This window comes from Janthinobacterium sp. LM6 (assembly GCF_002002885.1).
Classification (GTDB): domain Bacteria; phylum Pseudomonadota; class Gammaproteobacteria; order Burkholderiales; family Burkholderiaceae_D; genus Janthinobacterium; species Janthinobacterium kumbetense.
This window is the reverse complement of record NZ_CP019510.1, coordinates 2631579-3092951: the sequence shown is the minus strand read 5'-3', so window position 1 is coordinate 3092951 and position 461373 is coordinate 2631579. Positions and strand designations below refer to the sequence as shown.

Here is a 461373-nt window from a genome sequence, read left to right as displayed (position 1 = left end):
GCTGCATCGCCATGGTGGTGGAAAACAGCACGGCGACGATGATGGCCACGAGCACCACGCAAAACAGTTGGGCCAGCTTGAAGCGCGTGACGATTTTCACGGTGGCCCTCTCAATGAATGACCGTCACGGCCGATGGCGCCACGGCTTCCAGGCCGTCCAGGTAGACGGCGTCGAGGAAGTTCGGCATCTCGCCGCGCTCGCCCAGGCGGTTCTTGATGGCCCAGCGCGCCTCGTCTTCCAGCGCCAGCAGCAAGCCCTGGTCGAGCACGATGCCAAACTGATAACCGTGCCAGGCCGCCTGCAGGCGCGCCGCCTCGCCGGCCGACGCCCTGGCAAACAGGGCGCGCGCGGCGTCGGGCTCGTCCTGGCAAAAGCGCGCGCCGGCGATCAGCGCGCGCAGCACCTTGCGCATCGTCGCCGGGTGCGCGCGCACGTAATCGCCCGCGCCGGCCACGTTGAACAGGCCCGCATACACGTCCTCGCCGTAGAAGATGGCCGCCTTGCCCGCGATGGCATGCGTCATCGCCGTCAGGAACGGTTCCCAGCCGGCCGCCGCGTCGACCTCGCCCCGCGCCAGCGCCCCGGCCAGCTGGTCCGGCGCGTAGTTCTGCAAGGTAACTTCCCTGGGCAGCAGCTTCTGGCGGTTCAGAAAAGCATCGAGCGTAAACTGGCCTGACGTGCCCAGGGTCACGCCGATGCGCTTGCCCTTCAGGCTGGCGGGCGTGGACACGCCGCGGTCCAGGCGCCCCACGATGCCGTGGTCGCGCTCGGCCTCGAAAATGCTGGCGATGATGACGACGGACTGGTTTTGCAGGCTGGCCAGCACCACGGGAATATCGGACACGGTGCCCAGGTCGGCCTGGCCCTGCAACACGGCTTCCAGCGAAGCCTTGCCCGACGAATAGGGTTGCAGCCGCGCGCGAATGCCTTCGCGCGCGAAATAGCCCTGCCCGTGCGCGGCCAGCACGGGGCAGCTGCCCACGTATTCCGCATTCACGGCCAGGCGCAGCTCTTCCACGGGGCCGGGCGGCGCGGGACGGGCGTCGAGGCGCCACAGGGCGATGGCGGCCAGCGCCGCCAGCAGCAGTGCGGCCGCCAGCCAGACCGCCCGCCGCGCCGGCGCCTGGCCGCTCATGCGCTGCACTGCGCCGTGGCCGACTCCAGCGCGCTGTTGATCGCCTCGGAAAACGCCACCACGTCGACCGGCTTGGTGAGATAGCGGTAAAAGCCGGCCGCCAGCCCCTGGCGGATATCGCCGGGCCCCGCCACGGCCGTCAGGGCGATGACGGGAATATGCGCGGTGCGGGCATCGGCGCGCAGCAGCTGCATGACTTGCGTGCCGCTGATGTCGGGCAGGTCGATATCCATCAATATCAGCTGCGGCAGGCGGCGGCGCGCCATCTCCAGGCCCGTCTGCCCGTCGCCGGCCGACAGCAGGTCGAGATCGGGGCGAAAATGGATCAGGCCCGCCACCAGGGTCACGTTCAGGGGATTGTCTTCCACATACAACAGCGTCTTGCGCTCCGGCAACGCTATCGGCTCGGCGGGCCGGGCAATGGCGGGCAGGCGCGGGCTTTCCTGCAGCGCCTGGCGCGCCGGGCAACTGGCGATGTCGAGCCAGAAGGTGCTGCCGCGCCCGGGCGTGCTGGCCACGCCCAGCCTGGCCTGCATGGCTTCGGCCAGGCGCTTGCTGACCACCAGCCCCAGGCCCGTGCCCTCCTCGTCGCGCGCATCGCGTCCCAGGCGGTTGAAGGGCTGGAACAGCGCCTCCAGCTGCGCGGCGCTCAACCCGGCGCCCGTGTCGCGCACGGACAGGCGCAGCCGGCGCGCATCGACGGGTTGGCAATCGACATGGATCTCGCCCTGTTCGCGGTTGTACTTGACGGCGTTCGACAGCAGATTGATCAACACCTGCTTGAGGCGCGTGCGGTCGGCCAGCACATGCAGGCCGACCGCTTCCACGAACGTCAGGGTGATGCCGCGCTTGTGCGCCAGCGGTTCCATCATTTGCCAGCATTCGTGGTAGATGCCGGCCAGGTCCACGGGTTCCATCGACAGCGACAAATTGCCCGACTCGATTTTGGCGATGTCGAGGATATCGTTGATCAAGGTCAACAAATGCCGGCCGGCGCCAAAGATATGCGAGGCAAAGGTTTTCTTTTCCTGCGCCGTCGAGGGGATGGAATCGGACGTCAGCATCTGCGAAAAGCCCAGGATGGCGTTGAGCGGCGTGCGCAGCTCGTGGCTCATGCTGGCCAGGAAATTGGTCTTTTCCTGGTTTGCCCGCTCGGCCACCTCGCGCGCCAGCCGCAGATCCTGGTTCATGGCGTCGAGTTCGGCCGTGTGCTGGCGCAGCAGCAGTTCCAGGCGCGCATTGGCGATGCGCAGCTGGCGCGTCTCCAGCGCCCGCGCCAGTATCAGCAGGACGCCCGACACCTTGAACGGCTTGACGACGTAATCGAGCGCACCCGCCTGCATGGCCTGCACGGCCGAGGCGATCGTGCCTTCGCCCGTCATGATGATGCAGGCCAGGTCCGGGTCGATCTTGCGCGCCGCTTCCACCACGGCGATGCCGTTCATGCCCGGCATCATCAGGTCGACCAGCAGCAGGTCGAACGATTCGACGGCCAGCAGGGACAGCGCCGCCTCGCCCGAAGCGAGCCCCGTCGTGTCGTAGGCCTGGCCGCGCAGGGTGTCGCACAGCGCGCGCACGTGCGCCAGCTCGTCATCGACGATCAGTATCCGCGGCGGCATTGACGAGCTGTTCATGCATTCTCCTGGCGGCATGACCTTGCGGGCCGGGAACTTGCCCCGCAACATGCGTTCCGAGCATAGCACCTGGAAATTACCAAAAATACACGCTTTGTCACGCGCCCGCCGGCGCCGGGGTGCTAAGCCATCACGGGCAGCCCCCGCAGCAGCTTGTCCAGGGTCACGGGATAGTCGCGCACCCTCACCCCGGTGGCGTTGTAGACGGCATTGGCGACGGCGGCCGCCACGCCGCAGATGCCCAGCTCGCCCACGCCCTTGGCTTTCATGGGCGAGGACATGGGGTCGGTTTCGTCGAGGAAGATGACGTCCTGGTGCGGGATGTCGGCGTGCACGGGCACTTCGTAGCCGGCCAGGTCGTGGTTGACGAAGAAGCCGCGGCGCCGGTCGACCGCCAGTTCTTCCATCAGGGCCGCGCCCACGCCCATGGTCATGGCGCCGATCACCTGGCTGCGCGCCGCTTTCGGGTTCAAAATGCGGCCCGCCGCGCACACGGCCAGCATGCGCCGCACGCGCACTTCGCCCGTGTCGCCGTCCACGCCCACTTCCACGAAATGCGCGCCGAACGTCGATTGCTGGAATTTCTTGTCGAGGTCGCCGTACTCCATGCGGTCTTCCGCGACGACGTCGCCATGGTAGGCGGCGGCAGCGAGCGGCACGCTGCGATCGCCCTCGCTCACTTGCCCATCGGAAAAGCGCGCTTGATTTTCGTCAAAGCCCAGCTTGGCCGCGATGGCCTGGCGCAGGCGCACGCAAGCCGCATACACACCGGCCGTGGCACTGTTGCCGCCCCACTGCCCGCCCGAACCGGCCGAGACGGGAAAATCCGAGTCGCCCAGGCGCACGACGACACGGTTCAAGGTCACGCCCAGCATTTCCGCCGCCGTCTGCGCGATGATGGTGTAGCTGCCCGTGCCGATGTCCGTCATGTCGGTCTCGACGGTCACGACGCCGTTGCCATCGAGGCGCACGCGGGCGGCCGACTGCATGACGAGGTTGTTGCGGAAAGCGGCCGCCACGCCCATGCCCACCAGCCAGCGGCCGTCGCGCCGCATGCCCGGCTGCGCTGCTCTCTCCTTCCAGCCGAATTCCACGGCGCCCGTGCGCAGGCAGTCGATCAGGCGGCGCTGGGAAAACGGCCGGCCCGGCTTTTCCGGGTCCACTTTCGTGTCGTTCAGGATGCGCAAGACGATGGGATCCATTTTCAATTTCTCCGCCAGCTCGTCCATGGCGATTTCCAGCGCCATCAGCCCCGGCGCCTCGCCCGGCGCGCGCATGGCGTTGCCTTCCGGCAAGTCGAGCACGGCCAGGCGCATGGCCGTCATGCGGTTGGCGCCCGCGTACAGCAGGCGCGTCTGCATCACGGCCGTTTCCGGCTGGCCGCCCTTCAGGTCGCCCGACCACGATTCGTGGCCGATGGCCGTGATCTTGCCGTCGCGCGTGGCGCCGAGGCGCAGGCGCTGGATGGTGGCGGGCCGGTGCGTCGTGTTGTTGAACATCAGGGGCCGGGTCAGGGCCACCTTCACGGGGCGCTGCGCCGCGCGCGCGCCCAGCGCCGCCAGCAAGGCTTCGGCGCGCACGAACAGCTTGCCGCCGAAGCCGCCGCCGATGTAGGGCGAGACGATGCGCACCTTGTCCTTTGGCAGCCCCAGGGTGCGGGCCAGGTCGCCCCGGCCCCAGTCCACCATCTGGTTCGCCGTCCAGACCGTCAATTTATCGCCCTCCCAGGCGGCAATCGAGGCGTGCGGCTCCATCATGGCGTGCGACTGGTCTGGCGTCGTGTAGGTCGCGTCCAGGCGCACGGGGGCAGCGGCAAAGGCGCCGACGAAATTGCCCGTCTTGCTGTCGGGCTTGCCGTCCTTCGGTTTGGCAGCGCTGCCTTTGGCCTTGGCCAGGTCGAAAGCGCCCGGCTGCTCGATATACTTGACGTCAAGCAACTGCGCGGCCGAGCGCGCCTGCTCGAACGTTTCCGCCACCACCAGCGCGATGGCCTGGTGATAATGCTCGATATCCGGCCCGCCGAGCAGCTTCGCCGTGTTCATCTTGCCTTTTGTTAATTTCCCGGCCGAATCCGCCGTCACCACGGCCAGCACGCCGGGCGCCCGGCGCGCCGCGCTGGTATCGATGGCAGCGATGCGCCCCCTGGCGATGGCCGCGCCGACGACGTAACCGTAGGCGGCATGCGGCGCGGCCTTGTTCTGTTCATACGCGTACGGCGCCGTGCCTGTGGTTTTCAGGGGGCCGTCGATGCGGTCCGTGGGCCGGCCCACGACTTTCAGCTGGTCGATGGGATTGGTGGTCGCGGGTGTCGTGAATTTCATGGCCCTAGCCTTTCTTCGCTGGTGCTTGCGCCAGTACGGACGCCACGGTGCGCTGCGCCAGCATCAGCTTGAAGCCGTTGTCGGCAGTGGGATGGGCGCCGGCCAGCAGGCGCTCGCTGACGGCGGCCGCGCCATTCGGCATCGCCTGCTCGGCGCCAGAAATTCTCCACGGTTGCGGCGCGACGCCGCCCAGGGCCAGCCTGCCCGTGCCATCGGGCAAGATGATGGCCGCCACGGACACCAGCGCGAACGCGTACGAGGCGCGGTCGCGCACCTTGCGGTAGACCTGCGTGCCGCCCACGGGCGGGGGCAAGGTCACGCTGGTGATCAGCTCGCCAGCCTGCAGCGCCGTTTCCAGTTGCGGCGTGCTGCCCGGCAAGCGGTAAAAGTCGGCGATGGGGATGCTGCGCGTGCTGCCGTCGGCCCGCACCGTGTCGATGCCGGCGTCGAGCACGCGCATGGCCACGGCCATGTCGCTCGGGTGCGTGGTGATGCACGCCTCGCTGCCGCCCAAAATCGCCAGCGGCCGGCTGTAGCCGCCGATGGCCGAGCAGCCGCTGCCCGGCACGCGCTTGTTGCAGGCCTGGTTCGTGTCATAAAAATACGGGCAGCGCGTGCGCTGCAGCAAGTTGCCGGCCGTCGTCGCCTTGTTGCGCAGTTGCGCGGAAGCCCCCGCCAGCAAGGCGCGCGACAGCACGGCATAGTCGCGGCGTACCGTGGCGTGGGCTGCCAGGGCCGTATTGCGCACGAGGGCGCCGATGCGCAAGCCGCCGTCCTTCGTCGCCTCCACCTTGTCCAGCGCGAGGCCATTGACGTCGATCAAATGCGTGGGCGTTTCGATTTCCAGTTTCATCAGATCGAGCAGATTCGTGCCGCCGGCGATGAAACGGGCGCCCGGCGTGCTCAAGGCGGCCTGCGCCGCTTCGGCCGGCGTGGCGGGCTTCTGGTAGCTGAAGACTCTCATGCGGGCCTCCCCGCCACCTCGGTGATGGCTTCGATGATGTTGGAATACGCGCCGCAGCGGCACAGGTTGCCGCTCATGCGTTCGCGCAATTCTTCCGGCGTCACCGAGGGGAGCGCGTTCAAGTCAAGGCTGACGTGGCTGGGGATGCCCTGGCGGATCTCGGCCAGCGCGGCGACGGCCGAACAGATCTGCCCCGGCGTACAATAGCCGCATTGATAGCCGTCATGCGCGATGAAGGCGGCCTGCATCGGGTGCAGTTTCTCCGGCGTGCCCAGCCCCTCGATGGTGGTGACCCTGGCGCCGTCATGCATCACGGCAAGAGTGAGGCAGGCATTGATGCGCTGGCCGTCGAGCATGACGGTGCAGCCGCCGCACTGGCCGTGGTCGCAGCCTTTCTTGGTCCCCGTCAATTGCAAATGTTCGCGCAAGGCGTCGAGCAAGGTGGTGCGCGTGTCGAGTTCCAGGCTGCGGCGCCGGCCGTTGATGTCCAGGTTGACTTTCATCAACACCGGCGGCGGCGAAACACTGGCCGTGTTGACCGCTTGCGCCGCTCCCGCCACGCCGGGCACCGCCGCGGCCGTGGCCGACAGCGCGCCGGCGATCAGCACGCCGCGCCTGCCGGCATTGATAGGATTAATCTCTGTCATGTCGCGCTTCCTCCTGGCTGTGGACTGGCTGGGTGGGCGCATGCGAGCCCGAAGTGCCAGTCTGGCGGCAGGAGAATTACGCGTCTGTACGCGAACGAACGCAGAACCCCGCTTGGCGCCTATCCTTTGCGCAAGCGCAAACCGCGCCGGGTCGTGCCGACGCCCCCCTGCGCCGCGTAACCCGTGTGGCGCGCGCAATGGTCGAGCGCCTGGCGCAGGGCCGTATCGACGTTGCGCAGCGACATGTCGTGCCGTTCGGCCACTTCCTGGCGGGTCAGCTCGTCCACGCGCAGCGCTTCGAGCACTTGCCGGTGGCGCCGCGGCAACAGCTCGACGGCCTGCGCCAGCCGGCGCACGTCCGCCTGCAGCTCGGCCAGGCGTTCCGGCCCGGCCGCCGTATCGGCGAGGAAATCGACGAGGCCGGCGGCGCCATCGTCACCGCCCTCGTCCGCATACAGCCAGGCACGGTTGCGGCGCAGGCTGTCCATGGCCGCATTGCACGCCACGCGAAACACATAGGCGACGGGGCTGTGCGCCAGCGCCGCGCCATCCCCGGCCGTCAGCCCGCCCAGCCGCAGCCAGGCGTCGTGCAGGCTGTCGCTGGCCAGCTCGGCGCAACCGAGGTGGCGCGCCAGGCGCCGGTGCAGGCCCGCGTAATTGCTTTCCAGCACAGCCTGCAGCCGGGCGCCCTGCCCTGGCGCCGCCGCCATGTCGTTGGCCGCCGGCAAACGGGGCCGGATGGCGGGCCGGAACCTCGCCATGCCTGCAGGCCCCATGGCACCCGCCATGCGCAGGGGCAAGGATTCGCCCAAGCGGGCCATCATGGCGACAGCCTGCTGCGCTCTTGCGCCGTCAGCTGGCGCGTGGCCGATTCCGGCAGCGCGCCCAGGCCCAGCACGCGCACGGCGCTGCGCGGGTTGTAATCGGCCGCCTCGCTGCGCGCGCCATCCTGCGGCGCCGCTTGCGCGCTGTCGGGCGGCGCGTCGCTGCCAAAGCCCAGCACGCGCACCGTGAACACGGATGGCTGCGCGGAACGGGTGGCGGCGCGCTCGCGCTGCACCACGTCCTGCGCCGCCGCCGTCGCCTGGGAAGCGGCCGCGCTGGCGTTGGTCATGGCCGCCACGTTGACGGACGCCGCCGTCGGCATGCCCTTCGCTTCGCCCTTGACCTGGATGTTCGCCGCGTTCATCACCTTCAGCGCGGCCAGGTTGACGTTGCCCGAAACGCGGATGCCCGCCTCGCCCGCGTCGATGGTGCCCAGCGGGGCCAGCAAGTCCACGTCGCCGGCCGGCACTTCCGCGATCGGCGCCAGCGTGGCGATGCCGGCGCCCGTGCTCGGCACGTCGGACGACAGGGTCACATTGCCCCAGTTGTCATACACGCGCTTGGGCGGCGTGTAGACGATGGTCGACTTCGAGCCGCGCCCCGCATTGATGTCGCCCTGCGACGACCAGCCCAGGATATCGCCGCCGAACGTCGTCATGATGCGGCTCTGGCCCAGCAGGATGCTGGCGTGCGAGAACAGGTCGATATTGCCGCCGCCCTTGGTGATGACGCCCGAAGTCGACGGCGGCGCCTCGCCTTCGATGCCGAACACCTGCTTGCCGCCCGGCGTCAGCAGCTCGATGTCGCCGCCGAAGTTGGTGTGCACGTAGCCGCTGCGGGCAACCATGCGGTCGTTTTTTCCCGAGTCCGAGTTGAAGAGACCAACCGTGCCGCGGTACATGGTGATGTCGCCCGCATACGAAATTGCCTTGCCGCTGGCGTCCGTGGCCGGCGCCAGGGCCGCGATGGCGTTGCGGCTGCGCAGGAAACTGCCGTAGCGGGCGCTGTCGGCATCGTTGAACTCGCGCCCGCCCGCCTTCAGTTCCGCGAAATACACCTGGCGGGCGAACACGCGCTGCTGCGGCTCGGCCAAGGCGAGATAAAAGGCCTGCGCCTCGGCGGCCGTGCCCTTGAAGCCGTAGCGTTCATTCAGCCAGGTCGTCAATTCGGTCGCGTACGATTTCACCACCTTGCCGGCCTGGTCGGCCAGCGGCACGCCCGTCTGCGCCACGTTCGCCGGGTCAAGATACGGCTTGACGAAGCGCAGATAGTCGAGACCGGCCGCGCCCACGCCCGCCTGCATGGCGATGCCGGCGCCCGGACGCTTGTCGCCAGGAACGATGGGGCCGAGGCTGACGACGCTGCCCTTGTCCTGCATCAATATGTTGCGGCCGGCGCTGATATCGAGGGTGCCAGGACCGGCCACGTTGAAGGAGCTGCCCAGGATGTCGCGCCCGGCCGACACCAGCGACACGTCATACGCATTGTTATGCACGAATAAATTGCTGAGATTCCTGAAGCGCATATCGTTGCCGCCGGCGGTGCCGTCGATGGATTCCAGCAGCGCCGTGCCGCTGCTGACGATATCGCGGCCCGCCTTCATCCAGACCGGTTGCGCCCCCTCGTACCAGGTGATGCCCGCGTGCGCGGCATCGGTGAACTCGACGATACGACCGCTATTGACGCCGATCAAATCGCCGTGGACGGCATAGATGCGCGCCACTTGCGTGCCGCTGTTGGCCGGACCGCTGGCGGAATCGGGGCCGAAGGCGAAGAGCGGATAGCTCGTCCGCGTCGCCGGCGCCCCCGTGCTCGAGACATTGCCGGCCTTTGGCGTGAAATCGGCCTGATTGGCGTTCCAGACCACGAAGGCCGGCTTGAACGGCGTCGCCATGCTGTCCGCACCGGCGCCGGACTGGCTGATGGCATAGCCGCCCGCATAGATGGAATCGCCGGCCAGCCATTCCAGCTGGGCATTCGGCGATGGCGCCAGCACCAGCGGATCGGCATAGCTGGTGGCGCCATTCCAGCTGGCGGTTGCCTTGCCGTAGTACAAGCTGCCGTTCGGCGCCGCGACCCGCACGATGGACGGGTAGACGACGGCCAGGTCGGTGGCCGTGCCGACCGGCGCGGTCAGCGGCGTCATGTTGCCGCCGGCGGAGAACAGGTCGAGCGCCGTGCGCGGCGTCCACAGGCTGAACCAGCTGTAGCCGACGCCCGCCTCGCCCTTGGCGCTGGTGAACGCCGATGCGCTGAACAGGGGCACGCGACCGGGGTCGGCCACATCCTGCAGCACCTGGTCGCCCAGCGTCGCCACGGTGAAGGTGGCGTCGCCCGGCACCAGGGTCATGCCGCCCTGCGGCGTGGCGCGCGTGGCCGTGAAGGCATCGTAGGCCCGCGTTTCCAGCGGCACGTGCTGGGTCGGCTGCGAACCGTATTGCAGCGCCAGGCTGCCCAGTTGCGTGGCCGACGTTTCCGCGTGGCCGCGCAAATCGATCAGCGCGCCATTTAAGTGGCTGAGCCCTGCCGAGCCGGCCGGATTGAGGGCACCCCCCACGCGCAGGTCGAGATCGCCGCCGCCCGTCAGCAGCAGGCTGCCGTCGGCCTGCACGCGGCCCGTGCCGCCGACAGCCAGCAGCAAGCCCTGCGAACGGGGATTGATGCTGCCGTTATAGGAGCTGCCAGTGAGCAAGGTCTGTACGCCCGCGTCGCCCGCCACCTCGGCGCGCAGATTGCCGCCGCCCAAGGTGCCGAAGCCCGTAAAGCCCAGCACGGTGTCGGCCAGGGTATCGCGGCGCGCATAGCTGCCGAAATTGATCCACCACGCCGTCGGCTGGGCCGGGCCGCCCGTGGCCACGCTGCCGCTGCCCTGGCGCCACAGCCAGTTGCCCACTGCCGCCGAATCGGCCATGGCATCCTTGCTGACGGGACGCTCGTTGCTGGCGGCAGGCGCGTCGACCAGCGAACCGCTCAGGTTACCGGCCACCTTCAGCAGCAGATTGCCGCCCTGGTCCGGATACCATGCCCGGTAAATGCTGTCGGCGCCGCCGTCGACCAGGCGCTCATGCGCGCCATCGGGGTTGGCCAGCACCGTGCCGTCCGCATTGCGCGAACGTGGCAGGTTGAACGGGTCACTTGCGGAGGTCGGCGCAGACGACATGCCGGCCGTGTACACGCCGTACAGGCTGTCCACGCGCAGGTCGCCGCCGCTGACCAGGTCCAGGTCGCCCGTGCCCGTGCGCAGCACGCTGTGGCGCAGGCTGGACGGCTTGTAGTTGTAGCTGGGACTGGAGGTGCCGCACCAGGTGGGGTTTTCCTCGCACATGGTTGGCCAGCCCAGGCCGTCCAGGTCGACCACGTCGCCCGCCTTCACGCTGGGGTCCGCGAACTCTTCCGCGCCTGCCTTGGTCCACACGTAGGCCACCTTCAGCACGCACAGGGACGGATCGCCGGCGCAGAATTCCGCCACAGTCTGGCCGAACTGGCTGATGAATTCCTCGGTGATCGGTTCGCCCGCCACGATGCCGGGGATGCCCTCGCGCTCGCCCAGTTCCTGCGCTTCCTTGGTCCAGTACTGTACGCCCTTCGGCGGAACCAGCACGCCATACATGCCGTAATGGCTGTCGGCCAGGCGCAGGGTGGCATGCGCGGGATGCGCCTGCACGCTGCGCGTGTCGGCCGCCTCAAGGTCGGCGCCGGCCACCAGGCGCAGGCCCCACGCTTGCGAACCTTCGGCCAGCATGGGCGCGATGGCCCACAGCTTGCCCTGGCTGCCCGCCACTTCCGGGCGCAACTGGATAGACTCCACATTGGGCATCAGCTTGACGTCCGTGCCGGACGGAATCAATGCACCCACGGCCAGCGCCAGATTGCCATCAAGTACGAAGACGCCGCGTTCGCCGGCCACGCCAGGCAGCGGCACGCCCTTGGGCCAGGTCATGGCGCGCACCTTGACCGCATGCGCCAGCACGCTGCCCGCGTCGAGGCGCATGCCAGGCGTAAACACTTGTTCCGTCGCCAGCAGGCTGCCGGCCGCGTGGACGATATTGCCGGCGCTGTCGCGCACGGCGGCGGCCAGCACGGTGCCGGCCCGCACCGTCATGGGCTGGTCGAGGGTGACGGCCACGGGCAGGCGCGTATTGGCGAGCAGATTGAAGCCCTTGACGGGTAAGTCGTAATTGAGCGCGATACCGCCCGGGAACAAGGTGCCATCGGCCACGGTCACGCCCTGGCCCGGCACGATGACGTCGCTGCCGTTGATGTCGCGCCCCGGCAGCAAGATCCAGCCCTTGTCATCCTGGGTGGCGGGCGGCGGCGCGAAGCCGTCGTTGATGCTGCCGTAGATGCTCAAATCGCCGCCGGCGCGCAGCAGCAGGCTGCCGACCTCGCCCGAACCGCGCACAGCCGTGTGCAGGAAGCGCGGGTTCAGGCTGGCGTAGCGCATGCCCGACAAATCCAGGTCGCCCCGCACCACCAGGTCGCCGTCTGGCGTCTTGCTGACGATATCGACACCGGGACGCAAGTGCAGCGCCTCGGCATACGCGGCCGTGTTCAAGCCCGCCAGCTTGATATTGCGCAAGTTCGTGTTCGCCAGGGCCGCATCGATGAAGGCCGTGCTGTCCGCATGCTTGCTGTCAAGATATGCCTGGTCGATCACCTGGTACGGCCGGCCGCTGGCCGACAGGTCCGTGGCGTAGGCCGCGTCGTCGTAGCGCTGCATGGCGTTGACGGCGATCGATTTCGCGCCGCGCACGGTGAAACCGCCGCCAGCACGGACGTCGACGTCGCCAAACGTGGCCGCATCAATATCCGTGCGGGAACCGCCGCTGCCCAGGCGCGGCGCGCTCAGTTCCAGCGTGCCGCGCGCGGCGCCGTCGTGTTCGCCCTTGCCCTTGCCGGCCACGGCCGCCGTGCCGTGGCGCACGTCGATCTGCGCGCCGCCCGCCAGGCTCAAGGCGCCCTCGCCCCCGTTCAATTCCACCGTGGCCCGGTTCGGGCTGTCGATGATCTTGCCATAACTGTCGACGCGCAAGAGCGTGCCATGCGCATCGAGCACGGCGTTATCGGCCAAGGTAACGCCATGCTTGCCGGCCAGGCGGATGCTGCCCACGCGCTCGCCGCTGGCGTCGATCACGCCGGCCACCGTCAGGCGGCCATTGTCGACGGACACCTGCACCTCGCCCGCCTTGAGTTCATTGCCGATGGTCAAGTCGCCCTGTTTCAGCTGGAAGCTGCGTCCGCCCGTCACGCCGCCTTCCGTCAGCCGCGTGTTCAACGAAGCGAACTGGCTGTCCAAGCTACCGCCCGCGCCCAGCGTCTGCGCGCGCACGTCCACGCTGCCCTTCTTGTACGGCACGACGGTGCCGCCCGCGTCGTAGCTGCCGCTGGCGCCGCCGAGTATCTTGCCCTGCAAATCGACCATGCCGGCCGCGCCGTCGAGCGCCACGGCCTTCAGGCTGCCGGCGCGGTTGTTCACGGCAGACAGGTCGATCACGCTGCCCGCGCCCTGGCGGATGTCGCCGGCGCGGCTGTCCAGCGTCACGTCGCCGCCCCAGCTGTATTTATCCACTTCAAAGAAGGTGCTCTTGCGGCCCGCCATGTCGATGCGCGCGCCGTCGGCCACGGTGATGTCGTGCTGCGCGCTGATCGTCAACTTGCCGCTTGGCAACACCACGGCCGTCGCCACGCTCACGCTGTCGCCGTGCAAGGCCAGCTGGGCGCCCAGTCCATCGGTATTCTTGACGGGCGCGGCCGGCGCCGCACCGGCCGGCGCCGCCACCGTCAGCGCGCCGCCCGCCGTGTAGCTGTGCGCGGAACCGGCGTCGCCCGTCAGCAGCGGCGTGGTGATATGGAGGTTGCCGCCGCTGTACTGGTAGCCCTTGCCCGTTTCATAGGCGCCCTGCGCCTGGTAGACGGACAGGCTGCCCTTGTGATTGGCCGTGACCTGGCCCGACGCTTTCAGGTTGACGTAGCCAAAACCCAGCGCCAGGCGGTCGAACGAATCGACGCCGGCCGGCTGCGTGAACGGGCCGAAGCCGAAATCGATGCGCTCCGCTTCCAGATTCAGGGTGCCGCTGCCCGTGCCGGCGCCGCGCGTAATCACATTGCCGGCCGGCGACAGGGCGCCGCCCCAGATCAGGTTAGCCGTGCGGATGGTCGCCACGGCATCGGCGCCGCCCTGGCCGTACATGGCCGGCGTGGTCAGCACCAGGCGTTCCAGCGTCGATTTGCCGCTCGTCTTGTCGTAGGTGTCGAGCAGCACGTCGCCATAGAAATTGACGCTGTCGGCCGCGCTCAGCATCAGCGCCTGCAGGGCCGGCGCGCCCGTGCTGGTGTCGCCGCGCAGCAGGCGGTCCAGCACGCCCTGGTTCATGGCCAGGCCGCTCGAACGCGTGCCGTTGGCCTGGGCCGCCGCCAGCGCCTCGCTGCTGCCCATGTTGATGGCGCCCACGGCCAGGCTCAGGTTGCGCGTGCCGTAGCGGGCCGAGTTATCGAGTTCAAAACTGCCGTTCGTCGACATCAGCAAGGTGCCTTCCGAATACAGGCTGGCTGTTCCTTTGTCCGCGCAGGCGTCGCCGCACACGCCGACGCTGATGCCGCCGCGCGCCGAACCTCCGACCGGCGCCACATTCATCAAGCCGTTCGAGGCGGCCAGCATGTGGATACCCGCATTGCTCTGGTAAACAAAGCCGTCGTTGGCGTCATAGGCCACCTTGCCGCGTCCCAAGGTGTTGATGCCCGCGCCGGGCGCGATATCGATCAGGCCGGCCGTCCATTCGATATTCCACGGGTCGCGCGCCAGCAGCAGCACTTCCGGCGCCGACAGGACGGCGCCGCTGCGCAGATAGATGTTATGCGCCTGCGCCGTGCCAAAGCTGATGTAGTTGCCGCCCTGACCATAGATGACGATGGGGCTGGAACCGACGACGATGCGCGCCGCACCGATCGCGTTCAGGCTGGCGGCGTGCAGCGTCACGCCGCCGAAGTCCGGCGTGGCCGATGCGCCGTCGGCGACGATTTCAATGTCTTCGGGGCCGCCCGGGATCACCGACACGGTGCCGCCAAAGCCGCCCGTGGCGGCAGCGAACTTGCCCGTGCCGTCGAACTGGAAGGCGTCGATGCCGGCGCCTGGCGCCAGCTGCAGCTTGAGCGTCTTCGCATCGGCCGGCAGCAGCGGACGGGGTATGCCGCGCGTTTGCGCATCGGCCAGGGCAAACGCGGCATAGCCGGTCTCGTTGTACTGGGAATACGTGCGCAAGACCTTGGCCGGCGTGAGTATCAGCTGGCTGGCCAGCGGCGCGCGGATATCCGTGCCAGCGATCGACAGGGTGCCGGGCGCGGCCCAGGAACCGTTGCGCAGCGGCTGCGCCAGGGTGGTGCTTGCCCCCTGGCCCGCCAGGCCGTTCAACTCCACGCGGAAGGCGCCCGGCAGCAAGGCATAGGTCGAGGGCATCAGGGTATAGGTGCCGGCAGGCAAGCCTGGCACGCCCTTGCCTATCGTTACCTGCCGGCCGATGGCCGGATCGGCAGCGCCCTTTTCGCCGCCGGCGGGCGCCTGCGGCGCTTGCGCGCCGGGCACGATGGCGTACACGGGGTTGGTCGCCAGGCCCGGCAAGACGAAGCCGCCATTCGCGCCCACCTGCAGCAGCGGATGATAGCGCGCATCGGTGGAGCCGCCGCGCCCGGAAATGAAGCCGGCGCCCGTCAGTTCGCCGCCGCCGGACAGGTCGAGCAGCGCGCCCGGCTTGACGGCCACCTCCACGCTGGCGATATCGATGCCGACGCGCATGACGCCGTTGACGGCGGCGCCGCCGACGCCGATAAACTCCGTCTTCTTGCCATCGACATTCCAGCTCTGCCCATCGGCGGTGCCGCCATACGGCATGACCATGCCGGCGGCGCTGACGGAAGTAATACTTCCAGGCAACAAATTGATGCTCAGGCTATTCTCGCTCGCAAAAGTACCGACGCCCAGATTGATGAGGCCCAGCGGCGCGCGCACGATGCCGCCCTGCTCGATGTGCGCGGCGCCGAACTGCAGCATGCCAAAGGCCGAATACGGCACGGCGGGGATGGTGTCCGTGCTGCGCGCGATGGTCAGCGTGCGCTTCGGATCGTAGCTGATATTGCCCAGCGTTGTGCCCACGCCCGCGCGCACGGCGGCGCCGGCGCCCGCTTCCGGATACAGCTGGGCCGCGCTGAGGGTCATGTCGCCCTGCGTGGACAGCACCGTCGTCGGCTGGTTGCCATCCCAGCCCAGCGGGGACAGCAGGAAACGCAGGTCGCCGCGGCTGGTCAGGCGCACGTCGTCGGCGACGATATTGACCAGGCCGCGCACATCGATCAGGTCGCCTTCAAAGCCGATCTGCCTGGCGACCGGCGTTTGCCCCGCCGTGCCTGGTCTGACATAGAAATCGCGTCCGACCGGCTTGATGCTGGCCAGGCGCACATACGGCGCCGCCACCTTGACGCGCGCGTCGGACGAACTGCCGGGGGCCAGCGCCGGCGCGCCATACAGCTGGAAGCTCTGCTGCATTTTCAGCGCCACGTCGCCGCCAAAGGTGACGGCGCCGAGCAGGGCCAGGTTGCCGAAGCCGCCCGCGTCCACCTGCTCCACCGACAAGCGGCCATGGCCGTACTGGAGTGCCTGCTCGCCATCCTGCGCACTGATACCTTCGGCCAGGTCGCTGGCAAGCTGGCGCTGCGTGAGGATCAGCTGGCGTCCCTGCAATACCCTGGCCTGCGCCAGCTCCTTGCGGTATTCGGGCGAACCCGTGGCCACGGACAGGGTGCCGCCCGCCGCGCCCGCGCCGCCCGCCCTGGCCAGCAGCTGGCCATCGAGGTACAAGCCGTTGTTCGACGCCAGCGCGATGCTGCCGCCCGCGCTGGCCACGTCGACGGCCGCGCCGTTCACGTCCAGCACGGCGTGCGCGCCGGACGCATCGAGCACGGCGCCGTCGCGCACGACGACGAACAGGCTGGCCGCCGACGTGCTGCCCTGTGCATGGTCGATCTCGCCGCCGATGACGATGCTGCCGCCATCGATCACCTTGCCGTAGCGCCGGCCCTGCACGTCCGTTGCCGTGACGGCGCGCGCGGCCACGTCGAGCACGGCGTTCTCGCCTATCCACAGGGAACGGCCATGGCCTGCCGCCTCCACCGCTTCGGAGACGTTCACGTCGACGCCCACGCCGCCCAGGCTGATCTTGCCGCCCCAGGCGTTCAGCCGGCCTTCCACCGTCAGCTGGCCCACGCTGGCCAGTTTTATAGCCTGGCCAGCATCGACGCTCACGACGGCGCCCTTGCCTATCAGCAACTCGGCGCTGGCCATGTCGGCCGCGCCGGACTGGATATCGCCCACCTGCAGGGCCAGGCTGGCACCCTTGCGCTGCGTCAAGGTGCCCTTCAGCGGATTTTCCGTGACCTGCTCCGGCATCCACAAGGCCAGTTTCTCGTTGTCCACCACGCGCAGCACGGGCATGCGCACGTCGACCCGCGTGCCGTCCGCGACCGTCAAGCCCTGCTTGCCGACCAGGCTGTAGCTGGAAAAGCCCTTGTCGAAGAAGTCGCCGCCCAGTTGCAGGGTGCCGGCCCCGGGTTTTTCAATGTCGCCAATGACGATCTTGTTCGCCTGCAATTCGAGCTTGCCGCCGCCCGCCACGCCATGGCCGCGCACTTGCGCGCCCTCGCCCAGCAGCAAATCGGCCTTGGCCCCATAGCTGGCCAGGGTCACGTTGCCGCCCTTGCCGCCCTGCTGTTTCGCCTGAGAAAGAATTGCCGCGCCCGCGCTGACGTCGACCAGGCTGCCGCTGCCGATGCGCACGTCGCCGTTCGCCCGCAGCGTGACATTGCCGCCATTGATATATGGCAAACCGGCGGCGGCCAGCGGGTCGCGCAGCACGTTATTCAACAGGCCGCTGGTGTCGAGCGTGACGCCGCCGGCCAGCAGCAGCTTGCCCCCTGGCCCGCCCGGGTTGACGACCGTATCGACCATGCCCAGCGCGCCGACCTGGTTCAGCACATTGCCGGCCAGGATGCTGCCGCCATGGCTGCGCAGGCTGGCATTGATGGCCACATCCTTGCCGTACAGGGTGATATTGCCGCCATCGGCCACCTGCAGCGCGCTGTCGACCGTGATGGCGCCTTTCGCGGCGAGGCGGATGGCGCCCAGTTGCTGCTCATTCAGCAAGGCGGTATCGAGCAGCAGCTTGCCCTGGCGCTCTGAAGCCAGCACGCCTGTCACGTCGAGGCCGGCCGCGATGCCGTCCTGCACGCGCGTCAGGCGCACCTCGTCCATGACGGCCGACAGCACATGCTGCAGCACGCCCGTGCGCTTGTCGAACATCGGCTGATACTGGCCGACGATCAATTGCCCCCGCTGCGCGGCGGCCAGCTGCGACTGCTGATAGCCATCGAGCAGCGCCTGCGGCGCCTGTGCCTGGCGCTCGCCCTGGAAGACGTCGCCCGCGATGCCCCCTTCCAGCACGGCCGACCCCGTCGCCACCACCAGCTTGCCCGCGTCGCGGCCCACCGTGTAGCCGTTTTCCAGGCGCTTTTGCGCGGCGATCAATGGATTGGCGTAAAAGGCGCTGGCATCCTTGCCCCAGCGCGCATGCTCTTCCTCGTAACCCTTGTACACGCCCGCATACGGCAAGTCGGCGGGCGCGCTGCCTGCCTCATACAGCTTGCCGTCCGCGCCTTTCAGCCAGGTCTGGCGCAGCGCCCCCGTCTGCACGTCCAGCGTGCCGCCCGACAGGTTGATGGCGGAGCCGGCCTGCGTGACGATGTCCTTGCCGCCGAAGGTGACCGTGCCGCCCTGCGCCATCCATTCGCTGACGGAATGACCCTGCGTGCCCAGGTAGCCGGCCACTTCCAGCAAGCCGCCGGCCGTGTACCAGCGGTCGCTGTCGTAGCCGTTCGTGCCTTTCGGCACGAACACCAGCTTGCGGCGGTCGACCCAGATATTGTTATTGATCAAGGCCTTGCCGTCGCGGTTGACGGGCGCGTCGCGCTGCTCGTTGCCCTGCACGTTGATCTCGACATTGTTCGCTTCCATCGCAACCTTCACGCCCACGGCGCCGGAAACGTCGAGCTGGGCGCCGTCGCGCAGCAGGCTGCGGCTGGCCGCGTTGACGGCGATCTGGCCGCCCGTGGCCAGGGTCAGCGAGTCGCCAAGGAATTCCACCGTGCCGGCGCTGCCGATCTCGATGCGCGACTGGTCGCGGCGGTCGTTGACGACCGAGATATTCTGGTCTGTCGCCACGGCCGGGCCGCGCATGGCGTCGCGCTGGCTGTCGAGCGCCGTCGTCTTGCCGTCATCCTCGACGAGGATGGCCGTGGTGGCGCCGCGCCCCACGCTGACAGCGGCGTCGCTGCCCAGGGCATTGAGGTGGATGGTGCCGCGCGTGGCCGTGGTGGTGGACGCCAGCAGCACGCCGTCCTGCTGCACCGTGCGCCCGGCCAGGGTGACGTCGCCTTCGCGCGCCTGGATCAGGCCCGTGTTGACGACCTTGCCCGCCGTGCTGCCGGCCGCGAACTGCGGCGTGACTTCGCTGCCGCGCGTGGTCGACAGCGGATTGCCATCCGTGCCCACGCCTTTTTTAATGGTAAAGCTGTCGCCGGCGGCCAGCAGGGCCTGACCTTTCGGCGTGCTGATTTCGCCCCCGTTGTGCACTTCCTTGCCCAGCAGCATCACATAACCGCCGCCTTCCGTGCTGCCCTTGGGCGCATTGCTGGCGATGCGCGCTCCCGCCTGCACCTGCACCTTGCCGGCCGCATCGGTCAACGTCGTGGCGCCGGCCGTGCCGGGGCTGTAGATGCCGTTTTTCTGGAATTGCGCGTCGCTGATGCGGGCCGCGGCCGCCACCAGGCTGCGCGTGTCGACCTGGCTCGCGCCGTTGAAGACGATGCCGTTGCGGTTGACCAGCAGCAGCGTGCCGTCGGCCTTGATCTGGCCCTGGATCTGGCTGGGACGGGCTTGCGGATCGTTGACCCGGTTCAGCACGGCCCAATCCTTTTGTTGCTGGAACGTCAATGTCGTATCCTTGCCGACGTTAAACGTTTCCCAGTTCAGGATGGCCTTGTCCGCCGTCTGCTGCACCACCACGGCCGTCTTGCCGTTCGCGACCGTCTGCACGGGCGCCTGGGCGTTGAGCCAGCCGGCCGTCAGGCTGTTGGTGTCGACCTGCAAGCCGCCTTTCACGAGGCCATCGGGTGCGCCGGGCACGCCGGCCGCCGCCTGGCGCGCCTGCGCCTGGGCCGCTTGCTGCGCGGCGATGGCGCGCGCGGCCAGGTTCAGGTTGTTGAGCGAGCGCTGCAACTGCTGATTTGCCTGCTGTTGCTGTCCCTCGGGTCGGCTGCCCAGCGGCAGCGGCTGGCCATTCGGCAGGCGGCCCGAAGTGGCCGCCGTATTTTGCGCCGCGCCCTTGGCCGCGAACCAGCCGCCGCTGAACGCCTGCTGCGCGCGGGCCGGCGTGACAAAGGCGCCCGCCATCAGCATGGTGGTCAGTGCGTAGGCGAGGGGCGTGAGCCGCAAGCGGCTGCCCAGCGTGGAGGACCGCTGCGCGCCCGTGTCGACGTTCGGGACTGGGCGCTGGGCAGTGTGAAGCTTGGTCATGGCAATGGTTTCCTGGCTAGAGAGTAGGGAACGGAGCCTGGCGGTAGCGCAAGCGTCCATGCCTCCATGACGTAGCCGGATGGCGGAAGGGATAATGTTTTTTGAAAAATATTTTCAAATATTTTCAAATAGGCCTGCCAAAGGGAAACCTGGAATCAGCGGAAATCAGCTGAGCAGCACGATGCCGCCCGGCAAACTGGTCATTTGCGCGCCGTACAGGTCGCGTATCATCGCCAGCGCGCCATCGGTTTGCCCGATGGAAAAACGCATGCGCACGAGGCGGCGGCCCAGCTCGGCATTGCGCAGCACCACCCGGCCCGGCCGGTAGCGGTTGATTTCATCGACGACTTCGGCCAGCGGCTTGCCGACAAACGACAGCGCGCCCGTGCGCCACGCGCTGGCCTCGCCCTTTGGTGCGGCCGTGGCGGCCTGCACGCCGCGGTCGTCGTAGACCAGTTGCTGCCCAGCATCGAGGGTCTGGCGGCGCTGCTGCCAGACGACTTCCACTGCGCCCGCCAGGCAGGTGACGCAGATGGCGTCGTCCGTGTGGCGCACATTGAAGCGGGCCGACTGCGCCAATAAACGCCCCGCGCCCGCCAGCACCGACACGGGCTGGCGCGCGCCGCTGGCGAGGATTTCCGCCTCGCCGCCCAGCAGTTCGATGGCTTCCGGCGCCCGCACATCGATGCGCGTCTGCGTATTCATCTGCACCGTCATCTGCTGCGACAGGGCCAGTTGCCGCTGTTCGCCCGTGCCCGTGCGGTAGTCGGCATTCAATTCCTGCAGCGACGGCCAGGCGCCCAGCGGCGGGCGCAAGGCCAGCACGGCCACGCCGGCCGCCAGCGCGCCGCCGAGGAAGGCCCGGCGCCCGGGGCGCGCCGGGAACGCCAGCACGTTCGCCCGCTGCGGCGCGGCGGCGGCGCGGGTCAAGGCGGGATCGAGCGCCTGCCATACTTGCCTGAGTTCACGCCAGGCGCGCGCATGCGCGGGGCTGCGCGCGCACCAGGCGCGCAAGGCGTCGGCATCGGCCTGCGTGAAATCGTCGCCGCGCAGCCGCGCCCACCAGGCGGCGGCTTGCCGGCCGATGGCAGCATCGCCGTCGGCGGTATTGGAAGGGTCGCGTGGATCGCGGTCAGGAGCAGTCATGAGATTCATCAATATTTACGGCGGCCCGACACATCGCTGCGCTGGGCGGCATCGGCGTCGGCCATGCACGTTTTACAGTGTTGCATGGCGGCCTGCAATTCTTTCTTCACCATCGCCACGGAAATGCCGAAGCGCTCGGCGATTTCCGCATTCAGCATGCCGTCGATGCGCGCCGCCGTCAGGATGGCGCGGCGGCGCGGCGACAGGCCCGCCAGCGCCGCGTCGAGCGCCTGCACATCGAGCCGCGCCGAGACGATGCGCGCCGGGTCGCTGATGTCGTCGCCCACCTCGTCGGCCAGGTGCATCAGCTCTTCGCGTTCGCGCTCGGTGACGATGATGCGGTCGCGGCGGTAAGCATCGGTGGCGATATTGGCCGCCATGCGCAGCAGATAGGCGTCGGGGTTGTGGACGGGCGCGGCGGCGGGACCGGGCGCCACCATCGCTTCGAGGCGCAGCCAGGTTTCCTGCAGCGCATCGGCCGCATGGTGCTTGCAGCCGACGACCCTTTCCAGGCGCCAGCGCAGCACGGCGTAGCGCGAACTGAGGTGGCGTTTCAGCCTGGTGCGCAGGTCGGGCATGCTCATGGCGCGTTTCTGCCCGGCGCGGCGGCGCAATCGACTTCGCTGCCCGGGCCTTGCGGCAGCAGCAGGATGGAGACGGGCTGCGGCATCGACGGCAGCGGCGCCATGCCCACGCGCATGCCTAGCACCACGCGCGCAATCGCCGTGTCGCGCGCGCGCAAGCCCGTGCTGTCGAGCAGGTGCACGCGCTCCACCACGCCGGCGCGGTTCAGATACAGCTGCAGCGCCAGCCGGTAGCCGCCGGGACGCGTCTGCGTCGCGCGGCACAGCAGCCCCAGCAACACGTGCTGCAGGCGGCTGACATATGCCAGATGGTCGCCGCCGCCCTGCACGGCGCCCGGGATGTCGGCGGCGGCCACGACGGCGGCCTGCGGCAGCTCCGCCGTGGCGGCAGCGCCAGCGCCGGCCGGGGCGTACACGATGACGGCTTGCGCGTCGGACAGGCGCGATTGCAAACCCGTTCCTTCCAGCAAGGCTTGCAGGGCCGCGCCGGCCGCATGGGCGCCGCGCACGGCGCCCGACTGGCGCTGCGCATAGCGCTGGTCCATCAGCACGGCGATGCCCGTGCGGCGGCTGTACAGGTCCAGCGCGTCGCCCAGGTTTTGCGCAGCGATATCGAACTGCAGCACGGGGCCGTCGACCGGCTGCGCCCGCACCGGCCCCGCCGCGGCCAGGAAACCCAGCAAAACCAGGTATCCCGCCAGCGCAAGCACATGGACGGATGCCGGGCTGCCTGTCATATCGCTATCGAGTCGCTATCGTGTGAGGGGGAAACTGCGTGGAAACAAGGCATTGCCAAGTAACAACTCTTGCATCAACTGCAATAGCCTACACACAAAAAATGACGGCTTCGTGACATCGTCAGCATGCATAAATTTCGCCATGCGGGACGCCCGGCGCGCCGACTATTTCGGCTACACTGGCTGTCACTTTCCCATTCAGACGCCTGATGATCGAAAAGAATCTGCCCGAGCTGGTCATGCTGAAGCGCCTCATCGACGAGGGCGGCAGCCACCTGGAAGTGGCAGCGCCCTGCAGCATCGCCATGGATGGGCGCGAGTTTCCCGTGTACTCCATCGCGCTGGGCAATCCGAGCCCCGACGTGCCCGTGCTGGGCTTTTTCGGCGGCATCCACGGCCTCGAGCGCATCGGCACGCAAGTCATCCTGTCTTTCCTGGAAAGCCTGGTCGCGCGCCTGCGCTGGGATGCCACCCTGCACCAGCAGCTGGAAAGCATGCGCCTCGTGTTCATGCCGCTGGTTAATCCGGGCGGCATGTGGCAAGCCACGCGCTGCAATCCGCGCGGCGTGGACCTGATGCGCAACGCGCCGCTGAGCGCGCGCGAAAAAGTGCCGTTCATGCTCGGCGGCCAGCGCTACAGCCCCCGCCTGCCCTGGTACCGGGGCGCGGCGGATGGCCCGATGGAGCTGGAAAGCCGGGCCGTGTGCGACCTCGTCGAGCGCGAACTGCTGTCGCGCCAGTTCAGCATCGCCCTCGATTGCCATTCCGGCTTCGGCCTGCGCGACCGCATCTGGTTTCCCCATGCGCATACCAAGGTGCCGATCGAACACCTGGCCGAAATCGGCGCGCTGGAAGAGCTGTTCAGCCAGAGCTACCCCAACCACAACTATGTGTTCGAGCCGCAAAGCCGGCAATACCGCACGCATGGCGACCTGTGGGACTATCTGTACCTGAACGGCACCAGCTACAGCGGGCGCGTATTCCTGCCGCTGACCTTGGAAATGGGCTCGTGGCTATGGGTCAAGAAAAACCCGCGCCAACTGTTCAACCGGGTCAGCATTTTTAATCCCACGGCTGCGCACCGGCTGCAGCGCGTGCTGCGGCGCCACCTGGTGTGGTTCGATTTCCTCATGCGCGCCGCCAGCAGCCACGGCCGCTGGATGCCGGAAGGCTTGCTGCGCAAGGCACAGCGCCGGCGCGCCCTGGCGCAATGGTATGAATCATGACGCAGATCAACACGCACGATAACTGGGTCCTGCTGCGCGGCCTGATGCGCGAACAGCGCCACTGGGGCAGCTTCCCCGCCACCCTCGCGCGCGCCCTGCCCGGCGCCCGCATCGTCACGCCCGACTTGCCCGGCAACGGCACGCGCCACCTGCAAACGAGCGCCACGCGCGTGGCCGACATGGTGGAAGACTGCCGCCGGGAGCTGCAGGCGCGGGGCATTCCGGCGCCCTACCACTTGCTGGCCCTGTCCCTGGGCGGCATGGTGGCCGTCGAATGGGGTCACCGCTACCCGCAGGAAATCGCGCGCTGCGTGCTCATCAATACCAGCATGCGGCCGTTCAATCCGTTTTACCGGCGCCTGCGCTGGCAAAACTACGGCGCCCTGCTGCGCCAGCTGCTGGCCGGCGACCAACGCAGTCAGGAAGCGCTGATATTGCGCCTGACGAGCCGTCGCAATGCGGACGGCAACCCCGCGCTGCTGGCCGACTGGCTCCGTTACCAGCAGGAATACCCGGTCAGCCGCCGCAACGCCTTGCGCCAGCTGCTGTCGGCCGCCCGCTACCGCGCCCCGGCAATACGCCCACCCATGCCCGTGCTGGTGATGGCCGGCGCGCAAGATCAATTGGTCGACCACCGCTGTTCGCAGCGCCTGGCGCGCGCCTGGCAAGCCGATTGCCTGATCCACCGCGACGCAGGGCACGACTTGCCGCTCGACGAGGGGGAATGGCTGGCGCGGTCGGTGGCGCGCTGGCTGGGGGAAGAATTGACGGACCATGGCAGGGCGGCACAATTATCATGCAGTTAATAAACAGCCATACAGAGCAACTTGCAGCGCTGGCGGAGGCCGGCGTGCAGGAGCGGATTTTCCCGGGCGCGGCCTGGGCCGTGGGCACCGTCGACCACGGCGCGGCGGGCGCGGCCGGGCGGCTCACGCCGGATCCCGCCAGCGCCGCGATGCAGGTCGACACCCTGTTCGACATCGCGTCGCTGACCAAGATCGTCAGCGTCTGGTCGCTGATCGGCAGGCTGATTGGCCAGCAACGCCTGCGCCTGGACGACCGGCTAGACGACCGGCTGCCCGGCACCCACGGTTATGCACTGGCGCCCGTCACGATTTTCCAGCTGCTCACGCATACGGCCGGCTTGCCGCTGCGCGCCCGCCTGCGCGCCAGCTATGGCGAGGTGTACGACGACATCGTGCGCGGCGTGCTGCGCGAACCGCTGGAAGGCACGCCGGGCCAGGCTGTCGCATACACGGACCGCGCGGCCCTGATCCTCGGCCTGGTCATCGAACGGCTGCTGGGCCTGCCGCTGGACCGGGCCCTGGCACAACATGTGCTGCACCCGCTGGGCATGGCCGCCACGGGCTACGGCCCTTTGGCGCCACGCCACGGCCAACTGGTCGCGCCGACCGAGTACTGCGAACAGGCGGGCGCCCACCTGACCGGCGTGGTGCATGATTTTTCGACCCGGCTGCTGGGCGGCGTGTGCGGCATTTCCGGGCTGTTTTCCAATGTGCCCGACTTGCAGCGTTTCCTGCAGGCAATGTTGGCGCCGGGCCTGCATGGCGCAGGCCAGGTGTTTGACGCCGGCTGGGTGCGCGCTTCGCTGACGGTGCAGACGGGTTCGTTAAATCCCTCGCGCGGCCTGTTCTGGCACCCGGCGGCGGGCACCGGGCCCCAGGACGACGTCTGGTGCCACCAGGGTTTCACCGGTACCGCTATGTGGCTCAGCCCACGGCGCGGCCGCTACGCGGTGCTGCTGACGAACAAGCTGTACTACACGCGCGACTTCGCCCGGATCAACGCGCTGCGACACGACTTCATGCGCTGCGCCTTCGGGCTCTGAACCCGCGGCTGGCGCACGCGCAAGTGCCCGGCCGGATCGTCGCCCGCAATCGGCAGCCGCGCCTGAGCCAGCGCGACAGCACACCCCTCCCCTGAGATCGCCCTCATCCAGCGGCTTACTACCCTATCCGGCGCTCCAGCAGGTCCTTGTTGTATTAAGAATTTAGCGATGTGCTTTAAGACCAGTCCTATTTTTCCGCCCTTTTCCGCTCGGTATATTTGAAGTCGCCCATTGAGAAAAATACAATATTTCGATGAGCGCTAGCCGCTGATGCATCAGGCCACACCAGTGCCATACCAGGCACCGGAATGGCCAGGCGGCAAGTCGCGTTATTGGCTACCACAACAATTACCTATAACCAAAGAGGGTGCAATGTTACTCAACGAAAAAAAACTCGTCGTACTGGTCCGGCTCGCAATGGCGACAGCCGCCGGTTTCAGCATCGCGGGGCAGGTACAGGCGCAGCAAGCAGGTGCGGACGTTCCCGCCATCCAGGCGGACGCGGCGGACAAAGCCCCCACGCAAAAAGTCTACGTCACAGGCTCGAACGTACGGCGCATCGAACTCGAATCGGCCTCGCCCGTGCAGATCATCACGCGCGAAGAACTGACGCGCGGCGGCGCCACTTCCCTCAATGAAGTACTGCGCACGATTTCCGCCAATATTGGGGGCATCAATGAAAACAATACCAACGGCTTCACGGCCGGTGCCGCCGGCATGAACCTGCGCGGCATCGGCAGCCAGGCGACCTTGATGCTGATCAACGGACGCCGGCTGGCGGCGTATGCGCAACCGGAATTCCAGACCACCTTCGTCGACTTGAATTCCATTCCCGTCGGCGCCGTGGAACGGATTGAAATCCTGAAGGATGGCGCCTCGGCGATCTATGGTTCCGAAGCGATGGCCGGTGTGATCAACATTATCCTGCGCAGCAGTTACGAAGGCCTGGAACTGAGCGCTTCGCTGGGCCAGTCCAGCCGCGGCGATGGCGAACAACAGCGCGCCACCATCAGCGTCGGCAAAGGCAGCCTGGTCAAGGACCACTTCAACGCCTATGCCACGCTTGACGTGCGTTCGCGCAAGGAAATGTATCTGCACAAGCGCGATGCCTATCTGGGCACGGATGATTTGCGCGCCTGGGGCTACAAGGACAAGCGCACGCTGTACACCTACCCCGGCAACCTTTTCTGGATCGACAAGGCGACTGGCCGCTATGTGATGCGCACCCTGGACAATCAATGTCCGGCGGACCGCCTGGTGCCGGCGTCGTCAATACTGCACATTAATTCCATGGGACAAGCCTGCGTCTTCGACAATGCAAAGGATAGCACCGTCAACGCCGGCGGCAAGACGGACCGCATCGGCCTGACCAGCCGGGTTACCTGGCAGGCAAACGCCAGCACCACCGTATTCGGCGAACTCATGTTTAACCGGAACACCGGGACGATCACTGGCATCCCGCACTGGTTCGCCGGGCAAATTGGCCAGCAGACCCTTAGCCTGCCCATTACCCACCCACAATACCCGAAAGAACTGATCGGCCCTGACGGCAAGACCCTGGCCGGCGAAAATGGCACGGTGCGCGTACGTGCCTCGCTGCGCGATTTCCCTTCCCAGGGCAGGAAGAATACGACCGATTTCAGCCGCTACCTGGCAGGCGTCAAAGGCGACTACAAGAACTGGGATTGGGAGACAGCCGTCCTTTTCACCGGCAGCAAAGTCCAATCACACAATAGCAGCGCCATTCTGACCGCCCCCCTCGCCAAGGCCTACCACGAGGGCCGCTTTATCTTTGGCGGCGGCAGTGCCAACGAGGCGCTGTACCGCACAATCATAAGCAGCGCCGACAGTACATTCAAGTCGTCCCTGGCACAAATCGACGCCAAGATTTCCGGTGAATTGTTCACGCTGCCCGCGGGCGCCGTGGGTGTGGCGCTGGGAACGGAATTCCGGCGCGAATCGCTGACCACCTCGCCCGACGCCCGCGCCATTGCCAATGAGCTCTATCATCAGGCGCAATCGGCTCCTGGCATCTCGAACAGCCGCCATATCGCCTCCGTGTTTGCCGAAGCCACCATTCCTCTGGTGAAGAATCTGGAAGCGAGCCTGGCGGCAAGACACGACCGCTATTCCGACTATGGCAGCTCGACGACGCCAAAGCTGGGCTTGAAATGGTCGGTCACGCCCGCATTCATGCTGCGCGGAACGTATGCGGAAGGCTTCCGCGCGCCCACGCTGGTGGAAAATTCGACCGATATCCGCAATGCCTATCTCACGCACAAGGATACGGCCCGCTGCAATAGCAATTTCAAGCTGGGCTGCGACAGTATCTTTGCGTATCGCAGCGGGGCCAACAAGGATCTCAAGCCGGAAACGGCGAAAAGCGTCACCCTCGGCATGGCCTGGGAGCCCAGCAGCGCATTCCTGAGCACACTCGATGTGTGGCAGATCAAACGCGATAGCGAAATTTCCACCTTGGATCTGACGAAAGTCTTGAACAACCCGTCACAATACGCCAACAATCCTGCCGTGGCCGTCGTGCGCGCACCGCTCTCGTCAGCCGATCAATTGGCAGGCGCGACTGCGGGCGAAATCACCGCCGTTACCATGCTGCTGACCAATTTGGCAGTGACACAGGTCCGCGGCCTGGACTTGAAGATGGTGGGCAGGTTCAACCTCGGCGAATACGGCACCCTGCATCCGCAGCTGAACCTGAGCCATACCCATTCCTACCAATATGCCGCATCGGTGGACGACAAGCCGAGCCCGCAGGCTGGTCTCGCAGGGTTTCCCACCGTGCAGGGCAATCTGGGCGTGGCCTGGAAAAAAGCCGCCTACCAGCTGTCGGCAGATGTGGATTTTACCGGCAAGATGTCGTCTTTTACAGACCGGAGCCAAGCATGCAAACTGGCAACAGAAGGTTATCCCGCCTTATGCAAAGGCATTGCCTCGTTCACCGTCTTCAATCTGGGCGGCAGCTACTCCGGTTTCAAGAACACCAAGCTGAGTCTTGCGGTGCGCAACGCCTTTGACCGGAAATCGCCACTCTATCCAAATGGTGAATCTAACTACATTTCCGGCTTGCATAGTGCAATGGGACGCTACGTCCAATTGACGGCCGACTACACCTTCAAGTAACGCAAGGGATCGAGGCGCGCCAGTTCTGCGCGGCCTTGTCTGCTGCAGGCGGCCTGGCTGGCCAGGCCGCCATACCCGATGTCACCGCACATTCTGACTGGAGAAATAAGTGAAATACACTCCCACTCTCACGCTACTCGCCTTGCTGCTTGCCTGTGGCGGCATGCATGCGCACTTCGCGCACGCCGACGAGACGATTCCCATTGCGGATTTTTTCAAGAAAAGCGAATTTAGCGGCAGCCCCACGCTGTCGCCGGACGGACAGAACCTTGCCGTGCTCACGCCCCGCAACGGACGTTTCGTGCTGGCCATTATCAACCTCGAGACGCGCGCTTCCACCGTCGTGGCCTCCGATCCGGACTGGGATGTCACCAGTCCGCTGTGGGTGAACAACCAGCGCCTTGTGTTCAGCATCAGCAAGGGCAGCAGCGAAGTGATGGAAAAACAGACGGGCGGCGGCTTGTTTGCCGTCAACCGCGACGGCAGCGCTTTCCGCATCCTGGTAGCCAGCGTCAAGGACGCCATGAGCACCGGCAAGCCCTACAAACCGGTACAGGTATTGAAGCGGGTTGGCGACGGCAGCAACGATTTGATTGTCTCCAATAACGAGCGCGGCAGCGGGGCCGACCTGGGCGCCAGCGACGTTTTTCGCATGGACACGACCACTGGCCGCAAGACCTTGTTGACATTTGATAATCCCGGCGCCGTCAGCGACTGGCTGCTCGATCATGACAATGTGATCCGGGTGGCCTCGGCCATGAGCGTGGAAGATGGCAGCAAGCGCATCAAGCAGACCGTGTATTACCGCGAAGAAGACAAGGCGCCGTGGAAACCCATCTACCAAGCCTATGCCACTGAAGGCAAAACCATGAATCCGCTGGGCTTCGATTTCGACAACAAGACCTTGTTTGTCGCCGGCCGCTTCAACGGCCGCGACAAGGCGGGCGTCCACATCTGGGATTTCTCCGGCAATAAGGCCGGGGATTTAATTGCCGAGGATACACTAGTCGATGTCAATAACGGCTTGCTGTTCGACTATGCGCGCAAGAAAATCATCGGCGTGCAGGTGGATGGCATGAAGCCGACAAAGCACTACTTCGATCCGGAATATGCACGCCTGCAGGCGTCGCTGAACGCCAGCTTGCCCAACGAAGAGGTCAATTTCCAATGGCGTGGCGACCACGCGGTTGTCAGTGCCACAGGTGTGAATAATGTGGGCAAGCTGTATTTGTTCAACACGCGCAAAAAAACCTTGGAGCCTTTGTACAGTGTGATGCCCATTCTGGATGGCAAGAAACTTTCCGAACAGAAAGTAATCTCTTACCAGGCACGCGACGGACTGAATATTCCGGCCTATCTCACCTTGCCGCAAGGCCGCGCGCCCAAGGCCCTGCCGCTGGTCGCCTACATCCATGGCGGACCGCACTCGCGCGACCATTTTCAGTACGATCCCTTGAGCCAGATGCTGGCCTCGCGCGGCTATGCCGTGCTGCAGCCGCAATTTCGCATGTCGACCGGTTTTGGCTGGAAACACCACACGGCGGGCTGGAAGCAATGGGGCCTGAGCATGCAGGACGACATCACGGACGGCATCGAGGAGCTGGTCAGGCAGGGCATCGTCGACCGCAAGCGCGTGTGCATCATCGGCGCCAGTTACGGCGGCTACGCCACCATGTACGGCCTGGTGAAAAACCCCGACCTGTACCAATGCGGCATCAACTGGGTCGGCGTCACCGACGTCAAGATGCTGTTTACCGTCAATTGGTCCGATATGTCCGGCCCGGTCATGGATGACATGGGTGCCAAGATGCACGGCGATCCGAAGACCGACGACGCGTATTTCCAAAAAGTTTCGGCCATCGGCAATGCCGCCAGGATCAAAGCGCCCGTGCTGATGGCCTACGGCAGCGAGGACATGCGCGTGCCCCTGATTCACGGCGAGAAAATGCGCGACCAGTTGCGCAAGCAAGGTAATACCGTCGAGTGGATGGTGATGACGGGCGAGGGCCATGGCTGGGCCAAGGAAAGCAACCGGATTCTGTGGGGCGAGACCGTATTCCGCTTCATCGACCGTTATATCGGCCCGGGAACGGCACGCTAGCCGGGCAAACTGGCCGGTCCGTCATGACGTCCAGCCTGGGCGGGGCGGCGCTTTTCAGAACAGTCCGATTCCCCGCTGAAATCGCCGTCCCTATACTTATTCCATCTTAATCCGCCGGGAAAAATGCCATGAGCGCCACCGTGTATGCCATTCCTTCCATCACGGTGTGCCAGCGCCTGCCCTTGCGCCTCACCGTGCCCGGCGCCGTGCCGCAGGAACGCAAACAGCATCCGCAAGCGCTCAAGCGATATGCCCCGGCACGGCCCAGCGATGCCGACGTCGTCCATGCGATATGCACAGGCGAGGGCCTGCGCGTGCTCTACCAGCCACAGTATGACCTGCACAGCAGGCGCATCGTCAGCGCGGAAGCACTGCTGCGCTGGCGGCACCCACGGTACGGCGACGTGTCGCCGGCGGTGCTGATTCCCATGGTCAACCGGCTCGGCCTGCATATGCAGCTATTCGACCGGGTCGTCAAGGAGGTCATCGATGTGCTGCGGCACCTGCGCCGTCAAGGTGCGGACGTGCCGGTTGCCGTCAACGCCTCGATCGATACCGTGTGCGCGCCCGGCATGGCAGATATGCTTGCCACAAGAATGTGGGATGCCTGCCTGCCGCCGCGGCTGCTGAAAGTCGAAGTCACCGAAGACTTGCCTGTCCTCGATGAACTGTGCCTGTCGGGCTGCCTCAACACCCTGCGGGCGAAGGGATTTCCCCTGTCGCTCGACGACTTCGGCGCCGGTTCCGCCACCTTCAACGTCCTGTTCAAGATGCCTTTCGATGAAGTCAAGATCGACGGCGCCTTTATTCGCGACATGGAAACCAATAGCCATTCGCATGCCATCGTCGCCACCCTCGTTGCCCTGGCACACAGGCTCAATCTGAAACTGGTGGCCGAAGGCATCGAAAACGAATCCGTGCTGGCGGCATTGCTGGGCATCGGCTGCCGCATCGGCCAGGGCTATGCGCTGGCACGCCCGATGGAGCGCGAGCAATTCCTCCAGGGTCAACTGGCCAAGCCTGGAAGCATGGCGGTAAAGGCGCAATGACATGACCATCATGCAGCAACTGATACCGCATTCCCAGGCCGCCAACCCCATGGAAGCCGAAACACCGGCCCAGGGGCATGGTGCCGCGGCGCTGGTCGAACGCCTGCTCGCCTACATGGGGCTGCCCAATGACGCCTGCCTGGCGCGCGAACTGGGCGTGCCGCCCTTCGCGGTCAGCAGACTGAGAAAAGGGAACTCCGCCGTCGATACCGACATGCTGATACGCATGCACGAGGCATCGGGCCTGCCCATCGGCGAACTCAAGGCACTCATGGCCCCCTCCCGGCATCGCTTGATTTCCTGAAGCTCTGGCGGCCCGCCGGCCACACGCAACGACGCGCCCTCACGGGCGCGTTTTTTTTTTGGTTCATCGCGCTTTGCCGGAGAAGGCATCCTTGATTTTCAGGAAGAAATAGGCTGAATCGCGAAATCCGTAGGCCATGCGCTTGATGATCAGACGCCCCTTGGGATCAGCACGCAATATTGGCTTGATCGACCCGTACGCGGTCGACGACCTTACGGCGGAAGCGGGCCACCACGTGGAACAAGTCGCAGACGACTCCGGCGCTGGGGCAATACTGACGCACGTCGATACCCATCGCCGTGTTCATTTCTACCAGGAGCTGGAAAAAGGAGCGGATCGCCGCCCGGCCATTGCCTTGGCCGACCCACAGCACGCGCATGCGCTGGACATCGAAAACGACGGTGGCGTAGCGGTGCTCCTTGTGCAGGGAGAATTCATCCATGGCAAGGCGCCGCACGCCCGCGACCTCGTACGCAGACCGGTGAGTCTGGCGACATGCACGATTGGCAGCAGTTGCACCAGCACATCAACCCAGACCCGGACCCGGCGCCATCGCCGTTCGTGCACCAGGGCGCATGGTTGGCGACAGCCGCCGCACAGCGCATCGGTTTCGGAAGCGGCATCGACGGCGATTGACAGCGAAGCGTCGTCCAACCCGCTGACGGAATCGACGATATACCTGTCCTGAAATGCAAGAGGCGACCTGCATTGAGCGTGGCGGTGGCGTGGCAAGGTGAATCGGTTTATTTGGCGACAACTGGTTTAGCAACTGAAACTATCCATCGCCACCCTCCTGACAAAACGCCAGGCCCCATTCCCCCTGAACCGCGATGAAACTTCTTTTGGCCTATGTCATCATGAAATTTGAGCAACGTCCAGATTTGAAACAGCCACAGCCTGACCGTCTTGCCAGCCCGCACCCACGCCGTTGCTCACCTTTCAACCTGGCAAGCAAGCGCTACTGATAATTCAGCGTATACGTCGCCACGGCATTGGCCCAGCCGGGCTTCACCTTGGCCGCCGTTTGTATATAGCGCGCGCCCAACTTGATGCTCACCGAAGTGGTATTGGCATTGAGCTTGGGCACGCTGACGTTCTTCGACAGGGCAAAAGGAGAGCCTGAAGCGTCGAGCAATTGCACTCCGACGCCGGTGGCTGCCCCTTTTTCCGTCGTCAGACCCAGCACGCCTTTGCCGGCATCGAGCACCGTTGCGCCCGCAATCTGGAGATTGACATTCGGTGGTAAATAAACAGGAGCCCGAATAGCGCCATCCTGTGAAGATATTGGAGACTTGGAACTAGAATCATCAATTCTTCCGGGAAAACCAGGGCAGTCGGTTAAACGGATCTCAAAACTGACCGTCGGGGTAAAGGTGTTGATCCCCTTCAGCGACGACACTTTGTGACGCGCAAGCGGCACCTTGACATCGGGCGTCGTGCAGGTTTTGCCGACAACCTGAATGCTGCCTTTCAAGCCAATTGAGGCAACGCCAATTTTGTCACTAAGCTCAAATATTTCTACCCTATATTGCGCAGAGTAGTTCACCCTTCCCAAATCGCTTGCCCGTATGACCCCCGTCCCGACCGGCCCCGTCTTTACCAACCTGACTGAAGGAGAATTTGCCAGCCTGGCTTGACAAGTTGCAAAAGAGATGGGGCTGCAAACGGTGGCAATCCGCGTTGTCTCGTTATTGGAATCCATATACCCCCCGTCTCCGGCAGACCATACCACTCCAATGCCGGGTACCCCGGTTGCATAGACTTTCCCAGCAAAGAACGTAGTATTGACACCACCGAGAACGCCGGAGAGAGTCGCGAACTGTGTCCCAAATGCAAAGGACCTAGGACACTCGATCTTCACACCCTCTCCCGCCTGACTAAAAGCCTGCGCATAGAGGGTGGTACCATTGGGCAAATTACGCGGCACGGTAAGACTGCTGATCTGCAGCGCCATCGCTCCCCAGAAATAGCCACTCACGTTATTACAGTTAAGCCGAGTCGCCGCCTGAACCAGCTGCGGCACGGCACACACGAACAGTCCGGCCAGCAGACCTAACACTCTATGCAATTTCATGGCTTTCTCTTTTGGGTGAGTTTCATCGCGGTTTCGTCGTATTTTCTGGCTGCGGCCAGTTGCATGGCCTGGCGTGAAATTTGAACAACGTCCAGATTTGAAACAGCCACAGCCTGACCGTCTTGCCAGCCCGCACTCACGCCGTTGCTCACCTTTCAACCCGGCAAGCAAGCGCTACTGATAATTCAGCGTATACGTCGCCACGGCATTGGCCCCGCCGGGCACCACCTTGGCCGCCGTTTGTATATAGCGCGCGCCCAACTTGATGCTCACCGAAGTGGTATTGGCATCGAGATTGGGCACGCTGACGTTCTTCGACAGGGCAAAAGGAGAGCCTGAAGCGTCGAGCAATTGCACTCCCACGCCGGTGGCCGCCCCTTTTTCCGTCGTCAGACCCAGCACGCCATTGCCGGCATTGAGCACCGTTGCGCCCGCAATCTGGAGATTGACATTCGGTGGTAAATAAACAGGAGCCCGAATAGCGCCATCCTGTGAAGATATTGGAGACTTGGAACTAGAATCATCAATTCTTCCGGGAAAACCAGGGCAGTCGGTTAAACGGATCTCAAAACTGACCGTCGGGGTAAAGGTGTTTATCCCCTTCAGAGACGACACTTTGTGACGCGCAAGCGGCACCTTGACATCGGGCGTCGTGCAGGTTTTGCCGACAACCTGAATGCTGCCTTTCAAGCCAATTGAGGCAACGCCAATTTTGTCACTAAGCTCAAATATTTCTACCCTATATTGCGCAGAGTAGTTCACCCTTCCCAAATCGCTTGCCCGTATGACCCCCGTCCCGACCGGCCCCGTCTTTACCAACCTGACTGAAGGAGAATTTGCCAGCCTGGCTTGACAAGTTGCAAAAGAGCTGAAGCGGCAAGTGGTGGCAATCCGCGTTGTCTCGTTATTGGAATCCATATACCCCCCGTCTCCGGCAGACCATACCACTCCAATGCCGGGTACCCCGGTTGCATAGACTTTCCCAGCAAAGAACGTAGTATTGACACCACCGAGAACGCCGGAGAGAGTCGCGAACTGTGTCCCAAATGCAAAGGACCTAGGACACTCGATCTTCACACCCTCTCCCGCCTGACTAAAAGCCTGCGCATAGAGGGTGGTACCATTGGGCAAATTACGCGGCACGGTAAGACTGCTGATCTGCAGCGCCATCGCTCCCCAGAAATAGCCACTCACGTTATTACAGTTAAGCCGAGTCGCCGCCTGAACCAGCTGCGGCACGGCACACACGAACAGTCCGGCCAGCAGACCTAACACTCTATGCAATTTCATGGCTTTCTCTTTTGGGTGAGTTTCATCGCGGTTTCGTCGTATTTTCTGGCTGCGGCCAGTTGCATGGCCTGGCGTGAAATTTGAACAACGTCCAGATTTGAAACAGCCACAGCCTGACCGTCTTGCCAGCCCGCACCCACGCCGTTGCTCACCTTTCAACCTGGCAAGCAAGCGCTACTGATAATTCAGCGTATACGTCGCCACGGCATTGGCCCCGCCGGGCACCACCTTGGCCGCCGTTTGTATATAGCGCGCGCCCAACTTGATGCTCACCGAAGTGGTATTGGCATCGAGATTGGGCACGCTGACGTTCTTCGACAGGGCAAAAGGAGAGCCTGAAGCGTCGAGCAATTGCACTCCCACGCCGGTGGCCGCCCCTTTTTCCGTCGTCAGACCCAGCACGCCATTGCCGGCATTGAGCACCGTTGCGCCCGCAATCTGGAGATTGACATTCGGTGGTAAATAAACAGGAGCCCGAATAGCGCCATCCTGTGAAGATATTGGAGACTTGGAACTAGAATCATCAATTCTTCCGGGAAAACCAGGGCAGTCGGTTAAACGGATCTCAAAACTGACCGTCGGGGCAAAGGTGTTGATCCCCTTCAGCGACGACACTTTGTGACGCGCAAGCGGCACCTTGACATCGGGCGTCGTGCAGGTTTTGCCGACAACCTGAATGCTGCCTTTCAAGCCAATTGAGCCAACGGGAATTTTGTCACTAGGATCATAGTAATCAGCCCGATATTGCGCAGAGTAGTTCACCCTTCCCAAATCGCTTGCCCGTATGACCCCCGTCCCGACCGGCCCCGTCTTTACCAACCTGACTGAATGAGAATTTGCCAGCACCAAACTGGCTCGACAAGTTGAACCAGTGTTGAAGGTGCAAGTGGTGCCAGTCGACTTTGTCTCGTTATTGGAATCCATATAACCCCCGCCTTCGGCAGACCATACCACTCCAATGCCGGGTACCCCGGTTGCATAGACTTTCCCAGCAAAGAACGTAGTATTGACACCACCGAGAACGTCGGTGAGAGTCGAGAACTGTGTCCCAAATGCATAGGACCCAAGAGCACACTCGATCGTCACACCTCCCGCCTGACTAAAAGCCTGCGCATAGAGGGTGGTACCATTGGGCAAATCACGCGGCACGGTAAGACTGCTGATCTGCAGCGCCATCGTTCCCCAGAAATAGCTACCGCCACTACAGTAAAGCTTACTCGCCGCATGAACCAGCTGCGGCACGGCACACACGAACAGTCCGGCCAGCAGACCTAACACTCTATGCAATTTCATGGCTTTCTCTTTTGGGTGAGTTTCATCGCGGTTTCGTCGTATTTTCTGGCTGCGGCCAGTTGCATGGCCTGGCGTGGCGCCGGCGCCACCAGCGATGCCGCCGGCACCTGCAGATCGAGGCGCTGCACGGCGGCCTCATGGCGCCAGCTGGCGCCGGGGATCGCTGCCAGCACCTGCTGGCACGGCAGCAGCAACTGCTCTTTGGACAAGCGCACGCCGTACTCCTGCAAATCCACCGTACTCATACACGGCGACGGGCGTGGTTCTCCGGCCGCCGGCATGAAGGCCACATCGCGTCGCTCCATGCGCTGGCCATTGACGAAAATATCGACCGAATAGGTACCGTCAAGCAGTTCGGCACTGCGCTCGTCGTCCGGCGCCGCCTTGACATTGATCAAGTCCGGCACGCATACGGCGTCGGCCTGCTGCAATGTTCCGCCATCGCCCTGCAGCAGCGACGCGGCGATGGGCACGGTACAGCGCTCCTGCGCCTTGCCGCCCCAGGAAATCGACAGCTGCCGGCTATTTTCCTGCAGGCGCGCGTACAACTGGCCATCCTGGCCGACCATGCCCACGGCCTGGCCCAGCTCATCCTTGACGGTGGCGCCAAACGGCAGCGCGCCGCCGCCCGTCAGCCGCACGTGGAACAGGACCGCGCGGCCGGTGCTGGTGGCATATTTGAGGAACACCACGGCGCCGTCGCGCGGTGCCACCTGCTGGCTTGTTTCGCGCATCTCCACGGCCATCGACGAACCCGCGGGATCGATCGCCACTTCGTTCAATTCATACGGACGCAGGTACGGCACGACCGCATTGCCGCTGGCATCGAGCCTGAGTCCGGGATAACCGGCCACCTTGGCGCCGGCGGCGCCAGGCGCATGCACCACGGCCATGGTGTCGCTGCGGTGCGGCGACAGGGTCACGCCGCCCGGATGGGCCACCACGCTGCCGCTCATGTTGAACGACGCGCTGCTATAGTCCTGGCCGCGCCCCAGCGTACCGCCGACAAACGCCCGCGCTCCCGTGTACTGGCCGTTCAAGGTGCCGCTGCTGCCGCCGCTGGCGCCATCGCGGCTGACCGACGCGCCATAGCCATACTGGCGTTCTTCGCCGGCCGTGCCGCTGATGGTGGCCAGTTGGCTGTAGCGGCCATCGGCGTTGCGCGACAGCTGGGCCGACACTTGCGGTACGTCAATACTACCGTTGCCGCCCAGCGGCAGGTTCACGGACAGCAGCAAGCGGTTTTCCATGCCGCCGTAAGACGTCCTGCCGCGATTGGCGCTGATGCCATAGCTGACTCTTCCCAGCCGCTGGTTATAGCTGAACTGGTACTGCAAGTCCTGCCCTTCCCGGTTCCAATAGTTTTGTGTATAGCCGCTGATGCTCAGGTTACCCCACTCGCCCAGGCTCTGGTCGGCCGTCAGCGAAAGGCGGTTGCGGGGACGGTCCAGCACGCTGGAGGCATACCCCTTTTTCTCGGCATCGATCACCTGCATGGCATTGGCGAAATCCAGGTAGCCGCTGGTGGAAAAGCGGTAAGCGGCCATCGAAAAATTACTGCCGGTGCTCAGGATATTCTTGTTGTACGACAGGCGCATACTCTGGCCCTTGGTCTTGCTGGCGGCCAGCTCCGCCTGCGCATGGCTCAGATCGACGGACATGGCGCCGATCGGCGTGGCAAACGCCATACCGCCCAGCAGCGACAGGTAATCCGTGCTGGCTTGCACGCCGCCGTAGCCCGTCATGCTGTTGCTCAAACCATATTGCACGCTGCCTTGCAGAAAATTTGCCTGCTCGCTCAGGTAATTGTTGCGCGTCACGCCAGCCGTCGCGCCGAAACGCACCGTTCCCGGGCGCAGCAGCTGCGTCACGGCCGCATACGGCACCACGAAGCGCTGTTCGCTGCCATCGGCTTCGGACACGGTCACGTTCAGGTCGCCGCCGTAGCCGGTGGCGTACAGGTCATCGATGACGAAGGCGCCCGGCGCCACCGTCGTTTCCAGCAAAATATTGCCCGCCTGGCGTATCGTCACGCGGGCGCTGGTGCGGGCGATGCCGCGCACCACGGGCGCATAGCCGCGCAGCGAGTTCGGCAGCATGCGGTCGTCGCTGGCCAATTGCACGCCGCGGAAAGACTGGGTATCGAAAAGTTCGCCGCTGGTATTCGCGTCGCCCAGGGTCAGCTGGCTTTTCAGGGCGGTAATGTCGCGCCGGAGATAGGTATCGAGCACCTGATAGTGACTGCCGCCGGCTTGCCGCCAGCTCAATGCGCCCGTGTGGCGCAGGCGCCAGGCACCCAGATTGAAGCCGCCATCGAGACCGAGGTAGGCGGAACTGGAGGCGCTGTCGCGACTCTTGCTGTGATTGCTGCTGAAGTTATAACCAAGCATGCCGGACGTGACGCCGCTATCCCACAATTCCGGACTGACATAACCGCGCGCATCGCGCCGCAACGAAATCTGGGGAATGCTGATGTCGACTTGCTGGCTTTCCGGCACGAACCTGGCCGTCGCATTCTCGATCAGCTTGCTCAGCTCGGCACAGTTGCCCGCTGCCAGCAACGCCGTCGCCTCCGGCGCCAGGTGCGCCAGGTCGACGCCCAGCAGTTCCAGCAGCTTGCGCGACACGCACACCACGGGATGGCTGCCGTCGTCATTGGCGCGAACCTGGATATCCTGGCGTCTTTTCAGCTGACCATTGAGGACGACATCGGCACGGTAGGTGCCCGGCAAGACAGGATTGCCCTTCTGATACACGGCCAGGTCCAGGCCGCGCGAGCCTTCCGGCAGGAAGGCGCTATTGAACTCGACTTCGTCAGCGTATGCCAGCGGCAAGACCAGGACACAAGAACTCAACACCACTGCGTGGAGCATCGCGTGCGCGACGGAGACTGCCAGGCGATGACGTGGCGGCAGATGGTAGCGGTGGTAAAAGTGACTAGGCATGATGGGGCGGCTCAAGGCGCAAGCCTGGCGTGGGCGGCAGACAGGGCACGGCGGGTCGGTACCTGGGCACCGTAATCATTGATCGCGCTAAACTCCACTTGCGCGCCGGCGGCCGGCAAGGCTTTCAAGGTCGGCAGAGCGAATTGTTTCGTTTCGCCAGGCGCGACCATGCCGTCTTCACTGTTATTGCGCTCGGCGCCTGACACCAGGGTCAGCGCTACCAGGGAGACGTGAAAGGCGGATGGATTATGGGCTTCCAGGGCGTAACCCTGCCCCGTACTGGCGGAAACGATCCGCCATTGCACTTGTCCGATGGCTTCATCAGGAGAGCCGGGCAAGCCTTCATGGCGATAAAAAACCTTGATGCGCGAACGGAACGCCATTTGCAGGGTATTATCATCGCTCTCCTGCGCTTTGGGAGGAATTTCCAGCACATTCAGCCAGAACACGGATTCCTTATCCGATGGCAAGGCGGCACCGGAAAACATCATGCGCAGGCTCTGCCCCTTGCCCGGATCGATGCGCGCCAGCGGCGGTGTCAGCACGAATGGCGCCTTGGCCGTGGACGGTGTCGAGGCGCCGTCGCCGCTATCGACCCAGGCTTGCACCAATGCCGGCTGGCCACCGTCGTTATTGAGCTTGACGGTGATTTCTTTCTGCTTGGCTGGATATATCTGACGCGTGCCGGTAATCACCACACTGGCCATGGAGGAAGTACAAATCAGCAAGGCCAGGCTGAATAACAACGGACGTTGCAGTGAAGAGTGACGAAACATGCGCGGATTCCCCGATAGTTGCCGCAAGAGCATCCCAACCTTCCAGGTCAGGATGCTCTTGCTAGACGATTTAGTTACTGATAGTTAATCGAATACGTCACGGTACCGGCCACGGTGCCGCCAGTGGCTTCACCAGTCGCTACGTATTGCACGGCATACGGCAGAATGGTCTCGCCGTTGGCGACTTTGGTAACGCGGCTGGTGGTGTCGCTCTGGGTCACGTCGCCAGCTCTGATCGCCTTGCCATTTTGGGCGTCGATCAATTGCAGCTGAACAAACTTGGCGGTGCCGGTGCTTTTTAAGTTGAAGGTCAGCGGATCAACGCCAGGGCCCGTTTCAAAATACGCGGCGGCCGTGGTCGTGGCACCCGTGCAAGCAGTCAGATGAATATTGAAACCGGTCTGCCCGGCAACGTTCTTGGCCGTTTTCAGCATGGCGGCTGACAACTTCGGCAAGACGACAACCGAAGTGGCACCATTGACTGCGACGACGCAAGTCGAATCCACCAACTCACCATTGAAGGTGATGGTGCCATCGCCAGCGAAAGCGGATTGGGTTGCGGCGGCGGCCAGCAGAACGGCGAGAATACGGGCGTGGAAATTCATTGAGACTACTCCTGAAGGATAAATATAAATGCGCACCAGTTAATGTAGGTACGCGGCTGTTGAAGCAGATTCGTACTGTACAGAGCCGCGATACTTGTCGATATGAGAATGGTCTTAAAAATCCGCCCCGCCGGACAGGCGGCACTTGTATGCGCCTCGGCGACGACATGCGCAGGAGGCAAGCTGCCTGGCGATCTGGCGTTGCCGCGTGACTGGAGCGAATGGGGAGACAGTGCGGGGATGAAAGCGGTAGGGAACGCCTGCAGGGCGGCGCTTGCAGGTGGTACGAATGGCTGCTGGCCGATCAGCCCGGAAGCACAGCCTTGTCGGCCGGCGTCAGTATTCTCTGCGCCAGCCAGACGAGAACGGTCGCCAGCACCAGGGGGAAGACAAGTTGCACCAAAACCAACGCCGTCCACCCAAGCATCTCTCTCAGGTAGGCAAAAAGGACACCCGTGACAGGAATGCCCAGGTTGAACGCGCAGTAGAATAAACCCGCAGCCCGCATGTTCTGCATGGGCGCCACCGATTGAATCAGGGCCGCCAGCATATTGACATAGAACACCGCAGTCAGGCCCAGTCCCATCAGAAACACCTGGAAAATGAGGACACTCAAGGGCATACGCCATCCCAAAAATATCAGGCCGCCGACAGCCGCCGTGACGGGCAGCGTCAGCAACAGCGTTTTCATGGCGCCATAACGGTCCCCCAGCCACCCGGCCAGCGGCGACAGCAAGGTTGAAATCCCGGCAATGCCCATCGCCATCTGCGCCGTCTTGATGGGCAATTCCAGTATCTCGCGCAGGTAGGTGCTGTAAAGGTAGCCAAAGTTGGCAGTACTTAATGGCATGCAGAAGGCGGTCAAAAACAGCAGCAGCGGGCCGCGTGACCAGACCGACCCCACCGGACTTCTGGCTTCAGGACGGATGAACCGCCGCTCGCCGGCGGCGCTGATTTGCTGAAAAAAATGCCAGATCAGGATATACAGAAGAATCAGGATGAGCATGCCGGCCATGGCCGGTAACAGGGGCAATTTCCCCTGTTCATTGAAGGCATGCTGAATGGCACTGAGTTTGGCGGCGACGATGCTACTGGCCACGGCAAGGCAATTCATGAGCCCCACCACCAGCGCGCAATGGCGCGGAAAATATGTGACCCCGATACTGATCCAGGCACAGATATTCATCGTACATCCGATGCCGCCCAGCAAGCTCCAGCAGCACAGCTCAAATGGCGAACGGGAAAACAGGCCCATGAACGCCGCCAGCGCCAGCAGCAGGAATCCGGACAGCAAGGTTTTCTTGCGCGACAGGGTTGCCGGCAGAAGTGCCAGCACCAGCCCCGTCAACCCCATGCTGATGTAAAGGATCGCGGCGGCTATCGGCAAATTGCCGAGCGTCGCAGGCAAGCCGAATGGCAAGGGCCGGGATGCCGACGGCAATGTCGTCGGATCCATGCCGGACAGCATCAGGAACAGCAAGGTGGTCGGCAACATCAACGCCAGCATCCCCATTGCCTCTTTCTTATTCTTGCTGATACCTCGCGACATGATGCTCCTTTCGATTGAAATCAATGCTGGTCACGGGTACGCCAGGCTGCCACGACTTCCTGCAGGGGCTGACTGCAACACGCATCGGTCGGCTCCGCCACGCTGCGCAACAGGCTTTCCAGCTTCCCCGCCGGCTGCGCCATCTCTGCCCATTGCATGGCCAGGGCCGCGCCATGCAGGCGGTGCGCGGCGCGCAAGGCGGTATCATGTTCATGCATGGCCATGGCCTGCAGCAACTCATCCATATCGTCGGCGAACGCGGCGCGCACTTGCGGCATATCAAATACCGCCAGGGACTCCATCGGCGGCGCTTGCAGCACCAGCGTCACGTCGCACCACAGTTCGACGATATCCTGCAGTTTCGCCAATCGGATCGGCTTGCTCAATATGCCATCCATGCCAGCCTCGAAGCAGCGTTCGGCATGATCCGTTCCCGTCGAGGCGGAAATCGCGATCACCGGGCAGCGCGCCTGTTCCAGGTCCGCTTCACGCCTGCGCCACTCAACCGTCAGGCTGTAGCCGTCGATGTCAGGCAAGTCGCAATCCATCAGTACCAGGTCATATTCGCGCAGGCTGAAGCAAGCCAATGCGCTGGCGCCATTCTCGGCAATATCCGCATCGCAGCCGAGGCTGGCAAGCTGGGCCCGCAACACGGCCTGGTTGGCCGGCACATCCTCGACCACCAGAATGGAGAGGCGCTGCGCCGCCATGCCGCCCGCCGGACCGGGCCGGGCAACAGCTACATCCACCGCCGGAGGCGACCCGGTCGCCAACGCCACAGGCAAGGAAATCACCATGCGCGTGCCCCTGCCCATCTCGCTGTCGATGGTGATCGTGCCATGCATCAGATTCACCAGTTCGCGGCAAATGACCAGGCCCAAGCCGGTACCGCCCGAGCGCTTGTAGGTGCCCTCCACCTGCACATACGGCCGGAACAGTGTTGCCTGCATGGCGGTGCCGATGCCGATGCCCGTATCGGCAACGGCAATTTCCAGCCGCGCCTGCTCCGTTCCCTCATCCAGCATGGCGATCTGTATCTCGACGCCGCCTGCCGCCGTAAATTTGATGGCGTTCGACACCAGATTGTGCAGCACCTGCAGCAGCCTGGCCTCGTCCAGCATCAGCCGCGGCACGGTCTGGTGCGCCGTCACATCGAGCGTAATGCCCTTCTCGCGCGCCCGCAGCTGCTGCAAGGCCGCCACATCGCTGGCCAAAGCTGCGACATCTACCGGATCAAGGCTGAGCGTGAGCTGTCCCGCCTCCAGCTTGGAGACGTCGAGCACGTCGTCAAGCAAACGCAGCAGGATATTCCCGCCGTTGCTGGCCAGGTCGACAAAGTGACGCTGCTCCGCATTCATGGGCGTGGAGCGCAGCAACTCCACCGCGGCCAGCACGGCATTCATGGGCGAGCGGATTTCATGGCTCATCACGGCCAGGAACATGGCCGCCCGGCGTTCGTTGCGCAAGGCCCGCCGGTGCGCGCTGTAGGCCTGATACGCCAGGCCCGCCAGGATCAGCAGCAAAGCGGCAGCCAGGCCCACATGCTCGCCAAAGTGGTCCACCGCGAACAGCATGTTCGAGTGACTACCGGCCTCTCCCCCCAGCCAATCCTGACGTACCAGCCTGATTTGGGCCGGGGTCATCGCGGCCAGCGACTTGTTCACGATCGATACCAGCATGGGGTCGCTGTCGCGCAGCGCCATGCGCACTTCGGACGTCATGGCCACGGGCAGTTCCGTAAAATGCAGGTCAACGCCCTCCTCGCGCATCAAATCCGGTAACAGCTGCGCCTTGCTGCCGATGGCGACATCGGCGCCGCCCTTCGACAGCAGCGCCAGCGCCTGCCGCATGGTGGGGCTGACGACGATGCGCATGCCGTCGTAGCGCTGGCGCAGAAAGGGACCGAACAGGCCAGCTTCTGCGGCCGGCAGCACCACTGTCTTGCCATCGAATACGATGCCATCGGCAACGGTGCCAACCTGTCCACGCGTGACGGCGATAGCCTTGGTCGAGAGGTAAGGCAAGCTGTAGCTGACACCGGACACCTTGGGCGGTGTGCCGATACTGCGCACCGTGGGAAGACAATCGACCCTACTTTCTCGCAACAGGACAAAGCCGCTGTCCGTGTCGGCCAAGGTCACTATGTCAAAGGTCAGGCCGCTATGCCGCTCAATGACTTTCATGTAATCCGGGCCGATGCCAACCCCGATCGCCCCGCGCTGGATGGTTTCGAATGGTGGACGGTTCTGCATCATGCCCAGCTTCAGCACAGGATGCGCGCGCACCCAGGCTTGTTCCGCGGCGCTGAGCGGATAGGTCCCATCCTGTCCCTGCGCCGCCATGCAGCAGGCGGCCAGCAGGAACGCGGCGTAGCCAGCTCGCCAGCGCCTCATGCGTCCCCTATGCTATGCCGGATCTTGAACAGTTCATTGTTCGACGTCACGCCCAGCTTGCGGAAGGCGGTGGTCTTTTGCGAGCTGATGGTCTTGATGCTGCGCTTGAATTTTTCCGCAATTTCCGTCACCGTCATGCCCGCCAGATAGCAGCGGATCACCTCGCGCTCGCGCGCCGACAATGCCGCGCCCAGCAGCAGCGCGTCCGCGCCGTCATCGCCTTCCCGCGCATCGAAGGTGGTGCTGGCTTCCGCCACCCGGTAAGACATCTCGGCGCTCAGATACACGGCGCCGGACACCACCTTGCGCAATGCCTTGACCAGCTCCGCCATGTCCTCGCCCTTGCCGACGAAACCGCGGGCGCCGACGCGCAAGGCCAGCGCCACCGTGGCCGGCTCATGGTGCGTGGACAATACGAGTATCGGGCAATCGGGGAATTTGGCGCGTAGTGCGCGGATCAGCGAGACGCCATCGAGTTCGTCCGGACCCAGCGCATAGTCGAGCAACAGGACGTCTGCCGGGGCCCGGATCAGCCCGGCCATCAGTTGGCGGCTGGTACTGTAAGCACCCACGACGTCAATATCGGGTTCAGCCGTAAGGCGGGCGACGAGGCCATGCCGCACCACCGCGTGATCATCGAGCAAGGCAATACGTAAGTGTTTCATAGGCAGGGGCTAGGAGCAGGCACTGCATGGGAAGGATTTCCTTTGATGAGATTACTCCTATTTGCGCCATTAGCGCCATCCAAGATGTTATTTATCAACATAAGTGCCCTTGTGCAACAAAAATGCTCCGATTCGCCATGCAACAGATAAATGATCAAGAAAATTACCTTTATATTAACTTTGCAGCCATTTCACTCCTTGTTGCTGACGCTGTCAAAAAAGTCGCGCAGTTCCATGGGACGCGCCAATGCATAGCCTTGCCCCGTAGGGCAGCCAAGGCAGGCCAGTGCCTCGATACATGACGCCTCTTCGATCCCTTCCGCCACAACCTTCAGATTCATCAGCCGCGCCAGGCTCACCGTCGCGGCAATCACGGCCTGGGCGGAAGCGCTGGTTTTCATGTCGCGCACAAACGCCCCATCGATCTTGACCTCATCGAAAGACATTTTTGCCAGGAGATTCAGGGTCGATGTGCCTTGTCCAAAATCATCGAGCGAAACGGGGAAGCCTTTTGCCCGCAGTGTATTGAGCGATGCAGACAGGAGCAGTTCATCGGCGACCGGCAGATCGCCGGTCAGTTCAATTTTCAGCAAGTGCGGCGACAGGCCCGCCCGCTGCATTTTCTCGGCCAGCCGCTGCGCCAGACCGGGCGTGCACACGGTTTCGGCCGAGGCATTCAAGGCGATGGGCAGCGCCACCTGGCGGCTCTTGAGCACAAGCAACACGTCGATGACGCGCGTTTCGATATAGCTGAACAGCAGCAGATGCAGGCCAAGGCGGTCGACCATCGGAATCAGCACGGATGGCGGCACTTCGCCCACGCCGGGATGACGCCAGCGCAGCAGCGCCTCGGCACCGATGATGCGCCGCGTGCGCAAATCAAATTGCGGCTGCAGCATCACGCGCAGGTTCTTTCCTGTCGTCAACGCCTCGATCACATCGACCTCGGTGGGAGCATCGGCGGGGGCGGAGCACGATGCATGCCGGTTGTTCGACGGCGCCAGCAGCAAATCGCGCAAGGCCTCGGTGAATGCGGCCTTGCCGCCACCATACACCATCCCGACATTGATGCCGGCCCGGTGCGCCAGGCGTGCATGCGCCAGCAAGGCCGTCACCGGCAGGCCGCCGACGCGGCGGACTGCCGGCTGCTCCGCCAGGGCCGGCCATGGCGCAGGCAGCAGATTGACGGGCGGTGGCTGCCCCACCCATAAAATACGCGGGAAACGCGGCATCGGAGTCGCCGCATCGAGCGTCTTCAGCAAACTGGGGAGCATCAGTCCACCGTGCGCGACATCCGCGACGATCACGTCGATATCCCCTTCGCGCAGGAGCGCGGGCACCATGCTCAAGGCCCGGACATTTTTTACATTGGCAATATCGATGGCATTCAGCATTGAGCCCAGCCAGCGTGCGCCCTCCTCCGAGTCAGGCGTCAAGGTCAGCACGCGCAGGGAATGAAATTCGCTACGCATGAGAGAACTGATGGTTTTCACGGCATTTTTCCTAGGGTTAGATCATATGGAGAGACAAGGCTTGGGTCTGCTACCAGAGGAGCCGCCGCGCGCCAGTAGGATGGCGGGCGGCAAGCCTCCTATTTTCTTTCGCCCTCGTCGAACATGCCGAAATTGGCGCGATGATCGCCCATGCATGCCCGCAGTTCATGAATACTCAGCCCGCTCACTTCGTGCATGCGTATGAGTATGGCGGCGCTGACGGGCAATGCCCCATGCCGGATTTTGGAAAGGATGGGAGCCGACACCCGCAGCTCGCGCCCCAGGGCCGCATCATTCTTCAATCCCAGGAAATCGATGAGCACGTCGAGCAGGTCGGCGCTGCGAAAGCTGTTCGCCCCACTCCGGGGGAGGCGATTGCGCAAGCCCGTCATGCGTGCCGCATACTGCTGCGGATGCTGTTGTATTTGCTTTGTCATTACCGCTACTTTCAAATAAGGGAGATCAGGGACCGGGCTTGCCACGCGCAAATTGGCTGGCGGGGTCCGGTGACTTATTGAAGTCTAGCAACGGAGTTTCTTGAGCGAAATCAGAACAGTCCTAAAATGAGTCGCGGATCAGGCCGGGGGGGGGCGCTGCTGATATGCGTCAGCGAGCGGATTGAAAAGGATTGGCTATGTCACCGTCAAATGTGGGAATGCTCCGAGTGTTGCCTTCAATAATGTTTCCGGCGAACGGATACGCCCGGCGTCGAGTACCCAGCGCCAGCCCAGGTAACTCGGCAGGTAGCGCGTCGCCACGCCGTGAAAGGGGCGTAGCCATTCCCGCAGACGGCTGTGATAGGCATTGACGTGCTGCACATTTCCCCTACTTAGCGGGGACAGAGCCAAAGGATTTACAGGCGCAAGCTCACGGCAATGGCCAGCAGCAGCGCGCCGGCGGCCGCCAATAATGCGCCGTTGAAACTGTGCGACTGCGCATACAGGCTGCCGGCCAGCACCGGGCCGATAATCTGTCCGATGCCATACACCACCGTCATGATGGCCATCATGTTGCTACCTGCCTTGACTGCGGCCCGCTGCGCGGCCGGCATGGCGATGGTCACCGTGCCGACGAACGTGCCGCCGACGAGGATGGCGCTGAGCAGATAGCCGGCGGCCGAGGGCGCCAGCACGGGCAAGGCCACGCCCAGCGCCTGCAGCAGCAAGTTCAGCCGCAGCGCCTGGCGCGTGCCCAGGCGCTCGTGCAGCCGGTGCCACAGGAAACACGAAGGCGCCGCGCCGAGGCCGAACACGGCCCACACGTGGGCGGAATTGAGATTGGGCAAGGCCACGCCCACCAGCACGGGCAAATACGTGGCCGTGACGATGTAGCCGAGCCCTGCCAATCCATAGATCAGCACCAGCGGCCACGGCGCCACGGGCGCCAGCGCCGGCGCGGCGGCTGGCGGCGCATCCGGGGTCGCCTGGCCGCTGGCGGCAATCGCTGGCGCGGCCGCCAGCCCCGCCAGCACGGTGACGCTGGCCAGCAGCAGCCACATGCCGGCGCTGCGCCAGCCCAGGTGCGATGCCAGCACCAGCAATTCGGCCGAGACGGCAATGCCGGCGCCCACGCCCGCGTACAGCAGCGGCGCGCCGCGCGCCTGCCCGCGCTGCACCAGCAACCACAGCGAGGCGGCCACCATGGCCAGCGCGCTGAAGACGCCCGCCACGCCGCGCACCGTCACGATGAGCCAGACGGGCATCGGCAAGGCCAGCACGCCCAGGCACAGGGCCGTGCCGGCCACCGACCACAAACACAGCCGGTGCGCGCCGTGCGCCCGCGCGCGCATGGCCAGGATGGCTCCCAGCAAGTAGCCGGCATAGTTGGCCGAGGCGGCCAGGCTGCCGTCGCGCAAGGTCAAGACGCCTTCCGCGAGCATGTGCGGGTAGATGGCCGTGAAGGCGAAGCGGCCGAAGCCCATGCCGATGGCGAGGATGGCCGCCGCGGCGATGGCCGCGCCCAACCTGGCCGGCGCACTCACGCCGCCTCGCCCAGCTGCGCCAGCAAGTGCTGGAACGCGGGCACATCGAAGCCTGCGCGCCACACGAGCAAGGTGTCAATTTGCCCAGCGGAAATAGTCGCCAGGGTGGCCGGCGCGCCGGACAGCGCCAGCACGCTGGCAGGCAGCAGGGTCACGCAGGCGCCGGCCGCCACGCACGCGATCATGCAGTGATACGAACTCAGCTCCTGCACCCGCCATTGCGTGCTGCCGGCCACGCCGAGCACGTCTTCCGCGATGCCGCGATAAGTACAGCCCTGCGGAAACGCCGCCAGCGAGCGCGTGCGCACATCGACGGCGCGGCGCGCCTGCGCTTCGCTGGCCGGCAGCAGCAGACACAGTTCCTCGCGCCACACGGCGGTCGATGCCAGCCCCAGCTCCTCCAGGGCGGCCGCGCCGCCGAACGCAGGCGGCAAGGCCACGAAAGCGCAGTCGAGTAAACCCGTGCGCACCTGCTCGATCAGGGGCCGCGACGGCCCCGTGCTCAGCGCCAGGCGCGTCGCCGGATAGCGAGCGTGATACGCGGCCAGCAAGGCCGGCAAGCGGCTGGCCGCCGTGCTTTCCATGCTGCCGACGCGCAAGGTGCCGCCCTCGCGCCCGCCCGTGACGACGTGGCGGGCTTCGTCCGCCAGCGCCAGCAAACGCTGCGCATACTCGAGAAAGCGCTCGCCCGCCGCCGTCAGGGCCATGCGTTTATTGGTGCGCACGAACAGTTCCGCGCCGATATCGGCTTCCAGCTGCTGGATGCGCGTGGTGACGCTGGACGGCGCCCGGCCCAGCCGCGCGGCGGCCTGGGTGACGCTCAGCTCACTGGCGACCGAGCAAAAAATCCGCAATGATTCCGAATCCATCGTATTCTCTTTTTGAAAATGATTATGCTATTATATTCTTAAAATACGAATAAAATGCAGCATCCTCAACTTCATGAAGGAATCATCATGACTTCGTCCCGGCACTTCCTCGACCGTCTCGGCTTGCAATTGCCCATCATCCAGGCGCCGATGGCGGGCGTTTCCACGCCGCGCCTGGCCGCCGCCGTCTCGAACGCGGGCGGCCTCGGTTCGCTGGGCATCGGCGCCGGCACGGTGGCGCAGGCGCGCCAGATGATCGCCGACACGCGCGCGCTGACGGACAAGCCCTTCAATATCAATGTGTTCTGCCATGCGCCGGCCGTCAGGGATGCGCGGCGCGAAGCGGCCTGGCTGGCCCATCTGGCGCCCCTGTTTGCAGAACTGGGCGCCCCCGTGCCAGCGGAGCTCGATGAGATATATCAAAGTTTTCTCGGCGATGAGGCGGCGTTTGCCCTGTTGCTGGAACAGCGTCCCGCCGTCGTCAGCTTCCATTTCGGCTTGCCGACGCAACAGCAGATCGCCGCCCTGCGCCAGGCCGGCATCTACACGATGGCCACGGCCACCAATGTGCGCGAGGCAGCGCTGATCGAACAGGCGGGCGTCGACGCCATCGTGGCGCAAGGCGTGGAAGCGGGCGGACACCGGGGCGTCTTCGACCCGCAAGCGCCGGACGAGCGCCACAGCACCAGCGTGCTGCTGCGCCTGCTGGCGAGCCGCACCGCCCTCCCCCTGATCGCCGCCGGCGGCATCATGGATGGAGCAGGCATCCGCGCCGCGCTGGACCTGGGCGCCGCAGCCGCGCAGCTGGGCACGGCCTTCGTGCTGTGCCCGGAATCGTCGGCCAACGCGGGCTACCGCGCCAACCTGAAAAGCGCGCGGGCGGCATCCACCCGGCTGACCAGCGTGCTGTCGGGCCGCCTGGCGCGCGGCATGGCAAACCGCTTCATCGAATACGCCGAAGCGGCGGGCAGCCCGCCGCCGGCCGATTATCCCGTCGCCTACGATGCTGCCAAGCAATTGAACGCGCTGGCAAGCCGGCACGGCGACAGCGAATTCGCCGCCCAGTGGGCCGGCCAGGGCGCGCCGCTGGCGCGGGAGATGGGGGCGGCGCAGCTGGTGGCCGCCCTGGCACGGGAAATGGCGCGCTGACTTCGGGAGAGTGTTGACATGAAACGCCGCCGGGACAGCGCGCGGACCTGCGCATGGCGCAGACAGCCGAGATGGGATGACCCGGCGCGGCAGGCATTGCCGTGAGCGAAATTGGCGATAACAGAATGCAGTGCTGGCACAGGAAAATTTGCACGGTGATTTGGACGCTTGTCACCCGAAAAAGCCACAGGGGACCTGCGGCAGCGTGCCTGCCCGTGATGCGCTTTACAGATAACGCCCACGTCAGCTTTTACGCCCCCCTTCCCGGGTGACATCATTTTTCCAGTTTACAACCGACAAGCATCGACGCGTTTATTGGAACGGGTCCAAAAAATGCCGGCGCACTGGCAAAGCCACCTATGCGCCGTATCCAGGCGGTGTCCTTTTTTTCGTTAATGACCAAAGAAAAGAAAAATCCATCCGGAACGTATGGCGCACTTTTAAGCAAGCGCACGGAAGACAATTTCTCTTGGGGCTTAGGCAGAAGAGATGTATCTGAAATTTCAGGAACCTCTTTTTTCATCCCTGAAAACGACAAGCCATATTCAGACTCGACAGTCTTGGCAATATTACATTGCGCCTGCGCCCAGCCGGTAGATGTCGCCAATAACGCAAAAATGGAAAATGAAAGAAATTTAATCATGTTTTAGCTCTTCAGCATAAAAAATAACGGCGCTATTTACCCCGTTATTTTAATATGAATTTATCTGCAATCTGAAATTACGGATCGAACTGAAGATTATGCTGCGAATCAAGCGGGTAGCCACCTGAGTCGTAGCAGCTACCGCTGGTGCAATCAATCACATTATCGGAAAGCCGGCCTCTTGACAAGTCCAAACCACCCGACACGTTTTCAATCTCAAGCTCATTCAAAATTTCCATTACTCATCCTATAATGATTAATTAATTTCAGAAATACTTGCCACCATAGCGAATAAGCGCATTGCAAATTTCCATTTCAACTCCGGAATTCACAAAACCCGATTAGGCATGAAGAGTATGCTTACGATTTTCCAAGCTGTCAACTCAATACCCACATTTAAAATGTACTTCCTTATACACAACTCCTAACACGCCTGGCATTCCCAATAACGACAACTATTGGAATTGACCGAATGATGGCCGATGAATGCATCATCTCGATCATCAATACGGACCAGCTTCGGCGATTATTGCTGCGCACCTTACTTTTTATACCGCGTCGCAAGAAAATAAACGCCAACCGCCAGGCTGACCATTCCGACCAGACTCAATCCGGCCTGCGACAAACCTGACCAGAACAATGAACTTACTAAGGCTGCCGTCATCACCGGCTGCAGTTTAAAAGCACACATGCCTATACCAAAAAAAATCAGGCCGCGGACTGTGCGAGGAGACCAGTTATTCATTTTTTTCATTCCTGTAAACGCACACCAGTGCTAACCGGCAAATATTACACGAGACGCGATATCAGAAAGTGGCGAATACCCTTCGGCTTATCCACGCTTAAGCCGGCGGCTGCATGGCGCAGTGCTTGACCTGGTTGCCGCGCAGGCGCGCGGCCACGTCGCAGTCTTCCTCATTCAGCGGCACATCGTGCAGAACCTGCGCTTCCGCCCCGCAGTCGGACGCTAAGGCGTTGTCGATGGTGACAACGGGCGCGTCGTTTACGGCAACCGGTGCCGGAACGTCGGTTCGATATGGCGCGCATGCAGCCAGCGCACGATGTCTTCCAGCGTGGCATCCTGCAACAGCAAGCCCGGCGCGGTGGCGGACGTTACCGACGGCAACGCAACTGCCACGGGAACAGGCGCAGGCACGGCGTCAAGCAGCCCCGCATGCCCCTGCAGCTTCGCCAGCGCCTGCGCGAACTGGGCCGGGTTGATGCTGCGCAAGCTTTCCAGGAAGCCCAGCTGGGCGGCGGGCGGCGGCGGCATGTCCAGGCCCGGTTCATCGACGAAGGCGGCGCCCATGCTGGGGTGGATGAAGGCGGCCCACTTGCCGGACGGCTGCAGGCTTGGCGGCAGCGCCGCCTGTTCCACGTAGTCTGGCGGCGCGGCGGCGAGGATGTCGGTCGAGGCAGGCAAAAAGGTCGAGCGCAGCAGTTGCACGAACTGGCGCGCCTGGGCGACGGGCACGGGCGTGGCCAGCGACAGCCATAACTGGAACGCCGTGCCCGAGATGCTGACGGCGGGCGCCGGCAAGTCCAGCTCGTGCTGCACGGCATTGGCGATCGCGCACAGCGCGCTCCAGTGCGCCTCGCCGCCGCCCTTGCCGCCAAACTCCAGCACCAGCGCGCGCGTCAGGCCGCTTCCGGTCACGAGTTGCACCGCTACCGTCTGCTCGCCCGACAGATGTCGCGCCAGCACGGCCGGCGTCAAAGGCTGGGCGCCGCCCTGCACATCGACATAGTGCTGCTGTTCCTCGAACAGATACAGGCGGGTGAGTTCGGAAATCAGTTTATGCATGGACGGCCTCGTAATGACGTTGAGCAACACTTGTCAACGTGCCCAGATTATAGCCTCCCAAGCCTTGGCGCACCCGCACGTCCGACGCCAAACACGAGCCAGCTGGCCACGGCGAACAGGCAGGCGGCCACGCCGCCGTACAGCATCACGGCGCCAAAGCCTTGTGCCAGCGCAAGCTTCGCCACGCCGGCCGGCAGCGCGCCGCCCTTGCCTGCAGACACTTCCTCCGCCAACGCCCGCAATGCCGCCCCGTCAATCCCGGCAGGTACGTGCTCGCGCAAGGCGGACTGGATGGCAGCGACGAGAATAAAACCCATCAGCGCGATATTGATGGACAGGCTGACCATGCGCGCGCTGATGTCGATGCCGGACGCCATGCCGGCCCGCTCGCCCGGCACGGCGCCCGTCGTCGTATTGGTGACGGGCGTGTTGGTCAAGCCCAGGCCCGTGCCCGCCAGCAGGCAGCCGGGCAGGATCGTCAGCCAGCTGGCGGCGTCCGCGCGGCTGCCCCAGCACATCAGCAACAAGCCCGTGCCGATGGCCAGCAAGCCGGCGGGAATCACGGCATCGGCCCGGTAGCGCAGCGCCAGCCGCTCGGCCAGCGGCGGCACTAGCAAGGTGGGCAAGGTATAGGCCAGCAAGGTCAGGCCCGTGTCCAGGCTGCTGTAGCCGAGACCGTGCTGCACGTACAGGGGCAGATAGATCATGAACGGCCAGAAACTGCAGTTCATGCCCGCCGAACCGAGCAGCGCGCCCGAAAAGCGGCGGATGCGAAAGACGGAAAAGTCGATCATCGGCTCAGGCTGGCGCCGTTCGATGACGGCAACCGCGGCAAAACCGGCCAGCGCCACGGCCAGGCTGGCCACGCTGCGCGGGTCGGAAAATCCCAGCGCCGGCCCCTGCGTAAGGCACCAGGCCAGGCTGAACACGGCCAGCGACAGGGTGGCGATGCCCGCCACATCCAGCTTGCGCCGCTGCGGGTCGCGCGATTCCGTCACGCCCAGGCCCGCCAGCAGCAGCGCGACGACGGCCAGCGGCCCGTGCACGAGGAATACCCACTGCCAGTTTGACAGCGCGACGATGGCCGCGCCGATGATGGGACCGAAGCCCAGGCCCAGGCCAAAGACGATGCCCCAGGCGCCGAACGCCCGGCCCCGCGCGGCGCCGGCCGGGAACTGCTGCGACAGCACTGCCACCTGGCAAATCAGCATGGCGCCGCCGGCCATGCCTTGCAGCGCGCGCGCGGCGATCAGCACACCCGTGCTGCCGGCCCAGCCGCATGCCAGCGAACTGAGGCCGAACAGCGCCAGGCTGGCCAGCAGCAGGCGCTTGCGGCCATAGCGGTCGGCCAGGGTACCGGTTGCCATCAGCACGGTGGTGCACGCCAGCGTGTAGGCATTCATAATCCACTGCAAGTCCTTGAAGTCGCCATGCAGCACGGTTTCCAGGGTGGGCAGGATGACGGGCACGCTGGAAATTTCCAGGCCGAACATGAGCGAGGCCAGGCAGACGGCGGCCAGGGTCAGTGCATTTTGTTGCGAAGTAGTCGGTAGCATCGAAGCCTTGATGTCGGTAGTCATGGAGGGGCGCGTAGAGACGGCGCACCGCGAGCCGCCATTCTAGAAAGCCTCGACTCATGAGGGAAATGATAAAATTTTGTACAATTCATTCATTTTCATCATGAATCACGGGAGCATCACGCCATGGACTTCGATACCGCCCTGCTGCGCGCCTTTGTGGCCGTGCAGGACACGGGCGGCTTTACGCGCGCCGCCGAACGGCTGCACCTGAGCCAGTCCGCCATCAGCCACCAGATCCGCCGCCTGGAAGAGCAGGCGGGCACGGCGCTGCTGGTGCGCACGACGCGCAGCCTGCGCCTGACGGAAGACGGCGAGGATTTCCTGCGCCACGCGCAGCAGGTGCTGGCGGCTCAGGAGGCGCTGTCGCGGCGCTTCCAGCGTTCCTCGATCGCCGGCGCCGTGCGCTTCGGCGTGCCGGAAAATTTCATGGGCGCGCGCCTGCCCGCGCTGCTGGCCCAGTTCGCGCACCTGTTTCCCGCCGTGCGCCTGGACGTGACGGTGGGCACCTATCTTGATTTGCAAAAACTGGTCGCCGCCGATGCGCTGGACCTGGCCGTCGTCATGACCCTGGCGGACGGGCAAGATGAAGCGGCCGTGCTGCGCCGCACGCGCTTCGTCTGGGCGGCCGCGCAGGATTTCCGGCACGACGGCGCGCTGCCGCTGCCGCTGGCGTTTTCACCGGCGCCGTGCATGCACCGGCAAGTGGGCGTCGATGCCCTCGAGGGCGCCGGCATCGACTGGCGCGTGGCGTTCACCTCGCCCAGCCAGCAGGGCTTGCGCGCCGCCGTGCTGGCGGGCCTGGCGATTACGGCCCTGCCGCAAGGCGACCTGGAGCCCGGCATGGTGGTCATCGATGGCCAGCATGGCTTGCCCGCCCTGCCCGCCGCTGCGTTCCAGCTGCTCTGGCGCGCCGCCGGCAGCACGGCGGCGGCCGAAGCGTTCGGACAGTTGCTGCGCGAATGGTCAGCCGCTGCGGCGGCTTGACAGCACCAGCAGCAAGGCCAGCGCCAGCATGGCGGCCGCGCTGCCCAGGGCCAGCGTCACGCGGTGCGCCAGCAGCGCCGCGCCAACGAGCTGGTGCGCGCCAAAGGCCGAGATCGCCACCAGCGCCGCCAGCCCCAGCGAACTGCCCAGCTGGTGCGCCACGTTGACGAGGCCAGATGCCGCGCCCGCATCCTGCGCCGGCACGCCGGCCACACCGGCCGCCGTCAGGGGACTCAAGGCCATGCCCTGCCCCGCGCCGATCAGCAGCATGGGCAGGGCCACGCCCAGCCAGTACGCCGTGTCCGCATCGATATGGCTCAGCCAAGCCATGCCCAGCAGGGTCAAGCCCAGTCCCATGGCCAGCAGGCGCGCATTGCCGAAGCGGCGCGTCAAACGCGGCACGCACAGGGCCACGCCGAAGTTGACCAGGGTCATGGGCAGGAAAGCGAGGCCCGTCAACGATGGCGGATAGCCGAGCACCACCTGCAGGAATTGCGTGGTGAAAAAGAAGAAACCGATCATGGCGCCCATGAACAATACCCGCGCCCCGTACGCGGCATTGCGCTGCGCATCGGCAAACAGGCGCAGCGGCAGGATGGCTTGCGCGGCGCGCCGTTCGATGGCAATGAAAGCGGCCAGCAGCAGCACGCCCGCCGCCAGCGCACTTTGCGTCAAGGAATCATCCCAGCCGGCGCCGGCCGAGCGGATCAAGCCATACACGAGGGCCGACATGCCAAGGGTGGAGCTGGCCGCGCCGGCCACGTCAAAGCGGCCCCGAGTGGTTTCATTCTCGGCGATATAGCGGCGCGCGGCCACCAGCATGGCCACGCCGATGGGCAGGTTGAGGAAGAAGCCCACGCGCCACGACAGCCATTCGGCCAGCACGCCGCCCAGCACCAGGCCCACGCTGGCGGCAATGCCGGCCACGGCGCTGTACAGGGCGATGGCCCGCGTGCGTTCGCGTCCCTCCGCAAACGTGGTTTGCAGCAAGGCCAGGGTCGATGGCGCGAGGATGGCTGCGCCCACGCCCTGGATGGCGCGCGCGGCGATCAGCATGGCCGGCGACTGCGCCAGGCCGATGGCCAGCGATGCCAGCGTGAACAGCGCCAGGCCCACCTGCAGCAGGCGGCGCCGGCCAAGCACGTCGCCGGCGCGCGCAGCCAGCAGCAGCAAGCCGCCAAACGTCAGCGTATACGCGCTTTGCACCCAGGCCAGGCCCGTATCCGTAAAGCCCAGGTCATGGTGAATTTTTGGCAAGCCCGTCAGCACGATGGACGTGTCGAGCACGATCATCACATAGCTGACGAGGATGATGGCGAGGATGGCCGCCGGGTGCGGCGCGGCGGAGCTGGCGGGAAGATTTTTCATGCCACCACTGTAAGGCTGGCGTATTACCATGAATAGATGCTAAAGTCCGCATGAACTTATTAGCAGGACTAATGAATTGCAATCAGGACCGATGACCCAGCCGAGCCGCCAGCATTGCCGCCCCGGTGGCAAAGCATAGCCAGCACGCCAGGAACATGTCGGCCGCATACGGCGTACGGTCCCAATAGCTGTCGCCGGGCGGCAATTGCAACACCAGACCGCCCCACAGCAACAGGGCGCCCCACGCCATGGCGCTGGCAAGGACAAAACCCAGCAATGAGTACAGGAATGTTTTCATCAGGCGATCGTCCGGCCACATGGCAGAAATATGCTTGCAGAATAACAGCAAACTGACAGCAAAACGCAGCGCAATGCATGACTGAAAGGCAAGCACATGGCACAAACCAACTTCAACGATATCCTCGCCTTCGTGGCCGTGGCCCGCGCAGGCAGTTTTACCCGGGCGGCGGCCAAGCTGGGCGTGTCGCAGTCGGCGCTGAGCCAGACCGTGCGCGCGCTGGAAGAACGGCTCGGCTTGCGCCTGCTGGTGCGCACCACGCGCAGCGTCTCGCCCACGGAAGCGGGCGAACAGCTGCTGCGCACGGTAGCGCCCCGCTTCGACGAGATCGAGGCGGAACTGGCCCTGCTCAGCGAGCGGCGCGACAAGCCGGCCGGCAACATCCGCATCAGCGCGGGCGAGCACGCGGCGCTCACCGTCCTGCAGCCGGCCATCGCCCGTTTGCTGCCCCACTACCCGGACATCAACATCGAAGTCATCGTCGACAACGGCATGACCGACATCGTGGCCGCGCGCTGCGACGCGGGCGTGCGCCTGGGCGAGCAAGTGGCCAAGGACATGATCGCCATGCCCATCGGTCCCGATTTCCGCATGGCCATCGTTGCCTCGCCAGCCTATTTCAGCCGGAATCCGCCGCCCGTCACGCCGCAGGACTTGATGGCGCACAATTGCATCAACATGCGCCTGCCCACCTTGGGCGGCCTGTTTGCCTGGGAATTTTCCAAGGATGGGCAGGAACTGAAGGTGCGCGTGGAAGGACAGATGATCTACAACAACATGGCCATGCGCTTGCATTCGGCGCTCGATGGCCTGGGCGTGGCCTGCATGGCGGAAGATATCGTCCTGCCCTATCTGGCCGATGGCCGCCTGGTCCGCGTGCTGGACGACTGGTGCCCCGCGTACGCGGGCTACAAGCTGTATTACCCGAGCCGGCGCCATCCGTCGCCCGCGTTTACCTTGCTGCTCGACACCTTGCGCTATCCCCGCGTTTGAGCCAGCGCAATCCTTTACCAGCAGTGAACAGTGAATTGCACGAACACGCGTTTACCGTGCGGCGGCGCAGGACTATAGTGGCTGCTTTCCCACCTGTTCAAGGATCGCCATGAAACTCTTTTATTCGCCGGGCGCCTGCTCGCAGGCGCCGCACATCATCCTGCGCGAAACGGGGACGGCCTTCACCCTCGTGAAGGTCGACCTGGGCCAGCACAAGACGCAGGAAGGCGGCAATTACTACGAACTCAACCCGAAAGGCCAGGTGCCGCTGCTGGCGCTCGACGATGGCACGACCTTGAGCGAAGGCCCCGTCATCGCCCAGTACATCGCCGAACAGGCCGGCAGGCAGGATTTATTGCCGCCCGTGGGCAACTTTGCCCGCTACAAGGTGCTGGAATGGCAGAACTACATCACGTCCGAACTGCACAAATCGTTCAGTCCCCTGTTCGATCCCCGCTTCGACGCCGCCACCAAAACATTATTCATCGAGCAACTTGGCAAAAAATTCAAGTGGGTGGACAGCCGCCTGGAAGGCCGTGCCTATCTGACGGGCGACACCTTTACCGTGGCCGACGCCTATCTGTTCGTCATCGCGGGCTGGGCGCCGAACGTGGGCGTGGATTTGTCTGCGCTGGCGCATCTGCAAGCCTTCCTGGCCAGAGTGGGCCAGCGCGACAGCGTCAAGGCGGCTCGGGAAGCGGAAGGCTTGCAGAAAAGCGCTTAAAAGCAGTGTTGCGGCGCCGGGAAAGCCCGTGCCTTGACGGCCGCCACATAGGCACTGAACGCGCCGCCGATGCTGGCCTGCCCCGTCATGAAGTCGCGCACGAAGCGCGCCTTCTTGCCGGGAAACACGTTGAGCATATCGTGCATGACGAGGATCTGACCCGAGCAATCGGGCCCGGCGCCGATGCCGATGGTGGGAATGGCCAGCAGTGCCGACACTTCCTTGCCCAGCGCGGCCGGAATGGCTTCGAACAGCAATAGCGAGGCGCCAGCCGCCTGCAGGGCCAGCGCGTCGGCTTGCAAGACAGCCGCGCTTTCCGCCGTCTTGCCCTGTACCTTGAAGCCGCCCAGCTGATGCACGGACTGCGGCGTCAAGCCCAGGTGGGCGAACACGGGTATGCCCCGCTCGGTCAGGAAACGCACCGTGTCGCACAGCCAGCTGCCGCCCTCCAGCTTGACCATGTGCGCACCCGCCCGCATCAACTGGACGGCGTTGGCGTACGCCGCTTGCGGTGTGGCATAGCTGCCGAACGGCATGTCGGCCGCCAGCACGGCCGTGCGGTTGCCGCGCGCCACGCTGGCCGTGTGGTAAGCAATGTCGGCCACGCTGACGGGCAAGGTCGTGCCCTGCCCCTGCACCACATTGCCCAGCGAATCGCCGACCAGCAGCAGTTCCACGCCGCAAGCGTTCATCAGGCTTGCGAAACTGGCGTCATAACTAGTCAGCGCGGCAATCTTTTGCCCCGCATCGCGCATGGCCAGCAAGGCTTGCGCCGTCAACGGCTTACTGTTCATTGTGGTCTGTGGGGCGGGCATGCTTTCTCATTTCATCAAGTTAAGTTTTTTCGGACTTGCCGTGCATCACCATGATGGTTTGCTGCATCAGCGCGCACAGGGTTTCCTTGCCATCGCGCACGGCGAACACTTCGGCTTGCGTAACGATCAGCGTGCGGCCGGGCCGCACCACCTTGCCGCGTGCAATCAATTTCTCGCCATCGGCGGGCGCCAGCAGGTTCATCTTGTATTCCACCGTCAGCACGGACGCGCCGTCGGCCACCATGGTCATGGCCGCGTAGCCGGCGGCCGAGTCGGCGATCATGCCCACCACGCCGCCGTGCACGAAGCCGTGCTGCTGCTCGATGCCGCTCCAGTGCGGCACGTGGATTTCCGTGCTGCCATGCGCCACCACGGGCAGGCTGGCCTTGATCAGGGTCATGGCGTTCTGCAAATCAAAACTGGCGCGGACTTTGTCGGCGAATTGCGGGTCGGGAAGTCGGGTCATGGTGAAATACTTTCTCAAGTGAACAGAACAAAGAACTTATGGCACCACTCTACCCTGCTTCTTGCGCGCCGCGAACAATACGGTCAGGGTGCCGCAGGCACTGACCAGCACGATGCCGGCCAGCAGCACGCCGGACAGCGGCGTCAGGATTCCTTGTTGCAGAGTCATCATTATCAATGGTGCGGCTTTTCTTGATATAGTGAGAATCCGACACTCCCTCCTTCAATACAGCCAACCACAACGCCCGTGCCCACCACAAGACATCTGCTGCTGGCGCCCTACAGCGGCGCCCTGCCAGCCCCCATCTGCTTTCGCAGCGCCGCCATGCCGGCCGCAGGGATTTATCCCAGCCACAGCCACTCCTGGGGCGAGTTCGTGTATGCGCTGGGTGGCGTAGTGGAAGTGCTGGTGGCAGGAAAACACTACCTGGTGCCGCCCCAGTACGGCATCTGGCTGCCGCCGCGCGTGATGCACACGGGGCAAAACCGCCATCCCGCCTTCCACAGCTCGCTGTATGTGAGCGAAGCACTGTGCCGGGAACTGCCCGCCGCGCCGTGCGCGCTGGCCGTCACGCCTTTCGTGCGCGCCATGCACGAGCACTTGCGCGCGCACCCGCCCGGCTTGCCGCAGACCATCCATGAAGAGCGCCTCCTGCAGGTCTTGCTGGACCAGCTGGCACGCGCCACGCCCGTGGGCAGCTACCTGCCCAGCTCGGATGACCCCATGCTGGGCAAGGTACTGGCGATGCTCGACAGCAACCCTGGCGACCACCGCCCGCTGGCCGCACTGGCGCAAGCCGTCAACACCACTGAGCGCACCCTGATGCGCCGCTGCCAGCGCGACCTGGGCATGAGCTTTGCCCAATGGCGCGCGCGGTTGCGCGTGATCAAGGCCATGGCCATGCTGGAGGCAAACCAGACGGTCGAAAGCATCGCCTTCGACCTGGCGTATGCCAGCTCCTCGGCCTTCATTGCCATGTTCCGCAAGGTAACGGGTGAGACGCCGGACGAGTACCGGCGGCGCAGCGCCTAGCCGCAAGCGTGCCCGCTGTGCGAAAATGCCCGCCTTCGCCATTGCCGGACTTTATTCATGCCGCACGCCGCCCTCGCTACCCTTGCCACCCTTTCCGGGCGCGACGCGCGCCGCATCGCGCGCCATGCGCCGGCCGCCGACGCCGCCCGCTTTTTGCATCCGGCCCAGCAAGCCTTGCTGCACCGGCGCGGCTGGCTGACGATGCTGGCGCCGCGCGGCGCCGGCGGGGCCGAGCTGCCCTTGCCGCAGGTGGTGCGCCTGGAAGAAGCCGTGGCTGCCGTCGACGGCAGCGTGGGCTGGGTGCTGACCCTGTGCGCAGGCGCGGGATGGTTCGCGGGCTTCCTGGCACCAAGCATGGCGCGGGAAATCATCGGCACGCCCCGGGTCTGCCTGGGCGGCAGCGGCGCGGCCACCGGTGATGCGGAAGAGGAAGGCGGCGGCTACCGCATCACGGGCAGCTGGGACTACGCCAGCGGCGCGCCGATGGCGACCCACTTCACGCTGAACGCCCGGCTGCGGCGCGATGGCCAGCCCCTGCTCGATGCGGACGGCAAGCCGCGCATCCGCGCCTTCCTCGTGCCCGCCGCGCTGGTGCAGCTGGTGCCCTCGTGGAACAGCATCGGCATGCGCGCCAGCGCCTCGCACAGCTACCGCATCGACGGTCAATGGCTTGCCAAGGAGCACGGTTTCACCATCGATGCGGCCGCCGCGACGGCCGACGGCCCCCTGTACCGCTACCCGTTCTATTCGCTGGCGTATGTCACCCTGGCAGCCAACGTGGCCGGCATGGCCGGGCATTTCATGGAATTGGCCGAGGAATGCATGCGCCACCGCCGCCATGCGCGCGCCGGCTTGCCGCTGCTGGACGTGCCGGAAGTGGCCGCCATGCTGCAAGCCAGGAAAGACGCGTTCATGGCCGCACGCACCCGCTTCTATGCCGTGCTGGATGACAGCTGGGCAACGGTGGCAGACGGCGCGGCGCTGGGCGCGGACGCCATGCAAGCCGTTCAAGACCGTTCGCTGGACCTGGTCGCCGCCTGCCGCGCGGCCGTCGGTGATGTATATCCGTATTGCGGCCTGTACGCGGCCCGCGAAGACAGCACCATCAACCGCGTGTGGCGCGACTTCCACACGGCCAGCCAGCATGCGCTGCTGCTGCCGTAAGCTGCCGGAACGCCCGGCGCGGCATCGTCATTGAGCGCCTTGGCGCGGATAGCTGTCGTCCGTCACCTGCTCCAGCCAGCTGACCACCGATCCATCTTGCGCCTCGGCAATGGCGACATGCTGCATGGCGGACGTGGCCGTGGCGCCATGCCAGTGCTTGACGCCGGGCGGTATCCACGCCACGTCGCCCGCGGCCAGCGCCTGCAGCGGGCCCTGCCAGTGCTGCACCCAGCCCTGGCCTTGCGTGACGATCAGGGTCTGGCCCAGCGGATGCGTATGCCACGCCGTGCGGGCGCCGGGCGCGAAGGTGACGATGGCGCCGCCCACGCGGGCCGGAGCCAGGCGCTGGAACCTGGCGTCGACTGCAACCTTGCCCGTGAAATAGGCGGCGTCGCCCATGCTGCTGGGCATGGCGGCGGCCCGCGTCACTGTCACGGCCGCCGGCGCGGCAGCGGCGCCGGCCTCGGCAGCGGTGGCCCCCGCGGGCAGGCAAAGCGGCAAGAGTGCCGCGGCGTATCGATGCATGTCTGTTTTCCTTTCATGCCGGTAAGATAAGCACACGTGCCGCCGGGCAGCCGGCGGCGCCTGTCCTGGCAAGTCCAGCTTAACAGCGCTGGCCCGCGCTGATTAGCGGCGCAAATCCGCTAGGGCCTATAAGCTGGGCTGATGAATGCGCCGATGCGGGGCCGAGGCGCGGCCTGTTGCACAGGAAAGGCTGGCGGACGCCATGCGGTCTGGATTGCCTGATAATATGGGGGCATTGCCATTTCTCGCTCCCCTATCCATGCACGTCAACACGCTCAGCAGCCTGGCGCAACTTCTGGCCAGCGCCGAAACGGAAACCCTGGCCTTTCCTACCAGCATCAATACGGCCCTGCTCCTGCAAAAGGAACTGGCCAATCCGGATTGCCATTCGGCCGACATCAGCCGACTGCTGCTGTGCGAACCGACCTTGTCGGCGCGCGCCGTGGCGCTGGCCAATTCAGCCCTGTTCGCGCCCGGCCAGGCGCCCGCCATCACCAGCGTGCGCGCCGCCGTCGAGCGTCTCGGCCACCGCAACCTGTATGCGCTGGCGACGGCGGCCGTCATCCGCCAGCTGAACGCGGGCATCCGCGACGAAGCCCTGCGCGCCCATGCCACCCAGCTGTGGGCGCACACCGTGCACGTGGCGGTGCTGGCGCATGCGCTGGCGGGCGCCGTCACGCACACGGATGCCGACACGGTGCTGTTCGCCGGCATCGTGCATGAAGTGGCCGGCTTTTATTTGCTGGCCCAGGCCGACAAGACTCCGGGCCTGTACGCCGAGCTGGAAACGCAGATGGCGTCCGCGCTGGAAGTGATCGGCCGGGGACTGATGCGCCAGCTGGGCGTACCGCTGCCGGTGGCAGATGCCGTCAATGCCTTGCCCGGCTCCACCATCATGCTGCCGCCCGAAGGCTTGCGCGACACCCTGCTGCTGGCCAAGGCGCTGGCGCCCGTCCCTTCGCCGCTGCCGCAGGCCGGCGTCACCGTCAGCGAGGCGCTGCAAGCCTATCTGGAGCACGATCCCGTGCTGCAGGCGCTGCGCACGCAGCCGTCGGCCGAAGCGAAGGGCCTGATCGAGGTACTGCTCAGCTGATGGCCGATCTGCTATGATGGCGCGAGCCGGGATGGACCCGGTCCGCTTTCATTGATGCTCACTGGAAAACTGCCTTGACTACCTCCTTACGCATGCTCGGCCTGGCCGCAGCTCTGACCATGGCGTGCAACGCCAACGCCGACAGCTTCGTTTCCTCGGCCTCCAGCGCCGGTTCCCAGTCGAGCGGCAGCATTTCCGATTCGCTCAACGGTTCGAGCAACAGCTCTTCGCGCGACAACAAGGTGGCCAATGGTCCCTACCGCATCATCGACGTGGCCGCCGTGCCGGGCCGCGCCGGCATGACGCGTTTGACCATGCAGGCCGACGCCGCGGCCACGCCGCTGGTGCTGGACTTGCCGCAAGCGGCGCTCGACAAGCAGCAGCTGGCGCAGGGCGACGTGGTGCATGCGCAAAACCGCGCCTACGGCATCGAATTCTCGCGCAACGACACGCGCGCCGCCTTCTTCCTCGTGCTGGCCGGCGACTGGTACGGCGAAATGGCCACGCGTCCCGTCAGCCTTTGATTTTGCGCAAACTGGCGCCGCTGCTGGCCGGCTGCGCCGCGCTCGTCCTGGCTGGCGCCGCCCAGGCAGGCACCTCAATGTCCTCCTCGCGCTTTTGCGACCGCGCCCAGGAACTCACGGCCACGGAACAGGACCGGCTCTTGCGCTTTGCCGCCGTCGTGCGCGAAGAACTGGCCGCCAGCGAAGGCAGCGTGGCCCTGATCAGCCGCTCGGGCCTGGACCTGGCCCGCTTCGGCATCCGCTATTCGCACGCCGCGCTGGCCTGGCGCCACGACAATGACAGCGGCTGGTCCGCGCGCCAGCTGTACTACGCCTGCGACGAAGGCCGCCCGCGCATCTTCGACCAGGGCACGGCCGGTTTCGCCATGGGCACGGAAAACCCAGCGCTCGGCTACATCTCCCTCGTGAAACTGCCTGCAGAAACCGTGCCGCCCCTGCGCCGCGCCCTGCTCGACCCCGTGCGCGTGCAGCAGTTGCTGGCGGGCCGCTACAGCGCCAACGCGTACGCCTTCAATTTGACATACCAGAATTGCAACCAGTGGGTGGTGGAAATGCTGGCCTCGGCCTGGGGCGAACTGGCGGCAGGCGGCGACTTGCGCGCCCGCGCCCAGGACTGGCTGCGCGCCGCGCCCTACAACCCCGCCGCCGTCGACGTGGGTGCGCGCTGGCTGATGCTGGGATCGATCTTCGTGCCCCTGGTGCACATGGACGACCACCCGCCGGAAGCCATCGGCACGATGCAGCTGGCGGTGAGCCTGCCGGCCAGCCTGGAAGCATTCGCGCGCCAGCGCCTGCCCGCCAGCGAACGCGTGGAAATCTGCCACGACGGCAAGCAGGTGGTGGTGCACCGGGGCTGGGAACCGATCGCCGACGGCTGCGTGCCCGGCGCAAACGACCGGGTCATCGCCCTCGACGATACCTAGCTTCCCTAGGCAGACTAAGCGGCCAGGGCCGCTTCGACGTGATCCAGCAGGCGCGCTGATTCGAGCCCCTGCCCCATCCGGCGGGCCACCTCGCCGCACGCCAGCCTGACTTCGGGCGCGGCCAGCAGGCGCGCCAGTTGCCGCTGCATGCGCCCGGCGGACAAGCGCCTGGCCAGCAAGACCTCCCCCACGCCGAGCCGATTGGCGCGCCAGCCATTGTCGAACTGGTCGTACGCGAACGGCACGATCAGTTGCGGGATGCCCGCGCGGAAGGCGTCCGCGCTGGTGCCGATGCCGCCGTGGTGCACCACGGCCGCCGCGCGCGGCAACAGCGCCGCGAACGGCACATGCGCCTGCCACAGCACGCCAGCCGGCAAGTGCTGCGGCACTTGCGCCGCATGGGGCGTGAGGAACAGGCCGCGCCGCCCCAGCCGCCGCAAGACCTCCAGCGCGATGCTGAAATAGCGTTGCGCGTGCTGGTGGCCGGTACCGGGCGTAAACACGATGGGCGGCTCGCCCTCGCCCAGAAAACGTTCCAGTTCCGGCGGCAGCGCGGCGGCGCCAGGCATGCCGGCGGCGGTGAAACCGGCTTGCGCGAAGTGCGGCGGCCAATCCGCCTGCGGCGCGGCGAACCAGGCGGGAAACAGCCCCAGCGAAGCATCGGGCGCGGACAGCATGTGCGCGAAAAAATGCGCCTCCGGCGGCAAGCCGTGCTGCGCGCGCGCGCCGTTCAGGCCAGGCAGCAGCAGCGGGTCGATCATCGTGCGGTGGATCATCCGCCACAGGGCCTGGCGCCAGGCCAGCGGCACCCACGCGGGAATGCGCAGCGAACCGGCCGTCAGGAAATCATGGCTGCTGCACAGGTTCGATGGCGCGAGATACGCCGCGACGATGCGCAAGTCCGGGCGCGCGGACCGCGCCAGGGCCGCCATCGGCACGAGGATGGGATGGCACAGCACCACGCAAGCCTCGTCAGCCGGCAAGCCCTGCACCACGTCGCGCACGGCGCCCAGGTGCGGCACGAGGCCATTCCACACCACGCCCCAGCCCTTGCGCTCATCCCACAGGGCGGGGTCGCCCAGCATGGCCTGCCCCTCTTCCGCGCTGCCGAAGGTGCGATACGGCAACTTTGACGCCTGCGCGGCCGCTTCCTGCCAGCCCGGCGCCAGCAGCAGCACGCGCCGGCCCCGTTGCTGCAAGCCCTGCGCCAGCGCGATAAACGGCTGCATGTCGCCGCCGGTGCCGCTGCTGGCGATGATGACGAGCGGGGATGGGTCAGGCATGCAGCCATCCTTGCCTGGCGGCAATCTTCAGCGGGAAATCAAGCAAGAACAAGGGGTGCATCGGCATCTTTCCTAGTTGAAACACCCAGCGATAGCAATCGATTAACGTTATTATTTCAATCAATTATTGAGCACGGCACGGCGCCATGCCTGCCGCTGCTACACCGGCAGTTGCAGTACCATGTCCCATTGATCGATGCCCGGCCCGAAGCCGTCCGGCGTCACGTTGACCGTCACGAAACCGTAGCCCGCATAAAAGCCTTGCGTGTGCTGGCTGGTATTCATGCGCACGCTGGCGATTCCCTGCACGGCGCGGATGGCGTCCAGGCGCGCCTGCGTCAGCGCCCGGCCCAGTCCCTGGCCATGCAGATCCTGCGCCACCATGCCCCAGCACAGGCTGGCGACGCTGCCGCCCGCCTCGATGGCATGGCCGCCGGAGGCGACAATGCGGCCGTCGCGCAGAATGACCAGATACGGATGCGTCGAAGTATCGAGCCAGGCGGCAAAGTCCGCGCGCTCCGAGAGGTCGAAAAAGCGCGGCGTGTTGCCGTCGAAAAGGGCCAGACAGGCATCGCGGTCGCTGGCCCGGTAAGGACGTATTGTTTGCATTTTCCGTACTCAAAAGAACATGAATGCCGATTATAGGCGATGCGCATTCATGCCAGTTGCTCCGAACTGACAACATGCACGCCCGGCGCGGCGGCCAGCGCCGCTTCCAGCAAGGCGCTGGCGATGCGCGGCGCGGGATTGATGCGCCAGCGGCGCGGCAGCACGGGACCGAGCACGCGCAGGACGCGCAAGGCGGCGCCCTCGCCCGCCCGCGCCTGCTCGCGCTCGCCGCCGATCAGCCCGGGCCGCACGTAGGTGAGCGATCTAAAACCCAGCTGCTCCAGGTCGCGTTCCAGCTCGCCCTTGACGCGGTTATAGAAGATGCGCGAAGCGGCGTCGGCGCCGGCCGCGGAATTGAGCACGTACGTGCGCGTGCCGGCCGCCAGCGCCAGCCGCGCCACGGCCAGCGGATAGTCGTGGTCCACGCGCGAAAATATTTGCCGGGTGCCGGCCACCTTCATCGTCGTGCCCAGGGTGCAGATGACGGCGTCCGCCTGCCACCAGGATGCGTCAGGCGGTAATTGATCGAAATCAACGAGCGGCGCGGCCAGCTTGGGATGGGGCGGCAGCGGCCGCCGCACGGGCGCCACGATGGCCGTGATCCGCGCATCCATCAGCGCCAGGCGCAGCACTTCGCTGCCGACGAGGCCGGTAGCGCCTACGAGCAGTAATTTCATTGCATCCCAGTATAAAGTTGCTCACAGCCACCACCATACACGGAACTCAGGACAGGCGCAGCGCCAGCGCGGCCAGGGTCACCAGCAGCACGGGCACGGTCAGCACGATGCCGACGCGGAAATAGTATCCCCAGGAAATGTGGATGTTCTTGCTGTCGAGCACGTGCAACCACAGCAAGGTGGCCAGGCTGCCGATCGGCGTGATCTTCGGCCCCAGGTCGCTGCCGATGACGTTCGCATAAATCATCGCTTCGCGCACGGCCCCCTGCGCCGTCGTCGGGTCGATGGCCAGCGCGCCGACGAGCACCGTCGGCAAATTGTTCATCACGGACGACAATAACGCCGTCAGCACGCCCGTGCCCATGGCCGCGCCCCACACGCCGTACTGCGCAAAGTGGTTCAGCATGCCCGTCAGGTAGGCCGTCAAGCCCGCATTGCGCAAGCCGTACACGACCAGGTACATGCCCAGCGAAAAGACAACGATGTGCCATGGCGCATGGCGCAGCACGTAGCGCGTGGAAATCACGTGGCCCTTGCCTGCCACGCCCAGCAGCAGCGCGGCGCCCACGGCGGCGATCAGGCTGATGGGCACGCCCAGGCTTTCTTGCGAAAAAAAGCCCACCAGCAGCAGCGCCAGCACCAGCCAGCCGGCGCGGAAGGTGGCCAGGTCGCGGATGGCGGCGTCCGGGCGTTTCAGCTGCGCCACTTCGTAGTCGCGCGGAATATCCTGGCGGAAAAAGAGCAGCAAGGCCGCCAGGGTGGCCAGCACGGCGACGACGTTGACGGGCACCATCACGGACGCGTACGCGGCAAAGCCGATCTTGAAGAAATCGGCCGAGACGATATTCACCAGGTTCGACACCACCAGCGGCAGGCTGGCCGTGTCGGCGATGAAGCCGGCCGCCATCACGTAGGCCAGGGTGGCTTTGGCGGAAAACTTCAGCGCTCGCAGCATGGCGATGACGATGGGCGTGAGAATCAGCGCGGCGCCGTCGTTGGCGAACACGGCGGAAACCAGGGCGCCCAGCAAAACCAGCAGCACGAACAGTTTTCTGCCGCTGCCGCCGCCCCAGCGCGCCACGTGCAAGGCGGACCATTCGAAGAAGCCGGCCGCGTCCAGCAGCAGGCTGATGATGATCACGGCAACAAAGGTGCCGGTGGCGTTCCACACGATATGCCAGACGACGGGGATGTCGCCCCAGTGGATGACGCCGGCCAGCAAGGCGACGCATGCGCCGATGACGGCGCTCCAGCCGATACCCAGGCCGCGCGGCTGCCAGATGACGAGGATGAGGGTGGCGAGGAAGATCAGGAAAGCGGTCAGCATGCGGTAATGGTCTCGTGCAATGCGGCGTCGCGGGCACCATGCGCCGCAGCCTGTGAAATAGAATAATACTTCTATATTACTGGAATTATTGAATCAATGCAAAACCACAGTGCTTGCGCCTCACTGCAGCGCCATGCCAGCCAGGAGGCCGGCGGCGCAAAAAAAATACATGCACCTCCACTTATGATTGTCTTTAAGCAACTTAATCGGTGTATAGTCACAGCACCGTTGACACCAGGAACGAACAAGGAAGCATACATGGCGCGCATTTACCAGACCAACAATATGGGCGAAGCGGACGTGCGCGTGGCCATCGTGCAGCGCGGCAACGCCGACTTGCTGGTGCAACGCGTGAGCAGCTGGGGCCTGGCGCATGGCGACGCCCATTGGTTCCTCAGCCGTGAGCGGCAGGACGCCACGGCCAGCGTGTATTTCACTTCGCAAAGCTTCGCGCAACTGACCATCTGCTTTGTCGACCACGCGGGCGAGGCAGGCTGGGTCCGGCCACACCGATTTAAAGGTTGCCTGTCGCACGGCGGCACCTGACCGTCAAGCAGAGGAGTTCGTCATGGATTTGATCTTGCTGGAACCCGGTAACGGGGAACTCATATTCGGCAAGGCGCCGGACGGTGGCGGCAATATCGACGCCATCTGGCGCGACGCCGCCGCACTGCGGGGCATGGGCCAGTGCATCGAACTGGTGTCATTACATCAAGGCATGAAGCAGCAAGTGACGACCGACGTCAGCAACGCGGCGCGCACCTCCGGCCGGCCCCTCATCACCGAATTTACCTGCGTCAAATATGTCGATGCGACCTCGGTGAAATTATACGAGCTGTGCCTGCTGGCGAAGCCGCTGGGCACGGGCGCGGCCCAGCCGACCAGGCTGTACATCGCCCGCTATTCGAGCAGCAAGACGGCCAACGTCATCACCATTGCCCTGCGCGACGCCCTGATCACCGAAATCCAGCTGCAAACCCATCCCGACGACATGCCCACCGAGCAGTTCAAGCTGAACTTTACGGAAATCCTCTGGAGCCACAGCGTGCAGCATGCGGACGGCCAGCCCGACGCCCAGCAGACGACGGGCTGGAGCCTGGCGCGCAACCGCCCGATCGGGGCATTTACGGGATAAGCCCACAAGGCCCCTACTCCTCCAGCCCGCCTCCCAGCGCCTTGTACAGCGCCACGGCCGACTTGAACTGGTCGCGCCGCGCGTCGAGCAAGGCTTGCTGCGCCGCATACGACTGGCGCTGCGCGTCGAGCAATTCCAGCCGGCTGTCCTGGCCCGCGTCGTAGCGCAGCTGCGACAGGCGCTGGCGCTGGTGCGCCGCCGTCACCACGCGCTCTTGCGCGGCGATCTGCTGCGCATACGTGGCGCTGCCCGCCAGGCCGTCGCGCACGTCGCGAAACGCCGTCTGGATCGCTTGCTCGTATTGCAGCACGGCCACGTCCTTGCGCAGGCGCGACAGCTGCAATTCCGCGCGCAGCTGGCCGCCCTGGAACAGCGGCTGCGTCACTTGCGGCGCAAACGACCAGCTGCGCGCGCCGCCGCGGAACAGGTCGCCCAGTTCCGGGCTGGCCAGGCCCAGCTGCGCCGTCAGCGACAGGCGCGGGAAGAAGGCGGCGCGCGCGGCGCCGATTTCCGCATTCGCCGCCACCAGCGCGTATTCCGCCTGTAGGATGTCGGGACGGCGCGCCAGCAAGTCCGACGGCAGGCCGGGCGGCAGCTGCGTCAGCACGGGCTGGCCGTCGAGCGGCCGGCCGGCGGGCAAGTCGATGGGCAATGGCGCACCGAGCAGCAATTCCAGGTTGTTGCGCGCAAGAAAGCTGGCACGTTCCCGGGCCTGCACGTCCGCTTCCGCCGTGGCCGCCTGCCCTTCGGCTTGCGCTACATCAAGACCGCTGCCCTGCTGCGCGCCGTGCAGGCGCTGCGTCAGGAGCAGCGCCTGGCGCCAATCAAGCAGGGTTTGCCGGGCCAGCGCCAGCTGCTCCTCGGCCAGCCGCTGTTCCAGGTAGGCGTCGGCCACGGCGCCGATCAAGGCCATGTGCGCGGCCCGCTGGCCCTGCTGCGTGGCCAGGTAGCGCGCAAAGGCGGCCTCCGACAAGGAACGCAGGCGACCGAACAGGTCGACCTCGAACGCGCTCATGGCGATGCCGGCGGTGAACTGGTTTTGCACCGTGGGATTTTTTCCCGTGGCATCGACAGCGCGCTGGCGCGTGCCGCCGCCGTTGAGACCAATCGCCGGATAGCGGCCCGCATCCTGTATCTGGTACTGGGCCCGCACGGCTTCCACGTTGAGGGACGCCACGCGCAAGTCGCGGTTGTTTTCCAGCGCGATGTCGACCAGGCGCTGCAGGCGCGCATCGAGCAGCATCTGGCGCCAGCCCAGGTTGGCCGCGGTGTCGGCCGCGGTGTTGGACGCGCCTGGCGCGGATACCTCGGCATACGCAGCCGGAATGGGCGGCGCCGGCTTGACCAGCGGCGGCGTCAATGAACAGGCCGACAAGGCCAGCGCGGCCAGCGGCGTGATAAATATCAAACGCATTACGATTCTCCTTCCACCGCCTTGACGGCGGTGCGATTGCGTTTATTTTCTTTTAGAAAATAACTTGCCATCTTGTCGACGGCGCCCAGCACCACGACAAAGAACACGGGCACGAAAAACACGGCCAGCACGGTGGCGGTGATCATGCCGCCGAACACGCCCGTGCCGATCGCGTGCTGCGTCTCGGCGCTGGCGCCCGTGGCCAGCATCAGCGGCACCACGCCCAGCGCGAACGCCAATGACGTCATCAGGATCGGGCGCAAGCGCAGCCTGGCCGCTTCCACCGTCGCCTCGACCAGCCCACGCCCTTGCGCCTGCAGCTGGCGCGCATATTCGACGATCAAGATGGCGTTCTTCGCCGACAGGCCGATGATCGTGATCATGCCCACCTTGAAGAACACGTCGTTCGGCATGCCGCGCAGCATCACGGCCAGCACGGCGCCCAGCAAGCCCAGCGGCACCACCAGCATCACGGAAACGGGAATCGACCAGCTTTCATACAGGGCCGCCAGCACGAGGAAGACCACCAGCATCGACAGCGCCATCAGCATGGGCGCTTGCGAGGCCGATTCCTTCTCCTGCAGCGACTGGCCCGTCCACGCCAGCGCGAAGCCCGGCGGCAATTGCTTCACGAGGCGCTCCATTTCCAGCATGGCGTCGCCGCTCGACACGCCCGGTGCCGCGCTGCCGGAAATGCGCGCGGCAGGATAGCCCTGGTAGCGCACCAGTTGCAGCGGCGACTCGCTCCACACCGGGCGCACCAGCTCGCCCAAGGCCACCATGCCGCCCGCGTTATTGCGAATGCGCAAGGCCAGCACGTCGTTGAGCTGCATGCGCGATGGGGCATCGGCCTGGATGATCACCTGCTGCATGCGGCCCGCATTCGGAAAATCGTTGACATAGGTCGAACCCATGGCCGCCGTCAGCATATCGGCGATAGCCGTAAACGGCACGCCCAGCGCCTCGGCCTTGGTGCGGTCGATATCGAGGCGCACGCTGGCGCCGGGCGGCAAGCCGTCCGGATACACGCCCGCCACCTTGGCGCTTTGCGCGGCCAGGCCCAGCAGCTGATTCTGCGCCGCCTGCAGGGCCGCGATGCCTTGGCTGGCGCGGTCTTGCAGGCGCAGGGAAAAGCCGGACGAGTTGCCCAGTTCATCGATGGCGGGCGGCATCAGGCTCATGATCACGCCCTCCTTCGCCTGCGACATGGCTTCCTGCGCCAGCGCCACCTCTTCCTGCGCCGTGGCGCCGTTACGTTCTTTCCAGTCCTTCAGCATGGTGAACGCCAGGCCCGCGTTCGGTCCCGCGCCGGAAAAGCTGAAGCCGAGGATCGATTGATTTACCTCAATGCCGGGCCGCGTGGCCACGTGCTGCTCGTACAACTTGACGACATCGAGCGTGCGCTCCATGGTGGCGTCGGACGGCAGCTGGATCGAGGTGATGAAATAGCCCTGGTCTTCTTCCGGCAAGAAGGCCGACGGCAGCTGCATGAAGGCCACGCCCAGCGCCGCGACGATGGCGACATACAGCACCATCGAGCGTCCCGCGCGTTTGAGCATCGCCACCACGCCCTTTTCATAGCGCGCCGTCATGCGGTCAAACTGGCGGTCGAACCACAGGAAAAATCCCTTTTTATCGTGGTCATGCGGGCCGATGGGTTTGAGCATGGTGGCGCACAGGGCCGGCGTCAGGCTCAAGGCCAGAAACGCCGAGAACAGGATCGACACGGCCATCGCCAAGGTGAACTGGCGGTAGATGGCGCCCACGGAACCGCTGGCCAGCGCCATCGGGATGAACACGGCCGTCAGCACCAGCGTGATGCCGACCACCGCCCCCGTGATCTCGCGCATGGCCTTGGAAGTCGCTTCCTTCGGCGACAAGCCTTCGGTCGCCATCAGCCGCTCGACGGCTTCCACCACGACGATGGCGTCGTCGACGATGATGCCGATGGCCAGCACCATGCCGAACATGGTCAGCACGTTGACGGAATAGCCGGCCAGCAGCATCACGGTAAAAGTGCCCATCAGGGCGATCGGCGCGACGATGGCGGGAATCAGGGTGTAGCGTATCTTTTGCAGGAACAGATACATGACGAGGAACACCAGCACCATCGCCTCGAGCAAGGTGACGATCACCTTTTCGATCGAGATCTTCACGAACGGCGCCGTATCGAACGGCACCGAGTACTTGATCCCGGCCGGCATGGTGTGCGCCAGTTCGGCCATGCGCGCGCGCACGGCGGACGCCGTCTGCACGGCGTTGGCGCCCGGCGACAGCATGATGGCGGCGCCCGACGCGGCTTGCCCGTTTTCGCGGATGCTGAAATTGAAGCTTTGCGCGCCCAGCGAGACCTTCGCCACGTCGCCGATGGTCACTTTCGAGCCGTCGGGATTCGCGCGCAGCACGATGGCGGCAAATTCGGCCGGCGTGTGCAACTGGCCCTGCACCGTCAGCGGAATCGTCACGCGCTGGCCGTGCACGGCGGGCGAGTCGCCCAGGCGGCCCGGGGCGATCTGCGCATTCTGCTGCGCGATGGCGGCCGTCAGCTCGCCCATGGCGATGTTGTACGACACCAGCTTGGCCGGATCGACCCAGATGCGCATGGCCCGCTCGGAGCCGAACAGCTGCACCTTGCCCACGCCGGGGATGCGGCGCAGTTCTTCCGTCACGTTGCGCGCCAGGTAGTCGCCCAGCGCCACTTCGTCATGCTGGCCATTGTCGGAAATCAAACTGACGATCATCAGAAAGCCCGACGACGCCGATTCCACCGTCAAGCCGTTTTGCCGCACCGCTTGCGGCAAGCGCGGTTCGATGGCTTTCAGGCGGTTCTGCACGTCCACCTGCGCCATTTCCGGGTCGGTGCCAGGCTGGAAGGTGACGCTGATCGAGGCCGAACCCGAGGTGTCGGTGGACGACTCGAAATACAGCAGGTGCTTGACGCCCGACAGTTCGCGTTCGATCAGGCTCACCACGGAGTCGTTCATGGTTTGCGGCGTGGCGCCGGGGTAGTTGGCGCTGATGCTGACGCTGGGCGGCGCCACGGAAGGAAAACGCGCAATCGGCAATTGCGGTATGGCGATCAGTCCGAACAGGACGATGAAGACCGCCACCACCCACGCAAAGACGGGGCGGTTGATGAAAAACTGAGGCATGTAATTAAACTTTCAATAAGTACACTTTAAATATGTACGGATCAGCGCACGGCGCTGACGACGGGCGCGGTGGCTACGGCGGCGGCGCGCTTCCATGGCTGGGGTGCGGCGGTGGCGCCCGGCTGCAGGCGTTCCTGGCCTTCGATGACGACCGTGTCGCCCGCCTTCAAGCCGCCGCTGACCACGTACTGGTGCTCGACCACGTCGCCCACGGCAATCGGTTTCAGGCTGGCTTTGTTCGTGCCGTCCAGCACCCAGGCCTGCGCCTGGCCGCCGCTGCTGCGCAAGACGGCTTGCTGCGGCAACAGCACGCCATTCGCCTGCACGGCGCGGGCGATGCGGGCGCGCACGAACATGCCTGGCAGCAACTGGCGCTGCGGATTGTCGACCAGCACGCGGATGACGGCGTCGCCCGTGCCCGCATCGACGCTGATGCCCGAGAACAGGATGCGCCCCGTGACGGGATGCGGCTGGCCATCGGCGCCCAGGATGGTCACGGGCAGCTTGTCCGCGCCGCCCGTTCCCGAGGCTTGCAATGCCGCCAGCGCGGCGGCCGGCTGGCGCACGTCGACATACACCTTGTCGATCTGCTGGATGCGCGCCATCGGCGCCGCATCGGCCAGGCCCACGAGCGCGCCTTCCGTCACCAGTTCCGGGCCGATGCGCCCGGCAATGGGCGCTTCGATGCTGGCGAAGGCCAGGTCCAGGCGGCGCCGGGCCAGGGCGGCGCGCGCCTGCGCCACGGTGGCCACGGCTTGCTCGCGCTGGGCCACGGCGTCGTCATACGCCTGGCGGCTGATGGCGTCCGCTTCCACCAGCGGCTTCAACCTGTCCGCCTGGCTGCTGGCGCGGTTCGCCGTGGCCACCGCATGCTGCAGGGCGGCGGCGGCCGAATCGACGTCCGCCTGGAACGGCGCCGGGTTGAGCTGGAACAGCTTCTGTCCCGCCTGCACTTCGGCGCCCTGCTCGAACTGGCGGCGCAGCACGATGCCGCCCACCTGCGGGCGGATGTCGGCCGTGCGGAACGCGGCCACCCTGCCCGGCAATTCGTCGCTGAGGACGACGGGCGCCGCTTGCAGCTTGAGCACGGTCACGGCGGCGGGCGGCGCGGCGCCTTCTTCCGGCGCGGGTTTGGAACAGGCGGCAAGGCTGAGCAGTGCCGCGGCGATCAACATGTTTTTCTTGGTGAAGTGGCTCGGATGCATGGTCTTTCTCTATGGCAGATCCCAACCGGCGGTCCGGTCGACAGATAAGCGCAGCATAAAAGGCCAAGGTGGATATTTCGTCAAAGAAATGTGGAGATTCGATGGAGAGAAAGAAGAATGCTAGACTATTTCAATGAACTATCATCACAGCGCCAGCCAGCCCTCGTTTCTTGCCACCACGCCGCCTTCCGCCCTCGTCCTGATCGCCGAAGATGAACCGCAAATCGCCCGCATCCTCGCCGGTTACCTGGAGCGCGACGGCTACCGCACGGCCTTCGCCCTCGATGGCCAGGAAGCGCTGCAGCAGCACCTGGCGCTGGCGCCGGACCTGCTGCTGCTCGACGTGCAAATGCCCCGCGTCGACGGCTGGGGCGTGCTGGCGGAAGTGCGGCGGCGCGGCGAAACGCCCGTCATCATGCTGACGGCGCGCGACCAGGATGCCGACAAACTGGCCGCCTTGCGCGTGGGCGCCGACGACTACATCATCAAGCCCTTCAATCCGGCCGAAGTGGTGGCGCGCGTGGCCGCCGTGCTGCGCCGCTCGCGCGTGCGCCACCACCCGGTCGGCGGCCAGCGCCTGCGCTGCGGCCCCATCGACATCGACCAGGAAACGTACGTGGCCAGCGTGCTGCAGGATGGCATGGCCCAGCCTCTCATGCTCAGCCTGACGTTGACGGAATTCCGCCTGCTGGCCCACCTGGCGCGCACGCCGCGCCGCGTCTGCAGCCGCCTGGAATTGCTGGAGTCATGCATGCCCGAAAGCAATTCGATGGAACGCACGGTGGACAGCCACGTCAGCAAGCTGCGCAAGAAGCTGGAAGAAGCGGGCGTGATGAACATGCCGGCCAGCCTGCGCGGCGTGGGCTACCGGCTGGAAAGCGACTGATGCGCTTCACGGGCCTGAACCGGCAAATCATCCTGTCGATGTCCGTGCTGATGGTCTGCAGCATCCTGATCATCTGGATCGGTTCCTGGACTTTCTTCGCCATCGCCTTCAAGATCGATCCCGACATGCTGTCCGAGCCGGACGACTGGTCGCCCAGCACCGTCGAATGGCTGTGGATCTTCGCCATCACCATCTTCGGCCTGGGCCTGGCGGCGTTTTTCGCCCTCAAGCTGGCCGCGCGCATCTTGAAACCGATCAATTCCGTGATGGACAGCGTGCGCCGCGTGGCGCATGGCGACCTGTCCGCGCGCGCCTTTGCGGGCGACCGCAGCCTGGGCGAGACGGCCATGCTGGTCGATGACTTCAACAGCATGGCCGAGCGCCTGCAGCGCGGGGCCAAGGAGAGCGAAACGTGGAATGCGGCCATCGCGCACGAACTGCGCACGCCCGTGACCATCCTGCGCGGCACCTTGCAAGGCGTCGTCGACGGCGTCTTCAAGCCCGAGGAAGTGCCGTTTTCCAGCCTGCTGGCGCAAGTCGAGGACCTGGGCCGCCTGATCGAGGACTTGCGCACCCTGAGTCTGGCCGACAGCGGCCACATGCAGCTGCGCATGGCGTGGACGGACCTGACCCTGGAAATCGGCGAAGTGCGCCGCCTGCTGGCGCAGGAAATGGAAGCGGCCGGCTTTACCTTGCAATTGCACCTGTCCGACCATCCCGTCTGCTGCGACGCGGCCCGCATCCGGCAAATCGTGCTGGCCCTGCTCGACAACGCGCGCCGCTACGCGCATCCGGGCCTGCTGCGCGTGCGCACCCGCGTGCAGGCCGGCCAGTACTACCTGAGCGTCGAAGATGCGGGTCCCGGCATTGCCGAGGACCTGGCGCCGCACGTGTTCGAAGCGTTCCGCCGCGGCGACAGCGCCAGGGTCGACCTGAACGCGGGCAGCGGCCTGGGCCTGGCCGTGGTGGAAGCCATCGCGCGCGCACACGGCGGCAGCGCGGCCTGCACGCGCGGCAAGGCGGGCGGCAGCGTGTTCACCGTCAAGTGGCCGGTCGAGCATGGCGCCCTGCCGCCCGCCGGCTGACTACGCGGGCGGCGCGCGCAGCATGTCGACGAAGGCGCGCAGCACGGGCGGCATCTGCCGCCGGCCCGGGTAGTACAGGAAGTAACGGGACGGCGGCGGCAGGCAGCGCTGCAGCACGCACGCCAGGCGCCCGGCCGCGATATCGGCGCGCGCATCGGCCTCGTACACATACGCCAGTCCCGCGCCATCGCGGGCCGCGCGCAGCATCAATTCATCATCGTCGAACACCAGCGGGCCGCCGACGGCGATGCTGACGCCCTCCCCGTCCTGCTCGAACTCCCACGCATACTGGCGCCCGCTGGGAAAACGCCGGCCGATGCAGGCATGCGCCAGCAAGTCGCGCGGCGTGCCTGGCGCGCCATGCGCCGCCAGGTAGGCGGGCGATGCCACCACCACGAACGCTTGCGGCGCGCCCACGGGCACGGCGACCATGTCGGCCGCCACCTGTTCGCCGAAGCGGATGCCCGCGTCAAAACCGTCGCGCACGATATCGATCATGCCGTCATCGGTCACCACTTCCACTTGCACGCGCGGATAGCGGGCGACAAAACCGGCCAGCATGGGCCCCAGCAGCAACCGGGCCGCCGGACGGGGCACGTTCAGGCGCAACTTGCCTGCGGGCACATCCTGCAGGGCGCTCAAGTCCTGCAAGGCATCATCGATTTCGCGCATGGCCGGCGCCAGCCGCGCCAGCAGCAGCTGCCCCGCCTCGGTCGGCGTGACGCTGCGCGTGGTGCGGTTCAGCAAGCGCACGCCCAGGCGCTCTTCCAGCGCCCGCAGCGCATGGCTGAGGGCGGACGCGGACACGCCCCGCTCCAATGCCGCCTTGCGAAAGCTGCGCAGGCGGGCGACGGCCGCAAAGGCCGTCAATTCGTTGAGGTCAGCCATTGTTGAGGAAGAAATTCATGAGAAAAATTCAGCAATACATGCAGGATTAGCCATCTTATCGCATGCTGTTGCTTCATCCATACTCCTTGCATCTTTTTTTGAAAGGAAATGACAATGGAATACAGAACACTGGGCCACTCCGGCTTGCGCGTCGCCCCCATCGGCCTGGGCTGCATGGGCATGAGCTTTGCCTACGGCGGCGCGGACGAAGCCGCCTCGCTGCGCGTGCTGCACCGGGCCGTGGACCTGGGCGTGACCCTGATCGACACGGCGGAAGTCTACGGCCCCTACGCCAACGAGGAATTGGTGGGGCGCGCCCTGAAACAGCTGCGCGGCAAGGTCAGCATCGCCACCAAGTTCGGCTTCAGGATCTTGCCTGAAGGAAAAGGCGTGGCACGCATGGCGGGTGTCGACAGCCGCCCCGAGCACATCGTGCAAGCCGTGGAAGGATCGCTGTCCCGGCTGGGCATCGAATGCATCGACTTGCTGTACCAGCACCGCGTGGACCCGGCCGTGCCCATCGAAGACGTCGTCGGCGCCATGGCCGGCCTGGTGCGCGCGGGCAAGGTGCGCCACCTGGGGCTGTCGGAAGTGTCGGCCGCCACCCTGCGCCGCGCCCACGCCGTGCACCCGATTGCGGCCGTGCAGTCCGAATACTCGCTGTGGAGCCGCGACGTGGAAGCGGACGTGCTGCCCGCCTGCCGCGCGCTCGGCATCGGTTTCGTCCCCTACAGCCCGCTGGGCCGGGGCTTCCTGACGGGCCAGCTCACGTCCAGCGCGATGCTGGCGCCGGACGATTACCGCCACAGCCTGCCCCGCTTCCAGCCGCCCGCGATGGCGGCCAACGCGCATATGGTTGCCGAATTGCAACGCCTGGCGGCGGCGCGCGGCGTCACGGCGGCCCAGCTGGCCCTGGCCTGGCTGCTGGCGCAAGGCGACGACCTCGTGCCGATACCCGGCGCCCGCAGCCTGGCGCACCTGGAAGAGAACGTAGCCGCCGCGCAACTCACCGTGAGCGACGCCGAGCTGGCCGCCATCGGCGCCGCCATCGCGCCCGCCAGCGTGCAAGGCGCGCGCTACCCGGACGTGGAACTTGCCATGCTTGGCCTGTAGACAACCGTGCTGGAGTCCGCTAAGTTGAGCACGCTAAGCAATTCTTTGCCCCTCAGCACTTGAAATGCCTGAATCCGCTATCATTTTCAATCTGAACTATTCATTATGAAAGGGATTTACATGTCCGCACTGCTCGAAACACTGCAATGGCGCTACGCCACCAAGAAAATGGACCCGACGAAAACGGTGCCGCAAGACAAGGTCGAGCGCATCCTGGAAGCCGTGCGCCTGACGGCCAGCTCCAGCGGACTGCATCCTTACGAAGTCTTCGTCGTGACGAATCCGGCCCTGCGCGAGCAGATCAAGCCGCATGCGTGGAACCAGGGCCAGGTGACAGACGCCTCGCACCTGCTGGTGTTTGCCGCCTGGGACAATTACACGGTGGAACGCATCAACGCGCGTTTCGACCTGGTCAACGAGGTGCGCGGCTTCAAGAATGAAGGCTGGGAAGCGTACCGCCAGCAAATCCTGGCCACGTATCCGCAGCGCGATGCGGAAACCAACTACCAGCACGCGGCGCGCCAGGCTTACATCGGCGTGGGCACGGCCCTGATCGCCGCGGCACAGGAACAAGTCGATTCGACGCCGATGGAAGGTTTTGATCCGGCCAAGGTCGATGAAATCCTGAACTTGCGCGAAAAAGGCCTGCGTTCCGTCGTCATGTTGCCGCTGGGCTACCGCGCCGACGAAGGCGACTGGCTGGTGGACTTGAAAAAAGTGCGCCCTGCGCGCGAGCAATTCATCACCGAGCTGGCGTAAGCGCCTCGCCCGTGATGGAAAAGCGGATGCCCTCGCCGGCATCCGCTTTTTTCATGGCGACTCACCCATACCCTTGATTAACTTGGCCACGCAGCACGGACAAGTCGCTGTAAGAACACTCTAACGGAACCGAATCTCATTGAAGTGAGATTTGGTGAGTAATTGTCTCCCTCCATGTGTTAATGTCATTCGATGAATATCTCTATAGCAAATTAATTTGCAAAAATAGACACAAAATTCATTGAATTCATTAACGGGGAAGTAATTGGAACAAGTAGAAGACCTGGCGGAACAGCCCGTCAAAGCGGCACCTGAGTACGCAATTCGCATCTCAAATGCCAGCAAGCTGAACCTAGCAGACTTCCAGAACTCCATTCCTCTGCTACGTGAACTGGCCATTATCAATGACGGTAATGGAGAGATCACCGACTTGCGGTTGCGCCTAGAATCATTTCCTCCGTTTTTGAAATCGAAGACCTGGTTGATAGATGCCTGTCAGGCGAAGTCCAACTACGACATCAGGGACTGCGATGTTCAGCTGGATGGCATCGTACTGGGCAAATTGACCGAGGCTGAGACCTCGACAATTACATTGACACTGGTTGGCAAGGCCGGCTCGTCCCCGGAGCGTGTACTAGCGACAGAAGAGCGCAAGGTTGAGCTGTTGCCGCGTAACCAGTGGGGAGGACTATCCCACCTCCCCGACCTCGTAGCGGCATTCATCCAACCAAATGAGCCGGCAATTGACCGGTTGCTCAAGCAAGTCGCCGAGGTATTGCGACAGGCGGGAAAAAGCCCGGCGCTGGATGGCTATCAGGGGGGGGCAAAACGAGCATGGGAACTGACCTCGGCTCTGTGGACAGCCGTGGCAGGGCTGGGATTGGACTACGCACTGCCGCCAGCCAGTTTCGAGCACCGAGGCCAGAAGGTACGCAGTGCGGCGCAGGTGATGGACGCCCGCATTGCCACCTGCCTCGACCTGACGCTGATGTTTTGCTCTGCGCTGGAGCAGGCGGGCTTGAATCCTATTGTGGTATTCACGAAGGGTCACGCGTTCGCTGGCGTATGGCTACGCCAGGAAGAATTTTCCACAGTAGTTGTCGATGACGTGACGGCCATCCGCAAACGCATCCGGTTGAAAGAACTGATCCTGTTCGAAACAACACTGATTACCTCGCGGCCGGCGCCATCCTTTACGTATGCAACCGATCTAGCAGCCAATCAGATCGCCGAACAGGTCGAAGAACAATTCGAGCTGGTGGTTGATATACGGCGTGCCCGCATGCAACGGATCAAACCGCTTGCCAGCGGTGCAAGCCAGGTCATCCTTCCACCCACCGATAGTGCGATGAAAGCAACCGCCACCACGTTTGACGATGGTGCACCTGATTTGCCGGACTACGGGGTGACGACCGAGCCTCCAGGATTCGATCCGAACGACAGGCTGGCCCGATGGCAACGTAAATTGCTTGACCTATCGCTGCGGAACAATCTTCTCAATTTCAAAAGCGGCAAAAAATCCCTCAGGATCGACGCACCGGAACCAGGCTTGCTGGAGGATGTGCTGTCCAACGGTGCGCCGATACGCTTGCTACCAAGACCGGATCTTATGGATGGGCAAGATCCACGTAACCAGGCAGTACACGAACAGCGCGCACGTGAAGATGTACGTCGCGAGCACGCCCTCGATGCGCTGAAACGGCGCGAGGTATTCGTCAACGTGAACGAACTGGAGCTGGAGACCCGACTCGTCGATCTCTATCGTAGTGCCCGCACGGTATTGCAAGAGGGGGGAGCCAACACGCTGTTCCTGGCACTGGGCTTTTTGAACTGGACGCGCGATGACAAAGCGGGACAGAAGTGCAAGGCGCCGTTGATTCTTATTCCAGTGTCGCTGCAGCGCAAGAGCGCGCGCTCCGGCTTTACCTTGTGCCTGCATGAAGACGAACCGCGCTTTAATCCGACGCTGATCGAGATGCTGCGGCAAGACTTCCATCTCAACCTGGGTGTCATGGATGGCAAGTTGCCGCAGGATGCCGCTGGACTTGATGTCGCGCTGATCTGGCGTACCGTTTCTCATGCCGTGCGAGACATCAAGGGCTGGGAAGTGTCAGACGAAGTGGTACTAGCGTCGTTCTCGTTCGCCAAATATCTGATGTGGGTTGACCTAACCCAGCGAACGGATCAATTGCGCCAGAACCCCGTCGTACGCCACTTGATCGACAGTCCGCGCGAACCCTATCCGTCCACGGTAGCGTTTCCGCCGCCGAAAGAACTCGATGCGCAATTTTCTCCTGACAAGACATTCTGTCCGCTTCCTGCCGACTCGTCACAACTCTCTGCAGTCATGGCTGGGGCCAAGGGCAAAAATTTTGTACTGATCGGGCCACCTGGTACGGGCAAGAGCCAGACCATTGCCAACCTGATCGCCCAGTGTCTGGCCGAGGGAAAGCGAGTGTTGTTTGTATCGGAGAAGGTCGCAGCGCTTGACGTCGTGTACCGGCGCTTGCGCGAAGTGGGTTTGGGTGAGTTTTGTCTAGAACTGCACTCGAACAAGGCACGCAAGCTCGATGTGATCACCCAGCTGCAGAAAGCTTGGGAGGCTCAAGGCGAAGTCAATCCCGAAGAATGGAACGCTCAGGCGGTCAAGTTGAAGCGACTGCGCGATGAATTGAACCAATATGTCGCTCGACTGCACCATCGACATCCCAATGGCCTAACAATTTACAAGGCGATCGGCATAGTGGTCGATGGCGAAGATGTACCTAAACTCGATCTTTCCTGGGCCGATGCCAATGCGCATGACCATACCCAGCTTGAGGCGATGCGCGATTTGAGTGTCCGTCTGCAGGTCAATGCCGAGGCGGTTGGCGCCAGCGAATTGCTCAAGGGACCGCTGATGGCAGTCAGGCAAGCGGAGTGGACACCTTCCTGGCAACAGGCATTCATCAGCGCAACCAGAGCGGTGGTGCCAGCAGCTGAAGAACTACAATTGGCCATCACGAATTTTGAAAATGCAACTAGTCTTGCGGGCTTGCCGACTGGCCGTCGCGCGCGCCTGGCAGTAGCAGATCTGTCGCAGGCGCTGCCTGATGCCTTTGGCCGTCAATGGGGCTTCGTGTTTCGGCCTGAGGCGCGCGAGCTTCTGGCTGATCTACGAGAAGGGCACCAACTGTTGCTCCAGCATCGTGAACTGAATGCGCGCATCCGTCCTGCATGGAACGAGTCCGTCGTCGCCCGATGCAAAAAAGCGCTGGCGCTGCTCGACGAGCGTGACCGCGTGATGTCACTACTGGGCCAACCTTGGTCTGACGATATACTGACCGAGTTAGAGAAAGGATTGAAACTGCTCGACGATCTGGCCGCGAGTACAAGCAGCCTTTCAGTGCAGTATGGCGAACAGGTTGACGCACTAAATGTGCACCAGCTTCAACGTGGCTGGGTCGAAGCAGAACGCAGTACATGGCCCTTGTCGTGGATGCGCAAGCGCCAGATCTCCAAAGTACTGACCGACTGCGTGACCGGCGACGGCAATACCGATGTCACACGCGACCTGCCTTTGCTGGTACGTATCCGCGAATTGCGGTCCGCAATCGACAAGGTAGAAATGGGTCCGGTAAGCGAAGGCGTCTGGGCGGGCTTGAAGACGCGCCCTGAATTTGTTCAGGCAGCGCTGCGCTTGCAGCATGTGCTGGGGCAGGCGCGCCGACAGGAAGCCTGGGATGACCAGGGATTTGACATCATCGAGAACGGGCGATGTGGCAAGTTGCTAGCTCTGGAGTTAGAGCCCTTGCGGCAACTGCGCGCGCTCAATACCGAGATCGCCGACATGCAGCCGCTGAACGCAGAGACAGGTGGACTGTGGAATGGCCAGGTGACACGTCCACATCTGTTGGCAGCAGCCATGCGCTTCGCGCTTGCCTTGCGCACTGTGCAGGACGCTGGCGCACTGCAAGGCGAGCACGCGGAGGTCGCGACGTCAGACTGTGGCCCGGCGCTGGCGACTGATTACCAACATGTGCGCCAGCGCGCCATCCTTGAAGAAAAGCTGCGCGCCTTTGATTATCTGCGCGCCTCAACTGGCGGCACTTGGGCTGGCCTGCAAACACGCGCAGACGACATCGACAGCGTAGCAACCTTTTATTCGGTACTTACAGTGGCAATTGCCAACCTGGCCGAGACAATCGAAGACGCTGGCGTGCTACGTCAGGCATTTGAACAATTGATGATTGAAGGCAACGCACTACTTGCACCGTCCGGTGTACTAGCCAGTGCTGGCGCTCAGTATCGCACCGCGCATGACGCCCTGCAGCCCGTACTCGCCAATCTTGCCACCGTCGGCACATTCAGCGAAGGTGTAGCCATGCAGTTCAACGAGCTGCCATTAAACGAGCTGATCACCTGCTGCAAACAGATCGTTGCCGGAGAACCACGCCTGAAAGCATGGTGCGCGTGGCGCAAGGTGCGCACAGAAGCGCTGTCATTGTCGCTGGCGTCGCTGGTCGACGCAATGGAGACCGGCACGGTGCAACCGGCGGAAGCACTGCGCGCATTTGAAACCAATTACAGCCGCTGGTGGCTCAATCAGGCTGTCGACAACGAAACCGTCATCCGCAACTTCGTTTCTGTCGAACATGAAAAACGGATCGGGGACTTCCGCGCACTTGACCGACAATTTACGGACGTCACGCGCGCATGGGTGCGCGCCTCGCTGTGCGCCGGCATGCCGCGCTCCGAGGAAGTTACGCGCCAATCGGAATGGGGCGATTTGCGTCATGAAATCAACAAAAAGAAGCAGCACATGCCGTTGCGCGAGCTGATACAAAAGATTCCCTCGGTACTGGGCAAGCTGGCGCCATGTCTGTTAATGAGTCCGTTATCGATTGCCCAGTATCTGGCAACCGATGCCAGTGCATTTGATCTAGTGGTGTTCGACGAAGCATCGCAAATTCCAGTATGGGATGCGATAGGCGCCATGGCGCGCGGCAAGCAGGTAGTGATGGTAGGTGATCCCAAACAGTTGCCACCCACCGCGTTTTTTGATCGCGCCGAATCGTCGGACCATGACGCGGATGTCGAAGGCGATCTGGAAAGTATTCTCGACGAATGCATGGGGGCGAACCTGCCGACAATGAATCTGGCCTGGCACTATCGCAGCCGCCACGAATCCCTGATCGCATTTTCCAACCATCGTTACTATGGCGGTGGCCTGGTAACATTCCCATCGCCGGTCGCCGACGACCGTGCCGTCAGCTTCCATCACGTAGATGGCGTGTACGAGAAAGGTGGCGCGCGCATCAACAAACGCGAAGCGAAGGAACTGGTGGCCGATATCGTTGCAAAGCTGCGCGCGCCAAACTTCCAGGAATCGAAACTGACAATCGGCGTTGTCACCTTCAATACCGAACAGATGAACCTGATCGAAGACTTGCTTGACGAAGAACGCCGGAAGGACCCATCTCTGGAACCATATTTTTCGGAGACAGAACTCGAACCGCTGTTTATCAAAAACCTGGAATCGGTGCAGGGTGACGAGCGCGATATCATTTATTTCTCGATTACCTATGGTCCAGACCTGGCGGGCGCTGTCTCGATGAACTTTGGTCCGATGAACCGCGATGGCGGCGAGCGTCGGCTGAATGTCGCGATCACGCGTGCGCGCCAGGAGTTGAGAGTATTTTCTAGTCTGAAGCCGGAGCAGTTCGACCTGTCTCGCACGCAGGCCGCTGGAGTGCGAGACCTCAAACACTTTTTGGAGTTTGCCGAACGTGGCCCCCACGCACTGGCCGAGGTGACCAAAGGTAGCCTGGGTGGCTTCGACAGTCCATTTGAAGAATCAGTCGCCGCAGCACTTGCCTCTCGCGGCTGGCAGGTGCATACCCAAATCGGTGCGTCGTCTTTCCGGGTGGACTTAGGCGTGGTGCATCCCGATGCGCCTGGCATCTACCTGTGCGGAGTCGAGTGCGACGGCGCCACCTACCACCGCTCGGCAACGGCGCGCGACCGGGACATGTTACGTGAGCACGTATTGCGCGGTTTAGGGTGGGAAATCGTGCGTATCTGGTCTACTGACTGGTGGATAGACCGGGCAGGTACACTTGAAAAGACGCATGCTGCATTAGAGCGCTTGCTGGAGTTCAGCAGGCAAAGGCGCAGCAAGGTGGCGGAGCGCGAGGCGACCGAGGCTGAGGCAAAGGAAATCCTAACCAAGACACAAGCAGAAACGATGCTACCTACAAAAATGATCGAATTAACAAGGCCCGCTCTTGATATCCAATACGCCTCACGCTTTGTCGTCGGTCAGGGTATTGACTCACCGATCACCCGGCAATTTGAAATGACTGACCCTGCAGTGGTAGGCGACGTGAACGCCGACGCTTTTTTTGAAGCATCCTACGATGGCCATCTTCGAGAGATGATTGAGCAGATCGTTGATCTCGATGGGCCATCACGCGACACCGTACTGGCACGCAGGATCGCACGGGCGCACGGTTGGCAGCGTACCGGGGCGCGCATTCAGGAGCGCGTCTCCTCGATAGCGCTTTCGTGTCTGAAATTCACAGAGGAAGACGTCGGCATGTTCTTCTGGGCACGGGACCGAGAACCTGAGCGTCCTATTATATTCAGCCACAACGGGAACGGCGGACGCAGCGTGGACGAAATTTGCATGGCGGAACTGATCTCCCTCGCCCAACTGATTACCGGCGAAGGTTGCTCTGGCGACAATGCTGTGATGGCGATGGCCAAACGACTTGGTATGCATCACGTTCGAGCCAGTAGCCGCAAAAGGCTAGAGACCGCACTGGACAATGCTATGGGCTAGAGCAGGTACTTCATTTTTAGCGTGTTGAGCACTGATGTCATACCGATCGACATCTATTTTTTGACCGTTCAGGCCGCCTGCGGAAAACGTACCGTCACCTGCAAGCCCCGCCCCGCCTCGCCGTCGGCCAGCGCGATGTCGGCCTGGTGGTGCTCGGCGATGTGGCGCACGATGGACAGGCCCAGGCCGCAGCCCCAGGCGTCGTTGCCGTCGGGACGGAAGAAGCGGTCGAACAGGCGCGCATGGTGCTGGCGCGGCACGCCGGGGCCGTTGTCGGACACGCGCAGCAAGGGCCTGCCCTCTTCCACCGCCGCCTGCAAGTCGACCCTGCCGCCCTGCTGCGTGTAACGCAAGGCATTGTCGATCAAGTTGTTCAGCAACACTTGCAAGCCGTCGGGATCGGCCTGCACCAGCACCCTGGCCGACGGCGCTTCCACCACGCCCAGGTCGATGGCGCGGCTGTCGGCCAGCGCGCTGTGGTCGCCCACGGCCGCTTCCAGCAATTGTCCCAGGTCGACCGTGTGCAGCTGGCTGGCCGTGAGCGCCGCTTCATGGCGCGCCAGGCTCAGCAACTGGCGCACGAGATGCGTGCTGCGGTCCAGCCGTTCGTGCAGCCGCGCCAGCGCCACGCGGCGTTCTTCCTCGCTGCCGGCCCGCTCGGCCACCTGCAGCTGCAGTTTCAATGCCGTCAGCGGCGAGCGCAATTCATGCGCGGCATCGGCGACAAAGGTGCGCTGCGCCGTCAGCGCCGCCTCGAACTGCCCCATCAGGCTATTCAACGCCAGCGCCACGGGCCGCAGTTCGGGCGGCATGTCGTCGGCCGCCAGCGGCGTCAGGGCGTCAGGCGAACGGCCCGCCACGGATTCGGCCAGCCGGTGCAGGGGCGCCAGCGCGCGCCCTACCACGGCGACGATCAGCAGCGCCAGGATCAGCGCGAACACCAGCAGGGGCGCGCCGGCCCGCATGGTCATCCGCCAGGCCAGCTGGTCGCGCACGGCCTGCGCCTGCGCCACCTGCACGTAGCGGCCGCGCCGCGTTTCGCCGTACAGGCGCCAGTTCTCGCCGTGCAGCTCGACATCGGCGAAGCCGGCCAGCGCATAGCGCGGCAGTGCCGGCTGGTCCTGCAGGACGGGCAAGGGCTGGCCCTCCTCGTCCCACGCCTGCAGCACGAACGCTTCTTCCGGCTCTTGCGCGGCGGCCAGGCCCGCCTGCGGCTCGAACTCGTCGGGCAAGGCCACGGCCAGCTGGCGCAGCTGCAAGTCGGCCAGCTCATTGGTTTCTTCCAGCAGCGAACGGAACAACGAAATGCCGGCGCCCAGCACGCACAGCAGGGTGGCGGCCAGCAGACCGAGCAATAACTGGCGGCGGATGGTCAGCAAGATGCCACCCGCATCTTGTAACCCACGCCGCGCACGGTCTGGATGGCGTCCGCGCCGAGCTTCTTGCGCAGCTGGTACACGTACACGTCGACGGTATTGCTTTCCACTTCGCTATCCCAGCCGTACAGCTTTTCGCTCAGCTGGCGCTTCGACACCACCTTGCCCGGATGGTCGAGCAAGGCGCGCAGCACGGAAAACTCGCGCGGCGGCAGCTTGATCAGCTCGCCCTCGAACGTGACGTCGTGGCTGGCCAGGTCGAGGATCAGCGCGCCATGCTCGATGACGGAGCGCGAACGGCTGACGCGGCGGCGCAGCAGCGCGCGGATGCGCGCCAGCAGCTCGTCGAGGTCGAACGGTTTGACCAGGTAATCGTCGGCGCCGCTGTCGAGCCCTTCCACGCGGGCCGGCGTGCCGTCGCGCGCCGTGATGATCAGCACGGGCAACTCGGCGCCCCGCGCGCGCATGGCGCGCAGCACGTCCATGCCCTGCTTGCCGGGCAAGCCCAGGTCCAGCAGCATCAAATCGTAGGCGAAGCCGGCCAGCGCCAGCTCCGCATCGTGGCCATCGCGCACCCAGTCCACGGCATAGCACTCGCCGCGCAAGCCCTCGACCAGGCTTTCCCCGATCATCGGATCGTCTTCCACCAGCAACACGCGCACGCGGGCCTCTCAAAGTCTTGAAAAAGCCACTATCTTACCTTGACCGGCGCCGCGCCGCATGGGCCGCCGCGGCGGCCTTACTTGGACCCGGACCCGCGGAACGGTGGGATATTGCCTTCTTGCGGATACAGCGCCACGCCTTTCGCAAGCGGTGCCGCCGCAGCGAGCGCCTCGCCAGGCTGGGCCGCTTGCGATACGGGCAGAAAGGCCAGCAGGGATACCGCGCCAACACAGAAAACAGCCTTGATTTTCATATCATTCCTCAAAGGTTGCATAGAAAAATATCGGATCAATACATTATTTTATATATTGATAAACGGGCAATGCCAATCCAAGATAGCTACATGCCGGCAACAAGTCAATCTCCGCAGCAACTGAATTGCCCGCGTGTCCGCCCATGCCATGCAGGGCGTGAATTCGCGATACCGTGACTATGTGCGCATTTGGCGCGTTTTTTATACGGTATATTTTCCTTCCCTCCACGCCACCTGGAAAGGCATGCCATGTCCAGTTCCACCCAAGATACCGTCATCGTCAAGGCGGCGATTTATCCGCCCATCGGCATTGCCCGCGTGGGCAACAGCCCCAGCGAATACTTCCTGGGACCGGAGGTGCCGGAACCGGCGCCGCGGCCGGCCGGCTATTACCGCGATGCGTCCGGGGCCATCAAGCGCCAGGCGGCGGGCTTTCGCATCTACGGCCTGAACGCCGCCGGCGTGGCCGTGGCCGAGTTGAACGCCAGCAATGCCGACATCGAATGGTCCGTCACCCTGGCCAACACCAAGGCGGCGTGGTACCAGTTCCAGATCGCGCTCGACATTCCCGAGGCGAATGTCACCCAGCCCTCGTTCCTGCGCAACATGGCCGTCACCGACCGCGCGCAACTGTCCATCACGCCGGGCGAGCGCAAGATCGGCGGCAGCGAACAGCCGGCCGTCGCCTTCGACAGCGGCCGCTTCATGGGCACGCCCGTCTACCTGGGCGAATTGCGCACGGACGCCATGGGACGGCTGATCGTGCTGGGCGGCCATGGCAAGTCGGCCTCGTGGAATGGCGCGCGCGCCATCACCTTCGCCAACAACGAAGGCTGGCATGACGACACGGCCGACGGCCCCGTCTGCGCCACGGTGCACTACCAGGGCCATGCCTTGCCCGTCGACATGGCCTGGGTGGTTGTCGCCCCGCCCGACTACGCGCCGCAGCAAAAGTCGGTGCGCACCATGTGGGACTTGATGCGCGACCTGTTTGTTTCCGAAGGCAAAATTACCGCGCCTGCCGTTCCCTCGTTCCAGGACGACATCCGTCCCATTTTCGAGCGCCTGTCCAACCTGCAATGGGTCAATGCCGGCTTCGCGGCCGCCTTCGGCTGGGATGGCAGCACGCCGTTCAGCCGCGACGAATGGATGGCGCGCCTGGCCAGCCCGTCCGAAAACCGCCAGGAGTGGCGCAACGTCATCTATAACCAGTTCCGCCAGTTCGAGCGCGACGCCTGGGCGCCTTCGCCGTGGCCATGGCTGTATGGCGATGCGATGGCCATCCCGCCGGCAGACACGCCGCGCCAGAACTGCGCGCTGAGCAATTTGCAGTTGCGCTTCCTCAAGCAATGGGCCGACGGCAAGTTCACGGACGACTATGCGCCCGGCAAGACGCCGCCGCAAAGCCTGGCCGACGTGGAACTGGCGCAGCAACCGGACACCCTGCTGCGCGCGGCCATGGAATTCTGCCTGGCCGACGCCTTCCACCCCGGCTGCGAAATGACCTGGCCCATGCGCCAGGCCAGCATGTACAGCGCGCCGTTCCGCCTGGCGCACCGGCCGCCCGGCTGGGTGGAGCCGGATTACGGTGCCGTGTTGACGCCGGACAATATCAGCAGCCCCTGCTCGGCGCAGATCGCCGGCGGCGTGACGCGCTGGATGGCCGTGCCTTGGCAAACGGACACGGCCAGCTGCCGCTCCGGCTACCAATCCGACTACGATCCCTACGTGCCGACCTTCTGGCCCGCGCGCGTGCCGAACCAGGTGATGAGCAAGCTCGCCTACGACACGGTGATGAACCGGGAAGCCCCCACCGACGACCGCCTGGCCGCCTTCGCCCGGCGCGCCGCGTGGATACGTCCGCTGGGCAACATCAGCTATGAAGAGCAGATCAACAACATGATCGCCGACCTGGCGCAAGTGGGCGTGGTCGAGGTACGCCCCGGCCCCACGGACGTGAGCGGCTTCCCCGCCTTCCTGCAGGTGGAAAACCTGCCGCAAGCGATCGCCGGCAAGCAGCCATTGCGTGCCGCGGCGCCCATACCGGACGAGTTTGTCGACGTCGACCTGGAAGGCACGGAAAAAGCGCGGCACCTGCAGCGGCACCGCTTGTGACCGCGCTGCAGGCCGACGTGCTCGTCGTCGGCGCCGGTCCGGCCGGCGCCACGGCCGCCCTGAACCTGGCGGGGCGGCACCGGGTCTTGCTGGTCGACCGGCTCGCTGCGCCGCTGGCACGCATCGGCGAATCGCTGCCGCCGGCCGCCGCGCGCCTGCTGCAGGACATGGGCTTGCTCGACGCTTTCCTGCGCCAGGGCCATGCGCCCTACCACGGCAACCGCGCGTGGTGGAATGGCGCCTGGGCGGAACACCACTTCCTCAGCGCCCCCGACGGCCACGGCTGGCACCTGGCGCGCGGCACCTTCGACCTGTGGCTGCGCGACGAGGCGCGCCAACGCGGCGCCGCCCTGCTGGCCTCGGCCAGGGTGGCGGACATCGCGCCGGACGATGGCGGCTGGAGAGTCCGGCTGGAAACGCCGCGCGGCCCGTGCGACGCAGCGGCGCGCATCGTCATCGACGCCACGGGACGCAGCGCCCGGCTGGCCCGCAAAGCGGGCGCGCAGCGCCGGCACAGCGACCGGCTGGTATCGATATGGCAATACGGGCATGAACGCACACCCTCCGCGCGGGGCTTTGCCCACATCGAGGCGTGCGAATACGGCTGGTGGTACAGCGCGCCCCTGCCCGGCCAGCGCCGCGTGCTGGCCCTGCATACGGATGCGGACTTGCTCGGCAACACCACCCTGCGCGATGCCGGCTGGCTGGAAGCGGCGGCACGGCGCTTGCCGGCCACGCGGGAATTGCTGGAGCAGCAAGGCTACGGGGCCGATACACCGGCCCTGGCCACGCCCGCCCATACGGCCGCTCTGGATGCCGCCGCAGGACCGGGCTGGTTCGCCGCCGGCGACGCGGCCCTGAGCTTCGATCCGCTGTCGTCGCAAGGCATCTTCAACGCCCTGTACACGGGCCTGGCCGCCGCCGAGGCGGCCGACCGCACGCTGCAGGGCGACGCCACGGCTTTCCAGCAATACAATGCGGAACTGGCGGCCATCGGCGCGGCATACGGACGCCACCTGGCATACTGTTACGGCCAAGAAACACGCTGGCCGTCGGCGCCATTCTGGAGCCGGCGCCGGCCGTTCGCGGCCCGCTGACCCGCTGGCCCGCAAAAAAATCGCCGCGCCGCCGTGCTGCCACGCGCTGCCGCTATGGCTGCATGGCCAGCGCCCCGATCACCAGCGCGCGCATGCCCAGGTCGAACTCGGCCTCGATGAACGCATCGTCCTCTGCTTCCCAGGCGTCGCCGGCCGGCGCATACACGGTGTCGGCCAGGGCCACGCAGTGGAAGGCCACGGTCGACAGCAGCCAGCGGGCGCGCTCCCTGGGCAGCCGGTAGCTGTCCGCTACCTGCGCCTGGTGGGCGTCGATCCGGGCCAGCATGGCCGGCGTCGTCGCTTTTCTGCGCCGCAAGTACGGCGCCAGCCCCGGATGCGACTTGACCAGCGCGCGCAGCGAGGCGCTGAAACGCAGCAGATAGCCCTCCAGGTCGTCGTTGCCCGTCGCCGGCAGTTTCCATCGAACAAAAATTTCCTCGGCCACCAGCAGCTTGAGCGCCGCCAGGTTCGCCACATGCCTGTACAGCGCCACATGGCTGACCCCGAGCAAGGTGGCGACACCGGTAAACGTCATGGCGGGCAGGCCCACCGCCATGCCGGCGTCAGCGATGCGTTCGCGCGTGATGCTGGGGGGACGCCCGGGACGGGGCGAAGTGCTTGCAATAGTCATCGTTATGGTCCGTGGCGGCAGCTGCGTTGTCGGTTTCAGTTAATTAGTTTAGCATGATGAAACTAATTACCCGATACCAAGGAGTACTTACCATGGCAACACCCCTGGAACAGCAATCCGGCGGCCCCCTGCGCAATGCCAAGCATGACCGCAGCCTGCATGACGTCACGGCCGTCGTCAGCGCCATCGCGCTCCCCGTTCCCAGCGTGCTGCGCGTCACGGCCCGCCTGGACCGCTCCGGCGACGATCCCCAATGGGCACTGCCCAACGTGGCCTTCCGCATCCACCTCGATGGCGGCGCGTCGCGCATCTACACCGTGCGCAGCTTTGACGCGCAGGCAGGCGCGTTTACCTTCGATATCGTGCGGCATGCACACGCGAGTCCGATGATGCACTGGGGTAACAGCCTGCGCGTGGGGGAGGTCTTCCGCCTGACGGGGCCGCGCCCGCAGTTCGTCGTTCCTGCTGGAAACGAACGCAAGCCTGCCCTCTTCCTCGACGAGACGGGCATACCCGCGCTGTACGCGATGTTGCAGCAGTGGCCCGCCGGCGCGAGCGGCATCGGCTGGGTGGTGACGGATGATGCGGCCGCCTTTGCCGAGCTGCCCATCGTGCCGGGCCTGGCACTGCAACGCCTCGGCACGGCCCACGTGGCGCCGGACGGGCCGCTGGCGGCCCGCGCCAGGGCGTTACAAGATCCGCACGATTACGTGATCTGGGGCGCCGGCGAGCGCGATGAAATGCGCGCCATCCGCCAGCATTTTCGCGTCGACGCGGGCTTGGCGAAAGACCAGGTGCTGGTGGCGGGCTACTGGAAACGGGGAGTCAGCAACACGGACATCGATCTGCGCCGCCGGCAAAGCTTCGAGCAACTGATCGCCGATGGCGGCACCCTGGCCGATTTCGACGACCTGGCCGTCGAAGTATAGACAGCGCGACTCCGCGCGCTCCAGCTGAAGTGAAACCGAAGCGCCACAGGCCCTGGCGGATGCAGGGCCTGTGCGGGGTTTCATCGAACGATTACTGCGCCAGGTAGCGTTCCGAACGGGGACCGTACAGCAGGCCATTCGGCACGCCGGCCGACAACATGCGCGCATTCGCCGTGCCAGCGAGCGGATGGCTGGCATCGGTGCTGGTGTTGATGATCTGCTTGACGGCCGCCGTCACCAGCATGCCGACCAGGCCGCCGCCGCCGCTGTTATTGCCTTCGTTGCTGGACGCGCTGGCCGCGCCCTGCCACAGCAAGGCGCCCGTCTTCAGGTCCACCAGCTTGGCATCGACCGACACCACCGTCACGCTGTCAATCACGGCATAGGTCGTGCCGTACTTGGAGATCGTCACGTACAGGCCCGCATCGGCGCCAAAGATCTCATTGAGCTTTTTCGCATCGACGCCGTGGATATCGGCGGCGTTCGTCAAGCCGTTCTGCTTGAAGGTTTCACCGACCACGGCCACCGGCAGCACATAGTATCCCGCTTCGGCCAGCGGATACGTCACTTGCGCGTAGACGCTGTTGCCGGCATTGACTTCCGGCGAGTTGTTCAACGGCGGCAAGACCACGATGGAACGGGGCTTGGCTGCCTTGAAGGCGGTGTAATCGTATGCCGCCTGCTTGGTGGCGCAACCGACCATGAAGATGGCGGGACCCAGGCACAAGGCCATTTTCAACATGCGCGACATCATAATTTCTCGCCTTTTTTCAATTTGCCCAACAGGAAGTCCATGTACGGCGTCGATTCCGGAAACAGTTTTTTCTCGTCTTCGAACTGCGCTTCGACCTGTTCCGGCTTGCCCGCGATCGAGTACAGCATGCCCAGGTGGGCGTGGTAGCCCGGCGGCGCATGGTTGCCCTTCGCGCCGATCACTTGCAAGTCTTTTTCCATGGCAGCGATCTGCTGTTCAGGGCTTTCACCCTTCAGGTATTCGTACACTTGCGGCTCGTAGCCTTCCCATTGGTACAGGGTCTTCGATTGCGTGGCACAACCGGTCAGGGCGGCACAGGCGAGCAGCGCCAGCAGGGCTGCGCCCTTGTTCATCATTGTTTTCATGGGATACCTTATTGTTTGCGCATTGCGCCCGCTTCGACACCAGCCACCAGGCGCTCGACCGCTTCGCGCATGGCCAGGTCCAGCACCTTGCCGTTGAGGGTCGCGTCATAGCTGGCGGTGCCGCCAAAACCCAGCACTTCGCGGTTCGACAGGCTGTATTCGCCGGCGCCGGCGGCCGAAAACACGACTTCCGAGGTGGCGATGTTGACGACGTTCAAGGTGACCTTGGCATATGCCACTTGCGTCTTGCCGCGGCCCATGATGCCGAACAATTGCTTGTCGCCAACTTCCTTGCGGCCGAATTCGGTCACGTCGCCCGTGACGACGAAATCGGCGCCCTTGATATTCTGGCCCTGCTTCTTGAACTCGGCTTCCTGCTTGAGTTCCGCCATGTTGTCGCGGTCGAGCACATTGAAACGGTTGGACGTCTGCAGGTGCGCAATCAGAATCGTTTTCGACTGGCTGCCCAAGCGGTCGACGCCATCGGAAAAGATGCCGCGCATGAAGTTCGAGCGGTTGTCGAATTTGCCGACAGCGATCAGGGTGCGTGGACCAACGTAGGGACGGGCTGCGCTGGCAACCGTGGGGACAGCCAAAGCTTGCGAGGATTCGGAAGCGCAACCAGCCAACGCCGCGCCAATCAGCGCTGCAATCAACAACGCGCCGGGTTTATTCTTGTTCATAGTGCCCTTATGATATGGAGGATCAGGAGCAACCTGCGAAATTGATTTTTGGCAAGTTAATTTCCTAATAGCAATTATATGGTATTGCATGTCTCACAATTCTCTCCAAAAGTAACGATGGCAAGGATTGCATGATTGCCCGCGCTACTCAGGCGCGGCCCTGCTTGACTTCCCGGGGCCGATTCATTAACTTGGCAGTAAAAAAGCGCGCCGTCAGCGCCCTGTGCCACTGTCCCTCACAGACCTCGCCCGCCGGCCTGTTTCACTCCGGCGCCAACGCCACGCTTTTCCACCTGGACGGGTCCCAAGGCCATGCCGATAGACGATCATTCCCCGGCCCATCCGCTGGCCACGGCGCTGGCGCTCTCGCTGGGCGCCGCCGTCGCCCTGGGCCTGTCGCGCTTTTCCTATGGCTTGCTGCTGCCGCCCATGCGCGCCGACCTGGGCTGGTCCTACCTGCTGGCCGGGGCCATGAACACCTTCAATGCGCTCGGCTATTTTCTCGGCGCCCTGGCCACGCCGGCCCTGATGCGCCGCCTGGGCGTGTGGCGCTTGCTGATCGTCGGTTCCGTGCTGGCCAGCATCTTCATGCTGATGTCGGGCCTCGTCAGCGACACGGCCACCCTGTTCCTGCAGCGCGTGTGCGCGGGCGTGGCCAGCGCCTTCATCTTCATCACCGGCGGCGTGCTGGCGGCGCGGCTCGGTTCCATGCACAGCCAGCGCGCCGGCTTCTACATCGGTCTGTACTATGGCGGCACGGGTTTCGGCATCGCGCTGTCGGCCCTGCTGGTGCCGGCGGCGCTGGCGGCCGCCCAGGAGCACGGCGCCGCGCATGCCTGGCAATGGCCGTGGCTGGCACTGGGCATCGCCTGCCTGCTCGCCACCGCCGTCATGGCCTTGCCGGCGAAAGCGATCGGCGAAGCGCCGCGCGCCGTCGACACGCCGCGGCGCTTCGCCTGGCGCGACTTTTTGCCCAGCCTGGCCGGCTACTTCATGTTCGGCGTCGGCTACATCGGCTACATGACCTTCGTCATCGCCCTGCTCAAGCAGCAAGGCATGTCGCCCGCCTTGATCACGGTGTTCTACACGGTATTGGGCCTGGCGGTGGTGGCGTCGTCGCGCATCTGGGCGCGCATGCTGGACCGCTACAAGGGCGGCGAATCGCTGGCGATATTGAATGGCGTGCTGGGCGCGGCGACCATCCTGCCCGCACTGACGAGCTTTGTCCCCGTCGTGTTCTTCTCCGGCCTCGTCTTCGGCGCCGTGTTCCTGTCGGTGGTGGCGTCGACCACGGCCCTGGTGCGGCATAACCTGCCGCAGCAATCCTGGACGGCCGGCATCAGCGCCTACACGACGGTATTCGCGCTGGGCCAGATCGTCGGCCCGATCGTCGTCGGCTGGATCGCCGACGGCCCGGCCGGCCTGGAACGGGGCTTGATCGCCTCGGCCATCGCCCTCTTCATCGGCGCGGCGCTGGCCGCGCGGCAAAAGGCGCTGACGGCGGGCGTGTAAGCGACTGTCTCGCGCATACATTGGCCCCGCTTATTGCGGTTTGGCATACCTTGCGACGCCGGTGACATCGAACAGTACACAACGCTGGTTTCCAACCACCCAGGCGTCGTGCCCCGGTGGCATATAGAAGACGTCACCCGGGCCATATTCCATTTCGGCGCCATCATTCATCCTTACCACCATCCGTCCCTCAAGGACCATGCCGGTATGCGCTGCCTGGCACGAATCGGTTCCTGCAATCGGTTTTACGTGCAGACTCCAGCGCCAGCCAGGCTCAAATTCGCCGCGCCCCATGGTCTGTTCGCCAAGCGTAAAGACAGCCATCCGGCCGGCTCCGTCCTTGAATGGGCGGACTTCGTCCGGCTTATCCAAGGATTTCTTTTCTAACATCGCACTCATGACCCGTCCCTCCTTTGGAATTTCTGGAAGTATTAAATTTCCGAATCGGAATAACTGACACGATATAAAAATCACATCATTTTCCAATATAGTTTAATAATGGAAATTTACAAGCAAAGCACCTGCCGCACTGACCTCAAATGCGGAGCCGGATCGTACAATTGAAACTTCCAGGCCAATGCTTCAACATCCATTTACACTGCAGGCATAGCCCACCTTCACGGAAAGAAAACGATGAACACCGATGCACGAAAAATCCCGGAAACGATGGATGCGGAAACGCTGGAATTCATCCAGGGCCTGTTTGCCCTGGTGCGCGAAGGCGATACGCAGCAACTGGGCGCCATGGTGGCCCACGGCGTGCCAGTGAACTTTCGCAATGAAAAAGGCGACAGCCTGATCATGCTGGCCAGCTACCATGGCCACCTGGAAACGTCGCGCCTGCTGCTGGCAGCGGGCGCCGACGCCAACGTCCCCAACGACCAGGGCCAGACGCCGCTGGCCGGCGTGGCCTACAAGGGTTACCTGGACATCGCCGAACTCCTGCTCCAGCACGGCGCCACGGTGGAAGGCGCCAGTCCGGACGGCAAGACCCCCTTGATGATGGCCGCCATGTTCAACCGCCTGGTCATCCTCGACCTGCTGCTGCAACACGGCGCCCGCATCGATGCCGTGGACAGCCGCGGCATGACTGCCGTCTCGTTGGCCAAGTCCATGAATGCGCAAGAAACCCTGGGCCGCCTGGCCAGCTTGGGGCAGATGGCATAGCCAATGTTAGCATTTAACAAAGCGCAACTTGCGGCAGATCGAGATGGCCAAGGCTGAGATCGTGTACGAATGACGGACTTGACCCCGGCCCTCCCCCTTTGACCAGCTTGGGGCAGACGGCCTGAGTACGGCGGCTTGAGGTGCCCCGGTGTTGCGACACCCAGGATCAGTAACAATTTCACGGACGGAATGAGGCTTCGCCATTTCGACGAAACCTCACCATACCGATGAAAAGTCACCTGTCGATTATCGCAACGAACCTTCTTTAAATAAATCCCCCTCATAACCCAGATCCATAGAGAATTTACCGGCATCAACATTTACCGTAAATTCGCAACGTGTCCATGCAGGCTGATTATTGCTGACCATGAATTGCTGATGTTCACTAACCAAATCAAGAAGTTTCTTAGTCTCCAAATCACTGATGGAGAAATTGCTTTCGGCGACTCCGTTATTTGAATAAAACTCAAATCGACCAACATCACCTTCAGGAGAAATGACTGCAATCATCAAAATTATTTTTGCATCTTCCGGAGCGATATTATATAAATATTTTCCAACTTCTTTAGATATTTCAATATCTTTCGATTCCATTTTTTATCCTAAGCCTCATTATTAAAAATAACTTCATACCTCACATTATTCACCTTATATTCTACCATAAACGAGGTGGGTCTAGCGTCAGCACCCACATACGTAGGTCGAATATCAACACTTACTTTCTTTCCGTCTTTTAACGCAACAGCCCATGTCTGCTCCATGGCTTTCCATTGACCTTGATTCAAACTCGAGTTCATTGGCACAAGGTTAATTTTCTCCCCTGCACCATCGAATTGTGCGCCAATCAGATGCCCGCCTTCATCACCAGCAACGCCACACTTGCCTGCCTTGCACTGCTGATATCCATTCCTATCATGTTTGTTCAGGGTAAGTTCACCCTCGACATGGACAACGCGTGAAAATTCATCCGTACGATAGGTATGATTTGAATCTACCACATAAACGGTATTTGGCTGAGGTTTATTCAATTCCTTGTTCCACTCACCTTTTTTTCCTGATTCGATTTCCTTGACCGGCTTGGCGTCAATCTCCAGATTCCTATTGGGATTTTCCGAATTATTTGCGTTCGGATTCTCATTCTTTTCATTGACCACTTTATTTTCATGTGGCTTTTCGCTGCCCCCCTTATGTGGCGCCGGGACATCTGGGGCCCCATCTTTCAGATTTACATGGGTATTGGGGAAAACTTTGGCTATCTTCCCGGCATTTTTTATCATGCCAGCAAATCCGCCCAGCCCAACCATCGAAATCGACGTACCACCAACTGCACCGTTATCAATCCCCGACTGGCCATATCCCGCGTCTTTGAAACCTTCACCGAAGAAAGAGCTAACCAGATCCGTAGCCTGATTTTTCAAGTTCTCCACTGCTGGTATTTTATTGACGCCATAAATGATCGCCCCAGACGCAAAATCAAGCGCTTCAAGGGTATACTTTGCACCGATATTGCTATCGATCAACTTTCCAAATTTGGTGACCACCTCGCCGACGCCCTGCGTCCCCTTATCAATGACCTTGGTCCCCAGGAAAACATTAGGCTGAGCACCATCTGGCGAATAGTCATACTCCCCCACGTCGCCCGGTGACGCCACCGCCCCCAAAAGAGTTTGCTCCACACGGGGAGTGCGCGGCGTGTTGACTGCGGAAATACCAGCATCCGCAAACGTCTTTTGTATATCGGCAATCTGCTCTGCTGACGCCCCCAGCAGTCCCAGGTAATCGCCGATGCGGCGATTCACTTCCGCCTGAGGTAGATTTTGCGACTCCGGATCGAAGCGCAAGTCGGACACCAGCTTTAACTTTTGCCATGACTCCTGGGACGTCAGGCCATTGAAACCGGCCTCCTGCCCCATTTGTTGCATCCTGGCCTGCTGCTCCTGCGACAATCCCTGCATAGACTCAGGGATATCCGCATGATAAAGAACACCAGACACCTTGCTGCCCGCAGCGGAAGCGGACGCACCAAGCAACCCGCCACCCAGGGCACCCGCGGCGGTGGAAGCGAGAACACGCGCCGTACCGCCTTCGCTCCACTCACGGGTAATTTCCGCAGCTTGGCGCAACAGCGCATCGCGCTGCTCCGGCGCCATCGGCTTGGCCGCCTCTTTCCGCAACTTGTCAGCTTCTTCCAGTTTTTTATCGGCATACTTGCCAATTTCAGACGCAGCGGCCACGCTGAATGCCTCGGTAATGGCCACCTGCGCCTGAACTTCCTTCTCGATCGCTTTTGCGTCCCATCCTTTTTTCAACGCACCGCTACTGTCCTTTTCGCTGCTGACATCGCGATTAAGTCCAGCCAACATCTCCGCTGCCGTCTTACCATTCAGCGCCTGCTGCTTCTCCACATCAGCAATCACTATGGTGCCGCCACTAATACCGGACGTCGTGGTACTACTTTGACTACCCGATGTACTACCAAAGCCCGTTGAACCGCTACTGCCCGATTTCGCATTCGCCGCGGCAGTATCGGCTGTAGTGCTTGCCTCATTCTGCGTACCCACTTTCGCGCCAGCCGACCCGCTCAAACTGAACCCGCTAGCCGAATGCTGATCCTTGTTTTGCAGCTCGCTCGTCGTCAAGGTGCCCGTGATCAGCGAGTTCTTGCCATCTGTGATCGCCTTGCCGCTGCTGGCAATCACGCCGGCCTGCAAATCGGTATTGCCGGCGACGTTGATCTGGAAGCCCCCGTCGCCCGCCTTGATGCCGCTTTGTTCCGTGACGCTGGCAAAGTCACCTTTGGCCTTGCTCTTCGAGACACTGCCGCCGACGGTGCTTGCGCCATAGCAGGCAGGGGGAATGCACAGGCTCATGTTGAAGCCCGCGCTGCTGCTCTTGCTGGCGTAGGTGCTTGTATCTTGCAAACTGATAATGTTCAGGTTGCCGCCGATGGCGGCCTTGACCGTATCTGCCGCTAGAATGGCACCCTGCAAGGTCGTATCGCCGCCGCTGACGATGGTCGCAGTCTTGCCCGCTGTCACATAGGTGTTGGTGTAGTAATTGTCCGTGCCATCAGCCTTGCCGCGTGCCTTGTTTGCCGCAATATCGAGGCTGAAACCATTCTGCGCACCGCCAATGGTATAGCCGATGCCGATGCTGGAACCGCTGCTGCTGTTCTTGCTCGTTTGCGTCGCCGTATTTTGCGCCGCGATCAAGTTGATCTTGTCATCGGCGAACAAGGTAAGATTGCCGCCTGCAGCAATTTTGCTGCCAGCTACCGTCAAGTCGCTGTCCGCCCCTGCCCCGGTCGCAATGATGCTGACGTTGCCCGCAGCATTGACCGCGCTGCCAACCACCGTGCTGCTGCTTTGGTGCATCTCGCTTTCGCTCTTGCTGCTGCCCAGGCTGACGCTGATCTTGATGCCTTTATCCGTCAAGCCCTCCGAGGCCAAGCCAGCCAGATCCTTCGCCTTCGATGCCAAAGTCACGGCCGCCAGCGCCTGCATGCGCGAGTCCTTCGTCTGTTCAGCGGCCTTCGCCAGGCTGCCGATGCTTTTTACGGCATCGACAATCGGCACGTTGACCGTGCCGCCAAGGGCCACCTTGCTGAAGGTCGTGTGTTGCTCACTGGCATTGCTGTTGTACGCCTCCTTGATCAGCACGTTTTTGCCCACGATGCTGATATCGCCAGGCAAGCCGCCATTCGCACCCGCGCCGGTGGCCAGCACTTCGCTGGCCGTCTGCGTGTAAGTTTCGCCCGCGCGCAGCGACACATTGCCGCCCAAGCTGGCAATCTGGCTGCCCACTTGCGCCACGCCCGTGGTCTTGCCATCGCTGGTGGTTTTTACGGTGCCGAAGGCTGGCTGGTTGATGCTGCCAATAAAGCCGGACTTTTTGCTGAAGCTGCTCGACGTCGTATCCTTGTCATTCTCGGCACTGACGATGCTCAGGTTGCGCAAGGCGGTCAAGTCAATATTGCCATCGGCTACCACCGTGCTGCCCTTGATGGCGACGTCGCGTCCGCCCACCATCGTCACACTGCCGCCGCTGATGGCGCTGCCAGCCTGGGTAACGGTGCGGCCATCGTCGGCCTGGCTGGTCAGCGACTTGCTCAGGCCAAAGGTGCCGCTCTTCTTGACTTGCTTGGAGTGAATCTCTTTGCCGTCCAGTCCGACGGATTCGATGCTGATATCGTTCTTCGCCATTAAATTGGCGGCCTCTTGTGCAAGGATCGAGGAACCCGCCACCTTCAGGTCATGCCCGGCAACGATATCGACGGTATTGCCCGTCAATGACGTCCCCAGCGCCGTGCTGGTCTGCACGAGATCGCGCGTGGTCGTCGTTTTGCTGGAGAAAGTACCGCTCTTCTTGACCTTGCTTGCCACATCCAGGCTGTCGGTGGCCACGCCATTGACCAGGCTGATGTCATTGCCCGCCACCAATCCCAGCGCCCCGCCCGCCTGCACATCGGCCGCACGCGCCAGCAAATCATTTCCTGCCTGCAAATTGACATTGCCGGCGCCGATGATCTGGCTCCCCACTTCGCCCGTCTTGCTTTCTTTACGGTAATTGTCCGCATTGCGCACTTGGTCGTGCGTCGAGGCGACGGCGACGGTATTGAGGGTCAGGTTATGGCCTGCGATCAGGCTGGTCTGGCCATTTGCACCGGCATTGGCGATGACGCCGCCGGTCAGCGTCATATCACGACCCGCTTGGGCGACCAGCGTATTGCCTTCACCCGTGCCTGTCACGTACAGTCCTGCGACCTTGTCGACGACGGTGCTGGTTTCGCTGTTGCCTGCCCATTTCGAGCTGGCATTGCTGACCGTGGTCGTAACCACGTTGATATCGCGCCCAGCTCCAGCGATGAGCTTGTCTGTCGCGATCACCTGGCCGCCAACATTATTAATGTCATTGCCCGCCAGCATGACGATCTGCTTGCCGCCCAGCTCGCTGCCCTGGCTAGTGCCTTTGGTCGAGCTGCTGCCATACCAGCTTTGACGCGTTTCTGTATCACGCGCCGTGGCAATATCAATATTGCGTTCCGCAGATAGCTGCAGCGTTTCCGCTGCCTGAACATTTGCTGCTTTCAGCTGGATATTATCACCGGCACTCAGGCGAATATCGCCGGCAGATGAAATAGTACTGGCGGTTTCTTTGCTGGACGTGTCGGTCATATGCCGCTGCCCAGGACCTGCCAACTTGAACTCACTACCGCTGCTCACCGTCGTGACGGCAATATCACGGCCGGCTGCAATGCCAATACCGCCACCGGCATCCGTATTCACGACGGAAGCACCCGCGATAGTCACATCGCGCCCGGCAGAAACCAGCAAATTGCCGCTGCCGGCCGTGCCATTGCCAGTCACGTACAGACCAGCCAGCTTATCCAGGCTGGTACGACTGAAGCTGTTTTTACCATCATTGCTGCTGGATGCCAGCGTGGAGGTCTTCACGTTGATATCCCTGCCCGCAGTGATTTGCAGTTCGCTGTTGGCGGAAATGGTACCGCTGATGTTATTCAGATCCTTCGTGGCATGGGCGGAAATTGCATCGCCAGTGATGCGCCCGCCCAGGTTGTCGATATTTTCCGCATTCAGCTTGACGATCGTGCGTCCGGCAATCGTGCCGCTATTGGTCAAATCGCCCTCGAGATTCAGATTGACCTCCTTGCCGGCCAACAAGCCTCCCTGTCCATCGATATCGCCCTCACGCACGCGCACATATACTTGCGGCGCCAGCACTTTTTGCGTGCTGCCGTCGGCCAGCACGACTTCCTGTTCCACCAACCAGACGATATCGCTGGTCAGCCCCGCCATTTGCTCCGCTGTCAGCGCAATGCCGGGACGAAGGTCCCACTGCTTGGCAAAGGCAATGCCCTGATCCATCAAGGCCTTGTACTGCTGTTCGTCGTTGCTGTAGTCGCCCACGAAACGCTGTCCGGTCAACGCGGCCACTTGTTCGCGCACCAGGCGTTGCTCATAGAAGCCATCGCCCAGGCGCTTTTGCGTCACGGAGGGATCGTTTTTCACCTGCTTGAGCAGATAGTCGGAACCCGTCCATTCCCGATAACTGGCAAAGCGGGGGTCGGTTTCCACCAGATAGCGGGACGATGGCGCGGAGCTCACTTTATACAGGCTGGCGTTCGGAATCTGCAGCGATGAACCCGTGGTCCGCACCACTTGTGCGCGCGTGGATGGGTTACCCAGTTTCACCTGGGTAATGCCATTCATGCGCACCTGCCCCACTCCACCGACGGCGCCTGCGTGTGCCGCGCTGCCTGTCGAGGCTGCAATAGCCACGTCTTTCAGCGGCTTCAATCCGGTTCCGGCGCTTGCTTGCGCGCCGTTGACACCCGCCAGTGCAGTCGGCGCCAGCGTTGCGATCTCGCCCGCCCGGCCAAGCATGCCGGCATCGGCAATACCGCCCGGCCCGCCCTTGCCCTGCACTTGATCTGCCGCAATGCCAGTCCCGGCTACGGGAACGAGCCCCGTGTGCGAGCTGACTTGGCTGCCGGCAATGCCACTCAACTGGGCAGAATTCACCGCCCCAAGCTCTCCAGCTTGGCCAAGGACGCCACCATGAGCCGCGCCGCCGGGTCCATTGCCGCCCGACACGGCCGTGACCGATCCCACAGACGAGCGAGACAGCAAGGCCGCATCAACGCCTGCGCCAGGCTGGCCAGCGCCGCTGGCCGCATCAACGTGAGCGCCGGACACCGAGTCAACGGCAACAGTACGGGCCGCATCGCCCGTACGCGTGCTGCCCGTCGCGCCGTGAGCGCCCGACACCGCTGCAGCGCCCTGTGCGGCAACGCTACCTGCCGCGCCCGTCGACACGTGGTTCAGTGACGTCCCTGTATCCGCAGCGATGCCTGTCGCGCCATCAAGCTTGCTGCCTGGCGTGACGCCAACCGCCGCATCGGTGACGGGATTGCCAGCGCGGTCAGTCTTTTGGACAATACTACTGCCATCGACGTGACCAGACTTAGTACCACTTACATTGCTGGATGATCCACTGTCGACTGAACTCACCACAACATTCGAGGTATTAACGTTGGCAGTAGTACTGCCAATGCGTTCAGTTCCACTACTGACATTGGCAACAGCTACGGTAGTAGGTCTTGAACTTTGCTTTCCAATCGCCGTGAATTGTTCATTACGGGCAGTACTTGTTGATGTGGAAGGCAGTGTCTCTGTAAGATCAATAGGCGTCACTTTAGCATGTGTCAGACGTACATCTTGAGCAAAATGTACAGGTCGATAAAACGTAGACGTTCCTGACTCTCGTACGGTTTTCTTTCCATCACTAGTACTATTTTTTAATACAGCCCTATCTATATCCAGCGCCCCGCCAGCAAGAATATGGCTGTGCTCATTTATGACCGCGTTAGCCTTAATTCTTACATTATTGCCTGCAATAATTTTTCCAGGATCTGAGTTAATGACAACATTTTCATATGTGGTACGCGTTACTTCACGATGTGTGAACTCCAGAAAATACCGTCCGTCGGAGGTTTCTATACGGTAAAGATCTTCGGTCCCAACTCCACCCGTCCCCCAGTTTGGGGCCCCACGAGTCCCACGCAGCTTGAAACCTGGTTGCCCTTCCACGAATATTTCGTTGCTATTAGCAACTTGATACTCAGATATTTTTTCCGTATTTGATTGCCCCTCCTGAAAAACTATATGGTTGTTAAGCACATTCACCTGACTCGCACCCAAATCCAGATTCCCCAGCGCCTCGATCGTCGCACTGGCATTCGTCACCGAGCCAGCCCAGCCCGTGGCGATGCGGTTGCCGTCCAGGTAGCCGCCGATGGCCATATCGCCGCCGCTGAAGATCAGGCCGTGTTCGCGGTTGTTGAGTGTCGTGACGCCGATATCCAGGCGGCTGCGCGCCGCGATGGTGGCCGCCACGCCGCCTTCCACGTCATTGTTGACGGTACCGCCACCGATGCTCAGATGGTCGCCGTAGATGCGGCCCGTGCCCATGTTATTCAGCGTGCCGACGTTCAGTTGCGTGCTGATGCCGTCTATCACGCCGTGGTTGTTCAATACGCCGCCGACGTTGATGCGCGTCGTGCCTGCGTTGATGTCGCCCGTGCTCGTATTGTCGAAATTGGCCGCGCCCAGGGTCAGCATGCTGAGCGCCTGGATCTTGCCAGCATTGGTCAGCAATCCGCCGATAGTGATACCGGCATTGCCATTGGCCATGATCTCGGCGCCCGCGTTCAGCGTAAAGTTGCCGGCCAGGTCCAGCGCCAGGTCTTGCTGCGACAGCAGCTTGCCGTCGCCGCTCAGGCTGCCTGCGCGGATGTCGGTGCGCTGGCCGCCGATGATGGTGCCGCCCGTGTTGGTGATGGCCAGGCCACGGCTGGAGCCGTTATCCTGCAACGACAGCGTGCTGCCGGCACTCAACATGCCCAGGGTATTGTTGACGCTGCCTGCGCTGTTGATCGCCAGGTTGCCATCGGCGCGCACCGCGCCCTGCACATTGCTGACATTGGCACTGTTCAGGGTCACCTGCACGCCTTCGATGCCCTGGTTCGCGCCCAGGGTGCTGGCGTTGTCGATTGCGCCACCCGTCAGCGTGACGGCCGCGCCGGAGCGGATCAAGCCTTGCTGATTGTTGACGCTGCCGCCACCGGCGTTCAGGCCGATATTGCCCAGCACCTGGATTTGCCCGCCCTGGTTTTGCAAGCCGCTCAGGGTCAGATCCAGCGCCGACTTGCCGACGACCTGGCCGCCACGGTTGTCCAGCTGGCCCACGCTGCCCGTGATGTTGCCTGCCGCGCCCAGATAGCCACCCGCATTGTTCCAGCTGCCCGTTTGCAGGGTCAATCCGGCACCGCTGCTGATGCCGCCGGCGCTGCCGGGATGGCGCACCGCATATGCGCCCGCATTGGTGTTGAGTAAAGCGTTGCCGTGCGTGTCGATGGTCATGGCACCGCCCGATTGCAGCAAGCCGCCATCGTTGTCCAGGATGCCCGTCTGCAAGTTGACGGTGCCTGCGCCCGCCAGGGTACCCTGGGTGTTGTTGAAGACCTGGCCGTGCGTATCGAGTGTGACGTTCACGCCCGCGATGGTGCCCAGCCCGTTCGACAGGCCGCCATTGCGCAGGATGATGTCGCCGCCCGACTGCATGGTGCCGCCGTCGTTGACGGTGGCGCCCGTGGAGGTGACCGTCAACAAGCCTTGCACCGAGGCCAGCTTGCCGCCGGCGCTGTTATCGACGCTGGCCGCGTTCACGGTCATATTGCCCGTGGCGGCCAGCAAGCCGCCCGCATTGTTCAATGCCTGCGCCACATTCGCCGTCAGTTGCCCGCCCGCCGTGGCGCTGCCGCCCTGGTTCAGCAGATTTCCTGCGCCCAGCACGACATTGCCGCCACCGGCGATGGCGCCGCCATGGCTGTTGTCGAGTACATTGTTCGCCGTCACTGTCAAATTGGCGGTACCGGCCGCCTGCAGCTTGCCGCCCTGGTTGTTCAGGGTCGGGGCAACAATCGTCGTGTTGCCATTGCTGGCGATGGTGCCGCCGTGGTTATCCAGACTGGTCGTCAGTTGAATGCTGGTATCACCTTTACCCAGCTGCGTCAGGTTGCCACCGCCATTGTCCAGGGTGCTACCCGTCACGCTCAGTTGCTGCGCGATGGTGCTGGCGTTGCGGTGGTCGATGGCGCCGGCCGTGACGACCAGCGCGCCATTGCCCGTGATCTGTCCGCGCAGGTCGTTCAGCTGGTTCGCTTGCAGGTTCAAGGTGCCGCTGCCCGCGTGTTCGATCTTGCCATCCGTATTCGTCAGGGTGGCCGCTTTCAGCCCCAGGTTGGCGCTGTTGACGGCGATGCGTCCGCCCGTGTTGTCCAGCACGCCCGCTGGCGCCGTCAACTCGATGGCCGTATTGCCGGCACCGGTCTGCACGATGCTGCCTTGTTGGTTGTTCAGGTTGCCGGTTGTGACGGCCAGTTGGCCGGCGCTGATGTCGCCGCGCTGGTTGTTCCACGTCTGGCTATTCGCACCGGCCTTGATCGTCAAGGCGCCCGGCGTGGTGACCACGGCGCCGCTGGTGCTGACGTCGCCTACGCTGGCCGTCAGGCTGATATTGCCGGCGCTGCTGCGGCTGCCGCCGAGGTCGACGCTGCCGCCGCGCAGGACGGCATTGCCTGCCGCCAGCACTTGCCCATGGGCGCCCAGCGCCTGCTGCGCCGTGACTTGCAAGTTTCCGCTCGTCTGCAAGCTGCCATCGGCTTTCACGCCCGCGCCGATCAGGCTGGCCGCGCCGCTGTTGATGCTGTTGGCACTGATGGTGTTGTTGCCTTGGGCCAGGATCACGCCGGTATTCTCCAGCGCCCCCGTCACGCTGAGCACCTGTTCTGCGCCGGCAAACAGGCTGCCGCTGTTGCGCACGCTGCCCGCCGTCGTCGTCAGATTGCCGCTGGCAACGATACTGCCTTGCGCATTGAGCAGCTCGTCCATCGTCAATTGCGCATTGCCGCCCGCCGCCTGCAACTGGCCCAAGGTGTTGTCCACCGTGCCGCCAGCCACCGTCAGGTCGCGACCGGCAATGATCACGCCGGAGGTATTGTCCAGCTTGCCCGTCGCCGCCACATTGACATCTTGCGCAGACGCAATACGGCCATGATCGTTAAGCAACTCACCCGTTTCCACGCGCACATTGCCATTCGCTTCGATCTTGCCGCCGCTATTGTCCAGGCGCGTGCTGGCCAGCACTGTTGCCGCGCTCGTGCCCAGCTGCGTAATCTGCCCCTGGCGATTATCGAGGATGCCGGCGGAAACGTTCACCTGCTGCGCCAGCAGGCTCGCGTTGCGGTGATCGATGTAATTGGCCGCCACCTGCAGCGCGCCATTGCCCGTCAGCTGGCCCCGCTGGCCGTACAGATTCGTGGCGCGGATGTCCAGCACGCCCTTGCCTGCATGCTCGATCTTGCCATCGATATTCGTCAAGTCGCCCGCCTGCAGGCGCAGGTTGGCGCTGTTGACGGCGATACGGCCGCCCGTATTGTCCAGCTTGCCCGTCTCGATGACGGTGTCGCCCGTGCCCGTCTGGATCAAGGTGCCCTTGGCGTTGTCCAGATTGCCTACACGCAAGGCCAGTTGCCCCGCGCTCAGGCTGCCGCCCTGGTTGACCAGTGCCTGCCCGTTGGCGGCACTCGCCGTGATATTCAACAGGCCATTCGTCGACACGACCGCCTTGCTGGTCGTCACATTGCCCGTCAATGCCGTCAAGCCGATATTCGCCGCGCTGGTCTGGCTGCCGCCCACGTCAACCGATGCACCCGTCAGCTGCAGCTGGCCGGCCGCCATGTTCTGGCCGCCAGCCTGCAAGGTGCCGCCCGTTTTCACCGTCAGATCGCCAGCCGAGGCAAAGCTGCCATCGGCGCGCATGCCCGCTGCCAGCAGGCCGTTGCCGCCCAGACTACCCGCCGTGATCGTCGTATTGCCCAGGGCGGCCAGCGAGCCTGTATTGCTGAGCAAGCCGCCGATATCCAGGCTCTGGTTGCGTCCCGCATACAGCACGCCAGCGTTGAGCACGTCGCCGCTGACCTTGGCCGTGATATCCGTGCCTGCGCTCAGCGTGCCCTGTGCATTGCGCACGCTGGCCGCGTCCAGGCGCAAGGCGCCAGTGCCAGCCTGCAGCAAGCCGCGCGTATTGTCGATGGCGCCGCCCAGGTGCAGATCGGTCGCCGCCGCGATCACGCCGTCTGTATTGACGAGTTCGCCGGTGCTGACGATGTCGGCGGAAGTGGCCGAAGCGATCTTGCCCTTGGTATTGTCCAGGCTGCCGGTCTGCACCGACAGCAAGCCATTACCGGCAATCTCACCACTCGTATTATCGAGCTGTCCCGTGACGGCCACCGTCATGCCGCCCGCGCCCGTCTGCAGCAGATGGCCGCCCCGGTTGCTCAGGCTGTCTGCCTGCACGTTCAGGGAGCGGCCCGTGGTGGTGGCGTTGGCGTGGTCGAACAGACCGGCTTTCAGATCGACGGCGCCGTTGCCGATGATGCTGCCGCCGGCCCCCTGCAAGGTGGCTGCCGTGATGGCCAAGGTGCCGACACCCGCATGCTCGATCTTGCCGCCCGCATTCGTCAAGCTGGCCGCGCCCAGGGTCAGATTCGCGCTATTGACGGCGATGCGACCGGCGCTGTTGTCCAGTTTGCCCGTCTGGATGACGGTATCGCCCGTGCCTGTCTGGATCAATGTGCCCTTGGCGTTGTCCAGGTTTCCCACGTGCAAGTCGAGCTGGCCCGCCTGCAAGGTGCCTTCCGTGTTGTGCAAGGTGGCATTGCTCGTGACGTTCAAGGTGCCTGGTGTCGTGACGACCGCCTTGTTCGTACTGACGTCACCCATTTTTGCCGTCAGGGCGATGTTGGCGGCGCCGGTCTGGCTACCAGACAAGTCCACGCTGGCGCCCGTCAGGTTCACCTTGCCCGCCGCCAGGTTCTGGCCATGCGCGGCCAGCGTTTGCATGGTGCTGATCGTCAAGTCACCAACCGTGCCGAGCTTGCCATCGGCCTGCATGCCGGCGCCGATCAGGCTGCTTGCGCCGCTGTCGAGGCTGTTGGCTGTCAGGCTGTTGTTGCCCTGCGCCGCAATCACGCCTGTATTAATGATGGCGCCTGTTGCGGTCAGGGATTGATTCCCGGCCGCATACAGGCTGCCCGTGTTGTTCAAGCTGGTCAGTGTCGCGTTCAGATTGGCGCCGGCAAACACGTTGCCTGCGGTGTTATTCAAGTTCGCGACGTTCAAGGTCGCGTTGCCGGCCACGGCCTGCAACTGGCCCTTGGTATTGTCGATGTCAGCACCGCTCAATGCCAGGTTGCGCCCGGCGGCCACGGTGCCTTCCGTATTGTCCAGGCTGCCCACTGCAAGCTCAGCATCCTGCGCCGCCACGATGCGGCCCTTGTTGTTCAGCAACGAGCCCGCTTTCACCAGCGCATCGCCATTGCCCTCGATCTTGCCACCCGTGTTGTCCAGCAAACCCGTGCTGTTGATGCTCATCAAGCCTGTACCCGTTTGCGCCAGGGTACCGGCACGGTTATCCAGGCTGCCTGCGTTGACCGTCAGCTGATTGGCGATGGTGGTGGCATTGCGGTGGTCGAACGCCGCCGCCGTGATGTCGAGCTTGCCATTGCCTGTGATCTTGCCTTGCTGGTTGTTGAACTGGCCCGCGTTAATGGCCAGGATGCCGGCACCTGCGTGCTCCAGCTTGCCATTGATGTTCGTCAAGACCGTGGCGTTCAGGGCCAGGTTCGCGCTGTTGACGGCGATGCGGCCGGCTGTGTTGTCCAGCTTGCCCGTGGTAATGGTGGTATCGCCGGTGCCCGTCTGCACGATCTCGCCGTTGGCGTTGTTCAGGTTGGCCACGTTCAGTTGCAACTGGCCTGCTACCAACTGGCCCTGGATATTCACCAGCGACTGGGCGTTATGCGCATTAGCCGTGATGGCCAGCACGTTGCTGGCGGAAATCACCGCCTTGGTCGTCACTACATCGCCAGTATTTGCCGTAATGGCGATATTCGCTGCGCCAGTCTGGCTACCCGACAAATCGACCGCTGCACCTTTCAACTGAGCGCTGCCCGCCGCCAGGTTCTGGCCGCTCGCTTGCAGCACGCCATCGGCATTGATGGTCAAGTCGCCTGCCGTACCCAGGCTGCCATCGGCTTTCACGCCGGCGCCCAGCAAGCCGCTGCTGGTGACTTTGCCGGCGGTAATATGGGTGTTGTTGACGGAAGCGATTGAGCCGCTGTTGTTCAGCAAGCCACCCACCGTCAATTGCTGGTTGCGGCCCGCGTACAGCAGACCGGCGTTATTCAAATCACCACTCACTTTCGCCGTCAGATCCGTGCCGGCGCTCACTGTCCCCTGCTGGTTCAGCAAGGTCGCCGCCTCAAGATGTAAATTGTCCGCCTGCAATACGCCGCGCGTGTTGTCCAGTGCAGTGCCGCCAACCTGCAGATTGGTGGTGGCGGCGATCACGCCATCCGTATTGTTCAGCACACCTTTGCTGATGACAGAAGCTGCTGCCGCCGACGTGATGCGGCCCTTGTTGTTGTCCAGCACACCCGCCTGCACATTCAGCGTCCCCGTGCCCGCGTGCTCGATCTTGCCATCCTGGTTCGTGACCTTGACGGCATCGATATTCAAGTTCGTGCTGTTGACGGCAATGCGCCCAGCCGTGTTGTCAAGATTGCCCGTCTGGATGCCGGTATCGCCAGTGCCCGTTTGCAAGACAGTGCCCTTGGCGTTGTCCAGGTTGCCCACGTGCAAGTCGAGCTGGCCCGCCTGCAAGGTGCCTTCCGTGTTGTGCAGGGCGGCATTGCTCGTGATGTTCAATGTGCCTGGCGTCATCACCACCGCCTTGTTCGTACCAACATCGCCCTGAGTGGCCGTCAGCCCGATGTTCGCCGCGCTGGTCTGGCTGCCGCCGATGTCGATGCTGGCGCCTGTCAGGGTCGCCTTGCCCGCCGCCAGATTCTGGCCGTGTGCAGCCAGCGTTTGCGCGGTGTTGATGGTCAAGTCACCAGCCGTGCCCAGCTTGCCATCGGCCTGCATGCCGGCGCCGATCAGGCTGCTTGCGCTGCTGTCAAGACTGTTTGCCGTGATGTTGTTGTTGCCTTGCGCCGCGATGACGCCCGTGTTCACGATGGCGCCGCTGGCGTTCAAGGTCTGATCGCCGGCCGCATACAGGCTGCCGCTGTTGCTCAAGGTATCGAGCGTGGTGTTCAGATTGCCGCCAGCAAACACGCTGCCGGCTGCATTGTTCAATTTACCGACTGTCAAAGCAGCATTGCCGGCTACGGCCTGCAATTGGCCCTTGGTATTGTCGATGTCAGCACCGCTCAATGCCAGGGTGCGCCCGGCGGCCACGGTGCCTTCCGTATTGTCCAGGCTACCGACGTTCAACCCGGCATCCTGCGCCGCCACGATGCGGCCCTTGCTGTTCAGCAACGTATCCGCTTTCACCAGCGTATCGCCATTGCCTTCGATCTTGCCGCCCGTGTTGTCCAGCAAACCCGTGCTGTTGATGCTCATCAAGCCTGTACCCGTTTGCGCCAGGGTGCCGGCGCGGTTGTCGAGGCTGCCTGCGTTGACCGTCAGCTGATTGGCGATGGTGGTGGCATTGCGGTGGTCGAAGGCCGCCGCCGTGATGTCGAGCTTGCCATTGCCTGTGATCTTGCCTTGCTGGTTGTTGAACTGGCCCGCGTTAATGGCCAGGATGCCCGCGCCCGCGTGCTCCAGCTTGCCATTAATGTTCGTCAATACCGTGGCGTTCAGGGCCAGGTTCGCGCTGTTGACGGCGATGCGGCCGGCTGTGTTGTCCAGCTTGCCCGTGGTAATGGTGGTATCGCCGGTGCCCGCCTGCACGATCTCGCCGTTGGCGTTGTTCAGGTTGGCCACGTTCAGCTGCAACTGGCCGGCTACCAGCTGGCCCTGGGTATTCACCAGCGACTGGGCGTTATGCGCATTGGCCGTGATCGCCAGCACGTTGCTGGCGGAAATCATCGCTTTGTTCGCCAGCACGTTACCGCTGCGCACGGTGATCGCGATGTTACCGGCCCCCGTCTGGCTGCCCGACAGGTCCACATTGTCGCCCGTCAGCACGGCGCTGCCCGCCGCCAGGTTCTGGCCGCTCGCTTGCAGCACGCCATCGGCATTGATGGTCAAGTCGCCTGCCGTACCCAGGCTGCCATCGGCTTTCACGCCGGCGCCCAGCAAGCCGCTGCTGGTGACTTTGCCGGCGGTAATATGGGTGTTGTTGACGGAAGCGATTGAGCCGCTGTTGTTCAGCAAGCCACCCACCATCCATTGCTGGTCACGGCCTGCATACAGCAGGCCGGCATTGTTCAGGTCTCCGCTCACTTTCGCTGTCAAGTCCGTGCCCGCGCTGAGCGTACCCTGCTGGTTCAGCAAGGTCCCCGCATCCAGACGTAAATTGTCCGCTTGCAATACGCCGCGCGTGTTATCCAGTGCAATACCGCCCACATGCAAGTCGGCAATCGCGGCAATTACGCCATCCGTATTGTTCAGCGCGCCCTTGCTGAGGATTTCTGCCGAAGCAGCCGACGTGATGCGGCCCTTGCTGTTGTCCAGCACGCCCGCCTGGACGGACAGGATGCCGGTTCCCGCATGCTCGATCTTGCCATCGCGGTTCGTCAGCGTAGTCGCATCGAGGGTCAACTTGTTGCTGTTGACGGCGATGCGGCCAGCCGTGTTGTCCAGATTGCCCGTCTGGATGACGGTGTTACCCGTGCCCGTTTGCAGCAACGTACCCTTGGCGTTGTCCAGGTTTGCCACATGCAGGTCGAACTGGCCTGCCTGCAAGGTGCCTTCCGTGTTATGCAGGGCGGCATTGCTCGTGATGTTCAATGTACCTGGCGTCGTCACCACGGCCTTGTTCGTGCTGACATCGCCCTGTGTCGCCGTCAGGCCGATGTTGGCCGCGCTGGCCTGGCTGCCACTGATGTCGAGCATGGCGCCTGTCAGATTGGCATTGCCGGCCGCCAGAATCTGGCCGTGTGCATCCAGCGCTTGCGCGGTGCTGATCGCCAGGTCGCCAACCGTGCCCAGCTTGCCATCGGCTTGGATACCCGCGCCGATCAAGCTGCTTGCGCCGCTGTCAAGACTGTTTGCCGTGATGCTGTTGTTGCCCTGCGCCGCGATGACGCCCGTGTTCACGATGGCACCTGTTGCGCTCAGGGATTGATTCCCAGCCGCATACAGGCTGCCCGTGTTGCTCAAGGCGTCGAGCGTGGTGGTCAGATTGCCGCCGGCAAACACGTTGCCTGCCGCATTGTTCAAGTTCGCGACGTTCAAGGTGGCGTTGCCGGCCACGGCTTGCAGCTGGCCCTTGGTATTGTCGATGTCAGCACCGCTCAATGCCAGGTTGCGCCCGGCGGCCACGATCCCTTCCGTATTGTCCAGGCTACCCACATTCAATTCGGCATCCTGCGCCGTCACGAGGCGGCCCTTGTTGTTCAGCAAGGTAGCGGCCTTTACCAGTGCATCGCCATTGCCTTCGATCTTGCCGCCCGTGTTGTCCAGCGAGCCGGCGGCATTGAGGCTCATCAAACCTGTGCCCGTTTGCGCCAGGCTGCCGGTCCGATTGTCCAGCGTGCCGGCGTTGACGCTCAGCTGATTGGCGATGGTGGTGGCGTTGCGGTGATCCAGGGTAGTCGCCGTGATGTCAAGCTTGCCGTTGCCCGTGATCTTGCCGAACTGGTTGTTGAATTGCCCCGCGTTGATGGCAAGGATGCCGGCGCCCGCGTGTTCCAGCTTGCCATTGATATTGGTCAAGACGGAGGCGTTCAAGGCCAGGTTCGCGCTGTTGACGGCGATGCGGCCAGCCGTGTTGTCCAGCTTGCCTGTGGTGATGACGGTGTCGCCCGTGCCCGTCTGCACGATCTCGCCACTGGAGTTGTCCAGGTTGGACAGTTTCAGTTGCAACTGACCAGCCACCAACTGGCCCTGGCTGTTCGCCAGTGACTGGGCGTTGTTCGCGTTGGCGGTGATGGCCAGCAGATTGCTGGCGGAAATCACGGCCTTGTTCGTCAATACGTCGCCGCTGCGCGCAGTGATGGCGATGTTGCTTGCCCCCGTCTGGCTGCCCGACAAGTCCACATTGTCGCCCGCCAGCACGGCGCTGCCCGCCGCCAGGTTCTGCCCGCTCGCTTGCAAGATGCCATCGGCGTTGATGGTGAGATCGCCTGCCGTGCCCAGGCTGCCATCGGCTTTCACGCCGGCACCCAGCAAGCCGCTGCTGGTCACTTTATTAGCGGAAATATTGGTGTTGCCAACGGAAGCGATTGAGCCGCTGTTGTTCAGCAATCCCCCAACCGTCAGTTGCTGGTTGCGGCCCGCATACAGCAGGCCGGTATTGTTCAAGTCTGCGCTGATACGCGCCGTCAGGTCCGTACCGGCGCTCACCGTGCCCTGCTGGTTCTGCAAGGCCGCCGCGTCCAGACGTAAATTGTCCGCCTGCAATACACCACGCGTGTTATCAAACCCGATACCCGTCAACTGCAGCGCCTGCGTGGCCGCGATCACGCCGTCCGTGTTGGTCAGCGCGCCCTTGCTGGCGATATCCGCCGAGGCGGCGGACGTGATACGGCCCTTGCTGTTGTCCAGCACGCCCGCCTGCAGCTGCAGGCTGCCATTGCCGGCGATGCTGCCGCGCGTGTTGTTCAGGGTCTGCGCCACGTCCACGCGCATCTGTCCTGGCCCCGTCTGCTGCAGGGTGCCGTCGCGGTTGTCCAGATTGTCGGCCTGCACTGTTACCTGCTGCCCGGACGTAACGGCATGACGGTGATCGACCGTTTCCGCCTGGATATCAACCAGGCCATTGCCCGTCACCTTGCCGCGCTCGTCATCGAAACGCACCGCGTCGATGCTCAGGCTGCCCGTGCCCGCGTGTTCGATGCTGCCGTCGCGGTTAGTCACAGTTTCCGCAGTCAGCGCCAGCTTGGCGCTGTTGACGGCGATGCGTCCGCCCGTGTTGTCCAGGGTGCTGCCAGTTAATGCCGTATCGCCAGTGCCCGTCTGGATCAGGGTACCACCGCGGTTGTCGAGCGATCCCGTCTGGATATCCAATTGCCCCGCGCTCAGGGTACCGCGCACGTTCGACAGGGCCTGGCTGCTGCCGGCCGCCGTCACGGACAGCAGGCCCGTGGTCGTCACCAGCGCGTTATCGGTGACGACATTGCCAGTTTTGGAGTTCAAGTCGATGGCCGCACCGCCCGTCTGGCTGCCGCTCAGGTCGATGGTGGCAGCGTGCAGGCTGGTCTTGCCGGCGGCCAGGTTCTGACCGTGCGCACTGATCGCTTGCGCAGCCGTCAGTTGCAACTGGCCGTTGCCGGCCAGGCTGCCGTCGGCGCGGATGCCTGCACCCAGCAGGCTGCCGGTCGTGCTATCGATGCGGCTGGCATCGATGCGGTTGTCGCCCTGCGCTGCGATGACGCCGCTGTTGCTGATGGCGCCGCTCACCTGCAGCGCCTGGCTGCCGGCCGCATACAGGTTGCCGCTGTTGAGCACTTCGCTGGCCTGCGTGGCAAGGTTGCCACCAGCAAATACGCTGCCGGCCGTATTGTTCAGCTTTGCGACCGTCAAGGCCGCATCACCCGCCACTGCCTGGATCTGGCCGCGCGTATTGTCGACGTCGCCACTGTCGAGGCGCAGTGTACGGCCCGCCGCCAGGGTCGCTTCCGTGTTGTCCAGAGCGCCTGTCGACAGCGCCAGGTCCGTACTTGAGACGATACGGCCTTTCTGGTTTTGCACATTGCTTGCCTGCACAGTCAGCGCGCCATTGCTTTCCAGCGCGCCGCCGCGGTTGTCCAGCCCGCCGCGCACCTGCACACGCGTGTCGCCCTGGCCGCTCTGCGCCAGGCTGCCGCCCCGGTTGTCCAGGGTAGCGGCGTCGATACTGAGCTGCCCCGCCACCGTGCGCGCATCGCGGTGGTCGATGTGCTCGCCCGTCAGCGCCATGGCGCCATTACTGAGGATGCTGCCGCGCTGCAAGTTGATCTGCGCTGCGCCGATCTCCAGCGCGCCCGTGCCCGCATGCTGGATCGTTCCGTCCTGGTTGCTCAGGCCGGCGGCCTGCAGACGCAAGGTCTGGCTATTCGTGGCGATGACGCCGCGCGTATTGTCCAGTGAACCCGGCAAGCGGATGGCCAGATCACTATTGCCCAATTGCATGATCTGGCCGCCCACGTTCGACAGGTCGTGCGCGTTCACGCCCAATTGCTGGCCCACCAGTTGCGCCGCATCGCTGCGCACGGTCTGCGCCGCATCCAGTTGCAGGCGGTCGCGGGCAGTGACCTGCGCGCGGCTGGCATCGAGGTCGCCGGCGCTGGCCCCCAGGCTGACATTCCCGCCCGAAACTTGCGCGCCAGCAAGGTCCAGCTGGCGCGCCGCCAGGCTGCTGTCTCCGCCTGCCACGGCCGTGCCATGCACGGCAATGGTATCGCCAGCAGAAACGCTCAGCTTGCCGCTGGCAGCCAAGGTATTGTCCAGATTCAAACCAGCCGCCAGCACCGAGCCGGCAGTGGCATCGATGCGCGCCGCCGCACCCGTGGCGTGCACCTTGGCATTGCCCTGGGCCGCGATCACGCCGCTGTTGGCAATATTGCCCTGCGCCTGCATCTGGCTGTCGCCGCCCGCATACACGGTGCCGCTGTTGGCCACGTCGCCCGCGACGGCGATGCTGGTCTGGCTGCCGGCGCCGGAAGACTGGATGTTGCCGCTGTTGCTCAGCCAGCCATTCGATTGCAGCACCAGGTTGCCGGCCGTGGCCGCCAAGACGCCCGCATTGCGCACGCCCAGGCCCGCTTCCGTGCCGACCAGGGTGATCTTGCCCGCATACATGCCGCCCAGCTGTGCCACGTCCAGCGCATACCCCGGGGCCGGCCCCACGCCAGCCGCGGCGCCCGCCACGCCATGCGCCGCATCGATCTGGTTAGTTCCCGTCACCACTTTCAGTTCCTGCGCCCAGATACCGCCGTTGATCTGCGCGGCGCGCGCCAGGATCGCCGTGTAATCGCTCAGCGACGTATCCAGTCCCCTTCCATTGATGCTGACCACGCCGCGCTGCACCATGTAGCCGTCCAGGCTGCCGCCGTTGAGGATAGGCGTGCCCGTCGTCAGTGTGACCCGGCTGGCGTTGATGAAGCCGCCGCCATCGATGGCCACGCCGGCCGGGTTGGCGATGACGACCTCGGCGCGCTGGCCCGCCACTTCCACATAGCCGCGCAGCTGGCTCGGGTTGGCCGAATTGACTTCGTTGAGGATCACGCGCGCGCTGCCGCCTGCCAGCCACGGATTGCCCTGCACCCAGCCGCCCGTCTGCGTCTGCACGTTGCCGCGGCTGTTGTTCAGGATGGCGCCATTGGCCGTCACGTCGAACTGGCTGTAGGTATTGCGCGACACGCCCGCCGCGCTCGGCGTCTGGATATTGACCTGCGTCACGCCATTCGCGCTTTGCACCACCGTCGGACGCTGGCGGCCCGGCGCATTCGGGTCCGCCACGATCTGTCCCATGGCTGGCCCCGCCACAAAGGTCACCATGCCCAGCGCGCCAAAGATCGCCAAGGCCAGCGGCCGCAATTTGGCATTGACCCCGCCACCGCCATCACCGCCAAACACGCCGCTGTCCAGGCCGCCCTCCCCCTTGGCAGCCTTGCCTTGCGAAGAGGCATTTTCGGCGACGACCATCAATTGGCCACGGCGTTTGTTGAAGATGATGCGGTACAGGTTCTTGTTCATGAAAGTCCTAATAGCGGCCAAATACAGGGAAAGGAAAACGTCTGGCGGATGGCTGCGTTTAGTGACTTAATTCTTTAAAACTACGTAACTACATTGCTAAATATCAATAACTGGCGTTCAGGCGGAAGCCGGCCGTATGCCTGGCCGTGCGGAAGAGTTCAGGTTTATGCACGGGCCAGCCGACAAAGGCGTCGTACTGCACGCCCAGCCATTGCCCCCGCAAGCCGACGAAACCGCCCGTCAGGCGGCGCGCGATCAGCCATTCCGCGGATGGCCCCGATACCTCGCCATGATCGAGTCCCGCATACGCTTGCTGGCCGCTGCGACCCAGCGGCACGCCGATTTCGTTACGCAGCAGCCAACCCCGTTCGGCCGACAGGCTGCTTTCGCCGTCGTAGCCGCGCACCGTATAGCGCCCGCCGATGGCGAAGCGGTCTTGCGGCACCAGCGGCGTGCGGTTGTGCTGCGTGCGCCAGCTGCCCGTGTAGTGCAACGGCTGGCCAGCCAGTGTGAACGGCGCCGACACGGCCGCGTCGGCCAGGATGAGCTTGAACCGCGACGTGCCCTCGCCAAACGCTTCCTCGGGCGCGGCCAGCGCATCCATCGCGCCCGTGCCGCGCCGGTATTGCAGGTTCAGGTCCAGGGTGGCTTGCCCCAGGAATTCGCGGTGGCCAAGGCCCAGTTCCCAGCCGGCCATGCGGCGGCGCTGCACTTCCACTTCCGTATCATCGATAAAGTTTTGCGCGGAACGCTGCCAGCCCCGTAGCGACACCGTCGTCTTGCGCGAGGCGTCGCGGTACACCAGACGCGACAGTTTCACTTCGCGATTCTGGCTGGCGCCGCTGTAGTTGTAGTCCTGGCTGATGCCGGCTACGGACTGGTGGTAATGGCTGTCGCTGACCGTGAAGGCCAGCAGCCAGTAGGCGTAGGGAATCGAATAATGCGCCACCATGCCGGCCGTGCCGCGCGGACCGTCGCGGTCGCCGTCGACGTTCTGGTTCAGGCTCAGGTAAAACAGGTCGTTCAGGGTCAGCCAGTGGTCGTACGACAGGGTCACGCTGCCCTGCAGCTTGCCCGTCGAGCGCGAACCGCCATCGTCGAGGCCCAGCGCCAGGCGAAACGGCAAGCCCTGCTTCCACTGGATCTGCAGGTCGCTCTCGCCCGGTTTCGCATTGCCGCCCTCGGCCGGCATGATCTGGATATCGGCCTCGGCCGTCGGCACGCGCTTGAAGTTTTCCAGCGCCTGTTCCGTATCGCGCACATTGAGCAAGTCGCCTGGGCGCGCCGGCACGGCATTCCACCACGTGGCGCGGGGATTCGTGCCGGGCGCAAAGCCGATCTGGCGGATGCGCCCCGGTATCAGGCTCAAGGCCAGCGTCCCCTTGCTCAAATCCTGCGGTTCGGCCAGCACGCGCGTCGTGACATAGCCGCGCGCGATGATGGCGTTCTGCAGCCGCCCCATCAGCACATTGATGGCCTGCGTGCCCAGGCAGCGCCCCAGCGCAGAGTCCGGCGCACCCAGGTCGTCGCGCCCGGCGGCGGCCAGCGCCCACTGGAATTGCGCGGCGTCCTCGCCACGCAACACCAGCTGGTCAATCGTAAAGCATGGCGATTCGCCTGCGGGCAGGCGGTTGGCGGAGGCGGCCGCGGGCGCCTCGAGCAGGCGCACGTCGGGCGTGCGTTCCTGCTGCTGGCGCAGGAGGCGCTCACGTTCTTGCTGGCGGATAAGTTCTTGGCTGGCATCGTCGCGCTGACTGGCGCCAGGCGGGTTGAGAAGGGGCGGCGCGATTTCAGGACGGGTCTGCGCGGACACGGCGGCACACAAGGTGCCACTAAACAAAAATACACCGCACCATGGCGTCAAGCGCGGGTGCATATGTTGCCTTAAGTAATTATTTACGTAATGAAATTATAAATTAATTATTTCTGCATGGCAACTATATTTATTTCTTGAGAACTTTACTTCTTTGGTAACTGTCTTTCAACTATCCGATTACCACTAGTAAATAGATGCGCGGCCTTCTGGCGGCAGCACAGGTAATGGGACCCGGCATCCATGGCACAAAAAAAGCCCTGTAAAACAGGGCTTTGGCTTACCAAATCAGTAAGAACAGGAAATTTTATAGTGGAAACCTATTCCACTCAATTCTCAATGAGGCCGCCATGCCTTTGATTTTTCAGTGTTTACCAGGTTATCCAGTTGCCAATACCCTCAAAAATACCTTCACCAGAAAAATCCGTCATTGCCGGTTTGTCGCTGCAGGGATGGGAGAAACTAGTCCGCTCGTTCGCACTTTTCACTAGATTCTTCTGGGCGATGAAGCCTTCATATCGGCACATCAGCAATCGCAGCGTTCCCCGACGGTTTGGCGTTCATAGCGCTTGCAGAACGTCAGCCTCAAGGCGGCGCCATTCTCTATCCGCGGCCATTGATCCAGTCCAACCGGAAGGAATCCGAAACAAGGGGGTGCCGCAATGCCGCTCCCGGGCAGTAAAATCACTGCTGCTGACCAGGCTGTGGCCAGCAAAACGCTCTCGTTCCTTTCATCATTGCGGAGACAGCTGCGTCACAGCCGGTCATTCACGAACGTTGTATATATGAAAGGCAATATGTATGTCTGGCAACACCCATGTTTCTGAGCGGCTCAAAAGCGGCCGCGAGAATCTTCGTATCTCACAAGTGCTGCTTGCCGAAGTGGCGGGCATCAATCCCACGCAACTGTATCGCTATGAATCAGGCAAAGCCAAACTGCCTATGGACGCGGCAGAAAAGATTGCCGCCGCCCTCGGCGTCAGCACCGCCTGGCTTGTGCATGGGACGTTGCCCATCGCCAGAGGGACGCAAATCGACCCGCCAGTGCCGGCCGGAGGGGCGCTGATCCTGAATTTTCTGGAACTTCCCCCCGTGCTTGCCTCCGCCGTGAAGCGCCTGTCCATGCAAAATGGCAGCACCGTAGAAATAGAGCTGCTGGACCTCGCGCGTCAAGGCCTCGAAGCCATTCCCCAAAAAGCCTTCGATTGCGCCGAGTCCGCAAGCAAGAGCGAGAAATAGCCAGATCACTACCTTGCTGAAAAGTCGCGGTAGATGGAGTGGTGCAGCTCACGGGGAAATACGCGGAGCGTGATCCATGCGCTGCCCTGTGAAGTCAAAAAACTACCTGATGGCTGGATGGAGTCATTGACTTGGGATCGTGCTGGAGACGTCAATGCACGCATTTCCTTGGCGCGACGGATCAACCGAATGCACATCAAAAAAATGGCCATTGATAATTTTTTTGAATTATCAATGGCCATATATTTTTCACTTTAAAATCAATTACTTAAAGCGAACCCATCATTCCCACTCGATGGTCGCCGGCGGCTTGCCCGAAATATCGTAAACGACGCGGTTGATGCCGCGCACTTCATTGATGATGCGGTTGGAGACCTTGCCCAGCAAGCTGTGCGGCAGGTGCGCCCAGTGGGCCGTCATGAAGTCTTGCGTTTGCACGGCGCGCAGGGCGACCACGTATTCGTAGGTGCGGCCATCGCCCATCACGCCCACCGATTTGACGGGCAGGAAGACGGCGAAAGCCTGGCTGGTCGCTTCGTACCAGTTCGCTGGCAGCGCATCCGGGTCAACGGCCTGGCCGGCGACGAACTCGTACGGCGTATTGCGCAATTCTTCGATGAAGATGGCATCGGCGCGGCGCAGCAGGTCGGCATAGTCTTTCTTGACTTCGCCGAGGATGCGCACGCCCAGGCCCGGGCCCGGGAATGGGTGACGGTAGACCATGTCATGCGGCAAGCCCAGGGCCACGCCCAGTTTGCGCACTTCATCCTTGAACAGTTCGCGCAAGGGTTCGAGCAATTTGAGCTTCATGGTGTCCGGCAAGCCGCCCACGTTGTGGTGGCTCTTGATGGTCTGGCCTTTTTTACCTTTACCTGCCGATTCGATCACGTCCGGGTAAATCGTGCCTTGCGCCAGCCATTTGGCATTCACCAGCTTGCCCGATTCGACCTGGAAGACTTCGACGAATTCACGGCCGATGATCTTGCGCTTTTGCTCGGGGTCGGTGACGCCGGCCAAATGGCCCATGAACTGGTCTTCCGCATCGACGCGGATGACTTTCACGCCCAGGTTCTTGGCGAACATGTCCATCACCATCTTGCCTTCGTCGAGGCGCAGCAAGCCGTGGTCGACGAAGACGCAGGTCAGCTGGTCGCCGATGGCGCGGTGGATCAGGGCAGCCGCGACGGACGAATCGACGCCGCCGGACAGGCCCAGGATGACGTCGTCGCTACCGACTTGCGCGCGGATCTTTTCCACCGCTTCGCTGATGTAGTCGGGCATGTTCCAGTCCGACTTGCAGCCGCAGATTTCATGCACGAAGCGGCCGATCATGGCCTTGCCCTGCACCGTGTGGGTCACTTCCGGGTGGAATTGCACGCCGTAGAACTGGCGCTCTTCGTCGGCCATGGCGGCGATCGGGCAGCTCGGGGTATTGCCCATCAGCTTGAAGCCTGGCGGCATTTCCAGCACCTTGTCGCCGTGGCTCATCCACACTTTCAGCATGCCGTGGCCTTCGTCGGTGACGAAGTCGGCAATACCGTTGAGCAACTTGGTATGGCTGCGGGCGCGCACCTCGGCGTAGCCGAATTCGCGCACCAGGCCGTTTTCCACCTTGCCGCCCAGCTGGGCCGCCATGGTTTGCATGCCGTAGCAGATGCCCAGCACGGGCACGCCCAGTTCGAACACGGCTTGCGGCGCGCGCGGCGAATCGCCGTCCAGGGTGGAATTGTGGCTGCCCGACAGGATCACGCCGGCGGCGCCATAGTTGCGCACGAATTCGTCGCTGACGTCATACGGGAAGACTTCGGAAAACACGCCGGAATCGCGCACGCGGCGGGCGATCAACTGGGTGACTTGGGAACCGAAATCGAGAATGAGGATTTTAGAATGCATGATGGGGACTTTATCTGTGGTCATTACAAAACCGGCGCACTAGGCGCCGGTCTGGTCTGTCGCTAATTACTCTGAACGGTAGTTAGGGGCTTCTTTGGTAATCTGCACATCATGGACATGCGACTCGCGCATGCCGGCCGAAGTGATTTCCACGAATTCCGCTTTTTCGCGCAGTTCGTCGATGGTGGCGCAACCGCAGTAACCCATCGATTGACGCACGCCGCCCACCAGCTGGAAGATGATCGCCAGCACGCTGCCCTTGTAGGCCACGCGGCCTTCGATACCTTCAGGCACGAACTTGTCGGCCTTCATCGTGGCGTCCTGGAAATAACGGTCAGCCGAACCATCGGACATCGCGCCCAGCGAACCCATGCCGCGGTACGACTTGTAGCTGCGGCCCTGATACAGGATCACTTCGCCTGGTGCTTCTTCCGTACCGGCAAACATGGAACCCATCATGACGGTCGAAGCGCCCGCGGCCAGCGCTTTCGAGATATCGCCCGAGAAACGGATACCGCCGTCGGCGATACAAGGCACGCCCGTGCCTTCCAGTGCTTCAGCAACATTCGAGATGGCCGTGATTTGTGGCACACCCACACCGGCGACGATACGCGTGGTGCAAATCGAGCCAGGACCGATGCCGACCTTGACCGCATCGGCGCCGTATTCGACCAGCGCCTTGGCGGCAGCGGCGGTAGCGATGTTGCCGCCAATCACTTCGACTTGCGGATACTTTGTCTTGATCCAGCGTACGCGGTCGAGAATGCCTTGCGAGTGGCCGTGGGCCGTATCGACCACCAGCACGTCGACGCCGGCAGCGACCAGCAAATCGATGCGCTCTTCATCCTTGGCGCCTACGCCGACGGCAGCGCCGACCAGCAGCTTGCCCTGGCTGTCTTTCGACGCGAACGGGTGGGAAGTCGACTTCTGGATATCCTTGACGGTGATCAGACCGCGCAGCTCGAACGCGTCGTTGACGACCAGCACGCGCTCCAGGCGGTGCTTGTTCATCAGGCGCTTGGCTTCGGCCGTATCGGCGTCTTCCTTGACGACCACGAGTTTTTCGCGCGGGGTCATCTTGGCGGAAGCTTCCGCGTCGAGTTCCTGCTCAAAGCGCAAATCGCGGTTGGTGATGATGCCGACGACTTCCTTGCCTTTGACAACAGGGAAACCGCTGATGCCGTATTGTTCCGTCAGGGCGATCACGTCGCGGATTTTCATTTCCGGCGGAATCGTGATCGGGTCGCGCAGCACGCCGGCTTCGAAACGCTTCACGCGGGCCACTTCACGCGCCTGGTCTTTCGGATTCAAATTCTTGTGAATGATGCCGATGCCGCCTTCCTGGGCCATCGCGATCGCGAGGCGGGCTTCCGTCACCGTATCCATGGCTGCGGACAGCAAGGGAATATTCAGGGTGATATTGCGGGTCAGGCGAGTTTTGAGGGACGTATCGGCGGGCAGAACGTTGGAGTAGGCTGGGACGAGCAGCACGTCATCGAATGTGAGTGCTTTTTGAAGTAGACGCATAGCATTTCCTATTGGCGCAAAAGCAGATTATACAGAAAAAAGCGCCCTCCGTCCTTGCAGCATAGAAAAGATATTTGGAAATAGCAAAAAAATGTCCCGCCAGGGCCAGCCGCAAGCCGCAGCCCCGCCCTCTTCCAGACCCGTCAGGTCTTGGCGGGCTTGCCGCTGGCACGCCGGCGGCGCGCTTCTTTCGGGTCTGCCTGCAGCGGACGGTACACCTCGATACGGTCATGCTCGCGCAAGACGGTGTCCAACGGCTTCTTCTTGCCATAGATGCCGACCATATTCACGGCCAGGTCGATGCCGGGGACTTCCTGCAGCAAGCCGCTCTGCTCCACCGCCTGCCCGATGGTGGTGCCTGCAGGCACCTTCAGTGAGCGCAGAAAGCTGCTATCCGGCAAGGCGTAACACACCTGCACCGCAATGTCCGCTTCAGCCATACACCGTCTCCGCGCGCTTGCAGAAGGAATCGACCATGCTGTTGGCGATCATGCCGAAGACGGGGCCGATGATCTGCTCGAGCACGCGGCTGGAAAACTCGTAGTGCAGGTCCAGTTCGATCTTGCATGCATCTTCGCGCAGGGCCTTGAAGGTCCACACGCCGTCGAGGGTCTTGAAAGGACCGTCCACCAGCTTCATCTTGATGGAGCTCGGCGGCACGTTCTCGTTGGACGTGGTGAAGCTTTGGCGCACGCCGTGGTAATGTATGCCCACGCTGGCGACGACCGTGTTCTCGCCCCGCTCGCGAATCTCGACCGCACCGCACCAGGGCAGGAATTTGGGATAATCCTCCACCGCCGCCACCAGCGCGAACATTTGTTCGGCGCTATAGCCGAGAAAAACTGATTTATGTACTACTGCCATTGAAGAACCATTTGCTATGATGTTGGATACATTTGATTTTATCGCGCTTGCGCGAGACAGTAGTTTAACCGACCCGCGCACATTTACCATCTCATGACCATAGCAGACAACAGAAAAGCCTTCCACGACTACTTTATCGAGGATCGCTACGAAGCCGGCATCGTGCTGGAAGGCTGGGAAGTCAAAGCCATCCGCGACGCCCGCGTACAAATCAAGGAAGCCTACGTTGTCGTCCGCGGCGATGAACTCTTCCTGTTCGGCGCGCATATCAGCGCCCTGCCGACCGCCTCCACCCACATCCACCCGGAAGCCGTACGCACGCGCAAGCTGCTGCTGCACCGCACGGAAATGGATAAACTGATCGGCAAGGTGGAACGCTCCGGCTATACGCTGGTGCCGCTCAACCTGCACTACAAGGGCGGCCGCGTAAAATGCGAAATCGGCCTGGCCAAGGGCAAGAAACAGCATGACAAGCGGGCAGCGGAACGCGATCGTGACGGCGCGCGCGAAGTGCAGGCGGCAATGAAGTCGCACCGCCGCTGATCCGGCACCACGCGCAGCGATCTGCTCCAATACCACCAAGCCCGGCTATATGCCGGGTTTTATTTTGCCGGCGCCTGCGGCAAGCGGAAATGCACAGCGCACTGGGACAAAAACAGGAAAATGAAGAGATACTGCGGAATAAGACAGGTATTATTGAAAATACCGTGGAGATAAGCGAATGAATCAGCTTTGCCCACCTGGCCAAAGACAATTAATCAGAAAAGTTCCGGATGCTTGCATGCTGCCTTGTACTACACCTGTCACTCCACAGGGCAAGCATCCGAATGAGCGGTTTTTTAAACCTTCAGGATCAAACCTTCAGCAGATCGCGCGACTTGCCCGAATCGGTCCACTCTTTGACCCATTTCGGTTGACGGCCACGGCCAGTCCATTGCTGCGTCGCATCATCCGGATTGCGATAGCGTACTGCGACCGTGCCGGTTTTAGCGCGGATACCGGTACCAACCAGATCTTTTACGGAAACGCCAACGCTCTGGGCGATTGCCAGGATTTGTTCGCGCGCTTTGGATAGGTCGTCCTGTTCGCGTTTCTTCATTTGCTTCTTGATGTCGTCCTGCAAGGTGCGCAGTTCGGACAGGGATAAGCTGGACAGATCCATGATATTTCCTTGTGTGAGTTGAAAAATATAACTGAACAGTTAAATTCTATCCAATTGTAACGCGACTGAGGTGATTTTTCTTGAGATTTGATTGTTTTTTACAATTCTTTTACCAAAAACCCGACTTCCCCGACCTTCAGATGATGTAAGTCTTCAATCCAGGGAGCGGACATCGCGCTGGACCGACTGTCTGCGCCGACTTCCCTGCCTTGTGCGATCGCGATTCAATGCAGCACCATCGACGGTATTTATTTTGCAGCACTTTCTGCCTCATTGCAATTTATAGTAATCATAAATTGCAATTCAAAATATACATTGGAGCAATACCATCGCCAATTATGCCTCAACTCCCAAACACTACCCAAGTATCCGCTGCGGATATCGGTTGAGTCATCGCAATGCATGAGCAGCAGATTTTACTTCAATCAAAAAGATAAGCGTCGTACGACAGCATATAATCCCGAAAGTGCGCACAGCATAGCATAAAGAAAATATTTTCAACATTACCATTTAAAGCGCAGATACTCGAGCCCTGTTGCCAGCATATATTCCAGCAGCACAAATGAAAACTGCCCGCGATATGGCGGGCAGTTTTGACGACAAACTTGCTACGAGTTTGCTATTCACCAGGCAATCAGGGAATCGCCACGCCGCCTTTCGGCTTTTGCGTTTTCACCACCTGCATCGCCGTGGCGATCAAACCGCTCATATCGCCCAGATTGGCCGGCACGATAATCGAGTTATTTGTTTTCGCCAATTGCGCGAACGCGCCCACATACTGTTCGGCCACCTTCAGGTTGACGGCATCTTCGCCACCCGGCTCACGGATGGCGGCACCTACCTGGCGCAGCGCTTCGGCACTGGCTTGCGCCAGCGCGACGATGGCCGTGGCCTGGCCTTCGGCGCGGTTGATCGACGCCTGCTTTTCGCCTTCCGAGCGGGCAATCGCCGCTTCGCGCTCGCCGCTGGCGATATTGATCTGCTCCTGCTTGCGCCCTTCCGAGGCGGCAATCAGCGCGCGCTTTTCGCGCTCAGCCGTAATCTGCGCCTGCATCGCATGCAGTATCTCTTTGGGCGGCGTCAAATCCTTGATTTCATAGCGCAATACCTTGACGCCCCAATTCGCCGCCGATTCATCGATGGCATTCACGATAGCCGTATTGATATGGTCGCGTTCTTCAAATGTCTTGTCGAGTTCCATTTTACCGATCACCGAACGCAAGGTCGTTTGCGCAAGTTGCGTAATGGCGGCGATATAATTCGACGAGCCATACGAAGCACGCATGGCGTCGGTAATCTGGAAATACAGAATGCCATCGACCTGCAATTGCGTATTGTCGCGCGTAATACATACCTGCGGCGGCACGTCGAGCGGAATTTCCTTGAGCACGTGCTTGTAGGCGATACGATCGACAAAAGGCACGACGATATTCAAGCCAGGGCCCAATACCGCATGGAACTTGCCCAGGCGCTCCACCACCCAGGCATGCTGCTGCGGCACCACATTGACCGTCTTGAAGACAAATACCAATGCCAGCAATAACAAGATCAGCGACACGCTACCAGTGCTTACTTCCATAATCTACTCTCCAGGTTATCCAACAATCAAACGGCTGCCACGCACGGCACGGATGGTGTAATGGCCGGCTTGCGTATCGCTGCCGGGAATCAGTTCCACATCCCACAAGGCGCCGCGGTACATGACGCGCGCCGCGCCATCGACCCAATGCGCAACCGCCACGCTTTGGCCGATATCGAGATTGACATTCGGATCCTGCGCCGCATCGCGCCGCGCCGCCTTGGCAAAACGGCTGCGCCGCAATAACAGGGTGGCCGCCACGCCGACAATGGCGGCCGTCAGGGCTTGCCAGCCGCCATTGCCGCCCGCCAGCGCCACCAGTCCTCCGGCACTGATACCGATGGCGATCATCAGCAAATAAAACGTGCCCGTAAACAGCTCCAGGATCAATACCGCGCCAGCCGCCACAAACCAGCCCACCCATTCAGCCATGATGCCTCCATCTTTGCGAATCCGAAAATAAAAAACCCCGCAGCCTATATAAGCGACGGGGTTTAATGCGTATTACTGCCTGATATTATTCTTGCCAAACACCTATATACAAGCAGTCTAACGCAATTCCTGATGGCGTCAATAGGCAGGGACGAATTAGCGCCGCAGGCCCGGCAATTACTCTTCCAGCAGGCTGCGCAACATCCACGCCGTCTTTTCATGCAAATCGAGGCGCTGCGTGATCAGGTCGGCCGTCGGCTGGTCATTGGCTTTTTCCAGCAGCGGGAACAGGCGGCGCGCCGTGCGCGCGGTCGCTTCCTGTGCCGATACCAGGTGGCTGACCATGTCCAGCGCCGGCGGCACGCCGTCGATTTCCTTGATCGAGGCCAGCTTGACGAATTCCTTGTAGGTACCGGGCGCCGGATAGCCGAGGGCGCGGATGCGCTCGGCGATCAGGTCCAGCGCGGCCCACTGTTCCGTGTATTGCGTCATGAACATCAGGTGCAGGGTGTTGAACATCGGCCCCTTGACGTTCCAGTGAAAATTATGGGTCATCAGGTACAAGGTGTAGCTGTCGGCCAGCAGGCCGGACAGGCCCTCCGCAATCTTCGCGCGGTCCGCCTCGGAAATGCCGATGTCGATCTTTGCCACTTTGCTCGGTTTCTTGCTTGCCATGAGAACTCCCGTTTCAATGTATTGGTGGAATCATTTTAGCTGATCTGGCGCAATGCCATCGAATACAGGCGTGCGCCGCGTGGCAGGCATAAAAAAACCCGCTGCCGGGTGAGCGGCAGCGGGTTTTCAGAAGGCGGACAAGACGCTTACGCTTTCAGCGCAGCGAGCTTTTGCCAGGTGTCGATCACCGAGTCCGGGTTCAGCGACATCGATTCGATGCCCTGCTCCATCAGCCAGACGGCGAAGTCCGGATGGTCGGAAGGACCCTGGCCGCAAATGCCGATGTACTTGCCGCGTGCCAGGCAAGCCTTGATGGCCAGGGCCAGCAGGGCTTTCACGGCAGGATCGCGCTCGTCGAAGTCGGCGGCCAGCAATTCCATGCCGGAATCGCGGTCCAGGCCCAGGGTCAGCTGGGTCAGATCGTTCGAACCGATCGAGAAGCCGTCGAAATGGTCGAGGAACTGGTCGGCCAGGATGGCGTTCGACGGCACTTCGCACATCATGATGACGCGCAAGTCGTTCTCGCCGCGCTTCAAGCCATTCTTCGCCAGCAAGTCGATGACTTTCTCGGCCTGGCCCAGGGTGCGTACGAATGGCACCATGATTTCCACGTTCGTCAGGCCCATGTCATTGCGCACGCGCTTCATCGCTTCGCATTCCATGTTGAACGCTTCGGAGAAGTCGGCCGACAGGTAGCGCGCCGCGCCGCGGAAGCCCAGCATCGGGTTTTCCTCGTCCGGCTCGTAGCGCGAACCGCCGATCAGCTTCTTATACTCGTTCGACTTGAAGTCGGACAGGCGCACGATGACTTTTTTCGGCCAGAACGCGGCGGCGATGGTGGCAATGCCTTCGGCCAGCTTGTCGATGTAGAACGCTTTTGGCGAAGCATGGCCACGCGCCACCGATTCCACGGCCTTTTTCAGGTCGGCATCGATGTTCGGGTATTCAAGGATCGCGCGCGGGTGCACACCAATATTGTTATTGATGATGAATTCCAGGCGCGCCAGGCCCACGCCCGCATTCGGCACGGACTGGAAGTCGAACGCCAGTTGCGGATTGCCCACGTTGAGCATGATCTTGGTATCGAGCTTCGGCAATTCGCCGCGCGACACTTCCGACACTTCCGTTTCCAGCAAGCCATCGTAAATCTTGCCTTCGTCGCCTTCGGAGCACACCACGGTGACAAAGGTGCCGTCTTTCAACACGTCGGTGGCGTTGCCGCAGCCGACGACGGCCGGCACACCGAGCTCACGCGCAATAATTGCCGCATGGCAAGTACGACCGCCACGGTTGGTGACGATGGCCGAAGCGCGCTTCATGACCGGTTCCCAGTTCGGGTCCGTCATGTCGGCAACGAGCACGTCGCCTGGCTGCACGCGTTCCATGTCGGCCGGATCGTGGATCACGCGCACGGGGCCGGCGCCGATCTTCTGGCCGATAGCGCGGCCGGAGGTCAGCACGGTGCCGGTGCTTTTCAGCTTGAAGCGCTCTTGCACGTCGGTCGCCTTTTGCTGCGACTTGACGGTTTCAGGACGCGCTTGCAGGATGTACAACTTGCCGTCGCGGCCATCCTTGCCCCACTCGATGTCCATCGGACGGCCATAGTGGTTTTCGATGATGACGGCGTATTTTGCCAGCTCCACCACTTCGCTGTCGTTCAGCGAGTAGCGGTTGCGCATTTCGACGGGCACGTCGACGGTTTTCACGGAACGGCCGGCTTTCGCTTCGTTCGTGAATTCCATCTTCAGCAGTTTCGAGCCAATATTGCGGCGGATCACAGGCGACTTGCCTTTTTCCAACATCGGCTTGTGCACATAGAATTCGTCGGGATTGACGGCGCCCTGCACCACGGTTTCGCCCAGGCCATAACTGGATGTGACGAAGACCACGTCCTTGAAGCCCGATTCGGTATCGATGGTAAACATCACGCCGGCGGCGCCCAGGTCGGAGCGCACCATGCGCTGCACGCCGGCCGACAGGGCCACTTCAGCGTGCGTAAAGCCCTTGTGCACGCGGTACGAGATGGCGCGGTCGTTGTACAGCGACGCGAACACCTGCTTCATGGCCTCGAGCACATTGTCGATGCCGACCACGTTCAGGAAGGTTTCTTGCTGACCAGCAAAAGACGCGTCCGGCAAGTCTTCCGCCGTGGCCGAGGAACGTACGGCAAACGACATTTCGGTGTCGGAATCGGCCACCAGCTTGGCGTAGAACTGGTCGATTTCGGCGGCCAGGCGTGGCTGGAATGGCGTTTCCACGATCCATTGACGGATCTCGGCGCCGGCTTGCGCCAGCGAGCGTACGTCATCGATGTTCAGCCCTTCGAGGCGCTGAGCGATGCGTTCGGCCAGCGGCAAGCCGCCGTTGGCGCTATATGACAGGAAATCGCGGAATGCCTGCGCCGTGGTGGCAAAGCCACCGGGCACGCGCACGCCGGCTTCCGCCAGTTGGCTGATCATTTCGCCCAGGGAGGCGTTCTTGCCGCCGACGGATTCGACATCCGTCATGCGCAAATGCTCGAACGAGGCAACATACACCGCGTCCTTGTCTTCCTGCTGTTGCGATACTGCGTTGGTCATAATGACACCCTTACTGATGATAGAAATCTTTACGCGAGGCGCACAGACAGTCTTCTTGTTATTCTTGGCGTCGTGCAGCACAATCATACCGTTGCAGCCATTTTACCTTGTGCGGCGCAAATTGACGACGCACAATCTTGATCCGAAAACCCATGACACAAGAACCACGCCCTCCTCTGCCCTCCGCGGCCCGCACCGTCTTCTTCGTTTCCGACGGCACCGGCATCACCGCCGAGACCTTCGGCCACTCGGTGCTGACGCAGTTCGATCTGCGCTTCCGCCAGATCCGCCTGCCCTTCATCGATACCATGGACAAGGCCTACGAGGCGGCGCGCAAGATCAACGAAGCCTTCGCCACCGATGGCCAGCGCCCGATCATTTTCTCGACCCTGGTGAAGAACGACCTGTCGGCCGTGATCCGCAAGTCCAGCGGCATGCACATGGACCTGATCCAGACCTTTGTCGCCCCGCTGGAGCAGGAGCTGGGCGTGATGTCGACCCATACCATCGGGCGCTCGCACAACATCGTCGACAGCGAGGAATACAAGAACCGCATCGAAGCGATCAATTATTCGCTGGCGCACGACGATGGCCAGTCGCACAAGAACCTGTCTTCGGCCGATGTCATTCTGGTGGGTGTTTCACGCTCTGGCAAGACCCCGACCAGCCTGTATCTGGCCATGCAATACGGCATCAAGGCAGCCAATTATCCGCTGATTCCCGACGATTTCGAGCGCGACAAGCTGCCATCGGCCTTGCTGGAATTTAAGAATAAAATTTTCGGATTGAGCATTACGCCCGAACGTTTGTCGGAAATACGCAACGAAAGACGCGCTGGAAGCAAGTATGCGGCCATCGAAAACTGCCGTTACGAGGTCAACGAAGCGGAAAAGATGATGAAACGCGAGGGTATCCGCTGGCTGTCGTCGACCACCAAGTCGATCGAAGAGATCTCCACGACGATCCTGCAAGAGATTAAGCCGAACCGCCGCGAGTACTAGAACGCCTGACCAAACCTGCTGCGCGTCGGTATAGGCGGCTTGCGATGCTCACCGTACTAGAAGTACGGTTGCGCTTCTCGGCCACCTCTCCCTTCCGCTCGCGACGGTTTTGTCAGGCGTTCGCCTCGCGGGACAGCACCGTCAGCGCCGCCACCAGCCGGTCCAGTTCAGCGGTAGTGGTGGTGACGGCCACCGTGGCGCGCACGATGTCGGTATCGCCGATATTGCGCTCCACCGTGAAAATGCCAAAGCGCTGCAGCAAGGCTTGCTGCAACTGGCGCGCGCTCATGCCGTCGACGGCAAAGGCCGCCAGCGCCGTGCCCCGTTTCGCATCGAGCGGCGACAACATGCGCACGCCGGGCAGCTGCGCGGCGCGGCTGACCCAGTAATCGCGCAGCCAGGCCAGGCGTTCCATCTTGGCCGGCGTGCCGCCCAGGCGCGCATGGAAGTCCAATGCGGCGGGCGCGGCCAGGATGGCGCCGATCGGCGGCATACCCATGTGCAGCCGGCTGCGGATATCCGCTGGCGGATAATCCTCGTCGCCAAAATGCGGCTCGATCTTGTGCAGCTGCGATGCGCGGATATACACGACACCCAGTCCCGCCGGCGCCCCCAGCCATTTGTGCAGATTGAAACCGGCGAAATCGACGCCCATGGCCTGTACGTCCACGTCGACTTGCCCCAGCGCATGGGCGCTGTCGAGCAGCACATCGATGCCGTGCTCGCGCGCCAGCGCCATGATGGCCTGCACCGGCAATTGCTGGCCGTTGGCCGGCGTCACCTGCGACAGCAGCAGCAACTTGGGCTTGACGGCCTGGCGCATGGCTTGCGCGTAACTGGCAACGATCTCGTCATCGCTGATGGGCAAGCGCAATGTGACTTGCGTGCTGGTGACGCCACGGCGCTGCGCCAGCCAGCGCATGGCCGTGCGCATGGCCGGATAGTCGAGATTACTCCACAGCACCGTATCGCCGGGCGCCAGTCCGTGGTATTGCGTGATCAGCACCTGCATGGACTCGGTGCCGCTGCGCGTCAGCAATATCTCGTGCGGTTCCGCCTGGATCAGCGCGGCGACGCGCCGGCGCAGGATATCCACATGCGTGCGCGTAAACTCGCCGCGCACGAAAGGACTCAGCTGCTCGTTGGTGTAGCGCACGGCCTGCTCGAAGGCCGCTTGCACGGGTGCGGCCATGGCGCCGAAATAGCCGTGTTCGAGATTGACGATGGCGTCCGGCGGCGCAGGATACAACGCGGCCACCTGGCGCCACCAGGCTTCGTCACGTACGGCACCGTCGGCAAGCAGGGGGAAAGTCATGGCTACCCTGTTCAGGCCTGGCCCTGGCGCAGCTGCTCGAAGAAGCAGACGGCGGCGCAGGCGGCCACGTTCAGCGATTCGATCTGGCCCAGGTGGGGAATGACCACCTGGTGCGTCGCCATCGACAGCAGGTCGTCGGCAACGCCCTGCCCTTCATGGCCGAACAGCCAGGCGACGGGCTGGCGCAGGTCGACGTCGTACAATCGCTGCGTGGCATAGCCGCTGGTGGCGAGCGTCGCCACCTTGGCGCCGGAAACAAGCGCCGCCAGGTCGACGTTTTCAAAAATGTCGAGCACGAAGTGTGCGCCCATCGCCGCGCGCAGCACCTTCGGCGACCAGCAGAAAGCCGTGCCGGCGCTGCAGTACACCTGCGTAATGCCGGCGGCGGCCGCGCTGCGCAGGATGGAACCCACGTTGCCCGGGTCCTGCAGGTTATCGAGCAGCACGGCCGATACGCTCAGCGGCTGCGTGACGGCCCGTTCCGGCGTCTCGACGAGGAACATCACGCCCACGCCGTGCTCGACCTGGCTCACCGCGTTATACAGCGCGTCGGGCAAGCCCAGAACGTGCGCACGCTGGCTTTCCAGCTGGCCGACGATGTCCGCCACTTCCGGGTTCTGCAAGGCGCTTTCGCTGACGATGCACTGCTCCGGCATGCCGCGCAGCTGCAGATAAGACTGGCACAGGTGCACGCCGTCGAGCAGGGTGCGGCCCGACTTGCGGCGCGCCTGCGAACTGCCCGCCAGTTTCAGCAAATCCTTGTATTGCGCATTGTCGCGCGAGGTAATCGTCTTCATGCCACCACCTCCTGTCCGCCAAACAGGGCAATCACGTTGCGCACGGGCGCGAACGAGCGGCGGTGCACGGGCGAGGCGCCGTGCAGGTGCAGGCGCTCCAGGTGCAATTTCGTGCCATAGCCCTTGTGCTGGTCGAAGCAGTATTCGGGATAGGCCGCATGCAGGTGCACGAGGGCCGCGTCGCGCGCCGTCTTGGCCAGGATCGAGGCGGCGGAAATCGAATCGACCTTGTCGTCGCCGCCGATGATGGCCATGCCGCGTGTTGGCATCACGGGACAGCGGTTGCCGTCGATCAGGGCCAGGGTCGGCACGGTACTCAAAGCCTCGACGGCGCGGCGCATGGCCAGCATCGACGCCTGCAAAATGTTCAGGCGGTCGATTTCCTCTTCCGACGCTTCGGCGATGGCCCAGGCCAGGGCCTTGGCCTTGATTTGCGGCGCCAGCAGGTCGCGCCTGGCTTCGGTGAGCTTTTTCGAATCGCGCAAGCCGTCGATGGGCTGGTTCGGGTCGAGGATCACGGCGGCGGCAAACACGGGGCCGGCCAGCGGACCGCGCCCTGCCTCGTCGACGCCGCAGATGATTTCATCGAGCGAGAATGGCAAGTCGTCAAACAGGCCGGGATAGATATTTTTCACGTTGAATCTTTGGTTGGTACTGCAGTTGAAGCGGTGATCGGAAGCTACTTGCGGTTGGCGGCGATGACTTGCATGACGGCGTTGGCGCTTTCGCGCGCGCTGTCGCGCAGCAGGCTGTGGTGCATGTCAGTGAAGCGCTGCACCAGGCGCAGACGGCCGGGAATGTCGCTCAACTGCTGCCACATGGCCTCGGCCAGCGCTTCCGGGCTGGCCGCGTTTTGCAGCAGCTCGGGCACCAGGTAGTCGCGCGCCAGGATGTTGGGCAAACCAATCCACGGCTGATAACCCATGTGGCGCATGATTTCCCACGAGGCGCGCATCATCTTGTAGGCGATGACCATGGGTTTCTTGTACAGCGCTACTTCCAGCGAGGCTGTGCCCGACGCCACCAGCACAGCATCGGCGGCGCAGATGGCCGTGTGCGAGCCGCCATCCGTCAGCAGTATCTCGACGTCCTGCAAGCCCGCTTCGCGGATCAGTTGCAAAAAGTACTGGCGCTGTTTTTCGCCGGCCATGGGCGCGACGAAACGCAAGGAGCGGTCGCGCGCCAGCAGCAGCTTGCAGGCGGCCACGAACGCCACCGTATTGTATTTGAGCTCGCCCATGCGGCTGCCCGGCATCAGGGTCACGACATTCGCGTCTTCGGGCAAGCCCAGGGTGCGGCGCGCGGCCGCTTCGTCGGGCTGCAGGGGGATCATTTCGGCCAGCGGATGGCCGACATAGGTAACGGGCACGCCCGCCTTGCGGTAGATCTCTTCCTCGAACGGAAAGATCACCAGCATGTGCGAGACGGCCTTGATGATTTTCTTGATGCGGCCACCGCGCCAGGCCCAGATCTGCGGCCCGATGTAGTGCACGGTGGGGATGCCGCCTTCCTTGAGCTGCTGTTCCAGCCCCAGGTTGAAGCCCGGATAGTCGGCGCCGATGAAGACGGCGGGACGCTCCGCCAGCAGCTGGTCGCGCAGCGCGTTCTGGATGCCCTTGATTTCGCGGTAGCGGGGAATGATCTCGAACAGGCCGCGTACCGTCAGCTTGTCGAGCGGCCAGTCGGAAATAAAGCCCTGTTTGACCATGTGCTCGCCGCCGATGCCGTGGAAGCGGGCACCGGGCAGCTGCGGCACGAGGCCGGACAGCAGCCGGCTGGCCAGCAGGTCGCCCGACACCTCGCCGGCGACGATGGCGACGTTGGCGACAGCGAGGCCGCTGGCGTGGTCAGCGGACGATGCCACGCGAGGCCACGCCAAGGAATTCGCGCATGGCGCGAATGTGTTGCGCCACCTCGGGCGTCGACGCCGCTTCTTCTTCGAACAGGGCTGCCTTCGATTCTTCCAGGGTCAGTCCCGAGCGGTAGATGAGTTTATACGCGGTGCGGATGCCGTTGATCTGCTCGCGCGTAAAACCGCGGCGTTTCAAGCCCTCGATATTGACGCCATGCGCCTGCGCCGGATTGCCGTTCAACAGCACAAAAGGCGGCACGTCCTGCGTCAGGCTGGTGCTCATGCCGACAAAGGCATGCGCGCCGATCTTGCAGAACTGGTGCACGTTGGCGAAGCCGCTCATGATGACCCAGTCGCCGATCTCCACGTGGCCCGCCAGCTGGGCGTTGTTCGAAAAAATGGTGTTGTTGCCCACCAGGCAGTCGTGCGCCAGGTGCACGTATGCCGAAATCCAGTTGTCGTTGCCCAGGCGCGTCACCCCGCCGCCCTGCACGGTACCCGTGTTGAAGGTGCAGAATTCGCGGATGGTATTGCGGTCGCCGATTTCCAGGCGCGTCGCCTCGCCTGCCCATTTTTTATCCTGCGGCTGCGCGCCGATGGAAGAAAACTGGAACAGGTGGTTCTCGCTGCCGATCGTCGTGTGGCCGTCGATGACCACGTGCGGACCGACCTTGGTGCCGGCGCCGATGCGCACGTGCGGACCGATGATGGTGTACGGACCCACCTCGACCGAGCTGTCGAGCTCGGCCTTCGGATCAATGACTGCCGTGGAGTGGATGGCCGCCATGTTACTGCCCCGCTGGCTGGCTCGCAGACTGGCTCGCATCCTGCGCGCTGCGGATGGTGCACATCAGTTCCGCTTCCAGCGCCACTTTGCCGTCGACGGAGCCGACTGCCTTGTATTTCCAGATGCCGCGCGAGACGCGCAGGATTTCCACATCCATCTTCAGCTGGTCGCCCGGTTCGACAGGACGCTTGAAGCGCGCATTGTCGATGCCGACGAAGTACACCACCGAATTTTCGTCCGGTTTCACGCCCATCGACAGGAACGACAGCAAGGCCGCCGTTTGCGCCAGCGCTTCGATCATCAGCACGCCGGGCATGACCGGCTTGTGCGGGAAATGGCCCTGGAAGAACTCTTCGTTGACCGTCACGTTCTTGATGGCGGTGATGGTTTTGTTCGCTTCCCAGTCCAGCACGCGGTCAACCAGCAGCAGCGGATAGCGGTGCGGCAGCAGCGATTTGATGGCCAGGATGTCGAGGGTCTTTTTTTCAGTAGTCATTTTTCGTCTTGCGTGGTCAGTGTTTTAATTGTTTTTTCAAGCGTGCGGATCTTCTCGCGCATGCTTGACAGGTTGCGCACGATGGCGGCGCTCTTTTCCCAGTCGGCGTTCTTGGCCAGCGGATAAAAACCCGTGTACTGGCCCGGCTCCGCGATCGAACGCGAGACCATGCTGCCCGAGCCCACGTGGACGCGGTCGGCGATGGTCAGGTGGCCCAGCACCATGGCTGCGCCGCCAAAGGTGCAGTACTTGCCGATGATGGCGCTGCCGGCCACGCCGACGCAGCCGGCCATGGCCGTGTGTGCGCCGATGCGGCAGTTATGGCCGATCTGGATCTGGTTATCGAGCTTGACGCCATCTTCGATGATGGTATCGGCCAGTGCGCCGCGGTCGATGGTGGTGTTGGCGCCGATATCGACATCGTCACCGATCACCACCCTGCCCGTCTGCGGAATCTTGATGTACACGCCGCCTTCGTTGGCGAAGCCGAATCCGTCGGTGCCGATCACGGCGCCCGAATGGATGATGCCGCGCTGGCCGATCACGCAGCGCGCATGGAAGGTCACGTTGGCCAGCAGTTGCGTGCCCGCGCCGATGACGGCGTCGCGCCCCACCACGCAGCCAGGCCCGATGACGCAGCCGGCACCGATCACGGCACCCGCTTCGATCACCGCATGCACGCCGACGGAGGCGCTGGCGTCAACCTGCGCGCTGGCGTCGACAAAGGCGCCCGGGTGGATGCCGACCGGGGCCTTGATCTCGTGCAGGGCGGCGAAATACTGCGCTGCGCGCGCGAAATACACATAGGGATTCGGTGTGACGATGCGCGCGCCCGCGTACTCGTCGCCGATCAGCGCGTCGTCGGCCGGCGTGAGGATCAGCGCGGCGGCGCCGCTCTGGGCCGCCTGTGCGCGGAATTTGCTATTGCTGAGAAAGCTGATGTGCGAAGCGCCGGCGTCGGCCAGCGGTGCGATGCCTGTAACTTCCAGGTTGGGATCGCCCGCCAATTGTCCGCCGAAGCGTTCGACCAATTCTCCTAGTCGAGTGCCCATCTATGAAACCCTTATAAAAACGCCTGCCACTGCCTACTGCGCGGCGCGATTTGCGGTCTCCGATGCTCACTGTGCATGCGCACAGCTCCGCTTCTCAACCACAACTCACATCCGCTCGCTACGGCACTGCCAGGCGTAAAAACTATTACAATTACTTGTCCAGCGCCTTCAGGACCTTGTCGGTGATGTCGATGCGCGGGCTGGCCCACAGGGCTTCCTGCAGCACGATGTCATATCCTTCGATATGCGCCATCTGCTGGATGATGGTGTTGGCTTTTTCCGCGATGGCGCTGCGCTCTTCGTTCGTGCGCTGACTCAGGTCTTCGCGGAACTCGCGCTGGCGGCGCTGCAGTTCCTTGTCCAGCTCGAAAAACTCGCGCTGGCGCTTGGCGCGCTCCGCCTCGCTCAGGGTCGGCATGTCCTTTTCCAGGGCTTCGTTGGCGACCTTGAAACGGGCCGCCAGTTCCTGCACGGCTTTTTCGCGCGAGCGGAACTCTTCGGCCAGCTTGGCGCTGGCCAGCTTGGCCAGCCTCGATTCGTTATAAATACGTTCGCTGCTGATCCAGGCGATCTTCGACTCCTGAGCCTGCGCCTGCACCGGCAACAGCGAACTCCAGCACAATGCAATCATGGCAAGGGACTTGGGCAGGGTGGCGGATGCGGTGTTCATGATACTCCATGGTCAAAAAGTAAAAGCTGTCGCCCCGGTTCAGATGGCCGGTTAGAAACCGGTGCCCATCTGGAACTGGAAGCGCTCCAGGCGGTCCGTCGGCTTGGCGTTCAGCGGTTTGGCATAGCTCAGCTTGAGCGGGCCCACCGGTGAAATCCAGCTGATGCCCAAGCCAGCAGAATAGCGCAATTGTGAAATCCGCATTTTTTCGCCTTCCTGGTAGACCTGGCCGCCGTCAAGGAAACCGAACCAGCGCAGGCTGCGGTCATTGCCCGAACCAGGGAATGGCATCTGCAGTTCCGCGTTACCGATCAGGCGCGAAGCGCCGCCCAGGGCATCGTTGGTGCTCGGTTCGACCGCGCCCAGCGAGGAACTCAGGTAGCCGCGCACGGAACCGATGCCGCCGCCGTAGAAGTTCTTGAAGACTGGATACACGTGCTTGCCGATACCGTGGCCGTAATCGATCTCGCCCTTCAGCGCCAGGGTGACCTTGCTGAACAGCGGACGGAAGTACTGGTGCTCGTAGATGGCACGGAAGTACTTCTGGTCGCCGATCAGGTCAGCCTCCAGGTTGACGCGCTGGTAGCGGCCGATCGATGGCGTCAGCGCGCTGTCGCGGCTGTCGCGCTGCCATGCCGCCGTCAGCGGGATGGAATTGGTGGTGGCCGAACCGATACCGTCGGACGGGCCGCCATTGTCGACCACGTACTGCTTGAAGCGGATCGGGCTGGTGACGTCGGTCTCGATGCGCGAGCGCTCGCCGCCGATACCGAAGAACACGGTGTCGACTTCGGAGAACGGCACGCCGAAACTGACGCGGCCACCGGTTTGCTTGATCTTGTAGCTGCCGATGTTCAGCGCCGGCGGTTCCGTCGTCCGCAGGTAGACTTCAAAGCTGCGCGAAATGCCGTCATCCGTGAAGTACGGGTTGGTTTGCGAAAACGCAATCGTGCGGCTGTAATGACTGGTATTGAGTTCAATGCCGACCGTGTTGCCGCTACCGGCAAAGTTGGCCTGCGAAATCGACGCCGACAGGGTGAATTTTTCCGACTGCGAGAAGGCGCCGCCGATCAGGAAGTTACCCGTTGGTTTTTCCACCACCGTCACGTTGACGTCGACCTGGTCGGTCGTGCCCTGCGCTTCCGGCGTATCGATGGTCACGTCCTTGAAGTAGCCCAGACGGTCGACACGGTCGCGCGACAGCTTGATCTTGTTGCTGTCATACCAGGACGATTCGAACTGGCGGAATTCGCGGCGGATGACTTCATCGCGCGTGGTGGTATTGCCGGCGATATTCATGTGGCGCACGTAGACGCGCTTGCCCGGATCGATGAAGAAGGTGAAACCGACTTCATGCTTTTCACGGTTGATTTCCGGATTGGCGTTGACGTTGGCGAACGCGTAGCCGAACGTGGCCAGGCGATCCTGGATGCGCTTGTTCGTCGCCGTCAGGCGCGCGCCCGAATAGATTTCGCCTTCGCGCATCAGGTTCAGGGCTTTCAGCTCTTCTTCGCGGCCAAACATCTCGCCTTCGAACTTGGTGCCGGCGATCTTGTACTTTTCACCTTCGGTGATATTGATCGTCAGGTAAATGTCTTTTTTATCGGGCGTGATCGACACTTGCGTCGAATCGACCTGCATCTCGATATAGCCGCGGTCCAGGTAGTAGGATTTGAGCGACTCGATGTCGCCCGTCAGCTTGGTCTTCGAATATTGATCGGCCTTGGTGTACCAGCTGAACCAGCCGCCCGTGTTCAGGGCCAGCTGCTCGCGCAGTTCCTTGTCGGTGAAGGCCTTGTTGCCGACGATGTTGATCTGCTTGATACGGGCCACGTCGCCCTCGTCGACGGCGAACACCACGTTGACGCGGTTGCGCTCGATCGGCGTGACGGTGGTGGTGATCTTCACGCCATACAGGCCATGCGACAGATACTGGCGCTTGAGTTCCTGTTCCGCGCGGTCAACAGACGCCTTGTCGAAAATCTTGGCTTCACCCACGCCGATTTCCTTCAATGCCTTGACCAGCACATCCTTTTCAAATTCCTTGGTACCCGTAAATGCCACGGAAGCGATGGCCGGACGTTCCTCGACCAGCACCACCAGCACGTCGCCATCGGCTTCCAGGCGCACATCCTTGAACATGCCCGTCGCATACAGGGCCTTGATGGCGGCGATACTCTTCTCGTCGGAGAACGTTTCGCCGACCCGCACCGGCAGGTAGGCAAAGACGGTGCCCGCTTCGGTACGCTGGATCCCTTCGACCCGGATGTCCTTGACAGTAAATGGCTGGACGGCCAGCGCGTGGCCGGAACAGATGGCCATGACGGCGGCGCCGATCAGGCTGCGGCGAAAGGAAGGCAAGGCAAAACGAGCAGAATGTAATTTCATTGGGGTTATTCAATGGGTAAATCAATGGACAACATACACAAAAGATTGCTTGTGCGACTCACGCAATGGCATCAACCACCGCCCTAATTCAGCAATCGCAACACGTCATTAAAGACGGCAAGCACCATCAAGGTCAGCAACAAACCGATCCCCAGGCGCTGGGCAATCTCGCCTACGCGCTCCGGCAAGGGGCGTCCGGTCAAAACTTCCAGCGAATAATACAGCAAATGCCCGCCATCCAGAACAGGAATGGGTAGCAAATTCATCACGCCCAGACTGATACTGATGAAGGCAATGAAGCTCAGGTAGCTTACCAGGCCGATGCGCGCCGTCTGGCCCGCGTAATCGGCGATGGTAATGGGACCCGTCACATTCTTCAGCGAGACCTGGCCGGTGATCATTTTGCCCAGCATTTTCAGGCTCATGACACTGGTATCCCAGACCTTGGCGGACGCCTTGCCCACGGCGGAAAACGGTCCGGAGGCCACGGTGATCATATCCGGCACCTGTCCCAGCTTTGCCTGTATCTTACCAACTGTTACAGCTCCCTCTGCCCCGGCGCCCGGCACGGCGTCCGGCGTAATGGACAGGGTCAGGTCCTGGCCCTGGCGCAGGAGCTGCAATTGCAAGGTCCGGCCCGGTGCCTGGCTCAGGGTGGCGATGACGGCCGCCACGTCGTGCACGGGCCGGTCGTCGATGGCCAGGATCTGGTCGTTTTTCTGCAGACCGGCGCGCGCGGCGGCGCCATCGGGCATGATTTCCATCAAGGTGGGCGCGGAACGGGCCAGGGTCAGGCCCAGCTTGCCCAGCACGTCGCCTTCCAGGTCCGTTTCCGTCAGGCTGGCCGTCGGCAAGGTCGCTTCCTGCTGGCCACGGTCGGGACGGCGCACTTCGATGCGCGCCGGCTGCTTGTCGAGGGTGGCCTGGATCAGCTCCCAGCGCAGTTCGGACCAGCTGGCCACGGCCTTGCCATTCACCGCTTCGACCGTATCGCCGCTGCGCAAGCCGGCCGCGTAGGCAGCCGTCTGTTCGGCCACGGGGCCGAGCTTGCTCGACGGCTCTTCGATGCCATGCATGAACAGGCCCGCGTACAGCACGATGGCGACGAGGAAGTTGGCCAGCGGGCCGGCGGCCACGATGGCGATGCGGCGCCACACGCTCTGGCGCGTAAATTCGCGGCGCAATTCGCTTTCCGGCAAGTCGCTGAGGTCCTGCGCGCGGCTGTCAAGCATGCTGACATAGCCGCCCAGCGGCAGCGCGGAAATCGCCCACTCCGTCTGGTCCTTGCCAAACTTGCGCGAATACACCACTTTTCCCATGCCGATCGAGAAACGCAGCACTTTTACGCCGCACCAGCGCGCCACCAGGTAGTGGCCCAGCTCGTGCAGGGTGATCAGCGAGCCCAGCGCGACGATAAACGCCAGCAAGGTGGTAATCAGGGTCATGCGGCCAGCCTGCGGGCGATGCACGCGTGCGCGGCCGCTCTGGCCAGGCGGTCCTGCTCCATCACGGCCTCGATGCTCGAAGCGGCGCCGTGCGGCACCGTCTCGATCACGTGCGCGATGACGCGGTCGATCTGGCGGAAGCCGATCTGTTCGTCGAGGAAGGCTTGCACGGCCACTTCATTGGCCGCGTTCAGCAAGGCCGGCGCCGTGCCGCCCGCGCGCAGGGCGTCGAAGGCCAGCGCCAGGCAGGGGAAGCGGCGGAAATCGGGACGTTCGAACTGCAAGGTGGCCACTTGCGCCAGGTCAAGCTGCGCCACGCCAGAGTTGATACGCTGCGGATATGCCAGCGCATGCGCAATCGGCGTGCGCATGTCCGGATTGCCCAGCTGGGCCAGCACGGAACCGTCGATGTACGAAACCATCGAATGGATCACGCTTTGCGGGTGGATCAGCACCTCGATCTGCTCCGCCGGTGCGCCGAACAGCCAGTGCGCCTCGATCACTTCCAGGCCCTTGTTCATCATGGTGGCCGAATCGACGGAAATCTTGCGCCCCATGGCCCAGGTCGGATGCTTGCAAGCCTGGTCCGGCGTGACCGTGTCGAGCGTCTCGACATCGCGCGTGAGGAAGGGGCCGCCGGAAGCCGTCAACACGATTTTCGCCACGCCCGCGGCGCCCGGCGCGCGGCCATGGGCATGCGGCATGCATTGGAAGATGGCGTTATGTTCGCTGTCGATCGGCAGCAGCACGGCGCCGTTGTCATGCACGGCATCGATGAACAGCTGGCCGGACATGACCAGCGCTTCCTTGTTGGCCAACAATACTTTCTTGCCAGCACGCGCCGCCGCCAGGGTCGGCGCCAGGCCGGCCGCGCCGACGATGGCCGCCATCACGCCCGTCACTTGCGGCGCGCTGGCGATGGCGCACAGGGCTTCCTCGCCGTACTCGACTTGCGTATCGACGCCCTGCCCGCGCAGCAAACGCGTCAGTTCAAGGGCGGCGTCAGCCGTGCCGACGACGGCGCGCCGGGGACGGAATTGCAGGCACTGGGCGGCCAGTTCGGCCACACGGCTGTGCGCGCTCAACGCGTACACGCTGTATTGCTCCGGGTGACGCGCGAGCACGTCCAGGGTGGACACGCCGATCGAACCGGTCGCGCCAAGGATGGTGATGTATTGCATGAGTTTCCTTAAAGCCAGCTGGCCACGAGGGCGGCAAATGGCAGGACCGGGATCAACGCGTCGATACGGTCGAGTACACCGCCATGGCCAGGCAGCAGGTTGCTGCTGTCCTTGATGCCGGCGCGGCGCTTCAATTGGGATTCGAACAGGTCGCCGACGATGCTGGCGGCGACGATCAGCAGCAGCAGCAGCAAGGCCACCAGCCAGCCGCGGCGCAATTGCAGTTGCACGGCAAATGTATCTTGCAAGACCGGCAACGCTGGCGCGGCGAAAATCGTGATGGCGGCAATGACGAGCACGGCAATGCCGCCGCCGATGGCACCTTCCCAGGATTTACCAGGAGAAATACTTGGCGCCAGCTTGCGCTTGCCGAAAGCCTTGCCCGAGAAGTAGGCGCCGATATCGGCGATCCACACGAGGGCCATCACGGACAGCAGGAACAAGGGGCTATGCAGGAACAGGGCGATGATGGCGACGAAGCAGCCGACGATGGTCACCGGATACACCAGGCTGAGCAAGGTATTGCCCAGGCCTTCGGTGGGCGGCAGGCCCGTCGCCAGCGAAGGCACGAAGCGGATCAGCCAGATGGCCACGCACAGGGCGAACCAGAAATTGAGCTGCGCCATGCCGTTGCCGATAAAAAACGTATAAGCGAAGGCGGCAGTCCAGATGGCGGCAATCAAGAGCGCCTGGCGATTTTTGAAAATGCGGAAGCTTTCCCAGATGGCGGCGCCGAAGAACGCCGTGGCGATCACGGCGAAGGCGGGGAAGTAATTCAGATACAGAACCGGCAGCAAGACCGCCAACAAGACCAGGGCGGTGATTATCCGTGTTTTCAGCATCAGTTTGTCTTTTCAGTTAATTGCGCGCTGGTACGGCCAAAGCGCCGTTCGCGCTGCTGGTAAGACGCGATTGCCGCGTCGAGGCACTCGTCATTGAAGTCGGGCCAGAAAGTCTCGGTGAAAAACAACTCAGTGTACGCCAGTTGCCACAGGAGGAAATTGGAAATGCGCTGCTCGCCGCCGGTGCGGATGAACAGGTCGGGCTCGGGCGCGTAAGCCATGGCCAGGTGCGGCGCCAGTTGCTCTTCCGTGTATGCGTGCCCGGCAGGCTGGCCGTTGGCTGCCGCCTCGGCCGTCATTTTGTTGACTGCCTGCATGATATCCCAGCGGCCGCCGTAATTGGCGCAGATGGACACCGTCAGGCGCGTGTTGTTCGCCGTCTTGCGTTCCGCATTGGCGATCAGGGTTTGCAACTGCTCATTGAAGCGCGACAGGTCGCCCACGACCTTCAGGCGGATATCATTGGCGTGCATCTTGACCACTTCGCGTTCCAGCATGGTAACGAACAGGCGCATCAGCATCGACACCTCTTCTTCCGGGCGGCGCCAGTTTTCCGAACTGAAGGCAAACAGGGTCAGGTACTCGACACCGCGGTCGAGGCAAGTCTCGACGATGCCGCGCACGGCGTCGGCGCCCTTGACGTGGCCAGCCACGCGGGGCAGGAAGCGCTTGGTTGCCCAGCGGCCATTGCCATCCATAATGATTGCCACATGGCGCGGCACCGTGCCCACCTCAGGTACTGCCGTTGTCGAACTCGAATAGATCATGAAAACACGAATACCAAAAATAAAAGATAGCTATTATGCGCCAAATAGCACTGCCCGGAAAAGCCATGCTTTTCCGGGCAGCGTCGAAGAACTGAAAACTAGACCGTCAGCACTTCTTTTTCTTTGTCGACCACCATCTTGTCGATGTCGGCAATAAACTTGTCCGTCAGCTTCTGCACTTCCTCCGACGAGCGGCGCTCATCGTCCTCGGAGCAGGCTTTTTCCTTGACCAGCTTCTTCAGCGATTCGTTCGCATCGCGGCGAATGTTACGCACGGCAATCTTCGCATCTTCCGCCTCGCTCTTGACCAGCTTGACCATTTCCTTGCGGCGCTCTTCCGTCAGCGGCGGCGTCGGAACGCGGATCAGGTCGCCCTGTGCCGACGGGTTCAGGCCCAGGTCGGCGTCGCGGATGGCTTTTTCGATGGTGTTGGCCATCTTCTTTTCGTACGGCTGCACACCGATGGTGCGCGCGTCGATCAGGGTCACGTTGGCAACCTGGGTCAGCGCCGTCGGCGAACCGTAGTAATCGACCATCACGTGGTCCAGGATACCCGTATGGGCGCGGCCGGTACGCACTTTGGCCAGGTCGGCCCGCAGTGTTTCCAGCGACTTCGTCATGCGTTCCTGGGTGTTCTTTTTAACGTCAGCTAAGGACATTACCTACTCCTTGTCTTGATAATAATGAATATTCTATTGCGCTTGCGGCTTTAATGGTACCGCAGCCGGGAGCGCCGAAAACCGTTCTGGGCAAGGCGCAGCGCCGAATGTACGGCGAGGCGCTGCAACGCAGCCATGGACGGCTTCCCGGTGCTCCTTATTTCTATACGTGAACCAGCGTGCCTTCGTCTTCGCCCATGATGACGCGCATCAGCGCGCCCGGCTTGGTGATCGAAAACACTTTGATTGGCAGTTTCTGGTCGCGGCACAGGGCGAATGCGGTGGCATCCATCACTTGCAGGTGCTTGGCGATGGCGTCGTCGAACGTAATCGTGTGGAACAGGGTGGCGTTCGGATCCTTCTTCGGATCGGCCGTGTAGACGCCGTCGACCTTGGTGGCCTTCAGGACGATCTCGGCGCTGATCTCGGAACCGCGCAGGGCGGCTGCCGTGTCGGTGGTGAAGAACGGATTGCCGGTACCGGCGGCGAAGACGACCACTTTACCTTCTTCCAGGTATTGCAGGGCTTTCGGGCGGACGTACGGCTCGACCACTTGTTCGATGCCGATGGCCGACATGACGCGCGCGGTGATGCCCACGTGGCGCATGGCATCGGCCAGGGCCAGTGCGTTCATCACCGTGGCAAGCATGCCCATGTAGTCGGCGGTGGCGCGGTCCATGCCTTGCGCACCAGGCGCGACGCCGCGGAAGATATTGCCGCCGCCAATCACGATTGCCAGTTCCACACCCAACTTTGCCACCTCGGCCACATCGGCCACCATGCGCTCGATCGTGGCGCGGTTGATGCCGTAGGGATCATCACCCATCAGGGCTTCGCCGGACAACTTGAGGAGGACGCGCTTGTAGGCTGGTTTTGACATGAGCTGGGGCTCCATAAATGAGGTTATTCGAGTATGACATGGCGCAGCGCCTTGCAGCGCCGGATAGGCGGGAGGAAGCTGCCCATGCCGCCGCCCGGCACGACAGGTGCGGGCGGGCCAAAAAAACGGGCCTCTCGGCCCGCTTTACTTACGCTCCCTGGGAGGCAGCCATCTGTGCTGCGACTTCTGCTGCGAAGTCGTCTTGCTTCTTCTCGATGCCCTCGCCCACTACGTACATGGCGAAACCTTTGACGCTGGTGTTAGCCGCCTTCAGCATTTGCTCAACCGACAGCTTGTCGTTTTTCACGAAAGCTTGGTTCAGTAGGGAAACTTCTTTCAAGAACTTCTGTACGGAACCTTCCAGGCGCTTGGCCAGGATTTCCGGCGATTGCGCTGGCTTGCCTTCGGCGGCCGCTTTGGCTGCGTCTTCTTCGGCTTTCAGTTGTGCAACCGAACGCTCTTTTTCGATCAGTTCCGCAGGAACTTCGTTCGACGACAGCGACACTGGCTTCATGGCAGCGATGTGCATGGCCACGTCTTTGCCGACTTGCTCATCGGCGCCGTCGAATTCGACGATCACGCCAATGCGCGAACCGTGCAGGTACGAAGCCAGCTTGGCGCTGGTTTCGAAACGCTGGAAGCGGCGGATGGTCATGTTTTCGCCGATTTTGCCGATCAGGGCAGCGCGCACGTCTTCCAGGGTCTTGCCGTCGAGTGGCAGGGCCAGCAGGGCAGCGACGTCAGCCGGGTTGTGTTCTGCTACCAGACGGGCAGCGTTGTTGGCCAGCGCCAGGAAATCGTCGTTTTTCGCAACGAAGTCGGTTTCCGAGTTCACTTCGACCAGGGCGCCTACGCCGTTGGCGATGTAAGTTGCCACGACGCCTTCAGCGGTGATGCGTGCCGATGCTTTCGATGCCTTGCCGCCCAGTTTGACGCGCAGGATCTCTTCCGCACGAGCCATGTCGCCTTCGGCTTCGGTCAGTGCTTTTTTGCATTCCATCATTGGTGCGTCGGTTTTGCCGCGCAATTCGCCTACCATCGCTGCTGTAATCGCTGCCATGTGTTTCTCCTGATTCGGTGAGTCGATAGTCGCGGCCGGGCATGCATGCCTCGCCAGCGGTCACTATCGTTTTTTTGTTAAAAAAAAGGGGGAGCTGCTGCCACCCCTTTTCCCTTACTGCTGTGCTTACAAACGGCTATCCTGCGATAGCCTGGCCATTAAGCCTGTTCGTTTACTTCGACGAATTCGTCGCCAGCGGCTGCTTTAACCATTTCAACAACTTCGTTACCGGCAGCTGCACGGCCTTCGATGATTGCATCAGCAACACCGCGAGCGTACAACATGATGGCTTTCGAGGAGTCATCGTTACCTGGGATCACGAAGTTCACGCCTTCTGGGGAGTGGTTGGTATCGACAACGCCGATGACCGGGATACCCAGTTTAGCTGCTTCGGTGATCGCACCTTTGTGGTAGCCGACGTCGACTACGAAGATTGCGTCAGGAATGCCGCCCATGTCCTTGATGCCGCCGATCGATTTTTGCAGCTTGATCATTTCGCGGGAGAACATCAGCGCTTCTTTTTTCGACAGCTTCTCGATCGAACCGTCTTCGATCATCACTTCCATGTCTTTCAGACGCTTGATCGAGGTTTTGATCGTTTTGAAGTTGGTCAGCATGCCGCCCAACCAACGTTGATCAACGAAAGGCACGCCAGCGCGTTGTGCTTCAGCAGCGATGATTTCGCGAGCTTGACGCTTGGTGCCAACCATCAGGATGGTGCCACGGTTTGCAGCCAGTTGACGCACGTGCTTCATTGCGTCCTGGTACATCGCCATGGTTTTTTCCAGGTTGATGATGTGGATCTTGTTGCGATGGCCGAAGATGAACGGTGCCATTTTTGGATTCCAAAAACGGGTTTGGTGACCAAAGTGGACACCGGCTTCCAGCATTTCGCGCATTGTTACGGACATTATTAACTCCAGGGTTGGGTCTGGAATCCGATCAGTCACCATACAGGCACCCTTGTCGACCGGATTCGCGTGTTTATATAAATTAAAGACACTGTTTTGCTACATTGCTTAAAAGAGAATTCAAGCAACCCGGGATTCTACACCGAAATGCCCATTCCATCAAGTCCACGGCGCAAATCGCGCGCGCAGCGATGGCAAGCGTTGCACCACGCTGGTGCAACGCGTATCCGCGATGGCCATTCCCGCAAAAAACGCCTGCCCGCCATAGGAAGGAGGCGGCGGATACAGGGCGCCTCGTTTATAATTTCGACATATTTGCAGACTTTTCCTCCTACGCTGAGATTCGTCTGTGCTTTTCACCCGAACATCTTGCAGATTGCGAATTACATCATGTCCACCATCCGTATCAATACCGCCGCCGACATCGAAGGCATGCGCGTTGCCGGCAAACTCGGCGCCGAAGTGCTCGACTACATCACTCCCTTCGTCAAGGTCGGCGTCACGACCGGCGAACTGGACCGCCTGTGCCACGAATACATGGTCAACGTGCAAGGCACCATCCCTGCCCCGCTGAACTATTGCCCGCCCGGCTACACGCCCTACCCGAAAGCCATCTGCACCTCCGTCAACGACGTCATCTGCCATGGCATCCCCGGCGACAAGGTCTTGAAAAGCGGCGACTCCGTCAACCTCGACATCACCGTCATCAAGGATGGCTACCACGGCGACAACAGCCGCATGTTCCTCGTCGGCACGCCGACCATCCTGGCCAAGCGCCTGTCGGAAATCACCTATGAATGCATGTGGCTGGGGATCGACCAGATCAAGCCGGGCGCCCACCTGGGCGATATCGGCCACGCCATCCAGCAGCACGCGGAAAAGGCCGGCTACAGCGTGGTGCGCGAATTCTGCGGCCACGGCATCGGCAAGGTCTTCCATGAAGAACCGCAAGTATTGCATTACGGCAAGCCGGGCACCCTGGAACGCCTGGAAGCGGGCATGATTTTCACCGTCGAACCGATGATCAACTCGGGCCGCCGCGAAATCCGCGAAATGAACGATGGCTGGACCATCAAAACCAAGGACCGCAGCCTGTCGGCGCAGTGGGAACACACAGTGCTGGTGACGGAAACGGGCTATGAAGTGCTGACCGTCTCGCCCGGCATGCCGCCGCCGCCCGCCTTGATCGTGAACAAAGCCTGATTCCCCACCCCACGCACCGCCACCCAGGGCCCAGATGAAAAAGCAAGTTCGGGAACAGCTGAAACAGCAACTGAAAGCCGACCGCCAGGTCGTCATTGCGGCCTTCCAGGCCGACGGCAAGCCTGAAAAACTGCTGCGCAGCCTGCGCCACAGCGTCGACGGCGTGCTGGCGCGCGCATGGCAGGAAGCGGGCTTGCCGCCAGGCACTTCCCTGGTGGGCGTGGGCGGCTATGGCCGCGGCGAACTGTTTCCGTATTCCGACGTCGACCTGCTGATCCTGCTGCAACAGGCGCCCGACGCGGCCACGCAGGAAAAGCTCGAGGAACTGGTGCAACTGCTGTGGGACCTGGGCCTGGAAATCGGCCACAGCATCCGCACGGTCGATGAATGCCTGGTCGAATCGAAGGCCGACATCACCGTGCAAACGAGCTTGCTCGAAGCGCGCCTCGTGTGCGGCAACGCGGACTTGTTCGCGCAATTGCAGCAACGCTATGACGCGGCCATGGATCCGCAAGCGTTTTTCCAGGCGAAAACGGCGGAAATGCGCCAGCGCCATGCCAAATACGAAGACACGGCCTTCAGCCTGGAGCCGAATTGCAAGGAAAGCCCGGGCGGCCTGCGCGACCTGCAGGTCATCCTGTGGGTAGCCAAGGCGGCCGGCTTGGCGAACTCGTGGCGCACCCTGGCCACGGGCGGCCTGATCACCCTGACGGAAGCGCGCCAGCTGATGGAAAAGGAGCGCGCCTTCAAGGATATCCGCGTGCGCCTGCACCTGCATGCGGGGCGGCGCGAAGACCGCCTCGTGTTCGACGTGCAGACGGCCATCGCCGAATCGCTGGGCCTGCAGGCGACGGGCAGCGGGCCGCACATGCGCCGCGCCAGCGAATTCCTCATGCAGCGCTACTACTGGGCCGCCAAGACGGTGACCCAGCTCAACACGATCTTGCTGCAAAACATCGAGGCGCGGCTGTTTCCGCAAGATGACGTGGCCGTGCCCATCAACGAGCGCTTCAATGAAGTCAACAGCCTGATCGACATCAGCGCCGACGATACGTTTGAGCAATACCCATCGGCCATGCTGGAAGTCTTCGTGCTGATGACGGAACGCCCCGCCCTGAAGGGCATGACGTCGCGCGCCACGCGGGCCCTGTGGCACGCGCGCTTCAAGATCGACGCCGCCTTCCGCCAGGACCCCGTCAACCGCGCCCTCTTCCTGCGCATCATGCAAGCCCCGGTCGGCATCATCCATGCGCTGCGGCGCATGAATGAGATGAGCATCCTGGGGCGCTACCTGCCGAATTTCCGCCGCATCGTCGGCCAGATGCAGCACGACCTGTTCCACGTGTACACGGTCGACCAGCATATTTTGATGGTAGTGCGCAACATGCGCCGCTTCACCATGAGCGAACACGCGCACGAATACCCGTTCTGCAGCCAGCTGATGGCCGATTTCTCGCAATCGTGGCTGCTGTACGTGGCGGCCCTGTTCCACGACATCGCCAAGGGCCGCGGCGGCGACCATTCGAAGCTGGGCGTGGCCGACGCCACCCAGTTCTGCCAGGAGCACGGCCTGTCGGAAGAAGACACGGAACTGGTGGCTTTCTTGGTGGAAAATCACCTGACCATGTCGCAAGTGGCGCAAAAGCAGGATTTGTCCGATCCCGACGTTATCGCCGCCTTTGCAAAGGTGGTCAAGGACGAGCGGCACCTGACGGGCCTGTACCTGCTGACGGTGGCCGACATCCGCGGCACCAGTCCGAAAGTGTGGAATGCCTGGAAGGGCAAGCTGCTGGAAGACCTGTACAAGATCACCTTGCGCGTGCTGGGCGGCGAACCGCATACGGCCGACCGCGAGCTGAAAAACCGCCAGCAGGAAGCGCTGGCCACCTTGCGCCTGTACGGTTTGCCGCCGGACGCGCATCTGAAACTGTGGCAGCAGCTGGACGTGGCGTATTTCCTGCGCCATGACGCGTCCGACATTGCCTGGCAGACGCGCTCGCTGTATGACAAGCTCGACAGCAAGTTGCCGGTGGTAAAATGCCGGCTGGCGCCCATCGGCGAAGGCTTGCAGGTGGCCGTGTACATTCCCGACCAGCCCGACCTGTTCGCGCGCATCTGCAGCTATTTCGACCGCAAGAACTTCAGCATTCTCGACGCGAAGATCCACACGACCAGGAATGGCTATGCGCTCGACACGTTCCTTGTCACGGAGCAGAACTTCGCCAAGAGCTACCGCGACATCATCAGCCTGATCGAGCATGAGCTGGGCGAGCTGCTGCAGTCGCAAACGCCGCTGCCGCCGCCGGGCAAGGGACGGCTGTCGCGCCTGTCGCGCACCTTCCCCTTCCAGCCGACGGTGGACTTGCGGCCCGATGAAAAGGGCCAGTACTACCTGCTGTCGGTGGCCGCCAACGACCGCACGGGCCTGCTGTATGCGATCGCCAACGTGCTGACCAAGTACCGCATCAACTTGCACACGGCCAAGATCATGACCCTGGGCGAGCGGGTCGAAGACGTTTTCCTCGTCGACGGTCCCGCGCTCAACAATGCCCGCAACCAGATATTGCTGGAAACCGATTTACTCGATGCGCTGAAAGTGTAGATGTAGACTTTCCGCGCAGCGCCTACCTTACTGAAACTGAAACAACATGACCGAAGAATTATTACGCTTGTCCAAACGCATGTCCGAACTGGGCCTGTGCTCCCGCCGTGAAGCCGATGAATGGATCGCGCGCGGCTGGGTCCGTGTGGATGGCAAGCTGGTGTCCGAGCTGGGCAGCAAGGTCTACCCCAGCCAGCGGGTCACCGTGGAACGCCAGGCGGCGGCCGAGCAATCGAAGCGCGTCACCGTGCTGATCAACAAACCCGTCGGCTATGTCAGCGGCCAGGCCGAAGACGGCTACACGCCCGCCGTGGCCCTGATCAAGGCGGAAAACCGCTGGGCGGAAGACCGCAGCCCGGAACAATTCCACCCCACCCAGCTGCGCAGCCTGGTGGCGGCCGGCCGCCTGGACATCGATTCCGTCGGCTTGCTCGTCCTGACGCAGGACGGCCGCGTGGCCAAGCAGCTGATCGGCCACGATACCGATATCGACAAGGAATACCTGGTGCGCGTGAGCTACACCAAGGGCGGCACCCTGCCCGACAGCGAACTGAAAAAGCTCAACCACGGCCTGTGGCTCGACGGCAAGCCGCTGTTGCCGGCCAAGGTGCGCTGGCAAAACGAAGACCAGCTGAGCTTTACCTTGCGCGAAGGCAAGAAACGCCAGATCCGCCGCATGTGCGAAGCCGTCGGCCTGAAAGTGCTGGGCCTGAAACGCGTGCGCATCGGCAAGGTCAAGCTGGGCGACTTGCCGACGGGCCAATGGCGCTACCTGAGCGCGGACGAACAGTTTTAAGCGACGGCATCAAGGTGGCATGCCAAGCCATATAAGCAACAGGAATATAGTGATATAAAAACAATTATTGTGATTTACTTAGTAAATATTGCTTTAAACCTATACACTATTCCCCATCAGAACAAAAGAGATACGCTGTCGTGAACGATCCCATCCCCAATCCCCTGCGCAAAGGCGCGCCCAGCCTGGCTGACGTGGCCGAGCCGATGGCGCCAGGCACCAAGCCGCACCATATGAGCGATCCGTGGGATATCGGCGAAACCCTGTGCAGCCTGGCAGACAACGGCGACGCCATTTCCATCTACCCGACGGGCGGCGAAGACGTCATCATGGCGCGCATCCTGTCCGTCGACGACGACTTGCCGCAATTCGTGCTGGAACTGAATGAAGGCGCCACCCTGCCTGAAGGCGGCGCCACGTTTGTGTCGTGGGTGCAAAGCGCCAAGTTGCAATTTACCATCAATGGCGAATGGGAAGCGTATCCCGAACGGCCGAACGTGTACCTGACGAACTTCCCCAGCCATTGCCTGGTGCTGGAACGGCGCGAATCGGCACGCCTGGAAACGCCGCTGGGCGTGTACTACCTGGCCGCCTTCGTGCTCGAGGGCCGTCCGTATGAATTGCAGCTGTATGATTTCTCGGCCGGCGGTATCGGCATGCGCGCCCATCCGCGCGACACGGTAGGCCTGTACGTGGGGCGCAAGCTGTCGCGCGTGCGCCTGGAACTGGGACCGAACAAGGTCATGATCGCCGACCTGGAAATCCGCCTGTCGCGTACCTTCCGCTCCTTCCTGCTGGGCGAGCAGGTGCAGATAGGCTGCCGCTTCCTGAACCTGACGGAAGCCATGGAGGATGAATTGAAAGTGCTGCTCGATAACCTGGGCAGCAGCCGCAAGGTGCGCTAGCTTTGCTTCACGCATGAAAAATGGCCGCCCAGCTGATGCTGCGCGGCCATTTTTTTATTCATTAACCGTTACCACCGGCAACGTTTGGGGTCTGCCCCCAGGTTAAGCGGCAATTAATCGTCGTCGTTTGGATCGAGATCCGGGAACATGACTTCCGTATAACCGAATTGCGTAAAATCAACGATACGCATCGGATACAAAATGCCGTGCAAATGATCCACTTCGTGCTGCACCACGCGCGCATGGAAACCGTCGCAGTCGCGGCTGATGGGCTGGCCGAACTGGTCCACGCCTTCGTAGTGCAGCTCGCTCCAGCGCGGCACGCTGCCGCGCAGGCCGGGCACGGACAGGCAGCCCTCGAAACCCTCTTCCTTGCGTTCCGACAAAGGCGTCAGCACAGGGTTGATCAGCACGGTTTCCGGCACTTGCGGCGCATCGGGGTAGCGCAGGTTCTGCTTGAAGCCGTAAATCACCAGCTGCAGGTTGACGCCGATCTGCGGCGCCGCCAGGCCCGCGCCATTGGCCGCATGCATGGTGTCGAACATGTCGGCGATCAAGGCATGCAGTTCGGGCGTATCGAATTCACGCACGGGTTCGGCCATGCGCAGCAGGCGCGGATCGCCCATCTTGAGAATTTCACGTACCGTCATTTTGTTTCCAGTGTCGCTTGCAGTTGTTGCAGATAGCTACGGAAAGCGGCGCCCGTTTCCGGATGTTTCATGCCCATCGCCGTCGTTGCCTTCAGGTAACCAAGCTTGGAGCCGCAGTCATAACGCTGTCCCTGATAGCGGTAAGCCAGCACGCGCTCTTCGCGCATCAGGGCGGCGATGCCGTCCGTCAACTGGATTTCGCCGCCGGCGCCCGTGCCGATATTTTCCAGATGGTTAAAGATACGGCTGGTCAGCACATAACGGCCCACCACGGCCAGGGTTGACGGCGCCTCTTCGGGCGCGGGCTTTTCCACGATGGCCGAGACCAGCTCCAGGTCGGGCTGATAATTCTTTGCCGACACAATACCGTACTGCTTGGTTTCCGCGCGCGGCACGTCCTGCACGGCCAGCAGCGAGCAATTTTCATACTGGAAGACATCGGTCATCTGCGCCAGCACGGGGCGCACGCCCTCTTGCACATCCATGAAATCGTCGGCCAGCAAGACGGCAAACGGCTCGTCGCCGATCACGGGACGGGCGCACAGCACGGCATGCCCCAGGCCCAGCGGCGCCGACTGGCGGATGTAAATGCAATTGATGTGCTTGGGAATGACGTTTTGCACCATGTCGAGCAACTGGCGCTTGCCGGCCGCTTCCAGCTCCGATTCCAGCTCGTAGGCCGTATCGAAATGGTCTTCGATGGCGCGCTTGTTACGCCCCGTGATGAAGATCATTTCCGTGATGCCGGCCGCCACGGCTTCTTCCACCGCGTACTGGATCAGCGGTTTATCGACGATGGGCAACATTTCCTTCGGTTGTGCCTTGGTCGCTGGCAAGAAGCGGCTGCCCAGGCCGGCGACGGGAAAGACTGCTTTTCTGATTTTTTTCATGGGTCTTCTGTAATATTTTAAGAATTAATCCTGCGCGAGCAAGGCCAGCAAGCCAGCCTCGTCGAGGATGGCCACGCCCAGTTCCTGGGCCTTGGCCAGCTTGCTGCCGGCATCCGAGCCGGCCACGACATATCCTGTCTTCTTCGAAACAGAACCGCTGACCTTGCCACCGGCCGCTTCGATCAGCTCCGCCGCCTCGTCGCGGCTCATATTGGGCAAGGTGCCCGTCAGGACGAAAGTCTTGCCATCCAGCTTGCCGCCAGCGGCTGGCATTTCAGGCAATTGTGACAGTAATTCACCGCGCAGGGCGTCCAGTTGACCAAGCAGCTTGACATTGTTCTCATCGGCCAGCCATTGCGCCAGCGACTCGGCCACGGCGGCAGGCAAGCCAGCATGGAAGCTGGCGCCTTGCGCGGCCAGGCTGGCCAGGGTCACGCCCCGCTCCACCAGTTGTTTGCTGCGCGGCTCCGTCAGCTTCGGGATGCCGATGGCGGCCAGCAAGGTGGTTTGTTCGAGCTGCGTGCGCAGCTTGGCGCTGGGCGCATGTTCGCCCTGTGGCGCGACGCCCGCGTCCAGCAACGCCTGCAGCGCCTGCTGGTTCTTTTCTTCGGCAAAGAAATCGGCAATCGACTCGGCCACCGTGCCGCCGATGTCGGGCAGCACGCGCAGCAAGGCCGCCGGCGCTTGCCGCACATACGCCAGGCTGCCGAGCCATTCGGCCAGGGTCTTGGCCGTCGATTCGCCCACGTGACGGATGCCCAGCGCAAACAGGAAGCGCTCAAGCGGCGGGCGCTTGCTCGCTTCTATACCGGCCAGCAAGTTTTCCGCCCACTTGGTGGGAATCTTGCCTTGTTGCACTGTTTCCGGCGTCGAACCGTCGCGCTCGTCGGCGCGTACTTTCATTTCCAGCAGTTTTTCCAGGGTCAGGCTGTACAAGTCGGCCAGGCCATGCACGTATTCCAGTTCGACCAGGGTATCGATATAACGTTCGCCCAGGCCTTCGATATCCATCATGCGCCGGCCCGCGAAATGGCGGAACGCTTCCTTGCGCTGCGCCGAGCAGAACAGGCCGCCCGAGCAGCGGGCAATCGCCTCGCCCTCTTCGCGCACCACGTGCGAGCCGCACACGGGGCACGTTTCCCGCATCTTGAACGGCGGCGGCGCCGGGTCCGGCCGCTTTTCCAGCACCACGGACAGCACTTCGGGAATCACGTCGCCCGCGCGGCGCACGATAACCGTATCGCCCACGCGCACATCCTTGCGCAGCACCTCGTCTTCATTGTGCAAGGTGGCATTGGTGACCGTCACGCCGCCCACGGACACGGGCGCCAGGCGCGCCACTGGCGTCATGGCGCCTGTGCGGCCCACCTGGATATCGATGCCCAGCACCTGCGTCAGCGCCTCTTCGGCGGGAAACTTGTGCGCCAGCGCAAAACGCGGCGCGCGCGACACAAAGCCCAGCTCCTGCTGGTCTTCCGTCGCGTTCACCTTGTAGACGACGCCGTCGATTTCATACGGCAAGGCGGGACGGCGCGCGCCGATGTCCGCGTAGTAATCGAGCAAGCCTTGCGCGCCCTGCACCACACGGCGCTCTTTCGATACGGGAATGCCCAAGGTCTCGTACCAGTCCAGCAAGGCCGAATGCGACACGGGCATGGCGGCGCCATCGAGGGCGCCGATGCCGTACGCATAGAAGCGCAGCTTGCGCTGGGCCGTGATGCGCGAATCGAGCTGGCGCAGGCTGCCGGCCGCCGCATTGCGGGGGTTGGCGAATTCCTTCTGCCCCGCTTCGCGCTGGCGCTCGTTCAAACGGGCAAAATCGGCCTTGAACATCATGACTTCGCCGCGCACGTCGAGCACGGCAGGAATCCTGTCGCCATGCAGCCGCAGCGGGATGCCGGAAATGGTGCGGATATTCGCCGTCACATCCTCGCCCGTGGCGCCATCGCCGCGCGTGGCCGCCTGCACGAACAGGCCGTTTTCATAGCGCAGGTTGATCGCCAGGCCGTCGAATTTCACTTCGGCAGCGTAGTCGACTTCCGCACCGTCAAGGTCCAGGCCTTCGCGCACGCGGCGGTCGAAGTTGACGATATCGTCATCAGTGAAACCATTGTTCAGCGACAACATCGGCACCGTGTGCACGACTTGCTCGAATTGCGGCAAGGGCGCCGCGCCCACGCGCAAGGTAGGCGAATCGGGCGTGCGCAAGTCGGGATGGGCCGTTTCCAGTGCCTGCAGTTCGACGAACAGCTTGTCGTACTCGGCGTCGGGGATGGTGGGATTGTCGAGCACGTGGTAGGCGTGCAGATGCCGATTGAGTTCGGCCGTGAGTGCCAGGACGCGCTGAGCGGCATTCCGCTGGGCAGCGTCCTGGTTGATCGGATCAGTCATTGTTGCGGGATTCTTCAGCTAAATAAACGCAGGGCGCGGGTGGAACCGGCCGGAATGTCGGCCGCGTCCATTTCCTGGTAAAACTCTTGCACCTGGCCGGCGATCTCGGCCAGCGCCGCGTCCGACAGGGCCTGGTTGTAATCGTCGACGATGGTGGCGTCCAGGCGGCCCACCAGTGCCTTGGCGCAAGCGACCATGGCGCCGAAGCCGTCGCGCGCGGGCGCCACGCAAGGCACGTCCAGCAGCAGGGTCAGGCGCGGCGTCGTTTCCTCGGCCAGGGTGACATTCGTCGACAGCGAGAACAGATGGCTACCTTCGCCGTCCGGCATGACGAAACGGCCATCCGGACGCACGTCGAAGCCCTGCTTTTCCAGCGCGAACAGCAAGGTGGAAATGGCCCATGGCGCGCCATTCGTGTGCAGGTTGACGCCCAGCTGGGCATCGTGACCGGCCACGAAGCGGTGCAGATTGCGCGCTTCGGCCATCACTTCCATCATGTCGGGCACTTCCGGCTCGGCGCCGATCTCGTCAGCGACGCCGCGCAGGCGCGTGACCAGTTCCGAGTATTCCAGTTCATTCAGGGCCGTGCTGCGGCTGGCCAGCTGCACGCCGCCCTGCATCTTGGTGTAGACACCGCCATGCGTGATCGGTTCCCAGTCGCCATTCACGTGCAAGCCGATGAAGTGGACGGGCTTGTTGCCCACCAGGCGCAGGGTTTGCAGCACGGGCAGGATCTTGTCGCCGCGCACGGGCGCTTCCAGCGACAAAGGCAGCAGGCAATCGATCAGCGGGTCGACCAAGCTGGTCGCCTGTTCGCTGGCGGCGCTGACTTCCGGCTGCGCCGGCGCGGCAGGAGCGGCGGGTGCCGGGTCGGCATCGGCCAGCGACGGTTCCGCATGCACGGGCGCGTCGGCTACCACGGCCGCTGGCGGCGCGCCGAACGACGGTTCGGCCTTGGCGGCGGGCGCCGCGTCGAAGCGCGGCTCCTGGCGCAGCACGGGTTCCTGGGATTCCACGGCAGGGGCTTCGCCCTCGCGCATCAGCACGTCGTCGTGGTCGGTGGAAAAAGCCCGCTCCACGCTTTTCTTGGCCTTGTATTCCTGCCATTTGTTGTACGAGAAAACGCCGACGATAAAGACGCCGCCGGCGCCGAACAAGGTAATTTGAAGGTCTGTCATGCTGCTTGTGCCTCGGTTGCAAAATTTGCGGCGGACTCCATGTCCACCGCCACGATGCGCGATACGCCCTGCTCCTGCATCGTCACACCGATCAATTGATGGGCCATTTCCATCGCAATCTTGTTATGCGAAATGAAAAGGAATTGGGTCTGGTCGGACATGCGCTTGACCATGCGGCAGAAGCGTTCCGTGTTCGAATCGTCCAGCGGTGCATCGACTTCGTCGAGCAGGCAGAACGGCGCCGGATTCAGGCGGAACATGGAAAACACCAATGCGGTCGCGGTCAGCGCCTTCTCTCCACCGGATAACAGGTGGATGGTGGCATTTTTCTTGCCGGGAGGCTGCGCCATGACTTGTACACCGGAATCGAGAATCTCGTCGCCCGTCATGGTCAGCCTGGCCTGGCCGCCGCCGAACAGAATCGGGAACAGCTCGGAAAAGTGATGGTTGACCTTGTCGAACGTGTCTTGCAGCAAGTCGCGCGTTTCCTTGTCGATCTTGTGGATCGCGTCTTCCAGCGTATTGATCGCTTCCGTCAGGTCGGCATTCTGGGCGTCGAGGAAATTCTTGCGCTCGGATGCCTGCGCCAGCTCGTCCAGCGCGGCCAGGTTGACGGCGCCCAGGCCCGTGATGGCGTTGGTCAAACGCGTCACTTCGCCCTGCAGATACGATGGACGCATGTCCGGGTGCAACTTCTCCGTCAGCGCGGCCTCGTCGGCACCCGCTTCCAGCAGTTGCTGGGCGAATTGCTCCTGGTTCAGGCGCGCGGCTTGCTCCTTGAGCTGCATTTCCATGATCTTGTCGCGCTGCGGCTGCAAGCTGCGTTCCGATTGCGTGCGCGCATCTTCGGACAGGCGCAGCTGCTGCGTAATTTGATCGAGTTCGTGGCGCGCGTCCGCCAGCGCCCGCTCCTGCGTGGTGCGGCGCTCGAGCAGATCCTGCAAGCCGTCGGCGGCCGCGCCGCTTTCCAGGTTGGCCAGTTCCAGTTCGCCCGCCTGCAGGCTTTCCGTCACTTGCTGCGCCTGCGTGCTGGCCGTGGCGATGTTGCGGCGCAATTCCTCGATCTTCGCGCGGTGGGCTTTTTCCGCGTATTCCGTATCCTTGGCGGCCCGCTCCAGGTCGCGCAAGGCTTCGCGCGCTTCGGCCAGACGCTGCTCTTTCTGTAAAAAGTCCGTATGGCCGTCTTCGTGCGCTTCCTGCAAGTTGCCCAGTTCCATGTCCAGCTGTTCGAATTTCTCTTCCGATTCCAGCTTGGTCTGCATCTGCTCCGCTTCCTGCGCGGCAATTTCCGCCAGGTCGGCGCCGATCTGCGTGCTGCGCTGGTTGAAGCGCGCTTCCACTTCCGACAATTTGACCACGTCCAGTTGCAGAGTATGCACGGAAGACGTCAGTTGCTGTATGCGCAAGCGCAAGTCGGACAGATTGCGCGTCAGGGTGGCGACGGCCGCATCGGCCCGCACGGAACGGGCGCGCGCCTCTTCGGCCAGCAATTGCTGGGCACGCAACTGCTTGCCGATATTGTCGATTTCCTGCTGGCGGCCCAGCATGCCTTCCTGCTCCGAATCGGCCGCATAGAAGCGCACGCTGGTGGCCGTCACGACGTGACCGGCGCGCGTGACGAAATAGCCGCCCGGCGGCAACTTGCCGCGCTCGGCCAGCGCCTCGGCCGCGTCTTCCACGGCGTAGGCGTTGTACAGCCAATCCTGCAGCAAGCCGCGCAAGCCCGGATCGTTGAGCTTCAACAAGTTCAGGAACGGTTTCAGGCCGGCGATTTCCGGCTGCGGCAGCGGCGCCACGGTCGACGGCGCGTACAGGGCCAGCTTGGCCGGCGGCGCGTCGGCAAAGAAAGCCTTGGCCCAGTCGATATTCGACAGTTGCAAGGCCGACGTGCGCTCGCGCAGGATCGATTCCATGGCCGCTTCCCAGCCCGCTTCGATCTGCAGCTTTTGCCACAAACGCGGCAAGGTGTCGAGCTCGTGCTTTTTCAGCCAGGGCTGGACCTTGCCCTGCGTCTGTACCCGTTCCTGCAATTGTTTCAAAGCGGAAAGACGCGCTTCCAGCTGGGCATTCGCCGCCGTCTCGGCATTGACTTGTGCCTGCGCCTCGGCCCGTTCCTGCTCCAGCTTTGGCTGCTGCTCCAGCGCTTCTTCCAGGTAGAAACCCTGTTCTTCCAGGGTTTGCTGCTTTTCTTCCAATTGCAGTTTCAGGTTTTCCAGGTGACTGCTGTCGGGCAAACTGAGGCTGTTCTTTTCCTGCTGCAGGCGCTCGCGGCGGCTCAACAGGCTGGCCAGGATATTCGAGGCGTTGCGCTGGTGCGCCGATTCCAGTTCCAGCTGCTGCTGGGCCTGCATGATGCGCGCGCGCGATTCCGTGCTCTTGTTTTGCGCGGCGCGCCAGGCGGCGTCCAGCTCGGGCAATTGCTCGCCCTTCTGTTCCGCCATCATTTGCGACTGTTCCACCTTCGCGGCCAGTTCCTCAAGGTGGAATTCCGCCTCTTCGATCTGTTCCTGGTATTCGCCGCCCTGGCTGGTCCACTGGTCGCGCTGGGCCGTCAGGGTGGCCAGCTGCGCCTGCAGGCGGGCGCGCGATTCGATGACGAACTTGATCTGCGCTTCCAGGCTGCCGATTTCCGCATTCGTCTGGTACAGATGGCCTTGCGCCGTATGCAAACGGTCGCCCACGGCAAAGTGCGCCTGGCGCATCTGTTCCAAGGTCAGTTCCACGTTGCGCAGCTTGGCCGTCTGCTCTTCCAGGTCCGTCTGCGCCTGTTCCACTTCGCGGAAATAGCGCGTCTGCTCGTTTTGCGCCTCGTTCTTGCGCAGCAGCCACAGTAATTTCTGCTTTTCTTCCTGGTCCGCCTGCAAGGCGTGGAAACGCGTGGCGACAGCGGCCTGCGCTTCCAGCTTTTCCAGGTTGGCATTGAGTTCGCGCAAGATGTCTTCCACGCGCAGCAAATTCTCGCGCGTGTCCTGCAAGCGGTTTTCCGTCTCGCGGCGGCGTTCCTTGTATTTCGATACGCCGGCCGCTTCTTCGAGGAAGACGCGCAATTCTTCCGGGCGCGATTCGATGATGCGCGAAATCATGCCCTGGCCGATGATGGCGTAGGCGCGCGGGCCGAGGCCCGTGCCGAGGAAGATGTCCTGGATGTCGCGCCGGCGCACGGGCTGGCCATTGATGTAATAGGTGGAGGTGCCGTCGCGCGTCAGGGTGCGCTTGACGGCGATCTCGGCGTACTGGCCCCACTGGCCGGACGCCTTGCCATCGTTATTGTCGAACACCAGTTCCACGGAAGCGCGCCCGGCAGGCTTACGGTGGGTGGAGCCGTTGAAAATGACGTCCTGCATCGATTCGCCGCGCAATTCCGACGCTTTCGATTCGCCCAGCACCCAGCGCACGGCATCGATGATGTTCGACTTGCCGCAGCCATTCGGCCCGACCACGCCCACGAGCTGGCCTGGCACCTGGAAATTGGTGGGATCGACGAAAGACTTAAATCCCGACAACTTGATGGAAGAGAGACGCACGTGTTTTAGAGTTCCTGGCCTATGCTGGCGGTTATATTTGGGTGAACCCGGTTCATATTCAGTTCATGGCCACCTTGGCCATCCTTGCGGCAACAGTCTGGCCACTCACCGCAGGGAGTGGTTCATCATACCATTTCCTGATGCTTTTCTGGCCAAAAAACCGCAGCGCCAGGCGCCGGCCTGCCCCGCCTTACGGGGCTGGGCGGCCATCCTGCGCCAGTTTCCAGTCTTCGCGGGAAAAAACACGCTCATGGCCGGACAGCGCCAGGGCCAGTTTTTGCAGCCATTGTTCGGTCGGCATGGGCTCCGCCTTGAAGCTGAGCACCACCATCAGCACCAGGCTGGCCAGGGCCAGCGCATGGCTGACGGCGATATTCACGGCGCCGCGGGCGCTCCACATGAAGCCCAGCGCCAGCGCCAGGCCCAGCACGCAGCCGCTGACGGCTTCCGACACGCTGTGCGCATGCACGACCACGCGCGAAATGGCCACCAGCACGGCAAAGGCCACGCCGACGAGCACGCCGGCATGACGCCAGCGCGGTGCAGCCCGCTGCAGCAGCACATACATCAGCACGGGAAACACGGCGCCGGCGCGCATGGCGTGGCCGCTGAAGCCCGTAAAATCGAGCGCGCTGCTGCCCACGCCCCAGCTCATGAAGGCCAGCTTCGACAGCACCACGAGGGCCAGGCCGCCGCCGTACCACAGGCTCCAGCTGAGCACCAGGCGCCATTGGCGCGAGACGAGCAGCCATAGGGCAATCGCCACGCCAGCCGGCCCCATCACGGACATATCGGCCGCAAAAGAAATCCCATTCCACCAAGTCATCGCGCCTGCACTTATTTCATGATCAGCTTGCACTATGCCACGACTCTGCCCTGTTCCGCGCGGCTTTTGCTGTGCTGCAGCGAAGAATTACATTCGATTACAAACTTTCCACGCTGAAACCATCGGCCCGGCATGGCGCGGCAGGCGTCAGATATTCGTCAGGCGCTTGCCCTTGGGCGGCGCAAAGTCGCGGATCGATTCGATCATGCCCACTTCCAGCGCCTGGTCGGCCGTCAGGTGCAAGTCGGAATACGCGTGCACCTGCCACTGCTCTTCCGTCAGGTTGACGTGGCCGCGCAGGATGCGCTCGGTGCGCATGTCGTCGGCGCGCAAGCCCTCGACGATGATGCTGAGCGCGTCGGGGCGGGAACCGGGCGAGGCTGTCGCATGCGACTTGTGCACCATGAAGCGGGCCGTGTCGCTGGCATGGCGGCGCCGCCCCGCCAGGAACAGGGTGACGGCGATGGACGCCACAGCGCCCGCGTTATAGGTGATGATGTCGAGCGGCAACTTGCTGAGGAAGTTGTACAGACAGATGCCGTCGCTGACATAGCCGCCGTTCGACTGGATCAGGATGTGCGCGGTGGTGAGCTTGTCTTCCGTGATGTCGGCCGCGGCGTTGAACACGCGCCGCACCATATCGCTGTTGACGTCGCCCGAGAGGGTAAAGTAACCGTGCTGCTCGGTGTTGTTTTGCGTCTCGCTTTGTGTAGTGTTCATGGCAGGCACCCGCAAGAAAGCCAGAATTTCATCATAGCGCATTCCCGCGCGGCCGGGCGCCCTTTTGCGGCGTCTCCAGCCCCCTGACAGCCCCGCAAACCGGGGCTTTTGCTGCAATTTGGCAACGTCTTTTCAGATTGACAGAAACACCCTGCTGGCATATATTCCTCCCACTTGATCGGGAGAGGGCAAACCAGCGTTGCCGCCGAAGGGGCACTACCCAAAAACTCTCAGGCAAAAGGACCGATCAGGCGGACTGAAGCTGTTGCTTTGGCGACACGTTTCAGCTCAACTCTGGAGAGCGGCCGCGGCTATTGCCGGCGGCCCACCGAAGGGGCGCACGGGGCAAGCCCCCGTAATCTCTCAGGTACAAAGGACAGGGGGGTCAGTGATCACGCTGGAAAGCCGTGTTTGGCTATTCTATGTTTTGTTAACTCCCCTTTTACCTTCGTCCCGAGGAATCCATGACGCTCAAAGCGACCCCACTCAATAACGCCCACCGTGCCCTCGGCGCCCGCATGGTCGATTTCGGCGGCTGGGACATGCCCGTCAACTACGGCTCGCAAATCGAAGAACACAATGCCGTGCGCGGCGATGCCGGCATGTTCGACGTGTCCCATATGTGCGTGGTCGATATCGAAGGTCCGAACGTGCGCGCCTTCCTGCGCGGCTTGCTGGCCAACAACGTTGACAAGCTGCAAGTGTCGGGCAAGGCGCTGTACTCGTGCATGTTGAATGCCGAAGGCACCGTCATCGATGACCTGATCGTCTACTTCTTCAACGAAAACTGGTTCCGCCTCGTCGTCAACGCGGGCACGGCTGAAAAAGACGTGGCGTGGATGCAGCAGCAAAACACCAACACCAACAGCGGCCTGACGATCACCGAGCGCCGCAATGCCAACAATCCGATGGCCCTGGTCGCCGTGCAAGGCCCGAACGCGCGCGCCAAGGTGTGGCAAGTGCTGCCGGAAACGCAAGCCGCGTCCGAAGCCATCAAGCCGTTCAACGTCGTCATCGTCAAGGATACGGCCTTCGGCGAAGTCATGCTGGCGCGCACCGGCTACACGGGCGAAGACGGCTTTGAAATCGGCGTGGCCGCGACCCAGGTGGAAGCGCTGTGGAACGCGCTGGCAGCGGCCGGCGTCAAGCCTGCCGGCCTGGGCGCGCGCGACACCCTGCGCCTGGAAGCGGGCATGAATCTGTACGGCCAGGACATGGATGAAACCGTCAACCCGCTCGACGCGGGCCTGGCATGGACCATCGACCTGGTCAGCGAGCGCGACTTCATCGGCAAGGCCGCCCTGCTGGCCAAGGGCCAGAATGCGCAATTCGTGGGACTGATCCTGCGCGAAAAAGGCGGCGTGCTGCGCGCCCACCAGAAAGTCATCATCGCCGGCAGCGACGCCACGGGCGAAATCACCAGCGGCACCTTCAGCCCGACGATGCAGGAAGCGATCGCGCTGGCGCGCGTGCCGAACGGCGTGAACGTGGGCGATACCGTGCACGTGGAAATCCGCGGCAAGCAGCTGGCCGCTTCCGTCGTCAAGCTGCCTTTCGTGCGTAACGGTAAAATCCTGGCTGCGTAAGGTTTTATAGAGCCGCCCGCAAGACCGTACAACCATAATCAATAACGAACACTTACCATCTGGAGCCACACATGAACATTCCTGCAGACCTGAAGTACACCGCTTCCCACGAATGGGTACGCCTTGAAGGCGACGGCACGATCACCGTCGGCATCACCGAGTACGCGCAGGACGCACTGGGCGACATCGTCTTCGTCGAACTGCCAACCGTGGGCAATACCTACGGCGCCGGCGACGACGCCGCCGTGGTGGAATCGGTCAAGGCAGCGAGCGACATCTACGCGCCGATCGCCGGCGAAGTCGTGGCCGTCAACGACGACGTGGTCAACTCGCCCGAGTCGATCAATGCCGACGCCTACGCCAACTGGCTGTTCAAGATCAAGCCAGCCGACGTGTCGGCCCTGGACGGCTTGCTCGACGCTGCCGCCTATGGCGCCACCACCGGCGCGTAATCGCGTTTGACTCACGGGCCGCAATCGCGGCCCGTTTGCATTTAATTTTGTAGCTATACCCCGCCGCCGCGCCCGCGCGCCGCATCCCGGTTTTTCAGTCTTTTTTGGCCTCTATATCATGACCCGCACCAGCCTGACCCAACTCGAAGCACGCGATGCCTTCATCGCCCGCCACATCGGCCCTTCCCACACCGAACAAGCAGCCATGCTGGCGACCCTCGGCTATCCATCGCGCGCCGCGCTGATCGACGCCCTGGTACCGGCCAACATCCGCAACAAGGGTGCCCTGCCCCTGGGCGCGTACTCGCAGCCGATGCCGGAACAGGAAGCCCTGTCGCGCCTGAAAGCCATCGCCGGCAAGAACCAGGTACTCAAATCCCTGATCGGCCAAGGCTACTACAACACGTTCACGCCTGGTGTCGTTTTGCGCAACATCTTTGAAAATCCGGCCTGGTACACGGCATACACGCCTTACCAGCCTGAGATTTCGCAAGGCCGCCTGGAAGCGATTTTGAATTTCCAGCAAGTGATCACGGATTTGACCGGCATGGGCATCTCGAACGCCTCGATGCTGGACGAAGGCACGGCCGCCGCCGAAGCGATGACACTGATCCAGCGCGTGGGCAAGTCGAAATCGAACGTGCTGTATGTCGCCAATGACGTGCTGCCGCAAACCCTGGAAGTGGTACAGACGCGCGCCCAGCCGATCGGCATCGAAGTGCGCACCTTCGATCCGGCGGAAATCGAGTCGCTGGACGCCTGCTTCGGCGTGCTGCTGCAATACCCTGGCGTGAACGGCGTCGTACGCGACTACCGCGCCGGCGTGGAAAAACTGCATGCGAACGGCGCCATGGTCATCGTCGCGGCCGACCTGCTGGCCCTGACCATGCTCACGCCTCCGGGCGAATGGGGCGCCGACGTCGTCGTCGGCAACAGCCAGCGCTTCGGCGTGCCGCTCGGCTTCGGCGGCCCGCACGCGGGCTATCTGTCCACGCGCGATGAATTCAAGCGCAATATGTCGGGCCGCCTGGTGGGCGTGACCGTCGATGCGCAAGGCAACAAGGCGTACCGCCTGGCCCTGCAAACGCGCGAACAGCATATCCGCCGCGAAAAAGCGACCTCGAACATCTGCACGGCGCAAGTGCTGCTGGCCGTGATGGCCTCGATGTACGCCGTCTACCACGGCCCGGCCGGCCTGCTGCAGATCGCCCGGCGCGTGCACCGCTTTACGGGCGTGCTGGCGGCCAACCTGAAGACCCTCGGCTATGGCGTCGTCAATGCGACTTACTTCGACACCCTGACCATCAACGTCGCCGATGCGGCGCAACTGCACGCGACGGCCATGCACCACGGCGTCAACCTGCGCAAGATCGACAATACCCACGTGGGCGTGTCGCTTGATGAAACCACCACGCGCGACGACATCGCGCTGCTGTGGAAAGTGTTCGCGCACGGCCAGGCCAACGCACCTGCCGCCCCGGACTTGGACAGCGTCGAAGCAAATGTGACCAGCGCGCTGCCGGCGCAGCTGGCGCGCGAGAGCGCCTACCTGACCCACCCCGTCTTCAACAGCTACCACTCGGAACACGAGATGCTGCGCTACCTGCGCAGCCTGGCCGACAAAGACCTGGCGCTGGACCGCACCATGATCCCGCTCGGCTCGTGCACCATGAAGCTGAACGCGACGAGCGAAATGATCCCCGTCACCTGGCCCGAGTTTTCGAACATCCACCCGTTCGCGCCGGATGCGCAAACGGTCGGCTACCGCGAGATGATTTCGCAGCTGGAAGAGATGCTGTGCGCCTTGACGGGCTACGCGGCCGTATCGCTGCAGCCGAACGCCGGCTCGCAGGGCGAATACGCGGGTCTGCTGGTGATCAAGGCCTACCATGAGTCGCGCGGCGAAGGCCACCGCAACATCTGTTTGATCCCGTCGTCGGCGCACGGCACCAACCCTGCGTCGGCCAATATGGTCGGCATGCAGGTGGTCGTCACCAGCTGCGACGCCAACGGCAACGTGGACCTGGCCGACCTGAAAGCGAAAGCGGAAAAGCACAGCGCCAACCTGGCTTGCGTGATGGTCACCTACCCATCCACCCACGGCGTGTTTGAAGAAGGCATCCAGGAACTGTGCGAGATCATCCACTCGCACGGCGGCCAGGTCTACATCGACGGCGCCAACATGAACGCGCTGGTCGGCGTGGCCGCTCCCGGCAGTTTTGGGGGCGACGTGTCGCACCTGAACCTGCATAAGACCTTCTGCATCCCGCACGGCGGCGGCGGACCAGGCGTCGGCCCGATCGGCGTGGGCGCCCACCTGGCGAAATTCCTGCCGAACCAGCGTTCCTCCGGCTACCAGCGCGATGCGGCCGGCATCGGTGCCGTCAGCGCCGCGCCGTTCGGCTCGGCCAGTATCCTGCCGATTTCGTGGATGTACATCGCCATGATGGGCGCGGAAGGCTTGACGGCCGCCACCGAAACGGCGATTCTGGCGGCGAACTACATCGCGCGCCGCCTGGCGCCGCACTACCCCGTGCTGTACTCGGGCCACGACGGTCTGGTCGCCCACGAGTGCATCCTGGACCTGCGCCCGATCACGGACGCCACCGGCATCAGCAACGAAGACGTGGCCAAGCGTTTGATGGACTTCGGCTTCCATGCGCCGACCATGAGCTTCCCCGTGCCGGGCACGCTGATGATCGAGCCGACGGAAAGCGAATCGAAAGTGGAGATCGACCGCTTCATCGACGCCATGATCGCCATCCGCGCGGAAATCGCCAAGGTCGCCAGCGGTGAATTCGACCACGACGACAACCCGTTGAAAAACGCGCCGCACACGGCACAGGTATTGATGTCGGACAACTGGGAACGCAAGTACAGCCGTGAAATCGCGGCCTACCCCGTCGCCTCCTTGCGCCAGCGCAAATACTGGCCACCGGTCGGCCGCGCCGACAACGTGTACGGCGACCGCAACCTGTTCTGCGGCTGCGCGCCGATCAGTTCGTACGAAGAGGAATAACGCCAGACCAAACCTACTGCGCGTCGCGCTTTGCGGCCGGCGATGCTCACCGGCTCGGCGCCCCCGTATAGAGTACGGTTGCGCTTCTTGGCCACAAGGGGGCGCCGAGCCTCGCTGACGCTCGCTACGGTTTTGTCAGGCGTCGAAACTCAGTAATCAGGAATTAAAATCCCGGCGAAAACCGGGAGCATTAACCCAGAACGGCAGGCCGCAAGGTCTGCCGTTTTTTTATGCGCCGCGTTACAGCGCCAGCAAGGCCGCGCCCGGCAATCCCAGTGCGGTGCCCAGCATCGTCAGCAACACGACATCGCGCCGCTCGCAGCGGGCGCGGTGCGAACTCCAGGCGGCAAACAGCAAGGCCACGGCCACGCCGCTGAGCGAAATACCCACTTCCGTCATGCCCGCTCTCCCCGCAGATGCGGCGCAGCCGCCATTGTTACGTTCATCATCGTCGTCATCCTTTGCCTTTATTGGGTTAACTACCTATCGGTAGGTAGCCAGTGTACAATAAAAAAGACGGCAGTGTCCATGCCGTGTTTTTTGACGATACAAAGGAAGCGCAATGCAGCAGCAACCCCCTCTCCCCGCCGCCAGTCTCGGGCTGGCGGCTTCCCTGGCCCTGGTGGCCGTGCTCGGCCCGGCCGGCATCGACATGTACCTGGCCTCGATGCCGGCCATGGCGCGCGAGCTGCACACCTCGTATGCGAACGTGCAACTGAGCCTGACCGTTTTCCTGCTGGCCCTGGGCGGCGGACAATTGCTGTGCGGGCCGCTGACGGACATGCTGGGCCGGCGCCGCCCGCTGCTGGCCGGCATCGCCGTGTACATTCTTGCCGCCGTGTGGGCGTCGCAGGCGGATCAATTGAGCACCCTGCTGCTGGCGCGCTTGCTGCAAGGCCTGGGTGCCGCGCTGACCCTGGTCGTGGTAATGAGCATGGTGCGCGACGTGGCCGATGGCGTCACAGCGGCACAGCTGTTTGCCCTGTTGATGACCATCGTGGGCCTGGCGCCCGTGCTGGCGCCGGCCGTGGGCGGCTTGCTCGACGCCCATTACGGCTGGCGCGCCGTGATGCTGGCCCTGGCCGCGCTGGGTGCCTTGACCTTGCTCAATAGCGCGCTATTCCTGCCGGAAACCTTGCCGCTGAAGAACCGCGTTTCGCCCCGCGGCATGCACCGCACGTATGCGCGCATCGCGCTGGACCGCGCCTTCCTGCTGCCCGCGCTGGCCCTGTCGGCCGCATTCTTTTTCCTGTTTGCCTATATCGGCGGCGCCTCGCTCGTGTACCAGCGCGATTTCGGCCTGTCCGCCGGCAGCTTCGGCCTCGTGTTCGGCGCCACGGGCGTGGCCGTGCTGCTGGGCGCGATGGCCAGCGGCCGCCTGGTGGAAAAGCACGGCGTGGCGCGCCTCTGCGTGGCGGGCAGCGTGGCCATGCTGGGCGGCGCGGCGCTGGCCCTGCTCGGTGCCTGGGCGGGAGCAGGCATCGGCGCTGTCGTGCCGGGCATGTTCGTGGCCCTGTTTGGCCTGGGCATCGCGGAAGCGGCGCTGATGGCCATGGCCATGGGCTCGCAGCAGCGCGCGCTCGGTTCCACGGCCGCCCTGCTGGGCGCCATCCAGATGACCTTGTCGTCGCTGGCCACGCCGCTGGCGGCCAGCCTGTCCGAATGGGGCCCGCTGCCGTGGCTGCTGTTCTTGACCGCGGCCGGCCTGCTGGTATCATGGCTGACCCTGGCCACTGCGCGCGTCCATCCGGTCCATGCCAGCAGCCTGGGAGCGCACTGACGCCTCACCCCAAATCACCCCCATGATGAAAAAACGCTCGGCCTCGGCCGATAACATCTGTGCCGTCGCCGTCGTCCACTTTTCGGAACACGGCTACGACGCTTCGTCCCTCAGCGACATCGCCGCGCAAGCGGGCATGCGCAAGGCTTCGCTGTATTCGCACTTCACCGGCAAGGACGCCCTGTTCCTCGACGTGTTTGCCGACGCCCTGGCCGAAGAGCAAGCCTTCATGGATGCCTGCTTCGCCGACGAAGCGGCGCTGGCGGCGCCCGGCGGCCAGCTGGCCGGCGCCCTGTACTGCGACCGCATGGCGCAGCGCTATGCGGACTCGGCCCATTTGCGCTTTCTGCTGCGCACGGCATATTTGCCGCCCGCCCCCCTGCGCGTGGAAGTGGGCACGGGCTACGAAGCCTTGCTGGCGCAACTGCAGCAGTATTACGTGCAGAGCCTGGCCCGTCTCGCGCCCGCGTTATCGTCGCAGCGCATCGACCTGTATGCGCAAGCCTACCTGGGCATCGTCGACAGCCTGCACGTGGAACTGATCTACGCGGGCGGCGCCGCTCTGCAGCAGCGCCATGCGGCGCTGTGGCAGATACTGTCCGATTCGCTGGCGATAATAAGTTAATCTCAATAAATTTTATTTTCGAAAATGAAAAATTTAAAGTTATGGGAAATATTCATTGACATTTAAATTCAGCATAGAACAAAAAATATTTCGAAAAATCACTCTATCCTAAGCGACCAATAAGCTCCGTCAATTCAAAGAAATATATCTATCAAATCGCCTTTAAATTTCCCTCTAAACACATAGTAACCTCTCTTTCGAGGTAGGAGCACTATTTTTTAACCAATCAATGGCAGCCTCACCTTCCACAGCAGGATTGACCCACATGATCGTGGACATATCATCACATGATTTCGACATGCCAATAAATAGATTTCTCACGACCTCGTCCAAGGCCGCAACTCGCTTTCCTTTGTTATTACTCAACTCCACCAAATGAACATCCTTAAGCATAGCCCCTGCGGCCTTCTCATTAGGGGCAAATTTTTCTATCTTACCTCTTAGAATATCGTTAATTGGATGTGGAGTAACATAACTAAATAGGCCTCTTGCGACCATATTTATAAGCCATCCTCGTGAGAAATTAGAGGCATGACGCATCCATTCGGCTCTTAATTCCGGGCTAAAAACAGCAACCATTGATTTTTCAGATACCGCCAACATTGCCTCCCGGCAAAATTTTGAAGTTGGATGTACTGAAGTATCACCACTTGCACGTGCAACAGATGCATCAATGACGATATGAACATTTTTTTTATTATCAGTCATACTATTCACTCATCAATCTATTTTCAATAGCACTTAGATACGCATCTTCCGCATATAGAGAAGTCTCCATAAAATCAGTAGGCCACTCACCAAAAGCACCAAGCCTATCCAAACTTCCTTTACTTATTGTTGTTATTCCACCATCATTTATTGAAAACCAATTCAGACCAACATCGGATGGCGTCAATTTATTGGCAGCAACCAGTGTTTGAATTCCCAATATCAAAATATTACTATGTGTTTCAATAACTACCGTAACCCCTCTTTTTACTGCGCGAGCAATAATTTCTGAAAGCTTAGATTGTGCTCGTGGATGCAAATGAAGTTCAGGCTGCTCTATCAACACCATTTGCCCCTTTGCGGCAACCAAAAGACTAACCAACACTGGTAGTGCTTGCGAAACCCCAAAACCAACATCTGCAATACTTACATCAGGCGTGATTTGCGAATCAACATCACATTTTATTCTGCTTACGCGCAACTCAACTTCCGTATCATTAATTTTTCGAGCAGATATACCAGAGGTGAGACCCAAATCAAAAAGATCAGATATAAGCCTTCGCAAATTTGGATCATTACTACGCTGCCACTCCAAAATTATACTGGCAACATAGTTTTCAAATCTTCCAGGAAAGCTATCGCCTACTGCAGTCGTTGTATATGTTCTTTCCGGATTACCTCGCAAACCGGGAACATGAATAAGATTTTGCAAGCACTCTCTAACCTTGTCAATTATCTCTGAAGATAATCCAAATCTCATCCTTCTATCGTCCGATGAGTCAAAAGAAAATGATACTTCAACATCAAAAAAGCACCTGGATCTCTTAACAATAATAGATCCAGTTTTATCATCAGTAACCTTGGAATAAATTGTTTTATGAAATTCATTATCCAACCCAATAAAATCAATAATTTTCTCTTTTTTTGAATTAAGAGATATAATACTTGATTTTCCCTGCCTATTAACGTGACGAATATTCTTTATTGATAATCCACTTGGCTCCTTCAAAGAAAAACCATACGTCACAGAAATTGCAGATCTATCACTAAACAAAAATTCTATCGTAAAATTTCTTTTACTTTTCCCGCTCAAATCCTTACTAAAAATCTGCTCCGTAGATGTCATCCTGACATTGGGGCCGTTTAACATAATTGTCCCTGGATCATACGAGCATTGCAATGTTTGCTTCAACAGAAGCAACACCTGCGTGAAGGACGATTTTCCTGAACTATTGGCGCCAGAGAAAATAGTTAATGGCGATATTGATGACACCTGTTTGTTTAATATCGATTTAAAACCCATCAGTGAAATGCCGATTAATTTAGATTCTTTTCCAGCCACCTTATCCATACCCACTGATTTATCTTTTTTCTCTTTTTTCTCAACAGCCATTTCAATCTCGCATTTAATAAATTGCAACAATTAATAGAAAATTCAAACCATAATTACAAAGAAGTATATCAGCGATACTCTAGCATGCATCATCGAAAACTTAAAAATATTCAACAAATACACATCTTAAAAAAAACGCATACCACACTACGTGCAATAAAAAACTCTCCAATTTCCACGAATTCATGAGAAATTTGATCATTTGAAAATTTTCTTGCCATGTTAAATTACAGCCAAAGAAAATAAATTGCATTTATACCAATTACGTTGACTCGCGCTACCATTACACTTTGGAAACCTAAGATTTCTTCAGTTGACACCCTCGCGGCACGTGCATAAGATGCCCCCATTATTCATTTACGGAGTCCCACGTGGGTACTTGTTCTAGTGACAGTAGCCGATCTTGTATCGGCGATTGCCTCGGCAGCTAAACAGCAAGCAACGCGGAATTCCGTTTCCTCCGTGCCTTGCTGAGCAAGGTGCGGTGTCTCGCGCGGCCAGTACGGCCGCGCGCCTCTCCCCCCTCTTTCCGATCGCGACCGGCTACTGACCCGGATTGCCCGCCAGCACTATCGTGCTTTGGCGGCACGCAAGTCTTGCCTGCGGCTGCGCCGCCCGTCAACACCTCGTCGTGAAAGGAAGAGCAATGAATCTCTTCACCCGCTTATTCGAATCGTTCCTGCGCAAGCGCCATACGGCAGGCAACTTCCGCCGCCGCGCCATGCCGCTGGAAAACAGCACGGCCCGCCCCGTGCCCGACCACCTGGCGCGCCAGCTGCTGGCCGCCGCCCACGAAGACCTCGATAGCGCCCTGAACCGCCTGCACACGCGCCTGGAAGGCTTGCGCGATGCCGAAGCGCAAGTGATCGGCGCGCAAACGGGTCCGAACGAGGTCGAGCATGAAAAACCGCTGGCCTGGTACCAGCACCTGTGGCTATGTTACAAGAATCCGTTCAACCTGCTGCTCACCGTGCTGGCCATCGTGTCCTACCTGACGGAAGACCCGAAGGCGACCATCGTCATCGGCACCATGGTGATCCTGTCGACCTTGCTGCGTTTCGTGCAGGAAGGCCGCTCGAACCGCGCCGCCGAGCGCCTGAAAGCCATGGTCAGCAATACAGCCACCGTGCTGCGCAATGGCCAGCAAGTCGAACTGCCGATCCGCCAGCTGGTGCAGGGCGACCTCATCGTGCTGTCGGCCGGCGACATGATCCCCGCCGATTGCCGCTTGCTGTCCGCGAAAGACTTGTTCGTCAGCCAGGCTGCCATGACGGGCGAATCCTTGCCGGTGGAAAAGATGGCCGAGCTGGCCGACAGCGCTGGCCGCGACCCCATGGAGCTGGCCAATCTGCTGTTCATGGGCACGAATGTGATCTCGGGCGCCGCCACGGCGCTGGTGCTGGCCACGGGCAACCGCACCTACTTCGGCACCATCGCCACGCGCGTGACGGCCACCGAGCGCACGCCGACGGCGTTCGAAGCGGGCGTGAACAGCGTCAGCTGGCTATTGATCCGCTTCGCCCTCGTGATGGCGCCGCTCGTGTTCCTGATCAACGGCTGGACCAAGGGCGACTGGATGGAAGCGTTTTTGTTCGCCCTCTCTGTCGCCGTCGGTCTGACGCCGGAAATGCTGCCCATGATCGTCACCAGCACCTTGGCCAAGGGCGCCGTGAAACTGTCGAAAAAGAAAGTCGTCGTAAAGCGCCTGGATGCCATCCAAAACTTCGGCGCCATGGACGTGTTGTGCACGGACAAGACAGGCACCTTGACGCAGGACAAGATCGTGCTGGAACGCCACACGGACGTGTTCGGCCAGCCGTCCGATGAAGTGCTGCAATTTGCCTATCTGAACAGCCATTACCAGACGGGCTTGAAAAACCTGCTCGATCGCGCCGTGCTCGACCACGTGGAATTGCAGACGGAAATGCAGCTGGCGCGCGATTACGTAAAAGTCGATGAAATCCCGTTTGATTTCGTGCGCCGCCGCATGTCCGTCGTTGTTTCCGAAAAGAATGATCACCATGAGCTGATCTGCAAGGGCGCCGTCGAGGAAATCCTCGCCGCCTGCAGCCAGCTGCGCCTGAACGGCGTCAACGTGCCGCTCGACGCGGCCCTGCTGTCCAAGGTGCTGGAAACCACGCATGGCCTGAACGCGGAAGGTTTGCGCGTGGTGGCCGTGGCCGTCAAGGAAGTGCCCCCGCATAAAACCGTGTACGGCGTGGCCGATGAAACGGCGCTCACGCTGATCGGCTATGTGGCCTTCCTCGATCCGCCGAAGGAATCGACGGCGCCCGCCCTGCGCGCGCTGGCGGAACATGGCGTCACCGTGAAAGTATTGACGGGGGACAACCACCTGGTGACGGCGAAGATTTGCCGCGAAGTGGGCCTGGCCGTGCATGGCGTGCTGCAAGGCCCGCAACTGGACGACATGGACGACGCGACCCTGGCCAGGGCGGCCGAGGACAACACGGTGTTTGCCAAGCTCAGCCCGCTGCACAAGGAGCGCCTCGTGCGCGCCCTGCGCGGCAATGGCCATATCGTCGGCTTCATGGGCGACGGCATCAACGACGCGCCCGCCCTGCGCGCGGCCGATATCGGCATTTCCGTCGATTCCGCCGTCGATATCGCCAAGGAAGCGGCCGACATCATCCTGCTGGAAAAAAGCCTGATGGTGCTGGAAGAAGGCGTGCTGGAAGGCCGCCGCACCTTCAGCAACATGCTGAAATATATCCGCATGACGGCCAGCTCGAACTTCGGCAATGTGTTTTCCGTGCTGGTGGCCAGCGCCTTTCTACCGTTCTTGCCCATGCTGCCGCTGCACTTGCTGGTGCAAAACCTGCTGTACGACGTGTCGCAGATCGCCATTCCGTTCGACAACGTCGACGCCGAACTGATCCAGCAGCCTTTGACTTGGAACCCGCGCGACATCGGCCGCTTCATGGTGTTTTTCGGCCCCATCAGCTCGATCTTCGACATCAGTACCTTTATTTTGATGTGGCATGTGTTCGGCGCGAATACACCGGAACAGCAGACCCTGTTCCAGTCCGGCTGGTTCGTCGTGGGACTGTTGACGCAAACGCTGATCGTGCACCTGATCCGCACGCCGAAGCTGCCCTTCATCGACAGCATCGCGTCCGTGCCCCTGCTTGTGGCCACGACCCTGATCATGGCCGTGGGCGTATTCCTGCCGATGGGACCGCTGGCGACCTACTTCAAGCTGCAAGCCTTACCCTTGGGCTATTTCCCCTGGCTGCTGGGCATCCTCGTCTGCTACACACTGCTGACGACGTTCATGAAACGCGTGTACCTGCGCAAATTCGGCTGGCAATAGTATGATGGGCCGCTCTTTCCTCTACCCAAGGCGCGCATGAGCGGCTCTTCCTCACCTTCATCCATATCCAAACGCACGCAGGCCATGCTGCTGTCGGGCCTCGTGTTTCCCGGCAGCGGGCATTTCTTGTTAAAACGCAAGGCGCGCGGCTGCCTGTTCCTCGTACCGGCCCTGGTCGCGCTGGCGATCGTATTGCGCCAGATCATGGCACGATTGGATCAAGTTATGGCACAGATCGACAGCGGCGCCCTGCCCCTCGACGTGCAGCTGATCGTGGAAAAAGTCGATGCGCTGTCGGCCCATGACGGCCCCGCCATGACGGTGGCCGTGGGTGTGCTGGCGGCGTGCTGGATCGGCAGCCTCATCGACACCTTCCTGATCAAGCCATGACGGCGGAAGCGCAGGCGCGCAAACTGCGCAAGGAAGCCAAGATGCAGGCGCGCCGCGCGCAGCTGGCGCTCAAGCGCCAGGACCATGGCGGCCCGCTGGCCTGGCGCGGCTGGTTCGACGGCTCCGCCCACCCGAATCCGGGCAAACTGGGCATCGGCGCCCTGCTGCTGGGGCCGAACGGCGAACGCATCGAGGTGAGCGAGGCGGCCGGTTACGGCAGCAGCAGCGATGCGGAATATGCGGCCCTGACGGCCGTGCTGAAGGCGGCACTCGGCGTGCGTCCGCCGCCCGTGCAACTGTTGCTGTACGGCGACAGCCAGGTGGTGATCAACGATGTGCTGGGAACGGCGGCGGCCGGCGCCAAGGGGCTGGAAACGCAAAGGGCCACCGTAGTGGCCCTGCTGGAACAATTACACGATGTAACGCTGCGCTGGCTGCCGCGCCACCGCAATGGCGAGGCGGACCGGCTGTCGCAGCTGGCGATCGCCGGCTGGGTGGAGGAAGACCCTCCACCCCTTGCCGTTTAGGCGGCGCGGCCGATCTGCAATGCCTCTTGCGGCGCCTTGGCCGCCGGGCGCTTGCTGCCGCCCACGGCCTTCAAGCCGCCGGCGCCGGCCTGCTGTCCATTCAATTTGAACACGCTGACCACTTGCGCCAGGTTGTGCGCCTGGTGCTGCATCGATTCGGCGGCGGCCGCCGACTCTTCCACCAGGGCCGCATTTTGTTGCGTCACGGCATCCATCTGGCCGATGGCGCGGTTGATCTCGTCGATGCCCACGCTTTGCTCGCTGCTGGCTGCCGTAATTTCCGTGATGATGTCGCTCACGCGCTGCACGCTGTCGACGATATCGTTCATGGTCGAACCGGCTTGCGCCACCAGCATGCTGCCCGCGTTGACTTGCTCCACGGAAGCGCCGATCAGGGTCTTGATCTCTTTCGCCGCCGACGCGGAACGCTGCGCCAGGTTGCGCACTTCGGACGCCACGACGGCAAAGCCGCGGCCCTGCTCGCCTGCGCGCGCCGCTTCCACGGCCGCGTTCAGCGCCAGGATATTCGTCTGGAAGGCAATGCCGTCGATGACGCTGATGATGTCGACGATTTTATTGGACGAGGCATTGATCGATTCCATCGTGCCCACCACCTGCGCCACGACCGCGCCGCCCTTGACGGCCACTTGCGCGGCCGACGCCGCCAACTGGTTCGCCTGGCGCGCATTATCCGCATTCTGTTTCACGGTGCTGGTCAGCTCTTCCATCGACGAAGCTGTTTCTTCCAGGGAACCGGCCTGCTCTTCCGTGCGGGAAGACAGGTCCTGGTTGCCGGCGGCGATCTGCGTCGACGACGTCGCGATGCTGTCCGTGCCGCTGCGCACTTCGCCCACGATATTGAGCAAGCTCGTGTTCATGTCCTTCAGGGCCAGCAAAAGTTGCCCAGTTTCATCTTTGGCGCTGGCGTCGATCTGCGCCGTCAAATCGCCATCGGCCACCTTGCGGGCAATGTCCACGGCCGTGCGCAGGGGGCGCACGATGCCCGTCGTCAGCAGCCAGGCGCAGACGACGCCAAAGCCCAGCGCCAGCACGGCCAGGGTCAGCAGCAAGTTGCGGCTCGTCTTGGCGACCTCGTCGATCTCGCGCGCCGTCGTGTCGATGCTGGCGCGCTGGTGCTGCAGCATGTCGTTGACCACTTTCAGGTATTTCGTCGAACCGGGCACGAAGATGCCCTGGAACGCCTTTTCTGCCTCGGCTTCCTGTCCATCCGCCTTCAGCTTCGACACTTGCGCGCGCGAATCGAGGTAGACCTTGCGCTGTTCGCTCACCAGGCGGAACAGTTCCTTTTCTTCCGGGCTGGAAATCAAGGCTTCGATTTTCTTTTGCAATTCGCCCGACACGACGGACGATTGCTTGGCCTCTTCCGCAAAATACGCGCCCAGCGACGTGTCGCTGCTGCGCGCGATGGCCGTGGTGCGGCGCACGCCGCTATCGATCTTTGCATACCAGTCGGAAATATAGCGTTCCTTCGCCAGCGGCAGCTCCATCATGGTGCGCGTGGCCATGGCCACGTCGTGCAAGCGCCACACGCTGATGCCGGTAATGAGCATGGAAAACAGCAAAATCACGGCAAAACCCAGGCCGAGGCGCACACCAATACTGACGTTTCTTAACAAATTCATGTGAATATCCTAAAAAAGCGGAACCAGACTATATAAAAGGGGTTGCGGCTGCCCAGGGCAGCCGCGGCGGCATCAGCGCGTGCCGATGCGCAAGGTGGTTTGCGGCGCTGCCGGGCGTTTCTGCACGTGCTGCACACCCTTCCCGCCGCCGGCGCCGGCCTGCTGGCCATTGAGTTTAAAGACGCTGACCACTTGCGCCAGGTTGTGCGCCTGGTGCTGCATCGATTCGGCGGCGGCCGCCGACTCTTCCACCAGGGCCGCATTTTGTTGCGTCACAGCATCCATCTGGCCGATGGCCCGGTTGATCTCGTCGATGCCCACGCTTTGCTCGCTGCTGGCTGCCGTAATTTCCGTGATGATGTCGCTCACGCGCTGCACGCTGTCGACGATATCGTTCATGGTCGAACCGGCTTGCGCCACCAGCATGCTGCCCGCGTTGACTTGCTCCACGGACGCGCCGATCAGGGTCTTGATCTCTTTCGCCGCCGACGCGGAACGCTGCGCCAGGTTGCGCACTTCGGACGCCACGACGGCAAAGCCGCGGCCCTGCTCGCCTGCGCGCGCCGCTTCCACGGCCGCGTTCAGCGCCAGGATATTCGTCTGGAAGGCGATGCCGTCGATGACGCTGATGATGTCGACGATTTTATTGGACGAGGCATTGATCGATTCCATCGTGCCCACCACTTGCGCCACGACCGCGCCGCCCTTGACGGCCACTTGCGCCGCCGACGCCGCCAACTGGTTCGCCTGGCGCGCATTATCCGCATTTTGCTTCACGGTGCTGGTCAACTCTTCCATCGACGAAGCTGTTTCTTCCAGGGAACCGGCCTGCTCTTCCGTGCGGGAAGACAGGTCCTGGTTGCCGGCGGCGATCTGCGTCGACGACGTCGCGATGCTGTCCGTGCCGCTGCGCACTTCGCCCACGATATTGAGCAAGCTCGTGTTCATGTCCTTCAGGGCCAGCAAAAGTTGCCCAGTTTCATCTTTGGCGCTGGCGTCGATCTGCGCCGTCAAATCGCCATCGGCCACCTTGCGGGCAATGTCCACGGCCGTGCGCAGGGGGCGCACGATGCCCATCGTCAAGACCCAGGCGCAGACGACGCCAAAAGCCAGCGCCAGCGCTGCCAGCACCAGCATCAGGTTGCGGCTGGTATTGGCGACGGCGTCGATCTCGCGCGCGGTCGTGTCGATGCTGGCGCGCTGGTGTTCCAGCAAATCCGAGACCATCTTCTGGTACTTGGCGGCGGCCGGCACGAAAGTCTTTTCAAACACGTCATTGGCGGCATCGACCTGCGCTTCACCCTTCAGCTTGTAGACCTGGTCGCGCGAACCGATGTATACCTTGCGCTGTTCCAGCAAGCCCGCGAACATGGCTTTTTCCTCCGGCTTGTCGATCAGCGCCTCGATTTTCTTTTGCAGCTCGGCCGAGCTGGACGACGAGACTTTCGATTCTTCGGCGAAATAGCCGCTCAGCGAAGTGTCGCTGCTGCGGGCAATGGCGATGGTGCGGCGCACGGCGCTGTCGATACGGCCATACCAGTCGGAAATATAGCGTTCCTTCGCCAGCGGCTGCTCCATCATGACGCGCGTGGCGCTCGCCACGTCATGCAGGCGCCAGACGCTGATGCCCGTAATGAGCATGGAAAACAGCAAAATCACGGCAAAACCGAGTCCCAGGCGGACACCGATGCTGACGTTGCGTAATAAATTCATGTGACTATCCTAAAAACCCGGATGCCGGCGTGGCGGCCGGCTGGCGCTCCCGCTCTGGGCGGACGCTGGCTGGCTGATCTGGCGAAACGGGCGTAAAAAGTGAAACTCAAGTGAAACTGGCGCACGGTTCGGCTGAACCGTGCGCCAGGAAATGCGCTAGCGTGCGCCTTGCAGAAAAAGCAAACAATGCTTGGGGTCAATTGTTTCCAACAAACTTGGCCGACTGACCTTCCGCAAGAATTTAAGCAGCCAATTTTTCAATCAAACCCATGTCGGCGCTGGACATCAACTGGTCGATATCGACCAGGATGAGCATGCGCTCGTCGATAGTGCCCAGGCCGATCACGTATTCCGTGTTGATCGAACGGCCCATGTCCGGCGCCGGCTTGATCTGTTCCGGCATCAGCGTGGTGACGTCGGAAACGCGGTCGACGACCATGCCGACGACGCGGTTGCCGATATTGAGGATGATGACGACGGTGAACTGGTCATAGCTGGGCGTGCCCAGGTTGAACTTGATGCGCATGTCGACGATGGGCACGATGATGCCGCGCAGGTTGACCACGCCTTTGACGAACTCGGGCGCGTTGGCGATGCGGGTCGGCGTTTCATAGCTGCGGATTTCGCTGACTTTCTGGATGTCGATGCCATATTCTTCCTGGCCCAGGGTAAAGGCCAGGTATTCGGCAGCCTTGGCAACGGTTGCGCCAGTGTCGCTGGAAATGGTATTCATGATATTCCTTTCGTTAACTCGCCTGGGGCGCAGGCCAAGGCACGCTGCAAGCAAGCCTTGGACGTGGCAGAGTCATCCAACAGGGGATGGCCGCCACTTGTGTGTTTTTGCAAATATTTTCTAGCAATTAGCTTATGCCTCTAATTTCCGTGCGGCAATGTTACCCCATGTAAATTTTACATGCACTAAAAAAGAGCAACCGTCTGATTTTTGATTTTCAAAGATGCAATTTATGTGGCGAATGCGGCACGCCGGCGTGCCTGCCCCCCGCAGTACTGGCGGCCCTTGCTTTATGTAAATTTTACATGCGCTAAAAAAAAGCGACCGACTGATTGTTGATTTTCAAAGATACAATTTATGTGGCGAATACGGCACGCCGGCGTGGCGGCTCCCCGCCACGCGCGGCGGCGTTTTATGCCACACTGGCGGCCCCTGCTTTTTACGACTGTGAACATGCATTCTTTGCTTTCCCAATGGCAACCACGCCTGCTGGCGCTGGCCACGGCCGGCCTGGGCGATGACGGCGCCCACGACCTCAACCACCTGCACCGCGTCTGGCGCAATGCCAGTGTCCTGCTGCAAGACCATGCGGACGCGGACGCCCTCACCGTGATGGCCGCCTGCTACCTGCACGACCTGGTCAACCTGCCCAAAAACCACCCCGAGCGCCACTTGGCCTCGCGCCAGGCGGCAACGCTGGCTTGTCGCCAGCTGGCGGAACTGGATTTTCCGGCAGAAAAATTGGCCGGCGTGGCCCACGCCATCGAGACGCACAGTTTTTCCGCCGACTTGCCGCCGCACACGATCGAAGCGCAAATCGTGCAGGATGCCGACCGCATCGATGCGCTGGGCGCCGTGGGACTGGCGCGGTTGTTCTATACGGCGGCGCGCATGGATAGCGCGCTGGCGCATGGCACGGATCCGCTGGCGCAGCAGCGTCCGCTCGACGACAAGGCCTACGCGCTCGACCATATCGTCACCAAGCTCGACAAGCTGCCCGGCAAGATGCAGACGGCGGCGGGCCGCGCACTGGCCGAACAGCGGCTGGCCGTGCTGACGGACTTCCGCGCCGCCTTCGCCGACGAATGGGGAATTGCTCTCTAGCATGGGTGGCGATAGCCAGCATGGCCCACGCTGTCTATAATGCAAGGCTCAGCTATCGCGCCGCGCGCCAGCAGGAAGCTGCCACGCGCCGGCGCCACGCCAACAACTGAACTCCGCACGCCGCACGGCGTCGCGGGGTGCGCGCCGAAAGCATGCATGTCCGATAAAACCAGCCCCGACAGCCATCCCCCGTCATCCCCCGCCCCAAAGAGCGCCGGCAACCTCAATTTCATCCTCGTCTGCGTCTTCATCGACATGCTGGGCATCGGCCTGGTGGTGCCCGTGCTGCCCATCCTGATCGGCGACTTTGTCAACGGCAAGGATGAGCAAGCATTCTGGTACGGCATCATGGCGGCCGTCTTCGGCTTGCTGCAATTCATCTTCATGCCCATGCTGGGCGCCATCAGCGACCGCGTGGGACGCCGTCCCGTGCTGCTGTACTCGATGGCCGGCATGGGCATCAACTTTCTCGCCACGGGCTGGGCGCCGAACCTGGCCTGCCTGTTCATCGGCCGCATCATCGGCGGCGTCTCGTCGGCCAGCATGTCTGTCGCGTCCGCCTATGCGTCCGACGTCTCCACGCACGACAACCGCGCCAAGAGCTTCGGCAAGATCGGCGCCGCCTTCGGCCTGGGCTTCATTTGCGGCCCCATGCTGGGCGGCCTGCTGGGCGAAATCAACCTGCACCTGCCGTTTTACGTGGCGGCGGGCCTGTCGGCGGCCAATTTCCTCTACGGCTATTTCTGCGTGCCCGAATCGCTGCAGCCGGGTCCGCGCGCACCGTTCACCCTGGCGCGCATCAACCCGTTTGCCGCCCTGCTCAAGCTGGTGCGCCGCGTGGAGATCCGCGGCCTGGTACTGGCCTTCGGCCTGATGACGTTTGCGCAAATGATGCTCAACACCACCTGGGTGCTGTACACGCACTTCCGCTTCGACTGGACGCCGCGCCAGAACGGCATCGCCCTGTTCTGCGTGGGCCTGTGCGCGGCCGTCGTGCAGGCGGGCTTGCTGGGCATCCTCATCAAGCGTTTCGGCGAAGTGCGCCTGTCCCTGCTGGGCATGGCCTCGGGCGCCCTGACCTATCTGCTGTACGGCCTGGCAACGCAGGGCTGGATGATGTATGCGCTGATCCTGTGCAACCTGCTGGCCTTTGCCGCCGGACCGGCGCTGCAAGGCATCATCTCGAAATCGTCCAACGCCAGCGAACAGGGAGAATTGATGGGTTCCTTGCAATCGATCAGCAGCCTGGGCATCATCTTCATGCCTTTGCTCGGCAGCATGATCCTCGGCGAAGTGAGCCACTTGCCGCCGCAGGACTGGCGCATCGGCAGCACCTTCTACCTGTGCGCCATCATGCAAACCCTGGGTATCCTGGTGGCCTGGCGCTACTTCAAGGTACAACGGCAGGCAAGACTTGTGGTTTCCACCACAAAGTAGTCGGTGGGATAATATTGTATTTGGGAAATAAATAGGCGAGAATGGGATAATCAGGCGGGCGTTGCCGACGCCCGCGATACGATGGTGAGCAAGGATGGGTATGACTGACTTTTATTCCAGCGCCTGGCGCCGAACCGTGGCCATGCTGGCGCTGGCGCTGCCATCGCTGGCGGGCGCGCAATGCTCGCGCGACATCCAGGTGCCCGTCTCGGCCATCGGCGCCAGCGTGGTGGTGAATGGCGCCACCATCAGCGGCATCTATCCCGACTTGCTGCGCGGCATGGGCGCCAAGCTCGGCTGCAATTTCATCTTCACGGCCGTGCCCCGCGCGCGCCTGGAAGCGATGTTCGAGACGGGCAAGGCCGACTTGCTGATCCCGGCCAGCAGCACCTTGCGGCGCGACCAGCACGGCCTGTTCATCCCCATGCTGGGCAGCCGGCCCCTGCTGATCTCGCTCCAGGGCGCGCGACCGCCCATCAACACCATGCAGGAACTGATCGAGCGGCGCGAATTGCGCGTGGCGCTCGTGCGCGGCTACGACTATGGCGCACCATACCAGGCGCTGGCGAAGGAATTGAGCAGCCAGGGCCGCCTGTTCTACGAAGTCGACGCGCTGTCCGTGGCGCGCCTGATGCAAAGCGGCTTCATCGACGCCACCATCATGAGTCCCACCATCCTCGCCGGCGTGGCGCAGAACGATGCGCGCGTGTATGGCCTGGCCGACCGTTTGCGCCTGGAAGCGTTGCCGGAATTGCCCTGGGGCATGAGCGGCGTCTACCTGTCGCGCAAGTCGCTGACGGCGGAAGACCAGGCGACCCTGCGCGAACTGCTGGACAGGGCGGGCCGCTCCGGCTCCGTGATGGAGGGCTTCCAGCGCCATCACCGCCAGGAACTGTTGTCGCTGAGCATACGCCCGCGCTAAGGCCTGCATGTCCGGTCTGGTCGTCGCCGTTGTCCTGTTTGCCGCCCTGCTGCACGCCAGCTGGAACGCCATCGTCAAGTCGGGCAAGGATACCTTCCTCAGCACGGTACTTGTTTCCGTCGGCGCGGCGCTGATTTCACTGGCCGTCTTGCCCTTCGTCAATACTCCCGCCCCCGCCAGCTGGCCCTACCTGGCCGCTTCGGCCGTGGCCCAGCTCGCCTATTATTCACTGCTGGCGGCCGCCTACAAGGCGGGCGACATGAGCCATGCCTATCCCTTGATGCGCGGCAGCGCACCATTGCTCGTGGCGCTGGCCAGCTGGCCGCTGATCGGCGAGCGCCTGTCGTCCATGCAAATGGGCGCCGTCGCCTGCATCAGCGCGGGCATCTTCGGCCTGTATTTCGCCGCGCGCCTGCCCGCCGCGGCCGGCGCCGCGACAAACACGGGGCGCGCCACGGCCTTTGCGCTGGGCAACGCCTGCGTCATCGCCAGCTATACCTTGATCGACGGCATCGGCGTGCGCCTGTCCGGCGCGCCGGCCGCCTACACCATGTGGATTTTTGTCTTGAATGGCGCCGGACTGCTGCTGTGGACGGCCTTGCTCCGTCCGGCCGACTTGCTTGCGTATGCGCAAACGCAATGGCGCCTGGCCGCCCTGGGCGGCTTCGGCACCCTCGCCTCGTATGGCCTGGCCCTGTGGGCCATGACGCAGGCGCCCGTGGCCGCCATCGCGGCCCTGCGCGAAACGTCGATCCTGTTCGCCATCGCCATCGCGGCCCTGTTCCTGCGCGAAAAGATCAGCCCCCGCCGCTACCTGGCCATCGGCCTGATCGCGGCGGGAGCGGTCTTGATGCGAATCGCTTAGCGGGCGTCCAGCGGCGCGATCGGCAACTCGATCGCGCTGGCCGCCCCTGCCGCGTGGTACACGCGCTGCGTCGCCTTTCTATAATGGCCCGGGTCGGCCAGGAAGATGTTCGGCACGTAGTTTTGCGGGTTGCGGTCGTACAGGGGGAACCAGCTCGACTGTACTTGCACGGCGATGCGGTGGCCGGGCAGGAAGACGTGATTCGCGTTCGGCAAGGCGAAGCGGTAGCGTTCCACCTTGCCCGCCGGTATCGGCGTCGGGTGCTCGAAGCTGTCGCGGTAGCGGCCGCGGAAGATATCCATCGCCACGCCCAGCTGGTAGCCGCCCATGGCCGGCTGCGACGGCACTTCGTCCGGATACACGTCGATCAGTTTCACGACCCAGTCGGCATCCGTGCCGCTGGTGGCGGCGAACAGGTTGACCATCGGCGCGCCGGCGATGCGCACGGCCGTCTTCAACGGTTCGGACACATAGCTGAGCACGTCCGTGCGGTCGGCATAGCCGCGCTGGTCGCTGACCAGCCATGGCTTCCACACATCGGGGTCCATGAGGCGCACGGGACGCGCCACGAAAGGCACGGGCTTGGCGGGATCGGCCACGTATTCATCGAAGGCGCCCTCAGCTGCATCCGCAGCGCCCGACGGCACCGCAAACCCCAGCCTGGAACCGTCCTGCAGGTAGATCGGCGTCAGTTTCGTGTCGCACGTCTCGCAGGCCAGCGGCCACTGCTGCAGGCGCTGCCACTGGTTGGTGCCGGTCTGGTACGACACCACGGGCGCCGTGTTCGCGTCCGGCGCGCCATCCTTCAGGTATTGATTCAGGAATGGCTGCATGACTTTTTCGCGGAACTGGCGCGCCGTATCGCCGTCAAACTTCAGGGCGCCCAGGCTGGAGCCGTCATAGTTGACGCCGCTATGGCGCCACGGGCCGATGGCCAGGTAGTTCAGGTTGTTGCGCTTGTCGCGCCCCTCCATCGCCGTGTAGGTGGCGTACGGGCCATAGATGTCTTCCTGGTCCCACTGCCCCACCACGTGCATGGTGGGCACGATCAGCGGGCGCTTGGCGAGGATCTTGTCGAGCGCCTGTTCCTGCCAATAACTGTCGTAGGCCGGGTGCTCGAACAGCTTTTTCGTGTAGGTCAGCTTGTCGATGCCGAACTTCTTCGCGTAATCACCGGCCGAGCCGATGCGCAGATAGGCATCGTATTCGTCATACACGCCCAGCGCCGGCGCCTCGCTACTGCCGCGCGCGCTCGTCTGCCACGCCAGGTAGGACAGGCTCGGCATGCGGAAGGCGCCGTTGTGGAACCAGTCGTCGCCGCGCCAGCCGTCGACCATGGCGCTCATGGGAATGGCCACCTTCAGCGCCGGATGCGGGTCGACCAGGGCCATCAGCACCGTATGGCCCTCGTACGAGGAACCCAGCATGCCCACCTTGCCATTCGTTTCCGGCACGTTTTTCACGAGCCAGTCGATGGTGTCCCACGCATCGGTGACGTTATCGACCTTGGTATGGTTCAGCGGGCCGCGCACGGGGCGCGTCATGACGTAATCGCCTTCCGAGCCATGCTTGCCGCGCACGTCCTGGAATACGCGGATGTAGCCGTTTTCCACCAGGGTATCGTCACCCTGCGGCAGGGCGGCCAGCATGCTGGGGCTGGCAGCGCGCTGGGCGCGGCGGGCAGCGTTATAGGGCGTGCGCGTGAGCATGATCGGCGCTTTCTGGGCGCCTTTCGGCACGACGATCACCGTGTACAGCTTGACGCCGTCGCGCATGGGGATCATCACCACGCGCTTGACGTAGTCATTCATATCGGGCATGACCAGCTTGGCGCCGATATCGGGCGTCATGGGCGGCGTTTGCGGGGTTTGCGGGGTTTGTGCCAGCAAGGGAGCGCTGAATAAGGTACTGACAAGCAGGGCCAGGCCGGTGAGCCGGACGGGGGACGACACGCGCATACTGTTCTCCAATGATTCATGCCACGCAAAAGTGGCCGAACGGCAATAGTACCCGGAAAGCAAGTTTTGCATAAGGCAAGCCTCTGACGCGGCGCAGCAGATAAATCCGGGCGCAAACTTGACAGAACGCGCCCGAACTGCAACCATAACGCCATGAAATTTATCCCTTCACAACACGCCTGCTTGAATTGGTGGTCCCGCTCACTTTCGCGCGGCCACTGCATAGTGATGTGAATTTGATCCACGCCGCCTCGATCGGTGGCGTAACAGGCTCAGCCTGGATCATCCCCGATGCAGGCGGCTCAAAAGGAAACTTGATGAGCTTGCCTAATACGCCCGATACCCCCGACACCCAGGACCAGAACGACGCCGCGCCGCTATCCGCCGCCGCCATCGCTTCGCAATCCGTGATCCTGACGGGCGACCGCCCGACCGGCCCCTTGCACCTGGGCCACTATGTGGGCAGCCTGCGCGACCGCGTCGCCTACCAGAACAGCTACAAGCAATTCATCATGCTGGCCGACGCGCAAGCGCTGACGGACAATATGGACGACATCGACAAGGTGCACCGCAATGTCGTCGAAGTGGCGCTCGACTACCTGGCGGTCGGCATCGACCCGACGAAAACCACCGTGTTCATCCAGTCGCAGATTCCGGAACTGGCCGAACTGACCTTTTACTACCTGAACATCGTCACCGTGGCGCGCCTCGAGCGCAACCCCACCGTCAAGGAAGAAATCCGCCTGCGCGGTTTCGAACGCGACATCCCGGCCGGCTTTTTGACCTACCCGGCCAGCCAGGCGGCCGACATCACGGCCTTCAAGGCGGGCGTGGTGCCCGTGGGCGAAGACCAAATCCCGATGATCGAGCAAACGAATGAAATCGTGCGCCGCTTCAACCGCATGTACAACCGCGAAGTGCTGATGGAATGCAAGGCGCTGGTGCCGGACATCGGCCGCCTGCCCGGCATCGACGGCAAGGCGAAGATGAGCAAGTCGCTGGGCAACACCATCAACCTGGGCGCGACCCCGGCCGAAATCACGGCCGCCGTGAAAAAAGTCTATACCGACCCGCTGCACCTGCGCGTGGAAGATCCGGGCCACCTGGAAGGCAACATCGCGTTTACGTACCTGGATGCGTTTGACCCGGAAAAAGCGGCGCTGGCCGAAATGAAAGCCCATTACGTGCGCGGCGGCTTGGGCGACAGCATCGTCAAGAAGCGCCTGGACCTGGTCTTGCAGGAAATGCTGGCGCCGATCCGTGCCCGCCGCGAAGAGTTCGCCAAGGACAAGGGGCAAGTCATCCAGATGCTGAAAGAAGGCACCTTCAAGGCACGCGAAGTGGCGGCCCGCACGGCCGATGAAGTCAAGTCGGCGCTGGGCCTGAACTACTTCTGATCAGCAGCAATAGCAAACTGATATAGCAAACTGATGCGCTCAGGCGGAGTCGGGTAAAATCCCGCTTCCGCCTGGGCGCAATTCGTTTGTCACCGTGGCACCAGCAATCCGTAGAGAAAACAACGCGCCATGACCGATACCCCTGTCGAACAGCTGCTGCAGCAGCATTTTTCCATCGATGCATTGCAGCAGGCGCCCGCGCCCCTGCGCCAGGCGCTGGGCATGCTGGGCGGCTGGCTGGCCGCCGAGCGCGACGCGGCCTATCCGCACACGCCGTATGCGGAGCTGCTGACGCAGCTGTCCGGCACCAGCCTGCCCGCGCACGGCATGCCCGTGGCGGATTTCCTGCAAGAACTCGACACCACCGTGCTGGCCAATACGGCCCAGCTGAACCACCCGCAATACATCGGCCACATGACCCAGGCCCTGCCCTGGATCAGCGTGCTGGCCGAAGCGTTTACGGCCACCCTGAACCAGAACCAGGTCAAGATCGAGACGGCGTATGTGTCGACCCTGATCGAAAAGCAGATCCTCGGTTGGCTGCACCGCCAGGTCTACCAGCAGCCAGAACATGTCTATACGCAAGCCATGGCCGCCACCAGCGGCGCGCTGGGCAATGTCGTCAATGGCGGCACCATGGGCAATTTGACGGCCCTGGCCGTGGCGCTGGAACAGCAATTGCCCGGCACGCGCAAGCGGGGCCTGTTTGCCGCCATGCAAGAATCCGGCTGGGCGGGGCTGGCCGTGATCGGCTCGGCCCGCAGCCACTATTCCGTCAAGAAGGCGCTGGCCACCCTGGGCCTCGGTGAAAACGCCTTGCACCTGGTCGCCGTCGACCGCGACAACCGCATCGACGTCCAGGCGCTGGAAGCAACGATTGCCGACTTGAAATTGCGCAATATCAAGGTCGTCGCCATGATCGGCATCGCCGGCACGACGGAAACGGGCGCCATCGACCCGCTGGCCGCCATGGCAGCGATTGCCGCGCGGGAAAGCATCTGGTTCCATGTGGATGCGGCCTGGGGCGGCGCCCTCTTGATCGCGGAGCAGTACCGCCCGCTGTACGACGGCATCGCCCTGGCCGACTCCGTCGTCATCGACGGGCACAAGTTGCTGTGGGTGCCGATGGCGCAAAGCATGGTGCTGTTCAAGGACAGCGCCAGCCTGAACTTATTGAAACACAACGCCAACTACATCTTGCGCGACAACTCGGGCGACCTGGGCCAGACTTCGCTGGAAGGCTCGCGCCGCTTCGATGCCTTGAAACTGTGGACCTCGTTCAAGGTGCTCGGTGTGTCCGGCTACACGACCTTGCTGCAGCAGGCGGCCACCTTGTCCGGCCAGTTGCAGGATTTATTGGCCGACCAGCAGGATTTCGAACTCGTCACGCGCTCGGACACCTTCATCCTGACCTACCGCTACGTGCCCGCGCACTTGCGCCAGCGCATGGAAAGCTTGCTGGCCGGCGGCCAGGTGGAGGCAGCGACAGAGCTGAACAAGCAACTGAACACCTTGAACGCCAAGCTGCAAAACCGGCAAAAGGCGCAGGGCCACAGCTTTGTGTCGCGCACGGTACTCGAATCGACGCGCTACCCCGGCCCGACCAATGTGCTGCGCGTGATCATGACGAATGTCAAGACGCGCCCCAACCACTTGCGCGCCATCCTGGCCGAACAGCGGGCCATCGGCCAGACGCTGGTGACGGAACTGGGATTGTAAGAACGTTCCACCCATCAACCTTGACTGGATGCCCGATGCAGCGTCTTAGCGCCCTCACCGATCTGTTGAAGCATCTGTTCAAATGGCTGCTGCTTGCGAGCGTCGTGGCCGCGCTGGCGGGCTCGGCCTCGGCCGCTTTCCTGTTCGCGCTGGACTGGGCGACACGCACGCGCCTGGCGCACGCCTGGCTGATCTGGCTGCTGCCCGTGGCGGGCTTTGCCGTCGGCTGGCTGTATTTGCGCTACGGCAGCAGTGTCGAAGGCGGCGCGAACCTGCTCATCGATGAAATCCACGATCCCAAGAAGATCATCCCCTTGCGCATGGCGCCGCTGGTGCTGGGCGGCACCGTCGTCTCACATCTGTTCGGCGCCTCGGTCGGGCGCGAAGGCACGGCCGTGCAGATGGGCGGCGCGCTGGCTGACCAGCTGACCCGCATGTTTCGTTTGAACAATGAAGACCGCCGCATCATCCTGATGGCCGGCATCAGCGCCGGCTTTGCCTCCGTCTTCGGCACGCCGCTGGCGGGCGCCCTCTTCGGCCTGGAAGTGCTGGCCATCGGCCGCCTGCGCTACGAAGCCATGCTGCCCTGCCTGCTGGCCGCCGTCATCGCCGACCAGGTGGTCCTGCTGTGGGGTCCGCTTTTGCACATTGCTCACACGCATTACGCCGTGCCTTTGATCCCCGCCATCTCCGCCTGGACCTTGTCCGCGATAGTGATCGCGGGCGTGCTGTTCGGCGTGACCGGCAACGTGTTTGCGCAAGCCACGCACGGCTTGAGTGCCTTGATGAAACGCAAGATTGCCTACGCCCCGCTGCGCCCGCTGATAGGCGGCCTCGTCGTCGCGCTTGCCGTGTGGCTGCTGGGCACCGACAAATATATCGGCCTGGGCATTCCCACCATCGTCGATGCGCTCAAGCAGCCGCTGCCCGCCTGGGATTTCCTCGGCAAGATAGCGTTGACCATCGTGTCGCTGGGCACGGGCTTCAAGGGCGGCGAAGTGACGCCATTGTTCTTCATCGGCGCGACCCTGGGCAATGCGCTGGGCCCTCTGCTGCACCAGCCCGTCACCCTGCTGGCCGCCATCGGCTTCGTCGCCGTGTTTGCGGGCGCGGCCAACACGCCGATTGCCTCGACCCTGATGGCGATGGAGCTGTTCGGCGCGGAGATCGGCGTGTACGCCGCCATCGCCTGCGTCGTGGCCTATCTGTTTTCCGGCCACGCGGGCATTTACCGGGCGCAACGCAGCGGGCATGCCAAGCGCCATCCTGCCAAGGATCTCGACACATGACGCAGAATATCTACGATAACGACGCCTTCTTCACGGCCTACAGCCAGCTGCCGCGCTCCGTCGGCGGACTCGACAGCGCACCAGAATGGCCGGCCCTGCGCGCCCTGCTGCCCGACCTGCAGGGAAAAAGCGTGCTGGACCTGGGCTGCGGCTATGGCTGGTTCTGCCGCTGGGCTGCCGAGGCCGGCGCGGCGCGGGTGCTGGGCGTGGACGTGTCGGAAAAGATGCTGGCGCAGGCGCGCGCCATGGGAGAGCATGCGGCCGTCAGCTATGCGCGGCTTGATCTGGAACAACTGGCCTTGCCGCCGGCCAGCTATGATCTGATTTACAGCTCGCTGGCATTCCACTACATCGAAGGCTTCGCCACCTTGCTGGCCGCCATCCGCCAGGGTTTACAGCCGGGCGGCAAGCTGGTGTTTTCCATCGAGCATCCGATCTTCATGGCGCCGCGCCAGCCCGGCTGGCTGACGGATGCGCAAGGCCGCAAGCGCTGGCCCGTCGACAGTTACCAGGAACAAGGCCCGCGCGTGTCGGACTGGCTGGCGCCGGGTGTGATCAAGCAGCACCGCACCCTGGGCACGACCTTGAACGCCTTGCTACACGCCGGTTTCGAGCTGGAACATGTGGAAGAATGGGGTCCCGGCGATGAGCAAGTCGCGCAGCAGCCGTCCCTGGCCGAAGAAAGAGAACGACCGATGCTGTTGCTGGTAGGCTGTAGCCTGCGCTAGCCCCGGGCCCGCTCGAACAATTTGCCCGCCAGCTCTTCGATATCGCCGCGCATGGCCAGCACTTCCAGCCAGCGCGCCGGGATTGCCTGGGCCCCATAATAGGCGCCGGCAAGCTGGCCGACGATGGCGCCGGTCGTATCGGCATCCTCGCCCAGGTTGACGGCGCGCAACACAGCCTCTTCCAGTGAGTCGGTATTGAAGAAGCACCAGAGCGCCGCTTCCAGCGATTCAACACAATAGCCCGTGCCGCGTATCTGCCCTTCCGTCTTGGCGATGAAGTTGCCACTGGCCAGCTCCACCAGCTTGGGTTCGACAGGCCGGTAAGCCACACTGTCCATGAGCGCCTCTTTCGGCGTACCCGCCAGCGCGCTGCACAGCAAGGCGGCGAACAACTGGCAGCTTTCGATGGCTTCCGGCGCCGCGTGGGTCGTGCGCGAGCTATCGGCGGCGTAAGCGACGACCGCCACCACATCCGGATAGGCAAACAGCACGACGGGAGCCAGGCGCATGAGCGAGCCATTGCCTGCTGTCATCGGCGCGGTGGAACCACTGTAGGGATTGTCTGTTTCCTGGAAACTGGCCAGCGCGCCCCTGACCGTGCCACCGATATCGAAGCAGGTGCCGGTGGAGCTCAGGTAGCCCCATTGCCACCAGTTCAGATACCGCACCATCTGGTCCGCCGGATCGAACACCCCTTTCAATACCAGGCTCTCGGCCAGGCACAGCGCCATCGAAGTATCGTCCGTCCACTGTCCCGGCTGCAGGCCGAACGGGCCGCCGCCAGTCATGTCCGTCACGGGCGCGAAACTGCCGCGCGGGGCAAATTCCACGGCCGTGCCGACGGCATCGCCGCAGGCCAGCGCCAGCATGGCGCCCAGATAACGATTATTCAAGCTCGATGTGATCATTGCTCTCCATGCAGATGAGGTTGCGGATGAAGAAGACATGATAACAAGCTGGACGACAATTCCCCCGCATGGTCTGCGCGCCGATGGCAAGGCCATCGGTCCATCCGATTACGCCTCGGTACGCCGCAGCGCCATCTCCCCATGCAGGGCCAGCGGCACGGCCCTGGCCCAGCGGTTCGACGACAGCGAAAACGTCAGCGCGCGCACCTGGTGGTACCAGCCCGCGGGCACGTACAGCATGTCGCCCGGCTCGACGAGGCATTCGATCATGGTCGCCTGGCGCGCCAGGGGAAAACGCTCGAAGTCGGGCGCTTCCGGGTCGAAGGGCGAGCCGAACAGGATGGCGTTCGCTTCGCTGGGGTACAGGAATTCGTCGTGGTGCGGCGGCGACAGGAAGATACGCTTGCGGCCCCACACCTGGGCGAAGATATTGTCGTCGTAATCGCAATGCAGGGGCGTGACCGTGCCGGCCGGCCCCACCCAGAAGCGCGGCGGGCCCATCTTGTCGAAATACGCGGGCCAGTGGCACAAACGGTTCAGTTCGCGCAATTCCAGGTTGCCCAGGTAAGGCGGCAACGCGTGCCTGCCCTCTGCCACCAGGTCCAGGTATTGCCCCATCGACATATCCTGCATGGCACGGTCGGCCGCAAAGGCCGTGTTGATGTAATCGCCCACGCGTGCCCGCACGGGCACGTGACTGTACTGTTCGCGCAAGACTTCAGGTCCCATGGCCGACAGGGGCCAGCGCTGCACCAGCCCGCGCATCAGGAAAGGCAAGCCCAGCGCGGCCCGCGCGCGGAAGGCGGCGGCGTCCAGCATGGCCAGGCGCGGCACCTCGGTGATGCTGGGCAAGTCGCGCGCCGCCTGCTTGATGGCCCCGCGCATGGCGTCGATGGAGGTGACGCCGCGCACCTGCGCATCCTTGCCCTCGCGTGCCTGCTTGCGTGCGAGGGCCGCTTCGGGCGAACTGAATTGTGCTGGCGGCCGGGGCGGCAGCGCGCGCGGCGATATGGGCGTGGCCGCAAGCGGAAGCGGCACTTTCTTTTCTACGGGCATAAACCTTCTTTGCGATCAGGGCGTCGCACGACATGGCGCGACAGTTCGCCATTTTAAGCCAGCAAGGCCCGCATGACATATTCCCCCGACGCATCGACGCCTGACAACACCGTCGCGAGCGGAAGGTAGAGGTGGCTAAGAAGCGCAACCGTGCTGAAGCACGGTGAGCATCGCAGGCTACCTATACCGACGCGCAGCAGGTTTGGTCAGGTGTATTCAAACGGGCGTCTTGAATATCGGATCGACGATGAACTGCTGCGCCTTGATGCGCAAGGTGCGCTCTTCATCGAGCTCGGCGCGCGTTTCGCCCAGCTCTTCGCGCTCCGCTTCCAGTTCCAGGCGCGCCGCCGCCAGTTCCGTCTCCACGCGCGTCAGGCTTTCCAGCTTCAGCTGGGCCTGGATCAGTTCCGCGCGTGCCGCTTCGGCAGCCTCTTCCAGGCGCGGGATGCCTTCAAGCTTGAATTGCGCCTTGGCAAGGTCCATGCGCGCCTGCTCGGCCGCCTCTTCCAGGCGCGGTAAGCCTTCCAGGCGCAGCTGCGCCTTGGCCAGGTCCGTTCTAGCCTGGTTCGCCACTTGCCGCTCGCGTTCCAGCTCCTCGCGCAAGGTTTCCAGCTCGCCGGCCTGCAAGTCGAGCAACTCTTGCTGGCGCTCGTTCTCGCTGGCCAGGTCCATCAATTCCTGTTGATTGTCGTTCATCTCGGCTTCATGCGCGCTGTGGCTGGCGCTTAATTCCTGTCCTACATAATCGAGGATGGCTTGCTGCAGCACGGGCGACAGTTCGGCGGCGGCAGCGATCTGGCGCTGCGCACCCGCCTTGCGCCGCTGCAAGAGCTTGCTGATGGTGCCCAGGCAGGCGCCGTTGCCCAGCCGTTCGCGCAAGGCGCGCACCGTGATGGCCTGGCCTTCGCCCGCCATCGCTTCCATTGCCGCATTGATCTGTTCCGCGCTTACTTTTGCCATGTCGTGTGCTCTTGAATGTTGCTCAGGGCAATCTTGCCCAGGGGCATTATCTTATGCCAGCAGCGGCAAAGCGTAAAGTATTTCTCAATAGAAATTGCAATTGCACAACGGAAGCATGAGAAAACATGCGGGATGCGGTGTTTAGGACACCTAACAAAACCGTAGCGAGCGGATGTGAGTTGTGGCTGAGAAGCGGAGCTGTGCGAATGTACGGGGGCGCCGAGCCAGTGAGCATCGGAGGCCGCGACTCGCGACGCGCAGTAGGTTTTGATAGGCGTCACTCTTCGAGTAAACCATTTTCCGTCAGCATATCCTGCACCAGTTCCAGCCGCAGCACGGGATTGTCCTGGCTCAGCAAAAGCTGCTTCTGCATGGCGTTCAGCGACAGCAGCTCGCACCAGCGGTTCGCCACCCAGCCGCACTCGTCGAGCCGGTATGGCGGCTGCAGGGGCATTTGGTCAGGCGGGATCTTTTGCTCCTGCAAGGTGCGGATCAGCGCGCCGAGCGCGTCGGCCACGTTCTGCTGCTCTTGCGGGATGGGGATGGTCTTGTCGGGTGCCAAAGTTTCGATCCGCGCCACCCACAAGCCGTGCTTCAGCTGCTCGCTGGACACGATGTGAAAGCGCTGCATGCCCATGCATTTGATTTGCAGCAAACCCGACAAGGGCGCCGCCCAGTCGACGATGCGCGCCAGGGTGCCCACGGGCGCCAGGGTTTCCTGCTGGCCCGGCTTGCGCACTTCCGCGCCGTCCAGCAGCTGCACCACGCCGAACGGCTGCTCGCCCATGATGCACTGACGTATCATGTCCAGGTAGCGTACCTCGAAGATCTGCAGGGGCAGATAGCCATCGGGATACAGCACCGTATTGAGCGGGAACAAAGGTATCGAGGTCATGGCGCATGATGGCACGAATGCGATATCCGTGCTGCGCGCCTTGTGCGTCCTTTACTTATAAAAACGGCGCTTTTTCGCCCGCTCCGCCGCCTTCGGCGCCAGCACTTTCACTGCCTTTTTCTGGATGGTGCCGCCGGCGGACGTGCCCGGCACGCGGTGTTCCGCCTCGAAACCGGGCTCCTCGTTGCGTTTCAGGGTTTGCCGGGTCAGCGCTTCCACAGCCGACAGCAATTCGACTTCATCCGCGCAGACGAGGGAAATCGCTTCGCCCGAGGCGCCCGCGCGGCCCGTGCGGCCGATGCGGTGAATATAATCTTCCGCCACGGTGGGCAAGTCGAAATTGACGACGACGGGCAATTGATCGATATCGAGGCCGCGGGCAGCCACGTCGGTGGCCACCAGCACTTGCACCTCGGCAGATTTGAAGCGGGCCAGCGCGCGCAGGCGGTTCGGCTGCGTCTTGTCGCCGTGAATCGAATCGGCGCGCACGCCCTGCTCCAGCAAGGTGTTCACCAGCAGCTCGACACCCTTGCGCGTCTTGACGAAGACCAATACCTGGCCCCAGCGCTTTTTCTTCAGCAAGTGCAGGAACAGTTCCGGCTTGCGTTTCTTGTCGCACACGATCACCGACTGTTTCACGGCCTTGACCGTGCTGTTGCGCGCGCTGACTTCCACCGAAATCGGGTCTTTCAGCATGGTTTTCGCCATGGCGCGGATGGCGTCCGAGAAGGTGGCCGAGAACAGCAGGGTCTGGCGCTGCTTGGGCATGGTCATCAGCAAGATATCGAGCTCGCGCTCGAAACCGAGGTCCAGCATGCGGTCCGCCTCGTCCAGCACCAGGGTTTGCACCTGCTCGAACTTGACGGCGCCCTGCGTCTGCAAGTCGAGCAAGCGGCCCGGCGTGGCCACCAGCACGTCGAGGCCCTTGCGCAACTTGCTGATCTGCGGCTCGATGGGCACGCCGCCGTAGGCGACGAAGCTGCGCAGCGGCAAGTTGCCGCCATAGCTGCGGAAACTGGCATAGACTTGCTCGGCCAGCTCGCGCGTGGGCACCAGCACCAGCACGCGCACGCACTGGGGCGCCACCACGCCTTCCAGGGTCAGGCGCTGCAGCAGCGGCACGGCAAAGCCGGCCGTCTTGCCCGTGCCCGTCTGGGCGGCGGCCATCAGGTCGCGTCCGGCCAGCACGGCAGGAATCGCTTGCGCCTGCACGGGCGTGGGCTTGGCATAGCCGAGCTCGTCAAGTTTGCGGACCAGGGGATCGATCAGGCCGAGGGAGGAAAACGTCATGGGAAAAGCAATCTTGGCAAAGGAAAAGGCGGCGCGCACGGACAGGCCGTGCGCGCGATTGCCGAGATTATAGGCCAGCGGGGATGCCGGCCGGGGTTTTCAGTACGAGAACGTCACGATCAGAACTTCATTTCCAGGGTTGCGCGCGCCTGCGGCGAGCTCGGTGAAATGCTGTTGCGCACGATGGTGCCGCTGGCGTCCGCATACGTGGTGGTGCTTTCGAAGTCTTGCGCCAGCAAGTTGGACACGGCCAGGCGCAGCTGGTTCTTCGCATCGAATTTCCACAGCGCATAAATGTCGAGGTCGCGCCGCGGCGACGTGTAGGCGCTCTGGCGCTCGGTGATGCGCACGGGGCCGCCATTGCGGAAATTGAAGCTGCCGCCCGTGGTAAGCATGCCATCGGGCGTCTTGTAGTCGAGACCAAAGTTGCCGCTGACGGGCGTTTGCTGGTCGAGCCGGTTGTTTGGCCCCGGCACCTGCTCCACCTGCGACCAGTTGCGGCTGACGCTGGCGCGCAGGTCGATGGCCGGCACGGGCGCGGCCAGCACGGCGCGCAGCGGGAACTTCGCTTCCAGTTCCAGTGTCTGCGTATTCGCGCGACCATCGTTGACGGGCGTGGAGACCCAGCGGTCATTGATAAATAGCAAGCCCTGGCGCGTATAGCCGTCGATACGGCGGGCCGAGGCGCGCGCGCTGAGCAAGGCGCCTTCGGCCCAGTAATGTTCGTAGGAAGCGTCGATGCCCAGCGCCAGCTCCGGTTTCAGGTAGGGATTGCCTTCGCGGTCGGGGTCGGTCTGGCTGTTGTTGGTCGAGGTATTGCGGCGCGGAATCAGGCTCGATGTGGGTTGCGCCTTGTAGGTGCGCGTCAGGGCCAGACGCACCTGGTCGCCCTTGGTATCTGGCAACTTCCACAGGGTTTGCAGCAGCGGGCTCCACACGCTGGTGCGCTGATTCACTTCGTCATAGGTATCGCCCGCGCTGCGCGTATCGATACCTTCCCAGCGTACGCCCGCATACATCGACCAGCGCGGCGTGATTTCCCAGTCATCCTGCACGAACAAAGCCAGGCGCTGGATGGTGGCGTCGAAACCTTCGTCGCTGTCGACGGGCGGACGCACGCCCAAGGCGCTCAGGGCCGCTTCGCGCTGGCGGCGCGTTTCCTCGCGCTCCGTGTAGGCGCCATCCCAGCCCATCGACAGGGCATGGCCGGGCAGCAAGGGCGCGGAATACTTGCCGGTGGAACTGACGCCGTTTTCCGTCGCCTTCACGCCCACCTTGCGCTCGAGCGCCAGGCCGCTGCCGTCGATAAAGCCCTGCTGCAGGCTGTCGGACGTATTGCGGGCGGCCGAGGCGCCGATCTTCAGTTCCAGTTTGGCGCCGCCGGCCAGCTTGTGCATCCACGTCAGGTCGCTGCGGCCAAAGGCGTTGTGGTTGCTGGAACTGCCCGTATTCGTGTCGTAATCGGGGCGCAAGCCCAATTCTGTTTCCGCGCGGCTGAAATTGCGGTGGTTCGAGCGCCCGCCATTGAAAAAGAATTGCGCCGTCACGTTATCGCCGTTGGCCAGCACCCAGTTCAGGCGCGGCGACAGATTGATGCCTTCCGGACGGCCATCGCCCGTGCCATTCGTGCGGCGCAGCAGGTTTTGCCGGCCATCGGGCGCGTAGCCCAGTTCCACTCCGGGATTATCGTAATGATAATCGTAGCGGAACAGCGAAGCGGCCAGCGAATACGAGAAATTGCCGTCGCGGTCGGACAGTTGCAGGTTCACGCTGGGCGAAAAACTCACGTCGCTGCCCTGCACGCCCAGCTTGAGTTCGCGCTGCGCCGTTTTGACGGCCTTTTTCAGCACCACGTTGATGGTGCCGGCAATCGACTGCGTGCTGTATTCGGCGCTGGCCGCGTGCAAAATCTCGATGCGCTCGATGACGTCGGGCGACAGGGTGTCGAGCGAAAAACCGGCCGGCGCCCGCTCGCCATTGAGCAATATCTGCGTGTAGCCGCTGCCCAGCCCGCGCATGCGGATTTCGCCGCCCGTGCGCCCGGCCGCGCCGGACACGGTAATGCCGGGCAGGCGCTTGAGCACGTCGGTGACATTGCTGTCGCCATACTTGAGGATTTCTTCGCTGCTCACGACCATCTTGCTGGCCGTATCGTCGCGGCGCGGATCGTAGCCGCTGCCCTTCACTTCGACGGTCTGCATGGCGGGAGCGGTGAATTTCTCGGCCTTCTCGGCCTTCAGCGGCGCAGCGGCGGCATCCGCGGCTGGCGTTTCGGATTGCTGGGCCTGGACATTCCAGGCAAGTAAAACAGCGGAACAAAGGACGGTAAGGCGAAGGCAACGGCGTGGCATCATGACCTGGCTAAAAAAGTTGGCTGAATAAAAATGGCTAAAAGCTAAAAAACAGGCCGCTGTATTGTGCTGTAATTTTTTCCGCGTGGCACAGTTTCCTGAAAATATTTCCTATGGCAAATTAAATTCGGCGGCCGGCTACGCTACGCCCCCTTACATACGGTACATATCATTGCGCGCCACATCGCCGCTATAATGCGTTTTCATCATTGTTCCCATCACCCCGTCAAAGGCTTCCCATCGTGTCTGACCGTCTTGCCGTTTTGCCTCAATATCTGCTGCCCAAGGGAGCGTTGACCAATTTTGCCGGCCGGATCGCCGGCGCCAAGGGCGGCGCCATGACGACGCGCCTGATCCGCTGGTTCGTCGGCCGCTACAACGTCAACATGGATGAGGCGCTGGACCCGGACATCACGCACTACGCGAGCTTCAACGACTTTTTCACGCGCGCGCTGCGCCCGGACGCGCGTCCGCTGGCGCAAGCGGACTACGTCTGCCCCGTCGATGGCCGCATCAGCCAGTTCGGCACGATCGACAAGGACCAGATCTTCCAGGCCAAGGGCCACCATTTCAGCACGACGGCCCTGGTCGGCGGCGATGCGGCCCTGGCGGCCCAGTTCGAACACGGCAGCTTCGCCAATCTGTACCTGAGCCCGCGCGACTACCACCGCATCCACATGCCGTGCGATGGCCGCTTGACGCGCATGATTTATGTTCCCGGTGAACTGTTTTCCGTCAACCCGACGACGGCGCGCGGCATTCCCGGCCTGTTCGCCCGCAACGAGCGCGTCGTCTGCGTGTTCGACACGGCCAACGGTCCCTTCGTCATGACCCTGGTGGGCGCCACCATCGTCGGCAGCATGGCCACCGTCTGGCACGGCGTCGTCAACCCGCCCCGCACGGGCGAGATCCGCGACTGGAGCTATGCCAACGACAATGTGGTGCTGAAACAGGGCGAAGAGCTGGGCCGCTTCCTGCTGGGCTCCACCGTCGTGATGCTGTTCCCGAAAGACACCGTGCAATTCAATGCCAACTGGCAACCGGCCGGCCCCGTGCAGCTGGGCGAAGTCATGGGCAACGTGCCCAGCTAAGCCAACAGGATGCGCGCCTACACGGGCGCGTCCGTGCGGTACATTTCCTCCATCAAGTCCAGAAACGCCCGCGTCTTGGCCGGCATCAGCCGCCGGCCGGGAAACACGGCCCAGCCCGTGACCAGCGGAAAACTCCACTCCGGCAACACGCGCACCAGTTCCCCCGTCGCCACATACGCCTTGGCGAAGCGGTCCGTGCTGGCCGCGATGCCCACGCCCGTGCAGGCCATGCGCACCAGCAATTCCGGCGAATTGGCCAGCAGGCGCACGGGCAAGTCCCGTTCCCACGTTGTCTTGCCGCGGATCAAAGTCCAGTGCACGAGGCCATGCACGGCGCGTGGCAAGCTCAATAAATCGTGGCCATACAGATCGTCGGGATGCTCGGGCAAGCCATGCACGCTCGTGTATTGCGGCGAGGCATACAGGGCCAGGGTGCTGAAGGCCACGCGGCGCGCGGCCAGGCTGGCATCGTCGGGCAAGTTGCCCATGCGGATGGCCAGGTCGAAGTTCTCTTCCAGTAAATCCACGCGGCGCGCCGACAAGTCCAGTTCCAGCGAAATGGCCGGATAGCGGCGCACGAACTCGGCCAGGACCTGGCGCATCAGGGTGTCGCCGAAATCGGCCGGCATGGAAATGCGCAGCAAGCCGCTGGGCCCCGCCTGGCGGTGCTGGGCCAGGGCGCCGGCCGCTTCCGTTTCTTCCACCACCTTGCGCGCATGCTCGAGCAGGCTGGCGCCGAATTCCGTCAGCGCCAGCTTGCGCGTGGTGCGCAGCAGCAGCCGTTCGCCCAATTTCGCTTCCAGCAGCGAGATGCGGCGCGACAGGGTCGACTTGGGCAAGTCCACGCGCACGGCGGCGCGCGAGAAACTGCCGCATTCGACGACGCGGGCGAACAGCAGCAAATCTCCGGGATCGATGTCCATAGCTTTAATTGTTCCATGAATGGGTTAATGTTATCCATTTTAACGGCTTCCGCATCAATTTTGGAATTGCTATAGTTCATCCATCGCAAGACACCTCACAACGGAGAAAACAAGATGAACATCCTGCAAATCAATTCCAGCGCCCGCAGCACCGGTTCCGCCTCGACCCGCCTGGCTGACGCCATCGTTGCCCGCGTGCAAGCCGCCAACCCTGGCGCCACCCTGGCGCGCCGCGACCTGGCTGCCCAGCCGCACCCCGTGCTCGACGAGCCGACCCTGCAAGCGCTGTTCACCCCGGCCGACAAGCGTACGCCGGAACAGGCGGCCCGCATCGCCCTGGACGACGCGCTGATTGCGCAAGTGCAAGCGGCCGACGTCATCGTCATCGGCGCGCCCATGTACAACTTCGGCATCACCGTGCAACTGAAAAGCTGGTTCGACGCGATTGCCCGCGCCAACGTCACCTTCAAGTACACGGAAAACGGCCCCGTTGGCTTGCTGACCGGCAAGAAAGTCTACGTGGGCCTGTCCCGCGGCGGCTTGCACCGCGACAGCGCCAACGATAGCCAGGTGCCTTACCTGAACACCATGTTCGGCTTCCTGGGCCTGACCGACGTGCAATACGTGTATTCGGAAGGCATGGGCATGGGCCCGGAAGCCGTGGCCAAGGCACAGGCGCAAGCCGATGCCGAGATCAACGCGATCCTGGTGTAATCCCCAGCAGTAAAAGGGGCGGCGCACTGGCGCCGTCCTGGCCTAGAGGAGAGAACAATGAGCGATACCACCACCGTCAACAAGCCACGCGCCGTCGAGCGCGTGATCGCCGGCCAGGCCGTCATGGATGGCGCCGGCGTGAAGATCAACCGCGTGCTGACGCAGCAGCTGCAGCGCCGCCTCGACCCGTTCCTGATGCTCGACAATTTCGCCAGCGACAAGCCGAACGACTATATCGCCGGCTTCCCCGAGCATCCGCACCGCGGCTTCGAAACAGTGTCGTACATGATCACGGGGCGCATGCGCCACAAGGACAGCGCGGGCCACGAAGGCTTGCTGACCTCGGGCGGCGTGCAATGGATGACGGCCGGCAGCGGCGTGATCCACTCGGAAATGCCGGAACAGGAAGAAGGCGTGATGGAAGGTTTTCAGCTGTGGCTGAACCTGCCCGCGCGCGACAAGATGCGCACGCCGTGGTACCGCGACTTCGACAGCAGCGAAATCCCCCGCTACACGACGGATGCGGGCGTGACCGTGCAAGTGATCGCCGGCACCAGCCATGGCGTGAAGGGCGCCGTGCAGCGCGAGCTGACGGAACCGTTGTACCTCGACATCGACTTGCCGGCCGGCAGCAGCTTCGAGCAGCCCTTGCCGCCAGGCCATAACGCTTTCATCTACACGTTCCGCGGCGAAGTGCAAGTCGATGGCAAGGCCGTGCCCGCTTTGCGTATGGCGATCTTCGCCAACACGCCGGGCAGCGACGGCGTGCGCATCGAGGCGCCGCAAGGCGGCCGCGTGATCCTCGTCGCCGGCCAGCCCTTGAACGAGCCCATCGCTCAGTATGGTCCGTTTGTCATGAATACCCAGGCGGAAGTATTCCAGGCCGTACAGGATTTCCGCGAAGGCAAGTTTGGCGAGACGGCCGCGCAGTAAATGATGTATCTCAGCAAAAACCTGCAGTGCCTTTAGGCCTGCAGGTTTTTTTACGTGCCGACTATGTTGTTGCTTTTCAATTACACTGGCGGCAAGTTCATTCCACAAAGCATTCCATGCAGCCGACGCACACCGAACACGACGCCACCCATTTGCACGCCCACCTGAAGGGCGACGCCAAGCACACCCACTCGTTCGAGGGGCGCAGCCAGAGCATCCTCGCGTGGGCGCTGGGCCTGACCCTGTCATTTGCCGGCATCGAGGTGGCGGCCGGCTTCCTGTCCAATTCGCTGGCCCTGATTTCCGACGCGGGCCACATGGTCACGGACGCGGCCGCGCTGGGCCTGGCACTGCTGGCGCAACTGATCGCGCGCCGCCCGCCCTCGCCGCGCCACTCGTTCGGCTTTGGCCGCGCCGAGGCGCTGGCCGCCTTCGTCAACGGCCTGGCCATGCTGTGCGTGGTGGGCTGGATCTGCTACGAAGCCGTGCTGCGCTTTTCCTCCCCGCAACCCGTGAAGGGCGGCATGGTCTTCATCGTCGCCTTCATCGGCCTGGCGATCAATATAGTCGTGGCGTGGGTATTGTCGAAAGACAAGCAAAGCGTGAATACGCGCGCGGCCCTCGTGCACGTGATGGGCGATTTGCTCGGCTCGGTCGCCGCCATCATCGCCGGCGCCGTGATTTACTTCACGGGCTGGATGCAGATCGACCCGCTGCTGTCCGTGCTGGTGTCGCTGCTGATTTTAAAGTCGACATTCGGCGTGCTGCGCGAGTCCTACCACTTTCTGATGGAAGGCGTGCCCATGCACATTGACTACATCGAAGTGGGCACGGACGTGGAGCAGGTGGACGGCGTGATCGCCGTGCACGATTTGCACGTGTGGGACATGTCGCCGGGCCAGCCGGCCCTGATCGGCCACGTGGAAATCGAGCACCTCGACCATTGGCCGAAGGTATTGCGCGCGATCAAGAAGATGCTGTTGGCCAAGCATGGCATCGACCACATCACCCTGCAGCCGGAGACGGCGGCGATGGCGGGCTTGCATGCGGACGACAAGACGCACAGGTAAAGGCTGGACACTGCAGCAAACCCTCCGGCAAACAGTAGCGAGGGCGTAAGGCCAACGTGCCAGAACGTCCTGCCCCGCCGCCGCCCGTCACGATACGGAAGACACGGTTACTAAATCCCTTCGACAGCGCTGCTTTTTTTGCATTTGCCGCACATATCGTCCACTTCACTTTTCACTCCGCTTCCCTCATCTCCAGCCCCCAGCGAAACATAACGCATGCGGAACAAGCCGGCATGCATGGCCATCGTCTCGACAAGGCAAACTATATCTCAAAAAATATTTCCACAAAGCCACAAAAAACAATGTTTTTTGCTAAGATAATATTTTGAGCAATAAAGAAATTCCAAAAAACACCGTTCGTTGAAAAAGGATGATGTCATGAAATTGCAATGGGCCGTTTTGGAAGACTGGCTAAAGAAAAACAATCCACGCCTATGGACGGATCTCAACCCTCCTGCCACCGATGAAAAAATTCGTGATTTCCAGCATAAGGTCGGCATCAGCCTGCCACCGGATTTCATTACATGCCTAAAACGGCATGATGGACAAAAAGGCCAGGCTGAGTGGCTATTCTCGGGCTATGAATTTCTATCGATTGACAATATATTATTGACTTGGTTGGCCTGGAATGACTTGTTGGCCGATGGCGATTTTGATGATCGTTTGCCAAAGGCGAATGACGGCGTCGAAAACGTCTGGTGGTCGGATGCCTGGATTCCATTTGCTTCGAACGGCGGCGGGAAAAATTTATGCTTAGACATGCGCCCTTCACGCAGTGGAAATGTCGGACAGGTCATTACTGTTTATCACGATTTCCCGGACAGAACGCTGATCGCAGCCGATTTCTCCATCTGGTTTGCCAGCTTCGTCGATATCAGAACTACTTAAATGCACAGAATCTCAACAATGGAAACAAGATTATCGGACCTGCGTGAACAACGCCTGCAAAAACTATTTTCCGATTGCCGGCAACAGGTCATTGCCCAGGTCATCGGTCCATTCGGTCTCTCGACAGCAATGTTCGAGGATCGCAATGGAGGCAATGTCACGACTTTGCGCAATTTCAAGAGAGAAGATGACAGCTATGTTGCGACTGATAGCGATAAGGCGCTACATGCCCACTCCAAGAAAGATTATAGCGTCGAGATAAGGGAAGGATATGAAGTCGATACAAAAAAGAAGGCAGTGGAAGCCGACAGCACAACCTGGCAAGAAAAGCGTGCCGCAAAAATAAAAGTAGGCAAGGATGAGTATACCGGACGCGCCGTTTCCGAGCAAGGAACGATCACGCTCAAGGATGGCAAGATAGTTCGGGCTGAACTCGATCATGTCGTCTCCATCAAGGAAGTTCATGATGATCCCAAAATACACCTATCCTTGGGCAAGACCAACAAGGACAGCACAGGGAAAATCACCGTCGATGTGAGCCGCGTCCGCGCGACAGTCAATCATGACGACAATCTGGCGCTTACCAATCAGCCACTGAATGGTTCAAAGAGCGACAATGATCTCCTGGATTGGGGAAGCGAAAAACGCAAGGATGATTCAACGAATTGCGACAAGTTCGATGCCGATGCCAAACTGCTCAATGAAAAGCATGAAAAAGCCAAAGCCAGAATCGATGAAACCGCGGACCAGTCCCTGAATCGCAAGCAGGCAGAGGAATTGCTGACAACCGGGACCAAGCAAGCGGCCCTGATGGCAATGCGTCAGGCACTGGGCTTGCTGCTCACGGAGTTGGTGAATGGCTTATTCAATGAAATAAAGGTATTGATCGCACATGGCATCGAGGCCGGCAAAACGCTCTTTGACGAAATCCGTGAACGCATGGACCGTATCATGTCTTCTGTTGTCAAAAAAATCCCCGATGCCGTGTCGCTGATGTTTCAAGGTGGAATTAGCGGCTTCATAAGCAACCTTCTGACCTTCATACTCAACAATTTCCTATCGACCGCAAAGCGATTGGTGGCAGTGATAAGGGAAGGATTGCTTGGATTGTTTCATGCATTCAAGATGATATTTTTCACGCCGCAACATATGACTGCGGATCAGGGCTTACAGGAAGGCCTGAAGATCCTGGGTACGGTCATTATCAGTACCATCGGAATACTGCTCAACGAATCAGTGTCGGCGTTCATGGCCACCGTACCCTTCCTTAAACCCCTGGCCGACATGATTACTCCTGTATTGATCGGCATCATGAGTGGCTTGCTCTCCGCATTTTTAGCTTACCAGATCGATTGCTTGTTTGACCGCTATCGTCACTCGCTGGATGAAAAATTCATAAACGAATTGATGGAAGACGCCAAGCGTAGCGATGAATTCGCCAATAATCTGACGGCGCTGTCGAAAAGCTCAATCAGCAATGTAGAGCGCTATTCGAAGAGCATCTCGCTTTATCAGGATATTGGCGTCGCCTTTGGCGCGGCAGCTACCGCAGCGACCGGAGCGTTCGTCAGCCTGGAACAGGCTACTTTGACAACGCGCGAGCAGGCAAAAAAGAGCGTGGCAATGGTTGCCTTCATGTGCGAGAGCCAAGCAGAAATTGACGATTTTCTAGCGACATTTTAAAGGTGAAGTGTGAGTGCATTAAAAGAACTGCAAATTATAAAAGCCTTTTCTGCGGTAACGTTACCCGAGAATACTCTCAATGAGAGGCAGATCAAAGAGCTGGTTTCGACGATGATACAAGAGCAAGATTCGGTACGCAGTGATGCCGAACGCCTGGACAAATTACGTCAGGAGCAAAAAGATGGTAGTACCTATAACAACTGGAAGGAAAACCGCAGCGAGAAAATCCAGGAAGCGCAAATTGACCTGAACAAGTCAATTGGCAGGCTGACTCGGCAAACATCCCAATTACTACTGGTAAATACGGCCATTTCCAAAGTATTGAGCGACCAGCAGGCAATCCTGCTGAGTCAGCAAGATATTCTCAGCCTGCAGGCCAATCAGTTGCGGCAGCATGATGAAAAATTTGCTCATCAACAAATTCTTTTTTCCGAAGATCAAAAGACAATAACCGAGGCCAATGAGAACTTATTGTTAGCTGCGGGAAAATCGCAGGAGCAGGCAACTGCGCTCATGAGATGCATGGCGCGTGTAATGGAATCTGAGAAAAAGATTGCCGCGGCAAACAGCGAACTACTCGCGTCTCTCGAACAGCGATTTCGGCAATCGGTCGAAGACTGTCTGACGCGCATGGACAAGGGCTTGGCCGAACATGCCGAACAGCGGGTGGCCGATGAAAACCGCCTTCAAGATAGCATGCGCGTCCAATCGGGCAATTTGCGTGCGGAGTTGGAAACGTCAAATAAAAAACTGCACCAGGAAATATTGACGCAAATTGAAACGATGCATGGCGAGTTCCATGCAACATTGACCACGCAAGGGCAGACCTTTGAAGCGCAGTTCGAGAAATCGGCTTTGACACTGAGCAGCAAGGTCGATGAATTGAGCAGTACTGTATCCAGGCTGACCAGCCTGCAGGAACAGCAGCAGCACAACGTGAGCACCAACCGCAAGGCATTGACGGCGATCGGCGTAGTGGCGCTGCTTTCCTCAGGATGGCAAATCGTCCAGCACTTTTACCGATGATGTCATTACCCCGTTGACCAAGGACAAGTGGTCCAAATCCGCACTCCCGCCCGTATCATGACACAACAGCAGGTTGGCAGAACCACCGTCGACCTGCTGTTGCAATACCCTTAGCTGCGTCTTGCCTCCAGCACCCCGCTCACATCCTTGATCACATTCAACGCCTTCAACAACTGCGCCGTCGAGCTGATCTCGGCCGTAAACGTCATGCGGGCCTGGCCCTTGGCGCTTTGGGTGTTGACGCCGATCACGTTGATCTTTTCGCGCGAGAAGATTTCGGAGATGTCGCGCAGCAAGCCCTGGCGGTCGCCGGCCAGGATAAAAATGTCGACCGGATACACGGTGTCGTGCCCGCCCGTGCTGCCCCATTCCGTAAAAATCACGCGCTCGGGCGACTTGGCGCGCATTTCCTCGAAATTCTTGCAGGTGGCGCGGTGAATCGAGACGCCCTTGCCGCGCGTCACAAAGCCGACGATGCTGTCCGGCGGCGCCGGCTTGCAGCACTTGGCCAGCACCGTCATCAAGCCTTCCGTGCCGACCACCAGCACGCCGGACTTGGCGCCCTGCTCCACGCTGGAGGCGCGGCTTTTACCCACCAGCACGGCGTCTTCCGGCACCACCACTTCGCCATTATCGTGCAGCGCCTGCTCCACGTGGCGCAGGCTGAATTCATCCTTGCCCACCGACAAGAACAGTTCGTCGACTTTCGCAAAGCCCAGCTTTTGCGCCAGCGCTTCAAGGTTGACAGCCGTCTTGCCTTCTCGCTGCAGGGATTTCTCCACCAGCGCGCGGCCGTGGGCCAGGGTTTCCTGCATGTCGATGGCATGGAACCAGGCGCGGATTTTTGACCGCGTGCGCGTGCTGACGGCGTAGCCGGCGCTGAGCCAGTCGCGCGACGGCCCAGCCGTGCCCGGCGCGCCCTTGGCCGTGATGATTTCGCAGGTCTGGCCGTTCTTTAATTGCGTATTCAACGGCACCATGATGCCGTCGACCTTGGCGCCGCGGCAGCGGTGGCCCACGTCCGTATGCAAGTGATACGCAAAATCGACGGGCGTGGCGCCCACGGGCAATTCCAGCACCCGCGCCTGCGGCGTCATGACGAAGATGCGGTCGTCCAGGGTGGCCGATTTGAGCTTTTCCACCCATTCGCGCTGGATTTCTTCCTGGCCCACGACGGCGTCGGCCACTTCCGTCTTCCAGGCCAGCAACTGGCGCAGCCAGGCGATCTTTTCGTCGTATTTCTGGCCGGCAAAGTTCGAGCCGCCCTCTTCCTTGTAGCGCCAGTGCGCAGCCACGCCGTACTCGGCAAAGCTGTGCATTTCATTCGTGCGGATTTGCACTTCCAGCGGGCGGCCATCCTCGGCCGTCACCACCGTATGCAGCGACTGGTAACCGTTCGGTTTCGGCCGCGAAATGTAATCGTCGAATTCTTTCGGGATGGGGGTCCAGATATTGTGAACCACGCCCAGTACCGTGTAGCAAGTTTTCACGTCGGCAACGATGACGCGGAAGGCGCGCACGTCGTACAGGGCCGTGAAATCGAGTTCCTTGCCGCGCATCTTGTTCCAGATGCTGTAAATGTGTTTCGGGCGGCCAAAGACTTCCGCCTGGATACCGGCCGAAGCCAGTTCCGTCTGCAGGCGCAGAATCGCCGAGGACACGAAGCCCTCGCGCATCATGCGCTTTTCTTCCAGCATTTTGGCGATGCGTTTATACGCTTCCGGCTCGATGAAGCGGAATGACAAATCTTCCAGTTCCCACTTCAGCTGCCAGATACCGAGGCGGTTGGCCAGCGGCGCGTACAGGTCCAGCGTTTCCTTGCCATACTCGCGCGTCATTTCATTGAACAGTTTTAGTTCAGCAAAGTAACGCAAGGTCGTCACGCAGGCGGCCAGGCGCACCAGCACGACGCGCATGTCGGACGCCATCGCCAGCAACATCTTGCGCAAGGTTTCCACCTGGGCCACGGCTTGCTGCGCCGCATTCTTGCCGCGCCCGCCAGCGCTGCCATGCTGCGCCTGGGTCAGCGCGCGCAAGCGGATCAGCTGGCGCACGCCTGTTGCCAGGTCGCACACCTGTTTGCCGAAGCGCGGCTCGATATCGGCCGCCGTGTCGGGTTCCAGCAGGGTCAGCTCGAACATCAGGCCGGCAATGCGCGTTTCCGCATCGCTGCGCAGGAAAGCGAGGGTGGTGGCCACGCCGAGGGCGAACTCCAGCGCGGAGCGGCCGGCAAAGGTCAGCTTGTCGCCATACGCTTCGGTGGCATACGCGAGCGCGTCAAGCACGCGCGCGCTGTCCGGCGCACTCAAGCCCTCTACCAGTTGTTCCGAGGTGACGCTATTCGGGGCCGAGATGGAAACCATGCAATACCTTTAAACTTAATAACTCAACAACTGAATAACTTAACGCTCTGCAGCGATGATGACGATTTCCACCAGGCAAGCAGGATTGGCCAGCTTCGCTTCCACCGTGGCGCGCGGCGGCGTGTGGCCGGAAGCGACCCAGTCATCCCACACTTCATTCATGCCAGGAAAGTCTTTCATGTCGGCGATGTAGATCTGGCATGACAGGATGCAAGTCTTGTCGCTGCCCGCTTCCATCAGCAGACGGTCGACGTGACCGAGCACTTCGCGCGTCTGGCCGACGATGCCCTGCGTGGTGTCTTCCGCGATCTGGCCAGCCAGGTAAATGGTGTTGTTGTGTATGGCTACTTCGGAGAGGCGTTTGCCTACGTGCAGTCGTGTAATTTCCATGCTTCTTCTTTCGGTTGTTTCAAAATCTGTACAGCGCTATTGCTTGTTGCATTCTTATTTGCCCAGCAAAAACTTGCGGGCGATGGCGATCTGGTCGTCGTGCACGAACGTGGGCGCATGGCCTACGCCGGCAATTTCCACCAGCTCCGCTTTCGGGCCGCGGCCCAGCATGAGCGTGGCCGTCTCGTGCGACAGCAGATCCGATTCCGAGCCGCGCACCAGCAAGGTGGGGCAGCGCACGGCATCATACGCGGCCCACAGCATGGCTTCGTCGCTGGCCGCCGATTCCGGCGTGGCCGAGCGGAACGGCATGGCCAGTCCCATATCATAGTGGCGGCGCCAGTGGCCATCCTTATCCTGGCGCAACACATCCACCGCCAGTTTATGCCATTCCGCGTCCGTGTGCGGGCCGAAGCTGGCGGACACGTCGCGGACAAAACGCGCGCCTTGCTCGAATGTCTCGAAACGCAGGTCCTGGCCGATGTAGTCGCCGATGCGCTGCAAGGCTTCCGGCGCCAGGGTCGGGCCGATATCGTTCAAGACCAGCTTGCTGATCGGGCTGTCCGGCAACGATGCCAGGCCCAGGCCGATCAAGCCGCCCATCGAGGTGCCGAACCAGTCCACCGTCTGGCGCTCGCCATTGGCCAGCACGCGCGCCAGCAGGGTCACCATGTCGCTCACATATTGCGGCACGCGGTAAAACTGCGGGTTGGCCAGCCAGCCCGAGCGCCCGCGCCCCACCACGTCGGGGCAAATCACGCGGTAATCGCTGGCCATGGCGCGCGCCAGGTTGTCGAAGTCGTCCGCCACGCGCGTCACGCCATGGGCGCAGACGAGCACGTTCGGATTGTCCGCCGCGCCCCACTCTTTATACGACATGGTGTGCAAGCCTGCGGGGGAAATGCACTGGACGGATTTAATGCTCGCTTCGATCATGCCAATTCCTTATTCGATATAAAAAGAGCACCGCCTCCTGCCTGCCAAGGGGTGTCCCGCGCGCGACGCTACGGCAGTGTAGCGCAGCGCGGGCAATGCTCCAAGCGCGCGCCTGAAATGCTGCGCCGCAGCATTGCACTGGCACATTCGCCATGGCGCAATACCCGATATAGCGAAACTGCATATCTGCGGTTATCCACAATTGAGCCTGCCTGGCAATGGGCGGATGATCGCAGCATCAACCCGCAAGAGGAGACCACTCGTGAAAAAACCATTCTATAAAATCCTGTACGTACAGGTGCTGTTCGCCATCGTGGCTGGCGTGCTGCTGGGGGTGTTCTACCCATCGAACGCCGTCGACATGAAACCGCTGGGCGACGGCTTTATCAAACTGATCAAGATGATCATCGCCCCGGTGATCTTCTGTACCGTGGTCTCCGGCATCGCCGGCATGCAGGACGTCAAGAAGATCGGCCGCGTGGGCGGCAAGGCGCTGCTGTACTTCGAAGTGGTTTCCACCTTCGCGCTGGCCATTGGCTTGCTGGTTGCCAACATCCTCAAACCGGGCGCCGGCTTCAACGCCGATCCGGCCCACCTCGATGCCAAGTCGATCGCGCAATACACGCACGCTGAAGGCATGAGCACCGTCGACTTCGTGATGAATATCATCCCGAAGACCTTCGTCGACGCCTTCGCCAAGGGCGACATCCTGCAAGTGCTGCTGATCGCCATCCTGTTCGGCTTTTCGCTGTCCCTGCTGGGCGAACGCGGCCGTCCCGTCACCAAGCTGATCGACGAACTGTCGCATGCCATCTTCGGCATGGTCAACATCATCATGAAAGTCGCTCCGATCGGCGCGTTCGGCGCGATGGCCTTTACCATCGGTAAATACGGCCTGGCTTCGCTGATCCCGCTGGCGAAACTGATGGGTTCGTTCTACCTGACCTGCTTCCTGTTCGTCTTCGTCGTGCTGGGCCTGATCGCCAAGTACACGGGCTTCTCCATCGGCCGCTTCTTGTTGTACATCAAGGAGGAACTGCTGATCGTGCTGGGCACGAGCTCGTCGGAATCGGCCCTGCCGGCCCTGATGAAAAAACTCGAACGCCTGGGTTGCTCCAAGCCAGTCGTCGGCCTGGTCGTGCCTACCGGTTACTCGTTCAACCTGGACGGCACCAATATCTACATGACCATGGCCGCCCTGTTCGTGGCGCAAGCTACCAACACGGAACTGACCATCTGGCAGGAACTGACCATCCTGGGCGTGGCGATGCTGACGTCGAAAGGCGCGTCCGGCATCACCGGCGCCGGCTTCATCACCCTGGCCGCCACCCTGGCCGTCGTGCCGACGATTCCCGTGGCCGGTATGGCGCTGATCCTGGGCATCGACCGCTTCATGAGCGAATGCCGCGCGCTGACCAATTTCGTCGGCAACGGCGTGGCCACCATCGTCGTGTCGAAATGGGAAAAAGAACTGGATATGGACAAGCTGCACAGCGAGCTGGCCCACCCAACCCACCCGACCGAGGACGCCTACGTTGCACCGAGCGTCAACATCGTCAAGTAAGCCGTACTCAGTATTGAAAAGCCCCGCGGAGCGATCCGCGGGGCTTTTTTCATGCGCGCAGGCTTTTGCCGGCATTATCAACAAACAGTAAATCATGCATCAATATTTTACTGAATGATCAATGAATGAAAAACCATTACAGTACGGTCACCTGTTCGCCACCTGGTTCCCGCATAATGACATTGCGTTAATGCAAGCCTGACACCGAACCATCCACCTTTGAATGGAGTACGTCATGTCCCTCTCGCCCGCCTTCTACGCCACCTGGAACCCACGCCTGCTGGGTCTGCTGCGCATCATCCTCGGCTTCCTCTTCCTGCAGCATGGCACGGCCAAACTGTTCGGCGCGCCGCACGTGGCCATGTTCGACGGCTTGCAATTGTTGTCCGTGATGGGCGCGGCCGGCGTCATCGAGCTCGTCGGCGGCAGCTTGCTGCTCGTCGGCCTGTTCACGCGCCCCGTCGCCTTCATCCTGTCGGGCCAGATGGCGGCCGCCTACTTCATGGCGCATGCGCCTGCCGGCTTCCTGCCGATCCTGAACGGCGGCGAAATGGCCGTCATGTATTGCTTCACTTTCCTGTATTTCGCAGTTGCCGGCGCCGGCGCCTACAGCCTGGACGGATTGCGCGGCAAGGCGGGCGCATAAAAAAAGGGCGGACATCGCTGTCCGCCCTGCTTCCCTGCGACGCTACGCGTGGCTTATACGGCGGAAACGTCCAATTCAGCGCCCGTGGCCGCCTGCACCTGTTCCTTGGTCACGCCCGGCGCCAGTTCCACCAGCTTCAAGCCGTTTTCCGTCACGTCGATCACGCCCAGGTCGCTGATGATGACGTCGACCACGCCCACGCCCGTCAGCGGCAGGTCGCACTGTTTCAGCAGCTTGTGCGACGTCGTGCCATCCTTGGCCGTGGCCACGTGTTCCATCAGCACGACGACTCGCTTGACGCCGGCGACGAGGTCCATCGCGCCGCCCATGCCCTTGACCATCTTGCCTGGAATCATCCAGTTCGCCAGGTCGCCCTTTTCCGATACCTGCATCGCTCCCAGGATGGCCAGGTTGATCTTGCCGCCGCGAATCATGCCGAAGGAATCGGCCGAGCTGAAGTAGGCGGCACCGGGCAGGGCCGTCACCGTCTGCTTGCCGGCGTTGATCAGGTCGGCATCGACCTCGTCGTCCGTGGGGAACGGGCCGATGCCCAATAGCCCGTTTTCCGACTGCAGGAACACTTCAATATTTTCCGGCACATAGTTGGCCACCAGGGTCGGCAAGCCGATGCCCAGGTTCACATAAAAGCCATCCTGCAATTCCTTTGCCGCGCGCGCGGCCATTTCATCTCTAGTCCAAGCCATGATAATCTCCGTATTCTATTTTTATGCTTCGGCGCGCACGGTGCGCTGCTCGATGCGTTTTTCCGGGTTCGCGTTGACCACGATGCGGTGCACGAAGATGCTCGGCGTATGCACCTGGTCCGGGTCGATCTCGCCCACTTCGACCAGTTTTTCCACTTCGACGATGGTGATCTTGCCGGCCATGGCCACGTTCGGGTTGAAATTGCGCGCCGTCTTGCGGTAGACCAAATTGCCCGCGCGGTCGGCCATGTAGGCTTTCACCAGCGACACATCGGCCACGAGGCTGCGTTCCATCACGTATTGCTCGCCGTCAAATTCGCGCAGTTCCTTGCCGTCGGCAACGATGGTGCCCACGCCCGTCTTGGTGAAGAAGGCGGGAATGCCGGCGCCGCCGGCGCGCAGTTTCTCGGCCAGCGTGCCTTGCGGCGTGAATTCCAGTTCCAGCTCGCCGGCCAGGTACTGGCGCGCGAATTCCTTGTTTTCGCCCACATAGGAGGCGATCATTTTCTTGATCTGGCGTGTGGTCAGCAGCTGGCCCAGGCCGAAGCCGTCGACGCCGGCGTTGTTGGAAATGGCCGTCAGGCCCGTCACGCCCGAATCGCGCAAGGCGCCGATCAGGGCTTCGGGAATGCCGCACAGGCCGAAGCCGCCGACGGCGATGGTCTGGCCATCTTGGACGATACCGGCCAGCGCCGAGGCGGCGTCAGGATAAACTTTATTCATGGGTGTCCCTCTATCTTTTGTTAAGCTTTGGTCTTGAGTCCATGACTCAGGCAGCGACTCAGCATAAAATACGCGAGTGGAAAGTACAATACCGTAGAACTACCGGCGCCGTGCCGGCAATCCCCCTGTGAGAGTGATACGTATCAGATGAACGCCGCGTCAGCCATCGATTATGAAAGTATCTTCCTGCACGCGCCCGTGGGCATGTGCATGTCGGAAAACCGCATCATGCGCAGCTGCAACGAAGCGCTGGCGGCCATGTTCGGCTATGCGCGCGCCCAGCTGGACGACCAGTCGTTCGAAGTACTCTACCCCACGCACGACGAATTCCTGCGCACGGGTGACCGCATCATCCCCATCATGAACGCCAAGGGCCGCTATTCGGACGAACGCATCATGCGCCGCAGTAATGGAGAATTGTTCTGGTGCCACGTCACCGGCCACGCCATGCTGCCGAACAAACCGCTGGGAGCGGGCATCTGGACGTTCGAGGATGTCAGCGAGAAACGCCCCGTGACGGCGGAGCTGACCCCGCGCGAGCGCGAAATCGCCGCCCTGCTGGTGGAAGGCAAGACCAGCAAGGTCATCGCCCGCCAGATCGACCTCAGCCCCCGCACGGTGGAAATGCACCGCGCCAAGCTGATGCGCAAGTTCGCCGCCTCGACCTCGTCGGAGCTGGTGCACAAGCTGGTGGGATTGCAACTGCAGCGCTAGGGTTTGACGCAGGACAAACCCGCAGCGTGCCGCAAAACGCGACGCGCAGCAGGTTTTAGGCGTTAAAACGTGCTCATGCCGCCATCGGCGGAGATAATGGCGCCGTTGATGAAATGCGAATCCTCGCCCGCCAGCAACAGCAGCAGGCCGTCGAGGTCTTCCGGCTTGCCCGGCCGTTTATTCGGCAGCATTTCGATCAGCTTCTTGCCCTGCTCGGTGGCAAAGTAATCCTCGTTGATTTCCGTGGAAATGTAGCCGGGGCAGATGGCGTTGGTATTGATGCCATATTTACCCCACTCCACGGCCATGGCGCGCGTCATGTGCACCATGCCTGCCTTGCTCATGCAGTACACGCCGATCTGCGGCAGCACCTGCAAGCCCGCCATCGAGGCGATATTGATGATGCGGTGCTGTTTTTTCGGGTCACCCTTGGCGCGCGCGATCATGCGCTTGGCCGTTTGCTGGGCCACGAAGAACGATCCGCGCAGGTTGGTGTCCATCACGAACGAGTAATCTTCGGGCGTGACGTCGACCAGGCGTTGCGTGGTGGAGACACCGGAATTGTTGACGAGGATATCGATGGGGCCCGCTTCCGTTTCCGCATGCGCGATGGCCGACTTGATGCTGGCGAAGTCGGTCACGTCGAGCGACACCACGTGCGCGGCGCCGCCATCGGCTTCGATTTCGGCGCGCAATTCCTTCAGGCGTTCGGTGCGGCGCGACGCCAGCACGACCTGCGCGCCAGCCTGGGCCAGCACTTTCGCAAAGCGCGCGCCAAGGCCGCTCGATGCGCCGGTAATCAGGGCAATCTTGCCCTCGAAATTGACTTCTATGCCCACGAGCTACTCCTGTTTTATTTTAGACAACACTTTACGCCGTGCCACTGGCACAGGGGCAAAATACCCTGCATCGCACTTGAGCCAAGGTAAACGCCATCATTACACAAAATGGCCGGATTTAGATTGCGGCGAGGGGCAATGTCACGCAAAATGGCGCCAAAGTTGCAATCCTCGTCAAAAACAAGCACACTCGTGCTTAAATTTCCCCGATGATGCTTTATTCCCTATCCTTGCTACCTAATTGAGTGACTATAAATCGAGACCATGACACAGCCTAATAACTTAGTTGAACAGTACGGACCGCGCGAAACCATGGAGTATGACGTGGTGATCGTCGGCGGTGGCCCCGCAGGCCTGGCCGCGGCGATCCGCCTGAAGCAGCTGGCCGCTGAAAAGAGCCAGGAAGTGTCCGTCTGCGTGCTGGAAAAAGGCGGCGAACTGGGCGCGCATATCCTGTCGGGCGCCATCATGGACCCGAAAGCGCTGACCGAACTGATTCCGAACTGGAAAGAACTGGGCGCGCCCTTGAACACGGAAGTGACGGAAGACCGCATCCTGTTCCTGACCGAAACGAAAGCGTATAAAACGCCGGGCTTTGCCGTGCCGGCCTGTTTTGAAAACCACGGCAATTACATCGTCTCGCTGGGCAATGTGGTGCGCTGGATGGGCCAGCAGGCGGAAAACCTGGGCGTGGAAATCTTCCCCGGCTTCCCTGCCGCGGAAATCCTCTACAACGACGACGGTTCCGTCAAAGGCGTGGCGACCGGCAACATGGGCGTCAAGCGCGACGGCGAGCCGGGTCCCGACTTCCAGCTGGGCATGGAATTGCACGCCAAGTACACCCTGTTCGCCGAAGGCGCGCGCGGCCACCTCGGCAAGCAATTGATGGCCAAGTATGACTTGAATGCCGGCAAGGACCCGCAGTCCTACGGCATCGGCATCAAGGAATTGTGGGAAATCGACCCGGCCCAGCACAAGCCGGGCCTGGTGATCCACTCGAGCGGCTGGCCGCTGGACACGAAAACCTACGGCGGCTCCTTCCTGTACCACCTGGAAAACAACCAGGTGATGGTCGGCTACGTGGTGGGCCTGAACTACGAAAACCCGTACCTGTCGCCGTACGAGGAATTCCAGCGTTATAAAACGCATCCGGAAATCCGCAAGTTCTTCGAAGGCGGCAAGCGCATCTCGTACGGCGCGCGCGCGATTGCGGCCGGCGGCCTGCAATCGCTGCCGAAGCTGGTGTTTGCCGGCGGCGCGCTGATCGGCTGCGATGCGGGCTTCCTGAACATGAGCCGCATCAAGGGCAGCCACGCGGCCATCAAGAGCGGCATGCTGGCGGCGGACGCGGCCTTCGGCGCGCTGAGCGAACAGCGCCAGCACGACGAACTGACGAGCTACCCTGTCGCCTTCGAACAATCGTGGCTGCATGAAGAACTGCACGTGGCGCGCAACGTCAAGCCATGGCTGTCGAAAGGCCTGTACCTGGGCAGCCTGATGACGGGCATCGACCAGCTGATCTTCCGCGGCAAGGCGCCGTGGACCCTGCACCACTCGCATGGCGACCACGAATGCCTGAAACCGGCCGCCCAGTCGAAAAAGATCGTGTATCCGAAACCGGATGGCAAGTTGACCTTCGACAAGATGTCGTCCGTGTTCATTTCGAACACGAACCACGCGGAAGACCAGCCGATCCACCTGACGCTGAAAAACGCCAGCGTGCCCGTCGACGTCAACCTGGCCACGTATGCGGGTCCGGAAGCGCGTTACTGTCCCGCCGGCGTGTACGAGTTCGTGAAGAACGACGACGGCGCCGAACGCCTGCAGATCAATGCACAGAACTGTGTGCACTGTAAAACCTGCGACATCAAGGATCCGACGCAGAACATCGTGTGGGTGACACCGGAAGGCGGCGGCGGGCCGAACTATCCGAATATGTAATCGCAAGGTTCCGCAGCACCGGCTGACAATCGGCCAGAACAGCGCACTCCCATCCGGCAGTGCGCTGTTTTTTTGTCGGAAGGATCAGAATTGCCCGCACTTTGGACCAACTGCAACAGCAAGTGCGCATTCGCGCGGCGTGCGTCAACAAATTCCCCTCGGAAAGTTTCTCACGGGCACTGTCACCAGTTACAATTCCCGTTGCTAAACATTTCTGCCAGCCTCAGCCCATGCACCCGACCCTCCCTCCCGCAGTCTCCCCCGACACCGAATTACAGCAAGCCATCGCTGAACACCAGGCAGGGCGTTTTGCCGAGGCGGAAGAGATTTACCTGTCGATCCTGCAGGCCCATCCCTACCATGCCATCGCCAACCACAATCTGGGCTTGCTGGCCGGACAAGTAGGCCAGCATGTGGCCGGCCTGCCGTATTTGCGCAAGGCGCTGTCCGTCGCCCCGGACGAAGGCCAGTTCTGGCTGTCCTATGCGCAGGGATTGCTGCAGGCGGGACAACCCGACGAAGCGCTCGACATCGTCGACACCGCCATCGCCCGCGGACTGGACAATGATGCTTCGCAAGCGCTGCGCCGGCAGGCGCAGGAAGCCGTCGCGCTGGCGGCCCTGTCTCCGTCGCAGCCGGAAATGGACCACATCGTACAGCTGTACCAGGCAGGCCAGCATGCGCAGATGGAAGCGGCCTGCCGGCAATTGCTGGCAACCTATCCCGACTCGCCATTCGGCTGGAGCGTGCTGGGCACGGCCCTGCAACTGCAAGGCAAGGATGCACTCGCCACGCTGCAGCGGACGGTGGAACTGACGCCGCACGATGCGCAGGCGCATGGCCACCTGGGCAATGCCTGGCAAACGGCCGGAAAACTCGATGCAGCGCGCGACTGCTACCTGCGGGCGCTGGAAATCGAGCCGGCGTTCGCCGAGGCGCACTGCAACCTGGGCAACCTGCTCCAGGCGGAAAACCGGCTGGACGAGGCCGTGGCGAGCTACCGCCGCGCCCTTGCCTTGAAGCCGGACTACGCGCTGGCGGCATTTAACCTGGGCAATGCGCTGCTGCGCCAGAAACAGTTTGGCGCCGCCGCCGACAGCTTCCGCGCCGCCACCCTTGCATTGCCCGACGACGCCGAAGCGCACAACCGGCTCGGCCAGGCGCTGCACGAAAACAAAAATGTGCAGGACGCCGTGCGCAGCTTCCAGCGCGCGCTGCAGATCAAACCCGATTACCGGGCGGCACGGAACAATCTGGTCGCCGCCTACCTGGCGCTGAAACAGTATCAGGATGTATTGACGTGCCTCAACACGGCCATGGAATCCGAACCAGATGATGAAGAATTGCATTTTCATTTAGGTAATGTCATGCGCACCATGGGCAAAAGCAAGGAAGCGCTGGCCGCGTTCCAGCGCGCCCTGGAAATCAAGCCCGACTACGCAGCGGCGGAAATCAACCTGTGCTCGCTACTCCATGCCGAAGGCCACCTGGAGGAAGCCATCGCCAGCGGCTATCGCGCGCGGACGGTGGCCCCGCATATTCCGGAAAGCCACAGCGGCCTGCTGTTTTGCCTCAGCCATAGCATCGATATCGACGCCCAAAGCCTGTTTGAGGAACATTGCCGCTTCGGCGAAGCCTTCGACCGCCCGTCCACGGCCGGGACAGCGGAAGGCCACGGTTTCCACAACGACAACGATGCCGCGCGGCGCATCAGGGTCGGCTTTGTCTCGGGCGACTTCAATTCGCACGTGGTGTCCAATTTCGTCGTGCCCGTGATCGCGCACCTGAGCGCCAGCCCCGGCCTGAGCCTGTATGCCTATTACAACAATACGCTGGAAGACGCCGTCACGCAGCGCCTGCGCGGCTATTTCCCGCATTGGCAAAACATCATCGAGGTGAGCGACAGCAACTTGCAGGAAAAAATCCGCGAAGACGGCATCGACATCCTGGTCGACCTGTCCAGCCATACAGCCTTCAACCGCCTGACGGCCTTTGGCCGCAAACTGGCGCCGATTCAGGTCAGCTGGATCGCCTATCCCGGCACAACGGGCCTGAAAACCATGGATTACTACCTGACGGATCCGCAATTCGACGTCAATGAAAAGTACTTCACGGAAAAAGTCGTGCTGCTGCCCGCCAGCGTGCCCTTCCTGCCATCGTCGGACTCCCCGGAGCTGGTCCGCGCGCCAGCGCTGGGCAACGGCTACCTGACCTTCGGCAGCTTCAATCGGCTCAGCAAGCTCAATCCAGGCGTCATCGCCCGCTGGGCAAAGCTGCTGCGGGCCCTGCCCGAAGCGAAAATGCATCTGGCTGCCATGCAAAAGGACAGCGACATCGCCACCTTGCAAGCCTGGTTCGCGCAGGAAGGCATCGCCGCCGACCGCCTGACCTTCCACGGCCGCACCCACCTGGGCGGCTATCTGGCCCTGCACCAGCAAATCGACCTTTGCCTCGACACCTTCCCGTACACGGGCGGCACCACCACGCTGCACGCGCTGTGGATGGGCGTGCCCACGCTGACGCTCAAGGGTACAAGCGTACCGAGCCATGCCGGCGCCTGCATCTTGCAGCATGTGGGTCTCGACGCCTTCATCGCGACCGACGACGACGATTTCGTCCGGAAAGGAATATTCTTGTCTAACAACATCATGCAACTGGCCGTCCTGCGCGCAGACTTGCGCAACCGCATGCAAGAGTCGGCGCTGGCCGACTCCCGCGCCATCGCCCACAATATGGAACAGGCTTTCCGCACCATGTGGCAGCGCTGGTGCGGCGGCTTGCCGCCCGCATCGTTCGCCATTGCGCCCGACGACGCCAGCAAGCAGGCGGTGCAGTCATGAGCGACAAGAAGCCGATTTACGTCACGCAGCCGCTCATGCCGGATTTGCAAGACTTCCTGCCGTATCTGGAAGATATCTGGGAAAACAAAATCCTCACCAACGGCGGCCCGTTCCACCAGCAACTGGAACAGGCGCTGTGCGAGTATCTGGGGGTCAAGCACATCTGCCTGTTTACCAATGGTACGCTGGCGCTGATCACGGCCCTGCAGGCGCTGCGCATCACCGGCGAAGTCATCACCACGCCCTATTCCTTCGTCGCCACCGCCCACTCGCTGCTGTGGAATGGCATCAAGCCCATTTTTGTCGATATCGACCCGCTGAGCCTGAATATGGATCCCGCCAGGATCGAGGCAGCCATCACGCCGCACACCACCGCCATCATGCCGGTGCACTGCTATGGCCGTCCCTGCGACGTGGAACGCATCGAAAAGATCGCCGACAACTATGGCTTGAAAGTCATCTACGACGCGGCGCATGCGTTCGGCGTGCGGCACAAGGGCAGCAGCGTGCTCAATTGCGGCGACCTGTCCGTGCTGAGTTTTCACGCCACCAAGATTTTCAATACCTTTGAAGGGGGCGCGATCGTCTGCCCCGACGCCAAGACCAAGCAACGCATCGACCATTTGAAAAATTTCGGCTTCGTCGACGAAGTGACGGTGGTGGCGCCCGGCATCAACGGCAAGATGAGCGAAATCAACGCCGCATTCGGCCTCCTGCAATTGAAGGGCATCGACGCGGCTCGCCTGCAGCGGCGCGCCATCGATGGCCGCTACCGGGAACGGCTGGCGGCCGTCGCCGGCATCGACTGCCTGCCAGCAGGAGAGGAAGAATCGGCCAACCATTCCTACTTCCCCATTCTCGTCAAGGACGCCTACGGCACCAGCCGCGACGCACTGTTCCAGCTGCTGCGGGACGAGAATATCTACGCGCGCCGCTATTTCTATCCGCTCATCAGCGACTTCCCCATGTACCGCAGCATGCCGACCGCCGCCCACAGCAATCTGCCGAACGCGCTGCAGGCATCGCGGCAAATCATCTGCCTGCCCATCTATCCCGGCCTGGGCCTCGATCAGGTCGATGCCATCTGCGCCATTGTCGAGCGGCATGCACAGGCCGGCCTGACGCCATGAATATTTCCACAGACACCGACTTTTTCGGCACCATCGACGACCATCGCTGGGCGGCACAATTTACCGTGCTGTCCTATAAAAGTGGCGGACAGACCCTGATACCGCATGGCTTTTTCCGTAACTGGCTGGGCAATGAGCCGGACTTCGGGCAATTTACCATCGGCCGCTGTTCCGGCATCGGCATCGGTTCGCAAGCCAAATACGATTCGACCGCACAGCACCTGCAAATCGGGCGCTACGTTTCCGGCGGCGCGAATCTGCGCTTCATCCTCAACGGCCAGCACGACATGCGCACCATTTCCACGTATCTTCTGGCATTGGGCGGCATGGGCCTGGAAAACAGCCCGATTCCCCAATATGCCGATACGGTCATCAAGAACGATGTGTGGATCGGCGACGAAGCGATGATATTGGGCGGCGCGGTCATCGAGAATGGCTGCGTCATCGGCGCGCGCACGCTGGTGCCGCCCAATTTCCGCAGCGAACCCTACGGCATTTACGCAGGGACGCCCGCGCGGCTGCTGCGCTTCCGCTTCAGCGAGGAAGTGCGCGCAGCCCTGCTGGCGCTGGCCTGGTGGGAACTGCCGCTGAGCTGGATACGCGAGAATAACGCGCATTTCCTGCAAAACATGACGGCCGACGACGGCGAGGCGCTGCGCGTCATAGCCGAACTGGCGGAAAGCAAGCGCCGCCACCTGGAAGCCGGCGCCGGCGCCGCACACCCGCACAAGGATGACCATGTCTGAACTTTTCAATCCCGGCTATTACACCGAAGAAGACTTGCACGGCGCGGGGTTTCGCAGCCTCGGCCACAACGTGCGCATCGCCAGGAACTGCGTCATCATCGGCATCGACAATATCGCCATCGGCAACAACGTGCGCATCGATGGCTACAGCACGCTGGTGGCGGCAGGTGGCCATATCCGCATCGGCAGCTACGTTCACATTGGCGGCGGCTGCTTTCTCTCCGGCGGCGCCGGCATCACGCTGGAAGACTACGCCGGCTTGTCGCAAGGCGTGCGCCTGTACAGCAAGACCGATGATTACAGCGGAGCCAGCATGACCAACCCCACCGTGCCGGCGGAATTTACAAACTGCAAGAGCGGCGCCGTCCACCTGGGCAGGCACGTCATCATCGGCTCGGGCAGCGTGGTGCTGCCCGGCGCGCAGCTTGGCGAAGGCGTCGCCGTGGGTGCGCTCAGCCTGGTCACCATGTCCCTGCCGGCGTGGGGAATCTATGCGGGCACACCGGCGAAGCGTATCAAAAGCCGCGACCAGGGGCTGTTAATTGCGGAAGAGCAATTGCGCGCGCGGGATGCCGTGAAAAATAGTTAAAAGTATATTTTTAGACATAATTTCCATGGCAATAAAAAATCATCGCAGGCTGGCGGCCAGATAAAAAATATTTCCATGTAGCATTTAATACATAAGCAGAAATAGCCGCCTTGTGCTTGTGAGAGCAGAAAAATAGCGCGTCTCGCTGAATATATCCTACAGGAGCAATACAATGCTGAGCCTTCACACCAATAACGCATCGCTGTCCGCACAAAACTCGATCGCCAAGACCCAATCGCAACTGTCGACCTCGATGACCCGCCTGTCCACCGGCTACCGCATCAACTCGGCAATGGACGACGCTGCCGGCCTGCAGATCGCCACCCGCCTGAAAGCACAGACCAGCGGCATGACCGTCGCCATGAGCAACACGCAAAACAGCACCTCGATGCTGCAAACGGCTGAAGGCGCGTTCGGTGAAGTCACCAACATGCTGGTGCGCATGAAAGACCTGGCCACGCAAGCTGCCGATGCTTCGTCGAACACGGCCGACAAGGACGCCATGCAAGCCGAGTACGACGCACTGGGTCTGGAGTTGTCCAACGTGATGAACAACACCACGTTCGGCGGCCAAGCCCTGCTGACCGGCGGCACCATCGCCAGCGCCATGACGTTCCAGATCGGCGCCGCGAAGTCGGAAACGATGACCATCAATCTGACCACCTCGATGGGCAGCGTCGCCACCGCACTGGGTTCGGCCACCGCCAACTTCGCCGGCACCGCCGGCGGCACCGAACTGAAAACCCTGGCCAACACGGCCATCGGCAGCCTGGTTTCGGCCATCGACAGCATCGGCGTGGTACGTTCGGCCCTGGGCGCCGCCGCCAACCGCCTCGACCACGTCAACAGCAACCTGTCGAACATCTCGACCAACACCAAGGCCGCTACCGGCCGCATCATGGACGTCGACTTCGCCACCGAAAGCTCGAACATGACCTCGTCGCAGATGCTGCTGCAAGCCGGCACCGCGATGCTGAAACAAAGCAACAGCATGTCCTCGATGGTCATGTCCCTGCTGCAATAATCACCGGCGCCTCGCGCTGCATGAAAGCCCCGGCAAGCGATTGCCGGGGCTTTTTTTCATGGCGGCGCGCCAGATAAAAATTTCCGTGTGGAATTTAATGAAAGGCGCCCCCCTGTCGCCTTGTAGGGGTGAGGGCAAGAAATGACCTGCCGCTCGACGAATTCACTTACCAGGAGCAATACAATGCTGAGCCTTCACACCAACAACGCATCGCTGTCCGCACAGAACTCGATCGCCAAAACGCAATCGCAACTGTCGACCTCGATGACCCGCCTGTCGACCGGCTACCGCATCAACTCGGCAATGGACGACGCTGCCGGCCTGCAGATCGCCACCCGCCTGAAAGCACAGACCAGCGGCATGACGGTCGCCATGAGCAACACGCAAAACAGCACCTCGATGCTGCAAACGGCTGAAGGCGCGTTCGGTGAAGTCACCAACATGCTGGTGCGCATGAAAGACCTGGCCACGCAAGCTGCCGATGCTTCGTCGAACTTGGCCGACAAGACCGCCATGCAAGCCGAATACGACGCACTGGGCCTGGAACTGGGTAACGTGATGAAAAACACGACATTCGGCGGACAAACGTTGTTGACGGGCGGCACTATTGCTGCTGCCGCCGGCATGACCTTCCAGATCGGCGCGGCATCATCGGAAACCATGACCATCAAGCTGGATACCGCAATGGCCAGCGTCGCCACCAGCCTGACCAGCGCCAGCGTCAATCATAACGCAGCGGCAACAGGCACCGAACTGACCGCCAGCGCCAACGCCGCCATCGGCAGCCTGGTTTCGGCCATCGACAGCATCGGCGTGGTACGTTCGGCCCTGGGCGCCGCCGCCAACCGCCTCGACCACGTCAACAGCAACCTGTCGAACATCTCGACCAACACCAAGGCCGCTACCGGCCGCATCATGGACGTCGACTTCGCCACCGAAAGCTCGAACATGACCTCGTCGCAGATGCTGCTGCAAGCCGGCACCGCGATGCTGAAACAAAGCAATAGCATGTCCTCGATGGTCATGTCCCTGCTGCAATAATCACCGGCGCCTGGCGCCGCATGAAAGCCCCGGCAAGCGATTGCCGGGGCTTTTTTGCATGGCGGCGCGCCAGATAAAAAATTTCCGTGTGGAATTTAATGAAAGGCGTTCCCCTGTCGCCTTGTAGGGGTGAGGGCAAGAAATGACCTGCCGCTCGACGAATTCACTTACCAGGAGCAATACAATGCTGAGCCTTCACACCAACAACGCATCGCTGTCCGCACAGAACTCGATCGCCAAGACCCAATCGCAACTGTCGACCTCGATGACCCGCCTGTCGACCGGCTACCGCATCAACTCGGCAATGGATGACGCTGCCGGCCTGCAGATCGCCACCCGCCTGAAAGCACAGACCAGCGGCATGACGGTCGCCATGAGCAACACGCAAAACAGCACCTCGATGCTGCAAACGGCTGAAGGCGCGTTCGGTGAAGTCACCAACATGCTGGTGCGCATGAAAGATCTGGCCACGCAAGCTGCCGATGCTTCGTCGAACACGGCCGACAAAACCGCCATGCAAGCCGAATACGACGCGCTGGGCCTGGAACTGTACAACGTGATGACCAATACCACGTTCGGCGGCCAGAATCTGCTGGGCGACGGCACGACCGGCAAGGGCACCCTGTCGGAAGCCAAGATGACCTTCCAGATCGGCGCCGCCAAGTCGGAAACCATGGACTTCACCGTGCAAGCAGGCATGGTCACGCTGGACGGCGCGCTGAAAGGCCTGTCCGCCAACAACTTCAAGGCAACCAGCGCCGGCGTCGGCACGGAACTGACCGGCACGGCAAACGCCACGATCGACCTGCTGAAAAATGCCATCGACAACGTCGGCACGATCCGCTCCTCCCTGGGCGCCGCCGCCAACCGCCTCGACCACGTCAACAGCAACCTGTCGAACATCGCCACCAACACCAAGGCCGCTACCGGCCGCATCATGGACGTTGACTTCGCCACCGAAAGCTCGAACATGACCTCGTCGCAAATGCTGCTGCAAGCCGGCACCGCGATGCTGAAACAAAGCAACAGCATGTCCTCGATGGTCATGTCCTTGCTGCAATAATCTTTGCCTGGCCGCTTGTGGCCAGCAAACGAAGCCAGACTGCGGTCTGGCTTTTTTTATGCGCGAAACGTATTTATTTGACTATATTGCCTTTCGATTTAACAATGCGGGCGGCGCAGTCGCCTATACAAGGTAGACCCGATTCACCCTCACCGCCCACCGGAGCCGCCTTGTGCTGAGCATTCACACCAATATCGCCGCAATGTACGCCCAAAGCGCCGCAGCCAGTGCGCAAAGCCGGCTGGCGACGTCGATGCAGCGCCTGTCCACCGGCTTTCGCATCAACTCGGCCATGGACGACGCCGCCGGCTTGCAGATCGCCACGCGCCTCAGTGCCCAGGTCAGCGGCATGACGGTGGCCATGCGCAACACGCAGAACAGCACCTCGATGCTGCAGACGGCCGAAGGCGCGTTTGGCGAAGTCACCGACATGCTGGTGCGCATGAAAGACCTGGCCACGCAGGCGGCCGACGCTTCGTCCAACCAGACCGACCGCGACGCCATGCAGTCCGAATACGATGCGCTGGGGCTCGAGTTGTACAACGTCATGACCAACACCTCCTACGGCGGCGGCCTGTTGCTGGGCAACGGCAGTGCCGGCAAGGGCACCTTGTCGGAGGCGATGACCTTCCAGATCGGCGCCAGCAGCAGCGAAACCATGCAGTTCGACGTGTCAGGCAAGATGGGCAGCCTGGATACCTTGCTGAAAGCCATTTCGGCCAACTTTGCCGCCAGCGGCACGGCCGGCAGCGAAATCGGCACGAATGGCAGCGCCAACAACATGATCGACCAGCTGGCGGCGGCGCTCGACCAGGTCGGCGGCGTGCGCTCGGCCCTGGGCGCGGCGGCCAACCGCCTCGACCACGTGCACAACAACCTGGCCAACATGGTCACCAATACCAAGGCCGCCATCGGCCGCATCATGGATGTCGATTACGCGGCGGAAAGCGCCAACATGGTGTCGGCACAAATGTTGCTGCAGGCCAGCACGGCGATGCTCAAGCAAAGCCAGAGCATGCAGAAAATGATACTGTCCCTGTTGCAGCCATGATGGCTGATACCGCCTGATTCACCGGCTCTTATAGACTTTCATCTGGACACAGTGGCATGGCGATAGACCGCATTTCATCGGGCAACCCGGTTCCCCTGATTACCCAGCGCTTCGACGTCAGCCCCGCCACGCCGATGGTGCCGGGCGTAGTCCAGCCGCTGGTGCCCATCGGCCCCTACATGGCGCCCGCGCCCGACGCCGGCACCCTGCCCGCCCAGCTGCAACAGAAGGGACAGGACAGCCTGGCGTCCCTCATCAAGCCGAATGCCGATGGCACGGGCGGCGCCATGCCGCGCGACAGCAGCGCCATGCAAGTCAATCAACTGTTCTTCACGCGCCAGCTGGTCTGGCAGCCGCCCGACGCGGCGCAGCTGGCCGCCTCGTGGCGCGTGATGGTCAAGACATATGGCGAGCAATATGCGGCCCTGCAGGAACAGGCGCGCGGCCAGCACGTGCCGGGCAACCTGTTCATGGCCGAGCAGCAACCGGCCCTGCTGCGCGAAGGCGCCCGCCCCCCGCTGACGGTCGACAGCGAAGCGTGGCGCTTCGCCGTGTATGGCTGGGGCGGCCAGCGCCTGCTGCTGCGCGTGCTGGCCAGCGACGAGGAAGACGATGCAACGCCCCGGCGGCGCGGCAAGGTGGCGCTGCGCGTCGAACTGATCATCATCGGCATCGGCCGGGTCGTGATCCAGATGGAGCCGTCCGGCGACGGCGTGCTGCTGGAGCTGGCTGCCGACGAGGAAGCCGCATTGCGCCATTTGCGCCTGGCCCTGCCCGGGATCGCCGACGCCGTGCGGCGCGCCGGCCTGCGCGTGGTGCGCTGCCGCCTGAACCGCCAGCTGCACGCGCAGCGCGTGCACGGCAATTACCCGATGCAGGCGGGCGCCGCCTCGCTGTCGCTGGCCCTGTTCCGCGCCATGGCCGAAGTGGCGCTGCTGCTGACGCAGCCGGAAGCGGAAGCGGCGGCCGATCCCGATGCGCCCGCAGCCCCCGCGGACGCGGCCGAAGAGGAAACCATCATCGTCTCGAAGGAAGTGGCGGCGCCGCTCGGTTACGACTATGGCGACGAAGAAGAAACGGCGCAAGGCCGCACCGTGCTGCTGCTGGCCGACGGCCAGGAGCACGACCTGCTGCCGCCCATCGATGAACAGGATTGATGCAGCAAGATTGATACAACAAGATTGATACAACATAAAAAAACGGCGCCCGAAGCGCCGTTTTTTTGTTTATTCCACCGTTTACCCCACCGTGCCGATGATGCTCACTTCGCGGTTTTCCGGGATTTCGTTGTACGACAGCACATGCAGGCCCGGCGCGAAGAGGCGCGCATAGCGGGCCAGCAGCGGACGGATCTGCGGCAGCACCAGCAACAGCGGCGGCGTGGCCTGCTGCTTCATCTGCTCGCGCGCCACCGGCATGTTCACCTGCAGCTGCGACAGCAGGTGCGGATCGATCGGGTAATTATCCAGCGTGACCTTGCCCGCCTGGCGCGCCTGGTTCAGGGAGCCGAGCAGCATGTTTTCCAGCTCGCCGCCCAGGTTAAACGCCTGCATTTCCATCTTCTGGCCGAACAGGCCGCTGACGATCTGGCGCCGCAGCGCACAGCGCACTTCGGCCGCCAGCAGGATCGGGTCCTTGGTCGTTTCCGAACTGTCGAGCAAGGTGGTGGCGATGGGCACGATATCCTTCAGTGACACATTTTCCGCCAGCAAGACGCGGAACACGCGCAGCAGCTGCGTGTGCGTGAGCGCCTTGTCCAGCGCGCCGGCGAGCTTGGGCGACAGGGCCGTCAGGCGTTCCATCATGTTCGAGACGTCTTCGTGGCGGAACAGTTCCGGCAAGTATTCGCGCACCATTTTCGACAAGTGCGTGGCGATCACGCTGGGCGCCTCGATGACCTGGTAGCCGAGACCCAGCGCATGCGCCTTCTCGCCTGGCTCGATCCACGTGACGGGCATGCCGTAGGCCGGCTCGATGCCGGGAATGCCGTCCAGCTGGCCATACACGTTCGGCGACGGGATCGCCATCAGGCGGTCGGCCTGCACTTCCGCCTGCGCCACCACGGTGCCCGACAGCACGATCGCGTATTGCGACGGCTTCAAGGCCAGGTCGTCGCGCACACCGATATTCGGCAACAGCAAGCCCATCGCTTCGGACAGGCTCTGGCGCACGCCCTTGACGCGCTTGGTTAAAGGTTCGCCTTGCGTTTTATCAACCATGCCGACCAGCTTATAGCCGAGCATTACCATCAATGGCTGCACGGCAGGCAATTGCTGCCATTCCAGCTCGGCCGGGCGCTCCTCGCGCAAGGCCGCCTCGATGGCCGCCATGCCGGCCGCGTCCGGACCCTTCACGCGCTTGGTCAAGCGCCAGGCCACGAAGGCCAGCACGGCCGCGAAGGTCATGAACATGAACCATGGCATGCCCGGAATCAGGGCCAGCGCCACCATCATGCCGGCCGCGCTGAAGATCACCGTCGGCGACGTCAGCACCTGGCCTGCCACTTGCTGTTCGAAGTCGCCCGAATCGCTGATGCGGGTGACCAGGATGGCGGCCGCGGCCGACAACAGCAGCGCCGGAATCTGCGCCACCAGGCCATCGCCGATGGTCAGCAGTGCGTACTGGCGGAAAGCGTCGCCGAACGACAGGTCGTGCATCAGCGAGCCGATGGCCACGCCGCCCACCATGTTGATGATCAGGATCAGGATACTGGCAACGGCATCGCCGCGCACGAACTTCGACGCGCCGTCCATGGCGCCATAGAAATCCGCTTCGGCGGCCACGTCCTTGCGGCGGATCTGGGCTTTTTCCTGGTTGATCAGGCCGGCGTTCAGGTCGGCATCGATGGCCATCTGCTTGCCCGGCAAGGCATCGAGGGTAAAGCGCGCGGACACTTCCGAGATGCGCTCGGCGCCCTTGGTGACGACGGCGAAGTTGATAATCATCAAGATCACGAAGACCACGATACCGACGACGAAGTTGCCGCCGATGACGACGTTACCAAACGCCTCGATCACCTTACCGGCCGCATCCGCGCCCGTGTGGCCGTGCAGCAGCACCACGCGCGTGGACGCCACGTTCAGGGTCAGCCTGAGCATCGTGGTGGCCAGAATCACCGTCGGGAAGACGGAGAAATCGAGCGGCCGCTTGGCCGACACGCTGACGAGGATGACGATCAGTGCCAGCACGATATTGAAAGTGAACAAGATATCGAGCAGCACCGGCGGCAGCGGCAGGATGATCATTGCCAGGATCACCAGCAGGAACAGCGGCGTGGCGAACTTGTGGCGGCGCATTTCGGCAACCAACCGGTTCAGGAAATTCATGAAGGTACTACCTCGCTCAAATGAGATGGCACGACCACCTCGGTGGGAAATGGGGGCTGGGCAGCGCGCTGCCCAGAACGGAATGCTTTCAGCTGCAGGATGTAGTTGAGCACCTGCGACACGGCCTGGTACAGCTGCACGGGAATCTGCTGCTGCACCTGGCTGGTGTTGTAGATGGCGCGCGCCAGCGGCGGCAACTCCAGCGTTTCAATATCGTGTTCCTTCGCCACTTGCCGGATATACAGCGCCATCTCGTCGACGCCCTTGGCAACGACAAACGGCGCCTCGGCGCGGTCCTGGTCATACTTCAATGCGACGGCGTAATGCTCGGGATTGACGATCACCACGTCGGCGTCGGGCACGGTCTTGCGCACGCTGCGCCGGCCGATCTGCTGCTGCAGCTGGCGGATGCGCTGGCGCACTTCGGGACGCCCTTCGCTGCTCTTGTGTTCTTCCTTGACATCCTGCTTGCTCATGCGCTGGTTGCGGGCAAAGAAAAACGCCTGCGCCGGCACGTCGATGATGGCAAACAGGACAAAGACGGAAATGAGCGCCATCAAGCCGTCGAGCATCAGCGCCGAACCATCGAGCATGGCTTGCTGCAGGGGCCGGTGTTGCAAATCCACGTATTGCGTCAGGCTGGAGCGGCTCACATGCACGAGCACCATGCCCAGCACGGCGGCCTTGGCGATGGACAGGCCGAATTCAAAAGCATGCTTGGGCGCAAACAGACGACCCAGGTTCTTGGCCGGGCTCAGGCGCTCCATCTTCGGCATCCAGTTCTTCGTGCTGATGACCCAGCCGCCAGGGATCAAGGAGCCGAGCACGACGAACAGGGGTACGCAAAACAGCGGCACGATCATCTTGATCAGCAAGCCCACCGACGTCGTAAACGCCATCGACATGGCATTTTCCAGCGCGCCCTTGCTGTCGAGCGGCATGAAAGCCATGGCGAACAGCTCGCGAAAGCTCAGCAGATAGCTCGGCAGCAGGTAAATGAAGACCTTCATGCTGATCAGGATGCCCAGCGCCGTCGACAGGTCGCGCGAACGCACCACCTGCCCTTCCTGGCGCGATTTCTTCAGCTTTTGCTGTGACGCCTTTTCTGTCTTGTCGCCCGTGCTGCTATCCGCCATGCGTCACACCTTTCCGCACGTGCCCTACAAGCGTAGCGAGCAAGTTCAATGCCGGGTTGAGTAGCGCAGCTGTACGGAGGTACAGCGAGCAACGGATGCCCGGAAGTGGACTGCGCAGTAGCTTGTTGGCACGTGCGCTATCCATGGGCCACCCGCATCTGTTCGGCGATCATTTCCAGCACGCGATTCGTCATGGCGATGTAGTGCTCGGGGATAAAGCGCACGATCTGCCCCAGCATCAGCAGGCCGAACACGGTGATCATGGAAAAACCCAGCGAAAACAGGTTCAGCGACGGCGCCACGCGGTTCAGGAAGCCAAAGCCCAGCTGCACCACCATGGTGGAAAAGACAATGGGCAAGGCCAGCAGCATGGCGGCGGCGAAAATCCACGCCACGTTATACGCCACCGTCTGCAGCAGCAACGGCCCGTAGCCCTGCCCCACGGGCCAGGCCGTGAAACTGGCGCCGATCACGCCCGTCAGCACGAGGTGGCCGTCGATGGCGAAAAACACGATCATGCACATGATGGTGAGCATCCCCGTGATCACATCCGACGAGGTGCCATTGAGCGGGTCGTTCATGACGGCCATGGAAAAGCCCACCTGGCTCGACACCAGATAACCGAGCACCGACATGACGGACATGGCGAAGTGGAAGGCCAGGCCGAGGACGAAGCCGATGATGGCCTGCTCCAGGGTGGCGACGGCGGCGTGCAGGGAAAACGGATCGATCTTCAGCAAGTCCTGCGAGATACCCGACGCCTGCATCACGGGCAGCATCAGGATCGCCAGCACCAGCGACAGCAGCACCCGCACGGGGACGGGCACCATGGCGTCGCCGATCACGGGCGAGGCGCTGAGCATGGCCAGGATGCGGCAGAACGGCCACCACACGGCCAGCAGAAACGGCAGCACCTGATTGAAAATCTGATCCATGGCGCGCGGCGCTATCCGACCAGGGTGGCGGCGCGCTGAAAAATGGACACGCAATAATCCATCAGGTAACCGGCCATCCAGCGGCCGGCCAGGATCAGGGCCAGCAGGGTGACCAGCAGGCGCGGCAGGAAACTCATGGTCTGTTCATTGATCGAGGTGGCCGCCTGCACCAGCGCGACCAGCAGGCCCATGAGCAAACCGGGCACGACCAGGATCACCACCAGCAGCATCACGACGTGCAGCGCTTCGATGATCAGGTCGACGGCGACTTCAGGGGTAAACATCGGTCAATAGCCCTGTATGCTGGTAACTAAAGTGTTGACGGTCAGGGTCCAGCCGTCGACGAGCACGAACAGCAGCAGCTTGAACGGCAGCGAAATCACCAGCGGCGAGAGCATCATCATGCCCATCGCCATCAGCACGGACGCCACCACCAGATCGATGATGAGGAACGGTATGAACAGCATGCAGCCGATCTGAAACGCCGTCTTGAGTTCGGACAACACAAATGCAGCCAGCTTGACCGTGAAACTGTGGTCTTGCGGGCGCATGCTCGACGGTTCGCCGGCCAGGTGCGCGATCTGCGCCAGCGCGGCCTTGCTCGTCTGCGCCAGCATGAAGCGCGAAATCGGCACTTCGGCGATCTTCAGCGCTTCCTGCATGCCGATCTGGTCGCGGTCGTAAGGCACGAACGCTTCCTTCCACACCTGGTCGCCGATGGGGCGCATGACCAGCAGGGTGAGGATCAGGGCGATGCCCGTGACGATGCGGTTGGGCAAGCCCTGCTGCAGGCCCAGCGCCTGGCGCAGCAGGGACAGCACGATGACGAAGCGGGTAAAGCTGGTCATCATCATGACCATCACGGGCAGCAGCCCGAGCAGGGTCATGACGACGAGGATCTGCATCTTCACCGACAGGTCGGTCTTCGCGCCCGGCACCACGCCGGACAGCAGGTCCTGCGCGCCAGCGGCGTTGCAGCACAGCATCAGAACGGGAACAGCCAGCGCGGCAGCCAGCGCGCCGCGGCGCCGGCTCAAACCGGGTACCGCCAGCTTCATGCTGTCATCAGGTCGAGATTGAGGCCGTCGAGGTCGATGACTTTCAGGCCATAGTTCTCGCCGGCCACCACCACTTCGGCGCGGCCGATCGGCGTGCCGTTGACCTTGATCACCAGCGGTTCGCCGGCCAGCATGTCGAGTTCGATCACGCTTTCCGGGCCGATGGCCATCAATTCTTCCAGCGAAATGCGGGCCGAGCCCACTTCCAGGGTCAGGGTGACGGGAATCTTGCGCATCATCTGCGGAATGTCGCGCCGCGCGCGGCCGCTGGCCACGTCGGACACGTCGCCCTGGTCGATGATCATGTCATCGCCCAGGTCTTCCAGCAGGGTTTCGCTCTGGTTGGTATCGGTCATATTCATATTATTCGACATCTTCAAAGGAGGTTAAACAGAGCTTGCCCTTGTGTTCGGAAACAGCAGCTGTAAAGAGACGGGAGTCGTCGAGCATGACGTCGGTACGGCTGAGGCTAACGGGAATCACGTCGCCCACGCGCAAGTCGAACAAGGCGCCCAGCTGCACCTGCTTGCTGACGAGACGGCCTTCCAGGGTCACTTGCAGGCGCGACGCGAGCGGACGCACGCTGCCGCGCAAGGCTTTCTTCGCCTGCGCGCGCTCGGGCAGCAAGCCGCGCAGCACATCGGCCATCAGGCGCTTGTCCAGCGAGAACCAGAACTGGCCGCTCTGCCCCGCCTCGACGTCGCTAAGGGCCACCGTGACGATCCAGCTGCCGCGCGCCGGATGCACGCCCGACTGCGCGGCGACCTCGGCACTGGTGTCGATGTCGCTGCTCTTGCCCAGGGTTTGCAGGTTCTTGTGGACGCGGGAGAACAAACTGTTCACCAACTGTTGTCCAAGCACCACAGCGAGGCGCTCCTCCGTGGCCGTCACGCGCACCTGCGCCGGATCGGGCAGCGCGCCCTTGGCGCCGGCACTGCCGTAGCGATAGTTCAGCACGCTCAAGAGTATCTGCCGTTCGAGGGCAAAGCCCGTCTGGCTGGCCGGCGTGGAAAAGCTCAGCCAGCGGTTCACGCTGTCCTCGTTTTCCACGCGCGACAAGGTCACGGCATCGATCTGGAAATTCCCCCAGTAGCGGCGACTCATCGGCTGGCGCAGGGCCACGGCCAGGTCGTCGCGCAGCTGGGCGCCGAATACATGCAGCAAATGGACAGGACGTCCAAGCAGACAGGAATCGAGGACTTGATGGCGCACAGTTTGATCTGTCTTGGTAAGGATTGTCATGTAGTGGTCATGTCGGTATTGCGGTGGCAGAACAAATTATACGGATCGCCCGAAATTAAATACAGCATCATCTTGACCTGGCGTACTGGTCTGCAAGCAAACGATTGCGCATCGTATCGCATGCTGGATGACTACGGTGCTGAACAATACATGAAAAAGCTAAATATTGCCATGTATCAATATTCCTTGAGGCAATCCTCTCTTTACTTTATAGTTGCCGCGAGGTAAGCTTATAGCGACAAAATATAGATTTGCAGTGCGCCATTCCGCTTACCTGATTCCGGTTTTTATGGCAGTTTCCAGTCCCGCTTATTGCCACCAGAAGAAACTTTTATCAGATAATTATTAGTTGTCATGGCCATGTAAATCACGTCGGCGCAGGTCTGCCGGGTTTGTTTGAATCTGCTTGAGCGGATGGTGTGGCAACTGATAAAACTGATGGGCCCTGTTAAGCGGGCCGGGCAAGATGGCGTGGGATGTCATGCCTGCCGGAATGGCAACACCAGTAATTTCTGATTGATACGTCACCGCATATTGAAAGTAGAGGGCACGATGAGCAACGAACTCGCAGGTCTGATCAAGGCCGATCTGGCAGCACTGAGCAATGACGCGCGCGCCCTGGGCGCCAGCATCGCGCCCGCCGCCCAGTTCGGCGCGCCGGAACAATCCGGCTTCTCCTTTGCGCAAAGCATGAAAGACGCCATCGGCAAGGTCAACGGCGACGACCGCATGGCGGCGCAGAAAATGAGCGACGTCGACAGCGGCAAGAGCGACGACATGGTCGGCGCCATGCTGGCCAGCCAGGAAGCGAGCCTGTCCTTCTCCATGTTGATGCAAGTGCGCAACAAGGTCATGGGCGCCGTCGACGAACTCATCAAACTGCCTCTGTAATCTTCACGTCCTGATCCACGCCCAGCCTCCCAGCGAAAGTTACCCCAAGTGATTACCCCCATGAAGTCCGCATTTGCGCGCTGGCGCCTTGGTGCCCAGCCCGCCATCCCGCCCGCCCTGCTGAAAAACCTGGTTCCCATCGTCGTGCTGGCCATCGGCATCACCGCCATGGTGACCATGTATGCCTGGCGCGACCAGGCCAACTACAAGCCGGTGTTTGGCGCGCGCGAAAAAGTGGCCGTGACGGACATGATGGCCACCTTGGACGCCGAACACATCCCCTACCGCCTGCATCCGGACAGCGGCCAGGTGCTGGTGCCCGACGCCATGCTGGGCAAGGTGCGCATGCTGCTCGCCTCGAAGGGCGTGACGGCGCAACTGCCGGCCGGCCTGGAGCTGATGGACAAGAATGACCCGCTGGGCGTCTCGCAATTCGTGCAGGACGTGCGCTTCCGCCGCGGCCTGGAAGGCGAACTGGCGCAAAGCATCATGACGATGGACGCGATCGCTTCGGCGCGCGTCCACCTGTCGATTGCAAAATCGACGTCGTTCGTCGCCAGCGACGGCGACAAATCGTCCGCCTCGATCGTCGTGGCGCTGAAGCCGGGCCGCACCCTGGCGCCGGAACAGATCGCCGCCGTCATCAACATGGTGGCCGGCAGCGTCGCCAGCCTGGCGCCCACGCGCGTGAGCCTGGTCGACCAGGGCGGCAACCTGCTGTCCGCGCACGTCGACCTGACGGACGGCTTCGACGCCTCGGCCGCCGGCAATGAAGGCGCGAAACGTTTCCAGGATGAAATCCGCCGCAACGTCACGGGCTTGCTCGGCCCCGTCATCGGCGAAGACAACTTCAAGCTCAGCGTGACGGCCGCCGTGAACAACGACCGCGTGGACGAAACGCTGGAAAAATACGGCGAAGCCCCGAAAGTGACGAGCGAAGCGATGCGCGAAGAGCAGGAACGCAACCGCACCGTGGCCGGCATTCCCGGCAGCCTGTCGAACCGTCCGCCGGCGGCCGCCGTGCCGGCACCGGCCGACGCCGCCGGCGCCGCGCCTGCCGATGGCGCGCCGAAACCGTCCGACGACGGCACGGCCCGCAAGAACGCCACCACGCGCCAGTACGCGTACGACCGCAGCATCACGCAGATCAAGCGCAGCCGTGGCCGCCTGGAAAAACTCAGCGTCGCCGTGGTCCTCAACAGCGCCGCCGCACCGAACCCGAAAACGGGCTGGACCCCGGCCGAACTGGGCAATATTGAAAAAATGCTCAACAGCGGCCTGGGCATCAACGCCCAGCGCGGCGACAGCCTGAGCCTGACGGCGCTGGCCTTCCCCGCCAAGCCGCCCGTGGCGCAGTGGTGGGAAGAGCGCGATACCGTCGTCGATTTCAGCAGCTGGCTGCTGTACGCGCTGGGCGCCATCCTCGGCTACTTCCTGATCCTGCGTCCGCTGCTGCGCCTGCTGACCACGCGCCTGGCGCCGCCGGCACTGAAACAGCTCGACCCGGCCCTGGCGCTGGGCGGCAGCGCCGCCGCCGGCGCGAATGGCGCGGCCGTTGCCGGCGCGCCAGCCCTGGGCGTGAATGGCACACCGCTGGCGCTCGAAGGCGAAGCCGCCGGCGGCAGCATGCCGGTCGTGCCGCTGCTGGAAAACTATGACTTGCCGCCACCTGGCTCGGCGGTCGACGTGATGGTCGACCACCTGAAAGTGCTGGCTGAAAAAGAACCCGAGCGTGTCGCCGAAGTCGTCAAACAATGGATGCAGAAAAATGGCCGAACTCAACAACAATAATCCCTCCGACGGCGCCGAATACGAAAGCGCCAGCCTGAACCCCGTGGAACAGGCGGCCATCGTGCTGCTGAGCATAGGCGAAGAACAGGCGGCCAACGTGCTGCGCTGCCTGTCGCGCGAAGAATTGCTGGAAGTCACGCAAGTGATGTCGCGCATGAGCGGCATCAAGGTCGAATCCGTGAAAACGGCGATGCAGACCTTCTTCGACGACTACCGCCAGCAAAGCGGCGTGCACGGCGCCTCGCGCAGCTACCTGAAGCGTTCGTTGGACATGGCGCTGGGCAGCGATATCGCAAATAGCGTGCTGAACAACATTTACGGCGATGCGATCCGCCCCAAAATGGCGCGCCTGCAGTGGGCTTCGCCCAAATGGCTGGCCGAGTACATCGTCAACGAGCACGTGCAGATGCAGGCCGTGTTCCTGGCCTTCCTGCCGCCCGCGCTGGCCGGCCAGATCCTCGACGCCCTGCCCGTCGAAGGCCGCGACCTGGTCTTGCTGAACCTGGCGCGCCTGGACGAGATCGACCGCGACCTGCTGGTCGAGCTCGACGAACTGGTGGGCCGCTGCCTGGGCACGCTCGACACGCAAAGCACCAGCGTGGAAGGCATCCGCCAGGCGGCCGAGATTCTCAACCGCATGCCGGGCAACCGCGCCGCGCTGGTCGAGCTGCTGCGCGCGCACGACCCGGAAGTGGTGTCGGAAATCGAACTGAGCATGTACGACTTCCTGATCCTGGCCACGCAGAGCGATGTCACGCTCACGCGCATCCTGGAAGACGTGCCGATGGAACAGTGGGCCATCGCGCTCAAGGGCGCGGAACCGTCGATCCGCGACGCCGTGCTGAAAACCATGCCGCGCCGCCAGGCGCAGAGCTTCGAAGACATGATGCGCCGTTCCGGCCCGGTGCCTTTGAGCCGTATCGAACAAACGCGCCAGGAAATCATGGCCACCGTCAAGGGTCTCGCCGATGCGGGCGAGATCGAAGTGCAACTGTTTGCCGAAGCGGTGATCGAATGAAACACTTCCGCTCGTATCGTTTCCCGCCCCTGTCGCAATTCATCGCCGCCGGCCAGCGTGCCTCCAACGAGGACACGGACGGCCAGTGGCAGGCGTCCGTCTCGGAAGGCTTCGAGCAGGGCCAGCGCGACGGCTACGAAGTGGGTCTGGTGCAAGGCCAGCAGGACGGCTACGACTCCGGACGCAGCGACGGCATGGCGCAGGGCCGCGAAGAAGGCCGCAATGAAACCCTGGTGGCGCTGGACCGCCTGGCGCGCCCCGTCGACGCCATCCTGCGCGACCTGAAAAAAGTGCGCGCCGACTACCGCGAAGCGCAGCGCAAGGAAGTGGTCGACCTGGTGGCCAAGGTGGCGCGCCAGGTGATCCGCGCGGAACTGGCGCTGCAGCCGGTGCAATTGCTGGCCCTGGTCGACGAGACCCTGGCCTCGATGCCGCCCACGCGCGAGGAAATCGACGTCTTCCTCAATCCGGAAGAATTGAAACGCATCAGCGAACTCGATCCGAAGCGCGCCAAGCGCTGGAACCTGATCGCCGACGCGCGCCTGGACGCGGGCGAATGCCGCATCAAGGCGGGCGACAATGAAGTCGACGCGGGCTGCCATCAGCGCCTGTCGGCCTGCATGGAACAAGTCAGCAGCCACCTGGCGCTGGCCGCCGAGCACGCGGACCAGGGCGCGCCTGCATGATCGCCGACACGCTGCGCAGTTTCGAGATCGGCGATATCCCGGTCGCGACACCCACCGGCCGCCTGGTCGGCGCCTCCGGCCTGCTGCTGGAAAGCGCCGGCTGCCGCCTGCACACGGGCCAGCGTTGTCAAATTGAAACTGTCAGCGGCGAGTGGCTCGATGCGCAAGTCGTCGGCTTCCGCGAAAAACTGTCCTACCTGATGCCGTTCAAGAAGGCCACGGGCCTGACCACCGGCGCCAGGGTTCTGCCCCTGCCCGACAAGGCCAGCCTGCAGATCGGCCCGTCGTGGCTGGGCCGCATGGTGAATGGCCTGGGCGAGCCGATCGACGACCTGGGCCGCCTTGGCGGCGAACACATCCTGGAAGTCACGCCGCCAAAAATCAATCCCCTGAAGAAACAACCGGTGGTCGAACCGCTGGACGTGGGCGTGCGGGCCATCAACAGCATGTTGACCTTGGGCAAGGGCCAGCGCGTGGGCCTGATGGCCGGTTCCGGCGTCGGCAAGAGTGTGCTGCTGGGCCTGATCACGCGCCAGACGGTGGCCGATGTCGTCGTCGTCGGCCTGATCGGCGAGCGGGGCCGCGAAGTGCGCGAATTCGTCGAAAAGTCGCTCGGCGCCGAAGGCTTAAAAAAGGCCGTGCTGGTGATCGCGCCGGCCGACGAATCGCCCTTGATGCGCATCATGGCCACCGAACTGTGCCATTCGATCGCCGCGCATTACCGCGACCAGGGCAAGCACGTGCTGCTGCTGGTCGACTCGCTGACGCGCTATGCGATGGCCTTGCGCGAAGTGGCGCTGGCCCTGGGCGAGCCGCCGGCCACGCGCGGCTACCCGCCGTCCGTGTTTTCGAACCTGCCGCAACTGGTGGAAAGCGCCGGCAACGGCGCCCATCCGGAAGGCAGCATGAGCGCCATCTACACGGTGCTGGCCGAAGGCGACGACCAGCAGGACCCCGTGGTCGACACGGCGCGCGCGATTCTCGACGGCCATATCGTGCTCACGCGCGAACTGGCCGAACGGGGCCACTACCCCGCCATCGACATCGCCGCCTCGATCAGCCGCTGCATGGCGCAGGTGATCACGCCCACCCACATGCAGGCGGCGCGCGCGCTGAAAGCGTCGATGGCGCGCCATGCGCGCGTGCGCGACCTGATCCCGCTGGGCGCCTACGTGCCCGGCGCCGACCCGATCACCGACCGCGCCGTGCAACTGCACGCGCCCATTGAAGCCTTCCTGTGCCAGGGCACCAAGGAAGAGGCGCCGATGGGGCCGTGCATCGAACAACTTGAACAGATCATGGCCTAGGAGCATACGTGAGCGACGCGCATACCATCCGCAACCTGACCACCCTGGTCGGCCTGCGCAGCACCGAAGTGGAACGCCTGCAAGGCGAAATGGCGGCGCAGACGGCCGTGCGCGAGCGCTACCAGAAAAACCTGGAACGCCTGACGGGCCTGTACACGGACAGCGGCCCCAGCGGCGCCCTGCCCCTGGCCCTGTCCGTCAACTGCGGCAACTTCAAGCAAGCCGTGATGCAGATGGCCGACCAGCACCGTACCGACCTGCACCTGCACGAAGCCAACATGGCAGTTTCGCAACGCGCGCTCAATACGGCCTGGGCCAAACGCGAAGTGCTGGATCAGGTGCTCACGCAGAAACAAAAGTATGTTGCAAATGAGCAACAACGTGTCGATGCCAAGCGGCAAGACGAGCTGGCGACGCAATTCTGGTTCCGCGGGCAGGTAAAATGAGGTTTGTGTAAGTTTCTTTCAGGAAAACTTCACAAAACGGGAATGGGGGTCGCCTTGTACCGGTATATCCCTTTATTCAGGAGTCTGGCATGGCAAGCGTAATTACTGCACCGCAATACGATCCAATCCCAACGGCCGAAAAACTGGCAACCAAGGCTGTCGCCGCGCAAAAGGCAGCCCTGCAGGCGCAGAACACGCTGGCCAGCAACACCAGCACGGCGCTGGGCAACCTGAAATCGGCCATCTCTGCCTTCCAGAGCGCCATGTCGACCATGACCAGCAGCAAATCGGTGCTGAGCCAGTCCGCCACCTTCCCGGCCGCCGGCTACGGCACGGCCACGGCCGGCATCAATGCGACGCCGGGCACCTACTCCTTTTTTGTTGAAAAACTGGCCACGGCCAGCCAGATGTCGTATGGCGGCTTGAGCAGCGTCAATACCGCCGATGGCACGGGTACGCTGAAAGTGAAAATCGGCGATGGCGTGGGCGACAACACGCTCGACATCGACCTGGCCGCCGCCGACAAGGATGGCAACGGCACACTGACACCGCAGGAAATCGCTGCCGCCATCAACGGCAACAGCAAGAACAATTCGCGCGTCACCGCCTCCATCGTGACCATCAATAACCAGGCGCAACTGGTACTGACGTCGAATGCGACGGGCATTGCCAACGCCGCCACGCTCGACGCCAGCGCTGTCGACAATATCGCGCTGAAAGGCGCGCTGATCGCTCCGGCCAACATCAAGGAAGTCGTCAAGGCTGACGACGCCACCGTCTGGCTGGGCGGCAAACCCGGCGGCACGGCCATCACGCAGGCATCGAATACATTCACCAACGTGCAGGACGTGAAAATCACGTTCACGCGCGCCATGAGTGCAGCCGAAGCACCCGTCACGCTGACCGTCGCCACGGATAACTCCGGCACCGCCGCCAACGTGCAAGCGTTCGTCGATGCCTACAACAAACTGAAAACCCTGATGGATGGCCTGGCCAGTCCCGGCAATCCGGAAAAGAACATCGCCGCGGGCATCTTCGCCCATGATTCCGGCCTGAATGCCCTGCGCAGCAGCATGGGCAATGCCCTGCGCCTGAACGTCAATGGCGTCTCGCTCGTGTCCTACGGCATTACGGCCCAGCGCGACGGCACCATCAGCCTCAACGCCGCCAAGCTGACGGCCAAGCTGGCCGACAACCCGACGGGCCTGGACAAGCTTTTTGGCAACAACAGCCTGTCCGCCCCGGCCGGCGTGCTCGGCAGCCTGGACAAGGTACTGGGCCAGTGGAGCAATGTCACCAAGGGCCAGATCACCCAGCGCCAGGCCGCCACGGACAAGCTGCAGAAAAGCCTGGTCAAGAGCGGCGAGCGCCTCACGGCCCAATATGACACGGCATACAAACGTTTCCTCGATCAATTTTCACGCCTGCAAGTAATGCAGGAGCAAATGAGCAAGACGTCCGATATGTTCGATGCCATGTTTAGCAACAATAAATCCTAAGGCGGATGCGCCTGCCGCGCCGCCACAGTTAACATAGCGAGAAGACAATCATGTTAAACAATGAAGCTTACGGCAACTACCACGCCGTCAACCTGGATGCCCAGACCGCCCGCGCCACACCGGTCGAACTGGTACTGGTGCTGACGGACGGCCTGCTGGAAGAACTGGCGCGCGCGCGCGGGCATATCGTGGGCAAGCGCTACGAACAAAAGGCCGTCAGCCTGGATAAATGCACGCAGATCATCAACGGTCTGTCGAGCTCGCTCGATTTCGACAATGGCGGCGAAGTGGTCGTCAACCTGGCGCGCCTGTACGACTATTGCGTGGCGCGCCTGTACACGGCCGGCATCAAGCTCGACCCGACCCTGATCGACGAAGTGACGACCTTGATGACCACCATCAAGCGCGGCTGGGTGGGCGTCCAGGCCAACAATGCCTAGGCGCGCCGCGCTGCAGCAACTGAGCCGGCAATTGAGCGCGGCCATCGCGCAGCCGGACTGGGAGGCGATGGCAAAACTCTCGGCCAGCCTGGCGAAAAACATCCCGCTGCTGGCTGAACGGGGCGCATGGAATGCGCTGGAACAAACAGAATTGTTGCAATTGCGCAAAATTCACGCGCAAGCGGTTAAAATTTGCTCTGAGGAAAAAGAACGCCTGGGGCTACACCTGGGTGTATTACAGGCAAATAAGGAAGGTTGGGTCGCCTACGCCGCACTCGGCGAATACGACTCGGACGGGAATCAAGCATGATCATGAACTTCAACACGGCGCCGGCCGCTCCGGCACCGGCAGCCTCCGCTGCATCCGCACCGGCGCCAGCGCCGACACAGGCCGCTGCCTTGCCCGGCACGCCAGGCTATGGCAGCACCGGCACAGCGCCGTCCGTCCTGCCCCTGTTTGCGCAGGTGCTCGATGTGACAGCCGTGGAAACGGCCGACGCCGGCACGCCCGCGCCCGCACCCGCCAAGGACGGCGACAGCGACAGCCAGGCCGACAGCAGCCTGCCAGCCATGGCCGTCCCCGTCATCGGCTTGCCGGTGACGATGCTGGCGCCAACGGACGCGGCCGCAGCCGAGGCGCGCGCCGCCGCCCAGTCGCAGGCGCAGACACCAGTGCAGGCGAATGCGGCGCAAGCCAACCCGGCACTCAACATCAGCCTGCATCCCGCGGCCGTCACCCTCTCCGCGCCGGCAATGGCGCCAGCGCCAGGGCGCGACATGCGCGAACCGCTGGCCGCCGCCAACCCGGCGACCGCCGCCAAGGGCAGCGCGCCGGCACAGCCGTTCGAAGCGCTGCTGCAGCAAGGCGCTCCGGTGACGGCCGCCGCCGCCCCGGCCGCGCGCGAGGGCGAACGCGGCGCTGCGACGCCGCCCCCCGCCACGCCCAACCTGGGCTTGACGGGCGCGGTCAACAATACGGCCACGGCGGCTCCGTCCGGCGATACCATCAAGCTCAACGGCCCGGCCCAGCAATGGCAGGAACCGCTGCGCGAAGCGCTGGGCGAACGCCTGCAGACGCAGATCGGCCGCAACAGCGAGCACGCGACGATCCGCCTCGACCCGCCCATGCTGGGACGCATTGAAATTTCCATCCGCCACACGGCTGGCGCGCTGCAGGTGAACGTCACGGCGTCGAACTCGGAAGTGTTGCGCCAGCTGCAAGGCATCGGCGAAAACATGCGCAGCGACCTGGCGCAGCGCCAGTACACCGAGGTGGCCGTGAATATCAGCGCGACCCCGCGCAGCCCCGCCGCCCAGGCGTTTGCCGAAGGCGACGCGCGCGGCCAGCGTCAACCGGGCCGCCAGAACGACGACGCGGAACCGGGACGCGCCCTGTCCGACGGCAGCCCTGCCGGTACCACTTACGCCATGCATGAGCGAGAGACTGCCTGATGAATATGAAAATGAAACTGATAGGCGGCTTTGTCGCCGTGGCCGTGCTGGCCGCCGGCGCCGCTGGCGGCGCCATGTGGTACCTGGCCAAGCCGGTTGCCGGCCATGCCGAGGTGGCCGAAGCCAAAACCCCGCCGCCGGCCACAGGCAAGAAGGCGCGCAAGTTCCTCACGCTGGACAAGGTCATCGTGATGCTGCGCCGCGGCCCCGGCGAAGGCGAAACGCATTACCTGTCGGCCGACCTGGTGATCGCCACCACCGAGGAAAAGGAAAAGCTGACCAAGGACCACTTGCCGCTGATGCGTTCGATCGCCGTCAGCACCCTGTCGAGTTTCCCGATGGACAAGGCACAGACGATGACGGTGGAGCAATTTGCCGAACAGATCAACAAGGCCTTCAATGTCAGCTATGAACGCGAACAGATGGAAAAACCGTTCACCGAAGTCATGGTCGGCAAGCTGATCATTGAATAAGCCAACACGCCAGCCGACCTAGTGGGAGATCCCTTGGCCTATGTAGAGCAATACCAGGAAGCGTATGGCGCCGGCGAATATGCCGCCGCCAGCGCTTGCGCGGCCGTGCTCAGTGTTGCCGAAGAACAACAACATCTGGTGGCGTACTCCCCTTTGGTGAAACGCATCGTGCGCCAGCTCAATTCGCAGGTGTCGGGCGCCATCGACCGCGACGACATGGAACAGATCGGCCTGATGGGCTTGCTCGAAGCCTTGCGCCGCTACGGCGTGCCGGACCAGTCGTTCGGCAGCTATGCCAGCCTGCGCATCCGCGGCGCCATCCTCGATGAATTGCGGCGCCAGGACTGGCGTCCGCGCGCCGTGCGCCAGGAAAGCCACCGCCTGCGCGACAGCGTGCGCGCCCTGACCCGGCGCCTGGGACGCGAGCCGCTGGAAGCGGAAATCATGGCGGCCCTGAAGCTGACGCCGGAAGCCTTCCAGGAGTACCAGCTGGCGGAAAACGCCGAGCTGATCGCCAGTTTCGACGAAGTGCTGCAGGAAAGCCTGGGGCAAGCCGACAGCGCACCGAGCCCGGAAGAGCAATTGATGGTGCGGCGCAGCCTGGAACAGGCGCTGCGCACGCTGGACGAACGGGAACAGCGCGTGATCCAGATGTATTACGAATTCGAACTGAGCTATAAAGAAATTGCCGCCGTGCTGGACCTGAGCGACGCCCGCGTCTGCCAGTTGAACAAGACGGCGCTGGGCAAGATGAAAACCATGCTGCAAGACGCATAAGTTTCAGCACTATCCATCAAATTGACGCAGCACAATGACGCAGAAAGGCAGTTGACATGGTAATTATCGGTATCTTAATCGTGATGGGGTGTGTATTCGGAGGCTTCGCCCTGATGGGCGGCACCGTCCACGCGATCTGGCAACCGGTCGAGTTGATCATCATCATCGGCGCCGCCGTCGGCGCCCTGGTGCTGGGCAACCCCAAGCATGTACTCGGTGAAATGCTGCACCAGATGCGCAAGATCGTTACGCACAAGAAGCAAGGCTCGGAATTCCAGCGCCAGTTGCTGCTGCTGATGTATGAACTGCTGCAAACGGCCGCCGGCGGCCTGAAGGCGCTCGACGCCCACGTCGAGGCGCCGCGCGAAAGCGCCCTGTTCCAGCGCTACCCGCTGGTGCTGGAAGAGCCGAAGCTGCTCGCCTTCATCGTCGACAACTTCCGTTTGATGGCGATGGGCAAGATCAACGCGCATGAGCTGGAAGGCGTGCTGGAGCAGGAACTGGAAGCCATCCACGACGAATTGCTGCAACCGTCGAAATCCTTGCACAAGATCGCCGAAGCCATGCCCGGTTTCGGTATCCTGGCCGCCGTTCTGGGCATCGTGATGGCCATGAATTCCGTGGCCGACGGCGCCGATGCGGCGGAAATTTCGGAAAAAGTGGGCGCCGCCATGGTCGGTACCTTCATCGGCATCTTCTTCTGCTACGGCGTGCTCGATCCGATGTGCAACATGATGAAGCAATTGGTGGGCGAGGAAGGCTCGACCATGGAATGCGTGAAGGTCGTGCTGGTCACGCACGTGGCGGGCAAACCGCCCCTGCTGGCCATCGATGCGGGCCGCCGCCTGGTGCAGCTGAACATCAAGCCTAGCTTCGCCCAGCTGGAAAGCTGGATCAATGCGCTGGAAGATGGCGGCGCCGAACAAGAGCAAGGCCAAGGCCGGGGAGGCCGCCGTGCTAAAGCCGCATGAGAAACATGAACAGGCCATCATCAAGCGTGCCGGCCGCAAGCACGACGACGATGGCCATGGCGGCGCCTGGAAAGTAGCGTTCGCCGACTTTTGCCTGGCCCTGCTGTCGCTGTTCCTCGTGCTGTGGCTGATGGCCGCGCGCGAGCAGCAGGCGATGAAGGAAATCATGATGGATGCGTCGGCAGGCAGCCGCCAGGGCGAAGGCCAGGGCGTCATGCCGGAACAGAAAGGCGGCCCGCGCGGCAGCCTGATCGAGCGTTTCCCCATGCCCCGCAAGGGCACGGGCGACACGCGCACGGAAGGCAAGCAGACGCAGGACGGCAAGGCCGGCGCCGCGCCGCAAAACCAGACCAAGGTCAGCTACCAGTCGCCGGAAGACTTGCTGAGCCTGTCGCGCGCGCTCGACAAACTCAGCGATGAAGCGGGATTGAAGAGCAATTTGCAATCCGTGATCACGCCGTACGGCTTGCGCGTCATGCTGCACGATACGGACAAGCAAGGCATGTTCGTGCGCGGCAGCGCCGTGCCGACCGACCGTTTCCGCAAGCTGCTGCGCCAGATGGGCCCCGTGTTTGCGCAAATGGATAACCAGATGCTGATCGTCGGCCACACCGATTCGATGCAATACGCCAATACCGGCTATGAAGGCTTTTCGAACTGGACCCTGTCGGCCAACCGCGCCATGTCGGCGCGCGCGCAATTGTTGATCGGCAGCATGAGTCCGGACAGCGTACTGCAAGTGGTGGGCATGGCCGACCGCGCGCCGCTGGACGTAAAAAACGCCAGCGCCGGCATCAACCGCCGCATCGAACTGTTAATATTGACGCGTGGCCAGGCTGACAGCATCGCCGCCATGTTCGGCATGGCCGGACAAAAGCCGCAGGGCGAAGAATTGCAAGTGGGCGAACCGGACTCGGGCACCTTGCAGCGCCTGCGCGAGAAACTGGGCTTGCCCGCAAAGAAGGAGCGGGATGAGCATGCAAATTAAGGGCAAGGGACAACGTATGAAAATCTCCTCCGGCAATACCGGCGCTGCCGTACGCAGCAGCGCCGTCGCGCCGGCCGAGGCGATCGCCGAGAACGCGGGCGCCGCGGGCGCCATGGGCGGCTCGTCGGCCGGGGCGGAACTGCAATCGGCCGTGCTGCAACCGGCCATGGCCGCCCTGCGCGCCATGCCCGAAATCGACCATGAGCGCGTGGCCATGCTGCGCGATGCGCTGGCCAAGGGCGAATTGCCGTTCGATCCGTCGAAACTGGCAGGCTTGATCCAGCGTTTCCACGGCGGCGAATCGTGACCGCGCCGCGCAAGGGCATCACGCGCCAGGAAGCCATGCGCCGCGTGCTGCAAGGCATGAAAGACGACAGCATCGGCTATGCCGCCCTGCAAACCGTGCTGGAAGAGCAATTCCAGGCGACCTTACACCATCAGAGCGCGCAATTGACGGCACTGGCGGACCAGGTCATCGCCGCCGTCGAGCCCCTCGATGCGCGCCGCCGCCAGCGGGTCAGCCTCGTCACTGCCCTGCTGGGCCCGCAAGGCGATATGCCGCAATTGTTTGCGTTGTTGCAAGATGACGCGCGCGCCACCGCCGAGCGCGACTGGGCTGCGCTCGAGCAAATGGTGCTCGAATGTAAGCGCCTGAATGCCCGCAACAGCGATTTATTAACAGAGCAGTACAGCATCATGCAGCGCGTGCTGCATGGCGAGGAAGATACCTATGCGCCAGGCTGATTTTTCACAGATGCGCGCCATGGCCGCCACGCCGTCGACGATGGCGACGAATGCCGTGCAAAGCAATATGCGCGCCACCGACGCCGCCAGTTCCAGCGGCAACTTCAGCAGCGTGTTCCGGCAAGTACAGGGCGAAGTGGCCCGCTTCATCGAACAGGGCGGCGGCAACGCCGCCAGCCTGAACCCGCAAGGCCGCGCCTACCTGGAGCAGAGCCAGCCCGTGAATGTGCTGGGCAGCATCAACCAGGGCGGCGAGATCGGCGAAACGCAGCAGCAATTCCTCGCCTCGATCAAGCCATGGACGCAGGAAACGGGCGCGCGCCTGGGCGTGGCGCCGGAAATCGTCGCCGCCCACGCGGCGCTGGAATCGGGCTGGGGCCAGCGTCCGCTGCGCCAGGGCACGGGCGCGGACACGAATAACTTGTTCGGCATCAAGGCCGGCGGCAAATGGCAGGGCGACGTGGCCAGCAATGTCACCACCGAATACGAGGCGGGCAGCGGCACGGCCCTGAAGAAAACCGAACGTTTCCGCAGTTATCCGGACCAGGCCAGCGCCTTCCGCGACTATGCGCAAGTATTGCTCGACAATCCCCGCTACCGCGCCGCCCTGAACACGGGTAGCGACGCGGGTGCTTTCGCGCAAGGCCTGGCGCGCGGCGGCTATGCCACCGACCCCAACTATGCCGCCAAGCTGACCCAGTTGGCGACGCGTTTGCAACGCACGGCCGCCGCCGAGTAGTTTCCTTACCGGCCCGGAATGTCGGCCGGTTCCACCACGCCCGCATCGACCACCCTGGCACGTATCACCGTGCCGCTGGTGGCGTTGCGCACGCGAATCATCTCGCCCAGCGCGCCCGGATCCAGCGCTTCGCCGGCCATGCTCACCTCCACCTGCTCCTTGCGCGCCACGATATTCACCGCACTGCCCCGCTTGATCAACACGGGCGACGCCAGTTGCCCTTGCCGCAGCACTTCACCGGCACGCAAGCTGCGCCGGCTCGACAGGCCAACGGCGCCGGGCAAGGAGGAAATACTGTCCGGCACCATCGTCACGTCGCGCCGCGCCAGGGTCACGTCGCCCGCCTGCAGCGGCGTATTCGCCGTCACGGGGGCGCTCGTCACCGCGACCTGGGCCGTGATGCTGCCGCGCGCCAGCATTTCATAGCGCCAACCGTTGCTTCCAGGACACACTGCCACGAAGCGCATGCGCTGCGCCGAACGGCTGTCCGCCGTTTCCAGCGCGACGGGCGCCGCGCACGCCGGCACGGGGCGCGTGCTTTTGACCACGGCCACTTGAAACTGCGGTTCCAGCAGTCCCGCCGAGGCTGCTTGCTGCGCCAATTGCTCGCGCGCCAATTGTTCCACACGCGAAAATATATTGTCGGCTGGCAATTCTGCGCGTCCTGCACTACTATATAGGCTGGTCAGTAAAAATAGGCTTGGCAGCAGTATGTGACGACATTGCGCCTTGTTCCACATCACGGAATAGTTCTCAAAGTAAATCATTGCTAACCTTAATCAAAGATACTGAAGCGGCATGACCTTACCATGCGTCAACATGACCAGGCTGGGATTTTACCTCTGCACCATCTATTTTCTGGCCCGAACCGCAAAAAGCACGATCGAATTCAACACAAAGGATGACCATGGGGATTAATTTCAAGGATGCGCTGGGCGTGCACGCCGATGCACTCGCGCTGCGTGCCGACCGTACACGCGTACTGGCCGCCAACATCGCCAATGAAAACACGCCCGGCTTCCAGGCCATGGACATGGATTTCGGCAGCGCCCTGCAGCAGTTGCAGGACAACGAGGCGGGCCTGCTGTCGACCGATGACGATGCCAGCGCCCTGTACCGCGTCCCCTACCACCCCAGCCGCGACGGCAACACCGTCGAGATCGGCGTCGAACAGGCGGCATTCTCGCAGAATGCCACCGACTTCCAGACCAGCCTCACTTTCGTCAACATGAAACTGAAGGGTCTGTCCAAGGCCATTTCCGGACAATAAGGATCAGCATGAGCTTCCAGGACATTTCCAAGATCGCCGGTTCGGCGATGGCGGCGCAAACCGTGCGCCTCAATACCATCGCCAGCAACCTGGCCAATGCCGATTCCGTTGCCGGTTCCGAAGGCGAAACCTACCGCGCGCGCAAACCCGTGTTTGCGGCCGTGATGGACGGCCCGGGCGCCAGCGGCGCCGGTGGAAGAGTACAGGTACTCGACGTGGTGCAAAGCGATGAGCCGCTGCGCAAGGTCTATGAGCCGGGCCACCCGATGGCCAATGCCGATGGCATGGTGTTCTATCCCAACGTCAATCAGGTTGCCGAGATGACCGACATGATGTCGGCCTCGCGCGCGTTTGAAACAAATGTCGAAGTTCTGGGCCGCATCAAGTCGATGCAGCAATCGCTCCTCAAATTAGGTGAAGCATAATCCATGGAAACCAACCTCTTTACAAATAACACCAGCGGCAGCAATAGCAACAGCAATGCCGTCAAGTCGCAAAGCAATGCCACCCAGGATATGTTCACCAAGTTGCTGGTCGCGCAGATCAAGAACCAGGATCCCCTCGCGCCGACCGATCCGAGCCAGTTCGTCAATCAATTGACGCAGCAGGCGCAAACGGAAGCGATGCAAAACCTGTCGGCGCTGACCAGCGCCAATGCCAGCGTGCTGCAATCGATGCAGGTGCTGGCCCTGGGTGCGCAAGTGGGCTCGGAAGTCATGGTCAATACCGAAACGGTCCAGCTCGACAAGAGCAAGGTCAGCGGCACCATCGCGCTGGCCGCCAGCACCACCAAGACCACCGTGACCCTGAAAGGGCTGGACGACAAGGAATACAAGATCGAACTGGGCGCCAAGGCGCCCGGCACGGTGCCGTTCACCATCGATCCCGTGGCCTTGGGCTTGCCTGCCGGCACTTACAGCATGAAGGTCAGCACCAGCGGCGCCGAAAAACCAACGGTCGACATTGCAGGCAAGCTCAACAGCGTGCGCCTGTCGTCCAGCGGCAGCATGATTTTGAGCGTGTCGAACCTGGGCGAAGTCAACCCTGGCGCGATCACCGGCTTTAACGGCAAGACGGCCTGATCCGCTCGCCCCTTCGTTTCCTGCACACTAATCTCGTCCTCCACTAAAGGAAGTCAACATGAGTTTCGACATCGCCCTGTCCGGTATCCAGTCCATCAACCAACAGTTGAACAGCACCAGTAACAATATCGCCAATGCCGGCACCTACGGTTTCAAGAGCAGCCGCGCCAACTTTTCGGCCATGTACGCCGGTTCGCGCGCCACGGGCACGGAAGTGGGCTCGATCACGCAAAGCATGTCGCTCAATGGCGGCGTGCTGAACACGGGCCGCGCGCTCGACGCGGCCATCGATGGCCGCGGCTACTTCGTCACGCGCGATGCGCAAAACACCATGACCTACAGCCGCGTCGGCATCTTTTCGGCCAGCAATGAGGGCAAGCTGATCGACTCGAACGGCCGCCTGGTGCAGGGTTATGCCGCCGTCAAGGGCAGCACCACCCTGGGCACCATGGGCGACATGAACATTCCGACCGGCCAGATTCCCGCCGTGGCGTCGACCAAGCTGGCGTATGCCGCCAACATGTCATCCGAATGGACCATCAAGACCCCGGCTTTCGACAAGACCAATGAATTGAGCTACAACAGCGCCAAGTCCTCGATCGTCTACGATTCGCTGGGCGCCAAGCACTCGGTGGGCCAGTACTTCGTCAAGACGGCAACGGGCGTGGACGTGCACTACACCCTGGACAACGCCGATCTGGGAACCGTGACGAGCATGACCTTCAATACCTCCGGCAAGCTGAACATGACCGCGCCGGTCAACCTGGCGCTGGGCACGCCGACAGGCGCCGCGCCGCTGTCGATCGCCATCGACTACACGGGCACCACCCAGTTCGCCGGCGAAGCGACCACCTCGACCGACCGCGCCGACGGCTATGCCTCGGGCACCTACACGGGCGTGGAACTGGCCGATGACGGCTCCGTCGTGGCGAAATACACGAACGGCCAGAAGCAAAGCATCGGCGTGATCGCCCTGGCCACCTTCCCCGACGAAGGCGCATTGACGGCCGTCAACGATACCAGCTGGGTCGCCTCGACCACGTCCGGCACCGCCATGTATGACCGTCCGGGCGTCGGCATGGCCGGCAAACTGACGACGAGCTCGCTGGAACAGTCGAACGTCGACATCACCTCCGAACTGGTGGGCCTGATGACGTCGCAGCGTAACTACCAGGCGAACTCGAAGGTCATCTCGACCGAGAACGCCATGCTGCAATCGCTGATGCAAGCGCTGTAATCCACGATACGCAAAGGTAAAGAGCAATGGATGCGCTGATTTATACCGCCATGAGCGGGGCCGACCGGGCTCTGCGGGCACAGCAGGTACACGCCAACAACCTGGCCAACATCGAGACGGGCGGCTTTCGCGCCAACCTGGAAGTGTCCACTGCCCAGCCGTTGCAAAACGGCTATGGCTACGACGACCGCCACATGACGCAGACGCAGTCGAGCGCCGTCGGCACGCGCACGGGCGCCATCAAGGAAACGGGACGCGAACTCGACGTGGCCGTCACGGGCCCCGGCTTTCTTGCGGTGCAGTGGCAAAACGGCGAAGCCTACACGCGCGCCGGCGCCATGGACCTCGATGAAACGGGCGCGCTGACCATCAATGGCCGGCCCGTGCTGGGCGAAGGCGGCCCGATCACGATTCCCGAGCACACCAGCCTGTCGATCGGCAGCGATGGCACGATTTCCATCCAGGTGCCGGGCACCGCGCAAATGCAGACGGTCGACAAGCTCAAGCTGGTCAACGCCGAAGCGGGCGAGCTGACCAAGAACGAAGCGGGCCTGATCGTGGCGCGCGGCGGCGAAGACTTGCAAGCCGATCCGGCGGTACGCATCCGCGACCGCCACCTGGAAGGCAGCAACGTTTCGGCCGTCGAGGAAATGGTCGCCACCATGAGCCTGAACCGCAGTTTCGAGATGCAGATGAAAGTATTCAAGGCCAGCGATTCCATGACGGAATCGGGCAACCGCCTGCTGGGCGCTTAAGAATGCATGACATAAGCTACTGCGCGTTGCGACTTGCGGCCTGCGATGCTCACTGTGCTCAAGCACAGTTGCGCTTCTCGACCACAACTCGCGGCCGCTCGCTACGCTTCTGTCAAGCATTTTTCACCCAACAAAAACAAACGAATTCAAGGAGTAAGCCATGAATCCAGCAATGTGGATCAGCAAGACCGGCGTGCAGGCACAAGATGCCAAACTGCAAGCCATCGCGAATAACCTGGCCAACGTCAACACCGTCGGTTTCAAGCGCGACCGCGTCGTCTTCGAAGACCTGTTTTACCAGGTCGAGCAACAGCCGGGCACGCAGCGCGCCGACAACACCCTCTCGCCTTCGGGTGTACAGCTGGGTAACGGCACGCACATGGTCGGCACGCAAAAGGTGTTTACCACCGGCAGCCTGCAAACGACGAGCCGCGAATTCGACGTCGCCATCACCGGCAACGGCTTCCTGCAGGTGCTGCGCCCGAACGGCGAAGCGGCCTACACGCGCGCCGGCCAGCTCGGCATCAATGAAAACGGCGTGATGGTCAACGCCCAGGGCCTGCCCCTGGTGCCGCAGATCACCGTGCCGAACAACGCCACGGCCATCACCATCGGCGAAAACGGCATGGTCACGGCCACCGTGCCGGGCAATGTCAACGGCACCCAGCTGGGCCAGCTGAACCTCTCCAGCTTCGTCAACCCGACGGGCCTGCTGGCACTCGGTGAAAACCTGTTCCAGGAAACGGCATCGAGCGGCACGCCGACGGAAGGCCGTCCCGGCGAAGGCGCCCTGGGCAAGCTGAAGCAGTTCGCGCTGGAAGGCTCGAACGTCCAGGTGGTCGAAGAGATGGTCGACATGATCGCTGCCCAGCGCACCTATGAAATGAACACCAAGGTGCTGTCGGCCGCCGACAATATGCTGCAATACCTGGCGCAAGCGGCACGCTGATGACAGTCGCCATGAAAGCCACGGCAGCCATGCTGCTGGTATTGATGGCCGGTTGCGCCAGCCGGCCGGCCGCGCCGGTGACGCCAAGCTTTTCCGATACGCCGCTGCCCGTGGCGCCGCGCAGCGCTGCGCGCGGCGGCGTGGCCGGCGGCGTCTTCAATCCCGACGCAAGCCTGGACCTGATCTCGGACAGCCGCGCCTTCCGCGTCGGCGACGTCGTCACGGTGGCGCTGCAGGAAACCACGCAGGCCAGCAAGAAGGCGGGCACCTCGTTCAACAAGGGCTCGTCCGTCGGCGTGAATGCGGCCAATATCCTCGGCAAGACCTTCCCCAAGACGGGCATCGACCTGTCGGCCGACCGCAATTTCGCCGGCGACTCCACCAGCACGCAGCAAAATGCGCTGTCCGGCGCCATCACCGTGATCGTGCAGGAAGTCCTGCCGAACGGCTTGCTGCGCGTGCAGGGCGAAAAAACGCTGACCCTGAACCAGGGCGAGGAATTCGTGCGCCTGCGCGGCTACCTGCGCGCGGCCGACATCGATTCCAACAACCAGGTCTCGTCCTTGCGCATTGCCAATGCACAGATCGCCTATTCCGGCCAGGGTACCCTGGCCGAAGCCAATACACCAGGCTGGCTGACGCGCTTCTTCGTCGGCCCATGGATGCCGTTTTAAGGTGACCTCATGAAATTTCGTTCCGCCCTGCCGCTGGCAGCCATGCTGGCCGCGCTCTCCGGCTTTGCCCTGCCCGCCAGCGCCGCGCAAGTGCTGCGCAACCTGGTCAGTATCGAGGGCGTGCGCGACAACCCGCTGGTCGGCTATGGCCTCGTCGTGGGCCTGAACGGCAGCGGCGACACCACCCAGGTGAAGTTTTCCAGCCAGTCCGTGGTCAACATGCTCAAGCAGTTCGGCGTGAAGATGCCCGATGGCGCCGAAGCGAAAAGCAAGAACGTCGCCACCGTCATGGTCAGCGCCGTGTTTCCACCAGGATACCGTCGTGGCCAGGCCATCGACGTCACCGTGTCGTCCCTGGGCGATGCGAAAAGCTTGCGCGGCGGCACCCTGCTGCTGACGCAATTGCGCGCGGCCGACAATGAAACGTATGCGCTGGCGCAAGGCAACGTCGTCGTCGGCGGCCTCAACGCCACCGGCAAGAGCGGCTCGTCCGTCACCGTCAATACGCCCACCTCGGGCCGCATTCCCAACGGCGCCAACATCGAGCGCGAGATTCTCAGCGATTTCTCGACCAAGCCGACCGTCACCCTGAACTTGCGCCACCCGCATTTCGAGACGGCCATCAATATCGTCGAAGCCGTCAACCGCCGCTTTGGCGCCGTCGCCACCACGCGCGACGCCACCAGCGTGGAAGTGCTGGCGCCGGAAAACCCGACCCAGCGCGTGGCCTTCATGGCCAAGCTGGAAGCCTTGAGCGTCGACGTCGGCGTCGATACGCCGAAAGTGGTCTTCAATTCGCGCACGGGCACCGTCGTCATCGCCGAAGGCTTGCGCGTGAAGGCGGCCGCCGTCACGCACGGCTCGCTCAAGGTCGTCATCTCCGAAAGCTCGGCAGTGAGCCAGCCGGCGCCGTTCGGCCGCGGCCAGACCACCGTCACGCCGCAATCGAAGGTATCCGTCGACCAGGGCAACGGCAATATGTTCAAATGGCCGGCCGGCGCCAAGCTGCAATCGATCATCGACGTGGTCAACAGCCTGGGCGCTTCGCCCGATGACATCATGGCAATTTTACAAGCCCTCGACCAGGCGGGAGCCATCGAAGGCGAACTGGTGGTCATATGATCAATATCAACGACAGCAGCAGCGCCCTGCCCTCGGCGCTCGACGACCGCTCCCCCGCGGCCGCCACGCCGGCCGACCCGCGCTATGCGGCCAAGGCCACCGAGGCGGCCGTCAAGTTCGAAGCGTTCTTCATCTCGCACATGCTGCGCCAGATGCGTTCGGGCACGCGCGAGATGGCGGGCGAAGACAGCGTCTTCAAGGACCCCGTCAACAGCGACATGCTGGAAATGGCCGACAACCTGGTGGCCGACAAGATGGCCGGCCAGCGCGCCTTCGGCATCGCCGACGCCATCCTGCGCCAGCTGCTGCCGGCGGCCGGCGCCCCCGTGGCCGCCAAAAGCGCTGTCAAGACCGACAATATTGCGGCACCGCTTAATAAATCCGTCTGAAGCGTCGCCTGTACAAGGTAACAACGATTCAATGCCTGCCCACCCGCATGCGCCACACTCTTCACGAAAGAAACTTGCCCAATGAGCATCATCAGCAATGCATTGTCAGGCAGCATCGCCGCCCAGGCCGCACTCAATGCGGCCAGCCAGAACATCGCCAACCTGCAAACGGCGGGCTACACGCGCCAGGGTGTGTTGCTGTCATCGCTGGGCGCCACCGCCGGCGTGCGCTCGGCCGGCAATGGCGTGGAAGTGTCCGCCTTGCTGCGCTTTGCCGATGCGTATAAAAGCCAGCAAATGTGGCGCGCCGCGTCCGACCAGGGCGCCCGTTCGCAGACCCAGCCTTACCTGACCCAGCTCGAGCGCGTGATGGGCGACGATGCCTCCAGCATCAGCAACGGCATCGACGGCTTTTTCGCCGCCCTCAACGCCTCGGCCGTCGACCCGACTTCGACGCCGCTGCGCCAGCAGATCATCACCTCCGCCGACTCCATGGCGCAGCGCTTCAACAGCATCAGCACCGTGATGGGCAACCAGTTGCTGTCGTTGCAGCAGCAACGCGCAGCGATCGTGCCGCAAGCGAACACGACGCTGGCGAATATCGCCGCGCTGAACCAGCGCATCAGCACCGCCACGGCCTCGGGCACGAACGTGTCGTCGCTGATGGATGCGCGCGACCAGCTGATCGACGGCCTGGCCTCGCAAATGGGCATCGACGTCCTCGACCAGCCGGACGGCTCGCGCAATATCGCGCTGAAGTCGGGCCAGCCGCTGGTCATCGGCAGCCTGGCCGGCACCTTGACCAGCAGCATGACGAACACGGGCGACCAGGTCCTGAGCCTCGATTTCGCCAAGTCGTCGTACAACCTCGATCTGGTCGCCATCGGCGGTCAGATGGGCGGTCTGGGCGAATTCGAGAAAAATACCCTGAAACCGCTGCAGCAGTCGCTGCAAGACATGGCCACCCAGCTGACCGGCAAGGTCAACGCGCAACTGGCCCTGGGCAAGACCATGGCTGGCACATCCGGCGGCCCCCTGCTGGCCTACGCGAATGGCAAGCTGAGCATTACCCCCGGCTTCAACGCCAAGGACCTGGCCCTGTCGTTGACAGGCGCGGCCGGCGACAGCGGCAACTTGCAGGAATTGATCAATATCAAGAATCAATCGATCAACGTCAGCTGGGTGGGTCCGGTCCTGATGAGCGATGCGGACACGCAGCTCGTCGGCAAGCTGGCCATCTACAGCCAGCAGAACCAGGCCCTGCTGAAGACTTCCAACACGGTGCGCGCGCAAGCCATCGACGACTGGAAGTCGACCAGCGGCGTGAACAAGGACGAGGAAGCGATGAACCTCGTCGAATTCCAGAATATGTACCAGGCAAACATGAAAGTCATTTCCGTGGCGAATACCTTGTTTGATGCCACTTTGCAAATGATGGGTTAAGGAGAAGAGCATGCGTGTCGCCAGCAGCCAGTACCAATCGCTGATCAATATTTCGCTTCAGCAAAATCAAGAGCGCATCAATTACCTGACCCAGCAGATGGCCTCGGGCCTGCGCATCCAGTTGCCATCGGACGATCCGATCGGCAACGTGCGCATTTCGCGCCTGACGCGCGAGCAAGCCATGGTCACGCAGTACCAGGACAATATCGCCACGGTGAAAGTGCGCCTGCTGAAAAACGAAAACTATCTGACGAGCATGGTCACCGACATGGGCCAGGCGCGCGACCTGCTGGTATGGGCCGCCGACGGCGGCAATGCGCCGGACGACCTGAATGCGATGACGCAGTCGCTGATCGCCATGCGCGACAGCGTGCTGTACACCGCCAACCTGAAGGACCAGGAAGGCCGCTACATGTTTTCCGGCACGGATACCGACAAGCCGGCCATCGCGTTCAATCCCGCTGCGGCTCCCGGCTTGCGCTACACGTACAACGGCAACACCGCCACGCAGACCGTGGTGGTGGGCAATGGCGTGACGCAGGCGGCCAACGTCGACGTGGACAAGCTGGAAGTGTGGCTGAACAAGATCGACCAGGCCATCGATACGCTGGGCAAGCCTGGCGTCAGCCCGAACGACCCGGCCGTGCGCAGCGTGGTGGGCGCGGCGCTCGATGGCACCGATGACGGCATGGATTTACTCTCTGGCAAGATCGCCATCTTCGGCGGCGCGCAAAACATCCTTACCACGCTCTCCGGCAACCTGGCCAACGTCTCGTTGTCGAACGACATGGCCTTGTCCGACTTGAAGAAGACCGACATGGGCGCGGCCGCCATCGAGCTGAACGGCTACCAGACCGCCCTGCAGGCAACATACAAGGCGTACGCCAAGGTTGGCACCCTTTCCCTGTTTGATCTTCTCTGACCATCATGCAAATCGTTCAGACTTCCTCCTCGTCCGGCGTCAATGCCAAAGGCGCCGGCACAGCCCGCGTCGTCGATGACGCGTCCGCCGCAGTCAAAGGCGGCGCCAGCGCGCGCAGCGAGGCGCCGGCGGCGAGGAGTTCGACGGCGAGCCTGCAGCGCGGCCTGAGCAACTGGGATCACCAGTTGCAGGGAGAAATTTCCAACGCGCAACAAACCCTCGACTATCTGGAACGCAGCAGCAGCCAGTTGCAAGCGCTGAAGAGCGAACTGGCGGCCAAGCTGGCCGCGCGCCAGGGCCGCGAAGGACAAGTCGAGGCCAGGGTACGCCAGTTCAGCAATACCTGGCGCCAGCGCGCCAGCGCCTCGGGCGGCACGCTCGACGCGCAGCTCAGCTATACCAGCCCGCAGGCGGCGCAGCAGAACTTCAGCATCCGCGGCCTGACCATGGCCAGCCTGCAGGAAGGCCCGCAGGAAGTGCTGGCCTTTTCCGTCGGCGGCGCGAACCAGGCCTTGCGCTCGGTCAACATCGAACCTGGCTTGAGCCAGAGCGAAATCGTTTCCCGCTTCGACCGCGCACTGATGCCGTCCGGCATCGGCGTCAAGCTGGGCGAGAACGGCGAACTGGTGTTCAGCACCTCGGAAGCGGCCTGGGCCAACGTGCGCGACAGCCTGTCCGTGCGCGGCAGCGGCATCCGCTACCCGACCGGCCAGATGAGCCGCGTGCGCACGGATGCGGAACCGGCCGCCATCGCCCCGGAAGAATGGAATACCGGCGACACGGAAGCCCTGCGCGCCACCTTGCAGCAAGTGGTGCAGGCGCTGGCCCAGTTGCAGGCGGCGCGCAGCTCCGTCAGCCTGGCCCTGGCGCAAGCGACGGGACGGGTGGCCCGCGCGCAACCGGTGCAAGTGCACGTCAGCATGGATACCTTGGCGGAAAACTTCATGGAAAAGGCGCGCCAGCCCGGCTATGAATCGCTGCTGGCGATCAGCTCCGCGCTGGTCGGCATCAGCCGCGAACGCGTCGTCGCGCTGCTGGGCCTGGATTAAAAGCGCCGGCCCGCGGCCAGCATTGCACTCAGCTGCTCCACAGGCACCGCGCCTGAAAATACATAACCCTGCGCATAATCGCAACCGGCGGCCCGCAGCAAGTCACGCTGCGCGGCCGTTTCCACGCCTTCCGCCACCACTTTCAGGCCCAGCCCCTGCGCCAGGCTGATGATGGCCGCGCATACGGCCAGCGCCGCGCCTCCCGCCCCCAGTTCCCGCACCAGCGAGGGGTCGAGCTTGAGTACCTCGAGATCGCCCCGCTTCAGGCAGGCCAGCGAGGCGTTGCCGGCGCCAAAGTCGTCGAGCGCCAGCGCCAGGCCCATGGCGCGGAACTGGCGCAGACGGTCGGCCACCGGGCGCGCCTCGTCGAGCAGCACCGCTTCCGTTGCCTCAATGACGATGGCGCCCGGCGCCAGGCCTGCCCGCGCCAGCGCGTTGCCCCAGTCCTGGTAGAACGCGGCATCGCAGCGAAATTCCACGGCCGACTTGTTGATACATATCTGAAACACGGCGCCATGCGCTGCTTGCCACTGCCGCGCCTGGCGCACGACCTGGCGGAAGACCCACTCGCCGATATCGATGATCAGGCCGTTGGCCTCGGCAAAGGCGATGAAATCGGCGGGCAGCAGCAAGCCGCGCAGCGGATGGCGCCAGCGCAGCAGCGCCTCGGCCCGCTCGATGCTGCCATCGCACAGGCGGACGATGGGCTGGTAATGCACTTCAAACTGGTCCTGCGCCAGCGCCAGGCGCATCTCGCGCACCGTCGCGCGGCGCAGGTCGGCCGCTTGCTGCAAGGCCGGCGTGAAATAGCTGTAGCCGTTGCGCCCCGCGCTCTTGGCCGCATACATGGCCTGGTCGGCATGCCGCAGCAAGCTGTCCGTTGCCTCCGCATCAGCCGGATACAGCGCCACGCCCACGCTGGCCGATACGTGCGCCGTGTCGCCGTCGAGCACGAAAGGCAGGGCCAGCGCCGTCGTCAATTCCTGCAGCACGCGCTCGATGCCGCCCAGCTGCCGCACGCCGGCCAGGATGACGGCGAACTCGTCGCCGCCCAGGCGCGCGACCGTATCGCTGGCGCGCACGCGCTCGCAGATGCGCAGCGCCGCCTGGCGCAGCAGCATGTCGCCCTTCTCCTGGCCGAGGCGGTCATTCACTAGCTTGAAATGGTCGAGGTCGATGAACAGCAAGGCCAGGCAACCGCCTTCGCGGCTGGCGTGGCGCGCCTCGTGCTGCAGGCGGTCGACTAACATGTGGCGGTTCGGCAAGCCCGTCAAGGGGTCGAAATTGGCTTGCCGCCAGAGGCGCTCGGACGCCGCGCGCTGCACCGTGATATCGCTGACCAGCGCCAGCGCCCCCAGGTAGGCGCCGCCGGAGTCGAAGATGGGATTGGTGGCCAGGGTCGCCCACAAGGTGCTGCCGTCACGCCGCAGGAACTTGAATTCGTGGCGCTCGACGATGCCATCCTGGCGCCGCGCAATGTTCCGCTCCAGAATGGCGCGCCCCTCGTCATCCATGAAGGCGGCCAGCGGCTGGCCCAGCATATCCTCGATCTGGCAACCGAGCATCTGCGCCATCTTCGGATTGACAAAGCTGGTCAGCGCCTGCGCATCGATTTCCCAGATACCCTCCTCGGCGCTGTGCACGATGCGCCGGAAACGCTCTTCGCTGCGTTCCAGCGCGGCCAGCTTGCCTTCCGCCTGCTCCAGCACCAGGCGCAGCGCCTGGCCGTTCGGATCGGCGCTGCCCAGCAGGCTGACGGGCAAGCCGGCCTCGCGCGCGCCGGGACGCCGCCGCACCTGCAGCTGGATGCGCTCGGGCTCGCTGCTATTGAGCACGCGCTGCACGAATTGCTCGAAATCGTGGCGGAACGCCTCGTGCACATACGAACGGAACAGCACGTGGCCAAGGCGCTCGCGCACCAGGCCGAACAATTCGGCCGCCACCAGGTTGACTTGCACGATCACGCCATCGAGACCGAGCACGAAATAGGCGACGGGCGCCAGCAGGTATAAATCGTTGAAATAGGCTTGCTCCCGCTCGGCCTTCACCCGTTCCGGGCTGAAGACGCCATCGTCAAGCAAGGGAGTGGCCGGCCACGGCACGGGGTCCTGGCCATGCAGGGAGGAATCAGGAGCTGAGACCGCATGCGGTGTATTGTCCATGGCTATCCTTTGCACCACCGCCCAGGCGATCAGGCGGATGCTGTCCCGAGACTAGCATGCGCAAGGCTCAGTGTCGAGCGATGCATGGCGGCAGCCGGCGCGGCAGCCGCCAGGACGGCTATGCGCGCGGCGACGCCGGGCGCGGGCGGACGTGCGTGAGCGCGTGCATGCCTGTACGCAAGGCAAGCAGGCAGGCATCGCCGAATAGCGCCGCACCGCCGTTGATGCGCCGCCGCAATATCCTTGCCGCCATCCGGTAGCGGCCGGAGCGATACAGCTGCTTGATCAGCCCGCGCGCGGTTGGCGCATGCATTATGGCATCGTCGCACTTGCGCAGGTAATCGGTCAGTTCCGTGTCGTCCAGCACTTCGCCAAAGTTGAAAAAACCATGGAAACCGAACGTGGGACCGGCCGGCATGATGCCTTCGAAGGCAAAGCTGGAGGCCAGGCCCGCATCGGCGAAACGCACGCCGAATTCCTCGCGCAGCCGGTCGCCATGCAATTCGCAGATCGCATAATCCTCCGGATGGGGTTGCGTGATGGCCAGCTGCGGCAAGACGTCGTACAGGCGCCGCGAACGCAGCGAGAAGCCGCCATTGCCGACGGCTACCGGACGATGCGACCACGGTGCGCCGATATAATCGCAGTCGAGGAAAGCGCTCTGCCATTGACGCGCATCAACGATGAAACTATCCCACTGCATGACGAGCGCATGCGTGCCGCTGAAATGGGCGCCCAGCTCATGCACCATGAATGCCGAATACGCTTCCACGCTCTCGATGGGGGCGATCAGCACCTGGCGTATATGCGGGGGCAAGTCATGCAGGCGGGAAGTGAACAGCAGGCATTCCTTGAAATCGGCGCCGGCCAGGCAGCGCTCGATGGCAAAGCTGGCCAGCTCGGGATAACGCGTTTCCACGCACACCAGGCTGATGTCGCGGAGGTCCAGCTTGTCATTATGCATTACAGGCTTTTCATCGAATGGAGGCGGAAGGCATGCCAGGCGCGGGCATGGCATATTTTGCAACGCCCGCATGATACAGCGCAAACGGGAGCGGGACAAGAGGCATGAAATATGGAGCATGGCCGCCCGGCCCCGGCGGCGCGCGAACGGCTCAGCGGCCCATGCCGCGCCGGCGCAAGCCGAAATCATGGCCCACCACCAGCAAGGTGCTGGCCACCAGGCTCGATAGCCCCACGATCAACTGGATCAACTTATCGTCAGGCAAGATCCACAGCGACCCATCCGGCGTCTCGCAGCCCGTGGCCGCGCTGATCAGGGGAGAAACCCAGGCCGCGTCCGGCGTCACGTCGAGCACGACGGCGCCGTCGGCGCTCGTCTGCATATAGATATCGCCCCCTTCGGCCAGGGTAAAGCAGATGCCCACGCCCGTTTCCGTGGCGCGGATATTGTCCTGCATGCTGCGGTTATGTTCTTCGATCCACACTTCCACGTCGTACGGCGTTTCCAGGTGCTGCCACGGAACGGGGCGAAAACGGGGACGTTCGTCCGCGCTGGCGGGGGTATCGGCGGGGGTATCGGGGATGTTGCTGTCTGCTGCGCCTTGCATGCTCGTTGACCTTTTCTGCGGTGATGCGGCGGGACCGGTTGCCTGCCAGCCGCCATTATCCACCGTTCGCGGCACGCACGGTATTCTCACAGTGAATTCATCAGAAAAACTGACAGCTATCGACTTCAAACATCAGTACACCTGACTTAAAATACCCGCCATCTCTTCTTTACAGGCTTTACATGCAAGGCATCAAACGCAAAATCGTCTACGTCACCGCCTTTGAAATCATCGGCATGGCCATTTCCACGGCCTGGCTGACCCTGCTTTCGGGCGAGTCGCCCACCAGCACGGGGCCGCTGGCGATCATGATCACCACCATCGCCGTGATCTGGAACCTGCTCTACAACACGGCCTTCGAATACTGGGAAATCCGCCAGGTGTCGCGCACGCGCACCGTCTGGCGCCGCATCCTGCACGCGATCGGCTTCCAGATCACCCTGGTCATCTACCTGATCCCGCTGATCGCCTGGTGGCTCGATATCAGCCTGTGGCAAGCGTTCGTGCTGGACTTCGCGCTGATGCTGATCATCCCGTGCTACAGCTTCATTTTCAATTACTTCTTCGACGGCCTGTTCGGCGTGCCCCTGTCGGCGCAGCAGCCGAAGGAAGAAGCGCCCGATACTCAGGGCGCGACAGTTTCCGACGCTGTCAGCAACTGAAGAAAGGACCGCGCCGCCATGCCCAGCGGCCGGTCCTTCATCCACACCAGGTGGATGGGCACGACCAGGCCATTGCCCGTATTCTTGAACGCCACGCAACGCACCCGCCCCGCCGCCAGAGAGTGCTGGATGGCCGAGGCGGCAAAGTTGCCCCATCCCAAGCCCGCTTCCACCATGGCCAGCGCCATCGGCAAGCTGTCCGTGCGCCAATAGGACAGCCCCACCACGGGGCGCGCATCGGCCAGGTCGAGTTCGCGGCTGGCGACGATGATCTGGCGCAAATTCACCAATTCCTCGATATACAAGGGCTGGCCCGCCGCGCTGGGCGGATGCTGTGTGGAAATAATCGCCAGCAAGGCATCGCTGCCCACCAGCTGGAACTGCTCCTCGTGATTGATGCGCCCGCCTGCGAAAGCCATGCAGGCGCTGATGCGGCCCCGGTGCAGCATGTCGAGCACATCGTCCTGCGGCGCCGTCAGCACTTCGATGTCGAGCAGCGGATGGCGCTGCGACAGGGCGCGCACGGCGGCCAGGAAGGGCGTATGGTCAAGCTCGGCCGCGATACCCAGCGAAATGCGGCTTTCCAGACCCTGCGACAATTCCTGCACGTGCAGGTGCAATTGCTTCAGCTGCTCGGCGATCAGGCGCGCGTGGGGCAGCAGGGCCAGCGCGGCCGGCGTGGGCACGGCTTCGCGCGCGCCCCGGTCGAACAGGGTGATGCCCAGTTCCGCCTCGATGTTGGCCATCGCCATGCTGACGGCCGACGGCGCCCGCCGCAAGGCGCGCGCGGCGGCCGAGAACGAGCCGCCGTCGACGACGGCCAGGAACAGTTCGATGTTATGGCTGGAGAGTTTCATGGGCTGGATGAGAAAAGTAGCGGCACTTTCTGGCGCGCCGGCGGTCGAATCATGTATGGAAGGAGGCAATATGCGCCATCGACTGCCCTACCGCCGCGGCGGCTATGTTTCGGAATTCACGCGCTTCATCGACACTTACCTGCAAGCGCATCCCGAGGTGCAAGCCAGCCAGCGCCTGGGCTGGCGCATTTACTGGGAACGCCCCGTGAATTTCGACGCATGGCGGCGCGCCGGACGCGATAGCGTACCGGAGCCGCCCTACCACTACGACTAGAAAGCCTTAGCCCTTCCAGGTGCGCTGGAGGCCCGTATCCGCATGGATCCAGCCGCCACGGGGGCCGGAGCGGTAATAGAAGCCCACGCCGCCCTGCTTGAAGCTACGCACGAGCGAACCGAGCACTTCCGCGTTCAAATTCGCCACGCGGATGTCGGCGGCGCGGCCCGAGATGTGCAGCGACTGGCGCGCGGCCGGCACGCCCGCTTCGCGCAGCTTGCCATTCGATTCGGCCGTGCGGTAGCCCGACAGGATTTCCAGCGGCTGCTCGATGCCGTAGCGGGCCACGAACGCCTGTGTGCCCCACAGGGTTTCCAGCAGTTTCGGGTCGATGGGCGCCGTCTTCTTGCCGTTCACGTCGCGCAGCAAGTGGCACAGTTCCTGGTAGGCGGAATCGATGACTTCGCCATCTTTCCAGTACAGCAGCCTGGCTTTTTCATTGCTGGCCGGGCGCACCACTTCCAGGGTGCGTGGCTTGAGCCAGAATTCCAGGTCCAGCGCCTGTGCGTCGAAGATGTCGGGAGGCGGTTCCATCTCGGTGATGGCCGGGCGCGGCTGCGAGGTGATCGAGCGGTCGATGCTGGCCAGTTGCGTCGGCTGGGGCGGCACGCCCGTGCGCGGCGCGCGCGGCTTGGCGCCGGCCGAAGCCGAGGCGGGAGCGGCCGTGCGCGAGGCGCAGCCGATGAGAGGGGTGGCAACCAGGCCCAACGCGGCCAGGCCCATACCGTGATGTAGAAAATTTCTGCGCGATGCCATAGTCAGTCCAATATAACGATGGGAATACTATAGCGTATTGTGCTGCGAAGAAAAACCCTCATTTTCTATCGTCTCTGCCTGTTTCTCACGTATTTTCCGCTGAGCCTGCTTAAGCGGGAAACTGCTCACGCGGCCGCGCTGGCGGCCGCATCCTGCTTTGCCTGCGCCAGCGCCGTCAATGGCTTGTCGAGCAGATAACCCTGGGCCACGATGGGCAAGCCCGTGATGGCGGCGACGCGCTGCAGCGCGGCCAGCGCGGCCGGCGTGTCGAGGCGCTTGAAGACGACGCGGATTTTCGCCGCATGGCACAGGGTGACGAAGCTGGCGACGGCCTGCTCGTCGCTGAGGTTGCCCGCGTCGAGCTTGAACGCATGCGGGTGCAAGCGCTCCAGCATGCCCGTGGCCTCATGCACGCTGGCCACGTTGATGGCCAAGCGGAAACCGTTGCGCCGGTAATTGTCGGCCACATAGTTGAGCAGCCAGCCCTGGTTCGGCGTGACCGTCGGCAATTGCAGCACGATGCGCTCGATGGGCAAGCCCAGCGCGTCGAGGATGCGCTGGAAGGCGTGGCCGTGATTGCTGCTGACGGCGCTCAACAGGCGGTCATGCACGTTCAGGTACAGGTCGGCCTGCTCCGCTTCCGCCTGCCGGAAAAAATTAATGGCGTGCAACATGCGGCACAGCCGGTCCAGCTCCACGGATTCATCGTCGCTGGCCGCATGGTCGAGCAAACGCCACAGCGACAAGCCCTCGTCCGCCTTCGACACGCTGCGCGCCAGCCCTTCGAACGCCACCAGCTTGCCGCTCTCGAGCTCGCGCAGCGGCTGGAAGGCGCTGGTCATGGTGCAATTGAAAAAGCGCCCCAGCGCCCTGCCCTCCCCGTCGAGCCAGACGCTGGTGCCGGCCTGGGTTTGGTGCGACAGGCGGGCCAGGTAGTTTTTCAGGACGGGAAATGGCATACGTGCTCCTTCATCGGGCTGCGCCAGCTGCCCTGATGGGGAAGGCGGCGCCAAAGTGTGCAGAGTAAGGCAGCGCCAAGCAAAGGAGAACGAATGGTTTCGCCATTTGATATGCGTCCAGCATATATGGCCGCAACAATGGACAGCGCATAACGATAGTCGGAAACATTCGTTCCAGCGGCCTGCCCCGGCCTTTACTGTGGGCAGGTACCGATACCATCAGGAAGGGCCGCCATGTGCCAGTTACTCGCAATGAACAGCAGCAAGCCAGCGGCGCTGGGATTTTCCTTTGCCGGCTTTGCCGAACGGGGCGGACGCACGGACGAGCACCGCGACGGCTGGGGCATCGCCTATCATTCCAGTAGCGGCTGCACCTTGCTGACGGATCACCTGGCGGCCATCGATTCGCCGCTGGCGGCCCGGGTGCAGCAGCATCCCGTGAAGGCGAAAAACATCGTCGCGCACATCCGCAAGGCCACGCAGGGCCGCATCGCGCCGGAAAACACGCACCCGTTCGCCCGCGACCTGTGGGGCAAGACCTGGTCCTTCGCCCACAATGGCGACTTGAAAACGTGGCGCGCGCCCGCCAATGGGCACTACCGTGCCAGCGGCGACACGGACAGCGAACAAGCGTTTTGCCACCTGCTGGCCCGCTTGCGCACGCAGTTTCCCACGGGCGAACCCGCGCGCGCCGCCTTGCGCGCCGCCATCGGCGACGTGGCGCGCGAGATTGCCGCGCACGGCACCTTCAATTTCATCCTGTCGGACGGCGAACTGCTGTTTGCCCACTGTTCCACGCATTTGCACTATGTGATACGCGAATACCCGTTTTCCGTGGCGCAACTGATCGACTGCGAGCGCAGCATCGACTTTCGCCAGCATAATCACCTGGACGACCGCATCGCCGTCATCGCCACGCACCCGCTGACGCAAAACGAGGACTGGCTGGCGTTCGCGCCCGGCGAACTGAAACTGTTTGCCGGCGGCACCTTGCTGCCGGCAAACGATAGCGTGCAACAAGGCGTGTATATCCAGATCAGTTACTGAAGGGAACTATTCAAAGAGGGGAAATGGCCCGCCGCCGGATGGGCGGGCTGAAGTGCAGAAAAGCCGTCAGGCCGAATTGCAGTTGCAAAAGCGCTTGCGCTTGGGGTCGCCGCTGGCGATGCCTGCGGGGTCAATCTGTTTCCAGCAAAAAATCGTTTCCACGCCATACGGCGAGCGCACATTGCCCGCCTCGATATAGCCCTGCTTGACGAAAAAGGCCTGGCTGCTGGCCGTGCTGTGCAGTTGCAGGGCCTTGATGCCCCACTCGCGCGCCTGCGCTTCCAGCTGCTCCACCAGCGCCTTGCCGGCGCCACGGCCTTGCGCCTCGGGCAGCAGGTAGCACAGGGCCAGCTTGCCGGCGCGCGTCAGCAAGCCGACGCCGACGACGGCGCCCGCCTCGACTGCGACCAGCGAAAAATTGGTGGGCGACGCGAACCAGCACGCCACCATCTGCGGTGTTTTATTGCCCAGCCAGGCTTCCAGGATGGCCGGATCGTCCCGATGATCGAGGCTGCAGCATTCGACGATGGAGCGTCGTAATACGTTGCACGCCTCGAAAGCGTCGGTCGATGTTGCAATACGAATTTCAAGACTCATGTACGCTCACAAAATATTCCAGTTGCCGATGCAGGCGGTTTTACCCCTGTATCGCGCGATTCGACTATACACCAAGCGGCGCTTTCGGGTTTTTTGCCGCACGCCACGGACCGGTTTTGCCTGTAGCGCCATGCGTGCAGACTAAGTGCTGATGCGCATCTTGCCCACGAATGTTTCCAGAAATCGATATATGTTTTTTAGCGCAAACGGGAATCGAATCTAAGCATATTACGAAAAATTCGTTTCTTTTCCGGCCGGAATTTTAGACTATGTCTATCTATTCTCACAACAAGAGTTCAACATGACCCATTCCACCGCCGTATCGACTGCCGCAGCAACGCTCACCCAACGCTCGCGCCGCTGGTTCCTGGCCAGCGCCCTGGCCGCTTCCGCTGCCGCCATGAGCCTGCCGATAGCCGCCAGCGCCGCCGAACCGGTGGTCTTGCTGAACGCGTCCTACGACGTGATGCGCGAACTGTTCAAGGACGTGAATCCCGCATTTATTGCAGATTGGAAAGCCAAAACGGGCGAAACCATCACCATCAAGCAATCGCACGGCGGCTCCAGCAAGCAGGCGCGCTCCGTCGCCGATGGCCTGGAAGCGTCCGTCGTGACCATGAACCAGGCGAATGACATCGACATCCTCGTCGACCGCGGCCTGGTGGTGGCCGACTGGGCCAAGAAATTCCCGAACAATGCGGCGCCGTTCTACTCGACCATGGTGTACCTGGTGCGCAAAGGCAACCCGAAACACATCAAGGATTGGGACGACCTGGCCAAGCCCGGCATCAAGGTCATCGTGCCGAACCCGAAAACCTCGGGCAATGGCCGCTACACCTACCTGGCGGCGTGGGGCTATGCCGTGAAAAAAGGCGGCACCGAAGCGCAGGCGCGCGAGCTCGTTACCAAGCTGTTCAAGAACGTGCCCGTGCTCGACGGCGGCGGCCGCGGCGCCACCACCACCTTTACGCAGCGCGAAATCGGCGACGTGCTGGTGACGTTTGAAAACGAAGTGCAACTGGTGCGCGCCGAATTCGGCGATAACTTCGAGGTCGTGTATCCAAGCATCTCCATCCTGGCCGAGTCGCCGGTGGCCGTCGTCGACAAGGTCGTCGACCGTCGCGGCATCCGCAAGGAAGCCACGGCCTACCTGCAATACCTGTACTCGGAACCGGGCCAGGAACTGGTCGCCAAGCACTACCTGCGCCCCCGTTCGGCGGCAGTGGCGAAGAAATACGCGGCCAGCTTCAAGCCGATCACCCTGTTCACCATCGATGATGTCTTTGGCGGCTGGAAACAAGCGCAAAAGAAACATTTTGACGATGGCGGCGAGTTCGACAAGATTTATCAGAAGTAAGCTTGCGCCACATCAATAAAAAACCGGGACGAGTCCCGGTTTTTTTATTACCGCCGCGTCACTGCTTTTTCAGCAGCAGCTTGAATTGCGGCAGCCAGCGCCCGTCCACCAGCATCTCGCTGGCCGCCTCGTAGGCATCGCCCGACGGCGTCCAGCGCACGCGGTAGGTCAGCGCCTTGCCGCCGGCGCCTACGTATTGCGTGGCAGGAAAGTCGAGGCCGCCGTCCGCCGGCAACATCGTGCCGCGGCTGTAGCCGCCGCTGTTTTCCACATACAGAAAGGCTACCTTGCCTTCGGCGGCATCGTGGTAATACGTGGTTTCGCCCACGTAATCGGGCTTGCCGGGGCTGCGCACCGTGTGCACGTCGCGCAGCATCCGGCCGCCATACAGCCACTGGAAACAGTGCTCATCCGTCTGCTTACCACCAGGAAATTCGCCCTTCCAGCAATGCCCGGCCAGGAAAGCCATCGGTTGCAGGGCAGCGACCGGCTGCGCCAGCGCGGCAGAGGTGAACAACAGCAGGGGCAACAACGACAGCAGACATGGACGCATGGCAAACCTCCCCCGTGGATATACCGACGAGTATAGGCGAATAATATGCTTGCGGCGGCATCCGCGCGCCATTTCCGCATATCGATATGCGCATCGATTCGTGGTCAAAAGCGCGCGCGCGCCGTACTCTGGCCTTGTCGCGCCGCACGGCGTATTACGGACACAAAGGAAACATCATGGCTATCTCGGAAGTAAATGTACGCAACCAGTTTCGCGGCAAGATCAAGGAAATCATCTTTGGCCCCGTGGTGTCGGAAGTGGACGTGGAAACGCCGCACGGCATCGTCACCTCGGTCATCACGTCGCGCTCGATCAAGGACCTGGACCTGAAAGTGGGCAGCGAAGTCATCGCGCTGGTGAAATCGACGGAAGTGTCGATCGCCAAGATCCAGTAAGCATCGCCTGCCCATGCGCCGCGCCCTTGCCATCTGGCAACGGCGCGTGCATCAGGGCTTGATGTACACATAGCCTTCCTGCGCCTGCAGGCGGCTCAGTTCGGCCACGCCCGACGGCACGATGACGGCTTCGGGCAGCACGCGCTGGCGGTCGATATTGCGTCCTTGCAAGGTGTTATTGCAGACGCGAAAGCTCACGCCCCGCTTGACCAACTCGCGCACCGCCACATCATACGGATAGCCCTGCTTGTCGATGGCGCCGTCGAGCAGGAAGTCGATGCCGGGACCGTGGGCGACCAGCACGATGGTCGCCTGCGGGCTGGCATCGAGGTGGTTGCGGATATTCCTCAGCGCAGCCGTGGCATTGCTGGCGTCATTGACGTGATACACAACCTTTTCCTCCTTCTGCGCCGCGTGGGCGGCAGTACAGGAGAGCAAGGAAAGAAGGATGGCGGCGAACCAGCGGCGTAGAATTGTCATGAGAAGTCCATATGGTGGCAGATTAAAAACATTGCCATCATATCAATCCCTGAACAAATAGGTAAACGTGCGGCTGACGGGCAGCTTTTCCGCGCTGCCGCGCAGCAGCACCTGCATGCGCTCGGCGTCGATGCGCTCGGCCGCCTCGATGGCTTTCACGTTCACCATGGTGCCGCGGTGGATTTGCCAGAACTGCTCCGGATCGAGGCCGCCCAGCAAATCCTTCAACGGCGTGCGCACCAGCGCTTCCGAGCCGGCCAGCACCACGCGCGTGTACTTGGTGTCGGCCTGGAAGAACAGCACGTCGTCGATGTCGATCAGGCGGATTTGCTTGCCCACGCTGGCCTTGATCCATTTCAGTTTTTCGCGCGGCGGCGCCGGCAGCGCCGCGCGCAGCGACTGCAGCAGATGGGCCATGTCGGCCGGCTGGGCGCCCAGCTTGTCGCGCAGCCGGGCCAGCGCCCGCTGCAGGCGCTCGGCCTGCACGGGTTTCAACAGATAATCGACGGCGCCCGCGTCGAAGGCATCGACGGCATACTGGTCATACGCAGTGACAAATACCACGTGCGCCCGCGTGCCGATACGCTCGGCCACTTCCAGGCCCGACAGGCCCGGCATGCGGATGTCGAGGAAGACCACGTCCGGCTCATGTTCGAGGAAACCGTCCCAGGCATCGTTGCCGTTTTCCGCCACCAGCACGATGCGCGCCTCGGGCCAGGCCAGCGCCAGCATCGTTTGCAGGCGTTCGCGCATCAGCGGTTCGTCTTCGGCGATCAGGATGGTGGCATTCATGCGGCGGTTTCCTTCAGATTCATCGGCAACACAATTTCGGCGAGCACGCCCGCTTCCTCGCCATCTTGCACGCGCACGCTGGCAGCGGCCGCGGCCAGCTGCAGCCGGCGGCGCACATTTTCCAGGCCCAGGCCGCCTCCAGGCGCACTCGCGGCGCCCAGGCCCACGCCGCTATCCTGCACGCGCAAGCGCATGGCGCCGTCCCCGTCCAGCACGGCCGAGACGACGATCTCGCCGCCCCGCAGCGATGGCTCGATGCCATGCTTGATGGCGTTTTCCACCAGGGTCAGCAAGATCATGCTGGGCACTTGTATCTGCGCCAGGCCGGGCGGCAAGTCGAGGCGGAAGGACAGGCGCGCGCCCATGCGTACCTGCATCACTTGCAGATACGCTTGCACCACGTCGAATTCCGTTTGCAAGGGCACCTGGTCGGCGCGCATCTCGGCCAGGCTGGCGCGCAGGAAGGCGATCAGGTTGGCCGTCAGCGCGGCCGCCTGCACCGCCCCGTGGGCGCCCTGCTCGGCCAGCTGCTGCACCGCGCCCAGGGTATTGAACAGGAAATGCGGTTCGATCTGCGCGCGCAGCAGGCGCAGCTGCGATTCGCTCAGTTCGCGCGCCAGCCGGTCGCGCTCGGCATCCTGCTGCAACTGCAGGGCCAGCGCCTCGTACTGGCGGTTGCGCCAGATGGCCACGATGGTGATCGGCACCATATACACCAGCCCGGCCGTCAGCGCGGCCCAGCCGCCCACGCGCGCGCCCCGCTCCAGCGCCGCGCCGAGGGAGCCATGACCTTCCAGCATGGCGCGCAGCACGCCGATCGCCACACCGGCCAGGGCCGGCACCAGCAGCAGCAACAGCACCTTGAGCTTGCGCTGCGCCAGCTTGCGGTAATTGAACCAGACGCCCAGCACGCCCCAGGCCATCGCCAGGCCCAGGACATTGCTGAGCACCACGGCCTTGGCCCAGCCGACCTTGTCGGGCAGCAGCAAATGCAGCACGACGCCGATGAGGCTGAACAGCAACATCAGCCTGGCCGCCGCCAGGTAAAAACCGGCGCCCCGGTACTTGAGCATGAAGGCGTGGAATTGCTGGCGCTCGATCGGCGTCAAGGTGATGAGCCGCAACGCCACCCAGCGCCGCCAGCCTGGCGGCAACTGGGCCGCCGTGTCCGGATGCGCAAGCACTGTGAGGGTTTCATCGTCGTAACAGCGATACCATCCGGCAAATTTTTTCCACATGCTGCGTTCTCCTTGTCGTGTCAATCAGGCATGAACGCAGTCTACGGCGCCCCTGTTGCAGGGCATAGCGCGGGGCGACGAAGCACGAAGCGGCAGGCATCAACGACGAAGCGCGCGGCGCCTGCCGGACCATGGCTGCCAATATTGCTGAAATAATACGAAGTTTCCAAGACGAAATCAATAATCACGCAACAATTTTCACTACGGCAAGATTCGCCCCATTTATTTGCCAAATTGGCCGCAACGCCGCCTGTCGCGGGCCTGTACCGTAGACATCGCTTGATCTTTAATGGTATTGTTTAAGCTTGGCAAATATTGCCTCCGAGATACACGCTGCGTCCCCGCGCGGCCCGCTTCCGGATTTGCGCGCAGCGCCCACGATGGCGCCCCAAAACTGCTTTCCCACATACAATCCCATGCTCAAAAAAATGTTCGCCGCGGTGCTGATGACGCTTTCGACAGCGGCCATCGCCGTGCCCTTCGGTTCCCAGTCGATCCTGGTGGTCGAAGACGGCACAGGCAAAGTCTTGCTTGAAAAAAATTCCAACGTGGTGGTACCCATCGCCTCGCTGACCAAACTCATGACGGCCATGGTCGTGCTCGACTCCAAGGCGAATATGCAGGAAGAGATCAGCATCGACCGCGAGGATGTCGACACCCTGAAGCACAGCACCTCGCGCGTGCCCGTGGGCGCCACCCTGAGCCGCCACGACGTGCTGCAACTGGCGCTGATGTCGTCCGACAACCGCGCCGCCGCCTCGCTGGCGCGCACCTTCCCCGGCGGCCCGACGGCGTTTGCCGTGGCCGTCAACGCCAAGATCAAAGCCCTGGGCATGCGCCAGACCGTGATCGAAGAGCCGACGGGCTTGTCGCCGAACAACCAGTCGACGGCGGCGGATCTCGTCAAGATGGCCGTGGCCGCCTCGCGCTACCCGGAAATCAGCCGCATCACCACCGATTCGAAGGACGTGATCCAGATCAAGGGCCGCGACGTGGAATACCACAACACGAACCGCCTGGTGGGCGCCAAGGGCTGGGATATCGGCCTGTCGAAGACGGGCTACACGAATGAAGCGGGCCGTTGCCTGATCATGCGCATCAAGTCGGCCGGCAAGTTCGCCACCATGATATTGCTCAACGCGCGCGCCAATTCCGTGCGCGCCATGGACGCCGTCAACATCCGCCGCATGCTGGCGGCCGAAAACGGCATCGAAGAACCGAAAGTGATGCGCGCCTCCGTCAGCCGGCACAAGAAGGCGCCGGCCAAGCCATCGAAGCGCCGCCGCGCCCGTTGAGCTATAAGTTAACCCTTGAAATGCCGGGGTCGGCCCCTCAGGGTCCGACCCCAGTCCTTGCTTAGGGTTAAGCCTTGATTTGCCGGTTGGTCATCACTACGCCGGCAATCGTCACCGCGCCGCCCACCAGCATCGACGCCAGCACCGGCTCGCCCAGCAGCGCCGCCGCCAGCACGATGCCGAACACGGGCACGAGGTTGTTGAACACGGCCGTGCGCGACGGCCCCAGCGCTTTCACGCCCTCGTAATACCAGACAAAGCCGATCACCGTGCCGAACACGCCCAGGTAGCCGATGGCGGCCCACACTTGCCAGCCAAAGCTGTGCCACGGCACCGTCGGGAATTCCACGGCCGCCCCGACCAGCAAGAAGGCCAGGCCCCACATCGACGCATACGTGGTAGCGGCAATGGGCGAGAGGCCCTTCAGCGCGACGCGGCCGATCAGGGTGTAGGCGGCCCAGCTGGAAATGCCGCAAAACATGAACACCTCGCCCATGCCGATGCCGCCGCCCGTGCCGTGCAGCACGCCGGCCAAGTCGCCGCGCGTGATGACGATGGCCGTGCCGCAAAACGCCAGCATGATGCCCAGCCACTTGAACGATCCCAGCCGTTCGCGAAACAGCATGGCCGAGGCCAGCGCCGTGACGATGGGATTCAGCGCCACGAACAGGGCCGTGCGCCCGGCCGGCATGCGCGACAGCGCCGCCAGGAAGCACAGGTTATATAAAAAGATGCCCGTCAGGCCCAGCGCGGCCGTCGTTGCCAGCTGCTTGCGGTCCAGGCGCGGCAAACCCCCTTCCAGCTTCCACGCCAGCGCGACGAGCAGCAGCACGGCCACGCCGAAGCGGCCGCTGGCGGCCGTCATAGGCGGCATCTGCTGCGCCAGCACGCGCCCCGCGATGAAGGTGCCGCCCCAGAACAGGGCGACGAAGATCAATTTGATGTAGACGAGCGGCGACTGCGCGGCGAGCAGCGGAGCCTGGGGTACGGCGGAAGAAGACATGGGAGTTCCTGTAAAGCCGCTTGCGCGGCGGGTAGTGTCCCTATATATTAATACTAATATTGACTCATGAAATAATGAGTAAATACTCATATAACAGGAAAACCACAGCATGACCTTCACGCAACTGGAAATTTTTACCCTGGTGGCCGAACTGCACGGCTTTTCCGCCGCCGCCGCGCAGCTGGGCATCAGCCAGTCCGCCGTCTCGCATGCGTTAAAAGCGCTGGAAAAGGAAATGGGCGTGGACCTGATCGTGCGCCATCAGGCCTCGGCCGAGCTGACGGACGTGGGCCGCCAGCTGCTCGTGCGCGCGCGCGAAATCCTCGGCCTGTCGGAAGCGATGCGCCAGGAAGCGGCCGACGTGCTGGGCCAGCGCCAGGGCAGCTTGCGCATCGGCTCCTTCGGCCCGACGTCTTCCTTGAATCTGCTGCCGGCCATCACGGCGCAATTCCGCCTGCGCTATCCGGGCATCGACCTGCGCATCGACGAGGGTGCAGACCATGAAGTGGTGCAGTGGATACGCGAACGCCGGGTCGATGTCGGCTTCGTCGTGCTGCCCGACGAGCGTTTCGATACGGCGCCGCTGGTGGAAGACCAGATGATGGCGCTGGTGCCGCGCAGCCATGCGCTGGCCAGCGAAACCGCCATCACCCTGGCCCAATTATGCGAGGGGCCGTTCATCATGTCCGAGGCGGGCTGCGCCTGCCTGATCGAACCGCTGTTCGCCAACGCGGGCCTGCAGCCGAATGTGCCCTACCGCATCAGCCAGGTCATCACCATCCTCGACATGGTCAGCCGCGGCGACGGCGTCTCCATCGTCGCCGAACTGGCCCTGCCGCAGCGCCTGCGCGAACAATATCCGGAGCTGGTCGCCCTGCCGCTCAATCCGCCCGTCAGCCGCAAGGTGGGCCTGGCCGTGCGCGACCGGCGCCAGAACACGCCGGCCACCAACGCTTTTTTCGAGGTGGCCAGGCAGATGGCGCCGACCCTGGCGCCCCGGCGCGCCTGAACGCTGCTTAGAATGTTTCCCACTCGTCGCTGCGCTCGGGCTTGGCGGCGGCCTTCGCTACCGGGCGGCTGGCGATGCGCGGCGCGATGGCAGCGCGCACCACGGGCCTGGCCGGCGGCTGCACGGCGACCGGCCCCTCATCGAGCTTGAACACGCCCACCACCTGCGCCAGGGTGCTGGCCTGGTCTTGCAGGCTTTCCGCCGCGGCGGCCGCCTCTTCCACCAGCGCTGCATTCTGCTGCGTCACCTGATCCATTTGCGCGATCGCCTGGTTCACCTGTTCGATGCCGGAGCTTTGCTCGGCGCTGGCGGCCGTGATCTCGCCCATGATGTCGGTCACGCGGCGCACGCTGTCGACGATTTCCTGCATCGTCGCGCCAGCCTCGTCGACTAGGCGCGCGCCCGAATCGACCTTGCCCACCGAATCGTCGATCAGCAGCTTGATTTCCTTCGCTGCGCCGGCGGAGCGTTGCGCCAGGCTGCGCACTTCCGTCGCCACCACGGCAAAGCCGCGTCCCTGTTCGCCCGCGCGCGCCGCTTCGACTGCCGCATTCAGAGCCAGGATATTCGTCTGGAAGGCGATGCCGTCGATGACGCTGATGATGTCGACGATCTTCTTCGACGAATCGTTGATCGAGGCCATGGTATCGACCACCTGCGCCACCACCTGCCCGCCCTTGCTGGCCACGCCGGATGCCGATTGCGCCATCTGGTTGGCCTGGCGCGCATTGTCCGCATTCTGCTTCACCGTGCTGGTCAGCTCTTCCATCGAGGCGGCCGTTTCTTCCAGCGAGCTCGCTTGCTGTTCCGTGCGCGACGACAGGTCCTGGTTGCCGGCGGCGATTTCCGACGACGACACCTTGACCGATTCGCTGGCCGTGCGGATTTTCACGAGAACGGCGGCGATCTTGTCGATGAAGCGGTTGAAGGCGCCGGCGATCTGCGCCAGTTCATCCACGCCGGAAGCGTCGAGGCGGCGCGTCAGGTCGCCCTCGCCCGAGGCGATGTCGTCGAGCGCATCGCGCACCAGTTCCAGGCGCTTGAGCATTTTAAAGACCAGCAGCGACAGCAGCAGCGCCGCCAGCCCCGTCAGCAAAGCGGCCGTGACGGTGGCCGTCGTCAGCATCGTCTGCAAGGCTTGCATGGCTTCCTGCTGGTCCAGCACCACGGCCAGCAGCCAGTCGGTGCCGGCCACGCGCGTCACATACAGCTTGCCGTCGCGGTCATTCAGGCGCACGGCATCGCTCGTGCGCGTGCTTTCCAGGCGGTTGACCTGCGCGGCCGACAGCGCCGCATCGAGTTTCGCCACCGGCTGCAGGCTCAGTTCCTTGTTCGCATGGGCGATGATGGTGCCGCTCTGGTCGACGAGGAAGGCAAAGCTGTGCGGCGTCGGCTTGATCGCCACCACATTGGCGATCACCGTATCGAGCAGCACGTCCGCGCCTGCCACGCCGCTCAGCGCCTCTTTCGGGCCGACGGGCGCCGTGAACGACACCACCAGCTTGTGGCTGGCCGCGTCCACGTACGGCGGCGTGAGCATCGGCACGCCCGCCTTCACGGTGTCCGTGTACCAGGCGCGCGCCGTCGGGTCGAAATCGGCCGGGCGGCCCGGATGGGTAAACACGGAGCGCTTATTCGCGTAGCCGATGAACACTTCCGCAAAATCGCCGGCCTTTTCCGCGATCTGGAAAGCGCGCAGCGGATCGGGCGTCTCGGCCGACATGACGATGGACGCCATGACCTTTTTCTTGCCATCGACCCATTGCGCCAGCACGGCCGACTGGCTTTGCAGCAGTTGCTGCATCTGCTGGTCCGACGACGCCAGCATGCTGCTGCGCGTGGTGATGTAATTGGCGACCGACAAGGCCAGCATGGACAGCACGACGATGGCCACGCAAATGAGCACCAGCCGCGTGCGAAGGGAAGACAACATGATGGACTCCTGGTTTTGATGTTAATGGAATGACACAGCGTTTTCGCTCCGCCACCCTGTCTTTGCATTTTCACACAAAAATTGGAACAATATTATTCAATATTCGGAATAATAAACGTTTATTACATCAAAGCAACACCATCTAACATTGACGCCCTATTATGATTGCCTTATAGTTAATTTTTCAAGGGAGCGTCCATGCGTTTGCACCAAGTCATCCTGGCCTGCGCCAGCTTTGTCGCCGCCGGCGCCTTTGCCTCGCCGCAAGTACCCGTGCCGGGTGCCGATTATCTGGTGCTGGCCACGCCGCAACCGGTGCAGGCGGCGCCTGGCAAGGTGGAAGTGATCGAATTTTTCATGTACCACTGCCCCGCCTGCAACGCGCTGGAGCCTGGCCTGGCCCGCTGGGTCAAGGAGAATGCCGCCAGCGTGTCTTTCCGCCGCATCCATTTGCCGCACACGCCGGCAAACGATCCGGAAGCGCATTTGTTCCTGACACTGGAAGCGCTGAAGAAGGAAGAAGCGCTGCACGCGCAAGTCATGCACACCTGGCACGTGGAACGCAAGCGCCTGGCCAGCGACAGCGACAACCTCGATTGGGCGCTGAAAAATGGCCTGGACAAGGCCGCCTTCGAAGGCGCCTACCAGTCGTTTGGCGTGCAGACCAGGCTGAAAAACCTGCCCCGCCTGGCCGCGGCTTACCAGGTCGACAGCACGCCCACCCTGATCGTGGGCGGGCGCTACCTGACCAATCCATCGATGGTCGCCGGCGCCAACCCGGGCTTGCCGCGCCAGGGCGTGGAGCAAGCGACCCTGCAAGTGGTGCAGGCGCTGGTGGCGAAGGCGAAGCTGGCGAAGTAAATCAGCCGATCAAGCCGCGCAGCCCGCTGGCGCGCTGCGTGCGGCGCAGGATCGCGTCGAACAGCACGGCCTGCGTGGGCGAGACCAGCGTAAAAAAGTCGCGCGCGCGCGTGATGCCCGTGTAGACCAGTTCGCGCGCCAGCATGGCGCCGCCTTCCTGCGGCAGCACCAGCACCGTGTGGCGAAATTCCGAGCCTTGCGACTTGTGCACCGTCATGGCGAACGCCGTCTCCACGTGGCGCAAACGCGTGGCCAGCACGCTGCGCACGTTCTCGCCTTCCAGGAAATACACGCGCAGGGAGCCGGGCCGCGCAGGGTCGCGCAAGGTCAATCCGATGTCGCCATTGAACACGCCCGTGCCGTAATCGTTGCGCGTGACCATCACGGGACGGCCCACATACCATTCGCTGCGGCGTATCAGCCCTTCCTTTTCCAGCCGCAGCTCGATGGCCGTGTTCAGGCCCGCCACGCCCCACTCGCCCTCGCGCACGGCGCACAGGATGCGGAACGCTTCAAAAGCGTGCAGCACGGCGCGCACCCAGTCGTCGTGCTGCGCATAGCCCTCTTCGCCCGCATTCACCAGTTCCAGGTAGGGCTGGTAGCCGCCCGGCGCATCGCTCCTGCCGCGCAAGGCCAGGCGCAGCACCTCGTCCGGCTGCGCGGTCACGCTCCACGCCAGCTGGCCGCCGCTGTCGCCGGCGAAGCACGCCTTGGCCAGATCGGGTCTGCCGCCATTCACGGCCAGCGCCAGCTCGCCGATCGGACCGCTGAAACGGTGGCTATGGCGCAGCATCACCGTCTGCTGCGCCAGCGCGCCCGCCGCTCCCGCAAAGGCAGGTGGAATGGCCACGCCGCTGGCCGCCTGCGCATATGCGATGGTGTCGGCCGTATAGCCGCCCGCCTGCGCGTCATGGCACAAGTCGCCCAGCACGGCGCCCGCCTCCACGGACGCCAATTGATCCTTGTCGCCCAGCAGGATCAGGATCGCCTTGGGCGGCAAGGCGTCGAGCACCGACGCCATCATCTCCAGATGCACCATCGACGCTTCATCGACGATCAGCACGTCGACCTCGAGCGGATTGCCCGCATGGTGGGCAAAGGCACGCGTATCGGGCCGCGCGCCCAGCAAGCTGTGCAGGGTGCGCGCCGCGCCCATGCGCCGCGCCAGTTCCAGCAGGGGCAGCGCGTCGCCCGCCTTGGCCGCCAGGCCTTCGAGCGCCTTGTCGATCGACTGTTTTAATCGCGCGGCCGCCTTGCCCGTCGGCGCGGCCAGCGCGATGCGCAGCTGCTCCGGCTGCGGCGAGACGGCAAACAGCAGGGTCAAAAGGCTGGCTACCGTGTAGGTTTTTCCCGTGCCGGGGCCGCCCGTGATGATGGCCACCTTGCCGCGCAGGGCGACGGCGCACGCCACCTTTTGCCAGTCCGGGCCACCGTCCCGGGTCGGCTGGTCGAACAGGATGTCGAGCCATTGCCGCACCTGCGCCAGCGGCGGATTCGTCAAATCCTGCGCCCGCACGGCGATTTTCCCGCCCACCAGGGTCTCGTCGCGCCAGTAGCGGCGCAGGTACAGGCGGTCGCCGTCGAGCACCAGCGGCTGTTTCACGTCGGGCGCACCGACGCGCCACACCTGCGGCGCGCGGGCCAGCAGCGCGCGCCAGCCGTCAAGCGATGCGGGCAGCGGACCGGAAACGGCCAGCACGCCATGCCACAGCTCCTCGCTCCAGCCCAGCAGCTGCGACGGTTCGCCGGCCAGGTCCGCCAGCATCAAACAGCTGTGGCCCCGCCCTTCCAGCTCGGACAGCACCACGCACGCGACGGCCACGGCGGGCGCATCCGGCGCCTGCTCGTCCAGGCTGGCGATGAAGCGGGCAAAGGCGGCGCTCAGGCGGCGCAGATGGCCATCCCCGGCGACGCCGTCGACATGGGCAAACAAAGCGTTCATCTGTGCGTCATGCTGCATGGTGTTCCGTTTCTTCTAACAGTTGATCGAGGCCGTCCAGCAGTTCCAGCTGCGGCGCCAGCCAGTAGCAGCCATGCGTGTCCGCGTTCGCGATGCCGCGCAGGAACAGGAAAATGGCGCCGCCCAGGTGTTCGGCCGGATCGTAGGCGTCGCCGAGCCGGCTTTTCAGCAGCCGATGCAGGGCCAGCATGTAGATGGCGCCCTGGATATCGTAGCGGTGCTGCGCCATGCCGGCCGCCAGCGCGGCCGTGTGATAGGCCGCGTCGTTGGCGCCCAGCGCATTCGACTTGTAGTCGAGCACCCAGTAGCGCCCCTCCCTTTCGATGACCAGGTCTGCAAAGCCTTTCAGCATGCCGTGCAGCTGGCGCCGCGGCAGCAAGGGACGCGGCGCGCCGTCGAGCAGCAAGCGCGTGCACAGCTGGTCGAGCGCCCCAGTGGACAAATGCTCGCTGGGGAACCAGAACTCCATCTCGGACAGGGTGCTGTCCAGTTGCGACAGCGATGCATCGAGCAGCGGCAGCGGCGTGACGGCGATTTCCCGGAGCCAGGCGATGGCGTCTTCCTGGCGGTGGCCCCAGCCCGCCCGTTCGCAGCGCGCGGCCAGGCGCGTGTCGAAATTGGTATCGTGGACGCTGTCAAAACCTTCGCTGCCCATCCACTCGAGCTGCTCGTGCAGGAAATTGCCGGGCACGGAACCGCGCGGGAAGCGGTGCCATGGCGCGTCGCCCGTCTGCAGCGGCGAGGCGGCGGGCACGCCCGTGCCATCTTCCAGCAGGGTTTCTTCCAGCGCCCGCTGCGGCACGTGCGCGGCTGCCACGGCGCCGATCTGGCGCGTCAGCGACGTAAAGCTGCCCACCGACCAGTCGCGCTCGAATTCGCCCGCGAACACGGGGGCGGGACGCAACTCGGGACGCCGCTCGACCCGGTCCAGCACCGTGCAGGCGTCGGGCTGCGCCAGGGAAGTCGCGTAGATGGCGTCGCAGCTGCCCGCCACCTGCTGCCAGCGCAACAGCAATTGTTCCGCCGGCAGCTTGTCGCCGCCCGTCAGCAGGTAGCCGAGCGCCGATTCGTGCAGGGTGTTCTCGCCCGCCTTGCGCGCCGCCTGGGCGGCCACGCCCAGCCACAAAAAGTGGCGCGCGCGCGTCAGGGCCACGTACAGCAGGCGCAGGTCTTCCTCGATGCGCGCCTCTTCAACCGCCGCCATGGCTTCGTCGGACAGCGACAAGTCGAGGCGGCGCTCGCCATCCTCGCCCGCATACTCGAAGAAGCTGCGGTTGCGTTTATCCACCTTGCGCGCCGTGACGGCGAACGGCAGATACACGAGCGGGTATTCGAGCCCCTTGGATTTGTGCACGGTGATGACCTTGACCAGCTCCGCATCGCTTTCCAGGCGCAGCACGCGCTCGTCGCCGCCCTCGCCTTCGCCGGCAATCTGCTCGGCCAGCCAGCGTATCAGCGCCTGCTCGCCATCGAGCTGGCGGCTGGCCGATTGCAGCAGTTCGGCCAGGTGCAGCAGATTCGTCAGGCGCCGCTCGCCGCCCGTCTGCTGCAGCAGCATGGCGGGCAATTGCAGTTCGTGGATGAAGCGGCGCAGCATGGCCAGCACGCCCTGGCGCTGCCAGATCAGGTGCAGGGCCTTCAGCTGCTCGACCCGGCGTTCCCACTCCAGTTCATCGCTCGACAGGCGCGCCAGCTCGCCCAGCGACAGGCCGATGGTGCGCGTGGCAAACGCGGCGCGCGCCAGGCCCCCGTCGAGCGGGTTGGCCAGCGCCGCCAGCCAGCGCAGCACGTCTTGCGCTTCCTCGCTGTCGACGACGGAATCCTTGTCGGACAGGTAGACGCTGGCGACCCGGCGGCGCGCCAGCGCGCGGCGGATGGCGGCAGCCTCCTTGCGGTCGCGCACGAGGATGGCGACGTCGGCCGGCTGCAGGCGCGTAAAACCGTCGGGACCGTCGAAACCGGCTTGCGCATCGCCCAGCATGGCGACGATGTGCTCGGCGCAGTGCTGCGCGAAATACTCGCGGTAGCTGTCGCCGCGCAGCCCTTCATCGCTGGCGCAGGCGGCCAGCAGGGCCGGCAGCGGGCCGCCGGCGTTCACCAGCCATTCGTCGCGGCCCTTGGCGTCGACGGCCTCGAACGGCAGCGGATTTTCATCCCCTTTGCGGTAGCGGAAGGCACCGGCAGGCACCTCGGCGCGCTCGGCGTGCAGGAACAGCTGGTTGACGGCCGCCACCAGGGGGGCCGTCGAGCGGTAATTGGTGCCCAGCTGGTAATGGCGGCCCGTGGTGGCGCGCCGCGCCGCCAGGTAGCTCTGGATATCGGCGCCGCGAAAGCCGTAGATCGACTGTTTCGGGTCGCCGATCAAAAACAGGCCCAGCGCCGGGTCGTTGTCGGCGATGCGGTACAGCAGGTTGAAAATCTGGTACTGGGCCGGCGCCGTATCCTGGAATTCATCGACCATGGCCAGCGGATACTGGTCGATGATGCGCTGGCGCAGGGCCGCGCCATTCTCGCCGGCCAGCGCGTCGTGCAGCCGTTGCAGCATGTCGGCAAAGCCGAACTGGCGCGACTGGCGCTTCAACTGATCCATGCGCCGCGCGATGGCCGCCGCCGCGTGCAGATGCAGCTTGTGCGCCAGCGGCGTGAGGGCCGCCAGGGCCGTCCCCAGCGCTTCCGTATGTTCGAAGCACTCGGGCACCTGCGCCGTGAAACTCTTGGCAAACGCATCCTCGATGCCGAACGGCGTCAAACGCTCCCACGCCTTGGCCGTAATGGCCGGCAGCAGCAACAGCGGATCCTGCGCCCAGCGGCGCAAGCCGTCGAACCACTTTGCCAGGTTCTCCGGCTTCATCTTGACGCCGTTAAAACACTTGGGATTGGCGGCGCGGTGGTCGTTGATCCAGGCGGCCATCCGGTCGACGCGCTCGACCCAGCCCGCCTTCAGGGCGGCCAGCTGCGCGGCCAGCGCCCGCTGTTCGCGCGCGATCAGGGCAGATAACGGTTCTTCGTCGGCCATGCCCATGATGTCCGCGCGGCGCGCCAGCTCGCGCGCGCCCTTCTTCAGCGCGCCCACGTCGGGCCAGCAGGCCAGCAGCACGTCGAGCGCCTGCGGCGGCAAGGGATAGACTTGCTGGCGCCAGTAATCGTGGGCAGCATCCTCGAACAAGGCCTGCTCGTCGCTGACCAGTTCTTCGTCGAACAGGCTGCCGCTGTCGAACGCGTGCTCGCGCAGCATGCGCTGGCACCAGGCGTCGATGGTGAAGATGGCCGCTTCATCCATCGTCTCGGCGGCCAGCATCAGCCGGTGCGCGGCCTTTTGCCGTTCGCTTTCGTCCGGATAGGACTCGAGCAAGGCGTCGAGAAACGGGTCGCTGCCGCCGGATTCGTGGCGAAAATAAGCGGCCGCCTCGATCAGGCGTTCGCGCACGCGGTTCGACAGTTCGCGCGTGGCGGCGCGGGTAAACGTCATCACGAGGATGTCGGCCGGCAGCAGCGGCCGCGTAAAACGGCTGTCGTCGTCGCCATGCCCCAGCACGAGCCGCACGTACAGTGCGGCGATGGTCCAGGTCTTGCCCGTGCCGGCCGAGGCTTCGATCAAGCGCGAGCCGTGCAGCGGAAACGCCAGGGGGTTGAGCAGATGGCTCGTCATTGTTCTTCTCCCGCGCCGTCATCGGGCGCGCTGATCGGGTCGATGGTGATGTGTTCTTGCAGCCAGTCGGCCAGCGGGCCATACAGCTCGCGCGTGCAGTCCTGCCACGCTTCCTCGGCGGCCAGCGCGGAAAACTCGGGCCACAGGCGCGCCAGGCACAGTTCATCGCGCTCGCCCGAGATATCGAAACCGCCATCGTAGACGGCGCGCGGGTCCCCCTGCTGCACCAGCGCCAGCCCCGTCTTGCACGCCGTGGGCAGCGGATGGTTCATGCCTTCGCGCCACAGCGCCAGCAAGGTGGCCAGGGCGGCGCGCGAAGCGGCCGGATCGAGCGGCGCCATGCTGACGATGGCGTCGCGCGCCACCAGGTAGCCGGTGACGGGGAAGCCGAGGGCGGCGGCGGCCAGCTGGCGCAGCCACATCAGCATCAGCTTGTCGCCGCGCGCCAGGCCGCCCTTGTCCGTCACTTTCGAGGAAATCTGCATCAGCCAGGCCGTCTCCCGCCCGTTGCTGCACAATTTGTCGAGCCAGTCGTCGATCTGCAGCTCGCCAAACGGCAGGTTGATGGCGCGCTTGTCGGCCGCGTACGGGAACGAGGCGCGCAAGGACAGCCACGCGCTGCGCACGGGCACCAGCGCCTCGACCAGCTGCGCCTGCACCTGCCGGCCGATCAGGCCGATGGGCAGCACGCCTTCGCGCGCCAGCTTCGCTGCGCGCGCTTCCAGGCTGGCGCGCACGTCGTCCGCCGCTTCCAGGGCGCCGCCGTCGTCGAGCATGGTGTCTTCCAGCAGATAGCGCTCGAGCGCATTCAGGCCGAACGGTTCTTCATCCTCGCCCAGCATGGCGGCGTCGGCGAAATACACGCTGAGGCGGCGGCGGAAAAAGTATTTGACGGGTTGGCGCAAAAAGCTGGCCAGCTCGCCCAGCTTCAGCCGCGTGCCGGGATCGAGCTCGTAAGGGCCCAGCGGCAGCACGGCGGCCTGCGCATCCGCATCCGCATGCGCGACACGCCATTCGCGCGCATAGGTGAGCAAGCCATCGGCCTCGAAATAGCGGCGGCTGAACGGCTGCAGCGCATGCTCGGTGGTCAGCGATACCAGGTGCCGGTCCAGCGACCAGCCGGCCGCCAGGTAATCGCGCAGCTGCGACACCAGCACGGACGGCGGCTGCTCGGAATTGTCACGCACATTGCGCCCCACCCAGCTCACGTACAGTTTGTCGCGCGCGGCCAGCAAGGCTTCGAGCATCAGATAGCGGTCGTCGTCGCGGCGCGAACGGTCACCCGGGCGCGCCATGCCGGGCAGCGCCAGCAAATCGAAATCGGCCTTTGGCGCGCGGCGCGGGAAATCGCCATCGTTCATGCCCAGCAGGCACACGACGCGGAACGGCACGGCGCGCATCGGCATCAGGGTGCAGAAGGTCACGCCGCCGGAGACGAATTGATGGTTCAGGGTCGGCTCGTCCAGCGCGCCCAGCCACGCCACGCGCAGCACGGACAGCGGCACCGGCTCGACGAAGCCCGCATGTTCGCAGGTTTCCAGCCAGCCCTGCAAGGCGCCTTCGAGCTGCGCCAGGGTCAAACGGTCGCCTTCGTCGCCGGCGTCAAAGAAGGCCGCCAGCAGCGCGCGCGCCTGCACGCCCCATTCGGCCGGCGTGCGCGCGCCGGCCAGCACGGTGCGCCAGTGCAGCAGCGCCTCGACCAGCTGCGCCAGCGAGCCGGCCAGCGCCGCATCGAGGCCGCCCACTTCCGCATACGGTTCGATGCCGCCAAAGCTGGCGCCGCTGCCGCTGGCATAACCAAGCAGCATGCGCCGCACGCCGAAGATCCACGCATTCTGTTCCCCGGCCGCGCCCAGCCCCAGGCCGGCGCGGTGCGCCTGGTCCAGGCCCCAGCGCACGCCCGCCCCTTCGATCCAGGCGCCCAGGGTGGCCAGGTCGTCCGGCTGCAGGCCAAAGCGGGTGGCCAGCGCGGGCACGTCGAGCAGGTCGCGCACTTCGCTCTGGCGGCAGCGCTGCTGCGGCAGCTGCAGCAGCCACTCGAGCGCGACGAGCAGCGGATTGACGCTGCGATCCTTCACGTCGCCGATCTCGAACGGAATGAAACGCTCGTCATTGCGCCGGTACTGGCCGAAGACGGCGTGGATGGCGGCCGTGAACGTGTCGATGTCGGGCACCATCACCACCACGTCGCGCGGGCGCAGGCCCGTCTCGGCGCTGTGCGCGAACATGGCCAGCAGCTGGTCGTGCAGCACTTCCACCTCGCGCTGCACGCTGTGCGCCACGTGAAATTCGATCGAGCGGTCGCCGGCGCCGGGCGGCGTTTGTTCATGTTCGGCCAGCGGGCGCAGTTCGCGGATGGCCACCTGCACCTGCTGCAGCAGGGTCTCGCCCGTTTCCTCGCCAAACAGGTCGATGCGCAGGCTGTCGTCGCGCCCCTCGGCTTGCGCGTGCTCGTCGAACTCGTCGAGCATGCGGATGAAATCGCGCCCTTGCCTGCCCCAGCTGGCCAGCAGCGGATGGCTGTGCGCATGCAGCGCTTCGAGCGGGATTTGCGCCAGGTCGGTGCCGTTGCGCTGCCGCTGGCGCTTGTTTTCCGCGCGCAGCAAGTCGCGCCCGTCGATGATGTCGCCCCAGTAGAACTGGCACGGATTCGGCACGGCCAGCACCACCTGCGTGTGGCGCGCCAGCGCGGCCAGCGCCTGCAAGGTCTGGTACGGCAAGGCCGACACGCCGAACAGCACCACGCGGCGCGGCAGCTTGCCCACCGGCGCATCGCCGGCGGCGATCGCCGCCAGGAAGGCGTCGTGGATGTCGGCACGGCCCGTGTCGCGCTCGAAAGCCTCGACATCGGCTGCCACGGCGCGCCACAACTGCGCCTGCCAGCGCTGGTCTTCCTTCAGTGCGATGGCTTCATTGCGGGCCGTGCGCAGCTGGTCGCGCCCCGCCGCCCAGTCGGCCAGCCAGTCGGCGCGGTAGACCTGGTACTGGTCGAACAAATCGGCCAGGCGTTCGGCCAGCTGCAGCCGGCGTTCGCTATCGCCATCGGCAAGGAAGTAGCGCAGCGGCGCGAATACCGGGTCGGCCAGCAAGGACGGCAACAGGCGCATCAAACGCCACGTCAGCGGGGATTTGTCGAACGGCGACACGCGCGGGACGCGCTCGCGCCCAAGCATGCCCCGGTAGCTTTCCCACAGCAGGCGCGCCGGCAGCGCGATGCGCGTGGCGGCGCACACCCCCATCTCCTCGGCCAGGGCGATCTTCAGCCATTCGGCCACGCCGTTCGACTGCACCAGGAAGATATCCGTTTCCAGGGGGGCCAGCGGATGCTGGCGCAGCCACTGGAAGACGGCGGCGCGCAGCTGTTCCAGCTGGTTGCCATGCAGGATGAGGAGGCCGGGCGTGACGGGAGTATGCATGCTGATCCGATGGGTTGCCGCGTCTTCGGCCGGGTGGCCGGAGACGTCAAACGCGTATTATCGCCGCTGCCTGCGTCAGGGGGCGTCGCTGGCGGCAAATTCCACGGAAATTTGTTCCGCCACCTGCGCCAGCGCCGGCCCCAGGGCCGTCAGCAAGGCGCGCGCCTGCTGCAGGTCGCCGCCAAGGCGCAAGCCTTCGATCGACGCGCACAGGCCGGCAAAGGCATGGGCGCCGACGGCCAGCGCCGACGATTTGCTGCGGTGTCCCAGGTCGGCCAGGCGCCCCAGGTCTTCCAGCGCCATGGCTTGCTCCATTTCGGCGATGCCGTCGCGCGCCGTATCGAGAAACAGCTGGGTGTACTTGCGCATCTTCACGGGGTCATTGCTGAACGTGAGCGCCAGGGTGGCCAGGTCGAGAATCGCCGTATCGCGCAAGTCCGGCGAAGCGGCTGGTGGCGGCGCTTTCGGCACCGCCACCAGCCTGTCGCCCGCGCGCGCATGGCCGATGCCGCCGATGCCGCCACGCAGGCGAAACCATTTCGCCAGCAGGTGGAACAGCAGATTCGGGGCGATCGGCTTGGTCAAAAATTCGTCCATGCCGGCCGCCAGGCAGCGGGCGCGGTCTTCGCTGCCCGCATTGGCCGTCATGGCGATCACCAGCAGGCCGGCAAGCTGCGGGTCGGCGCGGATGCGGCGCGTCGCCTCGAAACCGTCCATCTCCGGCATCTGCACGTCCATCAGCACGCAGTCGTAGCGCCGGTGGGCCAGCAATTCCAGCGCTTCGCGGCCATTGCAGGCGACGCAGACGGTGGCGCCGGCGTCTTCCAGCAATTCGCAGCCCACCTGCTGGCTGAAGACGTTGTCTTCCACCAGCAGGATGGATGCGCCGCGTATCACGCCCAGCACTTCCGGTTCCACTTCGGCGATGCGCTCGTCGCTGGCCTGCGCGCTTTTCTCCAGGCGCGCCGTGAACCAGAAGGTGCTGCCCAGGCCAGGCTGGCTGTACACGCCCACCTTGCCGCCCATGAGCTCCACCAGCTGCTTGCTGATCACCAGCCCCAGGCCGCTGCCGCCATATTTGCGTGTGGTCGACGGGTCGGCCTGGTGGAAGGAGCGGAACAGCTGCGCCACCTCTTCCTGATTCATGCCGATGCCCCGGTCCTGCACTTCGAAGCGCAGCATGCCGTGGCTGCCCCGCTCCTCGGACTGGCGCACGCGCACGAAGATGCTGCCATTGTCGGAAAACTTGATGGCGTTGCTGGTCAGGTTCAGCAAGACCTGCTCCAGGCGCAGCGGGTCGCCGCGCCAGCGCTGCGGCAGTTCCGGCGCGATATCGAACTGCAGCGCCAGGCCCTTGACAGCGGCCGCGTCGCCGAGCTGGCTGGCGATGTTCGCCAGCAGGGTATCGAGACGGAAGTCCAGCACTTCCAGTTCCAGCTTGCCCGCCTCGATCTTGGAAAAGTCGAGGATGTCGTTGATCAGACCCAGCAAGTGCTGGCCCGAGTGGAAGATTTTCTGCAGATAGTCGCGCTGGCGCGCATCGGCCACGGATTTCAGCGCCAGGTGCGCCATGCCGATGATGCTGTTCATCGGCGTGCGGATTTCATGGCTCATGTTCGACAGGAAGTCGCTCTTGGCCTGGCTGGCCGCGTCGGCCTGTTCCTTCAGGCGGTGCAGTTCCGTCACGTCGGTGGACAGGCCGATCAGGCCCGTGACGGGACCGGGCAAGCCCAGCGGCACCTTCACGCTCCACAGATGATGCACCTGGCCCTGCGCATCGACGAAGCGCTCCTCGCCGACGAACTTGGCGCCGCTGTCGAACACCTGGCGCTCCGTGCGCTGCACGGACGCCGCCGCATCGCCGAGCATCAATTCGCCATCCTGGCGGCCGATCAGCTGCTCCACCGAACGGCCCAGTATCTTCGCCGTGCGCGCATTCACGTAGCGGTAGCGCAGGTCGGCATCCTTCATGTAGACGTAGGCGTCGACGCTGTCGAGCACCGTATCGAGCAGGGTGCGCTGCGCCACCGCATTGCGGCGCGAACGGTACAGGGTAAAGATGTAGCCATAAATGAGCAGGGTGCCGGCCACGCCGACAGCCAGCGCCAGCCACGGGAAATAACGGTCGAAGGGGCTGTACAGCTCCGCCTTGCGCACGCGGAAATGGGCTTTCCACAGGCCGCCCTGGTAAGCCACGGGCAGCACCTGGTCGAAATAGTCGGCATCGCTGCCCGGTTGCGGCGGCGCCGCCGCCAGGTCGCCGTCATCGTTGAACAGCAGGCGGTCCTGCGGCGTGATGCGCAGGGCGCCATCGGTGGGCGTCGCTTCGGCGGCGCTGTACAGGGTCAGGTGCAGCGGCTCCAGGGCGCTGCGTTCGAGCGCGCTGTGCACCAGCTGCGCCACGCCAAAGCCGATGCCGACGGAACCCTGGTAGGCGGCGCGGCGCTCGGCCACGCTGCCTTGCGGCATACCGTTGCGGTACACGGGCAGGCGCATGCCCAGGCCCACGTGCGCGGGCGGCCCCTTGATCATGATCACCTGGCCAGACGCGCTGACCTCGCCGCTGTCGCGCGCCTGCGCCAGGGACTGCGCTACCAGCGGGTTGGCGCCGATATCGACGCCCATGCGTTCGGCCAGCAGGGAATCGGGTTCCAGGTAGGTGAGCACCGCGTATTCCGGCCGCTCCCCCGCGGGACGGATGGTGAAGGCGGGATAGCCGCGCGGCGCCAGGCTGGTGTCGCGGCGCACGGCCTCGATGAAGGCGGCGCGCCGCGCCGACGGGACGGCCACCGCATAGTTGACCGATTCGATGGCCGGGAACTGGCGCGCGATATCGAGGCCGGCCACGTAATCGTGGAACTGCCGGCGCGTCAGCTGCTCGCTGGTGCGAAACAGGGCTTCGAGGCCGCGCAGCAGGTCGGAATAGCTTTTTACGCGCGTGATCAGGCTATGCTGGGCGCCATGCGTGAGGTTGTCGAAACGCTGCTCGGCATCGTCATCGACCGTGCGCGCCGCGCCCGCATACAGGGCGCCGCCCACCGCCAACGCCAGCAGCAAGCCACCCGCCCATATCCTGATGCCTGATCCCGCCCCGCCCTTGCTCAAAGTGTGCATTGTCGATCGCTTATTCCGGTTTCCTTGAATGGGCGGCGCCCCGGCCGCCCAGCAAGTACGAGGATACTATCAAAGCCCCTGCCCGACGCGCTTGTGGAAGAAAAAAAGCGCGTTCAATGGTTGCCCTGGAAAACACCTGGCGCCTGGGCACCCCGCAGCGCCCCGGCCAGGAAGTCGCAAAAGGCGCGCACCTTTTCCTGCACGTGGCGTCCGTCGGGCGTCAAGGCATACACGCCGCGCCTGGCCATGCCGTGCGACGGCAGCACGCGCACCAGGGCGCCGCTGGCCAGCAGCGGCGCGGCGACAAACGACGGCAGCGCGCCCACGCCGATGCCCGCCGCCAGCATGTCGGCCAGCAGCAGGCTGCTGTCGGCGGAAAAGCGCACGGGCAGGACGATGCTGCTGCTCCCTTCCGGGCCGGCCAGCTGCCACACGCCGGGGCTGTCGGCCAGCCGGTAAGCCAGGCAATCGTGACCGTGCAAGTCCTGCGCCAGCCGGGGCGTGCCGCACCGCGCCAGATAGGCGGGCGATGCGCAGATCATCTGCTCGACATCGCCCAGGCGGCGCGCCACCAGGGTCGAATCGGCCAGCGCGGCGCGGATGCGCAGCGACACGTCATAGCCCTCGCCCACCACGTCGCGCAGGCGGTCGTCCAGGGTCATCTCGATTCTCACTTCCGGGTAGCGCGCCATGAACACCGGCAGCAGCGGCGACAGCACCTTCAGGCCAAACGACAGCGGCGCATTCACGCGCAAGCGCCCCGCCACCTTGCCGGTGCAGCCGCGCGTGGCCAGTTCCAGCGCGTCGATTTCATCGAGCAGGCGGCAGCATTCCAGATAGTAGGCGCGCCCGCCATCCGACAGACTCATGCGTCGCGTCGTGCGCACCAGCAGCACTGTACCCAGATGCGCCTCCAGCTGGCGCACCTGCTTGCTGATGGCCGCCGCCGACTGGTTCAGATCCAGCGCCGCCTTGCTGAAGCTGTCGCGCTCGACCACCTTGCGAAACACGCGCATGTGCGCCAGGACATCCATGATTCTTTCCTTGTGGTTGAATATCTTATTATTTTATCGCTGATTATCATTGGAATTGAAAATAATATGATGGCGGCTTCTTCATTCATGTCACGCAAGGAGTACCCCATGTTCAAACCATCCGCCACCCTGGCCACCCTGCTGCTGGCGCTGCTGGCCGGCGCAGTGCAGGCCGCCCCGGCCGCCGCCCTGCCCGAAGTGGGCATCAGCCCCTGGGGGCCGAAAGACGAGATCGGCCGCCTGAACCTGATGACGGCCGCCTCGCGCGCCGCCATCCTGGCGCGCATCGACGGCGGCAAGAGCTACGACCTGGCCGTCGATTTCTATGTCGGCATGCCCAGCTGGCAGGCGGCCGGCGACCCGCCCTACCAGATGTGGATGACGCACACGCCGAAGGGCAACGTGGTGGCCGACTCGATGAACGTGGGCGAACAGATGAACCGCCACGTCAGTTACACGGGCTCGGCCGTGTCTATGTATGCGCACATGGGCACGCATATCGACGCCCTTAACCATTTCGGCTTGAACGGCAAGATCTGGAACGGTTTTACGGAAGAGCAATACCTGGGCGACCGGGGCTGGACCGTGACGGGCGCGGAAAAACTGCCGCCCATCGTCGCGCGCGGCGTGCTGATCGACGTGGCCGTGGCCAAGGGATTACAGCAACTGCCCGACAATTACCGCGTGACGCGGCAGGATTTGCGCGCGGCGCTGGCGCAACAGAAGGTGACGCTGGCAAAAGGCGACGTGGTGCTGATACGCACGGGCCGCATGCAGCACTATGAGCAGGCGCAAGCCTATATGGCGAATCCGCCCGGCCTGTCGCTCGATGCGGCGAAATTCCTCGTGGAAGATGGCGGCGCCATGGTGGTGGGGGCGGACAACCTCAGTTTCGAGGCGTTTCCCTCCGAAGTGCCCGGCAATTACCTGCCCGTGCACACGTATCTGCTGGCGCAGCAGGGCGCGCCCATCCTGGAACTGGTCGACCTGGAAGGCTTGTCGCGCGACAAGGTCTACCAGTTCGCCTTCATCGGCGCCTCCTTGAAATTCCGCGGCGGCGACGCGGCGCCCATCCGTCCCGTGGCCCTGCCGATCCGCTAAATCACACGGCCGCGGCCAGCAAGCCCTGTGCGCCATGGTCGTCCCAGGCATCGGCGCAGCGCACCACCTCGCCCACGACGATGATGCTGGGGCTGCCCAGGCCGCTGGCCAGCAAATCGTCCGGCAAGCGCTGCAAGGTGCTCAGCAACTGGCGCTGGGCGGCCAGGCTGGCCGATTGCACCACGGCCACGGGCGTGCCGGGCGCCATGCCGCCAGCCAGCAAGCCGGCCTGGATGGCCGCCACCCTGGCCACGCCCATGTAGATGACGAGCGTCAGGCCGCTTTGCGCCAGCGCAAGCCAGTTCGGCTCGGACGCGCTATCCTTGCCGTGGCCCGTGACGAAAATGGCGCCCTGGCTCCAGCCGCGGTGCGTCAACGGCACGCCGATGCTGGACGGTGCGGCCAGGCCGCTGCTGATGCCCGGGATCACCTCGACGGCCACGCCGTGGCTGCGCAGGTAGGCGCGCTCTTCGCCGCCGCGCCCGAACAGATACGGGTCGCCCCCTTTCAGCCGTACCACGTGCAGGCCGGCGCGCGCTTCGGCCAGCATCAGGCGCTCGATGAACGCTTGCGGCGTGGAGGCACAGCCGCCCCGCTTGCCCACCTCGACCACGCGCACGCCTTGTGCCGCATGCGCGAGGATGGCCGGGTTGACGAGGTCGTCGATCAGCACCACGTCGGCCCGCGCGATGGCTTTTACTGCCTTGATGGTCAGCAGGTCCGGGTCGCCGGGACCGGCGCCGACCAGGGTCACGCTTCCAAGTTGCGCCATGATGAACTCTCCAATCAGAAAAAATGGCCGATGGCAAACGACGCCGCGTACGCTTCCGGCGCGCTGCCGTCCCACACGACGCCGTCGCACAGGGTCGAGCTGCGCAGCGGTGATGCCGGCAAGGGCGTGGCCGTCATTTCCGCCGCCTGGCGGTACAGGTCGATGCGGTTGACTTGCCTTGCCACCGCCAGGTAATCGGGTTCGTCGCGCAGCAAGCCCCAGCGCCGGTGCTGGGTCATGAACCACATGCCGTCCGACAGGTAGGGAAAATTGACGGCGCCGGCGCCGTAAAACTTCAAACCGTGCGCCTCGTCCCACGTCTTGCCCAGGCCGTCCTGATAATGGCCGAGGATGCGCGGCGCCAGCGTTTCCTGCAGCGTATTCAGATAAGCAGGCTCGGCCAGGGTGGCCGCCATGGCCAGCCGGTTGGCATCGCTGGCGTCGATCCAGCGGCCCGCCTCGAGCACGGCGGCGATCAGGGCGCGGCAGCTGTTCGGATGCTGGTGCGCAAACGCGGCGCTGGTGCCCAGTACCTTGCCCGGATGGTCGGGCCAGATGGCGCCGCTGGTGGTGGCCGTCACCCCCACGCCATCGACGATGGCCTTGTAGCCCCACGGCTCGCCCGCGCAAAAGCCATCCATCTGGCCCGCGCGCAAGGCGGCCACCATCTGCGACGGCGGCACCGTCATCACGCGCGCGTCGCGCAGCGGATCGATGCCCTGCGCGGCCAGCCAGTATTGCAACAGCATCGCGTGGTTGCCGGTTGGGAAAGTATGCGCAAACGCAAAGGGCCGCGCCGCGGCGCGCATGTGCCGCGCCAATGTGGGGCCATCGTGGGCGCCGTCGCGCGCCAGCGCCGCCGACAGGGTCACGGCCTGGCCGCTGTGATTGAGATTCATCAAGACGGCCATGTCGTGCCGCTGCCCGCCGATGCCCATCTGCACGCCATACACGAGACCGTACAACACGTGGGCCGCATCGAGTTCGCCGTTATTCAATTTGTCGCGCACGCCGGCCCACGACATTTCGCGGCTCAGTTCGATCTTGATGCCGTATTTTTCATCCAGGCCCAGCTTCGACGCCATCACCAGCGAGGCGCAATCGGTCAGCGGCAGGTAGCCGATGCGTATCGTCTGTTTTTCCGGCTGCAGGGTCCGCGCCACTTGCGCGCCCTGCCCTGTCTCTTTGCCCATTTGCTCTGTCATACCATTCCTTGCTGATAAGTACTGTTTTGCCGCGCCGCCATGGGCAAGGTCATGCTGTTCCAGCAGCAAGGACCGTGCCCGTGCATGCCCGGCTCATGGCGGCGGGAAACGCACCGCAATGGTGCGCTGCACCAGCATGTATCAGAAAATGGACGTTTCATCCCAGCAAGTCCTCCACGTCGAGGATGCGCTGGGCGATCTCTGCCAGCTTGAGTTTCTTGTTCATGGCCATGCTGCGCAAGCGCTGGTAAGCCTGCTCTTCCGTCAAGCCGTGATGCGTCATCAACAGGCCCTTGGCCCGCTCGATCACCTTGCGCTCCAGCAACTTGTGTCGGGTGTCGAGCAATTCGGCGCGGAGTTTTTCTTCCTGGCGAAAGCGCGCCAGCGCCACGTTCAGCACCGGTTGAATGCGCTCGGCCTGCAAGCCGGCCACGATATACGCGGACACGCCGGCCGCCATGGCCGCATCGATGCTGGCCGTGGCGCCGTCTTCCGTAAACAGCACGATGGGGCGGCGCTCGTCGCGCGTGGCGATGACGATGTGTTCGAGCACGTCGCGCGCATCCGATTCGGCATCGATGATGATGAGATCAGGCTGCAACTGCGCGATGCGCTCGGGAAGGTAGAGGTCGGCTGGAAGCGAGGCGACGATGTCGTACCCCGATTCCAGCAAGCCGATGCGCAAGGCATTGCCGCGCTGCACCTGCGCAGCCAGGGCCGCATTCTCGTGCACGCCGTGCTCGACAATGGTGTTGACGACAACGATGCGCAAAGGCTGGGTACGGCTGGACGTCATGGGAGCGATCTGCAATGGCTAAATAGTTAACCATTGCATCAAGCAAGAAGCGAACCAGCGGGTTTTACAGCGGATTTTACTTCAAGGTCGGCATGGCAAACTCGGCCCCGGCAGCCGTCGAGGCCGGCCAGCGCTGCGTCACCGCCTTCTGTTTCGTGTAGAAGCGCACGGATTCCGGGCCATGCGCATGGTGGTCGCCGAACAGGCTGCGCTTCCAGCCGCCGAAGCTGTGGAAAGCCATCGGCACGGGAATCGGCACGTTCACGCCCACCATCCCTACCTGCACGCGGTGCGTGTATTCGCGCGCCGTGTTGCCGTCGCGCGTGTAGATCGCCGTGCCGTTGCCGTACTCATGCGCATTGACAAGGTCCAGCGCGGTGGCGAAATCGGGCACGCGCACGATACAGAGCACGGGGCCAAAGATTTCCTCTTGATAGATCGTCATCTCGGGCGTGACGTGGTCGAACAGGCTGCCGCCGAGGAAAAAGCCCTTTTCATGGCCGGGCAGCACGAAACCGCGCCCGTCACTGACCAGCCTGGCGCCTTCCTTGACGCCCGTGGCGATATAGCCGGCAATCTTGTCCTTGTGTACCTGCGTCACCACGGGGCCCATCTCGGCCGACAGATCCATGCCCTGCGTGATCTTTAACGCCGCGATGCGCGGCACCAGCGCTTCGACCAGCTGGTCCGCGACATTGCCGACCGCCACGACGACGGAAATGGCCATGCAGCGCTCGCCCGCCGAACCGAAGGCGGCACCCATCAGGGCGTCCACCGTCTGGGGAATATCCGCGTCGGGCATGACGACCATGTGGTTTTTCGCGCCGCCGAGCGCTTGCACGCGCTTGCCCTGCGCGCAGCCGGTCGCATAAATATACTCGGCAATCGGCGTGGAACCGACGAAACTGACGGCGCGCACGTCCGGGTGGTGCAATAACCCATCCACGGCCTCTTTATCTCCCTGCACCACGTTGAAGACGCCGTCGGGCAAGCCCGCGTCCGTCAACAGCTGCGCCAGCAGCAGGCTGGCCGACGGGTCGCGCTCCGACGGTTTTAATACGAAGGTATTGCCGCAGGCAATCGCCATCGGGAACATCCACATCGGCACCATCACGGGAAAGTTGAACGGCGTGATGCCGACGCAGACGCCGAGGGCCTGGCGGATCGACCAGGCGTCGATGCCGCCGGCCACTTGCTCCGAATATTCTCCCTTCATCATTTGCGGGATGCCGCAGGCAAATTCCACCACTTCGATGCCGCGCGTCACTTCCCCTTTCGCATCCGTGAACACCTTGCCGTGCTCGGCCGTGATCAGGGCTGCCAATTGATCCGCATGTTCTTCCAGCAATTCCTTGAACTTGAACATGACACGGGCGCGGCGCAAGGGGGACGTTTGCGACCAGGCGGGAAAGGCCGCGTGGGCGGCGGCCACGGCCGCGTTCAGCTCGGCAGGCGTCGCCAGCGCCACCCTGGCCGTCACGGCGCCCGTGGCGGGGTTGAACACGTCGCTCGTGCGCTCGGAGCGCGAGGCCATGGGGTTGCCACCAATAAAGTGGCCGATTGTCGGGGTCGTCATTGTCTTGTCCTTGGTTATTTCGTCATCAGCCAGTCATGGGCCGGGTCGTTTTTAAAGTGCCACACGCGTTTCGGGCCGGCCATCACGTTCAGGTAATAGCCGTCGTAGCCATATGGCACGGTGACGGGGTGGTAGCCCCTGGGCACCATCACCACGTCGTGGTTTTCCACGGCCATGGCTTCATCGATGGAACGGTCATCCGTGTAGACGCGCTGGTAGGCAAAGCCCTGCTCGGGGTGCAAGCGGTGGTAGTACGTTTCTTCCAGCGAACTTTCCAGCGGGATATTGTCATCGTCATGCTTGTGCGGCGGATAGCTGGACGAGTGGCCGGACGGCGTGACCACCTCGACCACCAGCAAGCCGTCGGCTTCCTCCGTCTGCGGCAGGATGTCGCACACATAGCGGGTATTGGCGCCCTTGCCGCGCACGGAGCGCGTCATGCTGGCCGGTTCGATCAGGCGTGCCGGACGGTGCGTCGTGGCCGGTGCGCTGCACAGGGCCACTTCCGCGGCGTTCACGGCCGTGATGCCGACCGTGGTTTCCAGCGGCACATACACGGCATAGGGCGAGACGTCCTCGAAGACGCTGGCGCGCTTGCCGATGGCTTCCCAGGTCTGCTCGCCCGCCTGCACGGTGACCGTGCCCGTCAGCACGACGAGGCACAGCTCGCGGCGGCCCGTCTCCAGGCTGATGTGTTCGCCGGCCTGCAACCTGTGCGCGGCAAAGCCCACGTGCGTCCAGCCGGCGGACTCGGGCGTGACCTCGACGATAGTCTGTCCCTGCCCCGCTTTCACCAGCAGCGGGCTCATGCCGCCTCCCGGCCCAGGCGCGGAATCGCGTCGACCAGGCGTGCCAGGTAATCGTGGCCCATCTTCGCGTATTCATAGCTGGGCGCCACGGCCGGGTCTTGCTCCGCCTCCACCACCAGCCAGCCTTCGTAGCCGTGCAGATACAAGCGCGTCAGGATGGCCGGGAAGTCGATGCAGCCGTCGCCCGGCACGCTGAAGGCGCCGTTGATGACGGCCTGCAGGAAACTCCAGTGGCCATTGCGGGCCAGTTTCACCACATTCGGGCGCACGTCCTTGCAATGCACGTGGCAAATGCGATCGATATGTTTATTCAGCACCGCCAACGCGTCGCCGCCGGCAAAGGTGATATGACCCGTATCAAACAACAAGCCGACTTCCGGCCCCGTCAGGGCCATCAGTTGATCCACGTCAGCCGGCGTTTCCACGTAAGCACCCATGTGGTGGTGGTAGGCCAGGCGCACGCCGTGGTCGAGCAAGTGTTTCGCAAACGCCGTGAGTTTATCGGCGTAGTCCTGCCATTGCTGCTGCGTCTGGAAACGCGGACGTTTATATAACGGGCGGGCTTCGCCCTGGATCGCATCGGCCACTTCGCCGTAGACCATGACGGTGGCGCCGCTGTCGGCAAGCAAGCGCAAGTGCGATGCGACGGAAGCGATCTCCTCTTCGACGCTGCGGTGCGCCAGCCGGCCCGAATACCAGCCGGAGACGCAGGCAAGATTGTATTTACCCAGCACGGCGTTCAGGGCCGGGGCATCTTTCGGAAACTTGTTGCCCAGCTCAAAACCCACGTAGCCGATCTCGGCGCCCTCTTTCAGCGCCGTTTCCAAAGGCGTCTCGCCGCCCAGGCTGGGCAAATCGTCGTTCATCCACGAGATCGGGTTGATGCCGATCTTCACATTCCATGTAGTCATTTCAATTCCTTTGTTTCAGGCGATCGTTTTCATAACGGGCACGGGCAGCTTGCACGCCGGCTTGCGTCGAGACTTCGGGCACGGCCACTTCCCACCAGCAACCACCCTCCTCGGTCGTGCGCGTGTCGTCCGTATTGATGCAGATCAGATACGTGCGCGCAGCGGCGCGGGCGCGCAGCATGGCTTGCTCCAGTTCTGCGATACTGGCCACGTGCTCGCTCAAGGCGCCCAAGGATTGCGCATGCAGGGCGAAGTCGATGCGGGGTGCGCTGTCGGGCAACATATTGTTGAACGAGGCATTGCCGCACGCCTGCTGCAGGCGGTTGATGCAGCCGTAACCCCGGTTGTCGAGCACGACGATGATGAGTTTTTTATCGAGCATGACGGAGGTGGCGATTTCCGAATTCATCATCAGATAACTGCCGTCGCCCACCATGACGATGACTTCGCGCTCGGGTTTGGCCATCTTGACGCCCAGGCCGCCGGCGATTTCATAGCCCATGCACGAATAGCCGTATTCCATGTGGTAGCCGCCCGGCGTGCTTGTTCTCCACAGTTTATGCAGTTCGGCCGGCAAGGTACCGGCCGCGCAGACGACGATGTCGCGGGTGGTGGAGTCAAGTGAAGAGCGCTGCACGGCGCCGATGACTTCGCCGTCGTACGGCAAGCCGGCGACTTCCCGTTTGCCGGTGATGGCCAGCACGGTCTCGCGCCACGCGCTCCCCGCCTGCTGCGCCCGCTCCAGCCACTGGCCCGCGCTGTTCCAGTTGCCCAGCAGCCGCGACAGTCCCTGCAAGCCAAGTGTCGCGTCCGCCTGCAGGCCCAGGCCACGGCGTTTCAGCGCATCGAAAGCGTTGACGTTCAGGCTGACCAGTTGCGCTTGCGCAAACAGGGAGTTGGACCCCGTCGTGAAATCCTGCAAGCGCGTGCCGACGGCCAGCACCACGTCCGCCTGCGCCGCCAGCGCGTTCGCGGCGGGCGAACCCGTCACGCCGATGGCGCCCAGCTGCAGTGGATGATCCCATGGCAAGCTGCTCTTGCCGGCCTGGGTTTCCGCCACGGGAATACCGTGCCGTTCGGCAAACGCCTGCAAGGCGGCGCCGGCCTGGCCGTACAACACGCCGCCGCCGGCCACGATCAGCGGCTGTTTTGCATTTTTCAGCAAGGCGGCCGCCTCTTCCAGTTCCTGTTCGATGGGCGGCACGGCGCGGAAACGCACGACTCTCGGTTCGAAAAAGTCGACCGGATAGTCATACGCCATCGTCTGCACGTCTTGCGGCAGGGACAAGGTCACGGGGCCGCAGGCGGCCGCGTCCGTCAAGGCGGCGATGGCGCGCGGCAAGGCGGTGAGCAATTGCTCCGGATACACGATGCGGTCGAAGTAACGCGACAGCGGCTTGAAGGCATCGTTGACGGAAACGCTGCCGTCGCTGGCATCTTCCAGCTGCTGCAACACCGGGTCCGGCGCGCGCGAGACGAACACGTCGCCGGGCAAGAGCAAGACCGGCAGGCGATTCACGTGGGCCAATGCTGCCGCCGTCAACAAGTTGGTGGCGCCGGGACCGATGGAACTGGTCACCGCCATCATGCGCCGGCGCATGTGCGCTTTCGCATAGGCAATGGCCGAGTGCGCCATCGCCTGTTCATTGTGGGCGCGGTAAGTCGGGAAACTGTCACGGTACTGGTACAGCGCCTCGCCCAGGCCCGCCACGTTGCCGTGGCCAAAGATGGCAAAGGCGCCGCCGAACAGGGGGATCAAGGAACCATCGCCCTCCTCCGTGCGCAGGGCGGACAGGTAGCGGACTAATGCCTGCGCCATGGTCAAGCGGATGGTTTTGTGCATGGTGGCGCTCATGCGGCACGCTCCAGGCGGTTGCGCGTGCGCTGCCACAAGCTGATCAGCTGCTCGAAGTTGGCGCGCACTGCGGCGATCAGGCCTGCATCGTCGAGTTCCCCGGCCAGCCAGCGGCGGCTCGGTTCCTGGAAGATGGTGCGTCCGACCATGAAGCCGCGGCACGTCGTGCTGGCACTGGCCTGTTCAAAACTGGCAGCCAGTTTGTCGATGGGCGCGTTCAGGCCCAGCAAGACGACGCCACGGCAATACGGATCGCGCTCGTGCACGAGGGCATCGATGGCTTGCCATTGCTGGGCCGACATGCTTTCCAGCTTCCACCATTCCGGATAGATGCCCAGGTTGTACAGGCGTTTGACGGCGCGCAAGACCGTGTCGTCGCCGTGCGGCAAGGAGTCCGACGGTATGACTTCGAGCAACAGTTCGTGACCGCTCACTTGCGCGGCGTCATACAGGGCCTTGATCTGCGCTTCCTGTTCCAGCCGGTTTTCCACGGCGTCGTCCGGATGCAGTTGCACCAGGCACTTGATCACGTGTTCCTTCGGCCAGCTGAGCAGGTGCGAACCGATGGAGCGGCCCCAGTCGAACTGCAACGGGTTCGATCCCGGCAATTCCACGGGACGGCCGATCCACCAGCCACGGCCCGTCGCATCGTTGAGCGCGTCGACGCCATAACGGCCATCGATCAGCACGCCCGTCTTGCCGGACAACTGCAAGGCCGTTTCCGTCTGCGCCACGGCTTGCACCATCAATTGCTTCAGGGCGCAGATACGCGATTCGGGCGCGCCCGCTTGTTGCGCCAGCTCAAAGAATTGCGTACGGTGATCGAACGCGAACACGCACAGCTCATTCCACTGTTTGCGCGCCACCGTCGTGCGGTGCAGGCGCGACAAGGTGGCGTCCTGGTCCGGCTGCGTCAGTTTCGTCGCATTGGCCAGGAAATAGTCGAGTTCCACGGGCGACGGCATGGCCGGCGCGCAGCCATGCCGCGACACGACGAGGGCGCCGCAGCCATTCGCGTAGCGGCAGCACGCCTCGTAATCCTCGCCGCGCAGCCAGCCTTTCAAAAAGCCGGACAGAAACGCGTCCCCGGCACCCAGCACGTTCAGCACTTCCACGCGCACGCCGCGGTAGTTATATGCATCGTCGAGACTGGCCGGCACCACGCTGTCGATGACGGCGCTGCCCAGCGGGCCACGCTTGACGACCAGGGTCGCCAGGGTGGCGGCCCGCACGGCGCGCAAGCTGGCCATGATGTCCGCGCCGCCGCCGGCGATCATGAATTCCTCTTCCGTACCGACGATCAGGTCGAACTGCGGCAAGATCGCCTGCAGATGTTTGGTGACGCCTTCGTTCGAAACGAAACGCGTTTCGCCGTCCGCCTTGCCCGACAAGCCCCACAGCACGGGCCGGTAATCGATGTCGAGCACGGTGCGCACGTTGTTGGCGCGGGCCAATTTCAGGGCCTGCATGCTGACGGCGTGCATGGCGCTAGTCGAGAAATGCGTGCCGGTGATCAACAGCGCCTTGCTGGAAGCGATGAAGGCAGCATCCACCAAGGATGCGTCGATGGCCATGTCGGCGCAGTTTTCACGGTAAAAGATGAGCGGAAAGGTGTTCTTGTCCTTGATGCCCAGCATGACGAGGGCCGTCAGGCGGTCGCGGTCGATGCCGACGTGACTGACGTCGCAGCCCTCTTTCGCCAACGTATCAGTGAGGAAACGGCCCATGTGGTCGTCGCCCACTTTCGACAGCATGGCGGACTTCAGGCCCAGCCTGGCCGTGCCGAAGGCGATATTGGCGGACGAGCCGCCCAGGTATTTGGCGAAACTGGTCGCGTCTTCCAGGGAGCTGCCAATCTGCTGCGCGTACAGGTCCACGGCCAGGCGGCCCAGGCAGATGACGTCCAGCGCGCGGCCCTGGGCAAATTGTGTCGGGTTATTCATGGTTATCCTTAAATCGTGACACCGTCGAGTTCAGCCATCAGCGTTTGCATTTCCGCACCGCCCGCCATCATGTCGAGTACTTCATCCTTGGAAACAGTTTCCTTGGTGTAAGTACCCAGCGATTTGCCCCGGTTCAAGAGGGTGAACGAGTCGCCCACGGGGTAGGCATGGTGCACATTGTGGGTAATAAAGATCACGGACAGGCCCCGTTCGCGCGCCTTGTAGATCAGTTTCAGCACATTGAACGACTGTTTCACGCCCAAGGCCGCCGTAGGCTCGTCGAGGATCAGCACGCGCGCGCCGAAGTGGATGGCGCGGGCAATGGCCAGGCATTGCCGCTCGCCGCCCGACATGGTGCCCACGGCCTGGTGCGGGTCGCGCACCATGATGCCCATTTCGGCCAGCTTGTCGCGCGCCGTGGTGGCCGCATAGTCCATATCCATCACGGGCAGCACGCCAAACATTTTTTTGATCGGTTCGCGGCCCATGAAGAAATTGCGCGCCACGGACAGCAATGGCACCAGCGCCAGGTCCTGGTAGACGGTGGCCACGCCCAGGTCCAGCGCTTCCTTCGGCGAATTGAAACTGACGGGCTGGCCATCGACCAGGTATTGGCCATCGGTGGGCTTGTGCACGCCGGCCAGGGTCTTGATCAGGGTCGACTTGCCGGCGCCGTTATCGCCCAGCAGGCAATGCACTTCACCCGGTTTCAGGCGCAAGGTGACGTTTTGCAGGGCGATGACGGAGCCGAAGCGTTTGCTGATGTTTTCCAGCGCAAGGATGTATTCGCTCATGGCTTATCTCGCTTCCGTGACACGGGCACGGACAAAGTTGTTGAACAGTACCGCGATCAGCAGCATGACGCCGAGGAAGACGCGGAACCAGTCGGAATTGATATTCGTATAAGTAATGCCGATCTGCACCACGCCGAAGATCAGCGCGCCGAAGCAGGCGCCGACGACGGAACCGTAGCCGCCCGTCAACAGGGCACCGCCGATGACGGCCGCGATGATGGCTTCGAATTCCTTTTGCATGCCGCGGTCGGCGGCGGCCGATCCCACGTCAAATACTTGCAATGTGGCAAACAGGCAAGCGCAGAAGGCCGTGAAGACGAACAGCGAGACCTTGATGGTTTTCACGGGCACGCCCACATTCTTGGCCGCGTTGGCGTCGCCGCCGACGGCAAAGATCCAGTTGCCGATGCGGGTGCGGGCCAGGACAAAGCCGGACACGAGCGCCAGGCCGGCCCACCAGACGATGACCTTGGGGATGCCCTTGACCAACGGCGCGCCATTGTCGAGCGCCGTGATCCAGCCGGCCTTGGCCATCCAGGCGAACAACGAGGTGCCCACTTCGCCATGGAACAGGGTCATGGCCAGCCAGTCGTCGGCGGCCAGCGCGCCGATGCCGCTGACGATGGTGCGGTTGGCAAACATGATGGACAGGGCCAGGGTCAGGCCGCGCAGGATGAACAAAAAGGCCAGCGTGACGATAAACGAAGGCAAGCGCGTCTTGATGACGAGGTAGCCGTTGAGCCAGCCCAGCGCCATCGAACCGGCAAAGGCGAACAGGATGGCGGCCCACACGGGCCAGTGGAAATACACGGAAGGGATGGCGATCATCATACCGGCAAAGCCGATCATGGAGCCGATCGACAGGTCGAATTCTCCGGCGATCATCAATACGCAGGCGCCGATGGCGATGATGCCCAGGTAGGCGGCCACTTGCGCCCAGTTGATCACGCCGTCGAGGTTGAACATGCCGGAATCGCCGGCCGTCAGGATGAAGAAGGCGAACACCAGGATGGCGCCCGAGATCGAGGCGAATTCCGGGCGGCTGAACAGCCGCTTGAGCCAGCTGACCTGTCCCACGCGCTCATCAAAGCCCTGCTTTTGCGGCGGCGTGCCCGAGGCGGCCATGCCGCCCTGTTCCACGCTGAATTTCACGGTACTCATGCTATGTCTCCCTTGATTTATAGCAACCTGCCAGCCTCGACAACAATTCCAGGGCGGCAGGACCCGCGCGCCGGCAAGCTTGGCCTGCGCACGGGGACAACAACTAAGTATTAATTGAATTGAAAAGCGGGTGCTTAACGGAACTGGCCGGCGTATTTCTCTACCTTGCCGATATTGTCCTTGGTGACATAACCAGGACCGGAACCGATATGGCGCGGGCCATATGATGGTGCCAGGCCATATTCGGCCAGGCGCGCCTTAAATTTGGCGTTATTGATCAGCTTTTCGCGCACCTTGGCCAGGTCCGTGGTCTTGTCCTGCTTCATGATGGCCAGCACGGCAACGGGGATGTAGCCTTGCAGGTAGGGCTGCTGGTCGATGGCGAACTGGATGCTGCCATCCTTGATGCCTTTCGAGATTTCATCGGACAGGTCGAACGTGGCGAACCACATCTTGCCCTTCAAGCCCATCTTTTCCAGCGCCTTCAGCGAAGCGTGGGCCGAGGTGGGCCCCAGCGCCAGCACGGCCTGGGTTTTCGGGTTGTTGCGCAGGTAGGCGCTCAACTTGCTTTCGATGGTGGTCGGATCTTCGCCCGCATCCAGCGTGGCGGCCTTGAAATCGACGCCGATGGCTTCGGCAAAGCCGCGGCAGCGCTCGAACGACGATGGATTCGTCGCGTAATGGTTGACGCAAACGAAGGACTTGATGCCGGCCGCCTTGGCTTTTTCGCCGGCGCCCTTGCCTGCCTCGTATTCAGGCTGGCCCACGTGCATCACGGCGCCCAGCTGCTCGCTTTGCGCCAGGGTGCCGGAGTTGATGGTGACAAACGGAATCTTCTTGGCGGCAACGAGGCCCAGCGGTTTTTGCAGCACGCTGAAGTCGGCGATGCTGACGATCACGCCGTCGTAGTTGCGAGCAGCCGATTGTTCGACCAGGCGCGCCATGTCGGCCAGGTCGCCATTCGGCGGGTTGCGGTAGTCGACGGTGACATTGAAGTCTTCACCTGCTTGCTTGACGGAATTTTTGATCGTATTCCACCAGGAATCGGAATCGGGCGCATGGCTGATCAGCACGAATTTCTCGCCCGCCGCGTGGCTGGCGCTCATGCCCAGACCCAGTCCCAGGCCGAGTCCCAGCATGGCCAGGCTCTTCAGAAATCCCTTACGCTTATTGCTTTGCATGAATGTCTCCTTGAAGGATTAATTTTTATAGTTGCCAGCTTTTGAAGCGTGTCAGCGGGGAACCGGAAAACCGGCAAGACCCGATGCACTGCGCACAGCTTAGGCCACAAAAAAGACAAATGCAATAAAATTTTCAAAATAAATTTAAATAGAAAATCATTTCTATTTTCTGGATTCACTCCTATAATTCTCGCCAGAACCAGCCGCCGCAATCATGTTGCGCGGCCTAGCAAGCAACCGAGGAAAACACCATGGCAGCCACCGCCCCCATCGAACAGCTGATGCAGCACATTGCCGCCGAGTACGACAACCTGTCGCGCCAGCTGAAAGTCATCGCGCAATACATTGAAAAGCACCGCGCCAGCCTGATGCTCGAACGCATCAGTGACATCGCCGCCGCCTGCGACGTGCAGCCGTCGGCCATCGTGCGTTTCGCGCAGCGCTTCGGCTACACGGGCTTTTCCGAAATGCAAGATGTGTTCCGCCAGGCATACACGGACCAGGCCGGCGCCACGCCCGATTACCAGCAACGCATCCGCAAGCTCATTTCCACGCGCGACGCCGCCCTCAGCGCGGGCGACCTGACGCGCGAATTCGTCGGCGCCAGCCGCGCCGGCCTCGACGACCTGGCGGCAGGCCTCGACGACGCGCAGCTGGAAGCGGCCGTCAACCTGCTGTTGAAAGCGGAAAACATCTATGTGATCGGCGTGCGCCGGTCGTTTCCGATCGCCTCCTACATCGCCTACGCGCTGGAACACACGGACAAGCGCGTGCACCTGATTAGCGGACTGGGCGGCATGCACCGCGAACAGATGCGCAGCGTGCGCGAACGCGATGTGGCGATCGCCATCAGTTTCTCGCCTTACGGCAAGGAAACCCAGCAGTGCATCAAGGCCGCGCAGGACAAGGGCGCCAAGGTCCTGGTGATTACCGACAGCAAGCTGGCCCCGCTCGCGCGGGCCGCCGACGCGCTGCTCACCGTCACCGAGGGCAGCGCCTTCGCCTTCCGCTCGCTGACCAGCACCATCTGCCTGTGCCAGGCGCTGTTCATCGCGCTGGCATACAAATTAGAGCTCGACATCGAAGAAATCCACACCCCAGGAGAACATGATGATTGAAGTAGCGTTATTCGGCGCCGGACGCATCGGCAAAATCCACGCGGCCAACCTGGCTGCCCAATCCGGCATACAGTTCAAGTACGTGGTCGACGTCAACCAGGAAGCGGCCGCCGCCCTTGCCGGCTTGCACGGCGGCAGCAGCGCGACTGTCGAAGCGGCGCTGGCCGACCCGGCCATCAAGGCCGTCGTCATCGCTTCCAGCACGGATACGCACGCGGACCTGATCCTGCGCTCGGCCGCCGCCGGCAAGGCCATCTTTTGCGAAAAACCCGTCGACCTGACGATCGACCGGGCGCGCGCCTGCGCCGCCGCCGTCAAGGAAGCCAAGGTGCTGTGCATGCTGGGTTTCCAGCGCCGCTACGACCCCACCTTCAATGCCGTCAAGACACGGATTGAGGCGGGCGAGATCGGCACGCCGGAGTTGCTCATTGTGACCAGCCGCGATCCGGGGCCGCCACCCGTGAGCTACATCAAGGTCTCGGGCGGCATCTTCAAGGATATGCTGATCCACGATTTCGACATTTTCCGCTGGATACTCGACGATGAAGCCGTCAGCGTGCACGCCACGGGCAGCTGCCTCGTCGACCCGGCCATCGGCGAGGCTGGCGATCTGGACACGGCCGTCGTCACCATCCGCACGGCGAAAGGACGTTTGTGCCAGATCAATGCCTCGCGCCGCGCCGCCTACGGCTACGACCAGCGCTTCGAAGTGCTGGGCAGCGCCGGCATGCTGCAGGCGGGTAATCACAAACCGACGGAAGTGACGGCCTATGGCGCCGTGAACGTCAGCGTGGACAGGCCGGAAGATTTTTTCCTGGAACGTTATCGCGTGGCTTACGCGCAGGAAATGGCGCACTTCTTCGACGCCCTCAGCCACGGCACGCCGCTGCGCACCACCGTCCACGATGGCTTGAAGGCGCTGGAACTGGCGGAAGCGGCTACCCTGTCGTGGCGCGAGGGTCGTGTCGTGACCCTGGCGTCGTAACTTTATAAATAACAATAAAAAATCTGGAGACACCATGTCATCCCCAACATTAAAAGTCGGCATCGTCGGCCTGGGCCGGCTGGGCCAGCGCCATGCCATCAACCTGGCGCAGCGCGTGCCGAATGCCGAAGTCGTGGCCGCCTGCAGCCCCGTGCAAGCCGAACTGGACTGGGCCGCCAGCCAGCTCGGCATCACCAACGGTTATGCCGATTACGACGCCCTGCTGGCCCACCCGGGCCTGGACGCCGTCTTCCTCGTCACGCCCACCTCGCTGCACGCGGAGCAGATCATCGCCGCCTTGCGCGCCGGCAAGCACGTATTTTGCGAAAAGCCGCTGTCGCTGGACCTGGCCGACTGCCTGAAGGTGGAAGCGGAAGCGGCGCGCCACCCGCAGTTGACCGTCATGATCGGCTTCGTGCGCCGTTTCGACGCCAGCTACCATGACGCGCAGCAAAAGATTGCTCAAGGGCTGATCGGCAAGCCGTACCTGGTGCGTTCGCAAACCTGCGATCAGAACGACCCCAGCGGCGCCTTCATGCGCTTCGCCCCCACCAGCGGCGGCATCTTCCTCGATTGCAGCGTGCACGATATCGACCTGGCGCGCTGGCTACTGGGCAATCCCGTGCCCAAGCGCGTGTACGCAAGCGGCACCAACGCCATCCACACGGGCTTGCAGGCGTTCGGCGATGTCGACAATGGCCTGGCGACGGTCGAGTTCAGCGATGGCAGCATGGCCAGCTTCATGGCGTCGCGCACCATGGCGCATGGCCATGAAACCCTGACGGAAGTGTTCGGCACGGGGGGGCGCCTGGCCGTTGGCAGCAATCCGCGCCTGAACAGGGTGGAAATCTCGGACGCGCATGGCGTGCGCAACGAATGCACGCCGGACTTCTATGCCCGCTTCGCTGACGCCTTTTTGATCGAGGCGCAGGAGTTTACGGATGCGGCGCTGGGCCGGCGCACCCTGTCCTTGACCTTGCACGACGCGACGGAAGCGACGCGCATCGGCCTGGCCATGACGCAAGCGATGCGCGAAGCGCGGCCCGTGGAGTTTTAAGCCAAAGGCAGGGACTCAGGCGGCCGGCGCGGAAAATGGACGTTCTGGCTGCCTGGGCTCCACGGCCAGCCGCAAGCCCATGGCATCGAGGATGGCCGTCAAGGTGCTCAGCGAAGGATTGCCATCGGGCGACAAGGTGCGGTACAGCTGGGTGGGATTGAGCTTGGCCGCCTGCGCCACGGCGGGCACGCCGCCAAAGGCGCGCGTCAGCTGGCGCAGCACGGCCAGCAGTTCGCCATGGTCGCCATCGACGAGGATATTGTTGATCAATTCGAGGGCGAGATCGGGATCGTCGCGGTACAGTTCGGCCATCGCCTCGTCATGCGAGCGGTCTCTCGGTGGTTTGCTTAGTTCCTCTTTCATGTCCTCTCTCCTTCCAGTCGTACCAGCAGGCACAGGCGTATTCGATATCTTTCGATTGGGTGCGCTTGTCGCCTCCGCACAGCAATAAAATGATCTGTTCCCCGGCAATGGCGTAGTAAATACGGTAGCCGGCACCCACATCGATGCGCAATTCCCTCACGCCATCGTGGCAAAACTTGTGGTCGCCAAAATTGCCGGGAATCATGCGCAGCACGCGCCGCACGATGGCCACCCTGGCCGTATTGTCACGCTGGCGCTTCAGCCACTCCGTATATAAATCCCTGCCCGATGACGTCAGATAGTGCCGGATCTCATACATCATATTCGTCCATAAACGAAGAAAAATCAAGGGGAAAATCACGTGTATGCGAAAAAAGAAGACCACGCCATCTTGCGGCCAAACCGCGTGACGCAGGTGCTGAATGCCGGGATTTCTGATGCATATCAAGATGTCGTTCCTCAGTTACGGTAGAGAAATGATGTGGCGCGCACACGCCTCACGCGCATCCGATTGCGCTATACAATAAGCGCTGCCCAACCGCGAGAAACCCTGCCGCCATGACGAACAACGACAGCAACTCCCCTTCCCTCGCCGACGTAGCCGAACGCTACGTCAAGCTGGTCCTGGCCATGGGCCAGCACGACGCCTCGTATGTCGACGCGTATTACGGCCCGCCCGCGTGGCAGGCAGCAACGGTCAAACAACCACAGAGTTTGAGCGATATCAAAGATGGCGCAAACGCGGCGCTGGCCCTGCTGGCCGACGCCTCCTGCCTGCGCGCCCTCAACCTGCGCAAGCAGTTGCAAGCCGTGCTGGCCAAGGCGGACATGCTGCAAGGGACACGCCTGGATTTCGACACGGAAAGCGCGCGCCTGTACGACGCCGTCTCGCCCCACCACAGCCGCGCATATTACGCAGAACTGGTGGCGCAGATCGATGCCCTGCTGCCTGGCGACGGCACTGTCAGCGACCGGGTCAACGCCTTGCGCGCGCAACTCGTCATTCCCGCCGACAAGCTGCGCGCCGTCATGGATGCGGCCATCCGCGCGGGCCGCGAACGCACCTTGCAGTACATCGCCCTGCCCGAAGGCGAGGATTTCGTGCTGGAATTCGTTACCGACAAACCGTGGAGCGGCTACAACTGGTACAAGGGCAACTACCAGAGCGTGATCCAGATCAATACCGACTTGCCCGTGTATATCGACCGCGCGGTCGATCTCGGCTGCCACGAAGCGTATCCCGGTCACCACGTCTACAATGTGCTGCTCGAGCGCGACCTGGTGCGCGGCAAGGGCTGGATGGAGTACTGCATCTATCCGCTGTACTCGCCGCAATCCTTGATCGCCGAAGGCACGGCCAATTACGGCATCGAACTGAGCTTTACAGATGCAGAACGGCTGGCATTCGAACAGCAGGTGCTGTACCCGCTGGCCGGCCTCGATCCTGCGCTGGCGCCCCGCTACGCACAGCTGAACCAGTTGCTGGCCAAACTCGGCTACGCCGACAACGACATCGCGCGCCAGTACCTAGAAGGCAGCCTGAGCCGCGAAGAAGCGCTGGAATGGCTGGTCAACGTGCGCCTGTATCCGGCCGAAAAATCCGCGCAGCGCCTGCAGTTCTACGACGCCATGGGTGCCTATGTGATTAATTACAACCTGGGTCAGGACATGGCGAAAGCGTATGTGGAACGCCAGGGCGCGACGCGCGCCGAGCACTGGGCCGCCTTCCGCGACCTGATGTCCTCGCCGCGCGTGCCCAGCGCGCTGCTGGAATGAGGCACAAACGATAAAGGAGAGTCGCATGCACGTCACGCACACTGCCAGCGCCCTGCTGCTGGCGCTTTCCGTCAGCAATGCGGCACTGGCCCGCGATGCCGCCGTCGCGCCCGCCCTCAGCGCGCGCCAGCAGGCGCTGATGGCGACCGTCACGGGCAGCGCCGCCCATCCGCGCATCCTGCAGGTGCGCCTCGATGAACTGCACCCGACCCAGCCGGCCATCGGCTACGACCAGGTGTACTACAAGCTGGGACGCTATGCGGCCGAAGAAAAACACATCGCCGACATCGCCAAGCCAAAGAAATTTGCCGACCTGTGCGAAGCCAATGGCCAGGGCGACGTCTTGCCCGGCACGGCCAATGTCGTCGGCGCCACCCTGGCCACACCGCCGGCCGGCTACCGCTGCAAGGCGGCCGTGGGTAGCCGTCCCGATGACATGAAGACTGTCGTCATCGGCCCGCGCGGCACGGTATACCTCACCGATGGCCACCACACATTTTCCACTTTCTGGGATGCCGATGGCGGGCGCAACCACCAACTCAAGGTGTGGGTCAAGGTCAGCGACAATTTCAGCGCGCTGGGCGAAGCGGCCTTCTGGGCCCGCATGCGCGCGGAAAACAAGGTATGGCTGAAAAACGGCCGGAACCAGGCCATCACGCCTCAGCAGCTGCCGTCCGCCATCGGCCTCGCATCCCTGGGCGACGATCCATACCGCTCGCTCGTCTACTTTACGCGCGAGATCGGCTACAAGCCGCCCGACCAGGCCACGGAATTTCTCGAATTCTACTGGGCCGACTGGCTGCGCCGCAAACCGGCGCTGGACCTGGCGCGTGTCGACCTGCGCGATCCCGCCGCGTATGCCAGCACCATCCTGCTGGCGGCGCAGGCGATGGTGGCGCTGCAACCGGCAGAGCTCGTCAGTGGCGGCAAGCGGGCGGCGGATCTTGGCGCACTGCGCGAAATCGACCACGCAGCGTTCGACGAACTGACCGAAGACAAGGGCAAGCTGGGCTACGCCATCGACTACCGCAAGTCGCTGCTGCGTCAGTAACATCCAGGCGTGTCATCATCCTGACATCTGCGCCCGCTAGCATGTCGGCACTTTTCAGGCCGACATCACGGGACACCATGTACAAGCACAGCATCCGCCGCAGCACCTTATCGATTGCCATCGCCCTCGCGCTGGGCGCCAGCCTGGCCGCCTGTGGCGGCAAAGACGATCGCGACACCAGCACGGCGCCCGTCGCCCCGGTGGACTCCGTCACCCCGGCACGCATCCTGAACGTGGTAGCGGCCACCGGCAAGGCTGTGGCGAATGCCTCCGTCGCCGTGCTCGACGCCGGCAAGAATGTCGTCGGCAGCGGCACCACAGACGCGACAGGCAAGGTGGCCATCACCCTGGCTGCCACGGCGAAGGCGCCCTTCCTCGTCTCCGTCACGCCGGCAGGCGGCACCACCCTGTACGCGCTGTCGCTGAAGGAAAGCGCCGTCAACCTGACCCCGCTCACCTCCGTCATCGCCATGCAGTTGCTGGGCAGCATCCCCTCAAGCGCGTCCCCCGCCAGCCTGGCCGCCATCGATGCGGCCAGGCTGCAAACGGCGCAGACGCAGCTGGGCACGGCCCTGGCGGCGCCCCTGCAAACCCTGGGCATGGCGGCCAACTATGATTTCGTCAATGGCGCCCTGACGCCGAACAGCAAGGACCCGGCCGACGTCCTGCTCGACAACCTGCAGGTAAAACAGAGCGGCACGGATATCGACATCGTCAATGCCAGCGGCAGCATCGTCGCGCAAATCATCGATGGCGGCGCGCCGCTCGCCACCGGCAAGAGCGTGCTGGAAACGCCGCCCGTGCTCAGCGCGCGCCAGCAAGTGCTGGCCGCCACGGCTGCCGGCACCGATGCGGCGCCCATCTTCCTGCAAGTATCGCTCGACGAACTGCATCCCACGCAGCCAGCCGTCGGCTACGACCAGATTTACTACAAGCTGGGCCGCTACGGCGCGGAAGACCTGGTCATGGCCAAGACCAACAAGCCGAAGAAATTCGCCGAACTGTGCGAAGCCAATGGCCAGGACGACGTGGTGAGCAAGACGGCCAACGTGGCCGGCGCCACCCTGAGCAATCCACCGGCCACGTTCCAGTGCAAGTCCGCCGTGGGCACCAAGCCGGGCGACATGAAAACGGTCGTCATCGGCCCGAACGGCACCCTGTACCTGACGGACGGCCACCACACGTTCAGCGCCTTCCGGGATGCCGACAATGGCCAGAACCTGCAGTTGAAAGTGTGGGTCAAGGTGACGGACAATTTCAGCAAGCTCAGTGAATACGATTTCTGGGCGCAGATGAAGAAGGTCAACAAGGTCTGGCTGAAGGACGGCGGCAACAAGGCCATCGCCACCAGCCAGCTGCCCGCATCCATCGGTTTGAAGTCGCTGGGCAACGACCCGTACCGCTCGCTCGTCTACTTCACGCGCGACGCCGGCTACGTGGTGCCGTCGACGGCCACGGAATTCCTCGAATTCTACTGGGCCGACTGGCTGCGCACGCAGCCCGGCATCGACCTGGCCAAGACCGACACGCGCGACGTTGCCAGCTACATGGCCACCATCAAGAGCGCATCGACGGCGATGGCGGGCCTGAAGGCGAACGATATCGTCAGCCGCGGCGTGACGGCGCAAACCCTGGGCTGGACGGGCGTCTTCAGCCAGGCGGCGCTGGACGACCTGGTCACGCCGACGGGCAAGCTGAGCTACGCCATCGCGTATAAAAAATCGCTGACCAAGTAAGCGCGGCGCAAACGACAACGGCCCGCCTGTCAGCTGACAGGCGGGCCGTTTTTATGGGCAGCGTCGCTTGCTTACGCGATGCGTTCACCATTCTCCGGATCGAACAGGGCCGCTTTCGACAGGTTGAACGACAGCTGCATGGTCTGCCCTGGCAGCACGGCTTCGCGCGGATGCGTGCGGCAGGTGACGGCGGCGCCGTTCAGGCGCGTCGTCAGCAGCGTATCCGGACCGGTCGGCTCGACCAGGTCGATCAGGCAACCCAGTTCCTGGCCCACGTCGCCGTGCGCGCTGCTCATGTCCGTGATCTGCTCCGGGCGCACGCCCAGGATCACGTCGCGGCCAGCATAGCTGCGCAGCTTGTCGGCGGCGAACGGCAAGGCCAGGCGCATGCTCTTGCCCGCGTTGTCGATGGCGGCAAACACCTCGTTGCCCTCGACGACAGGTTTGACGGTGATGAAGTTCATCGATGGCGAGCCGATGAAGCCGGCCACGAACAGGTTGGCCGGATTGTCGTAGATTTCCTGCGGCGTGCCCAGTTGCTGCACCACCCCATCCTTCATGACGGCGATCAAATCGCCCATGGTCATCGCCTCGATCTGGTCATGCGTGACGTAGACGATGGTGGCCTTCAGGCGCTGGTGCAGCAGCTTGATCTCGGCGCGCATTTCCACGCGCAGCTTGGCGTCCAGGTTCGACAGCGGTTCGTCGAACAGGAACAGCGACGGCTTGCGCGAGATGGCGCGGCCCATGGCCACGCGCTGACGCTGCCCGCCGGACAGCTGCGCCGGGCGGCGGTCCAGCAAATGCGTGATCTGCAGGGTTTCGGCGACGCGGGCGACGATTTCTTCCTGCTCCGCCTTCGGTACCTTTTTCACGTTCAGGCCAAACGCGATGTTTTCGCGCACCGTCATCGACGGGTACAGCGCATACGACTGGAACACCATGGCGATGTCGCGGTCCTTCGGCGGCAGGTCGTTGACCACCTTGCCGTCGATGAGGATTTCGCCCGACGTGACGCTTTCCAGGCCGGCCACCATGTTGAGCAAGGTCGACTTGCCGGAGCCGGAGCCGCCGACGAGGATCAGGAACTGGCCATCCTTGATCTCGATGTCGATGCCTTTCAAGACTTCGACGCCATTCGTGTACACCTTGCGGATGCTGCGTATCGATAAACTGGACATATTCTTTCCTTAACCTTTGACTGCGCCTGCGGTCAGACCGCGCACAAAATAACGGCCTGCGACCAGATAGACCAGCAGGGTCGGCAGCGCGGCAATCACCGCGGCCGCCATGTTGACGTTGTATTCCTTCACGCCCGTGGACGTGTTAACCAGGTTGTTCAAGCCCACCGTGATCGGCTGCGAATCGCCGCTGGCGAAGACGATGCCGAACAGGAAGTCGTTCCAGATCTGCGTGAATTGCCAGATGATGCAGACGACGAAAATCGGACCCGAAATCGGCAGCACGATCTTGCGGAAGATCAAGAAGAAGCCGGCGCCGTCGATGCGGGCCGCCTTGATCAATTCTTCCGGCACGCCGATATAGTAGTTACGGAAGAACAGGGTCGTGAACGCCGTGCCATACACCACGTGGACGAAGACCAGGCCGGTAGTCGTGTTGGCCAGGCCGAATTCGCCCAGCAGGCGCGCCATCGGCAGGATCACCACCTGGAACGGAATGAAGCAACCCACCAGCAGGGCGGCAAACAGGATTTCCGAACCGCGGAAGCGCCAGTGCGCAAATACATAGCCGTTGAAGGCGCCCAGGAAGGTCGAGATCAGCACGGCGGGAATCACCATCTTGATCGAGTTCCAGAAGAACGGCTGCATGCCGTCGCAGGTGACGCCCGTGCAGGCCGACGACCAGGCCTTGGACCAGGAATCGAACTGCCACACGTGCGGCAGTGCCAGCAGGTTGCCGCTGCGGATCTCGTCGAGCGACTTGAACGACGTCGACAGGGTCACGTACAGGGGCACGATGTAGTACACCGCAAACAGGATCAGCAGCAGGTATACAACCACCCGTCCGAGGGTGAGGCGATTATTGGGGGTAGGTGTCATCTCATCGCCTTTGCGCTGCGCGTTTCCAGGTACATCAGCGGCACGAGCACGGCCACGATGGTGGCCAGCATCATCATGGCCGATGCCGAGCCCAGGCCCAGCTGGCCGCGGGTGAAGGAAAACTGGTACATGAAGATGGCCGGCACGGACGACGAGTTGCCAGGTCCGCCAGCCGTCAATGCGATGACCAGGTCGAAGCTCTTGATGGCGATATGCGCGAGGATCAGCAGCACGCTGAAGAACACGGGACGCATGGCGGGAATCACGATGCGCCAGTAGATCGTCGGCAGCGATGCGCCATCGACTTGCGCCGCCTTGATGATTTCATCATCGATGCCGCGCAGGCCGGCCAGGAACAGGGCCATGACGAAACCCGACGATTGCCACACGCCGGCGATCACCACCGTGTAGATGGCCATGTCGGAGTTCACCAGCCAGTCGAAGGTAAACGAGGTCCAGCCCCAGTCGTGCATGACCTTTTCCAGGCCCAGGCTGGGATTGAGCATCCATTTCCAGGCCGTGCCGGTGACGATGAAGGACAGCGCCATCGGATACAGGTAGATGGCGCGCAGCGCGCCTTCGGCGCGGATTTTCTGGTCCAGCAGGATGGCCAGGAACAGGCCGATGGCGATGCTGCAACCGATGAACAGGACACCGAAGATGCCGAGGTTCTTGAGCGAGGTCCACCAGCGCTCGTTGTCGAACAGCTCGTAATATTGCACCAGGCCGGCGAACTCGTAGTTCGGCATCAGCCGCGATTCGGTCAGCGACAGCCAACCGGTCAAAAAGATAAAACCATAGACGAATACCAGGCTGGCGATGAGCGTGGGGCCCAGCACCATCTGCGGTATCCATCGGTCGAATTGCTTGCGTATGGACATAGGACAGCCGTAGAAGTAAAAACTGCGTGTGGCGCCGGCCCGGCCGAAAGCCAGGGCGGACGCCTGCGATGCATGCGATGCAGCGGGCGCCGGCGGGAGTGCCGGCGCCGTCGTGATTACTTCACTTTTGCCGCTTTGGCCAATGCAGCAACCGCGTCTTTCGAGCTCATGTTGGTGTTCATGAACTTGGCGATGACGTCGGTCACGGCGCCTTGCGTGGCCGATGCCAGCGCCATGCCGTGGGCGAACGATGGCACCAGGCCGCCGGTCTTGTTGGTGGCGTCCATGTCTTCCATCGATTTCAGGGCGCAAGCGTCAAACTTGTCCTTCGATACGCCGGAACGCACGGGGATGGAACCCTTGTTCAGGTTGAAGATCGACTGGAACTTCGGATTCATGATGGCGTTGGCCAGGGCGATCTGCCCTTTCTTCGCATTCGCATCCTTTTGCGTGAACATGGCAAACGAATCGATGTTGAAGGTATAGGCCTTGTCCGTGCCTGGCGCTGCTACGCACAGGTAGTCCTTGCCCGGCACCTTGCCGGCAGCCGTGAACTCGCCCTTGGCCCAGTCGCCCATGAACTGGAAGCCGGCCTTGTTGTTGATGACCATGGCGGTGGCCAGGTTCCAGTCGCGGCCTGCCGCATCCTTGTCGATGTAGGTCTTCACCTTGCCCAGGGTGTCGAACACCTTGAGCATGGTCGGGCCGGTCAATTCCTTCTGGTCCAGCTTGAGGATGGCCTTTTTGTAGAATTCGGTGCCGCCCACGCCCAGCGCGACGGATTCAAACACGGTGGCGTCCTGCCATGGCTGGCCGCCGTGGGCGATCGCGATGCCGCCCGATTTCTTGATTTTCTCGGCCGCGTCGAAGAACGCATCCCAGGTGGTCGGGGTGGTGGCCACGCCGGCTTTTTTCAGCACTTCCGGATTGACCCACATCCAGTTGACGCGGTGGACGTTGACGGGAGCGGCAACGTAGTGGCCCTTGTATTTCATGATGTCGGCGACGACTTTCGGCAGCACGGCATCCCATTTGCCTGGAATGGCGGCATCATCGATATTGGCCAGCACGCCTTCCGCGCCCCACTCCTGGATCGATGGGCCCTTGATCTGGGCGGCCGTTGGCGGATTGCCGGAAATGACGCGGGTTTTCAGCGCGGTCGCGGCGTTTTCGCCAGCGCCGCCAGCCACGGCGAAGTCTTTCCAGCCGAAGCCGCTTTCCTTCACGATTTGCTGCAACTGGCCCACGGACTTCGCTTCGCCGCCGGAGGTCCAGTAGTGCAACACTTCCACGTCGGTCGCAAAGGCGCTGCCGGCGAATGCCAGGGTGGTCAACGCGGCCAGTTGGGTAATCTTGAATTTCAGTTTCATCTCCACATTCCTTTTTTGATCAAGCTTTTAGGGGGCTTCGGCATACGGGGGCCGAAAAAGGTGAAATCTGCGCCTGTACCGGCGCTCTTGTGCTCAGACCCGCTTGCAAACGGGCATCATCTTGGTGTAAAGACGGCGCCGTGATCCATGAAACGACTACATTGCATTTATATCACGGGACGGCGCCAAAAACGCATCCGCGAAGGATGCGCCAGGTTGATCTAGACTGACTACGCCTGCAAACTTAGAACCAAGTTTCCACCTGGAAACCATAGGACGTGCCGCTGGTATTGTTGTTGTAGATCGGGCCGCCGTTGTTCGACGCATTGACCGAGGCGGTGGCCGCATCGTTCCATTTGCCGTAGGTCACGAAAGCGCGCAGTTCAGGACGCGACCACAGGCCAGGGCCGGCCGAGATCGTCGGCGCGATGGTCAGCTTGGTCAGCCGCTTGGCTGGCTGGCCGCCCGCTTGCGTCACGCGGTCCGTGCCCAGTTCGCCCACCAGCTTGAAGTTGTCGGTGAATGCGTACACGGGACGCACGCCGACCGAGGTCCAGGTCGACGAACCCTTGGCGTTCGACTCGTCTTTTTGCCACAGGGCGACGAATTCCATGCCGAAGTTGGCCATCGGCTGGATCGCCATGTCATTGAAGATGCGCGTGCGTTTCACGTCCGAACCCAAACCGGTGTCGCCCGAAGCGCCGAACTGCGCGCCCTTGCCGGTGCCGGGACCGACGCCGTACTGCACGCCGAAGGTATTGCCGCCGCCAAACACTTTACCTTGACGGTGGAATGCCGACAGCTGCCAGCCGTTGTGCTTCTTGCCAAAAGCGTCGTTGTCCTTGCCTTCGCCGATGATGTAGGTCGCGGCCAGGTCCAGCGTGCCGTTTTCATTCACGGGGATTTCACCGTAGATGAAGTTCTGGCGCACGGCCGACTTGGTGCCACGAATGGTACCGTCATCATTGAACTCGTTGAAGTCGTTGTCCTTGAAGAAGGCATACGAGAATTTACCCGGGCCAGCGGGAATGCGGTCCAGGCCGGCGCCCGTGCCGTTCATGTTGATATATTGCAAGTCCAACATGTGGATGTCAGGACGGTAGTAGAAGCGTTTGCCGATCCAGGCCGTGCCGCCGTTCAGGAAATCGAGTCCCTGCGCTTCGACGTAGGCCTTGACGATGCCCAGCTTGTTGTCGCCGAAATCCGAGTTTGGCGCGTAAGCGTTGACCCAGATGGTGGCCAGGTAGTTCACGCCGCCGGACTTGGCGACGGACTTGGTGTAGCCGAATTCCGTGTAGGCGTCGCACTCATTGCCCAGACGGTATTTCATGGTATTGCCGCCCAGGCCGAAGCAGCCTTGCGAACCGCCGTCGCCCGACGTATTGCTGCCGGCGCCGGCGCGCAGGTAGCCGTGGAAGCCTTCGGAGTCGGATGGGTACATCGGGTCGGCGGCAGCGGAACCGCTGGCGATGGCTAAGACGATGGCAGCTGGCAGTGTTTTCAACACGGCCTTCAACATGGTGCGATGCAGCATGGTAAGTCTCCTCAGTAATTTATTTTTTATCTAGTCATTCGTGGCCGAATGTACTGGCCAGAATTCTTTCCAGCAGGGACATAGTAACTATACTACGAACAAATATCAACATATTATGTTGTAATCCTACGACTACTCTGCGACACTTTATTTGCGTACCGACAGGCGCATTGACTGCCCCGTTTTTTCCGCTGGCGCCGCCCGTTTCCGGCACTGCGGGCAAGCATTTACGCAGGCGTCCCGCATTTTTCGGCACGCGGCACGTATACGAATTAAAATCCTTGGTTTTTGCCATAACGACAGTGCGCCGCCACGACAGCGCACGCAGACGAGACTAGGCACCGCCATGAAAATTGATGAAAAAATGGAAGTAGCAGGCAGCGATCCGGCGGAGCGTTTCAGTGAAGGGCCACGCTTGCTGGCCGACATCGGCGGCACCAACGCGCGCTTCGTGCTCGAAACGCGCCAGGGCCACCTGGAAGCGGTCGCCGTGCTGCCCTGCGACGACTACGCGTCGCTGCTCGACGCCATCACCGCCTATATGGATAGCAGCGAGGCGCGCGCCGCCGGTTCGGCGCGCGTGCGCCATGCGGCCATCGCCATCGCCAATCCCATCGACGACGACAATATCCGCATGATGAACCATCACTGGTTCTTCTCGATCGAGGCCATGCGCGCCACGCTGGGCCTCGACACCCTGCTGGTGGTGAATGACTTCACGGCGCTGGCCATGGCCCTGCCCTATCTGCGGCCCGACCAGCGCCTGCAGATCGGCGGCGGCATGGCGCGCGCCGACAGCGTCATCGGCCTGCTCGGTTCGGGCACGGGCCTGGGCGTGTCGGGCATGATCCCTGCCGAAGACCGCTGGATCGCGCTGGGCAGCGAGGGGGGCCACGTCAGCTTCGCGCCCTGCGACCAGCGCGAGATGGACGTGCTGTCCTTCGCCTGGCGCGAACTGTCGCACGTCTCGGCCGAACGCCTCGCTTCCGGGCGCGGCCTGGAACTGATCTACCGCGCTTTGTCCGAACGCGCCGGCAAGCCCGATGCGCTGCCGCTGCTGGCAGCCGAAATCACCAGCCGCGCCCTGAACAATGAATGCGACGTGTGCCTCGAAGCGGTGGACTGCTTCTGCGCCATCCTCGGCTCCATCGCCGGCAACGTGGCCATGACCCTGGGCGCGCTGGGCGGCATCTATATAGGCGGCGGCATCGTGCCGCGCCTGGGCCCCCTGTTCGAACAGTCGCAGTTCCGCGCCCGCTTCGAGCAAAAAGGCCGCCTGAACGAATACCTGGCGCAGATTCCCACCTTTCTGATCACGGCCGAACTGCCGACTTTCCTCGGCATCGCCGCCATCCTGGCGCAAAAGCTCAAGCGCGCCCATACCGGCGCACCCGTGCTCGAATCCGTGCGCCAGGCGCGCGGCAGGATGAGCCCCTCGGAATGCAAGGTGGCCGACTGGGTCCTGAAGGAACCGAACGCCATGCTGACCCTGCCGATCGCCGAAATCGCCCAGCGCGTCGGCGTGAGCCAGCCGACCGTGATGCGCTTTTGCCGCTCGATCGGCGTGCAGGGCCTGGCCGATTTCAAGCTGAAGCTCGCCTCCGGGCTGACGGGCGGCGCCATCACGGTGGCCCACTGCCACGTGGAGATCTCGGATTCCGACGCCGAACTGGCGCGCAAGGTACTGGGCAATAATGCCTCGGCCGCGCTGGCCCTGCGCGACATGCTCGACGTCAAAGCGCTGACGGCCGCCATCGAACTGCTGCGCGGCGCGCAGCGCGTGGAATTGCTGGCCGTGGGCAGCGCCCGCGTGGTGGCCGACGACATGCAGCACAAATTGCTCAACCTGGGCATCGTCAGCAGCTTCTTTGCCGACCCGCAGGCGCAGGAAATGAGCGCCGCCATGCTGAAACCAGGCGACGTGGCGCTGGTCATTTCCCGTTCCGGCGCCCTGCCCGACCTGCTGCGCACCGTCAAGGTGGCGCAGGGCTGCGGCGCGCGCGTGCTGGCGATTACGGCCAGCGGTTCGCCGCTGGCCAAGCTGGCCGACGTGCTGCTGACATTGAACCACCCGGAAGGCAACCTCAATTTCGTGCCCATGATTGTGCGCCTGCTGCAGCTCATGATGCTCGATATCCTGTCGGTGGGACTGGCGCGGCGCGACACGGCGCAGCGCACCAGCGCCGCCGAACTGGAAGAGGGGCAATTGCACGGCATGCGCATCAGCGGCAAGCTGAAATTCGGTGGCCACCTCGAATAAGGCGGCGCACGCCGCCCCCGACACCGCCAGCGGCGCCACCGTGCACGACGTGGCGCGCCTGGCCGGCGTGTCGGCCATGACGGTGTCGCGCGTGATCAACGGGCGCGCCAGCGTCAGCGCGGCCACGCGCGACAAGGTCGAGGCGGCGATCGCCAGCCTGCGCTACCAGCCCAACCTGGCGGCCAGGGCGGCCCGCACCGGCACCCTGCGCATCGGCCTGTTGTACAGCAATCCGAGCGCGGCCTTCCTCAGTGAATTTCTAGTTGGCGCCATGGATCAATGCCGCCAGGGCGGCGGCCAGCTGCTGCTCGAACGCTGCGAAGACATCGACAGCCAGCGCGCCGGCATCGATTGCCTGGTGGCGGCCGGTGTGGACGGCATCCTCGTGCCGCCGCCCCTGTGCGATTCGCCGGAAGTGCTGGCCCAGCTGAACCGGATGGGCATCCCCGCCATCGCCGTGGCCACGGCGCGCCCCTCGTCCGGCGTATCGGCCGTGCGCATCGACGATTACGAAGGCGCGCTGGCCATGACGCGCCACCTGCTCGCGCTGGGCCACCGCGACATCGGCTTCATCGAGGGCGATCCGGCGCACACGCCCGCCCTGCTGCGCCGCCAGGCCTTCGAGGACGCCATGCGGGAAGCGGGCTTGCGGGTAGCGCCGCACAGGGTAGCGCAAGGTTACTTTACGTATCGTTCGGGTCTCGATGCGGCGCGCCAGCTGCTGGCGCACGCACCGCATCCCAGCGCCATCTTCGCCAGCAACGACGACATGGCCGCCGCCACCCTGGCCGTGGCGCACGGCATGGGCTTGCAGGTACCGGCGCAATTGAGCGTGTGCGGCTTCGACGACACGCCCGTCGCCACCACGGTCTGGCCCGAGCTGACCACCATCCACCAGCCCATCGCCGACATGGCGCGCGCCGCGGTCACCCTGGTGATCGACGAAATCCGCCAGCGCCGCGCGGGCGAAACGGCGCCCGCCACGCATCATTTGATGGCGTTTACCCTGATGCAGCGGGCGTCGACGGGGGAATGCCCTCCAGTGGGGCACATTCCGGCCGCGAAGTGACTGCCCCCACTAACCCGTCGAGCGTCCCTTAGCGCACCACCGTGCGCGCCGCCAGCGACTCGACCAGTTCCACGGAGGGCGGCGAACCGCCGGCCGCCAGGCAGGCACCCGCGCCCGCCGCGACGGCAAAGCGCAAATGCTCGCCGCCATCGACCTCTGGCCGGTACATCAGGCTGTACAGCAAGCCGCCGATGCTGGCGTCGCCCGCCCCCACCGAATCGACCACCTCGATGACGGGCGGCGCCGCCTGCCAGGTGTGCTCGCCCCGGTACAGCGCCGCGCCTTGCGCGCCGCGCGTATACAAATACGTGGCTTGCGGATTCCAGCTGCGCAGCATGGCAAACGCGCCATCGATGTCGTCATGGCGGAACAGGCCCGCCAGGTCTTCGTCCGACACTTTGATCACGTCGGCCAGCTGCGTCATGCGGCGCAAGGTGGCGTCGTAGCGTTCATCCATCGTGATGCGGAAATTCGGGTCGTAGCTGATCTTCACGCCAGCCGCCTTGAGTTCCTGCGCCAGCGCCACCAGCTTGCCCGCCAGCGGTTCGCGCGCCAGGCTGATGCCGCCGAAATGCACCCACTGCGCCCCCTGCATCCAGCCGGCCGGCAAGAGCGACGCGTCGAAATGCAGGTCGGCGCTGTCGTCGCCGATGAAGTAATAGGTAGGTGGATGCAGTTCATGCACGATAGCCAGCAGCGGCGACTTCGCATGGCGCTGCAGGAAGCGCATGTCCAGGCCCGCCGCTTCGGTGGCAGCGGCCAGCGCGTCGCCGAAGACGTCGAGGCTGACGCCGCCCGCAAAGGCGCTGGGCACGCCCAGGCGCGCCATCACGCGCGCCACGTTCCAGGTCGAACCGCCCACCTGGCTGTTCCAGGCGTCGGCGCCCGTGCGCAGCATGTCCGTCAGCGCTTCGCCGGCCGACACAAAAGTCGGGAAAGAGGGAAAAGCGGCGGCGCTCATGCGGCACCTTTGAGCACGTTCAGCACTTCATAGCAGGCGCCCATGGTGTGGTAATCGGTCTTGCCGGCCGGGCTTTTCTCATTGCTGATTTTCTGGTTCTCGGGCGTCAGGATGCGGTACCAGGCGCCGTGTTCATGGTCGACGAAGTGCGTCCAGCTGTAGTCCCAGATCTTGTCGTAGCTGTGCCAGTAAGCTTCCTCGCCCGTGCGGGCGGCCAGCACGGCCGCGGCCGCGAAGCTTTCCGCCTGCACCCAGAAGTATTTGTCGCCGTCGCATATCTCATCGTGCGGGCCGAAACCGTAATGGATGCCGCCATGCGCGCCATCCCAGGCCTTGGCCAGCGCCGTGTCGTACAGGGCGCGCGCGCGCGGCAGCAGCCAGTCCGATGGGCCGGCCATGAACCGGCTGTGGCGCTCCATGATCAACAGCAGCTTGGCCCATTCCGTGAAATGGCCGGGCTGGTAGCCCCACGGACGGAAGATATTGCTCTTGTCGTGCAGGTTGTAATCCCAGTCGATAGCCCAGTCGGGCGTGTAGTGCTCCCAGATCATGCCGTTCGCCAGACCCGCCTGGCGCACCGTGATGTTGTGCGCCAGCGTCTCGGCGCGGTGCAGATATCTCGCTTCGCCCGTCGCCTCGAACGCGGCCAGCATGGCTTCGCAGGCATGCATGTTGGCGTTCTGGCCACGGTAGCCGTCCAGCGTCGCCCAGTCGGCGCTGGCCACATCCGCATACAGGCCGTGTTCGGGCAGCCAGAAGCGCTGTTCCATCAACTCGAACGTTTCGTCCAGATACGCGCCTGCCTCCGTTACCCCGGCCTGCAAGGCATGGGCATACGCGAGCAGCACGAAAGCCAGGCCGTAGCAGTGATTGGCGCCGTCTTCCACCGTCTTGACGCCGTCTTTCCACGACAGTTGCCAGGCATAGCCGCCCGTGGCCGGGTCGCGGTGTACGTCGCGCAGGAAGGCCACGCCGTGGCGCAGCGCTGCCTGGTAATCGTCGCCGCCGAAACGGCGGTACGCCATGGCGTAATTGAAGATGAAGCGCGTGCTGCTGACCAGGTGACGCGTACTGGCGTCGTAGACCGTGCCGTCATCGAGGAAGAAGTGATAAAAGCCGCCGCTGGGGTCAAACGCGCGCGGGTGATAAAAATTCATCGTGTGCTGGATATGCTTTTCGAGCATTTCCCTGGAGCGGAAATCGGGATTCATGGGTCTCTCATGATATTGTTATCGATAACAATGATGATAGCATGCCGTTTCCGCCCCGTCTCATCCACTTAGGGCGTCCTGGCCAGCCTGAGCTTTTCGCGCCACAGGGCCGCCTGCGCAGGGTCGGCCGCTTGTTCCAGCTCGCCCCTATCGTACACCTTGACCAGCCGTTCGATGGCTTCCAGGTCGCCCTGCTTCGCCGCCAGCAGGTACAGCGCGAAGGGCTTGGGCGCCGGCCCTTGCCGGGTCGGGCCGCCACGGCCCTGCTCCAGCAGCCGCGCGAAACCCGTCTGGCCGGGCGGGCTTTTCGCGATGGCCGCCATTTCATACCAGCCCAGAGCCGCCTCGTCGCTCTGCTGCACGCCCTGCCCCACTTCATATGAATAAGCGACATTGTTCAAGCCGGGCGGATCGAGCGCCTTGGCCGCCCGCATGTACCAGGTGAATGCTTCCTTGCGCTGCGCCTCGTCCTGCGCCGTCATCATCAGGCGGTAGCCGATTTCATTGTAGGCGGGAACAAAACCGTTTTCGGCATAGAACTTCAGCCAGTGCAGCGCATGCGCCTGTTCTTCCGCGCTGCTGTGGATGTTTTCAAAGTGCATGGCCACCGTGAAGTTGGCCAGTTCCACGCCTTGCGCGGCGCCCTTGCGCGACCAGTATTCGCCCAGCTTGCGGTCGACGGCCATGCCCTGTCCCAGCGTGTAGGCCACGCCGAGGAAAGCCTGCGCCGGGCCATAGCCGCCTTCGGCCGATTTCTGCATCCACGCCAGGCCGGCGTCAAAGTCGCGCGGCGTGCCTTCGCCGCCATGCAGCATCTGCGCCAGTTCCAGCTGGGCGGCAGTGTCACCCCCTTGCGCGGCGCGGCGCGTCGTTTCATAAGCGGCGACCTTCTCCGGCGACAGGTCGGCCGGGCGGTCGACCACGGCCCGCACCCTTGCGCGCATGGCATCGAGGCCGGACATATCGAATTCGACCAGCGCCGGATGCTGGCGCGGCGCCGGTTCGGCGGCTGGCTGCGCCAGCACGCTCTGCGCCATGGCCAGGCTCAATATCAACAGGACAGTCTTCATTTGTTTTCCTTCTCTGCCAGCCTGGCGCGCCATTCGGCGGCGTCCTCGGCATTCGCCTGTTCTCCCAGTTCACCTTTGACATACACCTCGATCATGCGCCGCATGGCGGGCAGGTCGCCGCTCCATCCGGCCCGCTCGTACCAGACCAGGGCCCACTTGTCCGACTGCGCCACGCCCAGGCCCAGCTCATGTGCGCGGGCCAGGTTGCGCATGCCGGCCGGCTCCTTTTCACGCGCCGATCTGTAATACCAGTGGAAGGCCTCGCCACGGTCCTGTTCATCGACGGCTGCGCGCATCAGGTGCTCGCCCAGCGCATTGTAGGCGGGCACAAAGTGCTGCTCGTTCGCCGCCGCCTTCAGCCAGGTGATGGCCAGCGCCTGCTCTTCGGCACTGCTGTCACCGTTGATGAATTCCAGCGCCAGGATGGTTTGCGCCAGTTCGTCGCCTTGCGCCGTGCCCTTGCGCAGCCAGTATTCGCCCTGCACGCGGTCGACGGGCACCTTGCCGCCCACGGTGTAGGCCAGCCCCAATGCCGCTTGCGCCGGCGCATAGCCGCCCTCGGCCGACTTGCGTATCCAGGCCATCGATAGCGCCGTATCTTGCGGCGTGCCGACGCCCATCTGCAGCATGCGCGCCAGCTCCAGCTGCGCCTCCACGTCGCCCGCTTCGGCCGCGCGCCGTGCCTGCTCAAATTCGGCGATGCTTTCCGGGCTATGGCTGGTCACATCCGCCCTGACCTTGATGGCGAGCAGCTGCAGGTCGAGCAAGGTGGGCGAGGTCTGGGCCAGGAGCGGTAACGGCAGCAGGAAAGGAATCAGCAAGAGGAATTTCTTGGGCATGCGAAGGTGTCGGGAAGAAGAAAACACGCATGGTAGCCGATGCCATGCCAGACAGGCGCGCACTGTACGGGAAGTTTGACAGGGCAAGCCGGCAGGCTTACATTGCACGAGCCCACCACTTACACAGGAATGCCATGACCCGCCTCGCCACAACTGCCTTGACCCTGCTGCTCGCCGCAGCCTCCGTGGGCGTCAGCGCCGCCGAAACCCAGCTGGCCGGCTGCGCCGCCAAGCGCGAAAACATCCGCAGCGAATTGCGCCAGGCCAAAGAACAGGGCCTGTCCGACAAGGTCGCGGGCCTCACGCGCGCGCTCGACGAAGTCAACGCCCACTGCAGCGACAACGCGCTGGTCGAACGCCATAACAAGAAGGTGCTGAAGGCGCAGGCAAAAGTAAACCAGACGGAGCGTTCGCTGCGCCTGGCCCAGGAGGCCAATAAACAGCCGAAGAAGATCGCCAAGCTGGAAGGCAAGCTGGAAAAAGCCAGGGCCGAGTTGGCGGCCCTGCAGGCGCAACAGCCTTAAGCTTTATCGCCCAGCAGCTGATAAATGCTGGAGAAATCCAGCGCGCCCGATCCCGCCTTGCTGTGCAAACTATATAGATTGCGCGACAAGGCGCCCAGCGGCACCGAGGCGCCGCTGGCCAGCGCGCTTTCCACGGCCAGCCCCAGGTCTTTCAGCATCAAATCGACGCCAAAGCCGCCCGTGTAGCCGCGCGATGCGGGCACGTTCTCGGCCACGCCGGGGCACGGGTTGTACACGTCCAGGGTCCAGTTGCGGCCCGAGCTTTTCGCCATCACGTCCGACACCACTTTCGGATCGAGGCCATTGGCCACGCCCAGGCGGATCGCTTCGCTGGTGCCGATCATGAGTATCCCCAGCAGCATGTTGTTGCAGATCTTGACCGTCTGGCCGCAACCGGAGCCGCCCGCATGGAAAATCGCCTTGCCCATGACGTCCAGGTAAGGCCGCGCCGCCGCCAGCGCGGCTTCTTCGCCGCCCACCATGAAGGTCAGGGTGCCGTTGGTGGCGCCCGCCGTGCCGCCCGACACGGGCGCGTCCAGCATGGGCATGCCCTGCTCCTGCGCCGCGCGGCCCACCTGGCGCGCCGCTTCGGTGGAAATCGTCGAACAGTCGATCAGCAGGGTGCCGGGCCGCGCCTGCGCCAAAATACCCCCGTCCCCAAGGTAGGCCCCCAGCACGTGGCGGCTGGCCGGCAGCATGGTGATGACGATGTCGGCCTGGCCTATCGCCGCCGCCTGGTCGTCAGAGACCAGGCCGCCGCCGGCGGCAAACTGCCGCACGCTGGCCTGCACCAGGTCGAAGCCCGTGACGGCATGGCCGGCCCGCACCAGGTTTTGCGCCATGGGCAAGCCCATGTTACCGAGGCCGATGAAAACGATATTGGTGCCCATCGCCGCCCCCTTACTTCATCGAGATGGTGGTATTGACGCCGCTGCCGCCGTCGTCCGGGGCGAACCAGCGCGCCGTAACGGTCTTGGTCTGCGTCCAGAAGTACAAGGCCTGCTTGCCGTTCGGGCCCAAATCGCCCAGTTTCGACGCGCGCGACCCGGTAAAACTGAAATAGGCGACGGGTACGGGAATGGCCACGTTGATGCCCACCTGGCCCACGTCGATCTCGTTCTGGAACTTGCGCCCCGCCCAGCCGGACGAAGTGAAGATCGAAGTGCCGTTGCCGTTCGGGTTGGCGTTGATGAAGGCGATCGCTTCGTCGAGCGTATCGGTTTCGACCACGCACATGGCGGGGCCGAAGATTTCCTGCGTGTAGACGGAGTTCGACGCTGCCACCTTCGAGAAAATCGTCGGCCCCATGAAATTGCCGCCCTCGTAGCCAGCCACCTTGTGGCCGCGGCCGTCGAGCAGCAGCTGCGCGCCTTCATCCACGCCTGCCTGAATCAGCTTTTCCGCGCGCTGCATGGCCGCTTTCGAGACCATCGGCCCCAGGTCGGCCGTGCGGTCGCTGCCCGGCCCCACTTTCAGCGCCTGCGAACGGGCGACGATTTCCGGCAGCCAGGAGCGCGCCTCGCCCACCAGCACGACGACGGAATTGGCCATACAGCGCTGGCCGGCCGCGCCGAACGCGGCGCCGATCAGGTTATTGATCGCCTGTTCCTTGTTGGCGTCGGCCAGCACCACGCAATGGTTTTTTGCGCCCATCATCGACTGCGCGCGCTTGCCCGATTCGCTGGCGCGGCGGTACACATGCGTGCCCACGTGGGTGGAGCCGATGAAGGAGACGGCCTTGATGTCGGGATGGTCGCACAGCATGTTGACGACGTCCGCGCCGCCATGCACGACGTTCAGCACGCCGGCCGGCAAGCCCGCCTGGTACATCAGTTCGACCAGGTACATCGACGAGGACGGGTCCTGTTCCGACGGTTTCAGGACAAACGTATTGCCGCAGGCGATGGCAATCGGGAACATGAAGCATGGCAGCATGACGGGGAAATTAAACGCCGTGATGCCGGCGCCCACGCCCAGCGGCTGGTAGATATTGTAGACATCGACGCCGGTGGCCGCGTTTTCCGCGATCTCGCCCAGTTGCAGGGTGGCGATCGAGCACGCGTGCTCCACCACTTCCAGGCCCCGCATCACTTCCCCTTCCGCGTCGGGTAAGGTCTTGCCGTGTTCGCGCGTGATCAGTTCGGCCAGGGCGCCGATATTGTCCCGGATCAAATGCTGGTACTTGAGCATGATGCGCATGCGCGCCGCCAGCGGGGTATTGCGCCACGTTTTAAAGGCTTCCCTGGCCGTGGCGACGGCCAGGTTGACTTCATCGGGCGTGGAAAACGGCACCCTGGCGACGATTTCCTGCGTGGCCGGGTTGACGACGTCGCGCCATTCGCTGCTGGTCGAGGCGTGGTGCTTGCCGGCGATGTGCAGGGGGATGGCGGGAACTGAGGTGAGGGCTTGGTTCATGATTGAGGCTCCGGATGTTCGATGTTCATAGGGTACGGATGAGCAAATGAGTACTGGGGTCAGACCCGGCGGGTCTGACCCCGGCCTTCTGCTGCTCCGTCGATAGACTAAAATTACTTTTTAACCAAATTGCACGCCGCCGCATCCATCGGCTTGAACGCCTGGTCGGCGGGGATGGTCGACAGCACCTTCAGGTAATCCCACGCGCCTTTGGATTCGGCCGGGGTTTTGACCTGCACCAGGTACATATCGTGGATCACGCGGCCGTCGGGGCGGATCGAGGCGTTGTTCATGACGGCATCCTTGATGGGCAGCTCGCGCATTTTCTGGGCGACGATTTTCGAGTCGTCGCTCTTCGCGGCCGCCACCGATTTCAGGTAGTGGTAGACGCTGGAATACACGCCCGCCTGCACCATGGTCGGCTTGGCGCCCTTGTTGAGCACCTCGAAGCGCTTGGCAAACGCGCGGCTGCGGTCATCGAAATCCCAGTAAAAGCCATCCGCGTAGACGAGGCCCTGGGCCGTTTCCAGGCCCAGCGCGTGCACGTCGGAGAGGAACACGAGCAAGGCGGCCAGGCGCTGGTCCTTGCCGCTGCCGATGCGGAACTCGCGCGCCTGCTTGATGGCGGAAACGGTGTCCGCGCCGCCGTTGGCCAGGCCGATCACCTGCGCCTTGGAGCCTTGCGCCTGCACCAGGAAGGACGAGAAATCGGACGCGTTCAGCGGATGGCGCACGGCGCCCAGCACCGTGCCGCCGTTGCGCTTGACGACTTCGCTGGCGTCCTTTTCCAGCGAATGGCCGAACGCGTAATCGACGGTGACGAAATACCAGGATTTCTGCCCCAGTTTCGTCAGTGCCGCCGCCGTGCCGGCCGCCTGCGAATACGTGTCGAACATCCAGTGGAAACCGTTCGGCGAGCAGTCTTCATTGGTCAAGCGACCCGTGGCCGGGCCGCTGAACATGGCGATGCCGCCCTTCTCCTTCATCAGTTTTTGCACGGACAGGGCCACCGAGGAATTGGTCAGATCGGCGATGGCGTCGACCTTGTCGCGGTCCAGCCATTCGCGCGCCTTGGAGGCGGCGATATCGGCCTTGTTCAGGTGGTCGGCCGACAGGATCTCGATCTTCATGCCCTTGCATTCGGCCTTCAGGCAATCCTCGACGGCCATCTGGCTGGCGACGACGGAGCCGCGCCCGCCCATGGCCGAATACGGGCCGGACATGTCGGTGAGGATGCCGACCTTGACGACGCCATCGGAAATCTGCGCGTGCGCGCCGGTGAAAGACAGGGAAAGCGCCAGCGCGCCCATGGCCAGAACGGTTTTTTTCATACGTGTCTCCAGGTGAACGGGTTTTCTTATAGGTATAGATGCATTCTGCATGTGTAAAAATATGCACTCAAGTGAAATTAATGCATAATTCCTTTGCAAAAATGCACAAGGAGAACAAAGTGCTCGATTGGGACAATGTACGGGTCTTCCTGGAACTGACGCGCAGCGCGGGACTCGTCGATGCGGCGAAAAAGCTGGGCATCGACCATTCCACCGTGTCGCGGCGCATGCGCAAGTTCGAGGAGCAGGTGGGCACGCAGCTGTTCGACCGCAATTACGTGGGCTACCAGCTGACGCCCGAGGGCCACCGCCTGATGGAATACGCGGAAACGATGGAAAGCACGGTGTTTGCCGCCACCGAGGAGCTGGGCGAACACAACCGGCTGCTGTCGGGCCAGGTGCGCCTGGGCGCCACCGAGGGCTTCGGCGCCATCGTGCTGGCGCCCCACCTGGCGCAGTTTTGCGGCCGCTACCCGCACATCAGCGTGGACCTGATCGCCGTGCCCCGTTTCGTCAGCCTGTCCAAGCGCGAGGCGGACGTGGCCATCTCCATCGAGCGCCCCCTGTCCGGCCCGTATGTCGTGACCAAGCTGTCCGACTACCGCCTGAAACTGTACGCCACGCCAGGCTACCTGGCGCGCCACGCGCCGATCACCAGCGTGGCGCAGCTGGCGCAGCACCCGATCATCGGCTACGTGGACGACCTGGTCTTCAGTTCGGAACTGCGCTATATGGACAACGTGGCGCCCGATTCCCTGCGCGCATTCCGCAGCACCAGCGTGATCGCCCAGTACCACGCGGCGCGCGCGGGCCAGGCGCTGGCGATCCTGCCCTGCTTCGTGGCGCAGCAATCGAATGAACTGGTGCCCGTGCTCGACGGCGAGATCGACCTGCTGCGCGCCTTCTGGATGATCTCGCCCAGCGAACGGCGCAACATCGCCCGCGTCAGCGCCCTGTGGAATTACCTGCGTGCCGCCATCGAGCTCAATCACGCCTACCTGATGGGCGAAACTGCCGTGCCCAGCTGGCCAAGCTGACTGCGCGCTACACTGTCGCCACAAATGAATAAGGGAGAATGCCATGCTGATAGATGCAAACCAGGCCGTTTTGGTCATTGTCGACCTGCAAGGCCGTTTGATGCCGGCCATCCACGATGCCGGCCTGGTGCTGGCACAAAACCTGCGTCTGGCGAAGATTGCCCGCCTGCTCGACGTGCCCGTGCTGGGCACGGAACAGAACCGCCAGGGGCTGGGGCCGAACGTGGAAGAGATCGCCGCCCTGTGCGAACGGACCTTGCACAAGACGCATTTCGGCGCCTGTTCTGATGGCTTGCAGGATATCCTGCCGCCCGGACGCAAACAGATCGTCGTCACCGGTTGCGAAGCCCATGTGTGCATGCTGCAGACGGCCATCGGCCTGCTGGAACGCGGCTATGACGTGAGCATCGCCATCGACGCCGTCGGTTCGCGCCAGGCCGCCAGCCGCGACGCGGCACTCGCCCGTCTGGACAAGCTGGGCGCGCACCTGGTGACGGTCGAGATGCTGGCCTTTGAATGGTTGCGCGACTGCAAGCATCCGCGCTTCCGCGAGGTATTGGCACTGATTAAATAGCCACTCCCTTACGCAGGATCAAGCCCGAAGGCCATCCATTTGCTAGCTTGGTAACAGCGCCGCCACTGCGAGCGGCGCAACTGTCCAACCGAGCTGGAGAACCATCATGGCCTATATCCTGCGAGGCAAGCTGTGCGGCTTGATCTGCGCCGAATGTCCTGAAGCCTTATCCCACGTCATCGTGCGCCTGTACCGGCCGCGCGAGTCGCAAAACGTCACGGCCCTGGCCGTGGCCAGCGCCAAGGAAACCTTCGCCATCCTCACCGACGAGGAAGTGCAGGCGAAAGCGCCCTTCCTGCTGGCCGAAACGCGCACGGATGACGACGGCAACTACAGTTTTACCCTGGCAGGCGATTACCAGGGCGAGGCCGTCGAAGTCGATATCCTGTGCCCCACCGTGCCGCATCTGAAACCGGGGCCGAAAGACCCCGTGCCGCTGCAGTTTTCCATCACCACCATCCAGCCGCGCTGGCGCCAGGTCGACAATGATTTCCTCGCCGTCTGGGACTATTGCCTGCCACAACGCTTCTGGTGCCTGGTGCGCGCCCGCTTCGGCGCCTGGACCATCTGCGGCCGGCTGCGCACCTGCGACGCACCGCATGCACCGATTGCGGGCGCCACCGTGCGGGCTTTTGATGCGGACTGGCTGCAGGACGATGCGCTGGGCGTTGCCGTCACCGATGCCACGGGGCGCTTCCGCATCGATTACCTGACGTCCGACTTCACGCTCACGCCGTTCTCGCCGTTCATCAACGTGGAATTTGCCAGCGGGCCCGACGTGTATTTCACGGCACAGCTGGGCAGCGTGACCATCCTGTCGGAAACGCAGGCGAACGGGCGCCAGCCGGGGCGCGAAAACGTGGGCCACTGTTTCTGCGTGGAATTGTGCTCGAAAGACGTCTTGCCGCCCGATGTGGAAGGCGTGCCGCACTGGCAGCAGGTGGAAGTGTTCGACATCCACCCGTTTCCCTCGCTGGCGGGCTTTTCCGCGCAAGGCTATGCGGGCGGCGCCGGCGCCTCGTACGTGTTCGCCGGCGGCGTCACCTTGAAGGGCAATTGCCCGCTGCGCAACAGCGCCATCCCCGCCAATCCGCTCGAATACCGTTTCCTGATCGGCGAATGGTCCTGGCCCGGCGGCATGGACGACCCGACAGCCATTCCGACGGTGCCGCCCGCCAGCCTGGTGCCGTTGACGCAAGTGCTCGGCACCCTCGTCGGCTATGTGTTCTATACGAATGGCCTGGGCCTGGCCGACTCGGCGCAAGTGATCGTCGACGCGGGCGATCTGAAACCGGGCGGCTGGATACGCGTGGACGGCAAGCAAGTCACGGTGGACATGCGCGACGGCACGACGGCCATCGTCATCGTGCAGCAGAATATCTTCCTGCGCACGTTCGACTTGCTCACCGTCAATACGCCCGCCATCACCAGCCTGCATCCGGCCAAGCTGCCGGGCGGCTTGCCGATACTCGACGCGGGCCGCAGCCTGACGACGGCCGAAAGCGAACCGATACGCCGCTACCGCATGGGCTTCGAGGTGCGCGACGGCAATACCCTGGCGCTGGTGGCCACGGACGGGCTCGACTCCATCGTCTTCGACAACTCGCCCGTCATCGTAGCGCTGGACCTGGAAGAGTTGCGCAGCAATGCCTGCAATCCCATCGCGGGCGGCCTCGTGCATATTCTGTACACGATCGATCATCCGCATTTGCGCTTTTTCAATATCACGATTTCCAACAACAACGGCATCCAGCACCCGCCGCCACCGCTGCCGGCCGCCAGTTTTACGCCGCCTCCGCCGCCCAGCAATTATCTGTTCCGCGGCGGCGCGGGCGGCCCTCACCTGTCGGGCAACAACGGCGGCTTCCCCGTCAACGTGGCGCTCGATCCGCCGTGCGCCTACCGCGTGGCGATTTCGTGGCAGACAAGGCATTACCTGGCGTCCAGCCACAGCATTGACAGGCTGTACTGCAAATAGAATAGGCTTGACTCAGAAATAACGTACCCAAGCCTGTGTTGAGGTGCGCTTGTAACTGGCAAACGCGCGGCAGGGAAAGTACAGCACGGGCATCAGGGCCAGCGCGATCAGCCACACTTGCCAGACATGCTCGACGCCGTAGCGGGCACCGTGGTTGGCGCCCAGCCCGGTCGTCAAGGCGAGGCCGATGGCCAGCAGCAGGTATAAATGCAGCAGATAGTAAAACATGGGCGCGCCGCCAAACGTGGCGCACGCCCGCGTGAACCAGTTGTCGACGCTTTCCAGCCAGGCCAGGCCCAGCAAGCCCAGGCCCAGGGTGAACAGCAGGAAATCCAGCGACGGCGGATACTTAGTGAAGTTCAGCACGCTCATGGCCGTGCGCAAGGCCGTATCGCCGGCCACCCACGGCAAGGCTTCGCCGTAGATATTGAAGCCGCGCAGCACCGCCAGCAGCAGCAAGCTGCCAGCACCCAGCGCCAGCAGCAGGCGGCGCCGTCTTTCCGGCGAGCGGCTGCGCGCATACAGGGGTCCGGCCGCATAGCCGAGCACGATCACGCCTATCCAGGGCAGCAACGGATAGCTGACCTTGATCTGCATGGCGCCGTCCGCCACCAGGTAGCCCCGTTGCAGCAGCACCGTCAGCAGATAATAGGCCAGGCTGCCCTCTTCCGCGCGCAAACCGGTCAACAGATGCTGGCCCGCGATAATCGCCACGCCCAGCAGCGCCAGCACTTTCAACGGCAGTTGGTGCAGCACGGCCAGCGCCATCATGGCCAGGCCGATGACCCAGATCACCTGCAAATACAGCACGGCGGGCGGAAACGCGCCGCTCCAGGCGAAATTGACGAACAGCAGCTCCAGCACGACCAGCAGCAAGCCCCGCTTGAACAAAAAGCCGCTGGCACTGCGCGGACCGGCAGCCGGATGCGCATACAGCCAGGCGGACAGGCCCGTCAAAAAGACAAACATGGGCGCGCACACGTGGGCCGCCAGGCGGGTAAAAAACAGGGCCGGATCGACGCCGGCCGCATCCATCGGGTCGCTGACCTGGTGATGTAAGAAGACCGTTTCGCGCACATGGTCGAACAGCATGATCAGCATGACGAGGCCGCGCAGCACGTCGATGACGGCGATGCGGGTGCGCAGGGTGGAGGAGGAAGTCAGTGGAACAGTCATTTATTCATTTTTAATGTAAGGGTAAGAGTAGCGTGCGTACCCCAACGGCAGAACCTAGGGTCGGACCTTAAGGTCCGACCCCGGCACTTTGCTGTTGGGTAAATACATCAAAACCTGTAATGCGCATTCAACGTCACCGTGCGCTCGGCCCCCGGCGCCACCCACAGCTGGCTGTAGGAACTCGCATAGTAGCTGCGGTTGAACAGGTTTTCCACGTTCATAGCCAGGCGCAGTTTCGCCGTCGGCGAATACGATGCCAGCAGCTTGGCCGTCGTGTAGGCCGGCAGGGTAAATTGGCTGCTGACGGCGACGTCGCCCAGGCGCTCGCCCACGTACTGCACGCCGCCGCCCACGCTGGCCGTGCCCGTACCCAGCGCGAACTGCTGCGTGGCGAGTACATTGGCGCCGTGGCGCGGCACGTTGGCGAAGCGGCTGCCCGTCACGATCGTATTGTCGCCGCGCGTGACGGTGGCGCTGGTGCAGGCATAGGCGCCCGAGACGCGCAAGCCGCGCCCCAGTTCGCCCGACACGTCCACTTCCAGGCCCCGGCTGCCCACCTCGCCCGCCGCGATGGCGAAGTCCGTGTTGGCGGGATTGGTCGTCAGCACATTGCGCTTGCGGATGTCGTACACGGCCACGGTGCCCGTCAGCTTGCTCGTTTCCAGCTTCGCGCCCAGTTCATACGAGCGGCTGCGCTCGGCCGGGAAAGCCTGGTTGGCGATGCTGATGCCGCTGTTGGGCCGGAAGCCCTTCGCCGCGCTCGCGTACAGCGACCATGCCTTCGATGGTTGGTAGACGAGCCCCGCGCGCGGGCTGGTGGCCGACAGCGACTGGCGATTGCTGACATTCAGGCGATGGTTTGCCACGTCCTGCGTGTATGTATCGTGGCGCACGCCGACCAGCGCCTTCCACTGCGCGCCCAGCTCCAGTTGATCTTGCGCATACAGGCCGCGCGCCCGTTGCCCTTCCTGCGTATCGATGGACAGGGCCAGCGGGTCGGCCTTGCCGCCATACGCGGGATTGAAAATATCGATGGCATAGGCATTCGCGGCGGAGGGATTGCGGCGCAGCTGCACCCGGTGGTCGTCAAAATGGTAGGCGTCGACGCCGGCCAGCACTTCGTGCGCCAGCGCGCCCGTCCTGAACTTGCCCAGCAACTCGACCCGGGCGGAGGCGTCGGTGGCCGAGAAATCGCGGTGGCGGCGCTGGCGGTTCAGGGTGCGGCCATCGGCCAGCAGCTTGTTCGCCTCGGTCGAATAGCCAGTCAATTCGCTGTCGCGGTAGGAAGCGCCCGCCTGCACCGACCAATCGTCGGACAGCGCGTGGTGGATGAACAGCTGCTGCCCCAGCGACTTGACCGTCATGGGACCGTCGCCAGGTTCGCCCAGGAAGCGCGAGACGGGGACAAGACCCAGCTGGCCATGCACGGCCAGCACGCCGCGGTCGAACGGGGCGCGCTGCCGCACGGCTTCGATTTCATACGACACGGTCGTGTGCTCGCCCAGCAGCCAGAGAAACGAGGGAGAAAACAGGCTGCGTTCGACTTTCAGCGTATCGCGGAAGCTGTGGCCTGCTTCATGCACCGCGTTGAGGCGGTAGGCGATGGTGTCGCTCAACGGTCCCGTCAAGTCCACGGCGGCGCGGCGCGTCTGGAAACTGCCGAACGATACATCGGCGCCGTACTCGGGCGCGAACTTCGGCTTTTTCGTCGTGATGTTCACCGTGCCGCCCGGCTCGCCCCTGCCATACAGGGCCGAAGCGGGGCCTTTCAGCACTTCCACCGCCTGCGTACTGCCGCCGTCGCGCATGCCGTTGTAGCCGCGGCTGGAACTGAAACCGTTGACCATGTAGTCGGAACCGAAATTCGGGTCGCCCGTGAAGCCGCGCATGGCGTAGCTGTCCCACAGCCCGCCCAGCGGACTTTGTCTTGAAATACCGCTGGCCAGGTCCAGCGCGCCCGCCAGGGTCGTCACGCCCGCGTCGCGCAGCAGGTCGCCCGTCAGCACGCGCACGCTTTGCGGCAAGTCCATCAATAAAGCGTCCGTCTTGGTGGCGCCCGTGGCCGACAGGCTGCGGTAATGCTGGCGCTCGGCCTTGACGGTGACGACGTCCTGCGCGTCGGCGGCAGGGTCGGCGGCCAGCACCAGGGGAGAGGCGGCGGCCAGCAAAAGGGCCACGGGGCGGCGTAAAAACACGGACATGGGATTCCTGACAAGGGGCAATTCAATGCAATAGGCTTGCATTATAATTGATAATCAATTCTCATTAAAGCCCTCACCAAAAATCTGCGCCAGGAATTCCACGAACACTTGCACCTTGGCCGCGCGCAGCTGACGCGGATGGAACAGCGCCCACAAGTCCGGTCCCCGCGTGCGGAACGGTTGCAGCAAGGGCACGAGGCTGCCCTCGCGCAAAGGCTGCAGCACGGAAACGGACAGCGCCTGCACGATGCCGCAGCCGGCCTGGGCGGCGGCGATCATCGATTCGATATGGTCGAAGGACAAGGCGGCCGGCGGCGTGTGGACATACGCCGCATCGCCCCCGTCGGCCTGGAACAGCCAGGGGCGCACCTGGCGCGCTTTCGGATACAGGAAATGCAGGCAGGCAAACTGGTCCAACTCCTGCGGCGTGCGCGGCATGCCGTGCCGGGCGACAAACGCGGGCGCGGCGCAGCACAGATAATCCATTTTCAGCAGACTGCGCGCCACCAGCGACGAATCCTGCGGTTCGCCGATGCGCAGCATCACGTCGATACCCTCTTCCACCATGTCGATCAGGCGGTCGCTGACGGTCAGGCGCAGGGCAACGTCGGGATAGGCGGCCGTAAAGCGGGGCAAGGCGGGCGCCACCAGGTTGCGGCTGATGCTGCTTGGCATATCCACGCGCAAGCTGCCCGAGGGTTTCCCGGCCGCTTGCTCCAGGCTGGACTCCAGCGCGGCCATATCGGCCAGCAACTGGCGCGCCTGCGCATGGCATTGCCGGCCTTCGGCCGTGAGCGACATGCTGCGCGTGGTGCGCTGCAAGAGCCGCACGCCGAAATGCTTTTCCAGCGCCGCCACCTGGTTTGTCACCGACGAGGTGGAAATACCCAGGCGCTGCGCCGCCTTGCTGAAACCGCCCGCCTCGACCACGGCGCAAAACACCTGCATCGCTGCCAGCCTGTCCATGCTTTTTCCTCCTGTTTTGCAGGCGATTATCCACGATTCCGCAATAGTGCATCGGGCCGCGCCCCGTTTTTCTTTGTGCCGTCGCCGCCTAGACTGGGGCATCAACCACAGGAGAATCCCATGCAAGCCCTCGTCCTCACCAGCTTTGCCAGCCCCATGAGCATCGAGCACCTGCCCGTGCCGCAGCCCGGCCCCGGGCAAGTCCTCGTGCGCATCGCCGCCAGCGGCGTCAATCCGCTCGACACGAAAATCGCCGCCGGCGCCGCCCCGCACGCCCGGCCCCGCCTGCCCGCCATCCTCGGCATGGACATGGCCGGTACGGTGGCGGCCGTGGGCGAGGGCGTGACGACTTTTCACGTTGGCGCAACAGTGTATGGCATGGCGGGCGGCATCGCCGGCGTCCAGGGCTCGCTGGCGGAATATGGCGTCTTCGACGCTGCGCTGCTGGCGCCCGTGCCGCCAGCGCTGAGCCTGCGCGAAGCGGCCGCCCTGCCCCTCGTCTTCATCACGGCCTGGGAAGGGCTGGTCGATCGTGCCCACGTGAAGGCGGGCGACAGCGTGCTCGTGCATGGCGGCGCGGGCGGCGTGGGCCACATGGCCGTGCAGCTCGCCGTAAGCCTGGGTGCCAGCGTCTTTGCCACGGGCAGCGCCGCCAGCCGCGCCGCCATCGAAGCGCTGGGCGCGCGCTTCATCGATTACCGTGCCAGCACGGTGGACGACTACGTGGCCGAACATACGGGCGGCGCCGGCTTCGACATCGTCTACGACACGGTGGGCGGCGCCACCCTGGACGCCAGCTTCCAGGCAGCAAGAATCTATGGCGGCCACGTCGTCAGCTGCCTCGGTTGGGGCACATTCGCCCTGAGCCCGCTGACGGCGCGCGCGGCGACTTACTCGGGCGTGTTCACCCTGCTGCCGCTGTTAAGCGGTGAGCATCATGCGCGCCATGGCGCGATCTTGCGCGAAGCCAACAAGCTGATCGAGGCGGGCAAACTGCAGGTGCGGCTCGATCCGCGCCGCTTTAGCTTGCGCACGGCGCACGAGGCGCATGTGGCGCAGATGGACGGCAGCGCGCGCGGCAAGCTGGTGGTGGATGTGGCGAATTGACGAGTACCTTGTTTCTCGCACGCGCAAGCGTTAATATGCAAGTATTAACTTGCATATTAATCTGAGGCGAAAATGCTGCGTGAACAACTTGAAAAACTGCTGGCGCAGGGGCGCGACAGCGCGCTGCTGCGCTTTGGCCTGGGCGATGCTTGCCTGAAAGACAATGACGCCGAGCAAGCGGCCTTGCACCTGGCGCAAGCCACCGTGCAGCAACCGGGCTATTCCGCCGCCTGGAAGTTGCTGGGCAAGGCCTTGCACCAGCTGGGCAGGCTGGATGAAGCGCAGGCCGCCTGGACCACGGGCGTCACAGTCGCCCAACAGCAAGGCGACTTGCAAGCCGTCAAGGAAATGACGGTGTTCGTCAAACGCCTGCAAAAACAGCGGCAGGCGGCAGAATAGAACGGTTAATGTGCGTGCACGGCGGCCTTGGCTTCAAGAGGCGCCGCCTCGTCCCGTTCCTTCGCCAGGCGCTTGGCCAGCAAGCCGCCCGCTTCGGCCGCATAGGCGCGGCAGGCGCTGGCGTCGATCAGGGGATTGTCCGTGCCGCTGCGCCTGGCGGCCTTGCCCAGCACGTCCGTCGTGCCCGGATGCACGGGGATGATGATGTCGCATGGCAAGGCCGCCACCTTGGCGATGCTCGCTTCGAACGAAGCCGAAATATCTGGCGAACCTCCCTTGCCCTTGCCCGTATAGCGGAAATCGCCGCTCGCATACGGGTTCAGGCTGTCCGCATACACGACATCCAGGCAGCGGTCGCCTTCGCACGAGGTCCACGTCCACGTCGTGCCGCCTGGCGTGTGGCCCGGCGTCATGTGGGCCGTCAAGGTCAACGGTCCAACCTTGACGGCATCGCCCTCGCCCACCAGGCTGACCTTGCGCACCTTGGCGACATGCACGACGGGATTGGCCTGGTATTGCGGGTCATCCTTGCCATTCGTGCCGCTTTGCAGCCCCAGGGCGCCCGAGGCGCTGGCCATCACGGTGGCGCCGCTGGCCCGTTGCAGCGCGGCAATGCCGCCCGCATGGTCCCAATGGGCGTGCGAATTGAGGATGACTTTCACATCCTCGATGCGAAAGCCCAGCGCCTTGATATTGTCGATGATCAAGGGAGCCGATTGCGGCAGCGCGCCGTCGAGCAGGATATGGCCCTTCGGACTCGTCACCAGCACGGCGGACAAGCCCGCCGTGCCCACATACCAGGTATTGCCAAAGACATTGAACGGCTTGACGGGCGCGTTCCATTCCTTGCAATTGTCGCAATTAACAGGTTTATCCTGCACCGGTGCGGGTGTCTTCGCCTGCACCGTGCCAGCCGCCATGGTCGCAACCGTAGCCAGCATCAACTTCGCCAATAGTGTCATCTTCATCTCCAGAGTGTCAAAAAGAAGGGCGCCCGCACTGGCGCGCCCGGGGGGGGGTATCAATGCATGCGGCCGGTCCTGTCGGCCAGGGTGTCGCGGATGTGTCCGGCGTCGAGCGAGCGCCGCTGCGCGCCGGCGGCATCGAGCAGCACCACGGTGACGTGCTTGCCGCCGCTGCGCATGCGCATCGTCAGGCAGCTGCCCGCCGCGTGGCTGCTGCCCGTCTTGGACAGCAAAATGTCCCAGCCCTGGCCGCCCACCAAGGGATTCGTGTTGTGCAAGGTGCGGACCTTGCCATTGACGGCCACGCTCGCTTGCGGGTGGCTGGTGATGCGCGCGATGTCCGGATAGCGCGCGGCCGCCGCGACGATCTTCGCTACCTCGCTGGCCGTGGACGTATTCGCGGGCGAACTGCCGACCGGGTCCGTCAAGGTGGTGCGCGTCAAGCCCAGCTGGCGTATCTTCGCCTGCAAGGCTTGCTGAAAAGCCGCGTTGCCGCCGGGATAAGTGCGCGCCAGCGCGGCGGCGGCGCGGTTTTCGGATGGCAGCAGCGCCAGTTGCAACAGCGCGCCGCGCGACACGGCCACGCCCTCGGCCAGCAGGCTGTGGCGCTGCAAGGACGCATCGCCATCGGCGCGCGCGATGCGCAGCTGTTCCTCCGGGTCAAGGCCCGCATCGAGCACCACCATGGCCGTCATCAGCTTGGTGATCGAGGCGATGGGCACGACGGCGTCCGCATCTTTCGCCATCAGCACCTGGCCCGTGCTGTCGTCAAATACCAGCATGTGTTTCGCGCTGACGGGCAAGTCCAGCATGGCGGAGGCAGCGTCGGCCAGGATCGTCCCATTGACGGCGGGCTTGCCCTGCACCTGCAGCAGCAGGGTGGCGCAGGCCAGCAGCAAGGCGGGCACGGCCAGCTTCCAGCCGGCCGTATCAAGCCCGGGGGCCATCAGGCGTTCGATGCGCGTCAGCAACGCCCCGCCCCGGGCCGACATCAGCAAGCCGGCATGCTGCGGCGCGGCAGCGTGCAAGGACAAGGCATGCAGCGCCGTGGCCAGCTGCTGCGGGTCTTGCAGCGCTTGCGCGGCCAGCGCGTCGGCCACCTGCTCCCGTTCGGCCCGCATGCGCGCCGACAGCCACCAGACAACGGGGTGAAAAAACAGCAGCGCCTCGGCCACGCTTTGCAGCAGGTTGACCAGGTAATCCCAGCGCCGCACGTGCGCCAGTTCATGCGCCAGCAAGGCTTCGAGCAAGGCGACGGGCATGCCGCTCAGCAAGGCGGCCGGCAGCAGGATGACGGGGCGCCAGAATCCCACCGTCACCGGGCTGGACAATCCCCCATGCAGCTTCAGCGGCACGTGCTGACTGCCACGCAAGCCCATGCGCAGCGCCAGCGCATCGAGGCGCGCCTGCCAGATGGCCGGCGCGGCCACTGCCTGACGGCGCAGCTTGCCGACCCAGGCCAGGCCCAGGCACAGGCGCAAGCTCATCAGGGCGACACCGGCGCTCCAGGCCAGCACCAGGGCCGGCATCCACGCTTGCAGCGCGGCGCGCCAGGCGGGCGGCGCGTCCACCGTCAGCCGGGCCGGCGATGCGCCCGACAGCAGAGACAGCAGGTGCACAAAAGGAATACACAGGCACAGCAGCAGTGCCAGCGCGCAGACGGCATAGCGCCAGCGCGCGCTGGCGTGGCGCAGCAGCCAGAGCAATACGGCAGATACGGCGCCGACGATCAAGCCCTGCCAGACGAAATACAGCAAGACCCAGCCCAGCGCGGGGACCAGCTTGCCCACTTCGATGCCGAGGCGCAGGTCCAGGTTCATGGCTGTTTGCCATCCTTGCTGCGCAGGATTTTTTCAATTTCCAGGCGTTCCGCGTCGCTCACGTGCTCGCGTAGCGCCGTCAGCACGAGCGCCTTGCCGGAACCGGAAAACACCTTGCCGATCAAGTCCTTGAGCAGACTCGTCTGCAGCTTTTCCTGCGCTTCGACGGCGGCATACAGCTGCGGCCGCTGGCTTTCGTCGCGGCTCAGCAAGCCCTTGCCATGCATCAATTGCAACTGGCGCAGCACGGTGGCGTAGCTGGCGTCAGCACGCTCTGCGGCCAGAGCGTCGTACACGGCGCGCGCGTCGGACGGACCGCGCTGCCACAGGATGCGCAGCAGGTCCAGTTCGGCGGCCGTGGGATGGGGAGTGGAGGTATTTTTTAACATGCCGCTAGAATACCGATTCTAGAACGCGCTGTCTAGAACTTTTTTTCTAGTACATGCGTCACTAAAAATCGCGCAAGCGGTCGAACAAGGCATACAGCGCCGCCACATCCGGCAGCGCCACCTGTGCCAGCACCTGCTCCAGCGCCACATAGATTTCATCGCGCTCCACCGTCTCGATGACGCTGGAACGCCGCTCGATCTGGTTGAATACGCCGACATAGGCAGTGACCATCTGCTGCGCCATGGCTTGCACCGTCCCGGCATCGTTCACCCCGTCGAGCGTGCGCGCCGTGGCCAGCAGCTTTTTATACGCCTGCGCGGCCTTTTTGGAATACGCCGCCGAAATATGTGCGCGGCCATCCCAGTCGCGGAACGCGTTATGCAGGTTTTCCGCCAGCCATTCCGGCTTGCGCGGCCGCGTCACGGACAAGTCCAGACCCAGCGCCGCCGCCTTTTTATAGCGGGCCTTGATGGCCTTGGCGGCGTCGGCCGGCAGGCTGGTCAGGCACAGGCTGGACAAGGCCGGCAACTGCGCCGGCGCGGGGAAGTCGTCGGCACCGTAGCCGAACAGCTCATACGCGGTGAAGGAGCGCAAACGGTCCAGTCTGGCGATGCTGGCCAGGTTCGACGCCACGCCCGGCTTGCCCCATACCGTCAGGTCCGTCAGCACGGGGAAGCGTTGCGCCACGGTATCGAAATCCACAGCCGGCATGGCGCTCAGCGACAAGCGCGCCAGCTGGTCGAGACCATGGAATGGCGCCAGGGTGCCGGACAACTGCAGCCGCAGGAAGCGCCCCGCATGCGGGTCGTCGATGCGCAGCGCGGGCGACGGCGCGCCATTCAGGATCAGGGTGCTCAAACCCTCGTTCAGGCGCAGCGAGCGCAAGCCTGCGCCATGCACGACGAGGCGGCTGACATTGCTGTTGCGCAAGTCGAGTTCGCTCTCCGTCGACGATTGCCAGTGCACTTCGTTGATGATGGGGTTGCCGTTGATGTAGGCGGCCAGCGCCGCGCTGCCGTGGCGCGTCTCGATGGTCGTCAGGCAGGGCAGCTGGTCCAGTTCGGACAGGTCGCCCAGCGCCTGCAGGATGCCGTCGTCGATGCGGCTCGTCTTCTGGCGCACGGCCTGGCCGCCTATGCGTACTTCCTCGCTCGATGCCGCCTTGAAGCGCTGGCGCCTGGCCGGGTCGACCTGTTCCCAGCGGCGCTGGCGGTACACGCTGTCGCCCATGTGCCAGCCGCCGCTGTAGCTTTTCACTGCTACATCGACCAAGGGCGCGACATTGGCCACCAGGCTGTAATGGCGCGGCACTTTTGCATTGGCAAAGCTGTGGTCGTGGCGCTTGTTCCAGAAATAGTAATCGCACACCAGCGGGCGCATCGCCTGCACGGCCGCGGCATCGGGCAAGGCGTCGCCCGTCCAGTCCAGCTGCAAAATGGCGGCCAGCGGGGCGCTGCCGGACGCAGCATCGTCGATGGCCGTGACCTGGCAAGCCACATACTGCTGCAGCCTGTGCGAAAACACACTATAGATATCTCCAACCTTGGCAAGCACGCTGATTTCCTTGTAGCAAACAATGAGGCCAGCACGATAGCAAAGATTGGCGGCGCGCGGCGTACGCGCCGCCGGAGCCGTCAAGGTGCTTACATGGCTCAGTCCACGTGCAGCTTGTGGTGCATGCGGCGCAAGCCCAGCCAGACGCCAGCCGCCACGAACGGCACCAGGGCGCCGACGAGGATTTCCGGGTTCACGGGCAAGCCCAGCACCTTGGCCGCCTTGCCCGTGTAGCTGCACAGGCCGATCACGTAATACGAGATGGCGGCCACGGACAAGCCTTCCACCGCTTGCTGCAGGCGCAGCTGCTGCGCCGCGCGGGCGTTCATCGATTGCAGGATTTGCCGATTTTGCAATTCCTGCACGATGCCCACGCGCGTGCGCAGCAAGTCATTCGTGTTGGCAATGCGCTGCGCCATCGCTTCCTGGCGGCTGGCCATCGCTTCGCACGTGTTCATGGCGGGCGTCAACCGGCGGTCCATGAATTCCTCGACCGTCGGAATGCCCTCGATGCGCACTTCGCGCAACTCGTCGATGCGCGCCTTCACAAGCCCCATGTACGCTTTCGAGGCGGAAAAACGGTAGCTATTGTCGAGTGACAATTTTTCAATGCGGGCCGCCAGGCGCGTGATGCGGTCCAGCAAGGTTTGCTCGGCCACGCCCTCGTCGGCCTTGACCAGGCCCGGCGCGTCGTCCGTGTCGACCATGGCGGCGGCCAGGGTCGCCAGTTCGTTCTCGATGGCATTGAGCGACGGCGCCGCCTGCATGGCGTAGGGCAAGCCCAACAAGGCCATCATGCGGTAGGTTTCGATTTCCAGCACGCGCTGCACCAATCGGCCCGACTGCTGCGAGCGCATGCCCGCATCGCGGATGACGAAACGGCTGAAGCCGTCGGACTGGATCGTAAAATCCGTCCACAATTCGCCGCCCTGCAGCACCTTGCTGCCGGCCAGGGTATTGCCTTCGAACACGCGCGACAAGCCCTGCATGAAGATTTCGGCCGGCTCGGTTGCCTGCTCCAGCACCACGTGCGCGGCCACCATCAGCTTGCCCTTCAAGCCCGCCAGCCATTGCTGCGGCAATTGCGCCAGCGGCATGCGCTCGAACGCCTGCTCCAGGGGCAAGGCGGTACCCGGATGCTCGGCGAACGTAAACGTGGCAAATTCCGTGTGGCACTCCCATTTCAGACGGAAGCGGCCGAAGTCGTAATAAAAATACTTGGCTTCGGCGGCGGGCGGCGTGACGCCGAAATGCGTGCACAGGGCCGCCAGGGTGGCGTGCTGGGCCGTCATATTCGACGCGCCCGGCGCCGCGCTGTCATCTTTATAGACGGCCAGATGGGTGATCAGCTCGGGGGCGTCGAGCTGCAAGAACGGCCGCGAGTGGATTTCCGCAGCCAGCGGCACGCGCAAGGCGTGGTTCAAACTGGAGTTAATCAAGTGCATGATAGCCAAAGGTAAAGTTGCAAAACTGCTTAGACCCGCGCGCGTGCTGCCGTGCCCGCAGCGGGGGTCTGATTGTCACAGTGTAACAAAGCAGAAAGCATGCCATCTTTTTCCAGGGCCCATCATGCTGTTTTGGCAAGTCCAGTGACGCCCTGCCCCGCCCCCTGGCGGCTGCCCAGCCACCAGAATACGGCGGCCAGCGCCACGGCCGAAGCCTGTCCCAGCGCCAATTTAAATGCGCTGTCGAACAGCAACGGTGCAACAAAACCGGACACCAGCGCAAACACCAGCATTTGCACGAAATTCTGTAGGGACGCCGCCAGGCCCCGCATCTGCGGGAAGATGTCGAGCGTCGACATGGTCATGCCCGGCAAGGCCAGCGACATGCCGAACGCGTACAGCATCACGGGCACGACGGCGAACGGGATGCTGGCGGCGAACCAGTGGTTGTAGATGATATTGAGCGCGCCCGTGGCCGCCATGGCCAGCAAGCCCCAGCGCACCAGCACGGTGCTTTTCACTACGTGGGCCAGCTTTCCCGACAGCGCCGAGCCCAGCACCAGGCCCGCCACCATGGGGATGAACATCCAGCCAAACGCCGTTTCCGGCAAATGCAGCAGTTCCAGGATGAAATGCGGCGCCGAGGCGATGTACAGGGCGAAGCCGCCAAAGGCGAAGGCCACGGCCAGCGAACGCAGCAGGAAAGCCCGGTGGCGCAAGGCCAGCCAGTAATTGCGCGCGATGTTGCCTGGGTGGAAAGATTGGCGTTGCTCGACAGCTAAACTTTCCGGCAAGCCTTTCAGGCAGGCGAGCGCCAGCAGCACGGTGACGGAAAAGGTGAACACGAACGTCGATTGCCAGCCGTAGGCCACGTGCAGCCAGCCGCCGATGATGGGGGCGATGGCGGGCGCGATGCCGAACACCATCATGATATTGGCCAGCATCTTTTGCGCGGCCGCGCCCGATAGACTGTCGCGCACGATGGCTTGTCCGATGACCCTGCCCGCCCCGGCCGAGGCGCCCTGCATGCCGCGGAAGAACAGCAGCCAGCCAAAGCTGGGCGCGAACGCGGCGCCGATGGAGCCGACGGCAAAGATCAGCAGTGAAGCGAGGATCACGGGACGGCGGCCGAACGAGTCGGACAAGGTGCCGTAGAACAAGGTCATGAAGGCATAGGCGGCCAGGTAGACGCTCAGGGTCTGCTGTACCAGCACGCTGCTGACGTCGAAATGCGTGCCGATCGCGGGAAACGACGGCAAAAAGGTATCCGTGGCGAACGGGCCCAGCATGGCCAGCCCGGCCAGCACCAGGGTCAGGTTGCGCGCCTTCATGCGCCCGCCTGCACGGTATATTGAAGGCGCAAGCCATCGAGGGCCGCCAGCGAGAACGCGGCGACATGCTGCGCGATGCTGGCGGTGCCCGCCTCGTCATAGGTGATTTCCGGCGCCACCAATTCATGCACAATGCGCGACCGGGCGTAGAACACGGCCTGGCCGATCACGCTGAACACGCATTTCTGCACCACGTCCGCCGGCATGGCCTGCCCCACCACGCCACGGATCAAGCTGGTGAACAGCGCATGGTGCGCGCGCACATCGCGGTCTGCCAGCATGTGGATGGCGGCCGTCGGTTCGATCAGTTCGCGCGCCACCAGGCGGCTGAACAGCGAAGATGGTCCCGGACGCAGCATGTCGAATACCATCGCTTCTATCGCCAGGCGCAACTGTTCCACGGGTGCCACGGCCACCACAGGGCCGGCATCCGCCGCGGCAGCAGCCGAGGCACGCGCCAGCGCGCGCGCATGGTCGAAGGCCGCCAGGTACAGCTCTTCCTTGCCATGAAAATAATAATTGACCATCGCCACGTTGACGTGGGCCGCTTCGCAAATCCGGCGCACGGACGCGAGCCGGTAGCCTTCGTCGGCAAACAGCTGGACCGCCACTTGCAGGATGCGCGCGCGCGCCGGCTCCGTTTCCTTGTCGCTTCTCGTTTCTTGCTTCATGCCATTCCCATCGTTTAAACAACCGTTTAACATTATGGGGAATTATATCAAACAGCCGTTTAACTTTCAGGCGGACGTAAAAAAGCCCGGCGAACCGGGCTTTTCAAGGGCGTATCGGCAGCTTAATGCTTCATCGCCGGCATCGGGGCCGAGGCGGTGCCCAGCGGACGGGCCACGGCATTGACTTCGATGGTTTCGCGGCGCTTGTCCTCGCCTTCGACGACGAGGGTCAGCGGAATCTTGTCGCCCGCCTTCACCTGTCCTTTGAGTTCCAGCAGCATCACGTGGTAGCCGCCCGGCTTCAGTTCGACGGCTTTGCCGGCCGGCAAGGCGATTTCCTTGACCTGGCGCATGCGCATCATATTGTCCGTCATGCTCATTTCGTGGATTTCCGCCACGCCCGCCACGGGCGAGCGCACTTCCAGCAGGCGCATGGCTTTCGGCGCCGTGATCTGCATGAAGGCGCCCGTGGCTTTTTGCTGCGGCACGGTGGCGCGCACCCACGGGTCGGTAATTTGCACGGAAGTCTGGGCAACGGCGGAGAAGGACAGCACGGTCAGGGCCGCGGCCAGCAGGGTTTTCAGGTGGGTCATGATTATTCCTTTCGTGATAGTTACAAGGTGTATTTCGATTTCATCAAGGTCTTGATGTCCTGCACGCACTCGTCGCCCGTCAACTGGTGCTTCAAGCCCAGGCGCATGCGCCCCTCGTTATCGAGCACATAGCTGATGGCCGTGTGGTCCATCGTGTACGAGCTGCCGCTGGGCACGCGGCGGTAGAAGACCTTGTAATTGAAGGCCGTCTGCGCCGTCGCCTGCGGGTCCGTGCGCAAGCCGAGGAAGCTGGGGTCGAAGGCGCGCATGTACTCGCCCAGCAACTCGGGCGTATCGCGCTCGGGGTCGATGCTGATGAAGATCACTTGCAGTTTATCCCCATCGGCGCCCAGCTTCTGGCGGATTTCCAGCGCGCGCGACAGGGCCGTCGGGCAAACGTCCGGGCATTGCGTAAAGCCAAAGAAAACCATCACATACTTGCCCTTGAAGTCGGCCAGGGTGTACACCTTGCCGTCGGGGCCGCTCAACTTGAAGTCGGGCTTGTAATCGCCCCCCGTCAGGTCGAGGCCGTTGTAATGGGGTTTCGGTGCTTGTTCGCAAGCGGCAAGCGTGAGCAATCCCGCCGTGCCGGCGAGAAGGAAAAGACGACGTTTCATGGCAATTCCGGCCCAATGGGCGTAGTTGAGACAAGTTAGGACGCAGGTACTCTGCCGCAGGGCGGCAGGCAGAACAGAGGTATTCAGGCCAGTTCAGGCGGACCGCGGGGGCTGGCAGCCAGCCATGCGAACGGCGCTGTGGGTGCCTGGTAAAACAATGGCGGATAGTGGTCGTGGCCCGTGACGACGGCCAGCGGCGAGGATGAGGACGGCGGCAAGCCAACGCTGCCCGCATGGCTCATGCAGAACGGGCAATGCTCGATGTGGTGCAGCACGGAATCGGTGGTGGACTTGGCGGCCGGCGCCAGGTCCGCTTGCGTGTAGACGGCGCCGCTGGCCGAGCAGATCTCGACGGCGGCATTGTTCGCGTTGGCGTGCAGCGAAGCAAACGCATACGACAGGGATGGCGACAGCGCATTGAGCAGTATCGCCAGGCAGGCGAACCACATATGCCACTGTTTGCGCTTCAATAATGATCCCATGGCCCCGATTATAACGGAGTCTGGCTATGCGGGCGCCTGGCCGCGCAGGAACAGGCTGGGACGCACGCCCGCCACGTCCACGCAGGCGTCGCAAAACGCGGGGATCGAGGCAAAGCCGGAACCGGCCGCCACTTGCGCCAGGTCGCGTTCGCCGTGCTCGCCCTCGGCGTCCGCTTGCGCCGCCGTGTGCAGCGCGTGCGCCAGGCGCTGTTCGCGCACTAAACTGAGCAGTGCCTCGCCCTCGGCAAACAGGCGCGCCCTGGCCTTGTGCGGCGTCACTTGCCACAAGGTCGCCAGGCGCGCCGCCGTCCATTTGCCTTGCGGCGTATCAAAGATGTGCTGCGCCAGCGCCTGGCTCCAGCGCTTGCCGCCGCCGTGGCCGCCTTCGGGTTCATCGCCTTCCAGCGCCAGAGTGAACACGGCCGGTTTGCCCCGCCCCGGCATCACGTCGCAGGCGAAGCGCAAGAAGGCGGGCACGACGAAGCTGTCGCCGCTGGCCAGTTTCTTGGTGGCGATTTCATTGTGCAAAGTCACAAAACCCTGGCGCACGGTAACGCGCAGGCGGAGCGGAAAGCGCAAGCCCAGCAAGTGCAAGGGGTGATCGGAAACGAGGGCCATGCGTCAGGTCAAGTTGGTGAACGAGCCGCCAGCATGCCACACATCGCGCGTCCGGTCTGTCATCACAGCGACGCCACGCCGTAACGGCGCAAGCCGTCGAGGTCGACCACGCGGATGGATTGGTAGGCGATGCTGATCAGCTTGAGCTCGGCCAAATGGCCCAGCGCCTGGTTCACGCGCTGGCGCGAAATGCCCGTCAGCAAGCCGATTTCTTCCTGCGACAGCTCAAGCACGCTGGACGTGCGCGGATATAACATGGGGTGGAACAGTTGCGCGATGGATTGCGCCACTTGCGCGTCGACGGCCAGCAGGCGCTGGTTCTGGATGGTGGCGATGAATTGCCCCATGCGCTCGTTCAGCTGGCGGATGACGAAGGCATTGAAGGACAGGCTCTCGGCCAGCAACAGGTGAAACAGGTCCACCGGCACGAGGAGGATGCTCGACGCGCGCACGGCCACCACGTCGTAGCGGCGCAGTTCGCGCTTGAGCACGCTGCCCTCGCCGCACCAGCCGCCGGCCGGCACGCCGGAAAACGTGGCGCCGCGCCCGTCGGCATTGTAGACGGCCAGCTTGATCAAGCCCGTGTGCACGCCGATCCAGTGCGCCGACGGTTCACCGCGCCGCGTGATGAAGGCGCCCGCCTCGTAATGCCGCAGCACGCTGCCGGCGCGCAACAGGGCTTGATGCCGCGCATCGAGGGCCGTGAACCAGTCGTGGCTGTCGAGTTCGGGCACGGCACGCTCTACAGTATCGTTGCTATCCATTCCATCCTTCAGTTGTCACTAAGATGACAGTGATTTTCCAGCACCGGTGCTATGCTAACCGGCATCAATCCCGAAACAGGGAGCTATAGAATTTTATTTAACAGGAGACAAGCATGACACCTGATTTCAATACCGGCCTCGGCAAAAACAGCGCCAACTACGCCGCCCTCACCCCGCTCGACTATATCGCCAGGGCAGCGGCAGTATATGGCAATCGCCTGGCAATTGCACATGGCGCCGTGCGCCAGACCTGGCGCGAAACGTATGCGCGCACGCGCCGCCTGGCGTCAAGCCTCATCAAGCTGGGCGTGGGCACGGGCGATACCGTCGCCGTGATGTTGCCGAACACGCCCGCCATGGTGGAAGCGAGCTTCGGCGTCCCGATGGCCGGCGCCGTCCTCAACGCCCTCAATATCCGCCTCGACCTGGCCTCGCTGACCTTCATGCTGCGCCACGGCCAGGCGAAAGTCTTGCTGGCCGACACGGAATTCGCCGAGCTGGCGCGCCAGATGGCGGCGCAGATTCCCGGCTTGCGCGTGATCCAGGTCAATGACGTGCTGGGACCGGAAGTGGAACCATTTGCCGACCTCGACTATGAAGCCTTGCTGGCCAGCGGCGACCCCGAGTACGACTGGCAGCCGCCCGCCGACGAGTGGGACGCCATCGCCCTCAACTACACGTCCGGCACCACGGGCGACCCGAAAGGCGTCGTCTACCACCACCGCGGCGCGGCCCTGAACGCCCTGTCGAACATATTAGAGTGGGACATGCCCAAGCATGCCGTGTATTTATGGACCTTGCCGATGTTCCACTGCAACGGCTGGTGCTTCCCGTGGACGGTGGCCGCGCGCGCCGGCGTCAACGTATGCCTGCGCAAGTTCGAACCCAAGCTCGTGTTCGACCTGATGCGCGAATTGCGCATCACCCACTATTGCGCCGCGCCCATCGTCCATGCGGCGCTGGCCAACGCGCCCGCCAACTGGCGCGACGGCATCGATTGGACCGTGCGCGGCATGGTGGCTGGCGCGCCGCCGCCGGCGGCCATGGTGGCGAAGATCGAAGCCATGGGCTTTGATTTGATCCATTCGTATGGCTTGACGGAAGTGTACGGCCCGGCCGCCATCTGCGCCGAGCAGGACGAGTGGGCGGCCCTGTCGCAGGAAGAACGCGCCGTTTTAAAGTCGCGCCAGGGCGTGCGCTACCACTTGCAAAGCGCCGTGGCCGTGATCGACCCGGAAACCATGCAACCCGTGGCGGCCGACGGCGAACAGATCGGCGAGATCATGTTCCGCGGCAACATCTGCATGAAGGGTTACCTAAAGAATGAAAAGGCGACGCAGGAAGCGTTTGCGGGCGGCTGGTTCCACACGGGCGACCTCGGCGTGATGTATCCGGACGGCTATATCAAACTGAAGGACCGCAGCAAGGACATCATCATCTCCGGCGGTGAAAACATTTCCAGCGTGGAAGTGGAAGATGCGCTGTACCACCACCCGCAAGTGCTGGCCGCCGCCGTCATCGCCCAGCCGGACGAAAAATGGGGCGAGACGCCATGCGCCTTCGTCGAACTGCGCGAAGGGGCGACGGTGACGGAAGCGGAATTGATCGCTTTCTGCAAGAACAACCTGGCCGGTTTCAAGGTGCCGAAAGCCATTTATTTCGGTCCCCTGCCCCGCACGTCGACGGGCAAGATCCAGAAGTTCGAATTGCGCAAGCGCATGCAGTCGGACAAGGCCATCGACGTCTAGGCTTAGCTGCCCTTGCCTGTCAGCCACGCCGGCTGCGCCACCACCAGGCGCGAGAAGCTGGCGATGCTGGCCACGGCGGCGAATCCTGCCGCCAGGCACAGCGCATACGTCGTGCCCCGGCTGGCCGACACCGTGAAGCAGTAGGCGACCAGCGCCGCGCCCGTGGCTTGCCCGATCAGGCGCGAGGTGGCCACCACGCCGCTGGCCCCGCCGGCCCGTTCGGGTGGCGCGCTGCCCATGATGGCTTTCAGATTGGGCGCCTGGAAGAAGCCGAAACCGATGCCGCACAAGGCCATGCGCCAGCCGATGTCGAACACGCTCGGGTGCGCCGGTATCCACACCAGCGTCAGCAAGCCGCCCGCCAGCGCCGCCAGGCCGATACCGCCCAGCACGCCCGGCGAATAGCGGTCGCTGAGGCGACCCGCCACGGGCGCCATCACGGCCACCAGCACGGCCCACGGCGTCATCAAAAAGCCCGTTTCCACGGGTGAACGGCCCAAGGTGACTTCAAAATAGAATGGCAGCGAGACGAAGGCCAGCCCCTGCGCGGCAAACGTGCAGATGGCCGTCAGCGACGACAGCAAGAACAGGGGGCGGCGGAACAGGTCGATCGGCAGCATCGGCGCCGCATGCCCCGCCTGGCGGCGCAGCAGCAAGACAAAAAAGATGACCACGGCCAGCAGTTCCGGCAGCAAGGTCGACAGCGCCGCGTGATGGGCCGCGTCGCCGAACAGCAAGATGAGCAAGCCGAAGGCGCCCACGTTGTACAGCGCCGTGCGCGCATCGAGCGTATGCCCGGAAAGTTTGGTCGCCGGCAGCATGCGGCTGGCCAGGAAAAAGCCGGCCACGCCCAGCGGCACATTGATGGCGAACAGCCACGGCCACGACGCCGTCGCCAGGATCAACGAGGCGGCCGTGGGCCCGATGGCGAACGCAACGGCCACCACCAGCGCATTGTTGCCGAACGCCCGGCCCAGCAAGTGTTTAGGGTACAGGGCGCGCAGCAGCGCCGTATTGACGCTCATCATGGCGCTGGCGCCGACGCCCTGAAACAAGCGCGCCACCACCAGCGAGGGCAAGGACCAGGCCAATGCGCAGGCGAGCGACGCCAAAGTAAATAAAAACATGCCGGAGATAAACACGCGCCGGTAGCCGGCGATTTCGCCCAGCGCGGAAAACGGCAGCAGGGTCGCCACCATGGCCAGCTGATACACGTTGACGATCCAGACGGAAGCGGCCGGCGTCGTGTGCAGCTCGCCGGCGATGGCCGGCAAGGCCGTGTTGGCGATGGCCGTATCGAGCGAAGCCATGCCCACGCCGATGGCCAGCGCCAGCATGGCCCATACACGGGCGCCGGGCGGCAAGCCATCCTCGCCCACCATCACGGCCTGCGTTTGCTGCCGCATAGACTGCTGCATACACTACCTGTTCATCTTGCTGATCCGGACAATACACTAACATGTATGTAAGAAACCTGCAGGACAGGCCAGCTTACTTCTGGCAATCGATGACCTTGAAATCTTTCGAATAGCAGATGCGCAACTCGCCCGAGTGCTTTTCATAGCCGAGCCAGCGGCCCTTCAGTTGCGGATTATGCTGCTTCATCCACTGGAACAGCGCGTTTTTCGGCATGGTGGAGTCCGGCAACTTCAAGGCCTGGAACAGCTCGCGTTCCTTCTCGAAATACTGCTTGGCAGTATCGAAATCGCAGGCGCCATGTTTTTCCCATTCGCCCTGCAGCAAGGCTTCGCCGGGCTGCATGCACATATAGGGCAGGATCTCGGACGGCGCCAGCTTCGGCAAATTGCCCTTGCAATAGCGCGGGTGCAACTCCGTCTTGCGCGGCGGCGTCACGGAAATGTCGTCGCAGCTGGCCGGATTGTTCGACTGCGCCCACAGGCCATGCACGATCCAGCCGAAGTGGTTGCTATCGGCGCACTGGAAGGCGGCCTTCTTCGACACGGCGCCACGGCGGCGCTGGCTGTCGCAAAAGCCTGGCGACCACGACAGCGCCAGCATGAAGTAATCGGTGGGCACGTTCGTGCTTTGCTTGTAGCACGTGTTTTTCTCGTCCGACGGCTTGACGTCGTAGTCGACATAACTGACGTTGCGGGGAATGGCGCAGGCGGCATCGGCCGCGTGGACGGCACCTGCCGACAGGCTGAGGAAAACGGCGGCCAGCGCCGGCAAGACAGTTCGCAATTGCATCGGTTTCCCTTTCAGAATATAAAAACGCCGGCAACTGGGTGCCGGCGCGGTATCAATCAATCAATCAAGCAAGCTGATCAGCAAACCTTGTGCATCCAGCCGTGGGTGTCTGCGGCCGTGCCATGCTGCAAGCCCAGCAGCGCTTCGCGCAGGGCCAGCGTGACGGCGCCGTTTTCATTGTTGTTGATGGTCATTTCAAAGCCGTTGGCCTTGGCCACGCCCACCGGGGTGATGACGGCGGCCGTGCCGCAGGCGAACACTTCGGTCATGCGGCCCGAGGCGATGTCGTCGCGCCATTGCTGGACGGACAACTTACGCTCTTCCGTCGCATAGCCGAGGTCTTTCGCCATTTCCAGCAGGCTGCGGCGGGTGATGCCTGGCAGCAAGGTTCCCGTCAATTCCGGCGTCACCACGGTGACCTTTTCGCCATCTTTATACACGAAGAACAGATTCATGCCGCCCATTTCTTCGATGAATTCGCGGTGCACGGCGTCCAGCCAGACGACCTGGTCGCAACCCTTCTCTTGCGCTTGCGACTGGGCCATCAGGCTGGCCGCGTAGTTGCCCGCGCACTTGGCTTCGCCTGTGCCGCCCGGCGCGGCGCGCACGAAGTCTTCGCTGATCCACACGGTGACGGGTTTCACGCCTTTCGGGAAATAGGCGCCGGCCGGCGAGGCGAACAGCACGAACAGGTATTCTTCCGATGGACGCACGCCCAAGTAAGGGTCGGTGGCGATCATCAGCGGACGCATGTACAGGCTCTCGCCCGTGTTCTTCGGCACCCAGTTGCGGTCTTGCGCGATCAGCGCGTCGCCCGCTTCCAGGAACAGCTCGACGGGAATGGCAGGCATGGCCAGGCGCGCGGCGCTGCGGTTGAAACGTTCCGCATTTTGTTCTGGACGGAAAGTCTTGATGCTGCCATCGGGCTGCGCGAACGCCTTATAACCTTCGAAGATGGCCTGGCCGTAATGCAGCGACGACGCGGACGGGTCCAGCGTCAAAGGGCCGTACGCCTTCAGTTCGCCCTGCTGCCATTTGCCGTCGCGGTAAGGAATCACCACCATGTGGTCGGTGAAGATGCGGCCGAAGGCGGGATTGACCATGCGCGCGGCGCGTTCGGCGTCGGACAGGGGGTGGGCGGATGGGGTGACGACGAGATTCGGTGTGGAAGTGGTCATGGCGGCAATGGGAACTAGTGAACAGTATCCCTATTGTAGCGCCTAATCAGGCAAACGAGGATGGCCGGGACTGCGCCCCGCTCCGTGTCAATCCGGCTGAAAAAAAAGCGCCGTCCACCTTGCGATGGAAACGGCGCTTTTGCATTACAGCAAAATCACTGCATCAGAACTTCATGTTGGCCGTCAGGGTTGCCGAGCGGCCCGGTGCCACGCCAGCGTAATGCGGCGAGGAAACCTTGTCGAAGTACAGCTTGTTCGTCAGGTTCTGGATGTTCAGCTGCAGGGTCACGTTGCGGCTGACGACATAACTGGCCATGGCGTCGAAGCGCGTGTAGGCCGGTGCATACTTGTTGTTGGCCACGTTCGCATAGACCTTGTCGACGTAGTTCACGCCGCCGCCCACCGTGATGGCGGGCGTGACCAGGTAGGACGTCCACAGCGAGGCGCTGTTTTTCGGCGTCGTGGGGAACTGGTTGCCGTTGTACGGCGACGGCGCATACACGGGCAAAGCCGTCGTGCCCGTATTGACATAGCCATTGTTTTCCACGATGGCGTTCAGGTGCGTGTAGCCGCCGAAGACCGACCATTCGCGGGTGATATTGCCGCTCACGCCCAGCTCGATGCCCTTGACTTGCTTGTCGCCCACGTTTTGCGTGCTGCCGTCCGGTGCCGTCACGCGCGCATTGCTCATGTCGCTCTGGAAATAGGCGCCGCTCACGGACAGGCGGCCACCCGGCAGCACTTCCCATTTCGTGCCCAGCTCGAAGCTCTTGCTCTCCTGCGGCTTCAAGTTCTGGATGGCGACCGTCAAGCCGTCGATGCCGTCGCCGCCGTCATTGCCCGGTGGCGTGGACGAGGTGCCGTAGGACACATACACGCTGCTGTTGGCCGATGGCTTGTACACCAGACCCGCCTGGTAGCTGGCGAAGGTGGCGTGCACCTTGGCGCCGGTGGCGGCGGTGGTCTTGCCGTCGAGCGTGTATTGCGGCGTGTTCAGCGAACTCTTGTAGTCATCCCAGCGGATGCCCACGTTGAGCAGCCATTGCGGCGTGAACTCGATGGTGTCGAAGCCGTACACGGAACGCGTGTTGGTGACGATGTTCGTGCGGGCCGGCGACACGGAGCGCGTGTAGACCCATGGGTCGTTGGCGTTCGGATTGAGCAACGGTGCGCAGTTGTACAGGGTGGCCGCGCCATAGGTCGGGCAGTTGGAACCGACTTTTTCCAGCGGGTTGTTCGTCCCCGGGCTGAACAGATAGGAGCTGCGGTCCGTTTCCTCGCGGCCGATTTCCAGGCCCACGGTGTAGGTATGCTTCACGCCGCCGGCCAGGAATTCGCCGCCCAGGCTGGTCGCATTGGCCAGCGCGTCCGTGTCGGTCGTGCGCGTGTTGGCGCGGCGCCAGACGGTGCCGTACAGCATGGTGTTGCCCTTGGAATCGTCGGGCTGGGTCCACACGTAGTCGTTGCTGGTCTTGCCGTAACGGGTCACGTTGCGCAAGATCAATTTGTTGCCGAAATCGTGGCGCACGTCGATGGTGCCGATATCGCTCTGCGTGTCGCGGAAATCGCGGTTGACCAGGCCATAGAAGGTGTCGCGCGGCACGTTGACGGGGGTGCCGTTGCCGTTTTTCGATACATTCGCGCCGGACGAGAACGGGTTGTTGAACGGCAAGCCGGTGTCCGGCAATTCGCTCGACTGCATGTGGTAGTAGCTGAGCGTCGCCTGCGTGGCCGATTTCAGGCCGAAGGTGATCGATGGCGCGATGCCCCAGCGGTCGCCATTGATGTAGTCGCGGCCGGCAACGTGGGCGTCATGCGCCATCACGTTGACGCGCACGGCCACGTCGTCGCTGACGACGCGGTTCGCATCAAGCGTGGCACGGCGGTACTTGGCGCTGCCCAGGCCCACGGTGGCGTTGGTGAAATTGTCGACTTTCGGCGTCTTGCTGATCAGGTTGACGCCGCCGCCCGCGGACGAGCGCCCGCCGTAGGCCGAGTTCGGGCCCTTGACGACTTCGATTTGTTCCAGCGCAAAGATTTCACGCGACTGCGAACCCGTGTCGCGGATGCCGTCGATATACGTATCCGTTTGCGCGTTGTAGCCGCGGATAAACAGGTTGTCGCCCACAGGGTTGCCGCCTTCGCCGGCGCCGATGGTGATGCCCGGCACGGTGCGCAGCGCATCCGTCAGCGAGACGGCGCCCGTTTGCGAAATGATTTCGGCAGGAATCACGGTGACGGATTTCGGCGTGTCCAGCAGCGGTGCCGTCAGCTTGTCGTTGGCCGATTTGACGGGCGCCTGGATCAGGCGGTCAGCCGTGCCCACGACCTTGACTTCCTGCAACTGCTGCGGCTTGTCCGTCGTTTGCGCGTGCAGCGCCAGCGGCATGGCCAGGGTGGCAAACGCGGCCAGGGCCGTGCCATGCATGCGTGGCGCGGCGGCGATCTGGTGCTTGCGGCTGCGGATGAGAACGGCTGGCTTGGCGGCGCCTGCGGTGTGTTTCAATGTCATCGTGTTCTTTCAATCTATCAAGTGGGCTGAATATAGCTGGCGAATGCGCCGTAGCGCCTGGCTGGCCATGCTTGCTTGGGTACTACAAAACTGCCACAGCACCGTCATGCGCGGCGCCCGGGACAAGCCGGGCGGAGCGCGATATTGTCATTGCTGTAGGAAGTGTCCTGCGCCGGTGAGACAGCCAGCCATGCTGGCAGGCGTACTGGTCGCTGAAATCGTCAATGGCTTGCACGGAAAAACGAAGCAAGGAGCTGCCGGACTTGCCTGCCAGGCGGGTCCGCCTGTATCCGCAGCGCATGTTCAACGATTCAGGATCCGCTCATAGTTGCGAATGAGAATGATTTTTATTTTTACATAATTTCACTGTGATGTAAATTATCAATGTCAGCATTTTTCAATTCCGTGGCTCTTTTCTCCGGCTCCAGGGTCCTTGCCATCATTTGCGAATGATTCTCGTTTGCGTTAATATGTCAGCCTTCCTTCTTCCCCGCCATGCCTGACGCCCCTGCATGGCGGCGCCATCGAAAGCCGCCATGACGACCTCCTCCCTTCCACAACCCCAGTTGCGCGCCAGCGCCGACGAGGCGCCGGAGACCCGCCAACAGCAACGCCAGCCTGCCGCCAACCCGCCGCAACGGCGCTGGCACTGGAGCTGGAAGCAGGTCTGGTTTCAATTGCACTGGTTGATCGGCATCACGGCCGGCACGGTGCTGGTGATCATCGGCCTGAGCGGCGCCACCCTGGCCTTCAAGGATGAATTGCTCGATGTCATGAATCCCGGCGTGCGCCATGTGGCCGTGGAAACGCGCGCGCCGCTGACGCCTGGCCAGCTGAGCAACATTGCCGCTGCCGAACATGGCCAGCGCGTCGCCTCCATCACCATGTATGCGGAGGCGGGCGCGGCGCCTCGTTTATTCTTCGCGCCGAAGAATGGCCAGCGGCGCGGCGAGTCCATTTATGTCCACCCGTACACGGGCGCGGCCCAGCCGGCGCTGGCGGGCGCGGGCTTTTTCGAGTGGACGGAATCGCTGCACCGCTGGCTGCTGCTGCCGCGCGAGCCGGGCCGGCAAGTGGCGGGCGCGCTGGCCCTGTGCCTGCTGGGACTGGCCCTGTCCGGCCTGTATCTGCGCTGGCCCCGCCGTCCGCTGGACTGGCGCACCTGGCTGACCTTCGATCCCGCGCTGAAGGGCCGCTCCTTCCTGTGGAATCTGCACGCCGTGGCCGGCACCTGGTGCCTGGTGGTCTACGTGGCGTTGACCCTGACGGGCATTTACTGGAGCTATGACGTGGTGCGCGACAATATCGACGCCTGGGCCGGCAAGCCCCCGCGCACGGCGCAGGCGCCCACGAAAAAGGGTTCAGCGAAGAAAGATGCGCCTCCCGTCGATCTCGGCCCGGCCTGGAGCAGCTTCCAGCAGCACGCGGCCGGCTGGACCCTGGCCAGCGTGCGCCTGCCGACACGCGCCGGCGAAGCCGTGCAATTCACGTGGCTGGCCAGCGACGCGCCGCACGAGCGGGCGCGCAGCCGCATGAGCATTGCAGCGGCCGACGGCGCGGTGACGGAAAACGAACCATACAGCCAGCAAGCGCTGGGGGCGCGCCTCGTCAACATCATTTATCCGCTGCACATGGGCACGTATTTTGGTTTACCGGGCCGCATCATCGTCACCCTGGCCAGCCTGGGCCTGCCCCTGTTCGCCATCACGGGCTGGATGCTGTACCTGGGCCGCCGCAAGGCCAAGCGGGCCGTGCAGGCGCAGCGGGCCCTGCTGGCTGGCATGCCGGGCAAGACGGACACGGGCTTGCCGACCCTGGTGGCCTACGCCAGCCAGTCGGGCCAGGCCGAGCGCCTGGCCCTGGAAAGCGCGCGCGCCCTGCAGCAGGCGGGCGTGGCCGTCGACGTGCAGTCGCTGGACCAATTCGATCCCGCGCAATTGCGCCAGTACGAACGGGCCCTGATCGTCGCCAGCACCTTTGGCGAAGGCGAGGCGCCGGACGGCACGCGCCGCTTCGCGCGCCTGCTGCAGCAAACCTCGGGCACGCCGCTGGCGGGCCTCGATTTCGGCATGCTGGCCCTGGGCGACCGCCATTACAGCGCCTTTTGCGGCTTCGGCCATGCGCTGGCGCAACAATTGCAAACGCTGGGCGCCACGCCCCTGTTCCCGCTGATCGAAGTGGACAAGCACGACCCCGCCGCCCTGGCCGGCTGGTCCACAGCGCTGGCCCGCTGCAGCGGCAGCGCCATCGACGCCATCGGCGTGCAGGAAGCAGCGTCGTATGGCGAGTGGCGCCTGGCGCGCCGCGTGCTGCTCAACCCGGGCAGCCAGGGCGGCGAACTGCATGAGATCACGTTGACGGGCCCGGCCGGCGCCAGCTGGGAAGCGGGCGCGCTGGCGGAAATCATTCCCTGCAATGCGGACGGCAGCGATGGCGATGCCAGCAATGCCCATCACGCGCCGCGCAGCTACTCGATCGCCTCGCTGCCGTCCGATGGCGAACTGCAGTTGCTGGTGCGCCAGGAACGCCATGCGGGCGAGGAAAATCAAGGCCATGGCCTCGGCTCCGGCTGGCTGACGCGTTTCGCTCCGCTGGACGCCGCCATCCGCCTGCGCCTGCAAGCCAATCCGGCCTTCGCCCCCGCCCTGGTCGACGTGCCCTGCATTTATATCGGCAACGGTTCCGGCCTGGCCGGCCTGCGCTCGCACTTGCGCGCGCGCCAGCGGGCGGGACTGGCCCGCAACTGGCTGCTGTTCGGCGAGCGCCAGCAAGCTTTTGACAGCGTCTGCGGCGCAGAGTTGCAAGGCTGGCTGGACGCCGGCCACCTGGTTCGCCTGGACCGCGTCTTTTCGCGCGATGGCGCCGATGCCCGCAAGCGTGAATACGTGCAAGACCGCCTGCGCGCCAGCGCCGGCGAGCTGCGCGACTGGCTGGCGCAAGGCGCCATCGTCTACGTGTGCGGCAGCCTGCAGGGCATGGCGGCAGGAATCGATGCTGTACTGCAAGAAATGCTGGGCCAGGAGGGACTCGACGCCCTGCTGGCGGCCGGACGCTACCGCCGCGACGTGTATTGACCTGGATCAAGCCATCGCCGGCGCCGCCCGGCTATGTGGGCCGGCGCACGGTCGGCGCCAGCCATCGGACTACAGTGAGGGCATGGCGGCAGGGCGACAAACCCGCGCCGCCCCACCCACTGTCTGCGAGGCTTCCCATGAAAAACCCCTGAATGAGCATGTACCTGAGCGCCGCCAACCGCATCGCCAACACGGCGCGCGGCCATGCGACGGCCGCCGTCAAGCGCGAGGCGGCGAAAAATACGCGGCAATTGACGCAAGTGTGGTTCGATTCCTTCCTGCCGCCAACAGGCAAGCCGCGGCGCAGCCGCAAGGCGAAATAAGCTCCCGGCAACGGGCGAACTGGTGCGGTGCATCACAGCAATAAATTGAAGTTTCAATCAGATGAACTAAACTGCAAGCATGGTAGTACATAAGGAAGTGACCGGCAGGCGCCGCATCCCCGCGCCGCCGCCGGGACACCGGGAGACGACCATGTTGACGCTCAAAGTGCTGGCTTGCCTTGCCCTGTCGGCCTTGCTGCTCGTACCCCTCGTGCTGCGCGACGCGATGCAGACATCTGCCGGGCAGCAATTGCAGGTGCCGAATGTCGATGCGCAAGGCATGTGGGCCCACTGGCCTCGGCAATAAGACGCGCGGCTGAGAAAACACCGCTGACTGCGTTGCTTTGACTTGCCGTACTCGCGTACTGTCTGCGTCAAAGACGCCTTGCCAGCGGCGTTTTTCAGCGGCGCTCGCTAGTGGTGTTCAGCTTTAAAATTAAAAACCGCTTTGTTGCGGGTGGGGAATTGTTCCCTTCGTCCATTTGTTTTTGTCTTGTTTTCCTCTTTCCCTCTTCACCATACTTTTGATCCAGATCATGGATTTCGCCCTTCGCTGCGCCCACACTGGAACAGTCCGCTTCGCACCGTGACGGACTTAACCTGGAGCATCAGCATGGGTAAATCGGATTGGAAGGATGAGATGGCGCTGGGCGTTCCCGTCATCGACGAGGCGCATGAGGCGCTGTTTCAGGAACTGGCGCGGCTGCAGCAGTTGGGCGACCAGCATTTCAGCATGGCGTTTCGCGAGCTGATCGCGGCCGTCGAGCGCGATTTCCGCGAAGAAGAGGATTTGATGGAGCAGATCGCCTTTCCCTCGCTGGCCAACCACCGCGAACAGCATGCGCGCGTGCTCAGCGGCCTGCACCATGCCTGGGCTGCCGTCGATGAAGGCGACCTGGAACAGGGGCGCCATGCGCTGTCGCTGTTGCCGCAATGGCTGATCTTTCACCAGGCTACGATGGACCTGGCCCTGGCGGCGGCGCTGGAAATGGTGCAGCGCCAGCCCAATTAGCAGTTAATTACAGCAGCAGCACCGTGGCCTGCTCGGGCAAGACGACGCGGTAGTGTCCCGGGTATTTGTCTTCGCCATCGAAAATCTTGCAAAACACGGGCTGGTTGATGTCGTTGACGGCGGCCTCGTTCATGGGCAGGGTGGCGATCAGCTGCTCGCCTTCGACCAGTTGCAGCGCGCTGCCCCGCTCGGCAGCGCAAAACGCCAGCGATTGCACGTCGCTGGCGAACGGCCGCTTGTACCACGGCGTGATGGCCCGCACGGCGCGCCGGGCGTCCTGCAAGACCTGCCCCACGCGCTTGACGTTCCAGGCATCGCGCGCCACGGACGGCTGGAGCACGATATTGGCCGTCAGTTCGCCCCTGCTCTTATTCACCAGGAAGGTACCGTCCTGCGCGGCGATGTCTTCGTTGAGCGGCACGACGAACACGCCGCCGTCGGACACCTTGATCGGCATGGGAGCGCCATTGCCTTGCAAGGCCACGCGCACGTCGTCGATGGTGGCGCTCAGCTTGGCCGGAATCAGGCGCAGGGCCATGACTACGCTGCCGCTCGACACTTGCCACACTTTCCTGGCCGTCAGATAACTGTCGCGGTAAGCCGTGAAGCGCACGCGCGGCGCCTTGGCGTCGCTGCTGGCGGTGACCGTCACCGTTTGCGATGGCAAGGTTTCCTCGGCGCTCGCCGGCGCCGCCGGCGCCACGGGCGTGGCTGGCGTGGCTGGCGCAGGGGGCGGCGGCACGGGCGGTGGCGGCACGACGGCAGCGGGCGGCGCGCTGGCGCTCTGCAGCGGCGCGGGGATGGCCGGCGGCGCGTGCTCCTGGGCCTGGCCCAGCGACACGACACACAACCATCCGGCACAAGCGATCCATGTACGCATGCATTTCTTTCAATGAGGAAAATATTTTATCAGCGCCTGCATTATCGCAGAAGGCCGGACGATGCGCCGCCCTTGGGCGGCGTGTACTCGGCTGCCTGCACTCCTTTGGTGCGCGCGCTTGATTATTTGGCAAATACCACCTATATTGATAATGATTCTTATTCACATAATGTGAACGGAATCATGCACGACCTTTCCACTGCCATGCGCGGGTGGAACTGCTATCCGAGCCAGATCCCGGGCCAGCGTCACGCCATCCCCCAGCTACTGCGCCACTCGCCAGACGAGATAGGAACACACACGACTAAAAATACTCCAGGAAAATAATGCAATCGACCACCGTCCTCTCTTCTTCGCGCCAGCCCGCCTTGCGCCCCCTCCCCCGCCTGTTACACGTCGCCCTGCTGAGCCTAGCCGCCGGCACAGTCTTGCCGACCCAGGCCGCCGACGCCGCTGCGGCCGACGTCACCATGCCGGCCGTCACCGTGCTGGGCCAGTCGATGGCCAGCACCGAAGGCACGCAGTCGTACACGACAGGCGAAGCGCGCAGCGCCACGCGCATGGACCTGTCCCTGCGCGAAACGCCGCAATCGGTCAGCGTCATCACGCGCCAGTTGCTCGACGACCTGGGCGCCGTGCGCCTGGACCAGGCGCTGGCGCAGACGACGGGCATCCAGGTGAACCAGAACGACACGGAACGCACGACGTTTAGTGCGCGCGGCTTCGGCATCAACAATATCCAGATCGACGGCATGGCGCGCGGCGGCAATGCGCCGCTGCAAGACACGATTTTGTACGACCGCATCGAGGTCGTGCGCGGCGCCACCGGCCTGATGGGCGGCAAAGGCGACCCGTCGGCCACCATCAACATGATACGCAAGCGCCCGACGAAGGAATTCCAGGCCAGCGCCGGCCTCATCATGGGCCGCTGGGATGACCAGAGGATCGAGGCCGACCTGTCCACGCCGCTGAACGCGGCAGGCAGCGTGCGCGCGCGCACGGCCCTGGCCTGGCAAAAACGCGATTCCTACCTGGACATGTATCACGAACGCAAGACGGTCGGCATGCTCATCGTCGAGGCGGACTTGCGTCCCGGCACCCTGCTGACGGCGGGCGTCGACTTCCAGGACAACCAGCCTACGGGCGCCACCTGGGGCGCCGTACCCTACTGGAACGCGGACGGCAGCCTGGCGAATTTGCCGCGCAACACCAGCTGGACGGCGCCATGGAGCACCTGGGCCAACAAGCAGCACACGGTATTCGCGTCGGTGGACCAGCGCCTGCCCGGCAACTGGAATATGCACCTCGGCTATGCGCGCACGGAAAGCACGAACCGCACCACCGTTCTGTATGCGGGTAGAGGTTATCCCGATCCCGCCACCGGCAAAGGCATGGAACTGTGGACGGGCGCCTGGGGCGCGGGCAAAAAGTACAGCGACAATTTCGACGTCTACGCCAGCGGGCCATTTACCTTGCTGGGACGCAAGCACACGGCCATCGTCGGCTGGAATGGCAATAACGGCCAAGACAATGCGATAGGCGGCAAGGCGAAAATCGACTATGAACCTTTGGTCCCTGATTACCGCAGCTGGACGGGCAACATCCCCCGCCCCGTGTTCACCCCGGACGGCTCGCACACGGAAACCGTGACGCGCCTGGCGGGCGGTTATGTGGCCACGCGTTTGAGCCTGGCCGACCCGCTGCATGTGATCATCGGCGCGCGCAGCAGTACTTACCGCACGGAAAGGCGCAACTACAACACGCAAGGCGTGCACACGAACAGCAGTAACTTTGTGGAAACGCGCAATGAAGTCACGCCATACGTGGGCGCCGTGTTCGACATCAACAAGCAGTATTCGGCCTACGCCAGCTTCACGCAGCTGTTCAATCCGCAATCGAGCAAGGACCGCAACAACCAGTTCCTGGCGCCGGAAACGGGCGACAATGCGGAACTGGGCATCAAGGGCGAATTCTATGAAGGCAAGCTGAATGCATCGGCCGCCCTGTTCCACACGAAGAAAAAGAATCTGGCGGAACTCGACCGCTCCGTGCCGCCCGGCTTTTTGCTGCCCGACGGCAGCCAGGCCATGGTGGCCAACGGCGCCGGCGTGACGGCCAAGGGCGTCGAGTTCGACGTTTCCGGCCAATTGTCTCCCGGCTGGGAAGCGAGCGGCGGCTATACCTATCTGCACGCGGCCGAGGCCGATGGCAGCCGCGCCGCCACCACGCAGCCGCGCCATTTGCTGCGCCTGGCTACCAGCTACCGCTTCGACGGCCGCCTGGCAGGGCTGAAAGCGGGCGCCAGCCTGACGGCGCAAAGCGCCATCTACAGCGAATCGTGGTACGGCCGCCCGCCGTCAAGCGAGATGACGAATATCCCGCAGGCGGGCTATGCACTGGTCAACGCCATGGCCAGCTATGCCATCAACCGCCACGCCAGCGTGCAGCTGAACGTGAATAACTTGCTCGATAAAAAGTACTACCGCACCATAGGCTTCTACGACAGCGTGTTCTGGGGCGAACCGCGCAACGTCAGCCTGGCCGTGCGCACGGCGTTTTAAGCGGGACGCAGTGCATCAGACTGCCGGCGCGCTGCGCCAGTGCGCGGGCGCGGGCAAAGTGAAGCCTTCGAGCAAGGGACCGCCCACGGGCGCCAGCACGGCGGCGGCCACCTGCCCGAACGCATGCTGGCCGGACGGCAAGTCGCTGGCGACCAGGCGCAGCGCGCCGTCCAGTTGCCCGGCGACGGCGGCGTCGAACGCCTGCAGGCGGCGGAACAGGTGCTTGCCGCCGCCGCTCCATACGCCCGCCGCGCGCAAGTGCAGGTCGGCCAGCGCTTCGTACAGCTGGCAGGCCACGGCCAGCGCCTCGCCCGGCTGCGTGCTGTCGACCAGGTCTTCCAGCGCCGTGGTGATGGCATAGCGCCGGCGCTGCAGGTTTTCCACGTCCAGCACGGGCGGCCCGGCCGTGTCGATGGCTTGCGCCAGCGCAAGCAACTGCGCGGAATGCTCGCTTGCAGCGACGATGTTTTCCCCTTCGACCACCATCATCGCCAGCGGCACCGTGCCGCCGGGCGCATCCATTTCCTTGCAAAAATACGTGAACGTGGCCACGTCGTGCGCGAACAGCTCCACCGTGCGCCCTTCGGCCACGAGGGTGTCGCGCCAGGCGCAATCGACGTGCTCGAACAGCAGCAGCAAGTCGATATCGGAAGTGGGCGTCTGCCGGCCCGTGGCGAACGAGCCGCCGATGATGGCCGCCACGGCCGTGGGGTAGCGCTGCTGCACCAGCCGCACGGCAATCGCGCGGATGGTCTCATAGGTGGGGATCGTCGTCAAAGCCAGTTCTCCATGCCGAAAACGCTATCCTACCTGCAATATGCATGCGGCCGCCAGCCTGCTACACTGGCACTCTCCGATCAAGGAACAGACATGGAATACGACTGCATCGTGGTGCCCTCGCCCGTGGGCGAGCTGACGCTGGTGGCGCGCGGGACGGCCCTGGCCGCCATCCTGTGGGAAAACGACAAGCCCAACCGCGTACGCCTGGGCGCGATGCGCGTCGATGACAGCTGCGCCGTGCTGCAGCAGACGGCGCGCCAGCTGGGCGAGTATTTCGCCGGCACGCGCCAGCAATTCGACGTGCCGCTCGATTTTGCCGGCACCGCCTTCCAGCAGGAAGTGTGGCGCGCACTGCTGACGATACCGTATGGCCAGACGCGCAGCTATGGCGAGATCGCGCGCCAGATCGGCCGTCCCGCCGCCGTGCGCGCCGTGGGCGCCGCCAACGGCAAGAATCCCATTTCCATCATCGCCCCCTGCCACAGGGTCATCGGCGCCACGGGCGAACTGACGGGCTTTGCGGGCGGCCTGCATGCCAAGGAAACCCTGTTGGCGCTGGAAGGCATCGCCCTGTCCAGCGACCGCGAAGCGCTGAAAACGGGCCATGCCCGCCGCCGCGCCGTGCCCATCGATACGGCGCAAGGCTGTCTGTTTTAGGCGCGGCAGCGCTCCCCTTGTGGGATACTCACGCCTTCCGCTCAAGCCAACCCATCCTATGCCCTACCTTGCCATCCTGTTCTTTGTCTTCCTGTATTTGCTGGCCACCTTCTTTTTCCACATCCCCGCCCTGGTCGCCCTCGTGTATGGCGTGCTGAGCCTGAGCTGCTTCGTTGCCTATGCGATCGACAAATCGGCCGCCAAAGGGGGCCGCTGGCGCACCTCGGAACGCACCTTGCTGCTGCTGGGGCTGCTGTGCGGCTGGCCTGGCGCCGTGCTGGCCCAGCAATGGCTGCGCCACAAGTCCAGCAAGCGCTCGTTCCGCATCCTGTTCTGGATCACGGTCGCCCTCAATATCGGCGCCTTCGTGTATTTCAGCATGCATTACGCGGCGCCCGATATCGGCACCGAAGTGGCGCCCATCGAACTGTAAAACTGCCTGCCGCCAAGATGTAACAATCATTGCAGCCCGTTGTTCTTGAAATGATCGCCTGTCAGAATATCAATACTTACGATATTCAAGTCAATTCATCTCCACGGGAAAGCCCTTTTCGACCATGCGTACCTTGCAAATCCACCATTCCTTCTTGTTCCGCCTTGCCGCCGCGATTTGTTTCGCCATCACCTTGGCGGGCTGCACAAGCTATCGCTTTATTCCCCCGGACTCCGATGCGGGGCGTCAATGCGTGACGAGTTGCGGGACCAATCGGCAAATATGCATTGCTGGCAAGGAACAAGTTGCCGCGGCCCAGGCACAAGCTTGCGAGATGCGCAACGTCAGTACCGTTTCCCTCTGCCTGGCCGTGGCGAAAACAGATGCGGACCGGGAACTGTGCTCGAAGAAACGCCAATATTGCGCCTCAGACAGCTCTGCAACGTGGCAATGCGAGGCAGATTACCGAAGCTGCTATACGCAATGCGGCGGCAGGATCGAGGAAAGCGAATAAACGCTGAAAGCCTGATGCCGTCGAACAGGATGCCGCGTGGCGAGCGCAAGGCGCGATGAACGACGCGCGGCAGGCTTCATTCACCTGCTTACTCGCCCAGCAGGCGCAGCGATTCGAGCCAGTCCGCCTTCCATTCGCGCAGCAACGGTTGCGTGGCGAACGCCTTCTTCAGGTGCGCCATCGGCACGCGGTGCACGTCGTGCAAGCCGAACGCCAACGTCACCGGATGCCACAGATGGCTGTTCTTGCCGCCGCGCGAATTCTTGCGCACGCGCGCGCCATCGTCGCCGAAGATGCCCACGCCGCCAGCCATCCCTTTGTCCAGGTCGACCTTGCCCACGCCGGCAAAGGCCAGCAGAATCTGCTCGCGCCCCAGGCCCTTCAAGGCGCTGGGCAAGACCACGGGCGCCTTGTCCGCCTCTGCGACATCCGGCTGCGGATGCTGCAACTCCTTGATCAAACGCAACAAATCGCGCTCCTGGAAGTGCAAGCCGTCCAGCGGCGCGCGCAATCCCGGCGCCTTCAGTTCGATGGCGATGTTGCCCGAGTCGCGCGTAAAGCGCAGCCACACGTCGTCCGCGCCCGAGGCCAGGTGCTGCTTGTCCCCGATAAACACGACGGGCGCCGCATAGCGCGTCACGCCGTCATGGAACAGCTCGGCCCATGCATCGCTGTAATCGAGCCAGACGTAGGGCAAGCCGCCCTGCTCCAGCAAACGCGCCAGGGTCCACGGCGTGCCCGTCTGTTCAGCCAGCCAGGCGCAGGCGTCAAGGGCGGTGGCGCGGTATGGCAGGGATATGGCAGTCATGGCGGTTCCATCGATAAAAGTGGAGCGCAGTGTAGCAGACCTCTTCATCATCCCCTTCGGCAGGCGCAGCGGGCGCGCTTTTTTTGCGCGATGTGCTAGGCTGGAAGCATCAGCACGCGCCATGCCCATTCCGGCCACCTGGCGCACCAACGCGAGGGGATCACCATGCATTCGAGCACCAACGCCGCCACCGCACCTGCCCCGCCACCGGAACGCGATTCGCCCACGCCGGCCAGCGAAAGCCATGCCGAGCAGGCGCTCGATGAAGCGCTGAAGGAAAGCTTCCCGGCCAGCGACCCGATCGCCATTGCCACGCCCAAACCGGCCGGCAAGACACCGCCCTGAAGGCGCACCCCGCCAGCCACCGTTGCGGTGGCTTTTTTTTGCCTGAACTGAATCCGGACGCCCCGCCCCCGCGTAGATGGCTATGCCATGACCGAACGAAGTTACTACGCGGAAAGGAAACGCCATGCGGCACTACAGCAAAAAGACGGATCCCCTGGACCAGCGCCTGTACCTGGCCCAGCGCATCGACCGGGCCGATGCGCGCTTGCAACGCTTGCACGATGCGGCCGAGCGCGAACGCTGCGCGCGCTGGATCACGGCCTGGGCCGTGGCGGCGGGCGCCGACGCGCCGCGCGGCATGAAGCTGCGCATCCGCGGCGAATTCATCCTGCTGTAGGGGCTGCACGGATTCGCGGGATAGGCTGCCGGCATCTTGCGAAAAAAAGGGCGATTGCGGCAACCGTGGGGCATGCGCGCCATCGGCCGACGGGCCAAGCGCGCAAGACCGGTCAGTGAGGGCACGCCAGCAATTTAAACACGCGCACGTCCTGCATCATATTGTCCGCCTGCTCCTGCATGCTGGCCGCTGCCGCTGCTGCCTGTTCGACCAGGGCGGCATTCTGCTGGGTCACCGCGTCCATCTGACTGATGGCCTGATTCACCTGCTTGATGCCATCGCTTTGTTCGTGGCTGGCGACGGCGATCTCCCCCATGATGCCCGCCACCTGCTGGACGGAGGAGACGATTTGCTGCATCGTGCCGCCCGCTTCATCGGCCAGCTTGCTGCCAAGCGCGACTTTTTCGACCGACTCGGCAATCAGCTGCTTGATTTCTTTGGCGGCACTGGCGGAGCGTTGCGCCAGTGTGCGCACCTCCGATGCAACGACGGCAAAACCGCGCCCCAGCTCGCCGGCGCGCGCCGCTTCGACTGCCGCGTTCAGGGCCAGAATATTGGTCTGAAACGCTATGCCGTCGATCACGGAAATGATGTCGACGATGCGGTTCGAGCTATCCTTGATGGACACCATGGTCGCGACGACACGGTCGACCACCTGCCCACCCTGCACCGCGACGGCCGAAGCCGACAAGACCAGTTGATTGGCTTGCTGGGCGCTTTCGGCATTCTGCTGCACAGTGCTGGTTAATTGCTGCATCGTCGACGACGTTTGCTCCAGTGCACCGGCCTGAGCCTCGGTTCTCGCCGAGAGGTCCAGATTTCCAGCAGCAATTTCCTGCGAGGCAGTCGAAATGGTTTCAGTGCCGCCACGCACACGGCCCACCGTATGACGCAGGCTCTCGGTCATGCTTTTCAGAGCACGCATCAATTCGCCCGGCTCGTCGCGATAGTCGGTCGCGATATGGCTACGCAGGTCACCGGAAGCGACAAGGCGCGCGACGTGCACGGCGTCCTGCAGTGGCCTGGTAATACTCTTGGTAATGAGCACAGCCACCGCAACCGCCATGCCCAGCGAGAGCACCAGTATCGCCAACAGCAAGCTGCTCGCTACCGTGATGCGCGCGCCCGACTCCGCCTCGACCGCCGACGCGCGCTGGGCGGTCATATCGACCAGTTGCTTGATTGCCTGCAGATGCTGGGCGTAACTCAACGTCATCTTTTTCATCGCAACAGCGGCGCCAGCCTTATCCTGTGCCTGTATTGCGGGGATGAACTGTTGCAGTGCCACCATGTAGAAGGCCTGTGCCGGCAGATGGGCCTTGTTCAGCAACAGTTCGGCGATATCGGCATCCAGTTTCGCGCCCTGCCAGAATGCATGGCGCTCGTCGTAATCATGTTTGAGCGTTGCAAATCGTGCCACTAACTGCGCCTGTTCGGCACGATCCTCGCTCGCCAGCAGCTGAAAACTGACCAGATAGGATTCCAGTATGTACTCCGGCGGCGGCAGCACGTCCGCAATCAAATCCTTGCTTTGTACAATATTCTGATAGACAGGACCGTTCACTTTCCATTCGTGCAAAGTCTTGAACGACCATACGCCATAGAGGATGAATCCGGCTGAAAAGATCACAATTAATACAGCCAGACGGTGCGACAGTTTGAGTACTCGTAACATATTCATGATGTTCCCCCTATATTCACTGTGCTCGCCTCTGGTCCACCGACCGGGGTGACACGACTCTCGCACGTATGGCCGCTGATCATTCGAAGCCGCGATTCCTTACCAAAGCGTCATTCTGTTTTCATGACAGGCAACTTATCTTACAACGAATTTATGCAGATTTAATGTGAATTCAATTAAAATCAACAAAAATAAAACAAAAAACACAAAAACAATAAATTTAAGTGGGAATCTGCGACATGGGCATGAAAGTAAGTGCTGGCAACTTCCCGCCCCTGCGGACCTCCCCTGCAGCGAACGCAGATCTGCGCGATGAGCATGAGGGAGCGGGGAACCCAATAGCGGCGGGTTCGGCACGGCGCGGCTCCACCGGCACGGCGGCGCGATGGCTTGAATGGATGCCGCGGTGGAAAGCGCCAGGCAGCGGCGTGCGCCAGTCTGGCAAGTAGAGCGTGCACAGGCGGTACGCGGACCTGGCCAAGCGCGAAGTGACCATGATGGCCTCCTTCAGAAATGAAAACACCCTATAAGTTTGCCAACCTACAGGGTGGAGATTGAGCATCTCATCAGCCCCGCCGGGCAGCGATGGTAAAACCATCGCACCGGACGGGGCCAGTCAAACCGGCACGGACTTAATCGGACGTGTCGCGGTACTGCTCGGGCGTCGTGTCGCCATCGGCGACTTCATACCACATCGCATTGAGCACGGCGAAGGTCGCCGCCAGCGGAAGACCCAGTATCCAGGCGAAATACCACATAGTTATATCCTTTCGTTGATTCTTAGTAGGCGTGACCGCTGTCGTCCTTGATTGCTTTTGCATCAACCTTGCCCCACAACACTTTATATACCCACGTCGTGTACGCCACGATGAGGGGAATGAAGACGGCCGTGACGACCAGCATGATGAACAGGGTCATGTGGCTGGACGAGGAATCCCACACCGTCAGGCTGGCGCGCGGGTCGATCGACGATGGCAGGATGAACGGGAACATGGCCGCGCCCACGCCGAGGATGATGCCGGCGATGCCAGCCGCGCTGGCCAGCAAGGCGGGCACTTCGCGGCGCGCGCGCTGGAAGGCGAAGGCCAGCAGCGGGCAAAGCAGGCCCAGCGCGGGGGCGATCCAGGTCCAGGGATGGGCGGTAAAGTTGAGGAACCAGGCGCCCACGTGGACTTCCGCCGTTTTCAGCAGCGGATTCGACGGACCGTCGACCACCACCGTGCTGCTGATGCGGTAACCATCGACCCACAGCCACAGGGCCACGCCGGCCAGCGCATACAGCACGACGGTGGCAAGCGCCGCCACGCTGCCGTAGCGGCGCGCCCGTTCGGCAACCGGGCCGTCCGTTTTCAGCTGCAGCCAGGTGGCGCCGTGCATTACCAGCATGGCCACCGAGACGAGACCGCACAGCAAGGCAAACGGGTTGAGCAGCGCAAAGAAGCTGCCGTCATAGAAGATGTGCATGTCTGGCGAGAAACGGAACGGCACGCCCTGCAGCACGTTGCCGATGGCCACGCCGCAGATCAGGGCCGGCACGAAGCCGCCCACGAACAGGGCCGCATCCCAGCGGGCGCGCCAGCGCGGGTCTTCGCGCTTGCTGCGGAACTTGAAGGCCACGGGACGCACGATCAGCGCCACGAGAATGACGAACATGGCCAGGTAAAAGCCCGAGAATGACACGGCGTACAGCTGCGGCCAAGCGGCAAAGATGGCGCCGCCGCCGAGGATCAGCCACACCTGGTTGCCTTCCCACACGGGACCGATACTGTTGATGACGACGCGGCGTTCCAGGTCCGTCTTGCCGACGAAGGGCAGCAAAATACCCGTGCCCAGGTCGAAGCCGTCCGTGATGGCAAAGCCCACCAGCAAGATGCCGATCAGCAGCCACCAGATCAGGCGCAGTGTTTCGTAAGAAATCATTTCATGCAAAATCATGGTCTGGCCCTCCTCAGGCGCGTTGAGTATGAATGGCTGCGGGGGCTGGCACGGGGGCCGGCGCCTTCTCTTCCGGCCCCTTGCGGATGGCCTTGAGCATGAGCTTCATTTCAATCATCAACAGCACCGTGTAGATGGCGGCAAAGCCGGCAATCGTGATCAAGAGGGTCGAAGCGCCGAGGTTCGAGACGGCCACGGCCGTCGGCAGCACGCCTTCGATGACCCACGGCTGGCGGCCCACTTCGGCCACGATCCAGCCCGCCTCGATGGCCACCCACGGCAGCGGGATGGCGAACACGGCCAGCTTCAGCAGCCAGCGGTGCTTGTCCAGCGTGCGGCGCGTCGACAGGATGAAGAAGGTGCCGGTCAACAAGATAAAGAACATGCCCAGGCCCACCATCACGCGGAAGGACCAGAACAGGGGCGCCACGGGCGGCACCGTGTCGAGCGCAGCCTTGCGGATCTGCTCGGGCGTGGCCTGGCGCGGATCGTCGACGTAGCGTTTTAATAACAAGGCATAGCCCATGGACTGGCCTTTCGACTCGAACATGTCTTTCGCATCCTGCGGCACGGGGCTGCCCGGCGCCACGCTGCGGATGGTCTGCAGCGCGTCATACGCCTTGATGCCATCCTTGATCAGCAGTTCGCCGCGGTCGACCAATTGCTCGATGCCGGGGATTTCCGTCGTCAGCGAACGCGTGCCGATCAAGCCCATCACCATCGGGATGTGCACGGCGTAATGCGTCTCGCGCGCTTTCGCGTCAGGGAAGCCGAAGGCCGTGAAGGCGGCCGGGGCCGGCTCCGTGGTCCACATGGCCTCGATCGCGGCCAGCTTCATCTTCTGGTGTTCCGACGACAGGTAGCCGCTTTCATCGCCCAGCACCACCACCGACAGCGAAGCGGCCAGGCCGAACGAGGCGGCGACCGTCATCGAGCGCTTGGCCAGCTGCACGTGGCGGCCCTTCAGCAGATACCAGGCGGAAATACCCAGCACGAACACCGCCGCGGCCGTATAGCCGGCCGACACCGTGTGCACGAATTTCGCCTGAGCAACAGGATTCGTCAGCACGGCGCCGAAATCCGTCACTTCCATGCGCATGGTTTGCGGATTGAAGGCCGCGCCGACGGGATTTTGCATCCAGCCGTTGGCGATCAAAATCCACAGGGCCGAGAAGTTCGAACCGATGGCCACCAGCCAGGTCGTGACCAGGTGGCCCCGCTTCGACAGCTTGTCCCAGCCGAAGAAGAACAGGCCGACGAAGGTCGCTTCCAGGAAGAAGGCCATCAAACCCTCGATGGCCAGCGGCGCGCCGAAAATGTCGCCCACATAATGGCTGTAGTAGCTCCAGTTCATGCCGAACTGGAATTCCATGACGATGCCCGTCGCCACGCCCATGGCGAAGTTGATGCCGAACAAGACACCCCAGAACTTGGTCATGTCGCGCCAGATGGGGCGGTTCGTCATCACGTAAACCGTCTCCATGATGGCGAGGATCACTGACAGGCCTATCGTCAGCGGAACGAATATAAAGTGGTACAGAGCTGTCAGCGCGAACTGCAGTCTGGATAAAGCGACAATATCGAAGTCCATATGATTTCCTTGGTGTTTCCCTGCTGTAATTGTAAACTTGGTATCTATCTGATGCGATTCGATTGGTTCCGCCGCCTTCGGGCTGGCGTGCGGCACCGCCTGTGTCTCCAGTCTTGCCTTGATTCCTTAATCGCCGCGCAAGCCCGCCAGCGCCGCCTCGAAGGCTGGCGTGCCACGGCGCGCGTCGCCCACGATGCGGCCATCGCGCAAACTGACCAGCCGGTCCGCCAGCGCCGCTTCGCGCCGCAAGTGGGTTGCGATCAGCAAGCTGCGTCCTTCGCAGCGCGCGCGCAAACGCTGCAGGACGTCGCTTGCCGTCCCCGCATTCAGCGCCTCCGTCGCTTCGTCGAGCAGCCACAAGGTCGATTCGTGCAGGAACAGCCGCGCCAGCGCCAGCCGGCGCGCCTGGCCGCCCGACAAGCCCAGGCCGCCCTCCCCCAGCATGGTGTCCAGGCCGCCTGCGAAGGCCCGCACTTCCCCGTCCAGGCCGGCCGATTGCAGCGCCGCCCACAGCTGCGCATCGCTGGCGGTGGGGTCGGCCAGGCGCAGGTTGTCGCGCAAGCTGTCCTGGAACAATTCTGTCTTCTGCGTGAACAGGCAGGCACGCGGCGCGCTCACCTTGCCCGACAATGGCGCCAGCTCGCGCGCGGCCAGGGCCAGCAAGGTGGACTTGCCCGCGCCGCTGGGGCCGATCAAGGCCACGCGCTCGCCGTCCGCGATGTGCAGAGAAATATCATGCAAAATGGCAACATGGCTGCCCGCATGCGCGGCGCTGACACTTTCCAGGCGCAAGCCCGGTGCGGCATCCATGGGCGGCGTGGCGACATCCTGCTGCTCCAGGCGCGGCGCCAGGCGGCGCATGGCCAGCAGCATGCGCCCCGCTTCCAGCGCGCCGCGGCGCAATCCCGCAAACGGTTCCACGGCCGTCAGGGCGATCAGCAGGGCCAGGGCCGCCAGCGGCACGCTCATCGTTTGCTGCTGCACCAGGGCGGCGACGGCCAGCAGCACGCCTGCCAGGGTCGCGCTGCCGGCCACGCCATACGCGGCGCCCGCCGCCGTCTCCAGGCGCAGCAGGGCGAAATCGGCTTGCGCCAGCGAGCGGTCGATCCGCCCCAGCGCCGCGCACTGGGCGTCGATGCGGCCCGCCATCACCAGGTCCGTCTGGCCGGCCACCAGGTCGATGGCGCCGGAACGCAGTTTTTCGATGGCGCGCGAGCGCACGATGGCGGGGCGGCGGGCGCGGCGCGCCACGCTCCAGCTGATGCCGCCGCCGGCGGCCAGCAGCCACGCGGCCAGGCCGACGCCCAGCTGCCACTGCATCACGCCCAGCGCCACGCCAGCGAGCAAGGCCGCGCACAGGGCCGTGAAGGCAGGCACCAGCAGGCGCAGATACAGCGCTTCGAGCGCATCGATATCGGCCGTCAGGCGGAACAGCAGCTTGGCGGGCTGGCGCAGCAGGCGGCTGGCCGCTTCCGGGCGCGACCAGCCGCGAAACAGCTGCACGCGGATGCCGGCCAGCGCGGCGAACGTGGCGTCGTGCGTGACGAGGCGTTCCGCATAGCGCGAACCCGTGCGGCCGATGGCCAGCAGGCGGATGCCGGCCGACGGGCCGAACACGTCGAACAGGATGGCCGTCGAGGCATGCAGGCCGGCAATCGAGGTGGCCGTGATAAACCAGCCGGACAAGCCCAACAAGGCCATGCCGGACACCGCCGTCAGGGCCGCCAGCAAGGCGCCCCCGATCAGCTTGCCTGGTTGGGCCAGCAGCAATTGCCGCAGGACGGGATTCGAGATCAGTGTGGTACTCATGCGCGCAACTCCTGTGCCTGCGCCCGGGCATCGACCCGCACCGTGCGCTGCAGGCGCCCGGCCAGCACGGGGTCGTGCGTGGCGACGATCATCGTCTTGCCTTTCGCCAATTCCAGCAAGGCGTCCGTGACGCGCATCGCCGTTTCGCTGTCCAGGTGGGCCGTCGGTTCATCGACCAGCAGCAGGTCCGCATGCGGATGCAGGGCCACGCGGGCCAGGGCCAGGCGCACGGCTTCGCCGCCGGACAAGCCCTGCCCGCCATCGCTGAGCATGACGGCCGGCTGCGCCTGCGCCACGGCAGCCAGGTCGGCCAGGTGCAGCGCCTGCGTCACTTGCGCGGGGCTGCCGCTGGCGCCGACGCGGCCCAGGGTCACGTTCTGGCTGACGGAACCGGCAAACACGTGCGGACGCTGGCCCATCCACGCCATGCGCTGGCGCAAGGTATTCACGGTGCCGTCGGTCAGGCGCACGCCGCCGATGCGGATCTCGCCGCCGCTGGCCGGCAGCAGGCCGGCCAGCAAGGACAGCAAGGTGGTCTTGCCGGCGCCGCTGGCGCCCAGCAGGGCGACATGTTCGCCGGCGCGCACGGTCAGGTCGAAGCCGTCGAAGACGCGCGCCTCGCCGGGATGGGCAAAGCGCAGTTGATGGATATCAATAGCGGGCGGCGGCGCCACCGCCATGGCGGCGGCGGAAACGGCAGCGGCTGCCACGCCGGCGCCGGGCAGGGGCACGCCCTCGGCCGCCAGGTCGTGCAGGCCGGCCAGGCCCGCTTCGCCGGCCGCCTTGTCGTGCCAGACGGCGGCCAGTTCGCGCAAGGGCTCGAAAAACGCGGGCGCCAGCAGCAGGATGAACAAGCCCTGCCCCAGGCTCAGTTCGCGGCCCCAGGTGCCGAAATTGATGCTGCCCAACAAGGAGAAACCGATGAAGGCGGCCACCATGGCGACACCGAGCGCGGAAAACAGTTCCAGCACGGCGGACGACAAAAAGGCGATGCGCAGCACCACCATCGTGCGCCGGCGCACGGATTGCGACGAGGCGTCCAGCCGCGCGGCCGTGGCGTCGACGGCGCCCAGCGCGCGCAGGGTGGCCAGGCCGCGCAGGCGGTCCAGCAGAAATGCGTTCATGCCGCCCATTTCCACCATCTGCGCGCGGCTGGCCGCTTGCGCGCCCATGCCCACCAGGGCCATAAAGACGGGAATCAGGGGCGCGGCGATGAGCAGGATCAGGGCGGCGATCCACGACAGGGGCGTTACCACGGCGAGGATCACGAGCGGCACGAGCATGACTTTCCAGCGCGCGGGCCTGTAGCGCACCAGATACGGCACGATGGCTTCGGCCTGCTCGGCGATGACGCTGGCAGCCTGGCCCGACTGGGCGCGCTGGCGGTCCAGCGGCGAACGGTGCGCCAGCGCTTGCGCCACTTGCGCGCGCAAGGTGGACAGGTGGTCGCGCGCCGCCGCATACATGCGCCGCGCGCCCCACGCTTCGCAACCGGCGCGCAGCACGCCCAGCAGCAGCACGCCGGCGGCCGGCAACAGGGCCGCGCGCCACTGTGCGCCGTCAAGCATGGCTTGCACGGCCCAGGCCAGCAAAGCCGCTTGCGGCAGCCACAGCAAGGCGGCGCCGCCCTGCGCCAGGCTGGCGGCACGGGGAAGGATAAAGCGGGGCAAGGACAGTGGCGTGGTCGGCATATCTATACTTTTTGAGTTTTCAGAATTTTCTGTAAATTCGATTTTTTGTATAATACTGCGAAACATGACATATATCAATTGACCCTGCGGGTGTGGCGTGAAAAAATTCAGATAATTATGAAAACTCAACATATCCAAATGACGCCGCTGATCCTGACCTTCGTCAGCCATTTCGGCGAGATGGGCAGCCGCTGGGGCTTTAACCGGACAGTGGGGCAAGTGTACGCCTTGTTGTTTGTCGCGGAGCATCCTTTACACGCGGATGAAATCGCGGAACACCTGAGTTTTTCACGCTCGAACGTGAGTATCGGCCTGAAGGAATTGCAGGGCTGGGGCTTGATCCGCCAGTCGCGCATCCCGGGCGACCGGCGCGAGTATTTTTCCTCGCTGGGCGATGTGTGGCAAATCTTCCGCGTGGTGGCCGCCGAGCGCCGCCGCCGCGAAGTGGCGCCCACCTTGACGGTGCTGCGCGAATCGCTGCTGGCGCCAGCCACGGAGCCGGTCGACCAGTATGCGCAGGAGCGCATGCGCGAAATGTATGAACTGGTCGACCTGGCCAACACCTGGTTCGACGACTTGCAGCGCCTGTCGCCCGAATCGATGGCGCAGCTGATGAAAATGGGCGCCAAGGTGCAAAAGCTGCTCAATGCCAAGGATCGCCTGTTCGGCGTCAGCAATAACAGCGACTGAAACCCGCCCCCTATTCCCTAATCAAGGTATTGCTGGCACAAGCTGGCGCGCCTTGTCACGTCATTTCGACTCCCGGTGCAGGCTCTCGCCAGCACAGCCATACATAGCCGTATGCGATGTTGTCAAGCATGCCAATAGTATTATTTAAATTGTATTAATTTACATCAAGACTAAGCTTGCATATGCGTACTCACGCAAAGGCGACCGGGCGACAAGTTGACCTCCCTGACCGGATGGCGCGCACCCTGAAGCAGTGAAATGTCTGCAATAAAATAAAAGGGGATTTTCATGAAAAGCATAACAAGCATTGCCATACGGGCATCCATGCTGGCCGCCCTGACGGCCGGCATGGGCGTGGCACAGGCTGCTACATGGGTCGATGTGGGACCGGCCAGCGGTTTCAGCATCGAAGGCAGCACCGTCACTTACTCGCCGTCACCTGCCCTCATGGTGAAATACTATGACGACAATCTCGTGCCGCAGAGTCCCGCCGACATCCAGGGCTATATCAACGGCGTTTTCGGCACCAGCCTGGGCGCGGCCGTCTCGTTTTGCGACAATGCCACCTCAGGCTGCACCGCCGGCACCACGGCAGGCGCCAGCGGCGGGGTGAATTCCTTCACGAGTGCGGCGGACTATGATTACCTGGCCATCCATTTCGGTCAGGGCGAACTGGTCTTCCAATGGGCAGCGCCCGTCGCAGCTGGCACGACCTTCACGGTGGCAGGCTTGCCCAAGGACCTGAGCAATTACCGCGCCTACGTTTCCGCCATCCCTGAACCGGAAACCTATGCCATGCTGCTCGCCGGCCTGGGCCTGCTCGGTGTCCTGGCGCGTCGCCGCCAGGCAAAATAAGAGCATCAGGCAAGACCCGCAACACGGCGCCGGCGCACCCATGTTTACAGCGCGCTTGCGCCGCGCCGCCCACTCTTTACACCGCCTTTATGCCCCTCCCGCTATGCTGACCGACATCTTCAGTCATCGTTGCGAGGGAGCCCACATGCATGAATCCCCATTCCAGCCGCGCGCGCGCCATGTGCTGCGCCAGCACTTGCCCGTGCGCGAACGACTGCGCCTGGCACGCCTGGCCAGCAAGAAAGTGCTGTCGCTGTGTTCCGCGCTGCTGTGCGCGGCGCCGCTGCTGTATTTGCTGAGTGTGGTGCTGGGCGCGCAGCCCTGAACAGCTGCGCGAAAACCGGATGCGGGGGAAAGATGGGGTGCGTTGCGGCAGCTTGCCGCCGCATGATCGTGGCCAGTATGAAACTGGTCCGCCCAGAGGGAATCGAACCCCCATTCACGGTTTAGAAGACCGTTGTCCTATCCGTTGAACGATGGGCGGAGAGGTGCAGTATTTTAATCCATGCGCGCCAGCAATGAAATGCCAGCGCGGAATAGAAAACGGGCTGTCATTTCTGACAGCCCGCTTATGACTTTGGTCGGAGTACAAGGATTCGAACCTTGGACCCCCTGGTCCCAAACCAGGTGCGCTACCGGGCTGCGCCACACTCCGAAGACAAGATAATAACGCCCCCACCCAATTTCGTCAATTGCCATAGACGAATTAGATGGAAATAACTATCGCTCCCTGCCTTTATGCACCAACCTTGTCGGCGATGCGGCGCGCCATCGACTCGGCCTTTTCCTTATCTTTCGCCTCGACCATCACGCGGATCAGCGGCTCGGTACCGGAAGCGCGGATCAGCACGCGGCCCGTGTCGCCCAGTTCGGCCTCGACCAGTTCCTTCTCGGCCACCATGGCGGCATTTTTTTGCCAGTCGAAACCGGGCGCCACGCGCAGGTTGATCAGGGTTTGCGGGAACAGCACCAGTTCCGCCAGGCATTGCTGCAGGCTCTGGCCGCTGCGCTTGAGCGCGGACAATACTTGCAGCGCGGAAACGATGCCGTCGCCCGTCGTGTGCTTGTCCAGGCACAGCAGATGGCCGGAACCTTCGCCACCCAGTATCCAGCCCTTTTCCTTCATGACTTCCAGCACGTAGCGGTCGCCCACCTTGGCGCGCGCAAAGCCGATGCCCTGCTGCTTGAACAGCACTTCCAGCGCCATATTGGTCATCAGGGTGCCGACGGCGCCGGCCACGGGACCTGTCGCCAGGCGGTCCTTGACCATGACGTACAACAATTCGTCGCCGTTATACAAGCGGCCCGTGGCATCGCACATGATCAGGCGGTCGGCGTCGCCATCGAGGGCGATGCCCAGGTCGGCGCCATGCTCGACGACGGCTTCGGCCATGGCCTTGGTTGCCGTGGCGCCGAAGCCCGCATTGATGTTGAAACCGTCGGGCTTGTTGCCGATGGCGATGACTTCCGCGCCCAGCTCATGGAACACGTGCGGCGCGATATGGTAGGCGGCGCCATGCGCGCAATCGACGACGATCTTCAGGCCGCGCAAGTCCAGTTCGTTCGGGAAGGTGCCCTTGCAAAATTCGATGTAGCGGCCCTGGGCATCGTCCAGGCGCTTGGCGCGGCCCAGCTTGTCCGACGGCACGCAAGCCATGGGCTCGTCGAGCGCCGCTTCGATTTCCAGTTCCACGCTGTCGGGCAGCTTGGTGCCCTGGCCGGAAAAGAACTTGATGCCATTGTCATGGTACGGATTGTGCGAAGCGGAAATGACCACGCCGGCCGACAGGCGCAGCGCCCGCGTCAGGTAGGCGATTGCCGGCGTCGGCATGGGGCCGGCCAGCATCACGTCCACGCCGGCGGCCGACAGGCCCGCTTCCAGCGCCGCTTCCAGCATGTAGCCGGAAATGCGCGTGTCCTTGCCGATCAGCACCGTCGGTCGCGTCTTGCCGCCTTGCGACTTGGCCAGCACCTTGCCGGCCGCATAGCCGAGGCGCATGACGAAATCGGGGGTGATCGGAGCCGTGCCCACCAGGCCGCGGATGCCATCCGTGCCAAAATATTTACGCGTCATAGTATTTCTCTTTTTGTTGTTTATGATAAATCTTACAGGCTCAGTGTGCCATGCGCCAGACCTTCAGTGCATCGACGGTTTCAGCTACATCATGCACACGGATAATTTCCGCACCTTGCGCTACCGCAGCAAGTGCACCGGCAACACTGCCGGCCAGGCGCTGCTCGACGGGACGTCCCGTGACGGCGCCGATCATCGACTTGCGCGACAGTCCGGCCAGCACGGGCAGGCCCAGCTCGCTGCGCAACTGGCGCGTGGCGCGCAATAAAGCGTAATTCTGCTCCACCGTCTTGCCGAAGCCAAAGCCGGGATCGATGCACAGGCGCTCGCGGTCGATGCCGGCCGCCGTCATGGTGTCGATGCGCTCGCGCAGGAAATCCGTGACTTCGCGCACCACGTCTTCGTACTGCGGCTGGGCTTGCATAGTTTCCGGCACGTTTTGCATGTGCATGATGCACAACGCGCAATCGCTGTCCCGCACGGCGTCGATGGCGCCCGGCGCGCGGAAACCGTTGATATCGTTGATCATGTCGGCGCCCGCCAGGATGGCTTCGCGCATCACTTCAGGCTTGTACGTGTCGACGGACAGGGGCTTGCCGCAGTCGCGCAAGGCGTACAGCACCGGCATGACGCGCTGCAACTCGTCCTGCAGCGGCAGCGGCGGCGCGCCGGGGCGGCTCGATTCGCCGCCGATATCGATGATGTCGGCGCCGTCAGCAATCATCTGCTCGGCGCGCGAGAGGGCAAATTCCAGGTGTTGATACTGGCCCGCATCGGAAAACGAGTCGGGCGTGATGTTCAGGATACCCATCACCAGCGCCTGCGTGCCGGACAGGTTGAAGCCGAAGCGGCCGAATTGCAAATAGTGTCGCATGTGAATCTTTTTAGTCGTCAGGAAAAAACTGCCGCGGCAACGAAAAAGGGCAAGGATTGCTCCTTACCCTTCTATTACATGCCGCCGATCAGGCAGTGGCAGCTATCAGGCTGGCGCCGTTACGTTAGGCGAGATGCCGCCCGTGCCGCTGTCGCCCGCATTGCGGCGTGGCGGGATGACTTTCGGCGGACGCGGCTCCAGGCCGGCCATGATGTCATTGATTTGCTCTGCATCAATGGTTTCCCATTCCAGCAAGGCTTTGGTCATCATTTCCACCTTGTCGCGGTTGCTTTCCAGCAAGGTGCGCGCCAAAGCATATTGCTTGTCGAGAATGTTGCGGATTTCAGCATCGACCTTTTGCTGGGTCGCTTCCGAGATCGTCTTGGTGGCGCCACCGAAGAAACCTTCGTTTTCGCTGTCTTCGTAGACCATCACGCCCATGCTGTCGGACATGCCGAAGCGGGTCACCATGGAACGGGCCAGCTTGGTGGCGCGCGAAAAGTCGTTCGACGCGCCCGTGGACATTTGTCCGACGAAAATCTCTTCGGCGATACGGCCGCCGAACAGGATGGAAATTTCTTCCAGCATCTTGTCCTTGTAGGCGGACAAGTTGTCGTGTTCCGGCAGCTGCCACGTCAGGCCCAGGGCCCAGCCGCGCGGCATGATCGTTACCTTGTGCACGGGATCGGCCTTCGGCAGCAGCTTGGCGACGACGGCGTGACCGGACTCATGGTAAGCCGTATTGCGACGCTCTTCCTCGCGGATGATCATCGATTTACGCTCGGGACCCATGTAGATCTTGTCTTTCGCATCTTCGAAGTCCGCCATTTCCACCAGGCGCTTGCTGCGGCGCGCGGCGAACAGGGCTGCCTCGTTGACCAGGTTGGCCAGGTCCGCACCCGAGAAACCGGGGGTGCCGCGGGCCAGGATATCGGCTTTCACATCGGTACCGATAGGCACTTTGCGCATGTGCACGTTCAAGATCTGCTCGCGGCCGCGGATATCGGGCAAGCCGACGGACACCTGGCGGTCGAAACGGCCCGGACGCAGCAGCGCTTTGTCGAGCACGTCGGCGCGGTTGGTGGCGGCCACGACGATCACGCCGGAGTTCGCTTCAAAACCGTCCATCTCGACCAGCAACTGGTTCAAGGTCTGTTCGCGTTCGTCATTGCCGCCGCCCATGCCGGCGCCGCGGTGACGGCCGACAGCGTCGATCTCGTCGATGAAGATGATGCACGGCGAATGCTTTTTCGCGTTTTCGAACATGTCGCGCACGCGGCTGGCGCCGACGCCGACGAACATTTCCACGAAGTCGGAACCGGAAATCGAGAAGAACGGCACCTTGGCTTCGCCGGCGATGGCGCGCGCCAGCAGGGTTTTACCCGTGCCCGGAGGACCGACCATCAGCACGCCGCGGGGAATGCGGCCGCCCAGTTTCTGGAATTTGCTCGGATCCTTGAGGAAGTCGACCACTTCGTTGACTTCTTCTTTCGCTTCGTCGCAACCGGCGACATCGGCGAAGGTGACGGTGTTGCTGGCTTCATCCATCATGCGCGCCTTCGACTTGCCGAACGAGAATGCCCCGCCCTTGCCGCCGCCTTGCATCTGACGCATGAAGAAGACCCAGACGCCAATCAACAGCAGCATGGGGAACCAGGAAACAAAAATAGTTTGCAGGAAAGACGCTTCCTCGGGCGGGCGCACATCGAAATGCACGCCATTGTCGCGCAAGTCGCCGATCAGGCCCTTGTCGAGGCTGGTGGCGGTGGTACGCACCTTGGTGTCGTCCATCAGCTTGGCGGTGATCGACGAACCTTCGATCACGACATCCTTGACGCGCTTGGCTTTGACTTCATCCAGCAAATCGGAATAAGCGATGGCCTTGCTGCCGCCTGTGGCGCCATGACTGTCGAATTGCTTGAACAGCATGAACAACAGCAGCAATACGACTACCCAGATGGCAGATTTGGAAAACATGTTATTCACGAAGACTCCTTGGATGCAGTGCGCATCTCTTTACCTATAGCTAGAAACACGATTTTACTCGCAATAAGCGGGCCGTGCCAAAGCCCGCCGATCCGTGCGCGCGAAAAAATCGCGTTCACGCAAAAAAATGCAGTATAAACAATTTAGGCTTTTATGCCATCAGACGCTACTGCACTTCCCGTTCCCATGTGCGGATTCCCTCTTAAATATCAAGGGCGGAATCATCTTCTTCCACGGCATTTTTCAGCGGATTCTTGATTCCACGGCCCATCAGGAAGATTTCCGACGATTTATCGCGGCTGGCCTTGGGCTTTTTCTGCACAACGACCTTGAATTCGGCGCGGAATTTCTCCACGATCTGGCTGAAACCCATGTCCTTGAAGCATTTCACCAGCAGCACGCCAGACGGCTTCAGGTGCAATTGCGAAAATTCGATGGCCAGGTCGATCAAGTGTTCCATGCGCGCGGCATCCGCCGTGGCGATGCCCGACAGGTTGGGCGCCATGTCCGACAGGACCAGGTCAACCTTGCGGCCCTGCAACACCACTTCCAGCTGGCGCAGCACGCGCGCTTCGCGGAAGTCGCCCTGGATGAAGTGGAAATCGGCGATCGGCTCCATTTCCAGCATGTCCAGGCCAATCAGGGTACCATTGACCCCGCCGCCGTCCTTGCCGGCCAGCTTGCGCCGCGTGTACTGGGCCCAGCTGCCAGGAGTGCAGCCCAGGTCGACGATCACCTGGCCAGGTTTGATCAGTTTCTCGTCTTCATCGATTTCTTTGAGCTTGTATGCTGCCCGGGCGCGGTAGCCCTCTTTTTGCGCCAACTTCACATAAGGATCATTTATGTGGTCGTGCAACCAGTTTTTGTTTAATTTCTTCTTTGCCATTCGCGTAGAATACTGCTTTTAAGGGAATTACTAAATATTATTATGCTAAAACTTACACCCGTAGAGCGCAGCGCACTGCGCGCCGAAGCACACGCGCTGAAGCCTATCGTCATTATTGGCGAAGCGGGCTTGACACCTGCTGTCCTCAAAGAGATCGACCTTGGCCTGGATTCGCACGGTCTGATTAAAGTCCGCGTGTTCGGCGACGACCGCGAAGCGCGCGTCGGAATGTACGATACGATTTGCGGCAATCTCGGCGCCGCCCCGGTACAACATATTGGCAAACTGCTGGTAATCTACCGTCCGAAAAAAGAAGTGGTTAAGGAGAAGGTCAGCGCCGGCAAAGGCATGCGCGAAGTGACCATCGTCAAGGCCAGCGCCAGCGGCACCAAGCGCCCGAGCGTGACGAAAGTCATGATCAAGGGCAATGAGCGCGTTACCGAAGGCGGTTCCATCAAGCGTGCCAAGCCACGTCAGAAAAGCGCCAAGAAAAGCGCACTGGGCAGCAAGTAAGCCTGTTCACCCGGCAACCGCAAGGCGGCCGGGCTTGAAACAAGAAGCGGAGCACGGGATATTCCCTGCTCCGCTTTTTTCATGTGATTACTTTACCTGCATCAAACTACTGTTGTTTCCAGATCAGTACGCCCGCCAGCAGGCTCTGCACGGCAAAGATCAGGGTCGACACGCCATGCAGCATGCCGAAGCGGCTGCGCATGGCCTCGTCCATGATGCCGGAGGAACCCTGCGCCTGCGCCTTGAGTTCGGCCATCAGCGGCGTGATGCCGAAATGGCTGAGCAGCGCGCACACCAGCATCGCCAGCACCAATGCTGCCAGCAAGCGCCGGCGCTTCAGTTCCAGCGCGCCGGGCGCCCATTGCAGCAAGGCCAGCAGAATCAGCGCACAGGCGATGGACAGCCAGGCCTCGGCGCGGAACATGCTGCCGGCGATATTGCCTGCCAGCACGCGATCGCCCAGGGTGCCGAACAGGGTCGGTGCCACGATGAAGCCGATGGTCCACAGGCTGCCGGCCCACAGGGTGGCAACGAGGACGCGCACGCGGCCCAGCATCAGATGTACAGTACTTCCAGAATTTCGTATTCGCGCGGGCCGGACGGCGCCTGCACTTCCACCACGTCGCCGGCGTACTTGCCGATCAGCGCGCGGGCGATCGGGGACGTCACGGAAACCTTGTTCATTTTCAAGTCGGCTTCATCGAGGCCGACGATCTGGTACGTGACTTTCTGGCCCGACTCCAGGTCTTCCAGGTTCACGGTCGAGGCAAACACCACGCGGCCTTCCGCGTCGAGCGCGGTCGGGTCGATGATTTGCGCTGCGCCCAGCTTGCCTTCGAGCTCGGCGATGCGGCCTTCGACGAAGGCCTGGCGTTCCTTGGCGGCATCGTACTCGGCGTTTTCCGACAAATCTCCGTGCGAACGCGCTTCGGCGATCGCATCGATGACGATGCGGCGTTCCTTGGTCTTCAAATGATGCAGCTCTTCCTTCAAGAGTTCTGCGCCGTATTTGGTCAATGGGACTGAGGTCATGTTATCTCTACTATCTGCTAGTTATCGGCGCCGCTGTCCGTGTTTTGCCACGGTTAACGGACTTACCAAGTGAAAACCACAGAGGCCGCGCGCTGCTCTGCACGGAACTCTGTGGTTGATAAGCATGCAGTGTACCGCCTAACGGCGGCCACTGCAAACGCACTTAGTTCAAGGTCTTGTGCAGACCTTGCAAATCGTACACGCGCAGCTCATCCAGGTGGCGGATGCCTTCGACGGCCGCTTCCGCGCCGGCGATGGTGGTGTAGGTCGTCACGCGCGACGCCAGGGCCGACGTGCGGATGGCCCGCGAATCGACGATGGCGCTGCGTTTTTCTTCCACGGTGTTGATCACCAGCACGATTTCATGGTTCTTGATCATGTCGACCACGTGCGGACGGCCTTCGATCACCTTGTTCACTGGCGTGACGGCGATGCCGGCAGCAGCGATCACGGCGGCGGTGCCCTTGGTGGCAACCACGGTGAAACCGGACTCGACCAGGTCGCGCGCCACTTGCACGGCGCGCGGCTTGTCCGACGCTTTCACGCTGATGAAGACCTTGCCCGATTTTGGCAGGTTTACACCGGCGCCCAGTTGCGATTTCACAAACGCTTCGCCGAACGTCAGGCCCACGCCCATGACTTCGCCCGTCGATTTCATTTCAGGGCCCAGGATGGTGTCCACGCCAGGGAACTTGACGAACGGGAACACGGCTTCCTTGACGCTGAAATATGGCGGCACGACTTCCTGCGTGATGCCTTGCGACGCCAGCGATTGGCCGACCATGCAGCGCGCGGCGATCTTCGCCAGTTGCAAGCCGGTGGCTTTCGAGACGAAAGGCACGGTGCGCGACGCGCGCGGATTGACTTCCAGCACGAAGACGACGTCTTTCATTTCACCGTCGATCTCTTGTTTCTGGATAGCAAATTGCACGTTCATCAGGCCGACCACGTTCAGACCCTTGGCCATCAGCGCCGTCTGGCGTTTCAGTTCTTCAATGGTTTCCGGTGCCAACGAGTATGGCGGCAAGGAGCAAGCCGAGTCGCCCGAGTGGACGCCGGCCTGTTCGATGTGTTCCATCACGCCGCCGATGAACGTCGTTTCGCCGTCGGAGATGCAATCGACGTCGCACTCGATGGCGTCGTTCAGGAAGCGGTCCAGCAGCACCGGCGAATCGTGCGAAACCTTCACGGCTTCGCGCATGTAGCGCTCGAGGTCGCGCTGCTCGTGGACGATTTCCATGGCGCGGCCGCCCAGCACGTACGATGGACGCACGACCAGCGGATAACCGATTTCCTGCGCCAGCGCCAGGGCGTCGGCTTCCGTGCGCGCGGTGCGGTTAGGCGGCTGGCGCAGTTCCAGCTTGTGCAGCATCTGCTGGAAACGCTCGCGGTCTTCGGCCGCATCGATCATGTCGGGCGAGGTACCGATGATCGGCACGCCATTCGCTTCCAGGTCCAGCGCCAGTTTCAATGGCGTCTGGCCGCCGTACTGCACGATCACGCCGACCGGTTTTTCGATGGCGACGATTTCCAGCACGTCTTCCAGCGTCAGCGATTCGAAGTACAGACGGTCCGAGGTATCGTAGTCGGTCGAAACCGTTTCTGGGTTGCAATTGACCATGATGGTCTCGTAGCCGTCTTCGCGCATGGCGAGGGCCGCGTGGACGCAGCAATAGTCAAACTCGATACCCTGGCCGATACGGTTCGGGCCACCGCCCAGCACCATGATCTTTTTCTTGTCGGTCGGATTCGATTCGCACTCTTCGTCGTACGTGGAATACATGTACGCCGTGTCGGTCGAAAATTCCGCCGCGCAAGTGTCGACGCGCTTGTAGACGGGACGGATGTTCAGCGCATGGCGCTGCTGGCGCACGGCCGTGTCGGTCGTCTGCAACAGGAAGCCCAGGCGGCGGTCCGAGAAGCCCTTCTGTTTCAACTTGTACAGGGTGTTCTTGTCCAGGTTTTCCAGCTTCTGCGTATCGAGCCACAGTTCCAGGTCGACGATTTCCTTGATCTGGATCAGGAACCATGGGTCGATCTTGGTCAGATTGTGTACTTCTTCCAGAGTGAAACCCTGGGCAAACGCGTCGCCCACGTACCAGATGCGCTCAGGACCAGGCTCGCCCAGTTCTTCTTCGATCTTTTCGCGGTCCTTGGTCTTTTCGTTCATGCCGTCCACGCCCACTTCCAGGCCGCGCAAGGCTTTCTGGAACGATTCCTGGAAGGTACGGCCGATGGCCATCACTTCGCCGACGGATTTCATCTGCGTCGTCAGGTGGTGGTCGGCGGTCGGGAATTTCTCGAACGTGAAACGGGGAATCTTGGTGACGACGTAATCGATCGACGGTTCGAACGAAGCCGGCGTGGCGCCGCCCGTGATTTCATTGCGCAGCTCGTCCAGGGTGAAACCGACGGCCAGCTTGGCGGCGATCTTGGCGATCGGGAAGCCCGTCGCTTTCGATGCCAGCGCCGACGAACGCGATACGCGCGGGTTCATCTCGATGACGATCATGCGGCCATCGACGGGGTTGATCGAAAATTGCACGTTCGAGCCGCCGGTGTCGACGCCGATCTCGCGCAGCACTGCCAGACTGGCATTGCGCATGATCTGGTATTCCTTGTCCGTCAGGGTTTGCGCTGGCGCAACCGTGATGGAGTCGCCCGTGTGCACGCCCATCGGGTCCAGGTTTTCGATCGAGCAAATGATGATGCAGTTGTCCGCCTTGTCGCGCACCACTTCCATCTCGTACTCTTTCCATCCCAGCAACGATTCTTCGATCAGCAGCTCTTTCGTCGGCGATGCTTCCAGGCCGCGCTTGCAGATGGTTTCGAATTCTTCTTCGTTGTAGGCGATGCCGCCGCCGGAGCCGCCCATGGTGAACGATGGACGGATGATGGTCGGGAAGCCCAGGGTGCGCTGCACGGCCCACGATTCTTCCATCGAGTGCGCCACGCCGGAGCGTGCCGAACCGAGGCCGATCTTGGTCATCGCGTCTTTGAACTTGGAACGGTCTTCCGCCTTGTCGATGGCTTCCGGCGAGGCGCCGATCAGCTCGACGTTGTATTTTGCCAGCACGCCATTGTTGAACAGGTCCAGCGCGCAGTTCAGCGCCGTCTGGCCGCCCATCGTCGGCAGGATGGCGTCAGGACGCTCCTTGGCGATGATGCGCTCGACGACCGACCAGGTGATCGGTTCGATATAGGTCACATCGGCCATTTCCGGATCTGTCATGATGGTCGCAGGATTGCTGTTGACCAGGATGACTTTGTAGCCCTCTTCGCGCAGGGCCTTGCACGCTTGCGCGCCGGAATAATCGAATTCGCAGGCCTGGCCGATCACGATCGGGCCAGCGCCAATAATCAGAATACTTTTGATATCTAAACGTTTAGGCATTTTTCTTTTTCTCCTCCGCAGCCATCAAGTTGATGAAGCGGTCAAACAGGTAAGCAACATCCATCGGGCCCGGCGACGCTTCAGGGTGGCCCTGGAAGCAGAAGGCCGGCTTGTCCGTGCGGGCAAAGCCCTGCAGGGAGCCGTCGAACAGCGATTCATGGGTCACGCGGCAATTCGCGGGCAACGTTGCCGCGTCGACTGCGAAACCGTGGTTTTGCGAAGTAATCAAGACCTGTTTCGTTTCCAGGTCCTGCACCGGGTGGTTGGCGCCGTGGTGGCCGAACTTCATCTTCAAGGTTTTCGCGCCGGAAGCGAGCGCCATGATCTGGTGGCCGAGGCAGATGCCGAAGGTCGGGATGCCCTTCTCGATCAGCTCCTTGGTCGCCGCGATGGCGTAGTCGCACGGTTCCGGGTCGCCGGGGCCGTTCGACAGGAAGATGCCGTCCGGATTCAGTGCAAGGGCGTCGGCCGCCGTCGCTTGCGCGGGCAGCACGGTGACCTTGCAGCCGCGCGCCGTCAGCATGCGCAGGATGTTGCGCTTGACGCCGTAGTCGAAGGCGACCACGTGGTATTTCGCATCGGCGTCAAGCAGCTGGCCATAGCCTTCGCCCAGGGTCCATTCCGTTTCGCGGTACTCGTAGGCGTCCTTGCTGGACACGACCTTGGCCAGGTCCATGCCGGCCAGGCCGGGGAAGGAGCGGGCCAGTTCCAGCGCTTGCGCGGCGGATGGTTCGTTGCCTTGCGTGCCGACGAGGATGGCGCCGCCCTGCGCACCTTTTTCACGCAGGATGCGCGTGAGCTTGCGTGTATCGATGCCGGCGATGGCGACGATATTTTCAGCTTTCAGGTAATCGGACAGGGAGAGGGTGGAACGGAAACTGGATGCCAGCAATGGCAGATCGCGGATGATGAGGCCGGCGGCGTGAACCTTGGAAGATTCGACGTCTTCCGGATTGACGCCCGTATTGCCGATGTGCGGATAGGTCAGGGTGACCATCTGGCGGCAATAGCTTGGGTCGGTAAGGATTTCCTGATACCCGGTCATCGAGGTGTTGAAAACAACCTCGCCCGTGGTATGACCGGCGGCACCGATCGAAAAACCTTTAAAGATCGTTCCATCAGCAAGCGCTAATATGGCTGGAACGGCAGGGCCAGAAAAAAATGGCGGCAAGGGCAACTCCTGATAAAGTTACCGTAGCTGCGCCACGTCAGACCGACCGCCTAGATACCCGAGCCAGATGCACTCAGGGTGTTTCAACGGTCATTTTGAATGAGGGGATGGGTAGTCGCTACGGTATATGTGTGATTGGCTAAACCTTTGAATTATAACCAAAAGGAAGCTTTTCCACAAGGAAGAAAATATAGAATCGGCGGCATTTTTTTGCGCAGCAGCATAAATCCTGCACCCCATGAAAAAAGCCGCCCGGCTTGCGCGGGGCGGCTTGTTCTGCAACTACGGATAGTACTTAGGCCGTCAGGGCCGCAATGCCCGCTTTCGCGATTTGCGCATCTTCCGCCGACTTGACGCCCGAGACGCCGACGGCGCCCACATAGTGGCCGTCGAACACGATGGGCACGCCGCCTTCGAGCAAGCCGTCGATTTCCGGCGCGCTCAGGAACGAGACGCGGCCGCCGTTGATCATCTCTTCATAGATGCGCGATTCGCGGCGGCCCAGCGCGGCCGTCTTGGCCTTCGATGGAGCGATGTGCGACGAGATCGGCGCCACGCCATCCATGCGCTGCAGCCACAGCAGATGGCCGCCGTCGTCGACGATGGCGATCGTGACCGCCCAGTTATGCTTGACCGCTTCCGCTTCGGCGGCGGCAGCGATTTTCTTTACGTCGTCCAGGGTCAAAATCGGTTTCGATTGCATGGTGCATCCTTGTTATGTTGAATCAAAATTGTATACGAAATGCGGGGCCAGAATAACGGCTTACTGCTCGCGCTTCGCTTTCAGCTTTTGCTTGAGCTGCGCCATGACGGCAAAGGTCGCCTGCTCGCCCGCCAGGATGGCCTGGTTGCGGCTGTTGAAATCGTTGCCCTTCATGGTGCCCAGGCTGGGCTGGATCACCACGTCCGCATCTTTCAATTCGAACTGGTTGATGCGCTGGCCCATGATGGCGAAGGTCTGCATCAGCACCTCCATCGAGCTGATGGCCTTTTGCGTATCCGTTTGCGACGAGATATTCACGGCGATGATGAAATCGGCGCCCATGTCGCGCGCAAAGCGCACGGGCACGGGAGCGACGAGGCCGCCATCGACATAGGTGTGGCCCGCGATCGTCACGGGCTGAAACACGCCGGGCACGGCCGACGAGGCGCGCACGGCCATGCCGGTGTTGCCACGCTGAAACAGGATCGGCTGGCCATTCTTCAGGTCCGTCGCCACCACGCCGAATGGAATTTTCAGCTTTTCCAGCGGCACGCCGCCCACCGCCTTGTTGACATAGCTTTGCAGCGCTTCGCCTTTCAGCACCCCTGACGACTTGCCGAACAGGGGCAAGGCCCAGTCGGAAATGGCCGCCTCGTCCATGTCGAACGCCATCTTTTGCAAGGCAAAGCCGGAGTTGCCCGCCGCATACATGGCACCGACCACGCTGCCGGCGCTGGTGCCCGTCACGATATCGGCCTGGATGCCTTGCGATTCGAGCGCCTTGATCACGCCGATGTGCGCGAAACCGCGCGCCGCGCCGCCGCCCAGCGCCAGGCCGATCTTGATCTTGCGCGGCGTTACGACGATGGGTTCGGGTGGCGTCAACACCTGGATCGGTTTCGGGGCAGGAGTGTCGCAGCCGGCCAGCGCAAAGGCGGCCAGGGCAAGCATGGTCAGGCGTTTAGGGAACATGGTGGAGAATGAGAACCGCGCGCGGCAGTGGCAACAAAGGAGAGCCGATTGTAGCGCAAGCGGGGCCACTGGCACTGAAGCTCGCCTTAAATGTTTATAAATGACAAGATTCTGAATCGTGCGCGCCACTGCGGCTGCTAGACTGGCGCCTGGCTTACCGCATCATTAATATTATTTTTAATATAATCAATTGCGCGCCAGCCTGGCGCCGCAAGCCAACCTGCATTGATCGGCTTATGAAAACAGACCTGTTACGCCTCATCGCACATCCATGCCTGCTCGCTGCCGCCCTGCTGGGTGCGGCCGGCGCCAACGCCGCCGCGGCGACGCAGGGCGCAAATAACATCGCGGCGAAAATGGCGGGCTTTACCTGTACGGGGAACCTGCAGATGCCCATGGATCCGGGGGAGCACACAATAGCGCTCAGCTTTGACGCCCCCGACCAGCACGGGGCGCAAGGCACCATCATGGTTGACGAGCGCGGCAAGGCGAGCAACTTCTACGACTGCCGGCAAAGCGGCGACAACCTGGCGTGCACGTATGACGCGGGGCCAAGCAGCGGCCCGCTGACCATGCGCTTTACCGGCAAATTGAAGGAGGTAAAGGGCGAGATCAATTCCCCGTTTGAAAACAGCGCCACCATGCACTTTTCCGCGCGCTGCCAAAAATCGGCGCAGTAGCAGCCACCCCTCCGGCGTCGCAGCGTCCGGTGTATTGCTCAAGCCTGCCCCTGGTCTGGCAGGCAGTCAACCTATAATCTCTTCTCACTCGCCGAATCACAGAACATGTCCGACGACTATCAATTTTCCGACAGCCGCGCCCTGAGCGCCCCGTTTGCCCAACAGCTATCGCAGCAGCCGCCCGACGGCGCCCTCGCCTGGCTGACCGCCATCCTCGCCACGCAGGCGCCCGCGCTGCGCTCGTCGAACGCCGCCTTGCTGGCCTACACGGGCAATCCGGCCGCCCTCGCCTGGATCGACGCCAATGCCGGCTCGCCCGTGGCGGGGCAATGGGGCGTGGCGGCGGCGCTGCTGGGCACGCCGTGGCCACGCATCCTGGACTGGCTGCAGCGCGGCGACCCGCACCGGCTGATGGCGCTCGATACCTTGATTGCGTACCGCAAGCCGGCCGTCAACATGTCGCCGCTGGAACAGATCGCCGCCCCCGTGCTGCCGCAAGCGCCCGCGCGCGCCGACCTCGACGCCGCGCTGGCCGCCTGCCTGGCCGCCTCCGCGACGCCGCGCATCCAGGCGGCCGTCAGCTCGATCCAGCAGCATGCGGACGAAATCCTGCGCGGCGGCCCGCGCGGCGTGGCCGTGGCCGACTTGCCGAGCCTGTATCTGGACCCTGCGCCATTCCAGGATGCACCCGCTATCCTGGAGCAGCACGAGGCGGTGGTGGGCGGCATGCGGCAAAACCTGCAGAACCTGCTCAAAGGCATACTGTGAATCGACCGGCCCTGGTGACAATCGACTTGAGCGAGATCAATACGCCACGCCAGCTGCACACGGCGCTGGCCGCCGCACTGGGTTTTCCTTCCTTCTACGGCATGAACTGGGATGCGTTCTGGGACGCCATCACAGGCCTGGTGGACATGCCGCAACAGCTGGAGCTGCGCGGCTGGCCAGCCTTCGCCGCGCGCCTGCCCGACGAAGCGGCCATGCTGCAGCGCATCCTGGCGCGCATGGCGCAGGATATGCCGGCCCAGGCGGCGCAGGTACGCCATGCCTGAGCTTTTACCATCTATTATTTCGAATAGCCCTGCTCATTGAACTGTCCCGCATCCAAGGTCGCCCAGGCATGCCGGATGCCCCACCACATCAGATAGGCATTGCCGCCACCACGCGCGCGGAACCAAGGTTTCACGGGGTCGATCGGCCGCACCTTGGCCGGGGGCAAGATCAGCACGCCGGTCGTCTGGCCGGCGTCGCTGGTGCCGGCCACCAGCACGTTCTGGCCAAAGTGATTCGCCTGCGCGATGCCCAGCGCCACATTCGTCAAGGCCGTGGCGGCGCCCATTTCACCCAGCAAGGCAGGGGTGTTGAAGGTCTGCTGGAGAAAATCGAAAGCCGGCACCTCGGTCGTCAAGGTCTGCGCCAGGTAGCCGATGCGGTCCGACGAGGCCGGATGCTTGTTGTGCGCATCGTGGATCACATAGCCGATCTCGGCATCGGTCTTGCGTCCATTCGCGGCCGCCTGCGCCAGCGTCGCCTGCCACGCCTGCACCGTGGGCGGCGGCAAGCCCTTTTGCGCTGCAAAGGCGCTGACCTGCTGCGTGGCCGGATAGCCTATCCACGCCAGCGCATCGCGCTCCGTCTTGTAATTCGGACCAGCCAATACCAGCAAGACCATGTTTTCATTGATCTGCTCATCTTTCGGAAAACTGGGTGCATCCCAGCTCATCACCCATACCGTTTCCTTGGGATGGGCCTGCAGATAATCGAGGGCGGCGGCCAGGGAAATAAACCCGGCATTCGCGCCGCCGGCCGTCACGCGCACGTCGGGCGGGGTGGACTTGGTCCAGGAATTGGGGAAGTTCGGGTTACCAATTGAAAAAGTACTTGTAATTTGCTTGCGCAAGTCTTCCCCAGCGAGAAGGGGATCAAACCGTTCTGCAGGCAAAGCGTACTCAACATGGATACCCGCCAGTTCATTCCAGCCTTTTTTGTGTTTGAAGTCGTGGGCGTTATAAAAATAGGTGGCGTTGGAGAAATATACACCGTGAAAATTACCTATCATTTCAAACAAATATTTCCCATGAAAATTAAAAAAAGTACCTTTACCATCATTTGATGAAGCTATGCCAGACACAGATCTGACCTCAGAGAAAATAGCAGGGTATTGTTCCACCATGTCATCTTTCTTATTGGGCCTTACTTTCCCAAGGGTCCATAGCAGTTGCCATTCGGTTGGATAATCCTGACGCTGAAGGGGATTGAGCCACTGCACGCCCACCACTTGTGCCATGAAGGGCTGGGCAATCATTTTTTCATTCTCACGGCCATCTTTGCTCGCCGGATGCGTCAAGCACGCCGACAAAGCCAGGCCCGCCAGCAGTGCCGCCAAGTTGCGACAGGAAAAGAAAAGGTTCATTTTTCACCCTGGTCAGTTTCATCAAGTACGCCATCTGGCGCGCCAATCCCATCGCCTACTTCGAATATCCCTGCTCATTGAACTGTCCCGCATCCAAATTAGCCCAGGCATGCCGGATGCCCCACCACATCAGATAGGCATTGCCGCCACCACGCGCGCGGAACCACGGTTTCACGGGGTCGATCGGTCGCACCTTGGCCGGGGGCAAGATCAGCACGCCGGTCGTCTGACCCGCGTCGCTGGTGCCCGCCACCAGCACGTTCTGACCAAAGTGATTCGCCTGCGCGATGCCCAGCGCCACATTCGTCAAGGCCGTGGCGGCGCCCATCTCGCCCAGCAAGGCCGGCGTATTGAAGGTCTGCTGGAGGAAATCGAAAGCCGGCACCTCGGTCGTCAAGGTTTGTGCCAGGTAGGCAATGCGGTCCGACGAGGCCGGATGCGTGTTGTGCGCATCGTGGATCACATAGCCGATATCCACCTCGCTCTTGCGCCCGTTGCCTGCCGCCTGCGCCAGCGTCGCCTGCCATGCCTGCACCGTGGGCGGCGGCAAGCCCTTCTGCGCTGCAAAGGCGCCGACCTGCTGCGTGGCCGGATAGCCTATCCACGCCAGCGCATCGCGCTCCGTCTTGTAATTCGGACCGGCCAATACCAGCAAGACCATGTTTTCATTGATCTGCTCATCTTTCGGAAAACTGGGCGCATCCCAGCTCATCACCCACACCGTTTCCTTGGGATGGGCCTGCAGATAATCGAGGGCGGCCGCCAGAGAGATAAACCCGGCATTCGCGCCGCCGGCTGTGACGCGCACGTCTGGCGACGTAGACTTGGTCCAAGAGTTGGGAAAACTTGGATTACCAATTGAAAAAGTATCGATGATTTCCTCACGCAGGGCAGCGCCAGCCAAGAGAGGATCAAAGCGCGTTGCGGGCACCGCATATTCAACATGGATACCCGCCAGTTCATTCCAGCCTTTTTTGTGTTTGAAGTCGTGGGCGTTATAAAAATAAGTGGGATTGGAAAAGTACATGCCATGAAATTTTGCAATCATCTGCCGGACATATTTTCCGTGAAAGTTAAAAAAAGTACCCTTTCCATCATTGGAGGAAGCTATGCCAGACACAGATCTGACCTCAGAAAAAATGGCAGGATATTGTTCCAACATGTCGTCTTTCTTATTTGGCCTTACTTTCCCAAGGGTCCATAATAGTTGCCATTCGGTTGGATAATCCTGACGCTGTAGGGGGTTGAGCCATTGCACTCCCACCACTTGAGCTATAAATAGTTTTCCTGCATCGAGCGCGATGCGTTTATCTTCATCGGCAATTTCTGCCGGGCGCACCGCACAGGACGACAGACCTATCGTAGTAACAACTGCAGCAATAGATGTAAATACAATATTTTTAGCCATAGTTAGCTTCTCCATTTTTTAAAGACCGCCATTTTCACGCGAGTTCTTTATTTTTTTTGGCATTGCACCTTCTGCGGACTCACCGACCCATTCCAAGGCAGTCCTCTTTTTCAACTTTCCTTTAGTAAAATATTCGTCAAATTTCTTTATCTCCTCATCACCTTCAATCTCATAAAGAAACCGCCAATCCGCCATCGTCCTCAACTCCCGCAAATCCGTTTCCAGCAGATGGCAACAGCCCACGGCCACGTCATACGCCAGCGCCTTTCTGGAATGCTCGCTGTTGGTCAGGATGGTGGAGTGATCGGTGGCATAGGTGCCGACGTTTCCAGCGAGTCCCGCCTGGATTTTCCGATGGCGCCATGCCGTGTATTGCGCGCTCGCCGTCTCGGGACGGTCTTCTTCCGTGACGTGTTTGCCTTTCTCGACCTTCCCTTCGCGCTTGGCCATCATGCGCAGGGAGGCGTGGTATTCGTATTGCAGGGCCGCTTCGCTCTCCTCGTTGCCGCGCGCCGCATCGGTGCGTTGTTTTTCGCCATGCAGGCCACCGCGCGGTATCTCCAGTTCGCGCTCGCCATGGAAGGGGTCGCCCTTCGGATGGGCGGCATCCTTGTTGCGATTCCAGCCATGCGGATGCAATCCCATGTCGAAACTGGGGCAGATAGCGCCAAATAACTTTGCCTGCGGAAAGAAGGTCTCTGGCAGGTCGGGCGCTTCCAGCGGGATTTTCCAGTACTTGTCAGGCGAGGCATTGATACGCTTGCGCATCAAGGTGGTGGCCACGATGGCGATGGGCGCAAACGCCACGGTGAGTATCTGGAACAGCCAGTTCTCTTGCGCTTCCAGGCCCTTGGCCACGCTATAGGTGGAAATCATGGAAGGCGGATTCCAGAAATGGTCGCTGCCAAAATCAATGGCAGGACGATGATCGCCCCAATAGTCGTACGCGCCCGTTACGCCGACGCCCCCCCGCCATAGGCATCGATATCCTGCTGCGCCTTGAATGGATGGTGGGCACTGCTCATGGCCTGGTCGATTTTCTCGGCCGGCCATTGTTCGGCGCGCCGCGGCCGTCTGGCGGCCCGTGCCGCCGTCGACCGCCTTCAGGTTCGACGACGTCAAGTTCTCCGCCATATTGTCTTTCACCACGCTGCAGGGCGGATTGCACAACACATAATTGTCGACAAGCCCAGCGCACCACTGACGAACACGCTGGAAACGGCCGCAGGTAGTGCGGGAAATTCACCTCCAGCATGGACTCGGTGAAAACATGGCGCGCATCATCGATCTTCTTGGCCGTGCGGGCATTGCACAGAGCATATGCCTCGATCAGGCGCTCGATGTGGGGATCGTGGCAGTTGCTGCCCACGATGCCCAGTGCAGCAGCGACACCAGGATAGCGGGCGGCAAATTCCTGCTGGTGCGTACGCAGCATGCCCAGTTCCAGTTCATAGTATTTCAGCAAGGATTCCATGCAGCCGACTCCCATGCAGGACGGGCGACACGCGTCGCCAGACGGAAACTGCATTATTCAACAATAATAGAAAAGTAAGTTGCGCAGGAACAATAAGTCGTCCCGCGGCATGGCAGCAGCATCGCTCCCGGCTGAAATATGCTTGACAGCCCCGCCCGACATCCCTTACATTGAGTGCATGTCCTCCTTCAAACATTCCTCCCCTTCCCTGCTGTCGCTATCGCGACTACTACTAGCACGCGCATAAGTTTGCCGCATTGCTTCGCCTGGCCACACGCCGGCGTGTTTCAAAAACCCTGGAAGGTTTGATGATGTTTGCACCATCCCCATTCGTACACGTAATCCCCGCTGCGACCGCCCCTGCCGGCATCGCGGCCGCTCTGCTACCGCTACCGATCGCTTGCCTGGCCTAGTGTTGCGTGGCCGCCCGGCAAGCTTGCGCCACAACCATTGATTTCCCCCTATCTTCAGGAGTACCCGATCATGATGTTGCAAAACCCAGCTTCCAAATACCGCGCCTTTCCTCCCGTCAAATTGACCGACCGTCAATGGCCAAACCAGATCATCAGCAAACCGCCCATCTGGATGAGCACCGACTTGCGTGACGGCAATCAGTCCTTGATCGAGCCGATGAGCGCGGAAAAGAAGCTGCGGTTCTTCGACATGCTGATCGCCATCGGCCTGAAGGAAATCGAAGTGGGTTTCCCATCGGCATCGCAGACGGATTTCGATTTTGTCCGCAAGCTCGTCGATGAAGGCCGCATCCCGGACGATGTCACCATCATCGTGCTGACCCAGTCGCGCGAAGAGCTGATCCGCCGCACGGTGGAATCCGTCGTCGGCGCCAAGCGCGCCATCGTCCACCTGTACAACTCCGTGGCGCCCGTGTTCCGCAAGGTCGTGTTCGGCATGTCGCGCGAAGAAATCACGAATATCGCCACCACCGGTACCACTTTGGTAAAACAGTTGGTGGCCCAGCACCCGGAAACGGAATGGGGTTTTGAATACACGCCGGAATCGTTTTCCACCACGGAGCTCGATTTCTCCAAGCATATCTGCGACGCCGTCAGCGCCATCTGGAAGCCGACGCCGGCCAACAAGATGATCATCAACCTGCCATCGACCGTGGAATGCAGCACGCCCAACGTGTATGCGGACCAGATCGAATGGATGTCGCGCAAGCTGGCGCGCCGCGATTCCATCATCATCAGCGTGCACCCGCATAACGACCGCGGCACGGCTGTCGCATCGGCCGAGCTGGCCGTGATGGCGGGCGCCGACCGCGTGGAAGGCTGTTTGTTCGGCAATGGCGAGCGCACCGGCAACGTCGACCTGGTGACGTTGGCGATGAACTTGTACACGCAAGGCGTGCACCCGGGCCTGGATTTCTCCGACATCGATACGGTGCGCAAGTGCGTGGAAGAATGCAACCAGCTGCCCGTCCACCCGCGCCACCCGTATGCGGGCGACCTGGTGTTCACGGCATTCTCCGGCTCGCACCAAGATGCCATCAAGAAAGGTTTTGCCAAGCAACAACCGGACAGCATCTGGGAAGTGCCGTACTTGCCGATCGACCCGGCCGACCTGGGCCGCAGCTACGACGCCGTGATCCGCGTCAACAGCCAGTCCGGCAAGGGCGGCATGGCATATTTGCTGGAACAGGAATACGGCCTGGTCTTGCCGCGCCGCCTGCAGATCGAATTCTCGCGCGCCGTGCAAGCCGTGGCCGACGCCACGGGCCGCGAAATCGCCGCGCAGGATATCCATGAAATCTTCCAGCGCGAGTACCTGGAGCAGACGGCGCCCTACGCCTACGCTGCGCACCGCATGGTGGAGGACACCAGCAGCGACGAGTCCGTGCAGATCGACATCAGCCTGTCGCACCGCCAGACGCCGCTGGCCCTGCAAGGCGGCGGCAACGGCCCCATCGACGCCTTCGTCAATGCGCTCGGTCTCGACATCAAGCTGATGGATTACCATGAGCACTCGATCGGCTCCGGCGCCAATGCGCAAGCGGCTTGCTACGTGGAATTGCGCCTCGACAACGGCCCGACCCTGTTCGGCGCCGCCATCGACAGCAATATCGTCACCGCCTCGTTCAAGGCCGTGCTGTCCGCCGTGAACCGCCGCATCGGGCAGACGGAAGCCGAAAAAACAACAGCGGCCGACGTGGCTGCCAGCGCCGCCTAAGCAATTTCGGCACGCTCCAGAGGGAGAAAAAGCGGTACGGCTTGATCGCCGTGCCGCTTTTTCATTTCTGCAAGGCAATTAGTAGTGCAAATCAGGTATCACCCGCCGTATAATTGTTTCATAACAAGACCACCGGAGACAGATCATTAGCTACCGAGGGAATCAGTATGAAATTGACGGATATGAAGATAGGCGCGCGCCTGGGTGCCGGTTTTGGCGTGGTGCTGCTGCTGATGGCAGTGCTGGTGGGCACGGGCCTGCTGCGCCTGGATAGAATCGGTGCGCTCAGCGAAGCCATCATCGAGAAAGACTGGGCCAAGGCCGACGCCATCGCCACCATCCGCAGTACCACGCGTTCGAACGCGGCACTGGTGCTGGAACTGTTCATCCATGAAGATCCGGCCCGCGCCAACGCCATCCACGGCGAAATCGACGCCAACAAGGCCACCATCACCGATGCGCTGGTCGTGCTCGACCGCCTGATCGTGCTGCCTGAAGGCAAGGAATTGCTGGCCACCCTGAAGCAGCAGCGCAAGGCCTATGTCGTGTCGTTCAGCCAGGCCGACAAGCTGCTGGTGGCGGGGCAGCGCGCGGAAGCGGCCAAGCACGTGCGCGACGACACCCTGCCCGCCCTGAACCAGCTGCAAAAGACGGTCAACCGCCTGAATGAAATCCAGCGCGGCGTGGTCGTGCATGGCGGCCAGCAAATCAAGCAGAATATTTCCGCCGCCAATGTGCTGATGGCCAGCCTGGGCACGGCCGCCCTGCTGCTGGGCGTGCTCTTTGCCTGGCGGGTCACGCGCTCGATCACCACGCCGATCGCGTATGCCTTGCGCGTGGCGCAAGCCGTGGCCGGAGGCGACCTGAGCAGTAAAATCGTGGCCGACGGCAAGGATGAAGCGGGCCAGCTGCTGCAGGCGCTGCGCGACATGAATACCAACCTGGCCACCCTGGTGGGCCAGGTGCGCGGCGGCACGGGCACCATCGCCGTGGCGTCGAGCCAGATTGCCAGCGGCAATGCCGACCTGTCGGCCCGCACGGAAGCGCAAGCGAGCGCGCTGGAAGAGACGGCCTCGTCGATGATCGAACTGACGGGCACCGTGCGCAGCAACAGCGACAATGCGCGCCAGGCCGACAGCCTGGCCCGCTCGGCATCGGCCATCGCGCAGCGCGGCGGCTCGGCCATGGCGGAAGTGATCGGCACCATGGACGCCATCAATGCCTCGTCGCGCAAGATCGTCGACATCATCGCCGTCATCGACGGCATCGCCTTCCAGACGAACATCCTGGCCCTGAACGCGGCGGTCGAGGCGGCCAGGGCCGGCGAACAGGGACGGGGCTTTGCTGTCGTGGCTTCCGAAGTGCGCAACCTGGCGCAACGCTCGGCGGCCGCCGCCAAGGAAATCAAGGAACTCATTGCCGACTCCGTCAGCCGGGTCGACCAGGGCGCACAGCTGGTCAGCCAGGCGGGCGCGACGATGGATGAAGTGGTGGCCAGCGTGGGCCGGGTCAGCGCCATCGTCGGTGAAATCAGCGTCGCCAACCACGAGCAAAGCGAAGGCATCGAGCAAATCAATGCCGCCATCATGCAGATGGACCAGACGACGCAGCAAAACGCGGCCCTGGTCGAGGAAGCGGCCGCGGCTGCGGCAGCCATGCATGAACAGGCGGGCGACCTGGAAACCCTCGTCAGCCAGTTCAAGCTGGAACAGAGCGCCGTCGCCAAGGCGCCGCCCCGCCCCGACGCGCCCGCCGTGCCGCGCCTGCACTAAGTTACTCCACCTTTATTCCACCTGGCGCGCCAGGCGGATGCCGGAAAATTGCCAGCGCGCGCCGGCCGGGAAGAAATTGCGGTAGCTGGCACGCGCATGGCCGGCCGGCGTGGCGCACGACGAGCCGCGCAACACATATTGATTCAGCATGAACTTGCCGTTGTATTCGCCGAGCGCCCCGGGCGCCGTGCGGTAGCCCGGATACGGCGCGTAGCTGCTGCTGGTCCACTGCCAGCAGTGGCCAAACATTTGCCGCAAGCCTGCTCCCGGCGCGCCGGCGGCCGGATGCAGCCGGCCCGTTTCCATGGCGACGCCTTGCGCCGCCACTTCCCACTCCGCTTCCGTCGGCAGGCGCGCGCCAGCCCAGTGCGCATACGCATCGGCCTCGAACAGCGATACATGCGTGGCCGGCGCCTGGAGATCGAGCGGCCGCAAGCCAAATAAGGTGAATTCCTGCCAGCGGCCGGCGTCATCGCGCTGCCAGTACAGCGGGCATTGCAACTGCTGGCTGCGCACCCAGTCCCAGCCTTCGGCCAGCCACAGGTGCGCCGTGCGGTAGCCGCCCGCCTCGATGAAGGCGAGATAGTCGCCATTCGTCACCAGCGCGCTGGCCAGTTCGAAGGGCGCCACGTATTGCGGATGGCGCGGCAATTCATTGTCGAAGCAAAAGCCGTCGCCCGCATGGCCGATCTGCGCCAGGCCGCCGTCAAAGGCGAGCCAGGCCGTGGGCTGCGCGTGTTCTTGCGCTGGCGCAAGCCCGCTGTCCCGCGCACTGCCCATGTAAGCGGGAAACAGCGCGCTTTGCGCCAGCAGGTGCTTGACGTCCGTCAACAGCAATTCCTGGTGCTGCTGCTCATGCTCGAGGCCCAGCGCCAGCAGCATGGTCAGCCGTTCGCGCTCGTCGCGCGCCAGTTCGCCCCCCAGCAAGCGCGCGATGCGCGCATCGACGTTGGCCCGGTAGGCGCGCACGACATCCATGCCGGGGCGCGTCAGCAAGCCCCGCTGGGCGCGCGGGTGCTTCTCGCCCACGCCGTTGTAATACGAGTTGAACAGCACGCGGAAGGCGGGGTGGAATGGCGCGAACGCCGCCTCCATGCTTTCCAGGATAAACGTTTCGAAGAACCAGGTGGTATGCGCGAGGTGCCATTTGACGGGACTGGCGTCCGGCATCGACTGGGCGCCGCAATCCTCGTCGGACAGGGGTTCGGCCAGCCGCAGAGAATGCTGGCGCACTTGATGGTAATGATCGATCAGCATGATAGTTCTTTGTTTTATGTTGGTATCTTGAACGCCTGACAAAACCGTAGCGAGCGGCAGTGATTTGTGGCTGAGAAGCGCACCGTACTTTGTACGGGGGCGCCGAGCCGGTGAGCATTGCAGGCCGCAAAGCGCGACGCGCAGTAGGTTTGGCCAGGCGTTGTTAGTCCCTGATTACCCGCGCGTAGATAACCGCAAACCACTGCTGCGGGTCCGTCCAGACTTGCACTGTGGAAAACCCGGCCTGCTCCAGCAAGCCGACGAAGGTGGCGCGCGTGTATTTGTAGCTGTCTTCCGTATGGATGCGCTCGCCTTTCGCGAAGCGCCGCTGGCCACCTTTCCAATGGACAACTTGTTCGCTGCGCGCTTCCAGGTGCATTTCGACGCGGCGCTCGTCGGCATTGAAAAAGCCGTGGTGCTGCCACGCGCGCACGTCGAAATCGGCGCCGATCAGCCCGTTCACGTGGCGCAGCATGTTCAGGTTGAAGGCGGCCGTGACGCCCAGCGCATCGTCATAGGCGGCGTCGAGGATGGCGTCGTCCTTGACCAGGTCGACGCCGATCAGCAGGCCGCCATCGCCATCCGCATTCGCGCGCAGGCGGCGCAGGAAGGCGGTCGCTTGCTCTGGAGCAAAATTGCCGATCGACGAGCCGGGATAGAAGAATAATCGCCGCGCCTCGCGCACGCTGTCGGGCAAGTCCAGGCGGCTGGAAAAATCCAGGCCCAGGCCCGTCATCTCGATGTGCGGAAAGCGCTGCTGCAGCCGGCTCAGCGATTCGCTGAGGAAATCGTAGGAAATATCCACGGCCACGTATTGGGCCGGGTGCAGCAGCGGGAACAGGCTGGCGGCCTTGGCGCAATTGCCCGCGCCCAAGTCGATCAGGGTGCCGCCCGGCCCCACGGCGTGCGCGATCTCGGCGCCGTGGCGGGCGAAGATGGCCGCTTCCGTGCGCGTCGGATAGTACTCGGGCAAGGCGCAGATGGCTTCGAACAGTTTGGAGCCGAGCGCGTCGTACAGGTACTTGGGCGAGGTCCAGGCCTGGCGCGCCAGCAGGCCGCTGCTGATCTCGGCTATCGTGGCAGGAGTGGCGCTGGCCGCCGCGGCGTGGCTGGCGGGGCGGAAATCGGACTGCTGTTGCGCAAGTGGCATGGTCATGGGCTGGCGTCGTCAATGTTAGGTTCACGAAGGGCTTGCACGGTCGGCCACCGGGCGCGCCGCCCCTGCCGTAGCGGTTGGCGGGCGCCTTGCCGATGACTTTTTTCCATCATAGCGGAATCCGCGCAAGCCAGCCGTGCGGCAGGTAACTTAGGGTTCATATCGGCGGCGTTCACACAAAATTGGTATTGCCAAGCAAAAAGCATAAGCCTGTCGTATACTACACATTGCCGGCCAAACAATCCGCGCCCCTTTGCAGTTCCCAGGCCCCCCTCTCCCCCGCGTGCCTCCCTTTACGATAGCCGTTAACATCATGCTCGAATTGCGCCATCTGTCGAAGTCCTATGCCAATGCCCGTCCCGTGCTGGCGAATATTTCCTGCCGTTTCAAGGCGGGGGAATTCATCGCCATCATGGGCGACTCGGGCGTGGGCAAGTCGACCTTGCTGAACCTGATCGCCGGCCTCGATACGCCCGACGCGGGTGCCGAAGCGCACCCTATCCTGGTGGACGGCATTGCCATGTCCAGCCTCGATGACGCCGCCGCCACCCGGCTGCGTCGCGCCCGCATGGGCTTTATTTTCCAGGCTTTCCACGTCTTGCCGCACCTGACCCTGCTGCAAAACGTGGCCCTGCCGCTGCTGCTCAACGGACTGCCCCAGGAGCGTGCCGCCAGCATGCTCGAGGCGGTCGGCCTGGGCGGACGCGGCGGCGACTTTCCGCAGCAATTGTCCGGCGGTGAAATGCAGCGCGTGGCCATTGCCCGCGCGCTCGTGCACAAGCCGGCGCTGGTGCTGGCCGACGAGCCTACCGGCAACCTCGACCCGGACACGGCACACAGCATCCTGCAATTGCTGCGCGCCGAAATCAAGGCCAACGGCAGCTGCGCAATCATGGTCACGCATTCGCTGGTCGCCGCCGAAATGGCGGACAGAACCATGATATTGACCAAAAGCGGACTACAAAATACAACAATCGTCAACCAAATTGATCAAACAATCAGTTAATTTAACTGACCATCTGTCACAAGTTTTGTTATCGTAGTATTATTTAAAACACTTGCCTGGTTATCAATGTTTTAACGCGAATGTTGTCACGTCACCCAGACAGCCGTACTGCGATGACGAACTATAGCCGGGACCGCCTAAAGTGGTCTCGTCCCTTGCATAACCTGAAGGAGGAGTAAATGAACGTTCGGCAAAAGAAGCTGGAAATGATTGAAGCGATGAACCGGGCGCGTGCGCTCGAACCATCGAGTTTTGTGCCCAACAAGCTGCTCGACACCCTGATCGAGAAGATGAACCTGAAAAATGATGCGGAACTGTGCCGTGTACTGGAAGTGCAGCCGCCCATCATCAGCAAGATTCGTCACGGCAAACTGTCGGTCGGTGCAACGATTTTATTGCGCATGCATGAAAAATCGGACATCACCATCCGCGAACTGAAGGAACTGTCCGCCACGCCAGTCCATTGATTTACCCGCTGTTGTAATGCCATGCCAGGCACCCAGGTCCCCGGCGCCATGAACTTTTGCCATACAATTCGCGTAGTTCGTTCACCGCACCGCATCCGGACACGATAGCGAAGAGACCCAGCCCAAACCATGCTGACCGTTTCTCTGCCTTCCAGCCCCCTCCCAGCTTCTCCCCTGCATTTCCACTCAAACTTGATCTGACACAACACGCATGGTCCGCGCAGGCATCAAGGTCAGCTTTTAACCAGTGATCCCAACCGCATGTCCAGCGACCCTCTTGCGCCGCCCGTGCTGCGCCTGACGCTCACGCGCGATCCCCTCGCCAGCGCCGGCGACTGCCCCGCTGCGCCCGGCTGGCATAGCCAGACCCATGTGCTGTCCGGCGCGCGCGGCATCGGCAGCTGCCGCATCGCCCTCGATATCGGCCCGGACGACGTCGTGCAACTGCTGCTGTGCGACGGCAGTTCGCTGCTCGCCGGCAGCCTGGACCTGCCACGCTACCTGGGGCCGGCCACGCTGGCGCGCGACGGCGCGCCCGCCGGCATCGAAGTGGGACTGGCCTTGCGCCCACAGGCGGCGCGTCCGCCGCCCGGCGCCAGCCGCGACGGCCTGGGCGCCTGGATGCTGCGCGCCGTGCGCGTGTACCGCTGCGGCGGTGCCGCCATGACGGCGCTGGCGGCGGCGGGCGCCTTCCAGGACCGCCAACTGGAACAACGGCTGGGCCTGTACCGCTGCGGCATCGAGGCGGGCAGCATGACGGCCGTCGCCAGCCTGCCCGCCGGGCCGGAACCGCTGCTGCTGTTGTTGCACGGCACGGCTTCGTCGACCCAGCGCAGCTTTGCCGGCCTGTGGCGCAACGGCCTGGCGCCGCAACTGGCGGCGCAGTACGGCAACCGCATCTATGGCTACGAGCACCGCAGCCTCAGCGACAGCCCCATCGAGAACGCGCTGGCCCTCGTGCGCCAGTTGCCGCACGGCGCCGTGCTGCACCTGCTGAGCCATTCGCGCGGCGGCCTGGTGGGCGAATTGCTGGCGCGGGCGCAGCGCATCGACAGCCGCGGCGCCGTCGACCTGGCAGGCGACGGCCTGGAGCGGCTGAGCGAAAACACGGTGGGCGGCGAAGCGTTCAACAGCCACGATATCGACCACTTCACGGCGCAGGCGCGGCTGGGCGGACGCGGCGGCTACGACGGGGATGCGGCGCGCCTGCGCGACTTGAGCATGGAGCTGAAGACGCGCGCCATCCGCATCGCCCGCTTCGTGCGCGTGGCCTGTCCGGCGCGCGGCACCACCTTGATGTCGGGCCGCCTCGACCGCTGGGCCAGCGCGATGCTCAACCTGCTGCTGCACGGCGGCCTACCCGATGGCGCCATGGCCTTCCTGCTGGCCGTGGTGCAGCAGCGCTGCGACGCGCGCATCCTGCCGGGCCTGGAAGCGATGATGCCCGACTCGCCCCTGGTGGCGCTGCTCAATGCACCCGACGTGCGCGTGGCCAGCCCGCTGCATGTGCTGGCCGGCGCATGCAGCGGCGATGGCCTGCTGGGCTGGCTGGGCGACTGCCTCGACGACCAGCTATATGGCGGGCAGAACGACCTGGTGGTCAATTGCGCCTCGATGGCCGGCGGCGCCACGCGCAGCACGCCCGTGCGGCAACTGCTGCTGCGCGGGCCGCACGCGCACCACCTCAACTATTTCGAGCGCGCGCCGTCCGGCCTGGCCGCCGTGCAGGCGCTCACCGGCGACGAGACCGCCTACCTGCCGCTGCCCGGCATCGAGCACGGTCCGCTGGCGCGGGGCGGCGAAGTACCGAAGCGGCGCGCGCACGCGCCCATCGTGCTGCTGCTGCCCGACATCATGGGCAGCCACCTGCAAGTGGGCAGCAACCGCATCTGGTTCGACCCCGTCAACCTGGTCGAAGGGCGCATCGAACGCCTGGCCGTGGGCCAGCCGCACATCGTCAGCGCCGGCTGGGTCGAATCCTGCTATGAACCGTTTGCCCGCTTTCTCGCGCAAAGCCAGGAAGTGCGGCCCTTTGCCTATGACTGGCGCTTGTCGCTGCAGCACTCCGGCAACGCCTTCCTGCCCGTGCTCGACGAGGCCATGCGCGACGCCGAACAGCGCGGCCAGCCCTTGCGCATCATTGCCCACGGCATGGGCGGGCTGGTGGCGCGCCTGGCCCTGAAAGACCGCTGGCAGCGCTTCGGCGCCCTGCCCGGCAGCCGCCTGCTGCAGGTGGGCACGGCCAACCGCGGCACGCAGGCGATGGTGCAGGTGCTGCTGGGGCGCGACCGGCTGGTGCAGATGCTGGCGTGCTGGATAGGCTGGAAGCACACGCGGCGCCAGTTTCTCGGCTTCGTGCGCGCCTTTCCCGGCGTGCTGGACATGCTGCCGTGGCCGCAGGCGGGCGGCATCGATTATTTCGACGCCGGCGCCTGGGCGCAGCTGGCCGCCGGCGACGCGCAGGCGGGCCTGCCCGGCGGCTGGCAGGCGCCCGAAGCCCAGGCGCTGGCCGCGGCGCGCGCCACCGTGGCCCTGCTGGAAGCGGCCCCGCCCGACGCCCGCCATTGCAGCTACCTGGCCGGCTGCGCCGACACGCCGGTGGCGCTGCGCCTGCGCGACGGCGGCATCGAGACAGCCTGGTCGCCGGATGGCGATGGCCGCACGGCCTGGCAAGGCGCGGTGCCGGACGGCGTGGCGGCCTGCTACCTGCCGGTGGCGCATGGCGACCTGCTGCTGCAAAAGGAATACTACCCGGCCATCGCGCAACTGCTCGACGGCGGCCAGGCCGCAGCCCTGCCGCGGCACCCGCCGCACGCGCCTGGCGGCGCCCCGCCCCGCTTCCATCCGTACGCCCCCGACGCCACGCCGCTGTACCCGCAGCCGCAGGAACTGCTCGACGCCGCCCTCGGCGCCGCCGGCCCCGCCATCGCGCCGGAGAGCCGCGCGCCGCAGCTGAGCCTATCCATCATCCACGGCAGCATGGCCTCGGCCGACGCGCCCGTCATGAGCGGCTGCTATGCGTATGAATCGCTGCGCGGCAGCATGAGCTTCCTGGACCGCCTGCTGGCGGGCAAGCTGCAGGAAATCCACGCGCTGGGACGCTTTCCGCAGCGCCCCGACTCCGCCCTGGTGGTGCTGCAGCCCGATGCGGCGCGCCGGCCCGGCGGCGCCATCGTCATCGGACTGGGCGCGCTGGGCGAGCTGACGCCGGGCGAACTGGCGCGCGCCTTTGCCGGCGGCTTGCTCGAATACGCGTGCGTCTGCCTGCAGGTGCGCGCCGCCGGCCATGCGGCCGCGCCTCCGATGGGCGAGCACGGCCTGCGCGTGGCCAGCCTGCTGTCCGGCTCCGGCTATGGCGGCTTGAGCATCGCCCTGTGCGCGCGGGCCCTGCTCGACGGCGCGCGCAGCGCCAACCGGCGCCTGGAAGACGCGGGCATGGCGTGCCGCATCGGCCATATCGCCATCTACGAACAGTCGGAGGCGCGCGCCATCGCGGCCGCCATGGCCATCGAGCAGATCATGGCCGAGGCGCGCTACCAGGGCAGCTTCACGTTCGAGCGGCGCATCCGCCACAGCCCCGGCGGCTACCGGCGCATCTTGCCCAGCCTGAGCGGCGACAATGGCTGGCGCCGCGTGCAGATCGTCGCCGCGGATCTGTCCGGCGCCCTGCGCTTCACCGTGCTGACGGACCGCGCCCACAACAGCGTCGACGAGGAGCCGAACCAGCGGCAAGCCGTCGATGGCCTGATCATGGACGCCACCGACAACACCACCGACCAACCGGGCCTGTCGCGCGCGCTGTACGAACTGATGCTGCCCAATGGCCTGAAGGCGGCCATCCCCGAGATGCGCGGCCTGATCCTGGCCGTCGACCAGAGCGCCGCCATCTATCCGTGGGAGCTGATGCGCGACGAGGCGGGCAGCGAGGAAAGCCCGCTGTCGACGCGCATCGGCATGGTGCGCCAGCTGGCCAGCCTGCGCGAGCAGCCATCGGCCGTCAGCCCGCCCAGCAACAGCGTGCTGGTGATCGGCGACACCGATTCCGGCCTGCCCGAGCTGCCCGCCGCGCAGGCCGAGGCGCAGGACGTGGCGCGCATGTTCGGCGCGTACGGCTACCAGGTGCGCGAGCTGCTGCGCCCGCAGGCGCAGCGCGTGCTGGTGCACCTGTTCGACGAGCGCTATTTCGCCATCCACCTGGCCGGCCACGGCGAAGTGGCCGGCCCCGGCATCGCCCATACGGGCCTGGTGCTGGGGCCGAAGACGCGGCTGACGGCGGCGCAGGTGGGTAAATTGAAGCGCGTGCCGCAATTCGTCTTCATCAATTGCTGCCACCTGGGCGACATGCGCCCGGACGCCATCGCGCCCTGGTCGAAACTGGCCGCCAGCCTGGCCACGGCCTTCATCGAAATGGGCTCGCAGGCGGTGATCGCGGCCGGCTGGCGCATCGACGACCAGGCGGCCAGCATCTTCGCGCACAGCTTTTATCACGCCATGCTGAGCGGCGAATATTTCGGCGACGCCGTGCGCCTGGCGCGCGAGGCGGCGTACCTGCAGTTCCCGGCGTCGAACACCTGGGGCGCCTACCAGGCGTATGGCGACGACCGCTACCGCTTCCCGAACACGCAGAGCCGGCCCTGGCAAGCGCCCGATTACCACTATCACGGCCACCTGCTGGCCGACCTGGAAACCCTGCACGCGCGCCTGGCGGGCGCCGATGCGGCGCGCCGCGCCGCCATCGAGGAAAAGCTGGGCAGCATCGAGGAAGCCGTGCGCGCCCGCTTCTTCGGCTGCGCCGACATCCGCGAAAACATGGCCGCCACGCGGGCCGGCCTCGGTGGCCTGGAGAACACCCTGCGCGCCATCGAACACTACCGGGCAGCGCACAGCGCGGCCGACGGCAAGGTGGGCTTGCGCGCGCTGGCGCACTGGGCGGAACTGGAAATACGCCAGGGCGCGGCCCTGTGCGGCCTCGATGCGGGCGCCGGCATCGAAGTGCCGGCCGTGCCGGATATGGCGCAGGGACGGCAGTTGCTGCAGGATGGGAAACAGCATATCGACCTGCTGGTGGCGCTGGCGCCCACGGCGCAGCGCCTGGCCCTGCTGGGCCGCTACTGGGCCTTGCAGGCGCGCCTGGCCTGCCGCGCAGGAAGCTCCGGCGCGCCCGCCCTGCGCGCCATGACGGACGCCTGCCTGGCCGCGCTGGAGGAAGCGCGGCGGCGCAGCGGCGTGGCCGACTGCGACCTGATTTTCCAGGTGCTGGCGGGCGCCCTGCTGTTGAAAGCCCATGGCGACTGCGGTGCCTGGCGCGCGCTCGATCCGCAGCTGGGCGACCTGCTGCACGACGCCATCGCCTATGCGCGCCAGCGCCACGCGGACGAACACCGCGCCATCGACGCCGGCGCCCCCGTGCGCGCCGCCCTGCTGGCGGCCCTGTGGCAGGTGCCGGACGGCCAGCCTTTCGACGCGCCGGCGCGCGCCGCTTTCCTGGCGCTGTACCACGACGCCGTGCGGCGCCACGGCAGCATCGGCGAACCCGAGGCGATCACGGCGCCGCTGCGCTTCCTGCTCGAACTGCTGCCGCCCGACAGCGCGGAGAGCGGCTTGCGCAGCGCCGTGCAGGCGCTGGCCTGCCAACTGCAGGCGTCACTGCCCGGCATTCACCTCAATAGCCTTAGCCAGGCACCACTCCGTAGTGGCGCGCATAGCGCTCGTCCAGATTCGCCAGCGGCATCATCATGAACATGTCGGCGCTTTCGAAATCAGGATCCCACGCCGGTTCGCCGCAAATCCAGGCGCCCGAACGCAGATAGCCCTTGATCAGCGGCGGCACCTGCGGCTTGTGCGCCGCTTCCACCTGGTGGATGGGGAAAGGCAGGTGCGGCGTGACGCGGTATTCGCTTGGCGCCATGTGCTTTTCGGCCAGCGCCTGGTACACGGCGACGGCGTTATGGCCGCCATCGGCCAGGCTGATGCTGGCGCAGCCGACCAGGTAGTCGCAGCGCTCGCGGCGCATGTACTCGGCCAGGCCGGACCACAGCAGCATGATCACGCTGCCGCCCCGGTATTTCGGGTGGATGCAGGCGCGGCCCGCTTCGACCATGCGGCCGCGCAGATTCTTCAGGCGGCTCAGGTCGAACTCGTTTTCCGCATACAGGCGGCCGATCTTGGCTGCCTTGGCGGCGCTCAGCACGCGGTAGGTGCCCACCACTTTCAGGGTATCGGCGTCGCGCACGATCAGATGATCGCAGTGCGCGTCGAATTCATCGCTGTCGAGGCCATCGGCGTTCGCCAGCGACGTCAAGCCCATGGTCTCGATAAACACCTTGTAACGCAAACGCTGGACTTCGCGCAATTCCGCCGCGGTCGTGGCCTGGCTCAGCACCAGTTGGACCGGCCGGGCCTTGGCTTCGTTTGATGCGACTATGTTCTGCATGGTTTCATCCCCTGTGATCAAGACGACTCCAGCGTACTTGTCTAATATGTCAGGAAAATGACAGCCGAATGTCATTTCCATGACGCAAGTCAATGTCATGCGGGGATCGTGCATAATTACCACACTCGCCCAGCCGAAAGAGCCCATGAAAGACCAGGACGCACCGCACATCACGCCCTACACCAGGCCGGCCGCCGGCTGGGACGCCTTGAAACACGTGGCCATCAGCCTGCGCCAGGAGCGCGTCGCACCCGAAAACTTAAAGGCGCTGCTGGCGCAAAACCAGCCTGACGGCTTCGATTGCCCCGGCTGCGCCTGGCCCGACCGCAACCACGCGTCCACGTTCGCCTTTTGCGAAAACGGCGCCAAGGCCGTCGCCGCCGAAGCGACCAGCCGCCGCGCCGGCCCGGAGCTGTTCGCCAGCCATACTGTCACGCAGCTGCTGCAACAGTCGGACTACACGCTCGAGCAGCACGGCCGTTTGACGGAGCCGATGGTGTACGACGCCGCCAGCGACCGTTACGTGCCCATCGCCTGGGAAGACGCCTGCGCCCTCGTGGGGCGCCACCTGCGCGCCCTGCCCGACCCGAACCAGGCTGCGTTCTATACGTCGGGCCGCGCCAGCAACGAAGCCGCCTTCCTGTACCAGCTGATGGCGCGCCTGTACGGCACGAATAACTTCCCCGACTGCTCCAACATGTGCCACGAAGCGACCAGCCGCGGCTTGCCGGCCACCGTCGGCATCGGCAAGGGCACGGTGACCCTGGCCGACTTCGAACTGGCCGACACCATCCTCATCTTCGGCCAGAATCCCGCCACCAACCACCCGCGCATGCTGGGCGAATTGCGCGACTGCGCGCGCCGCGGCGGCAGCATCGTTTCCATCAATCCCCTGCGCGAACGGGGCTTGCAGCGCTTCATGGACCCGCAAAGTGCGCTGGAAATGGCGACCCTCGGCAGCACGCGCCTGGCCGGCCTGTTCGTCCAGCCGACACTGGGCGGCGACTTCGCCCTGATCAAGGCCGTCGCCAAGCGCGTCGTCGAGCACGACGACGCGGCGCAGGCGGCAGGCAGGCCCGCCGTCATCGACCACGCCTTCATCGTTGAACACTGCAGCGGCTTCGACGCCTTCCGCGACGACCTGCGTGCAGAAAGCTGGGAACTGCTGCTGCGGGAGTCCGGCGTGGCGCGCGCGCAGATCGAGGCATTGACGGACATCTTCGTCAAGGGCCGGCGCATCATCGCCACCTGGGGCATGGGCTTGACGCAGCACAAGCACAGCGTGGCGGCCATCCGCATGCTGTCGAACCTGATGATGTTGCGCGGGCAGATCGGCAAACCGGGCGCCGGGCTATGCCCCGTGCGCGGCCACTCGAACGTGCAGGGCGACCGCACGGTGGGCATCGAGGAAAAGCCGACAAACGCCTTCCTCGACCGCCTGGGCCAGGTGTACGGATTCGCGCCGCCGCGCGCGCACGGCCACGACGTGGTGGCCACCATCGAAGCCATGCGGCGCGGCGACGTCAAGGTATTCATCGCGCTGGGCGGCAATTTCGCCGCCGCCACGCCCGATACGCCATTGACCTTTGCCGCCCTGCGCCAGTGCGCGCTGACGGTGCAGGTGGCCACCAAGCTCAATCGCAGCCACCTCGTCATCGGCAAGGAAGCCCTGCTGCTGCCCACGCTGGGCCGCACGGAGATCGACTTGCAGCACGGCGTGGCGCAGGGCGTGACGGTGGAAGACTCGATGAGCATGGTGCATATCTCGTACGGCCGCAATGCGCCCGCTTCGCCGCAACTGCGCTCGGAAGTGGCCATCGTGGCCGGCATGGCCGAAGCGACGGTGGGCAGCGCCCTGGTGGACTGGCGCGCGTATGCGGCCGACTATGCGCGCATCCGCGACGACATCGAAAAGGTGTTCGACGACTTTTACGACTACAACGCCAGGGTGGCGCAGCCGGGCGGCTTTCATTTGACGGTGGCTTCGCGCGAACGCGTGTGGAAGACGGCCAGCGGCAAGGCCAGCTTCCTCGTCGCCCCGCTGGACCTCGATACGCCGCTGCACCGTGCCCGCAAGCGCCACGGCGAGCGCCTGATGGTCCTGATGAGCACCCGCTCGCACGACCAGTACAACACCACCATCTACGGCATGGATGACCGCTACCGGGGCGTGTACGGCACGCGCAAGGTGGTCTTCGCCAACAAGGAAGATATCGCCATGCTGGGCTTTGCCGATGGCGACCAGGTGGACCTGATCGGCGCCTGGGACGATGGCGTGGCGCGCCGCGCCGACGGCTTCCGCCTCGTCGCCTACGACATCCCGCGCGGCTGCCTGGGCGCGTATTACCCGGAGACGAACGCGCTGGTGCCGCTGGCCAGCACGGCGGACGGCGCCGGCACGCCCACGTCGAAGTCCGTGCCGGTGCTGCTGCAGCGTTCTGCCGCTTAGATACTGATGCCTGGCGTGTAATCGACGAAGGCGTCCTGACGGCAGAAACCCACCAGCTTCATGCCCGCCTGCGTGGCGATGGAAATGGCCAGCGAGCTGGGGGCGGAAATCGTCGCCAGCAGCGGAATCTGCATGCGCGCCGCCTTGCGCGCCAGCTCGTAGCTGCCGCGGCTGGACAGGAAGACGAAGCCGCGCCGCATGTCCGCCCCGCTCAGTGCCAAATGGCCGATCAGTTTATCCAGGCCGTTGTGGCGGCCGACATCCTCGAACACGTGCACGATATCACCGTCGGGCGCGCACCACGCGGCCGCATGCACGCCGCCCGTTTCCCGCATCAGCGCCTGGTGCGCGCGCAGGCCGGCGGAGGCACGCGCCAATGCGGCCGGCAGGTTGACGTGGATCAAGGCCGGCGGCAGCGCCTGCGGCTGCAAGTCCAGCATGTCGATGCTGTCGATGCCGCACACGCCGCAGCCCGTGCGGCCCGTCAGCTGGCGGCGCCGGTCCTTCAGGCGCACGAAATCTTCCTGGGCGATGCTCAAGGACACTTCGGCGGAATCGGGACGCAGGAACACTTCGCAGTCAAAGATGGCGTCGGCCGATGCCACCACGCCTTCCGTCAGCGCGAAGCCATAGGCAAATGCCTCCAGGTCGCGCGGAGTGGCCATCATGACGACGTGGGAAATGCCATTGAAGACCAGCGCGACGGGGATTTCCTCGGCGACGTGGTCGATGGCTGGGGTAGAGTCGCCCGCCTGGTGGCGGACGATGGCGCGCTCGACGAAGCCGGCGCGTTCGATATCTGTATCTTCTGACATGGCAACCATGGGGGAACTATCACAGGCCCCATGGTAAACCAGAACGGCCAGGCAGGGGGCGGCCCCTGCCCGCGCCATCAATCCTTCTTCGGACGGCCCGTTTTCAGCTGCGGCAGGCCGGCCAGCACGTTTTGCAGGGTCGCCAGGTCGATCTGGCTGATCAGCGCCACGCCGATGCGCAGCAATTCGCTTTTCTTGATCTCGAAACCGGCCTTCAGGCAGGCTTTTTTCACCTGGCCCAGGACTTCGTATTCCGCTTCCGGCATGGTGAAGCTGTCGCGCACCAGTTTCGGCTTGCGGGCTTTTTCCTTGACGGCAGCAACCTTGGCGACCGGCGCTTTTTTCGCTGGCGCAGGCTTGGCGGCCGCCTTGGCTACCGGTTTGACGGCGGCTTTCGCGGCCGGCTTGGCGACGGTCTTCACCGCAGGCTTGGCCGCCGGCTTGGCGACAGCTTTCACGGCTGGCTTGGCTGCCGGTTTGACGGCGGCTTTGACGACGGCTTTGGCCGCAGGCTTGGCAACGACGGCCTTCGCTGCCGGCTTGGCGGCTGGCGCCTTGGCCGCGGCTGGCTTGGCCGTCGCTGGTTTGGCTGCCGCCGGCTTGGCGACTGCCGGCTTGACGGCGGCTTTTGCCACTGGCTTGACGGCTGCTTTCGCAGCTGGTTTAGCTGCGGGCTTGGCAGCCGGGGCGGCCTTGGCCGCTGCCGCGTTAATCGAAGCGCTGGTAGGAAACATCGATACGGGCGCGCTGTCGGCTTTTTTCGCTGGGACGGTTTTGGTCATAAATTTTCCAATCTGGTAATTAATATAAACAATATATACTGTTTTTTGAAATCTTGCTTGCTGCACATCAAGTCATGCGCACGACATGACCTCCTAGGCGCTGGCGCGGATGGTGAAATCGACCCCGACCTCATCCCAGAATTCCTGCTCCTTCTCGATCCAGAACGACACGGTGGGATGGTGCGCCACCCAGCCGCGCTTGATATCGAGTTCGATGCGGTTCTTCATGCGCAGGCGCAGTTCGCTGAAATCGGCTTCGATGCGCGCATGCATGAGCAGGATCGACAGGCGCAGCGCCAGCACGGCCTTGGCAAAATCGGGGTCGGACAGCACTTCGCCGATCTTGCGCAAGTTGCCCTTCTGCGCCAGGATCAGCCGGCTCATGGTCTTCTGTTCGCGCGTGGTAAAACCGGGCAAGTCCGCGTTCTCCACGATGTAGGAAGCGTGCTTGTGGTAGCCCGTCTGCGACACGGCCAGGCCCACTTCGTGCAGCAGGCTGCTCCAGCGCAGGGCTTTCACCAGGGCGTCGGACGTGGGCTTGAGCTGCGCATACATGGCCAGCGCCTGCTCGGCCACCCGGCCGGCGCGCTGCTGGTCGATATGGAATTTTTCCATGCAGCCCTGCACCGACTGTTCGCGGCGGTCGCGCTTGGTCGAGCGCAGGTACAGATCCCACATCACGCCCATGCGCAGACCCGCCTCGATCGGCGTCATGGCGGGAATGGCCAGTTCGCGGAACAGGCCGATCAAGATGGCCAGGCCGCCGACGATGGTACTGGCGCGGTCGGGGCGCAAGCCGGGCATGTCGATGCGGCTGGTGTGACCGAGTTCGATGAAGCGGCGCGCCAGCGCGTCGAGGCTGGCGCTCGTGAGCAGGCCGTCGCCCAGCTTGTTGCGGGCGATGATGTCGGCGATGGTGCGGATGGTGCCGGAAGAGCCGTAAGCCGTCTTCCAGTGCTGCGGACGGTACGGCGGCGCGGCATCCTCGAAATGGCTGCGCGCCGACAGGATGGCGGCCTCGAACGACGGCGCGTCGATGCGCCCGCCGATGAAAAACGACAGGCTTTGCTTGACGGTGCCCAGGCTGAAGGACTCGACGCGCTCGATATCGTTGCCGCGTCCCAGTATCAGTTCGGTCGAGCCGCCGCCGATATCCATCACCAGCCGGCGTTCGCCGGGAATGGCCAGCGCATTGGCCACGCCCATGTAGATCAAGCGCCCCTCTTCCTCGCCCGAGATGATCTCGATCGGATGGCCGATGGCTTGCTCGGCCAGCGGCAGGAAGACGGCGCCGTTGCGCGCCACGCGCATGGCCGACGTGGCCACCACGCGCACGGCATCGAGTTCGAAGCCGGCGAGAATGGCGCGAAAGCGCTGCAGGCAGGCCAAAGCGCCCTGCATGGCCGCCTCGGTCAGGTCGCCATTGGCATCCAGGCCGGCAGCCAGGCGTATCGGATCGCGCACGCTCTTGACCACGCGGATCGTGTCGCCATCATGCTTGCCGACGTGTAAACGAAAACTGTTGGACCCCAGGTCCACCGCTGCATACATACTGGCCTCTTGTCTTGTCATTACCGTGCCAACTGAAAAAGTTGGCAAAATCAGTTACTAAACTATATAAATCATTTAAACGATTTAAAAATCCTACCACACTACCCTCATCGTATGACAGCGGCGTGACAGGATTGTGACAAAACGGCGGCCAGCCGTGGCGCTTACGGCACGATGGTGGTAAATAAATAAACGGCGAAAATCACCAGGTGCACCGTACCCTGCATGACCGTGGTGCGGCCCGTGCCCAGCGACAGGGTGGCCACCATCAGCGACAGCAGCAGCAGCACCGTCGACTTGATGTCGAGACCCAGGGTAATCGTCAGGCCCGTGGCCAGCGACACCACCACCACAGCCGGAATAGTCAGGCCGATGCTGGCCAGGGCGGAGCCGAGCGCCAGGTTCAAGCTCGTTTGCAGGCGATTCGCGCGCGCGGCGCGCACGGCGGCCAGGCCTTCGGGCAGCAGCACGATGGCGGCGATGACGATGCCGACCAGGGTTTTCGGCGCCCCCATGGCGGCAATTGCCGTCTCCAGCGCGGGCGCCAGCGACTTGGCCAGCAGCACCACGGCGCCCAGGCACACCAGCAGCGCGCCGGCGCTGACCCAGGCGACGGTGGGCGTGGGCGGCGCCGCATGCACCTCTTCATCGCCGACGGCTTCCTTGGGCAGGAAGTAATCGCGGTGGCGCACCGTCTGCACCAGCACGAAGGTGCCGTACAGGACCAGGGAAATGACGGCGATGAAGATCAGCTGGCTGGAATTGTAGAAGGGACCGGCGGCGCTCGAGGTGTAGTTCGGCAGCACCAGGGTCAGAACGGCGATGGCCGCCAGAGTGGCCAGCGAAGCGCTCACGCCCAGCAGGCCGAAGCTCTGCTCGCGGTGGCGCCCGGCGCCCAGCAGCAGGCAGATGCCGACGATGCCGTTCAGGATGATCATGATGGCGGCAAACACGGTATCGCGCGCCAGGCCCGTCGTTTCCGGTCCGCCGGCCAGCATCAGCGAGACGATCAGCGCCACCTCGATCAGGGTCACGGCCAACGCCAGCACCAGGGTGCCATACGGTTCGCCGATGCGGTGCGCCACCACTTCCGCGTGGTACACGGCGGCCAGCACGCTGCCGATCAGGCCCGCCACCAGCAAAATCTGGTAGGCGCCGCCGACATTGAAGGTGGAGCCGAACAGGAACAGCCAGCCGGCAAGGGGGGCGGCAAGCGGCCATACAGGCAGGGATTTGAGCATTTTCATTATGGGCCTGGCAAGAGTAAGAAAGAGGAACTGCGGTGCGGACGGCACAGGGCAGCCTGGCGTGCGCTCGATAGCATAACTTGCTTAGCTTAAATGAAAGTTAGGGAATGCACACGTTCGGGCAGCGGCGCCCCGCGCCTTGCTCACCGTGCGAGCGCCTTGCTGTGATGCACCTGCTTGCTACCAGCAACTATAGTCCCTTTGGTAACATGCCGTTGCAATTTTCTTGTGTTTTTGCTTCCGGCTGGCGTCATAATGCAAGGCCCGCCCTCGCGGCACCGACCAAGGACAGACCATGATTTCCATAAATAATGCCGCCATGCGTGCGTTCATCCTCGCGGGCAGCTTGCTGAGCGCCGCCGCACACGCGGACACACCCCCAGCGCGCACAGCGCAGGTTGACGCGAACTGGGCCACTGCGCCCGCGCCTGCCGCAGAGCCAAGGTGGCAAGACAGCCTGCCGCCCGCGCCGCCCGTGGAACCACGCGAAGAAAAGATCCTGCCCAAGAGCGAATGGCTGACCGTCGAACCTATGAAGGCGCCTGACCATCGCTGCGATCCCGGCCTCGATGCCTTGTTCTTGCCCAAGGAATGCGGCAAGGAACCCAGCTGGCTGGGCTCGCGCAAGAAGTAAGCGGGCCTATACGTCCAGCGTACTGGCGCCTTGCGCCTCGACGACGCGATTGCGGCCCGCCTGCTTGGCCGCCTGCAGCGCCTCGTCGGCCCGCTTGAACAGGCTGACGGTGCTGTCTTCGGCACGGATGGTGGTCACGCCCAGGCTGGCCGTCAGTTGCAGCACGGCGCGCTCCGTCTTGACGGGCAGCACTTCGACGGCGGCGCGGATGCGCTCAGCCACCATCAGCGCATCTGCCAGGGTCGTGCGCGGCAGCTGGATGGCGAATTCGGCGCCGCCCAGGCGGCCCATCAGGTCGCTGTCGCGCAGTTGCTGGCGGCAGGTGTCGACGATGGTTTTCAGCACCGCGTCGCCCACCGGATGGCCATAGCTGTCGTTGACTCTTTTAAAGTGGTCGATATTGAGCACCACCAGCGCCGTCGGCAAGCCGGGCCGGCGCGCCAGTGCCATCCACGGCGCCAGCGCCTGGTAAAAGCCGCGCCGGTTCGGCACGCCCGTGGCCGCGTCGAGCACCTCCAGGCGCGCCAGTTCGCCGCCCAGCTTTTCACGCGACAGCAGCAGATAGCCGAAAGCGTTCGTCAGCATCATCAGGTACAGGGCGCCGAAGCCGGCCAGCTGCATCAATTCCGCATCGAAACCGGGCACGGCGGCGGCCAGCACGCCGCGCGCGGCGATCAGCAGCGACAGCAGGCCCATGCTGACGACAAGGAAGCGGCGCAGCATGCTCGCCTCGCGCCATTTCAGGCACAAGGCCGCCACGCCGGCGAGGAAAAAGCCGGCCACGATCAGCGAACCGCCGGCGCTGCGCAGCAGCGGCGCCACGTCGAACAGATAGCAGGCGGCGAACAGCGCCACCGACAGCCCCAGCGCCGGCAGCACGGTGCGGCGCCAGCCGCTGCGCCCGGCCGCCTGCCACAGTGCGCCCGCATCGAGCGCCATGCCGGCAAACAGCAGGCTGTTGCCCAGCAAAATGGAGAGAAAATCGGGCAGCACGCCGCGGAAATACAGCAGGCACCAGGCCACGGCCTGGCATTGCTTGGCGACCGCCCAGGTGGACATGCTGAGCGACTTCTTGCGCTCGTACTCGAAGAAGAACAGGGCCGCGCACAGGCTCAGGTTGCCGAGCGCCAGGGCCAGTACCAGGGTTTTGATATCCATGGGCTACGCCGTCGCCGCGCTGCCGCGGCACGCTGTATCAGATTTCGTGTTCGACATTGGTGCTGCCGTCGCCGATCTTGCTGGCCCACGCCTGCACGAAATACTGCTTTTCCACCTCGCTGGGCGCCTCGTGCCAGAAGACGATGAGGGTGCCCTTGTGGTCGTGGATTTGCGCCACTTTTTCGATGAAGCCGAGGTTGGCGGCCTGATCGGCCAGCGCCGCCGCGTAGCCGTACACGCGCGTCAGCCGCTCGATGCGGTCGGGCTCGGTAAAACTGTTCGTCGCCGTAATGATGGGGTGATCCAAAAACATGCTTGTCTCCATGGTGCCCGACTGCGCGGCCGTGCCGCCGCGTACCGTTACGCATGCTCGGCGCGGATTAATCGGGTATGCTCACGGGAGCTTATCAGATTTCTCTGAATGCAACAAAGCATCTCCCCCAGTCCACTCAGCGAAGTCGTCCCATGCCGGAAAACAGAAGCACCACCCCGCTTGCCCCGCAGGTGCATACCTGTGGCGACCGGCGCCGCCTGGAATTCCAGCCCGGCATGATCCAGAGCGAAATGTTGCTGTCGCGCCCCGACCATCTGCTGCTGCGCTATGCGCGCGCCATGATGTGCTTTACCCTGTTCGTGCCCCGTCCCCGCCACATCCTGATGGTGGGACTGGGCGGCGGTTCGCTGTTGAAATTCTGCCACCGCCACCTGCCAGACACCCGCATCACGGTGCTGGAACTGCGCGCCGACGTGATCGCCCTGCGCGAGCAATTCATGCTGCCGCCCGACGACGCGCGCCTGCGCATCATCGAAACGGACGCCGTCAGCTATATCCGCCAGCATCCGGGCTGCGCCGACGTGCTGCTGCTCGACGGCTATGACGAAACGGGCTTGCCGCCGGCCCTGGGCAGCGCGCGCTTCTATGCGGACTGCCTGCGCGCGCTGCTGCCCGGCGGCGTGCTGGTGGCCAACCTGTTCAGTTATGACGAGCACTACCCCGCCATGCTGGCGCGCCTGATGCTTACCTTCCGCGGCGCCGTATGCCACTTCGACGGCATCGCCGGCAATAACCGCATCATCTTCGCCGCCAGGCCCGAGCAAGGCGCCGACGGCCGCGCCGTGCGCGTGGTGCGCCTGGTGCGCTGGCGACGGATAGCCGGACTGGCGTTCCTGAACCGCTGGCTGCCGGCATGGCAGTTGTGGCGCTTGCGCCGCCGGTCAGGCGCGGGCAGCGACTGAAAGTCGTCTTCCCCGGTCATAGATATTGTTGCTTATTAGCAGTAATTTGGTGCAAAATCCGCATGATGGATGTGGTTTATGACAAACTACCGCCTGCGTGGGGCCGGCAGGCGCCGCCGAACCCAAGTGTCCATGAAGTGAGATAGGAAAAAACATGCTGCGTGGCCGCCTGCCATTGTCGATTTCCGCCGCGGCCGCGCTGACCTTTGCCTGCGGCATCAGCGTGACGGCCGTGCTGTTTGCCGCCATCAGCCAGCTCGAATACGACAAGATGGGCCTGAGCCTGCAGCAGCGCGCCGGCGCCAGGGTGGCCGCCATCGAGCAGGGGCTCGACGACGCGGTCGAGGTGCTGACGACAACAAACCAGCTGTTTGCCGCCGTCGTGCCCGTCACGCGGGAACAGTTCCACGACTTCACCACGCCGCTGCTGCAGCGCCATCCATTCATCCAGGCCTTCAATTTCCACCGCATCGTGCCGCATGCGCAGCGCGCCGCCTTCGAGACGGAGCTGCGGCGCATCGTGCCCGACTACGCCATGACGGAAATGCGCGACGGCGTCGTCGTGCCCGCGACGACGCGCGCCAGCTACCTGGTGGTCGACTACCTCGAACCCCTGCAGGGCAACCGCCCCGCCTTCGGCCTGAACGTCAGCCCGAGCGGCGTGCTGGCGCGCGCGCTGGAGCAGGCGATCATCAGCGGCCAGACCACGGCCACCGGCCTGCTGGCCCTGGCGCAAGGGCCGCAACGGGGCTTCGTCATCGTGCGCCCCGTCTACCGCCACGGCGTGCCCCTGCAAACGATACAGCAGCGGCGCGCGGCGCTGATCGGCGATACGGCGGTCATCGTGCGCGCCGGGGAACTGGTGCAGAAAATCCTCGCCGGCGCCGACCTGCTGGGCGACTCGCAGCTTGAACTCAGCGTCTACGCGGACGCCGGCGCCGACCCGCGCCAATTGATCTTCCGGCATGGCCAGGCGCCTGCCGACGAACCGGGCGGCGCCTGGGAGTCGCTGCCGCGCTGGCTGCACACTGCCTACCACAGCCATTACGACCGGGTCTTCGTGTCCGCCGGCCGGCCCTGGCATGTGCGCGTGGTGGCCCATCCGCGCCCCTTCCTGGCCGACCATCTGGGCTCCCTGTTTACCCTGATCACGGGTTTGCTGTTCAGCGCACTGACGGCCGCCTTCGTGCAATCGCTGACGCAGCGCTCGCGCCGCGTGCAATTGCTGGTGGAGCAGCGCACGGCCGACCTGAAACGCAGCAATGAGCTGCTCAGCGCCGACGTGCGGGCGCGCCAGCGCACGGAACGCGCCTTGCAGGAAAGCGAAAAGCGCTTCCGCCGCCTGCTGGCCCTGTCCTCGGACTGGTACTGGGAACAGGACGCCAACTTCTGCTTCACCCACATCACCAGCGGTTTCACGGACAAGTCGAACATGCCGCTGGAACGCTTCATCGGCATGACGCGCTGGGACAACAACCCGGAGATGCGCAATTCGCGCTGGGGCAAGCAGCATATCGCCAACCTGGAAGCCCACCTGCCCTTTTCCAACCTCGAATATGCGATGCACGACCGCGATGGCCAGCTGCGCTGGTTCAGCATCAACGGCGAACCGCTGTTCAACGAGCTGGGCGACTTTCGCGGCTACCGGGGCACGGGATCCGAAATCACGGAACGCAAGCTGGCCGAGCAGCAAATCCAGCACATCGCCCACCACGACGTGCTGACGGGCTTGCCCAACCGCGCCCTGCTGCGCGACCGCCTGGCGCAGGCGATGGCCCTGTCGCGCCGCAAGAACCGCGCATTGTGGGTGCTGTTGATCGACCTGGACCGGTTCAAGTTCGTCAACGACAGCCTCGGCCACAAGGCCGGCGACCTGCTGCTGAAAACCATCGCCACGCGCTTGCAGTCCAGCCTGCGCGAAAGCGACACGGTGGCGCGCCTGTCGGGCGATGAATTCGTCGCCATCCTGTGCGAGCAGGCCGACGAAGTGCTCAGCGGCGCCATCGTGCAGCGCGTGATGGATGCCGTGGCGCAGCCGGTACTGCTGGACGGCAAGGAGTTTTTCGTCACCTGCAGCATCGGCGTGGCCGTCTACGACATGTCGCGCTACGACGCGCCCGGCGACGTGACCCTGAATGGCGAAACGCAGAACCTGATCGAGCAGGCCGACATCGCCATGTACTGCGCCAAGAAACAGGGCCGCAACAACATCAAGTTCTACACGACGGCCATGAACCAGGCCACCCTGGAGCGCCTGCGCATCGAGACGGCGCTGCGCAACGCCCTGGAACGCGAGCAGTTCGTGCTGCATTACCAGCCGCAGGTGGACCTAGCCAGCGGGCGCATCGTCGGCGTGGAAGCGCTGCTGCGCTGGCAGCATCCGGACCTGGGCATGGTGGCGCCGCAGCGCTTCATCGCGCTGGCCGAGGATACGGGCCTGATCGTGCCGATCGGCGCCTGGGTCATGCGCGAAGCGTGCGCGCAGGTGAAGCGCTGGCATGCGGCGGGACTGGACACCTTGCGCCTGGCCGTAAACCTGTCGGCGCGCCAGTTCAACGAGCCGAACCTGGTCGCGTCGATCGCCGACGTGCTGCTGGAAACGGGCTTGCCGCCCGCCTGTCTGGAACTGGAACTGACGGAAAGCCTGTTCATGCACGACGTGGCGCTGGCCGTCAGCCAGCTGCACGACATGAAGGCGCTGGGGGTGCAGCTGTCGATCGACGACTTCGGCACCGGCTATTCCAGCTTCGCCTACCTGCGCACCTTCCCCATCGACGTGCTGAAGATCGACCGCAGTTTCGTCGGCGACGTGGCGCGCGACGCGGACGACGCGGCCATCGTCGTCTCCATCATCGCCCTGGCGCACAATTTGAAGCTGCGCGTGGTGGCCGAAGGCGTGGAAACGGCGGAGCAGCTCGATTACCTGCGCCGCCATGGCTGCGACGAGGCGCAGGGCTATTATTTCAGCCGGCCGCTGCCCGCCCATGAAGTGGAAGCCCTGCTGCGGGCGGAAGAAACGCACGTCATGCTGTAGGCGACGGCGGCACCCTTGCCCCGAGTTCGAGCTCGTCCCAGTCGTCGTCCAGGCCGGATTGCGCCAGCAGGGAAGCCACATCCGTGGCATGCGCCGGATCAATGTCCTGCTCCGGATGCGGCCACGCGAAATCGCACTCCGTGCAGACGATCACCTGCTGGCCCGTCTGGCGGACCGTGGAGTGCACCAGGTCGCCATATTCGTCGCAGATGGGGCATTGCATGCCATGTGCGCTCATGTCCGGGCCTTACAGTTTCTGTTGCAGGAATTCGAGAAAGCAGCTGATGCGCTGCGCCAGTTGCGTGTTGCGGTAGTAGACGGCGTGGATCTGCTGGCGGTAACCCGTATAAAACGGCTGCAGCACCCGCACCAGCCGGCCGGCCGCGATGTCGTCCTTCGTCATGAAGTCGGACAGGCAGACGATGCCCTGGTCGTGCAACGCCAGCTGGCGCAGGGTTTCGCCGCTGGACGCGGCCAGCGCCGGCACGATCTGCAGGCTGTTGCCCGCTTCGTGGCGCAGCGGCCAGCTATTTCCCAACTCATATTGCGCAAAACCCAGCAGCGCATGGCCGGACAGCGCTTCCGGCGTGGCAGGTTCGCCGTGGCGCGCCAGGTAGGCGGGCGTGGCCAGCACGTGCAGCGGACTGGCGCTGAGCGGGCGCGCATGCAGGGTCGAATCGACCAGCGCGCCGATGCGGATGGCGATATCGGTGCGGTGTTCGAGCAGGTCGGCGATCTGGTCGTTGCTGGTCAGCTCCAGGCGGATATCCGGGTACATGGCGCGAAACTCGGCCACGTGGGGCACCACGCAATGGAGCATGAAGGGCGAGGCGGCGTCGACCGACAGGCGCCCGGCCGGCTTCTGGCGGCGGATGCGGATCGACTCTTCCACGTCTTCCATCGAGGCGAGGATGGCGCGCGCCTTGTCCAGGAACAGCTGCCCCTCTTCCGTCAGCTCCATGCGGCGCGTGGTGCGCGTCAGCAGCGACGTGGCCAGCTTGTCTTCCAGGCGCGACAGGGCGCGGCTGACGCCGGAGGTGGTTTGTCCCAGGTGCACGGCGGCCGCGCTCAGGGTGCCGCTGTCGATGACGGTGACGAAGATTTTCAGGTCGTCCGAATTGATATCCATTGTTGCCTTATTATTGCCGCATTGTTGCGCTATTTTCACATATCGCGCCATTATAATGGAATCATGGCAACAGTGATGGCAAGGGATAACGTCAGGCAACGTAGAACAAAATGGCGATAAAATGACAGCTACTGCCAGCCAGCACGAACAGGTGCCAGATGCCGTGGCCATGGCGCAGCTTGTGGTCGGTGGCATAGAAGGCGATGCCGCCCGTGTAGCACAGCCCGCCTGCCACCAGCCACAGGAAACCGTTCCACTCGAGCGCCGCCAGCAGCGGCTTGATGCCGATGACGATCAGCCAGCCCATGGCCACGTAAATCACCAGCGACAGGATGCGCGCGCCTTTCGCGTACACGTATTCCTGCACGATGCCCAGCAGGGCCAGGCCCCAGACGACGCCGAACAGCGACCAGCCCCACGGCCCGCGCAGCGTCACCAGCATGAAGGGCGTGTAAGTGCCCGCGATGAGCAGATAGATGGCGCAGTGGTCGAGCCGCTGCAGCACGGCCTTGGCCTTGCCGCGCACGCTGTGGTACAGGGTAGAAGTGAGGTAGAGCGTGAGCAGCATGGCCGCATATACGCTGCAGCTGACGATTTTCCAGGGGTCGCCCGTGCGGGCCACCGCGACGATCAGGATGACGCCGCCGATGGCCGCCAGCGCGGCGCCCACCGTATGGGAAATACTGTTGAACCGTTCACCGTGGTACATGCTTGACCGCCCGCCGCGTTAAAAACAGGCTCATCGTACACGCTTGGGGAGATCGGGGTGCGCGGTTTGCGCAAGGCAGGGGCCGGAAAAGCGGGGGCGCATGCGATTGCCGCCCCGCTTGTTGCCGCTCAGGCTATCAGGCAGCTTCCGCCTTCTTGCGCGCGGGACGGCGCGCCGGCGTCTTGCGCGGCGCCTTGGCCGGCTTGTCTTCGGCCACGACAGCCGCTTCCAGCGGCGCCGCTTCAACGACAGGCGCAGCTTCCACCACAGCTTCTGCCGCCTTCTTGACCGGTTTCTTCGCCGCTGCCGCCTTGCGGGCCGGCGTGCGCGGCTTGGCTTTCGGTTTCGCTTCGGCGGCCACTTCAATTACCGCGTCCACTACCGGTTCAGGCGCAGGCACGGCTTCCACCACCGGCGCCACCTCGACGGCGACGACTTCAGCGCGCGCTTCGCGGGCGCCATCGCCATTCTTGCGGCCACCGCGGCCATTGCGGCGCGAACCGCGCTTGGCGTTGCCCTCTTCTGCCGCCACCTCGGCCACCGCTTCGGCCACTTCGTGCTGCACTTCCGGCTGCGGCGCCGGCGCATACTGCTCGACGACGACGGCTTCCGCGTCGGCCACCGGCACGAAGGCCTGTGGCGCGGACTCGCCGCGGCGTTGCTCGTTCTGCTTGCGGCCGCCACGGCCATTGCGGCGCGAATCGCGGCGGCTGCCGCCTTCGCGGTGATTGCCCTCTTCCGCCGTCACGCCGGTCTCGCCGCTGGCCTCGTTGGCTGTATCCGCGTTCACGGCGGCCGGCACGGCCACCAGGCCGCTGCTGCGGTAGACATAGGCGCCCGATTTTTCATCGCGGCCAAATTCCAGCAAGCCGCGCGTTTGCGCTTCTTCCAGCAGGTTGCCGAAGGTGCGGAAACCATAGTAGGACTCGCTGAAGTCCGGCTTACGGCGCTTGATCGCTTCCTTCAGCATCGAGGCCCAGATCTTGCCGCTGTCGCCGCGCTCGGACACCAGCGCGTCGAAGGTCTCGACGGCCATTTCGATCGCTTCCGTCTTGCGCGACTCGTATTTTTCCTTGCGGCGCACTTCTTCGTCCGGCGAGCGCTTGGCGGCAGGCGTGTCGCGTGCGTCGCGCTTGGCGGCCGTGCGGCGGCTTTCGCGCACCAGGTCATCGTAGAAAATGAATTCGTCGCAGTTGGCCACCAGCAGGTCGGAGGTCGACTGCTTGACGCCGACGCCGATCACCTGCTTGGCGTTTTCGCGCAGTTTCGACACGAGCGGCGAAAAGTCGGAATCGCCGCTGATGATGACGAAGGTGTTCACGTGAGCCTTGGTGTAGCACAGGTCCAGCGCATCGACCACCAGGCGGATGTCGGCCGAATTCTTGCCGGACTGGCGCACGTGGGGAATTTCGATCAGTTCGAAGTTCGCCTCATGCATGGTGCCCTTGAAACTTTTATAACGGTCCCAGTCGCAATATGCCTTCTTGACAACGATGCTGCCCTTGAGCAGCAAGCGTTCCAGGATGGGCTTGATATCGAATTTTTCGTAATTTGCATCTCGCACGCCGAGCGCGACGTTCTCGAAGTCGCAAAACACGGCCATGCTGAGGTTTTCTGGGGATGACGCCATAAGGGTGAATTCTCGCTGATGATAAGGGCGGACGGGAAGCGCAACGCCTCCCTTTTCGCCTAGTATATTCGCCCATCCCCCGTTTCGGCGACAACTATCGTGCGCGGCGGCCTATTGCGCGCCGCCGGCGGCGCTTGCGCTGGCGCCGGCGACCGGCCAAACGACGCTTTCATCGACCGAATACAACTGGCATGGCAGGCTGCTGCGCCGCTGGCACGAGGCCAGCGCGCGCACATCGGGACTTTCACCCTCCTCGGCCCAGCCCCAGGCGCCGCTGGCCGACAGGGCAAAGGCGCGCGGCGCGGTTTTCTCCAGAAAGACGCGGTAGGCGGCGCGCCCCTGCTCTTCCAGATAGGGCACGGCGGCGATATCGTCCTGCGGCGCGAAATGCGTGGCGGGCGGCGACGGCGCATCGGCCACGCGGTAGACCTGCCGCACCGGCATGCCGATTTTCTGCAGGAAGCGCTCAGTGGCGGGCAGCCACACGGCCACGCCATCGCGGCTGCCCAGGGTCAGGTGCGCGTCGCGCTTGAACGGGCCATAGGCGAGCAATTGCGCCCGGCCGCCCGAACCGGTAAAGGAATTGAACAGCCGCCGCGCCAGCGCCGGCGAAAAATACGAGTCATTCGCGCCATACAGCCACAGGCTGGGGATATGGTTGTAGGCGCCCAGGGTGGCGAAGGATTTGGCCAGCGCCCCTTGCCAGTCGCAGCCGGGCATGTCGACGCGCAGGCCGCCGGAAAAATTGAGCACGCCCCGCACGCCGGGCAGCACCCGGGTGGCCAGCGCCAGCGCCGCCATGCCGCCGTACGACTGGCCCGCGACGACGATGCGTTCCGGGTCGACCCAGCTCTGGCGCCGCGCATACGCGAGCGCGGCCAGCACGTCGCGCGCCTGCCCCTGGGCGTTGCCCAGCATGTCGCAGCCGAAATCGCGGTAGGCGCCCGTGGAGCGGGCAAACCCGGCGCGCATGGGCAGCATCACCGCATAGCCGCGGCGCACGAATTCGGCTGCCATATAGATGAAGCGCTCGCGCGCCTGCAGTTTCGCCGGCCCAGCCTGCTTGCCGTGATTCATCAGCAACAGGGGAAACGGGCCGGGGCCTGCGGGACGGAACACGGTGGTTTCCAGCACGTCGCGCAAGCCGTCGCCGGCCGGCACCATGATGACCTGCTCGTTCAGGCGCGCATCGAGCGGCAGTGAGGCAGAAGCAGGCTGGGCTTGCAGGGTCAGGCAAGGCCAGCTGAGCAGCAAAGCCAGGCAAAGGCGGCGTACGAGGGGAGAAATGGCAGGCTCCATGCGAGATTTCCCAGCCAGTCTAGACAGTGAAAGGGCGCAGGACAATATTAAAACATTATGTATGGGTAACTTTTTTTGCGGTCATCGACGGCGCGGAAAAATGTTGCCTTGCACCAACCACATAGTGCCCGCATGGGAGTAAACTAGGAGCATTCTGAAGGAGCCGCCATGTCCATATCCGCCCTCACCACCGGTACCTCGGGGCTGACCGCCAACCAGCGCGCGCTGGACGTGGCCGCCAACAACGTCGCCAATGCGAACACGCCGGGCTTCCAGCCGCAACAAGCCGAGTTCCAGGAGTCCAGCCCGGCCGGCACGGGCGTCACCCTCTCCGTCGAAGGACGCAAGCTGGCCGCCGGCGAAAGCGTCAGCGGCGCCAATGCGAATGCGGCCAAGGCGGCCGAAAGCCGGCCGAACGGCGTGGGCCTCGCCTCCGAACTGACGGATAACCTCGTCTACAAGGCCGGTTTTAATTTATCCGCGAATGTCGTCAAGGCGGCCGACCAGGCTCTGGGCAGCCTGATCGACGTCAAGACTTAAAGTACGGCGACTATCGACAAGCTAGTCTGATTTTTTCATTTCCAGCGCCAGCGGCGCCATCGCCGGCGTAATCAGCGCCAGCAGCCGTTCGGCGGGAATGCCGTCGCGCGCCTGCACCGACAAGCCATGCAGCAGCGCCGCATAATAGTCTCCCAGCGCCTGCACGTCGGCTTCCCCTTTCAATTCTCCCGCCAGCTGCGCCGCGCGCAGGCGCTCGATGACGGCCTGCGTGCGCGCGCGGCGGTGCTGCGCCAGCCAGTCGGCGATGCCCGCGTTGTCCGCGCTCGTATTCGTGGCGGCCGTGACCACCATGCAGCCTTGCGGCTGGCCGCTGCGCGTGTACAGCAGCACGGCTTCTTCCAGCATGCGCGCCACGGCGTCGCGCACATTCAGGCTGGCCGCCAGCGCATGCACGGCAAAGGCGCCCTCGCCCGTTTCATACAATTCCACGGCTTCGCGGAACAGCTGCTCCTTCGAGCCGAACGCCGCATAGATGCGCGCCGAGGCGATGCCCAGCGCCGCCACCAGGTCGGCCATCGATACGCCTTCATAGCCGCGCGTCCAGAACGCGTCGCGCGCTTTTGCCAGCGCCTGCGCGCGGTCGAATTCCCTCGGTCTTCCTGCCATTTTCATCCTCTGCTTGCAAACTGGCGGCCAGTATAACGCTTGCAAGCCATACCGATTCCGCATTTATTTTGCATCACGGCCTTGACCTCGCAGAAAATTTCGCCTATTCTTTGTCGATCGACAAACAATAGGAGCCGATATGAAAACCATCCAAGGACCAAGCCTGCACCTGGCACAATTCGCCGCCGATACGGCGCCCTTCAACACCCTGCCCGCCATCGCCGAGTGGGCGGCCGGCATGGGCTTCAAGGCCCTGCAGATCCCCGCCTGGGATGCACGCCTGTTCGACGTGGCGCAGGCTGCCCACAGCCAGCAATACTGCGACGACCTGGTTGCCATGCTGGCCAGCCATGGCCTGGTCATCAGCGAACTGACGACGCACATCCTCGGCCAGCTGGTCGCCGTGCACCCGGCCTACGACGCGCTGTGCGACAGCTTTGCGCCGGTACACCTGCACGGCCAGCCGGCGGCGCGCACCGAGTGGGCCATCGAGCAAGTGAAACTGGCGGCCATGGCCTCGAAACGCCTGGGCCTGACCGACATGGGCACGTTCTCCGGTTCATTCGCCTGGCCCTACCTGTTCCCGTTCCCGCAGCGCCCGCCCGGCCTGATCGAGGCGGCCTTCGACGAACTGGCGCGCCGCTGGCTGCCCATCCTCGACGTGTGCGAGGAACAAGGCATCAACCTGTGCTACGAAATCCACCCGAGCGAAGACCTGCATGACGGCATCAGCTTCGAGATGTTCTACGAGCGCGTGGGCCGCCATCCGCGCTGCAAGATGCTGTTCGATCCGAGCCACTTCGTGCTGCAGCAGCTGAACTACCTGGAATTCATCGACATCTACAAGGACCATATCCGCATGTTCCATGTGAAGGATGCGGAATTCAATCCGACGGGACGACAAGGCATCTACGGCGGCTACCAGTCGTGGGAAAACCGCGCCGGACGTTTCCGCTCGCTGGGCGACGGCCAGGTCGATTTCAAGGCGATCTTCTCGAAGATGGCGCAAAACGACTACGCGGGCTGGGCCACGCTGGAATGGGAATGCTGCCTGAAGGACCAGGAGGTGGGTGCGCGTGAAGGCGTGGCCTTCATCAACGCCCACATCATTCCCGTGACCGACAAGATCTTCGACGACTTCGCCGGCGCCCCCGTCAGCGCGCAGCAGATCAATACCCTGCTCGGCATCACGCACAACTAATCGACTAATTAACTGAATCAATACAAGGACTTGCCATGCATCAGAATGAAGACAGCTACACCCACGACTATGTGCGCATCGACGGCCAGCGCCTGCATTGCGTCATCGCCGGCGAAGGAAAACCCGTGCTGCTGATCCCCGGCTGGCCGCAAACCTGGTACGCCTGGCGCCATGTGATGGCGGCCCTGGCCGCCCAGGGCTACCAGGCGATCGCCATCGATCCGCCCGGCAGCGGCCACTCGGAACGTCCGGCCGGCGGCTACGACACAGGCGCCGTTGCCGCCACCCTGCACCGCGCCATGCTGGCCCTGGGGCATGCGCAGTACGATGTCGTCGGCCACGACATCGGCATGTGGGTCGGCTATGCGCTGGCCAGCGACTTCCCGCAGGCCGTGACGAAACTGGCGCTGACGGAAGCCGTCATTCCCGGCCTGGCGCCCGCGCCGCCGATTTTTGTCGCGCCGTCCGACAATATCTTCCTGTGGCACTTCATGTTCAACCAGGTGCTGGACTTGCCGGAGATGCTCACGGCCGGCAAGGAGCGCGAATACATCCGCTTCATCCTGGACCGCTGGTCGTACCGTCGCGACAAGGTGGCCGTCGACGTGTATGCGGACGCCTATGCCACGCCGGGCGCCCTGCGCGCCGGTTTCGCCTACTACCGCGCCATTCCGGAAACCATCCGGCAAAACCTGGAACGGGCGAAAAAGAGCCTGGCCATGCCCGTGCTGGCCATCGGCGCCGACCATGCGACGAATGACGCGCCCCTGCTGACCATGCAGGGCAAGGCGGACATACTAAAAGGCGCCATCGTCGCCGAATGCGGCCACTTCATCATGGAAGAACAGCCGGAAGCGTTCATCGCCCACCTGCTGCCGTTCCTGGCCGGAGAAGCCGCATGAGCCTCGATCCGCTGATCGCCGCCTGGCTGGAACAGACAAGGGATGCGCCGCCGCCCGCCTCGCTGGCGGACTTGCGCGCCGCCACGGAAATGGGCTTGCGCCAGCTGCACGGGCCGCTGGAAGACGTCGCCTCGATCAAGGATTACGTGCTGCCTGGCGAGCACGCGCTGACCGTGCGCGCCTATGTACCCGCCGGCGCGGACACGGGCAAGCCCCTGCCGGCCATCGTCTTTGCGCATGGGGGCGGCTGGTGCCTGTGCTCGCTGGACCTGTACGACAATCCGTGCCGCGCACTGGCCAACGCCACCGGCTGCGTGATCTTTTCCGTCGACTACCGGCTGGCGCCCGAGCACAAGTTTCCCGTGCCGCTGGACGATTTTTACCGGGCAGTCTGCTGGGTGGCGGACCATGCCGAAGCGCTCGGCATCGATGCGAAGCGCCTGGCCGTGGGCGGCGACAGCGCAGGCGGCAACCTGGCGGCCGCCGCGGCCCTGATGGCACGCGACCAGGCCGGTCCCGCGCTGGCGCACCAGTTGCTGCTGTACCCGGCGCTCGATTTCGCCTTCGACACGCCGTCCTACCAGCGCTATGCGGAAGGCCACTCGCTGACCCGGGAAGCCATGCGCTTTTGCTGGTCGGCGTACCTGTGCGAGCCGGCTGACGGCGCGCAGCCCTACGCGGCGCCCCTGCGGGCAACGTCGCTGAAGGACTTGCCGCCGGCGACCGTGCTGGTGTGCGAGTACGACCCGCTGCATGACGAAGGCGAGGCCTATGCGCGGTATTTGCGCGACGACGGCGTGGCGGCACAATGCGTGCAGCTCGACGGCATGATCCATGCGTCGATCCACATGCTGGGCCTGACGCCAGCGGCGCGCGGCCTGTTCGACGTGGTGGGTCAGGCCATGCGGCAAGCGCTGGCGGCATAAAGAAAACGCGCCGGGGATGGCTCCACGGCGCGTTTTTTTCCATCAGCTTCTCGTCACTCCACCAGCTTGCGCACCTCGATGCCGTTCAACCACTTCACGTGGCGCGGTCCCGTGCGGATGTCCTTTGCCGAAATGAGGGCGATTTCGCCATCGTTGTCGTCGAGCGCCTTGCCGTTTTTTTCGTAGTAGACGATCACGCCCTCGCCGGCCGGCGCGTTATACAGCTCGCCCCAGGAAAACACCACCGCATAACCATCGGTGGCCGTGGCGATGATGGCGAGCTTCTTGACGTCGTTGTGGCCCGGCGCATCGAGTACCGCCTTGTCGAGGATATCGCGCAGGCGCACGCCCTTGTAACTGTCAATGGTCTCGGCCTTCTCGCCGTTGTGGCGCGTGACGGCGATTTCCCCGCCGTTGGCCGGCGGCAGCTGGCGCAGGTCGGCCACTTTCAGGGTCAAGGGCGTTTCCACCATGCCCGTCACGGCCAGCGCGTGGCTCATATTGTCGCGCGCCGGCGCCGGGTCTGCCCACGCGGGCGCCGCCGCCAGCAGTGCCGCCGAAACGAGGCTTGTGAGTATTGTCTTCAACATGCTGTGTCCTTTCATGAAACATTCAAAAAATCAGAACTGGTACTGCGCATTGGCCAGCCAGGTGCGTCCCGCGCTGGGGAACCCGTCGGCCAGCGCGTAATTGCGGTCGCCCAGGTTCGCCACGCCCGCTTCCAGGGTCAAGGCCGGCAAGGGGCGGTACACGGCCTTCAGGTTCAGCGTCGTAAAACCGCCGAGTTCCAGGGTGTTCGACACCCAGCGCCCGCTGTTCGCTTCCGCAATGGCCACCAAGTCGACCTGGCGCGCCGCGTGCAGCACGGCGTGCGCCGTCAGCTTGTGGCGCGGCACGTCCGTCAGGCGCGTGGCGCGGTCGCTGACGTTCTTCATTTCCGTGTAGGTGTAATTGCCGCCGAAATCCAGCCAGGCGCCGGCGCTGCCGCGCAAGCCAAGTTCCACGCCGCTGATGTGCGCCCTGCCAGCGTTGCGCATCTGCGAGCGCACGCCCGAGACATTCGCCACGCTCTGGATCTTGTCCTTCACGTCGCTGTAAAACAGCGCCGCTTCCACCTTGGCGCCCTGCGAGTTTCCTTGATACCCCAGCTCATAATTCATCGCCTCTTCCGCGCGCAGGGCCGGGTTTTCGATATACGTGCCCAGGCGTTGCGAGTAGCGATCCTTCAGGGTCGGCAGGCGCGACTTGCGCGCCACGGTGGCGTACACGCGCGCGTCGGCGCCGACTTTGCGGAACAGGCCCGCCTGCAGGTCCGTGGCCGATTGATTGGCTGGCAAGGTGTAGGCATTGCCGGCGCTGTAGACGGTGTCCGGGCGCAGCGCATTGCGCGAGGCGCCCAGCGACAGTTCCGTCGCCGCATCGAGGGCGATGCTGTCTTCCGCGCCCAGGGTCCACAAGGCATCCTTGTACCAGGTGGTGCGCACGCCTTTTGCGTCGAGTTCCTGGTGCTCGTCGGCCTTGTAGCTGGCCACAAAACGCAGGCTGTGCGCGGCCAGGCGAAACGATTCGAGTTCCACCGCGCCGCCATTCGTGCGGTCGTTATAGATGCTGCGCCCGCCGCTGACGCTGCCCTGGCCGCTGGTTTTCAGGGTCGCGTAGCTGCCGCTCGTGTAGGAGGTGATTTCATTGTCGTAGCTGTCGTGGTACAGGCGCAGTTTCAGGCGCTCGGCTTCGCCCAGGCGCGTCTGCGAGACGAAGTACACGCTTTCCTTGTTCCAGTACGGCCATTGCCAGTAGCGCGCGCCGACGGGATTCGTCGAAGGCGGCTGGCCCTTTTCGCCATGCTGCTTGTAGTAGCTGAGTGCATATTCATCGCCCGCCTGCGCGCCATCGGGCGTGTAGCCCACCTTGAACGACAGTTTATGATCCTTGCGGTAGGAATTGTTGCGCGTGCCGCCGTCTTCCGTGGCCGTGGGCCGGAAGTCCGACGACAGGGGAAAACCGTCGCTGTCGATATACGACACGCCCGCCTGCAGATACCACAGGCCCTGGTTCGTACCCACGTTGGCCGACACCTGGCGCTCGCTGCCCGAGCCGAAACCGATGGACGTATCGCCTTCCATCCGCGCGGACGGCTTGCGCGACACCAGGTTGATGGCACCGCCCAGGGTATTGGCGCCATACGCGACGGAACTGTAACCCTTGGCCACCTGGATGGCGGCCAGGTCGCTGGTGGTGAAGCGGTTGAAATCGACATAGCCGTCGTACGGCACGTAGACGGGAATGCCGTCGATGTACAGCGGCACCTGGCGCGCATCGAAGCCGCGGATGGCAACGGTTTTTTCATTGCGCGAATTGGTCGACAGCGACACGCCGGACAGCAAATTCAATGCGTCGCCCACATTGTCGCGGTTAAAGCGGCGCATCTCGGCGCGGCTCACTTGCGCACCCACCTGCTGTTCCATTTGGCCTGCCTGCTCGCGCTGGCCGATCACCGTCACCGTGCCCAGCACGAACGGCGCCGCCGCATCCACGCCATCGTTGCCCGCCGTTTGCTGCGCCTGCGCCATCTGCGCCATCGCCAGCATCACGGCGCCGGCCATTACCTGTTTCAACATCATCTTGTTCTTCCATCTTTCGTTATATATCGTCTTATATAGCGATATTCAAAAAAGCGGCCGCGCATGCGGCGGCCGTCACCCAACAGCGAAATATACAGACGTATATAGCGATGCTCAAGCGGCAAGGCCAAAAGGCCTCGCGCAAGTCAATTTCTCACGCTTTTTTCATGCACTGCAGCATTTCGCTGTGCGAACGAATGTTTCACAAAACGATTGACACGTCCAATTTGGCTAGGCAAACTGATTTCCAGGGAGCCAGAAAATGAATGCAAATATGACAAATATTCAGGCCGCAGCGGATCCGGAAATCATCGTCTTCAGCGATGACGAGGAAGGCAAGGACCGCCAGTTCGTCAACGCGCTGGCGCGCGGACTGGAAGTGCTCCGGTGCTTTCGCCCCGGCGAAGTCTATCTGTCGAATGCGGACATGGCCAAGCGCACGGGCATCCCGAAACCGACGATTTCACGCCTCACCTATACCCTCACCAAACTGGGCTACCTGAATTACTCGGACAGCCTGGGCAAGTACCAGCTGGGCGCCGGCGTGCTGGCCCTCGGCTACCGCATGCTGTCGAACCTCGACGTGCGCAAGATGGCGCGCCCGCTGATGGAGGAACTGGCCGAACATGCGCAAGCGTCCGTTTCGCTGGGCACGCGCGACCGCCTCAGCATGGTGTACGTGGAAACGTGCCGCAGCAGCGCCAACGTCACCCTGCGCCTCGACGTCGGTTCGCGCATCCCCCTGATGACGACGGCCATGGGCAAGGCCCTGCTGTGCATCCTGCCGCAGGCCGAACGCGACTACCTGATGGACCATGCGCGCGTGCACGAGACGGAACGCTGGCCGCGCATCAAGGCCGGTATCGAACAAGGCTTCAAGGATTACCAGGACCGGGGCTTTTGCATCTCGGCCGGCGAATGGCAGAACGATGTGCACGCCGTGGGTGTGCCCATGCTGGGTGCCGATGGCGAACAGGTGATGGCCTTCAATTGCGGCGGCCCCGCCTTCCTGCTGTCGCGCGAAAAACTCGAATCGGATCTGGGACCGCGCCTGGTCGCCCTGGTCAAGACAGTGGAAAAAAACCTGGGCCGCGGTTAGACTGCGCGCCCCCTCTCAACGACAGATCAAATCAAAGCGCCGAGGAAACCGATGATACGCGACGAAGAAACCCTGAACATCCTGCTCGACAGCATCGCCCGTTTCGTGCGCGAAGTGCTGGTGCCGAACGAGACGCTGGTAGCTGAAACGGACACCATCCCGCCCGCCATCGTGGCGCAGATGCGCGAACTGGGCCTGTTCGGCCTGTCCATCCCGGAAGCTTATGGCGGCCTGGAACTGAGCATGGAAGAGGAAGTCAGGGTCGCTTTCGAAATCGCCCGCACCTCGCCCGCCTTCCGCTCGCTGATCGGCACGAACAACGGCATCGGCTCGCAAGGCATCGTGATCGACGGCACGGAAGCGCAAAAACAATACTATCTGCCCAAGCTGGCCGCCGGCGAGATCATCGGCTCGTTCGCTTTGACGGAAGCGGGATCAGGTTCCGACGCCGCGTCCCTGCGCACGACGGCCGTGCGCGACGGCGACTTTTATATCCTCAACGGCAGCAAGCGTTATATCACCAACGCGCCCGAAGCGAGCATTTTTACCGTCATGGCCCGCACGGACCCCGTCAAGCGGGGCGCCTCGGCCATTTCCGCCTTCATCGTGGAAAAGGATACGCCGGGCCTTTCACTCGGCAAGATCGACAGGAAGATGGGCCAGCAAGGCGCGCATACCTGCGACGTGATCTTCGAGAACTGCAAGGTGCCGGCCGCGAACATCATCGGCGGCAAGGAGGGCGTGGGTTTTAAAACAGCCATGAAGGTGCTCGACAAGGGCCGGCTGCACATCGCCGCCGTCTGCGTGGGCGCGGCCGAGCGCATGCTGGCTGACGCCCTGGCGTATGCGATGGAGCGCCAGCAGTTTGGCCAGCCCATCGCCGAGTTCCAACTGATCCAGGCCATGCTGGCCGACAGCAAGGCGGAGATTTACGCGGCGCGCAGCATGGTGCTCGACGCGGCGCGCCGGCGCGACAACAAGGAAGACATTTCGACGGAAGCGTCGTGCTGCAAGCTGTTCGCCTCCGAAATGTGCGGCCGCGTGGCCGACCGCTCCGTGCAGATCCACGGCGGCGCCGGCTATATCAGCGAATACGCGGCCGAGCGCTTCTACCGCGACGTGCGCCTGTTCCGCATCTACGAAGGCACGACGCAGATCCAGCAGATCGTCATCGCCCGCAACATGATCAAGGCAGCGCAAAAGTGAAGGAGGCCGCGATGGACATTCCCGCCCTGCTGGCCCACTTGCCGGCGCGCCTGTCGGCCATCCCCATCTATTGGGCGACGCGCGCGCCCGACGCGCCCGCGCTGCATGAAGGTGGGCGCAGCTGGACCTACGCCCAGCTGCAGCACGGTGTGGAAAGCGCCGCACAGCTGCTGCGCCAGCTGAACGTGCGCGCCGGCGACCGCCTGATGGTGGTGGGCGAGAACTGCGCGCTGCAGGTGGCGCTGATCTTTGCGGCGGCCAGCATCGACGCGTGGATCGTCAACGTCAATGCCCGCCTGTCGGCGCGCGAGATCGACACCATCGCCATGCACAGTTCCGCACGGAGGATGCTGTTCCTGGCCCGCACCTCGCCGGAAGCGGCCGCGCATGCTGCACGTCTGGGCGCGGCCAGCACCACGGTCGACGGCATGGGCGAGTTGCTGGTCGGCGACTTGAACGAGACAACTATCGTCGAAGACACGGTCCCCGGCAACGAACAGGTGGCCGCGCTGATCTACACGACGGGCACGACGGGGCAGTCGAAGGGCGTGATGCTCACGCACCGCAACCTGCTGTTCATCGCCGCCGTCTCCAGCACCCTGCGCGGCTTGACGCGCACCGACCGCGCCTACGGCGTGCTGCCGATTTCGCACGTGTACGGCCTGGCCTCGGTGGCCCTGGGCACCCTGTATGCGGGCGCAGCCTTGTACCTGGTGCCGCGCTTTTCCGTCGACGGCCTGCTCTCGGCCCTGAAGGACGACGAGCTGACCATCGTGCAGGGCGTACCCGCCATGTACGCCAAGCTGCTGCAAACCCTGGGCGGCGCCGACACGCCGCTGCCCACGCGGCTGCGCTTCGCGTATGCGGGCGGCTCGCCGCTGGCGCCGTCGCTCAAGCACGAGGTGGAAAAGCTGCTGGGCACCGCGCTGCACAATGGCTACGGCATGACGGAAAGCGCGCCCACCATCAGCCAGACGCGCCTGGAAGCACCGCGCCGCGACGACTCCGTCGGCATGCCGATCCCCGGCGTGGAAGTGCGCGTGGTGAGCGTCGACGGTACGGACGTGGCGCCGGGCGAGCCGGGCGAACTGTGGATACGCGGGCCGAACATCATGGCCGGCTATTACAAGGAACCCGCCATGACCGCGGCCGCCATGCGCGATGGCGGTTGGCTCAATACGGGCGACATGGCGCGCCAGGATTCCGACGGCGCCCTCTTCATCGTGGGCCGCACCAAGGAACTGATCATCCGCTCCGGCTTCAATGTGTATCCGCTGGAAGTGGAAACGGCGCTGAACGCCCACGCTTCCGTGGTGCAGTCGGCCGTGGTCGGGCGCACGCTGGCCGATGGCAACGAGGACGTCATCGCCTACGTGGAGCTGGATCCGCGCCAGCCCGCCAGCGTGGCACAATTGCAGACCTGGCTGGCGCAGACCCTGTCGCCCTACAAATGCCCGTCCGCCATCATCGTCATGGACGCGCTGCCGGCCGCCGCCACGGGCAAGATTTTAAAGGGGCAGCTGCGGCAAATGGCGCAGAATGCACGATAAGTTGACCATGTAGTAGCAGAACCGACAATAAAACCAAGCCACATCACCGGAGGAGACACGATGAAACGCACCTACACACGCATCGCCATGGCAGCACTGGTTGCCAGCGCCTGGATGACGCAGGCCAGCGCCGACGAATTCCTGGTCGGCGCGGAAATCCCGCTGACAGGCAACCTGGCGCGTGTCGGCGCCGGCATGCAGGAAGGGATCATGGTCGCGGCCGAAGTCTTCAACAAGACCAACGGCAAGCACACCATCAAGATCATCACCGTCGACGACGAATCGGCACCCGCCAAAGCCATCGCCGCCGTGGAAAAGCTGGCCAGCCAGGGCGTGGTCGCCATCACGGGCGGCTATGGCTCGAACAATATCTCGCCCGCCTCGGACACGGCGAACAAACTGGGCCTCGTCTACATCACCTCGGGCGGCGTGGACGACAGCCTGGTGAGCAGCGGGCGCAAGAATTTTTTCCGCATCAATAACACGGCCGGCTACGAAAAAGCCATGCTGGGACTGCTTGCCGACGTGGGCGCCAAGTCCGTCTCCATCGTGTACTCGACCAAGGACGCCACCACGGGCCTGGCCAAGGACGTGGAAAAAGCCCTGGCGGCAAAAGGCGTGAAGGTGACGACGCACTCGTTCGACCCGGCCATTACCGACTTCAAGCCCATCATCAACAAGATCAAGCTGCAGGATAAATCGGAAGTGGTGGCCATGGTCGGCTACGAAAACGATTACGTGGGCATCATCCGCGCCGCCCGCGTGCTGAAACCGAAGATCAAGGCCATGGTGGGCGTGTGGTCGCTGGCCACCCCTAAAATGGCGTCCGACTTCCCCGACCTGATGCCGAACGTCTTCGGCACGGCCCTGCTGCCCTTCCCCACCGAATTCAAGACGGCCGACGGCAAGGCCTTCAGCGACGCTTACAAGCAGCTGTACAAGAAGGAGCCGGACTACCTGGGCCAGTTCGGCTATGTGCAGTCGATGCTGCTGTTCGAAGCCATCGCGCGCGCGGCCGACAAGGGCACCATCAAGAAAGGCGGCGTGGCCGAGGAAATGCGCAAGACGGACCGCGAAACCCTGATCGGCCGGGTGCAGTTCGCCGCCAACGGCGACAACCAGAACTTCGTGCACCGCATGGCGCAGCACCAGGACAAGAAAGTGGTGATCGTCTGGCCGAAGGAACACGCGACGGGCAAGCTGGCCTATCCAGCCCTGCCCTGGTAGGCAGCCTCCCGCTGCGCACGCGCGCGTCCGCCAGGACGCGCACCGATGAACGGCAGCCCGGGCGCATCTTCGCGATGCCCTTGGGCTGCCTGACGGGATGACGACATGACAGAATTAATCTTGCAAGCCCTGTATTCGGGCTTGCTGCAGGGCGGCTCCTACGCCCTGATCGCACTGGGACTGGCGCTGGTCTTCGGCACCATGAAAGTGATCAACCTGGCGCACGGCGAACTGGTGCTGCTGGCCGCCTACATCGCCTACAGCGTCGAATCGGGCATGGGACTCGGTCCCATGTTCGCCATTCCCATCGCGCTGGTGATCGTCAGCCTGACGTCCGTGGGCGTGTACCTGATCGTCAGCCGCATCAAGAAGGACCGCGAAATCAATTCGCTGATCCTTACCTACGGCATCGGCGTCATCCTCACCAATTTCATCCTGCTCGTGTGGAAGGCAGACATCCGCTCGACGTCTTCCAGCTGGCTGCAGGAAGGTTTTGAAATCGGCCCGTTTTTCAGCATGCGCAGCGAAGTGATTTTCTTTGGCGTCAGCCTGGTGCTGATGGCGGCGCTGTGGCGCTGGCTGTCCACCAGCTGGTATGGCCGCGCCGTGCGCGCCGTCTCCAGCAACCGCGACGCGGCCAAGCTGATGGGCATCGACCCGGGCCGCACGGAACTGGTGTCGTTTCTGGTCGCAGGCATCCTGGCCGCCTTCGCGGGCGTCGCCCTGTTCAGCTATGGCGTGATCCAGCCGGCCTACGGCGGCGCGCTGACGGTGAAAGCCTTCATCATCACGGTATTGGCCGGCATCGGTTCCATCCCCGGCGTGCTGCTGGCCGCCGTGCTGCTGGGCGTGGCCGAGGCGCTGACCGTCACCCTGGCCAGCTCCGCGCTGCAGGAATTGTCCGGCATGGTGCTGTTCCTGCTGGTGCTGTTCATCATGCCGAACGGCTTGTTCGGCGCACAACGGAGGCGCGGATGAAGCGCTCGACTTTCCTTTCAACGGCGGGCCTGCTGCTGGCCGCGTATATCGCCGTGCCGCTGGCCCTGGGCGCCAACCAGTATGTGATGAGCATGGTGGTGGCGGCGCTGATCATCGGCGGCGTGGCCATGTCCTGGGCCCTGCTGGGCAACCTGGGCGGCATGGTCAGCTTCGGCCACGCGGCCTTCTTCGGCGTGGGCGCGTATGTCTCCGCGCTGGCCAGCGTGAAACTGGGCGTGCCCGTGTTTGCCGCCATGCTGCTGGGCGGCGCGGGCGCGGCCATCGCCGCCGTCATCATGCTGCCCGTGCTCCGGCTGCGCGGGCCGTATTTTGCGCTGGCCATCCTCGCCTACGCCCACATCTTCCGCATCCTGGCCACGGAATGGAGTTCCGTCACGGGCGGCGCCGGCGGCATCAACAATATCCCGGCCTTGCCCACCATCTTCGGCTTCGACCTGGCCAGCAAGACGGGCGCCTACCTGGTGGTGCTGACGCTGGTGGTGGCGTGCGCGTTTGCCTACGGCCGCATCCGCGCCAGCCATTACGGCATCGCCCTGCGCGCCATGCACGACAGCGAAGACGCCACGCGCGTCGTCGGCGTCAACAGCACCTTGCTGAAAGGCGCCATGCTGCTCGTGTCGGCCTTCATGGCGGGCCTGTTCGGCGCCTTCAACGCCCACTACATCAATTTCCTGGAACCGGACTACGCCTTCAACAGCCTGTGGGTGACCTTGCCCATCGTGGCGGCCATCTTCGGCGGCTACCGCACGATACTCGGCCCCGTGCTGGGCGCCGTCGTGGTCTATCTGGTCGACCAGCTGATTTTCAAGTCGCTGATTCCGACCGGGCACCAGCTGGTGCTGGGCGTGCTGCTGGTGGCGATGATCGTCTTCAGTCCGAACGGCTTGCTGCCGCTGCTGCAAAAATGGCTGAAAAAAGCGCAGCTCAAGGGAAACGCGAAGGAGAAAGCACATGCTTGAACTCGATAATGTGTCCGTGCGCTTCGGCGGCCTGACGGCCGTCGATTCCGTCACATTAAAAGTGGGCAGCCACGACGTGATCGGTCTGGTGGGCGCGAACGGCGCCGGCAAGACCACCCTGTTCAACGCCATTTCCGGCCTGGTGCGCCCCACCAGCGGCGGCATCCGCTTCGAGGGGCGCGACATCATGGCCACGCCCATGTACCAGCGCGCGCGCCTTGGGCTGGGCCGCACCTTCCAGATCCCGCAGCCCATGCATGAATTGACGGTGCGCGAAAACCTCGTCGTGGCGCAGCGCTTCGGCACCGGCAAGGTGGACATGCGCAAGATCGATGAAATCCTCGACTTCACGAGCCTGGCGGACAAGGCGCAGCGCGACGCGGCCAGCGAACTGGCGCTGACGGAACTGAAAGCGCTGGAAGTAGCCAAGGCGCTGGCCACCAACCCGAAACTGCTGCTGCTCGACGAAGTGCTGGCCGGTCTGGAAACGAACGGCAAGCGCCGCTTCATGGGCATGCTGAAGGACTTGCATGCCGCCTTCGGCGTGGGCATCGTCATGATCGAGCACGATATCGAAACCATCAGCAATCTGTGCCAGCGCGTCGCCGTGCTCAATTTCGGCCAGCTGATCGCCGACGGCACGCCCGATTGCGTCTTCCGCGATCCGGCCGTCATCGAAAGCTACACGGGAGCAGCGCATGCTTAACATAGAGAATCTGCGCGCCGGCTATGGCGCCATCAATGTGCTGTGGGATGTGTCGCTGTCCATCCAGAAGGGCAAGCTGACAACCATCATCGGCCCGAACGGTGCCGGCAAGACCACCTTGCTGCGCGCCATCATGGGTTTGCTGCCCGTGGGCGCGGGCAGCATCGCGCTCGACGGCGTGGCCATCAACGGCACGCCTACCTGGAAGATGAGCGATGCCAGGGTCACGATGATACCCGAGGGGCGCATGACGTTTCGCGACATGAGCGTGGAAGAAAACCTGATCATGGGCGCATTTCCGAAGGAGCACCGCGGCCGCATGCCGGCGCGCCTGGCCGAAGCCTACGCCATGTTCCCGCGCCTGCACGAGCGCCGCAGGCAGCTGGCCGGTTCCTTGTCCGGCGGCGAGGCGCAGATGCTGGCGATGGCGCGGGGCTTGATGTCGGACCCGTCGTTATTGATCATCGACGAGCCGTCGCTGGGCCTGGCGCCGCTGGTGGTCAACGAGCTGTTCGAGATCCTCGCGCGCCTGAATGACGGCAAGCGCACCATCATCCTGGTGGAACAGAACACGGCGCGCGCCGTGGGCGTGGCCGATCACGTCTACCTGATGCAAAGCGGCAAGGTGGCACTGTCGCAGGCGGCTTCCGAGGTGGACCTCGATCACCTGCACGAACTCTATTTTGCGCGCTAGTCGGCAGAAAACACCAGCCCCGGCATCTTCGCCACGCAATCGAGGTTCAAGGGCGCGCGCGGATCGCGCAGGAATGCCAGTGTCAGCTGTCCGCCGCAGCGGTTGAACGTGGCGCCATGCGCCTGGCCCGGCATCTGCACGAAGCGCGCGTTGGGCATGCTGCGCAGCAGGCGCCGGCCCCAGGCTGGCGGCGTCACGGGATCGAATTCGCCGGCCAGGATCAGCACCGGCACATCGCTTTTCACGGCATCGTTTGCCTGCGCCGCAGCCGCTGCAACGCGCCAGGCGCCGCACATCCCGGGCGTCGCCGTGCGGTTATCCGCGCCGCCCAGCCCCAAGGCCGGCGCCACTTGCGCGGCCATACGGTCGGGCTGCTCAAATGGCATCTCCTCGCCGCACCAGATCGACAGGCGCAGTCCCCAGTTGAAGCCGGAAGGAGCGCTGCGCAGCAATGGCAGCAAGCCTGGCGGGCGGCCCTGCGCCGCTTCGCTGATCAGGCGGGGCAAGGTGGGGATCAGCTCCGGCTGCTGCTAGCCCTCGGCCAGGGCATTGACGATGTCGCGCCGGCGCAGCACGCGCCCGGGCGCCGCGATACCGTCGCGGTCCGCGCGCGCAAGCAGTGCGTCTATGCGTCCGCTCAGGTCCGGATAGCGCACGTCGCACGCAGGCTCCGTCGCGCAGCCGTCGAGGACCAGGTCGATGGCGCGCCAATGAAGGCTACGCATGCTTGTTGCCGCGTCCTTCAAGCAATATCTGGTCGCGTTCCAGCAGGAAGGGATTGCCTTTGCCGCTGGTGCGCCCGTCGATGCTGCTCAGGCCAGGTCCGCCGGGCAGATACACGACGGGATCGGCTGCCGGCGTGACGGCGCTGCTACGGAAAATCATGACCGGCAAGGCGATGGCGCGGCTATCGGCCTTGCTCCGATGTTCGGGGACGGTCAGCATGCCGCACTCTATCTTTTCGCCCGGCAGCACCGGCACCGCACAGGCGGACGGTGCAAAGGCCGGTTTGACGGGCAGTGTGTCCGGCGCGGCGGCGCACAGCTACGCCACTGTTACCAAACACGCGGCGGCAAGCATGGAACGGCGAAATGGAAGCGAGGGACCTCCTCGGCAGCATGGGCATACGACAGGATGGAATGGCAGGCGGGCCATTCACTTAGTTGTCAAATTACCATGCAATCGCGGTCCTGGCCGCAAGAATCTGCTACCGGGCCGGGGTGCTGTTCTACCGGCCTGCAGCCATCACTCGTCGTCCTCGTCCTCGTCGTCGGCCAGCTTGTCAAACACCTGCAGCTCGGCCTTGCTCAATCCCGTCATCACGAAGGGATCATCGGCAGGAAAGCGGCCAGTGTCGACCAGCATGCGCAGCTTGCTCAAGCGGTCGCCCAGCGCCAGCGCTTGCGCCTGCGGATCGGCATCAGTCTGCGCCGCCTGCCCGATCGCGCGGGTCACGGACTCGGGAAACTCCCATAACTCGGCGATCCGTACCGACAGGACGCGCGCTTGCGCAAACACCTGGGCGATGAAGGCGTCCGATTGCGGGAAGGCATCGGGCGCGTGCATCTGATCGATCAGGCGGAACGCCACCACCAGGCCCACATTGGCCATCAACCCCGCCAGATAGGCGTCGAAGGCGTTGGCCTGCATTGCGGGCGCGACCAGGTTGGCCGCCAGCGCACATTTCTCGGACTGGCGCCAGATCAGCGGCGCCGTGCGTATGGTCAAGCCGCCGCTTTGCATGCTGACGATGGGGCGGAAGGCGACGCGGGCGAGCAGCATGCGCATGCCGTTTTGCCCGAGCAGCATGATGGCGCCCTCCATATTGTTGATCGACGGGCTGGCGTTGTAGCGCGAATGGTAGCGGGGCCGATTCGCTTCGCGGTAGACCTCAGCGACCAGCGGCACGTCCTGGGCCAACTGGCGCGACAGCTCGGCCGCGCTCATGTTTTCATTTTGCAAGGTACGCATCAACTGCGGAATGATGGCCGGAATGCGCGGCACCAGCGCGGCGCCAGCGATCGGTTCACTGGCCAGGCGCGTCAATTCGTCCAGAATCTGCTGTTCCGCCTGCGTTGACGCCTGCGCCGAACCGGCGGCCGCCAGCCAGCGGTAGTAGATGGCATCGATTTCGGTGATGCTGGCTGGCTGCCGTGTCATCTCGGGCGCCGCCGCTGCCGTGCCTGGCGCAAGCTTGCTTTTTTCGCCGCCGTTCAGTAATTTTCCTATCCAACCCATTTTGCTTTTCCAGCCCTATATGCATCACTATCGCGACATCCGCTGCGCGATTTTACTTGATGACAGCCGTGCCGGTGCGGCGGGCGTGGCCGCCTTGGTCCACCTGCCGCAAAGTGCTACAGTGGCGCTGTCGCAGTTTCCCCTCTTTGCAAGGTAAATCATGAGCAACATGCTGGCCCGCTACGTCACCAATCAGGCGTACAACAACGCCTGGGCCAACCACCGCCTGCTGAAAGCCTGCGGCGAGCTAAGTCTGGCCGAATTCCAGGCGACGCGCGTCAGTTTTTTCCCCACCATCCAGTTCACCCTGAACCACATCCTCACATGCGACTGGTTTTATCTCGACGCGCTGGAGCGCGAGCTGCGCGGCGAGGCGCCGCATGCCGACTGCTATGCCTTCTTTGAACAGGACGAGCCATTTACCGACTGCGCCACGCTGCAGGCGGCACAGCATGCGTCCGACGCGCGCCTGATCGCCCACTGCCGCAGCCTGTGCGATGCCGACCTGGCGCGGCCCGTGACGATCCTGCGCGACACGCCGCAAGTCGACACGCGCCAGCGCATGCTCGCGCACTTGTTCCAGCACCAGATCCATCACCGGGGGCAAGTGCATGCCATGCTGGCCGGCACGCGCATCGCCCCGCCCCAGCTCGACGAATTCTATTGCGCCGGCGAAGCGGGCGAACGGGCGCAGGATTTCCTGGAACTGGGCTGGACGGAAGACGACGTCTGGAAAGTACGCTGAATCATTCCTCCGCGTGGCAGCAGACGCACAGCTTGTTGCCGTCGAGGTCGCGGAAGTAGGCGCCATAGTAATGGGCGTGGTAATGGGGACGCAGGCCGGGCGGCCCTTCGCAAACGGCGCCCAGCGCCAGCACGGCCTGGTAGCTGCGGTCCACCTGCGCGCGGCTGGCCGCCAGCAGCGCCGTCATCTGGCCATTGCCGGGCGTCGCCGGCAAACCGTCATGCGGCGCCGTCAGCACGAACAGGGGGCGCGGCACCTGCTGCGCCATCCAGCCGGCCCAGGGCTTGGCCGGATCATGAAATTTCTCGATCAAATCAAGTTCTCCCAGCAGGGCCGCGTAGAAAGCATAAGCGCGGGGAAAGTCGTTGGTGCCAAGACAAATATGGGACAGCATGCTGCTCCTCCATGAATTCAAGCATGTGCGGCGAAAGGCGCCAGCTGATTATAATGGCGCATCGCTTTCCAGACACATCCCATGCCCGACCTCGACCGCCTCCAACTCCAAACGCCGACCAGCGCCGACCTGCCCACCTTGCTGGCCTTCGAACTCGACAACCGCACCTATTTCGAATCCTGGGTCACGGCCCGGGCGCCGTCCTACTACACTGACGAGGGCATCGCCACCGCCATCGAGCAGTCGCAGCGCGAACGCGAGAAAGACACGGCACACCAGTACCTGGCCAAGCTGGACGGGCAGATCATCGGCAGGGTCAACCTGACGGCCGTCACGCGCCCGTATTTCAACAAGGCAACGCTCGGCTACCGCATCGGCGAACGGTTCGGCGGACGCGGCTACGCCACGCGCGTGGTCGCCCTGCTGCTGGAAGAAGCGTTCGGCGCACTGGAACTATGGCGCCTGGAAGCGACGGCGCGGCCGCAAAACCTGGGCTCGATCGCCGTCATGCAGCGCAATGGCTTTCACCAATATGGCCGCTCGGAAAAAGCCATGCGCTTCCAGGATGCCTGGTCGGACTTGCTGTACTTTGAACGGCGCAACGACGGCGCCGGAATCGAATAAAGCCGAGCAGTTGTTCTATAAGTCATACAGAGAAAAAACCTATCTGGCCGGCAGCGGCATCGGTACGCTGGCTGCTCGGCGCGACGTGCCGGCCATCCACGCGCACGACAAGTCGCTGAAGGTCAAGCTGGACGCCGTCATCAAGGCGTTCAAATAGGCGCATTTGCGGGCTCAACGCCGTTTTCAGGCTATCGGCCGCGACTTTGTGGCAACGCAAAGCAGCGCGATATCGGACTGATAACGTCAAGGTTCGGGAATTTCCCCTATCTTGCCAAGTCCAACATGAAGCTGCGGCTCCGCCTGTTCGAACACGTGCTGCTGGTGCTGGCATTGGCCGT

391 protein-coding genes, 2 tRNA genes, 2 pseudogenes and 2 riboswitches (2 of these 397 running past the window's edge) are annotated in these 461373 nt (G+C 63.2%); of the genes and pseudogenes, 167 read left to right on the top strand and 228 right to left on the bottom strand.

Annotated elements, in window-relative coordinates; genetic code table 11:
- The 11 genes from BZG29_RS13720 to BZG29_RS13670 all read right to left on the bottom strand — a co-directional run.
- A protein-coding gene (locus BZG29_RS13720; protein WP_077403604.1) for an ATP-binding protein crosses the window boundary here: on the bottom strand, positions 1 to 100 show its 5' portion. Its footprint begins 2420 nt before the window's first position; only the first 100 of its 2520 coding nucleotides appear in the window; the start codon lies at positions 98 to 100; the stop codon falls past the left edge of the window.
- 10 nt (positions 101 to 110) lie between these two features.
- Positions 111 to 1136, bottom strand: coding sequence for an ABC transporter substrate-binding protein (locus BZG29_RS13715; protein ID WP_077403601.1), 1026 nt, complete (start codon positions 1134 to 1136; stop codon positions 111 to 113).
- Complete coding sequence (locus BZG29_RS13710; protein ID WP_253192873.1) at positions 1133 to 2770, bottom strand: response regulator; 1638 nt, start codon at positions 2768 to 2770, stop codon at positions 1133 to 1135. The genes BZG29_RS13715 and BZG29_RS13710 overlap by 4 nt, the downstream gene beginning before the upstream one ends.
- Positions 2771 to 2892: 122 nt before the next feature.
- The gene (gene paoC / locus BZG29_RS13705) at positions 2893 to 5091 is read right to left on the bottom strand and encodes an aldehyde oxidoreductase molybdenum-binding subunit PaoC (protein WP_077403598.1); all 2199 of its coding nucleotides are present in this window, start codon (positions 5089 to 5091) and stop codon (positions 2893 to 2895) included.
- 4 nt (positions 5092 to 5095) lie between these two features.
- Complete coding sequence (locus BZG29_RS13700) at positions 5096 to 6055, bottom strand: xanthine dehydrogenase family protein subunit M (RefSeq protein ID WP_077403596.1); 960 nt, start codon at positions 6053 to 6055, stop codon at positions 5096 to 5098.
- Entirely contained in the window at positions 6052 to 6702 is a 651-nt protein-coding gene (gene paoA / locus BZG29_RS13695) for an aldehyde dehydrogenase iron-sulfur subunit PaoA (RefSeq protein WP_077403593.1), read from the bottom strand. Before paoA ends, BZG29_RS13700 begins: the two co-directional genes overlap by 4 nt.
- A gap of 119 nt (positions 6703 to 6821) precedes the next feature.
- Positions 6822 to 7526 carry a sigma-70 family RNA polymerase sigma factor gene (locus tag BZG29_RS13690; RefSeq protein ID WP_077403590.1) on the bottom strand — a complete coding sequence of 235 codons (705 nt, stop codon included), beginning with the start codon at positions 7524 to 7526 and terminating at the stop codon, positions 6822 to 6824.
- A complete protein-coding gene (locus BZG29_RS13685; protein WP_077403587.1) occupies positions 7523 to 20143 on the bottom strand; it encodes a filamentous haemagglutinin family protein in 12621 nt (4206 codons plus the stop codon). The genes BZG29_RS13690 and BZG29_RS13685 overlap by 4 nt, the downstream gene beginning before the upstream one ends.
- 165 nt (positions 20144 to 20308) lie before the next feature.
- Positions 20309 to 21289, bottom strand: a complete 981-nt coding sequence (locus tag BZG29_RS13680) for a FecR domain-containing protein (RefSeq protein ID WP_077403583.1) — start codon at positions 21287 to 21289, stop codon at positions 20309 to 20311.
- Positions 21290 to 21297: 8 nt separating this feature from the next.
- Positions 21298 to 21873: an RNA polymerase sigma factor gene (locus tag BZG29_RS13675; RefSeq protein ID WP_150130903.1), complete on the bottom strand. Its 576-nt coding sequence runs from the start codon at positions 21871 to 21873 to the stop codon at positions 21298 to 21300.
- Positions 21870 to 22610 (bottom strand): hypothetical protein, encoded by a 741-nt coding sequence (locus BZG29_RS13670; RefSeq protein WP_150130902.1) that lies wholly within the window; start codon positions 22608 to 22610, stop codon positions 21870 to 21872. Before BZG29_RS13670 ends, BZG29_RS13675 begins: the two co-directional genes overlap by 4 nt.
- Before the next feature lie 209 nt (positions 22611 to 22819).
- On the opposite strand from BZG29_RS13670, the gene BZG29_RS13665 reads away from it, so the two are divergent.
- The 7 genes from BZG29_RS13665 to BZG29_RS13635 all read left to right on the top strand — a co-directional run bounded on the left by BZG29_RS13665 (position 22820) and on the right by BZG29_RS13635 (position 32277).
- The gene (locus tag BZG29_RS13665) at positions 22820 to 23836 is read left to right on the top strand and encodes a M14 family zinc carboxypeptidase (RefSeq protein ID WP_077403577.1); all 1017 of its coding nucleotides are present in this window, start codon (positions 22820 to 22822) and stop codon (positions 23834 to 23836) included.
- Entirely contained in the window at positions 23833 to 24642 is an 810-nt protein-coding gene (locus BZG29_RS13660; RefSeq protein ID WP_077403574.1) for an alpha/beta hydrolase, read from the top strand. The genes BZG29_RS13665 and BZG29_RS13660 overlap by 4 nt, the downstream gene beginning before the upstream one ends.
- A complete protein-coding gene (locus BZG29_RS13655; protein WP_077403571.1) occupies positions 24633 to 25685 on the top strand; it encodes a serine hydrolase in 1053 nt (350 codons plus the stop codon). Before BZG29_RS13660 ends, BZG29_RS13655 begins: the two co-directional genes overlap by 10 nt.
- A 270-nt stretch (positions 25686 to 25955) precedes the next feature.
- A complete protein-coding gene (locus BZG29_RS13650; RefSeq protein WP_077403567.1) occupies positions 25956 to 28823 on the top strand; it encodes a TonB-dependent receptor in 2868 nt (955 codons plus the stop codon).
- Positions 28824 to 28932: 109 nt separating this feature from the next.
- Positions 28933 to 30924 carry an alpha/beta fold hydrolase gene (locus BZG29_RS13645; RefSeq protein WP_150130901.1) on the top strand — a complete coding sequence of 664 codons (1992 nt, stop codon included), beginning with the start codon at positions 28933 to 28935 and terminating at the stop codon, positions 30922 to 30924.
- A gap of 128 nt (positions 30925 to 31052) precedes the next feature.
- Positions 31053 to 31973 carry an EAL domain-containing protein gene (locus BZG29_RS13640; protein ID WP_077403559.1) on the top strand — a complete coding sequence of 307 codons (921 nt, stop codon included), beginning with the start codon at positions 31053 to 31055 and terminating at the stop codon, positions 31971 to 31973.
- Between the two features lies 1 nt (position 31974).
- A complete protein-coding gene (locus BZG29_RS13635) occupies positions 31975 to 32277 on the top strand; it encodes a hypothetical protein (protein ID WP_077403556.1) in 303 nt (100 codons plus the stop codon).
- Between the two features lie 178 nt (positions 32278 to 32455).
- Here the strand turns inward: BZG29_RS13635 and BZG29_RS28475 are convergent.
- The 16 genes and pseudogenes from BZG29_RS28475 to BZG29_RS13565 all read right to left on the bottom strand — a co-directional run.
- A pseudogene (locus BZG29_RS28475) lies at positions 32456 to 32865 on the bottom strand (transposase); the annotation flags it as partial.
- Positions 32866 to 33235: 370 nt separating this feature from the next.
- Positions 33236 to 34351 carry a fimbrial protein gene (locus BZG29_RS13625; protein WP_077403553.1) on the bottom strand — a complete coding sequence of 372 codons (1116 nt, stop codon included), beginning with the start codon at positions 34349 to 34351 and terminating at the stop codon, positions 33236 to 33238.
- Positions 34352 to 34525: 174 nt separating this feature from the next.
- Positions 34526 to 35641, bottom strand: a complete 1116-nt coding sequence (locus BZG29_RS13620) for a fimbrial protein (protein ID WP_077403550.1) — start codon at positions 35639 to 35641, stop codon at positions 34526 to 34528.
- Positions 35638 to 35793, bottom strand: coding sequence for a hypothetical protein (locus BZG29_RS28155; protein ID WP_171985008.1), 156 nt, complete (start codon positions 35791 to 35793; stop codon positions 35638 to 35640). The genes BZG29_RS13620 and BZG29_RS28155 overlap by 4 nt, the downstream gene beginning before the upstream one ends.
- A 22-nt stretch (positions 35794 to 35815) precedes the next feature.
- Positions 35816 to 36934 carry a fimbrial protein gene (locus BZG29_RS13615; RefSeq protein WP_077403547.1) on the bottom strand — a complete coding sequence of 373 codons (1119 nt, stop codon included), beginning with the start codon at positions 36932 to 36934 and terminating at the stop codon, positions 35816 to 35818.
- Positions 36931 to 39879, bottom strand: a complete 2949-nt coding sequence (locus BZG29_RS13610; protein ID WP_171985007.1) for a fimbria/pilus outer membrane usher protein — start codon at positions 39877 to 39879, stop codon at positions 36931 to 36933. The genes BZG29_RS13615 and BZG29_RS13610 overlap by 4 nt, the downstream gene beginning before the upstream one ends.
- 11 nt (positions 39880 to 39890) lie before the next feature.
- Complete coding sequence (locus BZG29_RS13605; protein ID WP_077403544.1) at positions 39891 to 40655, bottom strand: fimbria/pilus periplasmic chaperone; 765 nt, start codon at positions 40653 to 40655, stop codon at positions 39891 to 39893.
- Between the two features lie 74 nt (positions 40656 to 40729).
- On the bottom strand, positions 40730 to 41260 hold the full coding sequence (locus BZG29_RS13600; protein ID WP_077403541.1) for a fimbrial protein: 531 nt from the start codon (positions 41258 to 41260) through the stop codon (positions 40730 to 40732).
- A 304-nt stretch (positions 41261 to 41564) separates the two neighbouring features.
- Positions 41565 to 42809: an MFS transporter gene (locus BZG29_RS13595; protein ID WP_150130899.1), complete on the bottom strand. Its 1245-nt coding sequence runs from the start codon at positions 42807 to 42809 to the stop codon at positions 41565 to 41567.
- Between the two features lie 20 nt (positions 42810 to 42829).
- Positions 42830 to 45202 (bottom strand): ATP-binding protein, encoded by a 2373-nt coding sequence (locus BZG29_RS13590; protein ID WP_077403535.1) that lies wholly within the window; start codon positions 45200 to 45202, stop codon positions 42830 to 42832.
- On the bottom strand, positions 45199 to 45867 hold the full coding sequence (locus BZG29_RS13585) for a response regulator transcription factor (RefSeq protein WP_077403532.1): 669 nt from the start codon (positions 45865 to 45867) through the stop codon (positions 45199 to 45201). Before BZG29_RS13585 ends, BZG29_RS13590 begins: the two co-directional genes overlap by 4 nt.
- A 191-nt stretch (positions 45868 to 46058) precedes the next feature.
- Positions 46059 to 47360: an EAL domain-containing protein gene (locus tag BZG29_RS13580; protein ID WP_150130898.1), complete on the bottom strand. Its 1302-nt coding sequence runs from the start codon at positions 47358 to 47360 to the stop codon at positions 46059 to 46061.
- Between the two features lie 98 nt (positions 47361 to 47458).
- Entirely contained in the window at positions 47459 to 47752 is a 294-nt protein-coding gene (locus BZG29_RS13575; protein ID WP_077409094.1) for a hypothetical protein, read from the bottom strand.
- A gap of 240 nt (positions 47753 to 47992) precedes the next feature.
- Positions 47993 to 48181, bottom strand: a pseudogene (locus BZG29_RS27765) (IS1595 family transposase); the annotation flags it as partial.
- A gap of 32 nt (positions 48182 to 48213) precedes the next feature.
- Entirely contained in the window at positions 48214 to 49341 is a 1128-nt protein-coding gene (locus tag BZG29_RS13570; protein WP_077403526.1) for a YbfB/YjiJ family MFS transporter, read from the bottom strand.
- Positions 49338 to 50210, bottom strand: a complete 873-nt coding sequence (locus tag BZG29_RS13565; RefSeq protein WP_077403523.1) for a LysR family transcriptional regulator — start codon at positions 50208 to 50210, stop codon at positions 49338 to 49340. Before BZG29_RS13565 ends, BZG29_RS13570 begins: the two co-directional genes overlap by 4 nt.
- 87 nt (positions 50211 to 50297) lie before the next feature.
- On the opposite strand from BZG29_RS13565, the gene BZG29_RS13560 reads away from it, so the two are divergent.
- On the top strand, positions 50298 to 51359 hold the full coding sequence (locus BZG29_RS13560) for a nitronate monooxygenase (protein ID WP_077403520.1): 1062 nt from the start codon (positions 50298 to 50300) through the stop codon (positions 51357 to 51359).
- 274 nt (positions 51360 to 51633) lie between these two features.
- Here the strand turns inward: BZG29_RS13560 and BZG29_RS27760 are convergent, their stop codons facing one another.
- From BZG29_RS27760 to BZG29_RS13550, 5 genes are all read right to left on the bottom strand, one after another.
- Positions 51634 to 52002 carry a hypothetical protein gene (locus BZG29_RS27760; protein ID WP_150130897.1) on the bottom strand — a complete coding sequence of 123 codons (369 nt, stop codon included), beginning with the start codon at positions 52000 to 52002 and terminating at the stop codon, positions 51634 to 51636.
- A gap of 77 nt (positions 52003 to 52079) precedes the next feature.
- Positions 52080 to 52241 (bottom strand): hypothetical protein, encoded by a 162-nt coding sequence (locus BZG29_RS28150; RefSeq protein ID WP_171985006.1) that lies wholly within the window; start codon positions 52239 to 52241, stop codon positions 52080 to 52082.
- 302 nt (positions 52242 to 52543) lie between these two features.
- A complete protein-coding gene (locus tag BZG29_RS27755) occupies positions 52544 to 52747 on the bottom strand; it encodes a hypothetical protein (protein ID WP_150130896.1) in 204 nt (67 codons plus the stop codon).
- Positions 52748 to 53005: 258 nt separating this feature from the next.
- The gene (locus BZG29_RS13555) at positions 53006 to 53806 is read right to left on the bottom strand and encodes a hypothetical protein (RefSeq protein ID WP_077403518.1); all 801 of its coding nucleotides are present in this window, start codon (positions 53804 to 53806) and stop codon (positions 53006 to 53008) included.
- Between the two features lie 47 nt (positions 53807 to 53853).
- A complete protein-coding gene (locus tag BZG29_RS13550) occupies positions 53854 to 55362 on the bottom strand; it encodes an MFS transporter (protein WP_077409093.1) in 1509 nt (502 codons plus the stop codon).
- Between the two features lie 147 nt (positions 55363 to 55509).
- Between BZG29_RS13550 and BZG29_RS13545 the strand changes: the two genes are divergently transcribed.
- Complete coding sequence (locus BZG29_RS13545) at positions 55510 to 56370, top strand: LysR substrate-binding domain-containing protein (protein WP_077403515.1); 861 nt, start codon at positions 55510 to 55512, stop codon at positions 56368 to 56370.
- On the opposite strand, the gene BZG29_RS13540 is transcribed toward BZG29_RS13545, so the two are convergent.
- Together BZG29_RS13540 and BZG29_RS13535 are read right to left on the bottom strand one after the other, a co-directional pair.
- On the bottom strand, positions 56350 to 57738 hold the full coding sequence (locus BZG29_RS13540) for an MFS transporter (RefSeq protein ID WP_077403512.1): 1389 nt from the start codon (positions 57736 to 57738) through the stop codon (positions 56350 to 56352). The genes BZG29_RS13545 and BZG29_RS13540 overlap by 21 nt on opposite strands.
- A gap of 82 nt (positions 57739 to 57820) precedes the next feature.
- Positions 57821 to 58036, bottom strand: a complete 216-nt coding sequence (locus BZG29_RS13535) for a hypothetical protein (protein ID WP_150130895.1) — start codon at positions 58034 to 58036, stop codon at positions 57821 to 57823.
- A gap of 96 nt (positions 58037 to 58132) precedes the next feature.
- Between BZG29_RS13535 and BZG29_RS13530 the strand changes: the two genes are divergently transcribed.
- The gene (locus BZG29_RS13530; RefSeq protein ID WP_077403506.1) at positions 58133 to 59029 is read left to right on the top strand and encodes a LysR family transcriptional regulator; all 897 of its coding nucleotides are present in this window, start codon (positions 58133 to 58135) and stop codon (positions 59027 to 59029) included.
- A gap of 109 nt (positions 59030 to 59138) precedes the next feature.
- A complete protein-coding gene (gene gstA, locus BZG29_RS13525) occupies positions 59139 to 59753 on the top strand; it encodes a glutathione transferase GstA (RefSeq protein WP_077403503.1) in 615 nt (204 codons plus the stop codon).
- Here the strand turns inward: gstA and panB are convergent.
- Genes panB through BZG29_RS28660 form a run of 3 tightly spaced genes read right to left on the bottom strand, consistent with a single transcriptional unit; the run spans position 59750 to position 61205 of the window.
- Positions 59750 to 60547 carry a 3-methyl-2-oxobutanoate hydroxymethyltransferase gene (panB, locus tag BZG29_RS13520; protein ID WP_253192872.1) on the bottom strand — a complete coding sequence of 266 codons (798 nt, stop codon included), beginning with the start codon at positions 60545 to 60547 and terminating at the stop codon, positions 59750 to 59752. The genes gstA and panB overlap by 4 nt on opposite strands.
- Before the next feature lie 40 nt (positions 60548 to 60587).
- Positions 60588 to 61034 carry a PaaI family thioesterase gene (locus tag BZG29_RS13515; RefSeq protein WP_077403497.1) on the bottom strand — a complete coding sequence of 149 codons (447 nt, stop codon included), beginning with the start codon at positions 61032 to 61034 and terminating at the stop codon, positions 60588 to 60590.
- Positions 61035 to 61070: 36 nt separating this feature from the next.
- Positions 61071 to 61205 (bottom strand): hypothetical protein, encoded by a 135-nt coding sequence (locus BZG29_RS28660; RefSeq protein WP_268993689.1) that lies wholly within the window; start codon positions 61203 to 61205, stop codon positions 61071 to 61073.
- 75 nt (positions 61206 to 61280) lie between these two features.
- On the opposite strand from BZG29_RS28660, the gene BZG29_RS13510 reads away from it, so the two are divergent.
- Complete coding sequence (locus tag BZG29_RS13510; protein WP_253192871.1) at positions 61281 to 62066, top strand: helix-turn-helix transcriptional regulator; 786 nt, start codon at positions 61281 to 61283, stop codon at positions 62064 to 62066.
- Positions 62067 to 62123: 57 nt separating this feature from the next.
- Positions 62124 to 63230, top strand: a complete 1107-nt coding sequence (locus BZG29_RS13505; protein WP_077403494.1) for an acyl-CoA dehydrogenase — start codon at positions 62124 to 62126, stop codon at positions 63228 to 63230.
- A 27-nt stretch (positions 63231 to 63257) separates the two neighbouring features.
- Here the strand turns inward: BZG29_RS13505 and BZG29_RS13500 are convergent, their stop codons facing one another.
- Positions 63258 to 63755, bottom strand: coding sequence for a cupin domain-containing protein (locus BZG29_RS13500; protein WP_077403491.1), 498 nt, complete (start codon positions 63753 to 63755; stop codon positions 63258 to 63260).
- A 226-nt stretch (positions 63756 to 63981) separates the two neighbouring features.
- Here BZG29_RS13500 and BZG29_RS13495 point away from each other — a divergent pair, with 226 nt between their 5' ends.
- From BZG29_RS13495 to BZG29_RS13485, 3 genes are all read left to right on the top strand, one after another.
- On the top strand, positions 63982 to 64848 hold the full coding sequence (locus BZG29_RS13495; protein WP_253192870.1) for an HDOD domain-containing protein: 867 nt from the start codon (positions 63982 to 63984) through the stop codon (positions 64846 to 64848).
- Positions 64849 to 64940: 92 nt separating this feature from the next.
- A complete protein-coding gene (locus BZG29_RS13490; protein WP_077403485.1) occupies positions 64941 to 65372 on the top strand; it encodes a hypothetical protein in 432 nt (143 codons plus the stop codon).
- Positions 65369 to 66295, top strand: coding sequence for a DUF2145 domain-containing protein (locus tag BZG29_RS13485; protein ID WP_077403482.1), 927 nt, complete (start codon positions 65369 to 65371; stop codon positions 66293 to 66295). The genes BZG29_RS13490 and BZG29_RS13485 overlap by 4 nt, the downstream gene beginning before the upstream one ends.
- Before the next feature lie 14 nt (positions 66296 to 66309).
- Here the strand turns inward: BZG29_RS13485 and BZG29_RS13480 are convergent, their stop codons facing one another.
- From BZG29_RS13480 to BZG29_RS13465, 4 genes are all read right to left on the bottom strand, one after another.
- Complete coding sequence (locus BZG29_RS13480) at positions 66310 to 67578, bottom strand: nucleotide disphospho-sugar-binding domain-containing protein (RefSeq protein WP_077403478.1); 1269 nt, start codon at positions 67576 to 67578, stop codon at positions 66310 to 66312.
- A gap of 159 nt (positions 67579 to 67737) precedes the next feature.
- Entirely contained in the window at positions 67738 to 68187 is a 450-nt protein-coding gene (locus BZG29_RS13475) for a GNAT family N-acetyltransferase (RefSeq protein ID WP_077403475.1), read from the bottom strand.
- Positions 68188 to 68234: 47 nt separating this feature from the next.
- The gene (locus BZG29_RS13470) at positions 68235 to 68864 is read right to left on the bottom strand and encodes an NAD-dependent dehydratase (RefSeq protein ID WP_077403472.1); all 630 of its coding nucleotides are present in this window, start codon (positions 68862 to 68864) and stop codon (positions 68235 to 68237) included.
- Between the two features lie 46 nt (positions 68865 to 68910).
- Positions 68911 to 70191 (bottom strand): arsenic transporter, encoded by a 1281-nt coding sequence (locus BZG29_RS13465; protein WP_077403470.1) that lies wholly within the window; start codon positions 70189 to 70191, stop codon positions 68911 to 68913.
- A 258-nt stretch (positions 70192 to 70449) separates the two neighbouring features.
- Between BZG29_RS13465 and BZG29_RS13460 the strand changes: the two genes are divergently transcribed.
- Both BZG29_RS13460 and BZG29_RS13455 read left to right on the top strand, forming a co-directional pair.
- Positions 70450 to 70737 carry a DUF6150 family protein gene (locus tag BZG29_RS13460; RefSeq protein WP_077403467.1) on the top strand — a complete coding sequence of 96 codons (288 nt, stop codon included), beginning with the start codon at positions 70450 to 70452 and terminating at the stop codon, positions 70735 to 70737.
- Positions 70738 to 70759: 22 nt separating this feature from the next.
- Positions 70760 to 71326 (top strand): type VI secretion system tube protein Hcp, encoded by a 567-nt coding sequence (locus tag BZG29_RS13455; RefSeq protein ID WP_077403464.1) that lies wholly within the window; start codon positions 70760 to 70762, stop codon positions 71324 to 71326.
- Positions 71327 to 71339: 13 nt separating this feature from the next.
- Here BZG29_RS13455 and BZG29_RS13450 read toward each other — a convergent pair whose 3' ends face one another.
- The 3 genes from BZG29_RS13450 to BZG29_RS13440 are packed head-to-tail and all read right to left on the bottom strand — an operon-like array spanning position 71340 to position 77097.
- Entirely contained in the window at positions 71340 to 72740 is a 1401-nt protein-coding gene (locus BZG29_RS13450) for an efflux transporter outer membrane subunit (RefSeq protein WP_077403461.1), read from the bottom strand.
- Positions 72740 to 75892 carry an efflux RND transporter permease subunit gene (locus tag BZG29_RS13445; RefSeq protein ID WP_077403458.1) on the bottom strand — a complete coding sequence of 1051 codons (3153 nt, stop codon included), beginning with the start codon at positions 75890 to 75892 and terminating at the stop codon, positions 72740 to 72742. Before BZG29_RS13445 ends, BZG29_RS13450 begins: the two co-directional genes overlap by 1 nt.
- Positions 75893 to 75933: 41 nt before the next feature.
- Positions 75934 to 77097 carry an efflux RND transporter periplasmic adaptor subunit gene (locus tag BZG29_RS13440; protein WP_077403455.1) on the bottom strand — a complete coding sequence of 388 codons (1164 nt, stop codon included), beginning with the start codon at positions 77095 to 77097 and terminating at the stop codon, positions 75934 to 75936.
- 133 nt (positions 77098 to 77230) lie between these two features.
- On the opposite strand from BZG29_RS13440, the gene BZG29_RS13435 reads away from it, so the two are divergent.
- Both BZG29_RS13435 and BZG29_RS13430 read left to right on the top strand, forming a co-directional pair.
- Positions 77231 to 77983 carry a response regulator gene (locus BZG29_RS13435; RefSeq protein ID WP_077403452.1) on the top strand — a complete coding sequence of 251 codons (753 nt, stop codon included), beginning with the start codon at positions 77231 to 77233 and terminating at the stop codon, positions 77981 to 77983.
- On the top strand, positions 77983 to 79068 hold the full coding sequence (locus BZG29_RS13430; RefSeq protein ID WP_077403449.1) for an ATP-binding protein: 1086 nt from the start codon (positions 77983 to 77985) through the stop codon (positions 79066 to 79068). Before BZG29_RS13435 ends, BZG29_RS13430 begins: the two co-directional genes overlap by 1 nt.
- Here the strand turns inward: BZG29_RS13430 and BZG29_RS13425 are convergent, their stop codons facing one another.
- The gene (locus tag BZG29_RS13425) at positions 79069 to 79956 is read right to left on the bottom strand and encodes a LysR family transcriptional regulator (RefSeq protein WP_077403446.1); all 888 of its coding nucleotides are present in this window, start codon (positions 79954 to 79956) and stop codon (positions 79069 to 79071) included.
- Between the two features lie 114 nt (positions 79957 to 80070).
- Between BZG29_RS13425 and BZG29_RS13420 the strand changes: the two genes are divergently transcribed.
- The 3 genes from BZG29_RS13420 to BZG29_RS13410 all read left to right on the top strand — a co-directional run bounded on the left by BZG29_RS13420 (position 80071) and on the right by BZG29_RS13410 (position 88651).
- The gene (locus tag BZG29_RS13420) at positions 80071 to 81069 is read left to right on the top strand and encodes an aldo/keto reductase (protein ID WP_077403443.1); all 999 of its coding nucleotides are present in this window, start codon (positions 80071 to 80073) and stop codon (positions 81067 to 81069) included.
- 120 nt (positions 81070 to 81189) lie between these two features.
- A complete protein-coding gene (locus tag BZG29_RS13415; protein ID WP_077403440.1) occupies positions 81190 to 81828 on the top strand; it encodes an NAD(P)H-dependent oxidoreductase in 639 nt (212 codons plus the stop codon).
- Positions 81829 to 82093: 265 nt separating this feature from the next.
- On the top strand, positions 82094 to 88651 hold the full coding sequence (locus BZG29_RS13410) for a DUF3320 domain-containing protein (protein WP_216350367.1): 6558 nt from the start codon (positions 82094 to 82096) through the stop codon (positions 88649 to 88651).
- A 68-nt stretch (positions 88652 to 88719) separates the two neighbouring features.
- On the opposite strand, the gene BZG29_RS13405 is transcribed toward BZG29_RS13410, so the two are convergent.
- The 3 genes from BZG29_RS13405 to BZG29_RS28145 form a co-directional block, all read right to left on the bottom strand.
- A complete protein-coding gene (locus BZG29_RS13405) occupies positions 88720 to 90030 on the bottom strand; it encodes an ATP-binding protein (RefSeq protein ID WP_077403437.1) in 1311 nt (436 codons plus the stop codon).
- Positions 90024 to 90689 carry a response regulator transcription factor gene (locus BZG29_RS13400; protein ID WP_077403434.1) on the bottom strand — a complete coding sequence of 222 codons (666 nt, stop codon included), beginning with the start codon at positions 90687 to 90689 and terminating at the stop codon, positions 90024 to 90026. Before BZG29_RS13400 ends, BZG29_RS13405 begins: the two co-directional genes overlap by 7 nt.
- Before the next feature lie 77 nt (positions 90690 to 90766).
- Positions 90767 to 90943: a hypothetical protein gene (locus tag BZG29_RS28145; RefSeq protein WP_171985005.1), complete on the bottom strand. Its 177-nt coding sequence runs from the start codon at positions 90941 to 90943 to the stop codon at positions 90767 to 90769.
- Positions 90944 to 91192: 249 nt separating this feature from the next.
- On the opposite strand from BZG29_RS28145, the gene BZG29_RS13395 reads away from it, so the two are divergent.
- Together BZG29_RS13395 and BZG29_RS13390 are read left to right on the top strand one after the other, a co-directional pair.
- On the top strand, positions 91193 to 93058 hold the full coding sequence (locus BZG29_RS13395) for a LodA/GoxA family CTQ-dependent oxidase (RefSeq protein ID WP_077403431.1): 1866 nt from the start codon (positions 91193 to 91195) through the stop codon (positions 93056 to 93058).
- Entirely contained in the window at positions 93055 to 94155 is a 1101-nt protein-coding gene (locus tag BZG29_RS13390; protein WP_077403428.1) for a tryptophan 7-halogenase, read from the top strand. Before BZG29_RS13395 ends, BZG29_RS13390 begins: the two co-directional genes overlap by 4 nt.
- A 52-nt stretch (positions 94156 to 94207) precedes the next feature.
- On the opposite strand, the gene BZG29_RS13385 is transcribed toward BZG29_RS13390, so the two are convergent.
- A complete protein-coding gene (locus BZG29_RS13385; RefSeq protein ID WP_077403424.1) occupies positions 94208 to 94786 on the bottom strand; it encodes a TetR/AcrR family transcriptional regulator in 579 nt (192 codons plus the stop codon).
- Between the two features lie 92 nt (positions 94787 to 94878).
- On the opposite strand from BZG29_RS13385, the gene BZG29_RS13380 reads away from it, so the two are divergent.
- Positions 94879 to 95715 carry a siderophore-interacting protein gene (locus BZG29_RS13380; RefSeq protein ID WP_077403421.1) on the top strand — a complete coding sequence of 279 codons (837 nt, stop codon included), beginning with the start codon at positions 94879 to 94881 and terminating at the stop codon, positions 95713 to 95715.
- Between the two features lie 91 nt (positions 95716 to 95806).
- Here the strand turns inward: BZG29_RS13380 and BZG29_RS13375 are convergent, their stop codons facing one another.
- Genes BZG29_RS13375 through BZG29_RS13365 form a run of 3 tightly spaced genes read right to left on the bottom strand, consistent with a single transcriptional unit; the run spans position 95807 to position 97517 of the window.
- The gene (locus BZG29_RS13375; RefSeq protein ID WP_225242261.1) at positions 95807 to 96418 is read right to left on the bottom strand and encodes a DUF799 domain-containing protein; all 612 of its coding nucleotides are present in this window, start codon (positions 96416 to 96418) and stop codon (positions 95807 to 95809) included.
- A 47-nt stretch (positions 96419 to 96465) separates the two neighbouring features.
- Positions 96466 to 96834, bottom strand: coding sequence for a DUF4810 domain-containing protein (locus BZG29_RS13370; protein ID WP_253192869.1), 369 nt, complete (start codon positions 96832 to 96834; stop codon positions 96466 to 96468).
- Positions 96835 to 96842: 8 nt separating this feature from the next.
- The gene (locus tag BZG29_RS13365) at positions 96843 to 97517 is read right to left on the bottom strand and encodes a CsgG/HfaB family protein (RefSeq protein ID WP_077403418.1); all 675 of its coding nucleotides are present in this window, start codon (positions 97515 to 97517) and stop codon (positions 96843 to 96845) included.
- Between the two features lie 312 nt (positions 97518 to 97829).
- Between BZG29_RS13365 and BZG29_RS13360 the strand changes: the two genes are divergently transcribed.
- A complete protein-coding gene (locus BZG29_RS13360) occupies positions 97830 to 99029 on the top strand; it encodes a YbfB/YjiJ family MFS transporter (protein WP_077403415.1) in 1200 nt (399 codons plus the stop codon).
- A 30-nt stretch (positions 99030 to 99059) separates the two neighbouring features.
- Here the strand turns inward: BZG29_RS13360 and BZG29_RS13355 are convergent, their stop codons facing one another.
- A complete protein-coding gene (locus BZG29_RS13355; protein ID WP_077403412.1) occupies positions 99060 to 99428 on the bottom strand; it encodes a cupin domain-containing protein in 369 nt (122 codons plus the stop codon).
- 234 nt (positions 99429 to 99662) lie between these two features.
- Here BZG29_RS13355 and BZG29_RS13350 point away from each other — a divergent pair, with 234 nt between their 5' ends.
- On the top strand, positions 99663 to 100196 hold the full coding sequence (locus tag BZG29_RS13350; RefSeq protein ID WP_077403409.1) for an ankyrin repeat domain-containing protein: 534 nt from the start codon (positions 99663 to 99665) through the stop codon (positions 100194 to 100196).
- Positions 100197 to 100442: 246 nt separating this feature from the next.
- On the opposite strand, the gene BZG29_RS27750 is transcribed toward BZG29_RS13350, so the two are convergent.
- From BZG29_RS27750 to BZG29_RS13270, 3 genes are all read right to left on the bottom strand, one after another.
- Positions 100443 to 100790 carry a hypothetical protein gene (locus tag BZG29_RS27750; protein ID WP_150130894.1) on the bottom strand — a complete coding sequence of 116 codons (348 nt, stop codon included), beginning with the start codon at positions 100788 to 100790 and terminating at the stop codon, positions 100443 to 100445.
- Positions 100791 to 100798: 8 nt separating this feature from the next.
- Positions 100799 to 121471, bottom strand: a complete 20673-nt coding sequence (locus BZG29_RS27745; RefSeq protein WP_150130893.1) for a hemagglutinin repeat-containing protein — start codon at positions 121469 to 121471, stop codon at positions 100799 to 100801.
- A 103-nt stretch (positions 121472 to 121574) separates the two neighbouring features.
- Entirely contained in the window at positions 121575 to 123347 is a 1773-nt protein-coding gene (locus tag BZG29_RS13270) for a ShlB/FhaC/HecB family hemolysin secretion/activation protein (RefSeq protein WP_077403407.1), read from the bottom strand.
- 738 nt (positions 123348 to 124085) lie between these two features.
- Between BZG29_RS13270 and BZG29_RS13265 the strand changes: the two genes are divergently transcribed.
- A complete protein-coding gene (locus BZG29_RS13265) occupies positions 124086 to 124523 on the top strand; it encodes a helix-turn-helix transcriptional regulator (RefSeq protein WP_077403404.1) in 438 nt (145 codons plus the stop codon).
- An 8-nt stretch (positions 124524 to 124531) separates the two neighbouring features.
- Here the strand turns inward: BZG29_RS13265 and BZG29_RS27740 are convergent, their stop codons facing one another.
- The 5 genes from BZG29_RS27740 to BZG29_RS13245 form a co-directional block, all read right to left on the bottom strand.
- Complete coding sequence (locus BZG29_RS27740; protein WP_150130892.1) at positions 124532 to 124765, bottom strand: hypothetical protein; 234 nt, start codon at positions 124763 to 124765, stop codon at positions 124532 to 124534.
- Positions 124766 to 124805: 40 nt separating this feature from the next.
- Positions 124806 to 126416, bottom strand: a complete 1611-nt coding sequence (gene guaA / locus BZG29_RS13260; RefSeq protein ID WP_034777714.1) for a glutamine-hydrolyzing GMP synthase — start codon at positions 126414 to 126416, stop codon at positions 124806 to 124808.
- 66 nt (positions 126417 to 126482) lie between these two features.
- Complete coding sequence (guaB, locus tag BZG29_RS13255) at positions 126483 to 127943, bottom strand: IMP dehydrogenase (protein ID WP_034752206.1); 1461 nt, start codon at positions 127941 to 127943, stop codon at positions 126483 to 126485.
- Positions 127944 to 128086: 143 nt separating this feature from the next.
- A complete protein-coding gene (locus BZG29_RS13250; protein ID WP_077403401.1) occupies positions 128087 to 128383 on the bottom strand; it encodes an RnfH family protein in 297 nt (98 codons plus the stop codon).
- Positions 128376 to 128807, bottom strand: coding sequence for a type II toxin-antitoxin system RatA family toxin (locus BZG29_RS13245; RefSeq protein WP_034752216.1), 432 nt, complete (start codon positions 128805 to 128807; stop codon positions 128376 to 128378). The genes BZG29_RS13250 and BZG29_RS13245 overlap by 8 nt, the downstream gene beginning before the upstream one ends.
- Positions 128808 to 128900: 93 nt before the next feature.
- On the opposite strand from BZG29_RS13245, the gene smpB reads away from it, so the two are divergent.
- The gene (smpB, locus tag BZG29_RS13240) at positions 128901 to 129350 is read left to right on the top strand and encodes an SsrA-binding protein SmpB (protein ID WP_034752217.1); all 450 of its coding nucleotides are present in this window, start codon (positions 128901 to 128903) and stop codon (positions 129348 to 129350) included.
- A 310-nt stretch (positions 129351 to 129660) separates the two neighbouring features.
- Here the strand turns inward: smpB and BZG29_RS13235 are convergent, their stop codons facing one another.
- From BZG29_RS13235 to ppsA, 5 genes are all read right to left on the bottom strand, one after another.
- Positions 129661 to 129969, bottom strand: a complete 309-nt coding sequence (locus tag BZG29_RS13235; RefSeq protein WP_010397665.1) for an H-NS histone family protein — start codon at positions 129967 to 129969, stop codon at positions 129661 to 129663.
- 634 nt (positions 129970 to 130603) lie between these two features.
- The gene (locus BZG29_RS13230; RefSeq protein WP_035818190.1) at positions 130604 to 131548 is read right to left on the bottom strand and encodes a stomatin-like protein; all 945 of its coding nucleotides are present in this window, start codon (positions 131546 to 131548) and stop codon (positions 130604 to 130606) included.
- A gap of 15 nt (positions 131549 to 131563) precedes the next feature.
- On the bottom strand, positions 131564 to 131980 hold the full coding sequence (locus BZG29_RS13225) for an NfeD family protein (protein ID WP_077403398.1): 417 nt from the start codon (positions 131978 to 131980) through the stop codon (positions 131564 to 131566).
- Between the two features lie 177 nt (positions 131981 to 132157).
- Positions 132158 to 132655: a Dps family protein gene (locus BZG29_RS13220; RefSeq protein WP_034752224.1), complete on the bottom strand. Its 498-nt coding sequence runs from the start codon at positions 132653 to 132655 to the stop codon at positions 132158 to 132160.
- Between the two features lie 146 nt (positions 132656 to 132801).
- The gene (gene ppsA, locus BZG29_RS13215) at positions 132802 to 135234 is read right to left on the bottom strand and encodes a phosphoenolpyruvate synthase (protein ID WP_077409088.1); all 2433 of its coding nucleotides are present in this window, start codon (positions 135232 to 135234) and stop codon (positions 132802 to 132804) included.
- A 152-nt stretch (positions 135235 to 135386) separates the two neighbouring features.
- Here ppsA and BZG29_RS13210 point away from each other — a divergent pair, with 152 nt between their 5' ends.
- Positions 135387 to 136235, top strand: coding sequence for a pyruvate, water dikinase regulatory protein (locus BZG29_RS13210; RefSeq protein ID WP_035818186.1), 849 nt, complete (start codon positions 135387 to 135389; stop codon positions 136233 to 136235).
- A 112-nt stretch (positions 136236 to 136347) separates the two neighbouring features.
- Here BZG29_RS13210 and BZG29_RS13205 read toward each other — a convergent pair whose 3' ends face one another.
- From BZG29_RS13205 to rpsB, 17 genes are all read right to left on the bottom strand, one after another.
- Positions 136348 to 137550 carry an aminotransferase class V-fold PLP-dependent enzyme gene (locus BZG29_RS13205; protein WP_077403395.1) on the bottom strand — a complete coding sequence of 401 codons (1203 nt, stop codon included), beginning with the start codon at positions 137548 to 137550 and terminating at the stop codon, positions 136348 to 136350.
- Positions 137551 to 137561: 11 nt separating this feature from the next.
- Positions 137562 to 138347 (bottom strand): RNA methyltransferase, encoded by a 786-nt coding sequence (locus BZG29_RS13200; RefSeq protein WP_077403392.1) that lies wholly within the window; start codon positions 138345 to 138347, stop codon positions 137562 to 137564.
- Entirely contained in the window at positions 138344 to 138982 is a 639-nt protein-coding gene (gene rnhB / locus BZG29_RS13195) for a ribonuclease HII (RefSeq protein ID WP_077403389.1), read from the bottom strand. The genes BZG29_RS13200 and rnhB overlap by 4 nt, the downstream gene beginning before the upstream one ends.
- Positions 138983 to 139026: 44 nt before the next feature.
- Positions 139027 to 140211 carry a lipid-A-disaccharide synthase gene (gene lpxB / locus BZG29_RS13190; RefSeq protein ID WP_077403386.1) on the bottom strand — a complete coding sequence of 395 codons (1185 nt, stop codon included), beginning with the start codon at positions 140209 to 140211 and terminating at the stop codon, positions 139027 to 139029.
- On the bottom strand, positions 140195 to 140986 hold the full coding sequence (lpxA, locus tag BZG29_RS13185; protein ID WP_077403383.1) for an acyl-ACP--UDP-N-acetylglucosamine O-acyltransferase: 792 nt from the start codon (positions 140984 to 140986) through the stop codon (positions 140195 to 140197). Before lpxA ends, lpxB begins: the two co-directional genes overlap by 17 nt.
- Position 140987: 1 nt before the next feature.
- The gene (gene fabZ, locus BZG29_RS13180) at positions 140988 to 141482 is read right to left on the bottom strand and encodes a 3-hydroxyacyl-ACP dehydratase FabZ (RefSeq protein ID WP_071077748.1); all 495 of its coding nucleotides are present in this window, start codon (positions 141480 to 141482) and stop codon (positions 140988 to 140990) included.
- Positions 141479 to 142534, bottom strand: a complete 1056-nt coding sequence (lpxD, locus tag BZG29_RS13175) for a UDP-3-O-(3-hydroxymyristoyl)glucosamine N-acyltransferase (RefSeq protein ID WP_077403380.1) — start codon at positions 142532 to 142534, stop codon at positions 141479 to 141481. The genes fabZ and lpxD overlap by 4 nt, the downstream gene beginning before the upstream one ends.
- Before the next feature lie 151 nt (positions 142535 to 142685).
- Positions 142686 to 143204: an OmpH family outer membrane protein gene (locus BZG29_RS13170; RefSeq protein ID WP_077403376.1), complete on the bottom strand. Its 519-nt coding sequence runs from the start codon at positions 143202 to 143204 to the stop codon at positions 142686 to 142688.
- 51 nt (positions 143205 to 143255) lie between these two features.
- The gene (gene bamA, locus BZG29_RS13165) at positions 143256 to 145592 is read right to left on the bottom strand and encodes an outer membrane protein assembly factor BamA (RefSeq protein WP_077403373.1); all 2337 of its coding nucleotides are present in this window, start codon (positions 145590 to 145592) and stop codon (positions 143256 to 143258) included.
- An 83-nt stretch (positions 145593 to 145675) separates the two neighbouring features.
- Positions 145676 to 147037, bottom strand: a complete 1362-nt coding sequence (rseP, locus tag BZG29_RS13160; protein ID WP_077403371.1) for an RIP metalloprotease RseP — start codon at positions 147035 to 147037, stop codon at positions 145676 to 145678.
- Positions 147034 to 148218, bottom strand: coding sequence for a 1-deoxy-D-xylulose-5-phosphate reductoisomerase (gene ispC, locus BZG29_RS13155; RefSeq protein ID WP_077403368.1), 1185 nt, complete (start codon positions 148216 to 148218; stop codon positions 147034 to 147036). The genes rseP and ispC overlap by 4 nt, the downstream gene beginning before the upstream one ends.
- Positions 148219 to 148226: 8 nt before the next feature.
- On the bottom strand, positions 148227 to 149060 hold the full coding sequence (locus tag BZG29_RS13150) for a phosphatidate cytidylyltransferase (protein WP_077403365.1): 834 nt from the start codon (positions 149058 to 149060) through the stop codon (positions 148227 to 148229).
- Positions 149060 to 149827 (bottom strand): polyprenyl diphosphate synthase, encoded by a 768-nt coding sequence (uppS, locus tag BZG29_RS13145; protein ID WP_077403362.1) that lies wholly within the window; start codon positions 149825 to 149827, stop codon positions 149060 to 149062. The genes BZG29_RS13150 and uppS overlap by 1 nt, the downstream gene beginning before the upstream one ends.
- 98 nt (positions 149828 to 149925) lie before the next feature.
- On the bottom strand, positions 149926 to 150486 hold the full coding sequence (gene frr, locus BZG29_RS13140) for a ribosome recycling factor (protein ID WP_034784152.1): 561 nt from the start codon (positions 150484 to 150486) through the stop codon (positions 149926 to 149928).
- Positions 150487 to 150649: 163 nt separating this feature from the next.
- On the bottom strand, positions 150650 to 151366 hold the full coding sequence (gene pyrH / locus BZG29_RS13135) for a UMP kinase (RefSeq protein WP_034752258.1): 717 nt from the start codon (positions 151364 to 151366) through the stop codon (positions 150650 to 150652).
- Positions 151367 to 151514: 148 nt separating this feature from the next.
- Entirely contained in the window at positions 151515 to 152426 is a 912-nt protein-coding gene (tsf, locus tag BZG29_RS13130) for a translation elongation factor Ts (RefSeq protein ID WP_034752260.1), read from the bottom strand.
- A 158-nt stretch (positions 152427 to 152584) separates the two neighbouring features.
- Complete coding sequence (rpsB, locus tag BZG29_RS13125) at positions 152585 to 153337, bottom strand: 30S ribosomal protein S2 (RefSeq protein ID WP_010397614.1); 753 nt, start codon at positions 153335 to 153337, stop codon at positions 152585 to 152587.
- A 390-nt stretch (positions 153338 to 153727) separates the two neighbouring features.
- On the opposite strand from rpsB, the gene map reads away from it, so the two are divergent.
- The 4 genes from map to BZG29_RS13105 all read left to right on the top strand — a co-directional run bounded on the left by map (position 153728) and on the right by BZG29_RS13105 (position 158843).
- Positions 153728 to 154540 (top strand): type I methionyl aminopeptidase, encoded by an 813-nt coding sequence (gene map / locus BZG29_RS13120; protein ID WP_077409087.1) that lies wholly within the window; start codon positions 153728 to 153730, stop codon positions 154538 to 154540.
- 34 nt (positions 154541 to 154574) lie between these two features.
- Positions 154575 to 157142 (top strand): [protein-PII] uridylyltransferase, encoded by a 2568-nt coding sequence (locus BZG29_RS13115; RefSeq protein WP_077403358.1) that lies wholly within the window; start codon positions 154575 to 154577, stop codon positions 157140 to 157142.
- A 46-nt stretch (positions 157143 to 157188) separates the two neighbouring features.
- Positions 157189 to 157938: a pseudouridine synthase gene (locus BZG29_RS13110; RefSeq protein ID WP_077403354.1), complete on the top strand. Its 750-nt coding sequence runs from the start codon at positions 157189 to 157191 to the stop codon at positions 157936 to 157938.
- 140 nt (positions 157939 to 158078) lie between these two features.
- Positions 158079 to 158843 carry a PilZ domain-containing protein gene (locus BZG29_RS13105; protein ID WP_077403351.1) on the top strand — a complete coding sequence of 255 codons (765 nt, stop codon included), beginning with the start codon at positions 158079 to 158081 and terminating at the stop codon, positions 158841 to 158843.
- Positions 158844 to 158956: 113 nt separating this feature from the next.
- Here the strand turns inward: BZG29_RS13105 and def are convergent, their stop codons facing one another.
- The 7 genes from def to BZG29_RS13070 form a co-directional block, all read right to left on the bottom strand.
- A complete protein-coding gene (def, locus tag BZG29_RS13100; RefSeq protein WP_034752265.1) occupies positions 158957 to 159493 on the bottom strand; it encodes a peptide deformylase in 537 nt (178 codons plus the stop codon).
- Positions 159490 to 160383 carry a UTP--glucose-1-phosphate uridylyltransferase GalU gene (galU, locus tag BZG29_RS13095; protein ID WP_077403348.1) on the bottom strand — a complete coding sequence of 298 codons (894 nt, stop codon included), beginning with the start codon at positions 160381 to 160383 and terminating at the stop codon, positions 159490 to 159492. The genes def and galU overlap by 4 nt, the downstream gene beginning before the upstream one ends.
- A gap of 24 nt (positions 160384 to 160407) precedes the next feature.
- Entirely contained in the window at positions 160408 to 162774 is a 2367-nt protein-coding gene (ligA, locus tag BZG29_RS13090) for an NAD-dependent DNA ligase LigA (protein WP_077403345.1), read from the bottom strand.
- Between the two features lie 14 nt (positions 162775 to 162788).
- The gene (locus tag BZG29_RS13085; protein ID WP_077403342.1) at positions 162789 to 163952 is read right to left on the bottom strand and encodes a cell division protein ZipA C-terminal FtsZ-binding domain-containing protein; all 1164 of its coding nucleotides are present in this window, start codon (positions 163950 to 163952) and stop codon (positions 162789 to 162791) included.
- The gene (gene smc / locus BZG29_RS13080; RefSeq protein WP_077403339.1) at positions 163949 to 167476 is read right to left on the bottom strand and encodes a chromosome segregation protein SMC; all 3528 of its coding nucleotides are present in this window, start codon (positions 167474 to 167476) and stop codon (positions 163949 to 163951) included. The genes BZG29_RS13085 and smc overlap by 4 nt, the downstream gene beginning before the upstream one ends.
- Before the next feature lie 190 nt (positions 167477 to 167666).
- A complete protein-coding gene (locus tag BZG29_RS13075; protein WP_253192868.1) occupies positions 167667 to 168302 on the bottom strand; it encodes a phosphatase PAP2 family protein in 636 nt (211 codons plus the stop codon).
- 147 nt (positions 168303 to 168449) lie between these two features.
- The gene (locus tag BZG29_RS13070; RefSeq protein WP_150130891.1) at positions 168450 to 169022 is read right to left on the bottom strand and encodes an ATP-dependent Clp protease proteolytic subunit; all 573 of its coding nucleotides are present in this window, start codon (positions 169020 to 169022) and stop codon (positions 168450 to 168452) included.
- A gap of 169 nt (positions 169023 to 169191) precedes the next feature.
- Positions 169192 to 169278, top strand: a riboswitch (glycine riboswitch).
- 28 nt (positions 169279 to 169306) lie between these two features.
- Positions 169307 to 169412, top strand: a riboswitch (glycine riboswitch).
- A 74-nt stretch (positions 169413 to 169486) separates the two neighbouring features.
- Between BZG29_RS13070 and gcvT the strand changes: the two genes are divergently transcribed.
- From gcvT to gcvP, 3 genes are all read left to right on the top strand, one after another.
- A complete protein-coding gene (gene gcvT / locus BZG29_RS13065) occupies positions 169487 to 170608 on the top strand; it encodes a glycine cleavage system aminomethyltransferase GcvT (RefSeq protein WP_077403330.1) in 1122 nt (373 codons plus the stop codon).
- 71 nt (positions 170609 to 170679) lie between these two features.
- The gene (gene gcvH, locus BZG29_RS13060) at positions 170680 to 171060 is read left to right on the top strand and encodes a glycine cleavage system protein GcvH (protein WP_077403327.1); all 381 of its coding nucleotides are present in this window, start codon (positions 170680 to 170682) and stop codon (positions 171058 to 171060) included.
- Positions 171061 to 171178: 118 nt separating this feature from the next.
- Entirely contained in the window at positions 171179 to 174079 is a 2901-nt protein-coding gene (gene gcvP / locus BZG29_RS13055; protein ID WP_077403324.1) for an aminomethyl-transferring glycine dehydrogenase, read from the top strand.
- Positions 174080 to 174319: 240 nt separating this feature from the next.
- On the opposite strand, the gene BZG29_RS28140 is transcribed toward gcvP, so the two are convergent.
- Positions 174320 to 174478: a hypothetical protein gene (locus tag BZG29_RS28140; RefSeq protein WP_171985004.1), complete on the bottom strand. Its 159-nt coding sequence runs from the start codon at positions 174476 to 174478 to the stop codon at positions 174320 to 174322.
- 163 nt (positions 174479 to 174641) lie between these two features.
- Here BZG29_RS28140 and BZG29_RS13050 point away from each other — a divergent pair, with 163 nt between their 5' ends.
- Both BZG29_RS13050 and BZG29_RS13045 read left to right on the top strand, forming a co-directional pair.
- Positions 174642 to 175859, top strand: coding sequence for a Bcr/CflA family efflux MFS transporter (locus tag BZG29_RS13050; RefSeq protein WP_077403321.1), 1218 nt, complete (start codon positions 174642 to 174644; stop codon positions 175857 to 175859).
- 22 nt (positions 175860 to 175881) lie between these two features.
- Positions 175882 to 176484, top strand: a complete 603-nt coding sequence (locus tag BZG29_RS13045; protein WP_077403318.1) for a TetR/AcrR family transcriptional regulator — start codon at positions 175882 to 175884, stop codon at positions 176482 to 176484.
- Between the two features lie 174 nt (positions 176485 to 176658).
- Here BZG29_RS13045 and BZG29_RS27735 read toward each other — a convergent pair whose 3' ends face one another.
- On the bottom strand, positions 176659 to 177192 hold the full coding sequence (locus tag BZG29_RS27735; protein WP_150130890.1) for a hypothetical protein: 534 nt from the start codon (positions 177190 to 177192) through the stop codon (positions 176659 to 176661).
- A 1-nt stretch (position 177193) separates the two neighbouring features.
- Positions 177194 to 178585 (bottom strand): AAA family ATPase, encoded by a 1392-nt coding sequence (locus tag BZG29_RS13040; RefSeq protein WP_150130889.1) that lies wholly within the window; start codon positions 178583 to 178585, stop codon positions 177194 to 177196.
- Between the two features lie 646 nt (positions 178586 to 179231).
- Between BZG29_RS13040 and mgtA the strand changes: the two genes are divergently transcribed.
- From mgtA to BZG29_RS13025, 3 genes are read left to right on the top strand one after another with little or no spacing between them, the layout of a single operon-like run.
- A complete protein-coding gene (mgtA, locus tag BZG29_RS13035) occupies positions 179232 to 181916 on the top strand; it encodes a magnesium-translocating P-type ATPase (protein WP_077403312.1) in 2685 nt (894 codons plus the stop codon).
- A 36-nt stretch (positions 181917 to 181952) separates the two neighbouring features.
- Entirely contained in the window at positions 181953 to 182306 is a 354-nt protein-coding gene (locus BZG29_RS13030) for a DUF6677 family protein (protein WP_077403309.1), read from the top strand.
- Positions 182303 to 182833: a ribonuclease HI family protein gene (locus BZG29_RS13025; protein ID WP_077403306.1), complete on the top strand. Its 531-nt coding sequence runs from the start codon at positions 182303 to 182305 to the stop codon at positions 182831 to 182833. The genes BZG29_RS13030 and BZG29_RS13025 overlap by 4 nt, the downstream gene beginning before the upstream one ends.
- Here the strand turns inward: BZG29_RS13025 and BZG29_RS13020 are convergent.
- From BZG29_RS13020 to BZG29_RS13010, 3 genes are all read right to left on the bottom strand, one after another.
- Positions 182830 to 184476: a methyl-accepting chemotaxis protein gene (locus tag BZG29_RS13020; protein WP_077403303.1), complete on the bottom strand. Its 1647-nt coding sequence runs from the start codon at positions 184474 to 184476 to the stop codon at positions 182830 to 182832. The two genes, BZG29_RS13025 and BZG29_RS13020, sit on opposite strands and share 4 nt — an antisense overlap.
- 72 nt (positions 184477 to 184548) lie before the next feature.
- A complete protein-coding gene (locus tag BZG29_RS13015; protein WP_077403300.1) occupies positions 184549 to 186189 on the bottom strand; it encodes a methyl-accepting chemotaxis protein in 1641 nt (546 codons plus the stop codon).
- 241 nt (positions 186190 to 186430) lie between these two features.
- Positions 186431 to 186922 (bottom strand): chemotaxis protein CheW, encoded by a 492-nt coding sequence (locus BZG29_RS13010; RefSeq protein ID WP_035818113.1) that lies wholly within the window; start codon positions 186920 to 186922, stop codon positions 186431 to 186433.
- Positions 186923 to 187375: 453 nt separating this feature from the next.
- Here BZG29_RS13010 and BZG29_RS13005 point away from each other — a divergent pair, with 453 nt between their 5' ends.
- The 4 genes from BZG29_RS13005 (at position 187376) to BZG29_RS12990 (ending at position 191250) form a co-directional block, all read left to right on the top strand.
- Positions 187376 to 188026: an HD domain-containing protein gene (locus BZG29_RS13005; protein ID WP_077403297.1), complete on the top strand. Its 651-nt coding sequence runs from the start codon at positions 187376 to 187378 to the stop codon at positions 188024 to 188026.
- 156 nt (positions 188027 to 188182) lie between these two features.
- The gene (locus BZG29_RS13000; RefSeq protein ID WP_077403293.1) at positions 188183 to 189463 is read left to right on the top strand and encodes a TCR/Tet family MFS transporter; all 1281 of its coding nucleotides are present in this window, start codon (positions 188183 to 188185) and stop codon (positions 189461 to 189463) included.
- 100 nt (positions 189464 to 189563) lie between these two features.
- Positions 189564 to 190385, top strand: coding sequence for a transporter substrate-binding domain-containing protein (locus BZG29_RS12995; RefSeq protein WP_077403290.1), 822 nt, complete (start codon positions 189564 to 189566; stop codon positions 190383 to 190385).
- Between the two features lie 7 nt (positions 190386 to 190392).
- On the top strand, positions 190393 to 191250 hold the full coding sequence (locus BZG29_RS12990; RefSeq protein WP_077403287.1) for a DMT family transporter: 858 nt from the start codon (positions 190393 to 190395) through the stop codon (positions 191248 to 191250).
- Here BZG29_RS12990 and BZG29_RS12985 read toward each other — a convergent pair.
- Complete coding sequence (locus BZG29_RS12985) at positions 191247 to 193208, bottom strand: CocE/NonD family hydrolase (protein WP_077403284.1); 1962 nt, start codon at positions 193206 to 193208, stop codon at positions 191247 to 191249. The two genes, BZG29_RS12990 and BZG29_RS12985, sit on opposite strands and share 4 nt — an antisense overlap.
- Before the next feature lie 317 nt (positions 193209 to 193525).
- Here BZG29_RS12985 and trpS point away from each other — a divergent pair, with 317 nt between their 5' ends.
- From trpS to BZG29_RS12965, 4 genes are all read left to right on the top strand, one after another.
- Complete coding sequence (gene trpS, locus BZG29_RS12980; RefSeq protein ID WP_253192867.1) at positions 193526 to 194605, top strand: tryptophan--tRNA ligase; 1080 nt, start codon at positions 193526 to 193528, stop codon at positions 194603 to 194605.
- Positions 194606 to 194734: 129 nt separating this feature from the next.
- Complete coding sequence (locus BZG29_RS12975) at positions 194735 to 196324, top strand: pyridoxal-dependent decarboxylase (RefSeq protein WP_077403281.1); 1590 nt, start codon at positions 194735 to 194737, stop codon at positions 196322 to 196324.
- Positions 196325 to 196359: 35 nt separating this feature from the next.
- The gene (locus BZG29_RS12970; protein ID WP_077403278.1) at positions 196360 to 197613 is read left to right on the top strand and encodes a voltage-gated chloride channel family protein; all 1254 of its coding nucleotides are present in this window, start codon (positions 196360 to 196362) and stop codon (positions 197611 to 197613) included.
- Complete coding sequence (locus BZG29_RS12965) at positions 197610 to 198341, top strand: class I SAM-dependent methyltransferase (RefSeq protein ID WP_077403275.1); 732 nt, start codon at positions 197610 to 197612, stop codon at positions 198339 to 198341. The genes BZG29_RS12970 and BZG29_RS12965 overlap by 4 nt, the downstream gene beginning before the upstream one ends.
- Here the strand turns inward: BZG29_RS12965 and BZG29_RS12960 are convergent.
- From BZG29_RS12960 to BZG29_RS12935, 6 genes are all read right to left on the bottom strand, one after another.
- A complete protein-coding gene (locus tag BZG29_RS12960) occupies positions 198338 to 199249 on the bottom strand; it encodes an ADP-ribosylglycohydrolase family protein (RefSeq protein ID WP_077403272.1) in 912 nt (303 codons plus the stop codon). The two genes, BZG29_RS12965 and BZG29_RS12960, sit on opposite strands and share 4 nt — an antisense overlap.
- A 108-nt stretch (positions 199250 to 199357) precedes the next feature.
- Positions 199358 to 200305 (bottom strand): cupin-like domain-containing protein, encoded by a 948-nt coding sequence (locus BZG29_RS12955; RefSeq protein WP_077403269.1) that lies wholly within the window; start codon positions 200303 to 200305, stop codon positions 199358 to 199360.
- Between the two features lie 216 nt (positions 200306 to 200521).
- On the bottom strand, positions 200522 to 201265 hold the full coding sequence (locus tag BZG29_RS12950) for a DNA-binding protein (protein ID WP_046684938.1): 744 nt from the start codon (positions 201263 to 201265) through the stop codon (positions 200522 to 200524).
- A 277-nt stretch (positions 201266 to 201542) separates the two neighbouring features.
- Positions 201543 to 202160: an LON peptidase substrate-binding domain-containing protein gene (locus BZG29_RS12945; protein WP_077403265.1), complete on the bottom strand. Its 618-nt coding sequence runs from the start codon at positions 202158 to 202160 to the stop codon at positions 201543 to 201545.
- 51 nt (positions 202161 to 202211) lie between these two features.
- On the bottom strand, positions 202212 to 203450 hold the full coding sequence (locus BZG29_RS12940; protein ID WP_077409085.1) for a DEAD/DEAH box helicase: 1239 nt from the start codon (positions 203448 to 203450) through the stop codon (positions 202212 to 202214).
- Between the two features lie 119 nt (positions 203451 to 203569).
- Positions 203570 to 205651, bottom strand: a complete 2082-nt coding sequence (locus BZG29_RS12935) for a TonB-dependent siderophore receptor (protein ID WP_253192866.1) — start codon at positions 205649 to 205651, stop codon at positions 203570 to 203572.
- A gap of 392 nt (positions 205652 to 206043) precedes the next feature.
- Between BZG29_RS12935 and asd the strand changes: the two genes are divergently transcribed.
- The gene (gene asd, locus BZG29_RS12930; RefSeq protein ID WP_077403258.1) at positions 206044 to 206892 is read left to right on the top strand and encodes an archaetidylserine decarboxylase; all 849 of its coding nucleotides are present in this window, start codon (positions 206044 to 206046) and stop codon (positions 206890 to 206892) included.
- A 17-nt stretch (positions 206893 to 206909) separates the two neighbouring features.
- Here the strand turns inward: asd and BZG29_RS12925 are convergent, their stop codons facing one another.
- On the bottom strand, positions 206910 to 207815 hold the full coding sequence (locus BZG29_RS12925) for a LysR family transcriptional regulator (RefSeq protein ID WP_077403254.1): 906 nt from the start codon (positions 207813 to 207815) through the stop codon (positions 206910 to 206912).
- Positions 207816 to 207929: 114 nt separating this feature from the next.
- Here BZG29_RS12925 and BZG29_RS12920 point away from each other — a divergent pair, with 114 nt between their 5' ends.
- The 6 genes from BZG29_RS12920 (at position 207930) to BZG29_RS12895 (ending at position 214129) form a co-directional block, all read left to right on the top strand.
- Positions 207930 to 208529: an NAD(P)H-dependent oxidoreductase gene (locus BZG29_RS12920; RefSeq protein ID WP_070311835.1), complete on the top strand. Its 600-nt coding sequence runs from the start codon at positions 207930 to 207932 to the stop codon at positions 208527 to 208529.
- Positions 208530 to 208586: 57 nt separating this feature from the next.
- On the top strand, positions 208587 to 209462 hold the full coding sequence (locus BZG29_RS12915; protein ID WP_077403251.1) for a pirin family protein: 876 nt from the start codon (positions 208587 to 208589) through the stop codon (positions 209460 to 209462).
- Between the two features lie 116 nt (positions 209463 to 209578).
- Positions 209579 to 210532 (top strand): cation diffusion facilitator family transporter, encoded by a 954-nt coding sequence (locus BZG29_RS12910; RefSeq protein ID WP_077403249.1) that lies wholly within the window; start codon positions 209579 to 209581, stop codon positions 210530 to 210532.
- Positions 210533 to 210910: 378 nt separating this feature from the next.
- Positions 210911 to 211420: an SMI1/KNR4 family protein gene (locus BZG29_RS12905; protein WP_077403246.1), complete on the top strand. Its 510-nt coding sequence runs from the start codon at positions 210911 to 210913 to the stop codon at positions 211418 to 211420.
- A gap of 18 nt (positions 211421 to 211438) precedes the next feature.
- Positions 211439 to 213103: an ECF transporter S component gene (locus BZG29_RS12900; RefSeq protein WP_077403243.1), complete on the top strand. Its 1665-nt coding sequence runs from the start codon at positions 211439 to 211441 to the stop codon at positions 213101 to 213103.
- Positions 213104 to 213112: 9 nt separating this feature from the next.
- On the top strand, positions 213113 to 214129 hold the full coding sequence (locus BZG29_RS12895) for a hypothetical protein (RefSeq protein ID WP_150130888.1): 1017 nt from the start codon (positions 213113 to 213115) through the stop codon (positions 214127 to 214129).
- Positions 214130 to 214239: 110 nt separating this feature from the next.
- Here the strand turns inward: BZG29_RS12895 and BZG29_RS12890 are convergent, their stop codons facing one another.
- From BZG29_RS12890 to BZG29_RS12880, 3 genes are read right to left on the bottom strand one after another with little or no spacing between them, the layout of a single operon-like run.
- The gene (locus BZG29_RS12890; protein WP_077403237.1) at positions 214240 to 216492 is read right to left on the bottom strand and encodes a bifunctional (p)ppGpp synthetase/guanosine-3',5'-bis(diphosphate) 3'-pyrophosphohydrolase; all 2253 of its coding nucleotides are present in this window, start codon (positions 216490 to 216492) and stop codon (positions 214240 to 214242) included.
- A 39-nt stretch (positions 216493 to 216531) separates the two neighbouring features.
- Positions 216532 to 216882 (bottom strand): RidA family protein, encoded by a 351-nt coding sequence (locus tag BZG29_RS12885; protein WP_034784210.1) that lies wholly within the window; start codon positions 216880 to 216882, stop codon positions 216532 to 216534.
- A 54-nt stretch (positions 216883 to 216936) separates the two neighbouring features.
- Positions 216937 to 217818, bottom strand: a complete 882-nt coding sequence (locus BZG29_RS12880) for an alpha/beta hydrolase (RefSeq protein ID WP_077403235.1) — start codon at positions 217816 to 217818, stop codon at positions 216937 to 216939.
- A gap of 226 nt (positions 217819 to 218044) precedes the next feature.
- Between BZG29_RS12880 and BZG29_RS12875 the strand changes: the two genes are divergently transcribed.
- Positions 218045 to 219382: a dicarboxylate/amino acid:cation symporter gene (locus BZG29_RS12875; protein ID WP_253192865.1), complete on the top strand. Its 1338-nt coding sequence runs from the start codon at positions 218045 to 218047 to the stop codon at positions 219380 to 219382.
- A 235-nt stretch (positions 219383 to 219617) separates the two neighbouring features.
- Positions 219618 to 220028 (top strand): DoxX family protein, encoded by a 411-nt coding sequence (locus tag BZG29_RS12870; protein WP_077409084.1) that lies wholly within the window; start codon positions 219618 to 219620, stop codon positions 220026 to 220028.
- Positions 220029 to 220081: 53 nt separating this feature from the next.
- Here the strand turns inward: BZG29_RS12870 and BZG29_RS12865 are convergent, their stop codons facing one another.
- Positions 220082 to 220732: a CoA transferase subunit B gene (locus tag BZG29_RS12865; protein ID WP_077403229.1), complete on the bottom strand. Its 651-nt coding sequence runs from the start codon at positions 220730 to 220732 to the stop codon at positions 220082 to 220084.
- A gap of 21 nt (positions 220733 to 220753) precedes the next feature.
- On the bottom strand, positions 220754 to 221455 hold the full coding sequence (locus BZG29_RS12860; RefSeq protein WP_077403224.1) for a CoA transferase subunit A: 702 nt from the start codon (positions 221453 to 221455) through the stop codon (positions 220754 to 220756).
- Positions 221456 to 221602: 147 nt separating this feature from the next.
- Here BZG29_RS12860 and BZG29_RS12855 point away from each other — a divergent pair, with 147 nt between their 5' ends.
- Positions 221603 to 222169, top strand: a complete 567-nt coding sequence (locus BZG29_RS12855) for a LuxR C-terminal-related transcriptional regulator (RefSeq protein ID WP_035818062.1) — start codon at positions 221603 to 221605, stop codon at positions 222167 to 222169.
- Positions 222170 to 222231: 62 nt separating this feature from the next.
- Here BZG29_RS12855 and BZG29_RS12850 read toward each other — a convergent pair whose 3' ends face one another.
- Complete coding sequence (locus BZG29_RS12850) at positions 222232 to 223008, bottom strand: SDR family oxidoreductase (protein ID WP_034752351.1); 777 nt, start codon at positions 223006 to 223008, stop codon at positions 222232 to 222234.
- A gap of 264 nt (positions 223009 to 223272) precedes the next feature.
- On the opposite strand from BZG29_RS12850, the gene BZG29_RS12845 reads away from it, so the two are divergent.
- From BZG29_RS12845 to BZG29_RS12800, 10 genes are all read left to right on the top strand, one after another.
- Complete coding sequence (locus tag BZG29_RS12845) at positions 223273 to 224949, top strand: electron transfer flavoprotein-ubiquinone oxidoreductase (protein WP_171985003.1); 1677 nt, start codon at positions 223273 to 223275, stop codon at positions 224947 to 224949.
- 230 nt (positions 224950 to 225179) lie between these two features.
- Entirely contained in the window at positions 225180 to 227789 is a 2610-nt protein-coding gene (locus tag BZG29_RS12840) for a tetratricopeptide repeat protein (RefSeq protein ID WP_077403218.1), read from the top strand.
- Entirely contained in the window at positions 227786 to 228919 is a 1134-nt protein-coding gene (locus BZG29_RS12835; RefSeq protein ID WP_077403215.1) for a DegT/DnrJ/EryC1/StrS family aminotransferase, read from the top strand. Before BZG29_RS12840 ends, BZG29_RS12835 begins: the two co-directional genes overlap by 4 nt.
- Entirely contained in the window at positions 228916 to 229665 is a 750-nt protein-coding gene (locus tag BZG29_RS12830; protein ID WP_077403212.1) for a CatB-related O-acetyltransferase, read from the top strand. Before BZG29_RS12835 ends, BZG29_RS12830 begins: the two co-directional genes overlap by 4 nt.
- Positions 229658 to 230254 (top strand): acyltransferase, encoded by a 597-nt coding sequence (locus BZG29_RS12825; RefSeq protein WP_077409083.1) that lies wholly within the window; start codon positions 229658 to 229660, stop codon positions 230252 to 230254. The genes BZG29_RS12830 and BZG29_RS12825 overlap by 8 nt, the downstream gene beginning before the upstream one ends.
- A gap of 172 nt (positions 230255 to 230426) precedes the next feature.
- Positions 230427 to 231278, top strand: a complete 852-nt coding sequence (locus BZG29_RS12820; RefSeq protein ID WP_077403209.1) for a flagellin — start codon at positions 230427 to 230429, stop codon at positions 231276 to 231278.
- Between the two features lie 183 nt (positions 231279 to 231461).
- The gene (locus tag BZG29_RS12815; RefSeq protein WP_077403206.1) at positions 231462 to 232319 is read left to right on the top strand and encodes a flagellin; all 858 of its coding nucleotides are present in this window, start codon (positions 231462 to 231464) and stop codon (positions 232317 to 232319) included.
- 184 nt (positions 232320 to 232503) lie between these two features.
- The gene (locus BZG29_RS12810) at positions 232504 to 233382 is read left to right on the top strand and encodes a flagellin (RefSeq protein ID WP_077403203.1); all 879 of its coding nucleotides are present in this window, start codon (positions 232504 to 232506) and stop codon (positions 233380 to 233382) included.
- 172 nt (positions 233383 to 233554) lie between these two features.
- Positions 233555 to 234433 (top strand): flagellin, encoded by an 879-nt coding sequence (locus BZG29_RS12805; RefSeq protein ID WP_077403200.1) that lies wholly within the window; start codon positions 233555 to 233557, stop codon positions 234431 to 234433.
- A gap of 56 nt (positions 234434 to 234489) precedes the next feature.
- The gene (locus BZG29_RS12800; RefSeq protein WP_216350366.1) at positions 234490 to 235590 is read left to right on the top strand and encodes a hypothetical protein; all 1101 of its coding nucleotides are present in this window, start codon (positions 234490 to 234492) and stop codon (positions 235588 to 235590) included.
- Positions 235591 to 235671: 81 nt separating this feature from the next.
- Here BZG29_RS12800 and BZG29_RS12795 read toward each other — a convergent pair whose 3' ends face one another.
- The 7 genes from BZG29_RS12795 to BZG29_RS12765 all read right to left on the bottom strand — a co-directional run bounded on the left by BZG29_RS12795 (position 235672) and on the right by BZG29_RS12765 (position 242052).
- Positions 235672 to 237759 (bottom strand): flagellar biosynthesis protein FlhA, encoded by a 2088-nt coding sequence (locus tag BZG29_RS12795; RefSeq protein ID WP_077403197.1) that lies wholly within the window; start codon positions 237757 to 237759, stop codon positions 235672 to 235674.
- Positions 237756 to 238895, bottom strand: coding sequence for a flagellar biosynthesis protein FlhB (locus BZG29_RS12790; protein ID WP_077403194.1), 1140 nt, complete (start codon positions 238893 to 238895; stop codon positions 237756 to 237758). Before BZG29_RS12790 ends, BZG29_RS12795 begins: the two co-directional genes overlap by 4 nt.
- A gap of 137 nt (positions 238896 to 239032) precedes the next feature.
- A complete protein-coding gene (locus BZG29_RS12785; RefSeq protein WP_077403190.1) occupies positions 239033 to 239830 on the bottom strand; it encodes a flagellar biosynthetic protein FliR in 798 nt (265 codons plus the stop codon).
- A gap of 11 nt (positions 239831 to 239841) precedes the next feature.
- The gene (locus tag BZG29_RS12780) at positions 239842 to 240114 is read right to left on the bottom strand and encodes a flagellar biosynthetic protein FliQ (protein ID WP_034757874.1); all 273 of its coding nucleotides are present in this window, start codon (positions 240112 to 240114) and stop codon (positions 239842 to 239844) included.
- Positions 240115 to 240117: 3 nt separating this feature from the next.
- A complete protein-coding gene (gene fliP / locus BZG29_RS12775; protein WP_077403187.1) occupies positions 240118 to 240888 on the bottom strand; it encodes a flagellar type III secretion system pore protein FliP in 771 nt (256 codons plus the stop codon).
- The gene (locus BZG29_RS12770; RefSeq protein WP_077403184.1) at positions 240885 to 241250 is read right to left on the bottom strand and encodes a FliM/FliN family flagellar motor switch protein; all 366 of its coding nucleotides are present in this window, start codon (positions 241248 to 241250) and stop codon (positions 240885 to 240887) included. The genes fliP and BZG29_RS12770 overlap by 4 nt, the downstream gene beginning before the upstream one ends.
- A 1-nt stretch (position 241251) precedes the next feature.
- Positions 241252 to 242052, bottom strand: a complete 801-nt coding sequence (locus BZG29_RS12765) for a FliM/FliN family flagellar motor switch protein (RefSeq protein WP_077403181.1) — start codon at positions 242050 to 242052, stop codon at positions 241252 to 241254.
- 630 nt (positions 242053 to 242682) lie between these two features.
- Between BZG29_RS12765 and BZG29_RS12755 the strand changes: the two genes are divergently transcribed.
- The 17 genes from BZG29_RS12755 to BZG29_RS12675 all read left to right on the top strand — a co-directional run bounded on the left by BZG29_RS12755 (position 242683) and on the right by BZG29_RS12675 (position 256352).
- The gene (locus BZG29_RS12755; RefSeq protein WP_034787870.1) at positions 242683 to 243021 is read left to right on the top strand and encodes a flagellar hook-basal body complex protein FliE; all 339 of its coding nucleotides are present in this window, start codon (positions 242683 to 242685) and stop codon (positions 243019 to 243021) included.
- Between the two features lie 60 nt (positions 243022 to 243081).
- A complete protein-coding gene (gene fliF, locus BZG29_RS12750; RefSeq protein WP_077403175.1) occupies positions 243082 to 244812 on the top strand; it encodes a flagellar basal-body MS-ring/collar protein FliF in 1731 nt (576 codons plus the stop codon).
- Positions 244790 to 245830 (top strand): flagellar motor switch protein FliG, encoded by a 1041-nt coding sequence (locus tag BZG29_RS12745; protein ID WP_077403172.1) that lies wholly within the window; start codon positions 244790 to 244792, stop codon positions 245828 to 245830. Before fliF ends, BZG29_RS12745 begins: the two co-directional genes overlap by 23 nt.
- A complete protein-coding gene (gene fliH, locus BZG29_RS12740) occupies positions 245827 to 246516 on the top strand; it encodes a flagellar assembly protein FliH (protein WP_077403169.1) in 690 nt (229 codons plus the stop codon). Before BZG29_RS12745 ends, fliH begins: the two co-directional genes overlap by 4 nt.
- Positions 246513 to 247823, top strand: coding sequence for a flagellar protein export ATPase FliI (gene fliI, locus BZG29_RS12735; protein WP_077403166.1), 1311 nt, complete (start codon positions 246513 to 246515; stop codon positions 247821 to 247823). The genes fliH and fliI overlap by 4 nt, the downstream gene beginning before the upstream one ends.
- Positions 247824 to 247831: 8 nt before the next feature.
- A complete protein-coding gene (locus BZG29_RS12730) occupies positions 247832 to 248269 on the top strand; it encodes a flagellar export protein FliJ (protein ID WP_077403163.1) in 438 nt (145 codons plus the stop codon).
- Between the two features lie 89 nt (positions 248270 to 248358).
- The gene (fliD, locus tag BZG29_RS12725) at positions 248359 to 249768 is read left to right on the top strand and encodes a flagellar filament capping protein FliD (protein ID WP_077403160.1); all 1410 of its coding nucleotides are present in this window, start codon (positions 248359 to 248361) and stop codon (positions 249766 to 249768) included.
- A 50-nt stretch (positions 249769 to 249818) separates the two neighbouring features.
- Positions 249819 to 250208: a flagellar export chaperone FliS gene (gene fliS / locus BZG29_RS12720; RefSeq protein WP_035818009.1), complete on the top strand. Its 390-nt coding sequence runs from the start codon at positions 249819 to 249821 to the stop codon at positions 250206 to 250208.
- 31 nt (positions 250209 to 250239) lie between these two features.
- Positions 250240 to 250518, top strand: coding sequence for a hypothetical protein (locus BZG29_RS12715; protein ID WP_253192864.1), 279 nt, complete (start codon positions 250240 to 250242; stop codon positions 250516 to 250518).
- Entirely contained in the window at positions 250515 to 251660 is a 1146-nt protein-coding gene (locus tag BZG29_RS12710) for a flagellar hook-length control protein FliK (RefSeq protein ID WP_077403154.1), read from the top strand. Before BZG29_RS12715 ends, BZG29_RS12710 begins: the two co-directional genes overlap by 4 nt.
- Positions 251661 to 251671: 11 nt before the next feature.
- Positions 251672 to 252133 (top strand): flagellar basal body-associated FliL family protein, encoded by a 462-nt coding sequence (locus BZG29_RS12705; RefSeq protein ID WP_306558280.1) that lies wholly within the window; start codon positions 251672 to 251674, stop codon positions 252131 to 252133.
- A gap of 33 nt (positions 252134 to 252166) precedes the next feature.
- Positions 252167 to 252910 (top strand): FliA/WhiG family RNA polymerase sigma factor, encoded by a 744-nt coding sequence (locus tag BZG29_RS12700; RefSeq protein WP_077403148.1) that lies wholly within the window; start codon positions 252167 to 252169, stop codon positions 252908 to 252910.
- 113 nt (positions 252911 to 253023) lie between these two features.
- Entirely contained in the window at positions 253024 to 253881 is an 858-nt protein-coding gene (motA, locus tag BZG29_RS12695; RefSeq protein ID WP_269450144.1) for a flagellar motor stator protein MotA, read from the top strand.
- Positions 253808 to 254869 (top strand): flagellar motor protein MotB, encoded by a 1062-nt coding sequence (locus BZG29_RS12690; protein ID WP_077403145.1) that lies wholly within the window; start codon positions 253808 to 253810, stop codon positions 254867 to 254869. The genes motA and BZG29_RS12690 overlap by 74 nt, the downstream gene beginning before the upstream one ends.
- 16 nt (positions 254870 to 254885) lie before the next feature.
- On the top strand, positions 254886 to 255176 hold the full coding sequence (gene flgM, locus BZG29_RS12685) for a flagellar biosynthesis anti-sigma factor FlgM (protein ID WP_034757812.1): 291 nt from the start codon (positions 254886 to 254888) through the stop codon (positions 255174 to 255176).
- A complete protein-coding gene (gene flgN, locus BZG29_RS12680; protein WP_077403142.1) occupies positions 255173 to 255613 on the top strand; it encodes a flagellar export chaperone FlgN in 441 nt (146 codons plus the stop codon). The genes flgM and flgN overlap by 4 nt, the downstream gene beginning before the upstream one ends.
- The gene (locus BZG29_RS12675) at positions 255600 to 256352 is read left to right on the top strand and encodes a glucosaminidase domain-containing protein (RefSeq protein ID WP_077403139.1); all 753 of its coding nucleotides are present in this window, start codon (positions 255600 to 255602) and stop codon (positions 256350 to 256352) included. Before flgN ends, BZG29_RS12675 begins: the two co-directional genes overlap by 14 nt.
- A gap of 5 nt (positions 256353 to 256357) precedes the next feature.
- On the opposite strand, the gene flgA is transcribed toward BZG29_RS12675, so the two are convergent.
- Positions 256358 to 257005 (bottom strand): flagellar basal body P-ring formation chaperone FlgA, encoded by a 648-nt coding sequence (gene flgA, locus BZG29_RS12670; RefSeq protein WP_077403136.1) that lies wholly within the window; start codon positions 257003 to 257005, stop codon positions 256358 to 256360.
- Between the two features lie 254 nt (positions 257006 to 257259).
- Here flgA and flgB point away from each other — a divergent pair, with 254 nt between their 5' ends.
- The 12 genes from flgB (at position 257260) to BZG29_RS12610 (ending at position 267244) form a co-directional block, all read left to right on the top strand.
- Positions 257260 to 257622, top strand: coding sequence for a flagellar basal body rod protein FlgB (flgB, locus tag BZG29_RS12665; RefSeq protein ID WP_034758109.1), 363 nt, complete (start codon positions 257260 to 257262; stop codon positions 257620 to 257622).
- An 8-nt stretch (positions 257623 to 257630) separates the two neighbouring features.
- A complete protein-coding gene (gene flgC / locus BZG29_RS12660; protein WP_034757795.1) occupies positions 257631 to 258047 on the top strand; it encodes a flagellar basal body rod protein FlgC in 417 nt (138 codons plus the stop codon).
- A 3-nt stretch (positions 258048 to 258050) separates the two neighbouring features.
- Positions 258051 to 258704 carry a flagellar hook capping FlgD N-terminal domain-containing protein gene (locus BZG29_RS12655; protein ID WP_077403133.1) on the top strand — a complete coding sequence of 218 codons (654 nt, stop codon included), beginning with the start codon at positions 258051 to 258053 and terminating at the stop codon, positions 258702 to 258704.
- Between the two features lie 58 nt (positions 258705 to 258762).
- The gene (locus tag BZG29_RS12650; protein WP_077403130.1) at positions 258763 to 259941 is read left to right on the top strand and encodes a flagellar hook protein FlgE; all 1179 of its coding nucleotides are present in this window, start codon (positions 258763 to 258765) and stop codon (positions 259939 to 259941) included.
- A gap of 26 nt (positions 259942 to 259967) precedes the next feature.
- Complete coding sequence (locus BZG29_RS12645; RefSeq protein WP_077403127.1) at positions 259968 to 260696, top strand: flagellar basal body rod protein FlgF; 729 nt, start codon at positions 259968 to 259970, stop codon at positions 260694 to 260696.
- A 160-nt stretch (positions 260697 to 260856) separates the two neighbouring features.
- Entirely contained in the window at positions 260857 to 261645 is a 789-nt protein-coding gene (gene flgG / locus BZG29_RS12640) for a flagellar basal-body rod protein FlgG (protein WP_171985002.1), read from the top strand.
- 11 nt (positions 261646 to 261656) lie between these two features.
- Positions 261657 to 262319, top strand: a complete 663-nt coding sequence (gene flgH, locus BZG29_RS12635; RefSeq protein ID WP_171985001.1) for a flagellar basal body L-ring protein FlgH — start codon at positions 261657 to 261659, stop codon at positions 262317 to 262319.
- Between the two features lie 9 nt (positions 262320 to 262328).
- Positions 262329 to 263441, top strand: coding sequence for a flagellar basal body P-ring protein FlgI (locus BZG29_RS12630; RefSeq protein WP_070219890.1), 1113 nt, complete (start codon positions 262329 to 262331; stop codon positions 263439 to 263441).
- Positions 263441 to 263830, top strand: coding sequence for a rod-binding protein (locus tag BZG29_RS12625; RefSeq protein ID WP_077409082.1), 390 nt, complete (start codon positions 263441 to 263443; stop codon positions 263828 to 263830). Before BZG29_RS12630 ends, BZG29_RS12625 begins: the two co-directional genes overlap by 1 nt.
- 81 nt (positions 263831 to 263911) lie before the next feature.
- Positions 263912 to 265273 carry a flagellar hook-associated protein FlgK gene (gene flgK, locus BZG29_RS12620; RefSeq protein ID WP_077403117.1) on the top strand — a complete coding sequence of 454 codons (1362 nt, stop codon included), beginning with the start codon at positions 263912 to 263914 and terminating at the stop codon, positions 265271 to 265273.
- 10 nt (positions 265274 to 265283) lie between these two features.
- Positions 265284 to 266195: a flagellar hook-associated protein FlgL gene (gene flgL, locus BZG29_RS12615; RefSeq protein ID WP_077403114.1), complete on the top strand. Its 912-nt coding sequence runs from the start codon at positions 265284 to 265286 to the stop codon at positions 266193 to 266195.
- 5 nt (positions 266196 to 266200) lie between these two features.
- Positions 266201 to 267244: a hypothetical protein gene (locus tag BZG29_RS12610; RefSeq protein WP_077403111.1), complete on the top strand. Its 1044-nt coding sequence runs from the start codon at positions 266201 to 266203 to the stop codon at positions 267242 to 267244.
- Here the strand turns inward: BZG29_RS12610 and BZG29_RS12605 are convergent.
- The 3 genes from BZG29_RS12605 to BZG29_RS12595 form a co-directional block, all read right to left on the bottom strand.
- Positions 267241 to 269406 (bottom strand): EAL domain-containing protein, encoded by a 2166-nt coding sequence (locus tag BZG29_RS12605; protein ID WP_171985000.1) that lies wholly within the window; start codon positions 269404 to 269406, stop codon positions 267241 to 267243. The genes BZG29_RS12610 and BZG29_RS12605 overlap by 4 nt on opposite strands.
- 118 nt (positions 269407 to 269524) lie before the next feature.
- Positions 269525 to 270370: a DUF5672 family protein gene (locus BZG29_RS12600; protein WP_077403108.1), complete on the bottom strand. Its 846-nt coding sequence runs from the start codon at positions 270368 to 270370 to the stop codon at positions 269525 to 269527.
- Between the two features lie 151 nt (positions 270371 to 270521).
- Positions 270522 to 270977, bottom strand: a complete 456-nt coding sequence (locus BZG29_RS12595) for a hypothetical protein (protein ID WP_077403105.1) — start codon at positions 270975 to 270977, stop codon at positions 270522 to 270524.
- Positions 270978 to 271159: 182 nt separating this feature from the next.
- Between BZG29_RS12595 and BZG29_RS12590 the strand changes: the two genes are divergently transcribed.
- Complete coding sequence (locus BZG29_RS12590) at positions 271160 to 271639, top strand: PACE efflux transporter (RefSeq protein ID WP_077403102.1); 480 nt, start codon at positions 271160 to 271162, stop codon at positions 271637 to 271639.
- On the opposite strand, the gene BZG29_RS12585 is transcribed toward BZG29_RS12590, so the two are convergent.
- Entirely contained in the window at positions 271603 to 272496 is an 894-nt protein-coding gene (locus tag BZG29_RS12585) for a LysR family transcriptional regulator (RefSeq protein WP_077403099.1), read from the bottom strand. The two genes, BZG29_RS12590 and BZG29_RS12585, sit on opposite strands and share 37 nt — an antisense overlap.
- A gap of 70 nt (positions 272497 to 272566) precedes the next feature.
- Between BZG29_RS12585 and BZG29_RS12580 the strand changes: the two genes are divergently transcribed.
- Positions 272567 to 272770 carry a DUF3460 family protein gene (locus BZG29_RS12580; RefSeq protein WP_077403096.1) on the top strand — a complete coding sequence of 68 codons (204 nt, stop codon included), beginning with the start codon at positions 272567 to 272569 and terminating at the stop codon, positions 272768 to 272770.
- Between the two features lie 6 nt (positions 272771 to 272776).
- Here BZG29_RS12580 and BZG29_RS12575 read toward each other — a convergent pair whose 3' ends face one another.
- Positions 272777 to 273493, bottom strand: a complete 717-nt coding sequence (locus BZG29_RS12575) for a DUF882 domain-containing protein (protein WP_077403093.1) — start codon at positions 273491 to 273493, stop codon at positions 272777 to 272779.
- 158 nt (positions 273494 to 273651) lie between these two features.
- A complete protein-coding gene (locus tag BZG29_RS12570) occupies positions 273652 to 274485 on the bottom strand; it encodes an EAL domain-containing protein (protein ID WP_077403090.1) in 834 nt (277 codons plus the stop codon).
- A 252-nt stretch (positions 274486 to 274737) separates the two neighbouring features.
- Between BZG29_RS12570 and BZG29_RS12565 the strand changes: the two genes are divergently transcribed.
- Entirely contained in the window at positions 274738 to 275532 is a 795-nt protein-coding gene (locus BZG29_RS12565; protein ID WP_253192898.1) for a class II glutamine amidotransferase, read from the top strand.
- Positions 275533 to 275598: 66 nt separating this feature from the next.
- Here BZG29_RS12565 and BZG29_RS12560 read toward each other — a convergent pair whose 3' ends face one another.
- Positions 275599 to 276129: a GNAT family N-acetyltransferase gene (locus BZG29_RS12560; protein WP_077403083.1), complete on the bottom strand. Its 531-nt coding sequence runs from the start codon at positions 276127 to 276129 to the stop codon at positions 275599 to 275601.
- A 301-nt stretch (positions 276130 to 276430) separates the two neighbouring features.
- On the opposite strand from BZG29_RS12560, the gene BZG29_RS12555 reads away from it, so the two are divergent.
- Positions 276431 to 277486 (top strand): sulfate ABC transporter substrate-binding protein, encoded by a 1056-nt coding sequence (locus tag BZG29_RS12555; protein WP_077403079.1) that lies wholly within the window; start codon positions 276431 to 276433, stop codon positions 277484 to 277486.
- 58 nt (positions 277487 to 277544) lie between these two features.
- Here the strand turns inward: BZG29_RS12555 and BZG29_RS12550 are convergent, their stop codons facing one another.
- Positions 277545 to 278039 carry a hypothetical protein gene (locus BZG29_RS12550; protein ID WP_077403075.1) on the bottom strand — a complete coding sequence of 165 codons (495 nt, stop codon included), beginning with the start codon at positions 278037 to 278039 and terminating at the stop codon, positions 277545 to 277547.
- A gap of 176 nt (positions 278040 to 278215) precedes the next feature.
- Between BZG29_RS12550 and BZG29_RS12545 the strand changes: the two genes are divergently transcribed.
- On the top strand, positions 278216 to 278434 hold the full coding sequence (locus tag BZG29_RS12545) for a TOBE domain-containing protein (protein WP_034757699.1): 219 nt from the start codon (positions 278216 to 278218) through the stop codon (positions 278432 to 278434).
- A gap of 51 nt (positions 278435 to 278485) precedes the next feature.
- Here the strand turns inward: BZG29_RS12545 and BZG29_RS12540 are convergent, their stop codons facing one another.
- The 3 genes from BZG29_RS12540 to BZG29_RS12530 are packed head-to-tail and all read right to left on the bottom strand — an operon-like array spanning position 278486 to position 280944.
- Positions 278486 to 278914, bottom strand: coding sequence for a DsrE family protein (locus BZG29_RS12540; RefSeq protein ID WP_077403072.1), 429 nt, complete (start codon positions 278912 to 278914; stop codon positions 278486 to 278488).
- Positions 278915 to 278956: 42 nt separating this feature from the next.
- Positions 278957 to 279706 carry a LytTR family DNA-binding domain-containing protein gene (locus BZG29_RS12535; protein WP_077403069.1) on the bottom strand — a complete coding sequence of 250 codons (750 nt, stop codon included), beginning with the start codon at positions 279704 to 279706 and terminating at the stop codon, positions 278957 to 278959.
- Positions 279703 to 280944 carry a histidine kinase gene (locus BZG29_RS12530; protein WP_077403066.1) on the bottom strand — a complete coding sequence of 414 codons (1242 nt, stop codon included), beginning with the start codon at positions 280942 to 280944 and terminating at the stop codon, positions 279703 to 279705. The genes BZG29_RS12535 and BZG29_RS12530 overlap by 4 nt, the downstream gene beginning before the upstream one ends.
- 416 nt (positions 280945 to 281360) lie before the next feature.
- Here BZG29_RS12530 and BZG29_RS12525 point away from each other — a divergent pair, with 416 nt between their 5' ends.
- Positions 281361 to 282239, top strand: a complete 879-nt coding sequence (locus BZG29_RS12525) for a serine hydrolase (RefSeq protein WP_034778183.1) — start codon at positions 281361 to 281363, stop codon at positions 282237 to 282239.
- 67 nt (positions 282240 to 282306) lie between these two features.
- On the opposite strand, the gene BZG29_RS12520 is transcribed toward BZG29_RS12525, so the two are convergent.
- Positions 282307 to 283242: a DMT family transporter gene (locus BZG29_RS12520; RefSeq protein ID WP_077403063.1), complete on the bottom strand. Its 936-nt coding sequence runs from the start codon at positions 283240 to 283242 to the stop codon at positions 282307 to 282309.
- A gap of 109 nt (positions 283243 to 283351) precedes the next feature.
- Here BZG29_RS12520 and BZG29_RS12515 point away from each other — a divergent pair, with 109 nt between their 5' ends.
- Positions 283352 to 284251, top strand: a complete 900-nt coding sequence (locus BZG29_RS12515; RefSeq protein WP_077403060.1) for a LysR substrate-binding domain-containing protein — start codon at positions 283352 to 283354, stop codon at positions 284249 to 284251.
- 7 nt (positions 284252 to 284258) lie between these two features.
- Here the strand turns inward: BZG29_RS12515 and BZG29_RS12510 are convergent, their stop codons facing one another.
- Entirely contained in the window at positions 284259 to 286184 is a 1926-nt protein-coding gene (locus BZG29_RS12510) for a methyl-accepting chemotaxis protein (RefSeq protein ID WP_077403057.1), read from the bottom strand.
- 198 nt (positions 286185 to 286382) lie between these two features.
- Between BZG29_RS12510 and BZG29_RS12505 the strand changes: the two genes are divergently transcribed.
- Positions 286383 to 287045, top strand: a complete 663-nt coding sequence (locus tag BZG29_RS12505) for a thiol:disulfide interchange protein DsbA/DsbL (protein ID WP_077403055.1) — start codon at positions 286383 to 286385, stop codon at positions 287043 to 287045.
- Between the two features lies 1 nt (position 287046).
- Here BZG29_RS12505 and recD read toward each other — a convergent pair whose 3' ends face one another.
- The 5 genes from recD to BZG29_RS12480 form a co-directional block, all read right to left on the bottom strand.
- On the bottom strand, positions 287047 to 289005 hold the full coding sequence (gene recD / locus BZG29_RS12500) for an exodeoxyribonuclease V subunit alpha (RefSeq protein WP_077403052.1): 1959 nt from the start codon (positions 289003 to 289005) through the stop codon (positions 287047 to 287049).
- On the bottom strand, positions 288995 to 292654 hold the full coding sequence (recB, locus tag BZG29_RS12495) for an exodeoxyribonuclease V subunit beta (protein WP_077403049.1): 3660 nt from the start codon (positions 292652 to 292654) through the stop codon (positions 288995 to 288997). Before recB ends, recD begins: the two co-directional genes overlap by 11 nt.
- The gene (recC, locus tag BZG29_RS12490; protein WP_077403046.1) at positions 292651 to 296070 is read right to left on the bottom strand and encodes an exodeoxyribonuclease V subunit gamma; all 3420 of its coding nucleotides are present in this window, start codon (positions 296068 to 296070) and stop codon (positions 292651 to 292653) included. Before recC ends, recB begins: the two co-directional genes overlap by 4 nt.
- A 75-nt stretch (positions 296071 to 296145) precedes the next feature.
- Positions 296146 to 299184, bottom strand: coding sequence for a CHASE domain-containing protein (locus tag BZG29_RS12485; protein ID WP_077403043.1), 3039 nt, complete (start codon positions 299182 to 299184; stop codon positions 296146 to 296148).
- Between the two features lie 113 nt (positions 299185 to 299297).
- On the bottom strand, positions 299298 to 300218 hold the full coding sequence (locus BZG29_RS12480; RefSeq protein WP_077403040.1) for a LysR family transcriptional regulator: 921 nt from the start codon (positions 300216 to 300218) through the stop codon (positions 299298 to 299300).
- A 108-nt stretch (positions 300219 to 300326) separates the two neighbouring features.
- On the opposite strand from BZG29_RS12480, the gene BZG29_RS12475 reads away from it, so the two are divergent.
- A complete protein-coding gene (locus tag BZG29_RS12475; protein WP_150130887.1) occupies positions 300327 to 301319 on the top strand; it encodes a cyclase family protein in 993 nt (330 codons plus the stop codon).
- A gap of 1 nt (position 301320) precedes the next feature.
- Here the strand turns inward: BZG29_RS12475 and cobA are convergent, their stop codons facing one another.
- From cobA to BZG29_RS12420, 11 genes are all read right to left on the bottom strand, one after another.
- Positions 301321 to 302091: a uroporphyrinogen-III C-methyltransferase gene (gene cobA, locus BZG29_RS12470; protein ID WP_077403036.1), complete on the bottom strand. Its 771-nt coding sequence runs from the start codon at positions 302089 to 302091 to the stop codon at positions 301321 to 301323.
- A gap of 14 nt (positions 302092 to 302105) precedes the next feature.
- Positions 302106 to 303296, bottom strand: coding sequence for a CmpA/NrtA family ABC transporter substrate-binding protein (locus BZG29_RS12465; protein WP_253192863.1), 1191 nt, complete (start codon positions 303294 to 303296; stop codon positions 302106 to 302108).
- Between the two features lie 157 nt (positions 303297 to 303453).
- A complete protein-coding gene (locus tag BZG29_RS12460) occupies positions 303454 to 304092 on the bottom strand; it encodes an ANTAR domain-containing protein (RefSeq protein WP_034777888.1) in 639 nt (212 codons plus the stop codon).
- 76 nt (positions 304093 to 304168) lie between these two features.
- The gene (locus BZG29_RS12455; RefSeq protein ID WP_077403029.1) at positions 304169 to 305668 is read right to left on the bottom strand and encodes a CoA-acylating methylmalonate-semialdehyde dehydrogenase; all 1500 of its coding nucleotides are present in this window, start codon (positions 305666 to 305668) and stop codon (positions 304169 to 304171) included.
- Between the two features lie 14 nt (positions 305669 to 305682).
- Positions 305683 to 306477: a 5-deoxy-glucuronate isomerase gene (iolB, locus tag BZG29_RS12450; protein WP_077403026.1), complete on the bottom strand. Its 795-nt coding sequence runs from the start codon at positions 306475 to 306477 to the stop codon at positions 305683 to 305685.
- Positions 306474 to 307388 (bottom strand): myo-inosose-2 dehydratase, encoded by a 915-nt coding sequence (iolE, locus tag BZG29_RS12445; protein ID WP_077403024.1) that lies wholly within the window; start codon positions 307386 to 307388, stop codon positions 306474 to 306476. The genes iolB and iolE overlap by 4 nt, the downstream gene beginning before the upstream one ends.
- A gap of 1 nt (position 307389) precedes the next feature.
- On the bottom strand, positions 307390 to 309243 hold the full coding sequence (iolD, locus tag BZG29_RS12440; protein ID WP_077403021.1) for a 3D-(3,5/4)-trihydroxycyclohexane-1,2-dione acylhydrolase (decyclizing): 1854 nt from the start codon (positions 309241 to 309243) through the stop codon (positions 307390 to 307392).
- On the bottom strand, positions 309240 to 311186 hold the full coding sequence (iolC, locus tag BZG29_RS12435) for a 5-dehydro-2-deoxygluconokinase (protein ID WP_077403017.1): 1947 nt from the start codon (positions 311184 to 311186) through the stop codon (positions 309240 to 309242). The genes iolD and iolC overlap by 4 nt, the downstream gene beginning before the upstream one ends.
- 8 nt (positions 311187 to 311194) lie before the next feature.
- Positions 311195 to 311980 (bottom strand): ATP-binding cassette domain-containing protein, encoded by a 786-nt coding sequence (locus BZG29_RS12430; protein WP_077403014.1) that lies wholly within the window; start codon positions 311978 to 311980, stop codon positions 311195 to 311197.
- Between the two features lie 3 nt (positions 311981 to 311983).
- Entirely contained in the window at positions 311984 to 313105 is a 1122-nt protein-coding gene (locus BZG29_RS12425; RefSeq protein ID WP_077409079.1) for an ABC transporter permease, read from the bottom strand.
- Positions 313106 to 313275: 170 nt separating this feature from the next.
- Entirely contained in the window at positions 313276 to 314280 is a 1005-nt protein-coding gene (locus BZG29_RS12420; RefSeq protein ID WP_092802645.1) for a sugar ABC transporter substrate-binding protein, read from the bottom strand.
- Between the two features lie 293 nt (positions 314281 to 314573).
- On the opposite strand from BZG29_RS12420, the gene BZG29_RS12415 reads away from it, so the two are divergent.
- The 3 genes from BZG29_RS12415 to BZG29_RS12405 are packed head-to-tail and all read left to right on the top strand — an operon-like array spanning position 314574 to position 317482.
- Entirely contained in the window at positions 314574 to 315440 is an 867-nt protein-coding gene (locus BZG29_RS12415) for a MurR/RpiR family transcriptional regulator (RefSeq protein WP_034757651.1), read from the top strand.
- Positions 315433 to 316425, top strand: a complete 993-nt coding sequence (gene iolG / locus BZG29_RS12410) for an inositol 2-dehydrogenase (RefSeq protein WP_077403012.1) — start codon at positions 315433 to 315435, stop codon at positions 316423 to 316425. The genes BZG29_RS12415 and iolG overlap by 8 nt, the downstream gene beginning before the upstream one ends.
- A 34-nt stretch (positions 316426 to 316459) precedes the next feature.
- Positions 316460 to 317482: a Gfo/Idh/MocA family oxidoreductase gene (locus tag BZG29_RS12405; RefSeq protein WP_077403009.1), complete on the top strand. Its 1023-nt coding sequence runs from the start codon at positions 316460 to 316462 to the stop codon at positions 317480 to 317482.
- A gap of 15 nt (positions 317483 to 317497) precedes the next feature.
- Here BZG29_RS12405 and BZG29_RS12400 read toward each other — a convergent pair whose 3' ends face one another.
- Complete coding sequence (locus BZG29_RS12400; protein ID WP_077403006.1) at positions 317498 to 317845, bottom strand: DNA-binding protein; 348 nt, start codon at positions 317843 to 317845, stop codon at positions 317498 to 317500.
- On the bottom strand, positions 317802 to 318164 hold the full coding sequence (locus BZG29_RS12395) for a type II toxin-antitoxin system RelE/ParE family toxin (RefSeq protein WP_077409078.1): 363 nt from the start codon (positions 318162 to 318164) through the stop codon (positions 317802 to 317804). The genes BZG29_RS12400 and BZG29_RS12395 overlap by 44 nt, the downstream gene beginning before the upstream one ends.
- Before the next feature lie 239 nt (positions 318165 to 318403).
- Here BZG29_RS12395 and BZG29_RS12390 point away from each other — a divergent pair, with 239 nt between their 5' ends.
- The 3 genes from BZG29_RS12390 (at position 318404) to BZG29_RS12380 (ending at position 322408) form a co-directional block, all read left to right on the top strand.
- Complete coding sequence (locus BZG29_RS12390; protein WP_077403003.1) at positions 318404 to 319621, top strand: hypothetical protein; 1218 nt, start codon at positions 318404 to 318406, stop codon at positions 319619 to 319621.
- 25 nt (positions 319622 to 319646) lie between these two features.
- Complete coding sequence (locus BZG29_RS12385; protein ID WP_077403000.1) at positions 319647 to 320672, top strand: ParB/Srx family N-terminal domain-containing protein; 1026 nt, start codon at positions 319647 to 319649, stop codon at positions 320670 to 320672.
- 77 nt (positions 320673 to 320749) lie between these two features.
- Positions 320750 to 322408 carry a ParB-like protein gene (locus BZG29_RS12380; protein ID WP_150130886.1) on the top strand — a complete coding sequence of 553 codons (1659 nt, stop codon included), beginning with the start codon at positions 320750 to 320752 and terminating at the stop codon, positions 322406 to 322408.
- Positions 322409 to 322479: 71 nt separating this feature from the next.
- On the opposite strand, the gene ugpC is transcribed toward BZG29_RS12380, so the two are convergent.
- The 5 genes from ugpC to BZG29_RS12355 all read right to left on the bottom strand — a co-directional run bounded on the left by ugpC (position 322480) and on the right by BZG29_RS12355 (position 328253).
- On the bottom strand, positions 322480 to 323589 hold the full coding sequence (gene ugpC / locus BZG29_RS12375; protein WP_077402994.1) for a sn-glycerol-3-phosphate ABC transporter ATP-binding protein UgpC: 1110 nt from the start codon (positions 323587 to 323589) through the stop codon (positions 322480 to 322482).
- A 9-nt stretch (positions 323590 to 323598) separates the two neighbouring features.
- Positions 323599 to 324468, bottom strand: a complete 870-nt coding sequence (locus BZG29_RS12370) for a carbohydrate ABC transporter permease (RefSeq protein WP_077402991.1) — start codon at positions 324466 to 324468, stop codon at positions 323599 to 323601.
- On the bottom strand, positions 324465 to 325349 hold the full coding sequence (locus tag BZG29_RS12365) for a carbohydrate ABC transporter permease (RefSeq protein ID WP_034777935.1): 885 nt from the start codon (positions 325347 to 325349) through the stop codon (positions 324465 to 324467). Before BZG29_RS12365 ends, BZG29_RS12370 begins: the two co-directional genes overlap by 4 nt.
- Positions 325350 to 325465: 116 nt before the next feature.
- Complete coding sequence (locus tag BZG29_RS12360) at positions 325466 to 326719, bottom strand: ABC transporter substrate-binding protein (protein ID WP_077402988.1); 1254 nt, start codon at positions 326717 to 326719, stop codon at positions 325466 to 325468.
- A 244-nt stretch (positions 326720 to 326963) separates the two neighbouring features.
- Positions 326964 to 328253 carry a carbohydrate porin gene (locus BZG29_RS12355; protein ID WP_077402985.1) on the bottom strand — a complete coding sequence of 430 codons (1290 nt, stop codon included), beginning with the start codon at positions 328251 to 328253 and terminating at the stop codon, positions 326964 to 326966.
- A 346-nt stretch (positions 328254 to 328599) separates the two neighbouring features.
- On the opposite strand from BZG29_RS12355, the gene BZG29_RS12350 reads away from it, so the two are divergent.
- A complete protein-coding gene (locus BZG29_RS12350; RefSeq protein ID WP_077402982.1) occupies positions 328600 to 330513 on the top strand; it encodes a glucokinase in 1914 nt (637 codons plus the stop codon).
- Complete coding sequence (locus BZG29_RS12345; protein WP_077402979.1) at positions 330497 to 331582, top strand: LacI family DNA-binding transcriptional regulator; 1086 nt, start codon at positions 330497 to 330499, stop codon at positions 331580 to 331582. The genes BZG29_RS12350 and BZG29_RS12345 overlap by 17 nt, the downstream gene beginning before the upstream one ends.
- Before the next feature lie 28 nt (positions 331583 to 331610).
- On the opposite strand, the gene BZG29_RS12340 is transcribed toward BZG29_RS12345, so the two are convergent.
- The 4 genes from BZG29_RS12340 to BZG29_RS12325 all read right to left on the bottom strand — a co-directional run bounded on the left by BZG29_RS12340 (position 331611) and on the right by BZG29_RS12325 (position 335663).
- Complete coding sequence (locus BZG29_RS12340) at positions 331611 to 332543, bottom strand: carbohydrate kinase (RefSeq protein WP_077402976.1); 933 nt, start codon at positions 332541 to 332543, stop codon at positions 331611 to 331613.
- The gene (locus BZG29_RS12335) at positions 332540 to 333754 is read right to left on the bottom strand and encodes an AGE family epimerase/isomerase (protein WP_150130885.1); all 1215 of its coding nucleotides are present in this window, start codon (positions 333752 to 333754) and stop codon (positions 332540 to 332542) included. Before BZG29_RS12335 ends, BZG29_RS12340 begins: the two co-directional genes overlap by 4 nt.
- 68 nt (positions 333755 to 333822) lie before the next feature.
- On the bottom strand, positions 333823 to 334824 hold the full coding sequence (locus tag BZG29_RS12330; RefSeq protein WP_171984999.1) for a tetratricopeptide repeat protein: 1002 nt from the start codon (positions 334822 to 334824) through the stop codon (positions 333823 to 333825).
- Positions 334821 to 335663 carry a tetratricopeptide repeat protein gene (locus BZG29_RS12325; RefSeq protein WP_077402969.1) on the bottom strand — a complete coding sequence of 281 codons (843 nt, stop codon included), beginning with the start codon at positions 335661 to 335663 and terminating at the stop codon, positions 334821 to 334823. Before BZG29_RS12325 ends, BZG29_RS12330 begins: the two co-directional genes overlap by 4 nt.
- A 134-nt stretch (positions 335664 to 335797) precedes the next feature.
- On the opposite strand from BZG29_RS12325, the gene BZG29_RS12320 reads away from it, so the two are divergent.
- Positions 335798 to 336187, top strand: a complete 390-nt coding sequence (locus BZG29_RS12320) for a DUF1090 family protein (RefSeq protein WP_171984998.1) — start codon at positions 335798 to 335800, stop codon at positions 336185 to 336187.
- Here BZG29_RS12320 and mmsB read toward each other — a convergent pair.
- From mmsB to BZG29_RS12305, 3 genes are all read right to left on the bottom strand, one after another.
- On the bottom strand, positions 336184 to 337077 hold the full coding sequence (gene mmsB, locus BZG29_RS12315) for a 3-hydroxyisobutyrate dehydrogenase (protein ID WP_077402963.1): 894 nt from the start codon (positions 337075 to 337077) through the stop codon (positions 336184 to 336186). The genes BZG29_RS12320 and mmsB overlap by 4 nt on opposite strands.
- A gap of 10 nt (positions 337078 to 337087) precedes the next feature.
- The gene (locus BZG29_RS12310; protein ID WP_077402960.1) at positions 337088 to 338602 is read right to left on the bottom strand and encodes a CoA-acylating methylmalonate-semialdehyde dehydrogenase; all 1515 of its coding nucleotides are present in this window, start codon (positions 338600 to 338602) and stop codon (positions 337088 to 337090) included.
- 113 nt (positions 338603 to 338715) lie between these two features.
- Positions 338716 to 339933 (bottom strand): ABC transporter substrate-binding protein, encoded by a 1218-nt coding sequence (locus tag BZG29_RS12305; RefSeq protein WP_077402957.1) that lies wholly within the window; start codon positions 339931 to 339933, stop codon positions 338716 to 338718.
- A gap of 119 nt (positions 339934 to 340052) precedes the next feature.
- On the opposite strand from BZG29_RS12305, the gene BZG29_RS12300 reads away from it, so the two are divergent.
- The 3 genes from BZG29_RS12300 (at position 340053) to BZG29_RS12290 (ending at position 343522) form a co-directional block, all read left to right on the top strand.
- The gene (locus BZG29_RS12300; protein WP_077409075.1) at positions 340053 to 340970 is read left to right on the top strand and encodes a LysR family transcriptional regulator; all 918 of its coding nucleotides are present in this window, start codon (positions 340053 to 340055) and stop codon (positions 340968 to 340970) included.
- 43 nt (positions 340971 to 341013) lie between these two features.
- On the top strand, positions 341014 to 341544 hold the full coding sequence (locus tag BZG29_RS12295; RefSeq protein WP_077402954.1) for an isochorismatase family protein: 531 nt from the start codon (positions 341014 to 341016) through the stop codon (positions 341542 to 341544).
- A 106-nt stretch (positions 341545 to 341650) separates the two neighbouring features.
- Positions 341651 to 343522: a carboxypeptidase regulatory-like domain-containing protein gene (locus BZG29_RS12290; protein ID WP_077402952.1), complete on the top strand. Its 1872-nt coding sequence runs from the start codon at positions 341651 to 341653 to the stop codon at positions 343520 to 343522.
- A 12-nt stretch (positions 343523 to 343534) separates the two neighbouring features.
- Here BZG29_RS12290 and BZG29_RS12285 read toward each other — a convergent pair whose 3' ends face one another.
- From BZG29_RS12285 to BZG29_RS12275, 3 genes are all read right to left on the bottom strand, one after another.
- Positions 343535 to 344698, bottom strand: a complete 1164-nt coding sequence (locus tag BZG29_RS12285; RefSeq protein ID WP_077402949.1) for a heparan-alpha-glucosaminide N-acetyltransferase domain-containing protein — start codon at positions 344696 to 344698, stop codon at positions 343535 to 343537.
- Positions 344699 to 344805: 107 nt separating this feature from the next.
- Positions 344806 to 346899, bottom strand: a complete 2094-nt coding sequence (locus BZG29_RS12280; protein ID WP_077402946.1) for a TonB-dependent siderophore receptor — start codon at positions 346897 to 346899, stop codon at positions 344806 to 344808.
- Between the two features lie 54 nt (positions 346900 to 346953).
- Entirely contained in the window at positions 346954 to 347865 is a 912-nt protein-coding gene (locus BZG29_RS12275; protein ID WP_077402943.1) for a LysR family transcriptional regulator, read from the bottom strand.
- A 120-nt stretch (positions 347866 to 347985) separates the two neighbouring features.
- Between BZG29_RS12275 and BZG29_RS12270 the strand changes: the two genes are divergently transcribed.
- Both BZG29_RS12270 and BZG29_RS12265 read left to right on the top strand, forming a co-directional pair.
- Complete coding sequence (locus BZG29_RS12270; RefSeq protein ID WP_077402940.1) at positions 347986 to 348972, top strand: zinc-dependent alcohol dehydrogenase family protein; 987 nt, start codon at positions 347986 to 347988, stop codon at positions 348970 to 348972.
- 72 nt (positions 348973 to 349044) lie between these two features.
- On the top strand, positions 349045 to 349371 hold the full coding sequence (locus BZG29_RS12265; RefSeq protein ID WP_077402936.1) for a tetratricopeptide repeat protein: 327 nt from the start codon (positions 349045 to 349047) through the stop codon (positions 349369 to 349371).
- Positions 349372 to 349376: 5 nt separating this feature from the next.
- On the opposite strand, the gene bla is transcribed toward BZG29_RS12265, so the two are convergent.
- From bla to BZG29_RS12205, 12 genes are all read right to left on the bottom strand, one after another.
- Positions 349377 to 350312, bottom strand: coding sequence for a subclass B3 metallo-beta-lactamase (gene bla, locus BZG29_RS12260; protein ID WP_253192862.1), 936 nt, complete (start codon positions 350310 to 350312; stop codon positions 349377 to 349379).
- An 80-nt stretch (positions 350313 to 350392) separates the two neighbouring features.
- A complete protein-coding gene (locus BZG29_RS12255) occupies positions 350393 to 352156 on the bottom strand; it encodes a M56 family metallopeptidase (protein ID WP_077402933.1) in 1764 nt (587 codons plus the stop codon).
- Entirely contained in the window at positions 352153 to 352545 is a 393-nt protein-coding gene (locus tag BZG29_RS12250) for a BlaI/MecI/CopY family transcriptional regulator (RefSeq protein ID WP_077402930.1), read from the bottom strand. Before BZG29_RS12250 ends, BZG29_RS12255 begins: the two co-directional genes overlap by 4 nt.
- Positions 352546 to 352606: 61 nt before the next feature.
- Positions 352607 to 354100: a hypothetical protein gene (locus BZG29_RS12245; protein WP_077402926.1), complete on the bottom strand. Its 1494-nt coding sequence runs from the start codon at positions 354098 to 354100 to the stop codon at positions 352607 to 352609.
- Positions 354101 to 354198: 98 nt separating this feature from the next.
- Positions 354199 to 355545, bottom strand: coding sequence for a DUF3422 family protein (locus BZG29_RS12240; RefSeq protein ID WP_077402923.1), 1347 nt, complete (start codon positions 355543 to 355545; stop codon positions 354199 to 354201).
- 122 nt (positions 355546 to 355667) lie between these two features.
- On the bottom strand, positions 355668 to 356876 hold the full coding sequence (locus BZG29_RS12235; RefSeq protein ID WP_077402920.1) for a multidrug effflux MFS transporter: 1209 nt from the start codon (positions 356874 to 356876) through the stop codon (positions 355668 to 355670).
- Positions 356873 to 357547: a CerR family C-terminal domain-containing protein gene (locus BZG29_RS12230; RefSeq protein WP_171984997.1), complete on the bottom strand. Its 675-nt coding sequence runs from the start codon at positions 357545 to 357547 to the stop codon at positions 356873 to 356875. The genes BZG29_RS12235 and BZG29_RS12230 overlap by 4 nt, the downstream gene beginning before the upstream one ends.
- A 122-nt stretch (positions 357548 to 357669) precedes the next feature.
- Positions 357670 to 358140 carry a copper chaperone PCu(A)C gene (locus BZG29_RS12225; RefSeq protein ID WP_077402914.1) on the bottom strand — a complete coding sequence of 157 codons (471 nt, stop codon included), beginning with the start codon at positions 358138 to 358140 and terminating at the stop codon, positions 357670 to 357672.
- Between the two features lie 20 nt (positions 358141 to 358160).
- A complete protein-coding gene (locus BZG29_RS12220) occupies positions 358161 to 358757 on the bottom strand; it encodes an SCO family protein (RefSeq protein WP_077402911.1) in 597 nt (198 codons plus the stop codon).
- Between the two features lie 83 nt (positions 358758 to 358840).
- Entirely contained in the window at positions 358841 to 359227 is a 387-nt protein-coding gene (locus tag BZG29_RS12215; protein ID WP_253192861.1) for a DUF2946 domain-containing protein, read from the bottom strand.
- A gap of 36 nt (positions 359228 to 359263) precedes the next feature.
- A complete protein-coding gene (locus BZG29_RS28470) occupies positions 359264 to 359857 on the bottom strand; it encodes a hypothetical protein (RefSeq protein WP_077402905.1) in 594 nt (197 codons plus the stop codon).
- Positions 359858 to 359919: 62 nt separating this feature from the next.
- The gene (locus tag BZG29_RS12205; protein ID WP_077402902.1) at positions 359920 to 360621 is read right to left on the bottom strand and encodes a Crp/Fnr family transcriptional regulator; all 702 of its coding nucleotides are present in this window, start codon (positions 360619 to 360621) and stop codon (positions 359920 to 359922) included.
- A 113-nt stretch (positions 360622 to 360734) separates the two neighbouring features.
- On the opposite strand from BZG29_RS12205, the gene BZG29_RS12200 reads away from it, so the two are divergent.
- Positions 360735 to 362369, top strand: a complete 1635-nt coding sequence (locus BZG29_RS12200; protein ID WP_077402899.1) for an acyl-CoA synthetase — start codon at positions 360735 to 360737, stop codon at positions 362367 to 362369.
- Between the two features lie 2 nt (positions 362370 to 362371).
- Here the strand turns inward: BZG29_RS12200 and BZG29_RS12195 are convergent, their stop codons facing one another.
- The 4 genes from BZG29_RS12195 to BZG29_RS12180 all read right to left on the bottom strand — a co-directional run bounded on the left by BZG29_RS12195 (position 362372) and on the right by BZG29_RS12180 (position 368267).
- Positions 362372 to 363787 carry an MFS transporter gene (locus tag BZG29_RS12195; RefSeq protein WP_077402896.1) on the bottom strand — a complete coding sequence of 472 codons (1416 nt, stop codon included), beginning with the start codon at positions 363785 to 363787 and terminating at the stop codon, positions 362372 to 362374.
- Between the two features lie 73 nt (positions 363788 to 363860).
- Positions 363861 to 364577: a hypothetical protein gene (locus BZG29_RS12190; protein WP_077402893.1), complete on the bottom strand. Its 717-nt coding sequence runs from the start codon at positions 364575 to 364577 to the stop codon at positions 363861 to 363863.
- Between the two features lie 77 nt (positions 364578 to 364654).
- Positions 364655 to 365755 (bottom strand): branched-chain amino acid aminotransferase, encoded by a 1101-nt coding sequence (locus tag BZG29_RS12185; protein WP_077402890.1) that lies wholly within the window; start codon positions 365753 to 365755, stop codon positions 364655 to 364657.
- Positions 365756 to 365918: 163 nt separating this feature from the next.
- A complete protein-coding gene (locus BZG29_RS12180) occupies positions 365919 to 368267 on the bottom strand; it encodes a TonB-dependent siderophore receptor (RefSeq protein ID WP_077402887.1) in 2349 nt (782 codons plus the stop codon).
- Between the two features lie 536 nt (positions 368268 to 368803).
- Here BZG29_RS12180 and BZG29_RS12175 point away from each other — a divergent pair.
- The 4 genes from BZG29_RS12175 to BZG29_RS12165 all read left to right on the top strand — a co-directional run bounded on the left by BZG29_RS12175 (position 368804) and on the right by BZG29_RS12165 (position 372676).
- Positions 368804 to 371341, top strand: a complete 2538-nt coding sequence (locus BZG29_RS12175) for a sulfite reductase flavoprotein subunit alpha (protein ID WP_077409073.1) — start codon at positions 368804 to 368806, stop codon at positions 371339 to 371341.
- A gap of 152 nt (positions 371342 to 371493) precedes the next feature.
- Positions 371494 to 371664, top strand: coding sequence for a hypothetical protein (locus BZG29_RS28135; RefSeq protein WP_171984996.1), 171 nt, complete (start codon positions 371494 to 371496; stop codon positions 371662 to 371664).
- A gap of 151 nt (positions 371665 to 371815) precedes the next feature.
- Complete coding sequence (locus tag BZG29_RS28130; RefSeq protein ID WP_171984995.1) at positions 371816 to 371971, top strand: hypothetical protein; 156 nt, start codon at positions 371816 to 371818, stop codon at positions 371969 to 371971.
- 306 nt (positions 371972 to 372277) lie between these two features.
- The gene (locus tag BZG29_RS12165) at positions 372278 to 372676 is read left to right on the top strand and encodes a hemerythrin family protein (protein WP_077402881.1); all 399 of its coding nucleotides are present in this window, start codon (positions 372278 to 372280) and stop codon (positions 372674 to 372676) included.
- A 7-nt stretch (positions 372677 to 372683) separates the two neighbouring features.
- On the opposite strand, the gene BZG29_RS28335 is transcribed toward BZG29_RS12165, so the two are convergent.
- Positions 372684 to 373556: a hypothetical protein gene (locus tag BZG29_RS28335; protein WP_150130884.1), complete on the bottom strand. Its 873-nt coding sequence runs from the start codon at positions 373554 to 373556 to the stop codon at positions 372684 to 372686.
- A 326-nt stretch (positions 373557 to 373882) separates the two neighbouring features.
- Here BZG29_RS28335 and BZG29_RS12155 point away from each other — a divergent pair, with 326 nt between their 5' ends.
- The gene (locus BZG29_RS12155) at positions 373883 to 376117 is read left to right on the top strand and encodes a TonB-dependent siderophore receptor (protein WP_077402874.1); all 2235 of its coding nucleotides are present in this window, start codon (positions 373883 to 373885) and stop codon (positions 376115 to 376117) included.
- A gap of 15 nt (positions 376118 to 376132) precedes the next feature.
- On the opposite strand, the gene BZG29_RS12150 is transcribed toward BZG29_RS12155, so the two are convergent.
- Positions 376133 to 376894 carry a nucleotidyltransferase domain-containing protein gene (locus BZG29_RS12150; RefSeq protein WP_171984994.1) on the bottom strand — a complete coding sequence of 254 codons (762 nt, stop codon included), beginning with the start codon at positions 376892 to 376894 and terminating at the stop codon, positions 376133 to 376135.
- 93 nt (positions 376895 to 376987) lie between these two features.
- Here BZG29_RS12150 and BZG29_RS12145 point away from each other — a divergent pair, with 93 nt between their 5' ends.
- The 3 genes from BZG29_RS12145 (at position 376988) to BZG29_RS27725 (ending at position 378501) form a co-directional block, all read left to right on the top strand.
- Positions 376988 to 377554, top strand: a complete 567-nt coding sequence (locus BZG29_RS12145) for a methylated-DNA--[protein]-cysteine S-methyltransferase (protein WP_077402868.1) — start codon at positions 376988 to 376990, stop codon at positions 377552 to 377554.
- 58 nt (positions 377555 to 377612) lie between these two features.
- Entirely contained in the window at positions 377613 to 377987 is a 375-nt protein-coding gene (locus BZG29_RS12140; protein ID WP_077402865.1) for a DUF1294 domain-containing protein, read from the top strand.
- 124 nt (positions 377988 to 378111) lie between these two features.
- Positions 378112 to 378501, top strand: a complete 390-nt coding sequence (locus BZG29_RS27725; protein ID WP_150130883.1) for a hypothetical protein — start codon at positions 378112 to 378114, stop codon at positions 378499 to 378501.
- Positions 378502 to 378589: 88 nt separating this feature from the next.
- Here the strand turns inward: BZG29_RS27725 and BZG29_RS12135 are convergent, their stop codons facing one another.
- Positions 378590 to 379309 (bottom strand): hypothetical protein, encoded by a 720-nt coding sequence (locus BZG29_RS12135; RefSeq protein ID WP_077402862.1) that lies wholly within the window; start codon positions 379307 to 379309, stop codon positions 378590 to 378592.
- A gap of 165 nt (positions 379310 to 379474) precedes the next feature.
- Here BZG29_RS12135 and BZG29_RS12130 point away from each other — a divergent pair, with 165 nt between their 5' ends.
- A complete protein-coding gene (locus BZG29_RS12130; RefSeq protein WP_077402859.1) occupies positions 379475 to 379654 on the top strand; it encodes a hypothetical protein in 180 nt (59 codons plus the stop codon).
- A 124-nt stretch (positions 379655 to 379778) separates the two neighbouring features.
- Positions 379779 to 379991, top strand: a complete 213-nt coding sequence (locus BZG29_RS12125) for a hypothetical protein (protein ID WP_077402856.1) — start codon at positions 379779 to 379781, stop codon at positions 379989 to 379991.
- A 112-nt stretch (positions 379992 to 380103) separates the two neighbouring features.
- Here the strand turns inward: BZG29_RS12125 and BZG29_RS12120 are convergent, their stop codons facing one another.
- The 6 genes from BZG29_RS12120 to cydD form a co-directional block, all read right to left on the bottom strand.
- The gene (locus tag BZG29_RS12120; RefSeq protein ID WP_171984993.1) at positions 380104 to 381672 is read right to left on the bottom strand and encodes a methyl-accepting chemotaxis protein; all 1569 of its coding nucleotides are present in this window, start codon (positions 381670 to 381672) and stop codon (positions 380104 to 380106) included.
- Between the two features lie 632 nt (positions 381673 to 382304).
- Complete coding sequence (gene cydX / locus BZG29_RS12115) at positions 382305 to 382430, bottom strand: cytochrome bd-I oxidase subunit CydX (RefSeq protein ID WP_077402854.1); 126 nt, start codon at positions 382428 to 382430, stop codon at positions 382305 to 382307.
- Positions 382431 to 382452: 22 nt separating this feature from the next.
- Positions 382453 to 383607, bottom strand: a complete 1155-nt coding sequence (gene cydB, locus BZG29_RS12110; protein WP_077402851.1) for a cytochrome d ubiquinol oxidase subunit II — start codon at positions 383605 to 383607, stop codon at positions 382453 to 382455.
- Between the two features lie 13 nt (positions 383608 to 383620).
- Positions 383621 to 385198 (bottom strand): cytochrome ubiquinol oxidase subunit I, encoded by a 1578-nt coding sequence (locus tag BZG29_RS12105; RefSeq protein ID WP_077402847.1) that lies wholly within the window; start codon positions 385196 to 385198, stop codon positions 383621 to 383623.
- Positions 385199 to 385324: 126 nt separating this feature from the next.
- On the bottom strand, positions 385325 to 387007 hold the full coding sequence (locus BZG29_RS12100; protein ID WP_077402843.1) for an ATP-binding cassette domain-containing protein: 1683 nt from the start codon (positions 387005 to 387007) through the stop codon (positions 385325 to 385327).
- Positions 387004 to 388698, bottom strand: a complete 1695-nt coding sequence (cydD, locus tag BZG29_RS12095) for a thiol reductant ABC exporter subunit CydD (protein WP_077402840.1) — start codon at positions 388696 to 388698, stop codon at positions 387004 to 387006. Before cydD ends, BZG29_RS12100 begins: the two co-directional genes overlap by 4 nt.
- Before the next feature lie 138 nt (positions 388699 to 388836).
- Here cydD and BZG29_RS12090 point away from each other — a divergent pair, with 138 nt between their 5' ends.
- From BZG29_RS12090 to BZG29_RS12080, 3 genes are all read left to right on the top strand, one after another.
- On the top strand, positions 388837 to 389388 hold the full coding sequence (locus BZG29_RS12090) for a GbsR/MarR family transcriptional regulator (RefSeq protein ID WP_170909696.1): 552 nt from the start codon (positions 388837 to 388839) through the stop codon (positions 389386 to 389388).
- 288 nt (positions 389389 to 389676) lie between these two features.
- Positions 389677 to 390243: a PEP-CTERM sorting domain-containing protein gene (locus BZG29_RS28465; RefSeq protein WP_077402837.1), complete on the top strand. Its 567-nt coding sequence runs from the start codon at positions 389677 to 389679 to the stop codon at positions 390241 to 390243.
- A 145-nt stretch (positions 390244 to 390388) separates the two neighbouring features.
- The gene (locus BZG29_RS12080; RefSeq protein WP_077402834.1) at positions 390389 to 390568 is read left to right on the top strand and encodes a hypothetical protein; all 180 of its coding nucleotides are present in this window, start codon (positions 390389 to 390391) and stop codon (positions 390566 to 390568) included.
- Between the two features lie 84 nt (positions 390569 to 390652).
- On the opposite strand, the gene BZG29_RS12075 is transcribed toward BZG29_RS12080, so the two are convergent.
- The 6 genes from BZG29_RS12075 to BZG29_RS12050 all read right to left on the bottom strand — a co-directional run bounded on the left by BZG29_RS12075 (position 390653) and on the right by BZG29_RS12050 (position 396063).
- Positions 390653 to 390727, bottom strand: a tRNA-Arg gene (locus BZG29_RS12075).
- Between the two features lie 94 nt (positions 390728 to 390821).
- Positions 390822 to 390898: transfer RNA gene (locus tag BZG29_RS12070), tRNA-Pro, on the bottom strand.
- 81 nt (positions 390899 to 390979) lie between these two features.
- Positions 390980 to 392317 carry a phosphoglucosamine mutase gene (gene glmM, locus BZG29_RS12065; protein WP_077402831.1) on the bottom strand — a complete coding sequence of 446 codons (1338 nt, stop codon included), beginning with the start codon at positions 392315 to 392317 and terminating at the stop codon, positions 390980 to 390982.
- A gap of 40 nt (positions 392318 to 392357) precedes the next feature.
- The gene (folP, locus tag BZG29_RS12060) at positions 392358 to 393191 is read right to left on the bottom strand and encodes a dihydropteroate synthase (protein WP_077402828.1); all 834 of its coding nucleotides are present in this window, start codon (positions 393189 to 393191) and stop codon (positions 392358 to 392360) included.
- A 105-nt stretch (positions 393192 to 393296) separates the two neighbouring features.
- Positions 393297 to 395177, bottom strand: coding sequence for an ATP-dependent zinc metalloprotease FtsH (gene ftsH, locus BZG29_RS12055; protein ID WP_077402824.1), 1881 nt, complete (start codon positions 395175 to 395177; stop codon positions 393297 to 393299).
- A gap of 202 nt (positions 395178 to 395379) precedes the next feature.
- Positions 395380 to 396063: an RlmE family RNA methyltransferase gene (locus BZG29_RS12050; protein WP_034757436.1), complete on the bottom strand. Its 684-nt coding sequence runs from the start codon at positions 396061 to 396063 to the stop codon at positions 395380 to 395382.
- A gap of 42 nt (positions 396064 to 396105) precedes the next feature.
- On the opposite strand from BZG29_RS12050, the gene BZG29_RS12045 reads away from it, so the two are divergent.
- Entirely contained in the window at positions 396106 to 396576 is a 471-nt protein-coding gene (locus BZG29_RS12045; RefSeq protein ID WP_010397237.1) for a YhbY family RNA-binding protein, read from the top strand.
- Between the two features lie 106 nt (positions 396577 to 396682).
- Here BZG29_RS12045 and BZG29_RS12040 read toward each other — a convergent pair whose 3' ends face one another.
- The 6 genes from BZG29_RS12040 to BZG29_RS12015 form a co-directional block, all read right to left on the bottom strand.
- Positions 396683 to 397132: a DUF4149 domain-containing protein gene (locus BZG29_RS12040; protein ID WP_171984991.1), complete on the bottom strand. Its 450-nt coding sequence runs from the start codon at positions 397130 to 397132 to the stop codon at positions 396683 to 396685.
- The gene (gene greA, locus BZG29_RS12035) at positions 397132 to 397608 is read right to left on the bottom strand and encodes a transcription elongation factor GreA (RefSeq protein WP_034757428.1); all 477 of its coding nucleotides are present in this window, start codon (positions 397606 to 397608) and stop codon (positions 397132 to 397134) included. The genes BZG29_RS12040 and greA overlap by 1 nt, the downstream gene beginning before the upstream one ends.
- A gap of 163 nt (positions 397609 to 397771) precedes the next feature.
- A complete protein-coding gene (carB, locus tag BZG29_RS12030; protein ID WP_077402818.1) occupies positions 397772 to 401002 on the bottom strand; it encodes a carbamoyl-phosphate synthase large subunit in 3231 nt (1076 codons plus the stop codon).
- Positions 400995 to 402173, bottom strand: a complete 1179-nt coding sequence (carA, locus tag BZG29_RS12025; protein WP_077402815.1) for a glutamine-hydrolyzing carbamoyl-phosphate synthase small subunit — start codon at positions 402171 to 402173, stop codon at positions 400995 to 400997. The genes carB and carA overlap by 8 nt, the downstream gene beginning before the upstream one ends.
- 295 nt (positions 402174 to 402468) lie before the next feature.
- The gene (locus BZG29_RS12020) at positions 402469 to 402876 is read right to left on the bottom strand and encodes a heme-binding protein (protein ID WP_077402812.1); all 408 of its coding nucleotides are present in this window, start codon (positions 402874 to 402876) and stop codon (positions 402469 to 402471) included.
- Between the two features lie 60 nt (positions 402877 to 402936).
- The gene (locus tag BZG29_RS12015; RefSeq protein WP_077402809.1) at positions 402937 to 403848 is read right to left on the bottom strand and encodes a patatin-like phospholipase family protein; all 912 of its coding nucleotides are present in this window, start codon (positions 403846 to 403848) and stop codon (positions 402937 to 402939) included.
- 236 nt (positions 403849 to 404084) lie between these two features.
- On the opposite strand from BZG29_RS12015, the gene BZG29_RS12010 reads away from it, so the two are divergent.
- The 3 genes from BZG29_RS12010 to BZG29_RS28455 all read left to right on the top strand — a co-directional run bounded on the left by BZG29_RS12010 (position 404085) and on the right by BZG29_RS28455 (position 405580).
- Positions 404085 to 404528, top strand: coding sequence for a hypothetical protein (locus BZG29_RS12010; RefSeq protein WP_077402806.1), 444 nt, complete (start codon positions 404085 to 404087; stop codon positions 404526 to 404528).
- A gap of 105 nt (positions 404529 to 404633) precedes the next feature.
- On the top strand, positions 404634 to 405296 hold the full coding sequence (locus BZG29_RS28460) for a hypothetical protein (RefSeq protein WP_253192860.1): 663 nt from the start codon (positions 404634 to 404636) through the stop codon (positions 405294 to 405296).
- Positions 405293 to 405580, top strand: a complete 288-nt coding sequence (locus BZG29_RS28455) for a barstar family protein (protein ID WP_077402803.1) — start codon at positions 405293 to 405295, stop codon at positions 405578 to 405580. Before BZG29_RS28460 ends, BZG29_RS28455 begins: the two co-directional genes overlap by 4 nt.
- A gap of 14 nt (positions 405581 to 405594) precedes the next feature.
- On the opposite strand, the gene BZG29_RS11995 is transcribed toward BZG29_RS28455, so the two are convergent.
- The 4 genes from BZG29_RS11995 to BZG29_RS11980 all read right to left on the bottom strand — a co-directional run bounded on the left by BZG29_RS11995 (position 405595) and on the right by BZG29_RS11980 (position 409823).
- Positions 405595 to 406941 (bottom strand): hypothetical protein, encoded by a 1347-nt coding sequence (locus BZG29_RS11995; protein WP_077402800.1) that lies wholly within the window; start codon positions 406939 to 406941, stop codon positions 405595 to 405597.
- A 55-nt stretch (positions 406942 to 406996) separates the two neighbouring features.
- The gene (locus BZG29_RS11990) at positions 406997 to 408349 is read right to left on the bottom strand and encodes a hypothetical protein (protein WP_253192859.1); all 1353 of its coding nucleotides are present in this window, start codon (positions 408347 to 408349) and stop codon (positions 406997 to 406999) included.
- A gap of 18 nt (positions 408350 to 408367) precedes the next feature.
- A complete protein-coding gene (locus tag BZG29_RS11985) occupies positions 408368 to 409225 on the bottom strand; it encodes a DUF3274 domain-containing protein (protein ID WP_171984989.1) in 858 nt (285 codons plus the stop codon).
- Between the two features lie 145 nt (positions 409226 to 409370).
- Entirely contained in the window at positions 409371 to 409823 is a 453-nt protein-coding gene (locus BZG29_RS11980; protein ID WP_077402791.1) for a type VI secretion system baseplate subunit TssF, read from the bottom strand.
- 483 nt (positions 409824 to 410306) lie between these two features.
- Here BZG29_RS11980 and leuA point away from each other — a divergent pair, with 483 nt between their 5' ends.
- Together leuA and BZG29_RS11970 are read left to right on the top strand one after the other, a co-directional pair.
- Complete coding sequence (leuA, locus tag BZG29_RS11975; RefSeq protein WP_077402788.1) at positions 410307 to 412013, top strand: 2-isopropylmalate synthase; 1707 nt, start codon at positions 410307 to 410309, stop codon at positions 412011 to 412013.
- Positions 412014 to 412180: 167 nt separating this feature from the next.
- The gene (locus BZG29_RS11970; RefSeq protein ID WP_171984988.1) at positions 412181 to 413785 is read left to right on the top strand and encodes a methyl-accepting chemotaxis protein; all 1605 of its coding nucleotides are present in this window, start codon (positions 412181 to 412183) and stop codon (positions 413783 to 413785) included.
- A 12-nt stretch (positions 413786 to 413797) separates the two neighbouring features.
- On the opposite strand, the gene egtB is transcribed toward BZG29_RS11970, so the two are convergent.
- Both egtB and egtD read right to left on the bottom strand, forming a co-directional pair.
- On the bottom strand, positions 413798 to 415042 hold the full coding sequence (gene egtB, locus BZG29_RS11965) for an ergothioneine biosynthesis protein EgtB (RefSeq protein ID WP_077402781.1): 1245 nt from the start codon (positions 415040 to 415042) through the stop codon (positions 413798 to 413800).
- 163 nt (positions 415043 to 415205) lie between these two features.
- On the bottom strand, positions 415206 to 416198 hold the full coding sequence (egtD, locus tag BZG29_RS11960; RefSeq protein ID WP_077402778.1) for an L-histidine N(alpha)-methyltransferase: 993 nt from the start codon (positions 416196 to 416198) through the stop codon (positions 415206 to 415208).
- Positions 416199 to 416511: 313 nt separating this feature from the next.
- Here egtD and BZG29_RS11955 point away from each other — a divergent pair, with 313 nt between their 5' ends.
- The 3 genes from BZG29_RS11955 to BZG29_RS11945 all read left to right on the top strand — a co-directional run bounded on the left by BZG29_RS11955 (position 416512) and on the right by BZG29_RS11945 (position 423410).
- Positions 416512 to 417204 (top strand): ABC transporter ATP-binding protein, encoded by a 693-nt coding sequence (locus BZG29_RS11955; protein WP_077402775.1) that lies wholly within the window; start codon positions 416512 to 416514, stop codon positions 417202 to 417204.
- A gap of 179 nt (positions 417205 to 417383) precedes the next feature.
- Complete coding sequence (locus tag BZG29_RS11950) at positions 417384 to 417671, top strand: hypothetical protein (protein WP_034786045.1); 288 nt, start codon at positions 417384 to 417386, stop codon at positions 417669 to 417671.
- Positions 417672 to 417932: 261 nt separating this feature from the next.
- A complete protein-coding gene (locus BZG29_RS11945) occupies positions 417933 to 423410 on the top strand; it encodes a CHAT domain-containing protein (RefSeq protein ID WP_077402773.1) in 5478 nt (1825 codons plus the stop codon).
- Here the strand turns inward: BZG29_RS11945 and BZG29_RS11940 are convergent.
- Positions 423343 to 424104, bottom strand: coding sequence for a GNAT family N-acyltransferase (locus BZG29_RS11940; protein ID WP_077402770.1), 762 nt, complete (start codon positions 424102 to 424104; stop codon positions 423343 to 423345). The genes BZG29_RS11945 and BZG29_RS11940 overlap by 68 nt on opposite strands.
- Before the next feature lie 145 nt (positions 424105 to 424249).
- Here BZG29_RS11940 and BZG29_RS11935 point away from each other — a divergent pair, with 145 nt between their 5' ends.
- Positions 424250 to 426553, top strand: coding sequence for an FdhF/YdeP family oxidoreductase (locus tag BZG29_RS11935; protein WP_077402768.1), 2304 nt, complete (start codon positions 424250 to 424252; stop codon positions 426551 to 426553).
- On the opposite strand, the gene fdhD is transcribed toward BZG29_RS11935, so the two are convergent.
- The 4 genes from fdhD to BZG29_RS11915 all read right to left on the bottom strand — a co-directional run bounded on the left by fdhD (position 426550) and on the right by BZG29_RS11915 (position 430948).
- Complete coding sequence (gene fdhD / locus BZG29_RS11930) at positions 426550 to 427368, bottom strand: formate dehydrogenase accessory sulfurtransferase FdhD (RefSeq protein WP_077409070.1); 819 nt, start codon at positions 427366 to 427368, stop codon at positions 426550 to 426552. The genes BZG29_RS11935 and fdhD overlap by 4 nt on opposite strands.
- Before the next feature lie 77 nt (positions 427369 to 427445).
- The gene (locus BZG29_RS11925; RefSeq protein ID WP_077402765.1) at positions 427446 to 428150 is read right to left on the bottom strand and encodes a hypothetical protein; all 705 of its coding nucleotides are present in this window, start codon (positions 428148 to 428150) and stop codon (positions 427446 to 427448) included.
- Between the two features lie 93 nt (positions 428151 to 428243).
- Positions 428244 to 429701, bottom strand: coding sequence for a Ppx/GppA phosphatase family protein (locus BZG29_RS11920; RefSeq protein ID WP_077402762.1), 1458 nt, complete (start codon positions 429699 to 429701; stop codon positions 428244 to 428246).
- A 164-nt stretch (positions 429702 to 429865) separates the two neighbouring features.
- On the bottom strand, positions 429866 to 430948 hold the full coding sequence (locus tag BZG29_RS11915; protein WP_077402759.1) for a calcium:proton antiporter: 1083 nt from the start codon (positions 430946 to 430948) through the stop codon (positions 429866 to 429868).
- Positions 430949 to 431243: 295 nt separating this feature from the next.
- Here BZG29_RS11915 and BZG29_RS11910 point away from each other — a divergent pair, with 295 nt between their 5' ends.
- Positions 431244 to 431582 (top strand): hypothetical protein, encoded by a 339-nt coding sequence (locus BZG29_RS11910; protein ID WP_077402756.1) that lies wholly within the window; start codon positions 431244 to 431246, stop codon positions 431580 to 431582.
- A 6-nt stretch (positions 431583 to 431588) separates the two neighbouring features.
- On the opposite strand, the gene BZG29_RS11905 is transcribed toward BZG29_RS11910, so the two are convergent.
- Together BZG29_RS11905 and BZG29_RS11900 are read right to left on the bottom strand one after the other, a co-directional pair.
- Entirely contained in the window at positions 431589 to 432740 is a 1152-nt protein-coding gene (locus tag BZG29_RS11905) for a diguanylate cyclase (RefSeq protein WP_077402753.1), read from the bottom strand.
- A gap of 37 nt (positions 432741 to 432777) precedes the next feature.
- Positions 432778 to 433053, bottom strand: a complete 276-nt coding sequence (locus tag BZG29_RS11900; protein WP_077402750.1) for a hypothetical protein — start codon at positions 433051 to 433053, stop codon at positions 432778 to 432780.
- 152 nt (positions 433054 to 433205) lie between these two features.
- On the opposite strand from BZG29_RS11900, the gene BZG29_RS11895 reads away from it, so the two are divergent.
- Both BZG29_RS11895 and BZG29_RS11890 read left to right on the top strand, forming a co-directional pair.
- Positions 433206 to 433976 carry a transferase spermidine synthase gene (locus BZG29_RS11895; RefSeq protein WP_077402745.1) on the top strand — a complete coding sequence of 257 codons (771 nt, stop codon included), beginning with the start codon at positions 433206 to 433208 and terminating at the stop codon, positions 433974 to 433976.
- A gap of 154 nt (positions 433977 to 434130) precedes the next feature.
- Positions 434131 to 437010 carry an EAL domain-containing protein gene (locus BZG29_RS11890; protein WP_077402742.1) on the top strand — a complete coding sequence of 960 codons (2880 nt, stop codon included), beginning with the start codon at positions 434131 to 434133 and terminating at the stop codon, positions 437008 to 437010.
- Here the strand turns inward: BZG29_RS11890 and BZG29_RS11885 are convergent.
- From BZG29_RS11885 to BZG29_RS11865, 5 genes are all read right to left on the bottom strand, one after another.
- Positions 437000 to 437248 (bottom strand): hypothetical protein, encoded by a 249-nt coding sequence (locus BZG29_RS11885; protein ID WP_077402739.1) that lies wholly within the window; start codon positions 437246 to 437248, stop codon positions 437000 to 437002. The genes BZG29_RS11890 and BZG29_RS11885 overlap by 11 nt on opposite strands.
- Before the next feature lie 9 nt (positions 437249 to 437257).
- Entirely contained in the window at positions 437258 to 438139 is an 882-nt protein-coding gene (locus BZG29_RS11880; protein WP_077402736.1) for a LysR family transcriptional regulator, read from the bottom strand.
- A 91-nt stretch (positions 438140 to 438230) separates the two neighbouring features.
- A complete protein-coding gene (locus BZG29_RS11875; RefSeq protein WP_077402733.1) occupies positions 438231 to 438848 on the bottom strand; it encodes a hemolysin III family protein in 618 nt (205 codons plus the stop codon).
- Between the two features lie 136 nt (positions 438849 to 438984).
- Positions 438985 to 440478: an NYN domain-containing protein gene (locus BZG29_RS11870; protein WP_150130882.1), complete on the bottom strand. Its 1494-nt coding sequence runs from the start codon at positions 440476 to 440478 to the stop codon at positions 438985 to 438987.
- Between the two features lie 111 nt (positions 440479 to 440589).
- Positions 440590 to 441777, bottom strand: coding sequence for a CocE/NonD family hydrolase (locus BZG29_RS11865; protein ID WP_077402727.1), 1188 nt, complete (start codon positions 441775 to 441777; stop codon positions 440590 to 440592).
- A 168-nt stretch (positions 441778 to 441945) separates the two neighbouring features.
- On the opposite strand from BZG29_RS11865, the gene BZG29_RS11860 reads away from it, so the two are divergent.
- The gene (locus BZG29_RS11860; protein ID WP_077402724.1) at positions 441946 to 442317 is read left to right on the top strand and encodes a flagellar basal body protein; all 372 of its coding nucleotides are present in this window, start codon (positions 441946 to 441948) and stop codon (positions 442315 to 442317) included.
- 21 nt (positions 442318 to 442338) lie between these two features.
- Here BZG29_RS11860 and BZG29_RS11855 read toward each other — a convergent pair whose 3' ends face one another.
- Positions 442339 to 442944 carry a TetR/AcrR family transcriptional regulator gene (locus BZG29_RS11855; protein WP_077409069.1) on the bottom strand — a complete coding sequence of 202 codons (606 nt, stop codon included), beginning with the start codon at positions 442942 to 442944 and terminating at the stop codon, positions 442339 to 442341.
- A gap of 139 nt (positions 442945 to 443083) precedes the next feature.
- On the opposite strand from BZG29_RS11855, the gene BZG29_RS11850 reads away from it, so the two are divergent.
- Genes BZG29_RS11850 through BZG29_RS11840 form a run of 3 tightly spaced genes read left to right on the top strand, consistent with a single transcriptional unit; the run spans position 443084 to position 445973 of the window.
- Positions 443084 to 444145, top strand: a complete 1062-nt coding sequence (locus BZG29_RS11850) for a sugar phosphate isomerase/epimerase (protein WP_077402721.1) — start codon at positions 443084 to 443086, stop codon at positions 444143 to 444145.
- A 35-nt stretch (positions 444146 to 444180) separates the two neighbouring features.
- On the top strand, positions 444181 to 445047 hold the full coding sequence (locus BZG29_RS11845) for an alpha/beta hydrolase (RefSeq protein ID WP_077402718.1): 867 nt from the start codon (positions 444181 to 444183) through the stop codon (positions 445045 to 445047).
- Positions 445044 to 445973 (top strand): alpha/beta hydrolase, encoded by a 930-nt coding sequence (locus tag BZG29_RS11840; RefSeq protein WP_077402715.1) that lies wholly within the window; start codon positions 445044 to 445046, stop codon positions 445971 to 445973. The genes BZG29_RS11845 and BZG29_RS11840 overlap by 4 nt, the downstream gene beginning before the upstream one ends.
- A gap of 53 nt (positions 445974 to 446026) precedes the next feature.
- On the opposite strand, the gene BZG29_RS11835 is transcribed toward BZG29_RS11840, so the two are convergent.
- Positions 446027 to 446563, bottom strand: a complete 537-nt coding sequence (locus tag BZG29_RS11835) for a molybdopterin-dependent oxidoreductase (protein ID WP_171984987.1) — start codon at positions 446561 to 446563, stop codon at positions 446027 to 446029.
- Between the two features lie 30 nt (positions 446564 to 446593).
- Positions 446594 to 448594 carry a TonB-dependent receptor gene (locus BZG29_RS11830; RefSeq protein ID WP_077402709.1) on the bottom strand — a complete coding sequence of 667 codons (2001 nt, stop codon included), beginning with the start codon at positions 448592 to 448594 and terminating at the stop codon, positions 446594 to 446596.
- Positions 448595 to 448868: 274 nt separating this feature from the next.
- Here BZG29_RS11830 and BZG29_RS11825 point away from each other — a divergent pair, with 274 nt between their 5' ends.
- The 8 genes from BZG29_RS11825 (at position 448869) to BZG29_RS11790 (ending at position 457034) form a co-directional block, all read left to right on the top strand.
- A complete protein-coding gene (locus BZG29_RS11825) occupies positions 448869 to 449693 on the top strand; it encodes an IclR family transcriptional regulator (protein WP_077402706.1) in 825 nt (274 codons plus the stop codon).
- 51 nt (positions 449694 to 449744) lie between these two features.
- Complete coding sequence (locus BZG29_RS11820) at positions 449745 to 450899, top strand: acyl-CoA dehydrogenase family protein (RefSeq protein WP_077402703.1); 1155 nt, start codon at positions 449745 to 449747, stop codon at positions 450897 to 450899.
- A gap of 11 nt (positions 450900 to 450910) precedes the next feature.
- Positions 450911 to 452449, top strand: a complete 1539-nt coding sequence (locus BZG29_RS11815; protein WP_077402700.1) for an AMP-binding protein — start codon at positions 450911 to 450913, stop codon at positions 452447 to 452449.
- 60 nt (positions 452450 to 452509) lie between these two features.
- On the top strand, positions 452510 to 453676 hold the full coding sequence (locus BZG29_RS11810) for an ABC transporter substrate-binding protein (protein WP_077402697.1): 1167 nt from the start codon (positions 452510 to 452512) through the stop codon (positions 453674 to 453676).
- Positions 453677 to 453781: 105 nt separating this feature from the next.
- Positions 453782 to 454654, top strand: coding sequence for a branched-chain amino acid ABC transporter permease (locus tag BZG29_RS11805; RefSeq protein ID WP_077402693.1), 873 nt, complete (start codon positions 453782 to 453784; stop codon positions 454652 to 454654).
- The gene (locus BZG29_RS11800; RefSeq protein WP_077402690.1) at positions 454651 to 455634 is read left to right on the top strand and encodes a branched-chain amino acid ABC transporter permease; all 984 of its coding nucleotides are present in this window, start codon (positions 454651 to 454653) and stop codon (positions 455632 to 455634) included. The genes BZG29_RS11805 and BZG29_RS11800 overlap by 4 nt, the downstream gene beginning before the upstream one ends.
- On the top strand, positions 455627 to 456340 hold the full coding sequence (locus tag BZG29_RS11795; protein ID WP_077402687.1) for an ABC transporter ATP-binding protein: 714 nt from the start codon (positions 455627 to 455629) through the stop codon (positions 456338 to 456340). Before BZG29_RS11800 ends, BZG29_RS11795 begins: the two co-directional genes overlap by 8 nt.
- Positions 456333 to 457034, top strand: a complete 702-nt coding sequence (locus tag BZG29_RS11790; protein WP_077402684.1) for an ABC transporter ATP-binding protein — start codon at positions 456333 to 456335, stop codon at positions 457032 to 457034. The genes BZG29_RS11795 and BZG29_RS11790 overlap by 8 nt, the downstream gene beginning before the upstream one ends.
- On the opposite strand, the gene BZG29_RS11785 is transcribed toward BZG29_RS11790, so the two are convergent.
- The 4 genes from BZG29_RS11785 to BZG29_RS11770 form a co-directional block, all read right to left on the bottom strand.
- Positions 457031 to 457540 (bottom strand): alpha/beta hydrolase, encoded by a 510-nt coding sequence (locus tag BZG29_RS11785; protein ID WP_077402682.1) that lies wholly within the window; start codon positions 457538 to 457540, stop codon positions 457031 to 457033. The genes BZG29_RS11790 and BZG29_RS11785 overlap by 4 nt on opposite strands.
- A 24-nt stretch (positions 457541 to 457564) precedes the next feature.
- The gene (locus BZG29_RS11780; protein ID WP_077402679.1) at positions 457565 to 457759 is read right to left on the bottom strand and encodes a hypothetical protein; all 195 of its coding nucleotides are present in this window, start codon (positions 457757 to 457759) and stop codon (positions 457565 to 457567) included.
- Positions 457752 to 457979: a hypothetical protein gene (locus tag BZG29_RS11775; RefSeq protein ID WP_150130881.1), complete on the bottom strand. Its 228-nt coding sequence runs from the start codon at positions 457977 to 457979 to the stop codon at positions 457752 to 457754. The genes BZG29_RS11780 and BZG29_RS11775 overlap by 8 nt, the downstream gene beginning before the upstream one ends.
- Positions 457980 to 458279: 300 nt before the next feature.
- A complete protein-coding gene (locus BZG29_RS11770) occupies positions 458280 to 459194 on the bottom strand; it encodes an HDOD domain-containing protein (protein WP_171984986.1) in 915 nt (304 codons plus the stop codon).
- Between BZG29_RS11770 and BZG29_RS28120 the strand changes: the two genes are divergently transcribed.
- Positions 459154 to 459429, top strand: coding sequence for a hypothetical protein (locus BZG29_RS28120; RefSeq protein ID WP_171984985.1), 276 nt, complete (start codon positions 459154 to 459156; stop codon positions 459427 to 459429). The two genes, BZG29_RS11770 and BZG29_RS28120, sit on opposite strands and share 41 nt — an antisense overlap.
- Before the next feature lie 3 nt (positions 459430 to 459432).
- The gene (locus tag BZG29_RS11765; protein WP_077402670.1) at positions 459433 to 460017 is read left to right on the top strand and encodes a DinB family protein; all 585 of its coding nucleotides are present in this window, start codon (positions 459433 to 459435) and stop codon (positions 460015 to 460017) included.
- A gap of 1 nt (position 460018) precedes the next feature.
- Here the strand turns inward: BZG29_RS11765 and BZG29_RS11760 are convergent, their stop codons facing one another.
- Entirely contained in the window at positions 460019 to 460411 is a 393-nt protein-coding gene (locus tag BZG29_RS11760; RefSeq protein WP_077402667.1) for a VOC family protein, read from the bottom strand.
- 81 nt (positions 460412 to 460492) lie between these two features.
- Between BZG29_RS11760 and BZG29_RS11755 the strand changes: the two genes are divergently transcribed.
- The 3 genes from BZG29_RS11755 to BZG29_RS11750 all read left to right on the top strand — a co-directional run.
- A complete protein-coding gene (locus tag BZG29_RS11755; RefSeq protein WP_077402664.1) occupies positions 460493 to 461035 on the top strand; it encodes a GNAT family protein in 543 nt (180 codons plus the stop codon).
- A 10-nt stretch (positions 461036 to 461045) separates the two neighbouring features.
- Complete coding sequence (locus BZG29_RS27720; protein WP_171984984.1) at positions 461046 to 461192, top strand: hypothetical protein; 147 nt, start codon at positions 461046 to 461048, stop codon at positions 461190 to 461192.
- 125 nt (positions 461193 to 461317) lie between these two features.
- On the top strand, positions 461318 to 461373 hold the start of the coding sequence (locus BZG29_RS11750; protein WP_034757293.1) for a hypothetical protein. The gene runs 196 nt beyond the window's last position; only the first 56 of its 252 coding nucleotides appear in the window; it begins with the start codon at positions 461318 to 461320; its stop codon lies beyond the right edge, outside the window.

Excerpts from the sequence above, each read along its gene's own strand:
- BZG29_RS12090 (WP_170909696.1), top strand. The coding sequence starts at position 388,837 with ATGACGCCGCTGATCCTGACCTTCGTCAGCCATTTCGGCGAGATGGGC.
- BZG29_RS13650 (WP_077403567.1), top strand. The coding sequence starts at position 25,956 with ATGCATCAGGCCACACCAGTGCCATACCAGGCACCGGAATGGCCAGGC.
- BZG29_RS12135 (WP_077402862.1), bottom strand. The coding sequence starts at position 379,309 with ATGACTGCCATATCCCTGCCATACCGCGCCACCGCCCTTGACGCCTGC.
- BZG29_RS12995 (WP_077403290.1), top strand. The coding sequence starts at position 189,564 with ATGACTGACTTTTATTCCAGCGCCTGGCGCCGAACCGTGGCCATGCTG.
- BZG29_RS11915 (WP_077402759.1), bottom strand. The coding sequence starts at position 430,948 with ATGAAAATGCTCAAATCCCTGCCTGTATGGCCGCTTGCCGCCCCCCTT.
- BZG29_RS12820 (WP_077403209.1), top strand. The coding sequence starts at position 230,427 with ATGCTGAGCCTTCACACCAATAACGCATCGCTGTCCGCACAAAACTCG.
- BZG29_RS13435 (WP_077403452.1), top strand. The coding sequence starts at position 77,231 with ATGAACTATCATCACAGCGCCAGCCAGCCCTCGTTTCTTGCCACCACG.
- BZG29_RS28150 (WP_171985006.1), bottom strand. The coding sequence starts at position 52,241 with ATGGAAATTTTGAATGAGCTTGAGATTGAAAACGTGTCGGGTGGTTTG.
- BZG29_RS13205 (WP_077403395.1), bottom strand. The coding sequence starts at position 137,550 with ATGACTTTCCCCCTGCTTGCCGACGGTGCCGTACGTGACGAAGCCTGG.
- glmM (WP_077402831.1), bottom strand. The coding sequence starts at position 392,317 with ATGACGCGTAAATATTTTGGCACGGATGGCATCCGCGGCCTGGTGGGC.
- BZG29_RS12655 (WP_077403133.1), top strand. The coding sequence starts at position 258,051 with ATGGAAACCAACCTCTTTACAAATAACACCAGCGGCAGCAATAGCAAC.
- BZG29_RS13555 (WP_077403518.1), bottom strand. The coding sequence starts at position 53,806 with ATGCATAAACTGATTTCCGAACTCACCCGCCTGTATCTGTTCGAGGAA.
- map (WP_077409087.1), top strand. The coding sequence starts at position 153,728 with ATGTCCACCATCCGTATCAATACCGCCGCCGACATCGAAGGCATGCGC.
- BZG29_RS11790 (WP_077402684.1), top strand. The coding sequence starts at position 456,333 with ATGCTTAACATAGAGAATCTGCGCGCCGGCTATGGCGCCATCAATGTG.
- BZG29_RS13450 (WP_077403461.1), bottom strand. The coding sequence starts at position 72,740 with ATGCGTTTGATATTTATCACGCCGCTGGCCGCGCTGGCCTTGTCGGCC.
- BZG29_RS13210 (WP_035818186.1), top strand. The coding sequence starts at position 135,387 with ATGACACAAGAACCACGCCCTCCTCTGCCCTCCGCGGCCCGCACCGTC.
- egtD (WP_077402778.1), bottom strand. The coding sequence starts at position 416,198 with ATGACCATGCCACTTGCGCAACAGCAGTCCGATTTCCGCCCCGCCAGC.
- BZG29_RS13715 (WP_077403601.1), bottom strand. The coding sequence starts at position 1,136 with ATGAGCGGCCAGGCGCCGGCGCGGCGGGCGGTCTGGCTGGCGGCCGCA.
- BZG29_RS13605 (WP_077403544.1), bottom strand. The coding sequence starts at position 40,655 with ATGTTTCGTCACTCTTCACTGCAACGTCCGTTGTTATTCAGCCTGGCC.
- BZG29_RS11955 (WP_077402775.1), top strand. The coding sequence starts at position 416,512 with ATGCTCGAATTGCGCCATCTGTCGAAGTCCTATGCCAATGCCCGTCCC.
- BZG29_RS13600 (WP_077403541.1), bottom strand. The coding sequence starts at position 41,260 with ATGAATTTCCACGCCCGTATTCTCGCCGTTCTGCTGGCCGCCGCCGCA.
- BZG29_RS13030 (WP_077403309.1), top strand. The coding sequence starts at position 181,953 with ATGAGCGGCTCTTCCTCACCTTCATCCATATCCAAACGCACGCAGGCC.
- BZG29_RS13690 (WP_077403590.1), bottom strand. The coding sequence starts at position 7,526 with ATGATGGCCCGCTTGGGCGAATCCTTGCCCCTGCGCATGGCGGGTGCC.
- BZG29_RS12425 (WP_077409079.1), bottom strand. The coding sequence starts at position 313,105 with ATGGCCGCCTCGGGCACGCCGCCGCAAAAGCAGGGCTTTGATGAGCGC.
- BZG29_RS12040 (WP_171984991.1), bottom strand. The coding sequence starts at position 397,132 with ATGCTGGGCCGCGTGCGCGTCCTCGTTGCCACCCTGTGGGCCGGCAGC.
- BZG29_RS12525 (WP_034778183.1), top strand. The coding sequence starts at position 281,361 with ATGCTCAAAAAAATGTTCGCCGCGGTGCTGATGACGCTTTCGACAGCG.
- BZG29_RS13380 (WP_077403421.1), top strand. The coding sequence starts at position 94,879 with ATGGCAACACCCCTGGAACAGCAATCCGGCGGCCCCCTGCGCAATGCC.
- BZG29_RS12120 (WP_171984993.1), bottom strand. The coding sequence starts at position 381,672 with ATGAATATGTTACGAGTACTCAAACTGTCGCACCGTCTGGCTGTATTA.
- BZG29_RS13070 (WP_150130891.1), bottom strand. The coding sequence starts at position 169,022 with ATGAACACTACACAAAGCGAGACGCAAAACAACACCGAGCAGCACGGT.
- BZG29_RS13710 (WP_253192873.1), bottom strand. The coding sequence starts at position 2,770 with ATGAACAGCTCGTCAATGCCGCCGCGGATACTGATCGTCGATGACGAG.
- BZG29_RS11860 (WP_077402724.1), top strand. The coding sequence starts at position 441,946 with ATGTCCATATCCGCCCTCACCACCGGTACCTCGGGGCTGACCGCCAAC.
- carB (WP_077402818.1), bottom strand. The coding sequence starts at position 401,002 with ATGCCTAAACGTTTAGATATCAAAAGTATTCTGATTATTGGCGCTGGC.
- folP (WP_077402828.1), bottom strand. The coding sequence starts at position 393,191 with ATGCGACACTATTTGCAATTCGGCCGCTTCGGCTTCAACCTGTCCGGC.
- BZG29_RS12200 (WP_077402899.1), top strand. The coding sequence starts at position 360,735 with ATGACACCTGATTTCAATACCGGCCTCGGCAAAAACAGCGCCAACTAC.
- paoA (WP_077403593.1), bottom strand. The coding sequence starts at position 6,702 with ATGACAGAGATTAATCCTATCAATGCCGGCAGGCGCGGCGTGCTGATC.
- uppS (WP_077403362.1), bottom strand. The coding sequence starts at position 149,827 with ATGATCTATTCGAGTTCGACAACGGCAGTACCTGAGGTGGGCACGGTG.
- BZG29_RS12190 (WP_077402893.1), bottom strand. The coding sequence starts at position 364,577 with ATGCAATTGCGAACTGTCTTGCCGGCGCTGGCCGCCGTTTTCCTCAGC.
- BZG29_RS12990 (WP_077403287.1), top strand. The coding sequence starts at position 190,393 with ATGTCCGGTCTGGTCGTCGCCGTTGTCCTGTTTGCCGCCCTGCTGCAC.
- BZG29_RS13440 (WP_077403455.1), bottom strand. The coding sequence starts at position 77,097 with ATGCATCCGAGCCACTTCACCAAGAAAAACATGTTGATCGCCGCGGCA.
- BZG29_RS12900 (WP_077403243.1), top strand. The coding sequence starts at position 211,439 with ATGGAAACAAGATTATCGGACCTGCGTGAACAACGCCTGCAAAAACTA.
- BZG29_RS12650 (WP_077403130.1), top strand. The coding sequence starts at position 258,763 with ATGAGTTTCGACATCGCCCTGTCCGGTATCCAGTCCATCAACCAACAG.
- BZG29_RS27745 (WP_150130893.1), bottom strand. The coding sequence starts at position 121,471 with ATGAACAAGAACCTGTACCGCATCATCTTCAACAAACGCCGTGGCCAA.
- BZG29_RS28470 (WP_077402905.1), bottom strand. The coding sequence starts at position 359,857 with ATGGCCCTCGTTTCCGATCACCCCTTGCACTTGCTGGGCTTGCGCTTT.
- BZG29_RS11755 (WP_077402664.1), top strand. The coding sequence starts at position 460,493 with ATGCCCGACCTCGACCGCCTCCAACTCCAAACGCCGACCAGCGCCGAC.
- BZG29_RS12800 (WP_216350366.1), top strand. The coding sequence starts at position 234,490 with ATGGCGATAGACCGCATTTCATCGGGCAACCCGGTTCCCCTGATTACC.
- BZG29_RS11810 (WP_077402697.1), top strand. The coding sequence starts at position 452,510 with ATGAAACGCACCTACACACGCATCGCCATGGCAGCACTGGTTGCCAGC.
- BZG29_RS28140 (WP_171985004.1), bottom strand. The coding sequence starts at position 174,478 with ATGACGGAAGTGGGTATTTCGCTCAGCGGCGTGGCCGTGGCCTTGCTG.
- BZG29_RS12840 (WP_077403218.1), top strand. The coding sequence starts at position 225,180 with ATGCACCCGACCCTCCCTCCCGCAGTCTCCCCCGACACCGAATTACAG.
- BZG29_RS28120 (WP_171984985.1), top strand. The coding sequence starts at position 459,154 with ATGGCATCGATTTCGGTGATGCTGGCTGGCTGCCGTGTCATCTCGGGC.
- cydD (WP_077402840.1), bottom strand. The coding sequence starts at position 388,698 with ATGCCGACCACGCCACTGTCCTTGCCCCGCTTTATCCTTCCCCGTGCC.
- BZG29_RS11770 (WP_171984986.1), bottom strand. The coding sequence starts at position 459,194 with ATGACACGGCAGCCAGCCAGCATCACCGAAATCGATGCCATCTACTAC.
- rpsB (WP_010397614.1), bottom strand. The coding sequence starts at position 153,337 with ATGTCCGTAACAATGCGCGAAATGCTGGAAGCCGGTGTCCACTTTGGT.
- BZG29_RS11880 (WP_077402736.1), bottom strand. The coding sequence starts at position 438,139 with ATGGATATCAATTCGGACGACCTGAAAATCTTCGTCACCGTCATCGAC.
- fliF (WP_077403175.1), top strand. The coding sequence starts at position 243,082 with ATGAAGTCCGCATTTGCGCGCTGGCGCCTTGGTGCCCAGCCCGCCATC.
- BZG29_RS12860 (WP_077403224.1), bottom strand. The coding sequence starts at position 221,455 with ATGAATAAAGTTTATCCTGACGCCGCCTCGGCGCTGGCCGGTATCGTC.
- BZG29_RS12825 (WP_077409083.1), top strand. The coding sequence starts at position 229,658 with ATGTCTGAACTTTTCAATCCCGGCTATTACACCGAAGAAGACTTGCAC.
- BZG29_RS12195 (WP_077402896.1), bottom strand. The coding sequence starts at position 363,787 with ATGCAGCAGTCTATGCGGCAGCAAACGCAGGCCGTGATGGTGGGCGAG.
- BZG29_RS12485 (WP_077403043.1), bottom strand. The coding sequence starts at position 299,184 with ATGCACACTTTGAGCAAGGGCGGGGCGGGATCAGGCATCAGGATATGG.
- BZG29_RS12175 (WP_077409073.1), top strand. The coding sequence starts at position 368,804 with ATGACGACCTCCTCCCTTCCACAACCCCAGTTGCGCGCCAGCGCCGAC.
- BZG29_RS12520 (WP_077403063.1), bottom strand. The coding sequence starts at position 283,242 with ATGTCTTCTTCCGCCGTACCCCAGGCTCCGCTGCTCGCCGCGCAGTCG.
- fliP (WP_077403187.1), bottom strand. The coding sequence starts at position 240,888 with ATGAAGCTGGCGGTACCCGGTTTGAGCCGGCGCCGCGGCGCGCTGGCT.
- BZG29_RS11970 (WP_171984988.1), top strand. The coding sequence starts at position 412,181 with ATGAAATTGACGGATATGAAGATAGGCGCGCGCCTGGGTGCCGGTTTT.
- BZG29_RS13050 (WP_077403321.1), top strand. The coding sequence starts at position 174,642 with ATGCAGCAGCAACCCCCTCTCCCCGCCGCCAGTCTCGGGCTGGCGGCT.
- BZG29_RS12220 (WP_077402911.1), bottom strand. The coding sequence starts at position 358,757 with ATGAAACGTCGTCTTTTCCTTCTCGCCGGCACGGCGGGATTGCTCACG.
- BZG29_RS13575 (WP_077409094.1), bottom strand. The coding sequence starts at position 47,752 with ATGACGGGCTTGCGCAATCGCCTCCCCCGGAGTGGGGCGAACAGCTTT.
- flgM (WP_034757812.1), top strand. The coding sequence starts at position 254,886 with ATGAAAATCTCCTCCGGCAATACCGGCGCTGCCGTACGCAGCAGCGCC.
- bla (WP_253192862.1), bottom strand. The coding sequence starts at position 350,312 with ATGCTGGCTACGGTTGCGACCATGGCGGCTGGCACGGTGCAGGCGAAG.
- BZG29_RS12550 (WP_077403075.1), bottom strand. The coding sequence starts at position 278,039 with ATGCGTCCATGTCTGCTGTCGTTGTTGCCCCTGCTGTTGTTCACCTCT.
- BZG29_RS12045 (WP_010397237.1), top strand. The coding sequence starts at position 396,106 with ATGCTAAAACTTACACCCGTAGAGCGCAGCGCACTGCGCGCCGAAGCA.
- BZG29_RS13530 (WP_077403506.1), top strand. The coding sequence starts at position 58,133 with ATGGCACAAACCAACTTCAACGATATCCTCGCCTTCGTGGCCGTGGCC.
- BZG29_RS13470 (WP_077403472.1), bottom strand. The coding sequence starts at position 68,864 with ATGAAATTACTGCTCGTAGGCGCTACCGGCCTCGTCGGCAGCGAAGTG.
- BZG29_RS28130 (WP_171984995.1), top strand. The coding sequence starts at position 371,816 with ATGTTGACGCTCAAAGTGCTGGCTTGCCTTGCCCTGTCGGCCTTGCTG.
- BZG29_RS12480 (WP_077403040.1), bottom strand. The coding sequence starts at position 300,218 with ATGGATGTCCTGGCGCACATGCGCGTGTTTCGCAAGGTGGTCGAGCGC.
- BZG29_RS12270 (WP_077402940.1), top strand. The coding sequence starts at position 347,986 with ATGCAAGCCCTCGTCCTCACCAGCTTTGCCAGCCCCATGAGCATCGAG.
- BZG29_RS13665 (WP_077403577.1), top strand. The coding sequence starts at position 22,820 with ATGATCGAAAAGAATCTGCCCGAGCTGGTCATGCTGAAGCGCCTCATC.
- BZG29_RS11765 (WP_077402670.1), top strand. The coding sequence starts at position 459,433 with ATGAGCAACATGCTGGCCCGCTACGTCACCAATCAGGCGTACAACAAC.
- flgL (WP_077403114.1), top strand. The coding sequence starts at position 265,284 with ATGCGTGTCGCCAGCAGCCAGTACCAATCGCTGATCAATATTTCGCTT.
- BZG29_RS13595 (WP_150130899.1), bottom strand. The coding sequence starts at position 42,809 with ATGTCGCGAGGTATCAGCAAGAATAAGAAAGAGGCAATGGGGATGCTG.
- BZG29_RS12560 (WP_077403083.1), bottom strand. The coding sequence starts at position 276,129 with ATGAGTCTTGAAATTCGTATTGCAACATCGACCGACGCTTTCGAGGCG.
- BZG29_RS12855 (WP_035818062.1), top strand. The coding sequence starts at position 221,603 with ATGAACGCCGCGTCAGCCATCGATTATGAAAGTATCTTCCTGCACGCG.
- pyrH (WP_034752258.1), bottom strand. The coding sequence starts at position 151,366 with ATGTCAAAACCAGCCTACAAGCGCGTCCTCCTCAAGTTGTCCGGCGAA.
- BZG29_RS12420 (WP_092802645.1), bottom strand. The coding sequence starts at position 314,280 with ATGCTGGGACTCGGCCTGGGACTGGGTCTGGGCATGAGCGCCAGCCAC.
- BZG29_RS13040 (WP_150130889.1), bottom strand. The coding sequence starts at position 178,585 with ATGGCTGTTGAGAAAAAAGAGAAAAAAGATAAATCAGTGGGTATGGAT.
- cydX (WP_077402854.1), bottom strand. The coding sequence starts at position 382,430 with ATGTGGTATTTCGCCTGGATACTGGGTCTTCCGCTGGCGGCGACCTTC.
- fliS (WP_035818009.1), top strand. The coding sequence starts at position 249,819 with ATGTTAAACAATGAAGCTTACGGCAACTACCACGCCGTCAACCTGGAT.
- BZG29_RS13170 (WP_077403376.1), bottom strand. The coding sequence starts at position 143,204 with ATGAACACCGCATCCGCCACCCTGCCCAAGTCCCTTGCCATGATTGCA.
- BZG29_RS11795 (WP_077402687.1), top strand. The coding sequence starts at position 455,627 with ATGCTTGAACTCGATAATGTGTCCGTGCGCTTCGGCGGCCTGACGGCC.
- BZG29_RS12890 (WP_077403237.1), bottom strand. The coding sequence starts at position 216,492 with ATGGTTTCCATCTCGGCCCCGAATAGCGTCACCTCGGAACAACTGGTA.
- BZG29_RS13015 (WP_077403300.1), bottom strand. The coding sequence starts at position 186,189 with ATGAATTTATTACGCAACGTCAGCATCGGTGTCCGCCTGGGACTCGGT.
- BZG29_RS12870 (WP_077409084.1), top strand. The coding sequence starts at position 219,618 with ATGTCCCTCTCGCCCGCCTTCTACGCCACCTGGAACCCACGCCTGCTG.
- BZG29_RS13585 (WP_077403532.1), bottom strand. The coding sequence starts at position 45,867 with ATGAAACACTTACGTATTGCCTTGCTCGATGATCACGCGGTGGTGCGG.
- BZG29_RS13660 (WP_077403574.1), top strand. The coding sequence starts at position 23,833 with ATGACGCAGATCAACACGCACGATAACTGGGTCCTGCTGCGCGGCCTG.
- BZG29_RS11875 (WP_077402733.1), bottom strand. The coding sequence starts at position 438,848 with ATGTACCACGGTGAACGGTTCAACAGTATTTCCCATACGGTGGGCGCC.
- BZG29_RS12265 (WP_077402936.1), top strand. The coding sequence starts at position 349,045 with ATGCTGCGTGAACAACTTGAAAAACTGCTGGCGCAGGGGCGCGACAGC.
- BZG29_RS12540 (WP_077403072.1), bottom strand. The coding sequence starts at position 278,914 with ATGACAATTCTACGCCGCTGGTTCGCCGCCATCCTTCTTTCCTTGCTC.
- BZG29_RS13535 (WP_150130895.1), bottom strand. The coding sequence starts at position 58,036 with ATGAAAACATTCCTGTACTCATTGCTGGGTTTTGTCCTTGCCAGCGCC.
- BZG29_RS11845 (WP_077402718.1), top strand. The coding sequence starts at position 444,181 with ATGCATCAGAATGAAGACAGCTACACCCACGACTATGTGCGCATCGAC.
- BZG29_RS12455 (WP_077403029.1), bottom strand. The coding sequence starts at position 305,668 with ATGACGACCCCGACAATCGGCCACTTTATTGGTGGCAACCCCATGGCC.
- BZG29_RS13615 (WP_077403547.1), bottom strand. The coding sequence starts at position 36,934 with ATGAAATTGCATAGAGTGTTAGGTCTGCTGGCCGGACTGTTCGTGTGT.
- BZG29_RS12510 (WP_077403057.1), bottom strand. The coding sequence starts at position 286,184 with ATGTTGTCTTCCCTTCGCACGCGGCTGGTGCTCATTTGCGTGGCCATC.
- BZG29_RS12205 (WP_077402902.1), bottom strand. The coding sequence starts at position 360,621 with ATGGATAGCAACGATACTGTAGAGCGTGCCGTGCCCGAACTCGACAGC.
- BZG29_RS28460 (WP_253192860.1), top strand. The coding sequence starts at position 404,634 with ATGTCCGACGACTATCAATTTTCCGACAGCCGCGCCCTGAGCGCCCCG.
- BZG29_RS13685 (WP_077403587.1), bottom strand. The coding sequence starts at position 20,143 with ATGACCAAGCTTCACACTGCCCAGCGCCCAGTCCCGAACGTCGACACG.
- BZG29_RS28145 (WP_171985005.1), bottom strand. The coding sequence starts at position 90,943 with ATGAAAATCAAGGCTGTTTTCTGTGTTGGCGCGGTATCCCTGCTGGCC.
- BZG29_RS13620 (WP_077403550.1), bottom strand. The coding sequence starts at position 35,641 with ATGAAATTGCATAGAGTGTTAGGTCTGCTGGCCGGACTGTTCGTGTGT.
- iolB (WP_077403026.1), bottom strand. The coding sequence starts at position 306,477 with ATGAGCCCGCTGCTGGTGAAAGCGGGGCAGGGACAGACTATCGTCGAG.
- BZG29_RS12580 (WP_077403096.1), top strand. The coding sequence starts at position 272,567 with ATGCGCCATCGACTGCCCTACCGCCGCGGCGGCTATGTTTCGGAATTC.
- BZG29_RS13635 (WP_077403556.1), top strand. The coding sequence starts at position 31,975 with ATGACCATCATGCAGCAACTGATACCGCATTCCCAGGCCGCCAACCCC.
- trpS (WP_253192867.1), top strand. The coding sequence starts at position 193,526 with ATGAGCTTGCCTAATACGCCCGATACCCCCGACACCCAGGACCAGAAC.
- BZG29_RS13270 (WP_077403407.1), bottom strand. The coding sequence starts at position 123,347 with ATGCACCCGCGCTTGACGCCATGGTGCGGTGTATTTTTGTTTAGTGGC.
- BZG29_RS12880 (WP_077403235.1), bottom strand. The coding sequence starts at position 217,818 with ATGATCGAAGCGAGCATTAAATCCGTCCAGTGCATTTCCCCCGCAGGC.
- BZG29_RS27750 (WP_150130894.1), bottom strand. The coding sequence starts at position 100,790 with ATGGAATCGAAAGATATTGAAATATCTAAAGAAGTTGGAAAATATTTA.
- BZG29_RS13265 (WP_077403404.1), top strand. The coding sequence starts at position 124,086 with ATGTCTGGCAACACCCATGTTTCTGAGCGGCTCAAAAGCGGCCGCGAG.
- BZG29_RS12015 (WP_077402809.1), bottom strand. The coding sequence starts at position 403,848 with ATGTTCCCTAAACGCCTGACCATGCTTGCCCTGGCCGCCTTTGCGCTG.
- BZG29_RS12905 (WP_077403246.1), top strand. The coding sequence starts at position 210,911 with ATGAAATTGCAATGGGCCGTTTTGGAAGACTGGCTAAAGAAAAACAAT.
- BZG29_RS13460 (WP_077403467.1), top strand. The coding sequence starts at position 70,450 with ATGGCGCGCATTTACCAGACCAACAATATGGGCGAAGCGGACGTGCGC.
- BZG29_RS28135 (WP_171984996.1), top strand. The coding sequence starts at position 371,494 with ATGAGCATGTACCTGAGCGCCGCCAACCGCATCGCCAACACGGCGCGC.
- BZG29_RS12875 (WP_253192865.1), top strand. The coding sequence starts at position 218,045 with ATGATCGCAGCATCAACCCGCAAGAGGAGACCACTCGTGAAAAAACCA.
- BZG29_RS13540 (WP_077403512.1), bottom strand. The coding sequence starts at position 57,738 with ATGAAAAATCTTCCCGCCAGCTCCGCCGCGCCGCACCCGGCGGCCATC.
- BZG29_RS11780 (WP_077402679.1), bottom strand. The coding sequence starts at position 457,759 with ATGCGTAGCCTTCATTGGCGCGCCATCGACCTGGTCCTCGACGGCTGC.
- BZG29_RS11940 (WP_077402770.1), bottom strand. The coding sequence starts at position 424,104 with ATGCAGAACATAGTCGCATCAAACGAAGCCAAGGCCCGGCCGGTCCAA.
- BZG29_RS11945 (WP_077402773.1), top strand. The coding sequence starts at position 417,933 with ATGTCCAGCGACCCTCTTGCGCCGCCCGTGCTGCGCCTGACGCTCACG.
- BZG29_RS11855 (WP_077409069.1), bottom strand. The coding sequence starts at position 442,944 with ATGGCAGGAAGACCGAGGGAATTCGACCGCGCGCAGGCGCTGGCAAAA.
- BZG29_RS13545 (WP_077403515.1), top strand. The coding sequence starts at position 55,510 with ATGGACTTCGATACCGCCCTGCTGCGCGCCTTTGTGGCCGTGCAGGAC.
- flgG (WP_171985002.1), top strand. The coding sequence starts at position 260,857 with ATGAATCCAGCAATGTGGATCAGCAAGACCGGCGTGCAGGCACAAGAT.
- BZG29_RS13495 (WP_253192870.1), top strand. The coding sequence starts at position 63,982 with ATGGGGGCATTGCCATTTCTCGCTCCCCTATCCATGCACGTCAACACG.
- BZG29_RS12400 (WP_077403006.1), bottom strand. The coding sequence starts at position 317,845 with ATGAAAGAGGAACTAAGCAAACCACCGAGAGACCGCTCGCATGACGAG.
- ppsA (WP_077409088.1), bottom strand. The coding sequence starts at position 135,234 with ATGACCAACGCAGTATCGCAACAGCAGGAAGACAAGGACGCGGTGTAT.
- BZG29_RS13655 (WP_077403571.1), top strand. The coding sequence starts at position 24,633 with ATGCAGTTAATAAACAGCCATACAGAGCAACTTGCAGCGCTGGCGGAG.
- BZG29_RS12600 (WP_077403108.1), bottom strand. The coding sequence starts at position 270,370 with ATGCATAATGACAAGCTGGACCTCCGCGACATCAGCCTGGTGTGCGTG.
- BZG29_RS11895 (WP_077402745.1), top strand. The coding sequence starts at position 433,206 with ATGCCGGAAAACAGAAGCACCACCCCGCTTGCCCCGCAGGTGCATACC.
- ispC (WP_077403368.1), bottom strand. The coding sequence starts at position 148,218 with ATGCAATACATCACCATCCTTGGCGCGACCGGTTCGATCGGCGTGTCC.
- BZG29_RS12920 (WP_070311835.1), top strand. The coding sequence starts at position 207,930 with ATGAACATCCTGCAAATCAATTCCAGCGCCCGCAGCACCGGTTCCGCC.
- BZG29_RS28660 (WP_268993689.1), bottom strand. The coding sequence starts at position 61,205 with ATGATGACTCTGCAACAAGGAATCCTGACGCCGCTGTCCGGCGTGCTG.
- BZG29_RS12940 (WP_077409085.1), bottom strand. The coding sequence starts at position 203,450 with ATGACGTTTTCCTCCCTCGGCCTGATCGATCCCCTGGTCCGCAAACTT.
- BZG29_RS12790 (WP_077403194.1), bottom strand. The coding sequence starts at position 238,895 with ATGGCGGATAGCAGCACGGGCGACAAGACAGAAAAGGCGTCACAGCAA.
- flgH (WP_171985001.1), top strand. The coding sequence starts at position 261,657 with ATGAAAGCCACGGCAGCCATGCTGCTGGTATTGATGGCCGGTTGCGCC.
- BZG29_RS12770 (WP_077403184.1), bottom strand. The coding sequence starts at position 241,250 with ATGAATATGACCGATACCAACCAGAGCGAAACCCTGCTGGAAGACCTG.
- BZG29_RS12335 (WP_150130885.1), bottom strand. The coding sequence starts at position 333,754 with ATGAATCCCGATTTCCGCTCCAGGGAAATGCTCGAAAAGCATATCCAG.
- BZG29_RS13355 (WP_077403412.1), bottom strand. The coding sequence starts at position 99,428 with ATGAGTGCGATGTTAGAAAAGAAATCCTTGGATAAGCCGGACGAAGTC.
- BZG29_RS13445 (WP_077403458.1), bottom strand. The coding sequence starts at position 75,892 with ATGCCTCAGTTTTTCATCAACCGCCCCGTCTTTGCGTGGGTGGTGGCG.
- smpB (WP_034752217.1), top strand. The coding sequence starts at position 128,901 with ATGACCATAGCAGACAACAGAAAAGCCTTCCACGACTACTTTATCGAG.
- BZG29_RS12325 (WP_077402969.1), bottom strand. The coding sequence starts at position 335,663 with ATGCCCAAGAAATTCCTCTTGCTGATTCCTTTCCTGCTGCCGTTACCG.
- BZG29_RS12630 (WP_070219890.1), top strand. The coding sequence starts at position 262,329 with ATGAAATTTCGTTCCGCCCTGCCGCTGGCAGCCATGCTGGCCGCGCTC.
- BZG29_RS12465 (WP_253192863.1), bottom strand. The coding sequence starts at position 303,296 with ATGACAGAGCAAATGGGCAAAGAGACAGGGCAGGGCGCGCAAGTGGCG.
- ligA (WP_077403345.1), bottom strand. The coding sequence starts at position 162,774 with ATGACTGATCCGATCAACCAGGACGCTGCCCAGCGGAATGCCGCTCAG.
- BZG29_RS13500 (WP_077403491.1), bottom strand. The coding sequence starts at position 63,755 with ATGCATCGATACGCCGCGGCACTCTTGCCGCTTTGCCTGCCCGCGGGG.
- leuA (WP_077402788.1), top strand. The coding sequence starts at position 410,307 with ATGATGTTGCAAAACCCAGCTTCCAAATACCGCGCCTTTCCTCCCGTC.
- BZG29_RS11865 (WP_077402727.1), bottom strand. The coding sequence starts at position 441,777 with ATGGAGCCTGCCATTTCTCCCCTCGTACGCCGCCTTTGCCTGGCTTTG.
- BZG29_RS12350 (WP_077402982.1), top strand. The coding sequence starts at position 328,600 with ATGAAAATTGATGAAAAAATGGAAGTAGCAGGCAGCGATCCGGCGGAG.
- BZG29_RS28465 (WP_077402837.1), top strand. The coding sequence starts at position 389,677 with ATGAAAAGCATAACAAGCATTGCCATACGGGCATCCATGCTGGCCGCC.
- BZG29_RS12225 (WP_077402914.1), bottom strand. The coding sequence starts at position 358,140 with ATGACCCACCTGAAAACCCTGCTGGCCGCGGCCCTGACCGTGCTGTCC.
- BZG29_RS11995 (WP_077402800.1), bottom strand. The coding sequence starts at position 406,941 with ATGAACCTTTTCTTTTCCTGTCGCAACTTGGCGGCACTGCTGGCGGGC.
- BZG29_RS12475 (WP_150130887.1), top strand. The coding sequence starts at position 300,327 with ATGTTCAAACCATCCGCCACCCTGGCCACCCTGCTGCTGGCGCTGCTG.
- BZG29_RS13000 (WP_077403293.1), top strand. The coding sequence starts at position 188,183 with ATGTCCGATAAAACCAGCCCCGACAGCCATCCCCCGTCATCCCCCGCC.
- BZG29_RS12535 (WP_077403069.1), bottom strand. The coding sequence starts at position 279,706 with ATGAATGCCACCATCCTGATCGCCGAAGACGAACCGCTGATGCGCGAA.
- def (WP_034752265.1), bottom strand. The coding sequence starts at position 159,493 with ATGACGGTACGTGAAATTCTCAAGATGGGCGATCCGCGCCTGCTGCGC.
- BZG29_RS13560 (WP_077403520.1), top strand. The coding sequence starts at position 50,298 with ATGACTTCGTCCCGGCACTTCCTCGACCGTCTCGGCTTGCAATTGCCC.
- BZG29_RS12565 (WP_253192898.1), top strand. The coding sequence starts at position 274,738 with ATGAACAGCAGCAAGCCAGCGGCGCTGGGATTTTCCTTTGCCGGCTTT.
- BZG29_RS12250 (WP_077402930.1), bottom strand. The coding sequence starts at position 352,545 with ATGTTAAAAAATACCTCCACTCCCCATCCCACGGCCGCCGAACTGGAC.
- BZG29_RS12340 (WP_077402976.1), bottom strand. The coding sequence starts at position 332,543 with ATGAGCGCCGCCGCTTTTCCCTCTTTCCCGACTTTTGTGTCGGCCGGC.
- BZG29_RS11910 (WP_077402756.1), top strand. The coding sequence starts at position 431,244 with ATGATTTCCATAAATAATGCCGCCATGCGTGCGTTCATCCTCGCGGGC.
- panB (WP_253192872.1), bottom strand. The coding sequence starts at position 60,547 with ATGAACAGTAAGCCGTTGACGGCGCAAGCCTTGCTGGCCATGCGCGAT.
- BZG29_RS13250 (WP_077403401.1), bottom strand. The coding sequence starts at position 128,383 with ATGGCTGAAGCGGACATTGCGGTGCAGGTGTGTTACGCCTTGCCGGAT.
- BZG29_RS12185 (WP_077402890.1), bottom strand. The coding sequence starts at position 365,755 with ATGACCACTTCCACACCGAATCTCGTCGTCACCCCATCCGCCCACCCC.
- BZG29_RS12835 (WP_077403215.1), top strand. The coding sequence starts at position 227,786 with ATGAGCGACAAGAAGCCGATTTACGTCACGCAGCCGCTCATGCCGGAT.
- BZG29_RS12050 (WP_034757436.1), bottom strand. The coding sequence starts at position 396,063 with ATGGCAAAGAAGAAATTAAACAAAAACTGGTTGCACGACCACATAAAT.
- BZG29_RS12355 (WP_077402985.1), bottom strand. The coding sequence starts at position 328,253 with ATGCTGCATCGCACCATGTTGAAGGCCGTGTTGAAAACACTGCCAGCT.
- BZG29_RS12100 (WP_077402843.1), bottom strand. The coding sequence starts at position 387,007 with ATGAGTACCACACTGATCTCGAATCCCGTCCTGCGGCAATTGCTGCTG.
- paoC (WP_077403598.1), bottom strand. The coding sequence starts at position 5,091 with ATGAAATTCACGACACCCGCGACCACCAATCCCATCGACCAGCTGAAA.
- BZG29_RS12305 (WP_077402957.1), bottom strand. The coding sequence starts at position 339,933 with ATGAAAAAAACCGTTCTGGCCATGGGCGCGCTGGCGCTTTCCCTGTCT.
- BZG29_RS12885 (WP_034784210.1), bottom strand. The coding sequence starts at position 216,882 with ATGGAAATTACACGACTGCACGTAGGCAAACGCCTCTCCGAAGTAGCC.
- lpxD (WP_077403380.1), bottom strand. The coding sequence starts at position 142,534 with ATGGGCACTCGACTAGGAGAATTGGTCGAACGCTTCGGCGGACAATTG.
- BZG29_RS13625 (WP_077403553.1), bottom strand. The coding sequence starts at position 34,351 with ATGAAATTGCATAGAGTGTTAGGTCTGCTGGCCGGACTGTTCGTGTGT.
- BZG29_RS13230 (WP_035818190.1), bottom strand. The coding sequence starts at position 131,548 with ATGGAAGTAAGCACTGGTAGCGTGTCGCTGATCTTGTTATTGCTGGCA.
- BZG29_RS12145 (WP_077402868.1), top strand. The coding sequence starts at position 376,988 with ATGGAATACGACTGCATCGTGGTGCCCTCGCCCGTGGGCGAGCTGACG.
- BZG29_RS12505 (WP_077403055.1), top strand. The coding sequence starts at position 286,383 with ATGCGTTTGCACCAAGTCATCCTGGCCTGCGCCAGCTTTGTCGCCGCC.
- BZG29_RS12605 (WP_171985000.1), bottom strand. The coding sequence starts at position 269,406 with ATGGACAATACACCGCATGCGGTCTCAGCTCCTGATTCCTCCCTGCAT.
- BZG29_RS12785 (WP_077403190.1), bottom strand. The coding sequence starts at position 239,830 with ATGGATCAGATTTTCAATCAGGTGCTGCCGTTTCTGCTGGCCGTGTGG.
- BZG29_RS12385 (WP_077403000.1), top strand. The coding sequence starts at position 319,647 with ATGCACGTCACGCACACTGCCAGCGCCCTGCTGCTGGCGCTTTCCGTC.
- BZG29_RS12430 (WP_077403014.1), bottom strand. The coding sequence starts at position 311,980 with ATGAGCGAATACATCCTTGCGCTGGAAAACATCAGCAAACGCTTCGGC.
- BZG29_RS12975 (WP_077403281.1), top strand. The coding sequence starts at position 194,735 with ATGACCGATACCCCTGTCGAACAGCTGCTGCAGCAGCATTTTTCCATC.
- BZG29_RS13425 (WP_077403446.1), bottom strand. The coding sequence starts at position 79,956 with ATGGCTGACCTCAACGAATTGACGGCCTTTGCGGCCGTCGCCCGCCTG.
- flgK (WP_077403117.1), top strand. The coding sequence starts at position 263,912 with ATGAGCATCATCAGCAATGCATTGTCAGGCAGCATCGCCGCCCAGGCC.
- BZG29_RS11870 (WP_150130882.1), bottom strand. The coding sequence starts at position 440,478 with ATGGCGTCATCCCCAGAAAACCTCAGCATGGCCGTGTTTTGCGACTTC.
- BZG29_RS11835 (WP_171984987.1), bottom strand. The coding sequence starts at position 446,563 with ATGTTGAAGACAATACTCACAAGCCTCGTTTCGGCGGCACTGCTGGCG.
- BZG29_RS27755 (WP_150130896.1), bottom strand. The coding sequence starts at position 52,747 with ATGAATAACTGGTCTCCTCGCACAGTCCGCGGCCTGATTTTTTTTGGT.
- BZG29_RS13640 (WP_077403559.1), top strand. The coding sequence starts at position 31,053 with ATGAGCGCCACCGTGTATGCCATTCCTTCCATCACGGTGTGCCAGCGC.
- fliH (WP_077403169.1), top strand. The coding sequence starts at position 245,827 with ATGAAACACTTCCGCTCGTATCGTTTCCCGCCCCTGTCGCAATTCATC.
- BZG29_RS11890 (WP_077402742.1), top strand. The coding sequence starts at position 434,131 with ATGCTGCGTGGCCGCCTGCCATTGTCGATTTCCGCCGCGGCCGCGCTG.
- cobA (WP_077403036.1), bottom strand. The coding sequence starts at position 302,091 with ATGGCGCAACTTGGAAGCGTGACCCTGGTCGGCGCCGGTCCCGGCGAC.
- recC (WP_077403046.1), bottom strand. The coding sequence starts at position 296,070 with ATGCATACTCCCGTCACGCCCGGCCTCCTCATCCTGCATGGCAACCAG.
- BZG29_RS12965 (WP_077403275.1), top strand. The coding sequence starts at position 197,610 with ATGACGCAGAATATCTACGATAACGACGCCTTCTTCACGGCCTACAGC.
- BZG29_RS13420 (WP_077403443.1), top strand. The coding sequence starts at position 80,071 with ATGGAATACAGAACACTGGGCCACTCCGGCTTGCGCGTCGCCCCCATC.
- BZG29_RS11935 (WP_077402768.1), top strand. The coding sequence starts at position 424,250 with ATGAAAGACCAGGACGCACCGCACATCACGCCCTACACCAGGCCGGCC.
- BZG29_RS12745 (WP_077403172.1), top strand. The coding sequence starts at position 244,790 with ATGGCCGAACTCAACAACAATAATCCCTCCGACGGCGCCGAATACGAA.
- BZG29_RS13365 (WP_077403418.1), bottom strand. The coding sequence starts at position 97,517 with ATGAACAAGAATAAACCCGGCGCGTTGTTGATTGCAGCGCTGATTGGC.
- BZG29_RS12755 (WP_034787870.1), top strand. The coding sequence starts at position 242,683 with ATGAGCAACGAACTCGCAGGTCTGATCAAGGCCGATCTGGCAGCACTG.
- BZG29_RS12645 (WP_077403127.1), top strand. The coding sequence starts at position 259,968 with ATGGATGCGCTGATTTATACCGCCATGAGCGGGGCCGACCGGGCTCTG.
- BZG29_RS12515 (WP_077403060.1), top strand. The coding sequence starts at position 283,352 with ATGACCTTCACGCAACTGGAAATTTTTACCCTGGTGGCCGAACTGCAC.
- BZG29_RS11760 (WP_077402667.1), bottom strand. The coding sequence starts at position 460,411 with ATGCTGTCCCATATTTGTCTTGGCACCAACGACTTTCCCCGCGCTTAT.
- BZG29_RS12925 (WP_077403254.1), bottom strand. The coding sequence starts at position 207,815 with ATGGACATCGATCCCGGAGATTTGCTGCTGTTCGCCCGCGTCGTCGAA.
- BZG29_RS12360 (WP_077402988.1), bottom strand. The coding sequence starts at position 326,719 with ATGAAACTGAAATTCAAGATTACCCAACTGGCCGCGTTGACCACCCTG.
- BZG29_RS12405 (WP_077403009.1), top strand. The coding sequence starts at position 316,460 with ATGTCATCCCCAACATTAAAAGTCGGCATCGTCGGCCTGGGCCGGCTG.
- BZG29_RS13590 (WP_077403535.1), bottom strand. The coding sequence starts at position 45,202 with ATGAGGCGCTGGCGAGCTGGCTACGCCGCGTTCCTGCTGGCCGCCTGC.
- BZG29_RS12460 (WP_034777888.1), bottom strand. The coding sequence starts at position 304,092 with ATGACGTCCAGCCGTACCCAGCCTTTGCGCATCGTTGTCGTCAACACC.
- BZG29_RS12780 (WP_034757874.1), bottom strand. The coding sequence starts at position 240,114 with ATGTTTACCCCTGAAGTCGCCGTCGACCTGATCATCGAAGCGCTGCAC.
- BZG29_RS11985 (WP_171984989.1), bottom strand. The coding sequence starts at position 409,225 with ATGATTTCCACCTATAGCGTGGCCAAGGGCCTGGAAGCGCAAGAGAAC.
- BZG29_RS11815 (WP_077402700.1), top strand. The coding sequence starts at position 450,911 with ATGGACATTCCCGCCCTGCTGGCCCACTTGCCGGCGCGCCTGTCGGCC.
- BZG29_RS12935 (WP_253192866.1), bottom strand. The coding sequence starts at position 205,651 with ATGCAGACCGTCGAAGTGAAGGGCAGCGGCTACGATCCGCGCCGCGAC.
- BZG29_RS11905 (WP_077402753.1), bottom strand. The coding sequence starts at position 432,740 with ATGGATATCAAAACCCTGGTACTGGCCCTGGCGCTCGGCAACCTGAGC.
- BZG29_RS11775 (WP_150130881.1), bottom strand. The coding sequence starts at position 457,979 with ATGCTGACCGTCCCCGAACATCGGAGCAAGGCCGATAGCCGCGCCATC.
- BZG29_RS12585 (WP_077403099.1), bottom strand. The coding sequence starts at position 272,496 with ATGAAACTCTCCAGCCATAACATCGAACTGTTCCTGGCCGTCGTCGAC.
- BZG29_RS12610 (WP_077403111.1), top strand. The coding sequence starts at position 266,201 with ATGCAAATCGTTCAGACTTCCTCCTCGTCCGGCGTCAATGCCAAAGGC.
- BZG29_RS13475 (WP_077403475.1), bottom strand. The coding sequence starts at position 68,187 with ATGCAAACAATACGTCCTTACCGGGCCAGCGACCGCGATGCCTGTCTG.
- BZG29_RS11900 (WP_077402750.1), bottom strand. The coding sequence starts at position 433,053 with ATGTTTTTGGATCACCCCATCATTACGGCGACGAACAGTTTTACCGAG.
- tsf (WP_034752260.1), bottom strand. The coding sequence starts at position 152,426 with ATGGCAGCGATTACAGCAGCGATGGTAGGCGAATTGCGCGGCAAAACC.
- gcvT (WP_077403330.1), top strand. The coding sequence starts at position 169,487 with ATGACGCTCAAAGCGACCCCACTCAATAACGCCCACCGTGCCCTCGGC.
- BZG29_RS12105 (WP_077402847.1), bottom strand. The coding sequence starts at position 385,198 with ATGGACTTCGATATTGTCGCTTTATCCAGACTGCAGTTCGCGCTGACA.
- BZG29_RS12155 (WP_077402874.1), top strand. The coding sequence starts at position 373,883 with ATGCAATCGACCACCGTCCTCTCTTCTTCGCGCCAGCCCGCCTTGCGC.
- mmsB (WP_077402963.1), bottom strand. The coding sequence starts at position 337,077 with ATGGGCACCAATATCGTTTTCATCGGCCTCGGTAACATGGGCTTGCCC.
- BZG29_RS12690 (WP_077403145.1), top strand. The coding sequence starts at position 253,808 with ATGCGCTGGAAGATGGCGGCGCCGAACAAGAGCAAGGCCAAGGCCGGG.
- BZG29_RS12530 (WP_077403066.1), bottom strand. The coding sequence starts at position 280,944 with ATGTGGAAAAAATTTGCCGGATGGTATCGCTGTTACGACGATGAAACC.
- recD (WP_077403052.1), bottom strand. The coding sequence starts at position 289,005 with ATGCAGCATGACGCACAGATGAACGCTTTGTTTGCCCATGTCGACGGC.
- BZG29_RS12830 (WP_077403212.1), top strand. The coding sequence starts at position 228,916 with ATGAATATTTCCACAGACACCGACTTTTTCGGCACCATCGACGACCAT.
- BZG29_RS12295 (WP_077402954.1), top strand. The coding sequence starts at position 341,014 with ATGCTGATAGATGCAAACCAGGCCGTTTTGGTCATTGTCGACCTGCAA.
- BZG29_RS11800 (WP_077402690.1), top strand. The coding sequence starts at position 454,651 with ATGAAGCGCTCGACTTTCCTTTCAACGGCGGGCCTGCTGCTGGCCGCG.
- gcvP (WP_077403324.1), top strand. The coding sequence starts at position 171,179 with ATGACCCGCACCAGCCTGACCCAACTCGAAGCACGCGATGCCTTCATC.
- galU (WP_077403348.1), bottom strand. The coding sequence starts at position 160,383 with ATGAAAAAAATCAGAAAAGCAGTCTTTCCCGTCGCCGGCCTGGGCAGC.
- iolD (WP_077403021.1), bottom strand. The coding sequence starts at position 309,243 with ATGAGCGCCACCATGCACAAAACCATCCGCTTGACCATGGCGCAGGCA.
- BZG29_RS11805 (WP_077402693.1), top strand. The coding sequence starts at position 453,782 with ATGACAGAATTAATCTTGCAAGCCCTGTATTCGGGCTTGCTGCAGGGC.
- BZG29_RS12960 (WP_077403272.1), bottom strand. The coding sequence starts at position 199,249 with ATGATCACATCGAGCTTGAATAATCGTTATCTGGGCGCCATGCTGGCG.
- flgC (WP_034757795.1), top strand. The coding sequence starts at position 257,631 with ATGAGCTTCCAGGACATTTCCAAGATCGCCGGTTCGGCGATGGCGGCG.
- BZG29_RS12180 (WP_077402887.1), bottom strand. The coding sequence starts at position 368,267 with ATGACATTGAAACACACCGCAGGCGCCGCCAAGCCAGCCGTTCTCATC.
- iolC (WP_077403017.1), bottom strand. The coding sequence starts at position 311,186 with ATGAATAACCCGACACAATTTGCCCAGGGCCGCGCGCTGGACGTCATC.
- BZG29_RS12140 (WP_077402865.1), top strand. The coding sequence starts at position 377,613 with ATGCCCTACCTTGCCATCCTGTTCTTTGTCTTCCTGTATTTGCTGGCC.
- rseP (WP_077403371.1), bottom strand. The coding sequence starts at position 147,037 with ATGACCCTGATTACCACCTTGCTGGCGTTTATCGTCGCGCTGGGCTCG.
- BZG29_RS12165 (WP_077402881.1), top strand. The coding sequence starts at position 372,278 with ATGGGTAAATCGGATTGGAAGGATGAGATGGCGCTGGGCGTTCCCGTC.
- BZG29_RS12275 (WP_077402943.1), bottom strand. The coding sequence starts at position 347,865 with ATGGACAGGCTGGCAGCGATGCAGGTGTTTTGCGCCGTGGTCGAGGCG.
- BZG29_RS12365 (WP_034777935.1), bottom strand. The coding sequence starts at position 325,349 with ATGTCCATACGCAAGCAATTCGACCGATGGATACCGCAGATGGTGCTG.
- BZG29_RS11830 (WP_077402709.1), bottom strand. The coding sequence starts at position 448,594 with ATGATGTTGAAACAGGTAATGGCCGGCGCCGTGATGCTGGCGATGGCG.
- BZG29_RS13395 (WP_077403431.1), top strand. The coding sequence starts at position 91,193 with ATGTCCAGTTCCACCCAAGATACCGTCATCGTCAAGGCGGCGATTTAT.
- BZG29_RS12970 (WP_077403278.1), top strand. The coding sequence starts at position 196,360 with ATGCAGCGTCTTAGCGCCCTCACCGATCTGTTGAAGCATCTGTTCAAA.
- BZG29_RS12795 (WP_077403197.1), bottom strand. The coding sequence starts at position 237,759 with ATGAATTTCCTGAACCGGTTGGTTGCCGAAATGCGCCGCCACAAGTTC.
- BZG29_RS11840 (WP_077402715.1), top strand. The coding sequence starts at position 445,044 with ATGAGCCTCGATCCGCTGATCGCCGCCTGGCTGGAACAGACAAGGGAT.
- BZG29_RS13200 (WP_077403392.1), bottom strand. The coding sequence starts at position 138,347 with ATGAAGACGATTACCTCGCGCGACAATGCGCAATACAAGGATTTGCTG.
- BZG29_RS12705 (WP_306558280.1), top strand. The coding sequence starts at position 251,672 with ATGAAACTGATAGGCGGCTTTGTCGCCGTGGCCGTGCTGGCCGCCGGC.
- BZG29_RS13150 (WP_077403365.1), bottom strand. The coding sequence starts at position 149,060 with ATGCTGAAAACACGGATAATCACCGCCCTGGTCTTGTTGGCGGTCTTG.
- BZG29_RS13610 (WP_171985007.1), bottom strand. The coding sequence starts at position 39,879 with ATGCCTAGTCACTTTTACCACCGCTACCATCTGCCGCCACGTCATCGC.
- BZG29_RS12570 (WP_077403090.1), bottom strand. The coding sequence starts at position 274,485 with ATGCCATTTCCCGTCCTGAAAAACTACCTGGCCCGCCTGTCGCACCAA.
- BZG29_RS12290 (WP_077402952.1), top strand. The coding sequence starts at position 341,651 with ATGGCCTATATCCTGCGAGGCAAGCTGTGCGGCTTGATCTGCGCCGAA.
- BZG29_RS12950 (WP_046684938.1), bottom strand. The coding sequence starts at position 201,265 with ATGGCAAAAGTAAGCGCGGAACAGATCAATGCGGCAATGGAAGCGATG.
- iolE (WP_077403024.1), bottom strand. The coding sequence starts at position 307,388 with ATGACTACATGGAATGTGAAGATCGGCATCAACCCGATCTCGTGGATG.
- BZG29_RS13385 (WP_077403424.1), bottom strand. The coding sequence starts at position 94,786 with ATGACTATTGCAAGCACTTCGCCCCGTCCCGGGCGTCCCCCCAGCATC.
- BZG29_RS11990 (WP_253192859.1), bottom strand. The coding sequence starts at position 408,349 with ATGGCTAAAAATATTGTATTTACATCTATTGCTGCAGTTGTTACTACG.
- BZG29_RS12865 (WP_077403229.1), bottom strand. The coding sequence starts at position 220,732 with ATGGCTTGGACTAGAGATGAAATGGCCGCGCGCGCGGCAAAGGAATTG.
- BZG29_RS13375 (WP_225242261.1), bottom strand. The coding sequence starts at position 96,418 with ATGGTCGGTTGCGCCACCAAGCAGGCGGCATACGATTACACCGCCTTC.
- BZG29_RS27735 (WP_150130890.1), bottom strand. The coding sequence starts at position 177,192 with ATGACTGATAATAAAAAAAATGTTCATATCGTCATTGATGCATCTGTT.
- BZG29_RS13490 (WP_077403485.1), top strand. The coding sequence starts at position 64,941 with ATGCTCGGCCTGGCCGCAGCTCTGACCATGGCGTGCAACGCCAACGCC.
- BZG29_RS12255 (WP_077402933.1), bottom strand. The coding sequence starts at position 352,156 with ATGAACCTGGACCTGCGCCTCGGCATCGAAGTGGGCAAGCTGGTCCCC.
- BZG29_RS12545 (WP_034757699.1), top strand. The coding sequence starts at position 278,216 with ATGGCTATCTCGGAAGTAAATGTACGCAACCAGTTTCGCGGCAAGATC.
- BZG29_RS12595 (WP_077403105.1), bottom strand. The coding sequence starts at position 270,977 with ATGCAAGGCGCAGCAGACAGCAACATCCCCGATACCCCCGCCGATACC.
- iolG (WP_077403012.1), top strand. The coding sequence starts at position 315,433 with ATGATTGAAGTAGCGTTATTCGGCGCCGGACGCATCGGCAAAATCCAC.
- guaA (WP_034777714.1), bottom strand. The coding sequence starts at position 126,416 with ATGCATTCTAAAATCCTCATTCTCGATTTCGGTTCCCAAGTCACCCAG.
- BZG29_RS13005 (WP_077403297.1), top strand. The coding sequence starts at position 187,376 with ATGCATTCTTTGCTTTCCCAATGGCAACCACGCCTGCTGGCGCTGGCC.
- BZG29_RS13075 (WP_253192868.1), bottom strand. The coding sequence starts at position 168,302 with ATGACTTGGTGGAATGGGATTTCTTTTGCGGCCGATATGTCCGTGATG.
- gcvH (WP_077403327.1), top strand. The coding sequence starts at position 170,680 with ATGAACATTCCTGCAGACCTGAAGTACACCGCTTCCCACGAATGGGTA.
- BZG29_RS12945 (WP_077403265.1), bottom strand. The coding sequence starts at position 202,160 with ATGACCTCGATACCTTTGTTCCCGCTCAATACGGTGCTGTATCCCGAT.
- BZG29_RS13480 (WP_077403478.1), bottom strand. The coding sequence starts at position 67,578 with ATGCCTGACCCATCCCCGCTCGTCATCATCGCCAGCAGCGGCACCGGC.
- BZG29_RS12915 (WP_077403251.1), top strand. The coding sequence starts at position 208,587 with ATGAGCGATACCACCACCGTCAACAAGCCACGCGCCGTCGAGCGCGTG.
- BZG29_RS11885 (WP_077402739.1), bottom strand. The coding sequence starts at position 437,248 with ATGAGCGCACATGGCATGCAATGCCCCATCTGCGACGAATATGGCGAC.
- BZG29_RS12370 (WP_077402991.1), bottom strand. The coding sequence starts at position 324,468 with ATGACACCTACCCCCAATAATCGCCTCACCCTCGGACGGGTGGTTGTA.
- fdhD (WP_077409070.1), bottom strand. The coding sequence starts at position 427,368 with ATGTCAGAAGATACAGATATCGAACGCGCCGGCTTCGTCGAGCGCGCC.
- BZG29_RS12235 (WP_077402920.1), bottom strand. The coding sequence starts at position 356,876 with ATGAAGGCGCGCAACCTGACCCTGGTGCTGGCCGGGCTGGCCATGCTG.
- BZG29_RS12555 (WP_077403079.1), top strand. The coding sequence starts at position 276,431 with ATGACCCATTCCACCGCCGTATCGACTGCCGCAGCAACGCTCACCCAA.
- BZG29_RS13455 (WP_077403464.1), top strand. The coding sequence starts at position 70,760 with ATGGATTTGATCTTGCTGGAACCCGGTAACGGGGAACTCATATTCGGC.
- BZG29_RS12395 (WP_077409078.1), bottom strand. The coding sequence starts at position 318,164 with ATGTATGAGATCCGGCACTATCTGACGTCATCGGGCAGGGATTTATAT.
- BZG29_RS12675 (WP_077403139.1), top strand. The coding sequence starts at position 255,600 with ATGCGCCAGGCTGATTTTTCACAGATGCGCGCCATGGCCGCCACGCCG.
- BZG29_RS13235 (WP_010397665.1), bottom strand. The coding sequence starts at position 129,969 with ATGGATCTGTCCAGCTTATCCCTGTCCGAACTGCGCACCTTGCAGGAC.
- BZG29_RS13670 (WP_150130902.1), bottom strand. The coding sequence starts at position 22,610 with ATGACAGGCAGCCCGGCATCCGTCCATGTGCTTGCGCTGGCGGGATAC.
- BZG29_RS12710 (WP_077403154.1), top strand. The coding sequence starts at position 250,515 with ATGATCATGAACTTCAACACGGCGCCGGCCGCTCCGGCACCGGCAGCC.
- BZG29_RS12320 (WP_171984998.1), top strand. The coding sequence starts at position 335,798 with ATGACCCGCCTCGCCACAACTGCCTTGACCCTGCTGCTCGCCGCAGCC.
- BZG29_RS13675 (WP_150130903.1), bottom strand. The coding sequence starts at position 21,873 with ATGAGCATGCCCGACCTGCGCACCAGGCTGAAACGCCACCTCAGTTCG.
- greA (WP_034757428.1), bottom strand. The coding sequence starts at position 397,608 with ATGACCTCAGTCCCATTGACCAAATACGGCGCAGAACTCTTGAAGGAA.
- guaB (WP_034752206.1), bottom strand. The coding sequence starts at position 127,943 with ATGCGTCTACTTCAAAAAGCACTCACATTCGATGACGTGCTGCTCGTC.
- BZG29_RS12815 (WP_077403206.1), top strand. The coding sequence starts at position 231,462 with ATGCTGAGCCTTCACACCAACAACGCATCGCTGTCCGCACAGAACTCG.
- BZG29_RS12125 (WP_077402856.1), top strand. The coding sequence starts at position 379,779 with ATGCGGCACTACAGCAAAAAGACGGATCCCCTGGACCAGCGCCTGTAC.
- BZG29_RS12415 (WP_034757651.1), top strand. The coding sequence starts at position 314,574 with ATGGCAGCCACCGCCCCCATCGAACAGCTGATGCAGCACATTGCCGCC.
- BZG29_RS11925 (WP_077402765.1), bottom strand. The coding sequence starts at position 428,150 with ATGACCAAAACCGTCCCAGCGAAAAAAGCCGACAGCGCGCCCGTATCG.
- BZG29_RS12810 (WP_077403203.1), top strand. The coding sequence starts at position 232,504 with ATGCTGAGCCTTCACACCAACAACGCATCGCTGTCCGCACAGAACTCG.
- BZG29_RS13680 (WP_077403583.1), bottom strand. The coding sequence starts at position 21,289 with ATGACTGCTCCTGACCGCGATCCACGCGACCCTTCCAATACCGCCGAC.
- BZG29_RS13505 (WP_077403494.1), top strand. The coding sequence starts at position 62,124 with ATGCCGCACGCCGCCCTCGCTACCCTTGCCACCCTTTCCGGGCGCGAC.
- BZG29_RS11920 (WP_077402762.1), bottom strand. The coding sequence starts at position 429,701 with ATGTATGCAGCGGTGGACCTGGGGTCCAACAGTTTTCGTTTACACGTC.
- BZG29_RS27760 (WP_150130897.1), bottom strand. The coding sequence starts at position 52,002 with ATGATTAAATTTCTTTCATTTTCCATTTTTGCGTTATTGGCGACATCT.
- flgB (WP_034758109.1), top strand. The coding sequence starts at position 257,260 with ATGGGGATTAATTTCAAGGATGCGCTGGGCGTGCACGCCGATGCACTC.
- BZG29_RS13115 (WP_077403358.1), top strand. The coding sequence starts at position 154,575 with ATGAAAAAGCAAGTTCGGGAACAGCTGAAACAGCAACTGAAAGCCGAC.
- recB (WP_077403049.1), bottom strand. The coding sequence starts at position 292,654 with ATGACGAGCCATCTGCTCAACCCCCTGGCGTTTCCGCTGCACGGCTCG.
- BZG29_RS13370 (WP_253192869.1), bottom strand. The coding sequence starts at position 96,834 with ATGAAAACAATGATGAACAAGGGCGCAGCCCTGCTGGCGCTGCTCGCC.
- BZG29_RS12590 (WP_077403102.1), top strand. The coding sequence starts at position 271,160 with ATGCAAGGCATCAAACGCAAAATCGTCTACGTCACCGCCTTTGAAATC.
- bamA (WP_077403373.1), bottom strand. The coding sequence starts at position 145,592 with ATGAAATTACATTCTGCTCGTTTTGCCTTGCCTTCCTTTCGCCGCAGC.
- BZG29_RS13110 (WP_077403354.1), top strand. The coding sequence starts at position 157,189 with ATGACCGAAGAATTATTACGCTTGTCCAAACGCATGTCCGAACTGGGC.
- BZG29_RS12380 (WP_150130886.1), top strand. The coding sequence starts at position 320,750 with ATGTACAAGCACAGCATCCGCCGCAGCACCTTATCGATTGCCATCGCC.
- mgtA (WP_077403312.1), top strand. The coding sequence starts at position 179,232 with ATGAATCTCTTCACCCGCTTATTCGAATCGTTCCTGCGCAAGCGCCAT.
- cydB (WP_077402851.1), bottom strand. The coding sequence starts at position 383,607 with ATGATTTTGCATGAAATGATTTCTTACGAAACACTGCGCCTGATCTGG.
- BZG29_RS13085 (WP_077403342.1), bottom strand. The coding sequence starts at position 163,952 with ATGACAGACCTTCAAATTACCTTGTTCGGCGCCGGCGGCGTCTTTATC.
- BZG29_RS12955 (WP_077403269.1), bottom strand. The coding sequence starts at position 200,305 with ATGCCCGTAGAAAAGAAAGTGCCGCTTCCGCTTGCGGCCACGCCCATA.
- BZG29_RS13430 (WP_077403449.1), top strand. The coding sequence starts at position 77,983 with ATGCGCTTCACGGGCCTGAACCGGCAAATCATCCTGTCGATGTCCGTG.
- BZG29_RS13045 (WP_077403318.1), top strand. The coding sequence starts at position 175,882 with ATGATGAAAAAACGCTCGGCCTCGGCCGATAACATCTGTGCCGTCGCC.
- BZG29_RS12240 (WP_077402923.1), bottom strand. The coding sequence starts at position 355,545 with ATGCACTTGATTAACTCCAGTTTGAACCACGCCTTGCGCGTGCCGCTG.
- ugpC (WP_077402994.1), bottom strand. The coding sequence starts at position 323,589 with ATGTCCAGTTTATCGATACGCAGCATCCGCAAGGTGTACACGAATGGC.
- BZG29_RS12020 (WP_077402812.1), bottom strand. The coding sequence starts at position 402,876 with ATGCAATCGAAACCGATTTTGACCCTGGACGACGTAAAGAAAATCGCT.
- BZG29_RS13225 (WP_077403398.1), bottom strand. The coding sequence starts at position 131,980 with ATGGCTGAATGGGTGGGCTGGTTTGTGGCGGCTGGCGCGGTATTGATC.
- motA (WP_269450144.1), top strand. The coding sequence starts at position 253,024 with ATGGGCGGCACCGTCCACGCGATCTGGCAACCGGTCGAGTTGATCATC.
- BZG29_RS12845 (WP_171985003.1), top strand. The coding sequence starts at position 223,273 with ATGACACAGCCTAATAACTTAGTTGAACAGTACGGACCGCGCGAAACC.
- frr (WP_034784152.1), bottom strand. The coding sequence starts at position 150,486 with ATGTCCTTAGCTGACGTTAAAAAGAACACCCAGGAACGCATGACGAAG.
- BZG29_RS12280 (WP_077402946.1), bottom strand. The coding sequence starts at position 346,899 with ATGTCCGTGTTTTTACGCCGCCCCGTGGCCCTTTTGCTGGCCGCCGCC.
- gstA (WP_077403503.1), top strand. The coding sequence starts at position 59,139 with ATGAAACTCTTTTATTCGCCGGGCGCCTGCTCGCAGGCGCCGCACATC.
- BZG29_RS12330 (WP_171984999.1), bottom strand. The coding sequence starts at position 334,824 with ATGAAGACTGTCCTGTTGATATTGAGCCTGGCCATGGCGCAGAGCGTG.
- BZG29_RS13010 (WP_035818113.1), bottom strand. The coding sequence starts at position 186,922 with ATGAATACCATTTCCAGCGACACTGGCGCAACCGTTGCCAAGGCTGCC.
- BZG29_RS13415 (WP_077403440.1), top strand. The coding sequence starts at position 81,190 with ATGTCCGCACTGCTCGAAACACTGCAATGGCGCTACGCCACCAAGAAA.
- BZG29_RS12230 (WP_171984997.1), bottom strand. The coding sequence starts at position 357,547 with ATGAAGCAAGAAACGAGAAGCGACAAGGAAACGGAGCCGGCGCGCGCG.
- BZG29_RS13515 (WP_077403497.1), bottom strand. The coding sequence starts at position 61,034 with ATGACCCGACTTCCCGACCCGCAATTCGCCGACAAAGTCCGCGCCAGT.
- BZG29_RS11850 (WP_077402721.1), top strand. The coding sequence starts at position 443,084 with ATGAAAACCATCCAAGGACCAAGCCTGCACCTGGCACAATTCGCCGCC.
- BZG29_RS12575 (WP_077403093.1), bottom strand. The coding sequence starts at position 273,493 with ATGGGCCTGGCCGCGTTGGGCCTGGTTGCCACCCCTCTCATCGGCTGC.
- BZG29_RS12310 (WP_077402960.1), bottom strand. The coding sequence starts at position 338,602 with ATGAACCAAGCCCTCACCTCAGTTCCCGCCATCCCCCTGCACATCGCC.
- fabZ (WP_071077748.1), bottom strand. The coding sequence starts at position 141,482 with ATGACTACTGAAAAAAAGACCCTCGACATCCTGGCCATCAAATCGCTG.
- BZG29_RS13350 (WP_077403409.1), top strand. The coding sequence starts at position 99,663 with ATGAACACCGATGCACGAAAAATCCCGGAAACGATGGATGCGGAAACG.
- BZG29_RS13025 (WP_077403306.1), top strand. The coding sequence starts at position 182,303 with ATGACGGCGGAAGCGCAGGCGCGCAAACTGCGCAAGGAAGCCAAGATG.
- BZG29_RS13565 (WP_077403523.1), bottom strand. The coding sequence starts at position 50,210 with ATGGATTCGGAATCATTGCGGATTTTTTGCTCGGTCGCCAGTGAGCTG.
- fliI (WP_077403166.1), top strand. The coding sequence starts at position 246,513 with ATGATCGCCGACACGCTGCGCAGTTTCGAGATCGGCGATATCCCGGTC.
- BZG29_RS13220 (WP_034752224.1), bottom strand. The coding sequence starts at position 132,655 with ATGGCAAGCAAGAAACCGAGCAAAGTGGCAAAGATCGACATCGGCATT.
- BZG29_RS12010 (WP_077402806.1), top strand. The coding sequence starts at position 404,085 with ATGAAAACAGACCTGTTACGCCTCATCGCACATCCATGCCTGCTCGCT.
- BZG29_RS12910 (WP_077403249.1), top strand. The coding sequence starts at position 209,579 with ATGCAGCCGACGCACACCGAACACGACGCCACCCATTTGCACGCCCAC.
- BZG29_RS13245 (WP_034752216.1), bottom strand. The coding sequence starts at position 128,807 with ATGGCAGTAGTACATAAATCAGTTTTTCTCGGCTATAGCGCCGAACAA.
- BZG29_RS12985 (WP_077403284.1), bottom strand. The coding sequence starts at position 193,208 with ATGCGCGTGTCGTCCCCCGTCCGGCTCACCGGCCTGGCCCTGCTTGTC.
- BZG29_RS28335 (WP_150130884.1), bottom strand. The coding sequence starts at position 373,556 with ATGCGTACATGGATCGCTTGTGCCGGATGGTTGTGTGTCGTGTCGCTG.
- BZG29_RS12080 (WP_077402834.1), top strand. The coding sequence starts at position 390,389 with ATGCATGAATCCCCATTCCAGCCGCGCGCGCGCCATGTGCTGCGCCAG.
- BZG29_RS13550 (WP_077409093.1), bottom strand. The coding sequence starts at position 55,362 with ATGCTACCGACTACTTCGCAACAAAATGCACTGACCCTGGCCGCCGTC.
- lpxA (WP_077403383.1), bottom strand. The coding sequence starts at position 140,986 with ATGGCGGCCATCCACTCCACGGCAGTCATTGATCCGAAGGCCGAGCTC.
- BZG29_RS27725 (WP_150130883.1), top strand. The coding sequence starts at position 378,112 with ATGCGTACCTTGCAAATCCACCATTCCTTCTTGTTCCGCCTTGCCGCC.
- BZG29_RS13360 (WP_077403415.1), top strand. The coding sequence starts at position 97,830 with ATGCCGATAGACGATCATTCCCCGGCCCATCCGCTGGCCACGGCGCTG.
- BZG29_RS12130 (WP_077402859.1), top strand. The coding sequence starts at position 379,475 with ATGCATTCGAGCACCAACGCCGCCACCGCACCTGCCCCGCCACCGGAA.
- fliD (WP_077403160.1), top strand. The coding sequence starts at position 248,359 with ATGGCAAGCGTAATTACTGCACCGCAATACGATCCAATCCCAACGGCC.
- BZG29_RS27740 (WP_150130892.1), bottom strand. The coding sequence starts at position 124,765 with ATGGCCATTGATAATTCAAAAAAATTATCAATGGCCATTTTTTTGATG.
- BZG29_RS13465 (WP_077403470.1), bottom strand. The coding sequence starts at position 70,191 with ATGCTGACCGCTTTCCTGATCTTCCTCGCCACCCTCATCCTCGTCATC.
- BZG29_RS11820 (WP_077402703.1), top strand. The coding sequence starts at position 449,745 with ATGATACGCGACGAAGAAACCCTGAACATCCTGCTCGACAGCATCGCC.
- egtB (WP_077402781.1), bottom strand. The coding sequence starts at position 415,042 with ATGCTGATCGATCATTACCATCAAGTGCGCCAGCATTCTCTGCGGCTG.
- BZG29_RS11950 (WP_034786045.1), top strand. The coding sequence starts at position 417,384 with ATGAACGTTCGGCAAAAGAAGCTGGAAATGATTGAAGCGATGAACCGG.
- BZG29_RS12285 (WP_077402949.1), bottom strand. The coding sequence starts at position 344,698 with ATGACTGTTCCACTGACTTCCTCCTCCACCCTGCGCACCCGCATCGCC.
- BZG29_RS11980 (WP_077402791.1), bottom strand. The coding sequence starts at position 409,823 with ATGGAATCCTTGCTGAAATACTATGAACTGGAACTGGGCATGCTGCGT.
- BZG29_RS13700 (WP_077403596.1), bottom strand. The coding sequence starts at position 6,055 with ATGAGAGTCTTCAGCTACCAGAAGCCCGCCACGCCGGCCGAAGCGGCG.
- BZG29_RS13020 (WP_077403303.1), bottom strand. The coding sequence starts at position 184,476 with ATGAATTTGTTAAGAAACGTCAGTATTGGTGTGCGCCTCGGCCTGGGT.
- BZG29_RS11825 (WP_077402706.1), top strand. The coding sequence starts at position 448,869 with ATGACAAATATTCAGGCCGCAGCGGATCCGGAAATCATCGTCTTCAGC.
- BZG29_RS12390 (WP_077403003.1), top strand. The coding sequence starts at position 318,404 with ATGACGAACAACGACAGCAACTCCCCTTCCCTCGCCGACGTAGCCGAA.